Raw genomic sequence first — 455,374 nt, 5'->3', positions numbered from 1 at the left:
TGTATGCCACCGGTCGTGTACCCAATACCGATGGGCTTGGGCTTGAAGCACTGGGCGTTGCACAGGCAAAAAACGGAGCCGTAATAGTCAACGATCAGTTTCAGACCTCGGTGCCGTCGATCTATGCCATCGGTGATGTGATTGACCGGGTGCAGCTGACCCCTGTGGCGTTGGCCGAAGGCATGGCGCTGGTGCGAAGCCTCTATGCCAAGGGTTCACCCAAGGTGGATTACGACCTGATCCCCACGGCCGTATTCTGTCAGCCCAATATCGGAACGGTTGGTCTGAGTGAAGAGCAGGCGCGTGAGCAGTACAGCAATATTCAGGTGTTCCGCTCCGAGTTTCGTGCGCTCAAGCACACGTTAAGCGGCAGTGACGAACGCACCTTGATGAAAATGATTGTGGATGCTGACACCGATCGCGTGCTTGGCGTACACATGGTGGGCGCAGAAGCCGGTGAGATCATTCAGGGTATCGGTGTGGCACTCAAGGCAGGCGCAACCAAGGCGGTATTTGACAGCACCATTGGCATCCACCCGACGGCAGCGGAAGAGTTTGTCACCATGCGTGAGCCGGTCAGGTGATCCAGGCTTAAGCAGCAAAAAAGGCCGGGCATCAGTCCCGGCCTTTTTCGTTCTGCTCAGCCAGAGAGGAGTCGCGGCTGTCTATCGTGGCGGCAGCCAAAGATGCAGTGTACGAAACCAGTTCAACCCGGTCAGTTGCTCACGCAGACGCTCCTGCAACTCTCGCGCCGTTAGGCCTGTGTGCAGCATAAGCTGGTGAAACTGCTCAGAAGCCTTGATGTCCAGGTCGATATACTCAGGGTGGTAGTACAGGATCAGCTCGTAGTCGGGATTGTCACCCAGAATACGGCTGATGATAGCGTCCAGATGTTGGCTGACTTCAGGCCGTGTTGGCATGACAGGGCAAAATACCTCGTCATGGAATTCTTCATCATCGTAGGTATCGATATGGAAAATGATATGGCTGATATCATCGAAGCGACTCTGCAGCTGACACACCACGTTGTCACCGATGAAGTGCCCTTCCGCCGCACTGAGGTGAGGAGCAACCTGAAGGTGCATTTCCAACAGGCTTTGGCTACCCATGCGACGACTTTTGAAGCTGTGCACATTGATTACGCCGTCAACACTCAGCACCTGCTCGCGCAGCTTGGTGACCTTTTCTTCCGGCAGGGCTGTGTCGACCAGTTCGGTAATGCTTTTGGCGACCAGGTCCCAGCCAATCTTGCCGACCATTAGCGCAACCAGTACTGCTGCAAGGGCGTCCAGCCACCAGATGCCGGCCATGGCGCCCGCAACAGCCAGCAGTACGACGATGGATGAGAAGGCATCAGTACGACTGTGCCAGGCATTGGCGATGATCAGGTCAGAGTCCAGCTTCTTGCCTACCTTGAACGTGTACTGGAAGATCCATTCCTTGCTGACAATGGAAAGTGCTGCAACGATCAGTGCCGGCCAGCTGGGCAGAATTGTTGGTTGCTCGCTGAACAGAAGCTGCAGACTGTCATAGGCCATCACGCCACCGACACCTACCAGAATCACGCCGAGCGCAACCGTGCCGACGGTTTCAAAACGCGCATGGCCCCAGGGGTGGTTTTCGTCAGGTGCCTGGTGAGACAGACGCAACACGATGACCACCATGAAGTCGGTGACCAGGTCCGACAATGAGTGGATACCGTCCGCAACCAGCGCAGTGGAGTTGGCGATGACCCCAATCAGGATTTTAAGGATTCCGAGTACGGTGTCCAGAACAGCACCAATGATGGTGACTTTTTCGGCTGCCTTGCGGCGTATGTCCAGTTGCTCTTGCATCAATCCGAAGCTCTCTCATCCGACAGCGGGGGATGATACCTGCAACACTCGGCCAGAACCAGCGCAAAGGCCTTAAAATTAACACTTGCGTTATGTAACATATTGATAATAAATGAATAAATACAGTTGATCAAAAAATAATCAATCTGTAGAAGAGCAAGAGAACATGCCTGCTGAAGCCGTTTGGTAATCAAATTTTCACAGTGTTATCCACAGCAGATGTGGGTATACCCGGCCAGCCCAGAGGTAATGGGGGATGGCGGTAAAATTTGTGTGAGCGATTGTCCCTAGAGGCGAGAGTAACCTAAGATGTTGCTTTGAATTTTGACCTTCACGGGAGCGAAAATGCAAACCTCAGTCATGACCCAATGGTTTTTGCCGCTGGCGCTGTTTGTCATCATGCTGGGGGTTGGCATGACGCTCAGGGTTGATGACTTCCGGCGTGTGCTCAAGGCACCCCGCGCTGTGCTGGTGGGGTTGCTGGGACAGCTGCTGTTACTGCCTTGCCTGGGGCTGATGTTGGTAACGGCGCTAGAGTTGCCGCCATTGTTGGCCGTTGGCTTGATGGTACTGACCTTTGCACCGGGTGGCGCTACCTCCAACATGCTAACCTTGTTATCGCGGGGCGACACGGCTTTGTCGGTGTCGCTAACCGCCATTTCAAGCCTGATTACGCCTTTTTCGCTACCGTTGTTGACGTTGATGGCCCTGAGTCATTGGCAGGGAGACGCTGTACTGCCCGATTTTCCTGTGTTGGAGTCGGTGATGAAGTTGGTACTGGTGGCATTGTTGCCGGTGTTACTGGGCATGCTTGTCAGTGGCCACAGCCCTGGCTTCAGCCAACGGGTTAAAGGGCCTGTAAAGATACTGTCGCTGGTGTTTATGGTTGTGGTTGTTACCGGAATTGTGGCGGCCAACTGGGGACGCTTGCCGGCTCTGGTTGCCATTGTAGGGCCTGCAGCGTTGCTGCTGGCACTTTTGGCAATGGGCAGTGGTTACTTGCTGGCTCGCCTGATGCGGTTACAGGCATCGCAGCAGGTGACCCTGAGTATTGAAGTGGGAATTCAAAATGCGGGGACGGCTTTGCTTGTGACGGGCGGTTTGCTGCAGAGTGCTGAAATGTCTGCCAGTGCGCTGATCTACGGGGTGTTGATGCAATTGCCGGCCTTGCTGCTGGTGGGTTGGCGCAACCGTGATCTGGTGCTGGTGCGCCAGCGCATTCAATGATTAGTCGATACCGGTGATCTTGTGCGTCTGCAGACCCAGTTTCCACTGTGGATGCGCCATGCAGTAATCGATGCAGCGGCGGATATTGGTAGTTTGCAGAGGGCCATCCATTGGCTGCAGATAAAAATGGTCAAAGTGCATTTCAGTGAACCGTTCGGGTTGAGCCAGTGGCTGTGGGTAGACCAGCTTCAGCTCGTTACCGCTGTGTACAACCAGTTCGCTGCCGGCCTTGGGGCTGACGCAGATCCAGTCTATACCTTCGGGCAGAGGGCAGGTACCGTTGGTTTCGATGGCAATCTCAAAACCCTCGCCGTGCAGAGCGTCAATCAGATCTGAATCAAGCTGCAGGGCGGGCTCTCCACCAGTGCAGACAACGTAGGGCTTGCCGTCTGGGGCGTCCGGCCAGAACGAGCGAACCCGCTGTGCAAGCTTGGCCGCGCTGGCAAACTTACCACCATTTTGTCCATCGACGCCGACAAAGTCCGTGTCGCAGAAGTCACAGATTGCTTTAGATCGATCCTGCTCCCGGCCGGACCAAAGGTTGCAGCCGGCAAAACGGCAGAATACCGCTGCCCGTCCTGCTTGAGCACCTTCTCCCTGCAGCGTATAGAAGATCTCCTTAACGCTGTACATGCTCGCCTCCAAGCGCCGCGATCAGCTCAGGCAGCAGGCGGGCATACTCGAGCCCCATGCGAGCCAGTTCGGTATCACGGGCCGCGAGTGCCTCTTCAGGCGTGTCGGCTTCGAGCTGATCACGGTACTCATCGCACAGGCGCAGGCGGTGCAGGCTCAGGTCTTCATGCAGGACCAGCCGGATCTGCTGCTGCCATTCCAACGCCAACCGCTTGACCAGCATGCCGGTACTGATATGTGCTGCAATCTCGTCACACAGCAGTTCCTGGCCCTTGACACTGATTTTGCTGCCCTCGGTCATCGGGTCACGCAACTCACATTCATCTTCCAGTGCCCAGCCCTGTGGCATGGTTTCACCCTGTACCCAGGCTGTCATGACCTTATCGGACTGTACCTGAGTCTGCACCAGCTGTACCTTGAGTGATCCCAGCGCCTGGCGCAGCTGATTCAGCAGATCTTCTGCACGCTTGTGCGAGGAGGCATCCACCAGCAGCCAGCCCTGCTGTGGCATCAGCAGGGCGTATGTACGGCGACGACGGGTAAAGCTGCGTGGTAGCAGGTCCAGAATGACTTCATCCTTGAGTTGCAGCTTCTCTTTGCGGTAGACCTTACGACTTTGCTCGGCTTCAATCAGGGCAACACGCTCATCCAATGCCTCGCGTACAACGCTGCCGGGCAGAATGCGCTCTTCCTGCAGCAAGTTGATCAGCATGAAGCCGTTGCTGCTGAATACCAGCATCTCGTCAGCTTCGCTCACTGGTGCGCTCCAGCCGCTGCGACTCAGTTCCTGGCTGCCACAGGGAGTGAATGGGTGTTCTGACAGGGCTTCGCTCAGGTGCTCAGGGGTAAACCCCGGGGTGGGTTCAAAGCGATAGACAATGGCATTACGGAACCAGAGCATGGACTCTCCAGAGGTGCAAAAGGGGTGAAGTATAACAGTGTGCACCGGGCAGGCGTACCCGGTGCATCAGATGGGAAGCTTAGCAGCCTTCGTAGGCGAGCAGGGAGTAAACGGGGATGCCCAGTTCCTGAATGCGGGTTGAGCCCTGCAGGTCCGGCAGATCGATCAGGGCGGCGGCCTCGATAACCTCCGCGCCAAGCTTCTTGATCAGGGTGCAGGCGGCCAAAATGGTGCCGCCGGTAGCAATCAGGTCATCGAACAGAAGTACGCGGTCACCGGACTCAACCGAGTCAATCTGCATTTCAACTGCGGCGGTACCGTACTCCAGCGTATATTCCTGATGAATGGTTTCGCCCGGCAGCTTGCCTTTTTTGCGTACCAGTACCAGCGGCAGGTTGAGCTGGTGCGCCAGGATCGCGCCAAACAAGAAGCCACGAGCGTCAATACAGGCGATATGCGTAATATCGCTGTCGATATAACGCTGGATGAACGCATCCGACACCATACGCATCGCTTTGGGGTCTTTGAAAATGGGAGTTACATCGCGAAAGGTTACACCGGGTTCGGGCCAGTCCTGCAGTGAACGGATGACAGACTTCACATAAAACTCATCGTAGGACATAAATATCTCCCGGTTAGGCGCTCAATTGACATAACTCAATGCTGCGAGGGCGGATTAAGGGTGTAATGGCTTCGTTGGGTTACACATTGAGATGGCTACTTCATTGTGCAACTTGAGGCATGGCTTCGAAAGAAGCCATGCCTTTTTTATTGGCGTGATACTGGCCCCGGTTATAAACCGCCAACCGTATGGATGGGCTTGGTAATGTTGGCAGCTTCCCCGTCATGGTGTCAGCTGGTCTGGTTTTCCTGATGCTGGGAGCATTCACCTTGGCGTGCCTCGCCAGACAAACGATACATTTCGTCCAGGTTGGTCAGCTCCACTTCCTTGCCGTCCACTTGCATCAGGTCCATCTTTTGAAAGCGCGTAAAGATGCGGCTGACGGTTTCCACGGCCAGGCCCAGATAGTTGCCGATCTCGTTACGTGACATCGACAGACGGAAGTTGGATGCAGAGTACCCGCGTGCCTTGAAGCGCTGAGACAATTTGAGAAGAAAGGTTGCCACGCGTTGTTCTGCATTTTTCTTCGACAGCAACAGCATCATTTGCTGATCATCTCGCAGTTCCTTGCTCATGCTGCGCAGCATCTGACGGCGCAGTTCGGGCAGTTGGCCTGAAAGCTCATCCAGACGTTCAAAGGGGATCTCACAGACGGTCGTGGTTTCCAGTACCTTGGCTGACATGGGATAGGTTTCGGCATCAAATCCACTCAGGCCGACCAGTTCGCCCGGGAAATAAAAGCCGGTGATCTGCTCTTCACCCTCATTGGTGAGCGTGTAGCTCTTGATTGTGCCGGCCCGAAGGGCATACACGGAGCTGAAGGGTTCACCCTGATGGAACAGGTGTTCACCTTTCTTGAGCGGGCGGCTTTTCTCGATAATATCATCGAGTCGGTCGATCTCGGTCAGGTCAAGCGATACCGGAAGACAGAGTGAGCTCAGGCTGCAGGTCTTGCAATGGACCTGTTGCAGGCTGTGAAGCTTTCCTTGAGATTTCCAGTCGGCCATGGGGTCATCCTTATTGTTGGGTTCGTCACGCTGCGAGTGCTTTCCCGCATTATGTAACATTTACCCCAGAGGGTGAAGCGCCGGGCCCGGTTAACGGGCCTCGACTTTAGATGATACGCGAGAAACTCCGTGTGGCTTCATGTTTCGGTATATAGGCATCGAACGCCATACAGATGCGTCTTATCAGAAGGCGGCCTGCTGCAGTCACGCGAATGCGACTGGATGACAACTCGATCAAGCCATCAGTACTGAACTGCTGCAGTTCAGCCTGCTCGGCATTGAAATAATCGCCAAACTGAATATCAAAGCGCTGCTCGACGGCCGCAACATCCAGTTCAAATTGACAGATCAACTCAGTAATGACCGCGCGGCGAATATGATCATCACGGCTCAGTGTTACACCGCGCTTGACGGCATGTTGCTGCTGAGCAACGGCCTGACTGTAGGCGGCAATATCATGCTCGTTCTGATAATAGACATCGCCAATCTGACTGATGGCTGATACGCCCATGGCAACCAGGTCACAATCGGAATGGGTGGTGTAACCTTGAAAGTTGCGATGAAGCTTGCCTTCCGCCTGGGCGAGGGCCAGTTCATCATCGGGCTTGGCGAAATGGTCCATGCCTATATAAACGTAACCGGCCTCAAGCAGGCGATTGATACTGTTTTGCAGTATGTTGAGCTTGGTCTCGGGGCTGGGCAAGTCTTCAGCACGAATGTGTTTCTGTGAGCGGAATCGATCCGGCAGGTGCGCATAGTTGAACACTGACAGGCGGTCAGGGCTCATGGCAATGACGGTGTCGAGGGTATCGGCAAAGCTTTCTTCGCTTTGATGCGGCAGGCCGTAGATCAGGTCCATGTTGATCGATTTGAATCCCAGTTCACGCGAGCGTTGCAGTACGCGCGCGGTCATCTCGGTGGGCTGGACGCGATTGACCGCCTCCTGTACCCGTGCATCCACATCCTGTACACCAAGACTGATACGGTTGAAGCCGATCTCGCGCAAAACCTCCAGAGTCTGGTCACTGGCTTCACGCGGATCAATCTCAATTGAATAGTCGCCCTTGTCGTCATCACGCAAATTGAAATTGCTGCGCAGTGCCTGCATCAGCTCACGCATTTGATCATCGCTGATAAACGTCGGGGTACCACCACCCCAATGCAGCTGATTTACCTGCCGGTCTCCACGGTACCACTGTGACAGCTTTGCCATTTCACGATAAACAGTATCAAGATAGGGCTGAGCTTTCTTGCGGTTGCGGGTGATCACCTTGTTACAGGCGCAGTAGTAGCAAACGTGAGCACAAAAAGGGATATGCACATACAGCGACAAGGGTGCATGAGGGTCACTTGTGGAGCGCCCGGTTTCGATCAACTTCTCGGGGCTCAGGCCGGAATCGAACTGGATCGCAGTCGGGTACGAGGTGTAGCGGGGGCCGGACAGGTCATAACGCTTGATCAGGTCCATATCCCAACTGATGGTTGTCTGGTTGTTCACCTCAGTACCTCTATTTGTTGGCCGGCCGGGCATTATAGGGAAGAGTGACCGGGCGGTTGTTGATGGATATCAATGCGGGTGCAACAGGCCGGTCCATGGCAGGGTTGCCAGACCAAACAGAATTACCAAAAGCCCCGCCCCCTGTCTTACACCACTGCGTTGTAATAACTGTTTCAATTGGCGTGCCAGGAGCGCCGATGTGAGTAGAGCAGGTAGAGTACCGGCACCGAATACCAGCATCAGGCTCGCACTGGTGAGGCTGTTGTTGCTCACCGTACCGGCCCAGAGCAGAGTCGTATAGACCAGACCGCACGGCAACCAACCCCAGAGTGCGCCCAGGAGCAGCGCCTTGGGCAGGGTGTCGGCGGGCAGCAGGGTGTGGGTGAAAGGCTGTAACCGGCGCCAAACAACACCTCCGGCTCGTTCCAGATAGGCCGCGCCCTGCCACCAGCCGGCAATGTATAAACCCATCACAACCATGATGAGCGCAGCAACGCTACGCAGAATCAATGTAAGCTCAGCCGTTTGAGTAAACAGCTGGCCCAGCTGACCGATCAAGGCACCCGCAAGGGCATAACTGAACAGGCGACCAAGATTGTAGGCCAGTTGAAAGCGAAGGACTCGCGCACCGCCGCTCATGGCCAGACTGCCGGCGATTCCGCCGCACATTCCGATACAGTGAGTGCTGCCGGCGAGGCCAAACAACAGGGCGGAAGCAAGAAGGGCGGGTTCAGGCATGCTCAACGGGTATCCTGATCCTGGTTTTCCGGCTCGGGATTATCCTTTTTCTGTCGTGCATCCTCGGGAATAAGGTCTTCGTCATCATCATAGAGGATACGATGAGCCGGTGACTCAAGGTCATCAAATTGACCACTGTTCACACTCCAAAAGAATGCCCAGATCGCAAAACCTGCCAGAATGATCGCGATGGGTATTAACAGGATAACAATATCCATTAACGTTCCGCTCCCTCATTGGTTGGCTGAGCCACGACGTGGCGGCGACTCAGTCGCATCGCATTGCCGACCACTACCAGCGAGCTGGCGGACATGCCGATCGCGGCCCAGTAGGGTGGCACCAGGCCGGCGGCTGCAGCGGGCAGGGCAAGAAGGTTGTAAAGCAGCGCCCAGCTCAGGTTCTCACGGATAATGGTGCGTGTCTTGCGTGCCATGCGCACACAATCGGCCAATCGCATCAGGTCGTTGGCAATCAGGACTGCATCAGCGTTGGTCTTGGCTAGATCGGTTGCACTGGCCATCGCAACCGAAGTGCGGGCACCGGCCAGTGCGGGGATATCATTGATACCATCGCCCACCATAATGATCTCAGCTCCCTGCTGGCTCAGATGGTTCAAGTGTGCCAGTTTCTGTTCAGGGCTCATACCGCTGAATACTTGATCAATTCCAAGATGAGAGGCGACCTTTTGTGCAGCATCGGAGGCATCACCGGTGAGCATTAGTGGCGTCAGGCCAAGTGCGCGCAGTTCAGTGAGTGTTTGTGCGGCTTCGGGGCGAATCTGATCATCGAGCCGGAACCAACCTAGTGGTTGTTCAGCATCTGCAAGCAATAACCACAACCCGCTGCTTTTGGGTTGTTGAGGCGTATCGTCAGGGCAGGCAAAACCGGGTTTGCCAATTCGATAGCGCTTGCCCTCAACCATACCGCTAAGGCCTTGGCCAACATGCACCTGTACATCCGTGGCGGCCTGAACAGCGTGGGCACGAAAGGCACGGGCAATAGGATGTTCGGAACGGCTTTCGAGTGCGGCGGCAATACTCAACAGTGTTTGGCTGTCGAGTGTGCCGACAGGACATATCTCCTCAATGTTAAGGTTGCCCTCGGTCAATGTACCGGTCTTGTCGAAGATAATATGGGTTGCCGTGGCAAAGCTTTCCAGTACGTGCCCGCGACTGATCAACATGCCACGCTGGCGTAGAGTGCCTGTGGCAGCAGTCAGGGCGGTAGGCGTTGCCAGTGAAAGGGCGCAGGGGCACGTGACGACCAGCACGGACAGCGTGACCCAGAATGCGCGTGCAGGGTCATAAAAGTACCAGAATACCGCCACGGCTGCTGCCGTCAAAAGCGTGGCTGCCACAAACTGGCTGGCAACACGGTCGGCTATGCGAGCAACGCTCGGCTTCTCTGCCTGGGCCCGATCCAGCATGCGGACAATGGCGGACAGGCGGCTTTCACTGCCCGTCTCGGTTACTTCGATCTGAAGCGGGTGCTCGATATTGAGAGTGCCGCCGATGACCAGTTCGCCAGTGCTTCGTGACTGGGGCAGGTACTCACCGGTCAGAGCCGACTCGTCCACTGAACTGCGCCCCTCGATAACACGGCCATCAGCCGGAATGGTATGCCCCGACTTGACCAAGACCCTGTCTCCGGTTCGCAGTTGAGTGGCGGGCACAAGCGTTTCGGTATCGCCGTCAAGGCGAATGGCACTGGTTGGCAGCAGATCAAGCAGTGCGTTGCCTGCCCTGCCGGTTCGATGACGAGCGGCCATTTCCATGAAACGCCCGACCAGCAGGAAAAAGGCGAACATGGTGACTGACTCGAAGTAGACATCGCCGCTGCCAGAAACCGTTGACCAGACACTGGCAAAATAGGCCAGCAAAATTGCCAATGCGACTGGCACGTCCATGCTCAGGCTGCGTGTTTGCAAGTCGCGCCAGGCGGCTTTATAGAAGGGCACGGAAGAGTAAAGCGCTACGGGGGTTGCCAGAACCATGGATGCCCAGTTCATCAGGGTGATGATATGGGCGTCCATGGAATGGCTGAGTTCGCCGGCATAGAGTGCTGCGGCGAGCATCATGGTCTGAGCCATGCATACACCCGCCACCCCAAGGCGGCGCACGGCGCGTTTACGCTCTTGCTCAAGCAACTGCTCTTCGCGGTTGGGCTGATAGGGGTGGCCCTGGTAGCCCAGGCGATCAATTTCTGCCAGCAGGTGGCTCAGACGTGTGGTTCCACTGTGCCAGCGGATACGGGCACGGTGGGTGGTCATATTGACACTGGCAGCGGTAACACCGGGTTGGCTTGTCAGGTGTTTTTCCAGCAGCCAGACACAGGCGGCACAGGTGATGCCCTCAATAACCAACACAGCTTCACGCTGATCGTCCCCGGCGTTATGTACAAAGCTGCTTTGCACTTCGGGGTTGTCATACAGCTCCAACTCTTGCTTGCGCCGGCTACCGCTGTTGGTGCGGATCAGCTCACTGTCCGCACTCTGACTGTCGCGATGGCGATAGAAGTTGTCCAGCCCCCCATCTACGATGGTCTGTGCAACCGCCTGGCAGCCAGGGCAGCACATGGAGCGTTGTTTGCCCTCAATGCTGACAGTGTACTGGCTGCCACGAGGAACAGGCAGGCCACAGTGATAACAGGGCGTGCGCGCCGGGGGCTGCTGTGCGGTCATGGCTGGCTCATTGCGCAGTGAGCGTAAGGCTAATCAGTTCAGAATAAGGCGGTACCATTTCCTGGCGCAGCTGCCAACTTTCGTCGGCAGGAGACAGGGAAAGGTAGCGTTTTCCGATCAGACCTGCAGTGAGGCTGCCGGAATAGATGCCTTTGCCATCAACGCTTTTCAGAATCAGGATTTGGTCAAATTTCTGATGGGTTGGATGAATGATATTCAGACTGAGAGTCTGCGGGAAGCTTGTCAGCATACCACTCAGGCGCAGGTTGATATCACCGGTTACGGTATCAAAGTTGAGGGTGCCTTCAAGTCCCAGTCTGCTTGCTGCATCAGATTTGGATGTGTCGATATTCATTCCGCGGGCGACCTTGTAATAGTCTTCCTTAACAATGCCGTCGCTGGTGGTTACTGCAATGTACATGAAAAATGAAGCATAGATGAACACCGCAATCAGTGGCGCCAAGATGAACCAGAGCCAGGGCTGCTTGTACCAGGGGGCGGGGGGAGTTGCGTGTGTATTCATGACACTCCTTGAATGGAAACGGCCGGAATGAACCGGCCGTTATTCTAACCTAATTAAGCCGAATGAAGCACTATCGCTGTGGAGTGGGACCCAGGAAACGGCTTTCAGTTTCAATATGGATTGAAGGATCTTCAGCGGCCTCGACAGTAAAGCTGAAAGGAGTGTTGGCCTGACTCAGCTGCCCCGGTTCTATTTGAACCCTGACAGGGTATGTCAGAAGCTCTCCAGCCTTTACTGTCACAGTATCTGTCGAGATCATGTTCAGTCCTTCCGGACCATCAATTTCGATGCGGTAGCTGTGGTCTATCTGCTCCTTGTTGGCGATCTTGAGTGTGAAAACGTTCTCGATCATGCCGGACGGTGTTGTGGTGTACAGCTGGCCACGATCACGGATCACGTCAACTTCAAGCGGAACGCGGTCGCCGATGGCCCAGATGAAGGCACCAAACATCACCATCAATGCAACAAAGTAACCGATCAGACGGGGGCGCAATAGCTTGGTTGTGTTGCCGTTCAAGGCGTGTTCAGTGGTGTAGCGTACAAGCCCGGGTTCATAGCCGACACGCTCCATCATGTCATCGCAGGCATCAACGCAGGCACCACAGGCCACGCATTCGTACTGCAAGCCGTCACGTATATCAATACCGACTGGGCAGACGTGAACGCAGGCATAGCAGTCGATACAGTCGCCCAGGCCGGCCGCTTCTTTGTCGACCCCTTTTTTGCGGCTGCCACGAGGTTCTCCACGCTTCTCATCGTAGGAGATAATGAGGGTATCCTGGTCGAACATGACGCTCTGGAAGCGGGCATAGGGGCACATGTAGATACATACCTGCTCACGCAGCCAGCCAGCGTTACCATAGGTAGCTACGCTTAAGAACGCCAGCCACCAAGTTTCCCATGGCCCCAAATCCCACGCTAAAACATCGGGTACCAACTCACGGATTGGAGAAAAATAACCGACAAATGCTATAGCCGAGGCGACGGCGATGATAATCCAGATGGCATGTTTGGCGCTCTTACGCAGGAACTTTTCAGCGCACATGGGTTGTTTATCAAGCCGCATGCGCTTGTTGCGGTCGCCTTCGGTGATACGCTCGGCCCAGATAAAGAGCCAGGTCCAGACAAACTGGGGACAGGCATAACCGCACCAGAGGCGCCCTGCAAAAACTGTTACGAAAAACAGAGTAAAAGCCAGAATAATCAGCAGCCAGGAGAGCAGCATGAAATCCTGGGGCCAGAAAGTCATGCCGAAAATATGAAATTGCCGGTTGGGCAGATCAAACAGGATGGCCTGTCGGCCATCGTATTGAAGCCAAGAGGCGCCGTAAAACATCGCCAGCATGATGAAACCGGAGATGGTACGGAAGTTTTTGAAGAAGCCTTTGTAATACTTGACGTAAATGTGTTCCCGCTTGGCATAGAGGTTATAGGATTCGGCCTCTTTTTTGCCTTTTTTGCCCGGGGTTACGTCCTTTACCGGTATCTGATTCATGCCAGTACCTACTGCTGGTTGTGTCGACAGGTCCATGCGCTCCATTAGGAGCGTCGAATATTATACTAAGCCGCTAATAAAAAAGGCGACATGACTTGAATCATGTCGCCTTTTTTTGGTGCTTGTCCAGTGCTTATTTATTGGACAGGCTGTAGACGTATGCTGTGATCAGGTGGATCTTGTCTTCAGACAGAAGATCTTTCTGAGCAGGCATCACCCCAAATCGACCCACACGGATGGTGTGAGCAATCTGAGTAAAGTTGCCGCCGTAGAGCCAAGTGTCATCAGTCAGGTTGGGAGCACCCAAAGCGTGCATGCCCTTGCCCTCAGCGCCATGGCAGGCAGTACACAGAGCCTGGAACTGTTTCTGTCCGTTGGTCACATCAGTACCGGCCACGGCTTCCTTGCCGCTCAGAGTCATGACATAGCTGGCCACGTCACGCACACCGTCTTCACCCAGTACATCGGCCCATGCAGGCATACCGCCGTTACGACCCTGAGTGATGGTGTGCTTGATGGTGGCGGGCTCGCCACCGTAAAGCCAGTCGTTGTCAGTAAGGTTGGGGAAGCCAACCGCACCGGTGCCGGCAGCGCCATGACAAACGGAACAGTTGTTGGCAAACATGCGCTGTCCCATCTTGAGACCGCCTTCGTTCTCCGGCTTCTGCAACTCTTCAATGGAAAGAGCGGCATACTTGGCGAACACCGGGGCGTATACCTCTTCGGCATGCTGCATCTCTTCTTCCCACTGACCGTGAGAAGACCAGCCAAGCAGACCTTTGAAGTTACCAAGGCCCGGGTAAAGCAGAAGGTAGCCAAGGCCGAAGATCACGGTTGCGACGAACATGTAAAACCACCACTGCGGCAGGGGGTTGTCATATTCTTCGATACCGTCAAACTCGTGACCCAGGGTGTTCTCGGTCGTTTCCTTGAATTTTTCGCTTTTGCGGGTAGCCAGCAGCAGCCATGTACAGCCGAAAATAACGGCCAAGGTGATGACTGTTACCCACGCGCTCCAGAAAGCACTCATTTGTCGTCTCTCCTGTTATGGGTCTCTTCCGGTCGGCCCTGCTCCTCTTCGCTTTTCTTGTGCTGTTCTTCATCAGCAAAAGGAAGCTGGGAGGCCTCATCGAACCTTTTCTTGTTCCCCGGCAGGAGAACCCAGATGAAAAGGCCGATGAAGGTGATCAGCATTATGACCGGTATGTAAGGACCATAAACCTCGTAACTCACTGAAAATTACCGCTTGTTGGTGTAAACAGAGTGTGTTTTACCCAGTGACTGCAGGTAGGCGACCAGAGCGTCAATCTCGGGTTTACCTGCTACTTCTTCACGGGAAGCGCTGATCTGTTCATCTGTATACGGTACCCCCAGCTTGCGCAGAGTTTCCATCTTCGCTGCCGTTTCCTTGCCACTCAGACGGTTTTCAAACAGCCAGGGGTAGGCAGGCATTTTTGATTCAGGAACCACATCACGCGGGTTGTAGAGGTGCGCGCGCTGCCAGTCATCAGAGTAACGTCCACCTACGCGGGCCAGATCAGGACCGGTACGCTTGGAACCCCACAGGAATGGGTGTTCCCATACGTGTTCGTCAGCGGTGGAGTAGTGACCGTAACGCTCGGTTTCAGCACGGAACGGGCGAATCATCTGAGTGTGGCAGACGTGACAGCCTTCACGGATGTAGATGTCACGGCCTTCAAGCTCCAGAGCCGAATAGGTACGCAGACCATCAATCGGCTTGGTGGTAGAGCTCTGGAAGAACAGCGGAACGATTTCCGCCAGGCCACCGCCGCTGATCACGATAATGATCAGCAGGATCATGAGGCCGATGTTCTTTTCAATCGTTTCGTGTTTGATCATTTTCTTCTGCTCCTCGTCTCAATCAGGCCGCTTGCGCAGAGGGTTCAGCTGCCTTGACGGAGCTGCCGCTGCGAACGGTCTGCCAAACGTTGAAGGCCATCAGCAGCATACCGGTCAGGAAGAACATGCCGCCGATCCAACGCACCAGGTAACCCGGGTGGCTGGCTTCAAGCGCTTCGACGAAGCTGTAGGTCAGAGTGCCGTCTTCGTTAACTGCACGCCACATCAGACCCTGCAGGATACCGTTAACCCACATGGAGCAGATGTACAGCACGGTACCGATGGTTGCGAGCCAGAAGTGTGTGTTGATCAGGCCAACAGAGTACATCTGAGCCTTACCGAACAGTTTCGGGATCATGTGGTACACGGCACCAATGGAGATCATCGCAACCCAACCCAGAGCGCCAGCATGTACGTGGCCAACGGTCCAGTCAGTGTTGTGTGACAGGGCGTTGACGGTCTTGATGGACATCATCGGGCCTTCGAAGGTAGACATACCATAGAAGGACAGAGATACCACCAGGAAGCGCAGTACCGGGTCGGTACGCAGTTTGTGCCAGGCGCCGGACAGGGTCATCATGCCGTTGATCATACCGCCCCAAGAGGGAGCCAACAGGATCAGTGACATGACCATGCCAACAGACTGAGTCCAGTCAGGCAGGGCAGAGTAGTGCAGGTGGTGACCACCGGCCCACATGTAGGTTGCGATCAGCGCCCAGAAGTGAACAATGGACAGACGGTAAGAGTAGATCGGACGCTCGGCCTGCTTGGGTACGAAGTAGTACATCATGCCCAGGAAGCCTGCAGTCAGGAAGAAACCTACCGCGTTGTGGCCATACCACCACTGAACCATCGCATCCACGGTACCCGGGTACATGGAGTATGATTTGGTCAGGGATACCGGCATCGCCATGCTGTTGACGATATGCAGCACCGCAACGGTGATGATGAACGCCATGTAGAACCAGTTACCCACATAAATGTGAGACGTCTTGCGGTTCTTGACAGTGCCCAGGAAGACAATGGCATAGCTGACCCAAACCACGGCGATCAAAATGTCGATCGGCCACTCCAGTTCTGCGTACTCCTTGGCGGAGGTCAGACCCAGCGGAAGGGTAACAGCGGCTGCCAGAATCACGACCTGCCATCCCCAGAAAGTGAACGCAGCCAGGCCGTCCGAAAAAAGACGGGTCTGACAGGTGCGCTGCACCACATAGTAGGAAGTGGCAAAAAGTGCACAGCCACCAAACGCGAAGATTACCGCGTTGGTGTGTAACGGACGAATACGTCCGTAGGTCAACCAGGGAATATCAAAGTTCAGTGCAGGCCACACCAGCTGGGCGGCGATCAAAACGCCGACGCCCATACCGACGATGCCCCAGACCACCGTCATGATGGCGAACTGGCGCACGACTTTGTAGTTGTAAGTCGGGTGTTCAGTTGCAGTGCTCATGTCAGGCTCTCATCAACAAGCTAATAGTAGTAAGAAGAGTTCCACCCGCAATTATCTGGGAATACCCACGCCATTTCAATGCGATGGAACCTTTAACTGTGGTTTATTGTCGCAGGGGGCATTTATCTTCATTATATACCCGATCAAAAAAGACGGTTTTTTGTAACTGTTTGAATTTAATTTGGTAATTGGTTTTGTGTGCTGTCGTGGTAAAGCGGTTTATGCTTCAGAAGCACGGTTTTCAATGGTCTTTCGCTGAACTCGAGTGTTGATTTGATCTTTTGCTTGATATGGATCAAGCGCTTTTTTTGAGGTCATTTTCCATGCCACTGTGCGATGGCTTCTGTTGTTATCAGACTAAAGGATTACTATAGTGCGCCCACCGAGTCAGGAGAAAGTAATGAGTGAATTCAATACGCTGGTACTGTATTGCCGTGCCGGATTCGAGAAGGAGTGCGCAGCTGAAATTTCCACTCGTCTTTCTGACATGGGTATTTATGGCTATCCACGTTTCGAAACAGGGCAGGCCTATGTGGTATTTCACTGTCAGCAACCCGATGGTGCGACTGATGCGATTCAGCGGCTGCGTTTTCGCGACCTGATTTTCACTCGACAGTGGTTTGCGGCTTTACCACTGTTCGAGCAGCTTCCTGCGGATGATCGCATTACGCCGATTCTGGCCAGTGCCGGTAGCCTGCCTGTTGCAAGTGAGCTGGTTGCTGAAGTGGTGGATACCACTGAAGGGCGTGAGCTGCAGAGTTTTGCGCGCAAATTTGGCTCAGCCCTGTCGCAGGCGTTGCGACGTGAGTCGATTCTGCTTGAACGCAAGCGTCGTGCCGACTGGCGCTTGCATATGTTGGTGCTTGATGGCCGTACGCTCTGGCTTGGCGCCGCACCGATAGGTAACAGTTCACCCTGGTCTATGGGTATTCTCCGGCTGAAGTTTCCTCAGCAGGCTCCCAGTCGCTCAACGCTCAAGCTGGAAGAAGCCTGGCGCTACTTTATACCGGCACAGCGGCAGGATGAGCTGCTTGGTGGAGGGTTGAGAGCGGTCGATTTAGGCGCGGCCCCCGGAGGGTGGACATGGCAGCTGGTGAAGCAGAACATGTTTGTCATTGCTGTCGACAATGGCCCAATGAGCCCTGACTTGATGGAGTGTGGGCAGGTTGAACACCGGCGTGAAGATGCATTTACCTTTGTGCCACCCAAGCCGGTTGACTGGATGGTATGCGACATTGTTGACAAGCCAGCGCGCGTGACCGAGTTGGTGTTGCACTGGGCCGAAAACGGTTGGTGCCGGCATGCAATTTTCAACCTCAAGCTACCGATGAAGCAACGTTTTGCTGAAACTGAAAGCTGCCTTGGCTATCTGCGCGACTCCCTGGCCAATGCAGGTATCGGGTTCCGACTGCAGGCGCGGCAGCTCTACCACGATAGAGAAGAGATCACCTGCTGGCTGTCACTGGAACCCTGAGAGGCTTCAGTGAGCAAATACCGTAATCTTCTCTTCGCCCTCCAGCATGAGGGCGATCTGCTCCATCATTTCGCGGCGCTCTTCCGAGTGGTACCACTGCAGCCAATCGTTTTCACTGCGATAGGTGGCCAGAATCAGTCGGTGGTTGGGGCTGTCAACATTATGCAGTGCCTCGCCAGAGATGAAGCCGGGGACGTGCATGGCTTTCTGCAGGGTTTCACGTGCTACCCGGTCGTAATGAAGTTCCAGTTCATCGGCGACGTGGCGCTCAATCAGAACACGAATCATGGCATGACTCCTTGAGAGATGGTGTTTATATCAGGATAATCGCTTCCAAGGCGTGCGCAAGCCTGTATGAGCGGTTCCGCGCCCGGATTTAATTTGCGACAATAGCGCTTTGTAATTCAAGGTAGTTGTAATCCATGAGTGACCCTGTTGCTGACCGCCTGCTGGATGCCAGCGGCCTGCTGTGTCCTGAGCCGGTAATGATGCTTCACAACAAGGTGCGGGAGATGCAGGCAGGAGAGTTGCTGAGGGTGTTGGCCACAGATCCATCTACCCAACGCGACATACCAAAGTTCTGCGCTTTTCTCGGACATGAGCTCGTAAAGCAGCGGGTAGTGGATATGCATAGTTTCGAGTATTTAATTCGCAAAGGGGCTGGCTGAGTGTCAGAACTGAATCATCTGCAGCAACAGATAGAGTCTCTGCTGCAGGAGTGTGATCAAAGGCTGTCGGCTGCAGAGCAGCAGGGCAGTCGGACGGGACCCCGGACAACAGAGAGTGAAACAGTGAATCAGACGGCCAACAGCAAGAATCGCTCCAAGAATAGGGCAGCCAATCAGGCGGCTCTGGAACAACTGATCGAAGCCTACCCGCAGACTTTCAGTCGTGACAACGTTCGACCGCTCAAGATCGGTATTCAGGAGGACTTGATCGCTGATGACAAACTGGCTCGCAACAGAATCAAGCGTGCGCTGGCAACTTATGTGCGTTCGATCCATTACCTGCGTAGCGTGAAGGAAGGGGTTGACCGTGTCGACCTGGCTGGTGAAATGGCAGGCAGCGTGACGGCTGCAGAAGCTGAGCATGCGGCGGCACGCCTGAAAGAGATTCAGGCTGAGCGCAAGGAGCGGCAAAAACAGGAGCGGATGAAGGAACAGGAAGCGCGCAAACAGCAAAAGGACGACCGCCTTAGCCGGAAACTTGAGGCGTTGGTTAACCTCAAGGGTCGTTAATACTTGAAATAGCGATGTGCCGCCTCCAGATTATTAGACAATTTTAATATTTTGGAGGCCAATCCATGTCTGACTCTCTTCATATTTCCTGCCCTTCCTGTTTGGCAACAAATCGCATTCCCGCTTCCAGGCTCACACAGAAACCTGCCTGTGGTCGCTGTCACCAACCGCTGTTCATGGCTACTCCGCTTGAGCTCGATGAAACCGCTTTTGCTCGTGTTCAGGCCAATACGGACCTGCCGGTTCTGGTTGATTTCTGGGCATCATGGTGCGGTCCCTGCAAGATGATGGCACCGGTATTCGAACGTGCGGCTGCCGAGCTGGAGCCTGCATGTCGTCTGGTCAAGATCAATACCGAGCAGTGTCAAAACCTGTCGGCACGCTACCAGATCCGCAGTATTCCAACGCTATTGCTACTGCAGGGCGGACAGGAGGTGGCGCGGCAGGCAGGTGCCATGGACCAGGTCAGCCTGGTCCGCTGGGTACGCCAGCATTTCTGACCGTCAAGGGAGCGGAGTCGGAGCGCCATACAGATAGCCCTGAGTGCCATCGATTTGCATCTCTTCCAGCAACTGCTGCTGCATTGGGCGCTCTACATGCTCGGCGTAGGCCTTTATTTCCAAACTGTGCGCTACGCTTATCAGGCTACTGACAAAGAAACGATCCTCCTCGCTGTGATCCAGCTGTCGAATCAGTGAACCATCAATCTTGAGGTAGTCGGGTCTCAATGCATAGAGGTAACTGAAGCCGTTGGGGTGTGTGCCGAAGTTGTCCACGCCAAAGCTGACCCCGAGCTGCTGTACTGAACGACGCAGGGATAGAATCGATTCCTGATGTGCCAGAATTGCGGTCTCGTTAATTTCAATGTTGAGCCGTCCTCGGTGTGAGCTGGCGCTGAGTTGCTCAAGCAACCAGGGCACAAAGGGCGGGTGTTCCAGTGTCTGGTTTGCCAGGTTGAGACTGAGTGCGGGTGCGCCTGGGTTGTGGCTCAGGTAATTCAGAGCCTGTCTGACGATGGCGCGATCGATTCGTTCCATCAGGCCGAGATCCAGCGCTACGCTGATGAATTCGCCGGCGCTGCAAGGTTCATTATCGAGGTTCAGAATGCGGGCAAACACCTCTGCATGAATCGCTTCCTGCTTGGTTGACTTAAGGATCTGGTGTTGCAGGAAGATTTGCTCATTGTTAATTGCATTGGCCACGTGAGACTGCCATTGCTCGGACCAGGTATGCTGGCTCTGGCGTGCGTGATAGTGCACCACTGCATCATGACCTGCCTCGGCTTCGTTAACAGCCAGGCGCGCCTGTGACATCAGCTGCTCAGGTGAACAGTGGTCATGACCGGAGGCGATGCCAATGCACAGTATCGAGGGTGTCGCGTCCTTCTTGCTGAGCTGTTCATACAGAGTGTTGATCTGCATCAGGCCGGGTTGCAGGCGGCGTTGCCAGTCATCGAAGTTGCGCTGCCTTGCCAGTAGTACCAGGTCAGCGCCACCGAGTCGACCGGTGATACTGAGTCCCGTGGATTGTCCAAGGTCTTCGATCATGCTGGCACATGCCTTGATCAGATGGTTGGCGGCATCTTCACCGAGATCACGGTTAACCTGCTGCAGGTCTCTCAGGTGGAACAGCAGTAGTGATGCGGGGCCAAAGTCCTGGCGGTATTCCAGATGCTCCTGAATCTGGGCCAGCAGGGCGCGACGATTATTCAAGCCTGTGAGGCTGTCACGGTAGGCTGTGCTGCGAAGGGCCTCAATATTTCGGTTCTGTTCCTCGAACATGTGTTGTACCTGCTTCACCATCAGGTTCATGGCGATAACAACGCGTCGCAGTTCGCGGGTTCGTGGAAGGTCAGGTTGTTCGATATATTCGCGCCGGGCAAGTGCCATTGCCTGATGCTCCACCCCGTGTAGAGGGCGCATGATAAAGCGCAGCAGCAGTGTCAGGAGCAGTGCAGAAACCAGAGCGAGTACGCTGAACAGCAGCATCGTATCGCGCACCCCGGCCCACAGTCGCTCATAGGCATATCCAGCACGGCTGCGCACATGGATCTCACCGACCTGTTGCCATTGATAGGCGATGGCGCGAGACATGGCGGGCGGCGTGATGCGCATCATGCTGATGAACCAATCCGGAGCATTGACTGCGGCTTCCGGATTGTAGCTCTTGCTATACAGAACCGAGCCATCCTTTCCGGTCACTTCAATCTGCTGGTAGAAGCCACTATCGAAAATGGCATTGACGGCGGTTGCGATGGTCGCGCTGTCGGATTGCTGCATATAAGGTGCGAGGTACAGTCCGAGATGAGTGGCGCCATCTTCGGCATGCGATTCGAGCTGGCGTACCAGTGTGTCGCGCGAGCTGTCCGAAAGGAGGTATACGGTGCCCAGAACCAGCCCCAGCAATACGGTGAATACGGCAGCGATCAGTTGGTTGGTAAGGGACATTATTGGCGCTCCTGCGACTGTTGAATGTTGACCCGGTTGTTTTCCATGCGTGACTGCAGTTGTACCCATGGCTTGAGGCGATCGGATGTACCCACCAGCTCAGCTCGCTGGCCTTTCTTGCTGAGCCAGAGGCTTTCACCGTTAAAAGTATAGACGTGCAGCAGGTCTGGGCGCTCATTGGCTGGGCGAATCGAGTTGATCAGATTGTCCAGTACCAGCGGCATGGCGGTGGGGCTGGGGTAGTAGGTCAGCACCATATGTGCCTGGTTCAGCTCAAGGGCCTTGACGTAGCTCAGGCTCAAACGCTCTTCAGCGACACCCATCACCCTTAGTGTGTAGTACTTGGCGATTGAAAAATCCTCGCAGTCACCGCCATTGCTGATCAGGAACTCCACCGGCGTCGCCCAATAGTCCTCCTTACCCCAGTGAGCAATATCATCCAAAAAACGCACCTGATTGAAAAATCGGTTAACCCGTTCCAGTTTCTCCGGTTCGCTCAACTGGTTGCCTTCGCGTATCAGGTTTTGCCAGGCCGTCAGCCTGCGTGCTGCCTGTTCTCCATACAGCTCACGGTAGCCTTCAATGCTGGCATCTGAAAGCAGTTGGGGCTGGTCGGCAGTGGCTAGCAGTGTGAGACCGGCGAACAGGGCTGCAACGCAGCACCGATACAGACAGCGTCCGGGTCTGCGCAGGCACATGAGGATGTTGCTCAAACGGGGCTTCCCATTAATGGTCTTATCAGTTCATGATGGTTGAAAAACGCGCGCCGCTCAAGCGTCATCCTGAACAGAGTGACCAGGCATCAAGCCACATTGACTGAGCAGGCGCTGCCAGGCGTCGGTATGGCGGTCTCGTGCCCGGATGTACTGTTGCCACAGGCTGTTATGGTGATCAGACAATGTTGCCTGAAAATAGTGCTTCAGGGCCGGGCTGGTTGGCAGTTCTGTGTAGAGAGGTTCAAGGCCGTTGCGCCATTGTTCACCGCTGCGGTGCAGAGCGGACATCATCGGTTGCAGTTCGCTTGCGTACCAACCGTTCAATACGGACTGAATGATACGCGCTCGGTTGTTGGGGCGATTATTGAAACAGATCGGGCGCTCATCGAGCCGAGCATTGATGGCGCTGGCGGTCTGGTCCAGTGTTTGGGTGAGCATATTCAGACTTTTCAGCCAGGGTGCGCCGAAGGGACGGGTATGAAGTTCGAAGTAGGATTGCTCAAGTTGGTCGCTCCAGGAAGGCAGAGACCAGTCAGGCTGTTGGCTCATTCTAAGCAGTTGCTCGAAACGCTGCAGAGGGGGCTGGAGCGCTCCGGATTGCTGAGCCTGTTTCATCTCTAATGCAGGGTGAGTGCGTGAAAATTGGGAGACCATTTCGCTGGAATTGAAAATGGCGTTACTCAGTACCCGTGGCAGCTGCTGGCGTTTGACCTGTTCGATGTGCTGCAGCCGTTCAAGCAGCTCATTTTCGCTTGTGTCACGTTTCGGCTGCTGTTGAAGCTCATGTATACAGTGGCGCAACGGTGGCAAAAAACGCAGCTCATAGAGCAAGCGCTGCGATGGCAATGCCAGTTTGCCCAGTGAGCTGTTGCGCTCTCCGATCAACTCCATCAGACCGCAGCGACGCAGATCAAACACATTCACAACGCCCTCTCTCAGCTCAGGTATATCAAGCAGTCGCTCTCGTGCTTGAGGGTAAGGCGGTATGGTTGTATCAAGCTCCAGATTGATGGGGTAATCGATGGCATTGGCAACGCGACTGGCATAGTCCTCCAATCGCGTCTGGGGATTTTCAGTGCTGCAGGCGCTCAACAGAAGCAGCGCCAGAGTTGCTATCAACATCCGCATGACGTGCAATCCTGACCAGGCGTGTTGTCAGTAGTACGGCACCGACGCTGAGCCCGATCAGCAGTCCATACCAGAGTCCGGCTGCCCCCTGTGGCGCTGTCAGCCATTGAGTGAATCCCAGTACATACCCGACCGGAAGGCCGATCAGCCAATAAGCAATGAACACCATCAGCAGGGGGACGGCCGTATCCTTGTAGCCACGCAAGGCGCCGGCTGCACTGACCTGAAGTGCATCGGAAAACTGAAAAACGGCCGCAATACTGATCAGGGTGGCGGCCAGGCCAATAATCGCTTCACGGTCAGTGTAGAGTCCTACAATGGACTCGGCCAACAGTAGTGAAAGTGAGCTGCTGACCAGGGCGATGGTCAGGGTGATCATAACGCCAGTGATCACGGCATGTCGTGCGGCATCGCCTTGACCGGCCCCGACAAGCTGGCCTACACGGATGGTCAGTGCCATTGCAATGCTGAGTGGTACCATGAAGATCATGCCAGTATAGCTAATGGTGATCTGGTTGGCGGCGATCACCGTCTCGCCCAGCGGGGCCAGCAGCAGCGCCAACACGCAGAACATGCTGACCTCAATCAGCAATGCAAAGCCGATCGGCAGGCCGAGCCGAAGGAATGTCAGAATCACACTGCCTTTGGGGCGCTGCCAGTGACTGTAAAGACGCAGTGGCCTGAAGCGGGGGCTGCGCAGCAGGTAGGCAATGCCGGTCAGCAGCATGACCCACATCACAACGGCGCTGGCATAGCCGCAACCAACACCTCCCATTTCCGGCAGCCCCAGCTTGCCGAAAATCAGTACATAGTTGAGCGGGATATTACAGAGCATGCCCAGTACGGCGATGCGCATGACCGGATGGGTTTTGCCAAAGCCTTCACTGTAGCTGCGTACCACTTGATAGAGCAGAAAAGCAGGGAATCCCCAGCTTATTGCATCAAGGTAGTCGCGTGTAGTCTGCTCCAGTCGGGCTTCCAACTGCAGCAATTCGAGTATCGGGCCTGGGTTGCGCAACAGCAGGACCCCCAGCAGGCTCAACAGCAGCGCAATCCATACGGCCTGCTGCAGCACCTGGCGGCTGCGGCGCTCGCGATGGGCGCCTATCAGGTGGGCAACCAGCGGAGTGGTGGCCATCAGTATACCGCCCAGTGCCAGAAACAATGGCAACCAGAGGCTACTGCCAAGTGCAATGGCCGCAAGGTCGTTGGCTCCCGCACGAGCAGCCATCAGGGTGTCGATAAAGCCGATGGCACTCTGAGCCAGCTGAGCTACCATGATCGGCCAGCCAAGCAGTAGCAGGGTGCGAATTTCTTCGCTGCGGTTGAAACCAGACCTCAACATGTCGCAGGTGCGGCGTGCTGAGCGTGTGCGGTGTTCATTGAACGGGTCCTTTTCACGGTGTGGCTGCGCATGTTGGAATATCCTCCTGTGGCGGGGCAAGGATAAGGGTGCGCTAACAGTAGTGCAACGCTAAGATGCAATGATACTGATAGATCAATTCCGGAGGTGAGTGATGAAGCTGCAAGACAGCAGTCTGCTGCGTGGGCAGGCCTATGTTAACGGTGAGTGGATTGACGCGAAAAGTGGAGAGACCTTCGCTGTCTTCAACCCTGCTACGGGTGACGAGCTGGTCCGGGTGCCACTGATGTCAGAGGCGGATGCCAAGGTAGCCGTGACCGCCGCTCATGAGGCCTTCAAGCAGTGGCGTACGACAACCGCGAAGGAGCGAGCGACCGTGCTGCAACGTTGGTATCAACTGATGCAGGACAATATGGAAGACCTCGCACTGTTGATGACGCTTGAGCAGGGCAAGCCGTTGGCCGAAGCTCGTGGCGAAGTGCAGTATGCTGCAAGCTTTGTCGAATGGTTTGCCGAAGAAGGTAAACGTGCCTATGGCGAGCTGATTCCAACTCACAAGCAGGATGCTCGCATTCTGGTCAGTCGTGAACCGGTCGGGGTGGTTGCCGCCATCACGCCCTGGAATTTCCCCGCCGCCATGATTACCCGCAAGGCCGCTCCTGCTCTGGCAGCAGGTTGCAGTTTCATCTGCAAACCGGCAGAAGATACACCGCTTTCTGCACTTGCACTGGCCGAATTGGCTCACCGTGCCGGTATTCCGGCCGGGGTGTTCAACATTCTTACGGGAGATCCAAGGGCGCTGGGCTCGGTGCTGACCGGGCATGAGCTGGTCCGTAAACTGTCTTTTACCGGCTCCACCCCGGTTGGCAAGCTGTTGATGGCGCAGTGTGCCAATACAGTGAAACGGGTCTCTCTGGAGCTGGGCGGTAATGCCCCCTTCATCGTATTTGATGATGCGGATCTTGAGCGGGCGCTGGATGGCGCCATGGCATCCAAATATCGCAATGCCGGCCAGACCTGTGTCTGTACCAACCGCTTTCTGGTGCAGGACGGAATCTATGACCGCTTTGTCGAGGCGTTGGCTGAACGCACGCGACAGCTGAAAGTGGGAAGTGGCACTGACGCAGATGTGCAGCAGGGGCCTCTGATCAACGCCGCTGCAGTGGCCAAGATCCAGAGCCACATTGATGATGCCGTTGCCAAGGGAGCAAGTGTGGTGTGTGGCGGCAAGCCACATGCCTTGGGACGCACATGGTTCGAGCCTACTGTGCTGCGTGATGTAACGCCACAGATGCAGGTGGCAACAGAAGAGACTTTCGGGCCACTTGCTCCTGTTTTCCGCTTCAGTGATGAAGCGGAGGCCATCGCCATGGCGAATGACACCGAATATGGTTTGGCGGCCTACTTCTTCAGTCGTGATCTTGGACGGGTCTGGCGGGTGGCAGAAGGTCTGGAGTACGGCATGATCGGCATCAATGAAGGGATTATATCCACCGAGCTGGCGCCGTTTGGCGGGGTAAAGTCATCCGGGCTGGGGCGTGAAGGGGCACGTCAGGGGCTGGAAGAGTACCTGGAGTGCAAATACATGCTGATGGGTGGTATCTGACATAAAAACGCCGGGGCTGTGCATGCAGCCCCGGCGTTTTTTAAAGCGTTGACTGGATTAGTCCAGACGCTTGCGGACGTAGCTGCCGGGGGCAGGCTCAATCACTTTGTAATCACTGTTGCCGTAATCCTTCGGCGCATCAACTTTCTTGCCGGCACGACGACGCAGCCAGTCGTTCCAGTTGTTCCACCACGAGCCTTCCTGGCGCTCAGCGGTTTCCAGCCAGGCTTCGGGACCGCGTCCCATTTCGCCCTTGATCCAGAAATTGCGGCGATTCTTTTTCGCCGGATTGATAACGCCGGCAACGTGTCCACTGGCACCCAGCACAAATTCCACTGTGCCGCCAAACAGATCCAGCGCCTTGAAGGTGCCTTTCCAGGGGGCGATATGGTCTTCCATGGTCGACAGGAAGTAGCAGGGAGTTTTGACCTTGCGCAGATCAATCGGCTCGCCGCATATGGTCAGACCGTCAGGCTCAACCAGCTTGTTCTCTAGGTACATATTGTTTATGTAATAGGTGTACATCGCTGCCGGCAGGTTGGTCGGGTCGCTGTTCCAGTAGAGGATGTCGAACGGCGGTGGTGTCTGTCCCTTGAGGTAATTGTTGACCACATAGGACCAGATCAGGTCATTGGAGCGCAGCATGTTGAAGGATGTGGCCAGTTCTCGGCCGTGCAGAATGCCTTCACTGTTGACCTTGGATTCCAGCTGCTTGACCTGATATTGATCGATGTATACGCACAGGTCACCGGGGTTGCTGAAATCGATCAGCGTGGTGAGGAAGGTGCAGCTGCCGACCGAGTTGTCCTTGCGGTTGGCCAGCACAGCGAGGGCCGAGGCCATCAGGGTACCGCCAACGCACCAGGATACGGTGTTGACCTTTTCCTGACCGCTGATTGACTTGGTGACTTCAAGTGCCTTCAGAATACCGTCGCCAACGTAGTCATCCCAGCTCAAATCGCGTTGCTCTGCACCGGGGTTGGTCCAGGAGATGAGGTAAACATCCTGTCCCTGCTCCAGGCAGTAGCGGACAAACGAGTTATCCTGCTGCAGATCCAGAATGTAGAACTTGTTGATGCTTGGCGGCACGATAAGGGTTGGGCGCTCGTAAACCTGTTCGGTCAGCGGTTTGTAGTGGATCAACTGGAAGATGTCATTCTGGAAAACAACAGCACCTTCAGTCGTTGCCAGATTCTTGCCCAGTTCAAATGACGACTCGTCGGTCATTGAGATGCGGCCTTTCTCGATGTCGCCGAGAAGGTTTTTCAGACCGTTAACCAGACTTTCCCCTTTGGTTTCCAGTGCCTGTTGCAGCACTTCGGGGTTGGTGATGGCAAAGTTGGTGGGGGAGAGCGCATCCACATACTGGCGGGTGTAAAACTCCAGCTTCTGCTGCTCCTGCGGCGACAGATTGGCATTGTGGGCCATCTCGGTCAGCATGCGTGAGGTCAGTAGATAGGACTGTTTGATATAGTCGAAAACCGGGTTTTTGGACCATTCATCCGCCTTGAAGCGGCGATCGCCGGGCGGTGGTTCGGCAACCGGGCTGCTGGTATTGCCCGTCAACAGGTTGCGCCAAAGGTTGAATTGCGCCTGCTGATAGTCAGCGATGGCACGTACCCATACAGTCGGATCTTCAAGAGAGCGGGTGGCCAGTTCAGTCCATGATTGCGTGAACTGACGCAGGATATCGTCACCGCCGGTTGCCGAGAACATCTCCAGCATTTTGCTGGTCTCGTGATTGACGTAATTGATGAATTCCTGCGGGTCTGTTGCGATGTTGCCTTGTTTATCCGTCATAACTGCCTGCTTTCGGTCTCTGTTGTCCGGTATGAACGCAGGCTCCCTGGCCCTGAATACGCTTACGCCGGAATCAACCTGTGGTTTTGGCTTGTAGCGGGAAACTGCTTTGAGCATAGACCGGTGCCTATGGCACTGACAAGCCCTCATAAAGTATTAGCATCAGGCTTTGCTATTGCACCTGTGTTACTGCGATGCAATATTTCGCGTTTTGCTGTCGAGAGAGCATGGCCGAGGTGAAGGTTGTGTCAGTATAAGTAATAATGTTGCATGCGCTTAAAAACAGGATGAAAAGTGATCATGTACCAGCTTGACCTGATGACCACAGAGGGCTGTCACCTGTGTGATGATGCCGTTGCCATACTTCAGCTGGGGCTTGAACCGGATGAGGCTGAAGTGGATCTGGTTGATATTGTCTACGATGAAGCGCTGATGGAGCGCTATGCGACACGGATTCCCGTATTGGTTGATCGGGTCAGTGGTGGCGAGCTTGATTGGCCCTTTGATGGTCAGCGGCTGGCGCAGTTTCTGCAAAACTGCGCTCAGCCTTAGGGTCAGGTTAACCGCCGTTCTGCTGATACAGTGCCAGCATATTGAACTCCTGTGGACTGAACAGGGTCACCGGGCGCTGAGCCAAACGTTCGTAAATGACTCTGAATGCCAAAACGTTTTGGACGTAGTTGCGGGTTTCGTCGAAGGGGATGGTTTCGATCCAGATGTCCAGTGGCAGGTCACCCCGTGCATCCAACCATTGGCTGACGCGATAGGGGCCGGCATTATAAGCGGCTGATGCATAGGCCAGGTTGCCGTTGAAGCGCTCAGCCATCTCGCTCAGATAGGCGGTGCCCAGGCGAATATTGGTGTCTGGCTCGGACAGCAGGCTGAGCCTGGGCAACGGAATGGCATGGCGTTTGGCCGTGGCGCGTGCCGTTGCCGGCATCAACTGCATCAATCCCAGCGCGCCGGCATGGGAGCGTGCCTGCATCCAAAATGCACTCTCCTGACGGGCAATGGCAACCGCCCAGGCCGGATCGATGGCGCGATTCTGGGCGTGCTGTTCAAACAGCTCCGGCAGGGGGTTGGGGAAGCGCAGCTGCATGTCGTTCCAGCGCTGGCTGCTGATGGCGCCCCGAATGCCTTGATCGTACCAGCCCCATTCTCTGGCCAGGTGGGCGGCCGCGTGAATTTGCTCGGGCTTCATGTGGCTGATCGCAAGATTCCACTCCGAGCGGGCGTCATAATAGCGCTCAAGCGCGAGCAATTCACGAATGCGGACAAACGCAGGCAGTTGTGCCAGCTGTTGTTTGGCGTCTGTGCTCTGAACCAGTGGCGTATCATTGAGCTGGTAGGGTGTGTCCAGCATCTGGGCTGCCATAAAGCCATAGAATGAGCGCTCGGTGGCAAGATCTCGCAACAGAGCCTCTCGGCCGGGCTTACCTAGCTGTTCCAGAGCAATCGCTTTCCAGTAGCGCCAGCGGTCGGTGTGTCTCTCAGCCTCGTCCAGCTTTTCAATCAGGGACAGCGCTTCGGCCCAGTCCTGTCGTACCAGCGTCAGACGAACTCGCCACCCAGAAAGGTCTGCCAGTTTATGCTCGGGATCCAGTGAGGCCAGCAGGGGATCGGTTTCGGCCGGGAAGCGCTTTGCCATCAGCACGCCCAGACGCCTGCTGACGGAGTCGTATTGTTCGGCCGGTACCTGCAATCGCTCGCGCTCACGTACCCAGAGTCGAATGGCCTGCTCAAGGTCCTGACGTGCCAGTCGGTTGACCGCCAATACCAGCAGCTGATCGGCATGCGGTGTTTCGGGGCTGAGCAACTGGGGTTGCTGTGTCAGTTGCTCCGGGTTGTCATACAGGGAACGAGCCAGTTTTGCCTGCTGCTGCAACTCGCTTTGCGTAATGAAGCGTGCCGCATAGGTTGCCAAGCCGGGGCGTCCCCGCATCAATGCAGCCAAGTGGCGATTGAGTGCATCCTGCTGGCTGAAGTGGCTTGATTTCAGCCACTGACTGAAAACGGGGTCGCATTCGTCAGGCTGTGAATGGCCAACGGTCCAGAGCGTGCGGGCCGCTTCCCAGGCGTCCTGCTGTTGCTGCGTGTCCAGAAGGTAGCTCGCATGCAGGCACTGCAACCGAGTGTCGGGGCGCTGAATTTGTTGCCAGGCTTGGCTGAAAGCTGGCCAGTCTTTTTTTTCGCCACTGCTGCGAGCCCAGGCAAACAGCAGTCGACCCGCCAATGGGGTATCCGCATTGGCATCGATAAATGCCTGCAGTTGTTCAGCAGAAGCGCTGTCGATCCGGCTGTTGATTTGCTGGTACTCGAGATAGGGGTACAGAGGATATGCACTGAATGCGGTTTTTTGCTCATGGCTGAGCGGGGTGGCCTGCAGCAAGGCGCTTCTGAACTGTTCACGCAGTTCATCGTGATGATCGTGTGCGCTGGATACGCCAGCTTGCAGCAGTGGCGGCAACAATAACAATAACTTCAGCCTGAACATAATAATCTCCGAACAGCCGTAACCAATCTGAATACTGTCGGCCAGTGTATCCTGCTCTAAAAGTAAAAATAACCATTGTTCTGCTGTTTTCAACAGAAGCACTGAATTCAGGTACACTAGCGTGCTTGAATGTTTGTAAGGTACGGGTTTGTATGCCGCTGATAAAATTGGAAGGTGTGTCGGTCAGCTTCAGTGCTGCGCCGCTGATGGATGGTGTTGATTTTCAGATTGATCCAGGCGAGCGGATTGCACTGGTTGGCCTCAACGGGGCGGGGAAGTCGACCCTGATGAAGCTGGTGTCCGGCGAGATTCATTCTGATCAGGGCTCTGTCTGGCGGGATCCGGCCATTCGTATCGCTCAGCTGTCCCAGATGCTGCCGGCAGCCGATGAGCGGACGGTACATGATGTGGTAGCGTCCGGTCTTGCCGAAGTGGTTGAGCTGCGCCGTGCCTACGATACCCTTTCACACAACACGGATGCCGCTTCACTGAAGCAGCTGGAAGAGCTGCAGCATCAGTTGGAAGCCCGTGACGGCTGGCATCTTGAACAACAAGTACAATCTGTGCTGGATCGGCTTGGGCTGCAGCCGGATACCCGTATGGCAGAGCTGTCCGGTGGTTGGCGTCGCCGTGCCGCCCTGGGGGCGGCACTGGTGCAGAAACCAGATCTGTTGCTGCTGGATGAGCCGACCAACCATCTCGATATCGAAACCATTGAATGGCTTGAGCAGATGATGCTCGACTTCCGGGGAGCCATTCTGTTTGTCTCGCATGACCGTGCGCTGGTTGAGAAGCTGGCAACACGCATCGTAGAGCTGGATCGCGGTGTGCTGACCAGCTTTCCGGGCAGCTACAGCCGTTACCTGGAACTGAAACAACAGCTGCTGGATGAGGAGGCGCGTCACAACGCCGAATTTGACAAGAAGCTGGCCCAGGAGGAACGCTGGATTCGTCAGGGGATCAAGGCACGCCGCACCCGCAACGAAGGCAGAGTTCGTGCGCTGGAGCAACTGCGACGCGAGCGTTCACAGCGCCGTGAGCGCCAGGGCGGGGCAAGCTTTGGCCTTGAAGAGGCGCAGAAGTCAGGCAAGCTGGTGGCAGAGCTGGAGCATGTCTCGATGAGTTACGCCGGCAAACCATTGTTGTGTGACTTCTCACTCAAGATTCAGCGTGGTGACCGAATCGGTTTGATCGGTCCTAACGGCAGCGGCAAAAGCACTTTGTTGAAGATTGTACTCGGCCAGCTTGAGCCGGAGTCTGGTGTGGTCAGGCTCGGCACCAAGCTGGAGGTGGCCTACTTCGACCAGCTAAGAGGACAGCTTGACCCCGAAAAAAGCGTGATCGACAACGTATCAGGTGGGCGCGAGAGTATTGACGTCAACGGTCAGTCGCGCCACATTATCAGTTATCTGCAGGATTTTCTGTTCAGCCCCGAGCGTGCGCGGACCCCGGTCAAGGCGCTTTCCGGTGGGGAGTGCAACCGACTGCTGTTGGCGCGTCTGTTCAGTCAGCCGGCCAATGTTCTGGTACTGGACGAGCCAACTAACGACCTTGATGTGGAAACGCTGGAGCTGCTGGAAGAAATTCTACTCAACTTTGATGGCACCATTCTTCTTGTCAGTCATGACCGTCGTTTCCTCGATAATGTGGTCACCAGCTCGGTGGTGTTTGAAGGGCAGGGTGTGGTCCGTGAGTATGTGGGTGGCTATGCCGACTGGTTGCGGCAGCGGCCACAGCCTGTCGCAGCGGCCAAGGCCGAGAAGCCAAAGCCTGTTGCCGCGAAAAAGCCGACGGCCAAAAAGCTGAGTTATAAGCTGCAGCGAGAACTGGATCTGTTGCCACAGCAGATGGAGGCGACAGAGGCTGAGCTGGAGCGGTTGCACGCTGTCACCGCATCACCCGAATTTTACGCCGGTGATCAGACCGAGATTGCCAACACGCTCGAGTTGCTGCAACAGCAGGAGCAGCAGCTCGAGGCGTTGATGGAGCGCTGGGTTGAGCTGGAGTCAATGCAGGAGGGGGGTTAGTCCTCCTCTTTTACCCGAATTGCCAGCACATCACATTTGGCGCCATGCAGGACACCATTGGCGGTCGAACCAAGCAGCAGGGCAAGCCCATGGCGGCCATGGCTGCCCAGGATTACCAAGTCGGTGTTGTGCTCTTCGGCAGCACGGTGAATTTCCGTCTCGGTATGGCCTGTCACGATAATTTTGTTACTGACAGGGTAGCCAATCTTTTCTGCATACAGGTCCAGCTTGGTGCGTGCATGCTCGTCAAGCTGCTCCTGTATGGTCGTCAGGTCCATGGGAACATCGCCGCCATAGGCAAAGCTGAGAGGCTCCACTACGTGAATCAGGTTGAGTTCGGCGCCGAAAGCTTTGGCCATCTCGGCCGTTTTCATTGCCAGCTGTTCCGATTCATCTGACAGATCCAGCGCAAGCAGAATGCGGGAATAGATACTCATCGTTACATCCTTCCAGTTGAGTGTGCCTCTAGAATAGCACTGCATGTGCCCGGCGCACACTCCGGATGCTTGACGTTTTTCAGCGTCCTACGCCGTAATAGGTAAATCCAAGCTGGCGCAGGTAGTCCGGCTCGAACAGGTTGCGACCATCAACAATCAGCGGTGTTTGCATCAGCTGCAGCAGGCGCTCATAGTCCGGAGAACTGTACAGGGGCCATTCGGTTAGCAGCAGCAGCGCATCGGCCTGCTGTGTTGCTGTGTAGGGGTCTTGATGCAGTGTGAGTCCGGTGCTTTGCCCCAATTCGCTCTGAAGGGCACTCAGTGCTTCGGGATCATGCACCTGAACCTGTGCTTCCTGTGCCAGCAGGGCACGAATGACCCGCAATGACGGCGCGTTATCCACGCTGGCAACCCCAGGCTTGAAGGCGCATCCCCAGATGGCGATGCGTCGACCGCGCAGATCACACCGATAGTGCTGCCAGAGTTTGCGGAAAGGCAGTTCTTTCTGACGCTCGTTTTCATTCAGCACGGTGTTGAGCAGGGTTGAGTGGCGGGTTTCTGCCAGTATGTCAGCCAATCCCTCAATATACTGGGTGAAATGGTGGCCACCAAAACCGCAGCCGGGGGCCAGGTAATGCTGGCCAATGCGCTTGTCGCTGCTCATGCCCTGTCGTACTACTTCAATATCCACGTCAAGGCGGTCCGCCAGGTTGGCCAGTTCATTGATGTACCCAAGGCGCAGGGCCAGCATCCCGGAGATGGCAAACTTGCTGAACTCGGCCTCCCGTCGACTCATCCACTGAATCTGCTGCAGGCGAGAAGAAAACGGTCGAAGCAGGGCCTGTAGCAGCAGGCGCGCAGCATCATCCTCGCACCCCACCAGCAGAGTATCGGGAGTTGCAAACTGCTGCAGTGCCTGTCCCTGCTGTAGAGTGTCTGGCAGGCAGACCAATGACTGCTGGCGGGCAGAATCAAGCAGGGCGTGCAGTCGATCGCTGGCACCAATGCCGAAGTTGCTTTGATTGATTAGCACCAGATTGTCAGGTCCCTGCAGGCTGAGATCACGACAGACGCTTTCGGCATGGCTGATATCGGAAGGGTGGGAGGCAAGCCAGTGCCATGGGGCCTGCAGTGCTTCCTGGTGGCTGCACAGTCGGATATTGCCGGATGCCATGCCTGCTGCAAGGCTGTCCATCAGCCCGGGCTCGGCTCGATGGCTGCTTTCACCCGGAGCTGCTTGCTGCAGAAGTACGTGGTTCCCGGTGCGAGCAAGTTCGACGGCTGCCACCCAGGCACCCAGTTCGTCCCCCCATATCGCAATCAACATTCTGTACTCTCCCGGTCGCTCCATTGACCATGCAGCTGATTCAATACGCCTTCGGTCGCGATATCAAATCGGTCAGTCGTTGCCGGGGTGCCGATTATATCCAGCAGGCTGTTGGCCACCTGCTTGCCAAGCTCGACGCCCCATTGGTCGAAGGGGTTGATGTTCCAGATGACAGACTGAACAAACACCTTATGTTCGTACAGGGCAATCAGAGCCCCCAGTGACGCGGGTGTCAGCTCGTCCAGCAGGATAAGTGTGCTGGGCTGATTGCCCTGGTAGCGCTGCCAGGGCGTTGCATTGGATTGATCAACCGCAGCATCGCCCAGTGCCAGGACTCGTGCCTGTGCCAGGCAGTTCGCCAGTGTCAGACGATGCTGGGACTGCAGGGCATCGCTCTGGTCGGCGTAGCGCCGTGCCGGAACAATAAAATCACACATGACCGCTTCGCTGCCCTGATGCAGCAGCTGGTAAAACGCGTGTTGGGCATTGGGGCCGATTTCACCCCAGAGCACTGGACAGGTGTGGTGTTCAATTCGACTTCCCTGCCGGTCGACGCTTTTGCCGTTACTTTCCATCTCCAGCTGCTCAAGGTAAGCCGGCAGATGCGCCAGCCGGCCATCGTAGGGGAGAATGGCGTGGGCATGGATGCCAAGAAAGTTGATATTCCAGATTTCGGCCAGTGCCAGCAGGACAGGCAAGTTGTGACTGAAAGGGGTGTGCCGAAAATGCATGTCCATGCGGTGAGCCCCGTCCAGCAGGGCTCGAAAACCGCTCATGCCGATCCTGACAGCGATCGCCAGGCCAATGGTTGACCAAAGCGAATAGCGTCCGCCGACCCAGTCACGAAAATGAAGCTGGTTCTCAACCGGAATGCCCCAGGCTTCTGCACGTGGCGCATTGGCGGTTACAGCAATGAAATGGCGTCGAGCAAGCAGCTCAGTGGTCAGGCCGCTGGCACGGATAAGCCAGTCCAGTGCCGTCGCGGCGTTGGCGAGGGTGTCGGCGGTGGAAAATGACTTGGATGAAACAACAAACAGGGTGCGGGCCGGGTCAAGCTGGTCCAACAGGCCTGAAATCTGGCTGCCATCCATGGACGATATGAAATGGGTTGTGATCTGGCGTGCTTCCGGTGCTTGAAAGCCGTCCAGTGCGCGGCAGACCATCATTGGACCCAAGTCTGATCCGCCGACTCCTACATTGACCAATGTGTCGATCGGTTCGCCGCTAAAACCGCGCCATTGGCCCTGATGTAGTTGTTCCACCAGGTGCTGCATGCGCTGGAGATCAGCCTGCACCAGTGTGACAAGGTCTTCCCCCTGATGTTCAAGCGTTGCTTCGGCGGGCAGCCGAAGGGCTGTGTGCAGTGCGGCGCGGTTTTCTGTGTGGTTGATGCGATCGCCCTTGAACAGGGACTCGATCCACTGTGCCAAGTCGCAGCTGTCAGCGAGTTGCAGTAACTGGGTCAGGGTATTCGTGGTCAGCCGTTGTCGGGACAGATCGAGCAGCAGCTCATCCTGACGAAAACTGAACCGGGAAAACCGGTCCTTTACCTGCAGCAGGTCGCGCAGGTGCAGAGAGGATTCAGTGGCGCAGAGCTGTTCCAGCTGTTGCCAAACCCTGTGCTTGTCCAAGGCGGCTCCTTGCATCTTTACTAATGAGTTGTTGGCAGCGGCTGCCAACCTGAGGCGCATCTTAGTCAGAAACGGCTTTCAGTTAAAGCACTGGTCCATGGCTGTTGCATTCTGCCGGTGCGTCATACTGTCGTTTATGTGGTCTTAGCGTTACTATTCGCGCCTGTCCCTGACCTCTGACCTGGAGTCTGTCGAATGAAATGGTTCATCATCTCACTGGTAGTTGCCTCACTGATAGGCTCGGTCATGTGGGTGATGCCCAGCCCGCGACAGCGCTATCAGGCAAACCTCAGGCTCAAGGCACGTCAGTTGGGCATTCTGGTGCAGATGGCGCGGGTATCCCTGCCGCGAGCGCTTGGCGAGATGGAACCTGAAGTACGTACAATCCCGGCCTATCGCATTGCAAGAACCAATCTGGAGCGAGGTGAGCGCGACAACTGGAGTGGTTGGGAGGTGTTGCGCGTTGATACCCTGGATCATCTTGGCCTGATTGAAAACTGGAGCTGGAGCAAAGGACAGGGAACGCTGCAGCCGGAAGCGCTGGAGCGGTTAAACAGCCTGCTGGAGCAGCTGCCGGATGACGTGCTGGGTGTTGAGTCAACTCCGCTCAGTTTAACGTTCTACTGGGATGAGCGTGGCGACGAGACACGTTTGGATCTATTGTATCGCCTGGCTCGGCCAATGTTGGAGCAGAAAATCTGATAGCGATGACGCTGGGTAGAGGGGTTGAACGAGAAGCGGCTTCAGGGCTGTTTTTCATTCAGGTAATCGTCCAGTGACTCTGCAAGAGCGCCGGCGCCCCAGTTGCGTTTGGGCTGAATTCTGTCGATTTCAGCTTGTAGCTCATCCAGGCGCGGCTGCTTCTGTCGTTGCGGTGCGGTAGCCCGAACGAGAACCGCCTTGGCGTGTTTCAGGTGAGAAAGGGCCGCAAGCTTGTCACCGGATTCAATCAATCTGGACGCCTGATACTGGTGGGCGTCGGCCACCAACGATACGTTAAGCCAGTACAGCTCTGTTTGATATGTACGGGCAAGCTGACCGGTCATCTTGCCGGCCTGTGCCATCTGCGCGATCAGCTTTTCCGCAAAATTGATGTAAATCTGGGCCCGTTTGACGGCTCGGTCACTGTTGAACCGGCTTTTGTCAGGCTTGCTGCGGTCACTGCTTTCTTTCAGTTTGCTGATTTCGGACATCAGTTCGGAGTCCGGTGCCAGCAGGCTGATCTCCTCGATAAGCGCCATCGCATGCTGGTTGAGCTTGTCGATAATATCCTGCCGGCAGCCGCTTTCTTTCAGAATGGCCAGGGCGTGCAGGGTGTGCTCCGCCTGTGTTTGCAGCCAGCTCAGCCTTTCTCGGCGCGCTTCGGTCTGCTGTTCGCGCGTGGTGACCACATAGTTGATCGCCAGCGCCAGAATACCGACTCCGGCGATGAGGATTACAAGATACAGGTTGTCTCCAAGCATGGTGTTTGGCACTCTGAAAAGAGATGTTAATTATAGGATGGTGTGTACATGAATTGTAAGGCATCCGCGTGCGGACTGGTATCGCCGGTCTCAGACACTGCTTGACGCTGGCAGCACCACCCCTTATATATGCTCGCAGTTTCTGAGTTGCCCGTTCTAAAAAGGATCCGTATCTCATGGGAAAAACCCTAGTCATTGTCGAATCACCGGCAAAGGCCAAAACGATCAACAAGTATCTGGGCAGCCAGTATGTTGTCAAATCGAGTGTGGGTCATATTCGCGACCTGCCAACCAGCGGCAGTGCCAGCAAGAGCGATCCCAAGGAACGGGCGCGTCAGGCAGCCTTGACGCGCAAAATGTCGCCGGATGAGAAGGCGGTCTATAAAAAGCGGAAGTCTCAGGAGCAACTGGTAGCGCGTATGGGGGTCGATCCCGAGCATGACTGGGAAGCCCACTACGAAATTCTTCCCGGCAAGGAAAAGGTCGTTGAAGAGCTGCGCAAGCTGGCCAAAAACGCTGATGAAATCTACCTCGCAACGGACTTGGACCGCGAAGGGGAGGCGATTGCCTGGCATTTGCGCGAGGCGATCGGAGGTGATGACAGTCGATTCCGGCGCGTAGTTTTTAACGAAATTACCAAGAAGGCGATTCAGGAGGCGTTTTCCCAGCCGAGCGATCTGGACCTTAATCGTGTCAACGCCCAGCAGGCACGGCGTTTTCTGGACCGGGTTGTGGGCTATATGCTGTCACCTCTGCTGTGGGAGAAGATCGCCCGTGGCCTCTCGGCCGGACGGGTACAGTCCGTTGCTGTGCGCCTGATCGTCGAACGTGAACGCGAAATCCGTGCCTTCATACCTGATGAATACTGGGAAGTGCATGCCGACTCGGAAACACAGGCCCAGCAGGCGCTGCGGCTTCAGGTCAGCAAATATGCCGGCAAGACATTCCGTCCAGAGAGTCAGGCCGAAACCGAGACCCATCTGGAGCGCCTTCGCAACGGTGCACTGGCTGTGCGTGCGCGCGAGGACCGCCCCACCAGCAGCAAGCCGTCGGCGCCATTCATTACCTCTACACTGCAACAGGCTGCCAGTACGCGGCTGAGCTTTGGCGTCAAGAAAACCATGATGATGGCTCAGCGGTTGTATGAAGCGGGCTATATCACCTACATGCGTACCGACTCGACTAACCTCAGCGCCGAAGCGGTGGAGGCGTGCCGTGAGTTTATTGCTGAACAGTACGGCAAGGAGTACCTGCCGGAAGAGCCGGTCAGCTACTCAAGCAAGGAAGGGGCTCAGGAGGCGCACGAAGCGATTCGGCCTTCTGATGTAAATCTGACGGTTGATGCTCTCAAGGGCATGGAGCCGGATGCCCAGCGCCTGTATGACCTGATTCGGCGTCAGTTCCTGGCTTGTCAGATGATGCCTGCACTGTACACGAGCACCCGTATTACCGTTGAAAGTGGTGATTACGAGCTTACTACCAAAGGTCGTATTCTGCGTTTTGACGGTTATACTCGCGCGTTGCCGGCCAAGGGGCGCAGTGACGAAGATGTCATTCTGCCGGATGTAGCGCAGGGCGAAGTGCTGGCGCTCAAGTCGCTGGACCCGAAGCAGCACTTTACCAAGCCGGCACCACGCTACAGCGAAGCCAGTCTGGTCAAGGAGCTTGAAAAGCGTGGTATTGGTCGTCCTTCCACGTATGCCTCCATCATTTCAACAATTCAGGATCGCGGCTATGTACAGGTGCAGGGGCGTCGTTTCTATGCCTGCAAAATGGGTGACATTGTCACCGAGCGATTGAACGAGAATTTCTCCGATCTGATGGATTACAGTTTCACCGCGCGTATGGAGCAGCGTCTTGATGACGTGGCGCAGGGTGAGGTGAACTGGAAGGAGCTGTTGAATCAGTTCTACAGCGGCTTTACCGACAAGCTGCAGGAGGCGCAAAGTGCTGACCACGGCATGAGGCCCAACAGTCCGACGCCGACAGATATTGATTGCCCCGAATGCGGTCGCAAGATGATGATCAGAACGGCAAGTACGGGCGTGTTCCTGGGCTGCTCTGGCTATAACCTGCCGCCCAAGGAGCGCTGTAAGTGCACCATCAACCTGATACCAGGCGACGAAGTGGTCAGTGTGGATGGAGATGATGAAGAAGAGTCCCGCATCTTGCGCAACAAACATCGTTGCAAGCTGTGTGATGCGGCGATGGACTCCTACCTGATCGATGAGAAGCGCAAGCTGCACGTGTGCGGCAACAATCCCGACTGTCCTGGTTTCGAGGTTGAACAGGGTAGCTTCAGGATCAAGGGCTATGATGGGCCCAGTATCGAATGCGACAAGTGCGGCTCCGAAATGCAGCTTAAGACCGGTCGTTTCGGCAAGTTTTTCGGTTGCACCAATAGCGAGTGCAAGAATACGCGCAAACTGCTGAAAAACGGTGAGCCGGCGCCTCCCAAAATGGATCCGGTACCAATGCCGGAACTGCAGTGCGAAAAGGTTGAAGATACCTACGTACTGCGTGATGGTGCCAGCGGCCTGTTCCTGGCGGCGAGTCAGTTTCCGAAAAAACGGGAAACGCGTGCGCCGCTGGTGGCTGAGCTGGTGCCGCACCGTGATGAGATCGATCCCAAATACGCCTATCTGATGGATGCGCCGCAGAAAGACCCTGATGGTAATCCGGCAGTAATTCGTTACAGTCGGAAAACCAAAGAGCAGTATGTGATGACGGAAGTTGAGGGCAAGGCAACCGGCTGGAAAGCGTTCTACCGTGACGGGCGCTGGCAGGAAGAGCAGGGACGTAAGCGCTGAGCGTGAGACCGAGACCGTCGGCGCATTCAATGGAGTACAGGTAATGAGTGATATCTATGCGGTTCGTACCAATCAGAAGCTGAATTTTGCGCGCCTGCATATCAAGGCGCTGGAGCAGGCGGAAGAGGCCTCACAGTGGAGCAAGCATGCCAGAATCGAGTCCTATCATGAGTCGATCCTGTTCTTCATGGCAAGTGGATACTCGGCGCTGTTGCGCGAGATTGCAGAAAACTACAATCTCGATGTGGATCGGATCCATCGCTTCACTGATCTGTCTGAGCAGCTTGAAGTGACTGGTCAGGAATCCCCCGAAGTAATTGAGCTTGAACAGTTGGAGCGGGACAGAGGAAGTTGGCTGCACAAAATGCTGTCTGCTTATGAGGCCTGCTGGCAGGCGTCAGACTACCACCGGGCAAAAACCGAGGTAGACAGCAGCATTTCCGAAATTCATGTATTGCAGATCAACCCGGACCATTCGGAAGACAAGGATGTGTTGGCTGAATACAAGGCTTGGTTACAGGCGTTCCGTGAACTGATAGAACGCCTGCGCGCTGGCATGCAGGAGTGGTAATCAGGTCCGCACCAGAATGCCCAGTGCATCCCCCTGGCTTGCTGACTGATTGAGTTGATCGAGCGATGGTGCAGCACCGCTGCACCAGGCGATGACCGTGTGGCATGTGCCGGCAGCCAGTGCCCGTCCGCATAGCAGCTCGGTTTGATCGAGACTGCAGGTATTCAAGACCAGTATGTGACGTGTACAGGCGCCGGCCTGCTCCAGTGCCTTGCGGGTGATATCATGTGGCGGGTTAATCAGGACCAGCCAGCGGTCTTCACGACTCAAGCCTGCGATCATGGGCAGCAGCAAGGGCTGCAGGCAAACTGAGCTGTTATGCAGCAAAATCTCGGTGACCCGGCTTTCAACGCATTCACGTTTGCTGTGAGGGTTCGAGTTCGTTGCTGTTGCATGAATTGCAGACATGGCGAGTGACCTCTGTCAGTTGCCTTGCCGGATAACGCCAACACCCAGTCCTTCGATGATCAGTTCCTGTTCACTCAGGTCTACCTCTATCGGGCTGAAGTCTTCGTTTTCGGCAATAAGAAAGACTTTGCGGCCATCACGCTTAAAGCGCTTGACCGTTACTTCGTCGCCGATCCGTGCGACCACAACCTGCCCGTCCCGGGCCTCTCGGGTTTGATGTACGGCGAGCAGGTCGCCATCCATGATTCCGATGTTTTTCATGCTCATCCCCTTGACCCGCAGCAGGTAGTCAGCGCGGGGGCGGAAGAAGTCTGCCGAGATGGTGCAGTGGTCCTCGACATGCTCCTGTGCCAGGATGGGTTCACCTGCTGCCACTTGACCAATAACGGGCAGGCCTTCGGTATCCGGTTGCTCGGCTTCCGGCAAGCGAATGCCTCTTGATGTGCCCTTGGTTAGTTCGATGGCGCCTTTGCGGGCCAGTGCCTTCAAGTGTTCTTCAGCCGCATTGGCTGACTTGAATCCCAGTTCGCGTGCAATATCGGCTCGGGTGGGCGGGTAGCCTGTTGTTTCGATATGTTTGCGAATGCATTCCAGTACTTCAGTCTGGCGATTGGTCAATTTCATGGCATCTGTTCCCTATCCGGTTACTGTGATTCTATACAGTGAATGAGCAGGGTCAAGCATTTTTCTGTTTATATATCCAGTATCTTGCTAGAATCGCCACACAGATCGGATGAGGATTGAGCGTGCTGAGCGAGGCGCAAAAAAAAGAGATCCAGGAGGCCTACAGTCGCTTCCTGAAGAGTCGTGGCCTGACTGCACGACCGGCACAGAAGCAGATGATCGCAGCCGTGGCGCGAACCCTTGCAGCGGCTGCTGTTCCACGCAGTGAAACGGATGATCTGCACCCCGCCGTGGGTGTTGTTGAAGCCGGAACCGGTACCGGCAAGACGATCGCCTATCTGTTGGCGGCCATCCCCTTGGCTCGGGCTCAGGAGTGCAGGTTGGTGTTGTCTACGGCAACCGTGGCGCTGCAGGAACAGCTCATCAACAAGGATCTGCCCGAAGTTGAAGCGCATACAGGCCTGCCAATGCGCTACCGGCTCGCGAAAGGGCGAGGGCGTTACCTTTGCCTGAACAAGGTGGAAGGCCATCTTGAACAGCAGGGCCTGCTGGGCCAGATGGCGTTATATGAAGATGAGGCAGCTGAAAAGCTGCCCGATGATGTGCTGCAACTGTATCAGCAGTTGATGGACAGCTATGCCTCAGGTCAGTGGGACGGGGATCGTGATGCACTTGCAGATGAAGTGGATGATGGCATCTGGCGGCCATTGACCAGTGATCACATGCAGTGCAGCAACCGCCGTTGTCTGAATTTCAGTGCCTGTCCTTTCTACCGGGCTCGTGACCGGTTGGAAGAGGCAGACGTGATTGTTGCCAACCACGACCTGGTGCTGGCCGATCTTGCGCTTGGTGGCGGAGCCATCCTGCCCGAGCCAGAAAAAACCATCTATATCTTCGATGAAGGACATCACCTGGCTGACAAGGCGAGTGGTCACTTTGCTTTTGGTGCAAGGCTTGAGGGCAGTCGTCGATTACTGAAATCTGCACAAAAGCAGCTGACTCAGTTGGTGACAGAGACCGGTTCACCGGTGCAATTGGCAGATCCGGTAGAGCGACTTCATCGTCCTTTTGAAGAGATGGGGCTTGCGCTTGAGCAGCTTGAGCTGCTGCTGCGGCCACTGTTTGCCGAGAGCGTCAAAGACCGCTATCGCTTTGCACAAGGGCGGGTACCCGACCCACTGCTGGAGCCCTGCTTCAGCCTTGGTCAGGCGGCCGACCGAGCGCAGCAGCATCTTGAGCAGGTCGTCGATTTGCTCAAGGAGGCGATGGAAGGTGGTATTGCCGATATCCCCCGTGCAGTTGCCGAGCGATGGTTTCCCCAAATTGGCAGTTTGTTGGGGCGTGTGCAGCAGATAGCGTGGCTGGCACATGCCTATGCGCGGCCGGACCCTGAAGGTAGCTCGCCCACTGCACGATGGATCAATCGGATCGAGAGTCCTGCTGGTGAAGACCTTGAGCTTAGAAGTGCACCTGTTTCTGCGGCTGATACCCTCTCGGAACACCTCTGGAAAGTCTGTCATGCTGCCGTGATAACCTCTGCAACATTGACGGCATTGGGTCGCTTCGATCAGCTGTTTTCAGCGTTGGGGCTGTCGCCACAAACATCGGCACTGCGTCTGAACAGCCCGTTTGATTACGCCAATTGTGGTGTGTTGCAGGTGCCGGCGATGCGAACCGATCCGGGTCAGCCTGATGCACATACCGATGAGGTACTGGAATATCTCAATACCGAGTTGAAGTCGGTTGCCGCGGCGCTGGTGCTGTTCAGTTCATGGCGCCAAATGCGCTCGGTGCTTGATCAACTCGACGAATCCATTAAAAATAGTGTGCTGGCACAAGGGCAGTACAGCAAGCAGGAAACGCTGCGCCTGCACCGCGAACGCGTGGATGAAGACAAACGCAGTATCATCTTCGGCCTTGCCTCCTTTGCGGAGGGGGTCGATCTGCCGGGGCGGTATCTAACCGATGTTTTTATCACCAAGCTGCCGTTCAGTGTCCCGGATGATCCGGTAGATGCTACCATGGCGGAATGGATAGAGCAGCGTGGTGGTAACGCCTTCACCGACTGGACAGTGCCGGCTGCCTCGATGCGACTGACGCAGGCCGTAGGGCGACTGCTGAGAACGGAACAGGATCGAGGGCGGGTGGTACTGCTGGACCGGCGTGTAGTAACGCGCCGTTACGGTCGACAACTGCTGGATTCCTTGCCTCCTTTCCGGCGCGAAATCAACTGACAATCTGAATGGATCCGATTTTGAGTACTGAAGAGAAACAGAGTACAGCCACGGCAACCTCAGAGCCCAAAAATAACAGCAATCGCCCACGTCGGCGCCGTCGTTCGCGCAAGCCGCGCGATACAGGTCGCCAGTCCGGCTGGAGCCCGGTCAAGTTCAATGTTCCTGTGGCTGAAGGCAAGCGCCGCTTCCATGATTTCGGCTTGCCGGACGTCTTAATGCGTGCGATTGCCGACTTGGAATTTCAATACTGCACGCCGATTCAGGCAGCGACGATCCCGCATGCGCTTAACGGTCGAGACTTGATCGGCAAGGCGCAAACGGGTACAGGCAAAACAGCGGCGTTCCTGATCGGCATTATGACCGACCTGTTGGACTACCCGCTGGAAAGCAATCGGAAGCTGGGTGAGCCGCGTGTTCTGATCATTGCGCCTACTCGAGAGTTGGCACTTCAAATCGCCTCCGATGCCGAGGCTCTGGGCAAGTATACGGATCTGTCCACTGTATCGCTGGTTGGTGGCATGGATTACGAGAAGCAGCGTAAGGATCTGGCCGCCAGACCGGTCGACATTCTGGTGGCGACACCGGGGCGCTTGATCGATTTCGTGCGCTCCCGCGAAGTTGATCTGTTCAATGTGGAAGTGCTGGTACTGGATGAAGCGGACCGCATGCTCAGCATGGGTTTTATCCCGGATGTCAGAACCATTATTCGCAGTACGCCGCGTAAGGGTGAAGAGCGGCAAACGTTGCTGTACAGCGCGACCTTTACCGACGATGTAATGCGACTGGCAGAGCAGTGGACGCACAATCCGGTCACCATCGAGATCGAAAACGAGCGCAAAACCACTGATAATGTGGCACAGAAGGTATTTTTGGTATCCAGTCATGAAAAATACCAGCTGCTGCGTAACTATCTGCGCGTCAATGGCATTGATCGTGCGATTGTTTTTGGCAACCGCCGTCATGAAACCCGTGCGCTGGCAGACCGGCTTTGTAAGGACGGTATCAAGGCAGCTCTGATGTCGGGCGAAATTCCTCAGAACAAGCGTCTGCGGACATTGGAAGATTTCCGCAGTGGCAAGATAGAAGTATTGGTGGCGACCGATGTGGCTGGGCGGGGTATCCATATCGATGGCGTTACTCACGTGATCAACTACCAGCTGCCCGAAGATGCCGATGATTATGTGCACCGTATTGGTCGCACCGGTCGTGCCGGCCTGAGTGGAACATCAATCTGCTTTGCCTGTGAAGATGACTCATTTCTGATCCCCGATATCGAGCGAGAAACCGGCGTCAAGCTCGAGTGTATACATCCTGATGCCGAACTGTTGAAACCACTGGCGGAAGTAGATCGAGATATTGCTGACAAGGCTGTACCCTCGCCGGAGCCGGAAAATGCTCAGGCAGAAATACAGGAGACGCCAGCTGATGTAGTCGCTGAAACCGCTGCTGATTCGGAGCAAGAAGCGGCTCAGGCACAGAATATGGCTGCAGACGACCCCCAGTCTGATGCGAGTGCGCAGGTCGATGCTACCGATGCCGCTGAAGCAGAATCAGAATCGGTAGCGGACAGCGAAGCCGAAGAGCAGAAACACTGAAAACGGACCGGGTCATGAGTGACAGACACAACCTGAAACGAATCAGTTCGGTGCTGGGTATTGTGCTCAGCGCCTTTTTTGCCGCTATTGCGGTGGCGGGCTACCAGCGAACCGGTGATCTCCTGCAGCTGTTTCTGTTTCTGTTGCTTGCAGGGCTCGCGTATGCGGTGGTCAAGCTGTTGTTCTTCGGTATAGGCCGACTGCTCGACAAGCTGGACCCTTCTTGATTGGATCGACCGGGGAGTGTAGCCACTCCTCTTCTAGGAGATAGCATGCAGAATCAGTCACCTGTTGCCGTTCTTGGTGGCGGCAGCTTCGGCACAGTGCTGGCAAACCTGATGGCTGAAAAGGGGCTTGATGTCAGGCTCTGGATGCGTAATGAACAGGCGGTTGACGAAGTCAATGCGCATCATCGCAACAGTCGTTACCTGCCAGGAGTTGATCTGGCGCCAGGGCTCAGGGCGACCACCGACCTGCAGGAGGCATTGAGTGGAACCGAAGCGATATTTATTGCCATCCCGAGTAGTGCCTTCAGAACAGTAGTGCGCCAGGCCGTGCCATTTTTGCGGCCGGAACAGCTTCTGGTCAGTACTACCAAGGGGGTTGAGTCAGTGACCTTCTGTTTGATGAGTCAAATCATTGAACAGGAGTTTCCGGGTGCCCGAGTGGGGGTGCTCAGTGGTCCCAATCTGGCTAAGGAGGTCGCCCGCAAGCAATTGACCGCAACAGTCATTGCCAGCACAGATGGCCTGCTTCGCGAGCGGGTGCAGGCTCTGCTCCATACATCCTTTTTCCGTGTGTACGCCAGTACCGATACCTACGGTGTTGAGCTTGGTGGCACTTTGAAAAACATCTATGCCATCGCGGCAGGCCTTAGTGCGGCCTTGGGTATGGGTGAAAACACCAAAAGCATGTTGATGACGCGCAGCTTGGCCGAAATGAGCCGATTTGCTGTAAGTCTTGGAGCCAATCCGTTTACCTTTCTGGGTCTGGCGGGGGTTGGTGACCTGATTGTTACCTGTATGTCACCCCTGAGTCGCAACTATCGAGTGGGCTACGCACTGGGCGAGGGCAAAAGCCTGGAGCAGGCGGTCGAGTCTCTTGGTGAAGTTGCAGAGGGTGTCAATACCCTGCGGATTGTCAAAGAAAAAGCGGAAGAGCTGGAAATCTATATGCCACTGGTCAGTGGTCTCTATGAGGTGGTGTTCAATGCGGCACCGGTGAAAGAGGTCGCGCGGGGCATGATGCTGAATGTGCAGAGCACCGATGTGGAGTTTGTATTGCCGCGACAGGAGCAGGGATGAAGCTGCTTTTGCTGCGACATGCACAAGCGGTAGCCGGTGGAGATCTTGATCCTGACCGGGTGCTAACGTCCGTGGGTGAGCGACAGGCGGCTGCCATGGCTTCTCGGGTTGTCAATATACTGCCTGGAGCCTGTATCGTTACCAGTCCATGGCGACGTGCGCAACAAACCGCTGAAATCATGGCTCAAGGGCTGGGTGCTCGGTTGGTACTGAATGATTCGCTGACAGCCAAGGGTAATGCTCCTGTAGCTGCGACAGCCCTTGAACCGTATTTCTCGGATCAAGGGTCACTCATTGTGGTCACCCATCAGCCGCTTTGTGGTCAGTTGATCAGCTGGCTTACGGACGGAAATCTGTATGGGCAGGTGGTATCGCCCTGCAGCGGTGCGCTGCTGGAGCTTGATTGGCCGGCTCGGGGTATGGCAAGGCTGCTGAACGGGTGTGATGGTGCCGTGCAGGGAGATGATCATGCAGGCAGATGAGCTCAGATTTGAAGTGAACGGCCATCTGATAGCGGCACGGGCAACCGGCCCTGAAGACGGGCTGCCTGTTTTGGCGCTGCATGGATGGCTGGATAATGCAGCTACTTTCAAGGCGCTTGAGCCGGCGCTTGAGGGTGTGCGATTGGTAGCGCTGGACCTGATGGGGCACGGTTTTTCCGACCATCGTCCCGCCAGCATGCCTTACTACATCTGGGATAACCTGTCAGATGTGGTAGCGGTTGCCGACGAGCTCAACTGGCAGACGTTTCATCTGCTGGGGCACTCCATGGGAGCCAGTATCAGCAGCCTTCTCGCCGGTGCCATGCCTGAGCGGGTCGAGAGCCTGATTCTACTTGAGGGGCTGGGGCCTCTGGTGGATGCACCGACAGATCTTCCGGAGCAGATGGCGCAGGCAATCCGTAGGCGCAGTCGTCGCAATCGTAAACCTCGGTTCTATGCCAGTATTGAAGAAGCCGTAGCTGCTCGGATCAATGGTCGCTTTCCGGTTGGGGAACAGGCAGCGCGCTGGCTGGTCGAACGTTCCATAGTCCATACTGCAAGGGGGGTTCGCTGGCGCAGTGATCCAGCCCTTAACCTGCCTTCCGTATTACGGATGAGTGAGGAGCAGGTAAGGGCGTTCCTGCTGCGTATCAGTTGCCCTTCACTGCTAGTGCTGGGCACCGAAGGAGTGGCAACCGATTTGACCCAAACAAGAGCTGGCTGCATTAATGGACTGCAACGGCTAACCCTTGAAGGAGGGCATCATCTGCACCTGGAGCAGGGTGTAAGCGAGACAATAGCACAGGCCATCAACCGTTTTTACGCAGCGCTCTGAACCCCGCGCAGCGCAGAGGAAGGAGCCAGGCATGAAACAGTATCTGAAGACGCTAGCGCTTTTATTGCTGGTTACCCCCGCGCTGCAGGCAGCCGAGTTTGAGATTCCTCTGCAGCTGAACCCTTTTCCGCAATCTCAGCTGATTAGCTCAGAGCAGCGACAGGAGCCAGACTATCGCCTGATGCTCAGTGGCATCATGAAAATTAACGGCCGGATTCGTACGGACCGTGATCAAAGGCTTCAGGCAAGCCTGTCACGTATGACCTGGCAGCTGCCGGATGGTTATGATCCTCAATCAGGGTTCAGTTTCTTGCGTGCCCAGCTTGACGACAGAGGGGCTCAGGTGATGTTTGAATGTTCTGGTCGCCAGTGTGGTCCGAGCAGTATCTGGGCAAATGACGTCTTTGGTCAGTCACGTTTGTACGGGATCGACAATACACAGTCTTATGTGGCCATGCGGCTGGATCAGGCTCACGTGGCACTCTATGCCGTACGCAGAGGAAATGGCCGAGTTTTTCTTCACATGGATGTGCTCGAAAATGAAAGTCAGACCATCAGCGACCCTGTAGCTGTGTTGGCACAGCAGGGTTATGTTGAGCTTCAGAACTGGCCTGAGTCGTCGGATCGAACCGTCGCTTCCGTGCTGGATATGATGCGGGGCATGCCGGGGCAGGAGTTGTGGCTGGTTGTGCATTGGCAGGGTCAGGACCTGGAGCTGACTCTGCGCCAGTCTCAAGAAGCCGCCGACCGTTTGTTGCGACAGGTGGTGGAGAAGGGAGGCGATGTGCGCCAGCTCAAGGCCAGAGGTGTTGGCAGTCTCGTACCTAGTGTGCTGGGCAGTCGACGACAGGTTGCGATCGTTGTAATGCGAAGGGGGAGTGGCCGCTGATATGGGCGGCCACCCCTGGTTTTTTGGGTCAGCGAATCAACGACAGAAACTCGGTACGGGTTGCCGGGTTTTCTCGGAAAGAGCCCAGCATCATTGAGGTTTTCATCATGGCGTTTTGCTTTTCCACGCCGCGCATCATCATGCACATATGCTGTGCCTCAATCACAACCCCAACGCCCGCTGCATCCGTAACTTGCTGAATGGCTTCGGCAATTTCTTTAGTCATGTTTTCCTGGATCTGCAGTCGGCGTGCATACATGTCAACAATGCGGGCGATTTTGGACAGGCCTACTACCTTGCCCTGAGGGATATAGGCAACATGCGCCTTGCCAATAAACGGCAGCAGGTGATGTTCGCACATGGAATACAGCTCTATATCCCGTACCAACACCATTTCACTGTTATCTGAGGAAAACAGGGCGCCATTGACGACCTCATCCAGGCTCTGGTTGTAACCGCGTGTCAGAAAGCGCATCGCCTTGGCAGCACGTGCCGGCGTGTCACGCAAACCGTCGCGGCCAATATCTTCTCCGAGCTGTTCTATGATGCTGGCGTATTCTGCTTCCATCTGCTGCATTCCTCAGGAGTGGGGCTGGCTTGGGTGAAAACCGGTTAAAATACCCGAACAGAGCACTCGGGTAAAGGCCGTTGCGCTGTGAGTTGGGGATCAGCCTCCCAGAAGCTTGAGTCTCAGTGACACATTGTTGCGTGAATCGGCGTTGTGCAGTGCCTCTTCGAGCGTGATTTTGCCGTCCTGATATAGATGCAACAGGTTGGCGTCAAAGGTGTGTGCGGCGCTATTGCTGCTCTGGTCAATGGCTTCTCGGATGCGAGAATACTCTCCACGGGCAATCAGTTTGGCGATATAGGGGGTGTTGATCATCACTTCAGTGGCTGGGATGTAGCGCTCGTTTACATCCCGGATCAGCCGCTGGGCCACGATCCCCTTCAGATTGAGTGACAAGTCCGTGTTGATCTTGTGCATTTCTGCTTCATGGAAGAAATTGACGATATGCTCCACAGCTTGAACGCTGTTGTTGGCATGCAGGGTTGAGATGCACAGATGGCCGGTTTCAGAGTAGCGAATCGCCTGTTCCATGGTTTCTCGATCACGGATCTCGCCAATCAGGATTACATCCGGGGCTTCGCGCAGAGCATTCTTCAGGGCATTGCTGTAGGACAGGGTATCGACACCCACTTCGCGTTGATTGATCAGGGATTTTCGGTTGGTGTGCAAAAATTCAATCGGGTCCTCGATGGTGAGGATGTGGCCGGTAGCGCGCTGGTTACGATATTCAATCATCGAAGCCAGCGAGGTTGACTTGCCTGAGCCGGTTGAGCCGACCAGTAGTACCAGTCCGCTGCGCAACATTACCAGACTTTTCAGAATCGAGGGCAGATTCAGTTCTTCAATGGATGGAATCTTGTGGCGAATCATGCGAATCACCAGTGCAACATCACCGCGCTGTCGGTAGACGTTCACCCTGAAACGACCGATATCGGGTACTTCATAGGCAAAATTCATTTCCAGCTCACGTTTAAACTGTTCCTGCTGATGGTTGGTCATCAAGTGGTTGGACAGTTCTTCAGTGGAGCCGGGGGGCAGTGGGGTTGTATCAACCTCACGCATACTGCCTTCAACCTTGATCTGGATCGGAGTGTGGGTACTCAGGAACAGATCTGATGCACTGGTATCGGCCATCAGGTTAAGATATTTGTGAAGATCGATCATCGCAGGTCCCAGCATCAGCATTACCGGCCTGCATGCCCTGAAGGCGGGGCGGCCGGAAATAAGAGGTCAGATTCACAACATCTGCATCATAGCAGAGCTTGTCCGGAAACGGAGGAAAAGCTCAGCTCCCCTTCTTGCGGAGCAGTACATAAACCGCGCCGGTACCTCCATCCCGTGGCTGGGCAGAGCTGAAAGCCAGTACATCGTGCAACTGGCGCAGCCAGTCGTTGACGCATGACTTGAGCAGGGCTGGCTGGCCGGGCTGAGTGTAGGCTTTGCCATGGATAATCAGTACGCAGCGCAGCTGTTGGCGCGATGCGTCTCGAATGAATTCGCTGAGTTCATCCCGGGCCGACTCGACCGTATAGCCGTGCAGATCAAGCCCGGCCTCCCAGGGCAGGTGGCCAAGTCGCAGGCGTTTAAGCAGCCGCAGCTGAACGCCGGGAGCCGCAAAAAGCAGCTCATCGGCAGAATCGACGATCTGGGAAGCTTCAGACGACAGGCCATCAATCACCTGTTCAACCTCCTGTTCAGCGGCCTGCCGGCGAAAGCGAGTGGCGCTGTCCTGTTTGCGTCGCAGCTTCAGCTTGCCCGCATCGGGGTCTACATGGCGATCGTGACGTATCCGTGTAACGCCCTGCATGGCAGAGTCGAAGTCGAGATCGTCGTCCTGCTCCTGGTCAGAAGGATAAGACATGGCGTTCAACGGGGGATTTCATTAACATAACCGGCCTGAATCAACATAATTCCGCATTATCGGGCGAGAGATGAATCCGGATCAAGTGGCGATTACTTCCGAACTGCATACCCTGCGTGATTATATCCGCTGGTCGGTATCGGCTTTCCATCAGCATCAAGTCTGGTTTGGGCACGGTCATGTGACCGCCTGGGACGAAGCCAGTCAACTGGTGCTCAATGCGGTGCATCTTCCCTGGGATACCGATCCTGTCGTGCTCGATGCGCGCCTGACCCAAACCGAAAAAGAACGCGTACTGGATTATGTGCACCAGCGAGTGGAGCTGCGGCGCCCTCTGCCTTACATCACGGGTGAGGCTTGGTTTATGGGATTGCCGTTTCATGTCGACGAGCGTGTGTTGATCCCGCGCTCACCCATTGCGCAGTTGATTGAGACCGGTTTTGAACCCTGGCTGCGCCCCGGGTCGGTTAACCGGATTCTGGATCTCTGCACCGGCAGTGGCTGTATCGGTATCGCCTGTGCCTATGCCTTTGAGGAGGCTGAGGTTGACCTTGCTGACATCTCAACCGATGCGCTTGAAGTGGCTCAGCGCAATATCGAACGTCATCAATTGGGTGATAGGGTGTCGGCCCGCCAGGGTGATCTGTTCGAGAACCTGCAGGGTGAACGATACGATCTAATCGTGAGTAACCCTCCGTATGTGGATGCAGATGACCTGGCCAGTATGCCGGCCGAGTATCAACATGAGCCGGGTCTGGCGCTGGGCTCTGGTGATGATGGGCTTGATATCACCCGCCGTATTTTGCGCGAAGCGGCCGACCACATGACCGATGAAGGCCTGCTGGTGGTTGAGGTCGGCAACTCAGAGGTGCATCTGATGCAGGCCTATCCCGAGCTGCCGTTGATTTGGGTCGAATTGGATGCCGGTGGTAACGGCGTATTTACCATTACAGCGGCAGAGCTGCGGGCTCATGCGGCGCTTTTATGAACCTACAGAGATAGCGTATGTCGGGTAACAGCTTTGGCAAACTCTTTACCGTCACTACTTTCGGCGAAAGCCACGGGCCGGCACTGGGCTGCATAGTGGATGGCTGTCCTCCGGGGATTGAGCTGAGTGAAGCGGATCTGCAGGCGGACCTGGATCGCCGCAAGCCGGGTACATCACGCCACACCACTCAGCGTCGTGAGCCGGATCAGGTGCGAATCCTGTCCGGTGTGTTCGAGGGCAAGACCACGGGCACTCCGATTGGATTGTTGATCGAAAATACTGATCAGCGCTCAAAGGACTATTCCAATATTGCCGAGACCTTCCGCCCGGCACACGCAGATTATGTGTATTCGCACAAGTATGGTTTTCGTGATTACCGTGGCGGTGGCCGTTCTTCGGCACGGGAAACCGCCATGCGTGTTGCTGCAGGCGCCATCGCCAAGAAAGTACTGGCTCAGAAAGGTGTGCAGGTGCGTGGCTACCTGTCCCAGCTTGGGCCGATCGCGATCGACATGAGTCGCTTCGACTGGAATGAGGTGGATAATAACCCCTTCTTCTCGCCAGATGCAGACGCGGCTGCACAGATGGAAGTCTACATGGATGAGCTGCGCAAGGAGGGTAACTCCATCGGTGCGCGTATCTCCGTGCAGGCCTCCGGTGTGCCGGTCGGGCTCGGGGAGCCGATCTTTGATAGACTGGATGCCGATCTGGCACATGCCTTGATGAGCATTAATGCGGTCAAAGGTGTCGAGATTGGTGACGGTTTTGCCGTGGTAAATCAGAAGGGTACCGAGCACCGTGATGAGATGACGCCTGAGGGATTTCTTTCCAATCATGCTGGCGGCATTCTGGGTGGCATTTCGACGGGGCAGGCCATTGAGGCGCATATCGCGCTTAAGCCAACCTCCAGTCTGCGTTTGCCGGGTCGAAGCATCAACGCTTCTGGCGAAGCGATTGAGGTGGTGACCAAGGGGCGGCATGACCCTTGCGTCGGCATCCGCGCAACCCCCATTGCCGAGGCGATGATGGCCATAGTACTACTGGATCACCTTCTGCGTGATCGTGGTCAGAATGGAGATGTTGAGACAAACCTTCCGGTGCTGAGCTGAGTCAGGTTTGTAACCCTTTGAGTTTAATGGAGCAATATTAATTTTTTCTGACTGCAAGCCGTTTTTTGCTTGAAATTTAAGCATAACGCGGTATAAATGCGGCAGAAATTCCCTACGTCCCAACCCTTTGGGGTGTGCGAAATCTGTAACGCGCTGAGAAGGTGTCTGAATATACGCCCTTCGACTTTTACTAGCGCTGCTGCAGGGTTCAGCGCAACCTGAGAGGTTGGGTTTTTGTTTTTATCTGTGCGCAAGCACAGGCTTGTCTGGAGTCACTCCCCATGCAAGAAGCGATTGACCTGGCGTCAGAAGTCAACGACCAAGAGGTTGAAGGCAGTGTTGCTGATTGGCCAGCCTACACACAGGGCGACGATGAAGAGCGTCTGGACTTTTTCATTGAACGCGACGGACACCGCTATGCCGGTACTCATCTGATCATCGATCTGCGCGGCGCTTCCCGCCTGGATGATCTTGAAGTGATGGAAAAGGCACTGCGTGAATCCGTAAAGGCTGCCAAGGCAACACTGCTGCACATTCACCTGCATCACTTTACCCCCAATGGCGGTATCTCGGGTGTGGCGGTGTTGGCAGAATCCCATATCAGTGTACACACCTGGCCGGAGCGTAACTTTGCGGCATTCGATGTGTTCATGTGTGGCGAATCGGAGCCGGCCAAAGCCATTCCGGTACTGGAAGCAGCCTTTGCCCCGTCAAAGGTTGAAGTTGAAGAGATCCTCCGAGGCAAGGTGAGCATTGATGACGACGACTACCTACGTTGAGAAGTTGTACGCAGGTTACGGTCAGAGCTTTACGCTGGATCAGGTGTTGTTTGAACACCGAACCGAACATCAGAAGCTGATCATCTTCCGTAACCGGGAGTTCGGTACGGTGATGGCGCTTGATGGCATTATTCAGACCACGGAGCGTGATGAGTTCATCTATCACGAGATGATGACCCACGTGCCACTGCTAGCGCACGGCGATGCCAGGCGTGTCCTGATCATTGGCGGTGGAGACGGCGGTATTCTGCGCGAGGTGCTCAAGCATGCCAGTGTTGAGCATGTCACTCAGGTCGAAATTGATCAAGCCGTGATCGATATGTGTCGTCAGTACCTGCCCAATCATTCCGCAGGCGCTTTCGATGATCCACGCGCCAATATCGTGATTGCGGACGGCGTTGAGTTCGTGAGCGAATGTCAGGAAACATTCGACGTGATCATCTCTGACTGTACCGATCCGGTTGGGCCGGGTGAGGTGTTGTTCTCCAGTCGCTTCTATGAAGGCTGCAAGCGTTGCCTGAATGAAGGCGGTGTATTTGTGGCGCAAAACGGTGTGCCGTTCATGCAACCGGATGAAATTCTCACAACCTGCCGGCGTCTGGGCCCCTATTTTGCCGATCAGACCTTCTACAATGCGGCAGTGCCCACCTATGCGGGCGGTGTGATGACTTTTGCCTGGGCGACGGATAATCCGGCGTTGCGTCAGCTTGATCTGAACACTGTTCAGATGCGCTATGAGGCCAGCGAGATTTACACCCGTTACTACAATCCGGCGTTGCATGTTGCCAGTTTTGCACTGCCGCAGTATGTTGTGACCGCACTGGATTCACTCTGACGCTCGCGTCAGACTCGATCTTCCAAGCCGGCCACAGTGCCGGCTTTTTCGTGATTTTGACCTATGCCTCATGTCCGCCTGTCCGGCTTCTATTTTTTCTATTTTGCCCTGTTGGGCACGCTGGTCCCCTATTGGACCCTGTGGTTGCAGTCGCTGAGTTTTGGCGCCACTGCGATCGGCTGGCTGATGGGCATACTCCATGTGTCGCGAGTCATAGCGCCCAACCTGTGGGGCTGGCTTGCGGACAGAACCGGACAGCGGGTGCGAATTGTTCGCTTCGGAGCATTGGCAACCTGGCTGATCTTCATCCTTGTATTCTGGCAGACCAGTGCACTGGGCATAGCGCTGGTGATGGCGGGCTTCAGCTTTTTCTGGAACGCGGTGCTGCCCCAATTTGAAGTGATAACCTTGGGCTATCTGGGTAAGGAAAAAGCCCGCTACAGTCGCATTCGTGTCTGGGGTTCGGTGGGCTTCGTGCTTGCAGTGGTACTGATCGGATGGCTGTTGGATCTCGTCGGCATTGCCGTGCTGCCCTGGGTGGTAATGGGGCTGATGCTACTGATCTGGCTCAATACGCTTATCATTTCCGCGCCTCCCGAGCGGCCTGCTCGACCAGGCGATGGCGGTGATGCGATCGGTGTCATTCTACGCCAGCCACAGGTGATCGCTTTTTTTGCCATCTGCTTTCTAGTGCAGCTCAGTCACGGGCCTTACTACACCTTCTACAGTGTGATGATGCAGGACTTTGGGTATACGCGCAGCGAGATCGGTTTGCTTTGGGCGCTGGGGGTGGTGGCCGAGATTCTGTTGTTTATCCTTATGCCGCGTTTGTTGCGACAATTCAGTCTGCGTCACATCATGCTGGTCAGTTTGCTGCTGTGCGTGCTGCGCTGGAGTCTGACCGCCATGCTGCCGGACTTGCTGCCGGTCATGCTGTTTGCGCAGCTGCTGCATGCGGCGACCTTTGGCAGTCTGCATGCGGTGGGGATTGCATTGGTGCAGCATTATTTCGGGAATGCAACTCAGGGGCGTGGGCAGGCGCTGTTTTCATCTCTTGGCTTTGGCGCTGGTGGAGCGGCGGGTGCGATTCTTTCCGGGCAGCTCTGGAGCAGCTTGGGGCAGTGGAGTTTTCTGCTGGCGGCAGCAGCGGCTGCGGTGGCTATTGTGTTGACATTGATCTGGATATATCCGGAAAAAGCGCAGCAAAGTGCGAGCTGAAGTTGTTTTGCACTGCAGTTGCTATAGTATGAACCTTAATTACGGGTCAGATCGGTTGGAGTAAACATGAACTTCAGAGTTGATATTGAGATGACACCGGAGGAGCTGCGTCGAGCCCTGGGGTTACCCGATGTGGCGAGCCTGCAGCAGGAGATGATTGCCAAGGTGCGTGAGCAGATGGAAGCGGGGGCGGAAGGTTATGACCCGCTCACGCTGCTTAAGCCCTATCTTAATAACGGTATCGGCTCGATGGAGGCTTTCCAGAAGCTGCTGTTCAGCATGATGAACCAGTATGGAAGCAGCAAGCGCGATACCGACTGAACGGAAGTGACGGATGAGTCAGAGTGGAACAGGAGAAGCGGCAGTGCGGATTCTGCGTAAATACACCAATCGACGCCTGTACGATACATCGCGCAGTTGTTACGTCACCCTTGAGGACGTGAAGCAGCTGGTACTCAGTGGCGAGAAATTTCAGGTTCAGGACTCCAAGACCGGCAACGACCTGACCCGCAACATTCTGCTGCAGATCATCAGTGAGCAGGAAGCGGAAGGGCATGGCACCCTGCTGACCAATCAGGTCCTGCAGCAGCTGATCCGCTTCTATGGCGACAGCATGCAGGGGATGATGAGTCAGTATCTGGAGCAGAGTATTGCCGCCTTCCTCGAGCATCAGGATCGGATCCGTGAGCAGATGCAGACCATGATGGGCGCAGCCAACCCGCTGACCATGATGGGGCGCTTTGCCGATCAGAATATGGCGGTGTGGAACATGTTTGCTCCTCGAGGCTCTGAAGCCACTGAAGAAGAGCAAACCGCGGACGCATCAGCCAAGACTGAAGCGACGCGGGAAACAGCCAAAACCGGCGATAGCACAAAGGCTGCGTCCAGCAGCAAATCAAGCAAGGCGTAAAACCGCTTTCGGCCTGTTACCTGCTTACCGGTTGCCAGCTTACCAGTTACTGATTAAAAGTCCCGCTGCCTGAGCCATTGTGCAATGGCGGTCGGGACCTGCTCCAGTGCCTTGCGTCCGGTCAGGGTGCCGATATGGCCCGCCTTGACCGTAAGTTCAGTGTAGTCGCCACTGCCGGTGATCTGTTTCAGTGCCGAAGCGGTTTCCGGCGGCACCAAATGGTCAGACAGGCCGAAGACATTGAGCAGGGGTTGTGTCAGCGCCTGCATCCTCAGCGTTTTCCCCGCCAGTTCAAACCCCTCTGGCTTCAGCAGGGCGTTGTCCCTGAAAAACAGCTGCACAAACTCCTGCAGCGCCGCACTGGCAAGATCCGGACAGTCATTGAGCCAGCGCTCCATCAACAGATAATTCAGTGCGCGCTCGGAATCACCGCTCAGCTCCTTGCCCGCCCGAAGCCGCTTTTCCAGCCCCAGTCGCATCGGCTTGAGTGCCTGATAAATTTCGTTGAGCAGCGGGCCTGGCAGGTTGCCGTAGGCGGCGCCCGCCAGTTCCAGATCGATATGGGCGGTCAGCCGTCCAAGTCTGAAGCTCGGTTGGGCGCTGTCGACAGGAGTCACCAGCGTAATTAGGTTGCGAACCTTATCGGGGTGCAAGGCGGCATAGCAGAGGCTCAACACCCCGCCCTGACAGATGCCGGCCAGATTCACTTGTTCCGCAGCGCTGTGCTGCAGCACCCGGTCCACGCAGCGGTCCAGATAATCCTCCAGATAGTCGTCCAGCTGCAGAAAGCGGTCGCTGCGACTAGGATAACCCCAGTCGATCAGGTAGACGGGAATGCCTTCATCCAACAGGCGGCGAATAAACGAGCGCTCGGGGCTGAGGTCCAGCACCCAGGGACGATTGACCAGCGCATAACAGATCAGCAGGGGGGGCTGAGTGCGCGAGCGTGTTGTGGGGTGATAGTGGTAAAGACGCACGCCATCGGCACTGAAAATTTCATCCCGTGCGGCGCCCTGGTGGCGGCTGTCCAGCTGACTGAGGTTGCTGATGCTGTCATTCAGATGTTGTGTTTGTGCGGCCAGTTGTTGGCGGGCACGCTCGGCATCAAGACTGATCTTGGGCATGGGTGTCCTTGTGATCGGAAGCGGGGGCGTGCACTGCGCGCAACTGCTGCAGCTCGCGCTCAAGCGTGCGTACCCGACGGCGCAGCTGATGATGGCGCAGGGCCAGTTCGTCATGGCGGGTGTCGGTTACCAGCCCCAGGGCCGAACAGAAGCGGTCGCGCTGCTGCTGCCAGCCCTGGCGCAGCGCCATGGCGGCGTTGCTGATTTCACCCAGGGCCAGGCTGTACTCTTCGCTGGCAATTCGTTGTTGGTACACCGACTCATAGCATTCGATCCAGAGTTGGTGCAGATGGTCGATATCGGTAACGGCATCCCGCTCAAGCTGTTCGCTCATCCGCTCCAGCGCAAGGGTATTGATAGCGCTCAGTTGAACCATGTAGGCGGTACGTGCCTGTTGAAAGCGCTCCAGCAGGCTGATGGACTCTCGCAGCTGACTGATCAGGTCGGGCCGGGTAAGCGGTTGCAGATTGGCCAGCAGTCCTGTCAGCAGTTGGGTAAACTGGTTCAGGCTGTCCTGCCATGGTGCCTGCTGCAGATTGAACAGGCCCAGCAGCATGCCGAGCTGTTCCGGCAGCTGCCAGCTGTGCAACACCCAGTCACGCGTCAGCTCATCCAGATGTTGCTTGAAGTGCTCAAGCAACTGTTCAGAGTCGATGCTGCCCTGTTCGGCCTGTTGCAGAAGTTCGGTGGCGAAGCGATTGAAACCGGCGCTCTGGCGGGTCAGTTTCAGCAACAGTTCGGCGTGTTCCTCGGGCAGTTGCCGGTCATTGACCTTGTTCAGTAGCTGCTGCAGTTGTTCCCAGCCTGGTTGCTTGCCGGTGGTGTGTTGCTCCAGTTGATCGAGCCACTGGCGCATGATGTTCAATAGTTGCTCGCTCACCTGTCAGGACTCCGCGTGGGCTGGAGGGGTTTTGATCTTAAACCATGCGCGGTGCAGATTAAACGCCGGGTTCAAGCAGCTTGACCAGTTCCCGCGCCGCATTGCTCAGGGTGCGGTCACGGTGGTGGATATAGCCCAGCGGGCGCACGATCGGTTCGGTGCCGGTATTCAGTCGTACCAGCTGGTCATCAATCATGGTCTCTGGCAGCAGACTCCAGCCAAGGCCAATGCTTACCATCATGCGTATGGTATCCAGATAATCGGTGCTCATGCCAAGATTTGGTTCCAGTCCCTGCAGCGCCAGTTGCTGCCTCACGCGTTGGTGGGTAAAGGTATCGGCACCGGGCAGAATGGCCGGGTAGCGGTTCAGTTCGGTCAGTGAAGGGCGATCGACGTGAGCCAGGGGGTGGTTGCGTGCGACCACATATTGCAGGCGGTCATGCCAGATTGTGCGAGCACAAAGGCGATCATCCTGCTGAGGTGCCAGTGTGATCAGGGCAAGCTCCAACTCACCCTTCAAAACGCCCTCATAGGCCACCTCGGAGGCGGCAAACTGCAGATCCAGCTCCACGTCCGGGAACTGATTGACAAAAGTCTTCAGAATTGGAGGCAGGCGGTGAAGGCTGATGTGATGACTGGTGGCCAGGGCCAGGCGGCCACCGATTTGCCCTGAGAGGTTGCCCAGCGTGCGCTCGGCATCTTCTATCGAGAGCAGGATGTTGCGGGCACGGGGAAGCAGTGCATGGCCGGCCTCAGTCAATACGACCTGGCGTCCAATGCGGTCAAACAAACGGCAGTTGAGCTGGCTCTCAAGCAGCGCAATCCGTTTGCTGACAGCTGACTGGGTTAAAAACAGCTGCTGGGCAGCCTGTGAAAACGAGCCGCAGTCAGTGACGGTAACGAAAGCGTGCAGTCCGGCGGTATCCATAATGTTGCCTGCAGGGGTGGACGTGTTATGGAGAGTCTATCCATTCCTCTTTGGAATTCAAATCATAAAAAATATGAATTTGTGTGTTGGGCCGGCCTGCACTAGGATGAGCGCTTATCGCCATGAGACCGGACAACACGAGGGGAGATAACATGGCCGGAAAAACCTTATACGACAAGCTCTGGGACGCCCATCTGGTGCGCCAGAATGAAGACGGCAGTGCGCTGATTTACATCGATCGTCAGATTCTGCACGAAGTGACCTCGCCGCAGGCGTTTGAAGGCCTGCGCCTGGCGGGTCGCAAGCCCTGGCGCATCGATGCCAACCTGGCCACCCCTGACCACAACGTGCCCACCACCAAGCGTGACGGCGGTGTGGATCAGATCGTGGATCCGGTCTCTCGTATTCAGGTGAAAACCCTCGATGCTAACTGCGACGAATTCGGCATTACCGAATTCAAGATGAATGATCAGCGTCAGGGCATCGTGCATGTGGTTGGCCCCGAGCAGGGCATGACGCTGCCGGGCACTACTGTGGTGTGCGGTGACTCCCATACCTCCACCCACGGAGCCTTTGGCGCACTGGCTCACGGTATCGGCACCTCCGAAGTTGAACATGTGCTGGCAACCCAGTGCCTGATCGCCAAGAAGATGAAAAACATGCTGGTGCGTGTGGATGGCGAGTTGGGTGCCGGTGTGACCGCCAAGGATGTCGTGCTGCACATCATTGGCGTGATCGGTACTGCCGGCGGTACAGGCTATGCCATTGAGCTCGGTGGCAGTGCCATCCGTTCCATCTCCATGGAAGGTCGCATGACGATCTGTAACATGGCGATCGAAGCGGGTGCCCGTGTCGGCCTCGTGGCCGTTGATGACACCACGATTGAGTATTTCCGTGGTCGCCCGTTCTCGCCCACGGCGGAACAGTGGGATGCCGCAGTTGAAGCATGGAAAGGGCTGGTGTCCGATGAGGACGCTCACTTTGATACCGTTGTCGAGATCAAGGCCGAGGATATCCATCCGCAGGTGACCTGGGGTACCTCACCTGAAATGGTGGCGCCGGTCAGTGCGTTGGTGCCGAACCCGGAAGCGGAATCCGATCCGGTCAAGGCTGATGGCATCCGGCGTGCGCTCAAGTACATGGGACTGCAGGCGGATCAGAAGATCACCGACATTCAGCTTGATCGCGTATTTATCGGCTCCTGCACCAACTCCCGCATCGAAGACCTGCGCGCTGCCGCCGAGGTGGTGAAAGGTCGCAAGGTGGCGGCCAACATCAAGCAGGCACTGGTGGTGCCCGGTTCCGGTCTGGTGAAGGCGCAGGCCGAAGCCGAAGGGCTGGACAAGATCTTTATCGAAGCCGGTCTTGAGTGGCGCGAGCCGGGCTGCTCCATGTGTCTGGCGATGAACCCGGACAAGCTGGGGCAGGGCGAACACTGTGCGTCGACCTCCAACCGTAACTTCGAAGGGCGTCAGGGCTTTGGTGGTCGTACCCATCTGGTCAGCCCGGCGATGGCCGCTGCCGCTGCGGTCACCGGCCATTTCATCGATGTACGTGAGCTGATGCAGTAAGACGGGAGAGCGAAATGAGACAATTTACCCAACACACCGGTATTGCTGCGCCGCTGGATCGTGCCAACGTCGATACCGATATGATCATTCCCAAGCAGTTTCTGAAATCGATCAAGCGGGCCGGATTTGGCCCCAACCTGTTCGATGAGCTGCGCTACCTGGATGAAGGTCAGCCGGATCAGGATTGCGCAGGTCGTCCGCTGAATCCGGATTTCGTGCTGAACCAGTCACGCTACCAGGGCACCAGTGTGCTGCTGGCGCGGGAAAACTTCGGCTGCGGCTCCAGCCGTGAACACGCGCCCTGGGCGCTGGATGATTTCGGTATTCGTGCCATCATTGCGCCGAGCTTTGCCGATATCTTCTACAACAACTGCTTCAAAAACGGCCTGCTGCCGATCGTGTTGCCGGAGGCGCAGGTGGACCAGCTGTTCAAGGAAGTTGAAGCCACTGAAGGCTATCAGCTGACCGTGGATCTGGAGCGTCAGGTTGTGGTCACCCCGTCCGGCGAAGAGTTTGCCTTTGAGGTCGACAATTTCCGCAAACACTGTCTGCTCAACGGTCTGGATGATATCGGCCTGACCCTGCAGCACGCGGACGAGATCAAGGCGTATGAAGCGCGCCGTCGTCAGGAAGCACCCTGGCTGTTTGATGCGATCAAGTAAACTGAACTGAATTTTTGAGGAAGAACCCAGATGGGCAAGAAAATACTGGTACTGCCGGGTGACGGCATTGGTCCCGAGATCGTAACCGAAGCACGCAAGGTGCTGGATGTGGTCAACGCGCGTTTTGAACTGGGGCTGGAGATCAGCGAAGCACTGGTCGGCGGTGCCGCCATCGACGCCACCGGCGTACCGCTGCCGGATGAGACGCTGGCAGCGTGCAAACAGGCCGATGCGATTCTGCTGGGTGCCGTGGGTGGTCCCAAGTGGGACACCAACCCCGACTTCGCCATCCGTCCGGAAAAGGGCCTGCTGGGCATTCGTTCCCAGCTGCAGCTGTTTGGCAACCTGCGCCCGGCAATTCTCTATCCGCAGCTGGCGCACGCTTCTACGCTGAAGCCGGAAATCGTTTCCGGTCTGGATATCCTGATCGTGCGTGAACTGACCGGCGGCATCTACTTTGGCCAGCCGCGCGGCGTTCGCGAGAAGGAAGGCGGCATCCGTGAAGGCTTCAACACCTACGTCTACGATGAAAACGAAATCCGCCGCATCGGCCGTGTTGCTTTTGAAGCGGCCCGTGCTCGCAACAAGCGTCTGTGCTCTGTCGACAAGGCCAATGTACTGGAAGTGACCGTGCTCTGGCGCGAGATCATGGAAGAGCTGAAAAGCGAGTACCCGGACGTGGAGCTGAGCCACATGTACGTGGACAACGCCGCCATGCAGCTGGTGCGTGCTCCGAAGCAGTTCGACGTGGTCGTAACCGGCAACATGTTCGGTGACATCCTGTCCGATGCCGCGGCCATGCTGACCGGTTCCATCGGCATGCTGCCGTCCGCGTCACTGGATGAAAACGGCAAGGGCATGTACGAGCCCTGCCACGGTTCTGCACCGGATATTGCCGGTCAGGGCAAGGCGAATCCGTTGGCAACCATCCTCTCAGTCGCTATGATGTTGCGTTATTCCCTGAATGCGGGCGAAGCGGCCGATCAGATCGAAGCCGCCGTGAGCAAGGTGCTGGATCAGAATCTGCGTACGCCGGATATCATGTCCGAAGGCATGCGCGCGGTCAGCACCACCGAAATGGGTGATGCGGTTGTAGCCGCACTGAACGCCTGATTTTGTCCGTCTCCACCGGGTAACAGAGCAGCCTGGAGCTGCCGTTGCCCGGTGTTTCGTATTCGGGATTCGTTTTAAAGCTAATTATATTTGGGGGCACGAATGAAGCGTGTAGGTTTTGTAGGCTGGCGTGGTATGGTCGGCTCGGTTCTGATGCAGCGCATGCTGGAAGAGAACGACTTCAACCATATTGCGGAGCCGGTTTTCTTCACTACTTCCCAGACCGGAGCGGCAGGTCCCGACATCGGCAAGGATATCCCGGCACTGAAAGATGCGCGTGATATCAACGAGCTGAAGCAGATGGACGCCATTGTTTCCTGCCAGGGCGGTGACTACACGACTGAAGTGTTCCAGAAACTGCGTGAGTCTGGCTGGAATGGCTACTGGATCGATGCGGCCTCTACTCTGCGCATGGCCGATGACAGCCTGATCGTGCTGGACCCTGTCAATCGTGACGTGATCGACCGTGGCATCGACGCCGGTATCAAGAACTTTGTTGGCGGCAACTGCACCGTATCTCTGATGCTGATGGGTTTGGGTGGTCTGTTCAAGGCTGGTCATATCGAATGGATCTCCTCCATGACCTATCAGGCAGCGTCCGGTGCCGGTGCCAAGAACATGCGTGAACTGATCACCCAGATGGGCCAGATCCACGCCGGTTCCGAAGCGCTATTGGCCGACCCGGCTTCTGCCATCCTGGATATCGACCGTAAGGTCGTCGACACCATGCGCGGTGATGCCTTTGCCACCGATAACTTCGGTGTGCCCCTGGCTGGTTCTTTGATCCCCTGGATCGACAAGGCGGTGGAAGACGGTCAGAGTAAGGAAGAGTGGAAAGGTTTTGTTGAAACCAACAAAATCCTCGGCCTGTCCGACAGCCCGATTCCCATCGATGGTACCTGTGTGCGCATCGGCGCCATGCGTTGTCACAGCCAGGCGTTCACCGTGAAGCTGAAGCAGGATTTGCCGCTGGACGAGATCGAGCAGATGATCGCCGAAGCCAACGACTGGGTCAGCGTGGTACCGAACGAGCGTGAAATCACCATGCGTGATCTGTCGCCGACCAAGGTGACCGGTACGCTGAATGTGCCTGTTGGGCGTCTGCGCAAAATGAAGATGGGGCCGACCTTCCTCAATGCGTTCAGTGTGGGTGACCAGCTGCTCTGGGGTGCGGCCGAACCGCTGCGCCGTATCCTGCGCATTCTGATCGAGCGCTGATAGCGTTCAGCAATAGCTTTTTCAACAGCCCGGCGTACGTCCGGGCTGTTTTGCTTATACACTGAAGTAAATGTGCCGCAGATCGCTGACTGTTCTGAAGGCCTGTGAGAGAAACTGACCAATATGCCGTTGAAGATTGCACTGCTGGGGCCTGCCACGCTGGCCGGTGAGAAACTGCTCGAACTGCTGGATGAGTCGACCTTCGAAGTCGACACTCTCACCCTGTTTGAACCTGAAGAGCAGGCTGGGCGCAGCCTGATGTTCAGAGGGCATGCGCATCGAACCCGCCCTCTGGATGCTTTCGATTCGTCGTTACCGCAGCTCACGTTTGTCTGTGAGGCCGAACTTGGCTCCGAGCTGAAGCAGGCTCTGCTTGCGGCTCCGGGCCGGGTCATCGACCTGTACCCTCAGCGATACGAGGAGGGTCAGGTATTTCTGACCGTTCCCGAGCTGAATGGTGATGAGCTTGCTTCGCTTGATCCAGGTCGTGTTATCGGTATCCCGAATTCGGCTACCATTGCAGCCGCGCTGGCGCTGGCTCCTTTGCATCGTGCTTGCGAGATTCTGAAAGCGAATCTCGTGTTGTTGAGCCCGGTTTCTTCAGCAGGGCATCCCGGTGTCGAAGCCTTGGCATCCGAGACGGCACGGCTGTTGAATGGACGAGACCCTGAGTCAGGTCATTTCGGCCAGCAGATTGCGTTTAACCTGATACCGCAGGTTGGTACTCTGCTTGACAGCGGTTACACCGACATCGAAGCGGCTGTGCGTACCCAGTTGCCGCTTGTACTGGATGATGAGGGGCTGGAGCTGGAAGTCAGTGCCGTTCAAGTGCCGGTATTTTATGGCGACATGGTGGTAATTCAGGCTGAAACGCACCAGCCGCTGAATATGGATGAGGTTCAGCAGTTGATGGATAAGGCTCCAGGTGTGTGTTTTGATCAACATGCCAAACAGGTTCCGAGTCTCATCAAAGATGCAATCGGTCAGCAACAAGTGGTTGTGGCGCGGCTACGTCCGGGGGCTGAAGGCGAAGCCGGATTTGCTCTGCATGCCATGATTGATGACCTTGGGCGGGGCAGTGCCTTGACAGCTCTTGGGGCCGCCATGCGTCTGGTGACGGAAGGGTAGCAAACGGTCGAAGGTGGTTGTCTTGACCGCCAGCGCCATAATACATAATACTTGCAACGACTATGGAGCCGTAACTCTCTGATTCTTCGGAAAGGGACGAGAGACGGGCACACGATATCAAAGGGAGTAACCGATGCTGCGTAAACTAGCTTTAAGCCTTGCGGTCTCTGCAGCTCTGGGGGTGTCACAGGCACACGCCCTCGGCCTGGGAGAGATTCAAGTCAATTCAGCTCTGAATGAGCCGCTCGATGCAGAAATCAAACTGACGCAGGTTCGTGACCTCTCTCCGTTGCAGATTCAGCCACGAATGGCAGCGATGGATGAATACTCCCTGTCAGGTGGCGTCAGCCAGGGGCGCTACCTGCGCGATATCCAGTTTCAGGTGCTGCTGACTCCCGATGGGGCTGGCAGTATCCGACTGCGCTCCAACGAACCGATTCAGGAGCCGTTCCTGAACTTCATGGTTGAGGTGAATTGGCCCAGCGGTCGCATGGTGCGAGAGTACACCCTGCTGCTTGACCCTCCCGTGTTCGATCCAACGCCCGTGCAACGCACCGTGCAGCCGGCACAGGTACAGAAACCTGTTGTAGCAGAACCTGCTGAAAGCCTGCAGCGCCAGGTGGCAGGTACGACTTCAAATATTCTCACTCGCATGGATAGCGAGAATCAAGTTTATGTTGGGGTTAATGACACCCTGTGGGAAATTGCAGCGCGAAACAAGCCCGCCAATATCAGCGAACACCAAATGATGCTGGCACTGTTGCGCAAAAACCCCGCAGCTTTCCCCTCAGGTAATATCAATGCCATGCGAGCCGGTGTGGTCTTGAATCTGCCAATGCAGGATGAAGTATCTCGCTTGACGCATCGTGAAGCGGTTGCTGAAGTCGCACGGCAAACGCAGATGTGGCGAGAAGGGCGCACTTCGCGTCAACAGGCAGAAGAGCCCAAGGCTCCAGTGGATGTGAGCCGACAGCAGGACGATCAGGCGTCAACCGATGAAGGTGCGGCCACTGCGCCGGCTGACAAGCCTACCGAGTCGGCGCAGGATGCAATCGCCCCCGTTGACGAAGGGCAGCTGAAGATCGTGGCGCCTCAGGAAGAGTCTGAAGCAGACGCACAGGACGATGCCGAAGCGGGCAGTGAAACGGTTACTACCGAAGAGGCGGGCGCGCCGCAGCAGGATCCATCTGTAGTCTCGGCTGCTCAGGAAAATCTCGAAAATGACGTTCTGATTGCGCAAGAGAAGATCGATCGCCTGGAGCGTGAAAATACCGACCTTAACGACAAGCTCAATTCTGTTCTGGAACAGCTGGAAGCTCAAAGTCGCCTGCTGGAGCTTCAATCTCAGCAGATGGCCACCCTCCAGACCGAGTTGAGCCGTAATGCAGCGCCTTCCGCTGTTGAGTCCGGCGCGCAAGATGACAAGAGTCTGTTGCAAAGCCCCGCCGTGCTTGGTGGCATAGGTGCCGGCGCTGTGGCGATTTTGGCAGGGCTTTGGCTGATGCTGCGTCGTCGTGGTTCATCTGCACCGGACAAAAAACGCGAGCTGGTCAATGTGCCGAGCGATCTGCGTGACGGCGATGATGATGCCGATTCCCCTGCCGACGGGCGAGATGCGGCTACATCAGCGGCTGTTGCCGGCGGTGCAGCAGCGGTAGCGGCGGCTGTAGCAGTAGCAGCCGATGATGATGAAACTGAACGACCAGCGCCACTAGCACCCTTGTCAGGCGAAGGAGATGAGTTTTCGCGTCCGCCGATGCAAAACCTGGCGCCGGATGAGCCTGATGCCGGCAGCGACGACCTGGAGCAGGATTTACAAAGCCTTGATCTGGATATGGATCTGGATCTTAACGACCTCGATATTGATGACGAATCTGATCTTGACCAGGTCGATGATGATGTCGAGCAGCTTGCAGGCAGTGATGAGCGTATTGATGCCACTGAGTTTGATCTTGGAGCTGAAGACGAGCCGCTCGCCGAGTTGGCGCCGCTGGCTGGGGCAGAAGAGCCTGCCGAAGAGGATAAGTCAGGGCCAGAGTCATTGTCTGCTGATGATGAGCTCGAGTTCAGTGTCAAGCCTCAGGAACCGGAAGAAGAGCCATCCGAGTTGGATGGTATGCTCGGAGATGACGAGAGCTCTGATGACCTAGATTTCCTGCTTAGTGGCGCAGACGACAATGACGATGACACCGCGAAGGCGGTAAGCGATGACGAAGCGCTGCTTGAAGATGCTCTGAAGGAAGAAAACGGTTTCAGTCTTGCGGATGATGCAGTTGCAACCACTGATGATATTAGCCTTGATGATGACTTGTTCGGCGAGCTGGAAGCCGACGAGCCGGCAAGCGACAATAGCCTGCATGAAACTGTCTCTGCATTGGATACTGACGATTATGAAATCGACCATGATCTGGAAGCGATGTTGCAGGGAAGTGCTGACGAGCCTGATGATCAGAAAGCAGAGACTTCAGCTGGTGATAGCGCAGATGAGGATCTGGACAGTTTATTGGCGTCTTTTGACCCTGAGAATGATGTTTCCAGCGCAGTCGCGCCGGCTCGTACCGGTGAGCAGGTTGAAGAAGAGCTGACTGCAAACATTTCGCATGATCTGGAGATGGATCTTGACTCCGAAGTTGATGAGCTGTTGAACAGTACCGATGACGAAATCGCTCTGGAAGAGCAGCGCAACGATGAAGCAGTTGATGTCCTTGATAAGATGAATCTGCTCAGTGGTACCGATGAGACTGAAACCAAACTGGATCTGGCGCGCGCCTACATGGAAATGGATGATAAGGATGGTGCACGCGATATCCTCAATGAGATCACCAGTGAAGGTTCGGATGAGCAGCGCCAGGAAGCGCAGAAGCTGCTGGACTCACTCTGATAAAGACATTCAATGAGTAAACAGAACTCTTCCGGGGCGATTTCGATCGCCCCTTTTCGTTATGCTCTCGCTGTTGAGTATGTAGGAGCCGCCTATCGTGGCTGGCAGTTGCAGGCACATGACAAGGTTCCCACCATTCAGGCTGAGGTAGAGCGGGCCCTGTCGGTAGTGGCCAATCATCCTGTTCAGGTTGTCTGTGCCGGTCGTACTGATGCTGGCGTCAATGCCAGTCATCAGGTGATTCACTTTGACAGTTGGGCCGAGCGTGATGAGCGTGCCTGGGTGCTGGGTACCAACTGCCATCTGCCGGACGATATCTCGATTAAATGGGCCACTGTCGTACCTGGATGCTTTCATGCCCGCTTTTCAGCGCGGGAACGACGCTACCGTTACCTGATCTACACGTCGCCTTCACGCCCGGCAGTGTTGGCAGGGGGGGTAACCTGGACGCATCGCACGCTGAATACCGAACGTATGCAAGAGGCTGCCGAGCACCTGTTGGGCGAACATGACTTTACCTCTTATCGAGCTGTCGGGTGTCAGGCACGCAGCCCGGTACGGGAAATACGCAAGTTGAGCGTGTACCAGAGTGGACGTTTGGTCGTGATTGATGTCAGTGCCAACGCATTCCTGCATCATATGGTACGCAATATTGCCGGCGTGCTGATGGCAGTGGGTGCCGGAGATCGATCACCTGATTGGGCACTTGAAGTATTACAGGCCCGAGATCGGCGCCAGGGGGGCGTTACCGCGCCGCCGGATGGTCTTTATTTCGTGGATGTGCGCTATCCGGACATATTCAGATTGCCGCCGTCAGATCCGGGCCCTTATTTTCTGTCATGAGGAAACTGACGCCTCGCCGTGGCTTTGCTAATATTATGCGCTTGCCTCCGAGATGAGAATGCAATGACCACTCGAATCAAGATATGCGGTATTACCTGCCGTAATGATGCGGCCGCTGCAGTAGCGGCAGGGGCGGATGCGCTTGGATTTGTGTTCTATGAACCCAGTTCACGTTATGTTGATCCTGTCGTAGCGGCTGATATCATCAGCACACTGCCGCCGTTTGTTACCAGTGTGGGGCTGTTTGTCGATGCCTCTCAGGAACAGGTTCAGCATGTCATTGATTTGGCAGGGTTGGATCTGCTGCAGTTTCATGGAAATGAAACCGAGCAGCAGTGCAGTCGCTTCAGTCGCCCCTATATTAAGGCGCTGCGTGTGCGCCCGGGGCTCGATGTCGAATCTGCGGCTGCAGCCTACCACACTGCTCGGGGGTTGCTGCTTGATGCCTATCGTCCAGGAGTGCCGGGCGGAACGGGTGAAGTGTTTGACTGGGGGCTGATTCCGCAGGCGCTTGCGGGGGATATTACCCTGGCGGGTGGTTTGAATCCCGCTAACGTGGCAGCGGCGATCACTCAGGTAAAACCTTATGCCGTTGATGTCTCGGGCGGGGTTGAAGCGGCACCGGGGCGGAAGGATACGGCAAAAATGTGCGCCTTTGCCGCTGCAGTCAGGGCCCAGAGTTGAGTTTCGGTCGCGCTGTGGGTGCAGGCTTAACGAATTCATATCGCCAGTGGGTGCCGAAAGGACCGGCTGGCCGCCGATAGGATAGTAAGAGATGAGTAACTGGCTGGAAAAGATTGTACCTTCGCTGGTCCGCAACGAAAAAAAGCGTACCAATATTCCTGAAGGCCTTTGGAAAAAGTGTCCCAAGTGTGACTCCATACTCTATCGCCCAGAGCTTGAGAAAAACCTCAATGTTTGCCCCAAGTGCGATCATCATATGCGGGTGCATGCACGTCGCCGCCTTGAGTTGTTTCTGGATGATGGTTCACGTGAGGAGATCGGGGCTGATGTAACGCCGGTTGACCGTCTCAAGTTCCGTGACTCCAAAAAGTACAAGGATCGCCTGTCCGCGGCACAGAAGGAAACCGGTGAAAAGGATGCCCTCATTGCCATGCGCGGTACGCTCGAAGGGTTGCCGGTTGTTGCGGTTGCGTTCGAGTTCAGCTTTATGGGTGGCTCTATGGGGGCGGTCGTCGGTGAGCGCTTCGTGCGTGCTGCCAATGTTGCGCTGGAAGAGGGTATCCCGCTGATCTGTTTCTCGGCTTCAGGTGGTGCTCGCATGCAGGAGGCTCTGATCTCCCTGATGCAGATGGCCAAGACAAGCGCTGCGCTTGAAAAGCTCAAGCAGGCGGGGATTCCGTATATTTCCGTACTGACCGATCCCGTCTATGGTGGTGTTTCTGCATCATTGGCGATGCTGGGTGACCTGAATGTGGCTGAACCTAATGCACTGATCGGCTTTGCCGGTCCCCGTGTCATTGAGCAGACCGTACGCGAGAAGTTGCCGGAAGGCTTCCAGCGCAGCGAATTCCTGCTGGAACATGGTCAGGTCGACATGATCATCAGCCGTAATGAAATGCGTACACGCCTCGCGTCCATTCTCTGCAAACTGACGCTGCGCCCCATGTGTGGTGTTGCCGACGATGATGAGAGTGTTGATGAAGACAGTGAAGTGGTCCGCGATGACAGCTGAGCGGCCGCTGGATCTTTCGGGCTGGCTGGCGCGCATCGAAGCCTGTCACCCGGCTGAAATTGAGCTTGGACTTGATCGGCTGCAGCAGGTTGCACAGCGCCTGCCAATCGACCTGGAGTCTGTCTGCAAGATCGTAATTGCAGGCACCAACGGCAAGGGCTCAACGCTTGCCATGCTGGATGCCATTCTCAGTCGTGCCGGTTATACAACCGGCAGCTACACGTCGCCGCATTTTCTGCGCTATAACGAGCGTGTCTGTGTCTCGGGCAAGCCTGTAGATGATGCCGCCCTCTGCGAAGCCTTCACGTTGATTGAGCAGGCACGAGGTGAGACCCCGCTAACCTATTTTGAATACGGTACGCTGGCTGCGTTGCTGATTTTCAGTCAACGTCAGGTTGATGTGGCGCTGCTGGAAGTAGGGCTTGGGGGGCGGCTGGATGCGGTCAATATCGTGGATGCCGATATTGCACTGGTCACCACCGTTGCACTGGACCATACCGATTGGCTGGGCCCGGACCGAGAATCCATCGGGCGTGAGAAGGCGGGTATATTCCGTGCCGGCAAGCCCGCTCTTTGCGGGGACCCGAAGCCACCGGCAACTTTGGTTGACTATGCTCGCACACTGGGAGCGCCGCTTCAGCTTCAGGGTGTTGATTTCAGTTATGAGCTCAAGGCCGATCAGTGGTCCTGGCAGAGCGATGGCAGGCATCTTGATGCGCTGCCAGTACCAGCGCTGCCGCTGCCCAATGCAGCGCTGGTACTGGCTGCGCTGCAGCATTTTCCCCACCCTGTTTCTGAGCAGGCAATTCGAGAAGGTTTGGTACACGCATGCCTGAAGGGGCGTCTGCAGCCTGTGCAGCTTGGGCAAATAAGGGCTACCGTGGATGTGGCCCACAACCCCGAGGCGGCAGGATATCTGGCTCACTGGCTGTCGCAAAGACCTTGTGGTGGGCAGGTTCACCTGATATTGGGAATGCTGGCAGACAAGGATATTGAATCCGTCGTGCAGGCGTTGACCCCTGTGGTTGATGTCTGGCACCCGGTGTCACTGGATGTCCCACGAGGTGCGCCGCGGGAACGGCTGGAGGCCGCACTGCTGGGAGCTGGTGTGTCCCGAGACCGTATTCGAGGGGCTGACAGTGTTGCCGTGGCTGTTAATCAGCTGCAGTCGATGTCGGCTGCAGACCAACTGCTGCTGGCGGGCTCATTCTTTACAGTCGCACAGGCACTGGAACTGGCGGAACAGGAATAACGGCCATGACCGAGCAACAGAAAAAGCAACTGGTGGGTGCCGCTGCACTGCTTGTGTCCGCCCTGATACTGTTCCCACTGTTGCTGGATGGCTCTGGCTATCGTGAGCGCCATCTGCAAGAGCGCATCCCCGAAGCGCCCGAACTGCCTGACAGGGTGGATATTGAGCCGGTAGAATCGATTCCCGAACGTGAATCTGAGCCCGCAGCGCCGCGAGAGCCAGCGGTGGTGAGTGTGCCGGTACCTGAACTGGCGGATGCCGTTGATGCTCAGAAGCCTCAGATCAATGCTCATCAAGACACGCCTGTGTTGGATGAGCAACAGGTTCCGGTGGCCTGGACTCTGCAGTTGGCCAGTTTTAAGGACGAGGCCAATGCTCGCTCCCTGCGCAGTGAGCTGGTGGATGCCGGCTACAAGGTCTACATCCGGCATGGGCCTGATCTGGTGCGTGTTTTTGTTGGTCCTGATCTGCAGCGCTCACGTCTGGAAGCACTGCAGGCACGGCTCAAGTCGGATTATGCGCTCGATGGCATGATCGTGCGCTTCACGACACAGTGAATTGGTCATTGGGTTGGGCTGCTGCCTCTGATAGAATGCGCGCTGTTTTCAGGACTGGCGACTGACGATGAACTGGGCTGACTGGACCATTCTTGCCATCATAGCGATCTCGACTCTGATGAGCCTCAAGCGCGGCTTCGTACGAGAGGCGATCTCTCTGCTGACCTGGGTGACGGCGTTCGTAGTTGCACGTCTTTTTGCCGGCTCTCTGAGTCATCTGCTTGAGGCTTACGTTCAGACGCCCTCACTGCGCTTTGCTGCCGCCTTTGCTATTCTGTTTATCGTCACACTGATTGCCGGTGCACTGGTGGGTGCCCTGTTTACTGCATTGGTGCAGGCCACGGGGCTTACGGCATCAGACCGGGTGTTGGGCATGGGGTTTGGTGCAGTTCGTGGCGGGTTGGTCGTGGTCGTGATCGTCGCATTGCTGGGCATGACGCCTGCAGTGCAGGATCAATGGTGGCAGGGGTCCCAACTGATTCCCCATTTTGTACTGCTTGAAAGCTGGACCAAAGAGGTCGCCAGCGACGTTGGGCAGGTAATCTGGAATATTGGTCGCTGAGTCTGGAAGTCAGCACCATCCTAAAGCTACATCCTTCTGAGGTGGATTGAATGTGCGGTATCGTCGGCGTAGTTGCCAAGTCGTTTGTTAACCAGACTATTTTTGATGCACTGACGGTGCTTCAGCACCGCGGTCAGGACGCGGCCGGCATGGTTACCTGTGAAGGTGATCGTTTTTTTCTGCGCAAGGATAACGGGCTGGTGAACGAGGTGTTCCGCACCCGTCACATGAAAAAGCTCAACGGCAACATGGGGATCGGTCATGTGCGCTACCCGACAGCCGGCAGCAACAGTTCAGCTGAGGCGCAGCCGTTCTATGTCAACTCCCCCTACGGGATTGCACTGGCGCACAACGGCAATCTGACCAACGCTGACAAACTGGCGGATGAGATTTTCCGTTCCGATCTGCGTCATATTAATACCACCTCAGATTCCGAAGTGCTGCTGAACATTTTTGCCCATGAGCTGCAGCAGATTGGCAAGCTTCAGCCTACGGCCGATGATATCTTCAATGCGGTTGAAAAAGTGCATGCGCGCTGTCAGGGTGGTTATGCGGTGGTGGCAATGATCACCGGGTACGGTATCGTTGCATTTCGTGACCCCTGTGGCATTCGCCCGCTGGTGTATGGCCAGCGCGTAACTGACAAGGGCGAAGAGTACATGGTTGCATCCGAGAGTGTGGCGCTGGACACGTCCGGCTACACGCTGGTGCGTGATTTGGCACCGGGTGAAGCGATCTTCATCGATACTCAGGGACAGGTCTCCACACGTCAGTGTGCACAGGTAAGCCGTGTCGCACCATGTCTGTTCGAATTTGTCTATCTGGCACGTCCTGACTCGATTATTGACGGTGTTTCCGTGCACCATTCCCGTATGGAAATGGGCGTCAAGCTGGCGGAAAAAGTGATGCGCGAACGCCCGGATCATGACATAGATGTGGTCATTCCGATTCCTGACACCAGTCGTACAGCGGCACTGGAAATGGCCAATACGCTTGGCGTCAAGTTCCGTGAAGGCTTTATCAAGAACCGCTATATCGGCCGTACCTTTATCATGCCGGGGCAAACTCTGCGCAAGAAATCCGTGCGTCAGAAGCTGAACCCGATCATGGCTGAATTCCGAGACAAGGTCGTAATGCTGGTAGATGACTCTATCGTGCGTGGTACTACCTCAAAGCAGATCGTTCAGATGGCACGAGATGCCGGTGCCCGCAAGGTCTATTTTGCCTCGGCTGCACCTGAAGTGCGCTTCCCGAATGTGTATGGTATCGATATGCCTTCCGCCAGTGAACTGATCGCCCATGGCCGTACTGCCGATGAAGTTGGCGAGTATATCGGCTGTGACTGGATGCTGTATCAGGATCTGGATGACCTCAAGAAGTCCGTTACCTGCTTCAACCCGGAAATCACCGAGTTTGATACCTGTGTGTTTGATGGGCGCTATGTCACCGGTACGGTGGACGAGGACTATCTCGCGCGCGTGGATGCGAAGCGAAACGATGGTGCCATGTCGGCGTCTGACCCTTCGGTGGAAGACAGTAACGAGTCGGCTGATCTGCACAGCAAAATCGACTGAGGGACGGGAATGAGCCAGTCTAGATTCGAGCGTGAAGCGCGCATCCAGTTCAGCCCTGAAGGGTATGAGCTTGATACGTTGTCCGTGCGTGCCGGTCAGCACCGTACCGCCGAGGGTGAGCATGGTGATCCGATTTTCACCACCTCCAGTTTTGTTTTCTCAAGTGCCCGTGAGGCTGCCGCCCGTTTTGGTGGTGACGAGGACGGCAATATCTATTCCCGTTTCACCAACCCAACGGTACAGGCGTTCGAAGAGCGAATTGCGGCGCTGGAAGGAGGAGAGCGGGCAGTTGCAACGGCGTCAGGCATGGCAGCGATCCAAAGCCTGGTACTGGCACTGCTGAAACAGGGTGATCATGTTGTCTGCTCGCGCAGCGTATTCGGTTCGACGGTATCCCTGTTCAACAAATACATCAGCCGCGCCGGCATCAGCACAACGTTTGTTGATCCGACCGATGTATCAGCCTGGGAAGCGGCGATTACTCCGACGACACGCCTGCTGTTCATGGAGACACCGTCCAATCCGCTTGCAGAGCTGACAGACATTGCCGCTGTAGCCGAGATTGCTCATCGCAATGATGCGCTGCTGGCCGTCGACAACTGTTTCCTGACGCCGGCATTGCAGCGGCCGTTGCTGCTGGGTGCCGATATCGTCATGCACTCCGCAACCAAGTATCTGGATGGCCAGGGTCGTTGTGTCGGTGGTGTACTGGTGGGATGCGATAAAGAGATGGAAGAGGTGTTTGGCCTGATCCGTACCGGTGGCGCCTGCATGAGCCCGTTCAATGCCTGGGTATTTCTCAAGGGGCTTGAAACCCTGCCGCTGCGGATGCGTGCACATTCCGAGAGCGCGCTGGAAATGGCGAGCTGGCTGCAGCAGCAACCGGGTATTCGCAAGGTCTACTATTCGGGGTTGCCATCACATCCGCAGCATGAGCTGGCCTGTCAACAGCAATCAGCTTTCGGCGGTGTACTTTCGTTCGAGGTTGAAGGCGAGCGTGAAGAGGCCTGGCGTTTTATCGATGCCACGCGCATGGTTTCGATTACCGGCAACCTGGGCGACGTCAAAACTACCATCACCCATCCGGCAACCACAACACATGGGCGCATGAGCGTCGAAGAGCGTGAAGCGGCCGGTGTGCGTGAAGGCCTTATCCGTCTGTCGGTAGGACTGGAGTCTCTGGATGACATCAAGGCCGACATGCAGCTTGGCCTTGACGCGCTGCGTAATTAAATACCTCCGGCTGCGGGCGTTCTGTCCGCGGCCCGTTTCCTGATATCGTACTTGATGAAAATCCTGCTGGCCCCGATGGAGGGCGTTCTCGATCATACCCTGCGAGATATCCTGACGCGTGTTGGCGGCATTGACCTGTGTGTCACCGAATTCATCCGTGTGACCGACCAGTTATTGCCGCAATCCGTGTTTCACCGTCTGGCGCCTGAGCTGGGCGAGGGGGGTGTAACCCCTTCGGGCACTCCGGTGATCGTTCAGTTGCTGGGTAATGATCCGGTGGCGCTGGGTGAAAATGCCGTGCGGGCGGTTGATATGGGGGCTCCCGGCATCGACCTGAATTTCGGCTGTCCGGCGAAGACCGTTAATAAAAGTCGTGGCGGCGCCATTCTGTTGAAAGACCCTGAAGAGGTATATTCAATCACGGCTGGTGTGAGCCGGGCGCTGCACGATCGTGTGCCTCTAACCGCAAAAATGCGGCTCGGTTTTTATGACAAGCTGCTGGCACTGGAGAATGCGCAGGCGTTGGAAGCGGCGGGCGCGCGTCAGATTGTGGTCCATGCGCGGACCAAGGTAGAGGGCTATCGCCCTCCGGCACACTGGGAGTGGATTGCCCGTATTCGTGAATCCGTTTCCATTCCGGTGATTGCCAATGGTGAGGTATGGACGGTGGATGATCACCGGCGCTGCCGCGAGGTCAGCGGCTGTGAGGATGTGATGATCGGTCGTGGCCTGATAGCGAACCCTTTCCTGGCGTTGCAGATCAAGGGACTAAGGGGGCACGAAGCACATGATCGGTGCTGGCCTGAAGTCCTGTGGCTGGTACTTGAGTACCACCGACTGGTCATGCAGCGGATACAGCCCCGCCATGTCCATGGTCGCACCAAGCAGTGGCTGCAGATGATGAAGCGATACTACCCCGAAGCTGAGCTTCTGTTTACCCAACTGCGTACCGAACGTGATGCGCAGGCCATTGAATGCCTGCTTGTCCGAGAATCAGATCGCCTCGGTATCAATCCGGATCGGTAACCGGCATGAGCCCCAGTGGCCATGATCGGCCTCGAATACACCCGGAATGCGGTACTGGCATTGAGTACAGCAGCCGTCAGCCGTCAAATTCCATTCGGTAATACGATAGCCATCACGACAAATCACGGCGCTGGCGCATTGTGGGCACCAGGTCGTATTGCCTTCGGGGTCGGGCAGGTTGCCGGTATAGACAAAGTGCAGGCCCTGCTCAAGTGCGATCTGACGAGCGCGCCGCAGTGTTTCGATGGGTGTTGCCGGATAGTCCAGCATCTTCCAGTCGGGGTGAAAGGCCGTGAAGTGCAGCGGTACATCAGCCCCTAGGTGGGTGAATATCCAGTGGCTTAGCGCCTCCAGTTCCGTGTCACTGTCATTCTCACCCGGTATCAGCAGGGTCGTGATTTCAAGCCAAGTGCTGGTTTCATGGTAGATGTATTCCAGTGTGTCCAGAACCGGCTGTAATTGGCCACCACATATTTTTTCATAAAAGCGTTCGCTGAACGCCTTCAGATCCAGGTTGGCGGCATCCATCACGGTATAGAACTCCTTCCGTGGCTCTGGGCAAACATAGCCCGCAGTGACGGCGACTGAGCGAATGCTCTGTTCATGACAGGCCCTGGCGATATCAATCGCGTATTCGTGAAAGATAACCGGGTCATTGTAGGTGAAGGCAATACTGCGACAACCGTGCTGGGTGGCCGCCGCTGCAAGGTCTGAGGGTGAGGCCTGATCGCACAGCCGGTCGGTTTCCCGTGAGCGCGAAATGTCCCAGTTCTGGCAGAACTTGCAGGCGAGATTGCAACCGGCGGTTCCAAATGAGAGTACGGGGGTGCCAGGCAGGAAGTGGTTCAGTGGCTTTTTCTCGATCGGGTCGATACAGAAACCGCTGGAGCGGCAATAACTGAATAGACGGATCTCACCCTGCTCACGGCCACGAACAAAGCAGAGTCCGCGTTGGCCTTCATTGAGCTGGCAGAAGCGGGGACAAAGGTCGCACTGCACCTTGCCGTTGTCCAGACGGTGCCAATACTGTGTTGGAACACTGGTTTCAGGCTTCATGATCTGCGAATTCACTCTTTATGACTATGCTTTGAGCATAGCAAAGCATTTGTGGAGAGAGCTGATGACTGCAGCCATACGCCCGGCAGCGGTTGCTGGAATGTTTTACCCTGCCAGTGCGCCGGCGCTCAGTATGTTAGTGGATGATCTGCTGGAACGTGCAAAGGAACCCGAGCAGTTGCCGCGGCAGCCACGAGCGCTGGTGGTACCGCATGCAGGTCTGGTTTACTCCGGGCCGATAGCAGCACTGGCATATCGTCTGTTACAGCGTGAGTTGCCACGGACACAATGGCGGCGCGTGGTGCTGCTCGGGCCCAACCATCGATTACCTTTGCGTGGCATGGCGTTGCCTGAAGAGGAGGGTTGGCATACCCCGCTGGGCGATACGCCTTTGGATGTTCCGTTCATGCAGCAGTTGCAGCAGACATTCGACCTCGCAATGCGGTCTGATGTCCATCTGCCGGAGCATTCACTTGAGGTCCAGCTTCCGTTCCTGCAGAGGGTAGCGGCTGGGCTGAAGCTGGTGCCAATACTGGTTGGGCAGGCAGAGGCTGATCGGGTCGCACGACTGGTTCAATACCTGTGGCAGGATCCCCATACGCTGGTACTGATCAGCTCGGATTTGAGTCACTATCATTCCTGGCAGGAAGCACGGCGACTGGATGAAATAACCACTGATATGATTCTGGCCAGAGAGCCGCAACTGGGGTCCGAGCAGGCCTGCGGTTGCCATGCGCTGAACGGTCTGTTGCTGGCGGCACGGCAGGAAAAACTGGAACTGAGATGTCTTGGTCAATGCACCTCCGGCGATACGGCCGGTGACAAGACGCAGGTTGTTGGCTATGGAGCTTATGTCTGTTTCTGAATTTACAACCACGCAGCGTTCACAGATGCTGGCGATGGCACGCAATGCCATCACAGCTGTGCTGAATGCAGAGCGGCCAGACCTGCCGTCAGTCGATGCCTTGCCTGACTGGCTAAAACCCATACGGGCCTGCTTTGTCACGCTGGAAAGCCATGATCGCCTGCGGGGATGTATCGGTACTCTGGAGCCGCACAGACCTCTTGGACAGGACATCATACTGAATGCTGTCAGCGCGGCAACGCGAGACTATCGCTTTGACCCTTTGCAGCGGGGTGAGCTCATAAGGGTCAGTCTATCTGTGCTGTCGCCTCTGACGCCACTGTCGGTATCAAGTGAAGCCGAGCTGGTGGCGGTGCTGCAGCCAGAGGTGGATGGGGTGGTCCTGGAAGCGGGTGAGCACCGTGCGACTTTTTTGCCGGTGGTATGGCAAAGCCTCTCAACGCCCGAGGCATTCATATCGGAGTTGAAACGCAAGGCGGGGCTGCCGGGGGATTACTGGTCCGACAATGTACGTATTTGGCGCTATCATACTGACAGCTTCGGTGAGGAGGGGGAGATGCCGGTTGTGGAAACCGGCACCCGCTGATCAGGACTCGCTGCGTTTGGTCGCGAACTGATCCACATCGTTGGTAATGCTGACATCCACTTTGGGTGCGGGGATGCGGAAATCGTACACTCGCTCCCAGCCATCAGCGTCCGGCGCGCGCTCCCATACTGTACCGGCGTTGTACTCGACCAGCTCAGTCAGGGAAGGGTCAATTTCACATACTCTTTCCAGCGGGATCGGGATCAGGTTGATCTGTTCATTTTCCAGAAATTCTTCAGTTTCATACCCGGTGAACATGCGCCAGCCAGTATCGTTCAGATGTTCTGGCACGGTCTTGTACATGAACCGGATCGGCAGCTTTTCCTCCAGCAGCAGACGCGAGACCAGTGCAAGATAGCCGTTCTTGGTCTGGGCTGTTTCATCGGCCTGGCTCAGTGGCTGATCGGGATTGGGTGATTTCATCGGTATGGGCCTTACGCTGTTTCGGGTAGCTTACGCAGTGCGGAGTATAACAGTTCGCCTGCGCCTGTCGGAAATCAGCCGACGAGACAAACGAAAACCCCCGTCACTGGGACGGGGGTTCTGGGGTCGCTTCAGGGGTGACTTACATCACCCCGGTCGGCGCAATCAGGCTTCAACGGTCGGGATGACAGTAGCGGCCTTGGCTACGTAGTTTTCCATCTGATCGAAGTTCAGGTAGCGGTAGATTTCACCCGCCATGCTGTCGATCTTGTTGGCGTAGGCCATGTACTCGTCAACGGTCGGCAGTTTGCCTTCCAGGGCCGCAACGGCAGCCAGCTCGGCAGATGCCAGGTAGACGTTGGCGCCATCACCCAGACGGTTCGGGAAGTTACGCGTAGAGGTGGACACTACGGTGCTCTTGGCAGCAACACGCGCTTGGTTACCCATGCACAGTGAGCAGCCCGGCATTTCCATGCGCGCGCCGGCCTTGCCGAAGATGTTGTAGTAGCCTTCGTCGCTCAGCTGGGCCTGGTCCATTTTGGTCGGCGGGGCGATCCACATGCGAGTCGGGATCGACTTGCCGGAGGACTCCAGCAGTTTACCGGCGGCACGGAAGTGACCGATGTTGGTCATGCAGGAACCGATGAACACTTCATCGATGCTCTGGCCAGCCACTTCAGACAGCAGGCGAGCGTCATCCGGATCGTTCGGAGCACACAGGATCGGCTCCTTGATTTCGGACAGATCGATCTCGATCACTTCAGCGTACTCGGCATCAGCGTCTGCACGCATCAGACTCGGGTTCGCCAGCCACTCTTCCATGCCCTTGATACGACGCTCAATAGTACGTACATCGCCGTAGCCTTCAGCGATCATCCACTTCAGCATGACGATGTTTGAGCGCAAGTACTCGGCAACAGAATCTTCAGACAGAGTGATGGTGCAGCCTGCAGCAGAGCGCTCTGCGGACGCATCAGACAGCTCGAACGCCTGCTCAACAGTCAGTTCTTCCAAGCCTTCGATCTCCAGTACGCGACCAGAGAAAGCGTTCTTCTTGCCAGCCTTTTCTACGGTCAGCAGACCCTGCTTGATGGCGTAGTAAGGAATGGCGTGTACCAGGTCACGCAGAGTGATGCCGGCGTTACGCTTGCCCTTGAAGCGAACCAGGATTGACTCCGGCATATCCAGCGGCATGACACCGGTGGCAGCTGCGAAGGCGACCAGACCTGAACCGGCCGGGAAGGAGATGCCCAGCGGGAAACGGGTATGGGAATCACCACCGGTACCCACGGTATCCGGCAGCAGCATGCGGTTCAGCCAAGAGTGGATAACGCCGTCGCCCGGACGCAGCGATACACCGCCACGGTTCATGATGAAGTCCGGCAGGGTGTGGTGGGTATTCACGTCAACCGGCTTCGGATAGGCTGCGGTGTGGCAGAAAGACTGCATGGTCAGGTCGGCTGAGAAGCCCAGGCATGCCAGGTCTTTCAGTTCGTCACGGGTCATTGGACCGGTGGTGTCCTGAGAGCCAACGGTGGTCATTTTCGGCTCGCAGTACATGCCCGGACGTACGCCGTCCATGCCGCAGGCCTTGCCGACCATTTTCTGAGCCAGAGTAAAGCCCTTGCCTGTGTCAGCTGGCTGTTCCGGCTTGCGGAACAGGTCAAAGCCTTCCAGGCCCAGTGCGGCGCGTGCTTTTTCGGTCAGGCCGCGACCGATGATCAGCGGGATACGACCGCCGGCACGTACTTCGTCCAGCAGCACTTGAGTCTTCAGGCTGAAAGTGCAGATGACTTCATCGGTACCGTGCTTGCATACTTTGCCTTCGTATGGGTACACGTCGATCACGTCACCCATGTTCAGGTTTTCAACCGGCATTTCGATCGGCAGAGCGCCGGCATCTTCCATAGTGTTGTAGAAGATCGGGGCGATCTTGTTACCGAAGCAGTAGCCACCGGCACGCTTGTTCGGCACGAACGGGATGTCGTCGCCGAAGAACCACAGCACGGAGTTGGTAGCAGACTTACGGGAAGAACCGGTACCCACAACGTCACCCACGTAGGCAACAGGGAAGCCTTTGGCTTTTACTTCTTCGATCTGGGCCAACGGGCCTTTCACGCCGGGTTCTTCCGGGTTGATGCCGTCGCGTTCCATCTTCAGCATGGCATTGGCATGCAGCGGGATGTCAGGACGTGACCAGGCATCCGGAGCCGGAGACAGGTCGTCAGTGTTGGTTTCGCCTGGCACCTTGAATACGGTTACGGTGATTTTCTTGGCAACTTCAGGCTTGGAGGTGAACCACTCGCCGTCGGCCCAGGACTGCATTACCTGCTTGGCGTGCGCGTTACCTGCTTCAGCCTTTTCCTGAACATCGTGGAAGGCATCAAACATCAGCAGGGTGTGAGACAGCGCCTTGGCTGCGGTCGGGGCCAGTGCATCAATGTCCAGGCACTCAACCAGCGGTGCGATATTGTAACCGCCGAGCATAGTGCCCAGCAGCTCAACGGCTTTTACCTTGTCGATCAGAGGGGAGGTCGCTTCACCCTTGGCAATCGCAGCCAGGAAGCCAGCCTTGACGTATGCAGCCTGGTCAACCCCCGCCGGAACGCGGTTGGTGATCAGGTCAAGCAGGAACTCTTCTTCGCCTGCAGGCGGGTTTTTCAGCAGCTCGACCAGGGCAGCGGTCTGTTCGGGATCAAGCGGCTTCGGCGGTACGCCTTCTGCAGCGCGTTCTTCTACATGTTTACGATAAGCTTCAAGCACGATATGGCCCTCATCTGTTTTCACCGCCGGACGCCGGAGTGGTACTACTCCACCGACGGCGTATCGACTAGGTATCGAATGGTGATTGGCGAGCGAATTCTAGCGGAAGGGGGTGACAAAGTTAAGATGTGTCGACAATCGTCTTACCAAAGTATAAGAGCACATGGCCTGAAGGGTTCAGGCCGTAAAGCCATTGCAGTCCTGCTGCCAGCACTGATGTCCAGCAAACTTGTCAGGTTTGGCAGGTGAGGCGTTAGCCCAACCTTAGGATCTCGTCCTCGCCCGATACCTGAAACTCGCCTTTTTTGTTATCCAGAACGTTGACCTGGCGACCATCCTGAGTGAGGTACTCCGGAAGCTCCTGTTCCCATTCAGTTCTTTTTTTAAGGCTCCAGGGGGCTCGGTAATGTTGCCGCATCACCAGCATGACAAACCGACCATCTTCACCGTGGGTGGGAAAGCTGCTGTCGTAATACTTGCGCATCTGAAAATACCAATTCTTGTTATTGGGAGGTTGCTGAGACTGAGGCTCGGTGCATGGATAGCACGAGTGCATTTAACCGTAGACCACATAATCAATATGGGCAAATTAAAGAGGACAATATTTTATTCATCTTGGGTATTTTTGATTCAGTTTAAACCGCGAATCAAACAATAGTTTTAATAAAAATGTTACCTAAAAAAGACACCGTTTTTAAACGATTGATTGCATTCAAGCCCTGTGATGGCGGTAAAGAGGATGCAGGTGGCGATATCGGGTAGCCCTGTGTATTGAAAAGCTGATTCGATGCTGTTGATGCCGGTCAATAATAGTGAAAGCGGGTTTGAAATCATCTCGAAAGCTAAGTATAACACTCTGATACATTATCTCAGGCAGGAGGTAGCCTTGATGAACTCGGCAGTCAGTCAGGCTGAAGTCGCACAGGAAGAGCGTCCGGTAAATGCTGATTTGCAGTTAAGCAAACTGCAAATCATGTTTAATTTACAGGTCGACAAGCGACTGATCTATGCCGGTACCCAGCCAACTGTTGCACTGCGTTATCTCACGCGGCTAGTCGCCGCACGTCCTCGCACCCTGCGAAACCATATCCGACGGATCTATCTTGCCATTCAGTGTGCTGACAGCGATAGCGTTACCGGTGCATTGATCGACTTGTTGCTGGTTCTGCGTGGCAGAGGGCAATTTCTTGTCAATCGCCTGATTCAACAGGCTGGCCCATTGCTGAAGTCGGAATGCCGGATTGCAATGAACAAGGCCGTCGATACTCGTGACCTCTCTCGTTTGGCAGAGCTTCCACTGGAGCATGCTGTCCTCAGTAATGGACGCTGCATGCAATTCTCCAGGCAGAAACTTCACTGAGCAGTTTTAGAAGGAATGTGCAATGCCGGTCAGTGGTAAGCATTCAATAGGCATTATCGGTTTTGCGGCCAACGAGGCTGCAATGCTTGAGATATTTTTTAACGGCAACAAGGCCAAGGGTTTCCACCTCGTGCCAGCTGAGAGTGCGGAGTCGTTGCTGATTGGGATCAGTGATGCCAGTAGCCGGAAGCAAGTAGAGGGGTGGTTGCGTCAAAATGGCAATCGTCCTTTCATTGCCGTTGTAGACCCTGGTACGGCCGAAAAAGTTAATGGCAAAAGCATTCGCTTGACTCGTCCCTTGAGTATGGGAACCTTGCAGCAGGCGCTGGCTGATCTGCGACTGCAGCTTGACGCGATGTCTACTTCGCCTGCAGTTCAGGCAGCATCGCCTGAGCATCCGCTGGAGAGCCTGCGGGATCAGCGTACAGTCGCCTTTGCAGAGTGGCAGGCGCGCAAGGAACGAAGCAGTCAGGCACTGAGTGCCTGGAAAGGCGGCAACAGTCAGCGCCAGACTGAAGCGCTTCGCAGCCGTTTCAGTCTTGAGCGGAATGAGTTAAACAGTCTGATTCTGGATGCACAAAATCAGCTCAGGCAGCAACATTCGCAGGCAAATGACTCCAGATCCTCGGCTTTGTCTATGGAAGCGGAGTCACAGGAAACAGAATCCCTGTTGTCTGATGAACTGCAGACACCGCGCATATCGGCCGAGATGATTCAACAGTGTTGCGGTAATCTGCCGGACGTGAACCTTGACTCTGCAACTGAACGTCGGCGTGTGTATTTCAGCCTTGATGGGCTTTTATTGCCCTGGATCATGCGGTGTATTGAGGCGGGCAACGCATCAGGGAAGCCACAACAGGTAGTCGGTGTTCCGGGTGCACTGTTTTACCTGCCTGCGGATAAGGAGTTTTTGGTCACGCTGGACGCTGATCTGCTGCTGCAGTTGACCAGGACTCGATTTGGTTTTGAAGAGATTTCACTGCTCGAGCGGGAGCCGGATGCCGAACTTCCCAAGGGTCGGCGGGTTGCCTCTGACGAGCTGCTTTGGCAGTTGGCATTGTTTACCGCTCGTGGTCGTCTGCCTGACACGCTGTCCGCGGAAGAGCCGCGGTTGCTTAATTCAATTCCTGACTTTGAACGCCTGCTGGAGACGCCTCATGCCCGGAGCATTGCTGAGCTTTGGCAGAGCCAAAGATTGTCAGCCCAGAATATTGCCTCAATGTTAGGTGTGCCTCAGCGCTTTGTGCTTTCGTTCCTTGTGGCAGCGGACGCCATCGGTCTGTACTGTCCATGACCGGAAAAGTGTGTATCACACCATGGATCTTTCGGAGTTAAACCGTGAATCAAGAACAGAATGATACCCCGCGGTATTTTCAGGTGACGCCCAGTGGCGCTTACTACGCGACACTGAACACCGAGCCAGAAGCACTGCGTGCCTTGTTGTTGCAATTGTTGAGTGCAGATACCCATATTCCGTATCTCAGCTCACTGCTGCAAAAACTGACGGGGATGGGCGAGGCAGAAGCGCAGACATTGCTCGATAAGGCTGTGCAACACGGCTTTGTTGATCTACCGCAAAACCCTGAGCCTATCGCTGCTGGCACTATTGAACATCTGTTGCCTGAATATTTACCACAACTTGCCGATGGTCGTGTGCTGTTGGCAGATGATCAGGGCTTCTGTCTGGGGCAGTCGGGCTTCGGTGCGGAAGAAGCTGAAGCGGTAGCGGGGATGGCGGCAGACTTGGTCTCCATGCATGAGCGCCACCAGGCGCTGCTTGGCAGACACCTTGGTTTCGATGGTTCGTCCTGGGCGCTTGTGGATGCTGTAGGACAAAGTGAGCTGGGTTTTTGGACGCTTCACGTAGGTGAACAGAAATTCCTGCTAATTCTGGAAGGGATGCCTCATTTGAATCGGCAGCCTTTTGTGGACTTGATGTCGGTGCTGATCCGACGCTACCTGGATTACTGATAAAACGGACTGGCCGTTTTATACAGGATTAAAACCAGCGCTAATGGCCTAAAAGGAGACTACCATGCGCTCAGAAATGTTGACTTCCATTCTCAACGATCTCAACGGAACATCTGCAGAAATTGAAGCGTCTGCTGTGATTTCTACAGACGGTCTCGTTATTGATGCCCTCCTGCCTGCCGGTATGGATGAAGACCGAGTTGGTGCAATGAGTGCAGCCATGCTGTCGCTCGGCGAACGTACCTCTCAGGAACTGGCCCGTGGTGAGCTTGAGCAGGTGCTCGTCAAGGGTAAAGAAGGCTATATCCTGATGACTCATGCAAACCCTGAATCGGTGCTGACTGTTGTTGCCAAGACCAATGCGCGATTGGGTCTGATCTTCCTTGATGTCAAGCGCGCTGCAGAGGCTATCGGTAAGATTCTCTGAACCTTGTCAAAGTGCTGGGCGTGCATGGAAACATCAGTTAACTGATATGCACGCTTTTCTATCGGTCTGGAGTGTCTATGTCCGAACAAGATACCGGTGCCACCACAGAGGTGCTGCTCAAATATTTTGATGGCACTGAACGGCTGGCGAAGATCGTGGATCGCGAGGTGCCCTATCCGGATGGCAAATTGATCGTGTCCCGTACTGACCCCCAAGGCATCATTACTCACGCTAACCGTGCATTTATTGAAATGTCGGGTTACACCCGTGAAGAGCTGCTGGGAACCAATCACTATATTCTGCGCCATCCAGACATGCCCGCTGTGGCATTCAAGGACCTTTGGGATACCGTTGCCCAAGGTAAGAAGTGGCAGGGTTATGTGAAAAATCTGCGTAAAGATGGCGCGTATTACTGGGTGAAGGCGACGGTCATCCCGAATATCCGTAATGGCGAGCTGGTCGGCTATACTTCGGTCCGACGCAAGCCATCACGCAGCAAAATCAAAGAAAGCGAAGCCCTCTACGCGACGCTTAGGTAATGGGGTGCTGCGATGACTCTTAATTTATCGGTCAGTCCTGACTTTCCGCCGTCACATCTGTCGGGCTGGTTTATTTTCAACACCTGGCTGCAGCGTCAGTTGGGTACGGGTGTGCATCTTGAGCTATATGACAGCTTCGAAGCGCAGCGTGAAGACATTCGTAGTGGCAAAATTGATCTGATCTATGCCAACCCCTACGATGCGTCAATGCTGGTGCGTGAGCTGGGCTTTAAAGTGTTGGTGCGACCGCGCAATCTCTCTGATGAAACGCTGATAGCCACGCTGGCATCAGACCCTCGAGAAACGGTCGAAGACCTGGAGTCGGGTATTACCGTTGCAACCACTGCTGACCCTGATGTGCATACAATGGGTATGATCATGCTCGAGTCGGCAGATCTTGATGGCAGTAATGTTACTTTCCTTGAGCTGGACAGTTATGTTTTGGTGGCAAAAGCACTGTTGAACGGCAATGCTGATGTCGGCTTTTTTCTGCAGGCGGGGTATGACGAACTCTCTGAGCTGATTCGAAAGCAGATGAAGCCTTTGGTTAACAGTCAGATCAGTGTGGTGCATCATACACTGGTGGCCGGTCCCCGAATGGAGCAGCATATCCCGTTGTTGCTTGAGCGTTTGACCAACATGGAACATGATCCAAAGGGTCAGGATGTGCTCAAAAGCATGGGGCTGGATGGATGGGATCAGATGCATGAAGAACAGACAGAGTTCATGATTGATCTCATTGATACGCTGATTGACTGATCCATCGGCTGTCGAGAGAGCGGGGTGCTGTTATAATGCGCCCCGTTTTTATTTGCAGAAACAGGTAATGCTGGATGGACGCCCTGAGCGAAATCAAAGACTTTCTTGGCTGTGAAACTCCGCAGGAGTGGCTTGAGCTGGCTGCGAAGCCCGAATCCCAGCTGATTCTGCTCACCGATCACGCTCATTGCGAGAAAAAAGCCGCTTCTACTGCAATGACATTGATGTTCCGTTACGTGGATCGCTCTGATCTGCTGAACAAGATGTCACGGCTGGCACGGGAAGAGCTGATCCATTTTGAGCAGGTATTGGCGTTGATGGAGGCTCGGGGTCATCGTTATGACCATATGAGTCCTGCGCGCTATGCAGGCGGTTTGCGTACCGGTGTTAGAACGTCAGAACCGGGGCGGTTGATTGATGTATTGATTATTGGGGCGTTTATCGAGGCTCGCTCCTGCGAGCGTTTTGCTGCTTTGGCGCCTTCGCTGGATGATGAGTTGGCAAAATTCTACCGTTCTCTGCTGAAGTCCGAAGGGCGTCACTATCAGGATTATCTGCAGCTTGCACGAGACTATGCAGGTGAGCCGATCGATGATCGTATCGAGTATTTTCGTCAGATAGAGTGCGAGTTGATTCTGGCCGAGGACGACGAGTTTCGCTTCCACAGCGGTCGTCCTTCGGCGGCTCTTACAGCTGCTGCCTGAGTTCGGACTGCAGCTTTTCACCTACGGGTAAGGTAAAGGCATACAGGCGGATGCCCTGTGTGTCCATCTCCAAGTACCAGCCCTCTCGGTCCCAGTCTCCCAGCACAATGCGCTCGCCGCGATCACCGTTTTGCCGGTGATGCAGGGCGGGGCGGTGGGTGTGGCCGTGAATGATCAGGTCGACCTGCTCATGCTGCATCAACGCGCTAACGGCAATGGAAGACACATCGGTAATGGTTTCGGTCTTGTTGGCTGTTTCGCTGCGACTGGTTTCACGCAGCTGCTGGGCTATCGCCTCACGCTCGGCAAGAGGTTTGGCGAGAAATGCCTGTTGCCACCTGGGGTCACGCACCATGGTGCGAAACTGCTGATAGTCACGGTCGTCAGTACACAGCTGGTCGCCATGCAGTACCAGAAAAGGACCCTGTTCCGATTCAAGGCGTACCACTTCAGGCAGTAATGTAACCTCAAGGCGTGTAGCGGCTGCCTGGCCGAACAGAAAGTCTCGGTTGCCGTGCTGAAACAGAATACGTGTGCCCAGGGCAGCCAGTTTGCGCAGTGCATGGTAAACCGGCTCAAGATATTCCGGCGCACCATCATCACCCACCCAGGCTTCAAATATATCGCCCAGCAGGTAGAGTTCATCGAACTGCGGTGCCTTTTGCTCAAGCAGGACCACAAACGCCCGGATAATGTCCGGGCGTTTGTGGTGCAGGTGCAGGTCGGCGATAAACAGCCGTCGCATTACTCTTCCGCTTGTTTGATGCTGGCTGACTCAATGACCACGTCTTCAACCGGAACGTCCTGGTGTCCGGCGCGCATGGTAGTGTTGACTGCCTTGATCTTGTTGACCACATCCATGCCATCGACAACCTTGCCGAATACGGCGTAACCCCAGCCCTCGGTGGTTTTGGCTGTGTGGTCGAGAAAGGTGTTGTCGGAGATGTTAATGAAGAACTGAGCTGATGCAGAGTGCGGGTCCATGGTGCGGGCCATGGCGATAGTGCCAGTCTGGTTGGACAGGCCGTTATCGGCTTCGTTCTTGATCGGCTCGCGGGTCTCTTTGGAGATCATACCGGGCTCGAAGCCACCACCCTGGATCATGAAACCGTCAATTACGCGGTGAAAAATCACGCCGTCATAGAAGCCATCGCGTACATACTGCTCGAAATTAGCTGCTGTTTCCGGCGCTTTTTCGTGGTCCAGTTCCAGTGTGATGTCGCCGAAATTGGTTTGCAGGATGATCATATCGGTTTCCCTGTTTCTCTTATGTGTAGAGCTATTATACTCAAGTCTTACATCGCTGCATCCACATGATGTCGCTGGCTGCGATTTGAGCCGGTGTCCGCGTGCGTGCAGGGCTGATCTGCGGTTATAATGATCGGCTTCAGTTCCGGCAATCGGCCGGCCTTTTCAGCTTCGACAAGACATGGATATGACCAGAAACGACAGTCCCAAGCCGAATAACTTTATCCACCAAATTATTGAAGATGATCTCAGCAAAGGCCTGAACGATGGGCAAGTGGTGACTCGATTCCCGCCTGAGCCCAATGGCTATCTTCACATTGGTCATGCCAAGTCGATCTGCCTGAACTTTGGCACGGCACTGCGCTTCAATGGTCAGTGCCAGCTGCGTTTCGACGACACCAATCCCGAGAAGGAAAGTCAGGAGTACATCGATTCCATTATCGAAGATGTGCGCTGGCTCGGGTTTGAATGGAGCGGTGAGGTGCGTTACACCTCTGACTATTTCGAGCAGCTGTATGCTTGGGCGATCCATTTGATCAATGAAGGCAAGGCCTATGTGGACAGCCTTAGCGCCCATGAAATGCGTGAGTTCCGTGGCACCTTGACTGAGCCTGGCAAAAACAGTCCCTACCGTGAGCGCAGCATAGAAGAGAACCTGGCCCTGTTCGAAAAGATGCGCAACGGTGATTTCTCGGAGGGTGAGTGTGCCCTGCGTGCCAAAATCGATATGGCTGCACCCAATATGAACATGCGCGACCCGGTGATCTACCGCGTTCGCCACGCTCATCATCATCAGTCCGGTGACAAGTGGTGTATCTACCCCTCCTATGACTTCGCTCACGGTCAGTCCGATGCGATTGAAGGCGTTACGCATTCCATCTGCACACTGGAATTTGAAGATCATCGCCCACTGTATGACTGGTTCATTGAGAATCTGCCGGTCCCGGTCAAGCCGCGTCAGTATGAATTTGCCCGTCTCAACCTGAACTACACCATCACCAGCAAGCGCAAGCTTAAGCTGCTGGTTGACGAAGGGCACGTTAATGGCTGGAACGACCCGCGTATGCCGACCATCTCCGGTATGCGTCGCCGTGGCTTTACACCAGCTTCAATCCGCAATTTCTGCGACATGATCGGTGTAACGCGTTCCAACGGCACGGTTGATATGGGAATGCTGGAAGCGGCTATCCGTGACGATCTGGATGCCAATGCACCCCGGGCCATGTGCGTTATCGATCCGATAAAGGTTACCATCAGCAATCTTGCCGAGGGTGAGCAGGAGTGGTTTGAATTGCCGGCGCATCCCAAGGATGAGTCCATGGGGCTGCGCAAGGTGCCGTTTACCCGCAATCTGCTGATTGAGCGTGAAGACTTTGCTGAGGAAAAACCGAAAAAGTGGAAGCGTCTTGCGCCGGGTGATGCCGTGCGCCTGCGTGGGGCCTATGTGATTACCTGTAACGAGGTGATCAAGAACGAGCAGGGTGAAGTGGTAGAGCTGATCTGCAGCTATGATGCGGCTACCAAGGGTGAAAACCCTACTGGTTACAAGCCTAATGGCGTGATTCACTGGGTGTCGGCTGATAACTCTGTAGCGTGTGAGGTGCGTCTGTATGACCGCCTGTTCACCGAGGCCAACCCCGATGCGGACAAGAATCGTGACTTCCATGAGTTCCTCAATCCCGAGTCGCTCAAGGTTATGGTCAATGCTCGTGCTGAGATCGGACTCAAACATGCAGTGGCTGAAAGTCGCTACCAGTTCGAACGTAATGGCTATTTCTGCGTTGATCCTGACTCCAGTGAACAGCATCTGATCTTCAACCGCACGGTCACCTTGCGAGACTCCTGGGCCAAAATTCAGGCGAAGTGATGTGATTATGCAGGCAAGGATGCGTGTCGGCTCGTTGGCAGCACTGCTCAGTGTAGTGTTGCTGACCAGCTGTGCCAGTCACCCTGTTGCGGGGCCGATCGATTCACTGACGGTAGAGCGGCGAGCCGTGTTGCCGTTGGAGGTGATAGAGTCATCGGGTCTTTCTCAACATCAGGGTCAGCTATGGACCCATAATGACAGCGGTGATAAGCCTCAACTGTACCGCCTTGACCTGATGTCTGGTGAAGTGCTTTCAACCCTGCGTGTACGGGATGCGCTGAACTTTGACTGGGAAGAGATGGCGTATGATGCCGATTGGCTACATGTGCTGGATTGCGGTAACAATCTGGGGCGGCGGGAGTGGATGCAGATCTACTCGATACGTTGGCAGTCACTGCTGCAGGCCTCGGCTGGTAACGAAGTTCTCTCGCGGCTGCTGGAATTCCGCTTTGCCGATGCCGGCAAGTCAGCGGGTGCCTATGCTCATAACAACGACTGTGAAGCCGCCGCCGTGGTCAACGGCAAGGTATGGGTGTTCAGCAAGAACTGGCAGGATCAGCATACCCGAGTATATCAGGTCGATCCGGCAGGGGCGTCACGCCAGGTCGTTGAACCCGTGGGGCGTTACCCGGTCGGTGGTTTGATTACGGCTGCGGACTACGATCCCCGGCGGCAGCGCCTGGTGTTGCTGGGCTATACCAAGGGGCGAATCAGTTCGCGAGCCTTTGTCTGGACGGTGCCTGTCAAAGATAACCTTCCGGACTGGGAGGGGGCTCAATATCACAGTCTTACACCTGCAGGGCAATGGGAGGCTGTTGTCTGGACCCAAGATGGCCTTCTCCTGACCCGTGAGAGCAGCCTGCTGGGTCAGGCCTGGTTGGGTACCGTATCATTGCCATGATCACAGGCCGCTTTCACGCTATAATCCCGTTTTTGCGCTTTCAACTCATTTCAGGTCTGGCGGATAGTAATGCTTCAAATCTATAACACTCTGACCAACAGCAAGACAGCCTTTACTCCTATTGAGCCCGGCAAGATCCGCATGTATGTGTGCGGTGTGACCGTGTACGACTACTGTCATATCGGTCATGCTCGGGTAATGGTTGCCTTCGACCTGATTACGCGTTATCTGCGTGCCCGTGGCTGGGACGTGACCTATGTGCGCAATATCACCGACGTGGATGACAAAATCATCCGCCGTGCAGCTGAGAACAGTGAGTCTGTTGATGCGTTGACCGAACGCATGATTGTGGCGATGCATGAGGACGAGGCGCGGCTGTTTGTGTTGCGTCCCGATCAGGAGCCCCGTGCCACGGCGCATATCGGCGATATTATCGATATGGTGTCGACCCTGATCGAGAAGGGCTATGCCTATGCGGCAGCTAATGGCGATGTCTACTATCGGGTCGAACGGTTTGAAACCTACGGCCGTCTGACCAATAAAGTATTGGAAGACCTGCGCTCGGGTGCCCGTGTGGAGGTGGAAGAAGCCAAGGAAAGCCCACTTGATTTCGTTCTGTGGAAGGCAGCCAAGCCTGGTGAAGTTAGCTGGTCTTCCCCCTGGGGTCAGGGCCGCCCCGGCTGGCACATTGAGTGTTCGGCCATGTCCAAATGCTGCTTGGGCAAGACCTTTGATATTCACGGTGGCGGCCCAGATCTGCCGTTTCCGCATCACGAAAATGAAATCGCTCAGTCTGAGGCGGCCAATGGCTGCACCTACGTCAATTACTGGATGCACGCAGGGCCTGTTCGCATGGGACAGGAGAAGATGTCCAAGTCGCTGGGCAACTTCTTCACCATTCGTGAGGTGCTCAAGCACTACAATCCTGAAGTGGTTCGCTACTTCCTCTCAAGTGTGCACTACCGCAGCTATATCGATTACTCGGAAGATGGGTTGCGGGAGGCGCACAGTGCGCTTGAACGTTTCTATCAGGCACTGAAGGCGGTGCCTGAGCTGGCGCAGGAGACGACGCTGCAGAATGATTATGAGCAGCGCTTTGTTGAAGCCATGGATGATGATTTCAATACCCCGCGCGCATTGGCGGTGCTGTTTGAAATTGCCAGCGAACTGAACAAGGCTGCGCGTGATAATGATCCTGTAGCGCCCCAGCTGGCTGCTCAGTTGAAGCAATTGGCCGGTATGATCGGTCTGTTGCAACAGGAGCCGGATCAGTTTCTGCAGGGGGAGGCCGGTGAGGGTGATCTGTCGGCGGAAGAGATTGAAGCCTTTATCGAGCAGCGAGCTCAAGCGCGCAAGGACAAGGATTTTGCCGAAAGCGATCGTATCCGGGATCTGCTGGCTGAGAAGGGTGTTGTCCTGAAAGACAGTCGTGACGGCACAAGCTGGTATCGCGAAGGCTGATTGTTGGCAGGTAGTTGAGGTTCCTGGGGGGGGTGCCTGCCATCCCTTCCTTACTGGCTTAGGCCGTGTGTCTGAGCCAGTTGTTCCTTTAGTGCCTGCAGCTGGGTGTAATCAAGGCCACGTCTTTGTTCAGTTACATCTCGCATCAAGCAAACATAATGCTGGGTTTGCTGTTGTTCGTCCTTTACAGCGGTAATGTTGGTCTCCTGGATATAGAGTCGTCCTTCGCGGGTGCGATTGACAATATCACCGCTCCATTCGCCAGTATTGATCAAGGCCATCCACATGCGATGGAAAAACGAGCTGTCGTGGTGGCCGGAATTGAGTACTGAAACGTTGCGACCTGTCATGGCGGCCGGAGCGTACCCCGTCAGCTTCTGGAAGGCCGCATTTACCAGCTCGATTCTGCCGCGCCCGTCCGTGACCATGATGGCGTCATGACTGTGACGAAATACCGCTTGGGCAATTCGTGACTCCTGACGCTGCGCCTTATCCGAAGTTATGTCACGAAACATCACCTGAATGGCCTGTTTGCCGCGATACTGGATCATTGTACTCGAGACCTCGGCTTCAAAAGTGGAGCCGTCCAGCCGCATCAGTTTTTGTTCAGCGGGTTTCAGGGCTTCGCCACGTTCCAGTGCGGCACCACGATCACGAACAAAACTCAGGCTGTCGGGGTGTACCAAGGTATCGATACTGAGTTGTACTAATTTATCCGGTGAGTTGCAGCCGAACAGAGCAGCGGCATGCTCGTTGGCCAGCTCAACAACTCCGTTGATATGTACCACGATTGCTTCGGGCGATTGTGTGAATAGTGTTCTGTAGCGCTTATACATCTCGTCTGCGCGGGCGGCCATGTGGTTGCTCAGGCGCAGAGCCTGATGTCGTGCCTGAATAAAAAACAGCAGCAATGAGGCGACTAAAAGGGTCAATGACAAGCCTGATATCAGCGTTGGGTCGTGGTACTGGCTGGATGCCTCTCGGTGCAGGTCGGGGTCGAGGGGGCTGATCTGAAGGTGGATCTCTTGTCCCGCCAGTGTCAGGCTTGCGGCGTGTTGCAAACTTGGTTCGGGCTGACCCAGTTCAGGGTGGGAGTCATAGCTGATTGACTGACTGCCTTGTCGAGGATCTATCAGCTGAATGCGCAGTGGGTTGGTCAGGTCGTTCAGGCTTTCCTGCACTAGCTGACTCATGCTGAAACCGAGTGTTACCCAGCCCAGAAAAGCTGCATTGGTCTGCACGGGCAGTAGTAGAAGGTAATCCAGAGAGTTGATATCGGTTGGCAGCAATGACAGGGGCTGGGTGGCGCTCATTGTACCGCTGGTCATAGCCTGTAAAGCGGCTTTGCGCCGTGAATCACCATTATAGATATCATATCCAAGCATGCGGCTTTCCACGGCAGCCGGCGTCAAGTGCATGACCAGAAAGCTGGGCTGGTTGGGGGCTGGCGGTGGAAAAATTGTCAATTTACGCGGGCTGTCTTGATTAAAACGATCAACAAAAGCCTGGCGCTCATCCGGTGCAATGTAGCGGGTGTAGGAGAGTCCAATGATTCCGAAATCGGAGTAGCGCATCTCGTAGGAGTCAAACATCTGGTGCCAGCGTCGATTCAACTGCAGGGTGGGGGTATCAGGATGGTTCAGCACCAGTCCGCGGCCCGCTTTCATCAACAGCGTAAAACGATCAACCTTCTCCTGTAGCACGCGGGTGGTTTGCTGCACGGTTGCCTTGAAACGGTCTTCCAGCTCCAGTCGCTGTCGGTTTGCCTCGTGTTTGGCCAGGCTAACGCTCAGCACTGTGCCGACGATGAAAATCGCAACCGGGAGGCCGAGCTGGCGCAGCCGGTACTGAAAGGGAGTACTGTTTTGCTTGGGGAGGGTGTCCTTGTCCATTTGCATCCTGCAATATTCCTGCAACGCCTGTCGATAAAACTAGCAGATTTTTGCTGTTAAAACAGGTGTTTTTGGGTGTCGATATTATCCGTGATCGACACCCATCTCCACTAGCCTTCGAGCATGGCAGATGCTTCGAGCGTATTTTCCATAAGACTGGCAACGGTCATTGGTCCTACACCACCTGGCACAGGAGTGATCCAGCCTGCACGTTCGGCAGCGGGTGCGAATTCAACGTCTCCAACCAGGCGGCCGTCATCCAGCCGGTTAATGCCGACATCGATCACAACCGCGCCGGGCTTGATCCATTCGCCCTTCACGAGTCCGGGGATGCCAACGCCAACCACAACAATATCGGCGCGGCGGACATGGGCTTCAAGGTCGCGGGTAAAGCGGTGCGTGGTTGTAGTGGTACAGCCTGCAAGCAGCAACTCAAGCGTCATTGGACGGCCAACAATATTGGAGGCGCCGACGATGACGGCTTCCTGGCCATGCAAGTCGATGCCGGTGGACTCCAGTAGTGTCATAACGCCTTTGGGAGTACAGGGGCGAAGAACCGGTATGCGCTGGGCCAGGCGGCCAAGGTTGAAGGCATGGAAGCCGTCCACGTCCTTGTCCGGGCGAATCTGCTCCAAAACTTCGGTGGCATCAAGATGACGCGGCAGAGGCAACTGGACCAGAATGCCATCCACATTTTTGTCATCGTTGAGTGTGCTAATAAGCTCCAGCAGCTCTTCACGACCGGTTTCAGCCGGCAGATCATAGGCGCGTGAGGTAATGCCGACCTCTTCGCAGGCATTTTTCTTATTGCGAACGTAAACCTGGGAAGCGGGGTCGCTGCCGACCAGAATCACGGCGAGGCAGGGTGCGCGTTTACCCTGTTCCAGGCGGGCCTGAATACCTGCGCGTACTTTCTGTCTGACCTCGGCAGCGATTTGCTTGCCATCAATAATGCGGGCGCTCATGGCTGGAGAATGTTCCTTTAAGCTGCATATATAAGTGGGAAATGAACAATACTGCTGATTTTCTCATCTTTGGGCCTGCAGGGCCAATGCACTTTTCTTTTGGTGGTACTGATACAGAGTGTTGTTTCTGCTGAAAAATATTGAATCCGGGTGTTGACCTTGCCGAGGCACTGCCTTAGGATACGCACCTCCTCGAGACGGGGTAGATACTCAAGACGAGGCGGCGTATTATGCGCTCGTAGCTCAATCGGATAGAGCAACGGCCTTCTAAGCCGTAGGTTGCAGGTTCGAGCCCTGCCGGGCGCGCCAGCATGCTGGTTAAGGTCGTCTAAAAGGTTGAGTATACAAGGTTATGGTGGGCGTAGCTCAGTTGGTAGAGCCCCGGATTGTGATTCCGGTGGTCGTGGGTTCGAGCCCCATCGTCCACCCCATTACCTTGGAAGCTTCAGCCGCTGGCTGAAAAGTTGGCGGACGTGGTGGAATTGGTAGACACGCTGGATTTAGGTTCCAGTGCCGCAAGGTGTGAGAGTTCGAGTCTCTCCGTCCGCACCACACAGGCAACACACTATATGGTGGGCGTAGCTCAGTTGGTAGAGCCCCGGATTGTGATTCCGGTGGTCGTGGGTTCGAGCCCCATCGTCCACCCCAGTGTGCCCTGATATTCTGTTATGCCTCCCCTCTATCTTTATGATTCTCAAGGCTTTGCCTTCATTAATACATTCTTTTTCATTTTACTGCTGTTGGGCTTTTGCTTGACTAATGGCGGCAGTTGGAAGAAAATTTCGCGCTTTAGAATTTTGGCTCTGCTGGTCGGTCGTCATCAGCCGCATATTGATCCCTGAATCAACGGGATGAATATTACGGAGGGCGAGCCTGCAGGTCGCAACATCATGCTGCAAACTATTTGTGAGGATCTCCATGCAAGTTTCTGTTGAAACGACTTCCGGCCTCGAGCGTCAGATGACCGTAACTGTCCCGGCTGCACGCATTGACCAGGACGTAGACAAGCTGGTTGCTCAGCAGGCGCGCACTCGCCGTCTGGATGGTTTCCGTCCGGGCAAGGTTCCGCCCAAGGTGATCAAGCGCATGTTCGGCAGCGCGATCCGTCAGGACGTATTGGGTCAGGTCGTTCAGGAAAGCTTCTATACCGCTGTTGAGCAGGAAAAACTGCAGCCGGCGGGTGGTCCCAACATCGAGTTCAAGAACGACAAAGAAGGTGAAGACCTTCAGTACGTGGCTACCTTTGAAGTGTACCCGGAGATTGAACTGAAAGATCTGTCCGGCGTTGAGCTGGAACAGCAGACTGCCGAAATCACTGATGCCGACATGGATCAGATGATCGATACCCTGCGCAAGCAGCAGGCAAACTGGACCGAAGTGGATCGCGCTGCGGCTGAAGGCGACCAGGTCAAGATCGACTTTGAAGGCTTCATCGATGGCGAAGCATTCGAAGGCGGCAAGGCAGAGGGTCACAGCCTTGTGCTGGGTTCCGGCTCCATGATTCCTGGCTTTGAAGCCGGTCTGGAAGGCAAGAAGGCGGGTGAAGAGTTCGATCTGGAAATCACCTTCCCGGAAGACTACCACGCTGAAAACCTGAAAGGTAAAGCGGCTGTTTTCAAGACCAAGGTACAGAGCGTTTCCGCTCAGGAACTGCCTGAACTGAACGAAGAGTTCTTCTCTCGCTTTGGCATCGAAGAGAAAGAACTGGATGGCTTCAAGGTTGAAGTGCGCAAGAACATGGAGCGTGAACTCAAGCACGCTCTGAAAATGAAGCTGAAAGATCAGGTCTTCACTGAGCTGCTCAAGGCCAATGAGATTGAGGTGCCTGCAGCCCTGATCGACAGCGAAATTGACAACCTGCGTCGTCAGGCAATTCAGCAGTTCGGTGGTCAGGATGCCAACATCGACCCGAACATGTTGCCGAAAGAAATGTTCGAAGCTCAGGCTCAGCGCCGTGTAAGCGTAGGCCTGTTGGTTCAGGAAGTGGTCAAGGCCAACGACATGAAAGCGGATGAGCAGCGTGTGCGCGAAACCGTTGAAGAGATGGCTGAAACCTACCAGGAACCGCAGCAGGTTATCGACTGGTACTACAGCAACGACCAGATCCTGAACCAGATCAAGAGCCTGGTACTGGAAGATCAGGTAGTTGATCATCTGCTGGCTTCTGCTACAGTCACTGAAAAAGCGGTTGCATACGAGGAGGCTATCAAGCCTGCTCAGCAGCAAGCTGAAGAGACCGAAGCCTGATCCGGAACAGCCGGTCAGGGCGTAAGCCGTAAAGGAAACGACAGTTGGCCTGGCTGACTGTCGTTTTTTCGCTTATCAGGGTAAGGAGAATTCTTGCATGGCAGATATCTATTCCGGGCGTTCCACCGAAATCACCAATTCCGGACTTGTTCCGATGGTGGTGGAGCAGAGCTCACGAGGCGAGCGCGCCTACGATATCTACTCCCGTCTGCTCAAAGAACGGGTCATTTTTCTGGTGGGTCAGGTCGAAGACCATATGGCCAACCTGATTGTCGCCCAGTTGCTGTTCCTTGAAGCCGAAAATCCGGACAAGGACATCCACCTGTATATCAACTCACCGGGTGGCTCGGTTACGGCGGGCATGGCAATCTACGATACCATGCAGTTCATCAAGCCCAACGTCAGCACCATGTGTATTGGCCAGGCGGCCAGCATGGGCGCTTTCCTGCTGGCGGCAGGTGAGCCGGGCAAGCGCTTTGCGCTGCCGAATGCGCGTGTAATGATTCATCAGCCGCTGGGTGGCTATCAGGGCCAGGCGACCGATATTGAGATCCATACCCGTGAAATTCTGTCAATTCGCGAAAAATTGAATCGCCTGCTGGCTCACCATACAGGGCAGGATTTCGAGACGATTGCGCGTGACACGGATCGTGACAATTTCATGGATCCGAAAACGGCTGCTGAATACGGGCTGATCGACTCCGTACTTGAGCGCCGTATCGAAAGCGAATAACCCTTTGTAGTCGCGGCCGGGTTGAAATTCGGCCGCCTCGGGCGCATAACAAGTGTAAATGGTTTTTTTGAGGTAAGAAGATGGCAGACGAGACGACCGGCAAGGGGGGAGAGGGCAGTAAGCTGTTCTGTTCCTTCTGCGGCAAAAGCCAGGATGAAGTGCGCAAATTGATCGCAGGTCCCTCTGTCTTTATCTGTGACGAGTGTGTTGATCTCTGCAACGATATCATCCGCGAAGAGATTCAGGATTCGGAAGAGCAGGAGCCCAGTGATACCCTGCCGACTCCGGCCGAGATCAAGGCAACCCTGGACGATTACGTAATCGGGCAGGAGCGCGCCAAGAAAGTGCTGGCGGTTGCGGTATACAACCACTACAAGCGTCTGCGGTTCCAGAAAAAGGGTGAAGTGGAGCTTGGCAAGAGCAACATTCTGCTGATCGGTCCCACCGGCAGCGGCAAGACCCTGCTGGCTGAAACCATGGCGCGCCTGCTTAATGTACCCTTTACCATTGCGGATGCCACCACGCTGACTGAAGCGGGCTATGTGGGTGAAGATGTCGAGAACATCATCCAGAAGCTGCTGCAGAAGTGTGACTATGATGTCGAAAAGGCCCAGTTGGGTATTGTGTACATCGATGAGATCGACAAAATCTCACGCAAATCTGATAACCCCTCCATCACGCGTGATGTGTCCGGTGAAGGGGTACAGCAGGCGCTGCTGAAACTGATTGAGGGTACGGTCGCTTCCGTTCCTCCTCAGGGTGGACGCAAGCATCCTCAGCAGGAGTTCCTGCAGGTGGACACGTCCAATATCCTGTTCATCTGTGGTGGTGCTTTCGCCGGTCTGGAAAAAATTATCCGTGACCGCAGTGAGCGCAGCTCCATCGGCTTCAGTGCCGTGGTGAAGAGCAAGGACGACAGCCGTCTGAGCGAAGCACTGCACGATGTCGAAGCGGAAGATTTGGTCAAGTTTGGTCTGATTCCCGAGTTTGTGGGGCGTCTGCCGATGATTGCCACGTTGTCCGAGCTGGATGAAGAGGCACTGATTCAGATTCTCACCGAGCCCAAGAACAGTCTGGTCAAGCAGTACCAGGCCCTGTTCGAGATGGAAGGGGTCGATGTGGACTTCCGTGAAGACGCATTGAAAGCGGTCGCCGAAAAGGCGCTGGAGCGTCGGACCGGGGCCCGTGGTCTGCGTTCCATTCTGGAGGCGACTCTGCTGGATATCATGTATCAGCTGCCGTCGATGGATAATGTTGCCAAGGTAGTGATCGACGAAGGTGTGATCACCGGCACCTCCGAACCGATCCTGATCTACGAAAATCAGGAACCAGCCAAAGCCTCGGCTGACAGCTGATCCTGTGTTTCGTTATCGCTAAATCCCCGCCCTGTGCGGGGATTTTCGTTTGTGGGCAGGGTAGTGGGTGTAATTGTTTTGCGTCGCTGTCGACAAGCCTCTTATAATTGGTTGGAGCAAGCGGTCAGGATAATGCCGCTGCCATACAACAACAGATAAAAAAGGAAGACATGATGCTGAAACGTCGCACATTCATGGCCGCTGCAGCCGCTACACTGCTGTTCAGCTCTGTTGCCAGTGCCGAATACAAGGCTGAGTATACCGTCTCTACCGTTCTGCCTTCCGCCTTTCCCTGGGGACAGGCTGCCGACAAATGGGTCGAGCTGGTAAAAGAACGGTCTGAAGGCCGCATCAATATGAAAATCTACAGCAACTCCCAGCTGGTCTCAGGTGACCAGACCAAGGAGTTCTCAGCCATGCGGTCCGGCCTGATTGATATGGCGGTTGGTTCGACCATCAACTGGTCACCGCAGGTGCCTGAACTGAACCTGTTCTCGCTGCCGTTCCTGATGCCGGACTACGCTGCCATCGACGCAATCACTCAGGGTGAAGCGGGCAAAGCGGTGTTTGCAGCGATCGAAAAGCGCGGTGTTACTCCGCTGGCATGGGGTGAAAACGGCTTCCGTGAACTGTCCAACTCCAAGCATGAAGTCAAGCAGCCGTCTGACCTGGAAGGGCTGAAGGTCCGTGTTGTGGGGTCGCCGCTGTTCCAGGATACCTTCACGGCGCTGGGTGCCAACCCGACTCAGATGAGCTGGGCCGATGCCAAACCTGCACTGACCACCGGTGCGGTTGACGGTCAGGAAAACCCGCTGTCTGTATTTGATGTGGCGCGTATTGATCAGGTGGGCCAGACCTACCTGACTCAGTGGCATTACATGGCTGACCCGCTGGTATTTGCCGTCAGCAACCGTGTGTGGAGCCAGTTCAGCCCGGAAGATCAGGCCCTGCTGAAGCAGGCTGCCATTGATGCCGGCAAATGGGAGATCGAAAAATCCCGTGCTGAACTGGATGAGACGCTGGCTAAAATCAAGGAGCGTGGCGTTCAGGTGACCGACCTGACCCCTGAACAGCACGCAGCCTTTGTCGAAGCCACTCAGTCCGTATACGAAAAGTGGACGCCGCGTATCGGCGAAGAGTTGGTCAAGCAGGCGCAGGAAGCCATTGCCAACCGTCCGCAGTAATAGGGCACCTGCATGAAGACGCCCGCCACCCCGGCGGGCGTTGTTGTCTGAAGTGGAGTGATAATGTCTACCCGACCCCCCAAGTTCAGGCCGGAGGCCTGGCTGGCGTCCCTGTCATTGATCGCGATCTGTCTGATCAGTCTGGGCAATGTAATCGTGCGTTATGCGACCGATGCCTCTTTTGCCTTCACCGAAGAGTTTTCGGTCTTTTTGCTGGTACTGCTGACCTTTTCCGGTGCAGCGGTGGCGGCACGCCATAATCAGCACATTCGCATTGAACTGGTTGAACATCACCTGCCCAAACCGGCGCTCAAGGTTGTGTATGTGCTGCAGTGGCTGGCGGGCGTGATCGTACTGGGCGTTACCTGCTGGTACGGTGCCAAGCTGGCGCTGGAAGAGTACCAATGGGAATCACTGTCCCCGGGGCTTGGGCTGCCCAACTGGATTTATGTGGCTTGGCTGCCGTTGCTGGCAGCAGCCATCGTTGTGCGCACGACGCAGAATCTCATCGATCGCCTGCGTGGCAATGAACCACAGGAGGTGATCCATGAGCCCTGATCTACTGCTGATCGGCAGTTTCCTGCTGGCGCTGCTTCTGGGTGTGCCAGTTGCCATTGCGTTGGGCTTGGGAGGCATCGTCGGTATTCTGGCCGGGCTGTCGCCAGACATGCTGGCGACTCTGGGAACCAATACCTACAACAGCGTGGCCAAATATCCCCTGATTGCCATTCCACTGTTTATCCTCACGGGCCTTATTTTTGAGCGGGCAGGGGTCGCAGCCAGCCTGGTTCGTTTTGCCCAGTCGGTGATCGGGCCTCGCCATGGCGGGCTTGCCGTTGTCGCCGTACTGGTCTGTCTGATTATGGGCGGGATGAGTGGCTCAGGCCCCGCCGATGCCGCTGCCGTGGCGATGGTGATGCTGCCCAGCATGCGCAAGGCCGGTTATCCTCAGGCCTTTTCGGCGTCGCTGATAGCGGCATCTTCATCCACCGCGATTCTGATCCCGCCCTCCATCGCCTTGATTTTGTACTCCATCGTGGTGCCTGGCGTCGATCTGCGTGCACTGTTTGCTGCTGGTTTGTTTCCCGGCATTCTGGCTGGGCTCTCCCTTCTCGTGCCAGCACTGCTGTTGGCCCGCAAGTATGGCTGGGAAGACCCGGAAAAGTCCGAGCGCCCGCCATTCTGGCCCAGCCTCAAGGCGGCCTTGCCGGCACTGTTTGCACCGGTAATCATTCTCGGTGGTTTGCGTTCAGGCCTGTTCACACCGACCGAGGCGGCTGTGGTTGCGGTCACCTATGGTGTCATAGTCGGCTGTTTGGTTTACCGCAATCTGGGGATTCGCCAGTTGTTTGATCTGATGACGGAAGCGGCGGTGACCTCGGGTGTGGTGATGCTGATCATAGCGTTGGCGGGTATCTTTGCCTGGGCCGGCACCACGCTTGGCACATTCCAGCACTTGGCCAATGGTCTGCTGGCGCTGTCGGAAAGCGGCTGGGTCCTGCTGGGGTTGGTCATGCTGCTGGTGTTGATTGCGGGTATGCTGTTGGATGCGGTGTCGATCTACCTTATCCTGATCCCGATCGTACTGCCGCTGATGAACCATTTTGGCTGGAACCCGGTCTGGTTCGGCATCCTGTTGGCGATGAATATTGCCATTGGCCAGTTTACCCCTCCGGTCGCGGTGAACCTGATGGTCACCACTCGGATCGCCAATATTCGGCTGGAGCATACCATTGGCTGGACGTTGATCTTTATTGCAGCCATGGCCTGCAGTCTGTTGCTGGTGATGCTGGTGCCCGGTATCGCCCTGTGGCTGCCGGACAAGCTGGGTTACGTCGTCGGCCCCTGGTAGCCATCCGATCCGATCTGACCGTTCATGACATGGCCGGTCAGATCAGGTGTATCCCGAAGCCACTCTGATTCATTATAATGTGGGCCTTGAGTCACCTGTCTTTCCAGTTTTTTACATCCGGATACCCTTTGCATCATGTTTCGATACTGTATAGCTCTGTTGCTTTTGCTGCCTGCTACCTTCGCCCAGGCCGATATATTTGCGCCGTTCCGAGATGAGGATGGCAATACCAAATGGCAATATGTTGCCAACTTTTCCAGCGGTGTGCTGATCATCCTGCTGACGCTGGCGGCACTCGTACTGTTTATCGTCTGGCGGCGGGCGCGTGGTTACAACCACGAGCTGGAAGAGATCAAGGCCAACCTCGAAAAACGAGTGAAAGAGCGTACCGCACGGTTGGAGCAGGAAGTGTCAGAGCATGTAGTGACGACTGGGCGCCTTCAGGCGTCAGAGGCCTATATTCAGAATATTCTCAGCTCCATGCCGCTGGTGCTGGTCGGTCTTGACCGGGAAGGCACGATTACACAGTGGAACCCGCGTGCCGAGAAGCTTTCCGGTATCAAGGCGATCAACGCGATCGGGCGCAACCTCTGGGCTATCTATCCGGACATCACCTTGAAACCGAGCCACATTGAAGAGGCGCTGCAGAAGAACGAAACCCTGACGCTGCGCTACAGCCAGCCGGGCAGTTACTACATGGATATCACCGTCTATCCGCTTGAAAACTACAGCGAGCCGGGTGTGGTGATTATGGTGGATGATGTTACCCGCCGTGTGATTGCCGAAAACATGCTGATTCAGCACGATCGACTGGCGTCGATGGGCGAGCTTGCCACCACTATGGCCAGCGATATAAACAAGCCATTGCAGGCGATACTGTTTGATCTGCGCAGCTTCCACAGTCTGCTGGAATCCGCCAGCTTCCTGCAGGAAGGCGGCAAACAGAAAGAGGAGGTCGCACGCCTTCACCGCTTGCTGCAGAACGCAGCCGAAAACGGGCGAGAAGTCGAGTCAGTGATTCAGAATCTGCTCGAATTTGCGCGTGGGCGCACAACTGCACCAGCCAGTGCCAATGTTATCGACATCATTGAACACTCGGTTGATCTGGCGGGTGAAGTACTGGCGCTCCCCAATGCGATTCCGTTCAGTGATGTCAAAATCGAGCGTCACTTCGAAACCGATCTGCCGAAAGTCCCCTGTTACATAACAGAGCTTCAGCAGGCCTTGCTGAGCATTCTTCGTTACTCGTTGGCGGCCCTGAGTGATAAAGTTGCACAGAACAGGGAAGGATTTGTACCGAAGCTGAAACTCTATGCTTCACGCAGCTATGATTCGCTGTCGCTGCGCATTCAACACAATGGTGTGGGCCTCAGCAGTGAAGAGCAGATGTGCCTGTTCGAGCCCTATCCGCACCATGCCGAGAATGAAATGGCATCTGCATCCGGGCCTGAAAAGCGCTTGTCCTTTGCCTTCTATGTCATCACTCAGCAGCACCGGGGGCACATGGCTGTCACCTCTGATCCAGAAGTGGGCACCACGTTCCATATCCAGCTGGAGCTGAACTAATCTGACAATTAATCGGCCTGTCTAGTACCAAAGGCTCATATTCTCACTGCCAAGGCACTATACTCGAAGATCAGTAGCGTTCGCTAATATTGAAAGCGTCAATCGTTACTGCTCTTCGAGCGTGATGCGAATAACAACAAGAGGCTAAGAATATGATCTACGCACAGCCAGGACAGGCAGATTCCATCGTCACTCTGCAGCCGCGCTACGGCAACTTCATCGGCGGTGAATGGAAAGCCCCGGTGAAAGGTGAATACTTCAAAAACGTTTCACCGGTAACCGGCGAAGCCTTCTGTGAAATCCCCCGTTCAACCGCTGAAGATATCGAACTGGCACTGGACGCTGCTCACGCAGCCAAGGATGCCTGGGCTCGTACCTCCGTGCAGGAACGTTCCAACACCCTGCTCAAGATTGCTGACCGTCTGGAAGCAAATCTGGAACAGATCGCCGTGGCCGAAACCTGGGACAATGGTAAGGCTGTGCGTGAAACCCTGGCCGCTGACGTACCGCTGGCCATCGACCACTTCCGTTACTTTGCCGGCTGTATCCGTGCGCAGGAAGGCTCCATCGGCGAGATCGACGAAAACACCGTGGCCTACCACTTCCATGAGCCGCTGGGTGTTGTCGGCCAGATCATTCCCTGGAACTTCCCGCTGCTGATGGCGGCGTGGAAAATTGCTCCGGCACTGGCGGCAGGCAACTGCATCATACTGAAGCCTGCTGAGCAAACTCCCTGGTCCATTCTGAAGCTGATGGAAACCATTCAGGACCTGTTGCCGCCGGGCGTGCTGAATATCGTTAACGGTTTTGGTGCCGAAGCGGGTCAGGCTCTGGCGACCAGCAAGCGCATTGCCAAAATCGCCTTCACCGGCTCAACCCCGGTGGGTTCCCACATTCTGAAATGTGCTGCCGAAAACATCATTCCGTCGACTGTAGAGCTGGGCGGCAAGTCACCCAACATCTACTTTGAAGACGTCATGAACCATGAAGACGAATTCATCGATAAGTGTGTGGAAGGTACCGTACTGGCGTTCTTCAACCAGGGCGAAGTCTGCACCTGTCCGTCGCGTCTGCTGGTGCAGGAAAGCATTTACGATGATTTCATCGCGCGCGTGATTGATCGCATCAAGAAGATCAAGCGTGGCAACCCGCTCGATACCGAAACCATGGTCGGTGCTCAGGCTTCTCAGGAGCAGTTCGACAAGATCATGAGCTACTTCGACATCGGCCGTGCCGAAGGTGCTGAAGTGCTGATCGGTGGTGACAAGGAGCAGCTGGGCGATGACCTGGGCCGCGGCTACTACATCCAGCCGACTCTGCTCAAGGGCAACAACAGCATGCGCGTGTTCCAGGAAGAGATCTTTGGACCGGTCGTATCCGTTACCACCTTCAAGGACGAGGCTGAAGCCCTCGCCATCGCCAACGACACCGAGTTTGGTCTGGGTGCCGGTGTCTGGAGTCGCGACATGAACCGCGCCTACCGCATGGGCCGTGGCATTCAGGCCGGTCGTGTCTGGACCAACTGCTACCACCAATACCCGGCACATGCTGCCTTTGGTGGTTACAAGAAGTCCGGCGTGGGTCGTGAAACGCACAAGATGATGCTCGATCACTACCAGCAGACCAAGAACATGCTGGTCAGCTACGACATCAACCCGCTGGGATTCTTCTAAGGCACGGGCCTTTACAGGCCCTGTTATCTCCGAAGCACTGCACATGGATGTGCAAATCATGGCTGCTTCACCCTGGCAGTCTATTGCTCTGCAGCAATCCGTTTAACGGCCTCCGGGCCGTTTTTTTCGTATAAGGTGTAGGTACGCCGCGGCGTGCCATACCGCTGGTTGCTATACCAAGTCAGCCCTGAATTCGTTCCAAAGTACCATATTGGAGTGGTGGCACGGTTGCCTACTATCAGGGTGTCACAAAGACATATCGATAACAAAAACGAGGAACGCATTATGTGGACCAAACCTGCCTACACTGATCTGCGCATCGGCTTCGAAGTCACCATGTACTTCGCCAACCGCTGAGCACACGGCGGCCCTTCGGGGCCGCTTTTGCTTGCCGATCCTTTTTTACCCCAGCGGATACACACAATAATGAAAATACAGATACTGGGCTCCGCCGCCGGGGGCGGCTTTCCGCAATGGAACTGCAACTGCGACAACTGCAAAGGCCTGCGCAACGGCACCCTCAATGCCAAGGCCCGTACCCAATCCTCCATCGCGGCCAGCCTCAACGGACGTGACTGGATCCTGTTCAACGCCTCACCGGATATCCGCGCTCAGCTGGAAAGCTTCGAGCCCCTGCAGCCCAAGCAGGGCAAACGTGATACCGGCATTGCGGCGGTCGTGCTGATGGATAGCCAGATCGACCACACCACCGGCCTGCTGATGCTGCGTGAAGGCTGCCCGCATCAGGTCTACTGCACCGACATGGTGAAGCAGGACCTGAGCACCGGCTTCCCGGTCTTCAACATGCTGGAGCACTGGAACGGTGGCCTGGCGTGGAACCAGATCCCCAGCACCGAGACCTACAACGAATTTACCATTGCCGAAGTACCGGGCATCACTTTGACCGCCGTACCGCTGCGCTCCAGCGCACCGCCGTACTCGCCGCACCGCAACGACCCGCACCCCGGTGACAACATCGGTATGCTGCTGAAGGATGACGCCACCGGGCGTTCCCTGTTCTATGCACCGGGTCTTGGCCGGATCGAAGACCATCTGCGCCCGATTATGGAAGACGCCGACTGTCTGCTGGTGGATGGCACCCTCTGGCGCGAGGACGAGATGATCCACGCCGGCGTCGGTGACAAGCTGGGCGTGCACATGGGGCACCTGCCCCAATCCGGGGAAGAAGGCATGATCGCCTACCTGGATACGCTGGATAAACCGCGCAAGGTGCTCATCCACATTAACAACACCAACCCGATCCTGATCGAAGACTCACCCGAGCGCGGCGTGCTGAACGAACACGGCATCGAGGTCGCCTTTGACGGCATGAGCATTGAACTCTGAGGAGATCCGACATGAGCAACTGTGAACCGATGAGCCGCAGCGAATTCGAACAGGCCCTGCGCGCCAAAGGCGATCTCTACCACATTCACCACCCCTACCATGTGGCCATGTATGCCGGTCACTCCACCCCGGAACAGATCCGCGGCTGGGTCGCCAACCGCTTCTACTATCAGGTCAACATCCCGCTCAAGGATGCCGCCATTCTGGCCAACTGCCCGCACCGCGACGTACGCCGCCAGTGGCTGCAGCGGATCATGGACCATGACGGGTACGACGGTGCCGTCGGCGGCATCGAAGCCTGGCTGCAGCTGGGTGAAGCCGTGGGCCTCACACGCGAAGAGATCCTGTCCCACGAGCATGTCCTGCCGGGCGTACGCTTTGCGGTGGATGCCTACGTCAACTTCGCCCGCCGCGCCACTTGGCAGGAAGCGGCCAGCTCCTCGCTGACCGAGCTGTTTGCCCCGCATATCCACCAGTCCCGTCTGGATACCTGGCCCACGCACTACCCGTGGATCAAGGCCGAGGGCTACCAGTACTTCCGCAACCGCCTCACCGAAGCACGCCGCGATGTGGAACACGGCCTGCAGATCACCCTGGATCACTACACCACCCGCGCGCAGCAGGAGCGGATGCTGGAGGTCCTGCAGTTCAAGCTGGATGTGCTTTGGAGTATGCTCGATGCCATGACCATGGCGTACGAACTGGAGCGTCCGCCGTTCCATACCGTGACGCCGGAAAAGGTATACCACCGAGGACTGTTCAATGACTAAACCGGCGCTGGACCAAATCCCGAAGCTGAACGCCATGTTCCGCTTCCAGTGGGAAGAGGCGCAGAACTGCCATGTACTGCTGTATCCCGAAGGGATGATCAAACTGAATGACAGCGCCGGCGCCATCCTCAGTGAAGTGAATGGCGAGCAGGACTGTGCGGCCATCATTCAGGCCCTGGAAACCCGCTTCCCCGACGCCGGTGAACTGGGGCCGGATGTACTGGAGTTCCTGGCGATTGCCCATGAGCAGAACTGGATCGGCTATGTCTGAGCTCAAGTCTGAACACGGGTCCACACAACAGCAGACACCCCAGCACCAGAGCCAACCGCTCTGGCTGCTGGCGGAACTGACTTACAAATGCCCGCTGCAGTGTCCCTACTGCAGCAACCCGCTGGACTTCGCCGAGCACGGCGAAGAACTGAGCACCGATCAGTGGATCGAGGTGTTCCGTCAGGCCCGCAAGATGGGCGCGGCGCAGTTGGGCTTCTCCGGTGGCGAGCCGCTGGTACGTCGGGATCTGGAACAGCTGATCGCCGAGGCACGTTCGCTGGGCTACTACACCAACTTGATCACCTCCGGCATCGGCCTCAACGCGGACCGTATCGCGGCTTTCCGTGAAGCGGGGCTGGACCATATCCAGATCAGCTTCCAGGCCTCGGACGAAACGGTCAACAACATGCTGGCCGGCTCCAGCAAGGCGTTTGAGCAGAAACTGAAGATGGCGCGCGAAGTCAAAGCCCAGGGCTATCCCATGGTGCTCAACTTCGTCACCCATAAGCACAACATCGACCGGATCGACCGCATCATCGAGCTGTGTGTGGAACTGGAAGCGGACTTTGTCGAACTGGCCACCTGCCAGTACTACGGCTGGGCCTACGAAAACAAGGGGGCGCTGCTGCCTACAAAAGCGCAGCTGGAGCGGGCCGAGCGCATCACCAACGAATACCGTGAAAAACTCGCGGCCGAAGGTAACCCGATCAAACTGATCTTCGTCACGCCTGATTACTACGAAGAGCGGCCGAAGAAGTGCATGAACGGCTGGGGCGAAATCTTCCTCACCGTGACGCCGGATGGCACCGCCTTGCCATGCCACAGTGCCCGCATGCTGCCGATCGAATTCCCCAATGTGAAGGACAATACCCTGCAGCATATCTGGCACGAGTCGTTCGGCTTCAACCACTTCCGGGGCGACGACTGGATGCAGGAGCCCTGTCGCTCCTGTGACGAAAAGGAACACGATCTGGGCGGCTGTCGCTGTCAGGCCTATATGCTGGCCGGTGACATGAACGCGGCGGACCCGGTGTGCAGCAAGTCACCGCATCATCAGAAAATTTTGGATGCCCGTGCCGCTGCCGAACAGAGCGGCGAGTACACGCCGATCACCTTCCGCAACGAACGCAACTCACGGGTGTTTGCGCGTGGGTGAAGAGGTGATCAGTGCACAGGAGGCGGTGCAGTCGATCCATGACTACGCCGCCTTGAGGTTTCATCAGGGGCAGCTGTACGGGGTGAGCTTTGATGCCGCCACAGGGCGCAATCGGCTGTGCCGGTTTGAGGAGGGCGAGGCGGTCAGCCTGCTGCCCGATCATCTGAGCGCGCGCAGCCGCGTACATGAGTACGGCGGCGGCGCCTGGTGTCTGGCGGATGGGCGGTTCTGCTTCGTCAACGACAGCGACCAGCAGATCTGGTGCCAGCCGCTGGACGCGGCTTCCCCGGCCTATCCTCTGACGACGATGCCCGATACACGTTTTGCCGATCTGCAGTACGACGCCCGCCATCAGCGTCTGCTGGCGATCAGCGAACAGCACACTGAAACGGCGCCGGAGCCAATCAACCGACTGGTCACGGTCGAGTTGGAGGCCGGCGGCGTGGAAACACTGGCAGCAGGCGACGACTTTTACAGCTCACCGGCCTTGAGCCCAACAGGCGATCGGCTGGCGTGGGTTGAGTGGGATCACCCGCAACAGCCTTGGCGCTGTACCCGCCTGATGCTGGCGGATCTGAACGGGGCCGGGCAGATTGCTCAGGCCTGTCAGGTATCCGACACGCAAGACGCCGCCTGGCTGCAGCCGCGCTTTTCACCCGAAGGGCAACTGCATGCCGTGGTTGATCGTGACAACTGGTGGCGCATTGAAGCGCTGACCTCGTCCGGGTTTCAGCCGCTGCACACCGCCGGCAGCACAGTGCCGGAGCGCACTGAATTTACCACCGCGCCCTGGCAGTTTGGTCTGAGTACCTACGGCTGGACCGCATCGGGTGAGCTTGTCGCGCTGGGTCAATGCGATGGCTATACCCGCCTGTGGCGTTTTATGCAGGGCTCGAAGGTCGCGCAGGGCTGGCAGCCGCTGGAGCTGAGCCTGATGCCCACACGCCTGCACGCACTCTGTGTTGCGGAGACATGGATCGGGTGTGTTGCCGAGTTTGTCGATCGCGAGCCGGCTATTGTGAAGATCGATACCGAGCTGGATGCCGACGATCCTGACCAATGTACAGTCCTGGCCGGAGGGCATACTCCGACCTATGCACCCAGTCTGCCGGTGTGTGAATGGGTCGATTCCGTACCGTACTTTCTGTATCGACCAGCCAATGTGCCGCACGACCAGTCGCTGCCGCTGGTGATTTGGACCCACGGTGGGCCAACGGCCAGCACGGCCCCGGTGCTCAAGCCTGCCATCCAGTACTGGACACAGCGCGGCTTCATGATCGCGGATGTGAACTACCGCGGCAGCACCGGGTATGGACGAGACTACCGCCTGCAACTGGCAGGGCAGTGGGGCATCACCGATGTGGAAGACGTGGACGCCATTGCCTGCCGCCTGATCGAACAGGGACGGGCACAGCCCGATGCCATCTTCATTCGTGGCAACAGTGCCGGTGGCTATACCACCCTGAGTACACTGTGCCGTTCCACCCGCTTCAGCGGCGGGGCCAGCCTCTACGGCGTCAGTGACCCGGCGCGACTGAACCGGCTCACGCACAAGTTTGAATCCCGTTATCTGCACTGGCTGATCGGAGACCCCGCAACCGAGCCTGAACGCTACACGTCACGCTCGCCGCTGATGCAGGCCCACCGCGTCAGCGCCCCGGTGATCTTCTTTCAGGGCGAACAGGACAAGGTCGTGCTGCCGGAGCAAACGCGCCGGATGGCACAGAGCCTGAGCGAAAACGGCATTCGCGTTGAAACCCATTACTTCCCCGACGAAGCACACGGCTTTCGCCAGCCCGAAAACCAGGCACAGGTGCTGGAGCGGGAGCTGGCGTTTTACTGGAGTATTATCGACGCCGCCTCAAATCCCCCGCGTTAAAAACGTGGTCTGCTTGCGGGCTGATCCGGTCTGGCCGGTGAAGTGGAAGTCCAGATTGGCGCGGGGCAGATCGAAGTCTTCGGCACACACCCGATACGAGAGCCAGCTGGCGTTGTTGTCGGTCAGATCGATCAATTCGGGCCCGAACAACTCAAATGCGCCCGGCCCCTGCACCGCAACCCTGACCTGTTCCGGCTGACGGGTAAAGCCTTCCACCTTGACCCGGTAGTGGTTGCAGACGGTGTTCTCGTCCTGCTGGGTAAACAGTGCGCCACGGTCACGACGGATCTCCACCAGCAGACTGGTGGTGCCGGTGAAGCCGTACAGCACGGCACCAAAGGCGACCAGCATGACCGCGCCATAGCCTGCCAGACGCGCGCGTATCAGAGGCGAGCGTTCGCCCTCCAGCTGCGCCTCGGAGGCGAAACGGATCAGCCCTGTGGGCCGGTTCAGTTTGGTCATCACCGTATCACAGGCATCAATGCAGGCAGCGCAGTCGATACACGCGGCCTGCAGGCCATCACGAATATCAATCCCGGTCGGGCACACCTGTACGCACAGGCCGCAGTCTACGCAATCGCCGCTGTTCAGATCGGCGTTGCGCAGGCTGGCGCGGGGTTCGCCACGGCGCGTGTCATAGCTGACGGTACGCGTGGCGCGGTCGAACATCACCCCCTGAAAACGAGAGTAGGGGCAGGCATGCAGGCAGATTTTTTCACGCACCAACCCCGCATTGGCGTAGGTCAGGCCGGCCATGATGATCAGCCAGCCGGTGATACCCGCCGTCAGTTGCAGCTGCACCGCATCGCTGACCAGCTCACGCATCGGGATGAAATAACCGGTAAAGGTGAGCGCCGTCAGCAGCGACAGCCCGATCCAGAGCAGGTGTTTGGCGATACGGCGCAGCAGGCGTGTGCCGCCGAGCGGTTTGCCTTCGGCGCGGGCACGCTCACTGGCCCGGCCCTCGGTGAAATCCTCGATACGAATGAACAGCCAGGTCCAGATGCTTTGCGGACAGGCAAACCCGCACCACACCCGTCCCCAGGCTACCGCCATGAAAAACAGCAGGCAGGCTCCGGCAATCATCAGTCCGGCCAATAGTGGCAGGTCATGCCAGGACAGGGCATGGCCGAACAGTATGATCTGTCGCTGCGCAAACGAAAACAGCAGCCAGGGCTGTCCATCCACCTGCACCCACACCAGCCCGAAAAACAGCGCGATCATCGGCCAGCTGCTCAGTCGGCGCAGGGTCTGAAAGCGGCCCTCGGTCAGCCGCACATGAAATTTGCCATCGCGGGCGTAGGGCGGGGTGTAGTCTTGAACGACAGGTATCTTTTCCATGCTGGGCGGTCCCCTGAATTGTTGACCGGGCAAGATTACGCTTGTACTCGCAACAGGTTCAGGTATAAAAAAATAAAAATAAATCGGTACAGATGGGTACAAACGGCATGACATCGGATTATCGCTATCGGCAGCTGGAACACTGGCTGCTGCAGGGCATTCAGGAGCAGCGCTGGCGGCTGGGTGAACGCCTGCCGTCGATCCGTACCCTGTGCCGTGAGCACCGCCTGTCGAAGGCCACGGTGCAGCATGCGCTGCAGCGACTGGAGGCCCAGGGCTGGCTGGAAGCGCGTCCCAAGGCCGGCTACTTTGTCACCCTGAGGCCAGCGCCGCCCGGCGAGCAACAGGGCGCGCCCGGTCATGCCCGAGTCATTCAGCCGCCACGGCCCGTGAGCGTGAGTGATCTGCTGCTGGATATCATGCAGCGCAGTGCCGCCTTTGACCTGCTGCCTGACCTGAATGCGGGCGAGCTGCCGGCCGGCATCGTGGCGCTGAACCGCAGCATCGGACGGGCATTGCGGCGTCAGCGCGGTGACGATTACCAGTATTATGATGAGCCCGCCGGGTCGATCAGCCTGCGCGAGCAGTTGGCGCTGCACTATGCCCGTCGCGGCTGGGCCGCCGCAGCGGATCAGCTTTGCATTACCTCGGGCTGTCAGCATGCCCTGTTTCTGGCGTTGATGGCCTGCTGTAAGCCTGGTGATGTGGTGGCCGTCGAGTCCCCCGGGTTTTACGGTGTGCTGCAACTGCTGGAACAGCTGCAACTGCAGGTGGTGGAAGTCCCTGCGGGTGCAGACACCGGCATGGATATGGACGCAATGGACGCGGTACTGCAGCGTTGGCCGGTCAAGGCCTGCATCGTCTCGCCCGCGTTTGCCACCCCGAGTGGCGCACTGATGCCCACTGCAGCCCGGCAGCACCTGCTGGCGCTGGCCGAACGCCATGATCTGGCTATCATCGAAGATGACATCTATGCCGACACCGCGCTGGGCAGCCCGCCCGACCCGCTAAAGGCGCTGGACGGTGATGACCGCGTGATTCTGTGCAGCTCGTTCTCAAAGTCCCTGTCGCGTGACCTGCGTCTGGGGTGGATCGCCGGTGGCCGCTGGCACGCCCGTATCCTGCACCTGAAACTGGTCACCCAACTGGCCAGCAGCCGCACCCTGCAACAGGGCGTAGCCGACTACATGGCCGATGGCGGCCTTGCCACCCACCTGCGCCGCCAGCGGAACGCCCTGCACCAGCGCCGCGACCAACTGATCGCCGCCCTCAACGCCTGGCCAATCGACCTGCGCGTCAGCAGGCCCACTGGTGGCCTGGCCGTCTGGGTAGAACTGCCCAATACATTCGATACGCTGGCCTGCTACCCCCGCGCGCTGAAGCAGGGCATCGTCATCACCCCGGGCCCGCTGTTCTCGGTATCCGGCCTGTTCAAACACTGCCTGCGCATCAGCTACGCTCACCCCTGGGATCGCAAGCGTTTGGCCGCGCTGAACCAGTTGCCCGAGCTGTTGGCAACAGGCAACAAATGAGGCATATTTGAACTCTGCCAGCGGGAAGTCGGCAGCCACAACGACAGGGAAAAGAGGATGGGTCGATGACCGGGATGGTTTGCAGCTTCAATATTTTATCGGTTCATTGTTTCCTTTCTCGTGTTATGTCTCGTGTTGTGGGTGACTGTCACCGGTTGCGGTGTGGCCTTGTAATTTTTATTTTCATACAGTTAGCGGAGACAACTAGAGAGCCACCCATAAGTCATAAGCAATAATTCTCACCATTAACTGAAGTGATACGGAGAAGAAAGCAATGAGCGATTATATTGATTTCCTTGGTGATAGCTACAACGAGGAAAATAATGAATATTATCACGACAAGGCTAAAGCTAAAGCATTAAAAGAAAAAGATAAATGCAATATCATTATTTGTGGGGCCAGTGGTGTAGGAAAAAGCACCTTAATCAACGCTATTTTTGGGGAGGAAGTCGTTAAAGCTGGGGCAGGAAAGCCTGTTACTCAGCACCTTGAAAAAGTTACTATCCCCGAAAAAGGAATTTGTCTTTGGGATACTAAGGGGATTGAAGCTAAAGACTACCAACGCACTATGAATTCTCTAGAAAATGAATTCAAGCAAGCCATTGATAAGGCTGAGGATTTCAGTGAAATTCCTCACATTGGTTGGGTTTGTCCTGATTCCGTGACTTACAACCCCACTCACACCTCTACAACACTGTAACCACGCGGCCTGCGGCGGTAATATGGACGCCATTCTCGATTCACCCAGGCAGTGATATCTGACTATGCGTACCTTCAAGCTTGAACAGTCAAAAACCGAGATTATCACACCCCACGGTGGTCTGGCGCTGGTTGGGCACAGCGTGAACAGGATGACCTCTCTGGCTAAGACCTCGCGCTCCATCGTCAAGCGCCATGGCATCGCCAACATCGACCTCATCCGTACCTACCTGGGGTTGATTTGCCTTGGCAAGAGCGACTTCGAAGCGGTCGAGCACGCACGCCATGATCCCTTCTTCAAAGCGGCCATGGGCATCAAGCAATCACCTTCATCGGCCCGGCTGCGTCAGCGCTTTGATGAAGATGCCCGCGCACTGATCCCGTTATTGGATGAGGCCAGCGTCGAGTTTCTGTGTAACGCTTCGGTGCCTATCGGCACACTCACCACCGGGCACGTGCCACTGGATATGGACGTGTTTCCCATGGACAACAGCAACAGTAAAAAAGAGGGCGTGGCCTATACCTACAAGGGGCATGACGGTTATGCCCCCATCGCGGCCTACCTGGGCACGGAGGGCTGGTGTCTGGGCTGTGAGCTGCGACCGGGTAACCAACATGCCAATAAAGAGTTTATTCACACCCTCGACCGGGTGCTGCCTCGAGTCCGAGAGCTGACCGATGCACCGCTACTGGTACGTCTTGACAGCGCCCATGATGCCGCCGAGAACCGGGGGTACTTCCGTGCGCACGGGGCAGACTACCTGATTAAGTGGAACCCCCGCTCACAAGATGGACTGGCCTGGGTCGACAAGGCTCATGCGGCCGGCGCACTTTGGTGCCATACCCGACCGGGCAAAATGGAAACGCTGGTAAGCGAACCGCTGGATGGCACGGACGACCGCCTGATCGTCAAGGTGACGGTGCGCCAGAGTGACAGTTCAGGACAGCTGTTTTTGGAGCCGGAGGTCAGCCTGGAGGGCTGGACGACTTCACTCACATCGGACGCAGCAGATAACGCCAAGGTCATTGCGCTCTACCAGGATCACGCCACCAGCGAACAGTTCCACAGTGAGTTCAAGACTGATCTGGATCTCGAACGTTTGCCGTCAGGGAAGTTCGATACCAACGACCTGGTCATAGCCTTTGCCGTACTGGGCTACAACATACTGCGTTGGATGGGACAGAACGCGCTATTGGGGCCGGATGCACCGGTGCGTCATCCGGCCAAGCGTCGGCGGCTGAAAACCGTGATTCAGGAACTGATGTATATGGCCTGTCGCTTAGTCAGCAGCGGTCGTCGTCTCCACCTGCGCTTCGGACGACATTGTCCCGGTTTCGGGGCATTCAGTCGCGTCTACGGGCTGGCCTGATCCGGACTGTCGGATTTACAGCCATTCAAAATAGCCACACGCCCGAGCGCCATGCATGGCAGGGTATGCCTTGGCCTGCAGACAGAATCGAGACGAAATACTGCGGTGAGAAGCATGATCGATGCTGCAGTGGCGTAGATTAACCCGGTACACGTTAGATAAGATCGAGCTGTGTTAAAGAGCGAGGTCGTCTTCAGTGCTGGGTGCTGCAACAGCGGGTGAAGTCACTGATTCAGGTTTGTATTAAAGCGAGCAGTGATCGTGTTGAAGATCGTGACATCACGTTGATCCGCTTGTTGGCAGATCAAAAAATTCCGGCAGTCGTTGTTTTTACCCGAGTTACAGGTAACGCTGAAAAAGAATTTGTTAAAGAAGCGCAGCGCATAATTGATAAAGAATATAAAGACTTTATAGGTGGTGCTTATGTTTCCGTTAACTCGGTGCCATATGAAATTGATGAAAACTATGTTGTAGAGGTCAAAGGATTGGATACTTTGACTGAGGTTACTGAGGAACGATTTCCAGAAGGAAAAAAGTCAGCAAAAAATGCTTTCATCAAAGCTCAGCGTATAAAAATGCGAAAACGTCTTGAGGCAATGAAATCAGATGCCGCAACTGTTGTTCATTTTGCTTCTGCTGCAGCGGGCACCGCAGGTGCTTCGCCTATCCCTGGATCAGATGCACCAATCATCGCTGCAATACAGAGCACTATGATTTATAAGATTAATACAGAATTTGAGCTGGACGCGGATAAATCAAGAATGACATCTGTTTTGACTGGCATCATGGGTGTTACCGCACTTGCACAAGTGGGAAAAACAGTGGTTTCCAATGCCCTGAAGTTCATTCCAGGAGCTGGTACATTGGTCGGCGGTGCCATTTCTGCCGCCACTGCGGTTGGCATTACAGAAGCAGTTGGCCACGCATATATTGCTGTTCTTGAAAAGTTCTTCGATATGGATGAAGGGAAAGTAATTTTCCCAGAGAATTCAGATCGAATTATATCTGCCTTTAAGGACGTGTTCAGCTATAAGAAATAACACTCTTGGATCAAAAAATGTCGACTAATTTTAGAACGCCCTGCTATTGGTTTTGCGAGGATTTGATTCGTTATTTTCAATCCAAACTTGAGATTATCGAGGCGCAGTGCTGGATTTATGCGGCAGTGGATGAAGCATGATAAGGGGCCGCGAACCGGCTGGTTGTGTGCCGGTTCGCAATCTCATCGTATTACTGATGCTATGCTAGCAGCCAGTAACTGTTCATAGAGTAAGGGGGGCAACCCGGCGGAATTGATTAACCTAAGGAGACGGTCATGACCGAACATCTTGGTTCCTGTTTGTGTGGCACTGTGCGCTTCAAGGTAGAAGGGGCGTTTGACAGTTTTTACCTCTGTCATTGTCAGCACTGCAAGAAAGATACGGGGTCGGCTCATGCGGCCAATCTGTTTTCACAATCGGCTAAGCTGAGTTGGCTATCGGGTGCCGATGCCGTGACCTTATTTACGCTGCCGGGTACTCGTCACAGCAGGTGTTTTTGCAAATTCTGTGGCTCGGCCTTGCCCAATACTCAGATGGCCGGTGTGCTTATCGTACCGGCAGGGTCTTTGGACACTGAGGTGTCCATAGTGCCAACGGCCCACATCTTTTCGTCCAGCAAGGCCCACTGGGAAGAGGCGTCAGAAGAGGTGCCAACGTTCGAGAAGCTGCCGGGTTGAGCGGCCATCTGTACTAGATTGTTACGTGCGGTTGAACTTGAGGTGAAAGGGGGGAGCCCCTTTTGCTTGCTTCTATTAGCCCTGTGCTCAAATCCCTGTAACGGCCAGATCCAATGCCGCGATAATCTGGTCTCTGAAATGCGCGAGGGTGCCGACCGGGTTTTTCAGTTGTTTCTCGGGCATAGAAGAGATTTGCGGGATTAACAGTAAAACTCCCTGAATTCGTCACCGAAGCATCCATGTTGCTCGACAAAGTCATTGTAGCGTTGAATCGCGGTGCGATTTTCCTCGACCCATTGCGTGGCTTTGCGTTTTGATAGCTCTTCCCTGAGTGCCTGTTCCAGGGTGGCCGACAGGTTTATATTCAGCTCGCGTGTTTTGCGCAGCAAGTCGCTGTTGATCGACAGGTTGGTTGCCTTCTTGGGCGCGGCAGTATTATAAAGTTCGGTCATTGGGCCTCCCAATTGGCTATCCGGTACACTGATTCAGTCTATGCGCAGGGTGATGCGCATTCAAGCATTCAAACAACTCAATAGCACTATCGGAGTCACAACATGCCATCACTGTTCTCCTACGGCACCCTGCAACAGCCATCGGTTCAGGTCGCCAACTTTGGCCGCGAGCTGAGCGGTCAGCCCGATACCTTGCAGGGCTATGTCATTGGTGAGGTCGAAATCACGGATGAGCGGGTGCTGCGTGAGAGTGGCAAGGCGTTTCATCCCATTCTGCGCCACACGGGGAATGTTGCGGATGAAGTGCAGGGCACGGTATTCGAGCTGACGGATGCGGAGCTGGCACAGGCGGATGATTACGAGGTTGACGATTACGTGCGGGTGGCGGCACGACTCAAGTCTGGAACACAGTGCTGGATTTACGCGGCAGCGGATGAGGCGTGATGCGGGGCTGCGATTCGGCCGATTGTGTGCCGGTTCACAGCCCCATCGGTGTTACAGGTGCTTGGCCAGCAGTCGGTAGCTGTCCATGCGGTCATGGTGGCTGTAGGTGACGCATACAGTGCCGATCTCGTCGCAGCCGAACTGGCTGGCAAGCTGTTCCATCTCCTGCCAGCACTGGTCGGGGGTGCCGACGGTGTAGCCGTTCAAGATGTGGTCGTATTCGGCCTGATATGAAGCGGGCAGTTCGCGGTAGCGGTCCTGTACCTGTGACGGGGTCAGGAAGTCTTCGCGCTGCCCCATCTGTGCCGCCAGTTTGCGGTACACGGCGGTACCGGCGCGCAGTTTGGCTTCTTCTTCGGTGTCGGCACAGATGCAGGCGATGGCGAGCATTTTGTTGGGTGTGCCTTCATGACCCGCCTTGTTCCACTCTTCGCTGTAGCTATCGAAGATAGAGGGGTGGCAGTTGTCCGGATCGATGAAGCGGGCCAAGGCGATGTTGTAGCCCAAGTGGCCGGCCAGACCTGCACTGCCGCCGCTGGAGCCCAGCATCCAGAGTTCGGGCTTGATGCTGTCGGGCAGTACGTTGATGCGGCTGAAGCGGTGTTCGGCGGGCAGGTTGGCGTTGACGAAGCCTGCCAGCATCTGGGCCTGTTGTGCATACAGGTCGCCGTGGTGAGGCTGGTGCGGGTAGGCCAGCGCCTGCGAGGTTAGGCCGGTGCCGCCGGGGGCGCGGCCAATGCCCAGGTCGATGCGACCGTTGTTGAGAGTCGCCATCATGCTGAAGCTCTCAGCCACTTTCAGCGGGCTGTAGTGCGACAGCATGACGCCACCGCTGCCCACGCGGATATTCTGGGTCAGGCTGGCAATGGTGGCCACCAGAATCTCGGGGCAGGGGTTGGCAAAGTGAATGCTGTCGTGGTGTTCGGCCACCCAGTAGCGGTGGTATCCCAGCGAGTCGCACAGCTGGGCCAGCTCGATGGTGAGGCGCGGGGCGTCAATTTTCGGGTGTGAACCGTGTACCGGTGACTGGTCGACAACAGACAGTTTGATGCTCATGGGGATCTCCTTGATTAACTTAATATGTTAATTAAATTAGCCGCAGGATTCAATTCGGATCTCGGTGTTACCGCAGAGCCACGCGAGCAGTAGGCAGGCTGGTGGGTTAGGCGTAATATGCACTTTTCTGCATGTGGAGCCCCTGACATGTTCGGTATTACAGACCTTGCGACCTTTATCATCGGTACAATCGTGATCGTGCTGCTGCCGGGGCCCAACTCCATGTATGTGATGACCACCGCTGCCCGCAACGGAGTAGGGGCCGGTTTCAAGGGTGCAGCAGGTGTGTTCTGCGGCGATCTGGTGCTGATGACGCTGTCGGTGGCCGGGGTGGCCTCGCTGGTGCAGACAACCCCCTGGCTGTTCAATCTGCTCAAGTATGCCGGTGCCCTGTATCTGGTCTGGCTGGGGCTGGGTTTGCTGCGCTCGGCGCTCAAGCGTGACCGGGATCAGCAGGTGCTGGCCGATATTCCATCCGGCAGTGGCCGCAGCCCTTTTAAAGTGGCGTTGACCATCAGTCTGCTGAACCCCAAGGCGATCCTGTTCTTTATGTCGTTTTTCATCCAGTTCGTTGACCCGAACTACCACACCCCCTTGCTGACCTTCACCCTGCTGGGTGTGATGGTGCAGATCATCAGCCAGACCTATCTGGCGAGCCTGATTCTGGGCATGGTGTTCCTGAAAGGGCGTTTTCAGGCGCGCCGGGGCATTGGCGCAATTGCCAAGACCGGTGTTGGGGCCGGATTCATCGGCTATGGCCTGAAGCTGGCACTCAGCAGCAACTAACGCGCCTGCGCACCTATTAAATGCCTGCATCCTCTGTGGCTTTGCTATGCTTGCAGAACATTCCGCAAGGATTTTGATCACGTATGGATACAGTCTGGCTGTTTATCCTGCTCGCCAGCGCCATGGTGGTGCTGTTCGACTTCACCAACGGGTTTCATGACGCCTCCAACATGGTGGCGTCGGTCATCGCATCGCGTGCCATGTCGCCGGTGCAATCGGTGCTGATGGTGGGCACCTTTACCTTTCTTGGGCCGGTGCTGGGCGGTACGGCGGTAGCCAATACCATCGGCAATTTCGTGACGCTGGACGACCTGCCAACCACGCTGTCACTGACGGTAGTGCTGTGTGGTCTGTTTGCGGCCACGGCTTGGAACTTGATCACCTGGTGGCGCGGCCTGCCGTCGTCCTCGTCCCATGCCCTGGTCGGTGGCCTCTGTGGTGTGGTGATGGTGTCGGCCGGGCCGGATCAGGTGGTCTGGGGTGTGCAAGAGCTGGCGCAAGGTCGCATGACGGGTGTGACCAAGGTGCTGCTGGCGCTGGTGCTGTCGCCGCTGATCGGGTTCTGGTTCGGTTTTGTGCTGCAGCGGCTGATGCTGGTGCTGCTGCGTTCGGCCAGCCCGCTGGTTAACCGCGAGCTGCGCGGTGCCCAGTGGCTGACCACGGCCGGTCTGGCGTTTTCACACGGTGCCAACGATGCGCAGAAAAGCATGGGGATTCTCACCCTCTGTCTGCTGCTGGGTGGTCAGCTGGATGAGTTTGAGGTGCCGTTCTGGGTGATCCTGTTGTGCGCCAGCGCCATTACGCTGGGAACGGTGCTGGGCGGCTGGAAGATCGTGCGCACGCTGGCGTTCTCGATCTACAAGATTCGCCCCCTGCACGCACTCAATTCTCAGCTGACATCGGCGGGGGTGGTGTTCATGGCCTCGCTGGTGGGGGCACCGGTATCGACCACCCATGTTGTGTCGTCATCCATTATGGGGATCGGCGAAGCGGAGCGTCCTCGGGCCGTACGCTGGGCCAAGGCACGGGAGATCGGTGTCACCTGGTTGGTGACCATTCCCGGCGCAGGCGTTTTGGCGGTGTTGTGCTATCTGTTGCTGCGCCTGATTGGGTTGGCGCCCTGAATCGCTATTGAAATGGAGCCACCTATGGCTGAAACGGAAAAAGAGGGCGTACTGCAACGCCTGCTGGATCGTATGATTCCTCGCCCAGCGGACTTCTTCGCTCTGCTGGCCGAGCAGAGCGAGATGGTGACAGAAACCATCAGTAATCTGCATCGTTACATGCATGGGCCTTCGGCAGAGTTGGAAGAGCTGTTGTGTCAGGATGAACATGCTGCCGATACGCTGAAAGTACGCAACATTCGCTATCTCAATCGTGCGTTCTCCACCCCGATCGACCGCGAGGATATCTACCGGGCCATCGAATCACTGGACTGGATCATCACTCACTGCAAGAGCACCATCAATGAGTTGCTGGATTTCGGTATCGCACCGGACTCCCACATGCAGGCTATAGTGGAGGAGTTGATGCAGGGTTGTGAGGCCTTGGAACAGGGCTTTCGCACCCTCAGTATTGACCCGGCCGGAGCGGTACAGGGCGCCCATGATGCGCGCCGGGCACACCGTCATATCGAGCGGCTATACCGGCGCAGCCTGGCGGAGCTGTTTCAGGGAGAGGTGACGACCGAAATGCTGAAAAAGCGCGAGATCTACCACCACCTGATGGACGGTTCGCGCCGCCTGCACGCGGCCGCCAATGTGCTGCACGACATTATCGTGAAGCTGGTGTGAGCGACTGCAGAAAAGCCTTCACCTCTGAGCGGTTGCCCTTGAACAGAACCGGTTGCGCGTTGCGCTCGCTTTGGTAGGCGTACATCGGGTCGTAGTACTCGTTCAACAGAGCGTTGATCCAGTCACGGTGAAGACCGGTTTCGCCGCCGTGTCGCTGTGCCTCAAGGGCCTGATCCATTAACGCTGCCAAGCGCTGATGACGCTCGCTGCCCAGTCGCTTGACGATGTTGCCAAGGCTGTTGCGCAGGCGTTGTGCAAAGGTTTCGAATCCATCCGTTTCGCCCTGTTGCTGGATAAACTCGGCTGACAGGTCGATCACATAGTCCTTCAGAATGCGCTCGATACGCTGCTCGATGGGCTCCTCCAGCCAGACCAGCGGGGCGGCCTTGAAACGCAAATGCAGCGGCAGTGGTGTGGCGCAGCTGCCGATGGCACGGTTTTCATCTTCCACCACCAGCGTATCAAAACCGGCATCGCGCTTGCGCAGAATCTCCAGCGCCAGTGCGTTTTCAAAGTTGATTTGGGTGGGCTGCGGGCTGGCATGACGGCCAAAGCTGGAGCCGCGATGGTTGGCGTGACCTTCAAGATCCACTGCGTGATCGAGCTGATGTAACAGCTCGGTCTTGCCGCAGCCTGTCAAGCCGCCCAGACGGACAAAGTGGCACTGCTGTGCGGCCTGTTCCAGCGTATCGATCAGAAAGCCGCGCAATGCCTTGTAGCCACCCTTAATGAGCGGGTAGTCAATACCGGCCTCTTTCAGCCATTGCTGAGTGGTACGCGAACGCAGACCACCGCGAAAGCAGTACAGGTATCCCTCGGGGTTCGCTGTGGCAAAATCAACCCAGGCTTGCACCCGCTCAGCCTTGATCTCACCGCTGACCAGGCGGTGCCCGAGCGTAATGGCCGCCTCCTGACCGTGGCGCTTGTAGCAGGTACCGACCTTGTGACGTTCTTCGTCACTCATCAGCGGTAGGTTAACGCTGGTGGGGAAGGCGCCCTTGGTAAACTCCACCGGAGCGCGGGTATCCATCAGCGCCACGCCGCTGAGCAGAATCGCGCGATAATCCAGGCTGTCGGGGCGCATCAGTTTAGCTCAACCGCGTATTCACGAGCATCAGTCAGCTGACCGATCGGCTCAAGCGACAGCCCCAGTTCGTCCGCTGCGGCCAGGAACTCATGGCTGGAATCGGGTGAAACAGCCACCAGCAGGCCGCCACTGGTTTGCGGGTCACACAGCAACTGCTTCTGATCATCTGAAAGGGCGCTGACGCGGTGGCCATAGCTGTCAAAGTTGCGCCCGGTTCCGCCTGGCACACAACCCTGTGACAGGTAGTGCTCAACCGATGCGATACGGGGCACCGCGCTGTAGTCCAGCTCGGCGGTCAACTTGCTGCCGTCGGCCATTTCCACCAGGTGACCAAGCAGGCCAAAGCCGGTGACATCGGTCATGGCGGAGACGCCTGCAAGCGTTGCAAAACGCTGTCCGGCACGGTTGAGGGTACACATCAGCTCGGTGGCGACCCCCTGATCCTCGGTGCGCAGCTTGCCCTGTTTTTCGGCGGTGGTGAGAATACCGATCCCCAATGGCTTGGTGAGGTAAAGCTGATCACCGGCTCTGGCCGTGTCGTTGCGCTTGAGCTGTGACTTGTCGACGCGACCGGTAACGGCCAGACCGAAGATCGGCTCCGGTGCATCAATCGAGTGCCCACCTGCCAGCGGAATACCCGCCAGATCACAGACTGCGCGGGCGCCGCGTATCACGTCACCCGCGATTTCGGCGGGGATCAGATTGATCGGCCAGCCCAGAATCGCAATCGCCATCAGCGGTGATCCGCCCATGGCATAGATATCGCTGATCGCGTTGGTGGCGGCGATGCGGCCAAAATCGAACGGGTCATCCACGATCGGCATGAAAAAATCGGTAGTGGAGACGATGCCGGTGTGATCATCAATGGCGTACACGGCAGCATCATCGCGCGATGCGTTGCCGACCCAAAGGTTGGGGTCCAGTGTCTGGCTGCCGCTGCCTGAGAGAATGGTGTCGAGCACGGCAGGGGAGATCTTGCAGCCACAACCGGCGCCGTGACTGTACTGGGTAAGACGTATGGGTGTGGACATGGGCAACCTGTATTAACAAGGGCAATGACAACGGGCCAGGACAGATCCGTGGCACAGGCAGCAAACGTAGCTGCCACGGGCGCTGGAGTCAATCCACTGGAGCTTGCGAAACGGGCGGGATAGAATGCGCCTTTTTGGTTTGAGGCAGATCATGCAGGGGCTGAAACGCAGGCTGACGTACGTTGTACTGTATGAAGGACTTGCGCTGGTATTGCTGAGTATTACCTTCAATGTGCTGTCGGATGAAGGGCTGGCGCACGCGGGTGTATTGGGTGCACTGACCGTGTTGATCGCGGTCAGCTGGAATTTCATCTACAACCTGCTGTTCGAATGCTGGGAAGCCCGTCAGACCACGCGGGGTCGCAGCCTCGTGCGCCGTGTCGGTCATGCGGCTGGTTTTGAAGTCAGTTTATTGCTGTTAACGCTGCCTCTGTTTGCCTGGTGGCTGCAGCTGAGTCTGTTTGACGCGTTCCTCCTTGATGCCGGCCTGACGCTGTTTTTCGTGTTTTTTACCTTTATCTACAACTGGGGGTTTGATCGCGTATTCGGTCTTCCTCTGGCAGCCCAGTAGCTGTTACTGGACTGCTCATGTCCTGCGCCATCGCATGGGTGATTGCCCGGTCCAACGCTTGAATGCGCGGCAAAAGGCGGCTGGCTCGGCAAAGCCGGTTTGCTCGGCCACTTCCTGAATACTCAAGTGCTCGTTGTTGAGCAGCTTCATGGCAAAGTCCTGTCGCAAGGACTCCTTGATCATCCTGATCGATGTACCTTCATCTTGAAGACGGCGACGCAAGGTTCGGGGGGTTATCAGCAGATGTCGGCTGCTATCCTCAAGATCGGGCATGCTGTCCAGATCGTGCCGCTGCAGCAGGACCTTTACGCGGGTTTGCAAACTGCTGTCACGCACCGGTCGACGCAGTATCACCGCGGGGCAGTCCTGCAGGAAAGAGTCCAGCTCACTTGCATTTCGGACGATCGGCAGTTGTAGAAAACGCGGGTGCATGCAAAACCCGCAGCGCTCCTGCTCGTATAGCAACTCACCCAGAAACATGGCGCGGTATGACGCGGCATGACCAGGGGTAGGGTAGGCGAAACTGGTACTTGCCACGGGAATCTGCTGACCGACCAGCCAACTCGCGAAACGCTGCCACATCAACAGCATGAACTCCTGCAGCAGGTGATCCGGGTCTTCTCCGTCATGCTTCAGGTGCAGGCTGTAGAACACCAGCGAGGCATCGTCTTCAGGATCAAGCCCAATATCGAGATCATCCGTAACCGCCCGATAAAAGCGGGCACTCTGGCGCAACATGCCGCCCAGTGTTTTGGCCCCGCAGGCCAATTCTGCCATCAGTGCAAATACACCTCTTCTGCAAATACTTGGCGATAGCCCCATGAACTCGCAATGGGTAAAGCGCCAAACGGCACGGATGAGATCACTCAATTGTTGCTCGGTGAGCAGCATTTCAGGGCGATTGACCCAGTCCACTGGAATACTGGCCTCGTGAAGCAAGGTATCACGACACGCGCCACGCCGCAGTGCACCGCTGAGGCAAGCATTGATGAAATGGTTGGCGATGTGCGCCTTGTGGGAAGGGCGTGGAAGCTCATGTGCTGACATCTCGCCATTGTGCAGAACGGCTCAGGTCATGCCAAGCATTCTGCAAAGCTGCATCAGAAATTGGCCATTTCGATCAATTAAAACGACCGGTTCTGTCATTCAAAGCCATTATTTAAAGGCTTTAAATGGCCTTAATGGTCAACCGGCCGGTGGCCCCGAAGGTAAAAACAACAATAAAGGGCTTAGTATGAATACACAGATGCACAACCTGAATCATGAAACGGCAGAGGACGAGGATCGCGCTCTGTTTCAGGAAATGGTCAGACGCATTCTGCATCAGGAAGTGGCGCCTGACTACGAGGAATGGGAAGCGGCACACCAGCTTCCACGTGACCTTTGGTGTCGGTTGGGCGAGGCCGGCCTGCTGGGTGTTGATCTGCCCGAGGCACTGGGCGGCTCGGGAGCCGGTGTTGAAATCTGCCTGATGATCTGTGAAGAGATCTCACGGCAGGGGTTTGGTGGTCTGGCCAGCGGTTACAACATCCACACCAACATTGTGATCCCCTATCTGTTGCATCTTGGCTCTGACGCACAGCAACAGCATTGGCTGCCGCGCATGGCCAGCGGTGAGGTACTGGGAGCCATCGCGATGACGGAGCCGGGGGCCGGCAGTGATCTGGCTGCGATGCGCACCACGGCCGAAAAGGTTGAGTCGGGCTGGAAGTTGAATGGCACCAAGGTGTTCATCACCAATGGGCAACTGGCGGATATGGTGATTGTATGTGCCAAGACCGATCCCGCCGCCGGTGCCCGGGGTGTATCGCTGTTTCTGGTTGATACGCGCCTGCCGGGATTCTCACGCGGCAAGTCAATCCGCAAGATCGGGCAGCACGCCAGCGATACTGCGGAACTCTTTTTTGATGATCTCATCGTGCCCAACGAGGCCCTGCTTGGAGAAGCCGGGAAGGGGTTTGCCTACCTGATGCAGGAACTGCCACGTGAGCGTTTGGGTGTTGCAGCCCAGGCGCTGGGTGCCATCGAAGGGGCCATGCAGCTGACGCTGGAATACGTGCAGGAACGCCATGCCTTTGGTCAGCGCATCGCTGATTTCCAGAACTCACGCTTCACGCTGGCACAGGTGCGTGCCGAGCTGGAAATGGGGCGTGCCTATTTCAACCAGTGCCTGCAGCGATACAGAGCAGGGCAGATGAGCCCTGTCGATGCCGCAACGCTGAAGCTGATGCTCAGCGAGATGCAGTGCAGCAGCATCGATCGCTGCCTGCAACTGTTCGGCGGTTATGGCTACACACTGGAATACCCCATTTCGCGCTTCTACGTGGATGCGCGCATCCAGACCATTTATGCCGGTACTTCCGAAATCATGAAGGAAGTGATTGCGCGCGACATGCTTGGCCGTGTGGCCTGACAGAACAATAAGAGGATTTAATGATGAGCGAGACTCTCATGTTGCAGGATGTAGTGATCGTTGCCGGAGCCCGAACGGCAATAGGCGGCTTTGGTGGCAGCCTTGCAGCCTATACACCGGCCGAACTGGGTACTTTTGCAGGCCGCGCAGCCATTGAACGTGCCGGAGTTGATGCCGGCGAGATCGATCACGCCGTGTTTGGACATATCATCACAACGAGCCCGCAGGATGCCTACCTGTCACGTCATATTGCGCGCAACTGTGGTTTGCCGGACAGCTCGGCTGCATTGAACGTCAACCGCCTGTGTGGCTCGTCCGTTCAGTCCCTGATTTCGGCGGCGCAAATGATCCAGTCCGGTGCCAGTCGTATTGCCCTGGCCGGTGGGGCTGAAAGCATGAGCCAGGGTGCCTATCTGTTGCCGAAAATGCGCTTTGGGCAGCGTATGGGGGATGCTCCTGCACTGGATATGACAGTCGGCATTCTGAGTGATCCCTTCGACAGTGGCCATATGGGGATCACGGCAGAAAATATCGCGCAGCAGTATGGGTTTACCCGAGAGCAGCTGGATCAATATGCCTGTGACAGCCACCACAAGGCTGCGGCGGCCATTGACGCTGGTTACCTCACCGATCAAATCGTCCCGGTACCCGTGCGAAAGGGCCGCGAAACCCTGCCGTTTTTCATTGATGAGCATGTTCGCCCTGATGTGGACTTTGCTGGTCTGCAGCAGCTGCGTCCGGCCTTTAAAAAGGATGGTATTGTCACGGCGGGTAACGCATCGGGCATTAACGATGGCGCGGCTGCACTGGTTATGACATCAGCTCAGGAAGCGGAGCAGCGTGGGCTTAAGGCCAGGGCGCGTTTTGTCAGTTATGCCTTTGCGGGAGTGGAGCCTCACTTGATGGGACTGGGGCCGATTCCGGCAGTCAAAAAGGCTCTGCAACAGGCCGGGCTCTCCATCACTGACATTGACCTGATCGAATCCAACGAGGCATTTGCAGCGCAGGCAATGGCGGTTGCGCAAAGTCTTGAGTTCGATCCGTCACGTGTGAACGTCAATGGTGGTGCGATTGCACATGGTCACCCGGTGGGAGCCACTGGCTCCATCATTACGCTCAAGGCGCTGTATGAACTTGAGCGTCAGGGTAAGCGCCGAGCGCTGATTACCATGTGCATCGGCGGTGGTCAGGGTATTGCGTTGATAATCGAGCGACTGGAGGGGTGAAAATGGGTAACCAGAACACATCAAAACCTGTCCGCAGGGTGGCCGTAATCGGTGCCGGTGTCATGGGCGCCGGCATTGCCGCTCAGGCCGCTAATGCCGGTGCTGACGTACTGTTGCTTGATATACCGCCAAAAGATGTCGCATCAAATGCCTCTGCCGCCGAGCGCAATGCAATTGCGGCAGGTGCCGTTGAAAGAATGCTCAAAGCCGGTGCGGCCGGCGGCTTTATGGACACTACGGTCGCAGAACGCGTGCAGGTCGGCAATACGGAGGATGATCTCTACAGGCTGAAAGACGCTGACTGGATTGTTGAGGTGGTGGTAGAGCGCCTTGATGTCAAACAGGACCTGTATCGACGGATCGAAGCGGTGCGTGCACCCGATGCGATTGTTTCGTCCAACACCTCCACGATCCCCTTGGCAACCCTGATGGAGGGGATGCCTCAAAGCCTGCGTGAGCACTTTGTGGTAACCCATTTTTTCAACCCGCCACGCTACATGCGTCTGCTGGAGCTTGTCAGCTCTGAGGATACGCGCCCGGAGGTAGCGGAACGGGTGAGATCATTCATCGATCATGGCATGGGTAAAACGGTGATTCACTGTAATGACCGTCCGGGTTTTATCGCCAACCGATTGGGTGTCTACTGGATGCAAGTTGCGTTGCAGGAAGCTATCGCGATGGGATTGAGTGTTGAGGACGCCGATGCAGTGATGCAGGTGTGCGGATTCCCGAAAACCGGCATTTTCGGGCTTTGGGATCTGGTCGGAATCGATCTCATGCCTGAAGTGACAGCGAGTCTGGCACGCCTGCTGGAAGAGGATGATCCGTTCCAGACATACGCCGGTGCTGCGCCTGTGATTGAACATATGCTGGCCAGGGGTTGGTACGGTCGCAAGGGCAGGGTTCTGCAGGGGTTCTATCGGCAGTTCACTGATTCTGATGGCCGCAAACAGCGTGAAGTGCTTGACCTGGTCGCACTGGAACACCGGCCTCCTCAGGCGGTCACGCTTGAGTCTGCACAGTTGAAGCCAGGACAGATCGGTGAATTGTTGGCCAGCGATGATCAGGGGGGGCTTTATGCCTGGCGAGTGCTGTCACGGGTGCTGGACTACGCCACGCGGCTGGTGCCGGACGTAGCCGATGCAATTGATGCGATCGACGCCGCCATGCGACTGGGCTACAACTGGCGATTCGGCCCGTTTGAGTTGTTGGATCGAATCGGTGTCAGTGCGTTTGCTGCACGTGTGCAGGATGAAGGTCGCTCCCTTTCGACGTTTGTCCGTAATACGTCTGGGCAACCTTGCTACAAAAATGCCGAACAGCTGGACTGGCAGGGTCAATACCGTCCGATCTCCCGAGATGCAGGGATCATTGACTGGCAGAGCATTGTGGCCCGCCCAGCCATTCATACGTTCGAACGCAGTGTGTTGCGGGAGTTGGACCAGGATACCTGGTGTCTTGAGTTCAGCCATAAGGTGAATGCTCTCAGCAGCGTGCTGCTGGATGAGATTGAAACAGCCCTGGCCGAAGCCATTGCCGCTGATAAAGGGCTGGTGCTGTACAGTGCCAGTGGCATTTTTGCTGCGGGTGCTGACCTTAAGGAGTTTGTCGCCATGACAACTCAGGAAGGTGCCATTGATCGCTATATCCGTCGCGGGCAGCAGCTGTTCATGGCCATTCGCCAGGCACCTGTTCCGGTTGTTGCCGCCGTGGCGGGCAAAGCGCTCGGCGGGGGGCTTGAATTGATGTTTCACTGTCATGCCGTGCAGGCGCATGCCGAGTCACAGCTGGGGCTGGTGGAAAACAGCGTCGGCATTGTTCCGGGATGGGGCGGATGTCGTGAATTGTTGGCCCGCAGTGCAGAGCGGTTCGGTGGTTCAGAGGCAATCCAGCATACATTTACATTGATCCGTGAGGCCTCTGTCACCGCTTCGGCGCTGCAGGCGCGTCAATGGGGCTTTCTGCGCGACAGTGATGGCATCAGCATGAACCGTGATCGCTTGTTGTCGGATGCGCTGGCGCTGTGCAGGCAGTTGCGCGATGCGCCCGAACACAGGCAGCCAACGCTGTCGGCGCTGCAGCACTGCGTACCAGCCAAACCACTTGCTGTTGGGGGCTATCAAGCGGTACTTGAACAGCATCTGCTTGACCTGTTGAACCTGGCAAGTGAGCCCGGCTGGTTTGATCGCTTTGCTGACCATGAGCGGCGCTGCAATCTGGCGTTGCTGCAGTACCCCGAGTCCGTTCAGCGTATGCAGGCCTTGCTGGAAACAGGTCGCCCGTTGCGTAACTGAGCGGGTTTAAATGCCTGGGTAAAAAAATAATAACGAGAGGTGAATATGAATTCGGAAGCTCAAACCCAAAAGCAGATTGATCGTGCCAATCGCAATACCATCGGGGATGCTCTGCACAGGGCTGCCGTGCAGCATCCTCAGCAGATAGCCCTGGAGTATGCGGACCGTTGCTGGTCCTATCGTGAGCTGAACGCGGCCGTCAATAAAGTCGCAAACCACATGCTGGCGCAGGGGCTTAACAAGGGGGACCGTGTTGCCGCGTATGGAAAAAACTCTGATGCCTACCTGATTCTCTGGCTTGCCTGCACCCGTGCGGGTCTGATCCATGTGCCCGTGAATTTTTCACTGACCGAACGTGAGCTGGTGTATGTCCTGACGCAATCGGGTGCACGCGCCCTGTTTGCAGACGACAGCCTCAAGGGGCACATCGATGCTGTATGCGACCAGCTGAACCTGAGCATACAAGGCAGCTTGCACAGTAACGCCAGGGTGGAAGGTAAAACCGATGTGCTGATGGTGGCACAGGGCGCCGGAAGTGAGCACCCGCCGGAGCTTGTACTGGATGAGAATGACGTGGTCCAGATTTTGTACACCTCCGGTACAACGTCAGATCCAAAGGGCGCGATGCACACGCACCGCTCCCTGATGGCTGAATATGTAAGCTGCCTGTTGCATCTGGATATCAAGAAGACCGACCGCTGTCTGGCGGCACTGCCGCTGTATCATTCCGCTCAGATGCATGTGTTTACCATGCCGGCCCTGTTATCGGGTGCCTACACTTGCCTGCTGGATACACCGACCCCCGAGCTGATACTGCAGCAGCTTAAACAGAAGCGGTTGAACAGCTTCTTTGCACCTCCTACCGTTTGGATCGCGTTGCTGCGCCATCCGCAGTTTGTCGAATCAGAGCTGCAGCATTTGCAAAAGCTGTATTACGGCGCATCCATCATGCCGGAGCCCATCGTGAAAGAGTTGGGTGAGCGTCTGCCCGACTCCGGGCTTTATAACTGCTATGGGCAAAGCGAAATTGCACCCCTGGCCACGGTGTTGACACCGGAAGAGCATGCTGAGCGGCCCGCATCCTGCGGTCGTCCCATTTTCAATGTTGAAACACGGATTGTTGACCCTGCGACCGGCGAAGAGTGTGCGCCAGGGCAACAGGGTGAGCTGGTGCACCGGTCACCACAGTTGATGGTCGGGTACTGGGACAAGCCCGAGCAAACCGAAGAGGCCTTTGCCGGTGGCTGGTTTCACTCGGGTGATCTCGGTTATCGCGATGAGGAGGGCTACATCTGGATTGTGGATCGCATCAAGGACATCGTGAATACCGGTGGGGTGCTGGTTGCCAGTCGCGACGTTGAGGAAGCGCTTTACACGCACCCTGACGTCGATGAAGTGGCGGTGATTGGCGTGCCGGATGAAAAATGGATTGAAGCCATTGCAGCGGTTGTCGTACTGCGACCTGAAGCCGATCCGAATGCGGAGAGCTTGATCCGGCATGCCAGAGAAAACCTGGCGCCTTTCAAGGTACCCAAGCACGTGCATTTCGTGCAGCAGTTGCCCAAAAACACGTCCGGAAAGCTTCTGAAACGAGCACTTCGTCAACAGTTCCCGGATTTCTAGCCTGACGTAATCGCATCTGGAGCCGGTCCGGTTCCAGATGCTGAACACAAAGGAACCTGATATGCGACCCGAACCTTGTGTCCGCAGGGATGTTCACGGCTCTGTGATGGTGATCAGAATCGTCAATCCTGCCAGAAAGAATGCACTGGATATTAATGCATATACATTACTCTCGGAGTTTTTAACCCAAGCAGAAAAAAATGCCGAAATAAAATCCATTGTGATCACCGGACATGAAGAATATTTTTGCAGCGGTCATGATGTTGAGGATTTTATTAATAATCCAATACAGAATGAATCGCATCCGGTATTTAAGTTCATGCTCAGGATGAGTCAATGCAAAAAGCCAATAATCGCGGCTGTTGAAGGTTTTGCAGTCGGTATTGGTGTGACGCTGCTTTTGCATTGCGATCTGGTTTATGCAGGACGAAGCAGCTTCTTCAAAATGCCGTTTACGAGCCTTGGGCTGTGTCCTGAGTTTGCCGCAACATTCATTATTCCAAACTTTTCAACTCACTGTATTGCAACGGAGTTGCTTGTCCTTGGCCGAACCTGGAAAGCGGATCGGTTCTCCCGAGTTCGACAGTTATCCACTGAAAATCGTCTCTTTTACACGCCTCAGCCCAGTATTCATGCGGGTTTCCGCTTTTTAGACGCCTAAAACCTTGTAGTGGCATGCCTGTGGATATCTTTTCTGTTTTAAAGGTCATAAAGAGATGATAAAGTCATGGCATGTACGTCAAAGTCACCAAGTCCGGCCCTCGCAAGTATGTGCAGCTCGTTGAAGCCTATCGAGACGAGAACGGCCGCCCAAAACAACGCACGATTGCGACCCTCGGCCGTCTCGACAAGCTCGGTGATGAGCTGGAGTCCGTGGTCGAAGGTCTGTGCCGGATTACCGGGCGATCGCTACCGGATAAGCCCGCCGTCAGCTTTGAGTCATCTCGTACCTTGGGTGATGTCTGGGCACTGACTCAGCTCTGGAATGCGCTCGGCTTTGAACAGCTGCGCAAAGCCTTCCGCGGTACGCGTCACAGCATCCAGATCGAAGCCTTGATCCGCATTATGGTCATGAATCGCCTGACCTCGCCGGACTCCAAACTGGGCGTGCTGCGCTGGCTGGAGACTGTCTGTGTTCCCGGTGTTGGCAGTATCAAAAAAGTCGACCATCAGCACCTGCTGCGGGCAATGGATGCGCTTAATACTCAACGTGATGCCGTCAATGACAAAGTCACTGAACTGCTGCGCCCGCTGATCGATCAGGAACTGTCAGTCGTCTTCTACGACATGACCACCATCCGTGCCGAAGGCTTGACCGAGCAGGACGAAGAACTCAGGCAGTACGGGCGTTCCAAGGACGGCGGCATCCGTCGTCAGGTCATGTTGGGCATGGTTCAGACGGCCGAAGGACTGCCGCTGTATCACGAGGTGTTTGAAGGCAACACCGCAGAAGTTAAAACGCTTCAGCCCACCCTGAAAACGATCATTGAGCGCTTCCCGGTTAAGCGCATTGTCGTGGTTGCGGACCGTGGGTTACTGTCGGTCGATAACCTGGATGAGCTGAAGCAGATGACGCTGCCGAACGGTCAACCGGTTGAGTTTATTCTGGCGGTTCCCGGGCGTCGTTATAGTGACTTCGAACCGATCCTGGAGCCGTTGCAGCGCACGGTTTTTGACTCCTCCGAAGCGGAAGTGATCACAGAGACTCAGTGGCAGGAGCAGCGCCTGATCGTAGCCCACGATCCCGTACGTGCCGCCGATGAAACCGCGGCCCGTGATGCCAGAATCAACGCGATCGAAGAGGAAGCACAGTGCCTGACCGAGAAGCTTATCCGGCAGGATGAAGGCAAGACCACACGCGGACGCAAACTGTCTGATGGCGGCGCAACAGCCCGTTTATACAAAGAGGTCAGCGAATCCTCGTTGGCCAAAATCGTGCGTATTGACCTGAAAAGTGAGTTGTTCAGCTACGATATTGACGAAAAAGCCCTGAAACGTGCGCGCCTGATGGATGGCAAACTGCTGCTGGTCACCAACGTCAAGGATCTATCACCAACAGAGGTGGTCAAACACTACAAATCACTGGCAGACATCGAGCGAGGCTTCAAGGCGCTGAAATCGGATATCGAAATCGGCCCGGTGTACCACCGGCTGCCAGAGCGGATCAGAGCCCATGCCATGATCTGCTTTATCGCTTTGGTTCTGCACCGCGTGATGCGGATGCGCTTAAAGGCAGCAGGCTCTGAACACTCACCCATGCGGGCACTGGAGCAGCTGCGGCGTATCCAGTATCACCAGGCCACACTCGGTGGCAGCACCGTGACAGGCGTGTCCAGCATGAGCCGTGAGCAGCTGGATATCTTCAAGGCCCTTAGTATCGAAAAACCCAGCGTTGGCCCCGATAACCTGATCGTGTAGTGGAGCATTTTGCAGTGCCGCCTATACAAATCAATAGCTTATAACGCTAACTGTTGAACTCGGGGGTTCTGTGAAAAGGGTTTTGTAAACGAGGTGTGTGAGGATGGCGAAGCCTTCAATACTGCAATGAAAAGTGCAGAGGGGCTTGCTTTGTTACCAACCGAAGCCGTTATTAGAACCAAGCAGCTGATAAAGAATAATTTCTCGCAAAATTCAGAGAAGAGTATGCGGGAAGAGTTGGCTCAACTCATTGAGCTTTTTGAAAGTGGTTCTTTCACCAAGAAACCAAAATAAAAAGGATACACAATGCTTAAGACAATAAAAAATATGGTGTGGGGCTTTCCTTGATTGCAGGCCTTGGGTGTTCTGGCGTGGTGAGTGCGGAAACGACCATGGTCGTCGGTACCTGGTTGCCCCCGACGTCTGTGCAGAATTCGGTTGTTTGGCCGACCTGGGCGAAGTGGGTTGAAGAGGCGACCGAGGGGCGTGTGAAGGTCAAGGTTGAATACGATGTGGGGCATCCGAAGTCCTATTTCCAGCTGGTTGAAGACGGCGTCATTGATGCCGGTTTCAGCTATCACGGTTATGTGCCAGGACGCTTCAGGCTGCCCATGGTGGCAGAGCAGCCGGGTATGGGGGTGGGTGCCGAGGCGGCCTCCGTTGGGCTTTGGCGTGTACAGCAAAAATACTTTCAGTCTGCAGATGAGTTCTCGGGGCTTGAAGTGGTGGGGATGTTCACCCACGGGCCGGGCCAGCTGATGACGACCATTCCCATTGAACGTATTGACGATATCAAGGGCAAGAAGATCCGTATCGGTGGTGGTGTACAGGCCGATATTGCCGAGCGGCTTCAGGCTGCGCCGGTATCGGCGCCCGCCACAAAGCTGTACGAAATGATGCAGCAGGGCGTGGTGGATGGCACTCTGCTGCCTGTGGGACAGCAGAAAGCACAGCGTCTGGCGGAAGTGACAAAGTATCTGACCACAATCCCCGGCGGGATGTACATGGGTACATTTTCAATCTTCATCAACCCGGACTTCCTGGCTGATCTGGACCCGAAAGACCGTGAAGCGATCATGAGCGTGTCCGGTGAAAAGCTGTCTGCGCTGGCTGGCAAGGCCTGGGAAGAAACCGACTATGAAGGTCTGGAATTCGCGCGAGAGCAGGGTGTAACCATTATTGAACATGACCAAAATGCCCCGTTTACTCAGGATTTCCTGAAGTTGTCCGAGGGCATGGATCAGGCGTGGATCGACAGTGTTGCGGACCTCGACATAGATGCCGCTGCGGCCCTGGCAGAACTGCGTAAAATCGCTCGTGAGTATGAAGCTCAGAAGCAGGAATGATTCATGTCTGTTAGTGCTTGGTTAAAAAGCACTACGACGATAAGGGGCCGGCCTTGTGACTGGCCTTTTTATTATATGTTGTGCATGCGATTGATAAAGTTGAAGCCGGAGACTTTTTAAGTCAAATATCTTTAAGCGCGTGGTAGGCGACTTCGCAGAGCCAGCGTAAAGCTGAAGGATCATCAGTTGATTCAGTCCAGTATAGAGATACTTCAAATTCTGGGGTAGGGAAAGGTAAAGGAAAAGATACCAGGTTTCCGGGTGAGGTAAATTCTTTTGCAACCCGGCTGGGTAGGCAAGCTATCAGATCGCTATCAGGGATGATACCAGGCAGCGCAGAAAAATGAGGTATATGTAGAGCGATGTTTATCTGTTTGCCTCGTTCACCCAAATAGTCATTGATGTAAAAGTGCCCGCTTGCTTTTGAAATGAAGATATGATTTTCGTTAAGAAATTCGTCTAGGGTCGGCTCTCCCCGAATCCGAGTGTGTTTTGTGGAGAGGATACATTGATAATGTTCATCGAATAGTTTCTTATGAAGTGTTCGTCCTTTCAGAAAACTAAGATTCCCTACAGCCAAATCAATTCGTTCTTGTGAGAGCCAATCTTCGACTTTTTCTATCTCAGTAGTTACAACTTCTACCTTGCAGTTGGGCGCCTTGATATGAATATCTCTTAGTAGTTTTGGCAATAAATAAAATTCGCCAAGATCAGATAGAGCTATACGGAAGGTTCGTGTCGAGGTCTTGGGCTCAAACTGACGAGCATCTGCAATGGCTTGTTCGATTGTAACTATTCAGCTCAAGTTCCTGCAAAAAGTTCTTGACAGGTTTTTTGTCAAAATATCTCCCAGTCCAGTGACAGTCGGTATTTCGCTTTAAAGCCTGCCTCAAGGTGCCGTACCGCCACTCTGTGGCGTCTGGCGGAGCTCTATGTCTCGGAGCGTGGGAGCAATGTAAAAGTTGCTCAGATCCGCACACAAAGCGAAAAATTTGACCTGAAAAAGTCGTGCGATAATAGGCCATCAATCGACGATACTCAGGCTCATGAAGATCAGCAATATGGATGTCGACGCCATCTTGGCGAACGTCAGACAACAGCTCCAGGACGACAAGACACTCTCGCCATCTCTGCGCGCAGCCATTGAGATGATGATGGTGCTGATCCAGATGATGACCGGCCGGCTCAACACGAACAGTACCAACAGCAGTACGCCGCCCTCCCAGGATCCGAACCGGCCCAAGAAGAGCCGCAGTAAAGGTGAGCGTAAACCGGGCGGACAGCCTGGCCGTATTGGCAAGACGCTGCAACGGGTCGAGGAGCCGGATGCGATCAAGACCGTGAAGGTCGACCGGCGCACCCTGCCTAAGGGCAGCGCATTCCGCGTGGTCGGCTATGAAAAGCGTCAGGTCTTCGATCTGGATATCAGCCGCTTCGTGACCGAGTACCAGGCCGAGATCCTGGAGAACGAACAGGGGCAACGCGTCACAGCGCCATTCCCGGCCGGTGTTGATCGTCCGGTGCAGTATGGTCCCCGCTTGAAAGCGCATGCGGTGTATCTGTCGCAGTACCAGCTGCTGCCCTACGAACGTGTCCGCGAATACTTTGAGGATCAGGTTGGTATCCCGCTCAGCGCAGGGTCGCTGTTCAACTTCAACCAAGACGCTTTCGACAAAGCTGAGGGCTTCGAGCACTGGGTTAAGGACCGTCTGGCCGAGTCGGTGCTGATTCACGCCGATGAAACCAGCATCAACATCGGTGGCCAACGCCGCTGGCTGCATTGCGCCTCGAATGATGACCTGACCTGGCTGGCGCCCCATGCTCACCGGGGTCACGAGGCGATGGAGGCCATCGGTATCCTGCCGCGCTTCCACGGCGTGCTTTGTCATGACCACTGGAAACCGTACTACCGCTATCAGTGCCGGCATGCGCTCTGTAATGCCCACCATCTGCGCGAGCTTCAGCGCGCCTGGGAGCAGGACAAACAGACCTGGGCGCAGCGCATGCAAACCCTGTTGTGCACCATGGAGGATGCCGTTAAGAGTGCGGGCGGCAGCCTGCCGCCTGAAAAGGCAGAAGGGTGGCGAAAGGCCTACCGGCAATGCCTCAAAAAAGCGGAAGACGAGTGTCCGCCACCGGATGAAAACCAACGGCAGGGCAAGCGTGGTCGGCTCAAACGCTCTCGGGCGCGCAACCTGCTGGAGCGGTTGCGCGACTATGAGGCAGATGTTTTGCGCTTTCTGGACGATCCGGCGGTCCCCTTTACGAACAACCAAGGCGAGCGTGATATCCGTATGCTCAAGGTGCAGCAGAAGATCTCTGGCTGCTTCCGCTCGATGGATGGGGCACAGATCTTCTGTCGTGTGCGCAGCTATCTGTCGACGGCGCGCAAGCAAAACCTGAGTGGTTCCGAGGCGTTGACACTGTTGTTCGAAGGACGTTTGCCGACCTTCATGGCAGCGCCAAGCGATAATCCGAAAACTTTTTAAATCAAGCCAACTGAATAGTTACGTTCGATTTTGCAGATGGACTCATGAAACACCTGATAGAACTGGTCAGCTGCGAAGGTCGGGATCATACCATCACGTGTGCGTGTGAACAGAGGGTCGTTGAGCAGCTCTCTCAAACGCGACAGGGAGTAACTGACGGAAGGCTGGGTGATATTAAGCTCTTCGGCGGCTCGGCTGAGGCTCCCGTTTTCATAAATCGCGAGGAAAACCTTCACTAGGCTGAGGTCTGATTTGCGCAACATAGTTACCCTATAGATATAAATTCAATCTATATCTTATAGCAAAAAATATTGATTGGATCGATATGTTTGGCGTTGATAGTGTATGAAAAAAAGAAACATGAAGGCTCAAACATGACCAAGCAAGTGCCGACAGTCAAAGATGCTGTGTATCAGATATTACGTAACCACAAAATTGATACTGTCTTTGGGAACCCTGGCTCGAATGAGCTTCACTTCCTTAAAGATTTTCCTGCCGACTTTCAGTACGTACTCTGCCTCGATGAAGGCGTGGTTGTTGGAATGGCTGATGGTTATGCTCAGGCAAGTGGTCAGCCATCCTTTGTAAATCTGCACTCGGCGGCTGGAACCGGCAATGCGATGGGGGCTCTGACCAATTCACGTAACTCGCATTCACCCATCGTGGTCACCTCGGGTCAGCAGGCACGAAGCATGGTATTCAGCGATCCCTTGCTGAAAAATACGGATGCGACCACGTTGCCCAAGCCATTGGTCAAGGACAGTTACGAGCCGCTTAGTCCTCAGGAAGTACCTTACAGTATCAACCGTGCAATCAACCTGGCGGTCTCTGATGCTCCCGGGCCCGTATATGTCTCTATCCCGTATGATGACTGGGAAGAACCTGCGCGTGAAAATCTTGATCTTCTACTGGACCGGAAGGTCGTTCAGGTCGCTTGCGTTGATCCGTCCACGATCCAGGATTTGCGGGAAAGGATAGCACAGGCCCAGTCCCCGGTTCTGGTCTTGGGGCCTGAAGTCGACAGCGCGGGTTGTAATGATCTGGTCGCAAGACTGGCGGAACGCATGAACGCCCCGGCCTGGGTTGCGCCTTCTGCTCCACGCTGCCCTTTCCCGACAAATCATCGTTGCTTCGCGGGCATCTTGCCGGCAGGAGAGGCTTCTCTGTGTGACAAGATCAAGTCGCATGATTTCATTCTGGTTATTGGCGGCCCAGTGTTCCGTTATCACCAGAAGGATCCGGGGGCACTACTGCCTCAAGGAGCTCAGCTCGTACATGTCACCAGTGATGCTGACGAGGCCGCACGTGCCCCCATGGGTGATGCGCTGATCACCGGTATCCAGCCTTTCGTAGAACAGTTGTATGCGGCACTGCCTGAGAAAGAAGCTGATTGCCCGGTTTTCAAACAGGACGTTGTCAGAAATACAGATGATGGTGCTGCGCTGACGGTCGAAAACCTGTTTGACTGCGTTGAAGAAATTGCACCTGCAAACAGTATCTATCTGAATGAAGCCACATCGACACTTGCAACCCTCTGGTCACGTCTGACGATGGCAACATCAGGCAGCTACTATTTTGCTGCCGCCGGTGGTTTGGGATTTGCACTGCCTGCCGCTCTTGGCGTCCAGATGGCTTGTCCGTGCAGGCAAGTCATTGCCTTTATTGGTGATGGCTCCATGCACTACAGCATTTCCGCACTCTGGACAGCTGTGCGATATCAAATACCCGCCATATTCATTGTTTTAAATAATAATGGCTATATGGCATTGAGATGGTTTGCTGAACTCTTCGATGTCGATAGTGCGCCTGGGTTGGAAATTGAAGGTGTCGATTTCGTGAAAATTGCTGAGGGATATGGCGTCAAGTCTGAACATGTTGATTCATTGAAATCCTTTAAGCTTTCACTTGCAGCGGCATTGGAAAGTAATGGGCCTTCGTTGATTGAAGTTAAATTATAAAAACAAGATGGGGTTGATCATGAATTTTAATATTTCAGATTACAGTAATAAATTTTTTGATGGCCGCTGGTGTGATAGCACTGGCGAGGTGGCGGATATCCTGGAGCCTGCAACAGGAAATGCCTTGGGAAAAATTGTTCTCACCACAGCTATTGACGTTGATAAGGCCGTTTCCAGCTCTAAAGCTGCCCAGGGTAAATGGGCGGCAACACCCTTTAATCAGCGCGCGGACTGTCTCCGCAAAGTTGCTGAGGTTATGAGAGAAAATGCTGAATTATTTATCGAATGGAATATCCGTGAATGTGGATCCATTCGTCCCAAGGCTGAGTGGGAATTGCAGGCGGCCATTGAGCAGTTGAACGCGTCGGCGGCACTGACCATGTATCCGGATGGCGCTACTTATCCATCATCGGTCCCCGGGCGTCGTAATATCGTGCGCCATGTAGCTTTGGGGGTCATTGGTGTCATAGCGCCCTGGAACTTCCCTCTGTTGTTGGCAATGCGCTCGGTGGCACCTGCCATTGCATTGGGTAATGCGGTTGTTTTGAAACCAGATCATCAAAGTGCAGTCACTGGTGGCTTGCTCATGGCGCGTGCATTTGAAGAGGCTGGTCTGCCCGCCGGTGTTTTTTCGGTAGTTCCCGGCGATGTGATCGCCGGTGAGGCACTGGTCGAGAATGAATCGGTTGCAATGATTTCGTTTACAGGTTCCACACCTGTTGGCAAGAAAATCGGCAGTAAATGTGGCGGACGGCTGAAAAAAGCAGCCCTTGAGCTAGGGGGCAATAATGCCTTTATCGTGCTAGCCGATGCCGATCTGGATGCTGCTGCTTCCAATGGCGCCTGGGGCAGTTTCCTGCATCAGGGGCAGATCTGTATGCAGGCAGGTCGTCATTTCGTCCATGAAAGTGTTGCTGATGAATATATACAGAAACTCGCTGAACGTGCCAGAAAACTGCGCATTGGTGACCCCTATCGTCAGGAAGTCGAGATAGGCCCGCTGATTAATGAGGCCCAGTACCGTCGAGTTGACGGCATCGTGCAGGAGAGCCTCCAACAGGGTGCGCGCCTGATTACGGGCGGAAAAGGAGAAAGGCTCTTCTATGAACCTACAATCTTGGCAAATGTTGACGTCAGTAACAGAGCTTGTGCAGAAGAGCTGTTTGGCCCAGTCGTCCCGGTTGTAACGTTCAAGGATGAAGACCACTTGGTAGAGCAGGTATTACGTTCTGATTATGGTCTGGCAGCCGCTATTCATACACAAAATTACGGAGTTGCATTCTCACTGGCCGACCGGCTGAAGGCGGGTATGGTTCATATTAATGACCAAACCGTAAATAACGAATTTCACGTGCCTTTCGGAGGGATGGGGGACTCAGGAAATGGCGGTCGCTTTGGTGGCTTGGCGAATATTGAAGAGTTTACCGAGGTTCAGTGGGTAAGCTTTACTGAAAAACCGATTATTTATCCATTCTAATAATAAGATAAGATGGTTTATATGATGAATAAAAATAAAATCAATAAATATCTTCCTCTTTCACTAGCTATTATGTTTTCAGGCTACACATCGGTTTCAATTGCAGGTGATCAAGTTGAGATATCAGCTATTTCAGCCTTCAATAAGGGAACTGCGATATCAAAAGGTTTTGATCAATTTGTTGCTAGTATCAACGAGGACAAGAACGCACCGGTTAGAATTCGCTATGTCGGTGGTCCTGAAGCGATGCCTCCTTTTCAGATAGGTAATGCAATCAAGAATGGCGTTGTAGACATGATTCTATCCACCGGTGCTTTTTACAGTAATGTCATGCCTGCGGCCGACTCATTGAAATTGACCCGATATTCGCCACAGGAGCTTCGTGCAGCAGGCAAGTGGTCTCAGCTCCAAAAGATCTGGAAAGAGGAGATGAATGTTCATCTTCTGGCTTATACCAATTATGGCAACGAATTCCATCTTTATACCAATAAGCCTTTGACTTCAGCCAATTTGGAAGGACAGCGGTTACGGATTACGCCGATATACCGTGCTTTTTTCGAAGAGCTTGGAGCTTCTGTAATGCAAACAACCCCCGGTGAAGTCTATACAGCACTTGAGCGAGGCGTCGTCGATGGCTATGGATGGACAATGCAGGGAGTCTTTGATCTCGGTTGGCAAGAGCAAACTAAGTATCGGGTTGATCCCGGTTTCTACCAGGCCGATGTAACCGTCATGGTCAATGAGAGAACATGGAGTAGCAAGCTGACAAAAGAGCAGCGTGACTATTTGACCCAAAAAGCACTGTGGCTTGAATCACTGAATGATAATAATGCAGCAATCAGTCAGAACGAGCGGAAGCTACAGCAAGACGCCGGTATTCAAACGCTCACTTTGGAAGGAAACGAAAAAGAACGATATTTGAAAGTAGCTTACGACGCGGCATGGAGAGAGCTTCTGGATAACGATGAGGAAACGACTAAGAGAATAAAAGAAATAATTGATTAATGATTATCTATAATAAAAATAAAGGTTTATTATCATGCGTATTCTTTATGAACGCACCTTGATAACTATGGTTGTAGCCTCCGGCTTGACGATTCTATTGATGTCAGTGATGGTGTTTTTAAATGTCATCCTTCGTAATTTGGATATCGCCTCTTTCTCATGGGTTGTAGAGCTGTCAGAGTATGGTCTGACAGTCTCTACTTTTTTGGCTGCACCTTGGGTGCTTAAAGAAGGTTGCCATGTTTCCGTTGATGTATTAGTGAAAAACATGACCGGACTAAAGAAAGCAATACTTGGTAGGTTGATAAGCCTGGTTGGCCTTGGAATATCTTTTATATTGCTTGGGCTATTCTCATATATCCTTTATCATTCTATTCATGAAGAGAGCTTACTAATAAAAACAATAGTGATACCAGAATATTTAATACTGGTGTTTCCAGTTGTGAGCTTGTTTTTCATCTGTGTTGAGTTTTCGATTCGATCATTTGGGGCGGAGGCATAGATCATGGAATGGTATATCGCAATAGGATTTCTTTTTTCGACTCTTTTTATATTAATGCTTTCAGGCCTTCCCGTTGTTTTCGCATTTTTCTGTGTGAATTTACTGGGTGCATTTGTTTTTTTGGGAGGGGAATTTGGCCTCATTCAGATGGCGAGAAACTCAGCTGAAGCCATTAATTTATTTTCTCTTGTACCAGTGCCGCTGTTTATTCTAATGGGGGAGCTGCTTTTTCATACAGGGCTGGCACAGCGTACAATTTCTGCAATTGAACGGCTTATTTCGGCGGTACCTGGACGCCTGAGTATTGTCTCGGTGCTGGGAGGCACCGCCTTTGCGACCTTGTCAGGTTCCAGTATTGCCAATACTGCCATGATGGGGAGTTCGCTCTTGCCTGAAATGACGCGCAAGGGATACCACCCAACGATGGCGATGGGGCCGATCTTGGCGGTAGGAGGCATTGCTATATTAATTCCGCCTTCCGCATTGGCAGTAACTTTGGCCAGTTTAGGCGGTATTTCGATCAGTAAGCTTTTAATAGCGGGTGTTGTTCCAGGCATCATGATTGGTGTAGTCACTCTCTTGTACGTCATTGTACGTTGTGCAATGAATCCGTCATTGGCACCCTGTGACCATGACTTGAAGAACCCAAAAGGGAGTAAATGGACGCCTTTCCTGAAGGATGTTGTACCTCTTTTTATCATCTTCTTCGCGGTAGTCGGCTCTCTTGTATTTGGTTTGGCATCTCCAACTGAGTCGGCTGCATTTGGTGTGGTTGCTGCGCTTGTGGCTGCATTTTTATATAAGTCCATTAATATTAATAAAATATTTGTTGCGCTCACTGAAACCGCCAAGTTATCAGCTTCTATTCTTTTTATCCTGGTAGCATCGACGACTTTTTCACAAATACTATCGTTCTCAGGTGCTACAACTGGCCTTCTTGAAGCAGTTTCCAATCTTCAGCTGACAAGCATCCACCTGGTAATTCTTATGCTGTTGACCTTGCTGGTGCTGGGATGTTTTGTTGATCAAATAAGTATGATCATGTTGACACTTCCTTTCTTCATTCCCTTGGTTCATACGACAGGAATTGACCTTGTCTGGTTTGGCGTTTTGGTCTTGATTGCGATGGAAATTAGCCTTCTAACTCCTCCTTTTGGGTTACTGCTACTGGTTATGCAAGGAGTAGCGCCCGGATCAACGAAACTGACACAGGTATATGCTGCAGCACTTCCCTTTGTTGGACTTCAAATTACTGTCCTGATTGTCGTGTTGACCTTTCCGAATATTGTTTCGATTCTACAAGTACCGAATTAAAGATGAATTCAGGTTTTGAAAATGAAAATGATTAGCCACAATGACTATCGTCGGGCAGCAAAGTCTAAATTACCAAAGATGGTTTTTGATTATCTCGAAGGTGGTGCTGATAATGAAGTAGGTCTACAGCATAACCTGAGTGAAATAGAAAAAATAAAATTTGCTCCTAAAAGGCTGCTGGATGTTGGTAGTAGAAACATTAGCCGAACCATTCTGGGTAAAAGCCAGCAAGCGCCTTTTGCTGTGGCCCCAACAGGGTTGAATGGAATGTTCAGTTCAAATGGCGATGTAAAAATTGCCCGAGCAGCTGCCAAGGCTGGTATTCCATTTTCACTGTCTACGGCTTCAAACGCTTCCATCGAAGAGGTGGCAAAAGCCTGTGATGGAGAGCTTTGGTTTCAGCTGTACGTCATTCATCGTGAGCTGGCGAAGCAGTTTGTGGAAAGGGCAAAAAATAGCGGCTACCAGGTTCTGATTCTGACGGTTGATGTCGGTGTCAATGGCTACCGTGAACGAGATCTCCGTAACGGATTTTCACTACCGGCTAAATACACACCCAGAACGATATTGGATGGTGCTTTGCATCCGGCCTGGTCGTTGAACCTGCTCAAGAATGGAATGCCAAAACTGGCTAATTTCGAAACGGCCGAACTGAATGACATTGAGGTTCAGGCAGCCTTAATGAGCAGAAAGATGGATGCAAGTTTTAACTGGGAAGACTTGAGATGGCTTAGGGATCAGTGGCCACATCGGCTTGTCGTTAAAGGGATTAATTCAGTGGAAGATGTTAAACGATGTGCAGAAATGGGCATCGATGGTGTTGTCCTGTCAAACCATGGTGGGAGACAGCTGGATAGTTGTATTGCTCCCATTCAGATCCTGGAGCGTGCTGCATCTTCGGTCGATATTTCAGTGATGATCGATAGTGGCATTAGACGTGGATCAGACATTGTAAAGGCGGTCGCTCTGGGGGCTGAGGCGACGCTGATTGGGCGACCATTGCTTTGGGCCTTGGCGGCCCGTGGAGAAGAGGGCGTTGGCGAGATGATTCAAATGCTCAAGGATGATGTGGATCGCACGCTGGCACATATTGGCTGCGCGGATATTAACCAGTTAGATAAAAGCTTTATTTATAGCTGAGGTATAAAATTATGTCAGATATTTTTATAAAAAAAGTGGACGTGAGGGCTGTTAATGTTCCACTTGAGTATCCGGTATATACTGCTATAGGTGTTGTTGATACATCACCGTTGGTTCTGATTGATATTCATACAGATGCAAATGTTGTTGGAAGGTCATATATATTTGCATACTCGCCTGTAGTGCTCAGTGCGTTAAAGACGCTTACTGAGTCACTGAGTGGACTCATCCTTGAGAGTCGTCTGGAGCCTGTGGCCATCAACCAGATGCTTGAAAACAAATTCAAGCTGCTTGGCTACACGGGTTTAATGCGAATGGCTGGCTCTGGCATTGATATGGCTCTTTGGGATGCCTTTTCAAAGTCTGCCAACTTGCCTCTTTATAAGCTACTTGGTGGCAGTAAAAAAGAAATAAAGAGCTATGACAGCCACAGTATGGATGGAATAGAACTTGCCGCAATGCGTGCTGAGAATGCTGCCTCACAAGGTTTCAAAGGCGTAAAAACCAAGATCGGCTATTCGCATGTAAACGAGGATATCGCCGTTATTCGGCGGATTCGAGAAGCTGCCGGTGAAAATATAAAAATTATGGTTGACTATAATCAGGGGCTTTCTGTTCCCGAAGCGATTAATCGTATAAACGCTTTGGAGTCGGAAGGAGTCTACTGGGTTGAGGAGCCTGTTTCTTATTTTGATGATGAGGCCTGTCGACAGGTTAAGGAAAGGGTCAATATACCTGTTCAGGTTGGTGAGAACTGGCTTGGCACCGAAGATATGATTAAGACTCTGCGTCTAGGGGCGAATGATTTTGCCATGCCAGATATTATGAAAATAGGTGGTGTTACGGGTTGGATCAAGGCCGCTGCTTTGGCTGAGGCTTATGCAAAACCTATGTCCAGTCATTTATTTCAGGAGTTTAGTGCACATCTGCTAACGGTAACAGAAACCGCACACTGGTTGGAAAGGCTGGATATTGCAAAATCGGTTGTGGACTCGTCACTCAAATTCTGTGATGGCAGGGCTGTATTGTCTGATGAGCCAGGTGCAGGTTTTGAATGGAAAGAGTCAGAAATAGAAAAGTTCATTATTTGAATTAAATCAATAATAGAGGTAAAACAATGAAAAAAATAAATAAGATTTACTCTGTGATTGCCACCACTTTTGCTTTGAGTGGTATGGCCTATGGTGAGACAACATTACATGTGGCTAGTTGGCTGCCGCCTTCACATCCGCAAAATGCAGTAGTTATCCCCACTTGGGGTAAATGGATCGAAGAGGCTACGAAAGGTGAAGTCAAAATTAAAATTGAATATAACCTCGGCCACCCTAAAGATTTGTTTACACAGGTTGAAGATGGCGTTGTGGATGCGGCTTGGTCTTCAACAGGGTATGTACCAGGCCGGTTTGAACTGACACAACTGGCAGAGCTGCCATTGTACAGCGCTAACGCCGAGGCGGCTTCGACAGCCTATTGGCGTGTACATGAAAAGTATCTGAGTAAGGCAAGAGAGTTTGATGGCGTAGAAGTTGTAGGCCTCTTTACTCATGCACCGGGGCAGATTCATACAATTGAACCAATTACCTCATTGGCAGACCTGGAAGGGAAAAAGATGCGCCTTGGTGGTGGTGTCATGAATGCACTGGGTGAGCGAATGAAGGTTGTTGGGGTTGGCGCACCCGCACCCAAAGTATATGAGATGATGCAACAGGGTGTTATTGATGGCACGTTTCTGCCTGTATGTGAGCAGCGAACTATACGTTTGAATGAAGTCGCACGTAACCTGACACTCCTCCCTGGAGGTATGTACCAGACCAGCTTTGCATTCTTCATCAACCCTGATTTCCTGGATTCGCTGTCTGAGGAAAATCGTACAGCGCTTCTTTCCGTTTCGGGTGAACGGCTGTCACGCCTGGCAGGGGCTGAATGGGAACGCTGTGGTGATGAAGCGCTGCAGGAGAGTATAGCTAAGGGAGTACAGGTCAATGTGGTCAAAAAGGGTGACCCAATGGCCGAAGAGTTTGTGCGTGTCGCTGAAGGGCTTGATGAGGCTTGGTTAGCATCGGTTAAGGACTCCGGAGTTGATGCTGAGTCAGCGCTATCGGAGTTTCGTGACATCGCGATGAAGCTTGAGTCTGAATACAAGGATTGATGGATGTCATTCAGTGCATGGTTAAAAAAGCACTACGACGAGAAGGGGCCGGCCTTGTGGCTGGCTTTTTTTCTTGAGGTCGTAGCGTCTGTTGTGCTGTTTATTCTGATGGCGTTGACCTGTGTCGACGTGGTTGGTCGTTATGTATTCAACAGCCCGCTGCACGGCGGTACCGAGCTGACCGAGATCGGTTTGGCGGTGATGGTGTTCGCTGCAATGCCGGTAGTGACCTGGCGCGGGGGCCACATTGTGGTCGATCTGCTGGATCGCTTTCTGGGATCGGTGATTGTAAAGGTGCTGGCGCTGTTTGCCGCGTTGGTGATGTCCTCTTCACTGTATTTTCTGGCCTGGCGCATTTTCGAACTGGGTGAGCGTTCGATTGGGCGTGGAGTCGTGACCGAGTTTCTGGGGATGCCCAGCGGTTACGTGGTGATGTACATCGCCGTGATGAGCTGGGCCACCGCGTTCGGCATGATCACCTATGGCGTGTATCGCATCCTGTTCCAGGATAAACACTAACCAGAACCGGTACGGGTAGAATTATGTCAGTTATCTTGATCGGCTTTGCCGTTCTGCTTTTTCTGATCATTGTGGTGCGGATGCCAATCGCATTTGCCATGGGTCTGGTCGGTTTTTTTGGTTTTTCGGCCTTGATGGGGCTGGAGTTTGGCAATCTGGACAGCTTCCGCTGGACTGGCCCGCTGTCGATGGCCTCCAACCGCGTGATCGACACCGTACAGGAATACAGCCTGTCGGTGATTCCGCTGTTCATTCTGATGGGCAACCTGGTAACACGTTCTGGCTTGTCGCATGAGTTGTATCGGGTTTCCCATGCGTTTCTGGGGCATCGCAAGGGTGGTTTGTCGATGGCGACCATCGTGGCCTGCGGTGGTTTCTCCGCCATCTGTGGTTCCAGTCTGGCAACCTCGGCCACCATGTCCAAGGTGGCGATGCCGCCGATGCGCAAGTATGGCTATGCAGACTCGCTGGCGGCAGCCTCCATTGCGGCAGGTGGCACACTGGGTATTTTGATTCCGCCCAGCGTAATTCTGGTGATCTACGGCCTGCTGACGGAGTCCTCCATCCGTGAACTGTTTGCGGCCGGCTTTATTCCCGGCTTCCTGGGTATTCTGCTGTACTTGGCAGCGGTACGCTATGTCGTATGGCGCAACCCCAAAGCCGGCCCTGCCGGTGAAAAGACCCCGTGGTCTGAACGACTGGTCGCGCTGAGAGGCGTCTGGGGTGTTCTGATTCTGTTCACTGTGGTGATGGGCGGCATTTATCTGGGTGTGTTCACCCCGACCGAAGCGGCTGGCATTGGTGCCGGTGGTGCCTTCCTGATCACCCTGTTCCGAGGCCGCCTGACACTGTCGACCCTGTTCGACACTCTGGCGGATACAGCCCGCACCTCGGCGATGCTGTTCGCGGTGGTGATCGGTGCATTGATCTTCTCCGACTTCATCAACCGTGCGGGTCTGCCGGACATGTTGCTGAACTTCGTGACCTCCATGGACGTTGCGCCAATCGTGGTGATCTTTGCCATCATGGGGATCTACATCGTGCTGGGCATGGTGTTCGAGAGCCTGTCGATGATGCTGCTGACGGTGCCGGTGTTCTATCCGGTTGTTGCTTCGCTTGGCTACGACCTGGTGTGGTTCGGCATCGTCGTGGTTGTTGTGACCGAGATCAGTCTTATCACGCCTCCGGTGGGCATGAACGTATTTGTGCTCAGTGCAGTGCTGCGGGATATCAAAACAGGGACTATATTCAAGGGCGTGACACCCTTCTGGATGGCGGATATCGTGCGCCTGATGCTGATTATCTTCATCCCGTCCATTGCGCTTATCCTGCCAGAGGTGCTGTACCGCTAAGGCGGTGCAGTACCTCTTCTGTTGAAGGTTGAGGTCCTGAATGAACGTCAGAACCGTTTCAGCCCCTGGGTCCAAGCAAGAACCACAGAATCAGGCCAAGCACAGGCAGCAGCAGAATCACGACAATCCAGACCACCTTTGCCATGGTGGTGGCAGGGCTCTGGATGGTTTTCACGATGGCCATGACGTTGAGTACCAGAACGATAAGGCCGAACAGGCCGCTCACTTCAACACTCATCATTGTATCCCTCCTTGTCAGAACAGGTTCAGTATAACAGCTGATATCGACTCTGCATTTACAGCAGCGGGGGCATCAGCGGAGGTTCGTCATGAAGCAGTTGTGCAAGCCGTTCCAGTCCTTCCTGCAGCCGCTCACGGCTGGCAGGGGGCGTTACGCAGATGCGCACAGCCTGAGGAGCGGGCTGAGTGCCGACACAAAAAGGTTCTGCGGCAATCAGCGTAACACCTCTGCTATCGGCAAGTTTGACAAAATCGGCCGCACGCCAGGGTTCCGGCAGCTGGAGCCAACCATGAAAACCACAGGGGTGGGAGCTCAGGTTGTACTGCCCCAATACCTCATGCAGCAGTTTCTGGCGTGTCCGTACTTCATCCCAGTGCCAGTGCAGCAGCGGGTCGGCATGTCCCTTTGCCAGCCACTGACAGGTGACGGCTCCCATCAGCCCCGGTGATGACCAGCATTGTGCACGCAATGCTACCCGTAGCTGGGGCATCAAATTGGAAGGAGCACGCAATGCACCGAATCGCAGACCTCCTGACAGCAACTTGGATGCACTGAAGATGTAAAGTGCTCGCTCAGGTGCCAGTTCAAACAACGGCGTTCCTCTCAAGTCAGGGGTAACAAATTGCACACCGTCTTCCAGTAGCAGCATGTCATGGCGTCGTGCGACCTCGACGATGGCCTCACGTCGCTGCTGGCTCATGCTCAGGCCAGTGGGATTGTTGTACTCGGGCATCAGGTAGAGCAGGCGGATGCGCTGCTGCTGGCACAGCCGCTCCAGGGCCTCGGGCCGTATGCCCTCCCGATCCATGGGTACAGGGATGTGTTTCAGCCCAAGCTGACGTGCCGCCGCGATCATGCCTGGGTAGGTGAGGGCAGCAGAGGCCACCGCTTCACCCGGTTTTATCAATGCCTGTAAAGCCAGAAAGTCAGCATGTTGCCCGCCCTCGGTGAGGATGACCTCTTCAGGCAGCAGCATAAGCCCCTGAGCGTTGAGCCATTGGCAGAGTTGCTCACGCTGCAACGGACTGCCTTGTTCAGGCTGATAGGTAAGGGCGGATTCGATAGCTGTGGGCAAGCTGGCAATCTGTTGCAAAATGGTGGCCAGCTGTTGCTGCCGCAGCGGATTGGGAATCGGGATGCTCAGTGACAGATCAATGCTGTCATGGCCGGCGCGCGAAAGATGGTGAAAGTCAGGCGGTTGTTCGGTCGTTCCCTTCACTCGCGTGCCACTGCCCACGCGTGCTTCAACCAAGCCACGGCGCTCGGCTTCACGATAGGCACGCGTGATGGTACCGATGGTGACCTCAAGTGCATCAGCCAGCAGGCGTTGCGGTGGAAGGCGATCACCCGGCTTGAGTTGGCCGCTGGCGATATCGGCCGCCAGCTGATCGACCAGTACCTGGTAACGTGCGCCGGTCCGGCCTGTCAGGTCGGGCAGCCAGTGGCATCGGGCGCGGGCGCGCTCATGCAGGTCCATACGGGCTCCATTTGTCAGGGGTACAATTGATTGTATAGGTGACAAAGTAAACATTGCTCGCATAAATGCAAGGGTCTAACGTGCATTGTATGGATTCAATGAGAATAATTGAATCAAAATCATGTAATTGTACCCATACAATCGAGGCGTTAGTGATGACACAGGAAGCCGTGGAACTGACCGGGCTGCTGGGGCCTGCCATGCTGTTTGCGTTCAGCATGTCAGTGACACCAGGACCCAACAACATGATGCTGACGGCATCGGGTGCGAACTTTGGGTTTCGCCGCACGGTGCCGCACATAATGGGTATCACACTGGGGTGTATGGGGCTGATGGCAGCAGTGGCCATGGGGCTGGGAGCAATGTTTGAGCGTTGGCCGTCGATGCAGCTGGCGCTAAAGGTAGTAGGCAGCGTTTATCTGCTCTGGCTGGCCTGGCGTATCGCGACGGCTCCCGCACCTGAGGTGGATTGCGCTGCGGAGCGCAGGCCGCTGCGACTGTGGCAGGCAGCAGCCTTTCAGTTCGCCAATCCGAAAGCATGGATTATGTCGATCTCGGGGGTGGCTTCATTCACGCTGGCAGGGGATGCCTTCGTGGCGTCAGCTCTGGTACTGATTGCGGTTATGGCGCTGGTGAATATCCCGGCCATTTCCCTCTGGGCCGGGTTTGGTGTTGCACTTGGGCGGCTGTTGAGCACGCCTCGCCATTGGCAGCGGTTCAACGCAGTGATGGGGCTGTTGACCGCTGCCTGTGTGGTGATGATTCTGGTTTAGCGTTTGAAACCGCTGACCAGCTCATGCATGTCAGCGGATACCGACTGCAGTTCACGGGTGGTGCCCGCGGCCTCTTCGGCCTTGAACAGACTTTCGCTTGAAAGTGCCGAAATGCTGGCAACCTGAGCGTTGACCCCTTCAGAGACCTGGGCCTGCTCTTCAACGGCAGCGGCCATCTGCATCGACATGTTGGCGATGGTGCTCATCATTCCGGAGATCTCGTTCAGCATCTGCTCGGCTTCCTGCACCTGCGCAAGGCCGGCATCGGCTTCGTCCTGCCCTTCATGCGCAGCCTTTATGGCATGATCGGCACGAGAGCCGAGCTCATCAACAATCTGATGAATATCGCGAGTAGACGCCTGCGTTCGCATGGCCAACTGGCGGACCTCATCGGCGACCACGGCAAAGCCACGACCGTGCTCGCCGGCGCGAGCCGCTTCGATGGCGGCATTGAGTGCCAGCAGGTTGGTCTGGTCTGCGATCTCTTCAATGATGCGGGCGGCATCGGCAATCTTGCCGGTCTGTTCAACCAGATCCTGGACCGAGGAAGCGATATGGTTAACCGTCTGGCTCAGGTGGGCGATCGACTGACTCGTGGTGCTGGCCAGTTCACGCCCTTTCACTGCTGTGGTATTGGAACGCTCAGCCTGTGATGCGGTTTCCTGCACATGGCCGGAGACCTCGGCGATGGTGGAGGCCATCTGGTGCATGGCGGCGGCCACCTTTTCGGTCTCTTCCTGCTGGCGGCGCATGGCAGCACAGGATTCCTGCGACATCTCCAGCCCGCTGCGGGCCTTGTCGGCTACGCTGAGGGCTGCGTCATCAATGCGGGTGAGTACGGTGTCCAGGTGCGACTGTTCGCTCTTGATAGCCACTTCAAGATCACCGAAGCTGCCAATGCTGTCGGTGTAGGTTGCTGTCGCGACCGGGTGCTTGAAGGCAGATGGCATCATGTTGAGCAATCGATTCAGGCGACGCTGGCGCTGTATCTGTTGATTGGCCAATAGAGCTGCGGCGACCACAGCAAAAAGCGCTCCACCCAGCAGAGGGGAAACCTGATTGCCCAGTACGCCGGCTAAAACCAGCGCCACAACAAAAATGACCCAGTCCCAGGGAATGCTGAATTTGCTGATCGACTTGCCGCGATTGATCAGGCCGTAGATCTTTTCAGCACGAGCAACATCCGCTCTCTCCGGGCAGACGCGTACCGACTCGAAGCCGATAACCTTTCCATGCTCGGTAATGGGCGTGACGTAGGCGTTCACCCAGTAATGATCGCCGTTCTTGCAGCGGTTCTTGACCAATCCCATCCAGGGCTTGCCTGCTCTGATGGTGTCCCAGAGGACCTTGAAGGCGGCTTCGGGCATATCGGGGTGGCGCACCATATTGTGTGGCTGGCCGATCAACTCTTCACGTGAGTAGCCGCTGATATTCACGAACACATCGTTGCAGTGGGTAATGTTGCCATCGAGGTCGGTCGTGGAAATCAATTTTTCATCGCTGCCGAAACGCCGTTCTTTTTGCGTGACAGGAAGATTGTTTCTCATGGCGGTGCAGCTCCCGGTGTTTTACAGGGTCGACCAATCACTCCGGATGGTATCTGTACCTGCCTGCCCTAGTTGCCAGTTGCAACTTTGGCGAGTAGCTGGTCTGCCTCAGATCAATAGGTCGCTTACTTAAAAGTAGTCAACCTGTGACAAAAATCATGGGAATGGTTTGGTGCGGATAAAACAAAGGCGTGGATCATAAACACCTGGGGGTAGGGTTTCAACTGATCAACTGTAATACTGTTGTAATTTGTTGACATTATTCTGAAATTTTCGAATTTTCAGAATAATCAGATGGCCGTCTCTGGCCAGCAGCGGGGTAACCAGTGTTGCGGCAGTTCAGGTGATTCTGCCTGTGCTGTCATGATGGCGGCTGTAATCATCGCGCGGGCACTGGAGTCACCACCGGCCAGGGCATTTTGCTGCAACATCTCAGGCACAGAACGGTAACGGCACAGCAGGTGAGCAACACCGGGCAACCCGTGCTGCAAATCACAGGCGATGCCAAACCGGCGCAGCGCCTGACGTGTGTCGTCGGCCGCTGAATCACGTCCCATTGCCACCAGCTGTTGCAGCGCAGGGGGCAGGCTGTGAAGCTCTCGCTCCAGTGCTTCCTCAGCGGGAATGCCGCCCAGGCAGTCCAGCAGAACACGTGCCAGATACTCGGTTGTCGCCAGTGTTGAGGGTGAGTTGTGTGTTATGGCAGCCAGGGCCTGGGCCTGCTCCAGAAAGGCGTGCTTGTTACTGACAAAGGGCAGTAGGCACACGACCCGGCCAGTGACCGACAGCTCTGTGGATTCAGAGCCGGCGGGCTCAATTCCCTGACTGATATTCTGCAGCGTCATGGCACTGGCCTTGTCGATATAGCCGGTGTAATGCCGCATGAAGCGAGCCCAGCTATTGCGGTAGGCCACAGCGTTGAACTGGTTGTGTTGCTGCAGAAACTGATAAAGGTGCCAGGCCTGATCACCATAATGGGTCAGATCTCCTGCCTGCTTGTTGCCGTGCCAGTGGCTCAAGGGTGCGTGTAGCTGATCCGGATCGACCGGCTCACGGTCCAGCAGGTCGTGGTCGTATATCCAATACAGTGCCAACGAGTAGGCATCTGCAATGAAAACAGCCATCACCAACGGGCGGGTCAAGGAAGGTGTCAGCATGAGCGTTGTGATCCGAATCCGTTAACAACCGTTGTTAAGCGTAGCAGAAATTTCGGTTTGCCCGAGATAAAAAAAGCCGACCAATGGTCGGCAAGGCTCAGTGCTGATGGCTCCCTCTCGCTCAGTGCAGCTTGAGTCTGGGACGGATCACCCGGTTGATGCGATCAACCAGCGTGATCAGAAACGTTTTGATGTAACCGTGTATTGCCAGCTGGTGCAGCCGGTAGAGCGAGACATAGACCAGCCGCGCAAGGCGTCCTTCAACCATAAGGCTGCCCTTGGACAGGTTGCCCATCAGGCTGCCGACGGTGCTGAATCGGCTGAGCGATACCAGCGAGCCATAGTCCTTGTACTCATAGGCCGGCAGGGCCTCTTCACGCAGAATTTTGCGGAAGTGGCGATACAGAAAGCTGGCCATCTGGTGCGCTGCCTGAGCACGGGGCGGCACATTGCCGTTGCCGTCCGTACGTGCACAGGCAGCGCAGTCACCGAGGGCAAAAATGCGCTTGTCCTCGGTGGTACGAAGATCCGGCTGCACCACCAGCTGATTGAGGCGATTGCACTCCAGCCCGTCCAGCGACTGCATGAAGTCCGGTGCGCGGATACCGGCGGCCCAGACTTTCAGCTCCGCCTCGATCACTTCACCGGTATCGGTGACCAGCCCCTTCTCGTTTACAGAAGCAACCTTGGTGTTTTCGCGGACACTGACTCCCAGTTTTTCCAGTTCATGACGGGCTGCCGAAGAGATTCGGGGCGGCAAGGCCGGGAGTATGCTCGGGCCTGCTTCAACCAGAATCACTTCCAGCCGCTGCCTGTCCAGTTTTGACAGACCATAGGCGCTGAGTTCGCGTGCGGTATTGAACAGTTCGGCCGACAGCTCAACACCGGTGGCACCGGCGCCGACAATCGCGATGCGCAGGCGTGCATTCGGCGTGTTGCTGGTCTTGAGCCATGACTCAAGCAGTGTATGGCGAAACTGCTCGGCCTGTTCACGGCTGTCGAGAAAGGTACAGTGGTCGGCCACGCCCTCGACGCCAAAATCGTTGGTTACGCTGCCTACGGCCATCACCAGGTAGTCGTAATACAGCTCGCGGCCGGGCAGAATCATCTGGCCATCCTGCCCGCACACAGGGGCAAGGTGAATGCAACGCTGCTCTCGATCCAGTGACTGCATCTGGCCAATCTGAAATTTGAAACCGGCGCTGCGGCCCTGAGCGTTGTAGCTCAACTCATCGAGGCCGGCATCCAGCGACCCAGTTGCCACTTCATGCAGCAGAGGCTTCCAGATATGCGTTGGCTCACGGTCCACGAGCGTGACCTTGAGGCCCTTGCGGCTGTACTTGCGGGCCAAGCGGGTTGCAAGCTCAAGCCCGCCGGCGCCGCCGCCGACAATCACGACATGTTGATAAAGGGGAGATGACTGTTCCATGGCAACAATTATCCTGCAATTGTGGCAGCATTGATCTGCTGCCTTGGCGAGAATTATTGGCCACTATGGTACTTAATGCGAAAGTTGTAGGGACATGACAGTTTGTGCAATTTTGTGGTTTTTTTGTAGCCGTTTGTACACTACCTGTACCCGCTCAGGTGGGTATAATGGCGCGATTACATAATAATTATCAGACACCGGTTTGACCGGTGCGGCAACAGGTCACGCCCATGAGTGAAATTTCCCGCCTTCGCAAGTTTGTTTCACCCGAGATTATTTTTGGCAGTGGTGCTCGCAAGACCGTTGCCAACTACGCGGTTACCTTTGGCGCACGCAAGGTACTGCTGGTGTCTGACCCCGGCGTTGAACAGGCGGGCTGGGTGGCTGAAATCGAGTCTCTGTTGCTTGAACAGGGTATCGGCTGTGTTCGTTTCACCGAGGTATCCCCCAACCCACGGGTTGAGCAGGTGATGCGCGGTGCCGAAATCTATGCCGAGCAGGGCTGTAACGTGATTGTCGCCGTTGGCGGCGGCAGCCCGATGGACTGCGCCAAAGGGATCGGCATTGTCAGTGCCCATGGCCGCAGCATTCTTGAGTTTGAGGGGATCGACCGCATTCAGAGCCCGATTCCGCCGCTGATCTTCATCCCCACCACCGCCGGTACTTCAGCGGATGTGTCACAGTTCGCGATCATTTCCAATCAACAGGAGCGCTTCAAGTTCTCCATCGTCAGCAAATCCGTGGTGCCGGATGTGGCGCTGATTGACCCTGATACCACCCGCACCATGGATGCCTTCCTGACCGCCTGCACCGGCGTGGATGCACTGGTACATGCCATTGAAGCGTTTGTATCCACCGGCAGTGGTGCGCTGACTGATATGCATGCACTGGATGCCATCCGGCTGATCAACGGTCATCTGGCGCTATTGGTAGAACAGCCTGATGACAGCCACCTGCGTGAACAGGTAATGCTGGGATCAATGAAGGCAGGTCTGGCGTTTTCCAATGCGATACTGGGCGCTGTGCACGCGATGTCACACAGCCTGGGCGGCTATCTGGACCTGCCTCATGGCCTCTGCAACGCCATGTTGCTGGAGCACGTAATCGACTTTAACTATGATGCCGCCACGGACCGCTTCCGTATTGTCGCAGAAACCATGGGGATCGATACGCGTGGTTTGAGCCAGTCTCAGGTCAAGCGTCGCTTGATGCAGCACGTGATCTCACTCAAGCGTGAAGTTGGCCTGTATCAAAAGCTGGCCGAGCAGGGAGTGCATCTGACCGATATTCCCTGGTTAAGCGAGAACGCACTGAAAGACCCCTGTATTCTGACCAACCCGCGCAAGTCCAACCGGCGTGATGTTGAGGCCGTGTATGAAGAAGCCCTCTGACGAGAGTGGTCTTACGTTTGAAGACCTGATTGGTCTTGGTGGCCATTCAGCGCGCAAGAGTTATTACCCCGAACTACTGAATAAGGTTGAAGAGCTGGAAGCGGAGCGCAACCGCTACAAGTGGCTGTTCGAGAATGCCCTGCATGGCATCTTTCAGGCCGAGCTTGATGGCAGTCTGACCCGTTCCAACCGTGCGCTGGCGCGTATCTGTGGCTACTCGGACCCGGTGCAGATGGAACATAAGGTCAATCTGGCAGATGATCTGCTGTTCGACCCGCAAGAGCTTGACCGCATCTGCCAACAGCTGACGCAGACCGGCCAGTTGTTTCTGTATGAAACCCGCCTGCGTCGAACTGATGGCAGCCCAGTAGAGGTTTCGATGAATATCCTGCTGCGACAGGAGTCGGATGGCGCCATTATTGAAGCTTTTGTGGCCGACATTACCGAACGCAAGCGCGTGCAGCAGCGGATGAGAACACTCAACGAAGAGCTGGAACAACGCGTCGGTGAGCGCACCCGTGAGCTGGTCAGTCTCAATGATCGGCTCTGGCATGAGGTCAGTATTCGCCAGCAGGCCGAGCACGAAATGCAGCTGGCCAAAGAGGCTGCAGAGGCGGCCAACCTCAGCAAGGATAAGTACCTGGCCGCTGCCAGCCACGACCTGCTGCAGCCGCTGAATGCCGCCCGTTTACTGGTAGCGGCCTTGCAGGAACGCAGCCTGCCGACGAGCGAATCGGAACTGGTCGACCGGGTGCATCTGGCGCTTGATGGTGCCGAACATCTGCTGACCGATCTGCTGGACATCTCACGACTGGATCAGAATGCGGTACAGCCAGAGTTGCAGAGCTTTCCCGTCGAGCGACTGTTGCAGGGGCTGCAGGCCGAGTTTGAGCCCGTTGCGCAACAAGCCGGGTTAAGCTTCCGCGCACGCCCTTCACGCCACTGGATCAGCAGCGACCTGAGACTGCTGACCCGTATACTGCGCAACCTGCTCAGCAATGCCTTTCGTTACACTGATGAAGGTGGCGTGCTGCTGGGGTTCAGGCGACGGGGGGATCGACTGCTGATTCAGGTATGGGATACCGGTGGCGGGATACCGCAGGACCAGCAACAGGCGATCTTCGATGAATTCTGCCGTTTGAGTCAGCATCGCAGCCGCAAGGCCGGCGTCGGCCTGGGGCTGGCGATTGTGGATCGTATCGCGCGGATGCTGGCGCACCCTGTCAATCTCAACTCAAGACTGGGGGCAGGCTCGTGTTTCGAGCTGTCGGTGCCGCTGGTTTGTGGCAGTAGCGGAATGCTGGGCGTGACTGCCAGTGGGCCTGCAGCGATCCCCTCGGATGTGCTCAATGGTCGCCAGATTCTGGTACTGGATAATGACCATTCCATTCTCGCCAGCATGGAGGCGCTGTTGGGTGGATGGGGCTGTGATGTTGTACTGGCGCCCGACCTTGAAGCTGCAATGGAACGGTTGCAGACCTGCCATGTGGAGCTGATTCTGGCGGATTATCATCTTGAAGAAGGGACTACCGGGCTCGAGCTGCTGTCACTGATGCAGGCGCAGGGGATGCCCTGTGTGCCGGTTGTCATGTTGACGGCCGACCGCAGTGACCCGACCCGCAAGGCGTTTCGTGATGCCGGTGTGCGGGTGCTGAACAAACCGATCAAACCGGGCAAACTGCGGGCACTGATGAGTCACCTGCTGGACACCGACAGTTAAGGATCAGCCCTTACCCTTGGTGTTCGAGGCCATGCGTTCAGGATTGAAGCCCAGCAGTGCCAGAAGCGTGAATACGGCAGTCGTTGCCAGTGTTATCAGCAGGGCTGTCTGGTTCAGTTCCAGATAGAGTGCAAACCGAACCAGCTCGACGGCGTGGGTAAAGGGATTGAAGCTGCAGACCCAGTACAGCCACTCACTGGACTCCCTCATCTTCCACAGCGGATACAGTGCCGATGACATGAAGAACATTGGGAAAATCACGAAATTCATCACCCCGGCAAAGTTTTCCAGCTGACGAATTCGCGAGGACAGAAACAGGCCGATGGCCCCCAGCAGAAAGGCGGTCAGCAGCAGCGCCGGCAGTACGGCGACCAGCCCCCAAAGCGGTGGTTCCACCCCCACCAGCCAGCCAAGTGCGATGAAGGCATAAACCTGTGCCAGCGACAGCAGGGCAATGGACACCAGTTTACAAAACAGGAGCCAGGCGCGTGGCAATGGGCTCATCAGCAGCACCTTCATGCTGCCCATCTCACGGTCATAGACCATCGACAGTGACCCCTGCATGCCGTTGAACAGCAGAATCATGCAACACAGCCCTGGCAGGATGTAGGTTTCGTAGGTGATATAGGTCTGGTAGGGGGGGATGATCGATACCCCGAGCGCTGCCCTGAAACCGGCAGCAAAGACCACCAGCCACAGCAGAGGGCGGATCAAGGCACTGAGAAAACGGGTACGTTGATGAACAAAGCGCAAAAACTCCCGCTTCAGCACGCCCTTAAAACAGATCAGGTAGGCTTTCAATGGCATGCCGTTGGCTCCTCAAGCCCGGTAATCCGCTCGAACGCCTTTGCCAGTGAGGGGCAATGATGTTCGGAGCAGATCGCAGAGGCAATGTTGTCGGCGAGTATCTGTCCCTTATGCAGAATCAGTACCGGATCGTCCTGCTCGATCTCTTCAATCAGATGAGTGGCCCAGAGTACGGTCAGGTTCTTGCCTGCGCACAGCTCGCGCACGTGGCGGTTGATCGCCTGCCGAGAAGCGGTGTCGAGACCGACTGACGCTTCATCCAGCAGCAGTACCGAGGGCTCATGCAACAGGGCACGGGCGATTTCAACCCGGCGCCGATGACCGCCATTGAGGCTGCGAATACTGTCATGCAGGCGATCACTCAGCTGCAGTCGCTCCAGCAGTGGGGCTGCAGCGGTACGCACCTGGCGTGTCGACAGTCCGTGCAGGGCACCATGGTACTCCAGGTTCTGCAATACACTCAGGTCCTGATCCAGCGTACTGTGCTGAAACACAACCCCGATTCGCTGCATGAGAGCCCGAGGCTGTTGCCTCAGCGCCAGCCCATCGATGCGAATTTCACCCTGCTGCAGGGCAAACAATCGAGTCAGCAGGGCATAGAGCGTACTCTTGCCTGCGCCGTTGGGGCCAAGCAGGGCGTTGAAGCGCCCCGGTTCAAGCCTGAAGCTGATATTGTCCAGTGCCAGGCGGTGGCCGTAGCGAAAGCTGATATCCTGTGCCTCGATACTCATCGGCTCATCACTCCAGTGTGACCACACCCCAGGGGTAGCGTCCCACTTTGATTGACTTGATCACTTTCATCTTATCGATATCAATCACCGAGACATCACCACTGACACCATTGGTGGTCAGCAGGTATTTCTGATCAGGTGTGAACTCCATGTGCCAGACCCGGCGCCCGACCAGCACATAGTCCAGCACCTCGTAGCTGGACGTATCCACGACCGCAACATGGTTGGCAGGGCCCAGAGCGACAAAGGCAAAACGGCCATCCGCTGACAGCTTGACGCCGACAGGCTGAATCTTGTCGGGATGGATACCCCGAATCTGGAAGTTCAGCTTCTTGATGATTTCACGGCTTGCCACATCAATGATCGAAACGGTTCCACCGATCTCGGCGGACGCCCACAGCATGCTGCCATCGCGGGTAAATTCAACATGGCGAGGGCGCTGATCCACCAGCGTATTGTCGACCAGTTCATGGGTTTCGGTATCAATCCAGTGCAACATGCTGGTGGTTTCACTGGTATTGACCGCCCAACGCCCATCAGGACTGACGGCCATGCCTTCGGGCTCGACCCCAACCTCAATCTGTGCCAGCACCTCATGCGACTCGGTGTTAACCACGGTTACCAGCGCATCGTCTTCATTGGCGATATACAGGCGACGATCATCCGGGTGCAAGGAGAACTGCTCCGGGTCTTCGCCCGATGGCAAGTTGGCGATAATTTTGCGACTGGCCAGATCCATCACCTGCACGGTATCGGAGTCGCTGGCGCAGATGTAAAGACGGGACTTGTCCTTTGACAGAATAATACCTCGTGGACGTTGCCCCACCGATACCGTGTCGGTCACTTCCAGGGTTTTCAGGTCAATGAATGACAATGTGTCATCCTTTTCATTGGAAACAATCGCTGTTGCCGCGTGTGCCAACGGGGTGGCCAGCATGGCTGAAACCAGTGCTGCCTTGATGAACGGAATACGCATGGCCGTTAAACTCCTTCGTTATTATTGAACCTGACACTTACTTTCGCTGGCGTCATAGCCAAGGGTGTCCAGGTCTGTGACCGGGTGCAGAAACCCTTCCTGCGGTGATTGTGAAACCAGCGCGCGTGGGTGGACCAGCGGAATGGGCTGCCGCAGCTGGCCGCTCCAGGGGCGGTAGGACAACTTGCGCCCCTTGAATGCACCGAGCTGAAATTCGGGTGACAGAATAAAGGCCTTTAGTGTGGCGGGATCGGTACTGCTGGTCTGGGTAACCGCTTCGGCAAAGGTGCGTACGCCGGCCCAGCTGGCATAGTCATGGCTGTTCATCCAGCGACCGGCCTGTTTTTCAAAGCGGCTGTGCAACTGGGCGGCACCCCAGGCCTCAACCACCTTGTGCCAGGCGACCGGGCTCATGCCCTGAGTGCCTGCGACCGGCCTTGGGTACCAGGTGTTGTAGGGGACATATTCACCGAAATCACCGCGTTCATCGGCCACCAGAACAACGTCATATTCACGGGTCTGAGTGAAAGGCGGAAGTTCCTTCTGGGCGGTCCGGCGCAGATCAGTGTCGTAGTCCCAGCTCTTGCGCTCAATGACTTTTGCACCGAAGCGATCGGCGCTGCGCTGCAATGAGTCGGCATAGGCCTTGTCTTCAGGCTGGTTGCCTTCCAGTAGCAGCCATCGACTCCAGCGCCTTGATGCCAGCCACTGTCCCAGTGCGTCGGTCAGCATGGCGCGTGATGGAAGAGTGTGCAGCATGCCGGGTATGCAGGCGTTGCTGCGCAGCTCATTGTCTGAGCTGCCAGCATTGATCAGGACGGCATCATCGGGCAACTGTGTTGCAATCTGGCGCAGCTGATCCGCATTAAGGTTGAGTATAAACAGCCTCAGACCCTGATCGTACAGCGTCTGGGCATGGGCTATCAGGCTGGCTGAGTCCGGACTGCTGAGACTATGCAGACTGTACTGATGTTTCAGGAAACGGCCTGTTGAATTGCTGTCACTGATGCCCAGCTCGGCACCGCGCAGGCCGGCATCAGCTGGCTCTGGCAGAATATTGGACAGCACCGGGCCATGGTCGGCCTCAAAGCCTAGGTAGGCGATCTGAATCTCCAATGCGCTCGCACCGGCTGTCTGGCTGAAGGGCAGCAGGGCCATGCAGGCGGTTAACGTCAGACGGTTCAGTGATTTCATGATGTACGCTCAGGTCTTTATCATTGTTATGGACCCAGCTTAGGGGGCAGGCGAGACAGGTGAAATATTCAGAAAGTACGAAACATTCAGTACCGAAGTAGTATGTTGCGCCTGAGTGTGGGGCCTAACATGGTGTGAACCATTACGCCAAACACAGGAAACACCCATGTCCAGACTGAAAACCTGCCTCGTTGGCTCGCTGCTGTCGTTGTCCGCTATGACAACCCATGCCGCCGGTGATCTCACAACTCGCCCTGAAGCCTTGCCCGATCTGGTACTGGGGAGTGAGGTGACCGACTATGCCATGTCCCAGACACGCTATGAGCTGGAAACGGGTCAGGCCTATCGCCTGAAAGTGGTGTCCAGCGGACTCAAGGAATACGCCATGCAGGCACCTGAATTTTTCACTTCGATCTTTTTGCGTAAGGTGGAAGCGGGTGATATCGAGATCAAAGCCACAACACTAACTGAGCTTGAGTTTGAACAGGCAGGCGAAGCCGAGATCTACTTCGTACCGATCAAGCCTGGTGATTACCGCTTCTTCATGAAAGGGCTTGAAGGCAAGGGCATGGAAGGAGTCTTCAGCGTTCGCTGAAGTTGAATGCCATGCGAGCCGTCGTCAGACTGAACCTGCTGGTGGCAGCGGCCTTTTTACTGGCCCTGCTGCTGAGTCTCTATGCCCTGATGCATCAGGCACGCTCTGATATTCGCCGCGAGCTTTCGTCCGGCATGCGGATGGCAGAGCAACTGTTGATGCAGGCAGTTCGCTATCCGGAGCAGCTGGACTCTTTGCTGCAGGTGGAACTGAGGCACCTGAATTTGCAGGTACTGCCTGCCGGTGTGTCACCGACCCCCGAAAGCTGGGGGGGAGGTGACACACCGGACTGGTTTGCAGCACTGGTCTGGCCTGCGCATCAACCACTGTTTGAGCGGCGCATTCCACTCAATGAGCAGGAGGTGCTGGTTCTGATCGCAGACCCCGCCGATGAGTTGGAAGAGGTCTGGGAATCGGCGTTGCAGATTTTCTGGCTGTTTTTCGGTGCAGCGCTGCTGTCGTCTGCCGCAATCAGCTGGGGCGTGAGCCGTGGCATGCGCCCGGTTGCTCAGATACTGCAGGCTCTGGATCGTATTCAGCATGGGCAATTCAATGCCCGCCTTGGCAACTACTCTGTGCCGGAGGTACGACGTCTTGCCGATCACTTCAACCGTATGGCCGAGGTGCTGGAGCGTGAGCAATCGGATAACCGACGTCTGACCCGTGAGCTGATGGCGCTGCAGGAAAAGGAACGCAGCTACCTCGCTCGTGAGCTGCATGACGATCTGGGCCAATACCTGACTGGCATCCATGCCCAGGCCTATCTGCTGAGTAAAGCGTCGGACCGGGCAGATATCGTAGCCAAAACGGCACCCTTGATCGTGCGCGATTGCGAGCAGATTCAGCAGGGTTTTCGGCGCCTGATTCGCAGCCTGCATCCGGTGATACTCGAGCCGTTGGGGCTGGAAGAGTCTCTGCGCAGCCTGGCGGAGCAGTGGCAGCGCAGCAGTGGAATTGAGTGCCAGTTGCTGCTCAGAACCCTGCCGGAGTTGCCGGATGAGGAGTCAGCGACTCATCTTTACCGGTTACTGCAGGAAGCGTTGAATAACGTGGCAAGGCATGCTCAGGCAACACGAGTCTGTATCAGTTTGATCCGTTGTGGTGATCATCTGAGCTTACGTGTGCAGGACAATGGCCAGGGGCTGCCTGCCGAGCTGCGCCCTGGTGTGGGTCTGCGTTCAATGCAAGAGCGAGCTCGTTACATGAATGCCAGTCTGGAATTAACCTCGGCGGTGGGGCAGGGCCTGCTGCTCAAACTTGATCTTCCGTTGCCTGGGGGCGCACAGTGATGAAAATTCTGCTGACTGATGATCATGCGGTTGTACGTCAGGGCTATGCCAGTTTGCTGGAAGCCATGCTGGAACGGTGCGAGATCATCGAGGCTGGCTGTGGCCACGATGGTTTTGCGCTTTGGCTGCAACAGCGGCCCGACCTGGTGATATTGGATATCAACCTGCCCGATATCAGTGGGATCGAAACGGCCAAACGTATTCTGGAGCGGGATGCATCGGCAAAAGTACTGTTCTTCAGCATGTATGATGAGCTACCGATGGTTAAGCAGGCCCTGGATGCTGGCGCGCTGGGGTATATCACCAAGAGCAGTTCGCCCGAAATTCTGCTGGACGCTGTTAAGCGTGTGGTGCAAGGGCAGCCCTATGTGGAGCATGAGCTGGCAACGCGACTGGCGATGCAGGGCAAGGGCGGCGGCGATCCTCGGCTGGCCAACATGACACAGCGTGAGTTTGAGATCTTTGTCATGCTGGCGCGAGGCCTTACACCGAAACACATTGCGGACCAGCTCTGTATCAGTGCCAAAACGGTGTCCAATCACAGTGCGCTTTTGAAGAGCAAACTGGAGGTCGGATCGACTGCGGAGCTGGTGCATCTGGCTATCCGCTGTGGCTTGATCAAGCCGGGCTGCTCTGAGCTGCCTTGAGCTTTACACTTGCCCTGGCAGGCTGCTCTCTGAAGTGATAATGGCCGCTGCACCTGATGAAGGTTGCAGCGGCCTTTCAGTTATGTGGCTGGTTACTCAATGGGGTGTTTAGGCGTCATCCAGTCGTGGGGGCAGCCGGTGCAGCCTTCCATCCAGGTGTTCTGAAAGGTTGCAAAGCGGAGTTTTGCTCCACGCAGGTCAGCGTTTTCAAGGTTGGCGTTATTGAGCTTGGCTTCCTGCAGGTCAGCATCACGCAGATTGCTGCCTGTAAAACGGGTTTTGGTCATCCATGCCATTTCAAGATTGGCGGCATAGAGGGTAGCCTGTTCGAATCGGGCATTGCTAAGACGGGCAAATGACAGATCCGCCCCATCCAGCCGTGCCTGTTTGAATTGAGCCCCCTGTGCAAACAGGGCCCAGCCACTAATGGCCACCATATTGGCTTCATTCAGTTTGGCACCGCGCAGGTTGGCCTTCTCCAGATTGGCCCGTGTGAGCAGCGCGTGGCTAAGATCGGCGCCTTCAAGATTCGCACCACGCAGATCTGCATGGCGCAAATCGGCATAACGCAGATTGGCTTTGCTCAGGTTGATACCATCGAGCTGCATGCCGGCCAGGTTGTGTCCCTGTAGATTGGCGCCCGGGCATTCGGCTTTTTGCGCGGGTTCACACGCGAGGGCTGTCAGTGGCAATGACAGGGCCAACGTGGGAATAATCAATTTAAGCATGGAAGATCTCCTGCCATGAAAAATGGGGCCGCTTGGGCCCCATGGGTTTACTTGTTAGCCCACTTCGGCAGCTTGAAGGCCCAGAAGGACCCGCCCTGTGGTACGGGCTTGGTCAGGTCGGCCATATCGCCGCCCCAGAGTGGCACGGCTCCACCGTAGCCGGAGGCGACACCAATGTACTGCTCACCATCCATCTCCCAGGTGATGGGGCTGGAGATGATTCCGGAACCGGTCTGGAACTTCCACAGCTCCTTGCCGTTTTTGGCATCAAAGGCTTTCAGGTAGCCATCGCCGGTACCGGTAAAGACCAGTCCGCCCTTGGTGGTGAGAACGCCTGCCCACAATGGCAGCTTCTCCTTGTGCTCCCAGGCGGTTTCACCGGTGACCGGGTCCATGGCGCGCAGGATGCCGACATGGTCGTCATACATTTTGCGAATGCGGAAGCCCTGGCCAAGATAGGCCGCGCCTTTCTGGTAGGTCACCTCTTCAGTCCAGTAATCCTCTTTCCAGTGGTTGGCCGGAATATAGAACAGGCCGGTATCCTGGCTGTAGGCCATAGGGTTCCAGTTTTTGCCACCGAGGAATGGAGGAGATACCTCGATGGATTCGCCTTTTTTCTCACCGGGTTTGGGCGGTGGCGGACGCTGTCCTTCAACTTCTGCCGGACGCCCGGTGTCAGGATCGATATGGGTGGCCCAAGTGATGTTGTCAACGAACGGGAAGGCGTGCATGAACTTGCCGTTCTCACGGTTGACTACATAGAAGAAGCCGTTACGGTCGGCGTGAGCCGTGGCCTTGACGGTCTTGCCATCGTCATCATATTCAAACAGCACTAGTTCGTTGTTGCCGGAGAAGTCCCAGGCATCATTGGGGGTATGCTGATAGAACCATTTCACCTCTCCGGTGCTGGGATCGACGCCAACCTGTCCCGATGTGTAGAGGTTGTCATAGTCCAGCGGATTGCCGCCAGGTGAAGTGCGTTCCCAGGTGTTCCAGGGGGCAGGGTTGCCGGCACCGATGATGATGGTGTTGGTTTCGACATCAAAGCTGGCGCTCTGCCAGGGGGCGCCGCCGCCATGGCTCCAGGCTTCGACCTTACCGGTCTCGGTGTTGGGATCATCTGGCCATGTGGGGGCACGAGGGTCACCGGTCGGCGTACTTTCCTTGCCATTCAGACGACCCATATGACCTTCAACGAATGGACGCATCCAGATCTCTTCACCGGTGTCCGGGTCACGCGCGAACAGTTTGCCGACCACACCAAACTCGTCACCCGATGAGCCATGAATCAGCAGTACCTTGCCGGTTTTCTGATCCTTTACCAGTGTGGGAGCACCGGTCATGGTATATCCGGCACTGTGATCACCAAATTTCTGCTTCCAGACAACCTTACCGGTGTTCTTGTCCAGCGCCACGATGGCAGCATCCAGCGTGCCGAAGAATACCTTGTCACCAAAGATGGCGGCACCGCGGTTTACCACATCGCAGCAGGGGCGAATATCGTCCGGCAGACGTGCACTGTAGGACCAGATCTGTTTACCGGTGCGGGCGTCGATGGCGAAGATGCGTGAGTAGGAACCGGTCACATAGATAACACCGTCATGCACCAGCGCCTGTGACTCTTGCCCACGCTGCTTCTCATCACCGAAGGAAAATGACCAGGCCGGGGTCAGCATCTCGATGTTGTCAACATTAATGGCGCTCATCGGGCTGTAACGCTGAGCCTTGGGCCCTATGCCATAGCCAAGTACATCCTGCGGGGTGGTCTGGTCGTTGAGTATGTCATCCCAGCTAACATTGGAAGAGGCAGCCTGTACCCCGACACTGCCAAGGCTGATGGCGATGCCCAGTACAGCGGTCTGGACAGATCCCGCCAGCAGGGCGCGGCGTGGCGCTTTTATATTTGTTTTCATCAGTTCAATACCCTGTTGAGTGGTGTTCAGCCAGCCTCGTTCGAGAGTGGCCATTGCCAGAGCATTGTGTTCAGCAAGAGGGGGTTCAGGCGACGGAAGCCGACCCTGAAAAGCTGGGAATGGAGGTGGATGTGAGCGGGAGATTCCACATGGTTACCGGGAAAAAATCCCTTACAATCAAATGGTTATGCTTTAGTTTTACTACCTTGGTGTGACTGAATCAACCCCTGGTACTGGTTATCTGTGAAATTTACTACCAAAGGCCAATGTTTTGGGTGCCAAGGTTGAATTCTGGCGCTGTGACGGCTGGTTCATCATGAGCTCATCAAGGTCGGGGCCTGTTCCCCGGCTGCGTTCTGTCAGATAAAACAAGAAACGGGTGAACAACCATGTCCAAGCATAACAAACTCACCGGCCTGTTGGCTGCCACTTTGATGGCTTCTGCGCTTTCCGGCCAGGTTCTGGCGCACGGCGATGTCACGCCTCAGGCGGTGGATACCGAAGGGCTGTCCAGTCTGGGTGAAGACTGGGCAGATACCAACCCCTATCGTGCGCCTTCTGATGACCACGATCTGGCGGTGAAGATTGGTGCCTCAGCCTATAACCAAAATTGTGCTCGCTGTCATGGACTGGACGGTATTTCAGGCGGTATCGCACCGGATCTGCGTTACCTGAGCCCGGATTTTGAAGGTGATGACTGGTTCAAGTACCGCGTGATAAACGGGGCGGTGCGTGATGGCGCCGTCTACATGCCCAAAATGGCGGATACGTTGAGTCAGGAGGCGCTCTGGGCGATCAGAACCTGGCTGGAGACCAAATATGTTGAGGAATAAGCTGCTGACACTGCTTATATCCCTGATGGCAGGCCTGCTCGGAAACGAGCAGGCTTTTGCGCGTTTGTATGATGACGTGATCGACTCGGGATATATTCGTATCGGTGTCTACAAGGACTTTCCACCGTATTCATGGGAGGAACAGGGCAAGCCTGCCGGGCTGGATGTGGATATCGCTCGCCACATTGCGGATAAGCTGGAGCTTGATCTGCAGCTGCACTGGATCACGCCCGACGAAGGTCTCGAAGATGACCTGCGCAACAATGTCTGGCGGGGTCACTACCTGGACAAGGATGAAGACAATCCTCTTGCGCTGAAAAACGTGGCAGATGTGATGCTGCGAGTGCCCTATGACAAGGCCTATGCCTACAAACAGGATTCACTGGGGTATTTGATCAACGAATTCGTGGTCATGATGGCGCCCTATCATGAAGAACGCTGGCAGGTCGCCTATGACTCGCAGCGGTTGGACTCAGTCAAAACCGTTGCGGTGTTTCAGTATGAGCCTGTAGGGGTCGAGGTTGATACTGTGCCGGCTTTCTATTTCACATCCGCTCTGAATGGCCGGCTGCGTGACAAGACTCGCCATTACGTCAACCCGCGTGCTGCGTTCGAGGCCATGGAGCAGGGTGAGGTTGCAGCCGTGATGGCAATGCGATCAGAGATCGACTGGTTGCTGGAGCAGGGCGGCAATCCACGCTTCAGGCTGGCGGAAAACAGCTTCCCGACCATGGGCAGGCAGATGTGGGATGTAGGTATTGCGGTGCGTGAGACTGATCGTCAACTGGGGTATGCCGTTGAGGCAGTACTCGACGACATGATCAGGGGCGGTCAGATGAAGCAGATCTTCGAGCGTTATGGGGTGCGTTTCAGTGCGCCGTCTTTCTATCAGGTGGAGCAGGCAGCCCAGACTCAAGCGCAATAACCCGGTCAGGATTCACACAATAAAAACAAGAGGAATGACACATGCAGATGTTTCGCTCAGGCCTTGTTGGTCTGCTGGCTCTGTTGTTTACGGGGGTGTTGCAGGCGGGTACTCCCGATGATCCCCTCAATTCAGTGATGTGGGACTACACGCGGAAAATTTTTCTGGGGGATGCAGACTACCGCTTTGAGCCTCGTATCAAAGTTGAAGTCCCGGCATTTGCCGAAGACCCTGCCCAGGTGCCGATTAGTATCGATGCCAGTGCCTTTGCCGGTGAGATCGAGCGCATTGTGGTCTGGGCTGACCTGAACCCGATCCAGCATATCTTCGACTACTACCCGATTAAGAACGCCAACGGTCGCGTTTCACTGCGCATTAAGGTGCAGCAGAGTACCGCGGTGCGAGCGGCCGTGCTGACCAAAAGCGGCAGCTGGCATATTGGCTATGCCCAGCTCGAAGCGGCCGGTGGTGGTTGCACCACGCCCAGTATGGGTAATGCGGACCCTTACTGGCAGAGTCACCTCGGCGAAGTTCAGGCGCGCCGCTTCAGCAACGCAGAAGGCGAGGGATCTCGGCTTAAATTGCGTGTGATCCACCCGATGGACACTGGGTTGGTGGATGCGATTCCGGAGTTTTATCTGCAACAGCTTGAATTGCGTAATGGGGCCGGCGAGGTTCAGATCCGTATGGAGTTGTCTCAGCCGGTATCTGAGAACCCGGTGATCAGCTTTGATCTTGATGAAGATACGACCGGTTATACCCTTTGGCTGAGGGATAACGGTGGTAATGAATTCACACGGCCACTTTAGGAGGTTCAGATGAAACGGATAACCGCTTTATTGTGCCTGCTGGTCTCTCTGTCGGCCAACGCAGCGTCGTTCGATTATGGGCTTAAGCCGGTGGAAGTGGCCGAGAACACCTGGTTCATTGAGGGGCGTACCGAAGACTTCAGCGTTGAAAATGGTGGTAACATCGTCAATACCGCCTTCATAGCAACTGGCGATGGGGTGCTGGTACTGGATACAGGTGTATCACGTCGTTATGGCGAAGCGCTGCTTGGAGCGATTCAGTCGGTCACGGATGAGCCCATTCGCATGGTGATCAATACCCATCAGCATCCCGATCACTTTCTGGGTAATCAGGCATTCCAAGATGTTCCCATTGTGGCTTTAGCGGAGACCCAGCAGCAGATTCGAAATCACGGCGACAGTTTTGCGGAAAACATGTACCGGCTGGTAGGGGACTGGATGCGGGGCACGGAAGTGGTGGTGCCGACTGAGACACTTGCGCCTGGTGTGCAGCAAATCGGCAACCATCGACTTGAGTGGATCCGCATGAGTGGGCACAGTGGTGCTGATCTGGTGCTGTTTGACCACAGCACCGGAGTGCTGTTTCCCTTTGACATGGTGTTCTATCAGCGCGCCCTGACAACTCCACATACCCCAGGACTGCAGCAGTGGCGAGACGAAATTGCACAACTGCGGCAGTATCCATTCAAGCTGATGCTGCCAGGGCATGGGCCAATGGTGAGCGATCAACGTGCGCTTGATCAGATGGACGCCTATCTGGTCTGGCTGGACAAAACGTTACGTGATGCCGCAGAGCAGGGCTTGAGCATGACTGAAGTGATGCAGCTGCCGATCCCTTCCGAGTTTGACAGCATCGCCCTGCGTGAAGTCGAGTTCCAGCGCAGCGTTGTTCATCTCTTTCCTGCCTATGAAGAGGCGGCTTTTGGCCGTTGACGGCTGCGGCAAAGGCCAGTCAATGCAGGCTCTCCAGCCGGGTATTACTACCAAGTGAGGAGAAAACTGCTTCGCCCGTTCAATTGTTCCAAACGGGGTCAAATTCAAGAATGCCTGTACGGGTCGGGAAATTTTCCCGGCTCTCTCCCGAACAACAAAAATCCTCAAAGGGGACAGCGATGAAGAAATTTGGCTGCCGTAATGGCTTCGCTCTATCCACGCTGGTTGCAGCCATGTCGGTTGCAACACTGGCGCAGGCAAGTGTGACCGACAAGGATATTCTCGCCGATCATATGACAACGGACGCGATTGTGACCAACGGCCTTGGGCTGCAGGGTCAGCGCTACAGTCCGCTCGATGCACTCAACACAGAAAACGTTCAGGAACTGCGTCCGGTCTGGTCGCTGTCTTTCGGTGGTGAGAAGCAGCGTGGGCAGGAATCCCAGCCGATGGTCAAAGATGGCGTGATGTACGTCACGGCCTCCTATTCACGCGTGTTTGCTGTTGATGCCCGTACCGGTGACGAGCTGTGGGAATACAATGCCCGACTGCCTGATGGCATCATGCCTTGCTGTGACGTGATCAACCGTGGTGTAGGTCTGTATGATGACCTGGTAATTTTCGGCACCCTGGATGCCAAGCTGGTAGCCCTGAACAAGGATACCGGCAAGGTGGTCTGGATCAAGAAAGTGGCCGACTACAAGGAAGGCTACTCGATTACGGCTGCACCGCTGATCGTGAACGGTAAGATCATTACCGGTGTATCCGGTGGCGAATTCGGCGTAGTGGGCAAGGTTGAAGCCTATGATGCCAAAACCGGTGATATCCTCTGGACCCGTCCGACCGTGGAAGGCCACATGGGATATGTTTGGAAGGATGGCAAGAAGGTTGAGAATGGCATCTCCGGTGGCAAGCCGGGCCAGACTTGGCCGGGTGATCTCTGGAAAACGGGCGGTGCTGCTACCTGGCTGGGCGGTACCTACGATCCGGATACCAACCTGCTGTTCTTCGGTACCGGTAACCCCGCTCCATGGAACTCGCATCTGCGTCCGGGTGATAACCTGTTCTCCTCATCGCGTCTGGCAATTAATCCGGATGACGGCAAAATTGTATGGCACTTCCAGACCACGCCTCACGACGGTTGGGACTTCGATGGCGTGAACGAGGTTATTTCGTTCGATTACACCCAGGGTGGAAAAACGGTGAAGGCGGCGGCCACTGCCGACCGTAACGGCTTCTTCTATGTCCTGAACCGTGAAAACGGTGACTTCATCCGTGGTTTCCCGTTTGTTGACAAGATCACCTGGGCCGAAGGTCTGGATGAGAAAGGCCGTCCGGTCTACAAGGACGGTGGCCGTCCGGGTAATCCGCTCGATGCCAAAGAGGGCAAGCAGGGTGAGTCCGTTGTGTCTGCGCCTTCTTTCCTGGGCGGCAAGAACTGGATGCCGATGGCGTACAGCCAGGATACCGGGCTGTTCTACGTACCCTCCAACGAGTGGGAGATGGATATCTGGAACGAACCGATCTCCTACAAGAAAGGGGCTGCCTATCTGGGTGCCGGTTTCACCATCAGGCCGATGAATGAAGAGTATATCGGTGTGCTGCGTGCGATCGATCCGGTTAACGGCAAGGAAGTATGGCGCTACAAGAACTACGCGCCGCTTTGGGGTGGGGTGCTGACCACCAAGGGCAACCTGGTGTTCACTGGTAACCCTGAAGGCTACCTGATGGCATTCGATGCCAAAACCGGCGAGATGCTGTACAAGTTCAACACCGGTTCAGGCATTGTCGGTTCGCCGATTACCTGGGAGATGGATGGTGAGCAGTACGTCTCCGTTGTGTCCGGCTGGGGTGGTGCAGTACCTCTCTGGGGTGGTGAAGTAGCCAAGCGTGTCAAACACCTGAACCAGGGTGGCTCTGTCTGGACCTTCAAACTGCCGAAAAAAAGCTGATCCACTGATACCCGCTGTTTGAAAAAGCCCTGCCGGCTCTGTCGGCAGGGCTTTTTTGTTGAACTTTCAGCTGAGCTTTTAATCTATTAATATCAATTGGATATAAAGCATATCTTATGTTGCACCTGCTTCTGCTACCTTCAGGCAGAGTCGTAATACTCCGGCATTGATACGGTTCAGTCTGCCTCGGTAGTGCGCCTGAAAGCGTGCACAAAACCTTCTGTTGTTGCATATATCAAGGTCTCCCCTTGGGCGAACATCACCCCATCGTAATCACGATGTCATGACCGATGTTTCTATTTGGGGGAAACCATGAACAATAAAAAATTCACCACCAGACTTCTGCCTGCAATGATTGCACTGGGTATGGCGGCCCAGGCTCAGGCCGAGATCAAGCTGTATGATCAGGAAGGTACAACGTTCTCGACCGATGGCCTGATCAACGCTTTCTACGTACACAGTGACAATGATGGCCGCGAGCAGTCTCGTGTCAAAATGGGCTTCCTGCCCAACTGGATCGGTTTCAATTTCGGCAAGGAAACAGGTGACCTGAAACTAGGTGCGCGTTCATCGTTCTGGGTCAGCATCAATGATTCCGATGTAGTGCGCGCCAACAATCAGGGACGAGGCGAGTCTCTGGGTACCGATACCGGCATCGATGTACGTCAGTTCTACGGCACAGTCGATGGTGACTGGGGCCAGGTATTGATCGGTAAGGACTTTGGTCTGTTCAACCGTACCAACATCATGTCAGACGAGTTGCTGCTCGGTTATGGCCAGACTTCTGATGCATTGGGTCTGATTGATGGTGGCAACGTTTCCTTCGGCAACATCGGCAGTGGCTATACCTATCCGTTCCCGAAAGCACAGATCACGTACCGTTCGCCCACCCGCAATGGCCTCCAGCTGGCGGTTGGTATCTTTGATCCAAGCAAATCGTCGGCTGACTCGTCAGAAGATGCACCGCGTTTTGAAGGTGAACTGACCTACACAGTAAACACCGACTCCTTGGACTTCAAAGCGTGGCTGGGTGGCTTGTATCAGAGCTCTGATGACCCAGTGGCCGATACAAGTGTGGATTCGACAGGTGTTTCCTACGGCGCCAACGTCAAATTTGGTGATCTGTCACTGACGGCATCCGGCTTCCAGAGCGAAGGTATCCACCCGGCAGCAATCGACAACTTTGTAGCGGATGAAAGTGTTGAGCTTGATGGGTATCTGGTGCAGGGTTCCTACAGCTTTGGCCCGAACCGTGTAGCCCTTTCATATGGTGAAAACGAAGGTGACAATGGCGCCGACTTCACCTACGAAAATACAGCAGTTGCCTGGTTCTATACTGTGAACAGCAACCTGAAACTGATTGCCGAGTACGACCAGACCGAAATCAGTGGTTCCACTCTGGGTACCGAAAAGAACGATACCATGGCCTTTGGTGCCGTCCTGACCTGGTAAACCTGCAGTACCACTCCTGGCGCGCAGCCGGCTCCCCTTCGCCGTCTGCGCGTTTTTTTGTCTGCCATTTGAAGCAGTACTTTGGGAGTAGATGATCAGTTGGTATCAGACTCCCGCAGCATGGGCCTGTTCAGCCCAAAACCGCTACTTTCATGCTGCTTTTACTGATGTTTGAAGTACTCAAGTAGCATTACCCGCCCCTGTAGTGCTGGCTACAATGTGGGTATACCTATATCTGCGCGAGTGTACCCCTATGAACGCGCCTGTACTGCACAGTCCCGTCCGTTCTGCCATGTCATCGGCACGCGATCCTGAAACGGCATCTCGGGAGTTGGCCACGGCACTTGATCATCCTGAACTTGGTTTCGTTCTTTTTTTCTGCTCGGCAGAGTATGACCTGAATGCACTTGCGCACAGTCTCAATGATGCCTTTGGCGAGGTTCAGCTGGCAGGCTGTACCACTGCAGGTGAGCTGACACCGCGTGGCTACGATCAGGGAACCATCACCGCCATCGGCTTTGATCGTCATCTTTTTGCCGTTGAAGTCGGGCTGATAGAAGAGCTGGAAAAGTTCAGTCTGACCGATGCCCAGTCTGAGGTGGAACGGCTGATCGGGCGCTGTCGTGAGCGTCAGGTTGCACCGATCAAGGGACATACCTTTGCCCTGACGCTGCTGGATGGGCTATCCAGTCAGGAGGAACTGGTGTTGCTGACATTGGATTCAGCACTGGGCAGCATCCCCAATTTTGGTGGCTCGGCGGGTGATGATATTCATCTGACCGGTACCCATGTATTTGCCGGTGGCGAGTTCCGGACCCGTGCAGCGGTGGTTGTGATGATCAATACGCCGTTGGACTTTGAGGTCTTCAGTACGCACCACATGCATAGTCTGGAACAGAAGCTGATCGTAACCCGTGCAGATGCCGCCAGTCGTACCGTATACGAGCTGAATGCCGAGCCGGCTGCGCTGGAATATGCCCGCCTGCTGGGACTGAACCCCGAACAACTCGATTTCAAGACTTTTGCACTCAATCCTCTGGCTGTGCGCATCGGGCAGGAGTATTACGTGCGCTCCATTCAAAAGGTCAATCCTGACCTGAGTTTGACCTTCTATTGCGCCGTCGAGAACGGCATCGTTTTGACCGCCATGCAGCCTGGCGAAATGCTGCAGGACCTTTCTCACCGCCTTGAACAGATTGAAAGCACTTTGGGTGAACCGCTGATTACTATCGGCTGTGACTGCTTTCTGCGCCGGCTGGAAGCGGAGTATACCGGGCAGGCACAGAAGACATCCGAACTGCTGACCCGGCATCAGGTAATCGGCTTTAACACCTATGGTGAGCAGTTTGATGGCATGCATATCAATCAGACCTTTACCGGGGTCGTGATCGGCAGGGCGCAGCATGGCTACTGATATCGAAAAGGCACAGCTGGAAGCGCGTATCGCAGAGCTTGAGCAAGACAATACCAAGCTGCGTCGCATGAAACAGGCGTTGATCGAACGGGTCGAGTCCAGCAGTACAGTACGTACGGCGCCGTATGCCGCGTTTGAGCATTCGGTAGTGCTGGCCGAGCAGGTGCGTGAGCGCACCGAAGCATTGAATGCGGCATTGGCAGAACTCAAACACAGTAACATGGCGCTGAAGCAGGCCAATCAGGAGGCAGCCACGGCGCACCAGCGACTGATTGACGCCATCGAAAGCATCTCGGACGCCTTTGTACTGTTTGATGCCGAACGGCGTATCGTGCTGTTCAACAGCCGCTTTCGTGACTATTGGCAGGGCACGCAAACTCGTATTGAGCGGGGCATCACCATCCATGATGTGCGCCGTCTTGCGCTGGAGCGTGGTGTAATCGCCGAAGAGCATGTGGGTCAGGGGGATGAGGCGACCGTATATCATCTTTCTGATGGCCGCTGGGTGCAGATGAACGAGCGTCATACCAATGATGGCGGTCTTGTGATCCTGTACACCGATATTACCGACCTGAAGGCGAGTGAGACCGCTCGGCGTGAGCAGGCGCTGGCACAAAAAAGCCGGCTACTGCAGCGTACCGTTGATAATCTGTCCCAGGGGGTGGCGCTGATTAATCCGGAGGGCGAGCTGGAAGTCTGGAATGACCGCTTTGCCGAGCTGACCGGACTCAGCCCGGTCAGCAGCGTCCCGTTTGAATCTTTGATGGGTGCCAGTGAAGTGCAGCTGCTGACACCCGACACGCTCAGTGCACACGGCCGACCGCTGCTGGAAACCGAACAGCACCTGGCGGATGGTCGAGTACTGGAGATTCGTACCCACCCGATGCCGTCCGGTGGCTTTGTGAATACCTATACGGATATCACCGAACGCCATCGTTATGCTGAAACCCTGCGCGAAAACGAAAACTGGCTGCGCCTGATTACCGACCATGTGCCGGCGCTGATCGCCTATGTGGGCGGTGAAGGACATTTCCAGTTCACCAACCAGGTTTATGATGACTGGTATGGCTGGCCTCGAGGAAGTCTGATCGGACAGAGCATTCGTCAGGTACACGGTGAGCAGCAGTATGCTCGGCTGGAGCCGTATATCCGCCAGACCATGAGCGGGCAGAATGCCACCTTCGAAATTGATGAGCAGAATGCGGCAGGTGAAAACCGGCACATGCTCAAATCCTATGTAGCCAATATTGATGCTGCGGGCAACACGGTTGGTTTCTTTGTGCTGATCCGTGATATCACTGAACGCAAACGAACCGCGCTTGCGCTGCAGCAAGCCTATCAGAACCTTGAGCAGCGCGTACGCGAACGTACCTCGGAGCTGACTGGGGTTAACCTGCAGCTGCGACAGGAGATCGAGGAGCGTATGTCGATCGAGGCGCGGTTGCTGGAGGCCAAGCAGGACGCCGAACAGGCTAACCTGTCCAAAACCAAGTTTCTTGCGGCGGTCAGTCACGATCTGCTGCAGCCGCTCAATGCAGCACGCCTGTTTACCGGTGCCTTGCTGGAACAACCCATGCCGGAGCGCATTCGCAGCCTGATCAGCTCTGTCAGCAATTCCCTGCAGGATGTGGAAACCTTGCTGGGTACGCTGGTTGATATTTCCCGCCTGGACGCGGGTGTCATCAAGCCTGATGTATCCGCTTTCAGGCTCAATGAATTGCTGGATACATTGGCAGCGGAGTATCACCAGATGGCTGCGGCCGAAGGGCTGTCATTCCGCTTTGCAGGCAGTGACCGGGTCGTACTCAGTGACGCAACGCTGCTGGCCCGTATTCTGCGCAACTTTCTGACCAACGCACTGCGCTATACCGACAAGGGCGGGAAAATCCTGTTGGGTTGCCGTCGCAGAGGAGAGCGGGTGTTGATTGAGGTCTGGGATACCGGTTCTGGCATTCCCGAGGACAAGCTGACGGAAATATTCCAGGAATTTCGTCGTATCCGTAACGGCAATCAGCATCAGGACAAAGGGCTGGGGCTGGGCCTTGCCATTGTCGACAAGATCGGCCGTATGCTGGATCACCCGATCAGGGTGAGATCAGTCGAGGGCAGGGGCTCGGTGTTTTCGGTAGAAGTGCCGGCAGGTCGGTTGTTGCCACAATCCTTCCAGGCGCCGTTTTCGGACCCGAGCATTCATGCCCGGCTGGAGGGAGCGCGCATCTGGATGATCGACAACGATCCCGCCATCTGTGCCGGCATGGCCACGCTGCTGACAGGTTGGGGCTGTGAAGTGGTGACGGCGCTGGGGCTGGACGATCTGCAGCAGCAGGTATCCATTGGCAGCGCCGGGCTGGACATTCTGATTGCTGATTACCATCTGGATGACGGCGCGACCGGTGATGAGCTGGTACGTGAGGTGCTGAGTCTGCGGGCGGACCAGCCGCCGGTATTGATGATCACGGCCAACTACAGCAACGAGCTGAAACAGGAAGTGAAGGCTCAGGGGTATCTGCTGATGAACAAGCCGGTCAAGCCGCTGAAGCTGAAGGCTACACTGGCCCACTTGCTGCAACGCCGGCAACAGCCGGCGTAAGCAGAGAGTAGATGCTTCAGCGCCGCAGATACTGGGCGAAGTCGATATCGCTGGCCGAGAGGATCGCCTGAACTCGGTTATGTACACCGAGTTTGCGCAGAATGGCCGAAACGTGGGCCTTGACGGTCGTTTCGGCAATATGGAGGTTGTAGGCGATCTGCTTATTGGACTCCCCCTTGGCCATCCGTTCCAGCACAAGCAGCTGACGACGAGTCAAAGAAGAGAGGAGTTCCGGTGCAATCTGGGGGTTGTCGTTGCCGCGTCGGTTGCGGCGTCCTTCCTGTCCGCTCTGGCGGATAATGTCAGATGGCAGGTAGACGTTTCCGTCCAGGATCTGCTGCAGGGCTTCGGTCATCTGGTTGCGCGGTGATGATTTTGAGATGAAGCCAACGGCACCGCAGGTGATGGCCTGCAGTACGATCTGTTTGTCATCCTCGGCTGAAACAATCACAACGGGTACGGTGGGTGCCTCGTTGCGCAGTGAAATGAGCCCGTTGAGACCATTCATCCCGGGCATGTTGAGATCCAGCAACACCAGGTCCAGATCATCGTGTTCCTGGGCCAGGGCAAGGGCGGTCTCAAGGTTTTCGGTTTCCAGTGTTTCGGTATCAGGGAAGCCTGATTCGATCACATTGGTGATCGCTTCCCGGAACAGTGGGTGGTCATCAGCGATAAGAATCTTGTACACGGGTATGTTCCCCTTTTATCTTTATTATTAAGAACTTCAGAGACCTTCCGTGTCAAACTTTTCAGTAGTCGGCCGGTAATGGCACGGGGGTTCCGGTGACCAGATCGAGTTCGGCTTCGCGCCAGCCGTCAGTCCCTTCTGCATACCAGTACAGATTTTGGTAGCCCCAGCTGTGGGCGCGTTTGACAGCATTCCATGACATCCAGCAGTCAGCCGTGCAGTACAGTATGACCGGTCTCAATGGATCGCCACCGGTTGCCTGTTCCAGCTGAGTGCTGAAGTACCGCTCCAGTCGTTCACCGGGTTCGCCCAGTCCTACGTTGGGCAACCAAATACTGCCGGGCAGGTGCAGTCGGGGTTTGGTAATCAGAAAAATACCGTCCTGCCATCCTACCGGCTGTACATCGACCAGTACCGGCTTTTTCGGTTGCTCCAGCAAACTGCGAACACCCGCGGTATCGACTCGAGTGCCACCCTCTACCGGTATCGCAGGCGGGCTGCGATAGTGGGCGATGCGATAGCCGTCCCATGAAAAATAGAGCCGGTCGTCAGGGTCTATCTCGGCCGCGGCGGTCGCAGTAAGCCCGGCAAGCAGGGCTGTTATGACTGATAGTCTTGCAAGCAGATGCATGGTGTAACTCCGTTACGACTATTAGACTCCTGCTGCCGGGTACTATGAATTCGACCTTGGGGGCGCCAAACCGGTACTTAAGTAGTAAAAAACCGTTTGTATCACAAGGTTGATCTGACCCTGAACATTGTTACGGCCACATGGCGGCACTATCATACCTGCATCCAACTGACAGAGAAGCAAGATGTTTCAGGAAAGACGCATATCTCCCCGCGTGCACTGTAGCCTGCCGGCAGAAATTGAAACCTCGGCAGGGGTGATGATCGATGTGAATCTGGTAAACATCAGCCGCAGTGGTTTCCATGTTGAGGGTGGTGAGGTGCTGGCCGGGTTACAACCGCCACAGGGATTGGGGGCCACCGAGGTCTGGCTGCATTTCGGGCTTGGGCAGGGTCCGTTGCATTGCCACTGCCGTATTGTGTACAAGCGGCGCAATTCTCATGACAGCATCGGTTTGGGTCTGCACATTGTGTCGACAGACCCTGACTCACTCACGCTGATCGACCGTTTTGTGCTCGACCGTCTCAGTTGAATACTGTTCAGCATCCTGCACCCGTGCTGCCTGCTGCTGCAGGCGGTACAGTCTTGCATAACGCCCTTGCTCGGCCCGCATTAGTGTTCGGTGTGAACCGGACTCAACAATCTCGCCATTGACCAGCAGCAGGATGTTGTCTGCCTCACGAATAGTGGAAAGGCGATGGGCAATCACAACAAGACTTACCTTACCATGCAGTTCGTGCAATGCTCGCTGCACCACCTGTTCTGTTTCGCTGTCGACGCTCGCCGTGGCCTCATCCAACAGCAGAACGCGCGGAGAACCTGCCAGTGCACGGGCGATGACCAGCTGCTGGCGCTGACCAGTCGAGAGCCGAGTCCCACGTTCCCCCAGCAATGTATGCATTCCCTGTGGCAGCTGTTGGATCATCGGCAACAGATGGGCCTGAGCGGCTGCCTGTTCGATGGCAACATCGCCAAGACCGCGCCCCATGTCGATATTGTCACGAATGCTGCCTGCAACGATGAATGGTTCCTGTGGAATCAGACCGATGCCATCACGCAGGGCAGCATTGCTCAGCGACTGCAGGGGCTGGTCGTCGATTCGAATCGTACCTCTGTCGGGAGCGTAGTAGCGCAGCAGCAGACTCAGCAGCGTGCTCTTGCCGCTGCCGGTGGGGCCTGCAATGCCCAGAAACTGGCCAGGCGGAAGGTCAAAACTGATTCCACGCAGAACCGGCTTCTCCGGTTGATAACCAAAGCCCAGCTGCTGCACTTGAATGTGCCCCTTGCTGACAGAACCCGTGCCGGGTTGACTGAGAGCGTTGTCTTCCGGTTCGTCCAGCAACTCCTGCACACGGCGTCCGGCAATCATCGCCTGCTGGTAAAGGTTGAAACGCTGAGTAATCTCTGCCAGTGGTTCGGTGAAACGTCCCAGCAGGTTGATGAAAGCGTACAGCACACCGATCTCGAGGGTTTGCTCGGCAGGTTGTAAACCAAACCCCCAGATCACGGCGACAAGCACCAGTACGCTCATCAGGTCGATGGCCGGCCGCAACAGGGCCGCGCTGATGCTAATGGTGCGCAGGCGTGACTGATAGTAAGGCTGGTTAAGCGTTTCAAACCGGTTGATAAACCGGCTCTGCTGCCCGGATGCCTGAATCACGCCCATGCCACTGATCGACTCGCTGACCAGTCCGTTGATCTCCGAGCGCAGCTGTCGCTGGCGTGATACGGCGGCACCGCTGGCGCGCTGGTAAAGCCAGATCAGTCCGACCACAGCGGGTATCATCAGCAGTGCAATCAGCATCAGGAACGTATCCAATACGGCCATTGCGATCAGGATGCCTACCAGAAGCACGGTGTTGGTCAGTACTACTGACAGGAACTGCACGTACAGATCCTTTATCGATTCGGTGTCATTGGTGATGCGGCTGACCACCTGACCTGTAATGGCATGGTCAAACCATCCAAGCGGCAGGCACAAGGCACGTCTGAAAGCCCGTTCGCGGATATCCTGCACCGCCACCAGTGCCATGTCGGTAAATTTCATGGTCTGATGGAAGCGCAGCCAGGCGGCCAGTATCTGTACCAGCAGGTATCCACCCAGCAGCAGTCCAACCGGCTGCCACTGCAGGTTGCCGGGCATCAGGTAATCATCTATGTAAACCTTGGCCAGCAGCGGGCCGGCCACATCAGCAGCAGTGGCCAGCACCAGTAAAATCAAAGCCTTGACCAGCAGCGGACGGTCACGGCGGATATAATCGAACAGCAGGCTGAAAGCGCGTCTAGCCTGGCTGCGCTCAGTGGCTGACATCGGTTTCTTCCTCCATCTGCTGGTAGGTCCACATGCGACTGTACCAGCCGTCAGTGGCAAGAAGCTGCTCATGAGTCCCGGTCTCGTCGGGGTGGCCGTGTTGCAATACCAGAATGCTGTCACAGTCTCGCAGCGCACTCAGGCGATGGCTGATCACAATCAGGCTGCGCCGCACACTGGCCTGTTGCAGGCGCTGCAGAATGCGTTTCTCGGTATCAAGGTCAACCGCCGAAAGGGAGTCATCCAGCACCAGCACAGGGGCCGGGGCCAGCAGCGCGCGCGCCAGCGCGACACGCTGGCGCTGGCCTCCGGACAGGGTAACGCCACGTTCGCCGACCGGTGTGTCATAGCCCTTTGGCAAACGTTCGATATCTTCATCGACGGATGCCAGCCATGCTGCGTGGCGTATCGCTTGAGGGCTTGCATTCGGCTGGCTCAAGGCAATGTTTTCCGCCACCGTCAGGCTGAACAGGAAAGGGTCCTGCGGCACCCATGCGAAGCAGCTGCGCAGGGCCTGCAACGGGTAATCCGCAACGGCATGGTCGCCCAGCAGCAGCTGCTGTGGACTATCGGCCTCACGGTAGCGCATCAGTAACTGGATTAAGGTGCTTTTGCCAGCACCGGTAGGGCCGGCGATGCCAAGGCGGCTGCCCGGCGGCAGATCAAAACTTACGTCCTGCAATGCGGGCGTATCACTGCCGGGGTAGGTGAAGCTGAGAGCCTCGGCTGTCAGGGATGTTTCACTGACCGGCTGCTGCCCCTGGTCCTTGATGGAGTCGGGCGTTTGCAAGGTCGCGTCGACCCGTTTCCAGGCGGCACTGCCGCGTTCGATGATATTGAGCAGCCAGCCGAACGCCCACATGGGCCAAATCAGCTGACCCAAGTAGAGGGTGAAACCGGTCAGTTCACCGATGCTGAGCTCCTCGGTGCTGATCAACCAGCTGCCACCGGCCAGAGTGAGAAGCAGAGAGGCGCTCATGCACAGAAAGATCAGTGGGTCGAACAGGGCCTCGCTGCGGGCTACATCATAGTTGGCCTTCGCGGCGCGATGGGTGATGGCGGCGTAATCATCGAACTCCTGCTGCTCGCGTCCAAGTGCTCGAATCATGCGAATGCCAGAGAGTGCTTCCTGGGTTCGGTCATTCAGTGCGGAGAACTGTTCCAGTGCTTCATTGAACTGGTGGTGGATACGGTTGGACAGGCGATGGAAACCAAATGCCATAACGGGGAAGGGCAATAATGCGATCAGGGTCAGGCGCCAGTCGATCACGGCTGCCATCATGATCATCACCAGCACAAAGGTCAGCAGGCCATCAAATCCTGACAGTATCCCTTCGCCTGCTGCCATCTCAATCGCATCTATATCGTTTGTGGCCCGTGCCATCAGGTCGCCGGTATTGTGTTCGGCATAAAAGGCGTCCCCCTGTCGGGTCAACCGTTGATAAAAACGGCTGCGCAGCAGGTTACCCAGCCGATAGGCGGTTCCGAACAGTATTTGACGCCAGGTGAAGCGCAGTACGTAAATCGCCAGAGCGCAGCCAAGCAGCAGCCAGAGGATGCGGCTGTGGCTCTGGTTGTCACCGGCAGCGAGATGGTCAACGCTTTGCCCTACCAGCCAGGGAATGCTGAGATTGAGCATGGCAACCAGTGACAGCAGTAACAGAGCTACCGAATAGGTGCGCCAGTGTTCGCGAAAGAACCAGCTCAATTGTTGAAACGGTTGCATGGCATCCTGTCGAATTTCAAAGTGATATGATGGACGGCAGTTTCATTCAGGAGAATACCGCATGAGTCTGATTCGGCGATGGCATCTGGTGTTACTTGCCCTGATCGTTGTTCTGTTGTGGATGGGACGTTCCCATTCACCGGTACCAGAGTCGTCTGAGCTGCCGCAGGTGTCATTGGCACCTGTGTCTGCCGAGCCGCTGCAACAGAATTTAACCCCGCCAGCCGAGCTTGAATTCGGGCAGTATTCGCTGCGTCTGTTGGCCGAGTTCGCGCTGGAAGCCCGGGTGCTGGCTCGAGAGCGCTATCGAATGGGGCGTGAGGCAGATCTTTCCCCCTGGGACTTCGCGCTGGGCTGGGGGCGTATGGCCGAGCCGGAAATTGCGCGTCAGTTTACCATACGTCAGTCGGGTCGATGGTATTACTGGCGCACCGAACAGTTGCCGATTCCCCAGCGTGAAGTTGAGATCAGCAGTGCCAATATGCACCTGATTCCGGCCAACGATCAAGTCAGAGAGGCACTGGATCATGTCAATTCCGGCAGCACGGTAAGCCTGCGCGGGTTTCTGGTTGAGGCCCGCGGCGAAGACGGCTGGCGCTGGCGCAGCTCCATGTCGCGGGAAGATACCGGCGATGGCGCCTGCGAACTCATTCTGGTGACTGATGTGCTCTGATCTCCTGCCGTAGCGGCGCCTTGCGCTGCTCTGCGCGGATATTGATCAGGTTGCCGCTGAACATCAGCGCAGTGCCCGCCAGTACATACCAGTCGATCAGTTCCTGATAAAACAGATAACCTACCAGTGCGATCAGGGGCAGACGCATGAAGTCCATCGGTACAACAACAGTCGCGTCAGCCAGTTTGAATGCGCGTGCCATACAGTAATGTGCACTCATGGCGGTGACGCCGACGACCAGTATCCAGGGCAAAGCTTCAAGGGTAGGGCTTTTCCAGTCAAGCAGTGATGGGACCATGCCGAAGGGAAGCTGCATCAGGGTCATGTAGAACAGGATGCACAGTGGGGTGTCGGTGCGAGTCAGTGACTTGGTCTGAATGTAAGAGAGAGCATAGCCGAAAGCGCCTGCCAATACGGCCAGTGAGGCCGGGTGCAGCACGCCCATGCCGGGGCGCAGTATCAGCAGCAGGCCGGCAATACCCAGCGCCACCGCCAGCACTCTGGGCAGTGTAAGTCGCTCACCCAGCAGCAGCCAGGCCAGCAGGGCCGTCCAGACAGGAGTGGTGAACTCGATGGCGATCACCTCCGCCAGCGATATCCAGGCCAGGCCATAAAACCAGCCATACTGACCACCGAAATGAGCGATGTTGCGCACCAGGTGCGCGCCGGGACGGGTGGTGCGCAGCTGTTCAATGCCGGTTTTGGCCACCAGTGCACCGATCAGGACAACGCCAATTACGCTGCGGAAAAACAGAATTTGGTAAGTGGTATATTCAGCTGTCAACTCACGTCCGGAAACAGCCATGGCCATGAACGAGAACAGTGCGCCGGTCATCCAGAGCGCAGCCAGAAATGCCGGGTGACGATCCTTCAACATTACAGCTCCTGAAATGCAAAACGGCATTCTCTCAGCTGCAGCGGGTATCGTCTATCCGGAATCTGCAACTGTTGGCGTGGGTGTGTACCGCGATGAGGCTAGCTGTTGGTGTGGGTAATCAGGTTGGCCTGCATCGAGTCACTGCGCAGCAGGTCAGCAAGCGTGTACTCCTTGAGGGTATCGAAAAAAGCCTGCTGAGCACGGGCAAGGGCACCTTGGAGAGTGCATTGACCGGCAAGACGGCAGGGCTGGCTGTTGCAGTCCACCAGCGGGGATGTACCTTCGGAATGGGCTACCACTTCACCGATGTTAATCTGCTCGGGGGGGCGGGCAAGGCAAATGCCCCCTTTCTTGCCGCGGAAGGTACTCAAATAGCCCCGTTTGCCAAGAGCGTGAACAACCTTGCGCAGGTGCTCGATCGAGATGTCATAGAATGTCGCGATTTCACTCAGGGTCGAGAGACGATCGGTATGGGTTGCGACATAGAACAGGACTCGGAGCGTATAATCGCTGAAACGGCTCAGTTGCATCGTGATACCCGACTTAATATAAGGATATGATGATACAAGATAACGCTCGGGACCGAAACTTTTCGTTATATGAATCATCAACGCCTGAGGGGGCTTGCGTTCAGGTCGGTAAAACGTTAACAATAGCTGTCAACATACCTAATATTCAGAAGGCGCCTCACGGGGGCGCCTTCTCAGTTTTGAACGTTGTCATGCATCACCCGATCAGTACTCAGAAACCTGCGGCCTGTCTTGTTCAGGCCCCGCCAACCTGCCGCTGACGCTGATAGACCTGTATCAGCACGGTACAGGTCGTCGGGTGCACTTCGCTTTTTCCACTGATCCCTTTTATTTATCGTTGTACCTCAAGCCAGGTACAACCTGTTGTCACAATGATGGAGTTGAAAATGGCTGAAATGCCCGGAATCAAGGTGTCCGAGAAGGACGTTGACCAACTGGAAGCCATGCTGGAGCGGAAAGAGCACCGGGACAATCCCGCACTGGATGGCTTGCGGACGGAGCTGGAGCGTGCCGACATTGTGCCGCTTGAACAGCTGCCGGATGATGTGGTGCGGATGAACTCCACCGTGACCTTCAAGGTGGAGGAAAGTGACAAAACATTCCAGCGTACGCTGTGCTACCCGCATCAGATGGCTGGCCGTGAAGACGGGATCTCAATTGTGGCGCCGATAGGGTCAGCGCTGCTGGGGCTGGAAGTGGGGCAGACCATCGACTGGCGCCTGCCGGATGGCAAACACAGCCACGTGCGTATTATCGAAGTCAGCCATGCATGAGTGCTGATGTGCGCCCTCCTGCAGCAGGCAGGCGTACGACGCAACAAAAAGGCCGGTCATCATGACCGGCCTTTTGCGTAATGGGACAAGCCCGATTCAGCCCTTGTTGCGCAGGTCAGACACACGCTGTGCCTTGCCTTCGGAGCGGGCAATGGTACCCGGCTCACCGATGGTGATGCGGGTGCTGATGCCGATGTAGGACTTGATGTGGTGCGACAGCTCCTTGGTGACGGCATCCTTGTTGGCTGCAGTCGCTGCCGGAGTCAGTTCCACCTTCACTTCAACCATGTCCAGGTTGCCGTTCTTGGTGACAACGATCTCATAGTGGGGCGCCAGTGCTTCGACCTTGAGAATCTGCTCTTCGATCTGGGTCGGGAACACGTTCACCCCACGGATGATCAGCATGTCATCGGAACGACCGGTAATCTTGTCGATGCGACGCATGGAGCGAGCGGTGCCCGGCAGCAGGCGAGTCAGGTCGCGAGTGCGGTAACGCACAACCGGCATCGCTTCCTTGGTCAGAGACGTGAACACCAGTTCACCGTACTCGCCATCCGGCAGTACTTCGCCGGTGTTCGGATCGATGATCTCCGGATAGAAGTGGTCTTCCCAAATGGTGGGGCCGTCTTTGGTTTCGATACACTCCATCGCCACACCCGGTCCCATGACTTCGGACAGGCCGTAGATGTCGACCGCATCGATACCGGCACGCTCTTCGATGCTCTTGCGCATCTCACCGGTCCAGGGCTCGGCGCCGAAGATACCGGTACGCAGACGGATCTTGCGAGGGTCTACGCCCTGGCGTTCCATCTCATCCAGAATGTTCAGGAAGTAGGACGGAGTCACCATGATCAGATCCGGCTCGAAATCCTGAATCAGCTGAACCTGCTTCTCGGTCTGGCCGCCTGACATCGGGATGACGGTGCAGCCCAGGCGCTCGGCACCGTAATGTGCGCCCAGACCACCGGTAAACAGGCCGTAACCATAGGCAACGTGAACCTTGTCACCGCGGTGGCCGCCAGCAGCGCGGATGGAGCGTGCAACTACGTTGGCCCAGGTGTCGATATCGTTCTGGGAATAACCCACTACGGTCGGCTTGCCGGTCGTACCGGAAGAGGCGTGGATACGCACTACATCTTCCATCGGAATGGCGAACATGCCGTATGGATAGTTGTCGCGCAGATCCTGCTTGGTGGTGAACGGGAAGTGCTTCAGGTCTTCCAGAGACTTAAGCTCGTGCGGGTGCACACCCTTTTCATCACACTTCTGTTTGAAGTGGGGTACGTTGTTATAGGCGTGCGCCAGGCTCCAGCGCATACGGCGCAGCTGCAGAGAACGCAGTTCGTCGATGCTGGCTGTTTCGATTTCTTCAAGGGAACCGCGCATCATTGGCTGTTGATAGTTCATGCTTATTATTATCCCGTTGCTTGTAGGTTAATAATTATTAGATTCCTGAAGCCGCAGCATCAGACTCGTTCAATAATTGTTGCAATACCCTGGCCGACACCGATGCACATCATGCACAGTGCATAACGGCCACCGGTACGGTGCAGTTCGTACATGGCAGTTGTGATCAAGCGCGCACCACTCATGCCCAGCGGATGCCCCAGAGAGATGGCGCCGCCGTTGGGATTAACGTGTGCCGCATCGTCCGGCAGACCCAGATCGCGGGTGACGGCCAGTGCCTGAGCAGCAAACGCTTCGTTCAGCTCGATGACGTCCATATCTTCAATTTTGAGCCCGGCCTTGGCCAGAACCTTGCGTGCGGCCGGTGCCGGACCGAAGCCCATGATGCGTGGTTCAACACCAGCTGTCGCCATGGCGACAATGCGCGCTTTCGGTGTCAGGCCGTGGGCCTTGGCGGCTTCAGCGGAGGCGATCAGCAGGGCACAGGCACCATCATTGACGCCGGACGCGTTACCCGCCGTTACGGAACCGCCAGCTCTGAACGGTGCTTTTAGCCCCGCCAGGATTTCCATGGTGGTATCGGCACGGGGGTGCTCGTCAGTGTCAACGACCTTGGGGTCACCCTTACGCTGGGGAATGGTGACCGGCACGATCTCCTGGGACAGTTTGCCATTCTGTTGAGCAGTAGCGGTGCGCTGCTGGCTGCGGAAGGCAAAGGCGTCCTGATCCTCACGGCTTACATTGAAGTCGGCCGCAACGTTCTCGGCGGTTTCCGGCATGGAGTCCACGCCGTACTGAGATTTCATCAGCGGGTTGATGAAACGCCAGCCGATAGTGGTGTCATACAGACCATTCGGATTGCGGGTAAAAGCGGATTCGGCCTTACCCATCACAAAAGGTGCGCGGGACATGGACTCGACGCCGCCGGCGATCATCAGTTCACAGTCACCGGACTTGATGGAACGGGCCGCAAGGCCAACTGCATCCATGCCGGAACCGCACAGACGGTTAACGGTCGTGCCTGGAACGCTCACCGGCAGGCCAGCCAGCAGAGAGGACATGCGTGCTACGTTGCGGTTGTCTTCACCGGCCTGGTTGGCACAACCGTAGATCACGTCATCCACCTGGCTCCAGTCAACATCCGGGTTACGCTGCATCAGCGCCTGCATCGGAATGGCGCCCAGGTCATCGGCGCGCACGCCGGCAAGAGCACCGGCATAACGACCGATCGGCGTGCGGATCGCATCACAGATAAAAGCGTCTTTCATTGGGTTTCTCCTCAGGCCGTGGTCTCGTCTTCCGGGATGACACTACCCTTGATCTGGTAGGACTTGCCGCGGAAGAAAGCCAGCTCTTCATTGTTCTGGTTATAGACAGTGATGTCATACACGCCGGTGCGTCCCTTGCGTTGACGCTCCTGTGCAACCGCGGTGAGACGATCACCGAGGAAGCCGGGAGCGACGTATTCAATGCTGCAACCGCTGGCAACCGTTACTTTATTGTAGCTGTTGCAGGAGTGGGCAAAGGCCGTGTCTGACAAGGCGAAAATAAAGCCGCCGTGACACATGCCGTGACCGTTCAGCATATCCTTGCGTACGGTCATGCTCAGACGGGCATAGCCGGGGCGAGTCTCGTCAATGCTGATCTCAAGTCCCTGTGCGGCATAGTCAGTGGTATGCATTGCTTCGCTGCAGGCAACGGCAAGTTGCTCCGGAGTCATATTGTCAACGCTCATGCCTTACGCCCTCCTGCAACCTTTCGCAGCAGCAGGGGAGACGGACGATAGCGGTCTTCACCATAGCTGGCGCCAATGTTGCGCAGCACATTCAGAATGCGGCCTAGGCCTACTTCCGTTGCCCAGCTGATCGGCCCGCGCGGATAGTTGACACCACCCTGCATGGCGATATCGACCGCTTCCTCGTTGCATACCTGCTGATTGACGGCGTCGAAGCCTTCGTTGGCCAGCATGGCCAGGGTGCGCATCACGATCATACCCGGGATATCATCGATCACGCTGACCGCCTTGCCGGCCGCCTGGAACAGGCCGGTGGCCTGGCGTACGGCGTCGGCATCGGCCTGATCAGCCGGAGCCAGCGCAATGCGGGTTGAGGCCGCGTAATCCAGTGCCAGATCAAACTGAATCAGGTTGCGGTAGCCGGTCTCGGCGGCACGGACGGTGCTGAACTGGCCATTGGTCAGGACCAGTGTGGCATCACCGACGCGGATGCGGCCATCGCCTTCGGTGCGAATCACTTCAATACCGGCGGCTTCAAACTGAGCGACCAGCGGCTCGGCAACACCCAGCTCACCCTCGATGGTAACGCTGGCCGGCTTTTCAGCAGCTTCGGCCGTCTGAGGCTGAGGCTTGACCGCGCCTTCCCTGTAGTCGTAGAAGCCCTTGCCGCTCTTGCGGCCGAAGTGACCGGCATTGACCAGTTCAAGCTGAATCAGGGAGGGCAGGAAACGCTGGTCGTTGTAGTAGGCCGCGAACACGGAGGAGGTCACCGCATAGTTCACGTCATGGCCGATCAGGTCGGTCAGCTCGAACGGCCCCATACGGAAACCTCCGGCTTCACGAATGACCGCGTCGATGGTGGCGTTATCAGCACCGCCTTCCTGCGAGATACGGAAACCTTCTGCATAGAAGGGGCGCGCTACACGGTTAACGATAAAGCCCGGTGTAGACTTGGCATGAACCGGCTTCTTGCCCCAGCTGGCGGACAGGCTATAAATGGCATCGGCCACGTCCTGGCGTGTATCCAGACCGCTGATCACTTCCACCAGCTTCATGATCGGAGCCGGGTTGAAGAAATGCATGCCCACCAGGTTCTGCGGACGCTTCAGCGTGCTGCCTATGGCGGTTACGGAAATGGAGGAGGTGTTGGTGGCCAGTACCGTGCTTTCGGAACAGATCTCTTCCAGCTTTCCGAATACGCTCTGCTTCACGTCCAGCCGCTCGACAATGGCTTCAATCACCAATGCGGCGGGAGCCATCTCTTCAAGCGAGGCGATGGGAGTGATGCGTGCAACCAGCGCTTCAACCGCTTCTGCCGTCATCTTGCCGCGCTCGACCAACTTCTGCAGCCCCTTGGCAACGCCGTCACGACCGCGAGCGGCTGCGCCTTCAGCGGCATCAAACAGCAATACCGGGTGACCGGCCTGAGCCGCTACCTGAGCGATACCGGCACCCATGGTACCTGCACCAATTACACCAATAACGGAATTAGTATCAAACATGGATCACTTGCCTTTGAAGTCGGGCTGACGTTTTTCCATGAACGCTTTGACGCCTTCACGGTAGTCTTCGGTGCGACCAGCCAAAGTCTGCAGGTCACGTTCAAGATCCAGCTGCTCATCGAAGCTGTTGTCCCAGCTGGACTGAATGGCACGCTTGATCAGAGCCAGACCCTTGGTTGGCTGAGTCGCCAGACGCTTGGCCATGGAGAGTGCTTCATCCTTCAGCTGCTCGTCATCGATCACCTGCCAGATCATGCCCCAGCTCTGAGCCTGTTCGGCACTGATTTTGTCACCCAACATGGACAGGGCCATGGCGCGGGCGTGGCCGACCAGACGCGGCAGCGTCCAGGTGCCGCCGGAGTCCGGCACGAGACCAATCTTGCAAAATGCCTGAATGAAGGAGGCGGAGCGCGCTGCCAGTACGATGTCGCAGGCAAAGGCGATGTTGGCACCCGCGCCAGCGGCAACGCCGTTTACGGCACAGATAACCGGCATTTCGAGGCCCTGCAGGGTCCGGATCAGTGGGTTGTAGTTTTTCTCGATGGACTCGCCCAGATTCGGCATCTCGGCATTGGGATCCACGTTACGATCGCTCAGGTCCTGGCCGGCGCAGAAACCGCGACCATTACCGGTGATCAGCAGGCAGCGGACACTGCCATCTTTCTTCACCTGCTTCAGCGCATCGCGAACTTCGCCATGCATCTGAGTGTTGAAACTGTTCATCCGATCAGGACGGTTCAGGGTCAGTACTGCAACCCCTTCGGTAATTTCAAATTCGATGGTTTCGTATGCCATGGCGGTTATTTTCCTGTGAAGTTCGGTTTACGTTTTTCCATGAACGCAGCGATGCCTTCATTGCGGTCTTCAGTGGCGGCGAGCAGGGTGAACGCCTTGCGCTCAAGGCTCAGGCCGCTGTCCAAAGTGGTATCGTATGCCTTGAGCAAAACTTCCTTGGCCTGGCGTACGGCAATGGGCGGCTTGGTTGCGATCTTGCGCGCCAGTTCAGTTGCACGCTCCAGTGAACGCTCCGGAATGGTAACTTCGCTGATCAATCCGAAGTCCCGAGCCTGCTGGGCAGAAATGAATTCGCCGGACAGCACCAGCTGCATCGCCATCGATTTGCCGACGGTGCGAATCAGGCGCTGTGTACCCCCGGCGCCGGGAATAATACCAAGATTGATTTCCGGCTGGCCAAACTGGGCATTGTCACCGGCAATCACGATGTCGGCATGCATCACCAGTTCGCAGCCGCCACCCAGTGCAAAACCGTTTACGGCGGCGATCAGGGGCTTGGGGAATTGGGCAATACGACGCCAGTGCTGAACGCGCGGATCGTTAAGTACGCCCACAGCGTCAAGTGCCGCCATTTCCTTGATGTCAGCCCCGGCGGCAAAGACCTTTTCGTTGCCAGTGATGACAACAGCGCGGACACTGTCATTGTCACTGCACTGCTGGAGTACGTCCGCCAGCTCGCTGAGCAGCTGGGTACGCAGCGCGTTGTAGGCTTCCGGACGGTTGAGGGTGATGGTCAGAACACCATCAACGACCTCAGAAACAAGGATGTCCTGATACTCGTGTTGCATAGAATTACCGTCATCTGTGTTTTGTTATTTTACGCATCCGGTAAAGCGGCTAAGCTTGTGGATGCGTCCGCCGTATTGGCAACAATCATGGGGCCTGCAGCTTGCACATATATAAGTTGTAGTAATCCGGCAAAGCGGCCCGACAGTTGGCGCAAGGTTAACCTAAAATTGAAAAGAGATACAATATTTAGCACTTATATTGTTCTTTTCGTATCACAATCTTTGTTGTATCGTGTTGGATCATAACGACTACTATAGTCACGATCGCGCGCAGATGCTGCTATCACCTGCAGTAATGCTTCTGATCTTTGCGTGCAGCAATGCTGTCAACGTATGCAGAATACATAACCAGAATAAGCTTGCGCCGTAACAGATCCGGCGTTCAGCACAATGGGAGACCCTGATGAGCGACAATCTTTTTGCCAAGCATAAAGCGACTTTGGATGGCGCACTGAAAGCGATTCATAGCCGCGATTACTTCAGCCCCTGGTCTGAAAATCCGAGCCCTCGCGCCTACGGTGAAACCGCTGCTGAAGACGGAGAGGCGGCGTTCAAGGCCCATCTGAACCAGCCGTTCGAGCTGGATATGCCGGGTATCAGCGGTCGCACCGGTGCCGAAGTGTCCCCTTACGGCATCGAGATGAACATTCAGTACCCGACCGTGGATATGGACAAGCTGCTGCCGGCGATGGAAGAAGCGCGGAAAGCTTGGCGTGACGCAGGTGTTGAAGGGCGTACCGGTATCTGTCTTGAGATTCTGGATCGTCTGAACAAGCGCAGCTTCGAGATCGCCCATGCGGTGATGCATACATCAGGTCAAGGTTTCATGATGGCGTTCCAGGCCGGTGGCCCGCACGCCCAGGACCGCGGCCTTGAGGCCGTTGCCTATGGTTATGAAACCATGGCCAGCGTGCCGACTCAGGCGACCTGGACCAAGCCGCAGGGCAAACATGACCCGCTGGTAATGGAGAAGAAGTTCACTGTCTGTGGCCGTGGTGTTGCGCTGGTGATCGGTTGCTCCACTTTCCCGACCTGGAATACATACCCGGGCCTGTTTGCGTCTCTCGTGACCGGTAACCCGGTAGTGGTCAAGGCACATCCGGCTGCTGTACTACCGGCGGCGATCAGCGTTAAGGTTGCGCAGGAAGTGCTGAAAGAGCAGGGACTGCCACCGCATATCGTGTCTCTGTTTGTTGATGCCGATGCTGCCAAGCCGGAAACCATGACCCTGGCTCAGCGTCCGGAAGTGAAGCTGATCGACTTTACCGGCAACACCGCGTTTGGTGACTGGTTGGAACAGAACTGCCCGCAGGCACAGGTATATACCGAGAAGGCCGGTGCCAACACTATCGTCATCGACTCTACCGATGACTTCAAAGGCATGGTGCGTAACCTGGCGTTCACTCTGAGCCTGTATTCCGGTCAGATGTGTACTACCACTCAGGACATTTTTGTGCCGAAAGACGGTATCGATACCGATCTTGGTCACAAAAGCTTTGATGAAGTGGCTGAAGCGCTTGCAACCGGCGTAACCAAGTTCCTGTCTGATCCTGACCGTGCCGCCATGGTGCTGGGCGCCATTCAGTCCGAAGCCACTGACAAACGTATTGATGACAGCAAGTCATTGGGTACAGTGGTGCGCGACTCCGAGCGTCTGACACATCCGCAATTCGAGAATGCGCGTGTACGCAGCCCGCTGATCATGACTATCGATGCCGCCAAGGAAGATGTCTGGGGGCAGGAGCTGTTTGGTCCGATCAGCTTTATCGTGCGCAGTGACAGCCGTGACCACAGCATTGAGTTGGCACGTGACATCGTGAAGAAGCATGGCGCCATCACCATGGGCTGCTACAGTAGTGATGATGCTCAGCTTGAGAAGATTGAAGAAGCGGCGCTGGATGCCTGTGTGGCACTGAGTGTCAACCTGACCGGCGGCGTATTCGTCAACCAGAGTGCGGCATTCAGTGACTTCCATGCGACTGGTGGCAACCCGGCTGCCAATGCTAGCCTGACAGACTACGCGTTTGTGTCCAACCGCTTCCGCTTCGTGCAGAGCCGTCGTCATCCGAAGTAAAAGGTATGATCATGGAATTTGAAACAGTTCTGGTGGAGGTGCGTGATGGTGTCGGTATCGTCACGCTGAACCGCCCAAAGGCGTTGAACGCGCTGAACCTGCAATTGACCTCTGAGCTGGGGCAAGCGATTGATGCTCTGGAAGCGGATGACAATGTCCGCTGCATCATGCTGACCGGTGGTGAGCAGGTGTTTGCGGCTGGTGCCGATATCAAGGAGATGAAAGAGCACAACTTCGCCTCCCTGTATGCGCTGAACTTTCCCTACGTGAAGCGTGACGGCTGGCGCGCCATTGATGAAGCGCGCAAGCCGGTGATCGCGGCCGTGGCAGGTTTTGCACTCGGCGGTGGCTGCGAAATGGCCATGGCCTGTGACTTCATCATTGCCGCTGAAACCGCCAAGTTTGGCCAGCCCGAGATCGGCATCGGCACCATGCCTGGTGCCGGTGGTACTCAGCGACTGACCAAGGCGGTGGGCAAAGCCAAGGCGATGGAGATGTGTCTCACCGGTCGCATGATGGATGCTGAAGAAGCCGAACGCAGTGGTTTGGTGTCGCGTATCGTACCGGCGGAGGAGTTGCTTGAGGCCGCCTTCAAGACGGCGCGCAAGATCGCATCCAACTCGGCTCCGGCCGTGGCTATGATCAAGCAGGCCGTCAATATGGCTGTGGATGCTCATTTGGCGGATGGACTCCGTCATGAGCGCCATGCCTTCCAGTCCACCTTTGCTTTTGAAGACTGCTCAGAAGGCATGAATGCCTTTGCTGAAAAGCGCAAGCCTGAATTCAAGCATCGTTGATCGGCTGATTTGATCCACCAAAAAACCGCTGTCGCTTGCGTCAGCGGTTTTTTCGTTGAGAAGAGGCTGTGGACGTGTCCTGAGGCATGGGTCAAAATAGGTTTTGTTACTGATATTGAAATACGTTTAATTTAAATGGGTAAGCGAATGACTTTCAAAGGAAAGCGTGCCTGGGTAACCGGTGCGAGCTCGGGTATTGGTCAAGCGGTAGCGCGTGCTTTGGCGGTCGAGGGTGCTGAGGTGGTGCTCTCGGCCCGCCGCGCTGATCGCCTGCAGTCGCTGGCGCAGGAGTTGAGCCAACAGGGCGCCCAGGTACGTGTAGAACCGGTCGACGTATCCGACCGCGCTGCCATGGAGTCGCTTGGCCTGCGTCTGGCTGAGGGCGGCGGTATCGATATCCTGATCAACAACGCCGGCACCATGCCGATCAGTCCGATCATTAACGGTCGTGTTGATGAGTGGGAACGCATGATCGATGTGAACATCAAGGGCGTACTTTATGCGATCAATGCCGTGTATTCAGGGATGGCGGAACGCAAGCGGGGTCATATTGTCAATGTCAGTTCGATTGCTGCGCGTACGACCTACCCCAGTGCAGGTGTTTATGCCGGCACCAAGCATGCGGTCAGAGCTATTTCCGAGACCCTGCGAAAGGAGTCGATCCGCTTTGGTGTGCGTGTAACCGATATACAGCCGGGCTCGGTTGACACCGAACTGCCAGACAGCATTGGTCATGACAAGATTCGTGGCATCGTCAAAAGCAACATGTACGGTAACGACTCGGCCATGCTTAAGCCCGAGGATATCGCCAACGGTATTATGTATGCCCTGTCGCAGCCCGAACATGTGGATGTGGGTGAATTGCTGATCTGGCCAACACGGCAGGAAAACTGAGGCATGGAAGGGCACACTGTAGTGTGATTTTTAAGGAGTTTGGCTTGTATAAGCTGCTGATTTTTGACTGGGACGGTACCATAATCGACTCGACCGGACGCATCGTCTCCAGCATTCGTGCTGCGGCACGAGATCTTGAGCTGCCACTGCCGACGGAAGAGGCATCGCGCGATATCATCGGACTGGGTTTGCCTGAGGCGCTCAGAATACTGTTTCCGGCCTCGGGTGATGAGGTTATTGAGCCTATGACCCGGCAATATGCCCACTATTATCTGGGTGTGGATGAAACACCGACTGCGCTGTTTCCCGGAGTGCAGCATACGCTTGAAAGCCTTCACCGCAAGGGATATCGGCTAGCGGTTGCAACCGGCAAAAGCCGTCGCGGGCTTGAACACGTGCTTGCCGAAACAGGCTTGGGCTGGTTGTTTGAGTTGTCGCGCTGCGCGGATGAAACCACGTCCAAGCCAGATCCGCACATGCTGCACGAGATTCTTGAGCAGACGGGTGTGGAGCGGCACGAAGCATTGATGATCGGTGATACGGAATACGATCTTGAGATGGGCAGCCGTGCCGGAATCGATACGGTTGCGGTCAGCTATGGTGCTCATCATATTGACCGCCTCAAAGTGCTCAAGCCAGTCAGGGAAGTGCACCACTTCCCTGAATTGGAGCAGTGGCTTGATGGTGAGCGCAACAAACTTATCAGTTGAGGGATTAATGTGAGCGATAATCATTGGGGTGAATCGGAAGAAGTGGGCCGGTCACAGGATACGGAATCATCAAAAACACCAACGGATGCAAGGGAAGTGGATCGCCCGAGTACACAGCGTGAGTGGCGCCTGATTGAAAAAGTCGTTAACAGTCTGAATGTAGAACATAGGCGTGCGCGCCGCTGGGGTATTTTCTTCAAGCTGCTTACATTTTCATATCTGTTTGCGCTGTTGTGGCTGTTCTGGTCAGGCAGTAACTTCAATGCGGAGGATGTGGTGCCTCAGGCACATACCGCCGTGGTTGAGGTGTCGGGGCCAATCATGGATGGAGAAGAAGCCAGTGCTGATGCCATCATTACCGCGCTGCGTAATGCTTTCAAAGCGGACCGCAGTCATGCTGTGGTGATGCGGATCAACAGCCCCGGTGGCAGTCCGGTGCAGTCCGGATATGTCTATGACGAGATCAAGCGCCTGCGTGAGCTGTATCCACAGAAAAAACTTTACGCGGTAATCACGGATATTGGTGCATCAGGCGCCTATTACATGGCCGCTGCGGCCGATGAGATATATGCTGACAAGGCAAGCCTGGTCGGTTCAATTGGTGTGATCTCATCCAGCTTCGGCTTTGTAGACCTGATTGAGAAGATCGGTGTTGAGCGTCGCACATTGACCGCCGGTGAGAACAAGGCGTTCCTCGATCCTTTCAGTCCTCTCAAGGATGAGGATCGTGAGTTTTGGCAAACGGTACTGGAAACCACACATCAGCAGTTTATCCGCGAGGTGAAGAATGGGCGTGGTGATCGGTTGAAGGGTGGCGATGAATTGTTTTCGGGGTTGATTTGGACGGGAGAGCAAGCGCTTGATCTGGGCTTGATTGACGGACTTGGCAGTACTTCCATGGTGGCACGTGAAGTCGTCGGGGTCGAGAAGTTGGTTGATTATACCGCTCGGCCTCAGCCGCTGGATCGTATTATCGAGCGGCTGGGTATTGGGGTCGCCAAGCAGTTGTCGCTGGAGCTCGGACTGAGTTCTGAGCAAGTGCTACGCTGAAATCTGGAAGAGGTTGATCCCTTCCTGCTCAAGCATTCGGACCAGCTCAATCAATGGCAGTCCAATCAGAGCATTGGGGTCATCCCCTTCGAGGCGCTCAAAGAGTACAATGCCGGCAGCTTCCGACTTGAAGCTGCCGGCACAGTTATAAGGCTGCTCATGCTGCAGATATCCCTCGATCAGTTGATCGCTGAGCGGGCGAAAATGCACATGATAGGGTATGACCGCCAGTTGATGCTGCCCGGTGGCGGTATTCAGCAGGCAAAGGCCGGTTAAAAAGGTCAATGTGCGACCTGATGCATCTTTTAGTTGCTGTCGGGCACGCTCGTGAGTGCCGGGCTTGCCGATGATCTGATCATCCAGTACTGCAACCTGATCGGAGCCGATGATCAGTGCGTCCTTGAAGGTGGGAGCTACCGCCTTGGCTTTTTCCAGTGCCAGGCGAGCGACCAGATCTGCAGGCGCTTCTGTTGGTATTGGGGTTTCATCAATATCGGGGTGCTTGGTGCGGTAGGGCAGGCCAAGCTTGTCGAGTACCTGGCGACGCCAGGGGGAGCTGGAAGCTAGAACAAGGTTGGGCAACATGGGATATCCTTACACGGCTGCGAAATAAAACCTGTCGTGTCCATGTTAACCCTAAAATTAATCTCTGAAACCCCTATTTTCTTTGACAGGACGGGGTTCTGACCATAGAATTGCGCGCTTATGTCGTACGGTCCATTACCGAAGAAAGTTGACCCTCGCAAACTGGCAGAGCGGGAGGCCGAATTCAGAGGCACAGCCAATATAGCTGATATGCCCCGATTGGCTTCCTGTCTTGTGGATAGTGAAGGTACCGTTGAGGTCCAGATCCGGTTTGCCAAGGATGAACAGCGCTTGCGGGTTATCAGTGGCGAAGCGCATGGCAAGGTCCGTATGACTTGTCAGCGTTGCCTTGAGCCCGTCAGTGTCGAGATTGATGCATCGCTCAATCTTGCCGTGACACTGACAGACGAGCAGGCACAGAATCTGCCCCGTTGCTATGATCCTTTGATCATGGAGACGGACGAGATTGAACTGCTGCCCATCATCGAGGATGAGTTGATGCTGAGCCTGCCGCTCGTGCCTTTTCACGATGATTGCAGTATTCAGACCTCGTTCGGTGACGCAGAGACGGCCCGGACGCAGGAAGAAAAACCAAACCCTTTCAGTGTATTGGCCCAGCTTAAAGAAAAGGCCGATAAGAGTTAAACCAGGAGCTATATACCATGGCAGTACAGCAGAACAAAAAGTCTCGTTCAAAGCGCGATATGCGTCGCTCACACGATGCACTGAGCGGCCCGACTCTGGCTGTAGACGCAACTACCGGTGAAGTACACCGTCGTCACCACGTCAGCGCTGACGGCTTTTACCGTGGTCGTCAGGTCATCGCCCAGGGCGACGAGTAAGCTTGACGGCTGGATATTGCATCGCGGTTGATGCAATGGGCGGGGACTTCGGTCCCCGCGTTACCGTTCCTGCTGCCATTGATGCCTTGCGGCGTCATCCCTCCCTCCGGATTCTTCTGGTTGGCAGGCAGGAGCAGATAGCCCCTCTTTTGTCACACTGCACTTCCATTGAATTAGATCGTCTTGCTGTCGTTCATGCCGATTCTGTTGTTGCCATGGATGAAAAGCCCGCACTTGCGCTGCGTCGTCGCAAGGATTCTTCCATGTACCTTGCTCTGCAGGCCGTTGCTGATGGTCGTGCCCATGCCTGTGTCAGTGCCGGAAATACAGGGGCGCTGATGGTGCTGGGGCGCGGCATTTTGCAGACCTTGCCGGGGATTGATCGACCGGCCATCACTTCGGCTGTTCCGACCGTGAATGGTCACTGCTATATGTTAGATCTTGGTGCCAATGTTGATTGTACCGCCAGCCACCTGCTGCAGTTTGCCATCATGGGATCTGTTATGGTCAGGGCGGTGGAAAATATCGACCGTCCACGTGTTGGGCTGCTCAATATTGGTGCTGAAGAGATCAAGGGTAATGAGCAGGTGAGGCTGGCCTCGCGCCTGCTGGCAGAGCAAAAGCAACTCAACTATGTTGGCTTTGTTGAAGGTGATGGGGTTTTTTCAGGTCGAGCGGATTTGGTGGTGTGTGACGGTTTTGTTGGCAATATTGCGCTCAAGAGCAGCGAGGGGCTGGCAAGATTGATCAGTCGCAAGCTGAGGCGCAGTTTTGGTCTTAATCTCTATCGTCGTCTGTTGGCATTGTTGGCTCGGCCTGTGTTGCAGGAGTTGCAGGCTCAGCTGGATCCCGGTCGCCGTAATGGTGCAAGCTTGCTTGGGCTGCAGGGGATTGTGGTCAAGAGTCACGGTGGTGCCAATCGCAGCTGTTTTGGCTACGCGCTTGATCAGGCGGTCTCAGAGGCACAAATGAATGTGCCGGAGCGTATCAGTGAGCAGCTTGAGCTCGATCTGCAAAGCCGTGACGGTAGTGCCAAAACGTTCTAATTACGCCCGAATGTTGTACACTTACCCCCTTTGAGCGTCCTTCAGCAGCAGCGTTGAAGGGCGAAGTCACTCGTGTGCAGAAATGGGGAAGCCATGTCTCAATCGCTTGCTTTCGTTTTTCCCGGTCAGGGGTCTCAGCAGCTGGGTATGTTGTCTGAGCTGGCTGCGGATCATCCGGTTATTCAGGAAACCTTCGCAGAGGCCTCGCAGGCGCTGGGTTTTGATCTGTGGGATATAACCCAGAATGGCCCGGAGGAAGCGCTTAACAGTACCGAGAACACGCAACCTGCACTGTTAACCGCAGGTGTTGCTCTATGGCGCCTGTGGCAGCAGCGTGGTGGTGCTAATCCGACTGTCATGGCAGGTCATAGTCTGGGTGAGTACACAGCGCTGGTATGTGCCGGAGCCATGAGTCTTGCGGATGGTGTTCGCCTGGTCAAGCTGCGCGGGGAGTATATGCAGCAGGCGGTGCCGGCTGGTACCGGTGCCATGGCTGCTATTCTGGGGCTGGATGACGACGCCATAGCAGCAGCCTGTGAATCGGCTGCAGAGGGTGCCGTGGTATCTCCCGTGAACTACAATTGCCCGGGGCAGGTTGTCATTGCCGGCGAAAAAGCGGCTGTTGAGCGAGCTATTGAAGCATGCAAGGCTGCCGGGGCCAAACGGGCCATTCCGTTGCCTGTCAGCGTACCTTCTCACTGTGCGCTCATGCGCCCTGCGGCAGATCAGATGGCACAAGCGATGAGTGCGATTGAGTTGCAGATGCCACATATTCCTGTGGTGCAGAATGTCAGTGCTGACGTGCCTGGTGATCTTGATAGCCTTAAAAATAACCTGTTGCAGCAGCTCTACAGTCCGGTGCTGTGGACAGCCTCGGTGCAGAAAATGGCCGCCGATGGCGTTGAAACACTCATAGAGTGCGGCCCCGGCAAGGTTTTGACGGGCTTGAACAAGAAGATTGATCGTGCTCTTGTGGGGATGTCGATCAGTGATCCGGCAGGCCTGGAAAAGGCGCTGGGCTGAGTATTCAGATGATTGGGAAGGCAGAATGAGTATTGAAGGAAAAGTGGCGCTGGTGACGGGCGCAACCCGGGGTATTGGCAAGGCGATAGCAATCAACTTGGCGTCACAGGGCGCGGTGGTGATTGGTACCGCAACCAGTGAGAAGGGGGCGGATGCAATCAGTGCCTATCTGACTGAGGTGGGCAACAAGGGTTGTGGCATGGTGCTGGATGTGGCGGACGCCGCATCAGTTGATTCTGTGCTGAAGCAGATTCAGGCCGACTTTGGCACCATCGAGATTCTGGTGAACAATGCTGGCATTACGCGCGACAATATTCTCATGCGAATGAAAGACGATGAGTGGGATTCGGTTCTGAATACCAATTTGACGTCTGTCTATCGTCTGGTTAAAGGTTGCCTGCGTGGCATGACCAAGGCGCGCTGGGGACGCATTGTCAGCGTCAGCTCAGTGGTTGCGTCCATGGGTAATGCCGGGCAGGCCAACTATGCGGCCGCCAAGTCGGGCATGGAGGGCTTTACGCGTGCGCTGGCCCGTGAGGTTGGTTCTCGCAATATTGCGGTCAATTGCGTCGCTCCGGGGTTCATTGACACCGATATGACGGCAGGCCTGGCTGATGAGCACAAACAGAACCTGCAGTCACAGATTCCGATGAGCCGCCTTGGGCAGCCTGAAGAAGTGGCCGCTGTTGTGGGCTTCCTTGCGGGTGATGGCGGAGCCTATGTCACCGGTGATACCATTCACGTGAATGGCGGAATGTACATGTCCTGATCAGGGACAAAGGCGGACATCACAAAAATTTGTTTTTTCCGCCGATTTGTTGATAATTGGCCGTCAGCTGACGGTAAATAAAATTCAGACCGTCACGCTTGTTGCCAGAGCGTAATGGGTTTTCTAAAATTCCATGTCGCATCCTGCGATGTGATGGTGTTGAGAAGAAAATAGGAAGAGATATGAGTAACATTGAAGAGCGCGTAAAGAAGATCATCGCTGAACAGCTGGGCGTTAAAGAAGAAGAAGTTGTTAACTCTGCTTCCTTCGTTGAAGATCTGGGTGCCGACTCCCTGGATACTGTTGAGCTGGTAATGGCGCTGGAAGAGGAATTCGAGACTGAAATTCCTGATGAAGAAGCTGAAAAGATCACGACTGTTCAGCTGGCGATCGATTACATCAACGCTCATCAGTAATCAATCCCGACCGAATTAGCCGAAAAGCCGCATCTATATGCGAATATAGTGCGGCTTTTCTTTTGTACAGGCCTTCTTTGGCTGGAGGAGTAGGATGTCTCGCAGAAAAGTTGTTGTGACCGGTATCGGTCTGCTGACACCCGTAGGCAGTGCCGTTAAGGACACCTGGAGCAATATCCTGGCCGGTAAAAGCGGTGTGGCACCCATCGATTTTTTTGACGCTTCCCAATTCGCAACTCGCTTTTCTGCATCGGTCAAGAATTTTGATCTTGAGCCTTACATGAGCCCCAAAGAGGGGCGCAAGATGGATCTGTTTATTCAGTACGGAATGGTCGCTGCAGCCCAGGCCATCGACGATTCCGGTATTGAAGCCAGTGACGCCAATTCTCACCGTATTGGTTGTGCCATTGGCTCCGGCATCGGTGGCTTACCGATGATCGAGAAAACCCATGATATTCTTAACGGCAGCGGTCCCCGCCGGGTATCGCCGTTTTTTGTGCCGGGCAGTATCATCAATATGATTTCAGGCAATGTGGCGATCAAACATGGCTTCCGTGGGCCTAATATTGCGATCACTACTGCCTGTACCACAGGTACCCATAACATTGGTCATGCCATGCGCATGATCCAGTATGGTGATGCTGATGTGATGGTGGCCGGTGGTGCCGAAATGGCCACAACCCCGTTGGGGCTGGCCGGCTTCTCGGCTGCTCGTGCTCTGTCGACCCGTAATGATGCTCCTCAGGCAGCCAGTCGTCCGTGGGATCGTGATCGTGACGGCTTTGTGCTTGGTGATGGTGCCGGTGTTCTGGTATTGGAAGAGTATGAACATGCCAAGGCGCGTGGCGCAAATATCTACTGTGAGCTGTCAGGCTTTGGCATGAGTGATGATGCATTCCATATGACGGCTCCGCCGGAGGATGGGGCAGGTGCGGCTCTGGCGATGCAGAATGCGATCAATGATGCAGCCATCAGTCCGGATATGATTCACTATATCAACGCTCATGGCACCTCCACTCCGGCTGGTGATATCGCTGAGTCCAATGCCGCAAAACGTGTACTGGGCAGTGCGGCAGAACAGGTACGCATGAGCTCCACCAAATCGATGATCGGTCATCTGTTGGGCGCGGCGGGTGCTGTCGAGGCGGCGTTTTGTGTTCTGGCTCTGCGTGATCAGGTTGCACCGCCCACGATCAATCTGGACAATCCATCCGAAGGATGCGATCTGAACTACGTTCCGCATGAAGCTCAGAGCTGTCGTATTGATGCAGCCATGTCGAACTCGTTCGGCTTTGGTGGCACCAACGGCACCTTGATCTTCAATCGGCTTTAAGAGGACGGGAGGCGTCTTGGTCTCCCAATATTCCATGCAGGCGCAGACGCTGGTCAATGGCCTTCCGGCCACACAGATTGATGTCACCGATCGTGCTCTCGCTTACGGTCACGGCCTTTTTGAAACGTTGCTGGTACTCAATGGCAAGCCGGTATTTTATCCGGCTCATCTGCAGCGACTGATGAATGGCTGTATGCGGCTTGGTATACCTGCTGCCGGCCTTGAGCGGCAGCTTGAAGCTGATCTTGAATACTTGGCGCTTCCCGAGACTCCCTCCGTACTCAAACTGATCTTCTCCTGTGGTAGTGGCGGCAGAGGTTATTTGACGCCTGATCCCGCTTCTCCGCTTCGTATCCTGATGTTAACGCCAATGCCCACGTATCCGGACCAGCCTGAGCGGGGTGTTCAGGTACGCTGGTGCAGCACGCGCCTGGCCCGTCAGCCACTGCTGTCAGGTATCAAGCACCTGAACCGGCTTGAGCAGGTGTTGGCGCGTAATGAATGGAGCGATCCGGCGGTACGGGAAGGGCTTATGTGTGATACCGAGGGCTGGGTCGTCGAAGGTACCATGAGCAACCTGTGCTTTATCAGGCAGCACCGTTTCTGTACACCGTTGCTGGACCAGGCCGGAATCGAGGGTGTTGTGCGCAATCAACTGTTGCAGCTGGCGGCTGATCTGGGGCTTGAAACTGAACAGGGGTACTATACCCCTGCAGAGGTTGAGTCTGCCGAAGAGCTGTTCATATGTAACAGCCTGATCGGTATCTGGCCAATAACCCGGTTGGGAGAGCGCAGATATACGCCAGGCCCATTTACGGCAAAACTGCAGGCAGCCCTGCAACAACGGATGATCTCATGCTGAAGAAAATTGTACTGCTGCTGGTGTTGATTGTGACCGTTGGGGCCTTGGCTCTTGGTTACGGATACAAGCTGCAGCAGCAGAAGCTGAATCAGCCGCTTGCAGTGGAATCTGAACGCTCTCTGATGGTTGAAAGAGGCACCTGGTTTGGTGCTTTTGCCCGACAATTGGCTGAGGAGGGCTTGATTGATGACCCTCTGTGGCTGCGCATAGAGGCAAAGCTCAATCCATCGATTACTCAGATCAGGGCCGGTGAATATCGACTCGAGCCAGGTATGAGCTTGCGGCAGCTTCTGGAGCGGGTGTTGGCCGGTGATACGGTCGACTACAGTTTTACCTTTATTGAAGGAATGAATTTCCGTCAGCTGATGATGGCGCTGGCGAGCAGTGAAGTGCTTGAGCAGCGTGCAGCAGAGATGACTGAAGCGGAGCTGCTGGCTCATCTGGGCAGTGATGAAGAGGCGATTGAAGGTTTGTTTCTGGCCGAAACCTACCACTTTGAAAGGGGTATGACTGACCTTCAGTTGCTTGAGCGTGCCCATGCGGATCTGAATGCCTTTCTGCAGCAGGCTTGGGAGGGACGCACAAAAGGTCTGCCTTATGCGTCACCCTATGAGGCTCTGATCATGGCCTCTATCATCGAAAAGGAAACCGGTGTGCCGGACGAGCGTGGCAAAATTGCAGGTGTGTTTGTGCGCCGCCTTGAGCGAGGCATGCGGCTGCAAACTGACCCAACCGTGATCTATGGCATGGGGGAGCGCTATGAAGGTCGCATTACACGAGCTGATCTGCGACGTCCTACGCCTTGGAATACCTATGTGATCGATGGGCTGCCACCCACCCCCATTGCCTTGGCCGGTCGTGAAGCGATACGTGCGGCACTTAATCCTGAAGAGGGCTCGGCACTGTATTTTGTTGCCAAGGGTGACGGAACCCATCAGTTTTCGAACACTCTGCAGGAACACAATCGTGCCGTGCGAGAGTATCAATTGCAGCGGCGAGCGGATTACCGTTCATCACCCGGGAACTAAGCGCAGATGAGCACAGGCCGTTTTATCACTGTTGAAGGCATAGAAGGGGTGGGCAAAACCACCAACCTGGAATTCATCCATCAGCAGCTTTTGAGCCGAGGGCTGGATGTCGTGCGTACCCGAGAGCCGGGCGGAACACCGTTGGCGGAATCGATCCGTGAACTGCTGTTGGCTCCGCGCAATGAGCCGGTCGCTGAACTGGCTGAGCTGCTGTTGATGTTTGCAGCTCGTGCGCAACATATCGAACAATGTATCAGGCCTGCTCTGCAACGGGGTGCATGGGTGCTCTGTGATCGTTTTACCGATGCCACTTACGCTTATCAGGGGGGCGGGCGAGGTCTGGATCAGTCACGCATAGCCCAGCTCGAAACCCTTGTGCAGGGTGGGCTGAGACCTGATCTCACGATTCTGCTGGATCTACCCGCCCGTCAGGGTATGGCACGAGCACGTGCACGCAGCATGCCGGACCGTTTCGAGGCCGAAGCGGAAGTGTTCTTTGAGCGAGTACGTGACTCTTATCTGCAGAGAGCGGCTGCCGAGCCGCAACGCTTTGCCGTGATTGATGCAGCCCCGCCGCTGGAGCAGGTGCAACAGGCTGTCGGTCAGGCGCTTGCAAGGCTGGAGAGTATCGATGCCTGCTGAGCAACTCTATCCCTGGTGTGAGCTACAATGGCAGCGTCTGCTGCAGCAGCGAGCCTCAGACCGTCTACCGCATGCCTTGCTGCTGTCAGGTCCTGCAGGTGTTGGCAAGGAAGGCTTTGCAGAAACATTGGCAAGCCTGTTGCTTTGCCATCAGCCGAATAATGATGCTCCCTGCGGTCACTGTCACAGTTGTGAGTTGCATGCAGCCGGCCATCACCCCGATCTTGTGCGCGTTTCTCCGGAAGCGGAGGGTAAGCCGATCAAGGTGGATCAGGTGCGTGAGTTGATCGAACATCTGCACAGTACTGCACAGCAGGGTGGTTACCGGGTGGTGATAATGAGTCCGGCGGAGTCGCTTAATACCTCTTCGGCCAACGCCCTGCTGAAAATTCTTGAGGAACCGGGGCGCAATACACTGCTGTTACTGGTATGCCATCAACCCGGGCAGTTGATGCCAACCATTCGCAGTCGCTGTCAACGAATCGATTTCGCCACACCTTCGGCTGAGCAGAGCGAGCTCTGGTTGCAGCAGAAGCTTAAGCTGGAACAGGATCGGGCAGCCCAGCTGCTGCGGCTGTGTCATGGCGCTCCCCTTAAGGCTCAGGCGCTGTATGAAGGCGATCTGCTGGAGCAACGCAAGAAACTGATGTCAGGATTGGCTGATCTGTTGCGAGGACGTATGGCAGCCAGTGAGCTGGCGCAACAACTGCTTAAGGCGGACCTGCTACAATGCCTGGACTGGATCAATAGCCTGTTGAGCGATATTGTACGTATTCAGCTGGCTGATCTGCAGGAGCCTGCCGTTAATGCTGACATGAAGCGGATGTTACAGGCCATTGCCAAGCGAGCGTCCAGTGCGCAGGTATTTGCACTGGCAGACAGAATTCAGGAAGAGCGCGTCAGTCTTTTGCTGCGTCAGAACCCGAACCGGCAGCTATTGCTGGAAAGGCTGTTGCTGCAGTGGGCTGAGCTGTCACGTTAAACAGAGGAGCGTTGTATCCATGGCGGTAATACCAAGAATCAGTCACGGTATCCTGTCGCTGTCCATCGATAATAAGGACAGCCTTTATAAAGCGTATATGCCATTCGTCACCAATGGTGGCCTGTTCATTCCGACAACCCGAACCTATCAGTTGGGGGAAGAAGTGTTCATGTTGCTGATGTTGATGGATGAACCCGATAAGGTACCGGTTACCGGTAAGGTTATATGGGTCACGCCCAAGGCGGCCCAAGGTGGTCGAATACCGGGCATCGGCATTCAGCTGTCTGGTGATGATGCTGCTCTGGTACGCAAAATCGAGACTTATCTGGCCGGTGCAATGGAGTCGGGACGACGTACCAACACCCTTTGATCAAGAGTTAACATGTTTATAGATTCACATTGCCACCTCGATATGCTGGACCTGTCACGGCATGATAATTCCCTCGATAACATAATGGCGGCGGCCCGCGAGCGTCAGGTTGGGCAAATGCTCTGCGTGTGTGTCGACCTGAACAGGTTCGACAGCATGGTTTCTGTGGCGCAAAGTCAGCCCAATGTCTGGTTTTCTGCCGGCATTCATCCGTTGCATGTTGAAGAGAGTCCGTTTGATCGGGAGCTACTGGCAGAGTTGGCTCAGAATCCACGTATTGTGGCACTGGGCGAGACTGGTCTTGACTATCACTACACCAAAGAAACACTGGAACAGCAGCAGTCCAGCTTTGCCGGGCACCTGCAGCTGGCGGCCGAGATGGATCTGCCCGTGATTGTTCACACCCGCGACGCGCGTGAAGATACCATCCGCCTGATTCATGAGCATGGCAGTTCGGAATCGGCCGGCGTGTTGCATTGCTTTACCGAGTCGCTGGAAATGGCGAAGTCGGCACTTGATCTCGGTTACATGATCTCGTTTTCTGGCATCATCAGCTTCCGTAATGCAGCCGAGCTGCGCGACGTAGTGAAAGCGGTGCCCCTGGAGCGGATGCTGATCGAAACTGATTCCCCATACCTGGCGCCGGTACCTCACCGGGGCAAGCAGAATCAGCCGGCCTATGTGGCAGATGTTGCCGCATGTGTCGCCGAGCTTAAGGGTATTTCAGTCGAGCAGGTTGCCGAGCAGACTACGGCCAACTTCCATCAGTTGTTCAAGCGTACTCAGCCCTGAAATGCATTATTTCCAGCCTCCGGTCGATTATATCGAGCCTGTATTTCGTCCTCCGAGCGAAGCTGATTCGCTGATTCTCCAGGTCAGCAATGGTTGCAGCTGGAATCGCTGTACCTTCTGTGACATGTATATTGACGACCATAAGCGCTTCAGGCCCAAGCCTGAATCAGACGTTCTGGCCGAGATCGAACGTTGTGGTCAGGTAATGCCCTGGGTGCAACGTGTATTTCTGGCAGATGGTGATGCCATGGCACTGTCGGTAAGGCGCCTGAGCAGCATTCTGGAAGCGATCCGTACGCATCTGCCACAGGTACGAAGAGTGTCGGCGTATTGTTTGCCAGTCAACCTGAAGCGCAAGAGCGTGGAAGAGCTGCAACGGTTGCGTGAGCTCGGGCTGACACTCATCTATATGGGGGCTGAAAGTGGCTCTGACAACGTCCTGGCGGCCTTCGACAAAGGGGAAACCTTTGAGAGTACTGCTGAAGCTCTGCTCAAGGCGCAAAAGGCAGGCATAAAGCGCTCCGTAATGCTGATTAACGGGGCAGGAGGTCGGCGGTATTCCGATGAGCATGCTGAAGCTTCAGCTCGGCTGGTCAACTTGACGCAGCCAGAATATCTGGCAACTCTGGTGCTGTTTTTTCGGCGAGGTGCCGAACAGCGTGTGCGTGCTGGCTACGATGGTGATTTTGAACCTTTGGATGCGGAAGGTCTATTTCGTGAGATGCAGCTATTGATCAGTGCGACCGAGCTGAAGCAGACGGTCTTTCGCAGTGATCATGTATCCAATGCACTGGTGTTGAAGGGCACGTTGGGGCGGGACAAAGCACGTTTGCTGTCAGAAATTGAAGCAGCTGTTGAGTGGGTGCAGCAACATCATATTCCAATGCGCCAACAGGAGCGTTTCTAAGGGGACCTAAGCCCCCTTAGAGCTGGCTTAGTAGCCGCGTTGGGCCTTGAGCTCTTCTTCGCTCAGCGGGGTGATGCTCAACAGCATTTTGGTCAAGTCGAGCAGAATGATCAGGATGTTGTTGTAGTAGCAAACGCCTTGTACAAAGCGCTTGGTGGAGTCATCGCTGGAAACATTCGGGGCGCGATCCACATCGTTGTGTGGTAGGTTGATGACCTCATCCACACTGTCGACCACTAGTCCGATCACTTCCTGTTCATTGAACTCAACCACGATGACGCGTGTGTCGTCATCATAAGGTACCAGCGGAAGTCCAAACATGCGGCGGGTATCGATGACGGTCACTACATTACCGCGCAGGTTGATGATTCCCAGTATCGCCTTGTCGGCTCCGGGTACCGGAGTAATCTCACTGAAGCGCAGGACTTCTTTAACCTGCATTACGTCGATGCCATAGAGTTCATCATCTACCCGAAAGGTTGCCCACTGATGGTAGACAATCTCTTCCTGCTGGGCACGGCGTGAGCGTTCGGAATCGGCCTGTTGTCCGGCCTGCAGTGTTTTCAGGTGTTCAGCCGCGGCGTTTAGACTCATGCTGTTCTGTCCTGTGTAATCCAAGGTTGCAACCATTCAAGGCTGGATTCTGTTTGGCCTGAAGGGTTGTATTCAAGACTTATATAGCCGGAGTATCCCATAGCCTCAATAGCCTTGAAAAGGTTAGAGAAGTTAATTTCACCGCTGCCGGGCTCATGACGGCCTGGAACGTCCGCGATCTGTATATGTCCGATGTGTGTACTCAGGCGATTCAGAGTGTTGATCAGGTTCCCTTCCATAATCTGCATGTGATACACATCATACTGCAAACGGGTACTCGGCAGATCAAGGCGTTTGATCAGGTCTACAACCTGAGTACTGTAGTGCAAGCGGAAACCCGGCAGATCTTCGGTGTTGATTGCTTCGATCAGCAGCTCAACATTGGCCTTATGGCACTGCTGAGCGGCCAGTCGCAGGTTTGATTCCAGTGCCTGCTGAATCTGTTCTTCGTTTTGCCCGCAAGGTGTAATGCCAGCCAGGAAGTTGAGCTTGGGCACACTCAGCCGCTTTGCCCACTGCAGCGCAAGCGCCAGGCCATCCGCAAATTCACTTTGGCGCCTTGGGTCACAGCACAGGCTGCGATCGCCATTGTCCCAGCCACCGGCCGGAATATTGATCAGTATCAGCTCTAGCTGCTGTTGACTCAAGGCATCGGCAACAGCTTCCAGTCCAAGAGCGTAAGGAAACTGGATTTCGACAGATGAAAAGCCGGCGGCACGGGCAGCCGCGAAGCGCTCCAGAAACGGAAGTTCGGTAAACAGCAGGCTGAGGTTGGCGGCAAAACGCAGCATGGTCAGAGACAGTTTTCCGGTTTGGGCAAACCTGCCAGCAATGCTGCGATTTTGGCTGGGCTGCCTGGAAACAGTTGCATCAGGTAGATACTGCGCCCCTTGTCCTTGCCGAGTTTTTGGCTGACAGCTTTGACCAAAGGACGCATGGCGGGGGATAGCTGGTACTGCCGATAAAAGTCACGCAACAGATACAAAATTTCCCAGTGGGCATCCGTCAGCTCAATTGTCAGTTCTTGAGCCAGATGTGATGCAACTTCAGGAGTCCATTGTGAGACATCATAAAGATAGCCTTCTTCGTCAAGCTCCACGGTGCTTCCGTTAATACTGAGTATTGTCATATCAAAACCAGTTTATGACACTATCATGAGTTACCGCCAGTTCAACAAATCCGGCATCGTCCACACAGCTGACTCCATCTGGGGTGATACCCCGTGCAAGCAGATCAGGCTCAAGTGCCAGAATGCGCGCGGGAAGTCGTGTCAGTTCGTTCCTGTAGTGTGGCAGCAGCCAGTAAACAGCTTCTTCAATCAGTAACAGTGAGTCGTTTTCGCTCAGGCTGGCAGCACAGGTCTGGAAGGCAGTGCGATCAGAAGGAGAGGTGTTCAGCGTGTGCAGAATCATAGCGTTATAACCCGAGAGTGTCGTGCCATCAAAGCCCGTATTTCGTCCTGATCCAGTACGGCAGGGGCAGGATCAAGCCGTGAGGCTTCCAGGCCATGTAGAGCAAGACTTTGGGTGCTTGTATAGACTTGATCTATATCGTACATCGGCAGTGCTCCCAGCATGGCGTTGGGGCTTTTCTGGCCAATGCGACCGCTTTGTTGATCTGGCAAAAGCTGCAGTACCGCATCGTCAAGCAACAGAAGTGTCACGGGTAGTTCAAACAGTGCGCAGCTGAGTGCAACATCAATGGCATCACGTGCGGCGGATGATGAATAGGGTGCGCGCCGGCAGATGATCAATACATCGGGCTTGCTCATCCTCGACCTCCGAACGTGATAACACGGTCTGACTGGATCAGAGCCTCACTTAATTGTCCCAGGCCTGACAACTCAAAGCCGGGTGCCAAATTGGCAGCGGGCTTTTCATATCGTTTGGCCTCGTTTTCATCGAGAACACCGCGGCGAACAGCGGCTGCGATGCATACGACCAAATCCAACTGATGTTCCTGCGCCAGTAACTGCCATGCCAGCGGCACGGACTGCTCATCTCTGGGCGGAGATGCCAGTGCGCTGGCGTTATGTACCCCATCGCGGTAGAAAAATACCCGGTAAAGTTCATGCCCGCTTGCCAGCAATGCGCGTGCAAAACGCAGCGCGGTATCGGCCGATGCGGACTGGTAGGGGGCTGAGTGGATAACAAGGGTGAATTTCATTGTGGAGACCAAGCATAAAAAAGCCCCGCAATCTTAACAGATATGCGGGGCCTGGTGGCAGTCGATGATCAGTCGTCGCTGAAAGCGCTGACCAGGCTGAGCAGATGTACGAACAGGTTGTAAATGCTCAGGTACAGGCCAACTGTAGCCATGATGTAGTTTGTATAACGGCCGTTAACGATGTTGCTGGTGTCATACAGGATGAACCCGGCCATCAGCAGCACGACAGCAGCCGAGAATGCCAAGCTGATACCGGAAATATCGACACCAAACAGTGGCAATACGAATAGAGCCAGCATCGCTACAATAAGGATGATTGAGCCTGCTGCCAGGAACCCTCCCATGAAGCTGAAGTCCTTGCGAGAGCTTAGTACATAGGCGGACAGCCCCAGGAAGGTGATGGCAGTCATGCCCATGGCGGTCATTACGACCTGTCCACCGTTTGGCAATGCCAGATAGTGGTTAAGCAATGGCCCCAGGCCAAAGCCCAGCAGGCCGGTGAAAGCGAAAGTCAGGGGCAGTGCAGCCGCCGAGTTCTGCTTGCGGTTAATGACAAACAGCAGTACGAAGCTCAGGATCACACTGCCGAGATACACCATGAACGGAGGGTTGATTGCCATGGAGATACCCGCTGTCACGGCACTGAATACCAGTGTCATGGCCAGCAGCATATAGGTGTTACGGATGACCTTGTTGGTCTCCAGTACCGCCTGCTGAGTGCGGCCTTCGAATGTGCGAACGTTATCCATCATTAACCTCTTGTTGGTGTCCATCGGTACTGATAACGGATTCTAATTGGGTTTCACGCAGGTTTCGACCGTTTAACTGCAAAAAGATTCCCGGTAGAATTTTGCGCTTTGTTTTTATCTGCCGTTGATGCCAAGGGTAGCCTGTGACCGACTCAACTGAGCTTGTTGTTCTTTATGAAGATGAATACCTTGTGGCTGTTCACAAGCCGGCCGGATTGCTGGTGCATCCCAGCTGGATAGCGCCGGCGAGAACACCGAACCTTGTTTCCATGTTGAAGCAGCGCTACCCCGGTGAAACCGTGCATACGGTGCATCGTCTTGATCGTGCAACCTCGGGGGTTATTCTGTTCGCACGTCGAAAGGACGTAGGGCAGCATCTGCAGCAGCAGTTCATCGAACGTAGCATTCACAAGACCTATCTGTGTGTCGTCAGGGGCTGGACGGAAGAGGCCGGAGTGATCGACTATGCGCTCAAGCCCATTCATGACAAATATGCGGATCCGCTGGCCAACCCGGACAAGGAGCCGAAAGAGGCAGTGTCGGAATACCGGCGGCTGGCGACAGTATCCCTGCCGATTGCGGTGGGGCGCTACCCCGAGGCGCGCTATTCACTGGTTGAGGTTAAACCGAAAACCGGACGCAAGCACCAGATCCGGCGTCACATGAAACATATTCTGCACCCCGTCGTCGGTGATACCAAGCACGGGGAAGGGCGCCACAATCGATTGTTTCGTGAGCACCTGGATTCTCATCGTTTGCTGCTGATGGCTGTCGCGATAGAATTTGAGCATCCGGTGACAGGGCAAAAGGTTAAAATTGAATCAGGTGTTGGCGACGATGTTGAGGGGCTGTTCAAGCGTCTTGGCTGGGTGGAGGGGTACCCGGTCAGCAGCAGTGTGACTCTGAGCTGACCGGCCAGAGGGTCAGGACAGCCAGTTGTCCGGATCGTTTTCGTCAGCAAACACCTGCGGCCACTCATTGCGGTGGTTGAGCATTTCACGGGCAATGGACTTCGCCCCTTCCAGATCATGGCTTGCGGCCCAACCACACTGCAGTTCATTACAGGCAGGTACTTCCGTTGCATCCAGCACGTCCTGCAGGGTGCGCGCCAGCACTGCAAGAATTTCACTGTAATCATCGTGGTTCATGACCGAAAGATAAAAACCGGTCTGGCAACCCATGGGGCTGAAATCCAGCACGCAATCCAAGTGGTTGCGTATCAGCTCAGCAATCATGTGTTCCAGCGAATGCAGTGATGGCATCGGCATGTGTGCCTGGTTGGGCTGGCAGAATCGAATGTCATATTTATGCACTCGATCCTGTTTGCCTTCGGTAACGCCGACCAGACGAACATAAGGAGCAATGACTTTTGTGTGGTTGAAGTTGAAGCTCTCGACGTTCATAGTGTTCTCCATAGTTCTGTGATTCCGCTATAAAGCGTTTTAAAACAATATGTTATTGGCTTTTGTTGCCGTGCCAAGGCGTTATAGACGTTTTCTTTCCGTGCCTGCCTCGCGTTCATAACTGCCACTGTTACTGCTACTCTTACTGTGACTAATATGGAGTTCAACTTTCATGGCACAGTTCAGCGACCGTTATATCAAGTCTCTCAAAGCCCAGGATAAGCCTTACATCATAACCGAAGAATCCGCCGAGCGAGGTGGCGGACGGTTTCAGGTTAAGGTTTACACCAGTGGCCGCAAGCAGTTCCTGATTCAGTATTTTCACAACAAGCGCCGTAAGCAAATGAGCATCGGTAATTACGGGTCGATGACCTTAGCAGATGCACGTCAGGAGTTCATCCGATTATCAGCTCAAGTCCAGCAAGGCATATGCCCCAAGGCGGAGCGGGAGCGGCTTGAGATGGAAGAAGCGATTCAGCAAGAGGAAGAGCGCAGGCAGCGAGAAGGGCTGCGCACTTTTTTTGAGCTATGGGATGACTTCTACGCCAGCATCAAGCCGCAAACTAAAGTGCAGTCATTGAATCAGCTGCGCTGGATGTTCGAAAGCGATATCAAGCCCTTCATTGACCCAGGCCTGTTGGCCCGTGACTTCACCCAGGACCATGCCCGTGCGCTGCTGAAGCGTGTTATTGACCGCGATGCGCGCTATAAAGCGAACAATTTACATGGCCGTTTGAAAAGCTGCATGCGCTATGCGATTGATCAGGACAACGCGCCAGAGCGGTTTGGCGAACCTGTGCGTTACGGGGTCACTACCAATGTCATGCGGGATATTCCCTTGCCAGTGCCCAAGGGCTCACAGCCAAGGCACCGGACTCTGACTGAGGAGGAGGTGGTAACATTATGGAACCTGCCGCGCACCAAAATGCGCAACCGCATGCACCACTTGTATTTCAAGTTGCAGATCGCCCTGGCCGGCCAGCGGGTCATTGAGCTGTACCACTCCGAGCATTCCGAATGGGATCTGAAGAACAAGTTGTTTGAAATTCCTGCAGAGCGAATCAAAATTGAGCGGCGAGGTACCCATGTTGTACCACTCTCAGACTTGGCGATTGAGTTGTACAAGGAGGTTCGCTTGCTGGGTGGGGATGGCCGTTTCCTATGGCCGCACAGAGATCACGATGATAAGCCGGCCTCGATCAATGGCTTGATCCAGTGCTGTCATACTTACACCCAAGAGTATGACGATATTCAGCCGTTCACACCCAGAGATTTGCGCCGCACTTGTAAAACGCTGATGAGCAAATGTGGCGTTGACCGTCTGTATCGGGACATGCTCCAGCAGCATGATGAGATTGATTCTGCTGCTCAGAAGAACTACGACAAATACGATTATCTTAAAGAAAAGCGCCGTGCCATGGAGCAGTGGACGGCGTATCTGCAAGAGCTGGTGAGGCGGGGAGACTAACCCGCCAATTGCTCATCGCTTTCCTGCTTCTTCTTCCAAGCGTCTTGTCCGAGCTGCATCCACTCTTGAACTTCGGACAGGCGCCAGCGCACGCACCGTGTACTGATTCGGACCTGCTCCGGGAAAAGCCCTTGCTTGACCAGTTTGTAAACAGTGCTCTCACTGATGCTGACCAGCTTCTCAACTTGGTTAATTTTCAACATCTTATCAGTCATTCTTCATGCTCCTTATCGATTCCGGTCAGCAGGTGTGTTACCGGAAAGCTTAACCGCGTACCTCAAGTGTGAGTCCAGCACGCCCAAGCGAGCAGACCAGTGCCCGAGCGCCTCGAGCCAGCAAGCGTTGTGCTTGGCCACGAGTTTGCGGAACGTCGCCTCGTGCATTCCTTTTGGGCGGTTACCGCAGGGCGTCAGGATGCCCGCAGGCCAACCCAGCTTTCTGCGCAGACGCTGGGTTCGATCTATTGCTCGCTGGTACTCGGCCTGGCGTTGGCTCCGATAGGCCAGCTTGTGACAGTGCCGGCAGGCAAACACACCGCTCAGATACAACAGGCCGGCACGTCGACCACAGCCCGGCACTGGACAGGTAAACCAGGGCCGGGCCCCGCCGAAATGGCAAGCCGTCCAGCTCAGGTTAATCTCCAGTGACTCTCCGGCCCATAGGTCTGTACTGCCAAAGCAACAATCAGACAGCACCAACCGGTTGGGTTTAATCTCAATCTCCACAGTACCCACCACTGCATCTCGATACAGCCAATCCAGTCGATAATGATTGCCGACGGCTTCCAGTTGCTCCTTGCGCCAGCTTCTGATGTCCAGTGCCGGATAACGATAGGTCAAACCTTTGGCATCCTCTGTTGGATGGCGCCCGCTACTCAAACTGCCCATGAATCGCTCCAGATTTTTCCGAAATCATTAGTAAAATCAGATGGTTCAGTGACTGTTGCCGGCGTCTTCGCTGCGGCCTGACTATAAAGCCAGCGGTTTGCGTGCTTCCGTCCAACATTATCTATCTCGTGAGACTTGAGTTGTTTTGCCTCGATTGCCTGCAGCCATACCTCCCGATAGCCGCTTAATAGCTGGTGACGTTCCCGGCCGCTCCTTCCGGCCAGGATGTTATCGATAAATCCCACATCATCTCGGGCACCTACGATCAAAGCCAACTCTGGCATCAGATCTGTGGCCCGATACAGAATGCGTGCTTGATGGGTGCTATCAGGCTCGATCGTACTTACATCTGCGCCCGATTTTTTTGCTGAAACGCTCTGCAGGGTACTGACAGAACTGACAAAAGCCTCTTTTTCAGCCCGTTCATGCTGCAGTGCCTGTGATCTTTTAAGCCATCTACCCATTGGCGCACTCCCGCCAGAAATACTGGGTTTTTGAGCGCCCACCCGTGGGTATCTCCACAGCATGCAAATAACGGTGATCGACCAATAGCTCCAATGCTTCAGCAACCACGGCTTTGTCCATACCTCGCCAGCCTTTGCGGTACACCTCGCGCGCCGTGAAGGGTTTGTCGAACGTCTTGCGTTTGCGCAGGATCAGGTGCGCGGCATCGATTTCAGCACTGGTTGCCGCGCTGTAAAGCCGAGCAGCATGCGTGCGAAGATACTCAGCCCAATCGAGTGCCATGGCAGTTGCATCAATACCGACCTGACCGCTCTCACCATTGATCAGGCCAAATACCAGTGCAAGGCCGCTCACCGTCTTGGGCATCTTCAGCAGATGGCTTTCCAAAACTGGTGGCAACTGGCCACTTCTGGCCTCTGTTTGGATGGATGCCATCCACTCAATAAACAGTTGCTGTGCAGCAAGAGAAAAATGCCAAACGGTTGGCGTATCACTGCTGGGTAGTGCATGCAGACGAGTAAAGACATCGGCATAGCGTTCCTTGGCGCAGCTGTTTACAGGGGTGTCCTGCCAAGTCCACTCTTTGACTGCATCAGGCCAGACAGCAAGCTGAAAGCGCTGAATCAAGCCATCGTCGGTAGCACCACTGGACGCACCTCGGACCACGGGCGCTATTTTTGAAGGCTGGATGCCACCAATAATGCTCAGCATGCAGTTCTCAATCCGGATCGTGCCGCGACCTATACGGTCGTAGGTGTAATCATCCTTGCCATTGAAGGCTTCGAGATAAAACGCCCGGTCTGATGCAAACTCCTCCTGGCCCATTTTGCTCAACCAGCCTGATAACTCGTCACGGATCAGCAGCAGGCCGTTGGGGTTTTCATTCAAGCGCTCACCCAATGCCTCCACAGTGGCATCATTTACCACCAGGCGTGGCGGCGGTGGCTCCTGGAAATCCATCTCCTCCTTGGCCTTGAGTAGCGCCAGCGCTGCATCTCGATCGCCATTACCGAGTTCCTTTTTGGCTGCTTTCTCGATCTCGGCGCATTCCAGCTTTTGCAGCCGTGCCTGGTGTTTGATCTCGTTCAGATTTAAGCCATGCGTCTTGCGCAACTGAGCTTCGATTTCATTTAGCGGGAATCGCATCTCGCGCAAAGAGGGCGACTTCATTGCGCTTGGCCCACCGATAAGTGCTCCCCAGCAATTGGCAAATTCAGTCCACTGTTCATCTTCCTGCTTCGGTGCCAGGCAGGCCTTGCGGCCTACCAATGCACTCAGGCATATCATTGCTGACACTGCACAGAAATCAGGCGGGCATTGCTGGCGCTTGGCTACGTCCATAACGTAATCACGCACATCCCTGGGCAGCATCTCAGGCTCAAACGGTGCCACGCGAGGCAGCGGTGAGGGCAGAGGGATTGGGGCTTCTGCCTTCACCTTGGGCGCCTCGACGCTATTAATTAAAGCGGCCGTATTCATTCAACCTCCTGTCTGCGTGGACAAACGAAGATGTCGTTGAAATCACTGCATTCGCACTCATCGCCGCAGCTGGACGGCCAGGTCAAATCCGCACCAGAGGCCTCGGCTGCCTTGCGTGCCTTAGTGATGCCGGGGTTACCGGACGTCCGGTGGTCATTATCCGCGCAGATCACAACATGGCTGCCCGGTATCAGTGCTGCCGCAGAGCTTGCGATCAGGGCAACTGACTGCAGGTTGCCGGCATTCATGGCACACATCACGCTTTGCCCGGTCGCTTTGAACAGGGTGGCACCGGTGGCAAAGCCCTCACACACCAGCACTTTTCTCAAGTCCGGCGCATCGATCAAGCAGTAACAGCCTTTGACTTGCCCGCCAGTCAGGAATCGCTTCTCCCCATTCGGGAATATCTGCTGCAGGTTGCGAAGTTCTTGGTTGGCATCGATCAACGGCACCAGCAGACGATCACCCAGCTGACGCAGATTCAGTGGCTGGATGCCTTTGCGAAGAAGGTATGGATGCTGAGGGTCAGCCGGCTGTGCCTGATCCCACATGCGTTTGGCGCGCACTGCCGTTTCTTCCTGCTTTTGCGCGTAGAGCTCGCGTTGTTGTTCACGCACCTGGGCCATCTGCATCTGCAACTCCCAGCGTTCGGAAGCAGTAAGCTCATCGGGGAACTCTTCACGCCAGCTTGCCCAGCAACCGGTGCGCCAGCTGCCAAAAGCGCCAAAACTGATGCGCTGGGTATGCATCACATACCAGCCATTTTTTGTCCCTGGCTTGTCGCCAGCAACGTGAAAGCGGTGGATCTGGCCATCGTTGATAACACCACCTTTAACAGCCAAGCCCTCTGACTCGAGGTGTGACTCAAATGCGGCTTTTGAATCATGGAAAGTCATGCGCATTATCTCCCTGGTGGCGATGTATCAGTTGGATTCGTCACGGCTGGCCTTGACTTGTTCAGCCAGCCATTCCTGAACTTCAGACTCAATCCAGCCGATAGCACGGCCAGAGCCAAGAGAGATGGGTTTTGGGAATTCGCCTGCGGCTACACGGCGCAGCAAGGTGCCGCGTGAGAATCCGGTGTCTCGCAGTACAGAGGGTAGGCGTTGAATCTTGATAGCCATGTTGATGCCTCCTGAGGCGTTATTGAACATGGCGGAGATTTTTACTGGGGCGATAGATGATTACAGCGGGGAAATCAGTGGGCTATTTCCCCGTTGACTTTACTCTCGACTTGATTGCACGTTCATAGGTGCGTCGGACTGTATCGGGAGACTTGTGCAATTGCTTGGCAACTATGTCGTATGCTTGCTGTTTGGGTATGCCCTGCCTGATCAGCTTGCTTGTAGAAAACAGCAAGCGCCCTTTGTTTGCACGATCTTCTTTTCTTCCCGGCTTAGGGGGCTGAATTTTTAGTGACTCAACGGCTAACCGCTTCTCGCGGCACTCGGATAGTGCCTTAAGCACGGTGTTTGCAAGTGCTTTTACTGCTTTGTCTGGTAACAGACCGTCTTCAAGTAATAAACATGCAATAGCGATCTCATCAGAATCTTTGAACTCAACTGTACTTTCAGTTTCTTGCCATGAATTGAGCCGATCTTCTGCGAAGATTAAGAGATCGTCCATGTCAGATTGAGAGAGTGCGATTTTCCTGATTTGCGTTCCTTCTTTGAAAAGTGCCATATCGTTCCGTCCTTGTTCAAATCAGGCAGAAATTGCTTCAATAGGAAGAGTCGCGCTTAAATGACTACCCAGCGGCACCGCCACCACCGTGAGTGTAACGGGCCGCTCAAGATTCAATGTCATTCGATGCTCGCCCTGTAAACCCGCCTGCTCGGGGTACAGCAGCATCACCTGGCTGCAGTGATACGCGCTGGCATAGGTGCTCAGCTGATACAGATCAGCAGATGACAATGACGCCATGGGGTTAGCGGCGTCCAGCAGCTTCCACTTGGTATCGAGGATGGCGACAGGGCGTTTGTGTTCATCGAGCAGGCTGATATCGGGGCGCATCAGCAAGCGGCCTTTGCCGCTGCTGTCTTCACCCAGATAACGTCGTGGGCCTTGCTCCATCAGCGTCAAACCGGCTTTGCGAGCCTGAGGTCTGAGCTTGACGGCGACAAAACGCTCGAACAGGCGGTTCATATCAAATAGCAGGCTATACACGGGTTGCTGCCCGGCGCGGGTATCGAGGTACTGGCCGTTGATGAACAAACGCGCCAGCTCGACCACCCCGGCATAGCGGCGCTGCATCCGATTAAGATCCTCGGCACGGGGTACTGGCTCGCCCTTGCGAATCACACCCACATGACCAAAACGCATCAGTATGCTGTGAACCTGCTGGCGCAGGGCAGGGGAGGTGGTCAGATCCAACATACAGTTCAAAGCCGTGTGCAGCAGCCGGTTGACGGGGATATCGACCACCAGTTCATTGAAGCGGCATGCCATGCGCTGTGGCTTGAACAGGTTTTCGCGTTGCTGGCGGATCAGGTCGATACGGCCACGCACCTGGTCCAGGGTGTCCTCCACATCGCGGTAGTCACGAAGCAGACCCTGGCGCATTTGCGCGTCCAGCAGTATGAGAAAGTGGCGAATAAACACATCCAGCAGGCGGTGGCTGTTCGTTGCAAGGCCGGCCTGTTGCAGGCTGAGTCCTTCAATGTCACCGGCAATATCCAGCATCTCAATCAGAGTGGTGCGCTGTTGCTCTGGTGTCTGGTGCGGGAATACCTTGGGCAGTATCTCAATCTGTAGTTGTTGCTTAATCTGCACCACACCGCAAAACTGCTTGAACTTGACCCGATTGCGGCCCCACTCCAGACAGCCGGCAGGCAGACTGGATTCGGCCTGGCCCAACGCATCAGCATCCTGAAGTGACAGCGGCCCTGTATTGCCGATCTGCAGCCAGCCGTGTTCAAACGCTGTCAGCACTTTCATCCCGCGGCGTCCAGCGACTCATAGATTTTGCGTATCGCATCAGCACTGATCTCGGCAGGTGCCTTAACGTGATAATCCGACTTTTCCGGCAGATCGATATCCAGTCCGGCAAAGAGCAGACTTGGGTCCAACGTGCTTTGGGTAATGATCTGATGCTCGGCCGGCGCGTCTTCATCGGCCAGTACCCGACGGATCTGCTGCCAATCGTCGTAGAAATACTCGGTCAGCATGGGAATGATGTCGTACACCAGCACCTGCCTTAGGCTATCCAGGTCTTTTACCTCCATGAAGAAGGCATGGCCAAAGGTCTGATCACGATGCAGCAGGTAACGCAGGCGCAGGTTGATGGCATTGAGTAGATCGCGCAGGCTCAGCAACCCACCTTCACCATCCGGAATGTAGCCATCCCCTTGGCTACCGGTGATCTGTTTTGGCTCCGGCATCAGCTCGACGAAATGGAAGCGGCGTCGCAGGGCGGCATCCATCAAGGCGATGGAGCGGTCGGCGGTGTTCATCGTGGCGTAGATATCCAGATTCTTCGGCACACCAAAACGCTCGCCAGAGTAGGGCAGCACCACGTCAATGCCTTCGACCAGTTGACCCTCACCGTTCCACCAGGCGCGTTTGTCCGGTTCGATCAGCGTGATTAGCTCACCGAAAATGCGCGAGATATTGCCGCGGTTGATCTCATCGATGAACAGCGCGTAACGCTGGTGCGGGTCCTGGCGAGCACGGTTACAGAAGGCCTTGAACAGACCATCGCGCACCTCGTAACTGATGCCGTCTTCGGTGGTTTGCGGCCGGATACCCTCAACGAAATCTTCATAACTGAATGACTGGTGGAAGGTAACGGTCAGGTGACGCTTAACGCGAGCATTCTGGCTCTGCGGCCCCTGCTGTAGTTTCTTGAGTTGATCGCGCAGGCCTTCGCCGGCTTCCTCCCAATCGCCTGTCAGAACCCAGTGCCCACCTGGTTTTTTGTCAAAGATAAGAGGCGAAAGCCGCTTTTCCATCGCCAGCTTGACGGTCTCTGACTCCTGCACGGTATGGGTTTGCAGCGAGTTCCAGCAGGTCGCACGCAGGTTAGGGCTGTCGGCTCTACCCTGAACCCTGGCTTTCGCCTTGAAAAATGGATGAATCAACAGGTCGTTAACGGTTGTCCCGCTATTTTGTGCTGACAGGTCGGCCGCAATCAGCGCAACGGTTTCCCACCACGAAGTATTGGCCAGTTGCTCTTCCAGCCACTCGCCGGTCGCTACCTTCGTTGCCTGAGTTTCGTACTTCGGCTGCAGGTGATTGCGCCAGCGATGGGTCTTACCGGTGCCCGGCGGGCCATAGAAAATCTGGTTGATCGGCCTGGCAATATTGATCGCCTGCTGTGCCGAGGTGGGTGTCCCCGCCTGCACAACCTTAACCGGTGGCAGCTTATTCCAGAGCCCCGCCACAATCTTGGCTGATTTGGGTTTGATCTCGATGCCTGATGCCTGCGGTGTCCAGTTTTGCTCATCGACTGTGAGCGCTTTCAAGTCGGCCATACTGATATAGGAATCGGCCTTGGGGTCACGCAGATCGGTCAGCGTGATATCGACATACAGCGCCTTCTGCCCCTGTTTAGCCAGTTCCGGGTTGTAATGATCATCTTCATAGGGCTCGCTGGCGACATTGCCACGCGCAACCAGCCCTTTCGGGTCTTGGCCCAGCCGAACCAGGAAGAAGCTGTCACCCTCTCGCGGATGAGTCGAGGCCGTGCGCCAACGCATAGTGACATTATCCCCGCGCGCGATGCGCAGGCGGTCATCCTGAAACGAGCCCCAAGTCCAGTTATTGGGGTTCCAAGCCATCAACCAGGTGCCGGGCGCAGGGCGCCATTGATCCACCCAGGGTGACGCATGAAAATCGACCGTCTCACCGGCCTCCGCTTCAAGTTGCTTGCGCAGCACCAGCAGGGTTTCGTCCACTTCACGGTAGGTCATGGCTTTAAGTTTTGCCTTGGGCAAGCCGGCCATGGCCTGCAAAATCGCCTTTTTGTCGCGCCCGACTGAAGTATGTTCAAAGCTATCCGGGTAGAGCAGAAAACAGAGAATGTGGCGGAACTGGCGCGTTTGGGCACCTGGAATACTGTCCAGCCAGTCGGCAAACGCCCAGGGCGACTGCAGCAATGGTTGCTGCTGATCCTGGTTCCGGCCTTTAAACGCCTTGAGCACTTCAATCAGGAACACCAATTCGCGCCAACGTAGGGTATTGAAGCCCGTGCCGGTGCTGCCGGCCCCACTGAGCGTGTCATCATCCAATAACCAGGAGCTGGGCAGGGTGTCGCCGTTAATCTCCCAGATGGTGCGTACCAGATCCCGCTTGGTCGCGGGCTTGATATTGGTCGAGAACAGCAACAGCAGCCAGTTCAATTCAGCCATCAGCTTGATCGCTGCAGGACTGGCATCGGCAAGTTGCTGTTGCAGCTTGTCGATAAAGCTTTCCTCGCCTTCCAGCGGGTTTTGGATGAATCGCTGATCCAGTTCTGCGAGGCAGGCACTGCTCCAGTAGTCGCCATCGGTCAGCAATCCGCCGTCTGCATTCAAACAACGCTGCTTCCAATGCTCAGCGGCTTTTAACAAGGGTTTTATGGCATGACGGTGGTTGTAGCGGCTCATGGCAATTCCTTTGGTTTAAGCAGTCAACAACATCAGTTGTTAAGCAGATCAGGCGTAATACCGCTGGTCTGAGCAAAGGCGGCATCGGACTCATTGAGCAGTTTCTTTTTCAGTACTGGGAAGGCATCGCACACCCGACTGATAAACTCCTTGTCGTTCCTCAGCATCTCGTAGGTAACGTCCTTGAAGGTACAGTGGAGGTGAATTTTTTCCACCAACTTTTCAGCGCTAGGAGCAGCATTGGTAACCTCCTCTTGCAAATACTCAAGCGCGTCTTCTCGGGTAGCAGGACTGGAATAGCAATGAAAGAAATCATGCGGCGGGTTTTCCAAAAAGCGATCTACAGCTGCTTCAATTAATGCATCAACAGATTTTTTCAGCTCACTTTCAAGCTGCTTGGCCGCCCCTTTTTTCCAGTTCTCAATCTGTTGGGTGATGGCGTCATGCTGTGCCATAAACTCTTTTCTACGACTACGCAGCATGACAGAACCAAGGCGCTTGTTAAGTGACTTTGTAAACTCACGTAAAGTCTTCACCTCGCGCTTGATGGCATCCAAGCCCTCAAGCGTTGCGCTGTCCAACAGGCGGTAGGATGCACTGAGTCGTGTTTCAATTTCCTTGTTTTCGCCAAAAACGGCATCACGAATAGGAGCGGGCAGTTTGATGGTGCTCTGCTCTATACGTCCACCTTCGAACTCGACTTCGACAAACTGAACAAGGCTGGTGTAGACCTTTACCTGGCGCTGCAGATCAAAAGCCTGTGGCGGGTTGTCATCAAGACGTTTTTTGACCGCATTAACATCTACAACAGGCAGTAACTCCCGGCCGATCTCGATAGTTGCATCGATGTCTGATGCTGAGCATTCATCGCTAACCTCTTCGTCTTCGGGTGAAGAGTTCTCATCTTCGCTTAAGGGATCGGGAATGCTGGCACCCACACCAACGGCCTTGGCCAACTCGGTGACTTGTTCCGGCTGCAGGGTAATGGCGTTGCACACATCAGCATTGGGGTCTTCAACGGCCATGGGTGATTGATGCAGCACCCAGCCATGGTCATCTACCAGCAGGGCGCTGATACGCATTCCAGACTGTTTGCGAATGGGTACATGCTTTTCACGCAGCATTTCGATAGCGGCATGTTCGCCATAGCCCAAACGGAAAATCTCCTCGTTGTAATCGAGAATGATGGTCACGTCCTGATCGCCAAATTCGATGTGCTTGTTGACCAATGCGGCAGCCAACTCCTGCGTTAAAGCAGGGCCGATAAAAGCCACACGCCATTGGGCGCTTCTGACCAGTTGGCAGAGTTTATCGGTGTTGAGTTGATGAAAGAGTTTCATTGCTTGCCCTCCCTGGCGGTGGTTGGTTATTGGCCCTGAAGGGCGTCAAAGGCTTCGAGCACTCGGCGCTGGGTGAGGTATTCGCCGTATTCGGCGATCTCCTTGCGCTTGAGGCCGGGGAAGGTGACAGATGGATAATCCGGGCCCATCACCTCGGCCGGGTCAAGAATGTAGCGCAGTTCTTCCCGAGTTAGCCCATACAGCCGGGCATAGTAGGCGTCCAATTCGCAGCGCAGTTGGTGCCGGCGGTCTGGGTCCCAGCCGAACGGCTCACCATCGTAGCCCAGGTCGCGGGCGAAGGGCGCGAGCTCATGGCTGGTGTAGGTGAGTTCGAGAACGCGCGGGGTGATATAGGCCAGATCCGTTTCTTTATAGGTTTCCGGTGGCAAAACGGGTAGCTGTTTCGCAATGAAGAAGTTCATTGTGGTGCCACCGATTTTCTGTCGTGCAATATAGTCAAAGGGCAGTGTGGCCAAGTTAGCTTGAAGTGCAGCAGCTTGATCTGAGGGCGTAGCAACGGGTAAAAGCATCAAGGGGTACTTATTACCTACAGCCGTAAAGGGGATCGTTGAGCCTATAAAGGTTCTCTCGTCAGTTGCTCGGCAGATGTCTCGAAATCCGAGAAGGTATTTAGGGCTTCGACCCTCCAGTCGACCTTCCACAAGCATTGCGTAATCTTGCCGTGCGGAAAACGCCGTCAGCCAATCGTCCAACTCAGCATCGGTCATCGGGTGATCTTCGGCCATTTTTCGCGCTGCCAGGCCGTCTTTGGTGAATTCGGCGGTTTGGAACAGGTTGCCGGTGGTGCCGCGTTTGGTCACCCGGCTACCCAGCAGTTGCGAGGCTTCTTCAAACTGCTCTCTGATCAGCAGCTGGCCCGCCAACCACTGGCGCAGGCCTTCCTCCAACTTGGCGGTGTCCTGTTTTTTCAGGCCGTCCAGCACGACACGAGGCATATCGGCGGTGCGCAGCAGTACCTCTCGCTCTTCCACCCAGTACCGGGGAAGCGGGGCGTAATCTGTCTGCTGCTTTTCGGCCACCGTCGTGTCGCGGGTAGTTTCGCCGTCGGTTTCGTAAGTGGCGAAGCGGTGGTCGTAGTGGTGCACCATTTTGGCTTCGTACAGGGGCAGATAACGAGTTCCATCGAGTTGGAATTGGTTGCCCACGAGTTGTGCGCCTTTCTCATCCAGTTGCTCATAGGTGCGGAATAGGTGGCTCGCCGAAGTCATGTTGAACAAGCCCTGTTTGAAACTGACGTTCCAAGGGTTGCGCTCAGGCTCCCGTTCACGAAGAAATACCGGAACGCGCCTGTATATCTTCCTCGTGATCTCCGCATCCTTATCAGCACGGAATGTCGGTGCTGTAAGAGTGTTAGGGTTGATTCTCAAGAAATCATCTGGCTCTAAGTGGATCCGACGAGAGGGATTCTCCAAATCATTTTTGTTTTTTGCATAGAAAAGCAACTCTGCGCTTTCAACATTATGAGCGAGAGTTAGCAAGCAGAAGTTAAAACTTCTGTGAACACTCTGGAACATTCCCTCGCTATTTTCTATGTCCAGGAATGAGGAAAGCATCTTCTTCTCAGTAATGTATTGGAAAAAGAATTTGTTCGAGTCGTCGGTTGCTATTCCTCGTTGTACAACAATACCTGAGCGGCCGGATTGGTTGAGCAGTGTCAACGCCAGCTCTGAAAATAATGGATAGAGGTTTAACTTGCCGTGAGCTGTCAATGGGAAGCGGTCGCTTACACGAATGAAATTCTTCGTTGCATCAAGAGCACGCTTTTCCAATATATATTCATTGTATAAGTTGAGGTTCGATACTTTTAATTCGTCAATAGCTTTTTTCCGCGTATCACCTAGCATGTTAGCGATTTGCTGATCCCTTGCTGCGAAAAATTCTGTGTCTGATGACTGCAATTCTTCCCACGGCGGGTTGCCTAGCACCACGTCAAAACCTGCGTTGTCCCGGTTAAAGACTTCCGGAAACTGCAGTGGCCAATGGAAGAAACGGTTCTGCTCTGCGCGCAGCCGCACTTCGGCCGCTACTTCGGGACTGAGTTCACCCCGATGGGCCGCCTTCAGTGCGCCGTTGTCCGGAATGCGGTTGGCGTAGCCCTGGTTCTTCGGGACAAAGAACGCGGCCGTCCAGAGGTCTTCCAGTAGCCGGGCACGGCGGGCTTCCTGGCTTTGCTGGGCGGCCTGCCATTGCTGGCGCTTGTTGAGTACCTCATCCAGGGATTCTTCCGGTAGCTCCTCCACCGCAGCGAGTTGCTGGGCGTTGATACGCAAATCAATCGCCAGGGTTTGGGCCTGTTGTTTGTTGGTCTTCTTCAGGTCTTTCAGTAGCGCCTTGTCGTCGCCCTCCAGGGCTTTGAAAGCATCATCGGGAATGCCTTTTTCCAGCACAGCAGGGTCGTACACGCCCACCAGTGCATTACCACATTGGATATGGCTATCCAAAAAGGTGAGTGGCTTGCCGGGCTCCAGTGCCTCCATCCACAGTGCCGCGCGGCACAACTCTATGGCCATGGGGTTCAGGTCCACGCCGTAGATGCAGTGCTGCACCACATCGCGCAGGGCATGCTGGAACTGGGCGGGTGTGGGCTCACTGCCTTCGGCATCCAGCTGCGCGACTTCACGGGCCAGGGTGCGGGTGGCTGCCAGCAAAAAGTGGCCGGAGCCACAGGCCGGATCAACAACGCGCATGTCCAGCAGCGCCTGCCGGGGTGAAGCGGGATTTTCAGCCAGGCGTTCACGCACGACGGGCTTGAGCGCCGTGTCGATCAATGACTGCACCAGCACATCCGGCGTGTAGTATGAACCGGTCAGTTTGCGCAGGTTGCCGGCCGTGTTTTCGCCCGCTTCTAAGCCAATAAAACTGAAACGCCATGGATTTTGGTCGATGGCAGGCACCAGTTCCAGCAGCGCTTCATACACAGAGCCCAGCTCTTCGGCATCCATATTGGCGTAGTCAGTGGCAACCAGTGTGTTGCTGCTGTCACTGGGGTGCCAGGTAAGCGCCTTGATGGCTTTCAGCAGCGCCTGGTTATCGATTAACGACTGGTCCAAATGCGGGCATTGGCTGTTATCAAACAAGCCACCCAGCGCAGGCAGCGCCAAAAGAGGCTGGCCTTTAGCAAGACCTTGCAGGCTGTGCTGCAGCGTCAGCCAGAGATCATGGTGCCGAGCTTCAAAGCGGTGTGGCTTACGCGCCGCACGGCGGAGCGTGTCAAGGCTGTAACCCTCGCGGTAACGCTCTTTTGCAAGCGGATCACTGCCCTCGGGGTGGAGCAGGTCACGGGCTTCAGCCCGCAACAGAAACAGCAGGCGATACACCAGGCGCAGCAGTTCCTGATAGTAGGCCTGTGCATCCAGCTCACGGTCGGTAAACTGCTGGCGCAAGGTATCGTTTTGCGGATGGCGTAAAAAGCCGCTGCCCAGTGCGCCCAGTGCTACCGTTACCCCAACACGCAGCTTATCCAGCAGGCGTTCACCCTGTTCTTCCGCCTGCGCGCGCCAGAGTTCAAGCCAACAAAGGTGCACATCGGCGGCACCCTCATGATCGCGTGGCTGGAATCGGCTGGCGTGAAGCATCAGCCATAGAATACGGAAGGCCGGCAGCTGTTCTTCGGCAAAGCAGGTGGCCAGGTCCACTTCTACATAGGCCGGGCGGGTCATGGAGGGGTTGTCACGCAGTATGCGCAGGCGCTGGCCATCGCTGACCAGGCCCCACAGTGCCTGGTCGTTGGCGTTCAGGTATTCCTGCAACAAACCGGTGGGACTGCGTTTACGTCCTTCGTGACCAAAGCGCGGGTCGGCCGTATCCAGTGCCTTTTCGGCGGGTGCGCAGAACACCATCGGCACTCGGCCGTTGCAGGCATGGTGGGTGATCGGGAAGCCACGCTCGTCAATGACCTGTGGCGTTGAATAGGCTTGCAGATCCGTAAAACCAAATACCTCAGTAAGCAGGCTGTGCAGCCAGTGTTGGGCGGCGCCTGTCGGGTCACTCAGGTCGGTGCGCTGGCGTTGTTGATCAAAGTTCTGCCAGTTGGCCTGGGCGATACGCCAATAACGGCCAATCTCGTCACGCAGGGTCAAGCCTTGAGGAATACGGTATTCGGCTGCAGATTGTCCCGGTAGCTGCAAGGCGGCGAGCTGGTTGAACAAATCGGCCGGCAGCAGCCCACCTTCCAGGCGGAAAATATTCTGGTCGGCATCCCTGTGGTTCATCGGTAAAGCTCCTGGATCAGTGGGGTCATGCCCTGACGGTAAATCGGTGTAAAGCGGTCGCTGTGTTGCAGCATTCTGGCGATCTCGGGGTTCAACCAGGCGAGCAGTTCGCCGGCATCGCTATGCCGCTGTGCAAGGTCACACCAGTGCCAGATGGGTTCATGGTGGAACACACGGTTACGCAACTGACGTAGCCGGTTGACGGCACGGCTGATCTCTTTACGCTGGCGCTGCCGTTTGGGCAGGTATTTCAACGGTGCGTGTTTGAGCAACTTTGGCCAAAGAATCTGCTTATGCTCGTAACGTCTATCGCAGAGGCTGCACCAGAAACCAAAGGTGAGTTCGGCAATCACACGGTCAGCCGTGGGAGGCTGCTTGCGCTTGTGCAGTTCAGTCAGGACCTTGTTGATGGCCTGCTGTTCACGGCTGTGCAGCCACAGGCCCTGAAACCAGTTTTCGGTCTCAAATTCAGCGGTCAGCGCATTATGCAGGGCGTTACGGAATACCACTTCGTTAAGGTGCAGCAGAGGGTAGAGCGCCTCGCTTAACTGAAGGTTCCAGTGATACTGCGCCAGCGCCTGCAGTGGGTCGCCGTTGCTGTGCTGCAGATAAGGCCCCAGCCGCTGGGGTGACAGCCCGGCAATAACGGCATCGAGTGCTTGGGTCATTGAGTCTTGCCTCGGTGCTGGCTATACTGTGCGCACAGTCCCCGGGCTATTCCTCTCCCAGTCTTGCTACTGGTGATGAACCCGGGGTTATTTTTTTCTGTACCCAGCCGTTTTACCCGCCTGTTCAAAACGCCACCTCTGGCATCAGCACATACACCCCAAGAATATCAGCCGGCAACTGCGGATTGACCTGAAAGTTACCCCGGCCGTCACGCTCTGAATCACGTACTCGGCGATGATCCTGTAACAGCTGTTGGCCATGATCGCGGGCGATCTGATCCAGGACCGATTGCTGCTCCTGAAGCCGCTCCAGCGCCTGACGCACAGCGCGTTCGCGCACTTCCGGCAGGGTGTTCTGGCTTGGCGCCAGGTTAAACAGTTGCACCGCTTCCTGAGTGGTTAACTGGCGTGGCGGCTGATTGCCTTCAATCAGCACAGTCACGGCTTCTTCTGCAAGCATTTCGCGGCGATTGCCCTCACGCTCAACCACCAGATTGGTGCGCAGACGCAGTAGTGCCAGAATAGCGCGTTGCTCTACTTCCCGCGTGGTGATGGCGCCAGCGCGGCGAGCAGGGCGTTCAACCGAATCATCGGACTCCAGCGCACGCTCTGCCAGTTCATCAGCCAACACCGTAACCAGTGGGTGGCTGCGGTGGATGTAGGTCACATCACGCGGTAACGGTAGTTCGAACCCCAAGTGGTCGATACGTCGAATGCCGTGACTTTCCAGCCGTTCACGTATCGCCAGCGGCAGTTCGTTCCAGCTCATGCGGAAATGCTGCTGATGGGGTTGTAGCGGGGCGCGCAGGGCTGACAGTGCCTGTGTGATGAAACGCTGCACATCATTCTGGTCGCCCAACACTTCCTGCATTCGCTGCCATTCAGGCAGCACTTCATCGGGATGGATCGCTTGCTGGGCGAAGATGGTGCGGTTGCGCCTGGCTTTTTCACGGGCACTGTCCCAGGATACATCGACCTGCTGTTCCAGATCGTCCAGGCCGTCAAACTCAAGCCCCAAACCCATCTGGCTCATGCCGCTGTCCATGCCTCGGGTCAGTAGTACCGTTTGCATAATGGCTTGGGTTACGCGGTTTTCATCTTCAGGCATGGGGACGCTGACCCCCAGTGCCTTGCGAATCGCTTCAGCTTTGCGAATGATGACTTTCAGCACGGCGCCATCAACCGGGTTGTTATCACCGTAGAGCATGAGTGCCTTCACCACGGGTGTGCGCTGGCCAAAGCGGTCTACACGGCCTTCTCGCTGCTCGTGGCGGGTGGGGTTCCATGCCAGATCGTAATGAACAATGGCATCAAAATGCTCTTGCAGGTTGATCCCTTCTGAAAGGCAGTCGGTCGCTACCAGAATAGGTGAGCCGTCGCGCTCAGCCAGCGCTTCTACTCGGTCTTCACGCTCTGATGGGTGTAGTTCACCGGTCACACATTCCACGTTGTAGGCTTTGAACGCTTTGCCCAGATGCTCTGCCAGGTAATGCGCCGTAGGAATGTAACGGCAGAAAATGACCGGCCGGTAGCCGTCATTGAGCATGGGTTTGAGCGAGGCGATGAGTTGCTTCAGCTTGGGATCGGCTTTTGGGCCTTGCAGGCTTTCAGCCCTGCTTATCAAGTGCTGGAGCAGGGGCACATCTTCGAGTTGGGCACTTGGCTCCAGATCATCCTGGCTTTCGTCACTGGTATCCAGAATGGTGCGGCTACCCAGCTCATCGAGCATTTCAATGGCTTGCGCTGCGTTCGATTCCGGCTGTATGGAGCGATCAATACGGTTTTGCAGGGTGCGGACAGCGGCTGCCGGGGAGGAGGAGATACAGCGCAGCAGCGCCAGTGCTGCCCACCAATGCAGACGTTGCTGGAACTGATCCAGCTGCTCCGCACGTTCAACCAGCTCGCGGGCATAATCTATGACATCCTGAAACAGTGCCATCCAGTCACCCTGCATGCGGTAGGCGGTTTCGCCGGTTTCACGATCAGGGAACTGGGTGTTATCACGCCATTCGGCAATATCCTGGCGGCGACGTTGAACCATGTGCAGTGCAAGGCGTTTGCGGATGGGGTTGCGGGCATCGTCGAGCCGTACCAGGGTGGCAAACTCGGGGTCAAGCAGCCCCAGCAGGTTACGGAACGCCTGTTCATCACCGCTGTGTGGGGTAGCGGTGAGCAGGAGCATATTGCGGCTTGCCTTGGCAGACAGGCCTTTTAGCAAGGCATACCGTTGGTGGCGGCCCTGAGCATTGCCCTGAGCGCAGGTGTGCGCCTCATCGACAATGACGAAGTCCGGGCAGCTGGTCAGAAACTCATCACGGCGGCGGTTGGACTTGATGTAATCCAGGCTGACGACGGTATAGGGGTAATACTGAAACAGCGACTCGCTTTGCAGTAAGCCGCGTTCAAGGCGTGCGGCAGTATGGCGGCTGACAATAACCGGCTGCAGGTGGAATTTTTCACTCAGTTCTTCCTGCCACTGCTCACAGAGGTGTGGCGGGCAGAGTACCGTGAAGCCTTTTACTTCACCACGATCAATCAGCTCGCGCAGAATCAGACCGGCTTCGATGGTTTTGCCTATCCCCACATCATCGGCGATCAGCAGACGTACCACTTCCTGACGCAGTGCCATCAGCAGGGGCACGAGTTGGTATGCTCGGGGCTCGAAAGCCAGGTTGCCAATGGCGCGGAAAGGGCCGGCGCCAGCGCGCAATTTGAGTAGCATGGAGTCACGCAGCAGCTGGCCCGACTGCTGACTGCCCTCACGCGCATCAGCCGGGTTGGGTGCCGGAAACAGCGCCTGTTCGATCTGTTCCAGTTCAGCCAACAGGCGGACGCGATCATCATCACCACTGCCCAGGGCACGCAGGTACAGATCCGAGCCCTTGGATTCCGGCAGTACAACCCATTCACGGTCACGTGCTCTGACGATACTGCCGGGGTTGAAGGCTGGTGTTGAAGTAGGGGCGTTCATGAATCAGATTTCTCCACGGCATCAGTAACGGGCATTGCACCGAAAATATCGGGGTGCTGGGCAAAGAGGGCGGGCCAGCGTGCAGTTTCTTTGGGGAAGCGCAACACAACGAAACCGGCGTCTTCCAGATCACGGGTTTGTTGCTGATCGATCATGCGGCGGTCAGGATGTTCGTGATGTGGACCATCCACAAATATGACGGCACGGCTGTCACGATAGGCAAAGTCGGGACGCATGTTGAACGCTTCCAGATAGGGTTGGGCCGCATCCGGCTGGCGCAGTCCATACTGCTCAAGGGCATCGAGCCAGGCTTGTTCAAGGCTGCTGCCACTAGCACGTTTAAGTTGCGCAGCCTGGTCAGCATGGCTGTGCCCACCGGAACCGGCCGTAAGTTTAAGGTCGGTCAGTTGCGCGAGCCATTCAAGCGCCTCGCGGTCGCGCCGGTCGATGCTTTCGTGATCAGGCTGGTTGAAATAGCTGAGAATGCAGCGATAACAGCCTGCTTCACAGTTACTGTCTTTATCCAGCCATTGGTGTTGTGGCAGTTGATGCCAGGGTACGGCTGGGTCTGGTCGTTCCCAATGCATGAGCTCGAGAGCTGTCTGCGCCACTTTGCGCCAGGCGTCCGGTTCAGTCGCAAGTCGAGTCAGTACACCCGCACCGCCTTCGGCGGCTTCATAAAATAGCAGGGCGTTACGTTCATACAGGTCCGGTAGGGGCTCTGCCATCAGTTCGCTTTCTTCCAGCTGGAAGTTCAGCTCAATGCCGCGCTTGAGCGCATATTGCAGAGTTGCAGCGGTTGTCGGTGACATGGCAAGGGCAGGGCGAATAACCAACACATTACGTCGATCGGTCACGAACGGTGAGATGCGCTGACGCTGGTTGACCGGATCATCGGCTTCTGTTTCTTCATTGCTGCCCTGTTCTTCGTCCTTCAGCCAAGTGCCGTTGAGCGGGTCGATCATGAACCCGTCAATTTCCTTGTTTTTGCGTCGCTTCCAACCCAGGTTGATGCGCCAAATGTAGGCTTGCTGGGCATACTCCATTTCAGCCAGCAGGGTATCGGCCTGGTGCATATCACTGCGCACGACTTTCAGCACACCGTTCTCTTCCGGGTACTGCAGGGTAGTACGCAGGTCATAACCCTGGCGCATACGCTCTTCTTCGTCGCAGGTAATACGTGTTACCGGACGGGTCGCCACGTTTTCAATGCGGAAGAGGTTGTGCACCATTTTGCTGCCTTCCAGTGGTGTACTGCAGGCCACACAGAGATCCAGGTTCAATTGCTCGGCGAAATGCCCATAACCACAATGACCACAGATGCGTACTTGCTGCTCGGGCAGGCGGGCCTCTGTAATCTGTTGCTGATCGACAGCTCCGAGAATAACGCGCTTGACGCGGTACTGCTGGCCTTCGTGGTAAATCAAGCTCAGTGGACCAAACTCGGAAATAGCCAGAAAGCGAGGGCGAGACAGTACCCGGTTATGGTTTTCACGCCGCCCACTGCGACTGCCTGGGATGAATGCTGCGAGCGGCAAACGCGGGAAGTTGTAGCCAGGCAAAAAACCCTGACCGGCCAGGTAACGGTAGGTCTCAAAGTCAGACTGGCGCTTGTTGTTGTCCTGCAGCAGGCTGAACTGGATAGAGCCTTCTTCCCAGCGCCTGCGCGCAATATCACGTTCGCGCTTGCTGCTGGCCGGGTTGGTCATCAAACGGTTGGCTTCTTCGATCTGTTTAAGTGTTGAGGTATAGAGATCTCGCCAACGGGTAAAGCAGTCATCCAGCCGTCCCATCGCTTGCTGCAGGCGCTTGTCAGCCCAGGCACTTGCCGCCACTTCCAGCGGTTCCTGACTGTTGAGCCAAACCCCCCCTGCAGGCGCCAGCGCATCACCGAGCAGACGCATCAGGCGTTTGCCACGCTGTTGGGCGCCGCTGAGTGCTTTGTCATTGGCCAGTGATTCAGCATAGCTCTCGTTGATCGGCATGCTGGACTGAGTAACGTCAATCAATTCATTAATTGCGGCAGGCAGGCGCGTGCCGGTTTCGGATAGCCAGGTGGCGAACAGATGACTGGAGACCAGCTCTTCATTGGCCAAATCAAGCATTGGGGGTGTTACCTGACCGTGCACCATACGTCGGGGTTCACGGAAAAAGTACTGGTCATGCGGACTTTGGGCAGCGCAGTAGGTAATCACCAGTGCAGGCTGTCCTGAGCGCCCGGCACGTCCACTACGCTGTGCGTAGTTGGCTGGCGTCGGCGGTACGTTACGCAGATACACCGTATTAAGTGAACTGATATCGACGCCCAGCTCCATGGTGGGTGAGCAGAACATGACTCTCAGCGCACCCGTGCGGAAGTCACGCTCACGCTCTTCCCGGTCTTCCGGATCGACCTGAGCGGTATGTTCATGGGCCATAAACTGGAACCAGTCGTGTTGCTGGCTTTTGAGGCTATCCGCTACGGCCTGATAGAGCGCAGTGAAGTAGGGGTTGTTGGTTACCGCTGGCGCCAGCGGATCACGTTCGGGCGTGCCGCTGCCGCGCTTCCAGGCCAGTACCTCACCGATGAGCTGATAGCCTTCGAGTTCTTTATCGACAGGCTCAGCGTCAATGAGACCATAGTTTTTCAGAGCCTTAAGCAATGCTTCAATCAGTGCAGGCCAGTTTTTATCATTCAGCGCTTCAAAGGGGGCGTTGCCCCAGATTGCGGGCTTCTTCAACTCCTGCGCCAAGCGAGAACGGCTACCGAGGGAGATCAAATCAAACTCCCGCCCTTTTGGCCGCTTACCAATAATGGCATGGCAACCTTTGGCCATATCACGGGCATTACCCAGCTGCCATTTCTCAGTCAGATGTGTGGTTGCCAGGTTCACCCATTGTTCGTGCTGGAGGTGGTCCAGATAACGGGTACGGATGCACAGGTTTTTACGCATCACATCCAATACGAGTTTACAGACCTGATAACGCACGTCCGGCGTGGCTTTAGCCAACATATCCGGCGACTGGGCCCACACGCTGTCATCTTCTGTCAGTTCTGTCAGTCCGTCATAGGCGATTTCGAGCAAACCCAGCTGTTCAAGGTTCGGGACGGTAAAGCGCCAGCCCCGCCGCAGATCGTGGTAGGCGCGATACCCCAGCACATTACGCATGGCCTCTTCAGCATCACGTTTCATGCGTGGTATGCGCTGATCGGGATTCTGCAGGTAGTCGGCGCGCACGCTGGGGTCATCACTGTCCAACCCCAGTGCAGTAAATATATGCTGTGCCAGATCACGGTCTGTCAGCAGACTGCCGTTTTGCTGATCCAAGGAGGCAAGTATACCTGCGCGTACCAGCAGAATTTGGATGAAGTCATTGAAATGGCCGGACTGCAGCGCCGCATCCTGACGGTTGTCACTGAACCCGAGCAGTTTGCGCGCTTCGTCTGCCAGCTCATTCTCGGCACCCAGCAGGTAACGAAGGGATGAAAGCGTGAGTGTGGTTGTTGCGGAACTACGACCTTCTGCAGACAGCGATCCAAGCCGTGTCCAGTCACGACCTGAGCTATGCGCATGGCCACAACCGAGGCAGAATCGGAAACCACCGGGCAGGTAGAACCCGCGTGTGCCGCTTAGGTTCTGCGCGCCGTTTGGCAATACATGAACTTCCTGCGGCTTAAGCTTGGAGTAGTAGGGCTTCAGCTTGGGCGGTTCTTTCTTGAAGTCGAGCCAGCTTTCCGGGTAATCGTCTTCATTCCAATGCCCCAGCATCAGGAAGCCGTAGGAGGTGTCCTCTTCTTCGGCTGCGGTCTCCTTGATATCGCGTGGCGTGAAACCAAGTTCACCGGTTTCAGAGTCCTTAGCATGCCAGACAGGATAATACTCCTGGCCACAGCTACGGCAGAAGTGAACGGTATAGAAGCGGCGGTTACGGTCACCTGGCACGAATTGTTGCCCGTGCAGGTCAAGGTGGCGCTTTCCGGGTGCTTCAAGCGTTGCATAGAGGTCACCGGCTCCCGAGATGAACTGGTGCAACCTGAAAGCAAACAAGGGCTTGTCGTTTATGTCACGAGTTCGATAGGCAAGTAACAGGAACTGAGCCAAGTAACGCTGGCAATGTGCCGAATCCTGCGCTGTTGCTTCGCTCAGCAATGCAGCTGCCTCTTCCAGGGTTTTCGGCTTGGCGCGCACCCACATACCTTCTTCAAATGAGATGCCCAGGGTTAATTCGACCCAGGCAGCAACCGGATGCTGGCGCAGTTGATCAAACGTTTCTTCGGTTGGCAGTGGCGTCTGTAGCGCCTTCGCCAACACATCGCCAGCCGGCATTTCACCGGGAATCTGGCGCTGTAGCGTTTCACCAATGATATTGGCCGCCGGTACTTGCTGACCAAATAGCTTGGTTGCCACTTCAGCAACCTTAGCTTGACGTTCCTGGCGTGTGCCTTCGGTTGCCATGGTAGCGGAGGTGCCGATACAGATCAGGTCGAGATTCATCCGCTCGCGTACACGTCTTACCAGCATGGCAACATCAGCACCCTGACGGCCGCGATAGGTATGCAGCTCATCAAGTACCAGGAACTGCAGCCCCTGAGAATGTCGAATAACCGCCTTGTCCCGCTCGTTTTGGCGGGTCATCAGCAGTTCCAACATCATATAGTTGGTCAGGATGATGTCGGGCGGGTTCTGCATGATCCGCTCACGCTCTTCCTGATTCTCCTGTCCGGTATAGCGGGCATAGCTGACGGGGCGTTTGTCATCAGGGAAGTCAGACAGGAACTTTTCCAGCTCTTCGCGCTGACTGTTGGCCAAGGCGTTCATCGGGTAGATGACAATGGCACGAATGCGCGGGGTCGGATCGACTTCTTTATCCTTGATGATGGTGTCTACCATTGGGATAAAGTAAGACAGCGACTTGCCCGAGCCTGTACCGGTGGTCAAAACATAGGGCTCACGTCGTTGGCAGCACTCGATGGCCTGGCGCTGGTGCTTGTAAAGCGTTGCAGGCACACCGGTAGACGTTGCCGATTTTCCAAAGCGGAAGATGTCTGCGGTAACGCTGCTGAGAACACCCTGAGAGGCAAGTAGTTCGACGTTGCCTTCAGTGACATAGGACGGGTTGATCTGAATCAGTGGTGATGGCCAGTAGCGGCCGCCATCGTATTCACCGTCCAGGAAGGTGCAGATATCGTCAGCCTTGGGCTGAATGAAAGAACGGGTGAAGTCACGATAATCTCCAACCAGCTTGTCCCTGAACTCGAAAACATCCATCAGGCTCGGCGCCTCCCTTGCCATATTGTCATGCCACACAGTTGGAAAACTGTTGGCATCCTGCTACTTATCAACGTGTTGCAGGAAGTCTATCAAAGTTTCATTCGGAAGAGGGCGGGAAAACTGCGTTGTACAGTTCCCCTCCTGCAATCAGCCTTAACACAAGTGATCTCCTGCCTCGATGCAGGACAGAATGATGCCGAGATGTAGCTGGTTGCCTTTGTTGCTAAAGAACGGATGCGGTGGCTTGCCCTGTGCAATCCATTGTTCTTTATTGGTATTTTCGAAGGCTTTAATCCAGCGCGTCCAATACAGCTTATCCAGCGCTTTCAGCGTGTATTTTTGGCTATCCCTGAGCATCACGCTTACGAGGAAGGCCAGCAGCGTGTCTAATTGCCCGTCGCTGTTCCATATGCGCAAAAAGATCTGCCAGCGCTCGGAATCTCTTGGCGGCATGCGCAGTGCGGTGAGAAATTCATCGATCCGAGTAAAACCGAGAACGGCTTGGATGTAGTAGAGGGCGCCTTCCCAGTAGGCGCCAATCTCGAAGATGTCACCGGTCGCAATCGGATAGTAGGGCGCTGGGTAGTAAGGCCCTGAATTGCGGTCACCTGCCAGTAGGGTGATGTATGCGTTGTGCCAGTCGTCGTCGGGTTTCAGATGAGGTGGGCTGGTAAAGAAAAACCAGCGATCACCTACTTGCCATAAGGTTCTGTGCGGAGGTCTCTTAATGAGTATATCCGGCGAGCTGGTGGCGATATCCTTGCCGTGAACAGTCTCATGATCAGCCGTCATGACGGGTACGTGTCCCTGCTCTGCGATACCCAGCATGTAAGTGAACCAGCCGGCATATTCAAAGTTTTGCCGGTGCGCCCGTGCCATCAGGCGTGGAAAGCGGTTTTTGATTTTGGCGGCCAGTTCACGCGCTGTATCCTGCCTGGCATCATTCCAGCCGAAATAATCATAGCCTTCGGATCCGGATGAATGCTCGATACATTCGATATCGGCACCAGGTATGTCCACCCAGGCATCACCGTCCCACTGCAGATAGTCGAATACAGTTAGCCTGCAGCGCCAGTATGCACCTGAGGGCGCCATTGCAGTGTGTACGGCAAGATCCTGATAGCCTTGTTTGTGCAGCTCATGCACGGCGGCGAGCAATCGGGCAGAGCGCCGGATGATGGGGTTTGTGATCATTGCATCGTTCCTTCGAGCAGATTGTATCCATGGCATGCAGGACAACGAGCGCCCGGGTCATCGCGTTCTAGTGTGACATTAAAATAGTATCACAGCGCCCGCATCGGATCTTGAATCGCCTGAAACGGACAAATCCTTCTGTACTGCCTGATAAGCATTTTACGAATAGGGCTACTAACGGCTCTAAAGGTTCAAATACGGGGACTGTCTCGACTTGCAGCTCCACTTCCTCAGGCACGTTGCCGGATGACAATTGCTCAGACAAGCCGAACAAGGGGAGATCAGTACTGTTGTTAGCCAATCCAGCCCGCTTGCATAACCAATCGGCCGCTATCTGGGCCTGCCCCATCGCTCGGTATAAATAGGCTATGTCGTCCTCAAGTGCCGATAACCAGGAACTAATATATTCTGCGTGGTCCTGACGGGGCTCAGGAAGTTTATGAAAGCGCGTGTTCAGAATGGCAGCTCCGAGCTCTGCCACCAGTTCTTCAAATGCGTAGCTTGCAACTGGATCATCGGAGAATTTTTGACGATCGCAGCGATGAGGCTTTTGAGTCCAGTGAATCAACTCATGAAGCAGCGTAGCATAAAAGTTTTCACCTGCTGTGGCGTGTGCACTGGGCGTAAAGCTTTGTCGAGGTGGCATGTGAATGGTATCGCTGGCAGGGCTGTAAAAGGGCTTGTTGCCTTCGAACCTGATGGTCGCGCCCGATGCAGTAACCACTTGCTCGGCTTGCTCGTTCTGATTGACGATTTGTGATCGGGACTCCGGCTGATCAAACAGGTCGGGATAGCCAAAATCGACACCATTCACATCATCATAATTAAAAACCGTGTAGTGACGAAAAGAGTGCTGAATGGAATGGGTGCCACCACGAAGAGGTTGTTTGAACGTCACGGGCAGTGTGACTTTGACGCCTTTGCAACCCTTGCGTAGGCGGCCGCCAATCTTTGACCATTGGTGAAGTGTGGCCCAGTAGGGGGAAGAACACCCCCTCAGCTGGCCCTCAATCCACAGGGTTATCGCGTTACGGCCTTGGAACGTGCGCTGTGTAACGGGATTAATTGGCTCTGCAAGGCCTTCATGCCAAGGCATGTGCCAATCATCAACACCTTGCCGGATCTGACCAATGATCAGATCGGCAATCGATCTCGGCGTGCAAACATCAGCTGAATTCATATCCAACAACGTCCTGTCGTGGCTGCGAGTTAAAATTCCCCTTCACTCACCCGATCGCTGGCGCGGATCTTGATGGTCGTCGGCACCTTGATGCTTTTGTTCGACTCGGAGCCTGGCTTCTGGAACTGGGCGAAGGTTTTGAGCTTGTCGAGGACAGTGCTTCCCGCAAGGCCTTGGGCATTGTCATCGTAATAGCTGAACCAGGGGATACCTTCCTGCTTGTACTGCTTGCGCGTAACCGGTGGGTGCGGGACAGGCTCATCGGTTACCTCCTGCCACTGCTTGCTATTGATAATATGAATAAAGCAGCGTGAAGTTGTTTGGTCCCAGGCATCAATACCGCGTGAGTCTTCGTATATGGTCTGCTTGATTTTGCCGCCAAGGCCCAGCCCCATCGGTTCTGCCGACCGCCTGAAAAACATCGGCAACTCGATGCCATCCTGTTCAAGCTGGGCTATTCGCTTGCGCTCTTCTTCCTGTTCACGCTCGTAAATATCAGCCTTGAGCGGGTAGGCGATGATCTGCAGTCCGCCAAACTCGGCCTCGCCGGTAAGCTGTTCTTCAACGGACTGGCCATCGCCTAATGGGCTGGCGACAAACTGGCGCACCTGATCATGCCCGGTGGAAAAGCCGTCCAGCCATGGCTGCTTAGGTATGGTGACATAGTCTTGTGGATCAGCCTGAAGGTCGTTTTGCCAGCCGCCACCAGTCACAGCATTGATCTTCCCGGCCGCTATTTTGACCGCCATCGGGTATTGTCCGCTGAAGTTGATCCACATTGCCTCCGACTGATACATCGGCATCATGACACCGCCACGCTGTAACCAGTGTTCAGGCACCTTGGCATGGTGATCTTCGATATGGACCAGTGGAAATTGACCCAAGCCTGCCGGCAGAGGGTATTCCTTGCCATCATCCGGTATGCGCAGGGTGCGCTGAAAGCTGATGCGCAGGACGGCATCGGCATGAACTTCCGGGAACCGGAAGACAAGGGTGTCATTTTCCAAAGTGACCATGATGAGTCTCCTTCCTTGATTAGAGTGGTTGTTACCAGTCTCCGTCCGAAACCTCACGCACAAGGCGCAGTACTGCATGGTCGGGTGTGTCTTTAAGCTGTCGCAGCAGCTGAGAAAACAGTTGTGGACGTTGGCAGATGATCTCACGCAGATCAGCGGATACCTTACCGGCCATGGCCAGCAGCACATCTGCATCCAGATTTAGCTCCTGAGCCAGTCGCTTGAGTGTGTCCTCGCTGGGCGGTGGCAGCTCTTCACGCTCGATCTTGCTCAGATAGGTCGGCTTTATGCCCACACGTTCGGCGACTTGCCGCAGTGAGTAGCCTTTGTCGTGCTGGCGCCGCAGTTCGCGTTGCTGGCGGATGTAAGGTCCAAGTCCATTCATAACGTGTAGCATATACTACACGTTTAAGGTGGTAAAAGAGGTTTTGGCGGTTTTGGCAGTAGGGTGGGGAGGGGTAAGGCCTGTGCGAGAAAAAATCATGTAGCAGAATCATAACTGCTACCATTACTGTGACTAATCCCGATGATTAGATTTAATATTTAGTTAACCTATTGTTTCTGAACGATCATTTTTAATTATAAAAATTGAAGCTCTCGACGTTCATTAAAAAACCTTTTTGAACAATTAATTAGGGATATCATCTCCAGTAATGCATAAGGTATGGATGCGATGCCGGGTATGATGTTGTTAGTGCTATGATAGCAGAGCTGTTGGTTGCTGGCAGGGGTGGTTGAGATTCAGATGGCTGTTGAGCGGCATCTAGGGTAAGCTAGTGCGCAGTGATTTTTCAATTATACCTGTTACACCTCATATCGCCGTCACGCTATTCCGGCTTGTCGGCTATCCCTGTTGTACTTCAAGAGACTAATGTTGCATGAGTTTTGCTTCTCTGGGGCTGTCAGCTCCGTTGCTGAAAGCGGTAGCTGATCAGGGCTACGACACCCCTTCCCCCATCCAGTTGCAGGCGATTCCTGCTGTGCTGGCAGGTCGTGATGTAATGGCGGCCGCCCAAACCGGTACGGGTAAAACAGCCGGATTTACGCTGCCGATGCTGGAGCGTCTGGTAGGCGGAAAGCCTGCGGGTGCCAATCAGGCACGGGCTCTGGTATTGACACCAACCCGTGAACTGGCTGCTCAGGTGGGCGAAAGCGTTGCTACCTATGGGCGTAATCTGAAGCTGCGCTCTGCTGTGGTGTTTGGTGGTGTGAAGATCAACCCGCAGATGCAAAAGCTGCGCGGCGGAGTGGATGTATTGGTCGCGACGCCAGGGCGTCTGCTGGATCTGTATCAGCAAAATGCCATCCGCTTCAATCATCTGGAAATTCTGGTGTTGGATGAAGCCGACCGTATGCTGGATATGGGTTTTATCAATGATATTCGCAAGATCATGGCGCTGCTGCCGGCTCGACGTCAGAACCTGATGTTTTCGGCCACGTTTTCTGACCCGATTCGCAAGCTGGCCAAGGGTATTGTGAATGATCCGGTTGAGGTGTCGGTTAGTCCCGGTAACAGTACGGCGGATACAGTCAGGCAGTGGTTGAGTCCGGTTGATAAGAAGCGAAAACCGGATCTGTTGCTTGAATTGATTCGCCAGCATGGCTGGAAGCAGGTGCTGGTGTTTACAAAAACCAAGCATGGTGCCAACAAGCTGGCCAAGTTTCTGGATGATGCTGGTGTCAAGTCGGCCGCCATTCATGGCAACAAAAGCCAGGGTGCACGCACCAAGGCGCTGGCTGACTTCAAATCCGGCGCGGTAGAGGTGCTGGTCGCAACTGATATCGCGGCTCGCGGGCTGGATATCGACCAGCTGCCGCAGGTAGTTAACTTCGAGCTGCCAAATGTGGCCGAAGATTATGTGCATCGCATAGGTCGTACTGGTCGTGCCGGTGCAACAGGGCAGGCTGTTTCGCTGGTGTGTGCCGATGAGGCTGATCTTTTGTTCGGTATTGAGCGTTTGACGCGGCAGACGATCGAGCGTCAGGAGGTTGAAGGCTTTGAGCCTGTGCATCCATTGCCGCCTGCGGGTACTCGAGTGCCTGCGTCAAAGCGTGGCGGTGAGCAGAAGCGGGGCGCCCGCAAGCCCAAGGTAGAGCACAAGGATGGTCAGAAGCCGGCTGGCAGCGCGCATGCTCGTCGTCGTGCTCGCCGCCCCCGAGCGGTTGCCGCTGCGGGTTAACAATTGAGGGAGGGGGTGCCTCGGTTTGTCGGGGCGTCCTGTCTGCGCAAGCTGCTGAATATTTTGATACAAAAATCAGGCACAAAAAAAGCGACTCGTGGTCGCTTTTTTTAGATTCGGCAGTAAGAGCAAGCTTACAGCGGAACGATGTTCTCAGCCTGAGGACCTTTCTGGCCCTGAGTGACCTTGAACTCAACCTTCTGGCCTTCGTGCAGGGTTTTGAAGCCTGAACCCTGGATAGCGCTGAAGTGAGCAAAGACGTCCGGACCGGATTCCTGCTCGATGAAGCCAAAGCCTTTAGTTTCGTTGAACCACTTAACGGTGCCGGTAGTAGTAGACATGATGATCTATCCTAAATTTCAAAATATTTTTTTGCCAAGACTGTGTCGAGGCGGTTTGCTCTAAAAGTTGCTATCTACTTATGAATCTCAGGACGAGTACTAACTACAAGGCAGGACTTCGAAATGGTCGTACGTAAATATATGCGTTACTTTCAAGCTGAAAATCATTCTATACGGTTGCCTCGCCTTGTCAATCAAATATTACGGGTGTTGTTAAAATAAATCATAGCTTGTGTATGTGAATTAAGTACACAATACGTATTGTGTACTTAATTTTATTCTTTATGGCGAGTGTGTGATTCAGGGTTGAATAGGGCTGGAGTCATGCGTTTTGTGCGGTTCTAAATTGCGAATTGAACCTGTCGTGGTAGCATGAGTTTTTTCCGCCATATCGAACCCTGAAGCGCTATCTCAATGACAATGAAGCCCTCCTTTGCTGAAGCACTTGAAAACCTGACTCGTCCCCCGCGCATTGCTCTTATTGGTGCAATGGATCAAGAGATCGAATTACTCAAAAACTCCCTGCAGGGTGTCGGCACCCACATGGTGGCTGGTTATCCCTTTTATACTGGAGCGCTTGATGGCGTTGAGGTGGTGTTACTCAAGTCCGGTATCGGTAAGGTCAATGCCGCGATAGGTACAACCTTGCTGTTGCAGCAGTTTGAGCCAGATTGTGTCATTAACACCGGATCGGCCGGCGGGTTTGATGCTGCGCTCAATGTAGGCGATGTCGTGATTTCGGATGAGGTTCGTCATCATGATGTGGATGTAACGGTATTTGGTTATGAGCCTGGTCAGGTGCCCGGGCTGCCCGCAGCGTTCACGGCCGACCCCTTGCTGGCGAGAATGGCAGAGGAGTGCATTGCACAGATGCCTCATGTCAATACGGTTCGAGGGCTTATTGCAACCGGTGATAGTTTTATGAACTGTCCGTCGCGTGTGGCGAGCACTAGGGTTCTGTTTCCGTCCATGAAGGCGGTCGAGATGGAAGCTGCTGCCATCGCCCAAACCTGTCATCAATTCGGTACGCCTTTTATCGTTATCCGTGCGCTTTCGGATATTGCAGGCAAGGAGTCGAATCTTTCATTTGAGCAGTTTCTTGATAAGGCGGCACAACATTCAGCCGAGATGGTAATTGCCATTGTGAAACGGATCGCCGCAAGGGCTACAAACAACGCAAAGTAATAATCATAAATAATTGTTATTTAAGGAAATTGACATGATCAATTCTTTCCATCCCCCGCTGCGAACTCTTATGGGACCAGGGCCTTCTGATGTTAGCCCGCGTGTGCTTGCGGCCATGGCTCGCCCAACTATTGGGCATCTTGATCCTGCCTTTATTGGCATGATGGATGAAATCAAGCAGCTGTTGCAGTTTGCCCTGCGCACCAACAACGAATTGACCATGCCTGTTTCAGCACCGGGCTCGGCGGGGATGGAAGCGTGCTTTGTTAACCTGGTTGAGCCGGGTGACAAGGTGATCGTCTGCCAAAACGGTGTGTTCGGCGGGCGCATGAAAGAAAACGTTGAACGCTTCGGTGGCATCGCTCTGATGGTTGAAGATGAATGGGGCACAGCGGTCAGCCTGGATAAGGTCAGGGCGCTGATGGAGCAGCATGACGACATCAAACTGCTGGCCTTCGTTCATGCAGAAACCTCAACCGGTGTTCGTTCCGATGCAGAGGCTTTGTGTCGCTTGGCGCGTGACTATGGCTGTTTGACCATTGTTGATGCAGTCACCTCTCTGGGTGGGATAGAGCTTGAGGTTGACCTCTGGGGGATAGATGCCATCTATTCAGGCACTCAAAAGTGCCTGTCGGCCCCGCCCGGAATTTCTCCCGTCAGTTTCAGTGAGCGCGCGCTCGAAAAGGTGCGGCAGCGAGAGAGTCGTGTCCCCAGCTGGTTCCTTGATAAGAAGTTGGTGATGGGATACTGGGGTGGAGGGCAGAAACGCGCCTACCATCACACGGCGCCAGTTAATGCGCTGTACGGTTTGCATGAGTCGTTGGTCATGCTGCAGGAAGAGGGTATCAAGCAGGCTTGGGAGCGTCATCAGTACCATCATCAGGCCTTGCGGGCTGGGCTTGAGACGATGGGGCTTCATTTTACTGTTGATGCGTCAGTGCGTTTGCCTCAGCTGAATTCGGTTGCAGTGCCGACTGGAGTTGATGAAGCCCGTGTACGTTCACTTTTGCTGGAGCGTTATGGGCTTGAAATCGGTGCGGGCCTCGGGGTTCTGGCGGGTAAGGTATGGCGTATCGGTCTTATGGGCAGCTCATGCACGCGGCGTCACGTTATGGTATGCATAGATGCGCTCGAAAATACGCTGCTTGAACTGGGTGCTGATATTCATGCGGGTGTGGCTGCACAGGCTGTATCGGCTGCTTACGCCGAGTAAGGAGAATATATCATGGCTAAAATCGCTTTTATCGGCTTGGGTGTCATGGGTTTTCCGATGGCAGGTCATTTGGCGCGCGCCGGGCATGATGTGTGTGTCTATAACCGTACCCGCAGCAAGGCCGAGCACTGGTGTGCTACCTATTCCGGCCGTTCTGCCGCGACACCGGCTGCTGCTGCAGAGGGTGCCGAATTCGTCTTTACCTGCGTGGGTAACGATGACGACTTGCGTCAGGTGACTACCGGAGCGGAAGGTGTTTTGAAAACGCTTTCACCAGGTTCTGTGCTGATAGATCACACCACGGCTTCTGCTGAAGTGGCGCGGGAGTTGGATTTACAGGCTAAAGAGCAGGGTTGTGGCTTTCTTGACGCTCCTGTTTCGGGTGGTCAAGCCGGAGCCGAAAACGGTGTACTGAGTATCATGATTGGCGGGGTGGAGGCTGATTACGGCCGGGTTTCGCCTCTGCTTGATGCGTATGCCAAGTCTCATCGTTTGCTGGGTGAGGCCGGCAGCGGTCAACTTGCCAAAATGGTCAATCAGATCTGTATTGCCGGGCTGGTTCAGGGTTTGGCTGAAGCTGTGCACTTCGTCAAGCGTGCGGGGCTTGAGGGGGAGGCTGTTTTTGATGTAATTCAGCACGGAGCCGCAGGGTCATGGCAGATGGCAAACCGTCATCAAAGCATGCTGGATGATCGTTATGACTTCGGGTTCGCTGTGGATTGGATGCGCAAGGATCTTCGAATTGCGCTTGAAGAAGCCCGGCGTAATGGTGCGCGTCTCCCGGTTACGGCGCTTGTTGACCAGTTTTATGCTGATTTGCAGGCCGAGGGTAATGGTCGACTGGATACATCAAGTCTGCTCAAAAGGCTTGAGAAAGGGGGCTGAACTGCAGATAATGCCGTTCTTTCGCCCAGCGGTGCGAACAGAATTATTACAATGATTGAGGAGCAGTTTCTATGTTGAATATCGATAAATACAGCATGATTTCATTCGCACCGAGTATTGCGATTGTGGCGGCGATGCTGGTAATGACGTTTCTTGGTGTGCGCTTTCTGAAGCGAGAAATTGCCAAGGATGCTGCCCGAGCACAGCAAAAGAAGTAATAAATTTGGCGGCCTTGGTCGCCTGATTTTCCGGAGGTGAATCAGGCCTCTACCCGACAAGGAGGGATCAGATGACAACCATCAATAGTCGGCGTCATGCAGCCTCGGTTGCGCAGCCGAGTGAGCGTGAGCGCCATCCTCTACTGTCTGACAACGACATCAACACCATTCTGGTGAATGGTGCGCAGATCTCTCTCAGTAAGTTGAAGCGGGCACGTAGTTTTGATGCGCGTCTGTATTACTATGCTGAAATCGGTGTCTATCTTGAGGTGTCGCTCTCCCGGGGCGCGGGTATTCTGGATGCAACCCGTGAGCAGCTTGAAGCCATTCATCGCGAGGCCACCCACCTGCATATGGATGCCAACAAAAACCTGAATGAAGTTAGCTGAAGAGCAACAAGACCCGGCTACCGATAGCGCTGTCGGGTTTGACAGCAAGGCATTCCTGCGCCGATTAACCCAGCGGCCCGGTGTGTATCAGATGTATGATGCCGGCGGAAAAATTCTTTACGTTGGTAAAGCTAAAAATCTCAAGAGCCGGGTCAGCAGCTATTTTCGCTCCAGTGGGCTGAGTACAAAGACTCAGGCACTGGTTGCTCGTATCTGCCGTATTGAGGTCACTGTCACCGGCAGTGAGACGGAAGCTCTGTTGCTGGAGCAAAACCTGATCAAGCAGCAGCGTCCTCCCTACAATATTTTGCTGCGCGACGATAAATCCTATCCCTATATCTTTGTCAGTGACCGCGATACTTTCCCGGCCATCACTTTTCAGCGGGGGGCAAGGCGTAAAAATGGGCGCTATTTTGGCCCCTATCCCAGTTCCGGTGCAGTGAAAGAGAGTCTCAATCTGCTGCAGAAGGTGTTTCGGATTCGCCAGTGTGAAGACAGTTTCTTTCGAAATCGCTCTCGCCCCTGTCTGCAGTATCAGATCAGGCGCTGTACGGCACCCTGTGTCGGCCTGATCAGTGAGGATGCCTATCGTCAGGACCTCAATCACGCCATGCAGTTCCTGCAGGGGCGTAGCCAGGAATTGATGCAGACACTGGCGCAGGAAATGGAGGATGCCGCCGCCCGTCTTGAATTTGAGCGTGCCGCCAGTCTGCGTGACCAGATCAGTGCATTGCAGCAGGTACAGGAGCAGCAGTTTGTCAGTGGGCAAAGTGGTGATGCCGATGTGCTGGGGTGTGCAGTTCAGCCTGGTGGTGTCTGTGTTCATGCACTGTTTGTGCGTGGTGGGCGCGTCATCGGCAGCAAGGTTTATCATCCTCGGGTGTCGATTGAGGATACGCCAGCGGAAGTATTGTCTGCTTTTATCGCTCAGTTTTATTTAAGCGGTCCACGTGAGATTCCTGCAGCCGTGATTGTTTCCGTTGAGCTACCTGATCAGGAGTGTATTCAGCAGGCCCTGGAGCAGCGGCGCGGACGCAAGATGGCCATCATGTCGCGCGTGAGGGGGGATCGCGCTGGTTGGCAGCGTCTGGCCCAAACCAACGCGGAGCAGCAGCTGGGCAGTCATCTGGCCAGTAAGCAGAATATCTATAATCGCTATTTGGCACTGCAGGATGCACTGGGGCTGGACTCAATCCCGCAACGCCTTGAATGCTTTGATATCAGTCACAGTTCAGGCGAGGCAACAGTAGCCTCCTGTGTTGTCTTTGACCGAGAGGGGCCGAAGAAGTCGGACTATCGGCGTTTTAATATTGAAGATATAACAGGCGGGGATGACTATGCCGCCATGCATCAGGCCCTCAGTCGTCGGTATACACGAGTGCGCAAGGGGGAGGGGGTGTTGCCGGATCTGTTGATCATTGATGGTGGAAAAGGGCAGGTTGCACAGGCAGTGATGGTTATGGAAGAGCTGCAAATCAACGACGTACTGGTCGTAGGAGTGGCGAAGGGGCCGACTCGGAAAGCGGGCTTTGAAGTGTTGATTCGTGGTGATAGCGGGGAAGAGACTGTGCTTGCATCGGATTCGCCCGCTTTGCATCTATTGCAACATATTCGTGATGAATCGCACCGGTTTGCCATTACAGGGCATCGGGCGAGGCGCGGCAAAGCGCGCCGCAAATCAACCTTGGAAGGAATATCTGGAGTAGGCCCCAAGCGCAGACGCGAACTGCTGAAGCATTTTGGTGGTGTCAAAGAGGTCGAGCGGGCCAGTGTTGAAGAAATCGCAAAAGTCTCTACTATAAGCCGGACGTTGGCACAGGAAATTTATGCCGCACTCCACCCCGAAAGTTGAAGCAGGAAGTAACGGGACACTCATTTGTATACGATAAAACTACCCAACCTACTGACGCTGCTTCGCATCGTCCTGATTCCAGTTTTCATACTGGTTTATTACCTGCCATATGCGTGGTCACCTTGGGCTGCATCCGCCATTTTTGGCCTGGCCGCGATTACTGACTGGTTTGATGGCTATTTGGCTCGGAAGCTTGATCAGGCTTCCCCCTTTGGGGCTTTTCTTGATCCTGTGGCAGATAAATTGATGGTGGCTGCCGCACTTGTAGTGCTGGTTGAGGTATTCGCTTCTCCTTTGGTCACTATTCCTGCAATTGTCATTATAGGGCGAGAAATTGTTATTTCGGCTCTGCGCGAATGGATGGCTGAACTCGGCGAGCGTGCCAGTGTGGCAGTATCAAATATTGGAAAAATCAAGACAACACTGCAGATGGTCTCGATTCTCATCTTGATAGCAATGCCGCTGTATAGTCCGCTTTCCTGGTTGGGAATTGTTGCGCTGTATGGTGCTGCGGCGCTGACACTATGGTCAATGGTGCTCTACCTGCACGCGGCATGGCCTCATCTGAGTGATGATATCTGAAGTAAGTGGTTAATATTTAAGCAATTTTTTTTCAGTATTATGGTTGACACCCCGCGGGATCTCTCTATAATACGCACCACTGTTGAGGCGCGGGAATAGCTCAGTTGGTAGAGCACGACCTTGCCAAGGTCGGGGTCGCGAGTTCGAGTCTCGTTTCCCGCTCCAATCTCAACGGTATGGCTGGATGGCAGAGTGGTCATGCAGCGGACTGCAACTCCGTGTACGCCGGTTCGATTCCGACTCCAGCCTCCATTCCTCTCAGGTGATTTTTTGACACCTGAGAGGAATGGAACCATACAAAAAACTTCCCCTCTTCGTTGTTAATGCTGTCAATATTCTGCACAGCTCTATATCTAATCAATTACTCTCTTTTTCGGCTTATCGATTCTGTCTGCTCCGCCTTGGTTTAAACGGGCAGGCGTACGCCTGCCCTCAGGCATTTATTTCCAGCGTCCAGGGGCGTAGCTGAATACAGGCAACGACCAGTGCCAGTATATGGCGGCTACACGCATCATGATGCCGGTGGCAAACGACAGTATTAGATTGAGATCATGATTTAATCCCATCTGCTCCAGCTGGAGATAAAGCAATGCAACCAGCAAAGAGATGCTTGCATAGAGTTCGTGTCGAAAAACTACAGGTACTCGCTGACACAGAACATCGCGCAGAATGCCCCCAAAAATGCCCGTTATCATGCCTGCCATAACAACTATGGGTGTACTGTAGCCGAGCTCAAGGGCTACATTGCAGCCAATGATGGTGAATGCAATAAGGCCCATGGCGTCCAGCAGCAGGAAGATCTTGTGCAAATGATGCATGAAGCGGGCAATCAGCATGGTGATCAGTCCGGCTGAGACAGTCAGGTAGATGTACTCGGGGTGCTGTGTCCAGGAAACAGGAAAGTGTCCCAGTAGCATATCGCGAATGGTGCCACCGCCCAGGGCGGTGATGAAGGCGATAACACTTACGCCAAACATATCCATATTGCGACGGCCGGCAGCAAGTGCGCCAGACATGGCTTCTGCGGTAATGGCGAGAATGTAGATGTAGGTGAGCACGTGTAAACCTCCCGTTAGGGTGTTTATCCGCCTCTCCCTCTGTCCGGGTTACCTGAGAGTTTGCACGCTTTCGGCGTGTTGCCCCTTCGGTGGGTCAGTTCTGGCTGACCGCTCTCCAGTCGACGTAATATGTGTGTGGTCGCAGTACCTGAGCCTGAGCGATTATGGGAGTTTGCGCCTTCGGCGGGGCGTGAGCCCTCTCTCCTGCGAAGCGGCGATTATAGCTTGTGCAGGAAATAAGGCAACCGTCCAAATCAGCTGCGGCGTTTGATGTCGCGCATCAAGCTGGACAAGTCCAGTCCGGTATTGGCTGCAAGGGCATCGAGATCATGAAAGGCGGGGGGGAGGGAGCGTTGTTTGAGTTTCTGTTGCTGCTGATCTTCAATACGCTGTACGAGCATTTTGCGAACCTGTTCCAGTTGTTCAGGCTCCAGGTTCATTAAATAGGCAGGCAGTTCGGTTTCACTCATACCAATATAGTTCCTGACAAGTCAGTATCACGTTAGGTGTACATCCAGTACAGATAATAAAGAAGGTGTTGTATCCAGGTGGTGTGCAGCAAATAAAACTACGAATATCGATTGTATATAGGCCATAGGTCACCTGCAAGCCTTATTCGGGAGTACAGATTAGGATCTTGCATGGATATCTTGGTGGCAATATAACGGGCGTGATTATGTGCAAAAACTATCAAAAGGGAGTTTGTTTTTAGAATCCAAGTGTTGTTTAAAGGGTTTCTTTACAGACTGACTGGTGCCCCGAACCGGCGGCGCTACGCTATTTGATGCGCCAGCATGAGACAAAAAATCCCTTCTGAATCAGTACAGTTACAGATTCCCGTTGTATCATTTCTGAGCATGGCCTATCATCTAATTACTTTGTTTTTGATGGGTAAGAGGATGGGAAAGGGATCATGCCTAGAAAAGTCGAAGAGCTATCAGACGTTCAAGTCCGCCGCTTAAAACATGGCTTTGTGAAGGGCTCAGTCGATACGGGCGACGGCTCAGGCCGCAGTCGTAAACGCAATATAGGTGAACCTCGTGTAGCCTATCACGCCGTCGGTGGAGTGAGTGGGCTTTATTTACAATGCCGCCCACCGCAACCGGGTAACACCGTCGGGGCACGGTCGTGGATTCTGAGAACCACTGTCGGGAGTAAGCGTCGCGACATAGGACTCGGGGGTTATCCTGATGTTACTCTGAGCATGGCTCGAGAGAAGGCTCGAGCGTTGAAAGAGCAGATCCTCAAGGGCGGCGATCCGGTGGCTGCTCGGCAGGCTAACCGGGCCAAGTTGGTAGAAGAGCAAGCCAAGGCCGTTACGTTCGCTGAGCTGGCGCGTGTCTATATACTCAAGAAGGTCGAAGGGTATAAAGAGAGCTCCCGAGCTGGTCAAAAGCGCCGCCTCGAGTACCAGCTCAGTACCTACGCTTTCCCGTTCATTGGCAAAAAGCCCGTCGGTTCAATCACGACCGGCGAAGTCGTGGCGATGCTCGAGCCGATCTGGTTGTCGAAGCATGAAACCGCAAGCCGCGTCCGCATTCACGTCAAACGAATTTTCGACCTCGCTATTGCTGAAGAGCTGATGACCGGCGATAACCCTGCAGACCCGGCACGGCTGGACAATTCCCGACTGACCGAGAAGAAGGCCGTCCGCAAGGTGCAAAAGGTACAGCACCTCAAGGCACTGCCGGTGGCCGATATGCCGACGTTTTGGGGCAAGCTGCAGGATGCCGAAGGGTTAGGCGCTAAGGCGCTGCAATTGCTCATTCTGACGGCTGCTCGGTCTGGAGAGGTGCGTGGGGCACGTTGGGACGAGATCGACCTCGAGGGCGCTGTCTGGCGCATTCCTGAAGGGCGTATGAAAACCGGCCTCGCTCATTCGATACCATTGCCCGACCAGGCGGTCGAGCTGCTGCGCTCAATCCCTCGCACTGATGAGCACGTTTTCCCGAGTACCGGGAAGCACGGCATCCTGTCCGACGTGATGGTAAGCAAGGTTCCGAAAAAGCTCGGGTACGACGTCACCGCGCATGGTTTCCGCTCGACGTTCAAAGACTGGAGCCGAAGCCCGGGCACGTATAACCACCGACCGTATGATGACGACCATACCGAAATCGCCCTCGCACACGTCAACAGTACCGGCACACGCGCCGCCTATGCTCGAGGTGAGGTTCTGGAAGAGCGCCGTCCGATCATGCAGGACTGGGCAGACTACGTTGCCAAGGAGGTGCAGGGATGAAAGAGCTCAATGACAACCCCGACTATGTGCTTCACGCCGAAAGGCTGGCGCATTGTGAGCGAGTAGCCGAAGAGCTGGGGATGGCTGACCCTGACACCCAACTGTATGACCGGCTCAGTCTCGAGTTAACGTTTCTGGCTCCCTTTGAAGTGGCACAGATAGTGGTCGACTATGCTTGCAAGTGGCGCAAGACCCGCAACCCGCATTATGTCGACTATGCCGTCGCTGTTTGTTTTGAGTCGGGGATTCAGATCAGTCCGACACTGCAGCAAGTCATTTCCGAGGTGGCGCTCGCTCGAGTGAATGGGGCGCTATCAGGCACACCCGAAAAGATTATGCGCGAATCAGCCAAGCTGTATGCCTTCCGTGTGATGGCGAATCTTATTTTCGCTGGCTGCACATTGAAGGCGGCATCCAAGAAGGCCGCTTTTCAAGTCGCTGGCATATACAAAATGCTCAAGCCGTTTAAGGCATCGACGCTCGAGAAGGAATATGTCGACGATATGCGGAAGCCGGGGCTCGAGAGTGAGTATTTCAGCCGGTGGGAAAAGCACACAGAAGAGAGGGAGGCAGAAGGTTCCGCTCAATTCTGGCGCGATGCCGCTGCAAAGTGGCCGGAAGTCGGGAGCGATCTAACCGGAGAAAGGCGCTAGAAGAAAAAAAGCCTTTCAATAATTCCCCTCCAAAAACAATGGGTTAAAAACATCATTGGTGCTGTCTTAATCAAGCTCAAGAGGCGGCACCCATGCCCAAGCAATACTATTCCGACAAAACCCTCGCAACCCGCTACGACGTAAGCCGCGCAACGATCTGGCGCTGGGTACGTGAGGGCCACCTACCGAAGCCGTTCAAGATTAACGGCTCAACTCGCTGGAGCTCCGACGATCTCGAGAAATGGGAAGAGAAGGAGGTCGTAGGCGCATGAAAACAAACAAAAAAGCCCCGGCTGCAACCGAGGCCCAAGAGAATAAAGCGGATACCGGAATTGTAGCACGCGCTCCCATGTTCAAACCACAGTCAGGCATGACAGCCGTGCAAAGTACAAAGCGCCGCATGCTTTGGCTGATGCTGAATAAGAGCTTCCATGATGGCTGTTATCTCTACATGGATGAGGTTATCCGGCGTTTCCAAAAGGCCGGTTACACCGCGCATGACGCCCGTGAAGCGATTGAATTCATGGTTTCCAAGGATCATGTATTGATCGAAACCACCGGCCACCGTGTTGGCTTGTTTCTGGCCAAGTGCGTGGAGGGCGAAGTATGACGGCACTCAATCAACCGCTGACCGTGGCCGGTAACACCGTTGTTCCCGATCTGCAGCCCGATCTCGACCAGGCTCAGGCGTTCATCGAGCTGCTGGATCCGTTCGATCAGTTCACGTTCCAAACATTTGACGATGACAAGGAACGCCTAAAGGCATTCAGGGCGCAATGCAGGGATCAGGGCCGCAAGGCATATGACCCCTATGCAAAACTGTTTCATGGCTTCCTGCAGGATCATGCCAAGGATCTGACCCGGTTGAACGGAGGAGGTGCCGGTGTGTTCGTTACCGTGAACAGCACCGACCTGAAAGGCCGCACGGCTGACAACATCATACGTATCCGTGGCGTCTATACCGATCTCGACCAGACTAACGACATTGCCGAAGTGATGGCGGCATCATGCATAGGCGACAAGATGCCCACCGTGGTTGAATCTTCACCCGGTCAGTTTCACGTCTATTGGCTGACAGATGGCGATGACCTGACCAAAGAAGAGTTCAGCGAGCTGCAGGAAGCGTTCATCCGCAAGATGGCAGCGTATGGAGCAGATCCGAAAGTTACCGACCTACCGCGCGTGCTCAGACTGCCCGGGTTTTACCATCGAAAGACCGAGCCGTTTATGACGCGCATTGTGCATCATGGCGACCGCTTCACAGCCGAAGAGATCCGCACGGCGCTACAGCCGTTTATGGTTGAAGCCGACCCCAAGCCCAAGCCGTCTACAACGCCCACAGCGCCCGCTGGAGCGGCTGCAGGCAACTACGCTGAGGAAGGCTTTCATGCTGCAGTAAAGCGCAAGGCTATGGCGAATTTCAGCGCGTGGGTTCCGGTCATGTTCCCTACAGCAACGCCCTATCAAGGCGGCTACCGTGTGGAGTCTGCCGATCTGGGCCGCAACCTTGAAGAGGATCTGACGTTCCACCCGCAAGGCATCCGCGACTTTGGTGAAGAGCGAGGACTGACGCCGATCAACGCCGTGCTCAAGTTCTGCACTGACCCAAAAGTGAAGGACGCGAACACCGCCGCGTTCTGGTTATGCGACCAGATGGCGCTTGACCCTGAGCTGATGGGATGGACGGCGCAAGATGGCGATGCACTGCACCGGTGGAAGGCGGAACAAATCGCAGATGAGTTTGATGCGCACGCCGATCAGGACAGGCCGCGTCTGCTGCAGTCCGTGGGCGATCTGGTCACCGCGCCCAAGCCGCTGGAATGGACGATAAGGGGCGTTATCGAGCACGGCACACTGACGCTGCTGTTTGGTGAGTCTGGTGGCGGTAAGTCCTATGTGACACTGAGCATGGCGCTATCAGTGGCCACCGGGCTGGACTGGTACGGCAACGCCGTCAAGCAGGGGCCGGTTGTCTACATTGCAGGCGAAGGTCATAGCGGGATCAGCCGCCGCGCAAAAGCATGGAGCATCGAGAACAACGCCGATCTGACCGGGGTGCCGATGGTGGTATCAAGTCGCGCCGTGCTGTTTGAGGATGCCGGTTCGCTGAATGGCCTGATAACTGAAATTGACGCGATGCCAGAGCCGCCAAAGCTGGTCATTATCGACACGCTGGCGCGTGCTGCTGCCGGTCTGGAAGAGAACAGCGCCAAAGATATGGGCATGTTCATTGCCAAGTGCGATGACATAAAGCACCGCTATGGCTGCACCGTGCTGGTGGTTCATCATACCGGCCTGAGCGATGGCAACCGCGCCCGAGGTTCATCAGCAATCAAGGCCGCACTTGACGTTGAAATCGGTCTGAAAAAACAGGGCGATGCCATTGTGCTGACCAGCGAGAAGATGAAGGAGGGCGAACAGTTCGAGCCGCTGGGCTTCCGCTTTAAGTCCGTGGTACTGCCTGCTGCCGAAGGCTGGACTGATGAGCATGATTTTCCCATCAAGACAGCCGTTCTCGAACAGGCCAGCGAAGGTGTGAACCTGGCCACCAAAGACAGGCCGCTGACAGGCGCTGCCCGAGTCGCGCATGAGGCGTTCAACTATTGCATGGAGCATTGCCCTACGCAGTTTGAACAGGAAGAAGGATGGCCGATGGACGGCGTGACCGAGGAGGACTGGCGGCAACGCTGCTATCAGACCGGCATCAGCGATGGCGATACCGAGGCCAAAAAGAAGGCGTTTCAACGTGCCCGTAAGACGCTGATGGACAAAGATCTGCTGCAATGCTGGGAGGGGCACTACTACTAAAGTCTAACGGGACACCGGGACAGGACGGGACAAAGCGGGACATTTGTCCCCCTGCCGGTACTCTTTAGCGGGACGGGACGGGACACACCCCTATAGGGTGTCCCGATGTCCCGCCTAAACCGGTGATGTTTGTTGTGAGAATAGATTGAACTGGCATGGTCTATTCAATACCGGCAGAATGGTCTGATAAGACAGAAAAGACACGCCGCGCCGTCCGTGTGTAGCCTGCTGCGCTCCGGTTCGATACCTGATCGAGGCGCAACCCTTCCTTAATTTTCAATGACCTGCAATTGATATAACCCGCAGCCCATCTTTTTACCCATCAACTCGAGCAATTTTTCGGCTGTTGTGATATATTTAACCTATCGTTTAACCCCTATTTGATAGGTTTAACCAATGGCTAGACCCTTTGAAAAGCTCCCGCCCGGAGCGAAAAAGCACCTCGAGGCGATGGCGTCCAATGGTCTGCTGTCTGAGTCCCGCGCCGCTGATGCGCTCGGGATGCCGCTCGACCAGTTCCGCAGGGTTCTGAGAGAGCATAAACCGAGCCGGGAGGTATGGGACAATGCGCTCAGTATTGAACGCGACAACCTGCTCGACGCGCTATACAGCAAGGCTGTCGAGGGCGATGTAAAGGCCGCTCAGACCCTGCTGGCCGCACGGCATGGCGTATCGGAAAAGATACCTCAGGAAAAGGGCGAACGGCTCAATATCACGTTTCAGCTCCCTGCAGCGATGGACGCCGCCGACTACATGAAGGCGATCAGCGTCAAGCAGGAGGCATTGCCGAATGAGTGAGCTCAAGCCCGACCAGCTCGCACCGTGGCAGGCTCAGGCGATGACCATACCCGAGGACTACGACCTCGCTGCAATGGGGGGCAGGGCAGGCGGTAAAAGCCGCTTCCTCGCTGCGCTGTTCCTCCGGCATTGTGAGCAGTACAAGGAACAGGCTCGCTGTCTGGTGGTGCGTCGTAGCTTCCCCGGCCTGCAGGATCTCGAGAGCGAGTTCCGCGCATTCTTTCATGCAATCTACGGCAACGGCTCCCGATACGACGCTCAGAAACACCGCTTCACCCTACCCAATGGCGCTACGATTCAGCTCGACCAGCTCGAGCGGGAAGCCGACTTCCTCAAGTTTCAGGGCAAGAGCTTTACCCATATCGCCGTGGATGAGGCAGGGCAATGGTCGACTCCGGCGCTTGTTGATCGACTGAGATCATCCCTCCGAGCCCCTGAGGGCGTCCCGACACGGTTCATCCTACTGGCTAACCCCGGTGGCGCTGGTCATGCGTGGCTGGCGCAACGATACGCGCTCAGGGAGTCCTGGCTCCCGTACCAGTGCAGTGCAACCGGCGCTGACTTCGTAACGATCAGCACGACGTATCGGGACAACCCGTTTATCGACCAAGAAAAGTACCGACGCAACCTGATGGCATCCTGCAGCACCGACCCCGAGCTCGCTAAGGCATGGCTCGACGGTGATTGGAGCGTGATCCGTGGGGCGTTTTTCGCGTCGGTACTGGATGAAAGCCGGAACAAGGTCGAGCCGTGGTCTGAGATCCCGAGTATTAAGGCATGGCGTCCGTACCTCGCTCACGACTTCGGCGTCGCTGCGCCGTCGGTCACGTACCTATGCCTTGAATCACCCGGCGCTGAAGGCCCGGACGGGAGATACTACCCCAAGGGCTCAGTTATCCTGCTGGATGAGTTCGCGTCGGTACTCGAGGACGACCTCAACCGGGGCTTAGGGCTGACCGTGCCGGATCTGTCCGACCATATACGCGCTATGTGCGACCGCTGGGGCGTACCACCTCAGGGCGTGGCTGATGACGCCATATTCAACCGAACAGGCTCGCAGGCAGGCAGTATTGCCGATGAGTTCGCACGGTCTGGTGTTCGCTTCCTACGTGCCCGGAAAGGCTCCCGAGCGGCTGGCTGGGAGGTTATGCGCCGTATGCTGGCCGACGCTGGCGCTATCGACAAGCCGGGGCTGTATATCTCTCGGCTCTGCCGGTACTGGTGGCTGACCGTGCCGTCATTGCCCCGAGATCAACGTCGAATTGATGACCTCGACACAACTGCGCCAGACCATGCCGCCGATGCTTGTCGTTACGCGCTCAACCGCTCCGAACCTGTAACCCATATCCCTATTACCTTTGCCAACTGAGGGCACCGAAATGAAACGCAACCAGACCAAACCCGTTTTCCTGAATGCCGATAAAACCCGCTCCAAGCTGATGAACAGCACCTTAGGTGGTGAGCTGCTGGGCGTGATGAACGCCGTCGATACTATGTCCGGTCTGTATGATGGCCTGACCAAACTACACGCCACCCCTGACCCCAACCTGACCCGTGAAGCCCGCGCATTGAAGTACAAGCGCCGTTTTGAGCAGGCCAGCGAGGCAGTACGCAAGAAGGCGACCAGCGCCGCCGAACAACTCGACATTCTGGAGCGCCGTATCAAGTCCGATGCCGAAGTAAAGGCCGGACTCCATTCACCCCAGACCGAAGCCGCCGCTCAAGAGATCCGCAGTGTGTTGCGCGGCCTCGACCAGAAAGCACGGGACAAGATGCTACGCGATGCCGCATTAAGTGGTGATGTGGCGATCCTGCAGGCTGTCCGCAATGCGACCACCCCCGCGCTGTATGGCGGCACTACTGAGCCGGTGGAGTCTCTTATTGATATGCACCTGCAGAAAGTAGCCCCTGAGCTGGCAGAGCAACGCGCCGCACTGGATGCCGCCACCCATGCCTTAAACCTGGCTGTCGATTCCTACATGAGCACCACCAACGAGCTGCGCGACCCAATGGGCGAACATATCGCCGAAAAGCAGGAAGCCGACACCCGAAGCGCCGAAGAGCAGTTACTCGCTGCGCTTGGCACCGAAGCCGTAGAAGGTGGCCAGCATGGCTAAACGATCATCCCCGGCTCAAGGTGGCCGGTACAAGGATCAGATTTACAACCAGTGGATTGAAGGCTACCAGCGCGACAAGCAGGGCGACCGGACGGGATTACCGCCGATGCCCAAGCCTAAGCCGGAACCTGAGAACCAATAACCCCAACAATGGCCCGAATCCCTTCCGAAGTCTGTCTATAGTCACGGGGAGGAGGGCCACCCATTGAGGCCATGTCATGAAGCTGATGCTGATTTTTGACGATCTGGGCCGGTTGATGATGGCCGAGCAAGTCGGTACGGGTCTGTTGGTGTTCCGGCACGACAACGAGAGCTTAGAGGCGTTTATGTGCCGTGTGCGTGAACAGATGGGGCTTGATGCTGACCCTGAGCCGTTTTGACTTTGCAGGCCTGATAGTTAAAATCTATTGGCACGGCAATTGCTAGGCATTGGATTGTTGCACGGCAATCTATTTTAGATTCAGTCAGATGGATGGAACGCAAAAATCATGCCTGATTCATTGTTGCCTGATTCATCATTGTCTGAGTCTATCAACCCTGCAGGCCCGGAACGTCTATGGCGGTCTGTTCTCGCTGCGCTGCTGCAGGACGGCTGCCGACACTGGCAAGGCATGGCACCGTACAAGCCGAACATCCCACCGCATGAACAAGAACAAGCCTTTGATGACCTATGCAGAGTGGGGCCGATGCTCCGGCACGTCTGCACCTTCACTGGGCATGATCCTGATGCTGTATCGGAAGCGTTTATCCGGTGGTGTGAGTCGGGGTAATAGTACGGGGTACATATCGGACGATACGTATTAAAACAGCATGAGCCATATTAAGGCGCTGTTGATGACCGATAACCGTTATATTGATTACCCATAAAAAAGCCCTTTTTAAGGGTTTTTCGTTTGATGGGTATTATCGTGGGTAATGCCTTTAATGCCCCGTAAGTCATTGATTTTATTGGTTTACTGGTGCCCCGAACCGGACTCGAACCGGTACAGCCAAAGGCCGAGGGATTTTAAATCCCTTGTGTCTACCAATTTCACCATCGGGGCTTTGCGCGCTGATTAAGGGCTTGGTCTTTTCAATCAAAGCGTTGAGCGCGCATTTTCCCGTTGCTTGAATAAAAAGTCAAACGAAATACGCGCTCTGCTTCCTGGCTTAGGAGGTCTTGTGCATGCAGCTGGCTGTATCCAGCATGCGATTAGAAAAACCCCACTCGTTGTCATACCAGGCGAACACCTTAACCATGCTGCCAAGCACCTGAGTTTGAAGGCTGTCATAGATGGTAGAGGCGCTGTGATGGTTGAAATCTATCGATACTAAAGGAGTGCTGTTGTACTCAATAATCCCTTTGCTGGCCTCGGCTGCACGTTTCATGATGGCGTTCACCTCTTCAACGGTAGTGTTGCGGTTGGCGGTAAAGGTCAGGTCAACCAGTGAAACGTTTGCAGTTGGAACGCGTACAGCAAGACCTGAAAGTCGGCCATCGAGTTCCGGCAGCACCAGTCCAACTGCCTTGGCGGCACCGGTCTTGGTTGGAATCATGGATAGAGCTGCCGCCCGTGCTCGATACAGGTCTGTGTGATACACATCAGTCAAGTGTTGATCGTTTGTGTACGAGTGGATGGTTGTCATGAGGCCTTGCTGGATGCCGATCGAATCGTTCAGTGCTTTTGCCATCGGGGCCAGGCAATTCGTTGTGCAGGATGCGTTTGAGACAACTTGATGTTCTGAGGTAAGTATCGATTCGTTAACGCCGAAAACAATAGTTGCATCGGCTCCCTTGGCTGGGGCAGAAACCAGTACCTTGCCGGCGCCTTGCTGCAAATGGATACTGGCCTGTTCGCGGTCTGTAAATCGACCTGTGCACTCGAACACAATATCAACGCCCAGTTCGCGCCAGGGGAGGGCGTGAGGATCTGGCTCGCGCAGCATCCGAATAGAGTGCTCTCCTAGAATCAAGCGATCCTTTTCAGCGCGAACTGGCCACATAAAGCGGCCGTGCACTGAGTCGTACTCGGTCAAGTGAGCACTGATCGCACTGTCTCCAAGATCATTGATCGCCACTACCTCAAACTCCTGCTCGCGGCCACTCTCGTACAGGGCGCGCAGGATGTTGCGACCGATCCTGCCGTAGCCGTTGATTGCAATGCGTATAGCCATGGTTGCTGCTCCTTTTTTATAGGCTTTACAGCATCTTAGATGAGTTTGGCTGATCGGGGTATGTGTGGCTTGCGTTTCCTGTCAGTGAGGCGTTAAATTGGTCTAGCTCGATACATATCATTCAATACATATTGCGTACTATATGTCCAAAAAAAGCGATACACATGCCCGGGTCATTGAGGTGGCTGATCAGCTTCTGGAAGAAGGAATCCGGCCCACGCAGCAAAATGTGCGTGAGAGGTTGGGTAGCGGTAGTCTGACGACGATCAATCGCGCCCTGAACGACTGGTGGCATACTCTTGCGCAGCGTATTTCTCGTCGAAATGAGCACCCTGAGCTTCCTGAACCGGTCCTGACTTTGGCCAATCAGGCCTGGGATCGCGCTCTGGCTTATGCCGAGCATCAGTTCGCTGAGCAAAAACAGGCGCTTGAGCAAAGGCAGCAGGAGTTGCTGCAGTCTGCACAGCAAAAAAACAGTGGTGGTGAGCGGGCTCTTTCTGATGCGCATAGTCAGAACGCAAGGCTGCTCGATCGCTGCGAGCAGCTGGCGCAGGAGAAGCGTGAGCTTGAAAGGCGCGTCTTTGAACTGGAAGAGCAGCAGTTGAAACTTACTGTGGAGCGCGATACTGCTCAGCGTGAGGTGCGCCAACTGCAACATATGGGCGCCGAAAATGGCGGGCATGCTGAGGCCATGATTGAGCTGCGGGTACGCTCGCGAATGCAGGAAGAAGAGCTTCAGCGTTTGCGTCAGCTTGGCGATCGGCTAAGCCAGGAGAATGCCCGACTGAGGAATCGGCTGGGTGAATGATCATAAAGCTTTTTAACTTGCTTCCCTAATGAATTGAAAATATGGAATTTTATTTATCCAGTGATATTGGCGTACAGGAAGTGACAGAGCGTCTGCGTGCCTGCTCGCCGGGCGACCAGGTGAGTTGCTCTGATGAGGCTCTGTTCGAAGTTGCCAAGGCTGTACTGGTGCGTGAGAAGCTTGCAGGGCTCACGATTCAGCTGCTGGATGCCGGTGATTATGTGTTGCGTACGGTCACCAGTCGTCGCAGGCACCAGGTTGAAAAGCTGGATCGATTCAATGATCGACAGGAGTCGGTGCTTAAAGCATTGGAACGTGTGCTGGCTCATTGTGATAAAGAAGGGATTCGACTGATCGGATTCAGTGATGAGTTGGTTGCAGTGCCGGCTCATCTTGATAATAGTGCTTGTCTCTCGGCTGAGGCCGTAGATGTTGACACCTCTGGTGTTTATCGGGGTGCTGACAGTATAGGGGAATATACTAAAGGGTAATTCCTGAGTGGTGAGTTGGCAGGGTGGTTCTGGTATTCTTTCTGCGCGTTTCGATCAACACACGGGGGGCTGATATGAGCGATACTATCCGCATATTGCTGGTTGATGATCACTCGATCGTCCGTGCTGGATTCCAGCATATGTTGTTGAAAGAAGAAGATATGGAGATTTTGGCTGAGGCTGAGAACGGTAGACAGGCTGTTGAGCTGTATCGAGAGTTATCGCCTGATGTCGTTGTAATGGATCTCGCCATGCCTGCTGACAGTACGACTGTAGAGGCGACCTCAACGACAGGTGGTCTTGATGCCATCAAGCATATTCTGGCTATTGATCCTTATGCGCGTATTTTGGTGTTAACAATCTGGGAGGCCAGTCCTTACCCTGCGCGGGTGGCTGATGCGGGGGTGAAAGGCTATGTGACCAAGCGCTGTGCCCAGGATGAGCTTGTGCATGCTGTGCGTGAAATCTATTGTGGGCGCAGCTATTTCTCCAGGTCGGTCAGTGATCAGATTGGGCAAGACTCACATGTTCCGCCAGAGCATTCGCCCATTGCGCAGCTGACCCGGCGTGAGCTGGAAATTTTTACACTTTTGGCTGAGGGGCGCAGCGTAAATGCCATCGCCGAAACTATATTTCTCAGCCCTAAAACAGTTCATGCGCACCGTGCCAATATTCTTCGCAAGCTGAGTCTCACCAATGGTTCCGAAATCATTCATCTCGCATTGAGGGCCGGAATCATACAGGCCTGATCGGGTCTATACTGACTGTAAGCTTTTTGCTGCAAGAGGTGGTGGTTATGAGTCCGCATACTGGTGTCTCAACAGACTTTGTTGCCGACATGATGCTGGAATCGCTTCAGCTCTGGAATGAGATTGATGTGGGCTCGCTGGTACAGCTTGAGGCTGATCTGATCGACCACAATACGCTTGTCTTGACGAGAGGGCATCTCTATGAGGTGCTGGCCAAGACTGATCTTTCTCCATGTCATCCCATGTTTGTCGTGCAGTCTGAGCTTACTGAAGAGCTAATTCAGTTGCATCCCGGTTTGATCTGCAATTATCTGCAAAATCCTCACGAGATATATCATGCGTAAATAAGTGCTTACTGATGCGCAATGGCTGTTTTTGGGATTATTTAGGTTCGCATAATGTATAGTATGACGGTTAGGAAACCGCTCTAACCTCTTGAATTTCCTCTGTTATTTTTTCTAAGTAGTGTCTCGTTTCGAGATCGTCTATTGTTTCTTCAAACCTTCTCAATAACGCAATTCCGGGATCAATACCGGCCAGCTTGGCGGCTCTAACTGTTTGTTCTGGCGTCAGATTTCGGCGTCCTGAACGTATGTTAGATAGGTTTCCTCTAGTTATCCCTATTTTTTCTGCCGCCTGGTTATCCGACGGTATCCCTTGCCGCTCTTTCATTGCGTCAATGAGGCGTGCGCTGTACGTCATAACGCCTCCAATTCTTGAATTTTCTTAATGCTAGTCGATGTTTTCGCTTTGTAACATGTCTACACCTGTAGACATTGGGTTCCTTCCGTCCTAGCCTATGTCTACACGTTGATAACACAACAGGGGATTCACGGAATGAACATCACACTCGATTCCACGGCTATCAAAGCTGCTGAAGACTATCGTTCATTGATGGCTGAATATCTGAATGCCGATTTCAACAGCATGCCTGCTGAGCAGATCACCGACCTGATTCGTCGCAAGGAACATGCTGAGTACCGTTTCACTGTTCTTTTCATTGGTCTGTATGAAGATCAGGTGAACGCATAATGGCCACTAAATCAGATATCAAGCTTCCCGGCGGCTGCCTCGACTGTGGCGGTGATCTGTATTCCGTCGGTTTATATCCAAAGGTCAACCCTGAGCTGATCCTTTTCATGTGCCAGACCTGCGGCTGTCAGCATGAAATGCCGTTGCTGGATACGGAACAAGTTTCTGAACCTTCCGACAACCTCAATTTTCCGGTTGAGGGCTTCTGAATGTCTGCGCCCATCTTCTACTTTGAGGAAATACATGGAACCTTCTATCTGATGGATAGGGGCGTTATCCGTGAATTCTCCTCTGAGTCTGAAATGGGCCTGTTCATTGCTGACGCTGTCCCGGACGGCTCCGCACTCCTGATCGAAGTGACACCGGATAACTGGTCTGAACTGTACGATTCGGGGGCGTTCTTCTGATGGTATTGCCACCTACGCCAGTACAGCAGCCACTGTGCATCATTGATTACCTGTCGTTTACATGGTGTCCGTCAGAGCTTGCACCAATGCGCACCCTTGCCAGCTCCGGCCAATTCGTTGATCCAGATAGTGAAGAGGCCAAGCCGGTCAAAACCATGTCTCAATTCATCAAGTACCGTGAATCAGTCGGTGATCCGCTTGATGTGCATTGGCTTGAGTTCGCGGCACTGGATGAACTGAAAACTTTCTTTTGGACCGTTGGTAAGGACATCTTTGCCAACTGTCAGTATTCCACCCGTGACCTCTGGGAAGAGCATTTTCAGTTGATCGAACGGGCAGGGGGTGTGTTTGGTTATCGTCGCTCTTTCGATCTTGTTCTTGATGGGCATGTTATCGGTATGGCTGCTTCTGGTGGCTCTCAAGCGTCTTGCTATGTATCTATTACCGGCAGGGGGTGTCGCCTACTTGATATGTCGACTGTTGCTCGGGTTTTGCGTTCACTTCCTTTTGTTAACCTTACTCGCGTCGATGTGGCCCTTGATGATTACGAGGGTGTAACTGGTGGCTTCCATGCATCGCGTGAAGCCTTTCTTGATGGGAAATTCATCACTCGTGGTAAACCGCCTGAATGTGATATTTCCGGCTCTGGTGGCAAGCCTGCAAAGGGCAAGCGAGAAATTGAGTACACCAAAGGGTGCACGTTCTATGTTGGCTCTCGTGGTGGTGGCAAGTTGTATCGCGGGTATGAAAAAGGCCTGCAATTACAGTCAACGGAGCATCCTAATTGGTTTCGTCATGAGGTAGAGCTTCGGTCTTCCAACCGTGAAATATCGCTCCATGTCCTCACTGATCCCGATAGCTATTTTGCCGGTTTCTATCCGTACATGGCCGCAGTGCTTGAAATGGTCAAGTCTTCACCTGTCACGGCTGTACCGTCACCCTGTAAACGAAACATTGTCGCAACCAAACGCACTGCAAAGGCTGCATACCTCGCGAGTGTCGAAAACCTGAAGCGAGTAGGGGGCGGCGTTATCAATGTCATGCGTCAGTCGGCGGGTCTGACTGATTCCGAAATCATCAATCTGTTAATCCGGGATGCTGTGCCACGTTCGCTGTCGCGTGTAGCCGTGCCCGGTCTTGTTCAATAGGAGATTCACCCATGTCTATACGTGTGTTTGTTGAAAGTGCTGAAACTGACGAATTCAAAGGTACATCGGCCCGTACTGGTAAAGACTTCTGCTTCTTCAAGCAAAAGGCCCATGTCTTCCTTCACGGCTCCCGATTCCCTGAGCGAATCGAACTCGCTCACAACTCACCGTCTGATGCCTTGCGTCCAGGTGATTACACGCTTGATGTTGAACAAGCGCTTGCAGTGGATCGCTTCGGGGGTCTGGGTATCGACTCGCGAAAGCTGGTCTTCGTACCTGCCGCGCCAAAGGCCCAAACAAGTGCGACGGGATCTGCCGCAACTACTGCGCAGGCTAAATAATGCTCGGCCCCAATGACGTTGTTCAGGTTTGTACGCCTGACCTGTCCCAGTGTCAGTGGGTGCCGGTTTCTGAATTCTCGGTTATTCCTGCTCTGTCCGTTCAGGATGCCGGATTACTCAGCAGTGCGGTTCTGGGGCTTTTCGCACTGGCTTGGGTTGCTCGAAAGGTAAGACAAGCTCCATAAACCAAAAAACAGGAGATCCATGATGGATACTACAGAAGCGGTAGCTGCGATCGTCGCGGGTGGTGTCGCAATTGCGGCAATTGCAAATGCAAGTCTGATCGTTGAGGTTGGGCTCAAAATCTGGAAAAAGCTGCGTCGCGCAGCCTGATCCTGAGGGGGCTTCGGCTCCCTTTTTTATTCGGGGGGAGGATTATGTGTGGTCGATTTAACAGGCTGGTTTGTGCTTTTTGTATTATGTTCTGCGGGATATATTCTGTTCAAATAAGTGCCGCTACGGCTGGTAGCGCTGTGTTTCAGGCATACAGCGTCCTTGGAAAAAAGCGCGTTGGTTCTAATATTCGCGTTGATTACGCTGTTAAAACCAGTTTCGAAGGTTCCCATATTCCGAGATATAAAAAAGTTTCTGTTGATTATACTCCAGACGATCTCGCGGCTATGTTCTATAGTTTAAAAAATAAAAACCCGAGTTCTGCTGTTGCAGTTGCGGGATTGGGTGCGATTGTTGGCGGCGCTGGTTGGGCAATAGATGAGTTAACTAATCAGGTCACTAAAGTTGTTGATTTACCTGATCCTGATCAGATTGATGGATGTGCTTTTGTTGACGGTGAATACACAACCTCATATGAATCAGCTTGTTCAACTGCGCCGTGTACAGATTACCGTTGTACAGGCGCTCTATCAGGTTCGGAAGCTATGTCAAATGGGCAAATTAAATGCTTTTGGGAGCGTACTAGACACGGCCCTACATACACTTATACTCAATCCATTGTTACTCAAAATTGCCCCGTTGATTTGCCAGTATCTACTATTCCGACAATAGTTGATGTTTCTGACGCGGATTTTTTGGAAGAGGCAAAAAAATGGGTTGAACGTGCTCCCCTTGGTTCTTTAGATGGATTATTTAGGCAGCCGTCTGGCAACCCTTCGCCGAATGATAGGCTCAGAAATGCAATACGCGACTGGCTCCGGGATCTTGCTGATACCAGTCCTGATTTAACATTTAATCCGCCTGATACTATCGTTGTTACTAACCCTGATGGTTCCACTTCTACGGTTGAAAATACTGACCCTGCTGAGGATACGGCTGCAACGCCATCACAACGGCCCCTTTCTGCATCATCCCAGTGGCCCGGGTTCTGCGAGTGGGCTTCTGTGATTTGCGACTGGATCGACTGGACGCAAGAAACGCCGGAGGACATGCAACCGGAAGAGTTCCCTGTCGAGACTTTGACTGTTGATGACCTGCGAAAAGATTACAACTCAGGTCTTGGTTCTGGTTCCTGTCCATCACCTGTAACGACTCAGTTTATGGGTAGTCAGATTGTTTTCAGTTATGAAACTGCGTGTTATGGCGCTACGACATATTTCAAGCCGATTCTGCTCATGATTGCCGGTATTATCGCGGCGTTTATTATCGTGGGTGCCAGTAGGAGAACGTAATGCTTAAGGGTCTGTTTAAAATACTGGAAAACTTTGCCAAGGGCGGTGTTAATAGCTGGATGATTCATGCCGGTATTACTGCCGTCGTATTTTCGGGTCTTGATATACTCATAACTGAGGCGCTGGATTATGCTATTGATGGGCTTGATGGTCTGCCTGCGGATGCTCTACAGCTTGCATTGCTCTGCGGTATCTCTGAGTTTTTTTCTATAATCGGTAGTGCGCTTTTAACTCGCGTTGCATTAGTAATGGCAACTCAGTCCATGGGACTATCATATAAAGGGAAGGGGGCGTCATGATTACGTTAATAACGGGTGTTCCGGGTTCGGGTAAATCGCTCTATGCTATCAAGCTAATAAAAGAGTTTATCGAGCAGGGGCGTACTGTTTATGCAGACATTGATGGCCTTAATATTGATGGTGTCGAGGTTTCGCCTGAGGATTGGCGAGAAACACCCGACGGGTCTGTCGTCGTTTATGATGAGTGCCAACAGCGTTTTGGCCCTGACGGGCAAGGTCGCGCAAAAAATCCTGCAATTCAGGCGCTAGAAGTTCATCGTCATACTGGTCATGATCTTGTTTTTATAACTCAGCGTGAAAGGCTCCTGCACGCTCACATAAGGGATTTGGTTGGGCGTCACTATCACATTCAACGCCAGTACGGTACGCACAATGTAAAAGTGTTTCGTCGTGATGAAACGATAGACACTAAATCGAGATCGCTGCTTGAGTCATGTGATAATTTTCTCTGGCGGTATGATAAGTCCCTCTTTGACTGCTATAAATCGGCAACTGTGCATACACATAAAGCCACGCTTCCGAGTTGGCTAAAAATGTCGGCCTTTGGTCTTGTCGTTGCTCTATTTGCAATGTTGTTTCTTGGTTACAAGGCTTTTGCGTTTTTCACGGGTGAGACTGTTACTGACGGTGCTCAGGCTGCTTCCGGTGTCCAGGTTGCTGAGGTTCGTCATGATCCGCTAGTTGTTGAGGTCACGCGTGGCCGTCGCCCATTGAATGGCTGTGTTGTCTGGGCTCAGGAAACCGAGTGCCGATGCCATGATATAGACGGGCGTACAGTTGATTCACTCTCATTTGAGCAATGTATGATTCATGCTCGTGGTTCAACGCTCAATTTCCATAGTCCAGCGGGTTATGAGAAGCGGGGCAGGGAAGCGCCAGAAGCGAAGGCACGTAGCTCTGGCGATCCCGGACCCGCCTCTTCGGCTCCTGTTGTTATGTAGATGTTACGTATATCAGTGCCAGTCCCAGCATCACGTTCACGGCCAGCGACAGCCATAACGTGATTGTCTTCGTGTCCAGGTCACCGGGTGCCGCGTTCCATTGGGATGCGGTTTTTTTTGGTTTGAACGTCATGCCGTCCCGGCGCTTGCGGTCTTCCTTATACCAATCTCGGTTTTCCAGTCCCATTGTCACTCCCTCGCTTATTCAAAAATATTCTAGGCACGACAATTGCATAAAAACTATTGTTGCACCAAAAACAAACAAATAACTCAATAAAAACAACATGTTATGATAAATAAAAAACCATGCCAGATTCATTGTGCCATTTTTCGATATAATCCAAAGTTATAATACTGCGCCCATGCCGTAGGCATATTAGGCGGCATGATACCGCTTGGTCAGTGTGCTGGTCTATCACCGCCGATACCTTGGCCTTTCCTTGTCTATCGCATTGCGCCCAGCGTCCACGACACCATACCCGGCACGGCTCCCGGTCCGCGTCCGCCGTGCCTGCCGTTCTGCCTCCGGCGGCCCCGCGCACTGATCAACCGCTTTTGGGTGTTTGGGTATGCTGCCGCGGTAAGGGAAAACCCTTATTACCCCCATATACTAATAGGGGGGTAAAGTCTCCAAACCTTCAGGCTCTGCCGGTCTGGCTGATCTCGACTAACCGAGTTTGATTGATTTCAAAAGTGGTAGGCTCATGATGTCGCCAATGCTGTATCGGTAGCCGGTAGGGTCATAGAGTTCATTCGGGCCAATTCGCCAACCGTCCCAGCCAGGTATGAGCCCAAATAGTTTCAGTTCAAGAATTTCACGCTGAACGGCGCTCATTCGCTGGTTCTGCATGATCCTGTAGGCTGTGGGTCGTGACACGCTCAACAGTCGCATCAGGTCTACATGGGTCAGGAATGCGCAATAGCGACCGCATCGGCTATGGAAGTGCAGCTTTCGGAGATAGACCACATTATTGGGGTTCATTTTTTCGATCCTTTATCTTGAAAGTTTTTCATGCTCTTCATTGAGCATTGGGGATCGTATGGATGGGTTCTGAGGGGGTCTAGCGGTGCTGTGAGTGAGTGCTGATTGATCTGGAAGCGCTGAAACTGTCTGATTATGGTACTTCGTATAATGGTCAATGCGTTATGTTTAGGGGGCGGCGGGCACAATCTCACGGCCCGCCGCAGCTGGGCGACCCGTCACATAACGCGCATTATGCGAGGCCTTATTCCTTATTTTTTTATCGTGACAATCACAAATTAATGCTTGCATTGGTGCCGGTGCGGGTATATTATTTAGTGACAGTCACGAAATTGAGGAAAAGGCAATGGACGCAAAAACCTACGCAAAAATGGCCGTGGACGTAATGCGCGAAACGGCGGCGGCAAGCTCTGTTGTGCGTGCGGTGTATACAGGTCAAAAATCGGATGCTGAGCTTGGCAAAGCGTTGGATGCACTGGCTAATGTGCTGCGGCTTATTACACCGCACGACGACGGGTCGCAGTGGTTTAACAACATGCTGGATGACGTGATGCATAACATACGCTTTGCGCGTGTGCTGACCGGTTACGTGTACACAGGCGACAAGACGGATGCAGAGCTTGGCAAAGTGCTTGACTACATAACCGCGGCAAACATGGAGTTAGATCACCACGGCCACATACTAGGCCGCGAGGTATACCGGTAATGGCACGCGATAACCTGGACAAACAGACCCGCCCCTTGCCGCTTGAGCGGCGGGGCCGCAAGCCGAATCTTAAAAGCGGTGCCATGTCAGCGGCTGAACGCAAGCAAGCCGAGCGCGAGCGGCGCAGGGCGCGGGGCGAGGTGCAGATGTGGCTGACGCCGGAAGAGGTCGCGGTGGTTGAAGCGATGCGCGCCTTGTGATGCTGATCTGACGCCGGAGGCGTTCGGGTTCCAGTGACACCCGAACTTTACCCCGGTTTCCCGGGGTAAACCTTACTCTAGCCGTTTACTCTGGCTTGTTATCACGCATGTTTTTATCAGTCTCTTTATGAATTCCTTTTCTTCGGTTTCCATTTCGTCAACTGCTTTCATTAAGTAGTTGATTTCGTTAGGGCTTTTCTCCCCAAATACCAGTTCTTCCAGTGATACCCCTAGGTTGGTTGCCAGCGATACAACCGTTTCTAGTTGTGGGTTCTTCTGGTCTCCTTTTTCTATTCTCGATATCTGTGCAGAGCTTATCCCTGACGCCTCTGCCAGTTCCTTCTGAGACATTTTCATTTTTTTACGAATGTTCTTGAGGTTTTCACCTATATGCATGATTCCGTGATCTCCTGTTGCATATAGGCATGATTCTACGTCTTTATTTGACATGTATGTTTGTTGGTTGTATATATGACGCATTGAAATTGCACATGTGTACATAAAGGGACTTTTTTGTGTTCTTTGACTGGCTAGAAATCTACCAAGATTTTGACTTTGAGCTCCCGCTCGTCGCTGATCGTGCGTATCAGAACATTGATACCGCGACAGGCGAGGGCGGGGCGATTTGTCAGCCAGCGTGGCAGCATGAAGGTTCTTTTTGCACTTCGATCAAGATTCGCATTTCCGGCAACCGCCTGACTGTCTCCGGTAATCCCTCCCGGTATGGTCGTCTCGATAATCTGTTTGGTCTTAAGTCCCTGGACGAATGTGTGGCGGTTTATAACCGTGTTCTTCGTTCGCTGGGCCTGCCTGAGTTCACCAAGTGTACGAAGGTATGGCACATGACAGATAAGGTTTCCGGTTCTGCAAAACTCCGTCAGATGACGGACGGCGCGGTTCTGAAGGAGGTCCACACCACCACGAACCGCGCCGCAGGTGAGGGGTGTTCAGATGACTACCTGAAAGGCTTGTCAACGCTGAACTACCGTAACTCTGTCCCTCGTTTACACACCAACGGTAAGACCGTTGACTGGCTGTCCAAGAAGGGTGCAGCCAACTTGATTTACCCCAGTGTCTACGACAAGGCCCACGAGCTGGGCCTCCATTTGCTCCCCAAAGTCCTCAGAAAATACGGCCCTGAAAGTACTGAAGTTGAGTATGTCCGTGATGTGATCCGTTTCTGTTCTGAAAACGGCATTGTCCGCTTTGAACAGAAGATCAAAGGCCGCCAGTTAACACGCATGAATGCCCGTTACTGGGGGTTGTTTGATCAGTCGATATTCCAGCCGTTGCAGTCTGAGTTTGTGTCCATTGATAGCCGTTTGCAGGTAGAAGCCATGACCCTCGAAAGCATTTCTGAACGCCTGATCAGTTCAGGCACTGTCGAGACCACCCGAGCCGCCAATACCACGGCCATGTATGCCATCCAGTGGATGCATGGTCAGCGTTTTGATCTTCAGAAGTCACAGGTTCAAACCCACCGTGCACGGTTGCGAAACATTGGTATCGACATTGCTCACGCTTGCGATATCAGCCGGTTCAGTCCGGTTTATATCGTCAAGGCCAAGAAAGTTGAAGTTCAGGAGGTATCTGCCCCGAGCTGGTACCGCCACGCGGACGCCCGTCCTAATCTCCAATTGGTTGCTTAACGATATCGTTTTGTTCTCCTGGCTAACGCTCCTCGAGAACGAATTGATATCAAAACGAGAGGTAAAAAACATGCGCGTTATTATGAAGGTTCTCGATGTTGATATTGCTTCAATCAAAGGCGGCAAGGAAAAACTCGGCAAGATCACGTTAAAGTCGTCTGGATCGGAAGCGATCACCGTCATGATGTTTAACCGGGATATTGAAGAGGGCAAGCATGTCCAGTTCATGGATCTCGAAGGCAAGGAGGTTGTGACTGATATCGAGGTCGATATTCGTGAAGGCAACTTGTCTTACCGCCTCGGCTTTGGTGCCCAGATCGCGCCCTACGCTGCATTTGTCAAGAATGCTGCCGACCGGATTAATAAGGCTGTAACAGCTTCTGCACCGGTCAGTAAGGTTTCGTAATGTCTTCGTTCCCATTGTGCCAAGGCGTTCTTACATCCAATCCGGATGGTTCTCTGACGTGCTCTGAACAATGGGCAATTATTCCGTCCGATCAGGTGCTCATGGCATTTGATTTGGCGCAACTGAACCCCGAGCATCTAGCGGCTATGTTCGGGGCCGGATTTACCAGCGTTGCCATCTGCATGCTGGCCGGTTTTTGTGCTGCTCAACTTGTTAAATCAATCAATATAGGTAGGTGAATCATGGAAGCAATTACAGGTGCTGTAGACTTTGCTGCTGTTGTGACTGGTATCGGTGTTATCGGTGCTGCCATTGCGGGCTTTGTCGTTGTTCGTCGTGGTGCCGGTGAACTCATCGGCATGATTCGCGGTCGTTAAGACTGCGTTTCTCCAGCGCTGGGGGCTTCGGCCCCCTTTTTTTCTTAGGGGGTTGGTGTGGAGCATCTTTGGTCATGGACATTCTTTGTAATGGGCTGCGCGTGTGCGTACGGCGCTTTTCGCAGTTTCTGAAACCCAATTTTTCAAATTACTGGGGTAATTGGTTTCTTGCGCCTTTGATGGCTTTTTTTGTTGGATTTCTTCCTGTTTTTGCTTTTGCTGCTGTCGAGGGTGATCCTTGTGTTTATGTAGATTCATCACCTAAATCTTATGGTAATACATATGCTGAGGCGTGTTCGGGTGCAAGTGCTTATTATCCGGATAGGACTTACTCTATAGATTCTGCTGGCGTCTGCCGCGCTTTTTATGGTGCTAGAACGTTTTCTCTCTATCCTAAATATTCTTCTTGGGGTTCATCAATATGCCCTCTGCCTACTGAGCCTGAATGTCCAGAATCCGGCGAGCAGTTCAGTATACAGCTAGACGCCTTTACTGGCGGTTATCCGTCCGAGTATTATGCTTTCGAAGGTTGTCGTCTTGTTACTAAGGTTGCCGGCTGTGCCGACGATTTGAATACTGGCGAACGAAAATGCACGGCTGTTCTAGAGTTTACTGGTGACCCTGCAACTGGTCAGGATGAGGGCCAATGTGATATCGATAATGGATGTCAGCCTGCTGGTGATCCTCCTAAAAAATGTTTTAGCTCGTCAGGGGTGTATATTGGAACTGTATCTGCCAATGCCTCATGCCCATTTGGTTATACTGATGATCCCCAGGGCGAGAAAAACTGTCTCAATCCTGATGGAACAGTTGGCTATATCGTCAACGGCTCCGCATCTTGTCCCGAAGGTACTGTTTCACAAGATTCACCTAGGCCAGATCGACCAACTGACTATCAGAACTCAGATGGTACTGTCGACACTGACGGAACAGGTGACTCTGGCGCCACAACGGGTGATTCTGGTACTGGCGGCGGTGGTGATCCAGGTACCGGTTCTGGTTCTGGTGATACCGGCGATAATACCGGCGAAGATGAATCCGGTACTGATTGTGATCCAACGAAATTTGGTGCAAAGGGTTGCTTAAATCCCTCTCAGGATCGTCTTGACGAGATAAAAGATGCTGGTATGGGTCGATACATGGAGCGGCTGAAGAATGTTCCACTGCTTCAGTCTGTGGAAGATATGGTCGGTAGTGTGCCCTCTGGCCATTGCTCACCCCTTAATATCTCAGTCGCTGGTTTTTGGTCTGTAACGACTGATATTCATTGTGTTATATATCGCGACTTTTCCGGCATATTGTCTGCTGTTTTTCTGGCTGGCTGGGCGCTGCTCGGCGTTAGGATTGTACTCTCGGCGTAAGGGGGTTTTATGTTATTGCTTGTACCTTTTTTCGATACTTTGAAGCATTGGTTCCGTGAAATGCTTTTTTGGTTGTTCGATCTTCTTATGTCGGTTCTTGAGCAAATACCTGCCCCCGAGTGGTTTGACGATGTCGGTGGTTCTCTTGCTGGAATAACTCCTGAGGTCGCCTATTTTGTCGGGCCTATGCAAATTGAATACGGTATTTCAATCATTCTCAGTGCTTATCTGATTCGTTTTATAATCCGCCGTATACCAATTATAGGATGAGGTGATTTATGTCTGTTGTTGCATATACCGGGCTACCGGGTTCTGGCAAAAGCTATGGAGTAGTAGAGAATGTAATTTTGCCCTGTCTTTTGCAGGGTCGACCGATCGTCACCAACTTGCCACTGAAAATGGGCGAGATTCAGGAATGGTGCCGTCTTAATTCTGCTCCTCATCCTCGAATCGAGTTAATGGATTTACAGGCCGTTGCCGATTCTGAAAACGAAACGTTCTTGCACCTTCGATATGGTGCTGTTCATGTATGGGACGAGGTCTGGAGGGTGTGGCCATCAGGCCAAAAAGTTAACCAGGCAAAAAAACAGCATCAGGAATACTTCGCTGAGCATCGTCACCAAGTCGATGCGGCGGGTCGCTCAACTGAGATAGTTCTCGTTACTCAGGATCTTGCCCAGCTTGCCAGTTGGGTGCGCAATTTCGTTGACGAAACCTACCGTGCTCAAAAGCTTAACCATGTTGGTCAGGATCGGCGTTATCGTATTGACGTATTCACTGGTCCGGTTACGGGCCCAAAACCGTCAGTTAACCGGCGTCTTCGTGAGTTCTACGGTTCATATCAACCTAAAGTATATAATCTGTATCAGTCCGCTACTAAGTCGCAGGCAGGGGGGCTTCATGGGGCAGGGAAAGAGCAAAAGGCTGATAAGCGTGCAAATAAGCTCCGATCTCCAGCTTTGCTCATGTCCCTCATCGGTGGTCCTCTCGCCCTTATCATTGGCGGCTGGTCTGCATATGATCTTTTGTCGAGTGGTTTCGGTGCTACAGATCGCGTTGATACTGCTTCTCAGCATGTTGATGTTCCCGAGGGTGTTAGTTTGCCTACGGTTTATGATCCAAAACCTGCTTTACTGCCGCCTGTCCCTGCCTCTCCTTCGCCTGATCCCTATTTAGACCCTGATTCTAATCTCCCCAGTGCCTCTAACGATTGGCAACTTGTTGGTGAGGTTGGTTTGCCATCTGGTGATTTTGTTGTTGTCCAGAATCGCGTTGGTTATCGTTATGTCGACAAGGCTGCATGCCATAGCTATACCGGCGGTTTTATGGATTGGTGTATCGTTGACGGAAAGCGCGTCGACCGTACAACCGGATTTAGAAACGGCGGCTTGGGTACTGCGGCACAACCCGTGTCCATGTAGTCAGACTGTGCGTGAGCGTATGCGACTCGCACAGCCTGACTACTGGCACTGTTTATGCCCGCTAGCGGCGGGCATGTTCAACCGCTCTTGGCGTCCTGTCTATCCTGATTTACTCGTTGTGCTGATCGCTGTCTGATAGGAACACCGGCAGCATTTCACCCCCTGATTAACCGCTTTTTTCCCTTCTATCGGGTTTCGCATAATGGTCAATGCGTTATGTTTAGGGGGCGGCGGGCACAATCTCACGGCCCGCCGCAGCTGGGCGACCCGTCACATAACGCGCATTATGCGAGGCCTTATTCCTTATTTTTTTATCGTGACAATCACAAATTAATGCTTGCATTGGTGCCGGTGCGGGTATATTATTTAGTGACAGTCACGAAATTGAGGAAAAGGCAATGGACGCAAAAACCTACGCAAAAATGGCCGTGGACGTAATGCGCGAAACGGCGGCGGCAAGCTCTGTTGTGCGTGCGGTGTATACAGGTCAAAAATCGGATGCTGAGCTTGGCAAAGCGTTGGATGCACTGGCTAATGTGCTGCGGCTTATTACACCGCACGACGACGGGTCGCAGTGGTTTAACAACATGCTGGATGACGTGATGCATAACATACGCTTTGCGCGTGTGCTGACCGGTTACGTGTACACAGGCGACAAGACGGATGCAGAGCTTGGCAAAGTGCTTGACTACATAACCGCGGCAAACATGGAGTTAGATCACCACGGCCACATACTAGGCCGCGAGGTATACCGGTAATGGCACGCGATAACCTGGACAAACAGACCCGCCCCTTGCCGCTTGAGCGGCGGGGCCGCAAGCCGAATCTTAAAAGCGGTGCCATGTCAGCGGCTGAACGCAAGCAAGCCGAGCGCGAGCGGCGCAGGGCGCGGGGCGAGGTGCAGATGTGGCTGACGCCGGAAGAGGTCGCGGTGGTTGAAGCGATGCGCGCCTTGTGATGCTGATCTGACGCCGGAGGCGTTCGGGTTCCAGTGACACCCGAACTTTACCCCGGTTTCCCGGGGTAAACCTTACTCTAGCCGTTTACTCTGGCTTGTTATCACGCATGTTTTTATCAGTCTCTTTATGAATTCCTTTTCTTCGGTTTCCATTTCGTCAACTGCTTTCATTAAGTAGTTGATTTCGTTAGGGCTTTTCTCCCCAAATACCAGTTCTTCCAGTGATACCCCTAGGTTGGTTGCCAGCGATACAACCGTTTCTAGTTGTGGGTTCTTCTGGTCTCCTTTTTCTATTCTCGATATCTGTGCAGAGCTTATCCCTGACGCCTCTGCCAGTTCCTTCTGAGACATTTTCATTTTTTTACGAATGTTCTTGAGGTTTTCACCTATATGCATGATTCCGTGATCTCCTGTTGCATATAGGCATGATTCTACGTCTTTATTTGACATGTATGTTTGTTGGTTGTATATATGACGCATTGAAATTGCACATGTGTACATAAAGGGACTTTTTTGTGTTCTTTGACTGGCTAGAAATCTACCAAGATTTTGACTTTGAGCTCCCGCTCGTCGCTGATCGTGCGTATCAGAACATTGATACCGCGACAGGCGAGGGCGGGGCGATTTGTCAGCCAGCGTGGCAGCATGAAGGTTCTTTTTGCACTTCGATCAAGATTCGCATTTCCGGCAACCGCCTGACTGTCTCCGGTAATCCCTCCCGGTATGGTCGTCTCGATAATCTGTTTGGTCTTAAGTCCCTGGACGAATGTGTGGCGGTTTATAACCGTGTTCTTCGTTCGCTGGGCCTGCCTGAGTTCACCAAGTGTACGAAGGTATGGCACATGACAGATAAGGTTTCCGGTTCTGCAAAACTCCGTCAGATGACGGACGGCGCGGTTCTGAAGGAGGTCCACACCACCACGAACCGCGCCGCAGGTGAGGGGTGTTCAGATGACTACCTGAAAGGCTTGTCAACGCTGAACTACCGTAACTCTGTCCCTCGTTTACACACCAACGGTAAGACCGTTGACTGGCTGTCCAAGAAGGGTGCAGCCAACTTGATTTACCCCAGTGTCTACGACAAGGCCCACGAGCTGGGCCTCCATTTGCTCCCCAAAGTCCTCAGAAAATACGGCCCTGAAAGTACTGAAGTTGAGTATGTCCGTGATGTGATCCGTTTCTGTTCTGAAAACGGCATTGTCCGCTTTGAACAGAAGATCAAAGGCCGCCAGTTAACACGCATGAATGCCCGTTACTGGGGGTTGTTTGATCAGTCGATATTCCAGCCGTTGCAGTCTGAGTTTGTGTCCATTGATAGCCGTTTGCAGGTAGAAGCCATGACCCTCGAAAGCATTTCTGAACGCCTGATCAGTTCAGGCACTGTCGAGACCACCCGAGCCGCCAATACCACGGCCATGTATGCCATCCAGTGGATGCATGGTCAGCGTTTTGATCTTCAGAAGTCACAGGTTCAAACCCACCGTGCACGGTTGCGAAACATTGGTATCGACATTGCTCACGCTTGCGATATCAGCCGGTTCAGTCCGGTTTATATCGTCAAGGCCAAGAAAGTTGAAGTTCAGGAGGTATCTGCCCCGAGCTGGTACCGCCACGCGGACGCCCGTCCTAATCTCCAATTGGTTGCTTAACGATATCGTTTTGTTCTCCTGGCTAACGCTCCTCGAGAACGAATTGATATCAAAACGAGAGGTAAAAAACATGCGCGTTATTATGAAGGTTCTCGATGTTGATATTGCTTCAATCAAAGGCGGCAAGGAAAAACTCGGCAAGATCACGTTAAAGTCGTCTGGATCGGAAGCGATCACCGTCATGATGTTTAACCGGGATATTGAAGAGGGCAAGCATGTCCAGTTCATGGATCTCGAAGGCAAGGAGGTTGTGACTGATATCGAGGTCGATATTCGTGAAGGCAACTTGTCTTACCGCCTCGGCTTTGGTGCCCAGATCGCGCCCTACGCTGCATTTGTCAAGAATGCTGCCGACCGGATTAATAAGGCTGTAACAGCTTCTGCACCGGTCAGTAAGGTTTCGTAATGTCTTCGTTCCCATTGTGCCAAGGCGTTCTTACATCCAATCCGGATGGTTCTCTGACGTGCTCTGAACAATGGGCAATTATTCCGTCCGATCAGGTGCTCATGGCATTTGATTTGGCGCAACTGAACCCCGAGCATCTAGCGGCTATGTTCGGGGCCGGATTTACCAGCGTTGCCATCTGCATGCTGGCCGGTTTTTGTGCTGCTCAACTTGTTAAATCAATCAATATAGGTAGGTGAATCATGGAAGCAATTACAGGTGCTGTAGACTTTGCTGCTGTTGTGACTGGTATCGGTGTTATCGGTGCTGCCATTGCGGGCTTTGTCGTTGTTCGTCGTGGTGCCGGTGAACTCATCGGCATGATTCGCGGTCGTTAAGACTGCGTTTCTCCAGCGCTGGGGGCTTCGGCCCCCTTTTTTTCTTAGGGGGTTGGTGTGGAGCATCTTTGGTCATGGACATTCTTTGTAATGGGCTGCGCGTGTGCGTACGGCGCTTTTCGCAGTTTCTGAAACCCAATTTTTCAAATTACTGGGGTAATTGGTTTCTTGCGCCTTTGATGGCTTTTTTTGTTGGATTTCTTCCTGTTTTTGCTTTTGCTGCTGTCGAGGGTGATCCTTGTGTTTATGTAGATTCATCACCTAAATCTTATGGTAATACATATGCTGAGGCGTGTTCGGGTGCAAGTGCTTATTATCCGGATAGGACTTACTCTATAGATTCTGCTGGCGTCTGCCGCGCTTTTTATGGTGCTAGAACGTTTTCTCTCTATCCTAAATATTCTTCTTGGGGTTCATCAATATGCCCTCTGCCTACTGAGCCTGAATGTCCAGAATCCGGCGAGCAGTTCAGTATACAGCTAGACGCCTTTACTGGCGGTTATCCGTCCGAGTATTATGCTTTCGAAGGTTGTCGTCTTGTTACTAAGGTTGCCGGCTGTGCCGACGATTTGAATACTGGCGAACGAAAATGCACGGCTGTTCTAGAGTTTACTGGTGACCCTGCAACTGGTCAGGATGAGGGCCAATGTGATATCGATAATGGATGTCAGCCTGCTGGTGATCCTCCTAAAAAATGTTTTAGCTCGTCAGGGGTGTATATTGGAACTGTATCTGCCAATGCCTCATGCCCATTTGGTTATACTGATGATCCCCAGGGCGAGAAAAACTGTCTCAATCCTGATGGAACAGTTGGCTATATCGTCAACGGCTCCGCATCTTGTCCCGAAGGTACTGTTTCACAAGATTCACCTAGGCCAGATCGACCAACTGACTATCAGAACTCAGATGGTACTGTCGACACTGACGGAACAGGTGACTCTGGCGCCACAACGGGTGATTCTGGTACTGGCGGCGGTGGTGATCCAGGTACCGGTTCTGGTTCTGGTGATACCGGCGATAATACCGGCGAAGATGAATCCGGTACTGATTGTGATCCAACGAAATTTGGTGCAAAGGGTTGCTTAAATCCCTCTCAGGATCGTCTTGACGAGATAAAAGATGCTGGTATGGGTCGATACATGGAGCGGCTGAAGAATGTTCCACTGCTTCAGTCTGTGGAAGATATGGTCGGTAGTGTGCCCTCTGGCCATTGCTCACCCCTTAATATCTCAGTCGCTGGTTTTTGGTCTGTAACGACTGATATTCATTGTGTTATATATCGCGACTTTTCCGGCATATTGTCTGCTGTTTTTCTGGCTGGCTGGGCGCTGCTCGGCGTTAGGATTGTACTCTCGGCGTAAGGGGGTTTTATGTTATTGCTTGTACCTTTTTTCGATACTTTGAAGCATTGGTTCCGTGAAATGCTTTTTTGGTTGTTCGATCTTCTTATGTCGGTTCTTGAGCAAATACCTGCCCCCGAGTGGTTTGACGATGTCGGTGGTTCTCTTGCTGGAATAACTCCTGAGGTCGCCTATTTTGTCGGGCCTATGCAAATTGAATACGGTATTTCAATCATTCTCAGTGCTTATCTGATTCGTTTTATAATCCGCCGTATACCAATTATAGGATGAGGTGATTTATGTCTGTTGTTGCATATACCGGGCTACCGGGTTCTGGCAAAAGCTATGGAGTAGTAGAGAATGTAATTTTGCCCTGTCTTTTGCAGGGTCGACCGATCGTCACCAACTTGCCACTGAAAATGGGCGAGATTCAGGAATGGTGCCGTCTTAATTCTGCTCCTCATCCTCGAATCGAGTTAATGGATTTACAGGCCGTTGCCGATTCTGAAAACGAAACGTTCTTGCACCTTCGATATGGTGCTGTTCATGTATGGGACGAGGTCTGGAGGGTGTGGCCATCAGGCCAAAAAGTTAACCAGGCAAAAAAACAGCATCAGGAATACTTCGCTGAGCATCGTCACCAAGTCGATGCGGCGGGTCGCTCAACTGAGATAGTTCTCGTTACTCAGGATCTTGCCCAGCTTGCCAGTTGGGTGCGCAATTTCGTTGACGAAACCTACCGTGCTCAAAAGCTTAACCATGTTGGTCAGGATCGGCGTTATCGTATTGACGTATTCACTGGTCCGGTTACGGGCCCAAAACCGTCAGTTAACCGGCGTCTTCGTGAGTTCTACGGTTCATATCAACCTAAAGTATATAATCTGTATCAGTCCGCTACTAAGTCGCAGGCAGGGGGGCTTCATGGGGCAGGGAAAGAGCAAAAGGCTGATAAGCGTGCAAATAAGCTCCGATCTCCAGCTTTGCTCATGTCCCTCATCGGTGGTCCTCTCGCCCTTATCATTGGCGGCTGGTCTGCATATGATCTTTTGTCGAGTGGTTTCGGTGCTACAGATCGCGTTGATACTGCTTCTCAGCATGTTGATGTTCCCGAGGGTGTTAGTTTGCCTACGGTTTATGATCCAAAACCTGCTTTACTGCCGCCTGTCCCTGCCTCTCCTTCGCCTGATCCCTATTTAGACCCTGATTCTAATCTCCCCAGTGCCTCTAACGATTGGCAACTTGTTGGTGAGGTTGGTTTGCCATCTGGTGATTTTGTTGTTGTCCAGAATCGCGTTGGTTATCGTTATGTCGACAAGGCTGCATGCCATAGCTATACCGGCGGTTTTATGGATTGGTGTATCGTTGACGGAAAGCGCGTCGACCGTACAACCGGATTTAGAAACGGCGGCTTGGGTACTGCGGCACAACCCGTGTCCATGTAGTCAGACTGTGCGTGAGCGTATGCGACTCGCACAGCCTGACTACTGGCACTGTTTATGCCCGCTAGCGGCGGGCATGTTCAACCGCTCTTGGCGTCCTGTCTATCCTGATTTACTCGTTGTGCTGATCGCTGTCTGATAGGAACACCGGCAGCATTTCACCCCCTGATTAACCGCTTTTTTCCCTTCTATCGGGTTTCGCATAATGTATATTATGTTAAATATAGTGTCTGGTTAGCCTCCATTGCTGTGAGTTTGTGTTATTTGTATTTTACTGTGAGATCAGTCTCATCTTACGTACTAAAGCTCAATGCCAGGCAGCGCTTGGCCTACAGGCTGATTCGCCCTGTCCCGCCGAAACCGTTAACTGCCGATAAGATGAGATCCTGCTTTTTCAGGCGTATAACCCACTATGGGATTATTGGTGTGATTAAGGATTAATCAACCCGTGCGGAGAGTGCCGAAGATTTCAGTTTTGTGGGTTGAGTGTCGTTCCGTGCAAGCTGGTGGCGATTTGTGATTGGTGTGATTCTGCACTGATCCGATCAGTGAAGTGTCTCATGTGGGCCTGGTAACTGCTCCAGTAGCTTCAGCATCTCTTTGGCTGGCCACAAGCAGTCCAACTCTCTCATGCCCTTGATGCTGCATGGACGTTCACAGAGGCTTGCGGAAATCGAGTATGGTGCCAAGTCAGTGATCTGTGTGCCGTCCCATGTAAACGATTCCAGGTCCCAGATCATGTTGCGCAATGTTCCTTGAACTGAGCGGCTGCACTGTGTATCGAAGCTGAGTTCACTAAATGAGCTCACGGCACGTTCCATCAATTCTACAGGATAGCCCTGCTTTAACATGGTGTTAGCCAACATATCGCTGAACCAGAACGTCAGCTCCTTAATCTCTTTTTGCGTCATGCCGATCAATGCCAATGAGAACCGCGTCTGGTCGTGAGTAAACACCAGACACTGACGACGCTGAATCGTTGTGATATTGGCATGCCAGTCGCCTAGGGCCGATGGCTGCTCCTCAGCTGAATCAGCGATTTCAAAGCCAGCCTTCTTGAGCTTTTCTGCCAATTTTTTTGTAATGTGAATTCTCAATATAATCTTCCAACCATTTGATTCAATTTATTTATAATATTTTTTAGCATATCAAAAACGACACGAGGAAAGCCTTGGGATGCACCGATGGATCAGCAACTTACATTCGCGGACATTCACTGCATGCAGCAGTGGTATAACCTCAGTGATCCAGCCATGGAAGACGCGTTCTATGAGATTGCGTCCATGCGTCTGTTTGCTCGGCTGTCACTGATAAGGCCATTCCCGATCACACCACTATCCTGAACTTCCGCCATCTTTTGAACGCCATGAGTACTGAATTTTTGCCTCTGAGGTAGCGATCGCGACGTTTCAGAGCCTTGGGCCGGACTTATTCGTAGGCAGCTGAGGGTCAAGCCTCTTCAAGAGCGTCTATCCGTGCTGCCAGAATGAAGTCATTTTCATGCAAACCGCCAACTTTGTGTGTCCATATCTCTACTTTGGCATAGCCCCAGCCGAAGCATATTTCAGGGTGGTGGCCCGCCTCCTCTGCCAGCTCTCCAACATGATTAGCAAAAGTCAGGGCGGTTTTGAAGTCAGGGAAAATGAACTCTCGGTGGATGCGACTCGCGTTGTCTGAAAGTGACCAGCCTTGTACTTGCTTAAGGTAATTTTCGGCATCCTTGCGCGTAAGCGCTGATACTTCACCATGGCAAGGTATGCAGCGTTTTTCTGCCAGCAGCATGTCTGTCTCCCCATTAATTGTGTGTGTCACTGGGCTAAGTGTAGACGCCAATCTGAGGTCATGCCGCAGTGGTCTGGGCCTGCTCTACTCCGCTTGCACTTTTTGCTAGTTCAGGGATAATCTTTTTATATAAGACGAGTCTAATTTAAATATCAATTTTCAAGGCATCTTCTATCCATGACAATCATAAACTTTACCCCGGTCCCTGCACTGATCGGAGGGGCCTTGATCGGCCTCTCGGCTGCGTTCCTACTGCTTGCAAAAGGTCGGGTGGCCGGCATTTCCGGAATTGCCGGCGGTATTATCTATCCCGAGTCCCGTGATGATATTGGCTGGCGTGTCGTGTTCATTCTTGGGTTGATTCTGGGAGGCTTCCTCTATCAGTGGTCAGGGTTGGGTGCTGGTGTGCAGCATATAGCAGCGGTTGCTGACAAGCCTGTGCTGATCATTGCGGGCCTGCTTGTGGGAATTGGTACACAGATCGGTACGGGCTGCACCAGCGGCCATGGTATTTGTGGTCTTGCGCGCCGCAGTCCGCGTTCTCTTGTGGCTACTTTTTGTTTTATGGGTAGTGCGATTGTAACCGTGTATGTTGTGCGTCACCTTATGGGAGATGCAGCATGAGTCAGTCCATGAAACAACTGCTGGCCGCACTTGCTGCCGGTTCACTATTCGGCTTTGGTCTTGGCTTGTCACAAATGATTGATCCTGCCAAGGTGACAAATTTTCTTGATCTGTTGGGCAGCTGGGACCCGTCTCTGGCATTCGTGATGGCTGGCGGTTTGCTGGTTAATGCGCTGCTGACGCCACTTATTTTGAAACAAAAACGCCCGCTTCTGGCTGAATTTTTCAGGCTTCCAACCAAGGCTGAGGTTGATAAGCGTCTTGTTATTGGCGGTGTTGTGTTTGGTGTGGGTTGGGGGCTTGCAGGGTACTGTCCCGGGCCGATGATTACATCATTGAGCTTTGCTGACAGCGACATTCTGATAGTCGTGATGGCGTTTGTGGTAGGTACATTCGCCGCTCGTTGGGTTCTTCACCGAATCTCTTAATATCCATTATGCCGTGCCGGTCTGGTTCTCGCGGAGCATCTCCATCAGTTCCAGTGCCGGCATGGGTTTGCCATATAAATAGCCCTGTGCGTGCGGGCATCCAGCCTGCAGAAGCAGTTTCTTCTGCTCTTCGGTTTCAACTCCTTCTGCGATAAGCTCCAGGTCCAGTTTATTTGCCAGTGCTATGATGGCTTCGATAATGGCAAGATCGTTGGGATCCATTACTGAGTTTCTGACAAACGATTGGTCGATTTTCAGCCGGCATACCGGCAGTCGTTTGAGGTAGGTCAGTGATGAGTATCCGGTGCCAAAATCATCGATCGACAATAGTATTCCCATTTCCTTAAGCTGCTTCAGGGTTGGCACGGTTCTGGCGGTGTCTTGCATAATAAAGCCCTCGGTTACCTCCAGTTCAAGCCATTGTGGTTTACAACCAGTCTGATGTAACACGCTTTGAACGGATTCAACCAAGTCAGCTTCGTGAATCTGTGCCCCCGCCAGGTTTACGGAGACCCTTCCCGGGTTGAAGCCAGCACGATACCACTCGACCTGTTGCTGACAGGCTTGTCGCATGACCTCGTTGCCCAGATCAATAATCAGCCGGGTTTCCTCGGCAATCGGAATGAATGCGCCTGGCATCAGGAGTCCCTTATCCGGGTGCTGCCAACGTACCAGTGCTTCGGTGCCCGTCATGTGGCCATTGCGCATATCGACCTGGGGTTGGAAATATACCCGCAGCTCCCCTTTTTGCAGTGCTTGTTTCAGCCCTGCTTCAACTTCCATGCGTTGCAGTGCCTGATCACTGAGGCTGGTATGAAAGTGCTGATACTGTCCGCCGCCCATCTTCTTGGCCAGGTACATGGCGAGATCGCTGTTGCGTGTCAGTGCTTGAGCGGTATTGCCATCCTGTGGGCATCGCGTGACTCCGATGCTGGCCCGAACGTCCAGATGATGTCCATGTTTGATGACGGGATCTGACAGGGCGGCCACAACGCGTGGCAGAAGTTCGTCTTCATGTCGGGTATCGGCACTGGCAGCCAGCAGCAGGAAAAATTCGTCACCGCCGTGCCGGAAAAGACGATCCCCCTTTCCAAGCAAAGCTTTAAGGCGGTCAGCCACGGTGATCAGTACCTTATCCCCGACAGGGTGTCCAAGGCTGTCATTGATCAGCTTGAAGCGGTCCAGATCAATATACGCCAGAGTGAAGTTTAGACAGTCGTGTACCGCTTGGCTGATGGCAAGTTCTAGCTGCTGATTGAAATTAAAACGGTTAGGCAATCCAGTCAGTGAATCGTGGTTGGCCTCATACTCAAACCGGTCGCGTTGTTCCTGCAACCCAAGTTGTGCCAATTCCAGTGCGTGCGTGCGTTCATCAAAGGCTTCCGCAAGTGCTTCAAGTTCATCATGGGTCCCAAGAGGCGCGCAGGTTGCGCGGCGGGTATCCTTTACTCTGCGATACAGTTCGATTATGGGTGAGGCTATCCCCTGTCCAATCCATGCTGCCAGTATGGCGGCTATCAAGGTCAGAATAATGCCAATGCCGACGAAGCGAGTGACAGTCGTTGTGATGACTGACTCGAATTGGGATTCAGGAATGCCGGCTTCAAGGCTTAAATCAAGTTGCTGTAGTAGTGGTGTGTCCACTGTCGGTCGCTGTCGACTGCTGATGTAATTGATGGTTTCATCATGGCCCAGGGTCAACACTGAAGTGTCTTCTGTATAGAGCCTCAGGAATCCTTCGTTTTCCCTAAAGGCATGACGTGCGACCAGTTCACGCAGGTCGAAGGCTGCCAACAGTGCGCCCTGAGTTGTGTCGTAGAACTTGATTGGCGCAATGACTGTCATTTGTCGGTTGGCAGGGTCGTTATAGAGCGCAATTTCCCCCATCGAGAGAGCGGCTCTCAATTCTGTTGACTGGTTAAACTCAGGCAGCCAGTGTTCGTCCTGATATACCGGCTGTCCATCAAAATCCAGCAGGGCTGCCGAGCGCATGGACGTCCCTGAAGAGAAGTTTGCCAACAATGGTGGTAAATCGGTGGTGCGAGCCTGACTGTCAATTAGCCCATTCACCATGAAAGGGTTTTCCGCCAGTCTTGCGGTACCCTCAACCAGATAGGCGATACGGTTTTCCAGCTGGATCAACGACGAGTGAGCGCTTTCCCCTAGCCCTTTGTATGCCTGCTGATATAGCTCATTGCGTAAAATGTAGGCAACCGTGAAAGTGACGATGAGCATAACCAGCGCCACAAAGCCGCATATTGTCAGTGTCAGTTTGCGCTGAAGGCTGCGGTAATGCTTGGGTGGCTGGTCAGAGGTCAATAACTTCATGGTGTCCCCCTTTTGCTACCGGTTTGCCGATAGGCTGGCGCCAGGTGCAGCCTGAATTGCCCCGGCTGGTCAGGAGCTGTCATTGAAAAATCCGATGCCACTCGTTCGCATGGTACTGCAGCGTTAAGGGCCTGCTTGATATTGTCGCTCAGTCCGGCCTCACACCGTGTTGCCGCGAACAGCAATATCCAGGCTGCGTCGTGTGACTGCAAAAGCGTTGAAACTGACGCTGGTTCGTTGCCGTAACGGTCAGTATATGCCGCTATGATATCGTCTATTGTATTTCCATGATGCCAGCTCTGCAGGCTGAGTAGATTGGGCGCGTTTGCCGAAACTGTCCAGTCTACTGCTGAGATCAGCAGGGGTATATCAGGCTGATCTTCGTACCATTCCAGGCTCTGTTCAAGCAACTGGCTGTGTAGTACCAGAATAATAGCGTCTGTTGCCGTATTTTGTTGGGTTTTAAGCTGTTGGGCCAATGGCTTTGTAGGGTCAAGCTTGATCTTTGAGTGGACCTCAAGGCCTGCCTTGATTGCCTCGGTTTCTATTGCGACAGCAAGATCTTCACTCAGAGCTGTTGCTTCTGTCAGCAGCTGTACTGTGCTGATATTTCGCTGACTTAGCTCTTGTCCCAGCTGTTTGGCTATCTGGAATGATGATGGCGCAAGGTTGATCAAGCGACTGTCGGCTGAAAATAGCTCGGTGTGGCTCATCCATGGATTGAGTATGGGCGGCGATGCTTCTGTGATCATATGCTGGGCCTGGAAAGAGAGTGGCCCTACTCCCGCAATAATCCCGATCATGGATGGTTGGCGAGCAAAGTCATCCAGTGTTCGGTTTGAGCGTCCGATAAGGTTGCGATTGTCGCGGGTTATTACTCGAATATCCGGGATCAGAGTTGGATCTGCCCTGCGAAACCGCTCGACGGCCAACTCTGCACCGCGCTTGATTTCCAGGCCAAGCTTGGGAGACACGGTGCTCAGATCAGTGTCTACGCCGATAAGCCAGCGATTCTCCTGGGGGTGCTGCAATGTCGTGTATTCGTGAGTGTACGCAAGGATGTCGGCGCCGATGGTGGTTTCAAAGCGATCAGCAAGTGGTTGTACAGCGCGCTGAAACTGTATTCGTTCAGACCTGCTCAGTCGATGAATGTGGATGCCTGTGGCTGCAATTTCGGCCAGAAATTCGCTTTCCTGTCGTTCAGTCTCGGCGCGTTGCCAGGGTGTGATCGCGCGTGCCGTTTCAATCAGAAGGGTTTGCAGGCGTCCCGGTAATTGGTTAAAGCGTTTTCCGCTGATGGCAAATATATAGGCCAGATACGCGTGCTCGCTCAGGGTTAGATCGGTTTGTGCTTCGTGTATGCCCATACTGTGAATCGCCACCAGAGGGTTTTCCTGACCATCCACTACGCCGTCAAGAAGTGCCTGGCGCGTTTCGTGAAAGTCGATCGGTACCGCTTCCGCGCCCATGAGGTTGAATTGATCACGCAGCAGGCGGCTTTTCATGATTCTGATGTTGAGGCCCGCAAAATCTGAAGGTTTTTTCAACGGCCGGTTAGCGGTGAAGTGTTTGAATCCATTACCCCAAAAAGTAACGCCAACCATATTGATTTTATTCATTTTTTCCAAAAGAAGTCGCCCCGGTTCGCCGTCCAGCATTGCATACATGTCTTCTCGCGCAGGCAGGAGGAAGGGCATGTCGGCATATTGCATCTCAGGCAGTGCCACGCTGAGTTTGGCGGAGGGAATCAGTAGGAGGTCAAGCTCGCCGCGTCGGGCCATTTCCAGCATCTGGTGGTCATTTCCGAGGGCCTGATTGGGGAAGAGCTGGATTTCAATACGCCCTTCTGTCTGGCGTTCGATCTCTTCCTTGAAGCGCATGGCTGCCAGATGGAGTGCGCTGCGTTCGGGAATGTTGTAGCCAAAGCGCAATACTTGGCTGCCAAGGCTGTTTTCTGCTTGCCTCAGTTGAACGGTGGTGTCTTGGTCGAACGGCCATACGACCAGCAATATCAGGATGAGCAGCAGTATAGCTACGGCAAGCAGGCTCAGGAGGTGCTTCATGTTATGGGCCTTAGTGTTTGAACCTGTTCAATATACCGCAATATTAATAAGGATATATGTCACAGATCAGGCATAGCTGTTCCATGGCGTTTTAGTACCGGTTATGTATTAAGTATTAAAAATACATATCATTCGGCAATCTCTATTCGGTCGCGACCATTATGCTTTGCTGTATATACGGCCTTGTCAGCCCGGCCCAGTGGCGCATCCACTTCATGATCCGCTTTAGTGATGACGGTTACACCGATACTGGTAGTAACGTGCAATGAGTGAATGTCTGCAAAACTGATTGCGGCTATGGCCAGCCTCAGCCTCTCAGCTAAAATCTTGGCACCCTCCATGTCTGTGCCTGGAAGTAGGACGGCAAACTCCTCACCTCCGATGCGGCCAATAATATCGATCTGGCGCAGTTGGGTGGCGGCCGTATCTGCGAAGGCTTTGAGTACTCGGTCACCAGTCGCGTGGCCAAACTGATCATTGACCTGCTTGAAGTGGTCCAGATCTATCATCATCAGGCCGCAGCGCGTATTAAATCTGACCGCCCTCGCCCTTTCCTGCTCCAGACGCTCCATGAAATAGCGCCGATTGGCGAGCCCGGTCAGTGCATCACTTGTGGCCAGTCGATGTAGTTCTTGTTCACGCAGTTTCTGGCTTGTAATGTCCTGCACCATTCCGGTGGCCCGTAACACTCCAGTTTCATCGTGCTCGAAATCAGCCATTTCACGTACCCAGCGGACCTCTCCGCCAGCAACAACGCGGTGCTCAAGGTCGTAACGACCGCCTTGTATGGCATTGTGCCAAGTGCTGTCGACGAGTTCACGGTCGTCCGGGTGGACTCGGCTGATAAACAGAGCATAGTCTGGTGTTTGCTCCGGTGTAACCGAAAAAATGCGGTAGGTTTCTTCTGACCAGGTAAGTGACTGATCAGCAAAGTGATATTCCCAGCTGCCTACAGCGCCTATTCGTTGTGCCCTTCTCAAGCTGCGTTCACTTTCTTTAAGAGCTTCTTCAGCGCGGTGCTGCGCTGTAATATCAAGTAATACCCCATTCAGCATCTGCACTCCATCTACAGAGCGCGATGCGCGGCACCTGTCTTCGATCCAGCGCCACTGGCCGTTGTTGTGCTGCAGTCGATAACGTCTGCGAATGCCCTTTGTCGGCCATTGAGTCCAATCCAGCGTCTGGCGAACATACTCGCGATCGTGTGGATGAATATGCTCAACCCACCAGTGGTCGTCCCCAATAATATGTTCTGGATGATAGCCAAGCAGATGTGTGCAGTTGGGTGATATGTAGTCAAGTGAAGTGCCGGGAATGCGAAGGCTGTAGGTAACAACAGGAGAGTCGCTCAGCAGACTGGTGAGTTGCAGCTGTGCCTGCTCCGCCTCCGCGGCGGCTGCATTCACGCGCTGTTGCATCATTTCTCTCAGCCGGCGCAGCAAAAGCAAAAGCAGCAGCTGGGTCAGCATATAGGCCCCTGCTGTAATCAGAATCAGAAGTTGTTGAGCGCGCCGCTCTTCATGCCAGAGTTCGGTTATATCCTGCCAGCTGATGATAATACCAGGAGGTGGCAGGGCTGAGTTCTCTGTCTGACTGCTGTAATCCTGTAGTGGGAAGCGTGCCAGACTGTATACGCGCTCTTCCCAGTTCAATATCTGAACACTGCCCTGCTGACTTAGCTCATCAAATGAAAGTTTTGAGCGCTGCATCCATTGGGTAACGCGGTCTGAGGTTGTGGCTTCTATGTAACAATCACAGGCTGATACAGGTTCTGGCTTGAACTCGTCCCAGACAGTTCGCTCAACATCCTTTCGATTTAGCAGCAGGGTCAGTTCGGCATCCAGCATGGGTGCCAGCCGGCTCAATACACTGTCAACCGAAGCGCCTGCCTCGAGTGCTCCGACATGCGCCAGCGTTCCATCCTGGCGGGTGTACCACACAGGCGTGACACCACGAATACCAGAATAAACGCGTCCAATTTCAAAGCCGGTCTGAGACTTGCCTGTGTGATTGGTGTTTACAATGATGGGGCGGATGGATGAAAGATCGTCGCCAAAATGGTCGGGGGCATGGACGCGCAGATAGGATTTTGCCGGTGGCAGGTGGAAGTGCAGCTGGCGCAGTGCATATTGTTCCTGCATCTGCCGCCATGCAGGTGCCACTCGATCAAACAGGGACTTTCGGAGCCGGGCTGCTTCTTCACCGCCCTTGCCTCCCCCTTCTATCACGACCATGCGAGATCCATGGTAGAAAAGCTCCTGCACCACCGGGTCGGCTGCCACCATGGAGGCCAGCAATATCATTTTGTTTTCCTGCTCGTGCAATGTCAGTTCAAAACTTTGTTGCAATGAGTCAGCCTTGCGATCCAGCTGTTGCTGAAGCAGATTCTGGCGTTCATTCAAACTGTAGACTGTCATGCCAAAGAAGATCAGCAACAATAAAAGGCTGGAGGTGATCAGAAGTGCGCGAAAAGAGATGGTTCGCATAACGGACGCAGGGGCCTTGAAGGGTATCTTTAAACAGGCAGTTTACCAGATGGAGCGTCAGTTACGACCGTATCAGGACTTATTGAGTAATCAAAACAGAAAAGGCAGCCCTGTGGCTGCCCTTGTTAGCTAATTCAAGTTGCTCAGTTGTGCTGAACCAGGCCATGATTGTCCATGATGTCTTCAATTTCAGACAGGCTGGCCGGGTCGTCGATAGTGGACGGTACAGTGTATTCCTGACCATCCGCGATCTGGCGCAGCAGCTTGCGCAGGATCTTGCCGGAACGAGTTTTGGGCAGGCGTTGTACCACGATGGCGCGGTTGAAGCAGGCGATCGGGCCGATCTCCTTGCGTACCATTGCGACCAGTTCCTTTTCAAGAACAGCCTCGTCCACATCGATGCCATCCTTGAGCAAGACCAGACCAATGGGGGCCTGCCCTTTAAGTGCGTCATTGATACCGATGACGGCGCATTCGGCAACAGCGGGATGATCGGCAACGATCTCTTCCATTTCGCCGGTAGACAAGCGATGGCCTGCTACGTTAATGACGTCATCAGTGCGGCCCATGATGAACACGTAGCCGTCTTCATCCTTGTAGCCGCCATCACCAGATGTGTAATAGCCCGGGAAGTCAGACAGGTAGCCGGCTCGGAAGCGCTCATGGTTGCCCCAAATGGTCGGCAGGCAGCTCGGTGGCAGTGGCAACTTGATGGCAATAGAGCCCTGCTCGCCTGCCGGCATCTGATTACCCTCCGAGTCCAGAATCTGCACATTGAAGCCTGGCACCGGCAAGGTGGCAGAGCCCGGCTTGGGCTCTTTTTGCTCGATGCCCATCAAGTTGCCACAAATGGCCCAGCCGGTTTCGGTCTGCCACCAGTGATCGATGACTGGTTTGCCGGTTTTTTCAATGGTCCAGTGGTAGGTTGGTGGATCAAGGCGCTCACCTGCCATGAAGATGATCTCAAGGCTGGACAGGTCGTACTTGCTGATCTCTTTGGCGTCAGGATCTTCTTTCTTGATGGCGCGGAACGCTGTCGGTGCGGCAAACAGAGCCTTGATCTTGTACTCTTCACAAAGGCGCCAGAATGCACCAGCATCCGGTGTGCGTACGGGCTTGCCTTCGTAAACAATAGTGGTTGCACCTGCCAGTAGTGGTGCGTAGACAATGTAGGAGTGCCCTACAACCCAGCCAACATCGGATGCGGCCAAAAATGTATCGCCGGCGTCGATGTTGTAAATCGCCTTCATGGAGTATTTCAGCGCGGTAGCGTGGCCACCGTTATCACGCACTACGCCCTTGGGCTTGCCTGTCGTGCCTGAGGTGTAAAGGATGTAGAGTGGGTCGGTGCCTTTTACCGGCACGCAATCGGCCGGCTCTGCAGATGCTACGGCCTCTTCCCAGTCCAGGTCGCGGCCGGCAATCAGGCTGGCTTTTGCCTGCGGACGCTGCAGTATGATGCACTTTTCAGGCTTGTGAGCAGATTGCTCGATTGCCTCGTCCAACATTGGCTTGTATTCGATGATTTTCGAGACTTCAAGACCACAGGAAGCTGTTACTACCACCTTAGGCTCAGCATCATCTATGCGAACTGCAAGCTCGTGAGGTGCAAAGCCACCGAATACCACGGAATGAATCGCCCCCAGCCGTGCAACCGCATACATTGCGATCAGGGCTTCCGGCACCATTGGCATATAAATTACAACGCGATCGCCTTTCTCCACGCCCTGCGCCTTGAGTACCCCGGCGAACAGTGCCACCTGATCACGCATTTCGCGATAGGTCAGCTGGCGCTTGGTATTGCTGACCGGTGAATCATAGATGACAGCCAATTGGTCACCACGGCCATTTTCGACATGATGATCCAGTGCCATATAGGCAGTGTTCATTTCGCCATCCGCAAACCAGCGGTCAATGCCGTTTTCATCCTTGGAGAGGATGGTTTGGGGCTGTTTGAACCAGGGCAGGTCTGCCGCCTTTTCGGCCCAGAAGGCTTCCGGGTTTTCAACAGACTTGGTGTACTCTGCATGGTAAGACATCGCAGCGGCCTCTAACTCTCGGGTTGGTGAATAGCTCAGGAGGTTTATAGTTGTATTGTTGACAGTCCCTGAGGCAGGTGGCGACACTTTAGCGAAAGTTCTTCCCGAGTAAACTAAGACAAAAGGCGTAAACAGCTACTTCGGTAAAGGCTGCAGGGCCGGAAAGCGAGCCATGCTGCAGGCTTCGGTAAAATTGATGCTGATCACATATGAAACGAATAGTCTCAAAGTGTCGACATGGTGTCACCAATTAGGGGTAAATACCTATCAGCAACAAAAGACACTAAAAAAACCCGCGCGGCGAGTGCCGGGCGGGTTCTTCAATCCAGTTTTGCGTTACATGTCGCTTGTCTGGACCGGGATGGCTGACTTCATACCAGTCAGCTGGTTGCGAGCGCGCAGCTCATCATCGGTAATGCCGACGCCGTTATCCGACTTGGCATTCTCGAAGTAGCACAGAGTTGGCTGGTAGCCTTCTGCCTCCTGCTCGTCCAGTTGGACGTAGGAACAGATAATCAGCAGATCGCCTTTCTGAGCCTTGTGCGCGGCCGCTCCGTTGACAGAAATGACGCCACTGCCATTTTCAGCCCTGATGGCATATGTGGTGAAGCGTTCGCCGTTGTTGATGTTGTAAATATGGATCATCTCATATTCACGAATGCCGGATTTCTCCAGCAACTCACCATCAATGGCACATGAACCTTCATAATGAAGCTCTGCATGGGTAACAGTTACCCGGTGCAGTTTCGCTTTCAAGAATGTCTGCAGCATACTGAAAACCTGCGTCTTCTCTCTGTATGACCGGCTTGCCGGTACTCATTAACACCGCTCTCTGGTATCTGTGATACCGGACGTCCGTCCGCGGCTACCCCTTCACTCAATAGGCAAAGTGATCCCACAGGTTCCGGCTGGAAGTCTGAGGGTGCCATGGAGGGGATGGACGTCGAATTGGTCCTGAGAAACAGCGATCTGAAAAAGCGGGTGCATTCTAGCACGTTTGTTTCAAATTATAAGTGCGCGTTCAGGAAAATTTATGCAACGCAGCAATCTCAAAATATTTTCAATACTGTATGACTAGCCCTCAGGCAAAGCGCCCTCTGTTTGGACTACAATGGCGCTCTCTCAAAGGTTATTGCAATGGATGTACACGTGAACAACAAAAATCTGCACACACAGCTCAGCCAGTCACTGAACCAGCGTATCCTGATGCTTGATGGCGGCATGGGCACCATGATCCAGGAGCGCAAGCTGTCTGAGGCGGATTACCGTGGCGAACGCTTTGCCGACTGGCACCTTGACGTTAAGGGTAACAACGACCTTCTGGTGCTGACTCAGCCGGATTTCATTCGCGACATCCATATCGCCTACCTTGAGGCAGGCGCGGACATTATCGAAACCAACACCTTCAACGCCACTCGCATCGCCATGGCGGACTACGAGATGGAGGTGTTGACCCGCGAAATCAACGTGGCTGCTGCCCGCCTGGCACGAGAGGCGGCTGACAGGATAACAGCCCAAACTCCTGACCGCCCTCGCTATGTAGCCGGGGTGCTGGGTCCGACTAACCGTACAGCGACCATTTCACCGGATGTAAACGATCCAGGTTATCGCAATGTGACCTTTGATGAGCTGGTAGAGGCCTACACCGAGTCCATCGACGGTTTGCTTGAAGGTGGCATCGACATCATTCTGATCGAAACCATTTTTGACACCCTAAACGCCAAAGCGGCGATCTATGCCATTGAACACTACTTTGAGCAGCATGATATTCGCCTGCCGGTGATGATTTCCGGCACCATCACCGATGCCTCCGGGCGTACGCTTTCCGGCCAGACCACCGAAGCCTTCTGGAACTCGGTACGTCACGCCCGCCCGATCAGTATTGGGCTCAACTGCGCTTTGGGGCCGAAAGAGCTGCGCCAGTATGTGGAAGAGCTGTCTCGGGTAGCCGACACCTTCGTATCCGTGCATCCCAATGCAGGCCTGCCCAATGCCTTCGGCGAGTATGACGAAACGCCCGAACAGATGGCAGACGAAATCCGCGAGTGGGCACAATCCGGTTTTGTGAATATCGTTGGTGGCTGCTGCGGTACTACGCCGGAACATATCCGCGTCATTCGCGAAGCACTGCTGGATCAGGCGCCACGGAAAATTCCTGAACTGGCTGTCGAGTGTCGCCTGTCCGGTCTGGAGCCGATGAATATTGGTGCCGATACCCTGTTCATCAATGTGGGTGAGCGCACCAATGTCACCGGCTCGGCCAAGTTCCGTCGCCTGATTAAGGAGGGTGACTACGAAACAGCACTTGAAGTGGCCCGCCAGCAGGTGGAAAACGGTGCCCAGATCATCGACATCAACATGGATGAAGGGATGCTGGATGCCGAAGCCGCGATGAACCGCTTCCTGAACCTGACCACCTCTGAGCCTGACATCTCACGGGTGCCTATCATGCTTGACTCCTCCAAGTGGCATGTGATGGAGGAAGGGCTCAAGCGCATTCAGGGCAAGGGTGTGGTCAACTCGATCAGCCTCAAGGAAGGCGAAGAGAACTTCATCGCACAGGCGCGCAAGATTCGTCAGTACGGTGCCGCTGTAGTGGTCATGGCGTTTGATGAATCCGGTCAGGCTGATACCTACAAGCGCAAAATCGAAATCTGTGAGCGTTCCTACCGTGTGCTGGTGGACAAGGTGGGGTTCCCGCCGGAAGATATCATCTTTGACCCCAATATCTTCGCCATTGCCACCGGGATCGAAGAACACGACAACTACGCCAACGATTTCATCAATGCGACTGGCTGGATCAAGCAGCACCTGCCCTACGCCAAGGTGTCCGGTGGTGTGTCCAACGTTTCCTTCTCGTTTCGCGGCAACGACAAGGTGCGTGAAGCGATTCACTGTGTCTTCCTGTACCACGCCATTAAAAACGGCATGGATATGGGTATCGTTAATGCCGGCCAGCTGGCGATCTATGATGACCTGCCGGAAGATCTGCGCGAGCATGTTGAAGACATCGTTCTGAACCGACGCGCAGACGGCACCGAGCGGATGCTTGAGCTGGCGGAGAAATACCGGGGCGGCGCCTCCGAATCATCGGTCAAACAGGATCTTGAGTGGCGCAGCTGGGAGGTCAACAAACGGCTTGCCCACGCACTGGTCAAAGGTATTGCTGACTATGTCGAAGAGGATGTGGAAGAGTGTCGCCACCTCTATGAACGCCCGCTGCAGGTAATTGAAGGTCCGCTGATGGATGGCATGGGCATCGTGGGCGACCTTTTCGGTGCCGGCAAAATGTTCCTGCCCCAGGTGGTCAAGTCCGCTCGCGTGATGAAAAAGGCTGTTGCCTACCTTATGCCTTTCATAGAAGAGGAAAAGGCTGACAATGCCAGCAGCTCCGCCGGCAAGGTGATCATGGCCACCGTGAAAGGTGACGTTCATGACATAGGCAAGAATATCGTTGGTGTCGTTCTGCAGTGCAATAACTTCGAAATCGTTGACTTGGGTGTAATGGTACCTTCGGAAAAAATTCTGCAGGCCGCCCGTGAACACAACGCCGATATTATTGGCCTCTCCGGTTTGATCACCCCGTCTCTGGACGAAATGGTACATGTGGCAAAAGAGATGCAGCGCCAGGGCTTTACCATTCCGTTGATGATTGGCGGTGCCACTACCTCCAAGGCGCATACGGCGGTGAAGATTGAACCCAACTACAAGAACAATCAGGTCGTGCATGTTACCAACGCTTCGCGCTCTGTTGGTGTTGCTTCATCGCTGCTGTCTGAGACAAAAAGAATCAATTTCATCAAAGAGATACAGGATGAATATCAGGCAGTACGCGAACGTCACGCAGCGCGCCAGAATGATCAGCGCCGAGTAACACTGGAAGCCGCCCGTGCCAACCGCCAACCGATCGACTGGAGCAGTTACGCTCCGGTTGCACCGGCCAAGCCCGGCATTCATGTGTTTGAAGACTATGACCTGGAAGAGCTGAGCCAGTACATCGACTGGACGCCTTTCTTCCAGTCATGGGAACTGGCTGGGCGCTTCCCGCGCATTCTTGATGACGAGATTGTAGGTGAAGAGGCACGCAAGCTGTATGAAGATGCCAAACGGATGCTGCGCGATATCATCGACAACAAAAAGCTGCGCGCCCGTGGCGTTATCGGCCTGTTCCCCGCCAACAGCCGCAACGCGGATGACATCGAAATCTATACCGATGATACGCGGGACCAGGTTCGCATGCGCGTGCACCACCTTCGTCAGCAGACGCAAAAAGTCGAGGGACGCTACAACCATTGTTTGGGTGACTATGTTGCTCCCCATGACTCGGGTGTTGACGACTACATCGGCGCATTTGCGGTCACGGCCGGCATCGGTATCGATAAAATGATCGCCGAGTTTGAAGCTGATCACGATGACTATAACAGCATCATGGTCAAGGCCCTTGCTGACCGCTTGGCTGAAGCTTTTGCCGAGTGCATGCACAAGCGTGTTCGCACCGAGTTTTGGGGCTATGCCGCGGATGAAAACCTCGACAATGATGCACTGATTCGTGAGCAGTATCAGGGTATCCGCCCCGCTCCGGGCTACCCGGCCTGCCCTGACCATACTGAAAAGGCTCTGCTATGGGAGCTGCTGGATGTGGAGCATAACGCAGGCATGACGTTGACCGACAGTTTTGCCATGCTGCCGACCGCAGCGGTCAGCGGCTGGTATTTCAGCCATCCTGATGCGCGATACTTCGGCGTTGCCAAAGTTGGTGAAGACCAGGTCGAAAGCTATGCCAAGCGCAAGGGGATGAGCATGGATGAGGCCGAACGTTGGCTGGCACCCAATCTGGGCTATGAGCCGGAACAGAGCTGACCCCTCGTTTCGCACTAACCTGACAGGCTTTCCGGCCGGGCCTGTCAGGTTGTTGGTTTGCTACATTCAATCACGCCTTTTTATCATCTCAGGCCCATTCTTTAGCCCTAAGTCGATAGTGCCCGGGTATCAAAAAGCCCCTTCAGCCTTTATAATTTGTAGCCGATTTACAAGCGCCAGGCTCATTCATACAGCGCAGGGTGATTATCCATCGCCCGAACGAGCCCTTGGCAATCCAGCCATAAATCATTTCGGGGAAAAACATGCCTACAAAATCAAAAATCATCTATACCCTAACTGATGAAGCTCCGGCACTGGCGACCGCTTCGCTGCTGCCGATTATTCGCACCTTCGCTTCTTCTGCCGATATTGAAGTTGATCTGAGCGATATCTCCCTGGCTGCCCGTATTCTTGCTGCCTTCCCCGAGCGCCTCACCGAAGAGCAGCGCGTCGAAGATGGTCTCGCTTTCCTCGGCGATCTGGCCAAAGACCCTGATGCCAACATCATCAAACTGCCGAATATCAGTGCTTCCGTTCCCCAGCTGCGTGCCGCCATCAAAGAGCTGCAGGAGCAGGGCTACGACGTGCCTGAGTACATTGAGAACGCGCAGACCGACGAAGAACAAGAAGCCAAATCCCGTTACGCCGGCATTCTCGGCAGCGCTGTAAACCCAGTTCTGCGTCAGGGCAACTCTGACCGTCGTGCGCCGGCTGCGGTCAAGGCTTTCGCTCGCAAGCACCCGCATTCAATGGGCAAATGGAGCAAGTCTTCACGCTCCCACGCGGATTACATGCGTGGCGGTGACTTCTTCTCCAGCGAACAGTCGGTCACCATGCCTGAGGCAACCGATGTACGCATCGAGTTTGTTCCCAATGGCGGTCAGCCGGTCCTGAAAAAAGAACTCAGCCTGGAAAAAGGCGAAGTTCTGGACAGCATGTTCATGAGTGCCAAGGCGCTGGACGCTTTCTTCGAAGACACACTTCAGGACTGTAAAGAAGCAGGTGTCATGTGGTCCCTGCACGTCAAGGCGACCATGATGAAGGTATCTCACCCGATCGTGTTCGGCCATGCGGTACGTGTGTTCTACCGTGAAGTATTCGACAAGTATGGTGAGCTGTTCGAGCAACTGGGTGTTAACCCGAACAACGGCATGAGCAGCGTCTACGAGAAGATCAAGTCTCTGCCCCAGTCCACTCAGGACGAAATCGAAGAAGCGATCCATGCCTGCTACGAACACCGCCCGGAAATGGCGATGGTTGATTCCGTTAAAGGTATCACCAACCTGCACATCCCGAGCGACGTAATCGTTGATGCGTCCATGCCGGCCATGATCCGCAACTCCGGCCAAATGTGGGGCCGCGATGGCAAGCAGAAAGACACCAAGGCTGTTATGCCTGAGTCTACTTATGCGCGCATCTACCAGGAAATGATCAACTTCTGTAAAACCAACGGCGCGTTCGATCCCACTACCATGGGCAGCGTACCGAACGTGGGATTGATGGCGATGAAAGCCGAAGAGTACGGCTCTCACGACAAGACTTTTGAGATCCAGGCTGATGGTACCATGCGCGTCGTGAAGGCTGACGGCACTGTCCTGATGCAGCACGAAGTGGAAAAAGGCGACATCTGGCGCGCCTGCCAGACCAAGGACGCGGCGATCCGTGACTGGGTCAAGCTGGCGGTCAACCGTTCACGTCAGTCCGATACTCCGGCCATCTTCTGGCTGGACCAGGAACGTGCGCACGATCTGGAGCTGACCAAAAAAGTCAAAGAGTACCTGAAAGAGCACGACACAGAAGGTCTCGACATCTCCATCATGTCCTACAACGAAGCGATCCGTGTTTCCATGGAACGTCTGATTCGCGGTCTGGACACTATCTCTGTGACCGGTAACGTTCTGCGCGACTACCTGACCGACCTGTTCCCGATCATGGAACTGGGTACATCTGCGAAGATGCTGTCCATCGTGCCGATGCTGGCTGGCGGCGGCATGTACGAAACCGGTGCCGGCGGTTCTGCACCGAAACATGTTCAGCAGGTCATGCAGGAAAACCACCTGCGTTGGGATTCACTGGGTGAGTTCCTGGCACTGGGCGTTTCTCTGGAAGAGCTGGGCATCAAGAAAGGCAATGTCCGTGCGAAGGTACTGGCAACCGCACTCGATAAAGCAACCGAGCGTCTGCTGGAAAACGGTAAGTCACCTTCACGCAAAGCTGGCGAGCTGGATAACCGTGGCAGCCATTTCTACCTGGCCCTGTACTGGGCACAGGAAGTGGCTGCTCAGGCTGAGGATGCTGATCTTGCAGCCGAATTCAAGCCGCTGGCTGATGCGCTGACTCAGAACGAGCAGACCATCGTGGACGAGCTGAATGCGGTACAGGGCAAGCCTGCCGAACTGGATGGTTACTACCACGCAAATCTCGATACCGTGTTCAAGGTGATGTGCCCAAGCGCTACCTTCAACAAGATCCTGGATGACTTCAAGAAGTAATCATTGATGATCTAAAAAGAAAAAACCCGGGCTTGCCCGGGTTTTTTATGCCTGTCTGGAAGGATCTCGGCAGCCATACCTGAGCTGCCGAGACCTGCCGATCAGATCTCAATCCGCTCCCAGTCGCCTGCCAGAGAATCTGCAGCCTTGTGACTGGTCACAACAGCCATGCTCGCCTTTTCGGGCGAGAGCCAGGTCGATGCCACGCGCTTGAGGTCATCAAGCGTGATCGACAGAATCCGCTGGCGGAAGGCCTGACGCACCTCTGGCGTGCGGCCGAACAGGCTGCTGTGGTAGGTCGATTTGGCTTCTCCGGCTGGGGAGCCGGGCTTATCCATGGAGCTGACTACACCCAGAATCGCCTCCTGTAGTCGCTGCGGATCCCCCTCAGAGGTGGCCAACCACTGCAGCGCCTGATCGAAGTCGTCCAGCGTTCCCTCTATGCGCGGATCGCGATAGGAAAAGAAGCGGAAGATAGCATCGCCATTGTCCTGCCCGGCGCCTGCCCCATAGGCCCCACCCTTCTCTCGGATGGCACGGTGAAGGTAACCGTTACGCAAATAGTCACCCAGTACGGTCAGTGCTGCTGCGTCCGGGTGGCCTGTTGGTACTGTCGGGTAGGCCTTGGCACAGAAACTGACCTGGGTACTGGTTAGCCATAGCTGCTGAACCGCCGAGCGGGTTTCGGGCAGTGACAGAGCAACAAAATCACCTCGACTGTCAGCCTGACCTATCCAGAACTGCTCAAGCTGCTGACGCAGACTGTCACGATGCTCCTCTTCACCGACCAGCAGGAAGCGACGAGGCGCCGACCGAATACGCTCATGCAGCGCCGTCAGTTCAGCTGACAGAGCCGTCAGCATATTCTCCTCTGCCAGACTTTTGTCCAGCTGTTTGACAAAGCGTACGCCGGCAAGGCCACGGGTCTGGTGTGACAGTCGGGCTACCGGGCTGAAACCGGCCCCTGCGGCCATCATCGCCAGGCTGTGGCCTGATCCGGTAATGCTCTGCTCACGGCGTGCACGCTGTTGCGCCACAATTTCACGGATGCGGGCAGTTTCATCAAAACGCGCATCAGCAAGCGTTTCGGCCATCAGCGCGGTCAGTTTTTCACTGTTAACGCTAAGGGCCTTGCCGGACATCACCAGGTAGGCGCTGACCTGTTGTTCGTCATCGACGCTGCCTCGCAGGCTTGTGTAAGCATGCAGTCCACCGGTCACTTGGCTCTGGTAGGCCTGATTGGCGCGATAGTCGCGATCACCACAGCCGAGCTCTGTCAGGCAGTAGGTGTACAGAGGCATAAGGGATTGTTCACGCTCACTCAGTTCAGGCAGGTCAAGAATCACCTGCTGGTAAACCAGACCGTTGGTACCGGCACCAAACCAGGTCGTTTTAAGCGGATCGGTGGCCAGTTCAGTGGCAGTCGGCAGGTTAAGCTCAGCCGGGACGTCCTCAAGGGTGACACAGGGCAGAATGCTGTCATCATCAACCTGCTGTTGGCGTGCTTCAAGCGCCTGAGAACGATCAATAATATCTTGTTTATCGCTTTCGCTCAGGCCCGCCTTGATCTGTTCCAACCGTGCCGCTTCAGCTGCATCACGACGGGCAGCCAGTTCGGCATCCGGTCGCAGTGTCAGGCGCACACGGTGCGGATTGTCCAGCAGCCAGCGGCGTACCAGCCCAGGAATGAACGCTGGATCCTTGATCTGCTCGCGCAGCTTTTCCAGGGCGGGATCAATGTCCAGCACCCCAATCGGGTTGCCCCGGTGAATGGCCGCCGGCATGGCCGACAGAATTAGTTGCAGACCAAATGGGTAGCCGTCACCGGTAATTTCACGCTGACTCAGCTCCAGCTGATGAAGCTGGGCCTCAACCGTTTCCTGCGGTACGCCCTCTTCTGCAACCTTTTCAAGCGTATCGATCACCAGTTGCTCGAAGGCCGCCGCCTTTTCAGGCTCGCTGCCTTCAAGGCCACACATAAAGCTCATCTCGCGGTTGGAGTCTTCAAGTCCACACAGCGGTGAAGGGGCGCTGCCCAGATCGGTCGACTCAAGTGCTGCCCGTAATGGTGAGCTGGAGTTGTCCAGCAACACCCGACTGAGCAGGTGGGCCTGCATCAGCTGATCAAGCTCAATCGAACGCGGCAGCAGCCAGCCTATGACATGATGGGTAGATGCTGTCAGGTCGTCCTGTTCGAGCGCATACGCCTCTTCAACTCTCAAAGGGGCGAAATAACGCTTCTCGTTGTCTACGCTCAATGTCTCATCACGGCGTTCAAAGCGGGACAGAGCCTGCTCTTCAAAGCGCTGCTGCAGCTCTTCAACCGGCAGGTTGCCAAAGGTCATGAAGACTGCGTTGCTGGGATGGTAATGACTGCGGTAGAACTCCAGCAGTTCTTCGTAACTGAGATCCGGAATACAGTCCGGCTCACCACCGCTGTTGTAATGATAGGTGGTGGTGGGAAACAGGTAGCGTGTCAGCGTTTGCCACAGCGTGGAAACCGGTGAGCTCATTGCCCCCTTCATCTCGTTGTATACCACCCCCTTGTACACCAGTGAGGAGTCAGGGTTGGCTGCTTCGCTGAACTCGACACGATGTCCTTCCTGAGCAAAATCCAGTGGATCAAGTCGTGAAAAGAAGGTGGCATCCAGATACACATCCAGCAGATTGAAGAAATCCTTCCGGTTCTGGCTGGCAAAGGGATAAGCCGTCCAGTCACTGCTGGTGAAAGCATTCATGAACGTATTAAGCGAGCGCCGGGTCATCATGAAGAAGGGGTCGCGAACCGGATAGCGTTCACTGCCACAGAGTGCGGTGTGCTCCAGAATGTGTGCCACACCGGTAGAGTCTTCCGGCATGGTTCTGAACGCAACCAGAAATACATTCTCATCATGCTCTGACGCAATGTGATAATGCAGCGCCCCAGTTGTAATGTGCTCATACTCCGCCACTTCAATATTGAGTGACTCAATCGCCTTGTGTTGTAGAAAGCGGAACCCGGGATGACAGATTTCAGTATGCATAGAGTGCCTTGTGTCGGAATTCATGTCGTATTTACCTCATTGTAACCATTCCGGATCATCATTGCAGTTCAACCTGACTGGCCTGTTTGTTGCGCTGCCGCATGACGCTTGTCGGAACGGCAGTAGTGCTGGAAAAGAACAGACGATTCGTTCCCAATCCCAGTCTATACAGGCGATTTTGGCTGATCGAAAATATTATTGTGCAATGCACAAAACGGGCTTGACACTCTGCTTCAGGATCACTAAAGTGAACTCATTGTTGCAATGCACAAAAACGCAGCGAATGCTGCAAACGTCATTGAAGAGGTGACTTACTATGTACGAGAACATGAAAGACAAAATGAAGCCGGTCATGGATATGGCTGAAATCAACAAAAAGACCACCGAGAAGCTGATTGCTCTGCAGTCTGCCTACGTGTCTGAATTTGTTAACGCCAGCCTGAACCAGATGAAGACCCTGTCTGAGTCGCGCGATCCCAAGGCTGCACTGGAGCTTCAGGTCAAGTATCTGAAAGAGATCGAAGCAAAACTGACAGACGTGGCCGAGAAAGAGATGGCTGCTCTGGTTGAAGCCAAGGAAGAACTTACCGGTCTGGTTGAGAAAAGCGTTGCCGAAATCGGTGACCTGAAGGACGTTCCCTTCATGGCTGAACTGCAGAAGTTCATGAAACCGATGGACATGGCTGCCAAAAGCAGCAAGTAAATCGGTGGTTGGGGTTGTGCGTTTGCACAATCCCCGACCTGCTGGCTGCGCTTGATTGACTCATCCGTGGCATGTATTCAGCACTGCTGCTGTCTGCTAAAAGATACTGAATTTCGTCGATCTGGCAGCAGATTAACGCAAATCAAAAAGAATTCACTTTGTTGGCTGCAGGTTTGACAGAGTGAGAATTGAATGTCTATCATGCATTTTTTGCACCGCAGCAAAAACGCTGAAGTCGGTTCTTTGCACTGTTATTAAAGGTAAGTGACTATGTACGACAACATGTTGAAAGAGATGCAGGACAAAATGAAGCCCGTTACCGAGCTGGCTGAAATCAACAAAAAAGCTGTTGAGAAAATTTTTGCTCTGCAGTCCGGCTACTTTGCCGATTGCGTTAATGCCAGCCTGGCTCAGGTTAAGGCACTGGCTGAAGTGAAAGAGCCGAAGCAGGCACTGGAGCTTCAGATGGACTTCATCAAGCAGCAGGAAGCGAAGTGGACCGAAGTTGCCGAACAGGAGCTGGCCACGCTGAATGAAGTGCGTGAAGAAGTATCCAGCCTGTTCGAGCAGAGCCTGAGCTCACTGAGCGAAATGCCCTACTTCGACCTGACCAAACTCGATCTACCCAAGTTCGACATGAACCAGTTTGATATGACCAAGTTCGATATCAGCAACTTCATGCCGAAAACTGAAGCCGAAAAGCCGGCAGCCAAGCCTGCTGCTCGCAAGGCCGCTTCAGCAGCCAGCGCCTCTGCTGCATCCTGATACCGCCTCTTCGCTGTATATGAAATGACCGCCCAAGGGCGGTCATTTTTGTTTCTGTACCGAGCGCCTATCTGGCCAGATCGGGCAGCTCTCCTCTGAGCCCCATCGCAAACTCCATTACCCGGTTACGTGCCGGCGGCAAGTGCCCTGCCAGCCCCAAGCCCGCATTCCGAAGCAGTTTGAGCGGCCCAATATCATTGCTGAATATGCGATAGAATCCGTCCATGACTTGCATCATCAGCAGGTTGTGGCGGCGGCGCTGTTTCTCGAAACGCTCAAGCACACTGAGATCACTGATGGATTCGCCACATTGATGCGCTGCAAGCAGCGTTTGTGCCAGTGCAGCTGCATCCAGCAGACCAATATTGACGCCCTGCCCGGCCAGCGGATGAATCATATGGGCAGCGTCCCCGACCAGCACAACCCCTTCATGGCAATATTGCTGAGCATGCTGACGTCGCAGCGGGAAACTGCTGCGCCCCTGTATCTCGGTGATATGGCCCAACTCGCTCGGAAATACAGCATGCAATTGCTGCAGGAACTGTTCTTCAGGCAAGGCCAGAAGGCGTTTGACCTCGTTTGGCGTGTTGTACCACACGAGTGAAGCGTTGTGTCCACTCAACGGCAAGAAGGCCAGCGGCCCGGTCGGGGTAAACTGCTGCCAGGTGATATCCTCCTGGCCATAGGCGGTCGTAACACCGGCGACCAAGGCATGCTGTTCGTAATCCCACTTGGTCACACCGATACCGGCTGCCTGGCGTACCTTTGAGTCTCCGCCATCCGCTGCCACAACCAAACGACCTACCAACTCGTGGCCATCCTCCAGTTGCACCAGTGTTGCACCGGGAACATAGTCAATCCGCGTTGTAGGAGCTGGCGAAATCAGATCGATATTGTCAAATGCTTTCAGGCGCTCCAGCAGCGCAATCTGGATCAGGCGGTTCTCAACGATATGACCAAGGTGGTCGTAGCCTATAGCAGTGGCATCAAACTCGGTGGCTGCGGCAGTTGAGCTTTTCTCCCACACTTTCATGCGTCGGTAGGGGCAGCTGCGTCGGTCCTTTATTCCACCCCAGACGCCGATATTCTGAAGGAAGCGTTCGGAGGCAATACTCAAGGCGGACACGCGCAGATCGTGGGGCTGGGAAGGCTCGAAGCCGGCAGGTAGTTGACGCTCCAGCACGGCTACCGACAGACCGGAGCCGCCCAGCGCGCAGGCCAGTGCGGACCCCACCATACCACCACCGACAATCAGAACATCGTATCGGGTTTTCATCAGCATGCTCCTTCAAATCGCAATGCAGGCCAGTATACCCCAAGCCCCGAATGGTCGCTTGCGTCAGATCAAACCGTGTCTATTGTGCGCAAGGAAACAAAAAGCCCCGCAGTTGCGGGGCTTTAGGGTGGCGCGTAGCAGAGTCACAGTTCGGTAATACCGCCCATGTAAGGCTGCAGCACTTCGGGTACGCGAACAGAGCCACTTTCGGTCTGGTAGTTTTCCAGTACAGCGACCAGTGTTCGGCCAACAGCAAGGCCGGAACCGTTCAGCGTATGTACCAGCTCCGGTTTGCCGGTTTCCGGGTTACGCCAACGTGCCATCATGCGACGCGCCTGGAAGTCACCCATGTTGGAACAGGAAGAGATCTCGCGGAACTTGCCCTGCCCCGGTAGCCAAACCTCGATATCGTAGGTCTTGGCGGCACTGAAACCGAGGTCGCCGCCACAGAGGGCGACAACCCGGTAGGGCAGATTCAGTTTCTGCAGAATGGCCTCAGCGTGCCCGGTGAGAGCCTCAAGGGCATCCCAGGATTTTGCCGGCTCGACCACATGTACCAGCTCAACCTTGTCAAACTGATGCTGGCGGATCATGCCACGAGTGTCACGACCAGAAGCGCCTGCCTCGGAACGGAAACAGGGTGTGTGGCAGGTGTACTGCAGTGGCAGCTGGGCCGCGTCGATGATCTCGTCACGCACCGTATTGGTAACCGGGACCTCAGCGGTGGGAATCAGGTAGTAGTTTCGATCACCCAGCGGTGTGCGGAACAGGTCTTCTTCAAACTTGGGTAGCTGGCCGGTTCCGAGCAGTGAGTCGGCATTGACCAGATACGGCACATAGATTTCGGTGTAGCCGTGCTCGGCAATATGGGTGTCGAGCATGAATTGGGTCAGGGCGCGGTGCAGGCGGGCAATCTTGCCTTTCATTACAGCAAAACGAGAGCCTGTTATTTTGGCGGCAGTTTCAAAGTCCAGCTCGTTGTTTTTTTCTCCCAGCGCAACATGGTCCTGAGGCTCAAAACTGAACTCTGCCGGAGTGCCCCAGCGGCGGACTTCGACGTTGTCCTCTTCATCGGCTCCGGCAGGCACTGATTCATGCGGAACGTTGGGAACACCCAGCAACAATGCATCAAGTGTAGCCTGCACCTGATTCAGGCGCTGTTTGGCATCGTCGAGTTGCTGGCCCAGGCTCTGCACTTCATCCAGCAGGGGCTGGATGTCTTCGCCGGAGGCTTTCGCCTTGCCGATGCTCTTGGAGCGAGTGTTGCGCTCATTCTGCAGCGCTTCGGTTTCGGTTTGGATAGCTTTGCGCTGATTGTCCAGCTCGATAAAGCGCTCAACCGGGAATTCAAACCCTTTCTTTTTCAGCAGCTCAGCGACTGCTTCAGGGTTGGCGCGTACAAATTTAGGATCCAGCATGAGAGCAAACTTACCTTGTGTTGTCAGTACAGAGTTGTCAGAACAGACGGGTCAACCACAATCCGGCACCCAGTGCGGCAATGCACAATAGAACGCTTAATGATATATAAATCAGGGCCGACATTATATGCCCCTCGCTGATCATCGCCACCGTTTCCAGAGAAAAGGTCGAGAAAGTGGTAAAGGCACCCAAAAATCCAACCATCACCAGAGGCCGAAGTTCTGGCGACAGGCGAGCCTTTTCAAGGATCAGTACAAAGCATACCCCCATCAAGAAAGAGCCCAGTACGTTTACGCTCAGCGTACCGATCGGTATGGGATGCTCAGCGTTATTGAGCCAGCCACTGACCCAGTAACGCGCCACGGCACCCAGTGCTCCTCCCAGCGCCACAGCGAACAGATGTATCATCCTGGGCTCCTTGGATAACGTCGCCGTGGGCTGCGCTGGTCCTGTTCACGAAGGCGTTGCAGTTTTTCACGGATTTTGATTTCCAGCCCACGTGGTTCGGGCTCATACCAACGTTGATGAGCCAAGGCCTCCGGCAGATAGTTCTCCCCTGCCGCATATGCATCCGGCTCATCATGGGCATAGCGGTATTCATCACCGTACCCAAGCGACTTCATCAGACTGGTGGGCGCATTGCGCAGATGATCCGGCACCGGATGAGAGCCTTCGCCTCTCACCTGCATCAGACACTGGTTGAATGCCTTGTAGACTGCGTTGCTTTTGGGTGCGCAGGCACAGTAGATCGCAGCCTGTGCTATCGCTCGTTCACCTTCGGCAGGACCCACGCGCTCAAACGCGTCCCAGGCTGATAACGCCACCTGCATGGCACGGGGATCGGCATTGCCAATATCTTCCGATGCAATTGCCACCAACCGGCGCGCGACATAGAGCGGATCAGCGCCGCCATCCAGCATACGGCAATACCAGTAAAGCGCCCCGTCCGGTGAAGAGCCACGCACCGACTTGTGAAAGGCAGAAATCATGTCGTAGAAGTGATCTCCGCCCTTGTCAAAGCGGCGCCCTCCCGCCTGTAGTACTTCGTGCAGTACTGCTTCCGTTACGAGGTGGGTGCCGTCAGCTTGCGGCTGTGCCAGATCAGCAGCAATCTCAAGCAGATTGAGTGCGCTGCGGGCATCACCGTCAGCCGCTGTAATCAGTCGCTGCAGCAGGTCAGGTTCAACTTTCAACTGAAGCGACCCCAGCCCTTGCTGGACATCGCTCAAGGCATGATGGACAACCTGCATCAGCTCATCGGGCTGCAATGCCCGCAGCAGGTAAACGCGCGCCCGGGACAAAAGAGCATTATTCAGCTCGAAGGACGGGTTTTCGGTGGTTGCACCGATAAAGATCAAAGTGCCATCTTCCACATAGGGCAGAAAGGCATCCTGTTGTGATTTGTTGAAACGGTGTACCTCATCCACGAACAGGATGGTCTTGCGCCCGCTCTGCGCCTTTACCTGACGTGCTTCTTCTACCGCCTGGCGAATCTCTTTCACGCCTGACAGTACGGCCGACAGGGTGATGAAATGGGCATCGACCTTGTGTGCGACCAGTTGTGCCAAGGTGGTTTTACCGACCCCCGGCGGCCCCCACAGAATCATGGAGTGGATCAGCCCCTGATCCAGCGCCTGACGTAATGGTTTACCCGCTGCGAGCAGGTGACTCTGACCAGCATAGTGCTCCAGTGTGTGCGGTCGCATGCGGGCGGCCAGAGGCTGATAGCCGGTGGCCTGGTTGCTGAACAGGTCCTGCATCAGAAGCCCGGATCTTCAATCAGGTCAGCGCCTGGCGGCAGGCTGAACTCAAAAATGTCCTGCGGCAGTTCCGGGTTGTATTCCAGGTCATGCAAAACCAGCATGCTGCGTTGGCCCAGGCTGTCCTCCATGGACAGTTCTGTCAGGCGCTCCTGTTCAAACAATAACCGTATACGGGCGAATGTGTTGCCTTCAGGGTTCAACGGCCGTAATTCAAACAGGGAGATGCCCTGTTCGTTTTCATCGATGCGACTGATACTGAACTGTTTTTGCAGTTCGCTGATCTGGCCATTCAGAATCAGCGCAGGAGCGCTGTTGCCATGTGAACCGGAGGGTCTGCGAGTCACCTGGTCCAGGTCTGGATCATGTATCCAGATCGACTCCCCATCACTGACGATCTCCTGCACGAATGGCTGTTCTGTTACCCAGCGGAAACGGTCCGGACGGGCCACGTAAAAATAGCCAACCGATTCCTCGGCTCGGTCACCGTCACTGCTGAGCGCAAACTGGCTGAACTCGGCTCGTGCCGATTCATACCCGGACAGGCGCTGTTGCAGATCGTCGGCCGGGCCTGCAAAGGCGGTGCCTATACCCAGCGCCAGTGTAGCCATCAGTTTTTTCAGCATCTCAGTTCCTCGGTGGTGGCGGTGCCAGCACTTCGCGCTGACCATTACTGCCCGCCTCGGAAACAACCCCTGCTGCTTCCATGGTTTCGATCATGCGTGCAGCACGGTTGTAACCGATTTTGAGCTTGCGCTGTACGCTGGAGATGGACGCCTTGCGGGACTCGGTCACGAACGCTACCGCCTCGTCGTAAAGTGGGTCCTGTTCGTCATCAAACAGATCACCACCGCTGCCGCCATCTCCTGCTGACCCATCTGACAGATTCACGTCAATGTAGTTCGGCTCTCCCAACAGCTTCCACTGCTCAACCACTCGATGGACCTCGTCATCGCTGACGAAGGCGCCATGTACACGGTTCGGAATGCTGGTGCCGGCCGGCACGTAGAGCATGTCCCCATAACCCAGCAGACTCTCGGCACCGCCCTGATCAAGGATGGTGCGCGAGTCGATCTTCGATGACACCTGGAAGGCGATACGGGTCGGAATATTGGCCTTGATCAGACCAGTGATCACATCCACGGAGGGGCGTTGCGTGGCAAGAATCAAATGTATGCCGGCCGCCCTCGCCTTTTGTGCAATACGGGCAATCAACTCTTCGACTTTTTTGCCCACCATCATCATCATGTCGGCAAATTCATCAATCACCACCACAATATAGGGCAGCGTTTCCAGCGTTGGGGCTGGCTCATCATCGGGCAGGCCGTATTCCTGCGGATTCCATAGCGGGTCCGGGATCGGCTTCCCTGCTTCCTGCGCTTGAATGACCTTGTCGTTGAAACCGGCAATATTGCGCACACCCATTTTGGCCATCAGGCGGTAACGTCGCTCCATCTCGGCGACACACCAGCGCAAACCACCGGCGGCCTCTTTCATATCGGTAATGACGGGAGTCAGCAAATGTGGGACGCCCTCGTAGACCGACAACTCCAGCATTTTGGGGTCAACCAGAATCAGCCGCACTTCCTCCGGCGTTGCCTTCAGCAACAGACTCAGCAGCATGGCGTTGACGCCCACTGATTTGCCCGAACCTGTCGTACCGGCCACCAGCAGGTGTGGCATCTTGGCAAGGTTGGCTACCACCGGATTGCCTGCAATATCGTTGCCCAGTGCCAGCGTCAGGCGTGAGGAGGCTTCCAGATAAGGCCTGGCGTTCAAAACCTCGCTCAGGTGCACGGTTTGACGAACCTCGTTTGGAATTTCCACCCCAACAACGGATTTGCCCGGAATGACCTCAACCACTCGCACACTCATGACGGCCATGGATCGGGCAAGGTCACGCGACAGGTTACTGATTTTGCTGGCCTTCACTCCGGGGGCTGGCTGAAGCTCAAAGCGTGTGATGACCGGGCCCGGATTGACTTCAACCACTTCAACGACTACGCCAAAGTCTTTCAGCTTACTTTCCAGCAGGCGTGACATCTGCTCCAGCTCATCTTCGCTGTAGCCCTGCTGCTGCTGCAGCTCTGGCGGGTCAAGCAGATCAAGAGATGGCAGTCTGGGTAACTGTTTGCGTTTGACCGGGGTCGGCTCGCTGTCAGGCTCATCCGCCATCGGCTGGTGAGTTTCAGACAGCGGCACAATTTTGAGGCTGCGTTTTGCCGCTTCTGCAACCGCTCCAGCGGCTGCACTTGTTTTGGCCATGGCCGCTTTCGCAGTAGTCGTAGACTCTTCTGAAGACGGAATGACAGTATTTTCCGCAATGGATGGTTCCATGCGTGGTTCAATGCGTTCATGCATGGCTGGGGCTGGGCTGACCGGTCGTGAAACACGAGGTGCCACGTCAGGTGAATCAGCTGCTCTCGCAAACGCGTTATTTGCAATGGCGGGTTCGTCTGCAGTCGTAAGGGGCAGCCGTCCGCGCAACTGGTCAACCATCCGCAGAAGAGCGCCACCAAGCAGTTCGAGCAGCTCCTGCCACGAGAACTCCAGAAACAAGGTCAGGCCCAGCAGCATCAGAGTCCAGAACAGAATTGAGCTTCCGGTAACGCTGAACCAGCTGACAGCCCAGTCAGAAGTGGCCTCGCCCAGCAAGCCGCCCACCGTAAACGGGTAATGCAGGCTGTCGTTGGAAAGATGGATAGATGACAGTGTGCACAGGGCTAGCAGGAAGATAGCGGCCCCCAGGCTGCGCAGCATCAGGAATGGCAAGGTTTCCATAATACCCACGCGGACCTGGCGCAGATAGCGCCAGGCTGGCCACAACACCAGCAGCGGTAACAGATAGGCGCCTACGCCAAAAGCGGAAATCATGCCATCAGCCATCCAGGCGCCTGCAGTTCCGGTAAAATTCTTCACCTCTGGCTGGTAAGCCAGATGCGACCATCCCGGGTCGCGCGGGTCATATCCAATCAGTGCCAGCAATAAAAACAGACAGGCTCCAGCCAGCAGGATCAGCCCACCCTCGCGGGCAATACTGGCCAGCTGGGTTGTCAGAGAAGGCACTGTGGGGGGGCGCTTTTCACTCAATCCGGTTTTCCTTACACTCAACAGATCTCGATGCAGCGGCAAAAATACCATATATCGGCCACGGACACCGAATATTGCCATGCTCACCCGTGCTGTCATAGACAATCCGCCATCGCGGGTTTAGAGTCGGCTGCAATCAGTAACAGGAACCATTCAATCCGGATACCCAACACCCATGAGTGAAGTACAACACCATCGTCTGATTATCCTGGGCTCTGGCCCTGCCGGTTACACCGCTGCCGTCTATGCTGCACGCGCCAACCTGAACCCGGTCGTAATTACCGGCATGCAGGCTGGCGGGCAGCTGACCACCACCACCGAAGTCGACAATTGGCCCGGAGATGTGGATGGTGTGCAGGGCCCTGAGTTAATGCAGCGGATGCAGGCCCATGCCGAACGCTTCAATACTCAGGTGATTTTCGACCACATTAATGAAACACAGCTACAGAGCCGTCCTTTCCGCCTCAAGGGTGATATGGGCGAGTACAGCTGTGATGCCCTCATCATCGCAACAGGGGCATCGGCACAGTACCTGGGCCTGCCGTCCGAAGAGGCCTTTATGGGCAAAGGTGTCAGCGCTTGTGCCACCTGTGACGGCTTTTTCTATCGTGGCCAGAAAGTGGCCGTGATCGGTGGTGGCAACACCGCTGTTGAAGAAGCACTCTACCTGTCCAATATTGCAGCAGAAGTCACCCTGATTCACCGTCGTGACAGCCTGCGCTCCGAGAAAATCCTGCAGGACAAAATTCTGGAACGGGCTGAAAACGGCAACATCAATATCCTTTGGAACCACCAACTGGACGAAGTGCTGGGTGATCAGAGCGGGGTCACCGGTATTCGCGTCCGCAGTACAGCCGATGCCTCCACGCATGAGCTTGATCTGCAGGGCGTGTTTGTCGCCATTGGACACAAGCCCAATACAGAGCTGTTTACAGGACAGCTGGAGATGAATGACGGCTATCTGAAGATTCGCTCAGGCCTTGAAGGCAAGGCAACCCAAACCAGCATTGAAGGTGTGTTTGCGGCAGGTGATGTGTGTGACCACATCTACCGTCAGGCGATTACATCAGCCGGTTTTGGTTGCATGGCAGCACTGGATGCCGAAAAATATCTGGATGATCTCGACGCCTGATGATTCCGTGGCTGGCTGATGACAGCCTGCTCTTTCCTCCGCTCGATAAGGCCCTGGCAGAGCCCAACGGCCTGTTGGCGGCTGGCGGAGATCTGAGCAAGGCAAGGCTTTTGAGTGCCTATCGCAGCGGGATCTTTCCCTGGTATAACCCCGGGGAGCCTATCCTGTGGTGGAGCCCTGACCCGCGTTGCATTGTGTTGCCGGACAAACTGCACGTATCGCGCAGCCTGCGCAAACGCCTGCGCCGCACTGACTACCGGGTGACTTTTGATCAGGCCTTTGAGCACGTGGTCAGAGCGTGTGCAGGGCCGCGTCGAGGACAGCAGGGCACTTGGATCAGCCATGAGATTTTCTCGGCTTACGTGAATCTCCACCACCAGGGCATCGCACATTCGGTTGAAGTCTGGATGGGTGATGAACTGGTCGGTGGGCTTTATGGCCTGGCCATTGGGTCGGTTTTTTTCGGCGAATCAATGTTCTCGTACCAGCGTGACGCCTCAAAAATAGGCTTCACCTGGTGCGTGACACAGCTCAAACAATGGGGATATCAGCTCATTGATTGCCAGGTATATAACGACCATTTGGCGAGCTTAGGTGCGATAGAAATCACACGACATGACTTTGCTGCAAGTCTGGATCAGCTGTGTGAACAGTCGCTTGATCATATCTGGCAATTTTCCATTACCCGCGAGGCAGTTTGTGAAAATTCGTGTAGCTGATCTGTGTGCGCTGCGGTTCTATGCCACGCCAGAACATGATTGCAGCTACCTGCCTGACCGACAGGCGCGCACCCTTTTTGTAGACCCGCGTGCCGATATTGATCGTAACCTGTACAGCCAGCTGTCAGAACTGGGCTTCCGGCGCAGTGGTGGACATATCTATCGACCGCATTGCGAGCAGTGTCAGGCCTGTATTTCCGTTCGCGTACCTGTTGCTGAATTCAACCCCTCTAAAACACAGCGGCGTATCGAGAATCGTAACGCCGACCTGATTGTTCGTGCTGTTCCCTGCCAGCTTACACACGAGTACTACGCGCTTTATGAGCGTTATATCAATCAGCGCCATGCTGATGGCGACATGTACCCCCCCTCCCCGGATCAGTTTTTCAATTTTCTTGTTGAAGGTACGGTGGATTCCTGTTTTTACGAATTCCGCAACCCAGAAGGTACGCTCCTGGCAGTGGCGGTATCCGATATGCTGGAACAGGGGATGTCGGCTCTCTACACTTTCTATGATCCTGATATGGAGTGGCGCAGTCTCGGTGTGTACGCCGTTATCTGGCAGATTCGACAAACCGCAAGGAGCGGCAAGGAGTGGCTTTATCTTGGCTATTGGGTGGAAGACTGCCGCAAAATGAACTACAAGATTCGCTACCGGCCGCTGGAGATGCTTATCAACAGCGAGTGGCGTCGATTGAGCCCTGAGGCAAGCACCGATTAGCTTTTGAAATCGGGCGTCTTTTAGGGCACAATACTGCGCTTTCCACACTCAGGCTAACCAGCCTCAAAGGTAGGTAGTGAATGGCTAAAGAAGATTCATTTGAAATGGAAGGTACCGTTATCGATACCCTTCCCAATACCATGTTCCGCGTTGAGCTCGAAAATGGCCACGTTGTGACTGCTCATATCTCCGGCAAAATGCGCAAGAACTACATCCGTATTCTGACTGGTGACAAGGTCAAGGTCGAACTGACTCCCTACGACCTGAGCAAAGGCCGTATCGTTTACCGCGCCCGCTGATATCACGAGCGCGGCTGCGGTGGATGGCAGCCCTCAGGCTGCCACCGCTGCGACCTCCAGACAGATCTCTCCATCCTCGCCGATACCAATATCCACTTCTCCGCCGGATTCTGCCAGTTCTCCAAACAGAATCATCTCGGCCAGCGGCTTCTTCAGCTTTTCCTGAATCAGACGCTGCATCGGGCGGGCACCCATCTTCTCGTCATAACCGTTCTCAGCCAGCCACTGGCGTGCAGCCTCATCCACATGCAACACTACATGTTTGTCGTCCAATTGAGCCTGAAGCTCAGTCAGGAACTTGTCGACCACACCCTTGACGATTTCCAGAGTCAGAGGTTTGAACTGAATCACGGTATCCAGGCGATTGCGGAACTCCGGTGTAAACAGTCGTTTCAGAGCCTCCATTGCATCCGTGCTGTGGTCCTGCTGAGTGAAGCCGATTGACGGCCGGCTGTGTGCTTCGGCACCTGCGTTGGTCGTCATCACCAGAATGACGTTGCGGAAGTCTGCCTTACGACCGTTATTGTCGGTCAAAGTGCCGTTATCCATCACTTGAAGCAGCAGGTTGAACACCTCAGGGTGCGCCTTCTCGATCTCATCCAGCAGCAGTACGCAATGCGGTGACTTGGTGATCGCTTCTGTCAGCAGCCCTCCCTGATCGAAGCCCACGTAGCCCGGAGGCGCACCGATCAGGCGTGAGACGGTGTGCCGTTCCATATACTCTGACATGTCAAAGCGCACCAGCTCGATACCCAGAATGCGCGCCAACTGCTGGGTAACCTCAGTCTTGCCGACACCGGTTGGGCCGGCAAACAGGAAACTGCCCACTGGCTTGTTCGGCTCCTTGAGGCCTGCACGAGACAGTTTAATGGCCGAAGCCAAAGAGCTGATCGCTTCATCCTGCCCCAGTACCACCATCTTGAGATTGCCTTCCAGCTTACGCAACTGATCCTTATCGGATGTGGACACGCTTTTCGGCGGGATACGTGCGATCTTGGCGACCACCGACTCGACTTCAGCCACGTCGATGACCTTTTTGCGCTGTTCAACGGGCATGAGCCGCTGATAGGCCCCCGCTTCATCGATTACATCAATGGCCTTGTCCGGCATATGCTTGTCGTTGATGTAGCGATCCGCCAGCTCAGAGGCTGCGCGCAGGGCCGCATCGGTGTACTCCAGGTCGTGATGCTCCTCGAAGCGAGACCGCAGGCCGCGCAGAATGTGGTAGGTATCATCCACGTTCGGCTCAAGCACATCAATTTTCTGGAACCGGCGCGCGAGCGCACGGTCTTTCTCAAAGATGCCACGGAATTCCTGAAAAGTGGTCGACCCGATGCATCGGATCTCACCGGAACTGAGCAGCGGCTTGAGCAGGTTGGAAGCGTCCATGGAGCCGCCGGAAGCGGCACCTGCCCCGATAATGGTATGGATTTCATCAATAAACAGGATAGAACGCGGCTGTTGTTTGATCTCGTTCAGCAAAGACTTCAGCCTTTTTTCGAAATCACCGCGGTACTTGGTGCCCGCCAGCAAAGCACCCAGATCAAGGGCATAGACAATGCTGTCGGAGATAATATCCGGCACCTTGTCTTCAATGATCAGTTTTGCCAGTCCCTCGGCAATCGCTGTTTTGCCGACACCAGCCTCCCCCACCAGCAGAGGGTTGTTCTTGCGACGACGTGACAAAATCTGTACCACCCGCTCGACTTCGGAGTCACGCCCTACCAGCGGATCGATCCGACCCAGTGCAGCCTGCTGATTCAGATTGACGGCATACTGAGACAGGGCGCTTTTGCTGCTTTCACCACTCTCTTCACCATCAGCACCCAGCCCGGGTTCGTCAGACTCCTGTTCGTTGATGCGGGATATACCGTGCGAGATGTAGTTGACCACATCCATGCGTTCAATGCCCTGCTGCTGCAGAACAAACACAGCGTGACTTTCCTGCTCGCTGTAGATGGCCACCAACACATTGGCGCCATTGACCTCAGACTTGCCGGAGGACTGCACATGGAAAACTGCACGCTGCAATACGCGCTGAAAGCCAAGTGTCGGCTGGGTTTCCATGTTGGGAATGTTATCTGGCAGCAGTGGTGTGGTTTCATCGATAAACACCGACAACTGCTGGCGCAAACGGCTCAAATCGGCGCCGCAGGCATTGAGCACCGCAACCGCCTGACGGTTGTCGAGCAACGCCAACAGCAAGTGTTCAACCGTCATGAATTCATGTCGCTTATCCCGGGCTGACCGGAATGCAACGCTCAGGGTGTCTTCAAGCTCTCGATTCAGCATGGCATTCGCCTCCCGTCAGACCGATTCCACTTCACACAGCAGAGGGTGCTTGTTCTCTCTGGCATATTGATTCACTTGTGTGGCTTTAGTTTCAGCCACATCGCGGGTATACACTCCGCATACGCCTTTACCCTGAGTATGGACCGCCAACATCACTTGTGTAGCCTTCTCTTGGTCCATATTGAAAAAAATCATTAATACCTCGATGACAAAATCCATCGGTGTGTAGTCATCGTTCATCAGCACCACCCTGTACATGGGAGGGCGCTTGAGTTGCGGTTTGGTTTCCGCTGTTGCCAGACCACCATCATCATCGTGGTGTTCTTCATCAGCATTATGGTTTGAACTCATGAGCCTGAACTCGCGTTCGTTCACAAACAACGTCGATACCTTCGATATTAGTCTAAAACAACCGGGAAAAAACCCGGCAATGTCTAGTGTCATTAACTGCAAATGCTATACTCGCGCTTACAAGGAGAGGTTAAAGGCAGCCGACGGATAAGTCCATGGTGCTGCCCTTGCCTGTAGTCCCTGGCGTAGAAATGCATACACATAAGGAGTTCCTGCAACGCCGCATCCCTGTTTTGATCGGTATTGCAGGTAATGACCAAGGAGCTGTGCTCCGAATGTCACGGGGGAGTATTTTATGCAAACAGGGACAGTCAAGTGGTTCAACAACGCCAAAGGCTACGGTTTTATTCTGTCCGAGGCCTGCGAAGAAGAGTTGTTCGCGCACTTTTCTGCCATCGCGATGGATGGCTACAAAAGTCTCAAGGCGGGCCAGGCGGTCCAGTTCGAAATACAGCAGGGCCCAAAGGGGCTGCACGCTGTGAATATTCAACCTGCGGAGTAGCCAACCGGTCGCTGCATGTCGAGAATCCTTCTGTTCAACAAGCCTTTTCGTGTACTGACCCAGTTCACGGACTCTGAAGGACGCTCGACACTGGCGGATTTCATCAAGGTTCCTGGTGTCTACGCAGCCGGTCGCCTTGATTTTGACTCCGAAGGACTGCTGATTCTAATGGATGATGGTCGGTTGCAGCAGCAACTGGCCAACCCTGCATTCAAGCTGCCCAAAACCTATTGTGTTCAGGTTGACGGCGAAATAAGTGAAGCGGCACTTAATCGGCTGCGCCAGGGCGTTCAACTCAAGGATGGCCCGACTCGCCCGGCACGGGCTCGTCGAATCAACCCGCCCCGCTGGCTTTGGCCACGCAACCCACCTGTCAGGTTTCGCAAGGAACAGCCTACCAGCTGGATCGAACTGATCATTACCGAAGGTCGCAACCGACAGGTCCGCCGCATGACTGCAGAGGTCGGCTTCCCGACCCTGCGTCTGATCCGTTGGTCGATCGGTAATTGGACACTGGAGTCGCTGGCGCCAGGGCAGTGGCGCGAGGAGCAGGTGAACCTGCCCGCGCCACCTGCACGACCCGCTGCCGCACGGCGCAACAGTCGCCGTCCATCTGCAAAACGCCCGCGCAGCCGAGCCTGAATCCTCACCGGACAAATACGCTGCCAAACTGCTATTATTGCGCCCGAATCCAAACCTTGTCGGGAGTTTCAATGCGCTGGACACCCCACGCAGCCGTTGCCTGCATCGTTGAACAGGAAGGCCGTTTTTTGCTTGTCGAAGAGATGGCAGGTGGTAAAGTCGTTATCAATCAACCTGCGGGCCATCTGGAGCGCGGCGAGTCCTTTGTTGGAGCTGCTCGGCGCGAAACCCTTGAAGAAACCGGTTGGCAGGTCGAGCCCGAGGCTTTGCTGGGCATGTATACTTACTTCGCCCCGTCCAATGGCGTGACCTATCACCGTTTCTGTTTTATCGCGCGCGCCGTTGCCGAGCTGCCTGACGCCAGTCTTGATGAAGGCATTATCCGCCCGCTCTGGCTGACACGAGACGAAATGGAGCAACACCGCGCCCAATTGCGCAGTGAATTGGTGACCCGCTGCGTTGATGATTATCTTGCAGGCACCCGTTACCCTCTGGACTTTATTCAGGAAACTGTCTGAACCATGAATTCTGCCAACGCCCAGACCAAAGTGATCGTCGGCATGTCCGGCGGTGTTGACTCTTCCGTATCGGCTCTGCTGTTGCTGCAACAGGGCTATCAGGTCGAAGGCCTGTTCATGAAAAACTGGGAAGAGGATGACGGAACCGAATACTGCACGGCCAAGGAAGATATGGCCGATGCCCAGGCCGTGTGTGACAAGCTGGGCATCCCGCTGCACAGCGCCAACTTTGCGGCCGAGTACTGGGACAATGTATTCGAGCACTTTCTGGAAGAATACAAGGCTGGGCGCACCCCCAACCCGGATATCCTTTGCAACCGCGAGATCAAGTTCAAGGCGTTTCTTGAGTATGCTCAGCTGCTGGGTGCTGATCTGATCGCCACAGGTCACTATGTTCGACGTGGTGAGCGTGACGGCCATACGGTACTGCTCAAGGGACTGGACCCGAACAAGGACCAGAGTTATTTCCTGCATCAGGTCGGCGAAGATGAGCTTAAGCTTACACTTTTCCCGGTTGGCGAGCTGGAAAAGCCCGAAGTGCGTCGACTGGCGGAAGAGCACGAGCTGATCACCCATGACAAGAAAGACAGTACCGGTATCTGCTTTATCGGTGAGCGTCGCTTCAGCGACTTCCTGAAACAGTATCTACCGGCACAGGCTGGCAAAATCGAAACACCTGACGGTGACGTGATCGGCGAGCATCAGGGGCTGATGTATTACACCATCGGTCAGCGTCAGGGGCTCGGCATCGGGGGGCTAAAAGATTATCCTGAAGAGCCTTGGTTTGCGGCTGCGAAAGATCTGGATCGAAACGTGTTGATCGCGGTTCAGGGACAACATCCCCTGCTCTATTCCGACTGGCTGCATGCAGGTGATATTTTCTGGATCAGCGGCGAAGTACCCGAGCTGCCGCTGCGTTGCAAGGCCAAGGTGCGTTACCGTCAGGCTGATCAGGACTGTACCGTGGAAGCCGCTGCCGAAGGCGGTTTCAGAGTGGTGTTTGACCAGCCGCAGCGTGCCGTAACCCCGGGCCAGTCTGTTGTACTCTATATTGATGACCTTTGTCTTGGTGGTGGTGTCATCGAAACCACCTCGCGCCATTCGATCGCCGGTTCGGCCAAGGAGCACTGATGTCGCGTCAACATGATGAACAAACCATCGCACTTGCCGGGATGTTTCAAGCCGCCAGCCTGGTGGACCAGATCGCCCGTCGCGGCATGGTGCCGCAGAACAACCTTGAAACCAGCATCGCCAGCCTGTTCGTGACCGATCCGCGCCAGACGGAAGATGTCTATGGCGGTGTCAGCAACATCCCCTACTCGCTCAACCTTGGCCTGCGTCACCTGCAGGACATGGTGGACAAGAACGAGAGCGCCCAGAACAAGCAGATTGTGCAATATGTACTGGGCATGATCATGTTGGAGCGTCAGCTCGACAAACACCCAGACGTGATGCAGAAGGTCGGTGAAGGTATCGATGAGGTGGCACGCAAGGCGCGCTATTTCAGTGAGCAGGATGACAACGCCGAGCTGGACCCCTCTGCCTATACCCACAGCAACGTAATCGCGGCGCTGGATGGCCTGTATCAGACCACCGTGAGCACCTTTAGCTTCCGCATTCAGGTGGGAGGTGACCCCCGTCATCTTCAGAACAGCGAAAACGCCGCCCGTATTCGCGCTCTGTTGCTGGCCGGTATCCGTTCTGCCCTGCTCTGGCGGCAGGTTGGTGGCAAACGCTGGCATATGCTGTTCTTCCGCTCGCGCCTGAAACCTTCGCTAAGACGCATCCTCAAGTCATCCTGATCCAGGCCGCACTGGCGTACCCAGCTGCGGTCATTTCCCGTATAATTCGCGCTTTATCGACGCAAGCCAAAAGTGAGACTGTGTAACATGGAGCTTTCTGCCCTTACCGCCGTATCCCCGGTTGATGGCCGCTACGGCAGCAAAACTGCCGACCTGCGTGCTGTATTCAGTGAATTCGGTCTGATCCGTTTCCGCGTCCAGGTCGAGATCCGCTGGCTGCAGCAGTTGGCCGCCCACCCGCAGATTGTGGAGGTTCCGGCGCTGAGTGAAGCCGCCAACGCGCAGCTGAACCGCATCGTGGACGAATTCGGTATCGAGCATGCCGAGCGCATCAAGGAAATTGAACGCACCACCAACCACGATGTTAAAGCGGTCGAGTACTTCATCAAGGAGCAGATCGCCGACAACGCCGAGCTGGCCGCGATCAGCGAGTTTGTTCACTTCGCTTGCACCTCGGAAGACATCAACAACCTGTCGCACGCACTGATGCTGCGCCATGGCGTTGAAGTCACCCGCAATCAGATGCAGCAGGTAACCGATGCCATCGCGGCGCTGGGGCGCGAACACGCTGACCAGCCGATGCTCTGCCGCACCCACGGCCAGACCGCCTCCCCCAGCACCATGGGCAAGGAGATGGCTAACGTTGCCTACCGCCTGCAGCGTCAGCTGAAGCAGATCGACAATATCGAATACCTGGGCAAGATCAACGGTGCCGTAGGCAACTACAACGCCCACCTGTCTGCCTATGCCGATATCGATTGGGAAGCCAATGCCAAGTCCTTTGTCGAAAGCCTGGGGCTGAGCTGGAACCCGTACACCACTCAGATCGAGCCGCATGACTACATCGCCGAGCTGTTTGATGCCGTGTGCCGTTTCAACACCATCCTGATCGATTTTGACCGTGATGTGTGGGGCTACATCTCGCTTGGTTTCTTCAAGCAGAAGACAGTCGCCGGTGAAGTAGGCTCTTCCACCATGCCGCACAAGGTTAACCCGATCGACTTCGAAAACTCCGAAGGCAACTTGGGTATCGCCAATGCGATCATGCAGCACCTGGCCAGCAAACTGCCGATCTCCCGCTGGCAGCGTGACCTGACTGACTCCACCGTACTGCGCAACCTGGGTGTGGGTTTTGGCCACAGTCTGATCGCCTACCAGGCCAGCCTTAAGGGGATCAGCAAGTTGGAAATCAACGCTGCTCGCCTGGCTGAAGACCTGAACAACGCCTGGGAAGTGCTGGCCGAGCCGATTCAGACCGTGATGCGCCGCTACGGCATCGAGAAGCCCTATGAGAAACTGAAGGACCTGACCCGTGGCAAGACCATGAACCAGGCCACCATTCAGGACTTCATCGACACGCTGGATATGCCCCAGAGTGCGAAGGATGAACTCAAGGCGCTGACGCCATCACTCTACACTGGCAACGCCGCGGCTCAGGCCAAGCGCATCTAAGTTGTTTCACGGGGCCTTCTGGCCCCGTTTTTGATTCCATCACAGTCCAGTCTTTTACAGGTGCAGGTATGGAAACACTGCTCGCTACCGATAATCACCCCATCCGATATGTCAGCCTGGGCAAGGGCCAGCCAATTGTGTTTCTGCATGGCTGGACCTCCGGCGCTCGCGAATGGCTCCCTTTCGCCTCCGAGCTGGCCGAATCCCATCAAGTGTTTTGCTGGGATGCCCGTGGACACGGCACCCATGAACCTCCACCGTGCGATCAGATGGCGATCAGCCAGATGGCGGCCGATCTTGACCGTCTGCTAACCGAACATGATCTGCGCGATGTGGTACTGGTGGGCCACTCCATGGGTGCTCTTATCAGCTGGGAGTACATTCGCAGCTATGGACTTGGACGCCTCGGTGGCCTGTGCATAGTAGACCAGTCCCCCAAACTGGTTACCGATATCGACTGGCCTCTGGGTATCTACGGCGACTTTGATTACGACCGCAACCAGCGCTTCCTGCAACGACTGGAGCAGGACTTCGCGGAAGGAGTGCTGGAATTGGCAGCACACGGCCTTAACCGACGCAGCCGCGAGAACTATGAAGCCAACTCGCGAGGGTTTCAGCAGATGCGCGACTATCTGCGCGGACTGAACGCACCGGCACTGACTCGGTGCTGGGATTCACTGACACAGCAGGATTACCGCGACCTGCTGCCACAGATCGACCTGCCGACTCTTCTGATCTACGGTGACAGCAGTCAGTTCTACAGCTCAGAAGTGTCGCAATGGGTTGAGGCTCAGCTGCCGTTCCCCGAACTGCATATCTACCCCAAGGCGGATCACTCACCACATCTGTGGCATAAAGAGCGCTTTGTGCATGACCTTAAACACTGGTGTCGACGACTGTGAGTCTGATACGCCCTCTGTTACTTTGTCTCACCCGCCTTGCCCCCTATAATGCGGCTCAATTCTGTTTGTGAGGCACCGCATGCTCGACAATATCCGTATCATCATGGTTAACACCTTTCACCCCGGCAACATCGGTGCTGCGGCCCGTGCTTTGAAAAACATGGGCCTGAGCCAACTCTGGCTGGTTGACCCCATCGAGTTTCCGCATGCAGAGGCTGAATCTCGTGCAGCCGGTGCCAAGGATCTGCTCGATAATGCCGTGGTCGTCAAGACCGTCGAAGAGGCCATTGCCGATTGTCAGCTGGTGATCGGCACGAGTGCCCGCCAGCGCAGCTTCGATCAGCCTTTGATGGACGCCGAAGCAGCCGCAGCCATGATGGTGGATGAGGCCCGCAGCGGCCAGATCGCCATTCTCTTTGGCCGCGAAACCATGGGGCTGACCAATGAGGAGATGCTGCTGTGTAACCGCCATCTTTACATTGATGCCAATGAAGACTATCCGGTACTCAACATCGCCCAGGCGATACAGCTGGTCACCTACGAGCTGCGCCGAGCCTCTCGTGGTGCAAAAGCCGTAGCCGAGCCTGCACCCTATCCACGCCAGGGTGAGATCACCCTGTTTTATGAACATCTTGAAAAGGTGCTGCGTCGCACCGGCTTCATCATCCCCCAGCATGAGGGGCGAGTGATGGACAAACTGCGCCGTTACTTCAATCGCACCCGCCCCGAAAAGGCCGAGTTGGGCATGTTGCGCGGCATTCTGACTTCGGTTGAAGAGGTGCTGGAGCGCGAGAAGCACTGAACCAAAGTCGACTTCGGTGCCAATGCACCACTCTGTCAGACTGAGGTCTGCAATCAACAAGGAGAGATCAATGAGCCATTCACACAGCCTGCTTGAGCTGGCTGCTCAGGCCGAAGCCCTGCGCAACGGCCTGCAACAGACCGCTCGCGACTACGAACAGTTCGAGTTTAACGTTGACGGTGTGCACAGCTGCATGGCGCGTATTCAGAAGTGTATTCGTATGGTCGGTAACGACCGTCAGGCCGCACTGGCCAATCGCGACAAGCGCAAGGTGATGGCTGAGCTTGAAGATGCGGTCACTGAAATGGCGGAGCTGCTTAATCTTGATCACTGAACTGAATTGGGGCGAGCTAAGCCCTGAAATCTTTCTGCGTGACTACTGGCAGAAAAAGCCCCTTTTGATTCGTAACGCCTTCCCCGGCTTCCAACCGGCAATCGATGCAGATGAGTTGGCCGGCCTGGCATGTGAAGATGATATCGAGTCACGCCTGATCATCAATGATCCAGCCAGCGGGCACTGGGCACTTGAGCACGGCCCTTTTGCACCCGAACGCTTTGCTGAGCTGGGTGACGCCCCCTGGACTCTGCTGGTACAGGCCGTGGATCACTGGGTGCCGGATGTTGCCCCGCTGCTGGAGGCTTTCAACTTCATTCCTCAGTGGCGCCGCGATGATCTGATGATCAGTTACGCCAGTGATGGCGGTGGTGTGGGACCGCATTATGACAACTATGATGTGTTCCTGCTGCAGGCAGAGGGCGTGCGCCGCTGGGAAGTGGGTGGCCTGTTTGGTGAAGACTCCCCTCGACGTGAAGATACTCCGGTCATGATCTTGCCTGAATGGCATGCCGAGCAGAGCTGGGAACTGAATCCGGGGGATATGCTCTACTTGCCGCCCCGTGTGGGTCACAACGGGGTGGGTGTGGGTGATGGCTGCATGACCTGGTCGATCGGGTTTCGCGCCCCTTCCCATGCAGAGATCTTGCGTGGCCTGACCAACACGCTATGCGATTCACTCAGTACCGACTTGCGCTACACCGATGCTGACCTGGCATTGACTGCCAAACCGGGTGAAATTGATGCAGCCGCAATTGCGCGCCTAAGCTCAATCCTGCAGCAATACCTTGGCGACCCTGACCGACTTGCACACTGGTTTGGTACCTTCATGACTGAGCCAAAGTACCCGGAGCTGACCGGAAGTGATGAAACCCTGACAGCAGCCGAGTTGGCTGAAGCACTTGAGGAGGGTGCGGAACTGGTGCGTGCAGAAGGGGCACGACTGGCTTGGCATCAGAACAGCGATTCCAGCCTGACCTTGTTTGCGGATGGGCAGCCTTTTCCTGTTTTCGCAGTTGCAGCAAAAAACCTAGCGCAGCAATTGTGTCTTCATCACAGGTTTAGACCTTTGTTTGATGACGAGACAGCACCGCTGCTGCTGGCATTACTCAACCAAGGTAGCCTGTATCTCGAATAAGCGGCATCAAACTCTCATTTCAACTCTAAAGGCCATTCTTTCACGAGTGGCCTTTTTATTTCAGATCGACTTTGGTCGTAAGGAAATCCACCATAAGTCACTGATATAGCAAATTTTTACTGAGAATGTAGTGAGAATTTTTTAGATTTTTTAGATATAAGACAGATAACCAAAATAACTTAAAACCCGTGTAAAACACGTTTTTATTGACTAATACCAAAGTGGCTAATCCTTAAGTTTTAGGCACTCAAACCACGGTAATTACTGGGGTTTTAGAGTTTCAGACTCGTTTTCCTATTGTAGTTTAATTACAGCCGAAAAAAGGTTTCGAATGTAGTGAGACTACATTTTTGTTGCTGTGCACAAAATCATTTTGACACCCTCACAGCATGCGCCCATTATTCGCTTCAACAAGGCACTGCCACTCCAGCGGAATGACAGCGCCGCAAGATCTGGAACGGGGTCACCCGATCCAACATTACCTAAACACAAACACTGTGAAGGAATGACCATGTCAGCTTACAAAAACGAGATCGATGCCATCGCTACCGTCCGCGCTGCCGCCGGCAACACCTGGGAAGCGATCAACCCTGAATACGCGGCTCGCATGCGCATTCAGAACCGTTTCAAGACCGGTCTGGATATCGCACGCTACACTGCCAAGATCATGCGTCAGGATATGGCCGAGTACGATGCCGACAGCTCTCAGTACACTCAGTCTCTGGGTTGCTGGCATGGTTTCATCGGTCAGCAGAAGCTGATCGCAATCAAGAAGCACTTCGGTAACACCAACAAGCGCTACCTGTACCTGTCCGGCTGGATGATTGCCGCGCTGCGTTCCGAGTTTGGCCCGCTGCCCGACCAGTCCATGCACGAGAAAACCTCTGTACCGGCGCTGATCGAAGAGCTCTACACCTTCCTGCGCCAGGCTGATGCCCGTGAAATGGGCGGACTGTTCCGCCAGCTGGACGACGCTCGCGAAGCCGGTGATGCAGCGAAAGAAGCTGACATCCAGGCTCAAATCGACAACTTCCAGACCCACGTTGTGCCGATCATCGCCGACATTGACGCCGGTTTCGGTAACGAAGAAGCCACTTACCTGCTGGCCAAGAAAATGATCGAAGCCGGTGCCTGTGCGATCCAGATCGAAAACCAGGTATCTGACGAGAAGCAGTGTGGTCACCAGGATGGCAAGGTAACCGTTCCGCACGCCGACTTCCTGGCCAAGATCCGCGCCGTACGCTACGCATTCCTGGAGCTGGGTGTTGAAGACGGTGTCATCGTTGCCCGCACCGACTCTCTGGGTGCCGGCCTGACCAAGCAGATCGCTGTAACCAACGAACCGGGCGACCTGGGCGACAAGTACAACAGCTTCCTGGATGGTGATTACATCGACAGCGCAGCTGACATCGACAACGGTGACGTGGTTGTGAAAGCCAACGGCAAGCTGCTGAAGCCGAAGCGCCTGGCCTCTGGCCTGTTCCAGTTCAAGAAAGGCTCCGGTGAAGACCGCGTGGTTCTGGACTGCATCACCTCGCTGCAGAACGGTGCCGACCTGCTGTGGATCGAGACCGAGAAGCCGCACGTAGGCCAGATCGCTGCGATGGTTAACCGCATCCGTGAAGAAGTACCCAATGCCAAGCTGGTGTACAACAACAGCCCGTCCTTCAACTGGACGCTGAACTTCCGCCAGCAGGTGTTCGATGCGATGGCTGAAGCCGGTCAGGATGTATCCCAGTACGACCGTGCCAACCTGATGAGCGTTGAATACGACGAAACCGAACTGGCCGCCGTTGCTGACGAGAAGATCCGCACCTTCCAGGCTGATGCAGCCCGCGAAGCAGGCATCTTCCACCACCTGATCACTCTGCCGACTTACCACACCGCGGCCCTGTCTACCGACAACCTGGCCAAAGAGTACTTCGGTGACGCTGGCATGCTGGGCTACGTGGCTGGCGTACAGCGCAAGGAGATCCGTCAGGGTATCGCCTGCGTTAAGCACCAGAACATGGCAGGCTCCGACATGGGCGACGATCACAAAGAGTACTTCTCTGGTGACGCTGCACTGAAAGCCTCTGGTAAAGACAACACCATGAACCAGTTCTGATCTGGTCTCATAGCCCCTTGCAGATCAAGGGGCTATGAATAAATAATATTTCGTGTCCCTATTGTGTCCCGAAATATTACAGAACCGCGCCATTCTTCCCCGAGATGGCGCGGTTTTTTTGCCTCTCCTCTCTTGGAGATGAGCAACCGCTTTGGACACAAACTCCCGACCAACCTGAATCACAACCGAAAAGTGTTCATCGGTCATGCCATTCAGAATCCACTCAGAAGCATATCCGTTTGCTGCGAGCCCACCTGTGAGGTTGAACTGGCTATAGTTTCCCGGACACACAGACGCAGGTAATATCACCTGCCTATCAAGGTGTGTGTCATGAGTCAGAAAAAGAGCAATTCCTATACAGCTGAATTTAAAGAAGCCGCGGTCAAACTGGCGGTGGAGTCTGATCAACCGGTCGCTCAAACCGCTCGGGAGCTGGGTGTAAACGTCAACACGCTGCATACCTGAATCAGCAAATTCCACGGCAAGCAGGCGAGTGATTCAAACGGTGTGGTCGACGACAAGCACCTTTATGAAGAGCTGAAGCAGCTTCGGCGTGAGAACGCCCGACTGAAAGAGGAGCGCGCGTTGCTAAAAAAGGCGGCTGCCTTCTTCGCCAAAGAATCGAGCTGAGGTACGGCTTTATCGAGGCGCATCGGGACAGGTTTAGTACTGCCCTGATGTGCCGGGTATTTGAAGTCTCCCGTAGTGGCTATTACGAGTGGCGCACGAGACCGCCCAGCCAGCGTGCCCAGGAAGATCAGGCGTTGAAGGCCAGTATTCGCAAGCATCATGAAAAAAGTCGCGCAACCTACGGAGCACGGCGTATTCAGAAGAAGCTGGCTGAGGACGGCGATACCATCAGTCGACGTCGAGTGGGTCGATTAATGGATGAAGAGGGCCTCGAATGCAAAATGCGGCGCAAGTTCAAGGCGACCACCAACTCGAAGCACGATAAACCGGTAGCCCCGAACCTGTTAGACCGGAATTTCATGGCATCAGAGCCTGATCAGGCCTATGTTGGTGACATTACCTATATCCCGACACGGGAGGGTTGGCTGTACTTGGCTGTTTTCATTGATCTTTGTTCACGCGCAGTCGTCGGGTGGTTGATGGATAGCCGGATGCCGGCAGCGCTGGTGAACAATGCACTGACGATGGCAATCTTTAAGCGCCGACCTGAAGCTGGCCTGCTGGTTCACAGCGACCGCGGCAGCCAGTATGCCTCGGATAGTTTCCAGGGCTTGCTCAAGCAGCATAAGTTCAGGTGCAGCATGAGTCGCAAGGGGAATTGTTGGGACAATGCCCCGTCAGAAAGCTTCTTTCATACGCTGAAGACCGAGCTGGTGTATCACGAGGACTTCAAGACGCGAGAGGAAGCGAAGCAGGCCATCTTCGAGTACATCGAGGTGTTTTATAACCGGGAGCGACTGCACTCCAGCAACGACTATATGAGTCCGGCGGACTATGAGTCGATGCTACGAGCAGCTGCTTTAAAAAGTGTCCGGGAAAGTGTTGCCAGATCATAAACGCTTCAAGGAGCAGATGGAGTCGCTGATGCGCAGCGGTCTCATTGAATACACTGAAGTACCAATTGAGTACACGGTGAAACCGCGCAGTCATAAATACATTGCGCGAGACCAGCTCACCAAGCTTCACAATGCCGTCTTGCTGCATGCTTTCTTTCCGATGCCTAAAGTCATCAAAGGTATTTTCACCGCCCCTAGTGCACGTCTGGAGCATGCAAAGATCGCGTCACTATTACTTACTGATCGGAACTCGGTCGCTGGCATCGGGCTGTTGAGGCAGGAGGTACTGCGTTTCCTGGACGTCTTGGCATCAGATGCCGACTTATCAATCGATACACTGCCGAACCCTTTTCAAGAGCTTCCCCAGCTTTCATTCAATGGTGTGAGTAATGTTATGCAAGCGTTGCTGCTTCAGAGTGCAAGCCTGTCAAACGCCGACAGCATGATTGCCCACTACCTGAGCGATGACCTTGAAAAAGCCTATGCTTTCGCGGTTGATGTCGAATCAAACAACGAAATCGTCAACATCTATAAGCAGCGGATCCTCCAGGCATACACCGCCGCTTCAGAGTTCGACCAATTATTGGATCAGATAATCGATCATTAATGCTTTTTAGTGCATTGCACTTAGCCAGACTGGCTCTATACACACAAGGAGCCTGTTATGGATACCGTTCAGACACTTTTATTCTCTACCCGCTACCCTATTCCTGCCTGCCATCAACAACGTGCGTGCGCCATAGAACGAGCCATCGCACACGGCACCTCCTTCACCCAGCTTGGGGGCCAACGTATTGCAGCCTGCCCAGAGCTCATTCGATTTCGTTTGGGCCGACAGTGGCGCCTTATCTTCCGTGATACCCAGGGCCAACTCATTCCCCATCGTTTGATCTCGCGACAGGCCTTCGAGGTCGAACTTAAGCGAAGGCGCTAATCCAGCGCACCTATTAACTGTCTGGAGACAAACGTTATGAGCATTGTTGCTTACCAACCCAAAACGATAGATGCACTACACCCTCTGGTCGCGGCGACTGATTTTGAGCGCCTGAAATATAAAAACACTGCTAGTCATGAGGCTGAGATGACCCCGGAGGAATGGGATCTTGCGCAACGGGAGTATCAGCGTTTCCTCACATTGAAACTGCTGTATCCCCAGGAGGTCTTAGTCCCAACGAAGCAAGTGGACACTATTTGGCATGCCCATATCCTGGATACACGCGCCTACCGTATGGACTGCGAACGTCTTTTTGGACGCTTCATTGACCACTATCCGTACTTCGGGATTTACGGTGACGATGATTACCAAGCGCTGCAATCTGCATTTGCCAAAACCTGTGAACTCTACACTCGCCATTTTGGTGAATTACCTGACGAAATGGAGCATCAGGCGACCCGTTGTGCAGAACATTCGTGCCACGTACCCAGTACATGTGCATGCCGTGTTCCCGGCGCCTGCAAATAATCCAGGAGAGAAGATCATGTCCAAGAAGATTCGACCCCAGGATAACTCAGCGAATATCAACAACGCCAACAAAGGCAGCTCTGGCACGAATCGCCAATATGACCAGGGCCAAGGTAATCGCGGCAAGCAACTGAACCCGAATAAAAAGCCTTAAAGTCCTCAGCAACGCCGGCCCTTCGGGGTCGGTTTTGCACTCATGAATTCCTGTTTATCTTATAGCTATTTCTTCCAAGCCATTTACTTACTTTTTGGGACACCATATCAATCATGTTGGACTTACCCAAGTGTGTGGTAGACACTCATAGCCTAGGATTTGAGCATAGGCTTTCTACAGCCCCGATCAATCTTAAATACAGATCTTCCCAATCTGATACTGGGCAGACCTTAGTCTGCCCTTTTTTGTTTCATAAACATGACTCCCAACCCGGATATGTTCTGTTATTCTTGTGTCCTACCGTCACAATTTACAGCCAATAAAGATAATGACAGGGAGTGCTTCATGACTGACGCCATACCCACGCTACAGGATGCCCGGCTGGAGCTGGAGGATCGGGTTGCCGTACTCACGCTTGCACGCGATGACCTGCGCAACGCCCTGACCGGTACGGCCCTGATCGATGACATTGTCACCACCGTTGAATGGGCCAATCGCGCCCCTACAGTTTCTGTACTGGTGATTACCGGTGATGGCAGCGCGTTCTGTGCCGGTGGCAATATCAAGGAGATGCAGTACCGTGATGGTGACCACCGCCAGGGTCCCTTCGGAGGTGATGCACTCGAACTGGAACGCAAGTACCGTCAGGGTATCCAGCGCATTCCCCTGGCGCTGCATCGCGCCGAGATTCCCGTCATCGCGGCTGTTAATGGCCCAGCGATTGGTGCCGGCTGTGACCTTGCCTGCATGTGCGATATTCGGATCGGTTCCGAACGCGCCACTTTCGGTGAGACGTTCGTTAATCTTGGCATTATCCCTGGTGATGGTGGTGCCTGGTTTTTGCAGCGCTTGATCGGTTATCAGCGAGCGGCAGAAATCACTCTGACCGGACGCCTGGTTCACGCAGAGGAAGCGGTCGAGATCGGACTTATGCTGGAACAGGTGCCTCAGGATCAGCTGATGACGAGGGTCATGACGCTGGCTCGCCAGATGGCTGCCAAGCCGCCACAGGCATTGCGCATGAGCAAGCGCTTGATGAAACAGGCACAGCGGCACGAACTGCCGGACTTTCTGGAACTTTGTGCTGCCTGGCAGGGGATGCTGCACAACACCGATGATCATCAGGAAGCGGTGATGGCATTTGTTGAAAAACGTGAAGGCCTCTACAGAGGTCGATAAGATCTAGCGCTGCAGCAGGCGGTGAATGGTTGGCAGCATCTCTTCCACCGCCCGCTCCCCTTCCCTGATCGCTTCTTCTGCTCGGTAAAACTCCAGCAACCCAATATCGGCCAGCGGTGGCGACAGCAGGATATCGGGTGGATCCCCCGCCATGCGGCTACGTGTAATACGGTCCTGTATGATATTGATCGAGCCGGCAATGGCATCAAACATGCTCGGTGAATGATCCTCAGGCTCATCAGCTCCGGTCAGCCGGGTTGTATATTCGTCGACCAGCTCAGTTAATCGACCCATCACGCCATTGCGCGGCTTTTGTGTTTCGACCGGTTTAGGTTTATGCAGGTGGCGCCCGATGATATCGCCATTCAGATTGACCGCAATCACCACCTCAGCACCCATCGCTCGGCACAGAGATACCGGCACCGGATTCACCAGGCCGCCGTCTACCAGCCAGTGGTGATCATGACGAATGGCTGGAAACAGGCCCGGTAACGAGATTGAAGCCCAAACGGCCTGTAACAGTGAGCCCTCGGTAAACCATACCTCACGCCCTGTCTCCAGCTCGGTGGCTACCGCGCCATAGGCGCACTGAAGTGATTCAATATGGGTATCGTCATCAGAAATGTAGGTGTTCAGAAAGTGGTGGAAGCGTTCAGTATTGACGAAACCTTGACGAGAAAGATTCAGTTCGAAAAATCGAGCGGTCTCGAATCGGCTCAGTGAACGCACCCACTGTTCGAGGCGGTCGAGACTGCCACTTGCACAGGAAGCGCCAACCAGTGCACCAATTGAGGTGCCGCAAATGATTTCGGGCTTAATCCCTTCCCGGGCCAGTGCATTGATCACACCGATATGAGACCAGCCGCGTGCGGAACCACTCCCCAGTGCCAGGCCAATTTTCATGCGTGGATCTCCCTGTCATTTCGACATCAGTTAGACATGCTGACCCGCACAGTAACCTGAAGCCCAGGCCCATTGGAAGTTGTGTCCCCCCAGATGCCCGGTCACATCCAGACACTCACCGATGAAATACAGCCCCGGGGCCTTGTTGGCCGCGAATGTCTTTTGAGACACCTCAGCCGTATCAATGCCTCCAAGAGTGACCTCCGCGGTACGATAGCCCTCGGTACCTGAGGGTTTGACCTGCCATCGGTTGAAACGCTCGGCAATCTCGGCAATGCGTGCATTGCGGCACTGGCCAATCTCGTCGTGTATTTGCCAGAGATCGCACAACGTCTGTGCCAGGCGCTTGGTCATATGCTGTGCCATGAGGGTACGTACCTCGGCCTTTGGGCGCTCGTCACGTTGCTGCCTGAGCCAGTGTTCAAGGCCAGCCCCCGGCACAAGATCGATTTCAACTGCATCGCCGCCACGCCAATAGGATGATATCTGCAGAATGGCTGGACCGCTCAGGCCGCGGTGGGTAAACAGCAGGTTGTCATTGAATGAAACGCCGTTGCAACTGACTCTGACCGGCTGAGATACCCCTGCCAGTGGCTTCAGGTGCTCCAGCAGATCAGGCTGGAGTGTAAAGGGTACCAGTGCCGCCTGACGCGGTGTGACGTTGAGTCCGAATTGCTCGGCGATCTGGTAGGCAAATCCGGTGGCACCACCGTTGGGAATCGACAGACCACCGGTGGCAACCACCACCGATTCGGCAACAAATTGTCCACGGGATGTGCGCAACGCATAGCCACTGGTGGTGGGCTTGACTTCAAAGGCCTGGGTTTCGGTCATAATCTCAACCCCTGCCCATTCACACTCGGTCAGCAGCAGCTGAAGAATTTCCTTGCTGGATTCGTTACAGAACAGCTGACCGGGTGTTTTTTCGTGGTATTCGATGCCATGGCGGTCAACCAGCTCAACAAAATCAGCAGCCCCAAAACGACTCAGCGCCGATTTACAGAAATGCGGATTGTCACTCAGGAAGTTGGCTGCCGTGTTGTGTAAATGGGTAAAGTTGCAGCGCCCACCACCTGACATGAGAATCTTACGACCGATCTTTTTGGTGTGTTCGAGCAGCAGTACCCGACGGCCGCGGTAGGCCGCAATAGCCGCACACATGAGGCCCGAAGCACCGCCGCCGATTATGATGACATCCCGCTCAGACACGCCTTAATCGTCCTGTTCAGCATCGGGCTGGACGGCTTTGTCCTGGGGCTTTTCTTTGGCAGCATTGAGCTTGCGAATCTTGGCCGCCAGCGGCCCTCCATGACGGGTTCCCTTGCGCCCGGCGGCCTTGTCACGTTCCAGCGCGTTCTGACTGCCCTGCGCCTTCTCATACACGGACTTCTGTTTCTTGCGCTGTTCAAGTGCGCGCTTGCGCCGCGCTTCCTTGCTGGTCGGATCCGCAAGGCGCTCCTGTTTCTTGGGCTTACGCTCCAGTACGGTCATGAAGGCGCCGATCTTGCGTTGTTTTTTACCGCGACTCATCAGTTACTCTCCCCGGCTTCAGCGGCTGCCAGTGCAGCGGCTTCGGCGGCAGCCTGTTCGGCCTCAATTCGTTTACGTTCCCACTCTTCGACGGTTTCGAAGGTTATGGGGCCCAGCTTGCCTGCACGCAGCTCAGTGAGCAGGATTTCAGACGCCTTGTGGCGGTCGACAACACCACCTGGACGAAGGCAGCCTCGCTTGCGACCGATCTCATCCAATAGTGCTTCGCGCCCTTCGGGCAGGGTTTTGAGTTTATAGCGTTCCACCAATCGCTGCGGATAATCCTGCAGCATGAAGCCTGCGGCATAGGCCGCCACCAGTTCATGTTCTATGGCGGTATCCTTGATCGCACCGCTGGCGGCAAGGCGGTAACCGGAGTCTTCATCCTCGATTTTCGGCCACAGAATGCCCGGTGTATCCGACAACGCCATGCCGTTGTGCACACTGTAACGCTTCTGAGCCTTCGTGACGGCCGGCTCGTTGCCGACTTTGGCAATCTTGCGCCCAAGCAGTGCATTAATCAGAGTCGACTTGCCCACATTCGGGATGCCCATGATCATGGCACGTACGGGACGATCCTGACGGGTGCGTGCCGGCACCATCTGCTTGCACAGTTCCGGAATTCGCTTGATCAAAGCCTTCTGCTGCATATCCAGTGCAACTGCCGTGATCGCTTCGCGCGCATTGAAGTGATCGAGCCACTCCTGAGTCCGCACGGGATCGGCAAGGTCCTGCTTGTTCAGCAGCTTCAAGACCGGCTTGTTGCGCCGCAGCTGATCAACCAGCGGGTTTTCACTCGACATGGGCAGGCGGGCGTCCAGGACCTCGATCACCACATCGATCTCATCCATTACCTGCGCAATTTCCTTGCGCGCCTTGTGCATGTGTCCGGGAAACCAGTTGATACGTGACATTAACAATCCAGTGCTTGCAAATCAGGGGGCAGCATTATACCTGCAGGCCGTACTCAACCATACCTGCAGGTGCTTGCAACATGATAAAATTATACACTTCCAGCCTGAAAACGCCGATTCGGGGACATGAATGGACAGTAATACTGAACGGGGACAGCCTCTGCTGGCCCGACAGCCGATCTTCGATCACCAGCAGCGTGTTATCGCCTATGATCTGTTGTACAAGGAAGACGAACACCTGAACGCGATGTTGCAGACGGACCCTGAAGCTGAATCCAGCTCAGAGGTGATTCTGCATGCCTATACCAGTATTTCGGATCAGGGCGAAGTAAAGCGCGTGCCCGCATTTATCCAGATTGCACCACGCATGATTCTGGAAGGCACCATGCCGACACTGCCGGCCAAGCAGGTCGTGATCTGTATTCGCCTGACTGAGCCGGGCAACATGGATCTGCTGCGCGCTCTGCATAAAATGTCGAAAGATGGCTACCGTATTGCGCTCACCGACTTCCGCTTCAGTCCCGAATACGATACTGCCCTTAAAATTGCCAAAATCATCAAAATTGATGTTGGCCAGTTGGATAGCGAGGAGATTCGCCGTCAGGCAGAATTGCTTGCGCCTTACAAGTCTACTCTGCTGGCAACCAACATCACCAGCTTCGACACGCTTGAACACTGCATCGAGAGCGGGTACAAGCTGTTCCAGGGCAGCTTTCTGAGCAAGCCCAAGGTTGTGAAGGGCCGCAAGGTCAATGCCAATCAGATAGCCTTGATGCAGCTGATGCAGGAGCTGCAGAAGCCCAATGCTACACCGGAAAAGCTTGAAGACTTGATCATCCGTGACCCTATACTCACCTATAAGCTGCTGCGCATCGTCAACTCTGCCGCCTACTCACTTGTGCGCCAGGTTGAGTCGATCGCGGAGGCTGTTGTGTTGCTTGGAATGGAGCAGATCAGAAAGTGGGCCACCCTGATTGCGATGACGGCGAACCGAGATAAGCCGGAGGAGCTTACCCGCATCTTGCTTACCCGTGGCCACATGTGTGAAATGATCGCGCAGAGTGAACATCAACCCAACCCGTCCGGTTTCTTTATGGTTGGCATGATGTCGGGCCTTCATGCGATGCTGGATATTGATCAGGAAACACTGCTTGAGCAGCTGCCCCTGGGCGAGGATATCAAAGCGGCATTGGCTAGAGGTGAAGGCAAGATGGGACAGCTACTAAGGCAAGTGATCGCATATGAATCCGGTGACTGGGATCAGTTGCCCAGCGATTTTGATATCTCGCTGTATGAAGCAACCTATCGTCACAGCTTGAAGTGGACCAAAGAGTCGATGCAGGCGATGTACGAATAAACCCATAAAAGAAAGCGCGTATCCGGAGAAGGGGTAGCCGGATACGCGCAGTGTGTACTTCCTTTTCAGCCTGCTCTGACAGGCCAGCGCACATCCGGTACGCTGTTGAATCCAGTATAGCCTTGGCTTTGAGCTTGTCACTGCAAAGTTAAAATATTTTTTAACTTTTCTGTTTTTGTTTTTAAATAACAAAAGGTTGGAAAGGAATTCAAGAAAGCATATGAGGATTGGTCGATAGAGGTATGGGCGGCGGGCAGTTTTGCCCGCCGCAACAGTAATCAGGCGGATGGCAGTTCCAGCTTTTGTTCGGAAACGAGTATGCCGTTGTTATCCGCATAGATAAATTCGCCCGGGTTAAAGGTCACCCCACCGAAGGTAACTGGTACGTTCAGCTGACCGACACCCAGCTTTTCTGTCTTCATGGGATGGGTTCCCAGTGCCTGGACCCCCAGCTCATCCAGCTCGGAAATCGCATTCACATCACGGATACAGCCGTAGATGATGATCCCTTCCCAGCCATTCTGCTGAGCCTTTTCAGCCAACATGTCCCCCAGCATGGCACGGCGCATTGAACCACCGCCATCCACTACCAACACCTTGCCTTTGCCGGGCTGCGCAACCTGCTCGCGTACCAGCGAATTGTCTTCAAACGCCTTGATGGTGACGATCTCACCACCGAAGGTTTCGCGACCGCCATAGTTGCCGAACATCGGCTCAACAACGCGTACCAGTTCCTCAAAGTGATCACACAGATCAGGCAGCAGATCTTGCATCGGGGTGCTCCTTGTTTCAGTTGGCATAAGTGTGCGCCATCATCGCCGATCGATTATATGTTTGCACTACAACTTAGGCATGGGGCCACAGCCCCATGCCTTGAGAACTTAAACCGCCGATACTACATCGAGCAGCACCTGTACCGGGTGCGGCAGCTGCTGATCGTCAAAACGTTTCACCTGAGAGCGGCAGGAGTAGCCAGTGGCCATCAGCTTGCCCCGGTTTTCCGGGTGGTTGACGATATCGCGCCAGCTTAGGTCATAAATATCCTTCGAGCGCTGCAGGTTGGCAGTTTCATGACCGAAGGTGCCCGACATGCCACAGCATCCTGTCGCCACCACATCCAGCTGCTGGCCCAATGCAGAAAAAATGTTCTGCCACTGACGAATGCTCGGTGCAGCAGAGGTTTTCTCTGTGCAGTGAGCCATCAGACGGTATTCGCCCTGAGGCAGAATTTCAGGCAGCTCAACACGCTCCAGCTGCTGACTCAGCCATTCCTGAATCAGCTGCACCGGCGGCAGCTCACCTTCGACAGCGTCCTTGTACTCCTGGCGGTAGGTCAGTGTCATGGAGGGATCGATACCCACCAGCGGCAGGTCTAACTCAGCCAGTTGGTTGAGCATGCGCGTATTGCGCTGAGCCGCCTTGTCAAACGCAGCCATAAAGCCATGGACATGCAGAGGTTTGCCGTTGGGCATGAACGGGGCCACCATGACGTAAAATCCGAGTTTGCCCAGCAGATCAACCAGGTCCAGCACCAGCCGGGTTTCAAAGTAGCTGGTAAAGGCATCCTGCACGATCACCACGGCGCGTTCACGCTGGGCTGCACTGAGCCTGCTGGCGACCTCTGGCGTGGCCCAGTCGATGCCGCGCTGATCCAGACCTTGCCTGAGGCTGTTGGTGCAGATCACGGGGCTGTCGACCATGCCACCGATACGGCGCATGACACTGCGTACCAATGTATTGCGCATGGCCCAGTTGTACGGAGCCGGATACTTCGACAACGCTGGGATCATGAACTCAAGGCTACCGACCAGATAATCCTTGACCGGGCGCAGATAGCGGCCGTAATAAACCTCAAGAAAACGCGCACGGAAGTCCGGCACGTTAACCTTGATCGGACACTGGCTGACGCAGGACTTGCAGGCGAGACATCCCATCATCGCCTCATGTACTTCGTTTGAGAAGTCATAGCGCCCCTTGCGCCTGGCCAGTGTGTTGCTGATTTTCTTCGGCAGTGCCAGCAGGCCACTGCGGCTGCGTGCCTTTTCAGCTTCCGCTTTCACATCCACGCCACGGCTGACCATCAGGCGCAGCCATTCACGGATCAATGAAGCACGCCCTTTTGGCGAGTGAATACGCTCACGGGTGCCTTTCCAGCTTGGGCACATGGCATCGTTCGGGTCGTAGTTGTAGCAGGCACCGTTCCCGTTACAGTTCATGGCGGAATCGTATTGCTCACGCACCGCCGCACTGATCTGCCGGTCATGCTGACCCCTCGTCGGGACCGCATCGATCCTGAGCAGTTCGGCTCCATCAATCGCAGGCGTTGCAATTTTGCCCGGGTTCAGCTGGTTGCGCGGATCGAAACAGCCCTTGATCTGCTGCAGTACAGGATAGAGCGGGCCGAAAAACTCGGGGGCATATTCAGAACGCACGCCCTTGCCATGCTCGCCCCAGAGCAGCCCCTTGTACTCCTGTGTCAGGCGCACCACCTCATCGGTAATTTCACGGATCAGCTTTTCCTGCTCGGGGTCTTTCATGTCGATGGCGGGACGCACGTGCAGTACACCGGCATCCACATGACCAAACATGCCATAGGCCAGACCGCGATCATCCAGCACCTTGCGGAACGCCATGATGAAGTCAGCCAGGTTTTCCGGCGGCACGGCGGTATCTTCCACAAACGGGATCGGACGCTTCTGCCCCTGCGCATTGCCCAACAGGCCTACGGCCTTCTTGCGCATGCCCCAGACCTTGTTGATCTCGCTGGCGCCATACACCACGCTGAAGCCGAAGCTTTTACCCGGTTCGCCGCTGATCTGCTCAAGATGTCGGCAAAGCTTCTCGACCTTTTCGCGCAGCTCCGCCTCATCATCACCGGTGTACTCCACCAGATTGATCCCCTGAATGACCGGGTCGCCCTCTTTCTCGGGGAAGTAGTTACGCACGCTGTCCCAGACGATATCGCCCATTGCCAGATTCAGCACTTTGGAGTCCACGGTCTCGATTGAGGTGGGCTGCCACTGCATCAATGCCTGAGCATCACGCAAAGAGGCTTCAAAGCTGTCATATTTAATGTTGACCAGTGCTGCATGTTTGGGGATCGGCAAGACATTGAGCTTTGCTTCAGCGACAAACGCCAGTGAGCCTTCGGCGCCGCAGAGGATGGAGTTCAGATTGAAACGGCCGGATTCATCACGGATATGGGCCAAATCATAGCCGGTCAGGCAGCGGTTCAGCTTGGGGAAGCAGGTATCAATCTCATCCTGTCGCTCACGCTGAATGCCATCCAGCAGACGGTGTACTTCACCCACACGATCGGTACGTTGCTTAATTGTTTCCAGCTCGGCTTCATCAACCGGGCCGGATTGCCACAGCGTACCGTCAAGCCAGACACTGGTGAGTTCAAGAACATGGTCACGGGTTTTACCATACAGCACCGATCCCTGGCCGCTGGCATCGGTGTTGATCATGCCGCCAATGGTGGCGCGGTTGCTGGTGGACAGCTCCGGCGCAAAAAAGAGCCCGTAAGGCTTGAGCGCGGCATTGAGCTGGTCCTTGACGACCCCACCCTGCACTCGCACCCAGCGCTCATCCGGATTGATCTCCAGAATCCGGTTCATGTGCTTTGACACATCAACGATCAGACCATCGGTCAACGACTGCCCGTTGGTGCCGGTGCCGCCGCCGCGTGCACTCAGTACGATGGAACGGAAACGGGGTTGATCCGCCAGACGTGCTATCAGCACCAGATCTTCACTGTTTTTCGGATACAGCACACCTTGAGGCAGGATCTGATAGATGCTGTTGTCGGTTGCCAGCACTACGCGGTTGGCATAGTCCGGGTTCAGATCCCCCTTGAACCCTTGCTGTTTCAGGGTTTCGATAAAGTCCAGATACAGGCTTTGAGTATCGTCGATGCTGTCAATGCGAGGGATCATGGTGCTCTCCGGGGCTTGTTTGAGGCGCAAGCGGGCTGTCATCAGAACAGAATAGACAGTCTGACAGCCATTGTTCAGTGGCGGGTAATGATGCAGAATCTTTATTTATCATTCAAATGATTAAATTCTATAAATTAATCAATATGGCTAATCAATAATGAGCAGCCCGATCGGTATTCGTCATCTGCAGGCTTTTATCGAGGTCGCACGCTGCGGCAGCTTTACACGTGCCGCCGAGCATCTGTTTCTGACCCAGTCCGCCCTGACCGCTACCATCAAACAGCTGGAGCAGGATGCAGGGCTGATTCTGTTTGACCGCACCACCCGGCGCGTTGTGCTCAGTGCCGAAGGAGAGCGTTTTCTGCCGGTAGCCGAGCGCCTGCTGTCGGACTTTACCGCAGCCCTGACCGACCTGCGCGCCCGTGCCCAGTTACAACAGGGCCATGTCAGCGTGGCGGGCTCCCCTTCGGTCGTGACCCGTCTGTTGCCCGCAGCCTTGCTTCAGTTCCGCACTCGCTTCCCTTCAATCCAGGTCAACATCCGCGATGAGAGTGCCGGCAGCCTGGAGCAGCGCGTGCTCAACAATGAGGTGGATTTTGCGGTCGCCGGCAACCACTCACAGCAACCCGAGCTTGAATACGCCCCGCTGCTGCGCGACCGCTACGGGCTGGTAGTGCCCAGCGATCACCCGCTGGCGTGGCATACACAGCTATCATGGCAGGCAATACCCGATGATCATCTGTTGTTGCTGTCGCAGGATACCGGCATTCGCGCCCAACTCACCCGCTTCAGTCAGCGAGGCGATATTCCGATTCGATTGGACCGGGTTCAGATTGAGGTATCCAACCCTGCCGCCATGGCGGCGCTGATCAGTCAGGGACTCGGTATCAGTCTGCTGCCGGCCCTGGCCGCCGACGTGCACTCATTTGAAGGGCTGGTTTTCATTCCGCTGCATGAGCCACAGATCGAGCGTGAAATCTGCATCATTACCCGCAAGGGGCGAGCACTGAGCCCGGCTGCAGCAGCACTGCTCGATACCCTGCGAGAACATCTGCACCAGACCCAGCTGCCCGCCTGGTGCAGCGCAATCAATTGAGCGGGATCTGTTTATGCCTGTGCGACGTAAGGATCTTAAACACAGCCTAGCGTGCATGAGATTACCCGATGCCGACTCGACCGATCCTTTTCTATGATGGCCAATGCCCACTTTGTCGCAAGGAAATTGCTCACTACCAGCGGCTAGACCGCCAACAGCGGGTTGATTGGCAGGATCTTTTCACTCCCGAATCCAATCCAGAGCACTATGGTCTTGATCGTATTCAGGCAATGCGCGTGATTCATGCGGTTGATCGGCAGGGGCAGCTCCAAACCGGGGTACATGCCTTTATGGTGATCTGGCGAGAGCTGCCCTACTACAGACACCTGGCCAGCGTGATCAATCGACTGCATCTGACTCGGCCGCTGGACTGGGCCTACCACCGTTTTGCCATCTGGCGTTTTCGATCTCGCTGCAAGCAGGGTTGTAAGCTGCCACCTGTCAAAAGGCTCACCGACTCATGAGCCTGCCGGGGGGTGTCCAAGATCAGGATACTGTTGCTTTAGGCGATGCAGCCGCCAGATTGTGATGGCGTTGGTAACCAGCACCAGCCCCTCAGCGAGAGTGGCTCCCACTGAGCCGATCAGGATGTTGCTGGTCATCCAGCAAAGCGCTGCAGCCCCCAGCATCAGCCGCATCGGGATACCACGAAGCAAAAACATGCCCAGTGTACCCAACGTACCAGCCAGCAGAGCGAATAGATCATGCCAGCTCTGCCAGGTCACCCAGGCTCCAGCCATATTGAGCACCAATATCACCCCAAGGAGCCACAGGTTCCCAGGGTAACGGCGGGCCAGAATTATGCGCAGGATCACAATCAGTGTCAGCACTGAGGCTGTCCAGCTCTGAAACAGGGCAAATTGCAGCGCAAAGGCTACATTCGCCGCCAGCAGCCAGACCATCAACCGTTGGTCCTGTTTGCTGGCAAAGGCGATCAGGCATAAGACAAGCGCTGTCAGACTGACCAGCTGGCCTGCGAGTTCCATTGGACTTAAGGATGCCAGCATTAGCGTGCTGCCCATTTCGAAAGACTATCAGCGGGTATCCGCATCACCTGCCTCGAAGTCGTCAGCATTATGCCGTTCAGGCAACTGTTCAGCCTCATCACCCCAGGTCCGGTTTACCCGACGCCCACGTTTAACAGCTGGACGAGCGTCAACTGTTTCGGCCCAGCGTTTCACATGCGTATAGCTGTCAACGTCCAAAAACTCGGCGGCACCATAAAGGCGCCCCAGCACCAGTGCGCCATACCAGGGCCAGATCGCCATATCAGCGATGGTGTATTCATCTCCAGCAACATACTCATGCTCAGCCAGCTGACGGTTCAGTAGATCGAGTTGGCGCTTCACTTCCATGGTGTAGCGATTGATGGGATATTCGTATTTCTCGGGTGCATAGGCATAAAAATGACCAAAACCACCGCCCAGGAAAGGTGCGCTTCCCATCTGCCAGAACAGCCAGTTGAGGGTTTCAGTTCGCGCAGGCATTGTTTTGGGCAGGAAAGCATCAAATTTTTCGGCCAGATAAACCAAAATAGAGCCTGACTCAAACACCCGCTGAGCCGGCATAACACTCTGGTCCAGCATGGCAGGAATCTTGGAGTTCGGGTTTATCTCCACAAATCCGCTGCCAAACTGATCACCCTCACCAATACGAATCAACCATGCATCGTACTCAGCGCCGCTGTGCCCCTGTGCCAGCAGCTCCTCCAGCATGATCGTCACCTTGACACCATTGGGGGTTGCCAGCGAGTACAACTGCAAGGGATGCTTGCCTACCGGCAGCTCTTTTTCGTGGCTTGCACCGGCAACCGGGCGGTTAATACTGGCAAACTGACCGCCACTGGGTGCTTCCCAGGTCCAGACTTTTGGCGGGATGTAACTGGAATCACTCATAACAACGCTCCTGTTGATCCGCATGGATCATTCATCCTGTGGGCTGGCAGGAACAAAATCAAGCGCTGGAACTGAGGTCTAAAAGCCAGACGTGTGATGAATGGGTATAGTAGATGCATTTTCATGAACAGCCATCTATGGAGGAGTGCCATGTCAGCGCTGCAATCCCTGTTTAATATCCAGTTTCCATTGATTCAGGCACCGATGGCGGGTGTACAGGGATGGGAACTTGCTGCAGCTGTTTCAGGCGCAGGTGCGCTGGGCTCTATCCCCTGTGCCATGTTGACGCCTGATGCCGTGCGAGATGCCGTCACCCACTTTCGCGCCCGGACTGACTGCCCGGTTAATCTGAACTTTTTCTGTCATCAACCACCGGAACCTGCTCCTGAGGGGCAACAGTGTTGGCTGGAGCAGTTTCTGCCCTGGTATGCAGAGTTGGGGCTGGAGGCACCGAGCGCCCCAGCTGGACCTGGTCGCTTGCCCTTCAATCAGGTGATGGCCGACCTGGTAACAGAACTGGCACCAGAGGTTGTGAGCTTTCATTTTGGCTTGCCTGAACCATCGCTGCTGGAGCAGGTACGCAGCAGCGGTGCCAGTATCATTTCATCGGCAACCACAGTTGAGGAGGCGTGCTGGCTTGCGCAAAACGGAGTCGACGCGATCATTGCCCAGGGACTGGAAGCCGGCGGACATCGCGGCATGTTCCTGAGTGAAGAGATCAGTACCCAGGTGGGCACTTTTGCGCTGCTGCCGCAGATCAAGGCCGCGGTCAAAGTACCGGTGATTGCCGCTGGTGGTATTGCGGATGCAGCAGGAGTTCAGGCGGCGTTGGCATTGGGGGCTGATGGCGTTCAGGTAGGAACTGCCTACCTTCTTTGCCCTGAAGCCAACACGTCGGCGGTACATCGAGCCGCGTTGCAGTCGCCGGGGGCAAGCCAGACAGTACTGACCAACCTGTTCAGTGGCCGCCCCGCTCGCGGCATTGTAAACCGCATGATACGAGAACTGGGACCGTTCAATCCGTCAGCCCCGTCCTTTCCGCTTGCGACAGCCGCATCGGCGCCTCTGCGTGCCCAAGCCGAACACTTGGGCAGCAGCGATTTTTCGCCACTGTGGGCCGGGCAGAATGTCACAGGCTGCCGCTCCATCCCTGCCGCTGAACTGACGCTGGCACTGGTCAGCGATCTGAAGCCCTCCGTCAGCTCCAGCTGACGGCCAGCTCAGGTCAGGTGGATACCGGTTTCATCCTGACGGATGCGTCCGGCCTTCATCAGCTGGCCAAGCGCCATCTTGTAGGCTTTTTTACTTACACCGAAAAGGTCACGGATGGCTTCGGGGTCACTCTTGTCCCCCAGCGGGCAAAAACCATCACGGCTCTCCAGGTATTTCAGCACTTGCTGGGCCAGCGGATCGATACGGGCATAACCGGGCTTTTCCAGCATCACATCAATTTTGCCGTCTTCGTCTCGCACCTGCTTGATGAAGCCGGGCATACGCTGACCGGGGCGTACCGGTCGGTGGATATCCTGATGCTGCAGCAGTCCCATGGCACGGTTATCGATAATCACCTGATAGCCAATATCGGTTGGCCGCACCACCAGCAGCTCAACCAACTGGCCCTGAGTGTAGTCATCGCCCGGTTCCAGATGCTTTTCCAGTTTGGCGCTGGCCGCGATGCGGTTGGTGTTATCGAGGTAGAGGTAAACGGTGACATAATCGCCAATCGTTAACGGTTTTACCTGCTCATTGAACGGCAGGAACAGGTCCTTGGGCAGCCCCCAATCCAGAAAGGCGCCGACCTTGTTGACATCAACCACTTTCAGGCTGGCAAACTGCCCTACCTGAGCCCTTGGGCGTCGCAGGGTCGCCACCGGCATGTCGTCAGAGTCCAGATAAACGAACACCTGCAGCCGATCGCCCAAGCGCGTTCCTTCAGGCACCTCTGGCTTTGGCAGAAGAATGCCGCCTTCGGCTCCGCCCTCTAGATACACACCAAAATCCACTTCTCGGATCACTTTCAGCTTGTTAAAGCAGCCGGTTTCGACCATTGATACACTCCACCCGCTCGGGGCCACTGTCTGTCTACGCGATTCAACTGTATAGGGTACCTGTTTATGACGGTTTTGCATGTAAAATGATGCTGTAAATCCTCAGAGCACTCACAGAAGGACAGCGCAATGCTGTGGCGATATGAGATTACCGGAGTCGATACCATCACCCTGCATTTCGGTGACCGGATCGAGCTGGCGCTGACACAGAAGGTTCACACGGCAACCCGACGGTTGAGCGCAGAGCTTGGCAATCGCCTGATCGACTGCGCGCCCTCCTACACCAGCATCATGTTGCGCTATGACCTGTTGCAGGATGACCTGGCCAGCCTGATGGCAACGGTCGCTCCGATACTCTCATCCCTGCATGACACGGACGAGAATGAAGAGCCACCGCTGGTGAACATCCCCGTGTTCTATCATCCATCTGTGGGGCCAGACCTGGAGCGAATTGCCGGGCGTGCTGGCATCAGCACCGAGCAGGTCATCGAACTGCACACGGCGCAGACCTACCATGTTTTTGCCATCGGCTTTGCTCCCGGTTTTGCCTATCTGGGTGAAGTGCCGAAAAGCATTGCAACACCACGCCTGGCTACTCCGCGCCAAAATGTGCCTGCCGGTTCTCTGGGTATTGCGGATACACAGACTGCAATATATCCACGCAACTCACCCGGTGGCTGGAATATCATTGGCCGTACTCCGCTAGCCATGTTTGACACCCGACGTGAACCCAACAGCCTGCTTCAGGCAGGTCAACGTGTGCGTTTTCGCCCCATTGACCGCGATGAGTATCTCGCGCTGGGTGGTGAACTGGACGGAGGCTTTGCCCGATGACAGCCGATTTACCTGGCCTGAGCATTATCAAGCCCGGCTTTATGACCTTACTGCAGGACTCCGGCCGCCGCGGTGTTATGCATCAGGGGCTGGCCTGTGGCGGTCCAATGGATCGCCACGCCTGGGCATGGGCCAATCGCTTGGTGGGTAATCCCTGGCATACAGCGGCACTGGAAATCAGCTTTGGCGGTTTTGAATGCATGGCTGAGACTCACCTTCAAATTGCCATTACCGGAGCAGATACGAGCCTTCACATCAACGGAAGTCCACAGCCTCGTTGGACGGCACTGAATATGAAGCCGGGTGATCGGCTTGTATTGGGACATCCGGCCTCCGGCGTCCGCCTCTACCTGGCGGTGCAGGGAGGATTTGGACTCACCCCAGGGCTCGGTGGCAGCAACTCGACATTGGTGCGTGAAGGCACAGGGGGCTTGCGGGGTGACGGCTCTGCACTGCAGGCCGGTGATCATCTGCCCTGCAACCCTGTGAAATCGTACGGCATACAGCGTCAGATGCCAGAGCAATGGCTACCGGACTACACTGCCCCACTTGTGCTGGATGTGATTATGGGTGCACAGCTGGACCGTTTCCCGTCCTCAACACTGCACCGGTTTTTCAGCAGTTGTTATACGCTGACACCCCGCAGTGACCGAATGGGGGCACGACTGAGCGGGCCTGTACTTGAGCATCACGGGGTGACATTGATATCGGAAGGCATCAGTTTGGGAGCCATTCAGGTGCCTGCTGACGGTCAACCAATCATCCTGCTGCAGGATCGTCAAACTGTCGGCGGGTACCCCAAACTCGGTGCTGTCACGCCCCGCAGCCTGGATGCGCTGGCGCAACGAATGCCTGGCAGTGAAATTCGTTTCCGGCCGATTGCGTTGCACGAAGCTCAGGAACAGGAAAAGCGGTTTCTGGCATTTTTTCAGGGTCAGTAGATATTCACGGTATTGCGTCCCAACTGCTTCGCTTGATACATCGCTTCATCCGCCTTGCGGATCAGCTCTGTTTGGCTCAAATCGCCACCCGTAAACAAAGTTGCTCCGATACTTGCCGTACACTGGTACACGACTGACTGCAGGCTGCCATCTTCCTGTACAAACTTGAGTTCGCAGGGGGTTTCTATGGCGACTCGGATTTTTTCGGCTATCTGTTTTGCCTGCCTGACTGCCGTATTGAAATCCGGGCTCAATCTCTCCAGCACTACCACGAACTCATCTCCTCCCAGTCGAGCTACCGTATCCCCACTTCGTACATGACGGCTGAGTCGCTTGCCAATTTCAATCAGCAACTGGTCACCCACGGCATGGCCATATTGGTCATTCAATGGCTTGAAGTTGTCAAGATCGAGCAGCATCAACGCTGTATAACTTGAAGCTGACGTCTCGTCTGAAAGTACGAGGGCAAGCTTGTCGTCCAGCAACCTCCTGTTCGCAAGGCTTGTCAAATGATCATAGTAGGCAAGTTCACGAATGGTGTTTTCAGCGCGTCTTTTTTCAATCGCGATGCTGGACAACCTAGCACAGTGCTCGATGATTTCTATCTGCTTATCAGTGGGTACAGCTGTAGTGCGGTGATAAATGGCAAACGTACCCAGAACAGCCCCGTGGCCTGTCTTGATTGGCTGAGACCAACATGCCTTCAAGTTGGCCTGCTCCGCCAGTTTCCTTACTGTTTTCCAGTAGGGGTGTGTTGAAATATCCTCAACGATGACGCGCTCACCGGTAAAGGCCGCGGTGCCACATGACCCCATACCGTGCACGATCTCAACCTTCTTCAACGCTGCATTGTAAAAATCAGGCAGGCTTGGGGCGATACCGTTGCACAGATGGCTGCCCAGAATATCAGTCTGCATAATGCTGCACAGCATGTCCGGGTACAGTGACTCAATGCCCATCACCAGTTCAAGCAGAATATCTTCAAGTACGGCGCTGCTTGCCAGCATTTCCAGAATACGGTTGCGAAAGCGTTCAAACTCTTCCGCTCTTTTTCGTTCCGAGATATCAATGATCAGCCCCAGCAACCCACCCTGATTATCACCCATATCAAAGGTTTTCCGTTGATAGAGGACCGTACGGGGCTTACCGTCACTGAAGGCCAGCTCGATCTCTTCACGCGTCTCTCCGCGCTCCTGCAAAAGCTTCAGGTCTGCCTGCTGGAAAGCCAGGCGTGCAGATTCAGGCAGGTATTCAAGATCAAGAACGGTTTTGCCAACAAAATTCTTGCGCTGAATCCCAAACGCTTCTTCATATGCAGCATTACACGCAATAAAGACGCCCTCATTGTCTTTGACAAAAATGGGATTTGGCAGCGCATCGAGGAAGGCGGAAAAAAGCGTGAGCTGTTTTTTTAGCTCCTGCTCACTTTTAACCAGGCTATTGACCAGCTGATCGACGGAAAGAGTGCTTTCAAGCGGGGTACTTTGATATCTGTTTGGTCCTTTATCATCCATAGTGATACCCAGACTTGGCTCGCACTTCACCCCGGAAAGGGATAATCAGGCTCATGCCTGTTATTAATCAAAGCATACATCACGTACGCTGAACAGCACGCTTCATGCTTTAACCAACCAGATCAGCGTTTTTTGCCAGCGCGCTTTTTCTTGAAGTAGTCCTTAACGGGAGTCGGCTTGTCCGGCAAAGCGGCAGCAAACCGTTTGCGCATCGATTCCACACGCGATTCTTTCTGCTGGTGCCGCTTTTCCTGGCGACATCTGTCACCAGCCTCATTGAAATCCACTACCCTGTTATCGGTCATGATCCCCTCTTGTGACCTTTGCCATGGGGCAAGAGCTGCCGGGCTGTTGACTGAAGGTACCGCCACAGCCCGGCGCTTCAGGTTCAGGCGCCAGGCTTTTCCTCATTGGCAAGGAAGAACCAGGTGTCCAGTACCGAGTCTGGGTTCAGTGAGACACTGTTGATTCCCTGCTCCATCAACCAGCGCGCCAGGTCCGGGTGATCCGATGGCCCCTGGCCACAGATGCCGACGTACTTGCCGGCCTTGCGGCAGGCATTGATCGCCATCGCCAGCAGGCACTTGACCGCTTCATTACGCTCGTCAAACAGGTGCGCAATGATACCGGAGTCACGGTCCAGCCCCAGCGTCAACTGAGTCAGATCGTTGGAACCGATGGAGAAACCGTCGAAGTATTCAAGGAACTGGTCCGCCAGCAAGGCGTTTGATGGTATTTCACACATCATGATCAGGCGCAGTCCATTGTCACCGCGCTTCAGGCCATTCTCGGCCAGCTGCTCGACAACCTGTTTGGCTTCGCCGGGAGTGCGCACGAACGGCAGCATGATCTCGACGTTGGTCAGCTTCATCTCATCACGCACCCGCTTGAGTGCACGACACTCCAGCTCAAAGCAGTCACGGAAGTTATCAGAGATGTAACGTGCCGCGCCACGGAAACCCAGCATCGGGTTTTCTTCACTGGGTTCATAGCGATCGCCGCCGATCAAGTGACCATATTCGTTCGACTTGAAGTCGGACATGCGCACAATCACCTTCTTCGGGTAGAAGGCAGCCGCCAGAGTAGAGATACCCTCGACCAGCTTGTCGACGTAGAAATCGACAGGTGAGGCATAGCCACCGATTCGGCGCTCAATCACCTGCTTGACGTCGCGTGGTTGATCATTGAAATTCAGCAGTGCCTTGGGGTGTACGCCGATCATTCGGTTGATGATGAACTCGAGTCGTGCCAGACCAACACCTGCATTGGGCAGTGACTGGAAATCAAATGCACGGTCAGGGTTACCCACGTTCATCATGATGTCGAAGGAAAGGGTTGGCATCGACTCGACACTGTTACTCTGATGCTCGAACGCCAACTTGCCTTCATAGGCACGACCGGTATCGCCCTCGGCACAGGACACGGTCACCAGCTGTCCATCGTTGAGTTTTTCAGTTGCATCACCACAGCCGACAATGGCCGGGATACCCAGCTCACGGGCAATAATCGCCGCATGGCAGGTGCGGCCGCCACGGTTGGTCACGATAGCCGCCGCGCGTTTCATCACCGGCTCCCAGTCCGGGTCGGTCATGTCCGTCACCAGTACATCGCCCGGCTGCACTTCATGCATTTCGTCCAGACCATTTACCACGCGCACGGTACCTGAACCGATACGATGGCCAATGGAACGGCCCTCAACCAGCACCTTGCCCTTTTCCTTCAGCAGGTAACGCTCAATGACAGTGCTTTTGCTCTGGCTGCGTACGGTTTCCGGCCGCGCCTGCACAATGTAAAGCTTGCCGTCATCACCATCCTTCGCCCACTCGATGTCCATCGGACGACCGTAGTGTTTCTCGATGATTACAGCAATACGCGCCAGTTCTTCCACATCGGCATCATTGATGGAGAAGGTGTTGCGCTCAGCTTTCGGCACATCGACCGTCTCAACAGCCTTACCGGTACTGCCATCACCGGTATAAATCATTTTGATCGCCTTTGATCCCAGAGTACGTCGCAGTATTGCAGGCGCCCCCTGAGCCAGAGTCGGCTTGTACACGTAAAACTCATCAGGGTTCACGGCGCCCTGAACGACGGTTTCACCCAGGCCATAGGCTGAAGTGATGAACACCACATGGTTGAAGCCGGATTCGGTGTCCATGGTGAACATCACACCGGACGCACCGGTTTCAGAGCGCACCATGCGCTGAATGCCGGCAGAGAGTGCGACCTCGGCGTGAGTGAAGCCCTTGTGCACACGATAGGAGATCGCGCGGTCGTTATAGAGTGAGGCAAACACTTCCTTGATCGCCTGCTTGACGTTATCAAGCCCGCGAATATTGAGAAAGGTCTCCTGTTGACCGGCAAAAGAGGCATCGGGCAGATCTTCAGCGGTGGCAGAGGAACGAACGGCAACCGCGATCGCCTCTCCCTGACTCATCTCCGCCCAAGCGGCTTCAATGGCCTGATTCAGCTCAGGCTGAAAATCGGCTTCCATGATCCACTGGCGGATATTGCGGCCTGTTTCAATCAAGGCGCGCGTATCGTCTGCATCCAGGGCATCCAGTGCCTTGTTGATGCGATCAGCCAAGCCGCTTTGTGCCAGAAAATCACGATAGGCCTGCGCCGTGGTAGCAAAGCCACCCGGAACACGCACTCCAGCATCACTGAGCTGATGGATCATCTCGCCCAAGGATGCATTCTTACCGCCGACTTTGTCGACATCACCCATGCCTGCCTGTTCAAGGCGCAGTACATAATCCTGCAAAGCCAATTCTCCTGAATCTGAGCTGTTTGACGTAAGGATCATTGTTATTATTATTGACCGGAAAAACCGGATGATACTGCAGATAAGCGCAAAAATCTTGGCTGTCGCGAAATGTAATTTTGCTACAAAAACAACCGCCACTTTATCTGTTAAAATCGCGCTTCTGATCACAGACCCATGCTTTCAATTGTCGACACTTGAGGCCCACTGATGAAACGAACCGCATTTTTTATCTCTGATGGCACTGGCATCACGGCTGAGACATTGGGAAACAGCCTGCTGTCACAGTTCGAGGCCATTCGGTTCGAAAAGATCACCCTGCCTTATGTAGACACGATTGATAAAGCCAAGGCTGTTGTTGAGCGCATCAACCGCCAGGGAGAGGAAGACGGCAAACCTCCCATCGTGCTTGATACCATTGTCGATGACGAGATTCGTGAATTGCTGGCCACCTGTAACGGCTTCAAGATCGACGTTTTCTCCACCTTCCTGAAGCCGCTTGAGTCAGAGCTGGAAACTCACTCTTCCTATTCGGTTGGCAAGTCTCATGCGATCAATGAGATGGATCGCTACAAGGACCGCATCGACTCAGTCAATTTTGCACTGGATAACGATGATGGTGCCCGAACCCGCCAGTATGACAAGGCCGACATTATACTGGTGGGCGTATCCCGCTGTGGCAAAACCCCTACCTGCCTTTACATGGCGTTGCAGTTTGGAATCCGTGCGGCCAACTACCCACTGACAGAAGAAGATATGGAAGCCAGCCGCCTGCCTGAATGCCTTCAGCAGCACCGGCATAAACTCTATGGCCTGACCATCGATCCCTTTCAGCTGGCAGCCATTCGTCACGAACGCCGCGCCAACAGCCGCTATGCCTCGCTGGATCAGTGCGACTTTGAAATCCGTACCGTTGAGCGACTGTTCCAGAAGGAAAACATACCCTGCATCAACACCACCAATTTTTCCATTGAAGAGATTGCGACCCGCATCATTAACGAGTCCGGGCTCAAGCGTCGCATAAGCTGATGGACTACTGTGCCGCCGCCGTTTTTTCTCATAAAATGGCGACCTGTTTCTCACTTCTGTGTGGAGTATCACCATGCCCAAAGCGGCAGATGTCAAACGCGGTAACCTGATCGAACTCAATGGCCAGTACATGCTGGTACAGCAGATCGATGTAAAGAGTCCGACAGCACGCGGTGCCCAGACCCTGTATCGGATGCGCTTCAGTAAGCTGCCCGGTGGCGGCAAGTATGAAGAAACCTTCACCGGCGACGACATGCTCAAGGAAGCGCAGCTCGAACGGCGTAAGTGCTCCTACCTGTACAAGGAAGGTGATTTGTACACCTTCATGGATTCAGAAGACTACAGCCAGTACATGATTGATGCCGACACGATCGAAGCACAGCTGCCCTACCTGATGGATGGCATGGAAAACATCATGGCACTGCTGGTTGAAGGCAAGGTGATGACCATCGAAGTGCCCGGCACCGTGGTGATGGAAATCATCGAAACCGTACCGGGCATGAAAGCAGCCAGCGCGACTGGTCGCACCAAGCCGGCCAAGTTTGCAACCGGCCTTGAACTGCAGGTACCCGAGTTCCTCGAAGCGGGTGAAAAGGTCAAGATCAACACAGAAACCGGCAAGTACCTTTCGCGCGCCTGAGGTTTGCAGGGGTTTTCCTTGATGCCCGCCCCGGGTTCAACATAGAATCCCCTGCTTCTTAACGAAAATGATACATTTTTGATGACCAGACTGCGCTGTATTGAAGAACTTGTTCAGGAGTTCCAGGAACAGAGGCCCATCCGAGGCGGATCGCTGATCATCACCATTTTTGGTGATGCCATCGCGCCCCGTGGCGGTACCGTGTGGCTGGGCAGCCTGATCAATCTGCTGGAGCCACTGGGCCTGAATCAGCGACTGGTGCGCACTTCCATCTTTCGTCTGACCAAAGACGGCTGGCTGACCTCCAATCAGATTGGCCGTCGCAGCTACTACACCCTGACCGATTCCGGTCGGCGCCGCTTTGAGAGTGCCTTTCGTCGCATCTACGCCGAACTCTACCCCGAGTGGGACGGCAAGTGGGACATGGTGCTCGCCACCCAGCTGGATAACGAGCTGCGCAAGGTACTGAAGAAAGAGCTTGAGTGGCAGGGTTTCGGTAACATTGCGCCGAGCATCATGGCACACCCGATGGCAGATCAGCAGGAGCTCTATAACACCCTGCAGGAGCTGTGCGTTCAGGCTGAAGTGATCCATATGCGTGCTGAGATGGTGGGTACAACCCAAACGTCGGCTGCGCTGAAACAGTTGGTGCATGAATGCTGGAATCTGCAGCAACTGGCAGAGGACTATAAGCAGTTTCTTGACCGATTTCGTCCGATCCTGCGTGCATTGGAGTCTGCCGAAAATCTTGACCCGGAACAGTGCTTTCAGCTGCGCACATTGTTGATCCACCATTATCGACGATTGCTGCTACGTGACCCGCTGCTCCCCGAAAAGCTGCTGCCTGCCGACTGGGCCGGTACATCAGCGCGGGTGCTGTGTCGGAATATCTACCGCCGGATTTACTCCGGAGCCGATCAATGGCTGGCGGCTACCCAGGAAACCGCGGATGGCCCACTGCCTGAACCCGCGCCCCGTTTTTACAAACGCTTTGGCGGCCTTTAAGCCGCCTGGCCAGCAAACCGAGTGACGAACGATGCCCCTGCCCCCTGCTGAAGACCGTGAACTGCTGCACACCCGTTATATTACCTGCAAAGGCTACAAGCGCAGAGATGGACTATGGGACGTGGAGGGCGAGCTGGTAGACCTGAAGAGCTTTGACCTGCAGGTTATTGAGCGCAACGATGGCATCATTCCCACCGGAGAGCCACTTCACAAGATGGCACTGCGGCTGACCGTTGATTACGACCTGCTGATTCATGACGTTCAGGCCAGCATGGACTACACGCCATTCAAGCATTGCCCGAGTATCGCCGACAATTTTCGCCGCCTGATCGGTCACCGGATTGCACCTGGCTTTACTCGTCTGACCCGTGACCTGTTGGGTGGAACTCAGGGCTGCACCCATCTGCTGGAGATGCTAGGCACCATGGCAACCACCGCCTACCAGACCACCCATCAGGAGCGCGAAAAACGGGAGGATTTTGGCATTGGTGGCGAAACACCTCCGCCAACACTGAACACCTGCCACAGCTTTGATACCCACGGGCCAGTGGTTCAACGCTACTGGCCGCAGTTCTATACCGGTGACAAGGATTCAGACAAGGATGATACGCCGCAGTCCTGACTTGCGGCGTATCCTGTCACTCAATCCCGGGCTGAGCGCTGTTTGAGTTCAGACAACGGAATGACACTGTCATCAAAGCTGAGTCGCTTGCGATCAGGCTCAACCTCTGTAAGCGGTTCCACCTCCTGCATGGTATTCAGGCTGCGGATGGTCAGGTCCTGGTATTGGCGCGTGCCCATTCCCTTCCACTCAATTTCTTCATCGCTCAGCTCACGAATAATGCGCGCAGGTGATCCTGCCACCAGTGTACGTGCCGGAACTTCGAACTTGGCCTTTACGAATGACATGGCAGCCACAATCGCGGACTCGCCAACCACTGCATCATCCATGATCACGGCATTCATCCCAACCAGTGCGTTACGCTTGATGACGCAACCGTGCAGCACAGCCCCGTGACCAATATGCCCATCCTCTTCGATCACGGTATCGGTACCGGGGAAGCCGTGCATGACACAGGTATCCTGAATGTTGGCACCCTCTTTCAGCACCAGGCGACCAAAGTCACCGCGCAAACAAGCCGCCGGCCCCACGTAACAGCGCGGACCAATGATTACATCCCCAATCAGTACAGCAGTCGGGTGTACATAGGCCGTTGGATCAATCACCGGGGTAATGCCGTCAATGGAATAGACTTTCATAACAGACTCCATGGCTACTGTTTTGTTGTGATTATCAGCATTAATGGCTCGGCAGGCTACCACATCCCTGCCAAGATGCCATATCGACAACGCTGAATTGATCCATCCGGTTTCCCTAAAATCATTGCAGCCGCTATGCTGCAACAAAAACGCAGCGAGGAGACATCATGCTGATTCATCCTGACAAATCCTGCCTGCTGGTGATCGACATCCAGCAGCGCATGGCGCCGGTTATCCATGAAGCTGAACAGATTGTCAGCAACTGCGAATGGCTGATCAATATTGCCAACCGGCTTGAAGTGCCTGTCTTGACCACCGAGCAGTACCCGCAGGGGTTGGGTGCCACACTGCCACAACTTCAGGCGATTCTGCCGCCTGAAAACGTGATGGAGAAAATTCACTTTTCGGCCATGTCCGACCCCGAACCCAACCGCCGCATCAATGCCGGCAAACACAACCAGGTGATCCTGATCGGCATGGAAACCCACGTGTGCGTGCTGCAAACCGCCATTGAACTGAAGCAGCAGGCACGTGAGGTCTATGTGGTTGAGGACTGTGTCTCATCTCGTTCACCGGCCGACAAGGCGGCTGCTCTGGCGCGATTCCGTCAGTGCGGCATTTATGTAGTCACCCGTGAAATGGTCGCCTTTGAGTGGTTGCGCCGTGCCGGAACCGACACCTTCCGCGAAATAAGCCGCGAATACCTGCGCTAAACCATTCAGTAATAACCCCTACCCCCTTGACTAAAACCGGCAGATCCATGAAAGTTTACGTTAACGTAAACTTTCGGCTGCCTGCTTCTGTTTCGTGCATACAGCCGACTCACCATAACAACAAGAGAACAATCAGGAGAGGTCGATGACTGAGCCACTCTGGGCACCCGATGAGGCACGCTGCCGGGCTACCCGCCTTTATGATTTCATGCAGACTCTGAACCAGCGCCATCAGCTCGATCTGAACAATTATCAAGCCCTGCATCAGTGGAGTACTGAGCACAGCGAGACTTTCTGGAGTGACCTGTGGGATTACGCCGGGATTATCGGTGACAAGGGGAACCGTGTGCTGGAGCATCCCGAACGCATGCCCGGTGCTCGCTGGTTTCCTGATGCGCGACTGAATTTTGCCCAAAACCTGCTGCGCTACCGGGATCAACGACCAGCTGTTATTTTCCGCGGCGAGGACGACACCCGGATAGAATTGAGTCATGCCGAGCTTTACCTTCAGGTGGCACAACTGGCGAGTGCTTTGCGGCGCGAGGGGGTTACTCGAGGTGACCGCGTCTCAGGCTTCATGCCCAACATTCCGGCAACCCTGATCGGCATGTTGGCAACCGCCTCCATTGGCGCAATATGGAGCTCCTGCTCACCGGATTTCGGCATCAATGGCGTACTGGACCGTTTTGGTCAAGTTGAGCCGAAAATCCTGCTGACAACGGATGGCTATCGCTACAACGGCAAGCGGCTCAACAGTCTGGAGCGGGTACAGGGGATCGCTGATCAACTGCATTCGGTTGAAAAAATAGTTGTAGTCCCCTTCCTTGAAGCCACGCCCGATATCAGCGGCCTTGATCGTGCGGTACTACTGCCTGACTTTATCGACGCGCAAGCGAGTGAAATCGAGTTTGAGCCATTGCCGTTCGACCACCCCCTGTATGTGATGTACTCATCAGGCACAACCGGTGTACCCAAGTGCATCGTACACAGCGCCGGTGGCACCCTGATTCAGCACTTGAAAGAGCATATCCTGCATACGGATGTGGGCCGTGACGACTGCCTGTTCTACTACACCACCTGTGGCTGGATGATGTGGAACTGGCTGATATCCGGGCTTGCAACCGGTTGTACCCTGATGCTGTTCGACGGCTCGCCCTTTGCTCCCCAACCTTCCATTCTCTGGGATATCGCCGAACAGGAAGGGATCACGGTATTTGGCACCAGTGCAAAATATATTGCAGCGCTTGAGAAAGCCGGCGTTAAACCTCGTGAGAGCCATAACCTGGAAAAACTGCGTTCAGTGCTGTCGACCGGCTCGCCACTGGCACATGAAAGTTTTGAATATGTCTATCGTGACATCAAGCATGAACTCCAGCTGTCATCCATTTCAGGCGGCACCGACATCGTCTCCTGCTTTGCGCTGGGCTGCCCTATCCGTCCGGTCTACGCGGGTGAACTGCAGTGTCGAGGCCTTGGCATGGCGGTCGAGATCTTTGATGACAACGGCAAACCTGTGCGCGGTGAAAAGGGCGAGCTGGTCTGCACCCGCCCCTTCCCATCCATGCCAATCGGGTTCTGGAATGACGAGGATGGTCAGAAATACCATGATGCCTATTTTGGCCAGTTCGACAACATCTGGGCGCACGGTGACTACGGCGAGATTACCGAACATGATGGTCTGATCATTCATGGGCGCTCCGATGCCGTGCTTAACCCCGGTGGTGTTCGCATCGGCACGGCCGAAATCTATCGTCAGGTTGAAAAGGTGGACGAAGTACTGGAAAGCCTTTGTATCGGCCAGCCTTGGGACAATGATGTTCGGGTCGTCCTGTTTGTGCGACTCAAGGAAGGTTTCAACCTCACCGATGAGCTGATCAAGCGGATCAGGGATACCATTCGGGCCAACACCACCCCCCGTCACGTTCCCGCCAAGGTGATACAAGTAACGGACATTCCGCGCACCATCAGCGGCAAAATTGTTGAGTTGGCTGTGCGCAAGGTGGTATTGGGAGAAGAGGTCAAAAACAAGGATGCGCTGGCCAACCCCGAGGCGCTGGAGCTGTTCTGCGACTTGCCTGAGCTGCAGAGCTGACACACCATCAGTAAAGCGCCGAAAAAGCTTCGGCGCTTTACTGTTTACGTCTCAGAATGTGACCCGGCCGGTCTGAGCGATGAAATCTTCAGGATCGATCACACCGATTAAAGTCAGATCGGGGCGTACCTCACCATTTGCATCGTAAAAAACCAGTGCCGGTGGACCGATGATTCCGAATCGTTTGTACAGGGCACGTGCCTCGTCATTGTGTGCGGTCAGATCCAGCTTGACCAACCGGAACGGAGTCAAGGCCCTCTGTACACCTGCATCGCTGAAGGTGACATGCTCCAGTTCGATACAGGCGATACACCAGTCCGCATAGAAGTCCAGCATCACAGGCTGGCCGTTGGCCTGAGCCTGCTGCAGAATCGCATCCAGCTCAGACTCGGTTTTGATCGTGGTGAAGGGCAGCTCAGCCCTCTGCTGCGCCTGGGCCCCACCGCCGACAATTCCCTGCAGTGGATACAGCAGGCTGCGATTACCCGCCATGACTCCGATCAGCAGCGCAGCGCCGTATACCAGCAGGATCAGCCCCACCCCTTTCCAGAAGCGATGCCAGCCATTGCCGTGTTCCGGCAGTTTGTCCAATGCGCGCAGATAAACGGCACTGATTACCAGAATCAGACCGGCCAACAACATAGTTACTTCGGTGGCAACCACCCGATCCAGCATCCAGACCGCCATCAACAACAGAATGACACCAAACCCAGCCTTGACACTTTCCATCCAGACACCGGCTCTTGGAAGCAACTTGCCGGCAGACGCGCCCACCAGCAGCAAAGGTACGCCCATACCCAGCGACAGCGCGAACAATGCAGCACCACCCAATACAGGATCACCGCTCTGGCCAATATAGATCAACGCACCGGCCAGCGGGGCCGCCATGCACGGGCCGACGATCAACGCTGACAGCAGGCCCATTACGGCCACCCCTGTAAGGGTACCGCCCTTCTGGCGATGACTGACTGTACTGACACGGCTCTGAAGTGCCGAGGGCAGCTGCAATTCATAAAAGCCGAACATCGACAGGGCCAGCAACACAAAAACAGCGCTGAAGCTGCCGATAATCCACGGATTCTGAAAGCTTGCCTGCAGATTGGCCCCAAACAGGCCCGCGAGAACGCCGGCCAGGGTATAGGTCAGCGCCATTGCCAGCACATAAACCAGCGACAGCATAAAGGCGCGCAGAGTACTGACATGATGCCCCTGCCCCGCGATAATTCCAGACAGTATCGGAATCATCGGCAAGACACAGGGCGTAAACGACAGTGCCAGGCCGGCAAGGAAAAAGGCTCCAAGCATCAAGAGCCAGTTGCCACTGGCCAAAAGGCCCGCGAACTGATCCTGCTCACTGACAAAGGGCTGGTCAGCCTGGGCCGTGGCAGGTACCGATGCCACAGCTGACGACTCAGCCCAGGCAAGACCCGCTGCTGCCGGCAAGTTGTTCACATCCAGCTGCTCGGTTACGGGCGGATAACAGACGCCGCCTTCCCAGCACCCTTGATAGGTGACATTGAGAGTGCCCGCATCAGCCTTACCCATCTGATGGCCCAGCAACAAATCAACCTGTGCAGTGTTGTGATAGACCTCCACCCGCCCAAACAACGGGTCCTCTTTCATTTCACCACTCACATCACGCCGGTCGACCAGTTGCAGATGATCTGGCAGACCGATCTCGATCTTGTCACGGTAGAGGTAGTAGTCCGGTTGTACTTCCCACACCAGCTTAATTTCACCTGCATTGCCCAGCTCACTGCGCAGCTGAAATGCCTGTTCGACCGGCAGTGGCTCATTACTGGATGAGCCAAAGCTGAATGCGTTGGCAGCTGACGGCAGCGCCAGCAGCAAGGTCAAAAGCAGATACAGGGGTTTTGACAGAGCGGGATACAAGGCTGAATTCCTTTATCGGTCAATGAGATGTGAATTGTGACCCTGACAGGGTCTGAACGTTCATCGCAAAAAAGCAAGTTTATCACTGACACCTGAACAAGTGAGTACAACTACAACCTAAAGGCACTTATAACCACTGCAGCGATATGGTAAAACTAGCTGAGATCGGCGCCGGGCGCCGTATTTTCAGCATTCCAGCCGCTGTCAGGACTTAACGATGACCGATACACGTGTAGAAGACCTTAATATTGAATCCAACACCCCTCTGGTAACGCCGGAAGAGCTCAAGGCTCGTCTGCCCCTGACGGAAACCGCTGCCGCCAGCGTGATGCAGGGCCGCCAGGTAATCAAGGACATACTCGATCGCAAGGACAATCGCCTGTTTATGGTCGTTGGCCCCTGCTCGATCCATGACCCTGAAGCAGCTCTGGAGTATGGCCGCCGTCTCAAGGTGCTGGCCGAAGAGGTCAAGGACACTCTGTATCTGGTTATGCGTGTCTACTTTGAAAAACCTCGCACCACCGTGGGCTGGAAAGGCCTGATCAACGACCCACACATGAACGACTCCTTTGATATCGAGGAAGGACTCCATATTGGTCGAAAGTTGCTGCTGGATCTGGCTGAAATGGGCCTGCCGCTGGCAACAGAAGCTCTGGACCCCAACAGCCCTCAGTATATGCAGGACTTGATCAGCTGGTCTGCCATTGGCGCCCGTACCACTGAATCTCAGACCCACCGCGAAATGTCATCCGGTCTCTCCTGTGCCGTGGGGTTCAAGAACGGTACCGATGGCGGTCTGGATGTGGCGGTAAATGCCATGAAGTCGGTCAGCCATCCTCACAGCTTTCTGGGCATGAACGGCGACGGCCAGGTATCGATCGTGCGTACCCGTGGCAACCGTTATGGACATGTCGTACTGCGCGGCGGCGACGGCAAGCCCAACTATGATTCTGTCAGTGTAAAACTATGTGAGCAGGCGCTGGAAAAAGCCGGACAGAAAGCCAACATCATGATCGACTGCAGTCATGCCAATTCCAGCAAGGACCCGGCACTGCAGCCGCTGGTGGCAGACAACGTGGCCAACCAGATTCTGGAAGGCAACCAGTCAATTGTTGGCCTGATGATCGAAAGCAACCTGGAGTGGGGCAACCAGTCCATTCCTCAGGATCTGTCTGAGCTGAAGTATGGCGTATCCGTTACTGATGCCTGCATCGACTGGAAAACCACCGAAGACAGCCTGCGCACCATGAACGAGAAACTCAAGCCGGTCCTGAGCCAGCGCTGAGTATATCCCTCCCGCCAGAGTTCAGCTCTGGCGGGCCCGTTTTTCCTGTTTACGCTCGTACATCCGGCTGTCAGCCAAATTGATCACGGCCTCCACATTATTCACATCCTGCGGGAACACCGCGCAGCCCACACTGGCCGAAATCTGCAACGAATGCCCCTCAATCATAAATGGCCGGTCCATCATCGCCTCAAGCTTCGATGCTATAGTCGATGCATCGCCGGCATTGACCCCCGGCTGAAGCAAAATGAATTCATCGCCCCCGTTGCGAGCCAGCGTATCGGACTGTCGGACACTTTGACTCAACCGGTTGGCCGCTTCGATCAATAGCTGATCACCCACATGGTGACCGAACCGGTCATTCACCTGCTTGAACCGGTTCAGATCGACAAAGAAAAGTGCAAACCCCTGCCCTGTGCGTGAGTACAATTGGGCAAGGTACTCTGCACGCCCCAGCAGCAGCCGTCGATTGGCCAGACCGGTGAGCGGGTCGGATACAGACTGCTCGTGGGCAAAGCGATAAAGGCGGAACAATCGAGTAGGAGGAGGTCTTGCGACCTCCGTCCTCTCACACCACCGTACGTGCGGTTCCGCATACGGCGGTTCATGATACACATTTAAGCTGGTGATATTGATCCATTAGCGATACCAGTCCGATTCGATCAAACACTTTCTTCGGCAGCGCCTGATTCAAGTGCGAGGCGCATGAGTTCCACCAAGGACCACGCCCATTGGTGGCACTGCGCCAAGCCCTGCCTTCAGATAGCCCCAGTCGCATCAGCATCTTGGCCCGGGTGAACGGCCGTTTCCATTGACGCCAGAGGATTTTGCGCAGATGCCGGCGAATCCAGCCATCCAGCGCCTCGAAGCTCCCTTTCACATCGCTATAACGGAAGTAGTTGATCCAGCCCCGCAGTTTCGGGGTCAGTATCTCGACCGTCCGATAGATCCTCTGTCCTCGACCTCTGCGAAGCACCCCCTTGATCGTGGCTCTGAGCCGTTTCAGAGACTTGTCTGCCACTTTGAGCCGGATATTCCGCTTGCGGTTATCCACGCTATAGCCCAGAAAACTCCTGTTCCAGGGTCGATCGACCGCGCTCTTGCCCCGGTTGACGCGAAGTTTGAGTCGTTGCTCAAGATAGTCGGTCAATGATGCAAGCACACGCTCTCCCGCCTTCCGGCTTTTCACGTAGATGTTGCAGTCGTCCGCGTACCGGCAGAACCGGTGGCCCCGCCGTTCCAGCTCTCGATCCAGATCCGTCAACAGGATATTGGACAGCAGCGGCGAGAGAGGGCCGCCTTGTGGCGTGCCTTCCTGCCGTACCGTCACCACACCTCCCTCCATGATCCCGGCCTGTAAATAGGCACGGATCAGTTTCAGGACACGTGTATCCGTGATCCCGCGCGCCAACCGCGACATCAAGATGTCGTGGTTGACCCGGTCAAAGAACGCTTCCAGATCGATATCGACCACCCAGCGACGCCCCTCTTCCATGTAGGACCGAGCCTGCAATACCGCCTGAGCAGCACTGCGTCCCGGTCGGAAGCCGTAGCTGTGATCAGAGAACGTGGATTCAAAGCGTGGACTAAGCACTTGATGCAATGCCTGTTGGATCAGGCGATCCAGAACACTGGGAATACCCAGCATACGGATGCCTCCCCCGGGCTTGGGGATTTCAACCTTGCGCACCGGCTGGGGTGTGTACCACCCCTCCAACAGTTGCTGTTTGATCTCAGGCCAATGGGTTTTCAGGTAAGGCTTGAGCGCCTCGACTGTCATCCCATCCACCCCGGGCGCGCCTTTATTGCGACGAACCCGATCGTAGGCCAGCAGCATGTTGCTGCGAGCCAGTACCGCTGACATCAGATCCCTGTCAGCTTCGCTCGGCAGTGATCCTGCACCCGCTGTAACCGGCAACACCTCGCACGGGACCGCAGCCGGGTTCTGCCCGGACACCTCCTCGGCAAGCAATGACGTCTCAGCCATCCGTTCAGTGTTGTTCAGGGTCATCAAGGGGCAGGGCTCCCGATTCGTCTATCATGTTCAGCCCTTCAGTGACCGGTAAGTCACCTACTATGGCGTCTGCTGAATTCTGCAGTCCCATCCAGCCGCCTCACGACAGCCGTAGCCAGAGGCAGGACAGCAGACCTCCCAGGGTAAGACACGTGACCTTCACACTTATACCTGCCGCATATACGACCGCTGCTCCGTGCAAGTACCGGGCTTTGGAGATATGCGACTCCTCACCCACAGCTGCCGCCTCGTATGCGATTTCTGTTCGTCAGGTCAGTGCTTTGCCTTCGGCTTCCTTCAGATTCCACCTCGCGATGGACACCCTTGCCGTTCGGCTAGTGGTTCCCCTTGCCGGGCCCACAGAGGACTTGCACCTCCAAGTCATCCGACCGCCACCACGCGCATCGGAACAGCGCCCGTCACGGCGCTACGCGCCATGCCTGGCGCACGCAACAGAAACAGGCCTGCCAGAATCATGATCAGCAACCATGCGGCAAGTCGGATAACAATAACAGGCGTTGAAACACCCGGGCTTGAGCGCGCAGCCATTATCCAGCTGCCGTTGGGGAAATGAACCGTCATTTCAACTACAGGGTCTTCAAACACCTTGGCAAGCCCAAAAAACACCGCGCCTTTGGCACCCAAACCATCTCGCCCCCTGATCGCTATATCAAAGCCCTCAACATGAGCACTCACCCTGGCCTGCTCAAGCAGACGTGGGAAATCTATAACGATGGATGCCAGCCCCCAGTAGCGCTTCTTTCCGTCATCCATGAAATAAATAGGGCTGCGAGCAACAATGCCGACCCCGCCCTGTTTCAGCTCGAAAGGTCCTGCCAGGTTCAACTTTCCGCTTGAAATGGCACGTTCAACAGCCGGCCATTGCTCAGGTGTGTTGCGGTAATCAAGCCCCAGGGCCTGCTCATTACCTTCAAGCGGATAAACAAAACGCATCACGTTATCAGGCGCCAAACCGATATTGCGCACAAGCGTCGAATCGTGAGCCACTTCAGCTGCCAGCTCACGCCAGCGATCAGGGTCATAGGCAGGCTGAACAGCCACGTAGCTTATCAGTCCTCGGGAGAGATAAAGGACAGAATTGATTTCGCTTTCTAGCTGCGCTCGCATCTGTGCCAGAATCGCTGTTGCTTCGATGGTCCTGACCTGAGCCACCCGCTGTTCCGCCATTCGGACAACATATTCCGTCACCGCCAGCCCGGCAATGACCAGGAGGAGTGCAGCCAAAAAAACAACTCGACTGGAAATGGGTTTGTGGGGACGATGCAGGGGTGGCATGACCAATCCATGTACTGCTGGTTTAGAAGTCTGATTGTACGCCAGTCAAGCAAATACTGTCTCGCTTAAGCTTATATTCATCCAATAATAAAACGCCCGCGCTGTAAAGGCGGGCGTTGTTGTATCAGATCACAGTGAAATGGCTGCTAGAAGGTATCGCCCGGAATTCTAACCCAGCCTTCCATCAACACTCGGGCACTGCGGCTCATGACCGCTTTGGTGGCCGTCCATTCACCGTTAACCTGTTCAGCTGCGGCACCCACTCGCAGGGTACCGGACGGATGGCCGAAGGTCACAGCGTCTCGGTCAACACCGCCGGCAGCCAGGTTAACCAGCGTGCCGGGTACGGCTGCAGCGGTGGCAATTGCAACAGATGCGGTGCCCATCATGGCATGATGCAGCTTGCCCATGGAGAGCGCACGCACACATACATCAATATCGCTGGCCTTGATCTGCTTGCCGCTGGAAGCTTCATAATCGGTCGCCGGTGCCACAAAAGCGATCTTCGGAGTATGCTGGCGGGCAACGGCCTCTTCGATATCCTTGATCAGGCCCATCTTGACTGCACCATAGGCACGCATGGTCTCAAACCGGGCCAGTGCCTCGGCATCGCCATTGATGTCTTTCTGCAGTTCGGTACCGGTGTAACCGATATCAGCCGCGTTGACGAAGATGGTGGGGATGCCGGCATTGATCATACTGGCCTTGAAGGTACCCACTCCCGGTACTTCCAGCTCATCGACCACGTTACCGGTCGGGAACATGGAGCCTTCGCCATCGGCGGGGTCCATGAACTCGATCACTACCTCGGCTGCCGGGAAAGTCACACCATCCAGCTCAAAATCACCGGTTTCCTGTACCTCACCGTTGGTGATCGGCACATGGGCGATAATGGTTTTCTGGATGTTCTTCTGCCAAATGCGCACGGTGCAGATGCCGTTTTCCGGCACGCGCTCAGGGTCGACCAGCCCCTTGCTGATGGCAAAGGCACCCACAGCAGCCGTCAGGTTGCCACAGTTGCCGGACCAGTCGACGAACGCCTTGTTGATCGCCACCTGACCGAACAGGTAATCCACGTCGTGATCAGGCTGTTCACTTTTGGCCAAAATAACGGTTTTGGAGGTACTGGAGGTCGCACCACCCATGCCGTCGATCTGCTGACCATAGGGGTCGGGGCTGCCAATTACGCGCTGCAGGATCCTGTCACGGGCTTCACCCGGGACCTGCGCGGCTTCGGGCAGATCAGTAAGATTGAAGAATACACCCTTGGAGGTGCCGCCACGGATATAGGTGGCCGGTATTTTAATCTGGGGAACACTGGACATTGAGATGCTCCAAAATAAGTCGGTTGCCGGACGGGAGCATTCAGACGGTGAAAGGTGTGCTGCAGCATTGCCGGTTCGGACACGCCGTAAACCCATCCCTGGGGGCTCGATGGCGCCATCCATGGCGCCACACGGTCCGCTCCAGCAACACTGCAGCACTTGAGTCTGCGCCCCATCCGGGACACGTCCGGACCATCAATGACAGTCCGGACCTGGTGAGATCTGGAATCAGGCAGCGCCTTCCGCTTCCAGGAACTCCTTGGCAAAGCGCTGCAGCACACCACCGGCCTTGTAGGTTTCCACTTCGGCAGCGGTATCCAGACGACAGATCACCGGCACTTCAACGCTTTCGCCGTTGCGACGGTTGATCACCAGCGTCAGGGTGGCACCCGGTGCGATCTCGCCTTTCACATCGTAGGTTTCGGTACCATCGATGCCGTAGGTGTGACGGGTTTCGCCTTCACGGAACTGCAGCGGCAACACACCCATGCCCACGAGGTTGGTACGGTGAATACGCTCGAAGCCTTCGGCCACAATCGCTTCAACACCCGCCAGACGCACGCCCTTGGCCGCCCAGTCACGGGACGAGCCCTGACCGTAGTCAGCACCGGCAACGATGATCAGGTTCTGCTTGCGCTGCATGTAGGCTTCAATCACTTCCCACATCCGCATGACCTTACCTTCAGGCTCAACACGCGCCAGCGATCCTTGCTTGACCTCACCGTCGACGATGGCCATCTCGTTGATCAGTTTCGGGTTGGCAAAGGTTGCACGCTGCGCCGTCAGGTGGTCGCCACGGTGCGTTGCGTATGAGTTGAAGTCCTCCTCCGGCACTCCCATCTTGTGCAGGTATTCACCAGCCGCACTGTCCATCATGATGGCGTTGGAGGGTGACAAGTGGTCGGTGGTGATGTTGTCAGGCAACACCGCCAACGGACGCATACCAGTCAGGGTACGCTCACCTGCCAGAGCACCTTCCCAGTACGGCGGGCGGCGAATATATGTGGACATCTCACGCCAGTCGTAGAGCGGGCTTTCTGCTTCTTCAACTTTGCCCAGATCGAACATCGGAATGTAGACCTGCTTGAACTGCTCAGGCTTCACCGCTTTGGCTACAATCGCATCGATCTCTTCGTCCGACGGCCACAGATCCTTCAGGGTGATCGGGTTGCCATCCTTGTCGGTGCCCAGCGCATCTTTCTCGATATCGAAGCGAACGGTACCGGCAATGGCGTAGGCCACAACCAGCGGCGGAGACGCCAGGAACGCCTGCTTGGCGTATGGGTGAATGCGACCATCGAAGTTACGGTTACCGGACAGAACAGCAGTCGCGTACAGATCGCGATCGATGATCTCCTGCTGAATCTTCGGATCCAGTGCACCGGACATGCCGTTACAGGTGGTGCAGGCATAGGCCACGATACCGAAGCCCAGCTTTTCCAGTTCCGACAGCAATCCAGCCTCTTCCAGGTACAGACGAGCCACTTTGGAGCCCGGTGCAAAAGAAGACTTCACCCAAGGCTTGCGGATCAAACCCAGCTCGTTGGCTTTCTTGGCCAGCAGACCGGCTGCCACCACGTTACGCGGGTTGGACGTGTTGGTACATGACGTAATTGCCGCAATGATCACAGCGCCGTCCGGCAGCTTGCCTTCAGCCTCTTCAGCACGGGCCGCCGCCAGCTTGTCTTCATCGGCAATGCCACGCTCGTGCAGAGCAGCGGTCGGGAGGCGACGGTGCGGGTTGGACGGACCGGCCAGGTTGCGTTCAACTGTAGACAGATCAAAGCTCAGCACACGCTCGTACTGGGCGGTTTTCAGGTCATCAGCCCAAAGACCGGTTTCCTTGGCATACTGTTCCACCAGGGCTACCTGTTCAGGCTCACGTCCAGTCAGCTTCAGATAATCGATAGTCTGCCCATCGATGTAGAACATCGCCGCAGTGGCACCGTATTCCGGTGTCATGTTGGAGATGGTGGCACGGTCACCGATAGTCAGGCTGTCAGCACCTTCACCGAAGAACTCCAGGTAGGCCCCAACCACACGTTCCTTACGCAGGAATTCGGTGATAGCCAGTACGATATCGGTTGCGGTGATGCCCGGCTTGCGTTTGCCGGTCAGTTCGACGCCGACGATATCCGGCAAACGCATCATTGACGGATGGCCCAGCATCACGGTTTCGGCTTCCAGGCCACCCACACCGATGGCGATGACGCCCAACGCGTCCACGTGCGGGGTGTGGGAGTCGGTACCGACACAGGTATCCGGGAAGGCAACACCATCGCGGGCCTGAATCACCGGGGACATCTTCTCCAGGTTGATCTGGTGCATGATGCCGTTACCGGCCGGGATCACATCCACGTTCTTGAATGCGGTTTTGGTCCATTCGATGAAGTGGAAGCGGTCCTCATTGCGACGGTCTTCGATGGCGCGGTTCTTCTCGAACGCGTCCGGATCGAAGCCGGCTGCCTCAACGGCCAGCGAGTGGTCAACGATCAACTGAGTCGGTACAACCGGGTTGACCTTGGCAGGATCACCGCCCTTCTCGGCAATGGCATCACGCAGACCGGCCAGATCAACCAATGCTGTCTGACCCAGAATGTCGTGGCAAACCACGCGCGCCGGATACCAGGGGAAATCCAGGTCGCGCTTGCGCTCAATCAGCTGTTTCAGTGAATCGGTCAGTGCTTCGGGCTCACAGCGGCGTACCAGCTGTTCGGCCAGTACACGCGATGTATATGGCAGAGTGGCGTAAGCACCCGGTGCAATGGCATCGACCGCCGCGCGGGTGTCGAAATAGTCCAGACCGGTGCCCGCAAGTGATTTACGGTATTGAGTGTTCATATGACTGGTGTCCATCGATGTATTCAGGGGCATATGGCAGCGGCTGCGGACGCAGACCGCTGCAACCAGGGGCGATTAGACAGTCCGATCAGGGACGGTCTTCGATCGCAACCCATTCGGCCGACTCGGGACCTGTGTAGTCAGCGGACGGACGGATAATGCGGTTATTGGCACGCTGCTCCATCACATGCGCTGTCCAGCCGGCTACACGCGAACACACGAAGATCGGCGTGAACAGCTCGGTCGGGATACCCATGAAGTGATAGGCAGACGCGTGGAAGAAGTCGGCGTTACAGAACAGTTTCTTCTCGCGCCACATAACCGCTTCAACACGCTCGGAAACCGGGTACAGCACGGTATCACCCACCTGCTCGGCCAGCTTCTGTGACCACTCCTTGATGATGGCGTTACGCGGATCGGAGTCACGGTAGATCGCATGACCGAAGCCCATGATCTTGTCCTTGCGGGCCAACATGCCCATGATCGCCTCTTCCGCTTCGTCAGCCGATTTCCAGTTCTCGATCATCGCCATGGCAGCTTCGTTGGCACCACCGTGCAGCGGGCCACGCAGAGAGCCGATGGCGGCGGTTACACAGCTGTGGATGTCAGACAGGGTGGAGGCACATACACGAGCGGTAAAGGTGGACGCGTTAAACTCATGCTCAGCGTAGAGAATCAGGGATGCATGCATCACCTTGACGTGCAGCGGCTCGGGCTTCTTGTCGTGCAGAGTCCAGAGGAAGTGTTCGCCAATGGAGTCGGCGTCGGTCTCGGTGTTGATACGCTTGCCGTGGTGGGCAAAGTTGTACCAGTAGTTGATGATCGACGGGAAGGCAGCCAGCATGCGGTCGATATGATCGTGCTGCTCGGAGAAATCCTGCTCGGTTTCCAGATTCCCCAACATTGAACAACCGGTGCGCATCACATCCATCGGGTGCGCATCCTTGGGGATCTGCTCCAGCACGGTTTTCAGTGCATCCGGCAAACCACGCATACCCTTCAGTTTCGCCTTGTAGCCGTCGAGCTCTGCCTGGTTCGGCAGTTTTCCGTACAGCAGCAGATAAGCCACTTCTTCAAACTGGGCCTTGTCAGCCAGCTCTTTGATGTCATAGCCGCGGTAGGTCAGGCCGGCACCGCTTTTACCAACGGTACACAGAGCGGTTTCACCAGCGGACTGTCCACGCAGACCGGCACCGCCGAGTTTCTTTGCTTCTGCCATCTGTCTCTCCTTCAATCTGTTGTCGGGAGATCAGACCTCCCGATACCGTGATTCTTATTTGTTTTTGCCTTCTTTGAACAGCGCATCCAGCTTCTGCTCAAAGTCGTGGTAGTTGAGGAAATCGTACAGTTCCATGCGGGTCTGCATGGTGTCGACAACCGCTTTCTGGTCGCCATCTTTCAGCAGGTGTTCGTATACATTCAGTGCAGCCTTGTTGGCGGCACGGAAGGCTGACAGCGGGTACAGCACCATAGTGGCACCAGCCTCACCCAGCTCTTTCTTGTTGAACAGCGGCGTGGCACCAAACTCGGTGATGTTCGCCAGCAAGTGAGAACCGTTGATGCCGTTGGAGAAGGCACGGTAGTCATCCAGCGTGTGTACGGCTTCGGCAAAAATCGCATCGGCACCGGCTTCCAGGCAGGCCTGGGCACGCTCAACAGCGGCATTCAGCCCTTCCATCTGGAACGCATCAGTGCGTGCCATGATGAAGAAATCATCATCGGTACGGGCATCAACGGCTGCCTTGACACGATCAACCATCTCTTCAAGGGATACGATCTCCTTGTTGGGACGGTGGCCACAGCGCTTCTGCGCAACCTGGTCTTCGATATGAACGGCCGCAGCGCCACCCTTGATCATCTCTTTTACGGTACGGGCGATGTTGAATGCGCCACCCCAGCCGGTATCGATATCAACCATCAGTGGTGTATCGACGGCACTGGTGATGCGACATACATCTTCCAGCACATCGTTCATTGAGGTCATGCCCAGATCAGGCAGGCCGTAAGAAGCGTTGGCAACACCACCACCGGACAGGTAGATCGCCTGGTGTCCCACTCGTGTAGCCATCATTGCATTGTAAGCGTTGACGGTACCAACGATCTGCAGCGGCTGGTTCTCAGCCAGCGCTTTACGGAAGCGCGCACCCGCAGTCATTTTCTCAGCCATGTTTATCCCCTTCAGGTTTGGTCACTGTATCCAGTTTGTCTTCGATGTTGCGGCGTGCGGCACTGATATGACGACGCATCAGCATCTCGGCCAGCTCCTCATCTCGTGCCTCGATTGCATCGATAATCTGACGATGCTCCTTGAGGGCACGCTTGGGGCGCGAGCTGGACACACTGAATTGATAACGGTACATACGTACCAGGTGGTACAGGTCGTCACCCAGAAGCTCCAGCAGTTTGGAGTTCTTGCTACCCTGTACAATTCGGTAATGGAAATCGAGATCACCCTCCTTCTGGAAGTAGGAGCGGCCTTCGCGTTGCTCAATGGAGGCTTCATGCTCATCCAGCAGGCGCTTCAGACTCTCGATCTCGGCATCGGTCATGTTCTTGGCGGCCTGTCGGCAAGCCATGCCTTCCAGCGCTTCGCGAACGCGGTAAATCTCGATCAACTCGTGCGCACTCAGCTTAACCACCCGAGCCCCTACATGCGCCTTGCGCTCAACCAGGCGCCAGCCTTCAAGGCGGCGAATGGCTTCGCGCAACGGGCCGCGGCTGATACCATAGGTTCTGGCCAGCTCGGGCTCGCTGATCTTGTGACCGGGCGGAATTTCACCCTTCACAATGGCCGTCACGATCTGGCGGCACACTCGGTCAGCCAGCGTACGGGCTTCCGGTTCAAGCGGCACCACTTTCGGATACCCGATTTCTTCACTCACGTCAGCTACAACCCCTGATCAAGATTGTCGACAATATTTTCAGAAGCAACGATACCCATGCCAAAAAGGGGCGTCAACCTGATCTGGCTGAAAAATTGTCAACATCAGACAAAAGTCTAGGGGCTTTCCCTCAGCATTCGCGCAGGTAGCGTTCGAGTTCCGCATTCATGATGCGGGCGATCTGTCGTGGCTTCTGGAACGGTAATGAATGATCGGTTCCTGGCACCATAAAGTAGTGCCAATTGGGCATCTGCTCAGCCAGAGTCAAATGCAGCTGATGCATCAACTCCACACTCAACCCTCCGATAAAGCTGCTCACATCCCCTTGAGATGCCAGTAGCGCATCACGGTCGATACTGTTGATGGCAGCCGTTACGGCGTCCAATGCATGAGCAAAGCCCAGCGGCCGACGCGCCAATCGACTGACTGCAACCGATTCTGTTTGCGCACTTGCCTTGCGGTTCGGTGAAATAGTGTCGAGGAATTGACGTATCCCCTGCTCCCGGTCATCAGAGCGCAAATGCACGGCCGCGCTCGAATAGCGCTGTCGCAACTCAATGGTGCTGATCCAGTCGGGCCGATCCAGCACAGCCGACTCCAGTAAAAACTGTTTGCCGACACGATCTGGGTAACGCTGCTTGAGCAGCATGCCCACGAGCCCACCCAGGGAATAGCCTCCCAGGTCGAACTGCCACCACCCAAGCTGGTCGAGTAGCGCAGACATGTCACTGACCAAAGTCTGCACGCTAAAGGGGTACTCGCCCCCATCCGGGAATTCACTTTGCCCTGCGCCGCGCAGATCCGGCACGAGGATCTCCTGCCAGTGCTCAAGAAAGGCGGTCAGCATGTGCCAGGTGTCTTCACCTGCCACACCCGCACCATGGATCAAAAGCAGTTTGCGGCCATTGTGCAGGACTGGGTTGCGGTACAGACGGTAATGAAGGTGCTGATCCGGCAGTACCAGTTGATGCTCACTGATGACGAAGGGGTGTTTCATGCTGAACTCCTGACTACACAATGAAGCAATTATACCCATGTGCGGCAACGGACTCGCCCCCCGCCGGGGACAGGAGTAAAATGAGCTTTTTGCGTGAGGATCAAGGGTGATTCAATATCAGTCGCTACCCTATCCGCTGGATGCACACCGGATCTTCGAGATCATGCGTGATCTTGGCGAACCTGTCCTGCTTGACAGTTCACACCCCGTCGCTCACTGCGGACGCTACGATATCATTTCGGCCGCTCCCGACCTCGTAGTCCGCTTTGGCCCCGAGGGTCTGGAGATCAATCGAAACGATATCGCCCTCGACACCAAGGAAGACGACCCCTTTGCTTGCCTTGAGAATCTGCTTGCAGAGATTGAAATACCCACGACAGATCCGGATATACCGTTCAATGGCGGCTTTATCGGCACCTTCAGCTATGATCTGGGACGTGCGCTTGAGCAGCTGCCCAGCAAGGCTCAGGCTGATATCAATTTCCCATGGCTGCGGGTCGGTCGTTATCTCTGGGCTGTTGTCATTGACCATCAGTTGCAGCGCAGCTGCCTGATGCACCACCCCAAAGTGAATGAGACCAGCCTGCAACAGGTCCAGCAGCGGCTCGCGCAGAATCTCACGGCGGACAGCGTGCGGCAGGCACACCCGTTTGTACTCACAACTGCGTTTGTCAGCAATATGGACCGTGCAACCTATGGCCAGGCACTGAATCGGATTGATGACTACATCCATGCGGGTGACTGCTATCAGATCAATTTTACCCAGCGCTTCTCCGCCACCTGCAGCGGTGACCCTTGGTTGGCATATCGCGCCCTGCGTAAAACTGCCCCCACCCCCTTCGCCGCCTTCCTTGAGTCGAACGACGGTACGATTCTGTCACTTTCGCCCGAGCGTTTCCTTGAGGCTTCTCGTGAAGGCAAGGTTGAAACACGCCCCATCAAGGGTACACGACCGCGTGCAACCAACACAGACGAAGACCAGTATCTGGCACAGCAACTGCTGCAGTCGCCCAAGGACCGTGCTGAAAACCTGATGATCGTAGACTTGCTACGCAACGATTTGAGCAAAAGCTGCCTGCCTGGCAGTGTAAACGTGCCCGAGCTGTTCAGCATCGAGCACTATCCGAATGTGCATCACATGGTCAGCAGCGTTTGCGGTATATTGAGACCAGGTGTGACTGCAGTTCAGCTGCTGAGAGACTGCTTTCCGGGCGGCTCAATCACCGGCGCCCCCAAGATTCGCGCCATGGAGATCATCGATGAGCTGGAACCTCAGCGCCGTTCCATTTACTGCGGCTCGATTGGCTACATCAGCGCCTGCGGCACAATGGATACCAGCATTACCATTCGGACGCTACTGGTACAGAAAGACAGGATTTATTGCTGGGCGGGGGGAGGAATTGTCGCCGATTCGGATATCGACGACGAATATCAGGAATCCTATAACAAGGTCAACAACCTGCTGCAGACCCTGGAACAACTGTAGAACCGTTTGAGTAATGGAAACGGGAGAGAGCGGTTAGCTCTCCCCCATCTGTGCCAAAATGCGATTGCGCAGCTCGTTAAACGCTACACGATCCTTGTCACCCACAGCCTCGGCAACAGGGATCGGCGCACGCATGGCATCAACCGGACGGCCGCTGATATGCAGCTCATAATGTAAGTGCGCTCCGGTAGAGCGACCCGAGTTGCCTGACAGGGCGATTTTCTGCCCCCGACTCACAGTCTGCCCTTTGCTGACCAGCGACTTACTCAGATGCAGGTATCGGGTACGATACTTTTGACCGTGCTCAATCACGATATACAACCCCGCGTAGGGGTGGTTCTGCACCCGTGTTACCACACCATCCCCGGTTGCCAGAATGGGGGTGCCGATCGGAGTCGCGAAGTCGGTACCGTTGTGAGGTCTAACACGCCCCGTGACAGGATGCTTGCGATTGGGGTTGAAGGGCGAACTGAGACGAAACTTGCGTTCAGTGGGATAGCGCATGAATGCCCGCGCCAGACTCTCGCCATTCAGATCATAGTAGTGGCCATCAAACATGAAAGCGGTCAATTCACGCGCACGGTTGATAATCCGCAGCCCTTCCAGTCGTGAGTTACCTGTCGGCTCGCCATTCACGAACTGCTCGGCACGCACGACTTGAAACAGGTCGCCTGCACGGAGGTCGCGCCGGAAATTGATCTTGTCTTGCAGCAGGTTTGAGATGCGCTGAACCTCAAGCGCATTGAGCCCTGCATTTTTGGCAGCCACATAGAAGCTGCCGTTTATTTCGCCCGCGATGAGCTCTTCTTTCCACTCGCCTTCAAGCAAATTCTCGTGATATTCAAACGTTTCATCACCAACACGGCTGAACACCACCTGGTGGGCCGGGCTGAAGATCAGTTCCAGCTTGCTCAGCGCTCCCTCATTGAGCCAGAACGCCAACTGATCACCAGGCTTCAGTGTATCCAGAGCAAGAATCGAAACATCACTTTCGAGTACCTGATACATATGTTTCTGGGGTATACCCAGCATCTCAAAGATGGTACTGAGAGTATCACCAGGCTCAATGGTATAGACAAAGTCAGCCGGCTCAAGATCCTTCACCTCTTCAGCATCTGCAGAAGAAAGGTCGGATACTTCAGGCACCGACAACCGCAGTTCAAGTGGAGCTGACAGTGGTTGATAGGACAGCAGACCGGCTGCTACCAGGGATACAGGCACCGCAACACCGAGGGCCAGAAGCAGGCGTTTGGGTCTTATCATCTTCATGCTCTTATCCTCTGTTGTAGCATCCGCTGCTGTCGCCGAGTCATTAGACAGTCAGGTTGCGTACGCTGGCATCAACAAAAGCCTGCTTCAGGTCTTCGTAGGTATGTACAGCCGGGAATTGTGGGAACTCAGCGATGACATTATCCGGTGCGTGGAACAGGATACCGGACTCAGCCTGCGTCAGCATGGTCGTATCATTGTAGGAATCACCGGTTGCGATCACACGATAGTTCAGCAGCTGAAATGCACGTACAGACTGGCGCTTCGGGTCGCGCTGGCGCAACGTGTAGTCGGTGATGCGCCCTTCATCATTCACTTCCAGCTTGTGGCAAAGCAGAGCCGGGTAGCCAAGCTGCTTCATCAACGGAGCAGCAAACTCATAGAAAGTATCTGACAGGATCACCACCTGGAAGCGCTCCCGCAGCCAATCGATAAACTCACGGGCTCCTTCAAGTGGAGTCAGACGGCTGATGGTGTCCTGTATCTGAGGCAGGGTCAGGCCATGCTCATCCAGAATACGAAGACGCTGCTTCATCAGTACGTCGTAATCCGGGATATCCCGGGTGGTGGCTTTAAGTTCCTCGATACCGGTTTCTTCAGCAAATGCAATCCAGATTTCGGGAATCAATACACCTTCAAGGTCAAGACAAGCCAGTTCCACGCGGGACGCCTCCAGTCAGTTAATAAATTGCTCCACAATTTACCCTGTCATTCAGAGGCTTTCAATGCTCAAGGCCTGTTACAGCGGGCTTTTACGCTTAATGCTCAGGCAGACTGAGGCCTTCAAACAGCGCATCAACCTCATGCCGGTTGCTGCACGCCTGTACCTGACGTACCAGATCAGGTGTCAAATGAGGTGCAAAGGTTTGAATGAAGTCGTACATGTAGCCACGCAGGAAAGTCCCTTTGCGGAAGCCGATGCGGGTGATGCTGTGCTCAAACAGATGGCTCGCATCGAGCGCGACTAGGCCTTCATCTTTGCCTTCCTCAAATGCCATGGTGGCGATGATGCCAACCCCAAGGCCCAGACGCACATAGGTTTTAATTACATCCGAATCAACGGCGGTCAGCACCACCTTGGGCTCCAGGCCACGATTGCTGAAAGCCTCGTCCAGTTTTGAGCGACCGGTAAAACCGAATACATAGGTAATCAACGACCATTCGGAGAGTGCTTCAAGCGTCAGCTCCGGCAGCTCTGTCAGAGGATGTCCTTTTGGTACGACAACAGATCGATTCCAGCGGTAACAAGGCATCATAATCAGATCACTGAAGTGGGACATGGCTTCAGTTGCAATGGCAAAATCAGCCGTGCCGTCAGCGGCCATCTCAGAGATCTGCATAGGCGTGCCCTGGTGAATATGCAGGGACACATCAGGGTAGATTTTGATGAAATCGTGGATGGTATCCGGCAGCGCGTATCGAGCCTGCGTATGAGTGGTTGCTATTTCCAGCTTGCCCTTTTTCTCGTCACTGAACTCCTGAGCAACCTGGCGAATTGCATCACACTTCTGCAGCACTTCTCCCGCAATGGCAAGAATCGCTTCGCCAGCGGGGGTTACACGGGTCAGATGCTTGCCACTGCGCGCAAACACTTCGACCCCGAGCTCGTCCTCAAGCAGTCGAATTTGCTTGCTTATGCCCGGCTGTGATGTGTACAGGCTTTGTGCCGTTGCCGAGACGTTGAGATCGTGATGAGCAACCTCCCAGATGTAACGCAGCTGCTGCAGCTTCATCGAAAAACCCTTGGAGTTATTAGATATTTATTTAATATAACACTATAGAATAATGAAGAAAATCCCCTTGAACACAAGGGTTATCTTTCAGGCGCGATTTTTCAAGCGTTTGTTTTCCTCTTCCAGCCCCGCCACTCGTTTCTCCAGTGTTCCTGCACGCCCTTGAGCCTGGAGCAGCTGCTCTTCTTTCTCTTTAAGCAGGCTGCGAAGCTGATTCTCGCGACGGCCGCTCTCGCTGTTAAGGCCAACCTGCTTCTGGTTCAGTCGCTGTAATTCTTCTTCAAGCTGCCGTACACGTTCTTCGAGACGCTTGCTGCGGTTGGTCTCGGTAAGAAGCTGCGCATTGAGCTGCGCGAATTCTCGCTGCTGCTGAACATCCTGCGCCTTCAGTTTGCGCAGTTCCTCATCCTGACTTTTGATTTGAGTTGTCTGGGTTTCCACTTTGACATCGCGTCGTGCCAGCAGCCCCTGGAGCTCATGTATATCTCGGGTCAGCTCACCTTCTCTGCGCCCGGATTCATCACGCAGTTTTTCAAGCGCGTTGCGATAGTAGCGGGTATCAACTTCAGCCTTGGCAACCGTTTCCAGTCCGTGTCGCTGCTCATCACGAATACGCTGATCAAATACACGCTTGGCATCTTCGTGTGCCTTGCGAAGGTGCGCCAACTCCTGGTCGACATTGGAGCGCAGCTGCTCTTCCTTTTTTCGCAATGTCGTTTCGTTACCCAGGTTCTGACGCAGTACCTGAATTTCCGCTTCCAATGCCTGAGTCTGCTCACGCGCCTGGTCGAGCTTGACTCCCTGTTCTCGGTAACGGGCTTCCAGCTCCCCTACTTCACCTTGAGTACGGCGCAAGGCGTCGTCACAGGCACGCTGTGCCTGATCCAGTGAAGGATCCGGGCGCTGCATCTGCAAGCTTAGTTCGGTGTGGGCTTCCTGTACCGCCTGGTGCCAAATTCTACTGAACGTCTGTTTCATCGCATCCGGCATATCGGGGATGTGAGGACTGGTATCACTAAGACGTACACGCGCTGGAAGTAACTGCCACCACTCAATCAGCCCCGTGTTAATTGTCTGTACCGCGTTGCACTGTTCCCCCAGGTCAATTTTCAGACGCTCCGGGGTGGGCGCTTCACCCGCCAGAAGACAACGATCGGCAGCAGCAAAAAGTGCCGCTTTCAGTTCTTTATCCATACTCGCTTCATCCTTATCACTGCGGGTGCACAACTGAGAGTTGCTGTAGCGAAGTCGCTGTCGCTTCGTCCAGAGGCGCATCGACCTGCAGTTTGTCACCATCAGGCAGAGTTAGTTCAAGGCGGGCTGCATGCAGCATGAGGCGCCTCAATCCAAGCTGACGAAAGCCGCTGTTATCCTCGTCGGGAGTATACTTGCTGTCACCAACTATCGGATGCCCTGCAAATTGCGTGTGAACCCTGATTTGATGAGTGCGTCCTGTCAGAGGTCTTGCCTCCACCAGAGTCGCAAGATCCCCAAAGCGCTGCAACACCTTAAACGACGTAATGGATGCTTTGCCGTCAGGGTGTACTTTGACCATGCGCTCCCCCGATTTGAGTTCAAATCTCTGTAGCGGGGCATCCACCTGGTTACAGCGAGCCGTCCAGCGGCCGACCACCAGCGCGTGGTAAATCTTGCGAACCTTGCGCTCTCTCAATGCTTCATGAAGGTATCGCAGCATACTGCGTTTCTTGGCAACCATGATGCAGCCTGATGTATCGCGGTCGAGCCGATGCACCAGCTCGAGGAAGCGGCAATCTGGCCGCACCTGCCGCAAGGCTTCAATCAGGCCAAGGCTAACGCCGCTGCCGCCATGAACAGCAAGCCCGGCGGGCTTGTTGATGATCAACAGGCTGTCACTTTCGTACAGAATGGCCTCTTCCAGATGATCTGCCAGCCCTTGCCCGACAGGTGCGGCCTCGCCACGCTGCGCTGTTCTGATCGGCGGGATGCGTACTACATCACCCGATGCCAGCCGAGTGTCCGGCTTTACTCGTTTCTTGTTAACACGGATCTCGCCCTTGCGAAGAATCCTGTAAATCATACTCTTGGGCACACCTTTTAATGCAGTGCGCAAAAAGTTATCGACTCGCTGGCCGGCTTGATCCACATCCACTTCCAGATAACGGACCTGATGCTGCTCATTTTCTGCTGTATGCGTCATAAAGACGAACTGACTCTCAATTGATGCCTATGGGGTTAGCTGTTATATTCTACCGATGCCGCAGGCGGTTGGCTTTAGTAAATTTGGAATCCATGCAGCCGGCCCCGCCATTTAATTCAGGATGAGTGGCCGCTCAAGACCCCGACCCACGGCAGAATACTGAGATCCCAACATGGGGTCACAAACTTTTTACGTAACGCTTTCACGGCCTTCGCCTGACAGGAAGGTCCAGTTGGAGGTGAAGACGCACACTGACCAGGAACCTGCCCGCACCATCAGGGCAGCCACAGCCAGAACCTATAACGACATGGGTCAGCGTTTCCTTCACCGCCGATATGCAGTACGCCGTTTGCGTGACTGCAGGCAAGACTGCCACCCGCGGCTGCCAATCCAAAGACTGGACATCAGACTCTTTACCCTCTGCTTGCGCAGGGCGTAAAGCGTTGCGTTTATGAGAACGCACACAACATGAAAAGAATGCTTATCAACGCAACTCAGCCCGAAGAGTTGCGCGTTGCGCTGGTTGACGGCCAGCGTCTGTTCGATCTGGATATAGAATCCGACAGTCGCGAACAGAAAAAAGCCAACATCTACAAAGGCCGCATCACCCGGGTTGAACCCAGCCTGGAGGCGGCTTTTGTTGATTTTGGTGCAGAACGCCATGGCTTTTTGCCGCTTAAAGAGATCGCCCGCGAATACTTCTGCAAGCAGCCCGAACGTGGCCAGCGTCCCAACATCAAGGAAATGGTCAAGGAAGGCACTGAGGTCATCGTTCAGGTCGATAAGGAAGAGCGTGGCAACAAAGGGGCAGCGCTGACTACTTTCATCAGCCTTGCTGGTCGCTATCTTGTTCTGATGCCTAACAACCCACGTGCCGGCGGCATTTCTCGCCGCATCGAGGGTGACGACCGCGCTCAGCTCAAGGAGGCGCTGTCAGGTGTCAATATCCCTGACGGCATGGGCGCCATTGTGCGCACCGCTGGCATTGGTCGCAGTTCTGAAGAACTGCAGTGGGATCTGGATTACCTGATTACCCTTTGGGATGCCGTCAAGGAGGTTAATCAGCGCCCTGCTCCCTTCCTGGTCTATCAGGAAAGCAACGTGGTCATTCGCGCCATCCGTGATTACCTGCGCGCTGACATCGGCGAAGTGCTGATTGACAACCCAACCGTGTACGAACAGGCCGTTCTGTTTGCACAGCAGGTGATGCCGAGTTACGAGAACCGCATCAAGCTGTACAAGGAGCAGACTCCGCTGTTCAACCGTTTCCAGATTGAAAGCCAGATCGAGACCGCGTTTGAACGAGAAGTCAAACTTCCTTCCGGTGGCTCCATTGTTATCGATCCCACTGAAGCGCTGGTATCTATCGACATCAACTCTGCCCGCGCAACCCGCGGTGGTGACATCGAAGAAACCGCATTACAGACCAACCTGGAGGCGGCCGAGGAGATCGCACGCCAGCTTCGCCTGCGTGATATCGGCGGACTTATCGTAATCGATTTCATCGATATGACGCCGATCAAAAACCAGCGTGAAGTGGAGAACCGCCTGCGCGATTCACTCAAACTTGACCGCGCCCGCGTTCAGATGGGACGAATTTCACGCTTCGGTCTGCTTGAAATGTCACGTCAGCGTCTTCGTCCTTCACTGAGTGAGTCTCGTGGCATGGTCTGTCCGCGCTGCCACGGTCAGGGGACTATTCGCGATACGGAATCACTGGCACTGTCGATTCTGCGCCTGATTGAAGAAGAATCCTCCAAGGATCGCACATCACAGATTCGTGCCATCCTGCCAGTCACCGTTGCCACCTATCTGCTCAATGAAAAACGTCATGAGGTGCACAACGCCGAACTGCGTCATCAGGTGCGTGTCGTTATCGTACCCAACCCGAACATGGAAACACCGCACTACGAAGTGGTTCGCCTGCGTGACGATCATACAATTGCCACCACCCATGATGCGAGCTACACCCTGCAGCCAGAGATCGAGGTAGAAACACCTGATCCTGGTCGTGTCGTGCCGGTGAAGCGCGAGCAGGCTGCCGTGAAAGCGGTTGTACCACCCACTCGCGCACCACAGGGAAAAACCGAAGCAAACACTGCCGTGGCAGCTCCTGAAAAGCCCACTGCCCAGACCCCGTCTGTCACAGCAGCACCTGCCGCCGCTTCGGCCTCTTTTGGTGAACGCGTACTGACTACATTGCGCACTCTGTTCGGAGGCAAGGCCGAGTCTGCTCCAGCCAAGGATAATAAGCAGGAAGCACAGCCCGGTATCTCAAGCAATAATGATGCAAACGACAACCGCACCAGCCGAGGCAATCGTGACAGCGGTCGTGACAATAAGCGCCGCGCACGTGAGCGCCGCGAGAATGATCGTCGCCGCAACAGCCGTGAGCGTCGTGACAGCGATGAGGTCATTACGGTTGAGCGTGATGCCAATCTGCCACCGATTGGCGAAACCAGCAACGGAGACAAAGACAAGAAAGAAAACAATGGCCGCAGCCGCCGCCGTCGCAGTCGCAACCGTCGCGATGAGCAGTCACCCCGTCAGGAGAATACCTCAGCTGAGGACAACCAGAGCAGTAATACACCTGAAAGCAAGTCTGAGGCACTGCAATCTCAAGCATCCCAGGCCGAGGTAACAGAAGAAGGCAGCCGCAGCCGTCGTCGTGGACGCCGTCGTCGTAACACCGAACAACGCAGCGCCACTCGTACACCTCTACCTCAGGAAATGCGTGACGAAAAGGCTGAAGACGAAATTCAGACTCTGCTTGCTGAAGACAAGATCACCAATGCTACCTTGGCAGTGCCTGATGCTGCTGAGCAAACTGAAGTGGTGACGGCCGAGGTCAGCCCTGCAGCGATGCACGATTCTGCAGATCAGGTACACGCTGCCGCCAAGCCGCAAGTCGCTGAGACAGCCACTGAAGCGGTAGAGACCTTGGCTATCGAAAACGAGCCTTCGACAGCACAACAAGAGTCATCTACCAAAGAGGAAGCCGTTTCGGCAGCCACTTCTGCTGAAGCAGTGCCGGATGTACCAGCACCGGAAGAGACTGCGACATCATCTGCCACGGAAGCCGAGCCAGCTGATGAACAGCCCTCTGCTGTAGAAAAAGCTGCAGCAGCCGAGCAGTCTGCTTCAGTCGACACTGCCACTGAAGCGGAAAGCAACGAGCAGGCCGATAACAGCAGCGAGCGAAAGCGCTCCAGTCGTTCACGTGGACGTGACCGTCGTGGTCGTGGCAAGTCTCGTCAGGATAAGACTGCCGATGCAGAACAGACCCAGCCTGCGACTGATGCCGAAAACAGTTCAGCTGCAGAAATGGTTGAAGAATCAGTGCAGTCAGTACCTGACACCGCTGTCGAGCTGTTTGCCCAGAGCGAGGACGACACACCCAAGGTGGCTGTTGAGTCCCCCGCTACCGATCAGCACAGTGATCAGGAAGCCAACCGGAATGAGGCTGCAGAAATAGACCCGGCTACAGTGGAAACTCATGCGGTAAAAGCGGAGCTGCAGCCAGCTGAGTCTGAGTCTGAGTCTGAGTCTGAGTCTGAGTCTGAGTCTGAGTCTGAGTCTGAGTCTGAGTCTGAGTCTGAGTCTGATAATCAGCAGCCTGCTGCAACCGAAGAAAAAGCTGAAGCTGAAACTGAAGCCAATGAGACAAAGGCCGAGGCAGACGATACAGCGTCTACCAAGCCCGTGTCTCGCCGCCGTGCTCGTCGTGCGCCCAATGACCCACGCGAAGTGCGCCGTCGTCAGCAGGCAGACAATAAGGACGGTGACCTGTAAGGCTCACAGATAAAAAAACCGCAGCGGCGAACGCCCCTGCGGTTTTTTTTATCCGTTAGTTACTGCACATTGCGATCAGGGATAAAAACGTGGCTCCGGTTCCAGAATGACGCCGAAACGCTCCTGCACCACCTTTTGCACATGCATGGATAGATGTTCAATATCCTCACGGTGAGCAGCGCCAAGATTTACCAGCACCAGCGCTTGCTGGGCAAACACGCCAGCGCGATCGAGGGCAAACCCTTTCAGACCACATTGATCGATCAGCCAGCCTGCAGCCAGTTTATAACCACCGGTGTCAGCATAGGCAACGAGATTCTGGAACCGATGCTTCAGTTGCTCATACTTCTCAACCGATACCACCGGGTTCTTGAAAAAGCTGCCGGCATTACCGATGTCTAAGGGGTCAGGCAGTTTCGTACGACGGATTCTACACACTGTATCGAATACACGCTCCGGTGTGACAGGACCGTCGCCAAGCCCATCTCTCAGGCCTGCATAGCTCACTTCCGCTGTAAACTGCCGCGCAAGGCAAAACTCCACAGCCGTGATAACGTACCGCTCAGGCTCACTGCTTTTAAACAGGCTGTCTCGGTAACCAAATCGACACGCCTCTGGGGTCAGGTCACGCTGGCGGTGCTCGTGTCGATCAAACACTTCGACTGCACTGATTCGATCCTTCAGCTCAACCCCGTAGGCACCGATATTTTGTACCGGTGCCGCTCCAACGGTTCCAGGTATCAGGGCAAGATTCTCAAGTCCGTAGAGTCCCTGCCTGATTGACCTTTCAACTGTCGCATGCCAATTTTCCCCGGCCCCTACACGCAAACGGACATGATCTCCCGGCAGGTCAGACAATTGCCACCCACGAATCATTATCCGCGCAACAAGCCCCGGCACACGATCAGCCAGCACCAGATTGCTGCCGCCACCAAGCAGCAACAGCGGCATAGGGTGATGTTTCAACCACTGCTCCAGTTGCTTCAACTGATCAGCGGCATGAATTTCAGTGTAGTACTCAGCCACTGCTGGCAGCCCGAACGTATTCAGGGCCTGCAAGGGATATTCAGTCCTGAATTGTAGCGATTCAGTCACGGCACCCACCAGAGCGCAGGTGTCGCAACAGGCCTGCAGAAGCCGCCTCTACCAAATCGAGTACCTCATCGAAGCCTTGTTCACCGGAGGTGTAATAGGGGTCTGGCACTTCGCGAACACGGCTGTTGGCTGCAAATTCCAGAAACAGGCCAAGATGGCCACGAAAGTCTGTAGGGCAGCGCCTGCGAAGCTCGCGCAGGTTGGCGTCATCCATCGCCAGAATATAGTCAAACCGACCAAAATCCTCATCCTCAACAGTCCGAGCACGCAAGTGCTCAAGTGAGTACCCCCGCCGTGCCGCTGCGGCTCGAGTACGTGGGTCCGGCGCCTTGCCAACATGCCAGTCACCGGTACCCGCCGAGTCAACATCAACCCTCATGCCGCCATTGTCTTGACTCAACAAATGCTCAAACACGCCATGTGCCGTTGGTGATCTGCAGATATTGCCTAAGCAAACAAAAAGAATGCGCGTTGGTTTAGTCATCCCTACCCCTGCTATTTAAGTACCAACAGCTGGCGGATGCGTTCCAGATCTTCAGGCGTATCGACCCCTGCAGGCGGTGTTTCATCAGCCGCATCCACATGGATGCCAACACCATTCCAGAGTGCACGCAGCTGTTCCAGGCATTCGGTCTGTTCCAAGGGTGCTGGTGGCCAACGAACAAAGTCATTCAGCAACTTGACCCGATAGGCATACAGGCCAATATGCCTTTGCCAGGAAAAACCTTCCGGCATTGTGGACCGACCTACCTCGCTCATGAAGCTGTCACGCGGCCAAGGTATTGGTGCGCGACTGAAATACAGTGCCATGCCCTGGTGGTCGGTCACCACCTTGACTACGTTGGGGTTGACTAGCGTATCAACCGTTTCGATCGGCTCGGACAGGGTTGCAATTCCAGCCATCGGCAGTGCCATAAGGTTGTGTGCAACCTGGTTGATGATTCTGGGTGGAATCAAGGGTTCATCGCCCTGAACGTTCACCACAATATCGTCGGCGTAAAACCCCAGCTTGTGAACGACCTCCTGCAGCCGGTCAGTACCGGAAGGATGGTCGTCTGAAGTCATGCATACTTCAGCGCCAAAGTTCCGGGCAACATGTGCAATACGCTCATCATCCGTTGCAATGATGACGCGAACTGCTTCACTTTCACAGGCACGCTCATAGACATGTTGCAACATCGGTTTGCCGGCAAGATCCGCCAGCGGCTTGCCCGGAAAGCGGCTGGAAGCATATCGAGCAGGAATGACAACTGAAAAACTCATGGCTTACTTGCTCTCTTTGAGTCGTTCATCGGTCGTCAGGGTACGGGCCTCGGACTCCAGCATGACCGGAATATCGTCTCTGATCGGGTAGGCCAGGCCGCTGGCACGGCAGATCAGCTCATTGCTTTCCCTGTTCCACTCAAGCGGTGCCTTGGAGACTGGGCAAACGAGAATATCAAGCAGTTTCGGATCCATCTTTGTGTCCTGTGGGTTGTGCCGACCTGGAGGTCAGGCGTGTCAGCAAGGTCTGCTCTACATGAGCATCCAGCTGGGCATCCACTCTAAGAGCCCAGCTATTGGCAAGATCGAACTGGCTGCATTTTACCGCATCTTTCTCGGTCATGATCAACGGTAACCCGGATCCAAAGCTGAGTGCATCTTCATTCAGGTTTGCATGGTCAGCCATAGGGTGCTCAATCGGATCAAAGCCCAGTTCACGCAGAGTTTGAAAAAAACGGGCCGGGTTACCAATACCAGCTACCGCATCGACACGTCGCTCAAGTGGCCAGGTATCGGCCGTTATCGCGTCACCGCCAGCAAGCGGATACAGTTTTCCAGCTTCAAGATTCATTGGGCACCATGGCAGGCGAAGATCAGTCAGCTGCTTTCGTGCGGTTGGTGAAAGCGGGCCATTGACGACCACGAGATCCACCAGCTGCAGCCGTTCTGGAGGCTCACGCAGAGGTCCCTCCGGCAGACAGCGCCCATTGCCAAGCCCTCGAGCACCGTCTATCACTGCGATTTCAACCGTGCGCGGCAATGCATAGTGCTGCAGGCCATCGTCACTGATCAGAACATCGCAGGCATGATGCTGCAGAAGCTCACGTGCAGCCGCAACGCGATTCGGATCAATATACAGTGGCACTCCTGTTCGCCGCACTATCAGACAGGGCTCATCTCCCCCTTCCCGGGCTGAAGTAGAAGATGTAACTGGCCATGGGTAGCACGCCGGCTTGGCGCCATAGCCTCGACTGATAACGCCCGGTGTCCAGCCGTGCCTTCGCAGCAGTTCAATCAACGCGATGGTAAGCGGAGTCTTGCCCGTTCCCCCTACACTGATATTGCCCACGATGATCACAGGGACCGGCAGCTGATTTTCCGCGGACGCTTCGAAGCGGCTCGAAAACCTCTTGCGGGAAACCCGCTCCACCAGCGCTGACAGTGGTCTCAGCAACTTCAACCAACGGGCATTGCGATACCAGGCAGAGGCTAGTGACATCAGTCAGAGCTGGTTTTTTGAGTGGTGATGCTGAGCTTGCTGAAACCCAGCTTTCCGGCTACATCCATGACGGTAACCACCGACTGGTGTGCCGCCTGGGCATCTGCCGTGATAATGAATGGCACGTCACGCGCCTCACCTGCGAGCTTGAGCAACGCACGGCGAAGGGTCAGGGCATCGCTGCTCACCAAAGATTCGCCATTGATTGTGTACTGCCCTTCAGCTCCTACAACCACATCAATGCTGTCTGTCTGTTGCTGGGCTTCTCCTTCTGCAGAGGCCTCCGGCAAACTGATGGTCAAGTGAGCTTCGCGCGTGAAGGTGGTGGATATCATAAAGAAAATCAGCAGCAGAAAGACCACATCAATCAATGGTGTCAGGTTGATATTGATCTCTTCCCTGCGTTGACGTTGAAATTTCACCCTGGACTCCGTTAGCGAATATCAACTTCACGATCACCATGGATCGCTTCGACCAGCTTGATCGATTCCTGCTCCATGGTCAGTACCAGAGAGTCGACGCGTCGCTGGAAATAACGGTGCATGACCAGGGCGGGGATGGCAACAGACAAACCTGCCGCCGTGGTTATCAATGCCTCGGAGATGCCACCAGCCAGCACCCCGGCGTTACCGGTACCCTGAATCATGATCTCCGTGAACACCTTGATCATGCCAATAACAGTACCCAACAGACCCAACAGTGGTGTTATGGCAGCAATGGTCCCCAGAGGGTTCAGGAACCGCTCCATATCGTGCACCACATGTGAGGCTTCTTCCTGGATACTCTCTTTCATGATGTCACGACCATGACGGGAGTTGTTCATGCCGGCCACAATGATGCGCCCGAGTGGGCTTTCCTGTCGGATAACACTCATGTACTCGGCAGTGAGAGTACCACTGCGCGTCATCTCCCAGACTTGGGCCAACAGTCCCGGGGGGGTGATTTTCCGTGGGCGCAACACCATCAGCCGCTCCAGGCAGATAGCCAGCGCAACCACTGAACAGGCAATAATTGGCAGCATCAGCCAGCCACCAGCGACAATAAGTTCAAACACCTTCAGATCACCTCCTGTTGATTGAAATAACTCTAACACAGCCCCATAGGCAGGAGTAGGCGTTAACCAGCTGTCCAGTAACGCTTTTTAAGTTCTCTGTGTGAGATCACGCTACAGCTGTCACTGTCAGCTTTCAGCAGCAGCGCACCCTGCCTGGCAGTACTGCTCCAGGGGATTTCGCGGTTCTCGATGCGTTCAATGACATCCGCATGCGGATGACCGAAGCGATTGCCATATCCGGCACTGATCACAACATGTTCTGGCATGGCGTAATCCAATAACGCCCCTGCAGTGGAATCACGACTGCCATGATGCCCCGCTACCAGCCAGGTAACCGGTTCAACCTGCCCTGACGACAGCAGGCGATATTCACCACTCTGACTCAGATCACCGGTCAGCAGCAGTGAACAGCGCCCATTGCTGACCCTCAATACACAGGAGCGATCATTGCTGCTGAGGTCTGCATGGTCGCCGAAGGGATCCAGCAAGGTGAACGAGATGTCCCCTATTTGCCAGCTGCCGCTGCGACACTCCTGCACCTGTATATTGGGAAGCTCTTCACCTCCCAGCAACGTACCGATTGCATATCCCTGCCGCAACGCTGCAAAACCTCCGCTGTGATCCGCATCTGCGTGACTGACTACCACCCACTCAAGTTCAGGGCGAGCCTGGCTGCGAAGATAGAGCTCCACTGTATATGCAAAGGCTGAACGTCCATTACCGAATCCGGGACCGGTGTCGTAGAGAAGGCGGCCCTCTGCCGTTTCAATCAGGATTGCCTGCCCTTGGCCAACATCAAAAACCCAGGCATTGAAATGTCCTCTTGATGGCTGAGACACCGGCAGAGCAAGCAACGGCAAACAGGGCAACAGTGCGATGGCCCGTATTCGAAACGGCAGCGGCAGTAATATGATTGCTGAACCCAAAATGGCCAGCACCAGCAACGTCAGACTCGGGCGACCGACCTGCAGCAACAGACCTGGAATCTGTGCAGCCCATTGCAGCAGCCCCCAGATCATCTCAAGGTTCCAGTTCAACAGCGTCGCGGCATCAGGCCACTGAAGCACTAACAGAAGCAGAACCGACAGCGCCCAGATCGTGGCCGAGATCCAAGGCACGGCAATGAGATTCATCACAATCCCCGCCGGACTGAGCTGATTGAAGTTCATGACCATAACCAGAGACATGCCAGCAAACAGTGTCAGCTGTAATCGCCACCACTCTCCGGGCAAGCGTAACCAGACACAGGAGAGCGGCTGCTGCCGGCGTTGCCGCAGCTGCCAGAGAATCAGTGCCACCGCGCCAAAGGAAAGCCACAGCCCCGGCTCCAATATCGCCAGCGGCTGTACGGATACTATCACCAGCAACGAAAGCTTTAGGCGCTGCCAGCCTGACAGGCTCAACAATTGCCAGTTACCCAGCAGAAACACCACAAGCATTAGCCACGCGCGCTGTACTGGTAATCCCCAGCCTGCCAGTGCCGCATACAGAGTCGCCAGCAGCAAGGCAGCAGCGGTTGGCAGCCAGCGACTGCACCCCATCCAACCGCACAACTGCAGGGGCACCGCGATCAGCCGTCCAAACAGCCAGCCCAGCGTTGCCATTACGGCAATATGCAAACCACTGACGACCAGCAAATGTGCAGTTCCGGTACGGCGCAGCCATTCCCAGTGCTGATCATCCAGCCCTGTGCGATCACCAATGATCAATGCACTTAAGGTGTTTGCTGCCTGTGGTTCAAATTGCTCGTGCAGCCAGTTTTTGACTCTCATACGCACCACACCCACACCGAAAGATTCTGCAGGTTTATGCTTCACAAGCGTGCGAATATACCCGCGCGCATCAAGACCCGAAGCAAGGTAGTAGCGTTCAGTATCTCTTGCTTCGGGGTTGTGTAGTCCCCTTGGAGCGCGAAGACGTATGACGGCCTTGATCTCATCACCAAAGCCGAAACGGATATCAGTATGGTAAACACTGAGCCGAATGCGTCGCAGCCGTTCATGAGTGGGTAAATCCGACTCTACAGTCAGGACGGCAAGCTCAAATACCTGCCGCTGGTCATCGTGCTGAACCAGACTGTCCACTAGACCGGAAATCTGCAGATCCTGCGCTTGAGGGCTAGATGGCAAACGATGATGCAACTGCCAGGCCCCCCAAATAGCAGCAACAGCCACACCAAGGAGATAAAACAGAAGCGATTGGCGAAGCCGCTTGAAGCGCAATAGTAGCAGCAACAGAGCCAACAATGCGGCATAGGTCAGTGACGGCAACAGTGCCACTGTAAGAATTCCGCCGATATACGCGATCATCCTTGATCTCCGAGTTGGCTTGGCAGAGCACAGGCGTCATAATGTGGCCACTTTCAGACTCTGGCCGCGACTGTTTCTCATGCCTCGAAAGCTGATCCGAAAATTCATGCCCGACGAACACAAGCTGCGCAACCACCGTCACTTGGGTTGGCTCGGCCGTCATCTGCATGACCCTAACCTCTGGCACCTCACACGCAAGTCCGTTGCGCGTGCCTTTTTGGTGGGGCTTTTCTGTGCATTCCTGCCCATACCAGGGCAGATGTTGGTCGCGGCACTGATCGCCGTGCTGGTCTCCAGCAATCTGCCGATATCAGTCGGGCTGGTGTTTATTACCAATCCTCTGACAATGCCGCCCATCTTTTATCTTTCCTACCGTCTCGGCGTTTGGGTGCTGGGCATTGAACGCGGCATTGCCAGTGAGCACAGCTGGAACCTGCAGACCCTTCAGACCGAGCTTACATCCATCTGGTGGCCCCTTTTAGTGGGCTCCATCATATGCGGGGTTCTCAGCGGCCTGATCGGTTACTTTCTGATAAACCGTTTCTGGATCTGGCATGTCAACAAGAGCTGGCGCCGCCGCATACTGTCACGCAGCCGCCGACCAAAGGACAATACCTGAGCAAGGATTCAGGCGTCAAAACGCCCATCCACCAGCTCATACACGCGCCCCATTCTTTCAGCCAGCTGCATGTCATGTGTCACAATAACAAATGCCGTATCAAGCGTCTGATTAAGCTCATCCAAGTAGTGTTGAACATCAGCCGCCGTATGTCGGTCCAGGTTGCCGGTAGGCTCATCCATCAAGACACAGGCCGGCTCCATCACCAATGCTCTGGCAATTGCCACACGTTGACGCTCCCCGCCACTGAGCTGGGCTGGCTTGTGCGCAAGCCTGTGCCCAAGACCAACCCGCACCAGTGACTGCTCGGCACGTTCGATCGCCTGTTTGGAGTTCATATCTCCGATTAGAAGTGGCATTGCCACATTTTCCAGTGCCGTAAACTCATGCAGCAAGTGATGAAACTGATACACAAACCCAAGCGACTGGTTACGCAAACGACATCGTTGCGTTTCGGAAATCGAGTACAACGCCTGACCTGCCACTTCAACTTCACCACTATCCGGCGTATCTAATCCGCCGAGGATATTCAATAGGGTACTTTTGCCGCTGCCCGAACTACCCACTATGGCTACGCGTTCTCCCACAGCGACGGTCAGACTAATGTCGTGCAACACTTCGACTGTATTACCCGCTTCTTCATAACGCTTGTTGATATTACGACAGCTGAGCACTGGCTCACTCATAACGCAGGGCCTCCGCGGGCTGGGTTCGTGATGCTCTCCAGGCTGGATAAAGCGTGGCGACAAAGCTAATCAGGAGAGCGGCAGAGGTAATAAGCCCAACATCCGACCACACCAGCTCAGAGGGCAGGTAACTGATAAAATAGACCTCGGATGACAGAAACTGGATTCCCAGCATGCGCTCAACCCAAGCCACCAGGTCAGTCACGGTCAGTGCCAATGTGACCCCAAGCCCAACGCCGAGTGCCGTTCCAATGAAGCCGATCAAAACGCCCTGCACCATAAAAATCCGCAGGATACTGGCAGGCGTCGCACCCATGGTGCGCAAAATCGCAATATCCGAACGCTTGTCTGTGACTACCATCACCAGTGTGGACACAATATTGAACGCAGCCACAAACACAATCAAAAGCAACAGCAGCGCAATCATGCGCTTTTCCATCTGAATGGCCTGAAACAGGTTGCCGTGGGTACGGGTCCAGTCGCTGACATAAAACGGCCGTTCCTGCGCCATTGCTACCCTTCTGGCAAGCTCTGGTGCCTTGAACAGATCGTCCAGTTTAAGCCGGAGTCCATCCACCCGCCCCGGCTGCATTCGCTTGAGTCTGGCGGCATCGTCGATATGTATATACGCCAGATTGGCATCCAGTTCGGCACCCACCGAGAACAGGCCCGCCACCGTAAAACGTTTCATGCGGGGAACCACACCTGCCACACTGACCGAAGCTTCGGGCAACACCAGTGTCACCTTGTCACCCACACTGACACCAAGAAACCTGGCAAGCAACTCGCCCAACACGATGTTGTACTCCCCCGCCTGCAGTAACCCGGTCTCACCCTGCTGCATATGATCGCTGATTATCGACACTTCATTCTCAACCCGTGGGTCGATGCCATTGACCTGCACGCCCTGTACTCGACCATAACTGGTCAACATGCCCTGGGCCTGGACAAACGGCGCTACACCAGCGACTCCCGGCTCGAGACGAATTTCCGTGGCCAGCTCTTGCCAGCCATCAAGACCTTCATCTCCATAGGCCCCAAGCGTGGCATGCGGCACCATGCCGAGAATGCGCTGACGAAGCTCGCGGTCAAATCCATTCATGACAGAGAGCACCAGAATGAGCGCCGCCACGCCCAGCATCAGCCCGAGCATCGATACAAGTGAAATGAAGGAGATGAAATGATTCCCGCGTCTGGCTGCGGTATAGCGCAGTCCGACAAAAAGCGACAAAGGTCTGTACATGTGGCCGGTTTCAATCACTGTTGTGGCCGCAGCTCTAACAGCAGCGACACTATGTTGGTTATACTGAATGTTACGCGATTCTATCACTAACCGCAGGAGTATTAACGTGTCTGAAAGGCGTCAATACTATCGGATCGATCATCCGGTCATCATTGAACACAAATGTGTCAGTGACGAGGATGTGGCTCATTCAAATCAGCCGTTCCAATTTGAGGTATCTGCCTATTTTTCATTGCAGGCACAATTGCACGCAATCGATGCCGAATGTAGCCATTATCTGCACCGGATCAGTGAGAGCTTTGCTCCCCTGAGCGCCTACCTCCAGTCCCTTAACAGAAAGATAGAACTGATTGCACAAGCACTGACTGCCGACAGCCTGAAGCTGGACCAGGGGGAACCTCAGTTCATCAACCTAAGTGAAGGCGGCATCAATTTTTTGTCTCAGCAGTCACTGGAGCCGAGACAGGCACTGGCCCTTAAACTGGTATTCACCGAGTCAAGGCTTGGCATGATGCTCTATGCTCGTGTGATTCGTTCCGAGGCCCAGGCCGAAGGCTTCGAAGTTGCTGCAGAGTTCCTGCATATGCCTGAAAACTGTCGCACCCAGCTTGCCCGCCTGATTCTTGAAGCACAGGCTCGACAACGCCAGAACGAGCTCTATCAGGAATGAGCATGAATAATGCCCCCACACCTACGCCTCATCCAAAACTCTACCTGCTGGCCATGGGAGCCGGTTTTGCCGGTCTGATTGCATGGTTCGTGATTGGGCGTTCACTGGGCATATTGGACTGGATAAGCGGCCTGTTTCCTGCGTCACATGCAGGCGCCGGACTTATGGTCGCCATCATGGCACTGATGACACCCGGTTTTCTGCTGTGGAAGTACTATAACCGTTGGATTGAAAAGCGTCTCAAGGTGAAGGGGCGTTATTACGAAGATGGTGTCTATCTGCCTCCAAAGCAGAAATGAAACAGCCGGGCTGGGCCCGGCTGAAAAATTCAACACACCAAAGTCGGTTACTTAAAGGTTCGCAACCCTGTTGAGCCCGGAAATAGCAGCAACACGGTAGGCTTCAGCCATGGTCGGATAGTTGAAGGTTGTGTTGATGAAATACTTCAGTGTATTCGCCTCACCCGACTGGCTCATGATCGCCTGGCCAATGTGAATGATCTCCGAAGCCTGATCGCCAAAACAGTGGATACCAAGAATCTGAAACGTTTCACGATGGAAGAGCACCTTCAGCATGCCTACAGGTTCACCGGAAATCTGGGCACGTGCCGTGTCCTTGAAGAACGCCTGCCCAACTTCATAGGGCACACATTCCGCTGTCAGCTCCTCTTCTGTTTTGCCGATGGAGCTGATCTCCGGGATGGTATAGATGCCGGTCGGGACATCATTGATATAGCGGAAATCATCCGCTGACAACATGTCAGCCGATGCTGACCGCCCCTGATCCAGGGCAGCCGATGCCAGGCTCGGCCAACCGATCACATCACCGACCGCATACACCCCATCGGCCTCGGTGCGATAGTGTTCATCGACTGCCAACTGACCCCGGCTGTTGGCTTCAAGTCCAATCTTGTCGAGCCCCAGACCCGCCGTATTGCCACTGCGGCCATTGCACCAGAGAAACGCATCGGCACGTATCTTCTTACCGGATTGCAATTCGATGGTGACACCATGCGCATCGCCGGTAACCGATTTATAGTCTTCGTTATGGCGAATTTTTACAGCGTTGTTGCGCAGGTGATAGCTCAACGCATCGGAGATTTCATCATCAAGGAATGAAAGCAGTCGATCGCGCATATCAATCAGGTCAACCTTAACCCCAAGACCACTGAAAATGGACGCGTATTCACAGCCTATGACGCCGGCACCAAAAATCACCAGCGTACGCGGTGTGTGACTCAGCTTGAGAATGGTATCGGAGTTATAAATACGCGGATGCGCGAAATCGATATCCGGTGGGCACCAGGGACTGGAGCCGGTTGCGATCACAAAGTTACGGCTGCGCAAGGTTTCCTTCGAATTATGCTCTCCCGCTACCTCAATCTCACCAGGCTTCTGGAAGTGAGCGCGGCCGAAAAACACATCAACCCGGTTGCGGGCGTAGAAATTGGTCCGCAGCATAACCTGATTGGAGATTACCTTCTCAGCACGCTTTAGCACCTTGGGAAAAGAAAACCAGCGTGGCTCGCCGATATCACGGAACATGGGGTTAGTGTTGAACTCAATGATCTGCTTGACCGAGTGTCGCAATGCCTTGGAGGGAATCGTGCCCTTGTGAGTACAGTTCCCGCCCACGGTATTCTGTTCTTCGACTATGGCAACACGGCGGCCCTGCTTGGCAGCATTGATCGCAGCGCCTTCGCCAGCCGGACCGGAGCCAATCACAACGACATCATAGTCATACACAGCCATTACTTTCCCCTTAGTAGAAAACGAGATCGGAGCCAACTACTCCGCCCTTGGTTGTTGACCAGCATAGAGATACTGCCGGCAACAACCAATTAGCTTTTAGATTTAACCTCATAGGCAAGATCACCACCAACATTGCCCTGTTGGCGCTCCTGCTCTTCATCACACTTGTTCGGATCACCGCCACAGATGTCACATACGGTATCCATGCCAACGGCACTCATGCCGCCACAGGAACCGGTAATTGGCTTACGCCCCATCAACACCCCCACAGACATGGCTGTGATGATCAACAGCAGCGCAGCGAAGGTCAGAATCATGGTTTCCATTACATACCTCCGAGCATTATCAGTTCAGATAGGCCTCAAAATCAGGCGTGGCGCGGGTTATAAACCCCTCAGCACCCTTGCTTATGAAAAAGGCCTTCACATTATGTTCGATAGCAAAATTGTACCCCTGTTCCTCTCCCATCACCATGAGTGCAGTGGCAAGTGCGTCTGCTTCTGCACAGGTGGGCCTGATCACCGTTACCGAAGCCAGGCGGTGAGTGATGGGACGCGCGGTGCGGGGATCAATGGTATGGGAGTAACGTACACCATCTTCTTCAAAATAATTACGATAATCGCCTGACGTCGCGACCGCATCACTTTCAAGGCTTATAATCGTCTGAGCCACACGCTCAGCGCCGGCCACAGGCGCCTCGATCGCAAGCTTCCAGGCTGAACCGTCCGGTTTAAGCCCCTCTGCTCGCAATTCACCTCCAATTTCAACCAGGTAGCGATCAACTCCCTCTTGCTCCAGCAGATTGGCCAGTGCGTCTACACCATAGCCCTTGGCGATTGCTGAAAGGTCAATGTACTGCTCACCGAGACGCCGAACCTGTCGGGTTGCAGGTATCAGCTCAACAAACCGGTACCCAATCCGCTCCCGCAAATATTCAATCTGCTCGTCCGTCGGTGCATGTATTATCCGGCCATCCGGCCCAAACCCCCAGAGGTTCACAAGCGGGCCTACGGTTACATCAAACGCACCGTCGGTCCACTCACTAATCCGTTGCGACTCCTGCAGTACAAACATCAGCTCGGCAGGAATGGTCTGAGCATAACCAGGCTCAACACTATTGAGTTTCGACAGCTCCGAGTCGTCAATGTAGGTCGACATTTGACGATTGACTTCAGCCAGCAAAGCACCGGCCTTGGCACGAATCGAGGCAACACGGGTGTCATCCTCGGCAACCCACTTCACACTAAAGCTGGTTCCCATCGTTAAACCGTCAAAGGAAACAATGCGCTCTCGGGGGCGACTGTCACACCCCAGCAGCCCCAAAACAAAAACGGCCAGCAGCGAAGCTGCCAGCCATTTTGTCAGACGTATCTGATTAGCCATCAATATCAGCCACCAAAGTCGTCCAGCAGGATATTTTCAGGCTCGACACCCATATCTTCAAGCATCTTGATAACGGATGCATTCATCATTGGCGGTCCGCACATGTAGTATTCGCAATCCTCAGGGGCCTCATGCTCCTTCAGATAGTGTTCATACAGCACGTTATGGATGAAGCCCGTATAGCCGGTCCAGTTATCCTCCGGCAGAGGATCGGACAGGGCCAGATGCCAGGTAAAGTTCTCATTCTCTTCAGCCAGCTTGTCGAACTCTTCCACATAGAAAGCCTCACGTACGGATCGAGCACCGTACCAAAAGGAGATCTTGCGCGTAGAGTTAAGACGCTTGAGCTGATCAAAGATGTGTGAGCGCATTGGTGCCATGCCAGCACCACCACCGATGAAGACCATCTCATTATCGGTTTCCTTGGCGAAGAACTCACCGAAGGGTCCGTAAACAGTAATGGTGTCCCCCGGCTTCAGGCTGAAGACGTAAGAAGACATCTGCCCCGGCGGAATGCCCTGGCTGCCCGGAGGCGGCGAGGCAATACGAATATTGAACTTAACCAGTCCACGCTCTTCCGGGTAGTTTGCCATTGAATAGGCACGGATAACCGGCTCATCCACCTTGGAGACAAACTGCCACATATCGAACTTGTCCCAGTCGCCGCGGAACTCTTCCTGGATATCGAAATCCTTGTAGTGCACTTCATGCGGCGGTGCTTCCAACTGTACGTAACCACCGGCGCGGAAATCCACGTTCTCACCTTCAGGCAGACGCAGAGTCAGCTCTTTGATGAAGGTTGCCACGTTCGGGTTGGATTCAACAGTGCACTCCCACTTCTTCACGCCGAAGACATCATCTTCCACGTGGACCTTCATATCCTGCTTAACGGCGACCTGGCAGGACAAACGCCAGCCTTCCTTGCCCTCACGCAGGGTGAAGTGGGATTCTTCGGTCGGCAGCATGGAGCCACCACCATCCAGCACCTGACATTTGCACTGCGCGCAGGTACCGCCACCACCACAGGCGGACGCAAGGAAAATCCCCTTGTCAGCCAGAGTTTGCAGCAGCTTGCCACCTGCAGGAACAGTGATCGATTTTTCCGGATCGTCGTTGATCTCGATGGTCACATTGCCGGAGCTGACCATCTTGGCTCGGGCAGCGAGGATTACGGCTACGAGTGCAAGCACCACCGCCGTGAACATCACTACACCGAGAATGATGACTTCTGTATTCATCGGTTCATCCCATCCTTTTCGCTATTCATGCCAACCGGTTACAGCTGTACGCCGGAGAAGGACATGAAGCCGAGAGACATCAGACCCACGGTAATGAAGGTTATACCCAGACCACGCAGACCGTGCGGCACATCGCTGTACTTCAGCTTTTCACGGATACCTGCCAGCGCAGCGATGGCCAGCGCCCAGCCGATACCGGCGCCAGCGCCGTAGACGACACTCTCACCGAAGGTGTAGTCACGTTCTACCATGAACAAAGCAGCACCCATGATGGCGCAGTTCACGGTAATCAGCGGCAGGAATACACCCAGCGCGTTGTAGAGGGCCGGTACAAACTTGTCCAGAAACATCTCCAGAATCTGCACAATCGCGGCAATTACGCCAATGTAGGAGATGAAGCCCAAGAAGCTCAGGTCCACTTCAGGATAACCGGCCCACGCCAGTGCACCCTCACGCAGCAGGTGGTTATAGATCAGGTTGTTTACCGGCACTGTGATGACCAGCACCACAATAACGGCAATACCCAGACCAATGGCGGTCTGTACCTTCTTCGAAATCGCCAGGAAGGTACACATCCCGAGGAAGAAGGCCAAGGCCATGTTTTCAACGAAAATCGCCTTAACAGCAAGGCTGATCAGCTGTTCCATGATTTACGCAGCCTCCTTCTTGGTGTTCGGAGCCATTTCGTACTCCGGCTTTTCAACCTGCTCCGGCTTCCAGGTACGGATGATCCAGATGAACATGCCGATCAGGAAGAATGCGCTCGGCGGCAGCAATAGCAGACCGTTGCCCTGATACCAGCCCCCGTTGTTGACCAACGGCAGGATTTCAATACCGAACAACGAGCCTGAGCCGAACAGCTCACGGAAGAAACCGACGAACAGCAGCACCACACCGTAGCCCATACCGTTGCCGAGACCGTCCAGAAAGCTCGGGATCGGCGGATTTTTCATCGCATAGGCTTCAGCGCGACCCATCACGATACAGTTGGTGATAATCAGACCAACGAATACCGACAGCTGCTTGGAGATCTCGTAAGCAAAGGCCTTCAGGAACTGGTCTACTACGATTACCAGCGAGGCAATAATGGTCATCTGCACGATGATGCGGATACTGCCCGGAATGTGGTTACGGATCAGCGATACGAAAAAGTTCGAGAACGCCGTTACCACCATAACCGCCAGGGTCATGACCAGCGCCGTCGCCATGTTGGAGGTAACCGCCAGCGCAGAACATACACCCAGAATCTGCAGAGCGATCGGGTTGTTCTTGAAGATTGGCGTTACCAGAACGTCTTTAGTCTTGGACATGGATTAAGCCTCCCCTGCACGCAGGTTGTTCAGGAACGGCGCGTAGCCATTCTCGCCCATCCAGAACTGAACCAGGTTGGTGACACCGTTGCCGGTCAGCGTAGCCCCAGACAGACCGTCGATCTTGTGCTCGGCATCGGCTGTAGAGGCGTCAACACTGCCCTTGATCAGCTGGATTTTCGGATCCATCTTGTCTTCACCGTAGACTTCCTTACCTGGCCATAGCGCTTTCCAGGCAGGATTGTCGACTTCGCCACCCAGCCCCGGGGTCTCGGCGTGCGAGTAGAAGCCAAGCCCTACAACGGTGTTCAGATCGCCTTCCAGCGCAAGGAATCCGTAAAGGGTGGACCAAAGACCCTTGCCATGAACCGGCAGGACTACCTTCTCGACAGCGCCGTTGGCACTTTCAACCAGGTAGACCGGTTGCACACGCGCAATGGTCTTGATACCGGCCTGATCTTCATCACGGCTCAGACGAATGTTCTGCGCAGGATCCTTTGCAGCCTTGGTTTCGTCATAACTGGACGCAACATCAACGAACTTGCCGGTTTCCAGATCAACATATTTGGTCGTGATTTGCTGGAACAGCTCGTCAACGCTCTTGGCAGGATCACTGATACCGGCCGCAGCAAGAATGTTGCTCTTGCGGTCCAGTTCTTTGTTGGCAACCTGCTTGGGCTTGAGGATTACCGCCGCCGCCGACACCACTACCGAGCAGATAACACACAGCAGGATGGTGACCAGCAGGGTTTTACCCATAGTATCGTTATTAGCCGACATTACGCTTCATCCTCCGCTTAATGTTCGCCTGGACAACGAAGTTGTCGATCAGCGGTGCAAACAGGTTGGCAAACAGAATGGCCAGCATCATACCTTCCGGGAACGCCGGGTTGACCACACGGATCAGCACTACCATCACACCGATCAGCGCGCCGAAGAACCACTTGCCGGTGTTGGTCATGGATGCAGACACGGGGTCGGTCGCCATGAAAATCATACCGAAAGCGAAGCCACCCAGAACCAAGTGCCAATAGAACGGCATGTTGAACATCGGGTTGGTATCGGAGCCGATCAGGTTGAACAGCGTGGACGTGGCCACCATGCCAAGGAATACGCCCGCAACGATTCGCCAAGCCGCAATCCGGGCAAACAGGATAACCGCACCACCGATTAGAATCGCCAGAGTGGAAGTTTCACCCACCGAGCCTTGAATGGTACCGATGAAAGCATCGAACCAGGTTACGTTCGCAGCCAGAATCGCTTCAACGCCGCCCATGGCAGCCAGACCCAGCGGGGTTGCTCCAGAGAAGCCGTCAACAGCGGTCCAGATCGCATCACCTGACATCTGTGCCGGGTAGGCAAAGAAGAGGAATGCACGACCGGTCAACGCCGGGTTGAGGAAGTTTTTGCCGGTACCGCCGAATACTTCCTTACCGATCACCACACCGAAGCTGATACCCAGTGCAACCTGCCACAGCGGGATGGTCGGCGGCAGAATCAGCGAGAACAGGATGGAGGTCACGAAGAAGCCTTCGTTCACTTCATGCCCGCGCTTCATGGCAAACAGCACTTCCCAGAAGCCACCAACAATAAATGTCACTGCATAAATCGGTAGCCAGTAGACAGCACCGTGAATGATGTTGTCCCACACGCTGTCCGGGCTGAACCCGGTCAGTGATGCAGCCAGCGCACCACGCCAGCCGGTAGACTCGGTCAGGCCCAAATCCGCCATGGCGGTATTGGCCTGCAGGCCTATGTTGTACATCCCGAAGAAGATCGCCGGGAAAGTACACAGCCACACCAGAATCATGATGCGCTTCAGGTCAACACCATCACGTACATGAGCGGCGTTTTTGGTGACCTGGCCGGGTGTGTAAAAAATGGTATCCACTGCTTCATACAGGGCGTACCAGTTCTCGTATTTGCCGCCTTTATGGAAATGCGGCTCCATTTTATCCAGAACGGTTCTTAAACTCATGACCAGCCTCTCTTACGCCTCTTTCTCGATGCGCGTCAGGTTGTCGCGAAGAATCGGACCGTACTCGTACTTACCAGGGCACGCAAACGTGCACAGTGCGAGGTCCTCTTCATCCAGCTCAAGACAACCGAGCTGCATCGCGGTCACGATATCGCCGGTCACCAGTGCACGCAGCAACTGAGTCGGCAGGATATCCAGCGGCATCAACGTTTCAAACTGACCTACGGGGATCATCGCCCGCTCGGATCCGTTTGTCGTTGTGGTGAAGTTGAATTTCTTGCCCGGTGAAAGCACGGACGCAAACATGTTCAAGACAGAGAACTTATTGCTGCCAGGGGCGATCCAGCCCATAAACTCGCGCTTGTCACCTTCCAGCAGCACGCTCACCTGATTGGCATAACGGCTCAAAAAGGCATGAGGTCCCAGTGCTGCACGGCCGTTCCAGACAGAGCCGCTGATAACACGGTTTTTGCCCGGCAGTAACCGACCGGCAATCAACTCCTCGGTAGAAGCCCCAATACGAGTGCGCACAAGCTGCGGCTTCTCAACCTGAGGACCTGCCAACGCAACAACACGCTCGACCGGCAGACGACCTTCAGTAAACAGGCGTCCAAGTGCGATCACGTCCTGATAACCGATGGTCCAGACTGTTTTCTGCTGCGACACCGGGTCCAGGAAGTGTATATGTGTACCGGCATTTCCAGCAGGATGCTTGCCGGCGAACTCTGCCGCATCAACACCATCCGCTGTCGGCACGTTGGCGCCGGCAGCCTTGCAGAGATACACCTTGCCACCGCTGAGACAGGTCAGCAGCTTGAGGCCGTTGGTAAATGCGTCAGCCTGTTCATTGATGATCAGCTCAGGACTGGCTGCCAACGGATTGGTATCGATCGCAGTAACGAAAATGGAGTGAGGCGTGGTACCAACCTGAGGCACCCGACTGAAAGGACGGGTACGCAGCGCAGTCCAGAGACCGGATGATTGCAAGCTTTCTTCGATCTGCTCGCGTGTCAGACTGCCCAGCTCATCGGCAGAATATCGAGGGAATTCGACCGCTTCTTCCTGTTCGTCCAGCTCAATGACCACGGATTGCAGTACACGTCGTTCGCCACGGTTGATCGCACGGACCACACCGGCGCCCGGAGCCGTATACTGGACCCCTTCTGTTTTTTTATCGGTAAAGATCACCTGACCGAGTTTCACCCGGTCACCCTCTTTGACCTTCATTGACGGCTTCATGCCGACATAATCCTGGCCAAGGAGAGCCACAGTGCGTACAGCGGGACCATCACTGATGGTCTGCTCGGGCGCACCTGCAATCGGTAGATCCAGACCCTTATTGATCTTGATCATTCGTCTCACCCAACTATCAAAAATATTCAGGAGATCACGCCCCCGCCCAAACGCGGTCAGCCAAAATGAAACCAGCCTTCCGTGCCGGGAAACAGACGCAGGATTCCCACCTAAAAATCCGCACAAGTATAACCGACACCCTTGTCGTTTTTCTACAAGCCACTGATTTCCTGAGCTGGAACAGAGTGATAAAAAGGTATATACGAATAGACCGTATAGGAATATAGATATTATATTTAAGAATATAATATCTCAGAAACAAAAAAGGCCACCCAACACGGGCAGCCCTTTTCAACAGTACAGGCAAACAGACGCTTACTTGCTGTTTTTCGGGAACGCCTGCAAAGTGCACTTGGCCAGATGCTGTGCCATACGAACGACCTGACAGCTGTAACCAAATTCGTTGTCATACCATACGTACAGCACGCAACGATTACCATCCACGATGGTGGCAAGGGCATCGACCACACCAGCCGCACGCGATCCTACAAAGTCACTGGAAACCGCTTCCGGCGAGTTGCTGTAGTCGATCTGCTTTTGCAGATCAGAGTGCAGTGCTGCATCGCGCAGGAAGGCATTCAGCTCGTCTTTGTCGGTGGACTTTTCCAGGTTCAGGTTCAGGATCGCCATTGACACGTTCGGCGTCGGCACGCGGATCGCATTACCGGTCAGCTTGCCTTCCAGCTCCGGCAACGCCTTGGCAACGGCTTTGGCAGCACCGGTCTCGGTCAGAACCATGTTCAGCGCAGCCGCACGACCGCGGCGATCACCCTTGTGGTAGTTGTCGATCAGGTTCTGGTCGTTGGTGTAGGAATGCACAGTTTCAACATGTCCATTCACGACACCAAACTGATCATTAACCGCTTTCAGTACCGGCACGATAGCGTTGGTGGTACAGGAGGCAGCGGACAGCACACGGTCATCATCATTGATGTCGTTATGGTTAACACCCATAACAATGTTTTTGACGCCCTTACCCGGCGCCGTCAACAGCGCACGCGCGACACCCTTGGACTGCAGGTGCAGTGACAAGCCTGCTTCATCGCGCCATTTGCCGGTGTTGTCGATGACCAGCGCGTTCTTGATGCCGTACTGGGTATAGTCAACCTGGTCCGGACCATCGGCAAAAATCACCTTAATGTAATTGCCGTTAGCGATGATCGCATTGCTTTCTTCATCGATCTGGATGGTGCCCTTGAAGGAGCCGTGAACCGAGTCACGACGCAGAAGACTGGCACGTTTCTCAAGATCGTTATCGGCGTTACCCTTGCGTACAACAATGGCACGCAGGCGCAGGGAATGGCCACCGCCAGCACGATCCAGCATCAGACGCGCCAACAGGCGACCGATACGGCCAAAGCCGTACAATACAACATCGGTCGATTCGTGCGCTTCAGCCGGCTCGGTAGAAGCGTCGGCCAGTTCATCAGCAAGGAAGGCCTGCAGGGTGCGGCCATTACCTTCGTTGCGGAATTTTACCGCCAGTTTGCCAATATCGATGTGAGCATTGGTCACATCCATTTCGGCCACGGCTTCCAGTACCGGGAAGGTATCCACTACGGACAGCTCTTCAGCTTCCAGCTGGCGCACAAAACGATGTGCCTTGAGAATATTGATCACAGACCGCTTGACGATCAGACGACCATAGACAGAGATCTCTACGTTTCGGTCACGATACAGACGACCCACCAGCGGCACCATCGCTTCCGCGATCGCTTCACGGGCTTTCCAGTCTGCAAAAATCAGTTCTTGGCTCACGGGGTAACTCCGAAATTGTCAACGCTCAATTTGGGTGCGCGCATTATCCTCTTTTCACACGGTCGGGGCAAACCTGACAAGGCTAGACTTTGGTCCCCTTGCTGTCGTGAGGCTGCGTTTTGCAGTTTCAACGGTTAAACTGCTCGCCTTTACAACCTGAAGGGAGAGACAGCATTGGCGGTCGAATTCAACTTTCCATTACCCAAGGGCCCCGGTGACATCCGCCGTCTGGGTCAGGTACAGGGCAGTGCCACCGGCCTGTTGACACAGCAGATCGCTTGCCGTCATAACGGCTTGATGCTGCTGATCTGTCAAGATATGGAAAGCGCGGAGCGGCTGCAGAATGAGGTCAGGTTCTACAGTTGTGACCAACTGCCAGTGCGCTTGCTGCCCGACTGGGAGATTCTGCCCTATGACAGTTTTTCACCGCATCAGGACATTATTTCCACACGCATCCAGACATTGCATCAACTCCCCGAACAGAAACACGGTGTACTGATTCTGCCGATCAGCACACTGATGCACCGCCTTCCCCCACTGAGCTTCATTACCGCCAGCGCTCTGTTTCTTGAGCCTGGACAGAAACTCGACAGCATCGCCTTGCGCCAACGCTTCACGGACGCCGGCTACACTGCCGTAGATACTGTCTATGAGCATGGTGAATTTGCCATCCGCGGCGCAATTATCGACCTGTATCCCATGGGATCTGAGTTGCCGCTGCGCATCGACCTGTTCGATGATGAAATTGACACCATCCGAACATTTGACCCGGAAAGCCAACGCTCCATCGACAAGGTGGATCGGGTAAGACTGTTGCCTGCAAAAGAGTTCCCGTTTCATCAAGATGCCATCACCCGCTTCAAGCAGCGCTGGCGTGAACGCTTTGATGTGGATCACACCCGCTGCCCCATATACCAGGATGTATCCAGCGGACTGACGCCGCCGGGTATCGAATACTACGCCCCACTCTTTTTCGAACAGTCAGCAACCCTGTTTGACTATCTGCCCGAAAACACCCTGATTCTTCATGACCGACAACTCAACTCGGCAGCCGAACACTTCTACCATGATGTACGCCAACGCCACGATGAACGCCGAGGTGACCTGCAGCGCCCGATACTTTCCCCTGAAGAGCTGTTTCTTTCAGCTGAAGAGCTTTTCAGCACTCTGCGACAACGCCCCGTCATCCGTCTCAATGAAGAGGCGGAAGAGCTCAAGCCTGGCCGTGACAACCTGCCCTGTGTCGACCTGCCCGACTTCAGCACGGATGACCGCCAAACACCGCTGGCCGCCCTTCAGGCATATCGACAGCATGACACTACGCCGATCCTGATCTGTGCGGAGTCAGCCGGTCGCCGTGAGGCCTTGCTGGAACATGCACGCAAGGCCGGACTTGATCTTGCTGAGTGTGATAACTGGTCGGATTTCATCTCACAAAGGCCCAACCTGGCCATCACCACCTTCGCACTGGAGCGTGGACTGTTCATACCAGGCCAGCTGCAGCTGATCACAGAGACACAGCTATTCGGACGCCAGGTATTTCAACGTCGTCGGCGTGAAAAACAGCAGATCGACTCGGATCAGGCCATTCGCCACCTGTCCGAACTGACCATCGGTGCACCGGTAGTGCACCTTGATCATGGTGTTGGCCGCTATCAGGGCATGCAAACCATTAGTGTCGATCAACAGCCTGCCGAATTTCTGGTGCTTGAATATGCCGATGAGGCCAAACTGTATGTGCCGGTATCCTCACTACATCTGATCGGTCGGTACTCCGGTGCCAGTGACGAATCAGCCCCATTGCACCGATTGGGGACAGAGCAGTGGAGCAAGGCACGGCGCAAGGCAGCCGAAAAGGTTCGTGACTCTGCTGCCGAGCTGCTCGACATCTATGCACGCCGTGCTGCACGCAAGGGGTTCAGTTTTGATTGCAGCGAGGCTGAATATGCGCGCTTTGCAGCCAGTTTCCCATTTGAGGAAACCCCGGACCAGGCCAATACCATTAATGCAGTGGTAGGTGACATGCGCGCTGCGGCGCCCATGGATCGGCTGGTGTGTGGCGACGTCGGCTTCGGCAAGACTGAGGTTGCCATGCGCGCGGCCTTTATCGCGGTACAGAGTGGCAAGCAGGTCGCCGTACTGGTACCCACCACGCTGCTGGCACAACAGCATTTTGAAAACTTCCGTGACCGTTTTGCCGATTGGCCCGTTGAAGTGGAGCTGATTTCGCGCTTCAAAAGCGCCAAACAACAACAGGCCACTCTTCTCGCACTCAGCGAGGGCAAGGTCGACATCCTGATCGGCACGCATAAACTACTGCAGGGGGATATCCGTTTCAGTGATCTGGGACTGTTGATTATTGATGAAGAACACCGCTTTGGCGTCCAACAAAAAGAGCGCCTCAAATCGCTGCGTTCAGAAGTCGATATTCTGACCCTGACGGCAACCCCAATTCCACGGACGCTTAACATGGCCATGTCCGGTATCCGTGATCTGTCGATTATTGCCACTCCGCCAGCCCGCCGCCTGTCGGTCAAAACCTTTGTGCGCCAGAATGATGCACCCATGGTGAAGGAAGCGATCCTGCGTGAGCTGCTGCGTGGCGGCCAGGTGTACTACCTCCACAACGAGGTCAAGACGATCGAGAAAGTTGCCGAGGAGATAGCGGCTCTGGTACCGGAAGCAAGGGTGGCCATTGGCCATGGTCAGATGCGCGAGCGTGAGCTGGAGCAGGTCATGAGCGACTTTTATCACAAGCGCTTTAACGTACTGGTCTGCACCACCATCATTGAAACCGGCATTGATGTACCCAGTGCCAACACCATTATCATTGATCGCGCCGACAAATTCGGCCTGGCCCAGCTGCATCAGCTGCGGGGTCGTGTAGGCCGCTCTCACCATCAGGCTTATGCCTACCTGTTAACACCGCCAGTTCGGGCCATTACACAGGATGCGATCAAACGACTGGAAGCGATCAGCGAGGCCAACACCCTTGGAGCCGGTTTTACCCTTGCCACCCATGATCTGGAGATCCGTGGTGCGGGTGAGCTGCTGGGCGAAGAGCAAAGCGGTCAGATGCAAAGTGTTGGCTTCGGTCTGTATATGGAAATGCTGGATCAGGCGATCAAGGCGATCCGCGAGGGCAAGACTCCTGATCTGGACAAGCCTCTGCATCATGGCTGCGAGATCAACCTGCACCTGCCCGCACTGATTCCGGATGACTATCTGCCGGACGTACATAATCGACTGATCATCTACAAACGCATAGCCAATGCTGCTGATGCCAACGCACTTGATGAATTGCAGGTTGAAATGATTGATCGCTTTGGCCTGCTGCCCGAACCGACCCGCAACCTGATGAGACTGACGCATCTCAAACTGAAAGCGGAAGCCCTGGGCATCGTCAAGCTTGATGCCGGCGACAAGGCCGGTCGCATCGAGTTTGAAGCCGAGCCGAACATCGATCCACTGACACTGATCACCATGATTCAGCGCCAACCTCAGCGCTTCCGTCTGGACGGTGCCAGCGTATTGCGGTTTACTCAACCCATGGAAAAGGTCGCGTCCCGCTTTGAAGCGGTCGAGTCACTGCTCACCCAACTGTCACCCAAAGAGAAAGAGTAATCCTATGCCCGGTTTACTGCAACGCACCCTGACACTGGTAACCCTTTCAAGCCTGACGGCAATGGCCAGCGCCGCCAACCTGTACAAGGTCGAAATGCTGGTGTTTGCCAATCAAAACGGAATCGGTGTGAACGAGGAATATTGGCCGGATATCGCACCTGCCGACGTCAGTGGTGCCGTATTCCCACGCAGCTGGGACGGCTACCCTCTACAGGCCTTTGAGGAGCTGCCACGCAACGATCTGCGTTTGAGTGCAGATGCCAGCCGTCTGGCCCGCAGCAGCGAGTACAAAGTGCTGTATCACAGCGGATGGCTACAATCCATTGGCAGCAAAAGCCAGGCACGACCCGTGCGCATCAAAGCCAGTACTGAAGGCTACGAGCTGGACGGTTCAATCAGCATCTACCGCAATCGCTTTCTGCACGCTCAGCCAAGCTTGCAACTAAGCAGCCACGGATCGATGCAGCAGACACTGTCTGAAACCGACAGCAGCGACCGCTATAGCCCTGCTGCATGGCTACTGCAGGATGCCCGCCGCATGCGCTCCAACGAGATACATTACATTGATCACCCGCATATGGGCGTGCTTTTGATCATTCGTCCTGTCGGTAACTGAATCGGCTTAACGGGCTTTCAAACTGCATTTAGCTGACTGAAGCGGCTGTCGGGGATAGCCGCCAAAGCCTGTGGCGATCCTTCCTCAATCACCCGCCCCTTGTCCAGTATCACAACACGATCAAACAACGCTGCCGTTTGCAGATGGTGACTGATCATCACCAGTGTTCGTTCGGGGTAAAGCCGCAACACATTCTCCACAACGGCGGCTTCCGTTGCGGCATCAAGCCCCTCGGTTGGCTCATCAAGCAGTAGGATGGGGGCGTCACGCAATAGCGCCCTTGCCAGTGCCAGCCGCTTGCGCTGCCCCCCTGAAAGGCGGCTACCAGACTCGCCTATTGAGTATGCAAGAGGCTCTTCGCCCAACTCCATATCCAGTCGCACAGCTGCCAGTACCGATGCCATATCGGCCTCATCGGCACTCACATTGGCCAAGGCAAGGTTATCGGCGACAGTACCGGCAAAGAGCTGAACCGGTTGTGATAGCACACTCATCTGAGCTCTCAGGGTTGATTCACTGTAGCAGGCAACCGGCTGACCACCCAACAACACATGCCCCTGTTGCGGATCATGGAATCGCGCCAGCAAGCTGATAAGCGTGCTCTTGCCGCTGCCGGTATGCCCCAGCAGCAGTATTTTTTCTCCGGCCGATACCTGTAGTGAGAATTTCTCAAGTACCGCTGATGAAGAACGATCATAATGAAAATATACCTGATCAAAACTGAAGCTGCCGGGCAGCGGCACTGGACCTTCATCGGCTGGCGGATAGTGGATCAGCGGGGCGGTTGCTGCAACTTCCTGCAGGCGTGCAGCCGCACGGCGAGTTTTGCCAAGATACTGATATGCCAGAGATAGTGGAGCCACAACTTCAAACACAGCCAACACACAGAACAGCACCATGGCCAGCTGAGCAGGTTCAAGCCTGCCATCGTATACGCGCTCAACACCCATAGCCAAAGCCAGCAGGCCAGTTGTACCACCAATAAATACGATCAGCGCCGTCATCAGCCCCGTCAGCAGCGCCATGCGCAGCTGGGTTTTCTGCAGCCGCGCCTCCTCAGCAGCGGTAGCATCAATCGCTCGCTGAACACCGCCATAGATGTACAGGTCGGCCAGCCCCTGTACCAATCCTATCAGCCGTTGACGCAGGCGAGCGGTCGCCACTACCTGCTGCTCGCCCACATGACGTGCTGACAAGTGTGCCAGCAGCGGCGTGATCACACCTACCAGCAACAACCCCACAGCTGTCAGCAACGCTATCCCAGGGCTGTACAGTGCCAGAAAACCCAATACCAGTGCCGACACCAGTAGCGCAAGTACGCTGGGAGCCAGTACACGCAGATACAGGTTATCCAGCGCATTTACATCAGCGATAAGGCGGTTCAAAAGGTCAGCGGAACGAAACTGCTGCAACCGAGCAGGGCCAAGTGGCTCAAGACAACGATAGAACCAGCTGCGCAGATCGGCCAGCAGGCGGAAGGTTGCTTCGTGCGTTGTTACCCGCTCAAAATAGCGCCCAACTGTTCTGGCGATGGCAAAACCTCTCACGCCAGCCCCCGGCGTAAAGTAGTTGAACTGCTGAGCTGTGACCGCACTAATGCCAGCCAGAGCCGCTGCCGAAATGAACCAGCCTGACAAGGTCATCAGGCCAATACTGGCCAGCAGCGTGACCAGGCCCAGCAAAGTGCCAAGCAGGACCCAGTTCAGGTGTGGTCGCATCAGCCCAACGAATGGACGCAATTCTTTCATGTCGCGCCTCCGGCTTCGGGTGCGTCTGTATTCAAGAGACTCAGCTGCCCGTTCTCAAGCTGCCATACCTCATCCGCCCGCAGCATGGAGGAGCGCCGATGTGTCAGCATCAGCACCAACCTGCCTGCACACAGCGTCTGCAGAGACTCCAGCACCAGTTGCTCACTGTCTCGGTCAAGGTTTGCAGTAGGTTCATCCAGCAACAATACCGGCGCATCCTTAAGAAAGGCTCGTGCCAGCGCCAGGCGCTGAATTTGTCCGCCGGAAAAACCACTTCCCAGCTCTCCCACAATCGTATCGAGGCCGTCAGGAAGGCGCTGTACAAATTCCAGTGCATTGGCTTGCTCCAGTGCCAAATACAGAGCATGCTCGCTGGCATCGGGTGCTGCCAACAGCAGGTTATCGCGCAGACTGCCCGGAAACAGCGTTGTATGCTGACTGACCCAGGCAACCTGTTCCAGCCAGGCATAACTGCCTACCACATCCAGCGGTGTCTGATTAACCTTAACCTGACCTTCGCTGAGTTGGCGAAATCCCAGAAGTACTTGCAGCAGGGATGACTTGCCCGCACCACTTGGGCCCACCAGGGCAACAATTCGGCCTCGCTGAAGCGTCAGATTCACGCCCGTAAATACCGGTGTCTGGCGCCCGGGGTAAGTCAGTCCCGCACCCTCAAGGCTAATCTGATGGACAGTAGCATCCAAACCCGCTCCCTCTCCGGCTATCGCTTTGGGGGTAGCCTCCAGCAGTTCACGCAGCTTGTCGGCGGCAGCCACCGCCTCCTGCCGCGCGTGGTAATGCGTACCCAGTTCTCGTAAAGGAAGGTAAAACTCCGGCGCCAGCAGCAGTATAAACAATCCCTGGTAAAGGTTGACCGGCGCGTCCCAGTAACCAAAGTCCAGGTGGCCAAGAAAGCTGAAACCCAAATAAACCGCGACTACGGCAATGGATATGGAGGCGAAGAACTCAAGCACCGCCGACGACAAGAATGCCAATCGAAGCACCTGCATCGTGCGTTGACGAAACTCATCAGCCCCGGCCTCAATCACCTCCACCTGATCTCGACTGCGATCAAACAGTTTCAGCGTAACGATACCCTGCACGACATCAAGAAAGTGGGACCCCAGTTGCGACAGCGCGGCGAAGTTACGTCGGTTGGCTTCAGCTGCACGGGTACCGACCAGCGCCATGAAGAGCGGCACCAGGGGTGCCGTAATCAGGAAAATCAGCCCTGCCGCCCAGTTTACCGGGAATATGAAGGCGAGTATGACCAGCGGCAACATTGCCGCCAACGCCATTTGTGGCAAATAGCGGGCAAAAAAACCATCCAGCGCTTCAACCTGCTCAAGAAGAATGCTGCTCAGTTCACCGCTGCGCTGATCACCCGTATAGGCGGGTCCCAGCCGATTGATATGATTAAGCAGCAATCCTCTCAGGCTTCGCCTGATCCGAATCGATGCCTGCTGTCCAGCCCACTCCTTTACAACACCCAGCAGAGCTCTGAGCAACAGTGCCGCCAGCAACATCAACAGCAATGGCGTATGTTGTGCCAGAGACTGCCCGCTGAACAGGGTGCCATCGACAACTCTGGCCAGCAGGTGGGCCTGAACAACCAGCATCAGACCGATACCAATCCCTGCTGCCACACTCAGCCAGACCCAGCGTTTTTCCTGTTTGCCAAGCTGCTGTAGCCAGCGCTTTTGCTCCCGCTCCTGCAAGCGGCTCATGCCTGCTGCCCCGCTTCGGTCGGCCGTTGAGATACAGGTTCCGGCAACTCCGGCTCGCCTGCCGCGAGATGGATGGTCTGAGTCGGGAAGGCAAACTCAGCTCCGTGACTGAAAATAATATCCGCTATTTTCAACATCACATCCTGTTTGATTTCGTGATACTTAACCCACTGTGTGGTTTTGGTGAAGGTATACACCATAAAGTCGAGAGAGGATGGCCCAAAGCGGTTCAACTGAACAATGATCGTCTGACGCGTATCGATTTCCGGATGATTGCGAATCATCTCGCGTACGTCATCAATGATTGCCCTGACCTTGTCTGCATCATCATAGCGGACCCCCACATGCTCAAAAATACGCCTGTTGCGCATCCGTGAGGGGTTTTCTACCGAGATGCTGGTAAAGGTTGCATTTGGGACGTACAGGGGCCTTTGATCAAAGGTCCGGATGCGAGTCAGGCGCCAGCCGATGTACTCGACGGTCCCCTCTATCTCCTTATCGGGCGAGCGCACCCAGTCACCTACTCGAAACGGGCGATCCATATAAATCATCAGGCCACCGAAAAAGTTGGCCAGTAGATCCTTGGCAGCGAAGCCTACCGCGATACCGCCAATACCACCAAATGCCAGGATGCCGGAAATACTGACACCTGAAGATTGCAGTACCGTTAGCCCAGCAAGAATGAACACAACCAGTCGCAGCAGCTTGGCAACAGCATCGGCGGTTGTGCGATCCACCTGTTTACGGCCGGCAACGGGCGTTGTCAGGTACTTTTCCCCTGCCTTGATAAAACGAATCACTCCCCAGGCCAGGAGAATGATGACCCCTAGTCGACGAAGGTCACCGCCTACTTCGGTGCTGACCGGCAGGCCGTTTCGGCTAAAAATTTCCAGCAACAGGGATACACCAGTGACCCAAATCAGAATACGCAGCGGTGTTCTGATCGACTTCAAGAGCAAATCGTCCCAGGCAGGGGCTTTCTGACTCAAGTGGTGAATCAAGCGCCCCATCACCCAGTTGAATACGATGGTTAACAGCCATACCAGAACCACAACTGTTGCAGCAGCCACCTGCCAGCCGTAGTCCTCCAGTACGGGCCACTGTTTAAACAGAGGAGCCAGCAGCGGTTTCAGCAGCTGTTCAAGCATCAGATCTCCTTGAGTAACTCTGCCGCCAGCTGGCGGCTTTCATTCAGCCGATCAGAATCCGGAATCCGCGCAGGACGTGCGCGCATCCTGGCCAGGCGATGTGAGGCAGCAACCGAACCAGCCTGCAGATGTTCCAGAACCTGTCCTGCGCCGTCAGGATGATTACAGACCAGTACCATGTCACAACCGGCTGCAAGCGCACGATCACAGCGTTCTGCATAGCTGCCGGCCTGGCTGGCGCCCTCCATGCTGAGATCGTCACTGAAAATCACACCATCAAAATGCAACCGCTGGCGCAGAACCTGCTGCAGCCAATAACTGGAAAAGCCCGCCGGAGCCGAGCAAACCTGACTGTACACAACGTGTGCCGGCATTACGCCATCAAGCCCGCGTCGGATCAATGCGTCAAATGGCCGCAGATCCTGCTCTTCGATTTCAGCCATGCTGCGTTCATCAATCGGCAGCTCAAGGTGCGAGTCGGCCTGTACCCAGCCATGGCCCGGAAAATGCTTGCCGGTCGCGGCCATCCCGGCTTCATGCATACCGGCCATAACACCACCGGCCAGCTGGATAACCACCTCAGGATCAGCACCGAAGGCGCGGTCTCCAATAACACTGCTCTGACCCCAGTCCAGATCCAGCACCGGGGCAAAGCTGATATCGATATCAAACCGGCGAAGTTCTGTCGCCATCAACCAGCCAAGTTCATGGGCACAGGCGATCGCATGATGCGGGTTCTGTAGCCAGCGACGGCCCAAGGCAGCCATGGGCGGCAAACGAGTAAAGCCTTCACGGAAACGCTGGACACGCCCCCCCTCCTGATCAACCGCCACCAGCAGGTCTGCCCGCAAGGCACGAATGGATGTCATCAGTGATTTGAGCTGGTCGGGATTGTCATAGTTGCGGCTGAACAGAATCAGTCCGCCTACCTGGGGACTCTTGATCTGTTCGGTTTCAACTGCATTCAGTGCAGTCCCCTCAATATCAAGCATCAGAACGCCAGTGGTCATGATCTACTCTTCTATCAGAATATCAGTGCCGGGAGAGACCTGTTCAAACAGCTCCAGCAGGTCCGTGTTTCGCATCCGTATACAACCATGAGACAAGGGCGTGCCCATGGGTTCCGTATCCGGGGTGCCATGAATATAGATATACCGCCGCTGGGTATCGACCTCTCCCCCTCTGTTAAAGCCGGGTTCACGGCCACAAAGCCAAAGAATTCGGGTCAATATCCAATCGCGTTCGGGATGAGAAGCTGCCAGATTGTCAGAATAGATCTCGCCCGTTGGTCGGCGACCGACAAATACAGCCCCCAGGGGTTGGTCAGAGCCGATGCAGGCACGAATGAAGTGCCTGCCACGCGGCGTACAGCCACTGCCGTTGCGCTCACCGGCTCCGGCTTTCGCCGTTGACACCGGGTAGCTGTACTCACCCTTTTCGGTAAGCACAAACAGCTGCTGCCGCTTCAGTGAAACCCGCAGCCTAACCTGCATCAGTGGGTTCCGTTGCGGACAGGCGCCTTCATTCCGGCTGAAATTACCGGAATCATTCGAGCCAGAATCTGCTCCAGCTTCACTTCAGTGGCTTCCCCCTGCTGCTCAAGCGCACTCAGTGTGTGCATGTTGGACAGGGTAAAAATCACCGAACCAAGCAGAAAATGGAGACGCCAGAAAAATTCACGTTCGTCCAGCGGCGCTGCGTCCGCCCTGAAATACTGCAGATAACGATCAAAACGCGCCCCGTAGCGTTCACGCAGGAAAGCCTGAAGATCATGCTGACTGGGCAGATAGGCCTGATCCAGCAATCGCATCAGTACCGAAAGGGCATTCTGGTTTTGACCATGCACATGCACCAGAGCCTGAGCCATCAACTGAAGCAACTGATCAAGACCCGGGGTGGCATCTGCCACATTAAGCTGCACCAACCCTTTATCGACCTGTTCGCACAATGGTGACAGCGAGCGTTCGGCAACAGAGCGAATCAGTCCGAACTTGGAGCCAAAGTGATAATTGACCGCTGCAAGATTGACTTCAGCAAGCCCCGTAATCTGACGCATGGTGGTTTCCTTGAAGCCCTGTTCGGAGAACAGTTTTTCTGCGGCCTGAATGATCCGCCCAGCCGTATCAGAGGTGTCATACATTTGCAGATCCTCCGGCCGATCCATTAACGATCTCCATCTCATCTCAACTCACGATCCCATACAACATCAAGTATTCAAAAATCGATTCTGTCAGCGTGACAGCAGACGGCTGTTATTCAGGCGTTGCCACCAGCGCAGCAATAGGCTGTCAGATGTCGATACCGCCAGTTGCCCTAGCCGTTCCTGTAAACCACGCCTGACCTCATAGTGCAACTCATACACGTCGCAATCCTGACACAGTTTAAACAGATAGTCGTCGCTTGTGCTGATTGCGTCAACGAGCTTTTCATCCAGTGCCCTGCGACCAAACCACACTTCACCCGTCGCAACCTTGTCCAGATCCAGCTGCGGACGGTATTCACGAACAAATGACTTGAACAGAGAGTGGGTATCTTCCAGCTCCTCGATGAATTTCTCACGACCTTTTTCGGTGTTTTCGCCGAAAACAGTGAGCGTCCGCTTGTACTCACCCGCGGTCAGTACTTCATAGTCCACTTCATGTTTTTTCAGCAGGCGATGGAAGTTGGGCAGCTGCGCAACCACCCCTATTGAGCCAATAACCGCAAAAGGCGCAGCCACAAGATGATCGGCAATACAGGCCATCATATAGCCACCACTGGCCGCCACACGGTCAACGCATACCGTCAGACGAATATTGCCAGCCCGGAACCGCTCCAACTGTGAGCTGGCCAGACCATAAGCATGTACAAGCCCGCCCGGGCTCTCAAGCCGGACGACCACTTCGTCATCAGCATCGGCGATTGTCAGGACAGCCGTCACCTCTTCCCTCAAACGATCGACATCAGAGGCATGCATGTCACCATCGAAATCAAGCACAAACACACGGTTACGCGGTTTTTCGGGTTCTTCACCCTTTTTCAGGGCTTTCTTCAGCGCCTTGGCTTCAGCCTTTTCCTGCTTGCGGCGCGCTTTCTCATGCTGGCGCGCCAGGGCTTCGTCTACCACTGCCGCTTCGATATCGGTTTTCATGTCTTCGAGATGATCATTCAGGCTTTTGATCTCGATATGACCTTCACGCTGTTCCTTTCTTCGCTCAACCAATGCGGCAAGGCCGCCCAGAAACAACAGAAGCCCGATAATCAGGGTCAGGGTTTTGGCCAGAAACAGGCCATACTCGGCTAAAAACGCTGTCAATCTATCTCTCCGGTCAGGGCTAACGGGTTCACTTCAAAGCCGGGGCTACTGTACCATAAACAAAGCTTTTATCATGCCCGTATCACCGCCAAGGACAACCCTAAACATGACCCAGTCACTCACGCTTGAACGTATTGTCAACAAGTTGCCTCAGAAATTTAATCCCGATCAGGCAACAGGCCTCAATGCCATATTTCAGTTCCGTCTTACCGATGCCAAGCCTTTCTATATTGATATCCGTGACGGTGAGTGCACCAGCGAATATGGCCTGCATGAAGACCCCAACCTGGTACTGCATCTCGATGAGGCAACCTTGATCCGCATCATCAGCGGCGAACAGGATGGCATGGGGGCATTCATGAAAGGGCAATTGAGGGCTGAAGGCAACGTAATGCTCGCCACTCGACTGGGCAAATTATTCAGTCGATGAGTCATGTTTGACAGCGAAGAAATGGTCGATCAACTGGCGCGCGATACTGAATAGCGGTGGCAGGTCCGGCAGGTTGTCTACTCCAAACCAGCCAGCTTCCAGAATCTCTTCACCATCCGGCACCAGCTCACCACTTAGATGGTCCGCAAAAAAACCAAGCATCAACTGATGGGGGAAAGGCCATGACTGGCTGGCAAAGAAGCGGATGTTATGTACCTTGATCCCCACCTCTTCATACACTTCTCGCTTTAGCGCCGCTTCTGCGGTTTCGCCGGCCTCAATAAAACCGGCAAGAGTGCTGTAGCGGCCGGGAGGGAAACGTGCAGAATGAGCCAGCAGACAGCGATCACCCCGGGTGACCAGAACAATGATACAGGGCGAGATGCGCGGATACTGAACAAGACTACAGACTGGACACTGCCGGGCCATATCTTGCGGGTGTGCTTGAAGAGTGCCGCCACAGCGGCCACAGAAACGGTGCTGATCGTGCCATGTAGCCAGCTGGGATGCGCGCGCCAGACGTGCGTACTCTACCTCATCAACCGACCGCGCCAGCAATCCACGTAACCCGTCAACCGCCGTCAGGCCCACTGGACGCTGAGCCAGAACAGCAAGCCCGAAACCATCATCAACACCATAACGAACGTCCGTATCACCCACGTCTGCCGCCGTGAAAAAAATCTGATCATCGCGTCGCAACAGCCGCCCCTCATGAGCAAGAAACCAGTGCTCGGCGGTTATGGAATCTGCCATTACGCCCCCCCTCAGCTCAGATTGCGCCAGACAGCCCCATCACTTTTCTTGTCCAACAGATCAAGAAACGCTTCATGGAGTGCAATTTCATCGGTGTTGGCCCGGACAATGGGTAACACCAAGGCACTGGCATCAATACGCCGAATTGGCTCTTCACCCTCACCGTCCTCGCTGTCACCCTGCCCCAGTTGCAGGCTGGTTTGCCCACCCGTCAGGACCAGATAGACATCGGCCAAAATCTCGGAGTCAAGCAACGCCCCGTGCAGTTCACGGTGGGAGTTATCGATGCCATAGCGACGACAGAGTGCATCCAGACTGTTGCGCTGCCCAGGATGTTTCTTGCGCGCCAGCATAAGGGTATCGATAACGGTGCAGATCTCATCCACTCGCTCATTGATACCGTTTCTGGCCAATTCAGTATTCAAGAAGCCGATATCAAAGGCTGCATTATGGATGATCAATTCAGCCCCGCGCACAAACTCAAGGAACTCGTGCGCAAGCTCGGCAAACCGTGGCTTGTCAGCCAGAAATTCATTGGTTATGCCATGCACCTCAATCGCTTCGGCTTCCACCTCACGATCAGGTTTGATGTATTGGTGCCAGGTATTTCCGGTCAGCTTTCGTCGCACCATCTCGACACAGCCGATTTCGATAACGTTGTGCCCTGCCTCCGGGTCGATACCGGTTGTTTCGGTATCCAGAATGATCTGCCGTACGCTCACGCCCTGCCAACCTCCTCTACACCACGATTTGCCAGCTGGTCGGCTCTTTCATTTTCAGGATGACCACTGTGCCCTTTGACCCAGCGCCATTCAATATCATGACGCGCCACTTGCTCATCAAGTGCTTGCCAAAGGTCAATGTTTTTCACTGGCTGTTTCGACGCCGTTTTCCAGCCATTGCGCTTCCAACCGGCCATCCAGCTGGTAATGCCCTGGCGCACATACTGTGAGTCAGTAGTCAGCACCACCTTGCAGGGGCGTTTAAGGCTTGCCAGCGCTTCGATGGCAGCCTGCAGCTCCATTCTGTTGTTGGTGGTATCCCTGGCACCGCCAAACAACTCCTTTTCCTGCTCACCATAACGCAGCAGAGCGCCCCAGCCACCAGGACCAGGGTTGCCCTTGCAGGCACCATCTGTAAATACTTCTACTTCTTTCAAAAACTTTTTCCTCTGGCAGTCGGCTTGGGTTCAGCTACGGGCAGACTGAGCAAACGTCTGCGTTTCCAGCCCGGACGGATCGGAGTCATACCTGCCACATCCTTGCGCGCCAGCACCATCAATACAGCACCACTGCACCCAGGTACACGCCGACTCAAGCGCTCGAACAGGCTGAGGCGACATCGCCACAGCCGATTTTCCAACGGCAGGTGGTGGCAGGCGGTTTGCGCCCTGACTTCAGTCATTTCAAGCAGACTAAGCCAATCATGCAGACGACCATGACTGATTAGATGGCCACCCCATGGGGGCAGATTACGTCGTTTCAGCCTCGACCAAAGCCCCCAGTAGCTGGCCGGATTAAAACTGAAGCTGAGCATAAAACCACCGGGACGCAGTACACGAGCGGCTTCTCGCAGCACCTGGTGCGGGTTGGCGGCATAATCCAGTGCATGGTGCAAAATCACGACATCCAGCTCATTGCTGCACACCGGCAGCTCATCATGGTCGGCAATGATGGTGAGCGGTTGAGCCCCCAGTTGCATCTGTGGCATCAGCATCACCTTGCGCGATACCGGACTGGCATCAAATAACACTTGCCGATGATCCAACCCCACCTGCAGCAGGTGATAACCGAACAGGGTCGGCAACACCGATTCTGCCAAGGCCTGCTCTGCCTGAACCACCTCTTGCCCCAGCGGGGTGTCAAACCACTGGCACAGCGGGGGAATTAACTGCTCGACGGGTAGCTGCTCATTGAACTTCATACCGCTGGAGCCCCATGCCGGACTAAGATTTCATCGCATTCAAGTATACAGTACCCTAGTTGTCATCTATACCCTAAGTGCCCTGCACCCATTGGGCATTGTGTATCTTCACAACTAAAAGCAGGAATCCCTAACATGTTTGACGTTCATCCAATCCCTGCCTTCAATGACAACTATATTTGGGCGCTTCGCAGCCCTCAGCAGCCGGCCGAGGTTGCCGTGGTCGATCCCGGTGATGCCGCTCCGATTCTTGCATGGCTTGAAGCGAACAATTACAGCCTTGCAGCAATCCTGATCACCCATCATCATGCCGATCACACCGGCGGGGTTGAGACACTGCTCAACCATGCTTCTGTACCGGTTTACGGCCCCCAAAATTCGCCTTTTGAAGGTATCACCCATCCACTACAGGATGGTGAGACGCTGAAGCTGATGCAACACTCTCTTCAGGTCAAGGGCGTACCCGCTCACACCAAGGACCACATCAGTTATTTTGTGGGCGGCGACCAGCCGCAGCTGTTCTGCGGTGACACCCTGTTTCTTGCCGGCTGCGGTCGGCTGTTTGAGGGCACTGCACGTCAGATGCTGGCCGCCATGCACTACTTTGCTTCACTGCCCGACAATACTGAGGTCTACTGCACCCATGAGTATTCACTGTCCAATCTTGCCTTTGCAGCCAGCGTAGAACCCGCCAACGCCGAGATTACCCGAGTGCATGAACGCTGCCACCATCTGCGCCACGAAGGACTGCCAACCCTGCCCTCCAGTATTGAACAGGAAAAACAGATAAACCCTTTCATGCGTACAGCTGAGCCCGATGTAATCAGTTCTGCTGAACATTACAGCGGCAACCCACTTAAAACCGAGGTAGAGGTTCTGGCAGCACTGCGAGAATGGAAGAACCGTTTCTGATTGACCGCAAACCTATTCCCCTCATAAAATCAGGCCTTTGCGATTTTTCGGGAACAGGGACTGATGCGACAACTGCCTGCTTTGCTTCTGGCAACCACCTTGGGTCTGGCGCTTACTGGCTGCCAGACCCAAACCGTACAAAAACAGCCACTCAAGGCATCCAGCCTGGTCAAACCCGTACAAACAGCAGCGCCCAGAGTGATCCAACCCGAGGAGAGCGACCTTTGGCAACTTACCCGCCAGCATCTGCAGCTGCCGTTGGACTATCAGCACCCTCGGCTTGAAAGCCAGCTCAACTGGTATTTGCGCCACCCCAGCCATATGCCCCGCGTAACCGAACGCGCGAAACCCTACTACCATCACATCCTGCATGAAGTGCTCAAGCGCGACATGCCGGCCGAAATAGCTCTGCTACCCATCATCGAAAGTGCCTACGACCCCTTTGCCTACTCACACGGCAGTGCGGCTGGTCCCTGGCAATTTATTCCCGGCACGGCACGGCACTTTGGCCTTCGCTCCAGCTGGTGGTACGACGGCCGCCGCGACATTCTTGCATCCACTGATGCCGCTCTCACATACCTGGAACAGTTACATCGCCGTTTTGATGGTGACTGGTTGTTGGCACTGGCGGCCTACAATGCCGGAGGTGGAACCGTCAGTCGCGCCATGCGTCGCAACCGCGAGCAAAACAAACCGACCGATTTCTGGTCTCTGGACTTGCCTGCCGAAACCAAGGCCTATGTTCCCAAACTGCTGGCTGTGGCCCGGACAGTACGTGATGCCGACACCCTTGGAATCACATTAACTCACATCGACAACACTCCCTACTTTGAGGCTGTAGAAACCGGCGGCCAGATCGATCTGGCTCAGGCGGCTTCTATGGCCGGTCTTGATCTGGACACTCTGTACCAACTCAACCCCGGCTTTAATCGCTGGGCCACCGATCCTGATGGCCCTCACTTGTTGCTGGTACCAACTGAGAACGCCGCCCCCCTGCGCCAAGCTCTTCAAACACTGCCACCCGAAAAGCGGGTTAATTGGCACCGCTATACCGTACGTCCCGGTGACACCCTCAGCACCATCGCCCAGCGGTTTAGCAGCTCGGTCAGTGTGATAAGACAGGGCAACAAACTGAACAGCCACCTGATTCGTGCAGGCCAGGCATTACTGGTGCCAAAACCGAGTGCCTCGTCTGAAAGTTACAACCTTAGCCTGGAACAGCGTATCCAGGCCGAACGCCAACAGCTTGAGCAACGTGCAAAGCGCAAGCACTACCACCGCGTCGATTCGGGCGAGAGCTTCTGGAGTATTGCACGCCGCTATGGTGTCGGCGTACGTGATCTGGCACGCTGGAATCAGATGGCGCCCAGCGATACGCTCAAGATTGGCCAGACGCTCCTGCTGCTCAACGTGGATATTGCCGATGCAAGCTGATCATGGATAACCTGAGTCTATTCATCATAGCGGTTTCAGTGTTGCTGGCCGTTCTATTCAAGTGGGTACTGTTTCGCAAGATTCGAGGCTGGATGGAGCGGGACCAGGAGCGAGAGCGTTCCAACGACTCCGAACCGGATTGACCCGGCGTTGTCACAGGACTACAGCACGGGTTAAATTCGCACAAAAACAATACTTCCAAGGAGAAAACAGTGCCTGTACAGCTGCGTTCAGTATGCCTTTATCTTTCTGCCGTTTTCTCGCTTCTGCTTTTCGGCCTTCCGTTGCATGCGGCCCCGGACAGCCAGCACGGCATTGCCATGCATGGCGACCTCAAATATCCGCCCGATTTCAGCCATTTCGACTATGTTAACCCGGACGCTCCCAAAGGCGGACATTTCAAGGAATCCTCCATTGGTACCTTCGACAGCCTCAACCCGTTCATAGTCAAGGGTACCGCCGCCGAAGGAACCGGGTTACTGTACGACTCTTTGATGGCTCGCGCACTGGATGAGCCCTTTTCCCAATACGGCCTCTTGGCCCAACAGCTGCGGGTTGCCGTGGATCGCAGCTGGATTGAGTTCGACCTTCATCCTGACGCTCGATTCAGTGATGGGCACAGCGTATCGGCAGACGATGTCGTGTTCACGTTCGACATACTGCGCGAGAAAGGTAGCCCCTTCTTCAAAAGCTACTATGCAGGGATTCAAAGCGTAACGGCACTGAGCCCTCAGACAGTACGTTTCGAGTTTGGTGACAGCACCAACCGAGAACTCCCACTGATAGTAGGCGAGGTTCCGATCCTGCCACAGCACTTCTGGGCCGAGCGTGATTTCGAAACACCATCACTGGAACCACCGCTTGGTTCGGGCCCCTACCTGATTGAAAAGATCGATCCAGGCAGAACCATCGTTTACACACGCAACCCCAACTACTGGGGGCGCGACTTGCCAGTAAACCGCGGCCGTCACAACTTTGATCAACGCCAGTATGACTATTATCGCGACAGTACGGTAGCACTGGAGGCCTTCAAGGCCGGTGAGTACGATTTCCGCAGTGAACATGCCTCCAAGGCTTGGGCAACCGGTTATACCGGCGCCCCCTTCGCTGATGGTCGCATCATCAAGGAAGAGATTGCACACGAAAACCCGCGTGGCATGCAAGGTTTCATCATGAACACCCGCCGGAGCATGTTCAGCCAGCCTGAAGTGCGCAAGGCACTTGCGCTTGCATTCGACTTTGAATGGACCAACAGCAACCTGTTTTATGGCGCTTACACCCGCAGCCACAGTTATTTTTCCAACTCTGAGATGGCTGCAGAAGAGCTGCCAACCCCAGCTGAACTGGAGATTCTCGAAGCCGTGCGTGACCAGGTACCACCTGAAGTATTTACTCAGGTTTACCGAGCCCCAACCACGGATGGCAGTGGTCGCAACCGTGCGCAGTTGCGTGAAGCTCTGGGGCTTCTCAAACAGGCTGGCTGGCAACTTGAGTCAGGCAAGCTGGTTGACGGCAACGGCTCTCCATTTACATTTGAAATATTGCTGGTGCAGAAGGAATTCGAGCGAGTGGTTTCTCCGTTCATTCGCAATCTGGAAAGGCTGGGTATCAGCGCCAGTATCCGCATCGTCGACGTATCCCAATATATAAACCGGTTGCGTCAGTTCGACTTTGACATGGTGGTGTATGGCTTTGGCCAGTCCAGCTCCCCTGGCAATGAGCAGCGTGACTATTGGCATTCCAGCTCAGCTGACATGCCCGGAAGTCGCAACCTGATTGGCATTAAGAATCCAGCCGTCGACTACCTGGTTGAACAGCTGATCGCCGCACCAGACCGGGAGCAACTGGTTTTGCGTGCCCGTGCGCTGGATCGAGTGCTGCAGTGGAATCATTATGTGATTCCCCACTACCATATCAGTGCCTATCGCATCGCGTACTGGAACAGGTTCGCCCACCCTGAGGTAAGCCCTGCCTATGACCTCGGCCTTGATACCTGGTGGACCAAGCCCTGATGGCCGCGTACATTGTCCGTCGCATGTTGCTGATCATACCCACACTGCTGGGGATACTGCTGCTCAACTTCATACTGGTTCAATTTGCTCCCGGCGGCCCGGTTGAACAGACTATTGCGAACCTTGAGGGGCTCGGGATTGATGCTGGCAACCGCATCGGCAGCGGCGCACAGTCCGACATCGCTGCTGGCAGTGAAAACAGCGGCTACCGCGGAGCCCAAGGGCTGGATCCTGCTTTGATAGCTGAAATAGAGCGCATGTATGGCTTTGACAAGCCAGCACACGAACGCTTCTTCCAGATGTTGCAGAACTATCTAATGTTCGATTTTGGCAAGAGCTTCTACAGCGACAAAAGCGTTATCGACCTGATCATCGAAAAACTCCCGGTTTCAATATCTCTGGGCCTTTGGACCACACTCATCACTTATTTAATCTCGGTCCCGCTTGGCATCCGCAAGGCCGTACGTGATGGCTCATCGTTCGATGTCTGGACCAGCAGCGCCATCATTGTGGGGTACGCAATTCCCAACTTCCTGTTTGCCATTTTATTGATCGTTCTGTTTGCAGGCGGCACCTGGCTGGAATGGTTTCCGCTACGCGGACTGACTTCGCCCGACTTTGAACAGATGACCTGGTGGCAACAAGTGGCAGACTACTTCTGGCACATCACTCTGCCGGTACTGGCTTCGGTGGTCTCCAGTTTTGCCACACTGACCATGCTGACCAAAAACTCATTTCTGGATGAAATACACAAGCAGTATGTATTGACTGCCCGCGCTAAGGGACTGGATGAAAACGCGGTGCTGTACCGTCATGTATTCCGCAATGCCATGCTGTTGATCATTGCCGGCATGCCCGCCGCCCTCATCGGCATTTTCTTCACCGGATCGATGTTGATCGAAGTGATTTTCTCTCTCGATGGGCTCGGACTGCTGGGCTACGAAGCTGTCATCAATCGAGACTACCCAGTGATCTTCGGTACACTCTACATTTTCACGCTGGTGGGTTTGCTGCTGAAACTGGTCAGTGATATCACCTACACGCTGGTAGACCCCCGTATCGACTTTGCCAGCAGGGAGGTATAGGCCGGTGCAGCTCTCCCCTTTGCAACGTCGTCGTATTGACAGTTTCAAGCGCAACCGCCGAGGCTATTGGTCACTCTGGATCTTTCTAATCCTGTTTGGACTGAGCCTGGTCGCCGAACTGATTGCCAATGACAAACCGTTGCTGATCAGTCACGGGCAGCAGCTCTACTTGCCACTGGTCCAGGAATACACCGAGGCTGACTTTGGTGGCGACTTTGCCCTGCCCGTGGACTACCGAGACCCCTTCATTCAAGATTTGATTACAGAGTCCGGGGGTTGGACCGTTTGGCCACTGATCCGCTTCGGCTACAGCACCATCAATTACGACCTAGAACAACCTGCACCTTCGCCACCAACGGCAACAAATTGGCTGGGGACGGATGATCAGGGCCGGGATGTACTGGCACGTGTCATTTACGGTTTCCGTATTTCGGTTCTGTTTGCACTGGCGCTGACACTGGCTAGCTCGGTCATCGGCGTCTGCGCCGGTGCTGTTCAGGGTTACTACGGCGGCCGCATCGATCTGTTTTTTCAGCGTTTTATCGAAATCTGGTCCGGATTGCCCGTACTCTTCCTGCTGATCATACTGGCTTCACTGGTACAGCCCGGATTCTGGTGGCTGCTCGGCATCATGCTGCTGTTTTCATGGATGAGCCTGGTCGATGTCGTCCGGGCCGAGTTCCTTCGCGGACGCAACCTTGAATATGTGCGTGCCGCACGCGCGCTAGGCCTTAGTGATACCCGCATCATGTACCGCCATGTACTGCCCAACGCCATGATCGCGACCCTGACGTTCATGCCCTTTGTGTTTAACAGCGCCATCGTTACACTGACCGCCCTCGATTTTCTGGGCTTTGGTCTACCCCCGGGTTCGCCATCCCTGGGCGAGCTGGTCGCACAGGGCAAGGAAAACCTTCACGCCCCCTGGCTGGGCCTGACCGCATTCATCTCGTTGTCGGTCATGCTGACGCTGCTGATCTTCATCGGTGAAGCAGTCCGTGACGCCTTCGATCCGAGGAAAGTCTGAGTGAGTACACCGCTGATCTCTGTCCAGAATCTCAGTGTCCGTTTTGGCTCTTCACGCGAGGCGGTTGTGCGCAATATCAGTTTTGATATCGAGCCGGGCAAAACGCTTGCCATCGTTGGGGAATCGGGCTCTGGCAAATCGGTTACGGCTCTTTCACTGCTGCGACTTTTGCCCCAGGCACAGACGGAAGGCGCCGTGTTGTATCAGCGTGAGAACCTGCTTCAGGCACCTGAGAAGCGATTGCTGCAACTGCGTGGCAACAGGATGGGCATGATTTTTCAGGAACCGATGACATCGCTCAACCCACTGCACACGCTGGAGAAGCAGATCGGTGAAACTCTGCATCTGCATCGCGGCCTGAGCCTGCCCTCATGTCGCACTCGTGCGCTTGAACTGCTCGACCTGGTAGGGATTGATCACCCTCAGGAGCGGCTGGGTCAATACCCGCACCAGCTTTCAGGCGGGCAACGTCAGCGCGTCATGATCGCAATGGCCCTGGCCAATGAACCTGAACTGCTGATTGCCGACGAGCCGACAACCGCTCTCGATGTCACCATACAACACCAGATCCTCGAACTGCTCAGACGTGTTCAGAAACAGCTTGGCATGGCGATCGTACTGATCTCTCATGACTTGAATATTGTACGCAGGGTAGCGGACTCGGTGTGTGTCATGCATAAGGGAGAATTGCTTGAGCAACAGCCCTGTGCCGAGCTGTTTCGCGCTCCCCGCCATGCGTACACACGTAATCTCCTGGCTGCCGAACCGGAAGGCCAGCCAGCTGCAATTGCCGATCCTGATGATATTATCCTTCAGACCCGTGCGTTGAAAGTCTGGTTTGCCGAGCGCAAGGGAATACTGCAACGAGTCAGCCGCCATCACAAAGCGGTGGACGAAATAGATCTGCAACTCGCTCGCGGTGAAACACTGGGCGTTGTCGGCGAGTCCGGCTCAGGCAAAACTACGCTGGCACTGGCCATATTGCGACTGATCAGCAGCAAGGGCGAAGTGGTATTCAATGGTGCAGAGCTTTCAAACCTGAAACAGAAACAGCTCAGACCCTTGCGCAAGCAGTTGCAAGTGGTGTTTCAGGACCCCTTCGGCAGCCTGAGCCCACGCATGAGTATTGCCGAAATCATCGCTGAAGGCCTGGAGGTTCAAGGTATCACCAAGCGTAGTCAGCAGGATGAGCAAGTATGCCTCGCCCTTCGCGATGTTGGGTTGGACCCCGAAGTACGACACCGATATCCGCATGAGTTCTCGGGCGGACAGAGGCAGCGCATCGCCATCGCACGGGCACTGGTGCTGCGCCCCAGGCTGATCATTCTCGACGAACCCACGTCCGCACTGGATCGCACCGTACAGAAGCAGATCATTCAGCTGCTGCGTGATCTGCAACGGCAGTATCAGCTCAGCTATCTCTTCATCAGTCACGATCTGGCCGTGGTCAGGGCCATGAGCCATCGGGTCATGGTGATGCAGGCAGGCAAAGTCGTTGAGCAGGCCTCGACAGAACGGCTCTTCAGCCGCCCGGAGCACCCCTACACTCAACGCCTGCTTGAAGCCGCTGCCGTGCCATCTGGCTGAGTTTAAAACCCGGCAAAACTGAAAAGGGCCGCATGTGCGGCCCTTTTCAGTTTCCATCAGCAGATCTGCAACCTAGTTGCGCTCAATTTCGGCAGCCTCGGTTAATGCCTCTACATGCAGCTGATAGTCCAGCTGGCCATTACGGCTGGCCAGGAAGGCAGCCATCTGGCGCTTCAGGTCAGCGTCAACATCAGCAAGGTCTGGGTCCTGAACTGCATTGACTCGAACCAGTGCGCGGTCTCCGTTCGGCAAACGTACAGTTCCAAATGATGCCGCATCTTCCGCCGGACGAGGCAGCTCAAATGCCTTACGATTGACAGCAGACGGCATGTCTGCCTGCTCACGCTCTGCAGAAGCCACTTCACTCCAGCTCAGCTCAGAAGCAACAGTGTTCAGGGAATTGCCAGACTCGAAGTCCGCCAGCAACTGTTGCAGGCGAGCCTCCAGTGCCGCTTCCGCCTGTTCACGTCGCAACTCGCCTTCAAGCTCATCACGCACTTCATCCAGCGACAGCTGGCGTTCTGGAATCTGCTCTTTAACCCGTACAACTACTGTTGTTTCACGATCCAGCTCGATGGGGTCACTGTTAAGACCTTCACGTGTCAACTCTTCACTGAACGCAGCCTTGACCACGCGAGGGTTGGAGGCCAACCCGCTCTCACTGCCAGCCTGCCCAAAAGGCTCGGTCTGATGAATTTCCAGCCCCAGTTCCTCTGCCGGGACATCAAGATCACCCGCCGAAAAGCTCAAGTCAGCCAAGCGTTCAAGCGCAGCCACATATTCAGCCTCAGCACGGGACTGGGCCAATTCACGCTGCAATTCAGCAGCCATCTCGTCAAACGCCGGCGGCTCAGTGTTGCGCACATCGTTCAGCTGTATCAGATGATAGCCAAACTCGGTGCGAACAGGCTCTGATATTTCACCCGGCTGCATGGCGAACAGCGTATCCTCAAACGGGCCCGTTAGTACACCACGGCTATTGTAACCCAGATCACCGCCCTGCTCGGCAGATCCGGCGTCTGCCGAAAACTCCTGTGCCGCTTCGGCAAAGCTCAGCTCACCATCCAGAATGCGCTGACGAACAGCCTCAGCCTGTTCCTGTGCATCCTCTTCAAACAGAATGTGAGCTGCCGCACGCTCTTCAGATGCCTGGAACCTTGCCAATTCCTGCTGATACGCACTTTCCAGCTCTGCATCGGTGATTGCGTCGAGCTTAACAAAATCAGCCTGATTCAGTTCCACATAGTCAAGCACGACCTGCGGCTGGGTCATGAAGCGTTCCAGCTGCTCCTGATAACGCGACTCAAGTTCTGCATCAGTTACTTCAGCAGTCTGCATGAACTGGTCAAGTGACAGCTCTGCCCAGGCAATATCACGGGTTTGTCGATCCAGCCTCAGCAAGCGCTCAACCTGCTGCTCAGTCGCGAAGGCGGACAGCTGGAAAGCGTTGCGTTCCTGCGCAATCAACTGCTCCTTGCGCAATAAGTCACGATACATAAGCGGGGTAAAACCGGCACCACGCAGTACCGCTTCAAACTGGTTACGGTCAAAGCGACCATCAACCTGGAAATCCGGTGTGCCTACGATCATCTGATCAATCATCGCTTCGGACAGATACAGACCCTGCGACTCGGCGGATTGCAGACGCACCTCCTGATCAATCAGGGCCTGCAACACCATACGACGCAGCTGATTTTCATCGATATCCGCAGGATTGCCGTTTGCACCCATCTGGGCCAGCAACTGGCGCCGCTGCAGCTCGATACCACGCTGCAAATCCTGGTTACTGATCTCTTCACCATTCACTTCAGCCGGCGCCTTTTCACTGTTGGCAAGCCCGACAAGCGACTCAACGCCGAACAGAGCAAAGGTGACGATGATCAGGCCAACGATGACCTTGGCGATGATCCCTTTGGAATTTTCCCTAATGGATTGCAGCATGGTTTGGGTTCACTCTGACTCTTTTATAAAAAAAGCGCATTCAGCCCTGAATGCGCTTTCTTGGACTACGAAGACAGTTCTCTGCTTCCAGTGAACGTGCCCGAATCTGGCGGAACGGACGGGACTCGAACCCGCGACCCCCTGCGTGACAGGCAGGTATTCTAACCAACTGAACTACCGCTCCAGTATCAGGACTTCAGATCCCGTTTACTTGTTGACCGCGTCTTTCAGCGCTTTGCCCGGCTTGAAAGTCGGCAGGGTTGCAGCAGCAATTTCAATCGGGTTGCCAGTCTGCGGGTTGCGGCCGGTACGTGCGGCACGCTCTTTGGTGGAGAAAGTACCAAAACCTACCAGAGCAACGGATTCACCGCGCTGCAGAGCTTCAGTGACCGCATCCAGGGTGGCATCCAGTGCACGGCCTGCAGCTGCTTTCGGAATATCAGCAGATGCAGCAATAGCGTCAATCAGTTCAGACTTGTTCACATTGTTCCCCTTATCGAATCGTTATCGTGTTCTATCCGTTGTTGTCGTTGCCCAGCGCATAGTCTGCAACTTTATACCAACTGCCTGAAACCGGTGTCAACTGGCCGCAGCCCTTTTCTGCCGCGGCCTCCAGTTAATGTGTACTCAGTTGACCCGGCTCAGCATGTCCTTTTTTGGCCTCGGCAGCAGCAGGTTCTTCAACCTCTTCCGGCAAAGGTGTCGGGTGGTATGCCAAGGCAACATCCAGCACTTCATCAATCCACTTCACTGGCCGAATATCGAGATCTGCCTTGATATTGTCAGGTATTTCCTTCAAATCGCGGGTATTTTCCTCCGGAATGATCACCGTACGAATCCCGCCACGGTGCGCTGCAAGCAGCTTTTCCTTCAGCCCACCAATGGCCAGAACCTGTCCACGCAGGGTAATTTCGCCCGTCATGGCGACCTCTGAGCGCACCGGAATTCCGGTCAAGGCAGACACCATCGCCGTACACATACCAATGCCGGCACTGGGGCCATCTTTCGGGGTTGCACCTTCAGGAACATGGATATGAATATCGTTTTTCTCGTGGAAGTCAGCCTTAATTCCCAGTGATCGAGCCCGGTTGCGCACCACGGTCATGGCTGCCTGGATCGATTCTTTCATTACATCACCCAACGATCCGGTGTGGATCTGACGCCCCTTGCCGGGCACGACAGCTGACTCAATGGTGAGAATATCGCCCCCAACTGAAGTCCAGGCCAGACCCGTTACCTGCCCGACCTGATCCTGCTCTTCAGCCATGCCAAACTTGTATTTCTTGACGCCGTTATACTGCTCCAGCTCTTCAGCCGTAACCTTGACCACATCACCCTTGCGCTCAAGGGCAAGCTCACGCACAACCTTGCGTGCAATCTTGGCGATCTCGCGTTCAAGGCCACGTACGCCTGCCTCACGGGTGTAATATCGAATCAGACCCAGTACGGCATCGTCGGTGATCTCCAGCTCTTTGGCCTTGATTCCGTTGTTTTTAAGCTGTTTCGGCAACAAGTACTTGCGCGCAATATTAAGTTTTTCGTCCTCGGTATACCCCGGAATCCGAATGATCTCCATACGGTCCAGCAAAGGCCCCGGGATGTTCATCGAGTTCGATGTGCACACGAACATCACGTCAGACAGATCGTAATCCACTTCGAGGTAATGATCGTTGAAACTGCTGTTCTGTTCGGGATCTAGCACCTCCAGCAATGCCGATGAAGGATCACCACGATGGTCCATGCCCATCTTGTCGATCTCATCCAGCAGGAACAGCGGGTTCTTGACACCGATGCGTGACATCTTCTGAATCAGTTTACCCGGCATGGAGCCGATGTAGGTACGACGATGACCACGGATCTCGGCTTCATCACGCACACCACCCAGCGCCATACGTACATACTTGCGGTTTGTCGCACGTGCTATGGAGCGGCCCAAAGAGGTCTTGCCGACACCCGGAGGCCCAACCAGACACAGAATCGGCCCCTTAAGCTTCTTCACTCGCTTCTGTACGGCGAGATACTCGAGAATGCGATCCTTGACTTCTTCAAGACCGTGATGATCCTCATTGAGGATCTTCTCGGCATGTTTCATGTCCAGGCGCACACGAGAGCGCTTGACCCATGGGATTTGCAGGATCCAGTCAATGTAGCCACGCACCACCGTTGCTTCAGCACTCATGGGCGACATCATCTTCAGCTTGTTGTATTCGTTGAGCGTTTTGTCCAGTGCTTCCTGAGGCATGCCGGCGCTTTCGATACGGTTCTTAAGCTCTTCCATATCGGTAGAGCCGGTCTCATCCATATCACCCAGTTCCTTCTGGATCGCCTTCATCTGCTCATTGAGGTAATACTCGCGCTGACTCTTCTCCATCTGTTTTTTTACACGGCCCCGGATGCGCTTTTCGACCTCAACCAGGTCGATTTCCGCTTCCATCAGTGACATCAGATGTTCAAGACGTTGACGTGTACCCAGAATTTCCAGAATGGCCTGCTTCTCATCCAGCTTGAGGGCCATATGTGCAGCGATGGTGTCGGCCAGACGGCCAATGTCGTCAATATTCTGAAGCGAGCTGAGCACCTCGGACGGGATTTTCTTGTTGACCTGTACAAAGCGCTCAAACTGATCAAGAGCCGTTTTTTTGTAGACCTCAGCCTCCGCCGCACTTACATCTTCTACCGGCAACACCGTCACCTGTGCGTGGAAGCATTTTTCAGACTCAGACAGGGCTCTGATCTGCGCACGGTAATCACCTTCAACCAACACCTTCACGGTGCCATCAGGCAATTTCAGCATCTGAAGTACGTTCGCAACGCAGCCGACAGAGAACAGAGCTTCAGAATCCGGTTCGTCCTCAGACGCACTCTTCTGGGCCACCAACAGAATCTGCTTATCACTGGCCATTGCCAGTTCAAGGGCATGGATGGATTTTTCACGCCCGACAAACAGCGGGATCACCATGTTGGGATAAACCACCACATCACGCAGTGGCAGTACCGGAAGCTCGACGGTCACAGCGTCATCTTTTGCTTCAAATTGATCCATGATGGAGTGCCTCTTTACAGGGCGCCTGTGCATTAGGGCCGGCGCATCTTCGGATAAGTGTCAGGTTAGTCTTTCAATGGGGCTCGTTCCAGCAATTACAACCGGAGCGGTGGTTTTTTTCGCAACTGCACAGAAGACAGCGATTCAACCAAGGGCGAGGCGGTCGGATATGACCGCCTGCAGAGGAGATATTACTTGAAATAGGCGTTTTCACGCACAGTATGGTCAGTGGCATCACGCACACCGATAAGCCCCGGAACCCGCTCTATCAGTGTCTTCTCAACCCCATCCTTGAGGGTCATGTCAACGGCACTGCAGCCTTGGCAGCCACCGCCAAAACGCAGTACGGCAATGGTACCGCCCTCCTCTTCGATCAAGTCTTCCAGTTTGACTTCGCCACCGTGAGACGCGAGTCCGGGGTTGATCTCCGAATACAGAATATAATTGATCTGCTCATTCATTGGACTGTCGGGCGACACCTTGGGCACCTTGGCGTTAGGCGCCTTAATAGTCAGCTGACCACCCATGCGATCGGTGGCGAAGTCAATGTAGGCTTCTTCCAGATACGGCAGACTGTTACGCTCCAGGTAAAAGCGCAGCAGTTCATAGTCGATGATTTCATCTTCCGGATTGACCTCATCCGGACGGCAGTAGGCCAGGCAGGTTTCTGCATAGGCAGTACCCGGCTGGGTCACGAAAAGACGTACCGCAATACCTTCAACATTCTGCTTTTCGAGCAGCTCTGCCAGATAACGCTCGGCAGATTCAGTTACCGTAATAGTCATGGCTAAACCTTGTGGATCTGATGTTTCGAATACATTGAGGATACACTCAAATTAAACCCGAGTAAATTGATCGGATATTAATCAATAAGCCGAACGGTCACGCTGCTGCCAAGCTGAACGTGCCATTTCAAGCCAGTGCGCCTGCGATTGCATCACGCCCTGTGACAGCAACCGCAGGATCACAGCCAAGGTGCTGATAACGGCCCCTTCACCATAGGCATGACTGATTTCACCACGCCAAAGCCGCAACAGATCTTCAGGATCGAGCTGCTCGTCACGAACCAGCCGCTGCTGCTCGATACGGGGCCATGTTTCCTGGTGCAACTCGCCGGCCGTAACCCAGTGAAGCTCGGTATCCGAATCAGGCTTCACCTCGGCCTCACCACCATCACCACGGATAGTCAGGCTGTGAAGGGTGCCCAGCAGCTGTGCCGTTTGCTGGTGCATTGGCGCATAGGGCGGATGAAAAACCCCATCAACACTGCAGGAGGTATCCAGCGGGTTAAGCAGCCTACACAACGTGTGGACCGGGGAACGAAGCCCCAGTATCGGTCGCAGCTGAATCAACTCACCCAGTACAGGCACCATTTGATCGATAGAGTAAAAGGCCAGCCTGCTCCGCTCCAGTGATGCATGTACCTCAGGCCAGCTTTCGGCAGCTTTCATACCGAACATGCTCAGCAGATCTTCAGTGTAAATACGCCCGGGCGTATGCCCCCTTGCGCCGTGCATGAATACACTCACCCCCTGCCCGGCCAACACCAAGGCCGCCAAAAAAAACCATGGCAGCCTGCGTTTCTTGCCGGCATATGTGGGCCAATCAAGATCAGCTACCAGCGACTGAGGCCGGTTCAGGCGCAGTCGTACAGCTTGGGCGAACCCCTGCAACTCTTCAGGGGTTTCTTCTTTCATCCGGATCAGCATGAGAAAGGCACCCAACTGCTCCGGCCTGACATGCCCATCCAGGATCATGCCCATTGCATCCCGGGCTTCCTCCATGGTTAACGAACGGCTTCCTTTTTTACCCTTGCCGAGTATGCGCACATAGACTGCAAATGGATGTTCCTGTTGCATGAGCCCTCTACTCCAATGAGCCTGTGCATTCCAGCTACTGCCTGCAGTTGCTAGAATGTCTGCCTTACAAAGCGGAAATTATGACATGAGTCGGAAACGAATTCAGTTTGGCGCTCCCCGGCTCAGTAAAAAAGCCGTCGTGAGTGATACGCCACTTGAGCTGACGGTGGATCGATTGAGCCATGAAGGTCGTGGCATTGCCAACCACAACGGCAAAACCACTTTCATAGCAGGCGCACTGCCTGGAGAGCAGGTCCAGGTTCGTCTGACACAAATACACAAACGCTACGACGAGGCAGAACTGCTCCAGGTTACACACTCGAGCCTTGATCGCCGTGAGCCCGCCTGCGCCCATTTCGATCAGTGTGGTGGTTGTGATCTGCAGCATCTTGATATTGTTGCGCAACGACTTCACAAACAGCAGCAGGTACTGGACCAGCTCAAACGTTATGCCGGTGTAGATATACAGCCAGAGCAGCTGTTCCCGGCCCTTACAGCTGCTCCGCTTGGCTATCGCCGTGCGGCTCGCATCGGCCTGAACCAGCGCCAGCGTGATGGTGAACTTTTGGTTGGGTTTCGCCGCCGCGGCAGCAACAAGCTGCTGAATATCGACCAGTGCCCGATACTTGAGCCTCGCCTGCAACCCGTGTTTGATGTGGTGCGACAACATCTATCAGACGCCACGGATGTTCGTCAGCTGACTCATATTGATCTCAGCCATGGTGATCGAAGCGGATTTATTCGCTTTCGTGCCACTCGCTCACCTTCGACAGAATTGATGCAGCGCCTGCAGGCTATTGCTGATGCATTGCAACTGCAGCTTATCGTCGCGCTCAATGATGCCACGATTCCAGCTGACCCAGCCCCCTGCCATTACAGTTTGCCGGAGTTCGAGCTTGAGCTTGCGTTTGGCAGCAGCGACTTCATTCAGGTTAATGCCGACCTGAACCGGCTGATGGTCCGGCAGGCTGTTGACTGGATGGATCCCGGCCCCGAAGAGCGGGTATTGGACCTGTTCTGCGGGCTCGGCAACTTCACCCTGCCTCTGGCACAGAAAGCCGCCCAGGTGGTTGGTATTGAAGGATCTTCCGACATGGTTGCTCAGGCTCAGCGTAATGCCGCCAGCGCCGGACTCGATAACGCTCAATTCTATCGCGCCAACCTGAGTGAAAGTTTTGTCCACGCCCCTTGGTACCGCAGCGGCTTTGACCTGATCCTGCTCGATCCACCTCGCACAGGAGCGCGTGAGGCGGTGCAGCAGCTGGCTGGCTATGGTGCCCGCAAAGTGCTCTATATCTCCTGCAACCCATCGGCACTGGTCGCGGACCTGCCCCTGCTGTTGCAGGCAGGATACCGTGTCACCCGGTTTGGAATTATGGATATATTCCCCCAAACCTCTCATGTCGAATCCATGCTGCTGCTTGAGCGTACACCGTGATCGAATACCTCTATCAGGATCAACAGATGGTGGTTGTGAGCAAGCCGACAGGGCTTCTTTCCGTGCCGGGCCGTGGTCCCGACAAGCAAGACTGCGTTTGGCATCGTGTACAACAGAAACATCCGACTGCGCGCATCGTACACCGCCTGGACCAGGCCACATCAGGCCTGATGGTACTGGCCCTGACGGCAGACAGCCACAGAGCGCTGAGCATCCAGTTTCAGGAACGCATACCGAAGAAGCGTTATCAGGCGATAATCGCAGGCGAGCCCGTGCAAAATGAAGGCACGGTTGAACTGCCTCTGCGCTGTGACTGGGAGCGACGCCCGAAGCAGATGGTCGACATGATTGAAGGCAAGGCCGCCCTCACTCTCTGGCGGTGTATTGAACGCTGCGGTGATCGTAGCCGGGTACTGCTGTTCCCACATACCGGTCGTTCGCACCAACTGCGGGTACATATGCTGGCTTTGGGTCACCCTATCCTAGGTGATGAATTTTATGCGCCTGATGAGATTGTTATGCTCTCACCTCGCCTGCTACTGCATGCCGAGCATCTGGCCTTGAACCATCCCGCAAGCGGGAACTGGCTCGAATTCGACTCTGACTGCCCATTCTGATTAAAAAAAATGGAGGCACAAGCCTCCATTTTTGTTTCCGCAGTCATACCTGACTCAGTTCTGTGGCAGCTGATCCTTCACTGTCCAGAGAATCTCTTCAGCCACAACCGGAGCAGCTTCCAGACCCTGGTCGTTCAGTACCGACAAGAATACACCGGTCCGGGTACGGTTGAGTCGCAACTGGTAACGTCCGGTATGCTCGTAGTTGCCGGTTTCAGCATTATAGTTTCCACTGTCACCGTTACCGAACACATAGACAACCTTACCGGCAAACCAGATTTTATAACCTTGCTGGTTAGCGGGGTTGTTCGGATCGGAGAGGTCATTGTCCATAGGTGCTTCGTCTTCAGTATCACTGCTGGGGCTCGCACCCGTCGAACTGTAACTGATACCGTCCTCACCTTCCTCACTGCCACCCAGGGCCGCACTGATCATGCTGGTATCCAGCTTGATATCGCCTCGATCGGAGTGCAGCCATTCGAAAAAGCCCATCTTCTCGGTGTCATCAAAAGGCGTAGTTGTAGTGTAGGTAAGATAGAACAGGCCAGCAGACTGATCACGAGTACCCACATCCACTTCTGCCTCATCCAGGGCATCACTGACTTGCTGCCATGCTTGGTCAATGTCTGAGTTGATCCGCAAGACAGGGTTGCCACGGGAGTCACGCCCAAGCAGAGGTCGCTGCGCACGTTGCTGTTGCATTGCCGTGTAGGTGTTGGCTGTCTGCTGTCCGGTAGACTTGCTCAGGTAACGCAGCAGCTCGAACATCATGTCCGACTTGTACTCTACATCACGTGCCTGTTGTTCCCAGTTGATATTGGCTACATCGGCTCCATCCGGATATTGTACATGCTTCAGCCGTACAGCCGTACGGCCGTAATCATCCGGATCGGGACGCAGACTCATGCGCAGCTTGTTTTGGGTTGGGCCTTCAACAGTCTGCAACGTTAGCCGCTTGACCCAACGGTCAACAAAACTGTACTCACGACCATCCAAACGAATCCAGTCGGTTTCCATTACCCCCTGGCGAGGATCGGCACGACTGATGTCAATGTTGTTGAACGCCCAGAAGTCCTGCGCCTTTAGCCAGACATCCGCAATCGGCTCATCCACAACAATCAACTTCTCACCGTCTTCACGTCGAAAGTTGACCGTGTCGCTGCCGGATTCCGCGTAAAAGAATTCCGGGCGAGGCACCCTGAAGTCGCTGTCACTGCGAGTTGCGGTTACACCCACGTCAGGCACTACCAGCTGTTCCTGCATCTGTTTGGCACGCAGGTGAGGCGGCAACTGCAAACGCTCATTGCCGCTGGCAAGTTCGTAATCCTGGCTGCGGTCACGGATCACACCGTTTTCACCATAAACAGGGTTGTTCTTGACCATGCCACAGCCTGAGAGCGCTAACAGCGCAATCAGGCCTGCCGGAAAACAAATGGTTCGGAAATTATGCATGACGATTCCTGTCAAATGATGCCGGATTCACGCAGGGAATTGCGGACCAGCTCGTGGTACTGCTCAGACAGAATTGTCAAAGGCAGACGGATACCGGAGTCGATCAGTTTCATTTCAGTCATGGCCCATTTGACGGGAATCGGGTTGGCCTCAACGAACAGATTCTTGTGCAGCGGCATCAATTTCGCCTGCAGCTCACGAGCCGCTTCCGTATCACCCTGCAGACCGAAACGACACAACTCTGCCATTTCGGTAGGCGCCACGTTGGCTGTAACGGAGATATTGCCCTGACCACCCATCAGGATCAGCTCGATTGCAGTCGCATCGTCACCGGAGTAGACAGCAAAGTCGGTCGGCACCTTATTGATCAATTCACGTGCGCGATCCAGATCACCGGTTGCTTCCTTTATACCCACGATATTAGCGATCTGGCTCAACCGCAGCACGGTATCCGGCAGCATGTCGCAGGCTGTGCGGCCCGGAACATTATAAAGGATCTGGGGAATATCAACGGCCTCGGCTATCGCCTTGAAGTGCTGGTACAGGCCTTCCTGGGTTGGCTTGTTATAGTAAGGGGTTACCAGCAGGCAGGCGTCAGCACCCGCTTTAGCAGCTCGCTCGGTCAACTCAATCGCCTCCTGGGTGGAGTTGGCACCAGTGCCAGCGATGACCGGAATACGGCCTCCGACCCGATTGATGATCGCACGGATCACATCCAGGTGCTCATCGTAGTCCAGCGTAGGAGACTCGCCTGTGGTACCGACTGCCACGATGGCATCGGTACCCTTGTCGAGATGAAAATCCACGATTTTGTCCAGCGCTGGCCAGTCGATATCACCATTGGCTGTCATAGGGGTCACGAGCGCTACAATACTGCCGCGAATCATCTCTGTCTCCATCTTGAATTTGAGAACTCTCAGGTTGCCGCTTCATGCTACCGGTCCAGACAAACAGCCTCAACCAGCCAGCACTTTTTTGCTATCGTAATAGACCGATCATTCTAAACGAATTATGCCCGGCTAGCGTAGTAGTGAGGGTGACTTTTTCATTTTCGAGGACAGAACAACATGACAGCACCGGTTATCGACCAAGCCGTACCCGATTTTACCGCCAACGCAACCAGTGACACCGAAGTCAAACTGAGCACACTGCGCGGTAAAAACGTCGTACTCTATTTCTATCCAAAAGACAGTACACCGGGTTGCACCACTGAAGGTCAGGATTTTCGTGACCTGTATGAAGCGTTTCAGGCGCTGGATACAGAAATCTTTGGCGTATCCCGTGATGGCATTAAAAGCCACGAGAATTTCAAGGCTAAGCAGTCCTTCCCCTTCGAGCTGATCAGCGACAAGGACGAAACCCTGTGTCAGCTGTTTGATGTCATAAAGTTGAAGAAAATGTATGGCCGTGAATCACTGGGGGTTGAACGCAGCACCTTTCTGATCGACAAGGAAGGGATACTGCGCCAGGAATGGCGCAAGGTTAAGGTCAAAGGGCATGCAGCAGAAGTACTGCAGGCTGTGCAGGCACTCTGAACCGACTCAGCCTCTGCCTTCTTCGGCAGGGGCATCCAACTCTTCTGCCACTCTTGGCCAGGCGTTTACAATCGCCTTGACCAGCGTGGCCAACGGGATGGCAAAGAAAATGCCCCAAAAACCCCACAGGCTGCCAAAAATCAGCACCGCCACAATAATCGAGACGGGATGCAGGTTAACCGCTTCCGAGAAAAGCAACGGCACCAACACATTGCCATCCAACGCCTGAATGACGGCATAGGCAATCATCAGATACATCAAATCATTGCCCCAGCCCCACTGGAAAAGGCCAATCAGAAATACCGGCAGCGTTGCCAGCGTGGCCCCTATATAGGGAATCACAACCGAAAAGCCGACCAGCAGGGCCAGAAGAGCCGCGTAGTTGAGGCCGAACAGCGCAAAGGTAATGTAGCTCACCCCACCCACAATCAATATCTCGATCGATTTGCCCCGCACATAATTGGCAATCTGCACATCCATCTCATGCCATACACTGGTCATCATTTGACGCTTTTCAGGCAGAAAAGCGGTCCAGCCAGAAATCAACTTTCGACCATCCTTCAAAAAGAAAAATACCAGTATCGGCACCAGAATCAGATAGATCAAAAGGGTTATGATGCTGGTGATCGAATTAAGCGAAAAGGTCAGTACCCATTGGCCCAGCCGGCTCAACTCAGTGGCGGCAGCCGAAATAATTTCCCTGACCTGGGTTTCGGAAATCAGTTCTGGATAGCGTTCTGGCAAGACCAGAAGCAGGTTCTGCACCTCGCTGACCATACGAGGGGCTTCATTGAACAGATTAACCATCTGCTGCCAGATGATCGGCAGCACGAAAACCAGAAAGGCACTGAGAAACCCGATAAACAGCACAAATACCGCGCTGACGGCGAGCAGGTGAGCAACTCCACGCCGTTGCAGCCAGTCAACCACCCCTTGCATCAGAAACGCCAGAATAACACTCGCAATCACCGGGGCCAGTGGCTGCCCCAGAAACAAAATAACAAGAAGCCCACCTGCGAGAAGCAGGAACAAGAACAAGGCCTCTTCATCGGAAAAGTATCGATCTATCCATTTACTGAAAATCTTGCGCATTGATACTCCTCAGGTGCCGGCTCCACGCCGGATCCAATAGATATAACACTGCTCACCGCTGAACGTCTGCAGTAACTCATGGTCAGAAACCCGAGCATAGGCAGGAAAATCCCGCAGCGAACCAGCATCAGTGGCAATCACTTTCAAAACCTGCCCCGGCTCAAGCTGATGCAAGGCAAGCTTGGCCTTGAGCAGCGGCATGGGGCAACTGAGGCCACTGGTATCCAGTTCGTGATCAAATGGCGGCGATGACATGCAGAAAACTCCCGTAAATCACTGGCCTTGGGTGGCAAGCACTATATACCATAATACCCGGCAAGATAATTCTGACAGCGGTAGAATGATGCGAAGACTGATGCAAACACTATTGGTGGCAGCAACCTGCTTTTCCACCGCCCTCCTGCCCGCTACCGGCACTGCCAGTACCGATTTGCCGGTATTGAATGATGCCAGCTCCGCAACCGTCAGCCTGGACGCCGAATACCGCTTGGGCCGCAACTGGGCGCGCATTCTTCGTGCCCAGGCCCCACTGCTGGACGACCCGATCAGCTATCAGTACCTTGAAGACCTGTTGTGGCGCTTGCTACCGAAAAGTCAGGTGCAGGATCGCCGGCTTGAACTGTTTTTGCTTGATAACCCAACCTTTAACGCCTTTGCCGTTCCCGGCGGCATCATTGGCATCCACAGCGGACTGCTGCTGGCTGCTGAAACCGAAGGCGAACTGGCTTCGGTGATTGCACACGAGTTGGCCCACCTGAGTCAGCGCCATTATGCTCAGAGGCTTGAGGAGGAGCGACGCAACCGCCCGCTGATGCTGGCAGGCCTGCTTGCCAGTATTCTGGTAGCGGCAGCCGATACCCAAGGCGGCATGGCCGTCCTGTCTTCAACCATGGGCGCCAATGCACAGGGGCAGTTGGCATTCAGTCGTCGCAATGAGCAGGAAGCGGACCGTGTTGGCATGCAGACGCTGGTCGAGGCCGGCATCGACCCACACACCATGCCACAGATGTTTTCGCGCCTGCAGCGCAACTATCGCTTCTATGGGCAGCGTCCGCCCGAATTTTTGCTGACACACCCCGTGACTGAGTCACGCATAGCCGACTCGCTCAACCGTGCAAGCCAGTTACCGGAAGTACAGTCACATGCCGACAACAGCGACTTCAATTTAATTCGTGCCCGCATGCAGGTTCATCACAGCGAATCCCCGCAGAAGGCACTTGCCACTTTCCGCGCTGCAACTCAAGATTCTGACCAGCTGCATAATCGTTATGGTCTGATGTTGGCCGCCATTGCGGCTGCCGACTTTGCTCTTGCCGATAAAACCTGGAACACACTGGACGCCTCTGCACGTCGACACCCATGGCTGCTGTTGAGCCGAGTTGAGCGTTTTCTGGCAGCGGCCGATTCAGCCAGTGCGTTGGAGATTTCCAGGGAGTTGATTGCACTTTACCCCGACAGCCGCCCGGTACGTACCCTGCATGCACGAGCACTTCGTGAGACAGGCCAATTACAGCAGGCCATACGCATCTACAAGCAACTGACTCGTGACTACCCAACCGACACGCTGATCTGGTTTGAACTGGCTGAAGCGGAAGGGCTTGCCGGTAATATTCTTGCCGTACATGAAGCACGAATAGAGTATTTCCTGCTGACGGCACAGTTTGATCTGGCACTGAAACAGCTTGAGTACGCCGCACGGGAAAAGGATCTGACCGACTCAGACAGGGCCAGATTGGAGCAACGCGAGCAGGAAGCAAAAGCGCTGCGGCAGGAAATGAAGGAACAGTTTTAAAAGCAGACTTGAGATCAGGAGGCGCTGCTCATTTGATAAGCAGCGCCTCCTGAAACGTGATATCAGCTGGCTGAAAAATCCAGCATCCGCTGCAGCGGCTTTAGCGCTCGGCGCGCGAGCTCCGCATCAACGTGGATTTCATCGACACCATGCTCCAGAGCGGCAACGATATTATCCAGTCCGTTCATCGCCATCCAGGGGCAGTGCGCACAGCTGCGGCAGGTTGCGCCTGAGCCACCTGTAGGAGCTTCAAGGAAGCGCTTGCCGGGAGCAGCCTGTTGCATCTTGTAGAAAATGCCTCGATCAGTTGCAACGATGAAAGTTTCATTTGGCAGGTCGTGCGCCGCCTTGATCAACTGACTGGTAGAGCCAACGGCATCAGCAATCTGGACCACAGCGTCCGGTGACTCGGGATGAACCAGCACCGCCGCATCCGGGTAGACCCGCTTCAGATCCAGAATCCCCTTTGCCTTGAACTCTTCATGGACAATGCAGCTGCCATCCCAAAGAATCATCTCGGCACCGGTTTCCTTACGGACGTATTCACCCAGATGCTTATCCGGCGCCCAAATGATTTTCTTGCCCTGATCGGCCAGATATTCCACTACCTTAAGCGCAATACTCGAGGTCACCACCCAGTCAGCGCGCGCCTTAACGGCTGCAGAGGTGTTGGCATAAACGACCACTTCATGATCGGGATACTGATCACAGAACGCCGAAAACTCATCGGCAGGACAGCCTATATCCAGAGAGCAGGTTGCTTCAAGCGTCGGCATCAAAATGCGTTTTTCCGGGTTCAGGATTTTGGCCGTTTCACCCATGAAACGCACACCAGCCACAATCAGAGTTGAGGCCGGGTGGCGTGAGCCAAAGCGCGCCATCTCCAGAGAGTCGGAAACACAGCCACCGGTTTCATCTGCAAGCTGCTGAATCAGGTCATCGGTATAATAATGTGCTACCAGACAGGCATCCTTTTCTTTCAGGAGCTGACGGATCCTGCTCTTGTACTGCTCAATCTCGGCAGATCCCATCTGCTGCGGCAGGTGCTCCTGAGCAAAATGCTCCTGCACCAGAATGCGATCGTCGATGTCCTGCTTGCTCAACATAGTCAGATTCTTATCATCACGCTGGTTGGATGCCTTGGACGGCAAAATCTTGGGGCGCCGATTATACCATAGTTGCACTGCAGTAAGTGAAGCACTGACACAACGACCAGGCACAAAAGCATCAGACTTGAGTATCAGCTGTATCAAATGAAAAAGGCCGGATAAAATGGTGGGTCGTATAGGACTCGAACCTATGACCAATTGGTTAAAAGCCAACTGCTCTACCAACTGAGCTAACGACCCAAAGACTGATGCCCAAAAGCATACAGTGAAGAAGGGATGGTGGGTCGTATAGGACTCGAACCTATGACCAATTGGTTAAAAGCCAACTGCTCTACCAACTGAGCTAACGACCCTCCCGATGGGCTGCGCATTTTACCTGCCGAGGCGTGAAAGGCAACCCTTGAGCGGAATTTTATTCAAACATAACGGGTCGGATCCACAACACCTGCATCCTCAAACCCCTTGGCACGCAGACGGCAGCTATCACACCGACCACAGGCACGCCCTTCCATATCGGCCTGATAGCATGAAACTGTGAGCGCATAATCAATACCCAACGCAGTGCCGTGGCGGATAATGTCCGCCTTGGTGAGATGCATCAGTGGTGTTTCGATATGTACGGGGTCGCCATTGATGCCACGTCGCGTCGCCAGGTTGGCCATGCGCTCAAACGCTTCTATAAACTCCGGGCGACAATCAGGGTAGCCGGAATAGTCGACTGCATTTACACCGATAAAGATGGCATCGGCATCCAGCACCTCTGCCCACCCAAGCGCCAGAGACAAAAAAACCGTGTTGCGTGCAGGCACATAAGTAACCGGAACGCCTTCAGCCTGATCTTCGGGTACATCGATACTGGTATCGGTCAGTGCCGAGCCGCCAAAATCCTCCAGATGCAATCGCAACACTCTGTGTTCACTGACACCAGCCTGGGCTGCAATCGCGCGTGCCGCATTCAACTCGGTCACCGAACGCTGACCATAGTCGAAGCTGAGCACATGACAGCTATAGCCCTGTTCCATGGCCATCGCCAATGCAGTTGCCGAATCAAGACCACCCGAAAGCAGTACAACTGCACGTTTTTCACTTTGTTTCATTTCGATTGAGCCAGTCACTGTTGATTGGAGAGGAAACTTCGAGCCAGACCAGCCGCAGACGTTTGCGGATACTCATCCTGCACCCGCTTCATCAACGCTCTGGCCGCAGCACCATCACCACCACGCTCAGCCAACACACCCAGCTTATAGAGCGCATCGGCAGCCTTGGCGTGACCCGGATAGCCCGTAACCACCTGATTGAAGGCGCTCGTTGCAGCTTCAACCTTACCCTGAGCCAGCTTTACTTCGCCGAGCCAGTACCAGGCATTGGGCACAAGCGAACTGTTCGGATAGTCGTTCAAAAACAGCTCAAACGACTTTTCCGCCTGATCAAACTCACGCTGACGCACATGACTGTAGGCCTTGTCGTAGGCTGCCGCATCACCAGCAGCAACACCTTCTACAGAGGCATTCAATTCAGCATTATCAGTCACATTGGGCAGACCCGCTGTCTGTTTAGGCTGTTCTGGATTACCTTGGGCTGCCAACAGCGCGTCATCCGGCACCGCTGACATCAGCAAGCTGATACGACGATCCATATCTCTGTAACGCTCACGCTGCTGCTGCTCAAGCCGTTCGACCTTATGCTGCTGCTCTTCCAGCGCTCCGCGCAGCATCCTGACTTCATCCTGAAGTTGCTGCAGACTGAACAGCAGTTCATTCTGGACCGAATAGCCAGCCGCACTCTGCACCTGTAATGGCTGCGTTCCTCCTGTACGTGGAACCACCGGTGTCTCGGTGATTTCTATCACCGGCACCGGGGCCGCATACGACCAGGATGACGCCAGCACCAGCAGGACGGTAGCCTTGGCTGTTGCGGCACTTTTCATCACTTGCTCTGGTAAATCAGTTCAACACGACGGTTTTTGCCCCAAGCGTCAGCGGAGTGACCGACAACAGCCGGTTTTTCTTCACCAAAGCTGATGCTTTCTACCTGTGAATTGCCTGCACCATTCACAACCAGCAGACGCTCAACGGCCTTCGCACGACGCTCACCCAATGCCATGTTGTATTCACGGGTACCGCGCTCATCAGCATGACCTTCCAGGCGTACGGATGCCGAAGGGTTCTGGGACAGATAGCGGGCATGAGCTTCAAGATCAGAGAATCCTTCCTGACGCACTACGGCCTGGTCGAAGTCGAAATAGAACACGGTGCGCAGCTGCTGCAGATCTTCGGCTGTCACAATGGCACCGCTGACACGACTACCTGAGGTGCCATAAGTATTGGCACCAGAAGCAGAAGTACCATCACCTGCCGCACCACCCGCGTCAGTAGAAGTACTGGTGGTGCTACAGCCTGCAGCCCACACCATGGCTGCCGTCAGGGCAACCGCTTTGCTCAGATTGACTACCCGCATGATAAATCCTCGATTTGACTGTTTAAATGAGTGTATTGCCATTGTGTTGCAGTTTGCTGCCGCGCCGACCTACTGCAAGTAGGGTGACCAGGCAGGTTCTCGTACATCACCCCTGTCAACCGGCATTCTGAATTGAACCCGACCATCCAGTGATGCGGCCGCCAGCACTCCGCGCGTTCCTTCCTGTGTGGCATAAATGACCACACTGCCGTTAGGCGCGATACTGGGTGATTCGGCCATGCCGGAGCGAGTGAGTATATCCAGTCGCCCCGTTTTCAAATCCTGTACCGCTATATTAAAGCCATTGCCACCGCCACTACTGCGATGAACCATGGTCAGGAATCGCCCATCCTGAGTCAGGCGTCCCCTGGCATTGTAGTTACCATCAAATGTGAGTCTTTCCAGCTTGCGATCCTCAAGCCCCAGGCGGTAGATCTGTGGCTGACCGCCCCGATCAGAGGTGAAAATCAACGAGCGCCCATCTGGAGACCATGCCGGTTCGGTATCAATACCGTAATGCTGAGTCAGACGCTGCAGCTGGCGACTGCGCAGATCCAGAAGATAGATTTCCGGGTTGCCATCACGCGACAACACCAGCGCCAAACGGTTGCCATCAGGCGACCAGGCGGGTGCACCATTCAGACCCGGGAAGGACTGAATGCGCTCGCGTTTGCCGGTTGCAAGGTATTGTACGTAAATGGCAGGACGCCCTGTTTCAAAGGACACATATGCCAGCTTGCTGCCATCCATTGACCATGCCGGTGACATGATTGGCTGGGCAGACTCCAGTATGGTTTGCGCTCGAGCGCCATCCCAGTCCGCCAGCTGCAGGCGATAACGCTGCTTCTGATCACCCAACTGCTCCGCCGTGACGTACACCACCTTAGTCGCAAAGGCGCCTTTAAGGCCTGTAAGCTGCTCAAAAATCCTGTCTGCCATATAGTGGGCGGCATCCCGCAAGCTTGAGGCGGTTGCACTGACCTGTTCAGCCAGCACCTGCTGCTCACGCAGCACATCGTACAACTCAAAACGCAAGCTGAGCTGATCACCCACTGAGTCAATACGCCCGATCACCACATAATCCATTTTGGACACGCGCCAATCTCTGAAGTACACATCATCACGGCGAGTCGGAAAGCTCAGCATATTGTCACGCGGCATGGCACTGAAGAAGCCACTGCGCTCCAGATTTTGACCGACCACTTGTGCCACATCTTCCGCCAGCGCTGAGCCAGTATTATTCCCAAACGGCACAACAGCAATGGAGGTCGGCGCCTCAACCCCCTGAGTTACCTCTACCATGAGCTCAGCCTGCACCAGCTGCGCGACGAGCAGCAATGTAAACGCTGCAAACAGTTGCTTGATCCTTACCACCTCAGCCCCTCCGGCCTGAATTTGACTAAAAGTTTACGTAATCGACGCTCAAACAGCAGTGGATCGACATCCGCAACCCTTGGAAAGCTGTGTGCTCTCAGCACGGCCTGCACCGCAGAGCTGTCGAACTGTGCATTGCCACTGCTGGTATGAATATAGGCCTGATCCACCTCACCGCTTGGCAGAAAGTGTATCGCCACTACTGCTTCCATTCCGTTGCGAGCGGTTGACGGAATACGCCAGCTGTCCTGCAATACAGCCTGAATGTAGGACTGTATATCTCCAATTACTGCCTGAGAAGCCTGCTCAGCGCGAGCCTGTGCTTCCGCGCGCTCGGCAGCCAGCTTACGCTGCAGATCTGCCTCAGCCTGTTGCTGCTGCTTGCGGCGCTCTGCTTCAGCTCTGGCAGTTGCTTCGGCCTTGCGCTTGGCCTCTTCGGCTTCACG

438 protein-coding genes, 10 tRNA genes, 4 pseudogenes and 2 riboswitches (2 of these 454 cut by a window edge) are annotated in these 455,374 nt (G+C 54.9%); of the genes and pseudogenes, 247 read left to right on the top strand and 205 right to left on the bottom strand.

The window, feature by feature from the left end; translation table 11 throughout:
- Positions 1-584, top strand: partial view of a glutathione-disulfide reductase gene (gor, locus tag CFI10_RS10760; protein ID WP_206834429.1) — the 3' portion only. 772 nt of this gene lie to the left of the window's left edge; only the last 584 of its 1,356 coding nucleotides appear in the window; its start codon lies beyond the left edge, outside the window; its stop codon occupies positions 582-584.
- A gap of 81 nt (positions 585-665) precedes the next feature.
- Here the strand turns inward: gor and CFI10_RS10755 are convergent, their stop codons facing one another.
- Entirely contained in the window at positions 666-1,835 is a 1,170-nt protein-coding gene (locus tag CFI10_RS10755; protein WP_091823270.1) for a cation diffusion facilitator family transporter, read from the bottom strand.
- A 345-nt stretch (positions 1,836-2,180) separates the two neighbouring features.
- Here CFI10_RS10755 and CFI10_RS10750 point away from each other — a divergent pair, with 345 nt between their 5' ends.
- A complete protein-coding gene (locus tag CFI10_RS10750; protein WP_206834427.1) occupies positions 2,181-3,062 on the top strand; it encodes a bile acid:sodium symporter family protein in 882 nt (293 codons plus the stop codon).
- On the opposite strand, the gene queE is transcribed toward CFI10_RS10750, so the two are convergent.
- From queE to ccoN, 14 genes are all read right to left on the bottom strand, one after another.
- Entirely contained in the window at positions 3,063-3,695 is a 633-nt protein-coding gene (queE, locus tag CFI10_RS10745; RefSeq protein WP_091823264.1) for a 7-carboxy-7-deazaguanine synthase, read from the bottom strand.
- The gene (locus CFI10_RS10740) at positions 3,682-4,596 is read right to left on the bottom strand and encodes a recombination-associated protein RdgC (protein ID WP_206834425.1); all 915 of its coding nucleotides are present in this window, start codon (positions 4,594-4,596) and stop codon (positions 3,682-3,684) included. The genes queE and CFI10_RS10740 overlap by 14 nt, the downstream gene beginning before the upstream one ends.
- 79 nt (positions 4,597-4,675) lie before the next feature.
- Positions 4,676-5,218: an adenine phosphoribosyltransferase gene (locus tag CFI10_RS10735; protein WP_091823258.1), complete on the bottom strand. Its 543-nt coding sequence runs from the start codon at positions 5,216-5,218 to the stop codon at positions 4,676-4,678.
- 230 nt (positions 5,219-5,448) lie between these two features.
- Positions 5,449-6,225, bottom strand: coding sequence for a fumarate/nitrate reduction transcriptional regulator Fnr (gene fnr / locus CFI10_RS10730; RefSeq protein WP_091823256.1), 777 nt, complete (start codon positions 6,223-6,225; stop codon positions 5,449-5,451).
- Between the two features lie 106 nt (positions 6,226-6,331).
- Positions 6,332-7,723 carry an oxygen-independent coproporphyrinogen III oxidase gene (gene hemN, locus CFI10_RS10725; RefSeq protein WP_242529964.1) on the bottom strand — a complete coding sequence of 464 codons (1,392 nt, stop codon included), beginning with the start codon at positions 7,721-7,723 and terminating at the stop codon, positions 6,332-6,334.
- A gap of 69 nt (positions 7,724-7,792) precedes the next feature.
- Positions 7,793-8,461 carry a sulfite exporter TauE/SafE family protein gene (locus tag CFI10_RS10720; protein WP_206834421.1) on the bottom strand — a complete coding sequence of 223 codons (669 nt, stop codon included), beginning with the start codon at positions 8,459-8,461 and terminating at the stop codon, positions 7,793-7,795.
- A 2-nt stretch (positions 8,462-8,463) separates the two neighbouring features.
- Positions 8,464-8,679: a cbb3-type cytochrome oxidase assembly protein CcoS gene (gene ccoS / locus CFI10_RS10715; protein WP_206834419.1), complete on the bottom strand. Its 216-nt coding sequence runs from the start codon at positions 8,677-8,679 to the stop codon at positions 8,464-8,466.
- Positions 8,679-11,141, bottom strand: a complete 2,463-nt coding sequence (locus CFI10_RS10710; protein WP_206834417.1) for a heavy metal translocating P-type ATPase — start codon at positions 11,139-11,141, stop codon at positions 8,679-8,681. The genes ccoS and CFI10_RS10710 overlap by 1 nt, the downstream gene beginning before the upstream one ends.
- A gap of 7 nt (positions 11,142-11,148) precedes the next feature.
- Positions 11,149-11,664: a FixH family protein gene (locus tag CFI10_RS10705; RefSeq protein ID WP_091823241.1), complete on the bottom strand. Its 516-nt coding sequence runs from the start codon at positions 11,662-11,664 to the stop codon at positions 11,149-11,151.
- A 70-nt stretch (positions 11,665-11,734) separates the two neighbouring features.
- Positions 11,735-13,159 (bottom strand): cytochrome c oxidase accessory protein CcoG, encoded by a 1,425-nt coding sequence (gene ccoG / locus CFI10_RS10700; protein ID WP_091823238.1) that lies wholly within the window; start codon positions 13,157-13,159, stop codon positions 11,735-11,737.
- Between the two features lie 133 nt (positions 13,160-13,292).
- A complete protein-coding gene (gene ccoP, locus CFI10_RS10695) occupies positions 13,293-14,189 on the bottom strand; it encodes a cytochrome-c oxidase, cbb3-type subunit III (RefSeq protein WP_206834415.1) in 897 nt (298 codons plus the stop codon).
- Positions 14,186-14,392 (bottom strand): cbb3-type cytochrome oxidase subunit 3, encoded by a 207-nt coding sequence (locus CFI10_RS10690; RefSeq protein ID WP_206834414.1) that lies wholly within the window; start codon positions 14,390-14,392, stop codon positions 14,186-14,188. The genes ccoP and CFI10_RS10690 overlap by 4 nt, the downstream gene beginning before the upstream one ends.
- A 6-nt stretch (positions 14,393-14,398) precedes the next feature.
- Positions 14,399-15,019 (bottom strand): cytochrome-c oxidase, cbb3-type subunit II, encoded by a 621-nt coding sequence (gene ccoO, locus CFI10_RS10685; RefSeq protein ID WP_091823231.1) that lies wholly within the window; start codon positions 15,017-15,019, stop codon positions 14,399-14,401.
- Positions 15,020-15,041: 22 nt separating this feature from the next.
- Positions 15,042-16,472: a cytochrome-c oxidase, cbb3-type subunit I gene (gene ccoN / locus CFI10_RS10680; RefSeq protein WP_091823228.1), complete on the bottom strand. Its 1,431-nt coding sequence runs from the start codon at positions 16,470-16,472 to the stop codon at positions 15,042-15,044.
- A gap of 400 nt (positions 16,473-16,872) precedes the next feature.
- On the opposite strand from ccoN, the gene rlmM reads away from it, so the two are divergent.
- Positions 16,873-17,946 (top strand): 23S rRNA (cytidine(2498)-2'-O)-methyltransferase RlmM, encoded by a 1,074-nt coding sequence (rlmM, locus tag CFI10_RS10675; protein WP_206834412.1) that lies wholly within the window; start codon positions 16,873-16,875, stop codon positions 17,944-17,946.
- A gap of 6 nt (positions 17,947-17,952) precedes the next feature.
- Here rlmM and CFI10_RS10670 read toward each other — a convergent pair whose 3' ends face one another.
- Positions 17,953-18,234 (bottom strand): antibiotic biosynthesis monooxygenase family protein, encoded by a 282-nt coding sequence (locus CFI10_RS10670; RefSeq protein WP_091823223.1) that lies wholly within the window; start codon positions 18,232-18,234, stop codon positions 17,953-17,955.
- A gap of 134 nt (positions 18,235-18,368) precedes the next feature.
- Here CFI10_RS10670 and tusA point away from each other — a divergent pair, with 134 nt between their 5' ends.
- From tusA to trxC, 3 genes are all read left to right on the top strand, one after another.
- Complete coding sequence (gene tusA / locus CFI10_RS10665) at positions 18,369-18,614, top strand: sulfurtransferase TusA (protein WP_206834410.1); 246 nt, start codon at positions 18,369-18,371, stop codon at positions 18,612-18,614.
- On the top strand, positions 18,615-19,184 hold the full coding sequence (locus tag CFI10_RS10660; protein WP_091823218.1) for a ProQ/FINO family protein: 570 nt from the start codon (positions 18,615-18,617) through the stop codon (positions 19,182-19,184). It abuts the gene before it with no gap.
- A gap of 65 nt (positions 19,185-19,249) precedes the next feature.
- Positions 19,250-19,684 (top strand): thioredoxin TrxC, encoded by a 435-nt coding sequence (gene trxC / locus CFI10_RS10655; RefSeq protein ID WP_206834408.1) that lies wholly within the window; start codon positions 19,250-19,252, stop codon positions 19,682-19,684.
- 3 nt (positions 19,685-19,687) lie between these two features.
- Here trxC and CFI10_RS10650 read toward each other — a convergent pair whose 3' ends face one another.
- Genes CFI10_RS10650 through CFI10_RS10635 form a run of 4 tightly spaced genes read right to left on the bottom strand, consistent with a single transcriptional unit; the run spans position 19,688 to position 24,820 of the window.
- Entirely contained in the window at positions 19,688-21,631 is a 1,944-nt protein-coding gene (locus CFI10_RS10650) for a bifunctional diguanylate cyclase/phosphodiesterase (protein ID WP_206834407.1), read from the bottom strand.
- Positions 21,631-22,344: a transglutaminase-like cysteine peptidase gene (locus tag CFI10_RS10645; RefSeq protein WP_242529963.1), complete on the bottom strand. Its 714-nt coding sequence runs from the start codon at positions 22,342-22,344 to the stop codon at positions 21,631-21,633. Before CFI10_RS10645 ends, CFI10_RS10650 begins: the two co-directional genes overlap by 1 nt.
- A gap of 57 nt (positions 22,345-22,401) precedes the next feature.
- The gene (locus CFI10_RS10640; RefSeq protein WP_206834405.1) at positions 22,402-23,475 is read right to left on the bottom strand and encodes a DUF3080 family protein; all 1,074 of its coding nucleotides are present in this window, start codon (positions 23,473-23,475) and stop codon (positions 22,402-22,404) included.
- Positions 23,420-24,820: an MATE family efflux transporter gene (locus tag CFI10_RS10635; protein ID WP_091823206.1), complete on the bottom strand. Its 1,401-nt coding sequence runs from the start codon at positions 24,818-24,820 to the stop codon at positions 23,420-23,422. The genes CFI10_RS10640 and CFI10_RS10635 overlap by 56 nt, the downstream gene beginning before the upstream one ends.
- 172 nt (positions 24,821-24,992) lie before the next feature.
- Here CFI10_RS10635 and CFI10_RS10630 point away from each other — a divergent pair, with 172 nt between their 5' ends.
- A complete protein-coding gene (locus tag CFI10_RS10630) occupies positions 24,993-26,444 on the top strand; it encodes an NAD-dependent succinate-semialdehyde dehydrogenase (protein ID WP_206834403.1) in 1,452 nt (483 codons plus the stop codon).
- Between the two features lie 57 nt (positions 26,445-26,501).
- Here the strand turns inward: CFI10_RS10630 and CFI10_RS10625 are convergent, their stop codons facing one another.
- The gene (locus CFI10_RS10625) at positions 26,502-28,244 is read right to left on the bottom strand and encodes a PHA/PHB synthase family protein (protein ID WP_091823200.1); all 1,743 of its coding nucleotides are present in this window, start codon (positions 28,242-28,244) and stop codon (positions 26,502-26,504) included.
- A 300-nt stretch (positions 28,245-28,544) separates the two neighbouring features.
- Between CFI10_RS10625 and CFI10_RS10620 the strand changes: the two genes are divergently transcribed.
- Entirely contained in the window at positions 28,545-28,796 is a 252-nt protein-coding gene (locus CFI10_RS10620; protein WP_242529962.1) for a glutaredoxin family protein, read from the top strand.
- Positions 28,797-28,803: 7 nt separating this feature from the next.
- Here the strand turns inward: CFI10_RS10620 and CFI10_RS10615 are convergent, their stop codons facing one another.
- On the bottom strand, positions 28,804-30,738 hold the full coding sequence (locus tag CFI10_RS10615; RefSeq protein ID WP_206834401.1) for a transglycosylase SLT domain-containing protein: 1,935 nt from the start codon (positions 30,736-30,738) through the stop codon (positions 28,804-28,806).
- Positions 30,739-30,890: 152 nt separating this feature from the next.
- Here CFI10_RS10615 and CFI10_RS10610 point away from each other — a divergent pair, with 152 nt between their 5' ends.
- Positions 30,891-32,765 carry an ATP-binding cassette domain-containing protein gene (locus CFI10_RS10610; protein ID WP_206834399.1) on the top strand — a complete coding sequence of 625 codons (1,875 nt, stop codon included), beginning with the start codon at positions 30,891-30,893 and terminating at the stop codon, positions 32,763-32,765.
- Here the strand turns inward: CFI10_RS10610 and CFI10_RS10605 are convergent.
- The 3 genes from CFI10_RS10605 to pgi all read right to left on the bottom strand — a co-directional run bounded on the left by CFI10_RS10605 (position 32,762) and on the right by pgi (position 36,175).
- Positions 32,762-33,202: a universal stress protein gene (locus CFI10_RS10605; RefSeq protein WP_091823188.1), complete on the bottom strand. Its 441-nt coding sequence runs from the start codon at positions 33,200-33,202 to the stop codon at positions 32,762-32,764. The two genes, CFI10_RS10610 and CFI10_RS10605, sit on opposite strands and share 4 nt — an antisense overlap.
- Positions 33,203-33,281: 79 nt before the next feature.
- Entirely contained in the window at positions 33,282-34,529 is a 1,248-nt protein-coding gene (locus CFI10_RS10600; RefSeq protein ID WP_206834397.1) for a UDP-glucose/GDP-mannose dehydrogenase family protein, read from the bottom strand.
- The gene (pgi, locus tag CFI10_RS10595) at positions 34,523-36,175 is read right to left on the bottom strand and encodes a glucose-6-phosphate isomerase (RefSeq protein WP_206834394.1); all 1,653 of its coding nucleotides are present in this window, start codon (positions 36,173-36,175) and stop codon (positions 34,523-34,525) included. Before pgi ends, CFI10_RS10600 begins: the two co-directional genes overlap by 7 nt.
- 180 nt (positions 36,176-36,355) lie before the next feature.
- Between pgi and CFI10_RS10590 the strand changes: the two genes are divergently transcribed.
- On the top strand, positions 36,356-36,862 hold the full coding sequence (locus tag CFI10_RS10590; RefSeq protein WP_206834393.1) for a hypothetical protein: 507 nt from the start codon (positions 36,356-36,358) through the stop codon (positions 36,860-36,862).
- Between the two features lie 41 nt (positions 36,863-36,903).
- Here the strand turns inward: CFI10_RS10590 and CFI10_RS10585 are convergent, their stop codons facing one another.
- Positions 36,904-37,623: a DNA topoisomerase I gene (locus CFI10_RS10585; protein ID WP_206834390.1), complete on the bottom strand. Its 720-nt coding sequence runs from the start codon at positions 37,621-37,623 to the stop codon at positions 36,904-36,906.
- A 176-nt stretch (positions 37,624-37,799) separates the two neighbouring features.
- On the opposite strand from CFI10_RS10585, the gene topA reads away from it, so the two are divergent.
- Both topA and CFI10_RS10575 read left to right on the top strand, forming a co-directional pair.
- Positions 37,800-40,433, top strand: a complete 2,634-nt coding sequence (topA, locus tag CFI10_RS10580; protein ID WP_206834388.1) for a type I DNA topoisomerase — start codon at positions 37,800-37,802, stop codon at positions 40,431-40,433.
- A gap of 43 nt (positions 40,434-40,476) precedes the next feature.
- Entirely contained in the window at positions 40,477-41,004 is a 528-nt protein-coding gene (locus CFI10_RS10575) for a DUF6586 family protein (protein WP_206834387.1), read from the top strand.
- Here the strand turns inward: CFI10_RS10575 and CFI10_RS10570 are convergent, their stop codons facing one another.
- Entirely contained in the window at positions 41,005-41,412 is a 408-nt protein-coding gene (locus tag CFI10_RS10570) for a SulA-like leucine-rich domain-containing protein (RefSeq protein ID WP_091823165.1), read from the bottom strand. It lies immediately after the preceding gene.
- A 15-nt stretch (positions 41,413-41,427) separates the two neighbouring features.
- Positions 41,428-42,036, bottom strand: a complete 609-nt coding sequence (lexA, locus tag CFI10_RS10565; RefSeq protein WP_206834385.1) for a transcriptional repressor LexA — start codon at positions 42,034-42,036, stop codon at positions 41,428-41,430.
- Positions 42,037-42,158: 122 nt separating this feature from the next.
- Between lexA and dinG the strand changes: the two genes are divergently transcribed.
- From dinG to CFI10_RS10530, 7 genes and pseudogenes are all read left to right on the top strand, one after another.
- Positions 42,159-44,270: an ATP-dependent DNA helicase DinG gene (dinG, locus tag CFI10_RS10560; protein WP_206834384.1), complete on the top strand. Its 2,112-nt coding sequence runs from the start codon at positions 42,159-42,161 to the stop codon at positions 44,268-44,270.
- 8 nt (positions 44,271-44,278) lie between these two features.
- Positions 44,279-45,601: pseudogene (gene rhlB, locus CFI10_RS10555) on the top strand (ATP-dependent RNA helicase RhlB); the annotation flags it as partial.
- Positions 45,602-45,882: 281 nt separating this feature from the next.
- Positions 45,883-46,095: a hypothetical protein gene (locus CFI10_RS10550; RefSeq protein ID WP_091823153.1), complete on the top strand. Its 213-nt coding sequence runs from the start codon at positions 45,883-45,885 to the stop codon at positions 46,093-46,095.
- Positions 46,096-46,140: 45 nt separating this feature from the next.
- The gene (locus CFI10_RS10545) at positions 46,141-47,172 is read left to right on the top strand and encodes an NAD(P)H-dependent glycerol-3-phosphate dehydrogenase (protein WP_091823150.1); all 1,032 of its coding nucleotides are present in this window, start codon (positions 46,141-46,143) and stop codon (positions 47,170-47,172) included.
- Complete coding sequence (locus tag CFI10_RS10540) at positions 47,169-47,654, top strand: SixA phosphatase family protein (RefSeq protein WP_206834382.1); 486 nt, start codon at positions 47,169-47,171, stop codon at positions 47,652-47,654. Before CFI10_RS10545 ends, CFI10_RS10540 begins: the two co-directional genes overlap by 4 nt.
- Complete coding sequence (locus CFI10_RS10535; protein WP_242529960.1) at positions 47,641-48,489, top strand: alpha/beta fold hydrolase; 849 nt, start codon at positions 47,641-47,643, stop codon at positions 48,487-48,489. The genes CFI10_RS10540 and CFI10_RS10535 overlap by 14 nt, the downstream gene beginning before the upstream one ends.
- Positions 48,490-48,520: 31 nt before the next feature.
- Positions 48,521-49,378, top strand: coding sequence for a DUF4892 domain-containing protein (locus CFI10_RS10530; RefSeq protein WP_091823143.1), 858 nt, complete (start codon positions 48,521-48,523; stop codon positions 49,376-49,378).
- Between the two features lie 28 nt (positions 49,379-49,406).
- Here CFI10_RS10530 and folE read toward each other — a convergent pair whose 3' ends face one another.
- The 3 genes from folE to CFI10_RS10515 all read right to left on the bottom strand — a co-directional run bounded on the left by folE (position 49,407) and on the right by CFI10_RS10515 (position 51,807).
- The gene (gene folE / locus CFI10_RS10525) at positions 49,407-49,946 is read right to left on the bottom strand and encodes a GTP cyclohydrolase I FolE (protein WP_091823808.1); all 540 of its coding nucleotides are present in this window, start codon (positions 49,944-49,946) and stop codon (positions 49,407-49,409) included.
- Between the two features lie 99 nt (positions 49,947-50,045).
- Positions 50,046-51,110, bottom strand: coding sequence for a PilT/PilU family type 4a pilus ATPase (locus CFI10_RS10520; RefSeq protein WP_206834381.1), 1,065 nt, complete (start codon positions 51,108-51,110; stop codon positions 50,046-50,048).
- Between the two features lie 121 nt (positions 51,111-51,231).
- Complete coding sequence (locus tag CFI10_RS10515) at positions 51,232-51,807, bottom strand: Smr/MutS family protein (RefSeq protein WP_206834380.1); 576 nt, start codon at positions 51,805-51,807, stop codon at positions 51,232-51,234.
- 70 nt (positions 51,808-51,877) lie between these two features.
- On the opposite strand from CFI10_RS10515, the gene prmB reads away from it, so the two are divergent.
- The 7 genes from prmB (at position 51,878) to phaR (ending at position 57,646) form a co-directional block, all read left to right on the top strand.
- Positions 51,878-52,795, top strand: coding sequence for a 50S ribosomal protein L3 N(5)-glutamine methyltransferase (prmB, locus tag CFI10_RS10510; RefSeq protein WP_091823136.1), 918 nt, complete (start codon positions 51,878-51,880; stop codon positions 52,793-52,795).
- Between the two features lie 17 nt (positions 52,796-52,812).
- Positions 52,813-53,904: a chorismate synthase gene (aroC, locus tag CFI10_RS10505; RefSeq protein ID WP_206834379.1), complete on the top strand. Its 1,092-nt coding sequence runs from the start codon at positions 52,813-52,815 to the stop codon at positions 53,902-53,904.
- 281 nt (positions 53,905-54,185) lie between these two features.
- Complete coding sequence (speD, locus tag CFI10_RS10500; RefSeq protein ID WP_175527570.1) at positions 54,186-54,683, top strand: adenosylmethionine decarboxylase; 498 nt, start codon at positions 54,186-54,188, stop codon at positions 54,681-54,683.
- Positions 54,661-55,518 (top strand): polyamine aminopropyltransferase, encoded by an 858-nt coding sequence (gene speE, locus CFI10_RS10495; RefSeq protein ID WP_206834377.1) that lies wholly within the window; start codon positions 54,661-54,663, stop codon positions 55,516-55,518. The genes speD and speE overlap by 23 nt, the downstream gene beginning before the upstream one ends.
- Before the next feature lie 63 nt (positions 55,519-55,581).
- A complete protein-coding gene (locus CFI10_RS10490; RefSeq protein WP_206834376.1) occupies positions 55,582-56,736 on the top strand; it encodes an MFS transporter in 1,155 nt (384 codons plus the stop codon).
- A 66-nt stretch (positions 56,737-56,802) separates the two neighbouring features.
- Positions 56,803-57,057, top strand: coding sequence for a DUF6489 family protein (locus CFI10_RS10485; protein WP_091823124.1), 255 nt, complete (start codon positions 56,803-56,805; stop codon positions 57,055-57,057).
- A gap of 13 nt (positions 57,058-57,070) precedes the next feature.
- Entirely contained in the window at positions 57,071-57,646 is a 576-nt protein-coding gene (gene phaR, locus CFI10_RS10480) for a polyhydroxyalkanoate synthesis repressor PhaR (protein WP_242529959.1), read from the top strand.
- 53 nt (positions 57,647-57,699) lie between these two features.
- Here phaR and CFI10_RS10475 read toward each other — a convergent pair whose 3' ends face one another.
- Genes CFI10_RS10475 through CFI10_RS10465 form a run of 3 tightly spaced genes read right to left on the bottom strand, consistent with a single transcriptional unit; the run spans position 57,700 to position 60,578 of the window.
- Positions 57,700-58,770 (bottom strand): alpha/beta fold hydrolase, encoded by a 1,071-nt coding sequence (locus CFI10_RS10475; RefSeq protein WP_206834374.1) that lies wholly within the window; start codon positions 58,768-58,770, stop codon positions 57,700-57,702.
- Positions 58,751-59,650, bottom strand: coding sequence for a poly(R)-hydroxyalkanoic acid synthase subunit PhaE (locus tag CFI10_RS10470; protein ID WP_206834372.1), 900 nt, complete (start codon positions 59,648-59,650; stop codon positions 58,751-58,753). Before CFI10_RS10470 ends, CFI10_RS10475 begins: the two co-directional genes overlap by 20 nt.
- Before the next feature lie 58 nt (positions 59,651-59,708).
- On the bottom strand, positions 59,709-60,578 hold the full coding sequence (locus CFI10_RS10465) for a LysR family transcriptional regulator (protein WP_206834370.1): 870 nt from the start codon (positions 60,576-60,578) through the stop codon (positions 59,709-59,711).
- 152 nt (positions 60,579-60,730) lie between these two features.
- Here CFI10_RS10465 and leuC point away from each other — a divergent pair, with 152 nt between their 5' ends.
- The 15 genes from leuC (at position 60,731) to CFI10_RS10390 (ending at position 77,894) form a co-directional block, all read left to right on the top strand.
- The gene (leuC, locus tag CFI10_RS10460; RefSeq protein ID WP_206834368.1) at positions 60,731-62,149 is read left to right on the top strand and encodes a 3-isopropylmalate dehydratase large subunit; all 1,419 of its coding nucleotides are present in this window, start codon (positions 60,731-60,733) and stop codon (positions 62,147-62,149) included.
- Positions 62,150-62,163: 14 nt separating this feature from the next.
- Positions 62,164-62,811 carry a 3-isopropylmalate dehydratase small subunit gene (gene leuD, locus CFI10_RS10455; protein ID WP_206834366.1) on the top strand — a complete coding sequence of 216 codons (648 nt, stop codon included), beginning with the start codon at positions 62,164-62,166 and terminating at the stop codon, positions 62,809-62,811.
- A gap of 30 nt (positions 62,812-62,841) precedes the next feature.
- On the top strand, positions 62,842-63,924 hold the full coding sequence (leuB, locus tag CFI10_RS10450) for a 3-isopropylmalate dehydrogenase (protein WP_091823105.1): 1,083 nt from the start codon (positions 62,842-62,844) through the stop codon (positions 63,922-63,924).
- Between the two features lie 102 nt (positions 63,925-64,026).
- A complete protein-coding gene (gene asd, locus CFI10_RS10445; protein WP_206834365.1) occupies positions 64,027-65,142 on the top strand; it encodes an aspartate-semialdehyde dehydrogenase in 1,116 nt (371 codons plus the stop codon).
- Positions 65,143-65,265: 123 nt separating this feature from the next.
- On the top strand, positions 65,266-66,270 hold the full coding sequence (locus CFI10_RS10440) for an Asd/ArgC dimerization domain-containing protein (RefSeq protein WP_206834364.1): 1,005 nt from the start codon (positions 65,266-65,268) through the stop codon (positions 66,268-66,270).
- Between the two features lie 133 nt (positions 66,271-66,403).
- Positions 66,404-69,151: a FimV/HubP family polar landmark protein gene (locus CFI10_RS10435; protein ID WP_206834363.1), complete on the top strand. Its 2,748-nt coding sequence runs from the start codon at positions 66,404-66,406 to the stop codon at positions 69,149-69,151.
- 12 nt (positions 69,152-69,163) lie between these two features.
- Positions 69,164-69,994 (top strand): tRNA pseudouridine(38-40) synthase TruA, encoded by an 831-nt coding sequence (gene truA, locus CFI10_RS10430; RefSeq protein WP_091823093.1) that lies wholly within the window; start codon positions 69,164-69,166, stop codon positions 69,992-69,994.
- Positions 69,995-70,057: 63 nt separating this feature from the next.
- Positions 70,058-70,678 (top strand): phosphoribosylanthranilate isomerase, encoded by a 621-nt coding sequence (locus tag CFI10_RS10425; RefSeq protein WP_206834362.1) that lies wholly within the window; start codon positions 70,058-70,060, stop codon positions 70,676-70,678.
- A 91-nt stretch (positions 70,679-70,769) separates the two neighbouring features.
- Positions 70,770-71,690 carry an acetyl-CoA carboxylase, carboxyltransferase subunit beta gene (gene accD, locus CFI10_RS10420; RefSeq protein ID WP_242529958.1) on the top strand — a complete coding sequence of 307 codons (921 nt, stop codon included), beginning with the start codon at positions 70,770-70,772 and terminating at the stop codon, positions 71,688-71,690.
- Positions 71,656-72,942, top strand: a complete 1,287-nt coding sequence (gene folC, locus CFI10_RS10415) for a bifunctional tetrahydrofolate synthase/dihydrofolate synthase (protein WP_242529957.1) — start codon at positions 71,656-71,658, stop codon at positions 72,940-72,942. The genes accD and folC overlap by 35 nt, the downstream gene beginning before the upstream one ends.
- Before the next feature lie 5 nt (positions 72,943-72,947).
- Positions 72,948-73,499 carry an SPOR domain-containing protein gene (locus CFI10_RS10410; RefSeq protein ID WP_091823084.1) on the top strand — a complete coding sequence of 184 codons (552 nt, stop codon included), beginning with the start codon at positions 72,948-72,950 and terminating at the stop codon, positions 73,497-73,499.
- Between the two features lie 67 nt (positions 73,500-73,566).
- Complete coding sequence (locus CFI10_RS10405) at positions 73,567-74,061, top strand: CvpA family protein (protein WP_091823082.1); 495 nt, start codon at positions 73,567-73,569, stop codon at positions 74,059-74,061.
- Positions 74,062-74,111: 50 nt separating this feature from the next.
- The gene (purF, locus tag CFI10_RS10400) at positions 74,112-75,635 is read left to right on the top strand and encodes an amidophosphoribosyltransferase (RefSeq protein WP_091823079.1); all 1,524 of its coding nucleotides are present in this window, start codon (positions 74,112-74,114) and stop codon (positions 75,633-75,635) included.
- A 9-nt stretch (positions 75,636-75,644) separates the two neighbouring features.
- Positions 75,645-76,868 carry an O-succinylhomoserine sulfhydrylase gene (locus tag CFI10_RS10395; RefSeq protein WP_206834361.1) on the top strand — a complete coding sequence of 408 codons (1,224 nt, stop codon included), beginning with the start codon at positions 75,645-75,647 and terminating at the stop codon, positions 76,866-76,868.
- A gap of 54 nt (positions 76,869-76,922) precedes the next feature.
- The gene (locus CFI10_RS10390) at positions 76,923-77,894 is read left to right on the top strand and encodes a tRNA dihydrouridine synthase (RefSeq protein WP_242529956.1); all 972 of its coding nucleotides are present in this window, start codon (positions 76,923-76,925) and stop codon (positions 77,892-77,894) included.
- Here CFI10_RS10390 and amrS read toward each other — a convergent pair.
- The gene (gene amrS / locus CFI10_RS10385; RefSeq protein ID WP_206834359.1) at positions 77,862-78,950 is read right to left on the bottom strand and encodes an AmmeMemoRadiSam system radical SAM enzyme; all 1,089 of its coding nucleotides are present in this window, start codon (positions 78,948-78,950) and stop codon (positions 77,862-77,864) included. The two genes, CFI10_RS10390 and amrS, sit on opposite strands and share 33 nt — an antisense overlap.
- A gap of 64 nt (positions 78,951-79,014) precedes the next feature.
- Here amrS and amrB point away from each other — a divergent pair, with 64 nt between their 5' ends.
- Complete coding sequence (gene amrB, locus CFI10_RS10380; RefSeq protein ID WP_206834357.1) at positions 79,015-79,815, top strand: AmmeMemoRadiSam system protein B; 801 nt, start codon at positions 79,015-79,017, stop codon at positions 79,813-79,815.
- Entirely contained in the window at positions 79,802-80,401 is a 600-nt protein-coding gene (amrA, locus tag CFI10_RS10375) for an AmmeMemoRadiSam system protein A (RefSeq protein ID WP_206834355.1), read from the top strand. The genes amrB and amrA overlap by 14 nt, the downstream gene beginning before the upstream one ends.
- Here amrA and CFI10_RS10370 read toward each other — a convergent pair whose 3' ends face one another.
- The 3 genes from CFI10_RS10370 to CFI10_RS10360 form a co-directional block, all read right to left on the bottom strand.
- The gene (locus CFI10_RS10370) at positions 80,402-80,824 is read right to left on the bottom strand and encodes a DUF2185 domain-containing protein (protein ID WP_091823064.1); all 423 of its coding nucleotides are present in this window, start codon (positions 80,822-80,824) and stop codon (positions 80,402-80,404) included.
- A gap of 165 nt (positions 80,825-80,989) precedes the next feature.
- A complete protein-coding gene (gene acnB / locus CFI10_RS10365) occupies positions 80,990-83,587 on the bottom strand; it encodes a bifunctional aconitate hydratase 2/2-methylisocitrate dehydratase (protein WP_091823800.1) in 2,598 nt (865 codons plus the stop codon).
- 253 nt (positions 83,588-83,840) lie between these two features.
- On the bottom strand, positions 83,841-84,071 hold the full coding sequence (locus CFI10_RS10360; RefSeq protein ID WP_091823061.1) for a hypothetical protein: 231 nt from the start codon (positions 84,069-84,071) through the stop codon (positions 83,841-83,843).
- 405 nt (positions 84,072-84,476) lie between these two features.
- On the opposite strand from CFI10_RS10360, the gene CFI10_RS10355 reads away from it, so the two are divergent.
- The 7 genes from CFI10_RS10355 to CFI10_RS10325 all read left to right on the top strand — a co-directional run bounded on the left by CFI10_RS10355 (position 84,477) and on the right by CFI10_RS10325 (position 89,347).
- On the top strand, positions 84,477-84,947 hold the full coding sequence (locus CFI10_RS10355; protein ID WP_139253876.1) for a hypothetical protein: 471 nt from the start codon (positions 84,477-84,479) through the stop codon (positions 84,945-84,947).
- Positions 84,948-84,969: 22 nt separating this feature from the next.
- A complete protein-coding gene (locus tag CFI10_RS10350) occupies positions 84,970-86,241 on the top strand; it encodes a BAR domain-containing protein (protein WP_206834353.1) in 1,272 nt (423 codons plus the stop codon).
- A 44-nt stretch (positions 86,242-86,285) separates the two neighbouring features.
- Positions 86,286-86,918, top strand: a complete 633-nt coding sequence (locus CFI10_RS10345) for a hypothetical protein (protein WP_242529955.1) — start codon at positions 86,286-86,288, stop codon at positions 86,916-86,918.
- Between the two features lie 64 nt (positions 86,919-86,982).
- Complete coding sequence (locus tag CFI10_RS10340; protein WP_091823051.1) at positions 86,983-87,345, top strand: roadblock/LC7 domain-containing protein; 363 nt, start codon at positions 86,983-86,985, stop codon at positions 87,343-87,345.
- A gap of 77 nt (positions 87,346-87,422) precedes the next feature.
- Complete coding sequence (locus CFI10_RS10335; RefSeq protein WP_091823048.1) at positions 87,423-87,884, top strand: PAS domain-containing protein; 462 nt, start codon at positions 87,423-87,425, stop codon at positions 87,882-87,884.
- Positions 87,885-87,896: 12 nt separating this feature from the next.
- A complete protein-coding gene (locus tag CFI10_RS10330; RefSeq protein ID WP_206834352.1) occupies positions 87,897-88,643 on the top strand; it encodes a phosphate/phosphite/phosphonate ABC transporter substrate-binding protein in 747 nt (248 codons plus the stop codon).
- A 74-nt stretch (positions 88,644-88,717) separates the two neighbouring features.
- Positions 88,718-89,347 (top strand): MiaE family protein, encoded by a 630-nt coding sequence (locus tag CFI10_RS10325; RefSeq protein WP_091823043.1) that lies wholly within the window; start codon positions 88,718-88,720, stop codon positions 89,345-89,347.
- On the opposite strand, the gene CFI10_RS10320 is transcribed toward CFI10_RS10325, so the two are convergent.
- On the bottom strand, positions 89,331-90,092 hold the full coding sequence (locus tag CFI10_RS10320) for a UDP-2,3-diacylglucosamine diphosphatase (RefSeq protein WP_206834350.1): 762 nt from the start codon (positions 90,090-90,092) through the stop codon (positions 89,331-89,333). The two genes, CFI10_RS10325 and CFI10_RS10320, sit on opposite strands and share 17 nt — an antisense overlap.
- On the bottom strand, positions 90,092-90,595 hold the full coding sequence (locus tag CFI10_RS10315) for a peptidylprolyl isomerase (RefSeq protein ID WP_091823037.1): 504 nt from the start codon (positions 90,593-90,595) through the stop codon (positions 90,092-90,094). The genes CFI10_RS10320 and CFI10_RS10315 overlap by 1 nt, the downstream gene beginning before the upstream one ends.
- Before the next feature lie 187 nt (positions 90,596-90,782).
- Between CFI10_RS10315 and CFI10_RS10310 the strand changes: the two genes are divergently transcribed.
- The 3 genes from CFI10_RS10310 (at position 90,783) to cysS (ending at position 94,824) form a co-directional block, all read left to right on the top strand.
- On the top strand, positions 90,783-92,462 hold the full coding sequence (locus CFI10_RS10310) for a glutamine--tRNA ligase/YqeY domain fusion protein (protein ID WP_206834349.1): 1,680 nt from the start codon (positions 90,783-90,785) through the stop codon (positions 92,460-92,462).
- 7 nt (positions 92,463-92,469) lie between these two features.
- Positions 92,470-93,363 (top strand): hypothetical protein, encoded by an 894-nt coding sequence (locus CFI10_RS10305; protein WP_206834347.1) that lies wholly within the window; start codon positions 92,470-92,472, stop codon positions 93,361-93,363.
- Between the two features lie 69 nt (positions 93,364-93,432).
- Entirely contained in the window at positions 93,433-94,824 is a 1,392-nt protein-coding gene (cysS, locus tag CFI10_RS10300; RefSeq protein ID WP_206834345.1) for a cysteine--tRNA ligase, read from the top strand.
- A 50-nt stretch (positions 94,825-94,874) separates the two neighbouring features.
- Here cysS and CFI10_RS10295 read toward each other — a convergent pair whose 3' ends face one another.
- Positions 94,875-96,722 (bottom strand): CHASE domain-containing protein, encoded by a 1,848-nt coding sequence (locus CFI10_RS10295; protein WP_206834343.1) that lies wholly within the window; start codon positions 96,720-96,722, stop codon positions 94,875-94,877.
- Positions 96,723-96,826: 104 nt separating this feature from the next.
- On the bottom strand, positions 96,827-97,681 hold the full coding sequence (gene folD, locus CFI10_RS10290; protein ID WP_091823026.1) for a bifunctional methylenetetrahydrofolate dehydrogenase/methenyltetrahydrofolate cyclohydrolase FolD: 855 nt from the start codon (positions 97,679-97,681) through the stop codon (positions 96,827-96,829).
- A 232-nt stretch (positions 97,682-97,913) separates the two neighbouring features.
- On the opposite strand from folD, the gene CFI10_RS10285 reads away from it, so the two are divergent.
- From CFI10_RS10285 to CFI10_RS10270, 4 genes are all read left to right on the top strand, one after another.
- Positions 97,914-97,990: transfer RNA gene (locus CFI10_RS10285), tRNA-Arg, on the top strand.
- A gap of 46 nt (positions 97,991-98,036) precedes the next feature.
- Positions 98,037-98,112, top strand: a tRNA-His gene (locus CFI10_RS10280).
- A gap of 36 nt (positions 98,113-98,148) precedes the next feature.
- Positions 98,149-98,233, top strand: a tRNA-Leu gene (locus CFI10_RS10275).
- A gap of 20 nt (positions 98,234-98,253) precedes the next feature.
- Positions 98,254-98,329 (top strand) — tRNA-His (locus tag CFI10_RS10270).
- Between the two features lie 83 nt (positions 98,330-98,412).
- Here CFI10_RS10270 and CFI10_RS10265 read toward each other — a convergent pair.
- Entirely contained in the window at positions 98,413-98,601 is a 189-nt protein-coding gene (locus tag CFI10_RS10265) for a hypothetical protein (RefSeq protein WP_091822967.1), read from the bottom strand.
- Here CFI10_RS10265 and tig point away from each other — a divergent pair.
- The 14 genes from tig (at position 98,600) to CFI10_RS10195 (ending at position 113,714) form a co-directional block, all read left to right on the top strand.
- Positions 98,600-99,928, top strand: coding sequence for a trigger factor (gene tig / locus CFI10_RS10260; protein ID WP_091822964.1), 1,329 nt, complete (start codon positions 98,600-98,602; stop codon positions 99,926-99,928). The genes CFI10_RS10265 and tig overlap by 2 nt on opposite strands.
- 97 nt (positions 99,929-100,025) lie before the next feature.
- The gene (gene clpP, locus CFI10_RS10255; RefSeq protein ID WP_091822961.1) at positions 100,026-100,661 is read left to right on the top strand and encodes an ATP-dependent Clp endopeptidase proteolytic subunit ClpP; all 636 of its coding nucleotides are present in this window, start codon (positions 100,026-100,028) and stop codon (positions 100,659-100,661) included.
- 80 nt (positions 100,662-100,741) lie between these two features.
- The gene (gene clpX, locus CFI10_RS10250) at positions 100,742-102,016 is read left to right on the top strand and encodes an ATP-dependent protease ATP-binding subunit ClpX (RefSeq protein ID WP_206834341.1); all 1,275 of its coding nucleotides are present in this window, start codon (positions 100,742-100,744) and stop codon (positions 102,014-102,016) included.
- A 173-nt stretch (positions 102,017-102,189) separates the two neighbouring features.
- Positions 102,190-103,200 (top strand): DctP family TRAP transporter solute-binding subunit, encoded by a 1,011-nt coding sequence (locus CFI10_RS10245; RefSeq protein ID WP_425270448.1) that lies wholly within the window; start codon positions 102,190-102,192, stop codon positions 103,198-103,200.
- A gap of 63 nt (positions 103,201-103,263) precedes the next feature.
- Positions 103,264-103,758: a TRAP transporter small permease gene (locus CFI10_RS10240; protein WP_206834339.1), complete on the top strand. Its 495-nt coding sequence runs from the start codon at positions 103,264-103,266 to the stop codon at positions 103,756-103,758.
- Positions 103,748-105,052 carry a TRAP transporter large permease gene (locus CFI10_RS10235; RefSeq protein WP_091822950.1) on the top strand — a complete coding sequence of 435 codons (1,305 nt, stop codon included), beginning with the start codon at positions 103,748-103,750 and terminating at the stop codon, positions 105,050-105,052. Before CFI10_RS10240 ends, CFI10_RS10235 begins: the two co-directional genes overlap by 11 nt.
- 135 nt (positions 105,053-105,187) lie before the next feature.
- Complete coding sequence (locus tag CFI10_RS10230; RefSeq protein ID WP_206834338.1) at positions 105,188-106,618, top strand: two-component system sensor histidine kinase NtrB; 1,431 nt, start codon at positions 105,188-105,190, stop codon at positions 106,616-106,618.
- Between the two features lie 152 nt (positions 106,619-106,770).
- The gene (exaC, locus tag CFI10_RS10225; RefSeq protein ID WP_091822944.1) at positions 106,771-108,291 is read left to right on the top strand and encodes an acetaldehyde dehydrogenase ExaC; all 1,521 of its coding nucleotides are present in this window, start codon (positions 106,771-106,773) and stop codon (positions 108,289-108,291) included.
- 285 nt (positions 108,292-108,576) lie between these two features.
- Complete coding sequence (pqqA, locus tag CFI10_RS10220; protein ID WP_003243383.1) at positions 108,577-108,648, top strand: pyrroloquinoline quinone precursor peptide PqqA; 72 nt, start codon at positions 108,577-108,579, stop codon at positions 108,646-108,648.
- A 69-nt stretch (positions 108,649-108,717) separates the two neighbouring features.
- Positions 108,718-109,638, top strand: a complete 921-nt coding sequence (gene pqqB, locus CFI10_RS10215; RefSeq protein ID WP_206834337.1) for a pyrroloquinoline quinone biosynthesis protein PqqB — start codon at positions 108,718-108,720, stop codon at positions 109,636-109,638.
- Between the two features lie 11 nt (positions 109,639-109,649).
- Positions 109,650-110,408 carry a pyrroloquinoline-quinone synthase PqqC gene (pqqC, locus tag CFI10_RS10210; protein ID WP_206834336.1) on the top strand — a complete coding sequence of 253 codons (759 nt, stop codon included), beginning with the start codon at positions 109,650-109,652 and terminating at the stop codon, positions 110,406-110,408.
- Entirely contained in the window at positions 110,401-110,679 is a 279-nt protein-coding gene (gene pqqD, locus CFI10_RS10205) for a pyrroloquinoline quinone biosynthesis peptide chaperone PqqD (RefSeq protein ID WP_091827333.1), read from the top strand. Before pqqC ends, pqqD begins: the two co-directional genes overlap by 8 nt.
- On the top strand, positions 110,672-111,835 hold the full coding sequence (gene pqqE, locus CFI10_RS10200; RefSeq protein ID WP_206834335.1) for a pyrroloquinoline quinone biosynthesis protein PqqE: 1,164 nt from the start codon (positions 110,672-110,674) through the stop codon (positions 111,833-111,835). The genes pqqD and pqqE overlap by 8 nt, the downstream gene beginning before the upstream one ends.
- Positions 111,828-113,714 carry a S9 family peptidase gene (locus tag CFI10_RS10195; RefSeq protein WP_206834333.1) on the top strand — a complete coding sequence of 629 codons (1,887 nt, stop codon included), beginning with the start codon at positions 111,828-111,830 and terminating at the stop codon, positions 113,712-113,714. The genes pqqE and CFI10_RS10195 overlap by 8 nt, the downstream gene beginning before the upstream one ends.
- Here CFI10_RS10195 and ccoG (CFI10_RS10190) read toward each other — a convergent pair.
- Entirely contained in the window at positions 113,697-115,055 is a 1,359-nt protein-coding gene (gene ccoG / locus CFI10_RS10190; RefSeq protein ID WP_206834332.1) for a cytochrome c oxidase accessory protein CcoG, read from the bottom strand. The genes CFI10_RS10195 and ccoG (CFI10_RS10190) overlap by 18 nt on opposite strands.
- Positions 115,056-115,162: 107 nt before the next feature.
- On the opposite strand from ccoG (CFI10_RS10190), the gene CFI10_RS10185 reads away from it, so the two are divergent.
- The 5 genes from CFI10_RS10185 (at position 115,163) to CFI10_RS10165 (ending at position 120,373) form a co-directional block, all read left to right on the top strand.
- On the top strand, positions 115,163-116,587 hold the full coding sequence (locus CFI10_RS10185; protein WP_206834331.1) for an aminotransferase-like domain-containing protein: 1,425 nt from the start codon (positions 115,163-115,165) through the stop codon (positions 116,585-116,587).
- A 274-nt stretch (positions 116,588-116,861) separates the two neighbouring features.
- Complete coding sequence (locus CFI10_RS10180) at positions 116,862-117,287, top strand: GTPase (protein ID WP_206834330.1); 426 nt, start codon at positions 116,862-116,864, stop codon at positions 117,285-117,287.
- Positions 117,288-117,351: 64 nt separating this feature from the next.
- Positions 117,352-118,656 (top strand): IS1380 family transposase, encoded by a 1,305-nt coding sequence (locus CFI10_RS10175; RefSeq protein ID WP_206834329.1) that lies wholly within the window; start codon positions 117,352-117,354, stop codon positions 118,654-118,656.
- A 218-nt stretch (positions 118,657-118,874) separates the two neighbouring features.
- Positions 118,875-119,696, top strand: a complete 822-nt coding sequence (locus CFI10_RS10170; RefSeq protein ID WP_206834328.1) for a YcjF family protein — start codon at positions 118,875-118,877, stop codon at positions 119,694-119,696.
- A 275-nt stretch (positions 119,697-119,971) separates the two neighbouring features.
- Complete coding sequence (locus CFI10_RS10165) at positions 119,972-120,373, top strand: GFA family protein (protein WP_206834327.1); 402 nt, start codon at positions 119,972-119,974, stop codon at positions 120,371-120,373.
- 87 nt (positions 120,374-120,460) lie between these two features.
- Here CFI10_RS10165 and CFI10_RS10160 read toward each other — a convergent pair whose 3' ends face one another.
- Both CFI10_RS10160 and CFI10_RS10155 read right to left on the bottom strand, forming a co-directional pair.
- Complete coding sequence (locus CFI10_RS10160; RefSeq protein ID WP_206834325.1) at positions 120,461-120,556, bottom strand: hypothetical protein; 96 nt, start codon at positions 120,554-120,556, stop codon at positions 120,461-120,463.
- Positions 120,557-120,573: 17 nt separating this feature from the next.
- Positions 120,574-120,825, bottom strand: coding sequence for a type II toxin-antitoxin system CcdA family antitoxin (locus tag CFI10_RS10155; protein WP_206834324.1), 252 nt, complete (start codon positions 120,823-120,825; stop codon positions 120,574-120,576).
- A gap of 102 nt (positions 120,826-120,927) precedes the next feature.
- On the opposite strand from CFI10_RS10155, the gene CFI10_RS10150 reads away from it, so the two are divergent.
- On the top strand, positions 120,928-121,269 hold the full coding sequence (locus CFI10_RS10150; protein ID WP_206834323.1) for a gamma-glutamylcyclotransferase family protein: 342 nt from the start codon (positions 120,928-120,930) through the stop codon (positions 121,267-121,269).
- A gap of 51 nt (positions 121,270-121,320) precedes the next feature.
- Here the strand turns inward: CFI10_RS10150 and CFI10_RS10145 are convergent, their stop codons facing one another.
- The gene (locus CFI10_RS10145) at positions 121,321-122,325 is read right to left on the bottom strand and encodes an MsnO8 family LLM class oxidoreductase (protein WP_206834322.1); all 1,005 of its coding nucleotides are present in this window, start codon (positions 122,323-122,325) and stop codon (positions 121,321-121,323) included.
- A 147-nt stretch (positions 122,326-122,472) separates the two neighbouring features.
- Between CFI10_RS10145 and leuE the strand changes: the two genes are divergently transcribed.
- The 3 genes from leuE (at position 122,473) to CFI10_RS10130 (ending at position 124,904) form a co-directional block, all read left to right on the top strand.
- Positions 122,473-123,111 (top strand): leucine efflux protein LeuE, encoded by a 639-nt coding sequence (leuE, locus tag CFI10_RS10140; protein ID WP_091828094.1) that lies wholly within the window; start codon positions 122,473-122,475, stop codon positions 123,109-123,111.
- Between the two features lie 83 nt (positions 123,112-123,194).
- Positions 123,195-124,235 carry an inorganic phosphate transporter gene (locus tag CFI10_RS10135; RefSeq protein WP_206834321.1) on the top strand — a complete coding sequence of 347 codons (1,041 nt, stop codon included), beginning with the start codon at positions 123,195-123,197 and terminating at the stop codon, positions 124,233-124,235.
- A 24-nt stretch (positions 124,236-124,259) separates the two neighbouring features.
- Positions 124,260-124,904 (top strand): DUF47 domain-containing protein, encoded by a 645-nt coding sequence (locus CFI10_RS10130; RefSeq protein ID WP_206834320.1) that lies wholly within the window; start codon positions 124,260-124,262, stop codon positions 124,902-124,904.
- Here the strand turns inward: CFI10_RS10130 and mnmH are convergent.
- Both mnmH and selD read right to left on the bottom strand, forming a co-directional pair.
- The gene (gene mnmH / locus CFI10_RS10125; protein ID WP_206834319.1) at positions 124,885-125,988 is read right to left on the bottom strand and encodes a tRNA 2-selenouridine(34) synthase MnmH; all 1,104 of its coding nucleotides are present in this window, start codon (positions 125,986-125,988) and stop codon (positions 124,885-124,887) included. The genes CFI10_RS10130 and mnmH overlap by 20 nt on opposite strands.
- Positions 125,988-127,022: a selenide, water dikinase SelD gene (gene selD / locus CFI10_RS10120; protein WP_206834318.1), complete on the bottom strand. Its 1,035-nt coding sequence runs from the start codon at positions 127,020-127,022 to the stop codon at positions 125,988-125,990. The genes mnmH and selD overlap by 1 nt, the downstream gene beginning before the upstream one ends.
- A 124-nt stretch (positions 127,023-127,146) precedes the next feature.
- Between selD and CFI10_RS10115 the strand changes: the two genes are divergently transcribed.
- A complete protein-coding gene (locus tag CFI10_RS10115) occupies positions 127,147-127,593 on the top strand; it encodes a PACE efflux transporter (protein WP_242529954.1) in 447 nt (148 codons plus the stop codon).
- 15 nt (positions 127,594-127,608) lie between these two features.
- On the opposite strand, the gene CFI10_RS10110 is transcribed toward CFI10_RS10115, so the two are convergent.
- Complete coding sequence (locus CFI10_RS10110) at positions 127,609-128,640, bottom strand: AraC family transcriptional regulator (RefSeq protein WP_206834317.1); 1,032 nt, start codon at positions 128,638-128,640, stop codon at positions 127,609-127,611.
- A gap of 187 nt (positions 128,641-128,827) precedes the next feature.
- Here CFI10_RS10110 and CFI10_RS10105 point away from each other — a divergent pair, with 187 nt between their 5' ends.
- The 8 genes from CFI10_RS10105 to CFI10_RS10070 all read left to right on the top strand — a co-directional run bounded on the left by CFI10_RS10105 (position 128,828) and on the right by CFI10_RS10070 (position 138,913).
- The gene (locus CFI10_RS10105; protein WP_242529953.1) at positions 128,828-130,006 is read left to right on the top strand and encodes an acyl-CoA dehydrogenase family protein; all 1,179 of its coding nucleotides are present in this window, start codon (positions 128,828-128,830) and stop codon (positions 130,004-130,006) included.
- 23 nt (positions 130,007-130,029) lie between these two features.
- The gene (bktB, locus tag CFI10_RS10100) at positions 130,030-131,232 is read left to right on the top strand and encodes a beta-ketothiolase BktB (RefSeq protein WP_277987717.1); all 1,203 of its coding nucleotides are present in this window, start codon (positions 130,030-130,032) and stop codon (positions 131,230-131,232) included.
- Between the two features lie 2 nt (positions 131,233-131,234).
- Positions 131,235-133,526 carry a 3-hydroxyacyl-CoA dehydrogenase/enoyl-CoA hydratase family protein gene (locus CFI10_RS10095; protein WP_206834315.1) on the top strand — a complete coding sequence of 764 codons (2,292 nt, stop codon included), beginning with the start codon at positions 131,235-131,237 and terminating at the stop codon, positions 133,524-133,526.
- 45 nt (positions 133,527-133,571) lie between these two features.
- On the top strand, positions 133,572-135,149 hold the full coding sequence (locus tag CFI10_RS10090; protein ID WP_206834314.1) for a fatty acyl-CoA synthetase: 1,578 nt from the start codon (positions 133,572-133,574) through the stop codon (positions 135,147-135,149).
- Positions 135,150-135,210: 61 nt separating this feature from the next.
- Positions 135,211-135,810 carry an enoyl-CoA hydratase-related protein gene (locus CFI10_RS10085; protein ID WP_206834313.1) on the top strand — a complete coding sequence of 200 codons (600 nt, stop codon included), beginning with the start codon at positions 135,211-135,213 and terminating at the stop codon, positions 135,808-135,810.
- A gap of 71 nt (positions 135,811-135,881) precedes the next feature.
- On the top strand, positions 135,882-137,567 hold the full coding sequence (locus tag CFI10_RS10080) for an IS1634 family transposase (RefSeq protein WP_206834312.1): 1,686 nt from the start codon (positions 135,882-135,884) through the stop codon (positions 137,565-137,567).
- 93 nt (positions 137,568-137,660) lie between these two features.
- The gene (locus tag CFI10_RS10075; protein WP_206834311.1) at positions 137,661-137,861 is read left to right on the top strand and encodes a hypothetical protein; all 201 of its coding nucleotides are present in this window, start codon (positions 137,661-137,663) and stop codon (positions 137,859-137,861) included.
- Positions 137,862-137,941: 80 nt separating this feature from the next.
- Positions 137,942-138,913, top strand: coding sequence for a TRAP transporter substrate-binding protein (locus tag CFI10_RS10070; protein WP_242529952.1), 972 nt, complete (start codon positions 137,942-137,944; stop codon positions 138,911-138,913).
- Between the two features lie 121 nt (positions 138,914-139,034).
- Here CFI10_RS10070 and CFI10_RS10065 read toward each other — a convergent pair whose 3' ends face one another.
- Complete coding sequence (locus tag CFI10_RS10065) at positions 139,035-139,688, bottom strand: LysR substrate-binding domain-containing protein (RefSeq protein WP_277987758.1); 654 nt, start codon at positions 139,686-139,688, stop codon at positions 139,035-139,037.
- A 271-nt stretch (positions 139,689-139,959) separates the two neighbouring features.
- Here CFI10_RS10065 and tnpC point away from each other — a divergent pair, with 271 nt between their 5' ends.
- Entirely contained in the window at positions 139,960-141,402 is a 1,443-nt protein-coding gene (tnpC, locus tag CFI10_RS10060) for an IS66 family transposase (protein WP_206834310.1), read from the top strand.
- Here the strand turns inward: tnpC and CFI10_RS10055 are convergent.
- The gene (locus tag CFI10_RS10055; RefSeq protein ID WP_242529950.1) at positions 141,399-141,638 is read right to left on the bottom strand and encodes a helix-turn-helix domain-containing protein; all 240 of its coding nucleotides are present in this window, start codon (positions 141,636-141,638) and stop codon (positions 141,399-141,401) included. The two genes, tnpC and CFI10_RS10055, sit on opposite strands and share 4 nt — an antisense overlap.
- Before the next feature lie 138 nt (positions 141,639-141,776).
- Between CFI10_RS10055 and mdlC the strand changes: the two genes are divergently transcribed.
- From mdlC to CFI10_RS10005, 10 genes are read left to right on the top strand one after another with little or no spacing between them, the layout of a single operon-like run.
- Positions 141,777-143,360: a benzoylformate decarboxylase gene (mdlC, locus tag CFI10_RS10050; protein ID WP_242529949.1), complete on the top strand. Its 1,584-nt coding sequence runs from the start codon at positions 141,777-141,779 to the stop codon at positions 143,358-143,360.
- A 19-nt stretch (positions 143,361-143,379) separates the two neighbouring features.
- Positions 143,380-144,837: an aldehyde dehydrogenase family protein gene (locus CFI10_RS10045; protein WP_206834309.1), complete on the top strand. Its 1,458-nt coding sequence runs from the start codon at positions 143,380-143,382 to the stop codon at positions 144,835-144,837.
- Between the two features lie 21 nt (positions 144,838-144,858).
- Positions 144,859-145,842, top strand: a complete 984-nt coding sequence (gene dctP, locus CFI10_RS10040) for a TRAP transporter substrate-binding protein DctP (protein ID WP_206834308.1) — start codon at positions 144,859-144,861, stop codon at positions 145,840-145,842.
- A gap of 34 nt (positions 145,843-145,876) precedes the next feature.
- The gene (locus tag CFI10_RS10035; RefSeq protein ID WP_091828105.1) at positions 145,877-146,344 is read left to right on the top strand and encodes a TRAP transporter small permease; all 468 of its coding nucleotides are present in this window, start codon (positions 145,877-145,879) and stop codon (positions 146,342-146,344) included.
- 3 nt (positions 146,345-146,347) lie between these two features.
- Positions 146,348-147,658, top strand: coding sequence for a TRAP transporter large permease (locus CFI10_RS10030; RefSeq protein WP_206834306.1), 1,311 nt, complete (start codon positions 146,348-146,350; stop codon positions 147,656-147,658).
- A gap of 21 nt (positions 147,659-147,679) precedes the next feature.
- Complete coding sequence (locus CFI10_RS10025; RefSeq protein ID WP_206834304.1) at positions 147,680-148,798, top strand: alpha-hydroxy-acid oxidizing protein; 1,119 nt, start codon at positions 147,680-147,682, stop codon at positions 148,796-148,798.
- Positions 148,799-148,809: 11 nt separating this feature from the next.
- The gene (locus tag CFI10_RS10020; protein WP_206834302.1) at positions 148,810-149,889 is read left to right on the top strand and encodes an enolase C-terminal domain-like protein; all 1,080 of its coding nucleotides are present in this window, start codon (positions 148,810-148,812) and stop codon (positions 149,887-149,889) included.
- 26 nt (positions 149,890-149,915) lie between these two features.
- Positions 149,916-150,947, top strand: a complete 1,032-nt coding sequence (locus tag CFI10_RS10015) for a TRAP transporter substrate-binding protein (RefSeq protein ID WP_091828109.1) — start codon at positions 149,916-149,918, stop codon at positions 150,945-150,947.
- A gap of 3 nt (positions 150,948-150,950) precedes the next feature.
- On the top strand, positions 150,951-151,466 hold the full coding sequence (locus tag CFI10_RS10010) for a TRAP transporter small permease (RefSeq protein WP_206834300.1): 516 nt from the start codon (positions 150,951-150,953) through the stop codon (positions 151,464-151,466).
- Positions 151,467-151,489: 23 nt separating this feature from the next.
- Positions 151,490-152,818: a TRAP transporter large permease gene (locus tag CFI10_RS10005; protein ID WP_206834298.1), complete on the top strand. Its 1,329-nt coding sequence runs from the start codon at positions 151,490-151,492 to the stop codon at positions 152,816-152,818.
- A gap of 58 nt (positions 152,819-152,876) precedes the next feature.
- On the opposite strand, the gene CFI10_RS10000 is transcribed toward CFI10_RS10005, so the two are convergent.
- Together CFI10_RS10000 and CFI10_RS09995 are read right to left on the bottom strand one after the other, a co-directional pair.
- Positions 152,877-153,059 (bottom strand): PLDc N-terminal domain-containing protein, encoded by a 183-nt coding sequence (locus CFI10_RS10000; RefSeq protein WP_422730689.1) that lies wholly within the window; start codon positions 153,057-153,059, stop codon positions 152,877-152,879.
- Positions 153,060-153,114: 55 nt separating this feature from the next.
- Positions 153,115-154,536, bottom strand: coding sequence for an aminotransferase-like domain-containing protein (locus CFI10_RS09995; RefSeq protein WP_206834295.1), 1,422 nt, complete (start codon positions 154,534-154,536; stop codon positions 153,115-153,117).
- 155 nt (positions 154,537-154,691) lie between these two features.
- Here CFI10_RS09995 and CFI10_RS09990 point away from each other — a divergent pair, with 155 nt between their 5' ends.
- Positions 154,692-155,309 (top strand): LysE family translocator, encoded by a 618-nt coding sequence (locus tag CFI10_RS09990; protein ID WP_206834293.1) that lies wholly within the window; start codon positions 154,692-154,694, stop codon positions 155,307-155,309.
- On the opposite strand, the gene CFI10_RS09985 is transcribed toward CFI10_RS09990, so the two are convergent.
- From CFI10_RS09985 to CFI10_RS09975, 3 genes are all read right to left on the bottom strand, one after another.
- Positions 155,306-156,856 carry a methyl-accepting chemotaxis protein gene (locus tag CFI10_RS09985; protein WP_206834291.1) on the bottom strand — a complete coding sequence of 517 codons (1,551 nt, stop codon included), beginning with the start codon at positions 156,854-156,856 and terminating at the stop codon, positions 155,306-155,308. The genes CFI10_RS09990 and CFI10_RS09985 overlap by 4 nt on opposite strands.
- 290 nt (positions 156,857-157,146) lie before the next feature.
- The gene (locus CFI10_RS09980; protein ID WP_206834289.1) at positions 157,147-158,013 is read right to left on the bottom strand and encodes an ADP-ribosylglycohydrolase family protein; all 867 of its coding nucleotides are present in this window, start codon (positions 158,011-158,013) and stop codon (positions 157,147-157,149) included.
- Between the two features lie 121 nt (positions 158,014-158,134).
- The gene (locus CFI10_RS09975; RefSeq protein ID WP_206834287.1) at positions 158,135-159,442 is read right to left on the bottom strand and encodes an NAD(P)/FAD-dependent oxidoreductase; all 1,308 of its coding nucleotides are present in this window, start codon (positions 159,440-159,442) and stop codon (positions 158,135-158,137) included.
- A gap of 230 nt (positions 159,443-159,672) precedes the next feature.
- Between CFI10_RS09975 and ercA the strand changes: the two genes are divergently transcribed.
- Together ercA and CFI10_RS09965 are read left to right on the top strand one after the other, a co-directional pair.
- Positions 159,673-160,833: an alcohol dehydrogenase-like regulatory protein ErcA gene (gene ercA / locus CFI10_RS09970; protein WP_206834285.1), complete on the top strand. Its 1,161-nt coding sequence runs from the start codon at positions 159,673-159,675 to the stop codon at positions 160,831-160,833.
- Complete coding sequence (locus CFI10_RS09965) at positions 160,817-162,553, top strand: PAS domain-containing hybrid sensor histidine kinase/response regulator (protein ID WP_206834283.1); 1,737 nt, start codon at positions 160,817-160,819, stop codon at positions 162,551-162,553. The genes ercA and CFI10_RS09965 overlap by 17 nt, the downstream gene beginning before the upstream one ends.
- A gap of 3 nt (positions 162,554-162,556) precedes the next feature.
- Here CFI10_RS09965 and CFI10_RS09960 read toward each other — a convergent pair whose 3' ends face one another.
- Genes CFI10_RS09960 through CFI10_RS09945 form a run of 4 tightly spaced genes read right to left on the bottom strand, consistent with a single transcriptional unit; the run spans position 162,557 to position 166,261 of the window.
- Positions 162,557-163,360, bottom strand: a complete 804-nt coding sequence (locus tag CFI10_RS09960) for an ABC transporter permease (RefSeq protein WP_242529948.1) — start codon at positions 163,358-163,360, stop codon at positions 162,557-162,559.
- Positions 163,351-164,091, bottom strand: coding sequence for an ABC transporter ATP-binding protein (locus CFI10_RS09955; RefSeq protein WP_206834281.1), 741 nt, complete (start codon positions 164,089-164,091; stop codon positions 163,351-163,353). The genes CFI10_RS09960 and CFI10_RS09955 overlap by 10 nt, the downstream gene beginning before the upstream one ends.
- A 7-nt stretch (positions 164,092-164,098) precedes the next feature.
- Positions 164,099-165,067 (bottom strand): YVTN family beta-propeller repeat protein, encoded by a 969-nt coding sequence (locus tag CFI10_RS09950; protein WP_206834279.1) that lies wholly within the window; start codon positions 165,065-165,067, stop codon positions 164,099-164,101.
- Between the two features lie 21 nt (positions 165,068-165,088).
- Entirely contained in the window at positions 165,089-166,261 is a 1,173-nt protein-coding gene (locus tag CFI10_RS09945) for an ABC transporter substrate-binding protein (RefSeq protein ID WP_206834277.1), read from the bottom strand.
- A gap of 166 nt (positions 166,262-166,427) precedes the next feature.
- Here CFI10_RS09945 and CFI10_RS09940 point away from each other — a divergent pair, with 166 nt between their 5' ends.
- The 3 genes from CFI10_RS09940 to CFI10_RS09930 are packed head-to-tail and all read left to right on the top strand — an operon-like array spanning position 166,428 to position 168,792.
- The gene (locus CFI10_RS09940; RefSeq protein ID WP_091823884.1) at positions 166,428-166,856 is read left to right on the top strand and encodes a cupredoxin domain-containing protein; all 429 of its coding nucleotides are present in this window, start codon (positions 166,428-166,430) and stop codon (positions 166,854-166,856) included.
- 11 nt (positions 166,857-166,867) lie between these two features.
- Positions 166,868-168,145 carry a sensor histidine kinase gene (locus CFI10_RS09935; protein ID WP_206834275.1) on the top strand — a complete coding sequence of 426 codons (1,278 nt, stop codon included), beginning with the start codon at positions 166,868-166,870 and terminating at the stop codon, positions 168,143-168,145.
- Positions 168,145-168,792 (top strand): response regulator, encoded by a 648-nt coding sequence (locus CFI10_RS09930; protein ID WP_091823890.1) that lies wholly within the window; start codon positions 168,145-168,147, stop codon positions 168,790-168,792. The genes CFI10_RS09935 and CFI10_RS09930 overlap by 1 nt, the downstream gene beginning before the upstream one ends.
- A 92-nt stretch (positions 168,793-168,884) precedes the next feature.
- On the opposite strand, the gene CFI10_RS09925 is transcribed toward CFI10_RS09930, so the two are convergent.
- Both CFI10_RS09925 and CFI10_RS09920 read right to left on the bottom strand, forming a co-directional pair.
- Positions 168,885-169,520, bottom strand: coding sequence for a pentapeptide repeat-containing protein (locus tag CFI10_RS09925; RefSeq protein ID WP_091823892.1), 636 nt, complete (start codon positions 169,518-169,520; stop codon positions 168,885-168,887).
- Positions 169,521-169,567: 47 nt separating this feature from the next.
- Complete coding sequence (locus CFI10_RS09920; protein WP_206834273.1) at positions 169,568-171,433, bottom strand: methanol/ethanol family PQQ-dependent dehydrogenase; 1,866 nt, start codon at positions 171,431-171,433, stop codon at positions 169,568-169,570.
- 389 nt (positions 171,434-171,822) lie between these two features.
- Between CFI10_RS09920 and pedF the strand changes: the two genes are divergently transcribed.
- From pedF to CFI10_RS09880, 8 genes are all read left to right on the top strand, one after another.
- Positions 171,823-172,266, top strand: coding sequence for a cytochrome c-550 PedF (gene pedF, locus CFI10_RS09915; protein ID WP_091823895.1), 444 nt, complete (start codon positions 171,823-171,825; stop codon positions 172,264-172,266).
- Positions 172,253-173,191 carry a substrate-binding periplasmic protein gene (locus tag CFI10_RS09910; RefSeq protein ID WP_206834271.1) on the top strand — a complete coding sequence of 313 codons (939 nt, stop codon included), beginning with the start codon at positions 172,253-172,255 and terminating at the stop codon, positions 173,189-173,191. Before pedF ends, CFI10_RS09910 begins: the two co-directional genes overlap by 14 nt.
- 41 nt (positions 173,192-173,232) lie before the next feature.
- Positions 173,233-174,000, top strand: a complete 768-nt coding sequence (locus CFI10_RS09905) for a quinoprotein dehydrogenase-associated SoxYZ-like carrier (protein ID WP_091823902.1) — start codon at positions 173,233-173,235, stop codon at positions 173,998-174,000.
- Positions 174,001-174,009: 9 nt separating this feature from the next.
- The gene (locus CFI10_RS09900; protein ID WP_206834269.1) at positions 174,010-174,933 is read left to right on the top strand and encodes a quinoprotein relay system zinc metallohydrolase 1; all 924 of its coding nucleotides are present in this window, start codon (positions 174,010-174,012) and stop codon (positions 174,931-174,933) included.
- Positions 174,934-175,112: 179 nt separating this feature from the next.
- The gene (locus tag CFI10_RS09895) at positions 175,113-176,885 is read left to right on the top strand and encodes a PQQ-dependent methanol/ethanol family dehydrogenase (protein ID WP_206834268.1); all 1,773 of its coding nucleotides are present in this window, start codon (positions 175,113-175,115) and stop codon (positions 176,883-176,885) included.
- A gap of 351 nt (positions 176,886-177,236) precedes the next feature.
- Positions 177,237-178,337 (top strand): porin, encoded by a 1,101-nt coding sequence (locus CFI10_RS09890; RefSeq protein ID WP_242529947.1) that lies wholly within the window; start codon positions 177,237-177,239, stop codon positions 178,335-178,337.
- Positions 178,338-178,590: 253 nt separating this feature from the next.
- Positions 178,591-179,751 (top strand): nitric oxide-sensing protein NosP, encoded by a 1,161-nt coding sequence (gene nosP, locus CFI10_RS09885; protein ID WP_206834266.1) that lies wholly within the window; start codon positions 178,591-178,593, stop codon positions 179,749-179,751.
- On the top strand, positions 179,741-182,341 hold the full coding sequence (locus CFI10_RS09880; protein WP_206834264.1) for a NahK/ErcS family hybrid sensor histidine kinase/response regulator: 2,601 nt from the start codon (positions 179,741-179,743) through the stop codon (positions 182,339-182,341). Before nosP ends, CFI10_RS09880 begins: the two co-directional genes overlap by 11 nt.
- Before the next feature lie 16 nt (positions 182,342-182,357).
- On the opposite strand, the gene CFI10_RS09875 is transcribed toward CFI10_RS09880, so the two are convergent.
- Positions 182,358-183,029, bottom strand: coding sequence for a response regulator (locus tag CFI10_RS09875; RefSeq protein ID WP_091823919.1), 672 nt, complete (start codon positions 183,027-183,029; stop codon positions 182,358-182,360).
- 61 nt (positions 183,030-183,090) lie between these two features.
- Positions 183,091-183,660: a rhodanese-like domain-containing protein gene (locus tag CFI10_RS09870; protein WP_206834262.1), complete on the bottom strand. Its 570-nt coding sequence runs from the start codon at positions 183,658-183,660 to the stop codon at positions 183,091-183,093.
- A 184-nt stretch (positions 183,661-183,844) separates the two neighbouring features.
- Between CFI10_RS09870 and CFI10_RS09865 the strand changes: the two genes are divergently transcribed.
- Positions 183,845-184,192 (top strand): PilZ domain-containing protein, encoded by a 348-nt coding sequence (locus tag CFI10_RS09865; RefSeq protein ID WP_206834260.1) that lies wholly within the window; start codon positions 183,845-183,847, stop codon positions 184,190-184,192.
- Here CFI10_RS09865 and CFI10_RS09860 read toward each other — a convergent pair.
- Positions 184,148-185,971: an ABC transporter ATP-binding protein gene (locus tag CFI10_RS09860; protein ID WP_206834258.1), complete on the bottom strand. Its 1,824-nt coding sequence runs from the start codon at positions 185,969-185,971 to the stop codon at positions 184,148-184,150. The genes CFI10_RS09865 and CFI10_RS09860 overlap by 45 nt on opposite strands.
- The gene (locus CFI10_RS09855; protein ID WP_206834256.1) at positions 185,958-187,697 is read right to left on the bottom strand and encodes an ABC transporter transmembrane domain-containing protein; all 1,740 of its coding nucleotides are present in this window, start codon (positions 187,695-187,697) and stop codon (positions 185,958-185,960) included. The genes CFI10_RS09860 and CFI10_RS09855 overlap by 14 nt, the downstream gene beginning before the upstream one ends.
- A 61-nt stretch (positions 187,698-187,758) precedes the next feature.
- On the opposite strand from CFI10_RS09855, the gene CFI10_RS09850 reads away from it, so the two are divergent.
- The gene (locus tag CFI10_RS09850) at positions 187,759-188,370 is read left to right on the top strand and encodes a hypothetical protein (RefSeq protein WP_206834254.1); all 612 of its coding nucleotides are present in this window, start codon (positions 187,759-187,761) and stop codon (positions 188,368-188,370) included.
- On the opposite strand, the gene CFI10_RS09845 is transcribed toward CFI10_RS09850, so the two are convergent.
- The gene (locus CFI10_RS09845) at positions 188,345-189,247 is read right to left on the bottom strand and encodes a DMT family transporter (protein ID WP_242529946.1); all 903 of its coding nucleotides are present in this window, start codon (positions 189,245-189,247) and stop codon (positions 188,345-188,347) included. The two genes, CFI10_RS09850 and CFI10_RS09845, sit on opposite strands and share 26 nt — an antisense overlap.
- A gap of 98 nt (positions 189,248-189,345) precedes the next feature.
- Positions 189,346-189,777: an RrF2 family transcriptional regulator gene (locus CFI10_RS09840; protein WP_206834251.1), complete on the bottom strand. Its 432-nt coding sequence runs from the start codon at positions 189,775-189,777 to the stop codon at positions 189,346-189,348.
- Positions 189,778-190,163: 386 nt separating this feature from the next.
- Here CFI10_RS09840 and rnk point away from each other — a divergent pair, with 386 nt between their 5' ends.
- Positions 190,164-190,550, top strand: coding sequence for a nucleoside diphosphate kinase regulator (rnk, locus tag CFI10_RS09835; protein ID WP_206834249.1), 387 nt, complete (start codon positions 190,164-190,166; stop codon positions 190,548-190,550).
- A gap of 96 nt (positions 190,551-190,646) precedes the next feature.
- On the opposite strand, the gene paaK is transcribed toward rnk, so the two are convergent.
- From paaK to paaF, 6 genes are read right to left on the bottom strand one after another with little or no spacing between them, the layout of a single operon-like run.
- Complete coding sequence (gene paaK / locus CFI10_RS09830) at positions 190,647-191,957, bottom strand: phenylacetate--CoA ligase PaaK (RefSeq protein ID WP_091823946.1); 1,311 nt, start codon at positions 191,955-191,957, stop codon at positions 190,647-190,649.
- A 59-nt stretch (positions 191,958-192,016) separates the two neighbouring features.
- The gene (gene pcaF, locus CFI10_RS09825) at positions 192,017-193,225 is read right to left on the bottom strand and encodes a 3-oxoadipyl-CoA thiolase (protein WP_206834248.1); all 1,209 of its coding nucleotides are present in this window, start codon (positions 193,223-193,225) and stop codon (positions 192,017-192,019) included.
- Between the two features lie 11 nt (positions 193,226-193,236).
- On the bottom strand, positions 193,237-193,692 hold the full coding sequence (paaI, locus tag CFI10_RS09820) for a hydroxyphenylacetyl-CoA thioesterase PaaI (protein ID WP_091823952.1): 456 nt from the start codon (positions 193,690-193,692) through the stop codon (positions 193,237-193,239).
- On the bottom strand, positions 193,689-195,194 hold the full coding sequence (paaH, locus tag CFI10_RS09815; RefSeq protein ID WP_206834247.1) for a 3-hydroxyacyl-CoA dehydrogenase PaaH: 1,506 nt from the start codon (positions 195,192-195,194) through the stop codon (positions 193,689-193,691). Before paaH ends, paaI begins: the two co-directional genes overlap by 4 nt.
- 3 nt (positions 195,195-195,197) lie before the next feature.
- Positions 195,198-195,989 carry a 2-(1,2-epoxy-1,2-dihydrophenyl)acetyl-CoA isomerase PaaG gene (gene paaG, locus CFI10_RS09810; protein ID WP_206834246.1) on the bottom strand — a complete coding sequence of 264 codons (792 nt, stop codon included), beginning with the start codon at positions 195,987-195,989 and terminating at the stop codon, positions 195,198-195,200.
- 5 nt (positions 195,990-195,994) lie between these two features.
- Positions 195,995-196,777, bottom strand: a complete 783-nt coding sequence (gene paaF, locus CFI10_RS09805) for a 2,3-dehydroadipyl-CoA hydratase PaaF (protein WP_206834245.1) — start codon at positions 196,775-196,777, stop codon at positions 195,995-195,997.
- Positions 196,778-197,180: 403 nt separating this feature from the next.
- Between paaF and paaN the strand changes: the two genes are divergently transcribed.
- The 5 genes from paaN to CFI10_RS09780 all read left to right on the top strand — a co-directional run bounded on the left by paaN (position 197,181) and on the right by CFI10_RS09780 (position 202,302).
- Positions 197,181-198,851, top strand: a complete 1,671-nt coding sequence (gene paaN / locus CFI10_RS09800; RefSeq protein WP_206834244.1) for a phenylacetic acid degradation protein PaaN — start codon at positions 197,181-197,183, stop codon at positions 198,849-198,851.
- Positions 198,852-198,862: 11 nt separating this feature from the next.
- Positions 198,863-199,648, top strand: coding sequence for an enoyl-CoA hydratase-related protein (locus tag CFI10_RS09795; RefSeq protein ID WP_206834243.1), 786 nt, complete (start codon positions 198,863-198,865; stop codon positions 199,646-199,648).
- Between the two features lie 147 nt (positions 199,649-199,795).
- The gene (locus tag CFI10_RS09790; RefSeq protein ID WP_206834240.1) at positions 199,796-200,542 is read left to right on the top strand and encodes an SDR family oxidoreductase; all 747 of its coding nucleotides are present in this window, start codon (positions 199,796-199,798) and stop codon (positions 200,540-200,542) included.
- A 44-nt stretch (positions 200,543-200,586) separates the two neighbouring features.
- Complete coding sequence (locus CFI10_RS09785) at positions 200,587-201,252, top strand: HAD-IA family hydrolase (RefSeq protein WP_091823979.1); 666 nt, start codon at positions 200,587-200,589, stop codon at positions 201,250-201,252.
- Between the two features lie 9 nt (positions 201,253-201,261).
- The gene (locus CFI10_RS09780) at positions 201,262-202,302 is read left to right on the top strand and encodes a S49 family peptidase (protein WP_425270394.1); all 1,041 of its coding nucleotides are present in this window, start codon (positions 201,262-201,264) and stop codon (positions 202,300-202,302) included.
- Here CFI10_RS09780 and CFI10_RS09775 read toward each other — a convergent pair.
- Positions 202,294-202,887 carry a Maf family protein gene (locus CFI10_RS09775; protein WP_091823981.1) on the bottom strand — a complete coding sequence of 198 codons (594 nt, stop codon included), beginning with the start codon at positions 202,885-202,887 and terminating at the stop codon, positions 202,294-202,296. The two genes, CFI10_RS09780 and CFI10_RS09775, sit on opposite strands and share 9 nt — an antisense overlap.
- Positions 202,888-203,097: 210 nt before the next feature.
- Between CFI10_RS09775 and CFI10_RS09770 the strand changes: the two genes are divergently transcribed.
- From CFI10_RS09770 to CFI10_RS09705, 14 genes are all read left to right on the top strand, one after another.
- A complete protein-coding gene (locus CFI10_RS09770; protein ID WP_242529945.1) occupies positions 203,098-203,532 on the top strand; it encodes a YceD family protein in 435 nt (144 codons plus the stop codon).
- A 17-nt stretch (positions 203,533-203,549) separates the two neighbouring features.
- Positions 203,550-203,729 carry a 50S ribosomal protein L32 gene (rpmF, locus tag CFI10_RS09765; RefSeq protein ID WP_091823987.1) on the top strand — a complete coding sequence of 60 codons (180 nt, stop codon included), beginning with the start codon at positions 203,550-203,552 and terminating at the stop codon, positions 203,727-203,729.
- Between the two features lie 2 nt (positions 203,730-203,731).
- Positions 203,732-204,775, top strand: a complete 1,044-nt coding sequence (gene plsX, locus CFI10_RS09760) for a phosphate acyltransferase PlsX (protein ID WP_206834238.1) — start codon at positions 203,732-203,734, stop codon at positions 204,773-204,775.
- Between the two features lie 93 nt (positions 204,776-204,868).
- A complete protein-coding gene (gene fabD, locus CFI10_RS09755) occupies positions 204,869-205,798 on the top strand; it encodes an ACP S-malonyltransferase (protein WP_206834237.1) in 930 nt (309 codons plus the stop codon).
- 25 nt (positions 205,799-205,823) lie between these two features.
- On the top strand, positions 205,824-206,567 hold the full coding sequence (fabG, locus tag CFI10_RS09750) for a 3-oxoacyl-ACP reductase FabG (RefSeq protein ID WP_206834236.1): 744 nt from the start codon (positions 205,824-205,826) through the stop codon (positions 206,565-206,567).
- 182 nt (positions 206,568-206,749) lie between these two features.
- The gene (gene acpP / locus CFI10_RS09745; RefSeq protein ID WP_010323864.1) at positions 206,750-206,983 is read left to right on the top strand and encodes an acyl carrier protein; all 234 of its coding nucleotides are present in this window, start codon (positions 206,750-206,752) and stop codon (positions 206,981-206,983) included.
- Between the two features lie 94 nt (positions 206,984-207,077).
- Positions 207,078-208,316, top strand: a complete 1,239-nt coding sequence (gene fabF, locus CFI10_RS09740) for a beta-ketoacyl-ACP synthase II (RefSeq protein WP_206834235.1) — start codon at positions 207,078-207,080, stop codon at positions 208,314-208,316.
- Positions 208,317-208,332: 16 nt separating this feature from the next.
- Positions 208,333-209,178: an aminodeoxychorismate lyase gene (pabC, locus tag CFI10_RS09735; protein ID WP_206834234.1), complete on the top strand. Its 846-nt coding sequence runs from the start codon at positions 208,333-208,335 to the stop codon at positions 209,176-209,178.
- Positions 209,172-210,206, top strand: coding sequence for an endolytic transglycosylase MltG (gene mltG / locus CFI10_RS09730; protein WP_206834233.1), 1,035 nt, complete (start codon positions 209,172-209,174; stop codon positions 210,204-210,206). Before pabC ends, mltG begins: the two co-directional genes overlap by 7 nt.
- 6 nt (positions 210,207-210,212) lie before the next feature.
- Positions 210,213-210,848 (top strand): dTMP kinase, encoded by a 636-nt coding sequence (gene tmk, locus CFI10_RS09725; RefSeq protein ID WP_206834231.1) that lies wholly within the window; start codon positions 210,213-210,215, stop codon positions 210,846-210,848.
- On the top strand, positions 210,838-211,830 hold the full coding sequence (locus CFI10_RS09720; RefSeq protein ID WP_206841785.1) for a DNA polymerase III subunit delta': 993 nt from the start codon (positions 210,838-210,840) through the stop codon (positions 211,828-211,830). Before tmk ends, CFI10_RS09720 begins: the two co-directional genes overlap by 11 nt.
- 19 nt (positions 211,831-211,849) lie before the next feature.
- Positions 211,850-212,200 (top strand): PilZ domain-containing protein, encoded by a 351-nt coding sequence (locus CFI10_RS09715; protein ID WP_091824011.1) that lies wholly within the window; start codon positions 211,850-211,852, stop codon positions 212,198-212,200.
- Positions 212,201-212,212: 12 nt separating this feature from the next.
- A complete protein-coding gene (locus CFI10_RS09710; RefSeq protein WP_206841783.1) occupies positions 212,213-212,992 on the top strand; it encodes a TatD family hydrolase in 780 nt (259 codons plus the stop codon).
- Between the two features lies 1 nt (position 212,993).
- Entirely contained in the window at positions 212,994-213,899 is a 906-nt protein-coding gene (locus CFI10_RS09705; RefSeq protein ID WP_206841781.1) for a radical SAM protein, read from the top strand.
- Positions 213,900-213,926: 27 nt separating this feature from the next.
- Here CFI10_RS09705 and CFI10_RS09700 read toward each other — a convergent pair whose 3' ends face one another.
- The 7 genes from CFI10_RS09700 to CFI10_RS09670 all read right to left on the bottom strand — a co-directional run bounded on the left by CFI10_RS09700 (position 213,927) and on the right by CFI10_RS09670 (position 217,408).
- The gene (locus CFI10_RS09700) at positions 213,927-214,493 is read right to left on the bottom strand and encodes a chemotaxis protein CheW (protein ID WP_206841778.1); all 567 of its coding nucleotides are present in this window, start codon (positions 214,491-214,493) and stop codon (positions 213,927-213,929) included.
- The gene (locus tag CFI10_RS09695) at positions 214,490-215,284 is read right to left on the bottom strand and encodes a hydroxypyruvate isomerase family protein (RefSeq protein ID WP_206841775.1); all 795 of its coding nucleotides are present in this window, start codon (positions 215,282-215,284) and stop codon (positions 214,490-214,492) included. The genes CFI10_RS09700 and CFI10_RS09695 overlap by 4 nt, the downstream gene beginning before the upstream one ends.
- Positions 215,285-215,286: 2 nt before the next feature.
- Complete coding sequence (locus CFI10_RS09690; RefSeq protein WP_206841773.1) at positions 215,287-215,622, bottom strand: TusE/DsrC/DsvC family sulfur relay protein; 336 nt, start codon at positions 215,620-215,622, stop codon at positions 215,287-215,289.
- A gap of 1 nt (position 215,623) precedes the next feature.
- Positions 215,624-215,905 carry a sulfurtransferase complex subunit TusB gene (gene tusB, locus CFI10_RS09685; protein ID WP_091824030.1) on the bottom strand — a complete coding sequence of 94 codons (282 nt, stop codon included), beginning with the start codon at positions 215,903-215,905 and terminating at the stop codon, positions 215,624-215,626.
- Positions 215,902-216,264 carry a sulfurtransferase complex subunit TusC gene (tusC, locus tag CFI10_RS09680; RefSeq protein ID WP_091824032.1) on the bottom strand — a complete coding sequence of 121 codons (363 nt, stop codon included), beginning with the start codon at positions 216,262-216,264 and terminating at the stop codon, positions 215,902-215,904. Before tusC ends, tusB begins: the two co-directional genes overlap by 4 nt.
- The gene (gene tusD / locus CFI10_RS09675) at positions 216,261-216,659 is read right to left on the bottom strand and encodes a sulfurtransferase complex subunit TusD (protein ID WP_206841771.1); all 399 of its coding nucleotides are present in this window, start codon (positions 216,657-216,659) and stop codon (positions 216,261-216,263) included. The genes tusC and tusD overlap by 4 nt, the downstream gene beginning before the upstream one ends.
- A gap of 68 nt (positions 216,660-216,727) precedes the next feature.
- Positions 216,728-217,408, bottom strand: a complete 681-nt coding sequence (locus tag CFI10_RS09670; protein ID WP_206842065.1) for a Bax inhibitor-1/YccA family protein — start codon at positions 217,406-217,408, stop codon at positions 216,728-216,730.
- Positions 217,409-217,551: 143 nt separating this feature from the next.
- Here CFI10_RS09670 and CFI10_RS09665 point away from each other — a divergent pair, with 143 nt between their 5' ends.
- Positions 217,552-218,319 (top strand): pseudouridine synthase, encoded by a 768-nt coding sequence (locus CFI10_RS09665; RefSeq protein ID WP_206841768.1) that lies wholly within the window; start codon positions 217,552-217,554, stop codon positions 218,317-218,319.
- A 12-nt stretch (positions 218,320-218,331) separates the two neighbouring features.
- Here CFI10_RS09665 and CFI10_RS09660 read toward each other — a convergent pair whose 3' ends face one another.
- The gene (locus CFI10_RS09660) at positions 218,332-218,811 is read right to left on the bottom strand and encodes an S-ribosylhomocysteine lyase (RefSeq protein WP_091824044.1); all 480 of its coding nucleotides are present in this window, start codon (positions 218,809-218,811) and stop codon (positions 218,332-218,334) included.
- Between the two features lie 172 nt (positions 218,812-218,983).
- On the opposite strand from CFI10_RS09660, the gene CFI10_RS09655 reads away from it, so the two are divergent.
- Positions 218,984-220,279, top strand: a complete 1,296-nt coding sequence (locus CFI10_RS09655) for a tyrosine-type recombinase/integrase (RefSeq protein WP_206841764.1) — start codon at positions 218,984-218,986, stop codon at positions 220,277-220,279.
- Here the strand turns inward: CFI10_RS09655 and CFI10_RS09650 are convergent.
- The 18 genes from CFI10_RS09650 to CFI10_RS09565 form a co-directional block, all read right to left on the bottom strand.
- Entirely contained in the window at positions 220,276-220,494 is a 219-nt protein-coding gene (locus CFI10_RS09650) for a helix-turn-helix transcriptional regulator (RefSeq protein WP_206841762.1), read from the bottom strand. The two genes, CFI10_RS09655 and CFI10_RS09650, sit on opposite strands and share 4 nt — an antisense overlap.
- A 12-nt stretch (positions 220,495-220,506) precedes the next feature.
- Positions 220,507-221,166 (bottom strand): hypothetical protein, encoded by a 660-nt coding sequence (locus CFI10_RS09645; protein ID WP_206841760.1) that lies wholly within the window; start codon positions 221,164-221,166, stop codon positions 220,507-220,509.
- Entirely contained in the window at positions 221,154-221,630 is a 477-nt protein-coding gene (locus CFI10_RS09640) for a hypothetical protein (protein WP_206841756.1), read from the bottom strand. The genes CFI10_RS09645 and CFI10_RS09640 overlap by 13 nt, the downstream gene beginning before the upstream one ends.
- Entirely contained in the window at positions 221,623-223,110 is a 1,488-nt protein-coding gene (locus CFI10_RS09635; protein ID WP_206841753.1) for a YfjI family protein, read from the bottom strand. Before CFI10_RS09635 ends, CFI10_RS09640 begins: the two co-directional genes overlap by 8 nt.
- Positions 223,107-224,006: a toprim domain-containing protein gene (locus CFI10_RS09630; RefSeq protein WP_206841751.1), complete on the bottom strand. Its 900-nt coding sequence runs from the start codon at positions 224,004-224,006 to the stop codon at positions 223,107-223,109. The genes CFI10_RS09635 and CFI10_RS09630 overlap by 4 nt, the downstream gene beginning before the upstream one ends.
- Before the next feature lie 27 nt (positions 224,007-224,033).
- The gene (locus CFI10_RS09625; protein WP_206841748.1) at positions 224,034-224,234 is read right to left on the bottom strand and encodes a helix-turn-helix transcriptional regulator; all 201 of its coding nucleotides are present in this window, start codon (positions 224,232-224,234) and stop codon (positions 224,034-224,036) included.
- Between the two features lie 82 nt (positions 224,235-224,316).
- A complete protein-coding gene (locus CFI10_RS09620; protein WP_206841745.1) occupies positions 224,317-224,793 on the bottom strand; it encodes a hypothetical protein in 477 nt (158 codons plus the stop codon).
- A 21-nt stretch (positions 224,794-224,814) separates the two neighbouring features.
- A complete protein-coding gene (locus tag CFI10_RS09615) occupies positions 224,815-226,047 on the bottom strand; it encodes an McrC family protein (protein ID WP_206841742.1) in 1,233 nt (410 codons plus the stop codon).
- Positions 226,044-228,695 carry an McrB family protein gene (locus CFI10_RS09610; protein WP_206841739.1) on the bottom strand — a complete coding sequence of 884 codons (2,652 nt, stop codon included), beginning with the start codon at positions 228,693-228,695 and terminating at the stop codon, positions 226,044-226,046. Before CFI10_RS09610 ends, CFI10_RS09615 begins: the two co-directional genes overlap by 4 nt.
- Before the next feature lie 32 nt (positions 228,696-228,727).
- The gene (locus tag CFI10_RS09605) at positions 228,728-230,035 is read right to left on the bottom strand and encodes a hypothetical protein (protein ID WP_206841737.1); all 1,308 of its coding nucleotides are present in this window, start codon (positions 230,033-230,035) and stop codon (positions 228,728-228,730) included.
- A 26-nt stretch (positions 230,036-230,061) separates the two neighbouring features.
- Positions 230,062-234,267: an Eco57I restriction-modification methylase domain-containing protein gene (locus tag CFI10_RS09600; RefSeq protein ID WP_206841732.1), complete on the bottom strand. Its 4,206-nt coding sequence runs from the start codon at positions 234,265-234,267 to the stop codon at positions 230,062-230,064.
- A complete protein-coding gene (locus CFI10_RS09595) occupies positions 234,264-234,935 on the bottom strand; it encodes a hypothetical protein (protein ID WP_206841729.1) in 672 nt (223 codons plus the stop codon). The genes CFI10_RS09600 and CFI10_RS09595 overlap by 4 nt, the downstream gene beginning before the upstream one ends.
- A gap of 124 nt (positions 234,936-235,059) precedes the next feature.
- Positions 235,060-237,906: a helicase-related protein gene (locus tag CFI10_RS09590; RefSeq protein WP_206841725.1), complete on the bottom strand. Its 2,847-nt coding sequence runs from the start codon at positions 237,904-237,906 to the stop codon at positions 235,060-235,062.
- Entirely contained in the window at positions 237,903-243,155 is a 5,253-nt protein-coding gene (locus tag CFI10_RS09585) for a DEAD/DEAH box helicase (protein WP_206841723.1), read from the bottom strand. Before CFI10_RS09585 ends, CFI10_RS09590 begins: the two co-directional genes overlap by 4 nt.
- Positions 243,156-243,311: 156 nt before the next feature.
- Positions 243,312-244,352 carry a hypothetical protein gene (locus tag CFI10_RS09580; RefSeq protein ID WP_206841711.1) on the bottom strand — a complete coding sequence of 347 codons (1,041 nt, stop codon included), beginning with the start codon at positions 244,350-244,352 and terminating at the stop codon, positions 243,312-243,314.
- Between the two features lie 67 nt (positions 244,353-244,419).
- On the bottom strand, positions 244,420-245,532 hold the full coding sequence (locus CFI10_RS09575; protein ID WP_206841708.1) for an ArdC family protein: 1,113 nt from the start codon (positions 245,530-245,532) through the stop codon (positions 244,420-244,422).
- A gap of 29 nt (positions 245,533-245,561) precedes the next feature.
- On the bottom strand, positions 245,562-246,548 hold the full coding sequence (locus CFI10_RS09570) for a hypothetical protein (protein ID WP_206841706.1): 987 nt from the start codon (positions 246,546-246,548) through the stop codon (positions 245,562-245,564).
- Positions 246,549-246,579: 31 nt separating this feature from the next.
- Entirely contained in the window at positions 246,580-246,933 is a 354-nt protein-coding gene (locus tag CFI10_RS09565) for a helix-turn-helix domain-containing protein (RefSeq protein WP_206841702.1), read from the bottom strand.
- Between the two features lie 493 nt (positions 246,934-247,426).
- Between CFI10_RS09565 and CFI10_RS09560 the strand changes: the two genes are divergently transcribed.
- Positions 247,427-248,728 (top strand): DEAD/DEAH box helicase, encoded by a 1,302-nt coding sequence (locus CFI10_RS09560; RefSeq protein ID WP_206841699.1) that lies wholly within the window; start codon positions 247,427-247,429, stop codon positions 248,726-248,728.
- Positions 248,729-248,862: 134 nt separating this feature from the next.
- On the opposite strand, the gene CFI10_RS09555 is transcribed toward CFI10_RS09560, so the two are convergent.
- Entirely contained in the window at positions 248,863-249,069 is a 207-nt protein-coding gene (locus CFI10_RS09555) for a cold-shock protein (protein WP_091824050.1), read from the bottom strand.
- A gap of 414 nt (positions 249,070-249,483) precedes the next feature.
- Here CFI10_RS09555 and mtnN point away from each other — a divergent pair, with 414 nt between their 5' ends.
- The 9 genes from mtnN (at position 249,484) to CFI10_RS09510 (ending at position 255,645) form a co-directional block, all read left to right on the top strand.
- Complete coding sequence (gene mtnN, locus CFI10_RS09550) at positions 249,484-250,254, top strand: 5'-methylthioadenosine/S-adenosylhomocysteine nucleosidase (RefSeq protein WP_206841696.1); 771 nt, start codon at positions 249,484-249,486, stop codon at positions 250,252-250,254.
- A gap of 34 nt (positions 250,255-250,288) precedes the next feature.
- Positions 250,289-251,467, top strand: coding sequence for a pyridoxal-phosphate-dependent aminotransferase family protein (locus CFI10_RS09545; protein WP_206841693.1), 1,179 nt, complete (start codon positions 250,289-250,291; stop codon positions 251,465-251,467).
- A 12-nt stretch (positions 251,468-251,479) separates the two neighbouring features.
- Complete coding sequence (locus CFI10_RS09540; protein WP_091824058.1) at positions 251,480-252,352, top strand: NAD(P)-dependent oxidoreductase; 873 nt, start codon at positions 251,480-251,482, stop codon at positions 252,350-252,352.
- A 71-nt stretch (positions 252,353-252,423) separates the two neighbouring features.
- The gene (locus tag CFI10_RS09535) at positions 252,424-252,570 is read left to right on the top strand and encodes a hypothetical protein (RefSeq protein ID WP_175527586.1); all 147 of its coding nucleotides are present in this window, start codon (positions 252,424-252,426) and stop codon (positions 252,568-252,570) included.
- A 71-nt stretch (positions 252,571-252,641) separates the two neighbouring features.
- Complete coding sequence (locus CFI10_RS09530; RefSeq protein WP_091824061.1) at positions 252,642-252,959, top strand: excinuclease ABC subunit C; 318 nt, start codon at positions 252,642-252,644, stop codon at positions 252,957-252,959.
- On the top strand, positions 252,946-254,811 hold the full coding sequence (uvrC, locus tag CFI10_RS09525; RefSeq protein WP_206841689.1) for an excinuclease ABC subunit UvrC: 1,866 nt from the start codon (positions 252,946-252,948) through the stop codon (positions 254,809-254,811). The genes CFI10_RS09530 and uvrC overlap by 14 nt, the downstream gene beginning before the upstream one ends.
- A 33-nt stretch (positions 254,812-254,844) precedes the next feature.
- Positions 254,845-255,393, top strand: coding sequence for a CDP-diacylglycerol--glycerol-3-phosphate 3-phosphatidyltransferase (gene pgsA / locus CFI10_RS09520; protein WP_091824538.1), 549 nt, complete (start codon positions 254,845-254,847; stop codon positions 255,391-255,393).
- Between the two features lie 89 nt (positions 255,394-255,482).
- Positions 255,483-255,558: transfer RNA gene (locus CFI10_RS09515), tRNA-Gly, on the top strand.
- Between the two features lie 13 nt (positions 255,559-255,571).
- A tRNA-Cys gene (locus CFI10_RS09510) sits at positions 255,572-255,645 on the top strand.
- A 188-nt stretch (positions 255,646-255,833) separates the two neighbouring features.
- On the opposite strand, the gene CFI10_RS09505 is transcribed toward CFI10_RS09510, so the two are convergent.
- Positions 255,834-256,451, bottom strand: coding sequence for a trimeric intracellular cation channel family protein (locus tag CFI10_RS09505; protein ID WP_206841687.1), 618 nt, complete (start codon positions 256,449-256,451; stop codon positions 255,834-255,836).
- 29 nt (positions 256,452-256,480) lie between these two features.
- Positions 256,481-256,580: riboswitch (glycine riboswitch) on the bottom strand.
- Positions 256,581-256,583: 3 nt separating this feature from the next.
- Positions 256,584-256,668: riboswitch (glycine riboswitch) on the bottom strand.
- A 37-nt stretch (positions 256,669-256,705) separates the two neighbouring features.
- Positions 256,706-256,921 (bottom strand): hypothetical protein, encoded by a 216-nt coding sequence (locus tag CFI10_RS09500; protein ID WP_206841686.1) that lies wholly within the window; start codon positions 256,919-256,921, stop codon positions 256,706-256,708.
- Positions 256,922-257,364: 443 nt separating this feature from the next.
- Between CFI10_RS09500 and CFI10_RS09495 the strand changes: the two genes are divergently transcribed.
- The 10 genes from CFI10_RS09495 to CFI10_RS09450 all read left to right on the top strand — a co-directional run bounded on the left by CFI10_RS09495 (position 257,365) and on the right by CFI10_RS09450 (position 265,446).
- Positions 257,365-258,690 carry a tyrosine-type recombinase/integrase gene (locus CFI10_RS09495; protein WP_206841683.1) on the top strand — a complete coding sequence of 442 codons (1,326 nt, stop codon included), beginning with the start codon at positions 257,365-257,367 and terminating at the stop codon, positions 258,688-258,690.
- Entirely contained in the window at positions 258,687-259,343 is a 657-nt protein-coding gene (locus tag CFI10_RS09490; protein ID WP_206841681.1) for a hypothetical protein, read from the top strand. The genes CFI10_RS09495 and CFI10_RS09490 overlap by 4 nt, the downstream gene beginning before the upstream one ends.
- A 92-nt stretch (positions 259,344-259,435) precedes the next feature.
- The gene (locus CFI10_RS09485) at positions 259,436-259,615 is read left to right on the top strand and encodes a helix-turn-helix transcriptional regulator (protein WP_206841679.1); all 180 of its coding nucleotides are present in this window, start codon (positions 259,436-259,438) and stop codon (positions 259,613-259,615) included.
- Positions 259,612-259,953 carry a hypothetical protein gene (locus CFI10_RS09480; protein WP_206841677.1) on the top strand — a complete coding sequence of 114 codons (342 nt, stop codon included), beginning with the start codon at positions 259,612-259,614 and terminating at the stop codon, positions 259,951-259,953. Before CFI10_RS09485 ends, CFI10_RS09480 begins: the two co-directional genes overlap by 4 nt.
- On the top strand, positions 259,950-262,151 hold the full coding sequence (locus CFI10_RS09475) for an AAA family ATPase (RefSeq protein WP_206841675.1): 2,202 nt from the start codon (positions 259,950-259,952) through the stop codon (positions 262,149-262,151). Before CFI10_RS09480 ends, CFI10_RS09475 begins: the two co-directional genes overlap by 4 nt.
- A 396-nt stretch (positions 262,152-262,547) precedes the next feature.
- Positions 262,548-262,949 carry a hypothetical protein gene (locus CFI10_RS09470; RefSeq protein ID WP_206841673.1) on the top strand — a complete coding sequence of 134 codons (402 nt, stop codon included), beginning with the start codon at positions 262,548-262,550 and terminating at the stop codon, positions 262,947-262,949.
- A complete protein-coding gene (locus CFI10_RS09465) occupies positions 262,942-264,318 on the top strand; it encodes a phage terminase large subunit (protein WP_206841671.1) in 1,377 nt (458 codons plus the stop codon). Before CFI10_RS09470 ends, CFI10_RS09465 begins: the two co-directional genes overlap by 8 nt.
- 10 nt (positions 264,319-264,328) lie before the next feature.
- The gene (locus CFI10_RS09460; RefSeq protein WP_206841663.1) at positions 264,329-265,066 is read left to right on the top strand and encodes a hypothetical protein; all 738 of its coding nucleotides are present in this window, start codon (positions 264,329-264,331) and stop codon (positions 265,064-265,066) included.
- Positions 265,059-265,208 (top strand): hypothetical protein, encoded by a 150-nt coding sequence (locus tag CFI10_RS09455; RefSeq protein ID WP_206841661.1) that lies wholly within the window; start codon positions 265,059-265,061, stop codon positions 265,206-265,208. Before CFI10_RS09460 ends, CFI10_RS09455 begins: the two co-directional genes overlap by 8 nt.
- A gap of 76 nt (positions 265,209-265,284) precedes the next feature.
- Entirely contained in the window at positions 265,285-265,446 is a 162-nt protein-coding gene (locus tag CFI10_RS09450) for a hypothetical protein (protein ID WP_206841656.1), read from the top strand.
- A gap of 577 nt (positions 265,447-266,023) precedes the next feature.
- Here CFI10_RS09450 and CFI10_RS09445 read toward each other — a convergent pair.
- Together CFI10_RS09445 and gap are read right to left on the bottom strand one after the other, a co-directional pair.
- Positions 266,024-266,109, bottom strand: a tRNA-Leu gene (locus CFI10_RS09445).
- Positions 266,110-266,215: 106 nt separating this feature from the next.
- On the bottom strand, positions 266,216-267,220 hold the full coding sequence (gene gap, locus CFI10_RS09440; RefSeq protein ID WP_091824072.1) for a type I glyceraldehyde-3-phosphate dehydrogenase: 1,005 nt from the start codon (positions 267,218-267,220) through the stop codon (positions 266,216-266,218).
- Positions 267,221-267,362: 142 nt separating this feature from the next.
- On the opposite strand from gap, the gene CFI10_RS09435 reads away from it, so the two are divergent.
- The 4 genes from CFI10_RS09435 (at position 267,363) to CFI10_RS09420 (ending at position 269,612) form a co-directional block, all read left to right on the top strand.
- Positions 267,363-268,028 carry a DNA-binding protein gene (locus tag CFI10_RS09435; protein WP_206841653.1) on the top strand — a complete coding sequence of 222 codons (666 nt, stop codon included), beginning with the start codon at positions 267,363-267,365 and terminating at the stop codon, positions 268,026-268,028.
- Between the two features lie 41 nt (positions 268,029-268,069).
- Positions 268,070-268,519, top strand: coding sequence for a response regulator (locus CFI10_RS09430; protein ID WP_242530171.1), 450 nt, complete (start codon positions 268,070-268,072; stop codon positions 268,517-268,519).
- A gap of 95 nt (positions 268,520-268,614) precedes the next feature.
- Complete coding sequence (locus CFI10_RS09425; RefSeq protein ID WP_341868551.1) at positions 268,615-269,268, top strand: response regulator; 654 nt, start codon at positions 268,615-268,617, stop codon at positions 269,266-269,268.
- A 47-nt stretch (positions 269,269-269,315) separates the two neighbouring features.
- Positions 269,316-269,612 (top strand): hypothetical protein, encoded by a 297-nt coding sequence (locus CFI10_RS09420; protein ID WP_091824080.1) that lies wholly within the window; start codon positions 269,316-269,318, stop codon positions 269,610-269,612.
- Between the two features lie 70 nt (positions 269,613-269,682).
- On the opposite strand, the gene CFI10_RS09415 is transcribed toward CFI10_RS09420, so the two are convergent.
- Entirely contained in the window at positions 269,683-269,970 is a 288-nt protein-coding gene (locus CFI10_RS09415) for a helix-turn-helix domain-containing protein (protein ID WP_206841650.1), read from the bottom strand.
- A gap of 135 nt (positions 269,971-270,105) precedes the next feature.
- Here CFI10_RS09415 and CFI10_RS09410 point away from each other — a divergent pair, with 135 nt between their 5' ends.
- The 9 genes from CFI10_RS09410 to CFI10_RS09370 all read left to right on the top strand — a co-directional run bounded on the left by CFI10_RS09410 (position 270,106) and on the right by CFI10_RS09370 (position 275,061).
- Positions 270,106-270,300 (top strand): hypothetical protein, encoded by a 195-nt coding sequence (locus CFI10_RS09410; protein ID WP_206841647.1) that lies wholly within the window; start codon positions 270,106-270,108, stop codon positions 270,298-270,300.
- Positions 270,300-270,509, top strand: a complete 210-nt coding sequence (locus tag CFI10_RS09405; RefSeq protein ID WP_206841645.1) for a hypothetical protein — start codon at positions 270,300-270,302, stop codon at positions 270,507-270,509. Before CFI10_RS09410 ends, CFI10_RS09405 begins: the two co-directional genes overlap by 1 nt.
- Entirely contained in the window at positions 270,510-270,707 is a 198-nt protein-coding gene (locus CFI10_RS09400) for a hypothetical protein (protein ID WP_206841643.1), read from the top strand. It abuts the gene before it with no gap.
- 86 nt (positions 270,708-270,793) lie between these two features.
- Positions 270,794-271,855, top strand: coding sequence for a replication initiation factor domain-containing protein (locus CFI10_RS09395; RefSeq protein ID WP_206841641.1), 1,062 nt, complete (start codon positions 270,794-270,796; stop codon positions 271,853-271,855).
- Between the two features lie 11 nt (positions 271,856-271,866).
- Positions 271,867-272,196 (top strand): single-stranded DNA-binding protein, encoded by a 330-nt coding sequence (locus tag CFI10_RS09390; protein ID WP_206841640.1) that lies wholly within the window; start codon positions 271,867-271,869, stop codon positions 272,194-272,196.
- A 204-nt stretch (positions 272,197-272,400) separates the two neighbouring features.
- On the top strand, positions 272,401-272,529 hold the full coding sequence (locus tag CFI10_RS09385) for a major capsid protein (protein ID WP_206841637.1): 129 nt from the start codon (positions 272,401-272,403) through the stop codon (positions 272,527-272,529).
- Positions 272,530-272,669: 140 nt separating this feature from the next.
- Complete coding sequence (locus tag CFI10_RS09380) at positions 272,670-273,821, top strand: virulence factor TspB C-terminal domain-related protein (RefSeq protein ID WP_206841635.1); 1,152 nt, start codon at positions 272,670-272,672, stop codon at positions 273,819-273,821.
- Complete coding sequence (locus tag CFI10_RS09375) at positions 273,821-274,120, top strand: DUF2523 family protein (protein ID WP_206841633.1); 300 nt, start codon at positions 273,821-273,823, stop codon at positions 274,118-274,120. The genes CFI10_RS09380 and CFI10_RS09375 overlap by 1 nt, the downstream gene beginning before the upstream one ends.
- On the top strand, positions 274,117-275,061 hold the full coding sequence (locus CFI10_RS09370) for a zonular occludens toxin domain-containing protein (RefSeq protein ID WP_206841631.1): 945 nt from the start codon (positions 274,117-274,119) through the stop codon (positions 275,059-275,061). The genes CFI10_RS09375 and CFI10_RS09370 overlap by 4 nt, the downstream gene beginning before the upstream one ends.
- Here CFI10_RS09370 and CFI10_RS09365 read toward each other — a convergent pair.
- Both CFI10_RS09365 and CFI10_RS09360 read right to left on the bottom strand, forming a co-directional pair.
- Positions 275,054-275,248: a hypothetical protein gene (locus tag CFI10_RS09365; protein ID WP_206841629.1), complete on the bottom strand. Its 195-nt coding sequence runs from the start codon at positions 275,246-275,248 to the stop codon at positions 275,054-275,056. The genes CFI10_RS09370 and CFI10_RS09365 overlap by 8 nt on opposite strands.
- 480 nt (positions 275,249-275,728) lie before the next feature.
- On the bottom strand, positions 275,729-276,043 hold the full coding sequence (locus CFI10_RS09360; RefSeq protein WP_206841627.1) for a hypothetical protein: 315 nt from the start codon (positions 276,041-276,043) through the stop codon (positions 275,729-275,731).
- A gap of 346 nt (positions 276,044-276,389) precedes the next feature.
- Between CFI10_RS09360 and CFI10_RS09355 the strand changes: the two genes are divergently transcribed.
- Both CFI10_RS09355 and CFI10_RS09350 read left to right on the top strand, forming a co-directional pair.
- The gene (locus CFI10_RS09355; protein WP_206841624.1) at positions 276,390-276,749 is read left to right on the top strand and encodes a hypothetical protein; all 360 of its coding nucleotides are present in this window, start codon (positions 276,390-276,392) and stop codon (positions 276,747-276,749) included.
- On the top strand, positions 276,749-276,949 hold the full coding sequence (locus CFI10_RS09350) for a hypothetical protein (protein WP_206841621.1): 201 nt from the start codon (positions 276,749-276,751) through the stop codon (positions 276,947-276,949). The genes CFI10_RS09355 and CFI10_RS09350 overlap by 1 nt, the downstream gene beginning before the upstream one ends.
- A gap of 72 nt (positions 276,950-277,021) precedes the next feature.
- Here the strand turns inward: CFI10_RS09350 and CFI10_RS09345 are convergent, their stop codons facing one another.
- Entirely contained in the window at positions 277,022-277,399 is a 378-nt protein-coding gene (locus tag CFI10_RS09345) for a helix-turn-helix domain-containing protein (RefSeq protein ID WP_206841616.1), read from the bottom strand.
- A gap of 65 nt (positions 277,400-277,464) precedes the next feature.
- On the opposite strand from CFI10_RS09345, the gene CFI10_RS09340 reads away from it, so the two are divergent.
- The 8 genes from CFI10_RS09340 (at position 277,465) to CFI10_RS09310 (ending at position 283,121) form a co-directional block, all read left to right on the top strand.
- Positions 277,465-278,598, top strand: coding sequence for a phage/plasmid replication domain-containing protein (locus tag CFI10_RS09340; RefSeq protein ID WP_206841614.1), 1,134 nt, complete (start codon positions 277,465-277,467; stop codon positions 278,596-278,598).
- 70 nt (positions 278,599-278,668) lie between these two features.
- Positions 278,669-279,004: a hypothetical protein gene (locus CFI10_RS09335; RefSeq protein ID WP_206841610.1), complete on the top strand. Its 336-nt coding sequence runs from the start codon at positions 278,669-278,671 to the stop codon at positions 279,002-279,004.
- Positions 279,005-279,246: 242 nt separating this feature from the next.
- Positions 279,247-279,381, top strand: coding sequence for a hypothetical protein (locus CFI10_RS19365; protein WP_277987750.1), 135 nt, complete (start codon positions 279,247-279,249; stop codon positions 279,379-279,381).
- 74 nt (positions 279,382-279,455) lie between these two features.
- The gene (locus CFI10_RS09330; RefSeq protein WP_206841607.1) at positions 279,456-280,742 is read left to right on the top strand and encodes a hypothetical protein; all 1,287 of its coding nucleotides are present in this window, start codon (positions 279,456-279,458) and stop codon (positions 280,740-280,742) included.
- Positions 280,743-280,751: 9 nt separating this feature from the next.
- Positions 280,752-281,012, top strand: coding sequence for a hypothetical protein (locus CFI10_RS09325; RefSeq protein WP_206841604.1), 261 nt, complete (start codon positions 280,752-280,754; stop codon positions 281,010-281,012).
- A gap of 8 nt (positions 281,013-281,020) precedes the next feature.
- Entirely contained in the window at positions 281,021-282,163 is a 1,143-nt protein-coding gene (locus CFI10_RS09320; RefSeq protein ID WP_206841601.1) for a zonular occludens toxin domain-containing protein, read from the top strand.
- A 398-nt stretch (positions 282,164-282,561) separates the two neighbouring features.
- Positions 282,562-282,921 (top strand): hypothetical protein, encoded by a 360-nt coding sequence (locus tag CFI10_RS09315; protein ID WP_206841624.1) that lies wholly within the window; start codon positions 282,562-282,564, stop codon positions 282,919-282,921.
- Positions 282,921-283,121 (top strand): hypothetical protein, encoded by a 201-nt coding sequence (locus CFI10_RS09310; protein WP_206841621.1) that lies wholly within the window; start codon positions 282,921-282,923, stop codon positions 283,119-283,121. The genes CFI10_RS09315 and CFI10_RS09310 overlap by 1 nt, the downstream gene beginning before the upstream one ends.
- A gap of 72 nt (positions 283,122-283,193) precedes the next feature.
- Here the strand turns inward: CFI10_RS09310 and CFI10_RS09305 are convergent, their stop codons facing one another.
- On the bottom strand, positions 283,194-283,571 hold the full coding sequence (locus tag CFI10_RS09305) for a helix-turn-helix domain-containing protein (RefSeq protein WP_206841616.1): 378 nt from the start codon (positions 283,569-283,571) through the stop codon (positions 283,194-283,196).
- A 65-nt stretch (positions 283,572-283,636) separates the two neighbouring features.
- On the opposite strand from CFI10_RS09305, the gene CFI10_RS09300 reads away from it, so the two are divergent.
- The 6 genes from CFI10_RS09300 (at position 283,637) to CFI10_RS09280 (ending at position 288,335) form a co-directional block, all read left to right on the top strand.
- Positions 283,637-284,770: a phage/plasmid replication domain-containing protein gene (locus CFI10_RS09300; protein WP_206841614.1), complete on the top strand. Its 1,134-nt coding sequence runs from the start codon at positions 283,637-283,639 to the stop codon at positions 284,768-284,770.
- A gap of 70 nt (positions 284,771-284,840) precedes the next feature.
- On the top strand, positions 284,841-285,176 hold the full coding sequence (locus tag CFI10_RS09295) for a hypothetical protein (protein WP_206841610.1): 336 nt from the start codon (positions 284,841-284,843) through the stop codon (positions 285,174-285,176).
- Positions 285,177-285,418: 242 nt separating this feature from the next.
- The gene (locus CFI10_RS19360; protein ID WP_277987750.1) at positions 285,419-285,553 is read left to right on the top strand and encodes a hypothetical protein; all 135 of its coding nucleotides are present in this window, start codon (positions 285,419-285,421) and stop codon (positions 285,551-285,553) included.
- Between the two features lie 74 nt (positions 285,554-285,627).
- Entirely contained in the window at positions 285,628-286,914 is a 1,287-nt protein-coding gene (locus CFI10_RS09290) for a hypothetical protein (RefSeq protein ID WP_206841607.1), read from the top strand.
- A gap of 9 nt (positions 286,915-286,923) precedes the next feature.
- Positions 286,924-287,184 (top strand): hypothetical protein, encoded by a 261-nt coding sequence (locus tag CFI10_RS09285; protein WP_206841604.1) that lies wholly within the window; start codon positions 286,924-286,926, stop codon positions 287,182-287,184.
- An 8-nt stretch (positions 287,185-287,192) separates the two neighbouring features.
- Positions 287,193-288,335: a zonular occludens toxin domain-containing protein gene (locus CFI10_RS09280; protein WP_206841601.1), complete on the top strand. Its 1,143-nt coding sequence runs from the start codon at positions 287,193-287,195 to the stop codon at positions 288,333-288,335.
- Between the two features lie 542 nt (positions 288,336-288,877).
- Here the strand turns inward: CFI10_RS09280 and CFI10_RS09275 are convergent.
- Positions 288,878-289,429: a DUF6933 domain-containing protein gene (locus tag CFI10_RS09275; protein WP_206841597.1), complete on the bottom strand. Its 552-nt coding sequence runs from the start codon at positions 289,427-289,429 to the stop codon at positions 288,878-288,880.
- A gap of 102 nt (positions 289,430-289,531) precedes the next feature.
- Between CFI10_RS09275 and CFI10_RS09270 the strand changes: the two are divergent.
- Positions 289,532-289,692 (top strand): annotated as a pseudogene (locus tag CFI10_RS09270) (transposase); the annotation flags it as partial.
- 89 nt (positions 289,693-289,781) lie between these two features.
- Here the strand turns inward: CFI10_RS09270 and CFI10_RS09265 are convergent.
- On the bottom strand, positions 289,782-290,114 hold the full coding sequence (locus CFI10_RS09265) for a 4a-hydroxytetrahydrobiopterin dehydratase (protein ID WP_206841594.1): 333 nt from the start codon (positions 290,112-290,114) through the stop codon (positions 289,782-289,784).
- Positions 290,115-290,291: 177 nt separating this feature from the next.
- Between CFI10_RS09265 and CFI10_RS09260 the strand changes: the two genes are divergently transcribed.
- Entirely contained in the window at positions 290,292-290,738 is a 447-nt protein-coding gene (locus CFI10_RS09260) for a YeeE/YedE family protein (protein WP_206841592.1), read from the top strand.
- Between the two features lie 8 nt (positions 290,739-290,746).
- Positions 290,747-291,166 (top strand): DUF6691 family protein, encoded by a 420-nt coding sequence (locus tag CFI10_RS09255; protein WP_242530170.1) that lies wholly within the window; start codon positions 290,747-290,749, stop codon positions 291,164-291,166.
- A 6-nt stretch (positions 291,167-291,172) separates the two neighbouring features.
- On the opposite strand, the gene CFI10_RS09250 is transcribed toward CFI10_RS09255, so the two are convergent.
- The 5 genes from CFI10_RS09250 to panD all read right to left on the bottom strand — a co-directional run bounded on the left by CFI10_RS09250 (position 291,173) and on the right by panD (position 300,853).
- Entirely contained in the window at positions 291,173-293,494 is a 2,322-nt protein-coding gene (locus CFI10_RS09250; protein ID WP_206841586.1) for a putative bifunctional diguanylate cyclase/phosphodiesterase, read from the bottom strand.
- A complete protein-coding gene (locus CFI10_RS09245; protein ID WP_206841584.1) occupies positions 293,491-295,557 on the bottom strand; it encodes a DctP family TRAP transporter solute-binding subunit in 2,067 nt (688 codons plus the stop codon). The genes CFI10_RS09250 and CFI10_RS09245 overlap by 4 nt, the downstream gene beginning before the upstream one ends.
- Positions 295,558-295,685: 128 nt before the next feature.
- Positions 295,686-298,043 (bottom strand): sensor domain-containing diguanylate cyclase, encoded by a 2,358-nt coding sequence (locus CFI10_RS09240; RefSeq protein ID WP_206841581.1) that lies wholly within the window; start codon positions 298,041-298,043, stop codon positions 295,686-295,688.
- Between the two features lie 143 nt (positions 298,044-298,186).
- Positions 298,187-300,121 (bottom strand): propionyl-CoA synthetase, encoded by a 1,935-nt coding sequence (locus CFI10_RS09235; protein WP_277987757.1) that lies wholly within the window; start codon positions 300,119-300,121, stop codon positions 298,187-298,189.
- A gap of 297 nt (positions 300,122-300,418) precedes the next feature.
- Positions 300,419-300,853, bottom strand: coding sequence for an aspartate 1-decarboxylase (panD, locus tag CFI10_RS09230; RefSeq protein ID WP_206841578.1), 435 nt, complete (start codon positions 300,851-300,853; stop codon positions 300,419-300,421).
- Between the two features lie 366 nt (positions 300,854-301,219).
- On the opposite strand from panD, the gene metH reads away from it, so the two are divergent.
- Positions 301,220-304,942: a methionine synthase gene (gene metH, locus CFI10_RS09225; RefSeq protein WP_206841576.1), complete on the top strand. Its 3,723-nt coding sequence runs from the start codon at positions 301,220-301,222 to the stop codon at positions 304,940-304,942.
- A 263-nt stretch (positions 304,943-305,205) separates the two neighbouring features.
- The gene (locus CFI10_RS09220) at positions 305,206-307,434 is read left to right on the top strand and encodes an NADP-dependent isocitrate dehydrogenase (protein ID WP_206841574.1); all 2,229 of its coding nucleotides are present in this window, start codon (positions 305,206-305,208) and stop codon (positions 307,432-307,434) included.
- Between the two features lie 101 nt (positions 307,435-307,535).
- On the opposite strand, the gene CFI10_RS09215 is transcribed toward CFI10_RS09220, so the two are convergent.
- Positions 307,536-310,457, bottom strand: a complete 2,922-nt coding sequence (locus tag CFI10_RS09215; RefSeq protein ID WP_206841571.1) for an insulinase family protein — start codon at positions 310,455-310,457, stop codon at positions 307,536-307,538.
- A gap of 316 nt (positions 310,458-310,773) precedes the next feature.
- On the opposite strand from CFI10_RS09215, the gene CFI10_RS09210 reads away from it, so the two are divergent.
- Positions 310,774-311,160, top strand: a complete 387-nt coding sequence (locus CFI10_RS09210) for a phasin family protein (RefSeq protein ID WP_091824119.1) — start codon at positions 310,774-310,776, stop codon at positions 311,158-311,160.
- Between the two features lie 270 nt (positions 311,161-311,430).
- Positions 311,431-311,925, top strand: coding sequence for a phasin family protein (locus CFI10_RS09205; protein WP_206841568.1), 495 nt, complete (start codon positions 311,431-311,433; stop codon positions 311,923-311,925).
- A gap of 67 nt (positions 311,926-311,992) precedes the next feature.
- Here CFI10_RS09205 and CFI10_RS09200 read toward each other — a convergent pair whose 3' ends face one another.
- The 6 genes from CFI10_RS09200 to CFI10_RS09175 form a co-directional block, all read right to left on the bottom strand.
- A complete protein-coding gene (locus CFI10_RS09200) occupies positions 311,993-313,201 on the bottom strand; it encodes a UbiH/UbiF/VisC/COQ6 family ubiquinone biosynthesis hydroxylase (protein WP_206841566.1) in 1,209 nt (402 codons plus the stop codon).
- Between the two features lie 143 nt (positions 313,202-313,344).
- Positions 313,345-314,619, bottom strand: a complete 1,275-nt coding sequence (gene serS, locus CFI10_RS09195; protein ID WP_206841563.1) for a serine--tRNA ligase — start codon at positions 314,617-314,619, stop codon at positions 313,345-313,347.
- Between the two features lie 37 nt (positions 314,620-314,656).
- Positions 314,657-315,028, bottom strand: coding sequence for a fluoride efflux transporter CrcB (gene crcB / locus CFI10_RS09190; RefSeq protein WP_206841561.1), 372 nt, complete (start codon positions 315,026-315,028; stop codon positions 314,657-314,659).
- The gene (locus CFI10_RS09185) at positions 315,025-316,380 is read right to left on the bottom strand and encodes a replication-associated recombination protein A (protein ID WP_206841557.1); all 1,356 of its coding nucleotides are present in this window, start codon (positions 316,378-316,380) and stop codon (positions 315,025-315,027) included. The genes crcB and CFI10_RS09185 overlap by 4 nt, the downstream gene beginning before the upstream one ends.
- Entirely contained in the window at positions 316,380-317,006 is a 627-nt protein-coding gene (gene lolA, locus CFI10_RS09180) for an outer membrane lipoprotein periplasmic chaperone LolA (RefSeq protein WP_242530169.1), read from the bottom strand. Before lolA ends, CFI10_RS09185 begins: the two co-directional genes overlap by 1 nt.
- A 1-nt stretch (position 317,007) precedes the next feature.
- Positions 317,008-319,470 carry a DNA translocase FtsK gene (locus tag CFI10_RS09175; RefSeq protein ID WP_242530168.1) on the bottom strand — a complete coding sequence of 821 codons (2,463 nt, stop codon included), beginning with the start codon at positions 319,468-319,470 and terminating at the stop codon, positions 317,008-317,010.
- A gap of 175 nt (positions 319,471-319,645) precedes the next feature.
- Here CFI10_RS09175 and trxB point away from each other — a divergent pair, with 175 nt between their 5' ends.
- The 4 genes from trxB (at position 319,646) to infA (ending at position 322,341) form a co-directional block, all read left to right on the top strand.
- Positions 319,646-320,602 carry a thioredoxin-disulfide reductase gene (gene trxB / locus CFI10_RS09170; RefSeq protein ID WP_206841553.1) on the top strand — a complete coding sequence of 319 codons (957 nt, stop codon included), beginning with the start codon at positions 319,646-319,648 and terminating at the stop codon, positions 320,600-320,602.
- A complete protein-coding gene (gene aat, locus CFI10_RS09165) occupies positions 320,602-321,321 on the top strand; it encodes a leucyl/phenylalanyl-tRNA--protein transferase (RefSeq protein ID WP_206841551.1) in 720 nt (239 codons plus the stop codon). The genes trxB and aat overlap by 1 nt, the downstream gene beginning before the upstream one ends.
- The gene (locus CFI10_RS09160) at positions 321,302-322,042 is read left to right on the top strand and encodes an arginyltransferase (protein WP_242530167.1); all 741 of its coding nucleotides are present in this window, start codon (positions 321,302-321,304) and stop codon (positions 322,040-322,042) included. The genes aat and CFI10_RS09160 overlap by 20 nt, the downstream gene beginning before the upstream one ends.
- 80 nt (positions 322,043-322,122) lie before the next feature.
- Positions 322,123-322,341 (top strand): translation initiation factor IF-1, encoded by a 219-nt coding sequence (infA, locus tag CFI10_RS09155; RefSeq protein WP_091824146.1) that lies wholly within the window; start codon positions 322,123-322,125, stop codon positions 322,339-322,341.
- 33 nt (positions 322,342-322,374) lie between these two features.
- Here infA and clpA read toward each other — a convergent pair whose 3' ends face one another.
- Both clpA and clpS read right to left on the bottom strand, forming a co-directional pair.
- Positions 322,375-324,633, bottom strand: a complete 2,259-nt coding sequence (gene clpA / locus CFI10_RS09150; RefSeq protein WP_206841544.1) for an ATP-dependent Clp protease ATP-binding subunit ClpA — start codon at positions 324,631-324,633, stop codon at positions 322,375-322,377.
- Between the two features lie 15 nt (positions 324,634-324,648).
- Positions 324,649-324,984: an ATP-dependent Clp protease adapter ClpS gene (clpS, locus tag CFI10_RS09145; RefSeq protein WP_139253891.1), complete on the bottom strand. Its 336-nt coding sequence runs from the start codon at positions 324,982-324,984 to the stop codon at positions 324,649-324,651.
- A 295-nt stretch (positions 324,985-325,279) separates the two neighbouring features.
- Between clpS and cspD the strand changes: the two genes are divergently transcribed.
- The 17 genes and pseudogenes from cspD to CFI10_RS09065 all read left to right on the top strand — a co-directional run bounded on the left by cspD (position 325,280) and on the right by CFI10_RS09065 (position 339,504).
- Positions 325,280-325,486: a cold shock domain-containing protein CspD gene (cspD, locus tag CFI10_RS09140; RefSeq protein WP_091824154.1), complete on the top strand. Its 207-nt coding sequence runs from the start codon at positions 325,280-325,282 to the stop codon at positions 325,484-325,486.
- A gap of 15 nt (positions 325,487-325,501) precedes the next feature.
- Positions 325,502-326,128 carry a pseudouridine synthase gene (locus CFI10_RS09135; protein WP_206841542.1) on the top strand — a complete coding sequence of 209 codons (627 nt, stop codon included), beginning with the start codon at positions 325,502-325,504 and terminating at the stop codon, positions 326,126-326,128.
- Positions 326,129-326,199: 71 nt separating this feature from the next.
- Entirely contained in the window at positions 326,200-326,646 is a 447-nt protein-coding gene (locus tag CFI10_RS09130) for an NUDIX hydrolase (RefSeq protein ID WP_206841540.1), read from the top strand.
- 3 nt (positions 326,647-326,649) lie between these two features.
- Positions 326,650-327,777 carry a tRNA 2-thiouridine(34) synthase MnmA gene (gene mnmA / locus CFI10_RS09125; protein ID WP_206841537.1) on the top strand — a complete coding sequence of 376 codons (1,128 nt, stop codon included), beginning with the start codon at positions 326,650-326,652 and terminating at the stop codon, positions 327,775-327,777.
- Positions 327,777-328,448, top strand: a complete 672-nt coding sequence (gene hflD, locus CFI10_RS09120; protein ID WP_206841535.1) for a high frequency lysogenization protein HflD — start codon at positions 327,777-327,779, stop codon at positions 328,446-328,448. Before mnmA ends, hflD begins: the two co-directional genes overlap by 1 nt.
- A gap of 87 nt (positions 328,449-328,535) precedes the next feature.
- Positions 328,536-329,900, top strand: coding sequence for an adenylosuccinate lyase (gene purB / locus CFI10_RS09115; RefSeq protein WP_206841533.1), 1,365 nt, complete (start codon positions 328,536-328,538; stop codon positions 329,898-329,900).
- A gap of 68 nt (positions 329,901-329,968) precedes the next feature.
- Complete coding sequence (locus CFI10_RS09110) at positions 329,969-330,802, top strand: alpha/beta fold hydrolase (RefSeq protein ID WP_206841530.1); 834 nt, start codon at positions 329,969-329,971, stop codon at positions 330,800-330,802.
- A 79-nt stretch (positions 330,803-330,881) separates the two neighbouring features.
- Complete coding sequence (locus CFI10_RS09105) at positions 330,882-331,604, top strand: RNA methyltransferase (protein ID WP_206841527.1); 723 nt, start codon at positions 330,882-330,884, stop codon at positions 331,602-331,604.
- 70 nt (positions 331,605-331,674) lie between these two features.
- Positions 331,675-331,938 (top strand): hypothetical protein, encoded by a 264-nt coding sequence (locus tag CFI10_RS09100; RefSeq protein WP_091824175.1) that lies wholly within the window; start codon positions 331,675-331,677, stop codon positions 331,936-331,938.
- A complete protein-coding gene (locus tag CFI10_RS09095; RefSeq protein WP_242530166.1) occupies positions 331,928-333,076 on the top strand; it encodes a cupin domain-containing protein in 1,149 nt (382 codons plus the stop codon). Before CFI10_RS09100 ends, CFI10_RS09095 begins: the two co-directional genes overlap by 11 nt.
- Positions 333,077-333,587: 511 nt before the next feature.
- On the top strand, positions 333,588-335,183 hold the full coding sequence (locus CFI10_RS09090) for an isocitrate lyase (RefSeq protein ID WP_206841523.1): 1,596 nt from the start codon (positions 333,588-333,590) through the stop codon (positions 335,181-335,183).
- 330 nt (positions 335,184-335,513) lie between these two features.
- Positions 335,514-336,709, top strand: a pseudogene (locus tag CFI10_RS09085) (IS3 family transposase).
- A gap of 16 nt (positions 336,710-336,725) precedes the next feature.
- Positions 336,726-337,316, top strand: a complete 591-nt coding sequence (locus CFI10_RS09080) for a hypothetical protein (protein WP_206841521.1) — start codon at positions 336,726-336,728, stop codon at positions 337,314-337,316.
- 57 nt (positions 337,317-337,373) lie between these two features.
- A complete protein-coding gene (locus CFI10_RS19450; protein WP_425270438.1) occupies positions 337,374-337,643 on the top strand; it encodes a ParE family toxin-like protein in 270 nt (89 codons plus the stop codon).
- Positions 337,644-337,679: 36 nt separating this feature from the next.
- Complete coding sequence (locus tag CFI10_RS09075) at positions 337,680-338,171, top strand: glycine-rich domain-containing protein (RefSeq protein ID WP_206841517.1); 492 nt, start codon at positions 337,680-337,682, stop codon at positions 338,169-338,171.
- Positions 338,172-338,187: 16 nt separating this feature from the next.
- Positions 338,188-338,325: an alpha-amylase gene (locus CFI10_RS09070; RefSeq protein WP_206841515.1), complete on the top strand. Its 138-nt coding sequence runs from the start codon at positions 338,188-338,190 to the stop codon at positions 338,323-338,325.
- 345 nt (positions 338,326-338,670) lie between these two features.
- The gene (locus CFI10_RS09065) at positions 338,671-339,504 is read left to right on the top strand and encodes an enoyl-CoA hydratase-related protein (protein ID WP_206841512.1); all 834 of its coding nucleotides are present in this window, start codon (positions 338,671-338,673) and stop codon (positions 339,502-339,504) included.
- A 3-nt stretch (positions 339,505-339,507) separates the two neighbouring features.
- On the opposite strand, the gene rssA is transcribed toward CFI10_RS09065, so the two are convergent.
- Genes rssA through ylqF form a run of 4 tightly spaced genes read right to left on the bottom strand, consistent with a single transcriptional unit; the run spans position 339,508 to position 342,851 of the window.
- Positions 339,508-340,407 (bottom strand): patatin-like phospholipase RssA, encoded by a 900-nt coding sequence (gene rssA, locus CFI10_RS09060; protein ID WP_091824214.1) that lies wholly within the window; start codon positions 340,405-340,407, stop codon positions 339,508-339,510.
- 30 nt (positions 340,408-340,437) lie between these two features.
- A complete protein-coding gene (locus CFI10_RS09055; RefSeq protein WP_206841510.1) occupies positions 340,438-341,616 on the bottom strand; it encodes a BaiN/RdsA family NAD(P)/FAD-dependent oxidoreductase in 1,179 nt (392 codons plus the stop codon).
- A 3-nt stretch (positions 341,617-341,619) separates the two neighbouring features.
- Entirely contained in the window at positions 341,620-341,937 is a 318-nt protein-coding gene (locus CFI10_RS09050; RefSeq protein ID WP_206841507.1) for a hypothetical protein, read from the bottom strand.
- Complete coding sequence (ylqF, locus tag CFI10_RS09045; protein ID WP_206841505.1) at positions 341,937-342,851, bottom strand: ribosome biogenesis GTPase YlqF; 915 nt, start codon at positions 342,849-342,851, stop codon at positions 341,937-341,939. Before ylqF ends, CFI10_RS09050 begins: the two co-directional genes overlap by 1 nt.
- A gap of 130 nt (positions 342,852-342,981) precedes the next feature.
- Between ylqF and CFI10_RS09040 the strand changes: the two genes are divergently transcribed.
- Complete coding sequence (locus CFI10_RS09040) at positions 342,982-344,208, top strand: EAL and HDOD domain-containing protein (protein ID WP_206841502.1); 1,227 nt, start codon at positions 342,982-342,984, stop codon at positions 344,206-344,208.
- A gap of 278 nt (positions 344,209-344,486) precedes the next feature.
- On the opposite strand, the gene CFI10_RS09035 is transcribed toward CFI10_RS09040, so the two are convergent.
- Both CFI10_RS09035 and ydiJ read right to left on the bottom strand, forming a co-directional pair.
- A complete protein-coding gene (locus CFI10_RS09035; RefSeq protein ID WP_091824228.1) occupies positions 344,487-344,981 on the bottom strand; it encodes a putative 4-hydroxy-4-methyl-2-oxoglutarate aldolase in 495 nt (164 codons plus the stop codon).
- Positions 344,982-345,089: 108 nt separating this feature from the next.
- Positions 345,090-348,146, bottom strand: coding sequence for a D-2-hydroxyglutarate dehydrogenase YdiJ (gene ydiJ / locus CFI10_RS09030; RefSeq protein WP_206841500.1), 3,057 nt, complete (start codon positions 348,144-348,146; stop codon positions 345,090-345,092).
- A gap of 157 nt (positions 348,147-348,303) precedes the next feature.
- On the opposite strand from ydiJ, the gene CFI10_RS09025 reads away from it, so the two are divergent.
- Positions 348,304-349,242 (top strand): LysR family transcriptional regulator, encoded by a 939-nt coding sequence (locus CFI10_RS09025; protein ID WP_206841498.1) that lies wholly within the window; start codon positions 348,304-348,306, stop codon positions 349,240-349,242.
- A 68-nt stretch (positions 349,243-349,310) separates the two neighbouring features.
- Positions 349,311-349,706, top strand: coding sequence for a thiol-disulfide oxidoreductase DCC family protein (locus tag CFI10_RS09020; protein ID WP_206841496.1), 396 nt, complete (start codon positions 349,311-349,313; stop codon positions 349,704-349,706).
- Here the strand turns inward: CFI10_RS09020 and CFI10_RS09015 are convergent.
- A complete protein-coding gene (locus CFI10_RS09015) occupies positions 349,701-350,228 on the bottom strand; it encodes a YgjV family protein (RefSeq protein WP_242530165.1) in 528 nt (175 codons plus the stop codon). The genes CFI10_RS09020 and CFI10_RS09015 overlap by 6 nt on opposite strands.
- 48 nt (positions 350,229-350,276) lie before the next feature.
- The gene (gene yghU / locus CFI10_RS09010) at positions 350,277-351,137 is read right to left on the bottom strand and encodes a glutathione-dependent disulfide-bond oxidoreductase (protein ID WP_206841492.1); all 861 of its coding nucleotides are present in this window, start codon (positions 351,135-351,137) and stop codon (positions 350,277-350,279) included.
- A 150-nt stretch (positions 351,138-351,287) separates the two neighbouring features.
- Between yghU and CFI10_RS09005 the strand changes: the two genes are divergently transcribed.
- Positions 351,288-352,349 (top strand): NAD(P)H-dependent flavin oxidoreductase, encoded by a 1,062-nt coding sequence (locus CFI10_RS09005; protein ID WP_206841490.1) that lies wholly within the window; start codon positions 351,288-351,290, stop codon positions 352,347-352,349.
- An 8-nt stretch (positions 352,350-352,357) separates the two neighbouring features.
- Here the strand turns inward: CFI10_RS09005 and CFI10_RS09000 are convergent, their stop codons facing one another.
- Complete coding sequence (locus CFI10_RS09000) at positions 352,358-353,185, bottom strand: CvfB family protein (RefSeq protein ID WP_091824242.1); 828 nt, start codon at positions 353,183-353,185, stop codon at positions 352,358-352,360.
- 129 nt (positions 353,186-353,314) lie between these two features.
- On the opposite strand from CFI10_RS09000, the gene pxpB reads away from it, so the two are divergent.
- Both pxpB and CFI10_RS08990 read left to right on the top strand, forming a co-directional pair.
- Positions 353,315-354,019, top strand: coding sequence for a 5-oxoprolinase subunit PxpB (gene pxpB / locus CFI10_RS08995; RefSeq protein WP_206841488.1), 705 nt, complete (start codon positions 353,315-353,317; stop codon positions 354,017-354,019).
- Positions 354,016-354,960: a 5-oxoprolinase subunit C family protein gene (locus tag CFI10_RS08990; protein WP_206841485.1), complete on the top strand. Its 945-nt coding sequence runs from the start codon at positions 354,016-354,018 to the stop codon at positions 354,958-354,960. The genes pxpB and CFI10_RS08990 overlap by 4 nt, the downstream gene beginning before the upstream one ends.
- Here the strand turns inward: CFI10_RS08990 and CFI10_RS08985 are convergent.
- The 3 genes from CFI10_RS08985 to ppsA form a co-directional block, all read right to left on the bottom strand.
- Positions 354,954-356,474 carry a diguanylate cyclase domain-containing protein gene (locus CFI10_RS08985; protein ID WP_206841482.1) on the bottom strand — a complete coding sequence of 507 codons (1,521 nt, stop codon included), beginning with the start codon at positions 356,472-356,474 and terminating at the stop codon, positions 354,954-354,956. The two genes, CFI10_RS08990 and CFI10_RS08985, sit on opposite strands and share 7 nt — an antisense overlap.
- A gap of 122 nt (positions 356,475-356,596) precedes the next feature.
- The gene (locus CFI10_RS08980; RefSeq protein ID WP_091824254.1) at positions 356,597-356,779 is read right to left on the bottom strand and encodes a tRNA (uracil-5-)-methyltransferase; all 183 of its coding nucleotides are present in this window, start codon (positions 356,777-356,779) and stop codon (positions 356,597-356,599) included.
- A gap of 83 nt (positions 356,780-356,862) precedes the next feature.
- On the bottom strand, positions 356,863-359,202 hold the full coding sequence (ppsA, locus tag CFI10_RS08975; protein ID WP_425270447.1) for a phosphoenolpyruvate synthase: 2,340 nt from the start codon (positions 359,200-359,202) through the stop codon (positions 356,863-356,865).
- A 246-nt stretch (positions 359,203-359,448) separates the two neighbouring features.
- Here ppsA and ppsR point away from each other — a divergent pair, with 246 nt between their 5' ends.
- The 4 genes from ppsR to CFI10_RS08955 all read left to right on the top strand — a co-directional run bounded on the left by ppsR (position 359,449) and on the right by CFI10_RS08955 (position 362,534).
- Positions 359,449-360,267, top strand: coding sequence for a posphoenolpyruvate synthetase regulatory kinase/phosphorylase PpsR (gene ppsR / locus CFI10_RS08970; RefSeq protein WP_206841475.1), 819 nt, complete (start codon positions 359,449-359,451; stop codon positions 360,265-360,267).
- Positions 360,268-360,340: 73 nt separating this feature from the next.
- The gene (efpL, locus tag CFI10_RS08965) at positions 360,341-360,907 is read left to right on the top strand and encodes an elongation factor P-like protein EfpL (protein WP_206841472.1); all 567 of its coding nucleotides are present in this window, start codon (positions 360,341-360,343) and stop codon (positions 360,905-360,907) included.
- An 81-nt stretch (positions 360,908-360,988) separates the two neighbouring features.
- The gene (paaX, locus tag CFI10_RS08960) at positions 360,989-361,912 is read left to right on the top strand and encodes a phenylacetic acid degradation operon negative regulatory protein PaaX (protein WP_206841469.1); all 924 of its coding nucleotides are present in this window, start codon (positions 360,989-360,991) and stop codon (positions 361,910-361,912) included.
- Between the two features lie 31 nt (positions 361,913-361,943).
- Positions 361,944-362,534: a DUF2889 domain-containing protein gene (locus CFI10_RS08955; protein WP_206841467.1), complete on the top strand. Its 591-nt coding sequence runs from the start codon at positions 361,944-361,946 to the stop codon at positions 362,532-362,534.
- Positions 362,535-362,554: 20 nt separating this feature from the next.
- Here CFI10_RS08955 and paaY read toward each other — a convergent pair whose 3' ends face one another.
- A complete protein-coding gene (gene paaY, locus CFI10_RS08950; protein WP_091824272.1) occupies positions 362,555-363,172 on the bottom strand; it encodes a phenylacetic acid degradation protein PaaY in 618 nt (205 codons plus the stop codon).
- A 167-nt stretch (positions 363,173-363,339) separates the two neighbouring features.
- Between paaY and CFI10_RS08945 the strand changes: the two genes are divergently transcribed.
- Positions 363,340-363,885, top strand: a complete 546-nt coding sequence (locus tag CFI10_RS08945; RefSeq protein WP_206841465.1) for a hydrolase — start codon at positions 363,340-363,342, stop codon at positions 363,883-363,885.
- Positions 363,886-364,030: 145 nt separating this feature from the next.
- Positions 364,031-365,977, top strand: a complete 1,947-nt coding sequence (locus tag CFI10_RS08940) for an acetoacetate--CoA ligase (RefSeq protein ID WP_206841463.1) — start codon at positions 364,031-364,033, stop codon at positions 365,975-365,977.
- 51 nt (positions 365,978-366,028) lie between these two features.
- On the opposite strand, the gene dsbD is transcribed toward CFI10_RS08940, so the two are convergent.
- The gene (gene dsbD / locus CFI10_RS08935) at positions 366,029-367,870 is read right to left on the bottom strand and encodes a protein-disulfide reductase DsbD (RefSeq protein ID WP_206841461.1); all 1,842 of its coding nucleotides are present in this window, start codon (positions 367,868-367,870) and stop codon (positions 366,029-366,031) included.
- 217 nt (positions 367,871-368,087) lie between these two features.
- Here dsbD and CFI10_RS08930 point away from each other — a divergent pair, with 217 nt between their 5' ends.
- A complete protein-coding gene (locus CFI10_RS08930) occupies positions 368,088-369,155 on the top strand; it encodes a 3-deoxy-7-phosphoheptulonate synthase (RefSeq protein ID WP_206841460.1) in 1,068 nt (355 codons plus the stop codon).
- Positions 369,156-369,176: 21 nt separating this feature from the next.
- Here CFI10_RS08930 and CFI10_RS08925 read toward each other — a convergent pair whose 3' ends face one another.
- The 9 genes from CFI10_RS08925 to CFI10_RS08885 all read right to left on the bottom strand — a co-directional run bounded on the left by CFI10_RS08925 (position 369,177) and on the right by CFI10_RS08885 (position 380,510).
- Positions 369,177-369,689: a GGDEF domain-containing protein gene (locus tag CFI10_RS08925; RefSeq protein ID WP_206841458.1), complete on the bottom strand. Its 513-nt coding sequence runs from the start codon at positions 369,687-369,689 to the stop codon at positions 369,177-369,179.
- 70 nt (positions 369,690-369,759) lie between these two features.
- Positions 369,760-371,166 (bottom strand): group II intron reverse transcriptase/maturase, encoded by a 1,407-nt coding sequence (gene ltrA, locus CFI10_RS08920; protein ID WP_242530041.1) that lies wholly within the window; start codon positions 371,164-371,166, stop codon positions 369,760-369,762.
- 384 nt (positions 371,167-371,550) lie between these two features.
- Positions 371,551-372,414, bottom strand: a complete 864-nt coding sequence (locus CFI10_RS08915; RefSeq protein ID WP_206841456.1) for a CHASE domain-containing protein — start codon at positions 372,412-372,414, stop codon at positions 371,551-371,553.
- Between the two features lie 197 nt (positions 372,415-372,611).
- Complete coding sequence (gene prpF / locus CFI10_RS08910) at positions 372,612-373,790, bottom strand: 2-methylaconitate cis-trans isomerase PrpF (RefSeq protein WP_206841454.1); 1,179 nt, start codon at positions 373,788-373,790, stop codon at positions 372,612-372,614.
- A gap of 228 nt (positions 373,791-374,018) precedes the next feature.
- Positions 374,019-376,631 carry a Fe/S-dependent 2-methylisocitrate dehydratase AcnD gene (gene acnD / locus CFI10_RS08905; protein ID WP_091824553.1) on the bottom strand — a complete coding sequence of 871 codons (2,613 nt, stop codon included), beginning with the start codon at positions 376,629-376,631 and terminating at the stop codon, positions 374,019-374,021.
- A gap of 88 nt (positions 376,632-376,719) precedes the next feature.
- The gene (gene prpC / locus CFI10_RS08900) at positions 376,720-377,850 is read right to left on the bottom strand and encodes a bifunctional 2-methylcitrate synthase/citrate synthase (protein WP_206841451.1); all 1,131 of its coding nucleotides are present in this window, start codon (positions 377,848-377,850) and stop codon (positions 376,720-376,722) included.
- Between the two features lie 54 nt (positions 377,851-377,904).
- Positions 377,905-378,798, bottom strand: a complete 894-nt coding sequence (prpB, locus tag CFI10_RS08895; protein WP_206841449.1) for a methylisocitrate lyase — start codon at positions 378,796-378,798, stop codon at positions 377,905-377,907.
- Positions 378,791-379,513, bottom strand: coding sequence for a GntR family transcriptional regulator (locus tag CFI10_RS08890; RefSeq protein ID WP_206841446.1), 723 nt, complete (start codon positions 379,511-379,513; stop codon positions 378,791-378,793). Before CFI10_RS08890 ends, prpB begins: the two co-directional genes overlap by 8 nt.
- A gap of 130 nt (positions 379,514-379,643) precedes the next feature.
- Entirely contained in the window at positions 379,644-380,510 is an 867-nt protein-coding gene (locus CFI10_RS08885) for an alpha/beta fold hydrolase (RefSeq protein WP_206841444.1), read from the bottom strand.
- 106 nt (positions 380,511-380,616) lie between these two features.
- Here CFI10_RS08885 and pabB point away from each other — a divergent pair, with 106 nt between their 5' ends.
- A complete protein-coding gene (gene pabB / locus CFI10_RS08880; protein WP_206841442.1) occupies positions 380,617-381,996 on the top strand; it encodes an aminodeoxychorismate synthase component I in 1,380 nt (459 codons plus the stop codon).
- Between the two features lie 33 nt (positions 381,997-382,029).
- On the opposite strand, the gene CFI10_RS08875 is transcribed toward pabB, so the two are convergent.
- The 5 genes from CFI10_RS08875 to rluC form a co-directional block, all read right to left on the bottom strand.
- Positions 382,030-383,265: a peptidoglycan DD-metalloendopeptidase family protein gene (locus tag CFI10_RS08875; protein ID WP_242530164.1), complete on the bottom strand. Its 1,236-nt coding sequence runs from the start codon at positions 383,263-383,265 to the stop codon at positions 382,030-382,032.
- Between the two features lie 43 nt (positions 383,266-383,308).
- A complete protein-coding gene (gene thrH / locus CFI10_RS08870; RefSeq protein WP_091824308.1) occupies positions 383,309-383,926 on the bottom strand; it encodes a bifunctional phosphoserine phosphatase/homoserine phosphotransferase ThrH in 618 nt (205 codons plus the stop codon).
- Positions 383,927-384,023: 97 nt separating this feature from the next.
- The gene (gene cysB, locus CFI10_RS08865; RefSeq protein WP_206841441.1) at positions 384,024-384,998 is read right to left on the bottom strand and encodes an HTH-type transcriptional regulator CysB; all 975 of its coding nucleotides are present in this window, start codon (positions 384,996-384,998) and stop codon (positions 384,024-384,026) included.
- Between the two features lie 87 nt (positions 384,999-385,085).
- Complete coding sequence (locus tag CFI10_RS08860; RefSeq protein WP_206841439.1) at positions 385,086-386,192, bottom strand: DNA-binding protein; 1,107 nt, start codon at positions 386,190-386,192, stop codon at positions 385,086-385,088.
- Between the two features lie 16 nt (positions 386,193-386,208).
- Positions 386,209-387,177: a 23S rRNA pseudouridine(955/2504/2580) synthase RluC gene (rluC, locus tag CFI10_RS08855; RefSeq protein ID WP_206841436.1), complete on the bottom strand. Its 969-nt coding sequence runs from the start codon at positions 387,175-387,177 to the stop codon at positions 386,209-386,211.
- 468 nt (positions 387,178-387,645) lie between these two features.
- Here rluC and rne point away from each other — a divergent pair, with 468 nt between their 5' ends.
- On the top strand, positions 387,646-390,969 hold the full coding sequence (gene rne, locus CFI10_RS08850) for a ribonuclease E (protein ID WP_206841433.1): 3,324 nt from the start codon (positions 387,646-387,648) through the stop codon (positions 390,967-390,969).
- Positions 390,970-391,044: 75 nt separating this feature from the next.
- On the opposite strand, the gene murB is transcribed toward rne, so the two are convergent.
- The 8 genes from murB to CFI10_RS08810 form a co-directional block, all read right to left on the bottom strand.
- Positions 391,045-392,064: a UDP-N-acetylmuramate dehydrogenase gene (gene murB, locus CFI10_RS08845; RefSeq protein WP_206841431.1), complete on the bottom strand. Its 1,020-nt coding sequence runs from the start codon at positions 392,062-392,064 to the stop codon at positions 391,045-391,047.
- Complete coding sequence (locus CFI10_RS08840) at positions 392,057-392,548, bottom strand: low molecular weight protein-tyrosine-phosphatase (protein WP_091824326.1); 492 nt, start codon at positions 392,546-392,548, stop codon at positions 392,057-392,059. The genes murB and CFI10_RS08840 overlap by 8 nt, the downstream gene beginning before the upstream one ends.
- 11 nt (positions 392,549-392,559) lie before the next feature.
- Positions 392,560-393,327, bottom strand: coding sequence for a 3-deoxy-manno-octulosonate cytidylyltransferase (gene kdsB / locus CFI10_RS08835; RefSeq protein WP_206841428.1), 768 nt, complete (start codon positions 393,325-393,327; stop codon positions 392,560-392,562).
- Between the two features lie 3 nt (positions 393,328-393,330).
- The gene (locus tag CFI10_RS08830; RefSeq protein ID WP_091824332.1) at positions 393,331-393,522 is read right to left on the bottom strand and encodes a Trm112 family protein; all 192 of its coding nucleotides are present in this window, start codon (positions 393,520-393,522) and stop codon (positions 393,331-393,333) included.
- A complete protein-coding gene (gene lpxK, locus CFI10_RS08825) occupies positions 393,503-394,546 on the bottom strand; it encodes a tetraacyldisaccharide 4'-kinase (RefSeq protein ID WP_242530163.1) in 1,044 nt (347 codons plus the stop codon). The genes CFI10_RS08830 and lpxK overlap by 20 nt, the downstream gene beginning before the upstream one ends.
- Positions 394,546-394,968: an ExbD/TolR family protein gene (locus CFI10_RS08820; RefSeq protein WP_206841425.1), complete on the bottom strand. Its 423-nt coding sequence runs from the start codon at positions 394,966-394,968 to the stop codon at positions 394,546-394,548. The genes lpxK and CFI10_RS08820 overlap by 1 nt, the downstream gene beginning before the upstream one ends.
- An 11-nt stretch (positions 394,969-394,979) precedes the next feature.
- A complete protein-coding gene (locus CFI10_RS08815) occupies positions 394,980-395,600 on the bottom strand; it encodes a MotA/TolQ/ExbB proton channel family protein (RefSeq protein WP_206841423.1) in 621 nt (206 codons plus the stop codon).
- Positions 395,601-395,662: 62 nt separating this feature from the next.
- Complete coding sequence (locus CFI10_RS08810; RefSeq protein WP_206841422.1) at positions 395,663-397,909, bottom strand: DNA internalization-related competence protein ComEC/Rec2; 2,247 nt, start codon at positions 397,907-397,909, stop codon at positions 395,663-395,665.
- 106 nt (positions 397,910-398,015) lie between these two features.
- Between CFI10_RS08810 and CFI10_RS08805 the strand changes: the two genes are divergently transcribed.
- Complete coding sequence (locus tag CFI10_RS08805; protein WP_242530162.1) at positions 398,016-398,528, top strand: DUF2062 domain-containing protein; 513 nt, start codon at positions 398,016-398,018, stop codon at positions 398,526-398,528.
- 8 nt (positions 398,529-398,536) lie between these two features.
- On the opposite strand, the gene lolD is transcribed toward CFI10_RS08805, so the two are convergent.
- Entirely contained in the window at positions 398,537-399,214 is a 678-nt protein-coding gene (gene lolD / locus CFI10_RS08800) for a lipoprotein-releasing ABC transporter ATP-binding protein LolD (protein ID WP_091824349.1), read from the bottom strand.
- A complete protein-coding gene (locus tag CFI10_RS08795) occupies positions 399,207-400,457 on the bottom strand; it encodes a lipoprotein-releasing ABC transporter permease subunit (protein ID WP_091824352.1) in 1,251 nt (416 codons plus the stop codon). The genes lolD and CFI10_RS08795 overlap by 8 nt, the downstream gene beginning before the upstream one ends.
- Positions 400,458-400,563: 106 nt before the next feature.
- On the opposite strand from CFI10_RS08795, the gene CFI10_RS08790 reads away from it, so the two are divergent.
- On the top strand, positions 400,564-401,127 hold the full coding sequence (locus CFI10_RS08790) for a PilZ domain-containing protein (RefSeq protein WP_206841420.1): 564 nt from the start codon (positions 400,564-400,566) through the stop codon (positions 401,125-401,127).
- A gap of 2 nt (positions 401,128-401,129) precedes the next feature.
- The gene (locus CFI10_RS08785; RefSeq protein WP_206841418.1) at positions 401,130-401,426 is read left to right on the top strand and encodes a hypothetical protein; all 297 of its coding nucleotides are present in this window, start codon (positions 401,130-401,132) and stop codon (positions 401,424-401,426) included.
- Between the two features lie 51 nt (positions 401,427-401,477).
- Here CFI10_RS08785 and sthA read toward each other — a convergent pair whose 3' ends face one another.
- The 10 genes from sthA to CFI10_RS08735 all read right to left on the bottom strand — a co-directional run bounded on the left by sthA (position 401,478) and on the right by CFI10_RS08735 (position 411,898).
- Positions 401,478-402,878, bottom strand: a complete 1,401-nt coding sequence (sthA, locus tag CFI10_RS08780; RefSeq protein ID WP_091824360.1) for a Si-specific NAD(P)(+) transhydrogenase — start codon at positions 402,876-402,878, stop codon at positions 401,478-401,480.
- A gap of 89 nt (positions 402,879-402,967) precedes the next feature.
- Positions 402,968-403,204, bottom strand: coding sequence for a (Na+)-NQR maturation NqrM (gene nqrM / locus CFI10_RS08775; protein WP_091824362.1), 237 nt, complete (start codon positions 403,202-403,204; stop codon positions 402,968-402,970).
- A gap of 19 nt (positions 403,205-403,223) precedes the next feature.
- The gene (locus tag CFI10_RS08770; protein ID WP_206841416.1) at positions 403,224-404,261 is read right to left on the bottom strand and encodes an FAD:protein FMN transferase; all 1,038 of its coding nucleotides are present in this window, start codon (positions 404,259-404,261) and stop codon (positions 403,224-403,226) included.
- A 5-nt stretch (positions 404,262-404,266) separates the two neighbouring features.
- Entirely contained in the window at positions 404,267-405,499 is a 1,233-nt protein-coding gene (nqrF, locus tag CFI10_RS08765) for an NADH:ubiquinone reductase (Na(+)-transporting) subunit F (protein WP_091824365.1), read from the bottom strand.
- A gap of 38 nt (positions 405,500-405,537) precedes the next feature.
- On the bottom strand, positions 405,538-406,146 hold the full coding sequence (gene nqrE / locus CFI10_RS08760) for an NADH:ubiquinone reductase (Na(+)-transporting) subunit E (RefSeq protein ID WP_091824368.1): 609 nt from the start codon (positions 406,144-406,146) through the stop codon (positions 405,538-405,540).
- Between the two features lie 3 nt (positions 406,147-406,149).
- Positions 406,150-406,809: an NADH:ubiquinone reductase (Na(+)-transporting) subunit D gene (locus tag CFI10_RS08755; RefSeq protein ID WP_091824370.1), complete on the bottom strand. Its 660-nt coding sequence runs from the start codon at positions 406,807-406,809 to the stop codon at positions 406,150-406,152.
- A 3-nt stretch (positions 406,810-406,812) separates the two neighbouring features.
- Positions 406,813-407,589 carry a Na(+)-translocating NADH-quinone reductase subunit C gene (locus tag CFI10_RS08750; protein WP_091824373.1) on the bottom strand — a complete coding sequence of 259 codons (777 nt, stop codon included), beginning with the start codon at positions 407,587-407,589 and terminating at the stop codon, positions 406,813-406,815.
- The gene (locus tag CFI10_RS08745; protein WP_206841414.1) at positions 407,579-408,787 is read right to left on the bottom strand and encodes an NADH:ubiquinone reductase (Na(+)-transporting) subunit B; all 1,209 of its coding nucleotides are present in this window, start codon (positions 408,785-408,787) and stop codon (positions 407,579-407,581) included. The genes CFI10_RS08750 and CFI10_RS08745 overlap by 11 nt, the downstream gene beginning before the upstream one ends.
- A gap of 12 nt (positions 408,788-408,799) precedes the next feature.
- Positions 408,800-410,140, bottom strand: coding sequence for a Na(+)-translocating NADH-quinone reductase subunit A (locus CFI10_RS08740; protein ID WP_206841412.1), 1,341 nt, complete (start codon positions 410,138-410,140; stop codon positions 408,800-408,802).
- 315 nt (positions 410,141-410,455) lie between these two features.
- Positions 410,456-411,898: a glyceraldehyde-3-phosphate dehydrogenase gene (locus CFI10_RS08735; RefSeq protein WP_091824384.1), complete on the bottom strand. Its 1,443-nt coding sequence runs from the start codon at positions 411,896-411,898 to the stop codon at positions 410,456-410,458.
- A gap of 174 nt (positions 411,899-412,072) precedes the next feature.
- Between CFI10_RS08735 and mfd the strand changes: the two genes are divergently transcribed.
- Positions 412,073-415,522 (top strand): transcription-repair coupling factor, encoded by a 3,450-nt coding sequence (mfd, locus tag CFI10_RS08730; protein WP_206841410.1) that lies wholly within the window; start codon positions 412,073-412,075, stop codon positions 415,520-415,522.
- Positions 415,523-415,526: 4 nt separating this feature from the next.
- A complete protein-coding gene (locus CFI10_RS08725) occupies positions 415,527-416,138 on the top strand; it encodes a peptidoglycan binding protein CsiV (RefSeq protein WP_091824390.1) in 612 nt (203 codons plus the stop codon).
- 17 nt (positions 416,139-416,155) lie between these two features.
- On the opposite strand, the gene cydC is transcribed toward CFI10_RS08725, so the two are convergent.
- From cydC to sohB, 7 genes are all read right to left on the bottom strand, one after another.
- The gene (gene cydC / locus CFI10_RS08720) at positions 416,156-417,886 is read right to left on the bottom strand and encodes a thiol reductant ABC exporter subunit CydC (RefSeq protein ID WP_206841408.1); all 1,731 of its coding nucleotides are present in this window, start codon (positions 417,884-417,886) and stop codon (positions 416,156-416,158) included.
- Positions 417,883-419,613, bottom strand: a complete 1,731-nt coding sequence (gene cydD / locus CFI10_RS08715; RefSeq protein WP_206841406.1) for a thiol reductant ABC exporter subunit CydD — start codon at positions 419,611-419,613, stop codon at positions 417,883-417,885. The genes cydC and cydD overlap by 4 nt, the downstream gene beginning before the upstream one ends.
- On the bottom strand, positions 419,610-420,761 hold the full coding sequence (locus CFI10_RS08710) for a mechanosensitive ion channel family protein (RefSeq protein WP_206841404.1): 1,152 nt from the start codon (positions 420,759-420,761) through the stop codon (positions 419,610-419,612). Before CFI10_RS08710 ends, cydD begins: the two co-directional genes overlap by 4 nt.
- Positions 420,761-421,771 (bottom strand): beta-N-acetylhexosaminidase, encoded by a 1,011-nt coding sequence (nagZ, locus tag CFI10_RS08705; RefSeq protein WP_206841402.1) that lies wholly within the window; start codon positions 421,769-421,771, stop codon positions 420,761-420,763. Before nagZ ends, CFI10_RS08710 begins: the two co-directional genes overlap by 1 nt.
- A 3-nt stretch (positions 421,772-421,774) precedes the next feature.
- Positions 421,775-422,254 carry a L,D-transpeptidase gene (locus CFI10_RS08700; RefSeq protein WP_091824401.1) on the bottom strand — a complete coding sequence of 160 codons (480 nt, stop codon included), beginning with the start codon at positions 422,252-422,254 and terminating at the stop codon, positions 421,775-421,777.
- Complete coding sequence (locus tag CFI10_RS08695; protein WP_242530161.1) at positions 422,254-422,925, bottom strand: TetR/AcrR family transcriptional regulator; 672 nt, start codon at positions 422,923-422,925, stop codon at positions 422,254-422,256. The genes CFI10_RS08700 and CFI10_RS08695 overlap by 1 nt, the downstream gene beginning before the upstream one ends.
- Positions 422,926-422,991: 66 nt before the next feature.
- Positions 422,992-424,056: a protease SohB gene (sohB, locus tag CFI10_RS08690; RefSeq protein ID WP_206841399.1), complete on the bottom strand. Its 1,065-nt coding sequence runs from the start codon at positions 424,054-424,056 to the stop codon at positions 422,992-422,994.
- Positions 424,057-424,162: 106 nt separating this feature from the next.
- Between sohB and CFI10_RS08685 the strand changes: the two genes are divergently transcribed.
- Positions 424,163-424,486 carry an SCP2 sterol-binding domain-containing protein gene (locus CFI10_RS08685; protein WP_206841397.1) on the top strand — a complete coding sequence of 108 codons (324 nt, stop codon included), beginning with the start codon at positions 424,163-424,165 and terminating at the stop codon, positions 424,484-424,486.
- Here the strand turns inward: CFI10_RS08685 and nudC are convergent.
- From nudC to CFI10_RS08665, 4 genes are read right to left on the bottom strand one after another with little or no spacing between them, the layout of a single operon-like run.
- Positions 424,472-425,239 carry an NAD(+) diphosphatase gene (gene nudC / locus CFI10_RS08680; protein WP_206841393.1) on the bottom strand — a complete coding sequence of 256 codons (768 nt, stop codon included), beginning with the start codon at positions 425,237-425,239 and terminating at the stop codon, positions 424,472-424,474. The two genes, CFI10_RS08685 and nudC, sit on opposite strands and share 15 nt — an antisense overlap.
- An 11-nt stretch (positions 425,240-425,250) precedes the next feature.
- A complete protein-coding gene (dnaQ, locus tag CFI10_RS08675; protein ID WP_091824413.1) occupies positions 425,251-425,961 on the bottom strand; it encodes a DNA polymerase III subunit epsilon in 711 nt (236 codons plus the stop codon).
- The gene (gene rnhA, locus CFI10_RS08670; RefSeq protein ID WP_091824416.1) at positions 425,958-426,398 is read right to left on the bottom strand and encodes a ribonuclease HI; all 441 of its coding nucleotides are present in this window, start codon (positions 426,396-426,398) and stop codon (positions 425,958-425,960) included. Before rnhA ends, dnaQ begins: the two co-directional genes overlap by 4 nt.
- On the bottom strand, positions 426,395-427,162 hold the full coding sequence (locus CFI10_RS08665) for a class I SAM-dependent methyltransferase (RefSeq protein ID WP_091824419.1): 768 nt from the start codon (positions 427,160-427,162) through the stop codon (positions 426,395-426,397). Before CFI10_RS08665 ends, rnhA begins: the two co-directional genes overlap by 4 nt.
- A gap of 135 nt (positions 427,163-427,297) precedes the next feature.
- Here CFI10_RS08665 and gloB point away from each other — a divergent pair, with 135 nt between their 5' ends.
- The 7 genes from gloB to CFI10_RS08630 all read left to right on the top strand — a co-directional run bounded on the left by gloB (position 427,298) and on the right by CFI10_RS08630 (position 435,219).
- Positions 427,298-428,074, top strand: a complete 777-nt coding sequence (gene gloB / locus CFI10_RS08660) for a hydroxyacylglutathione hydrolase (protein WP_206841388.1) — start codon at positions 427,298-427,300, stop codon at positions 428,072-428,074.
- Positions 428,075-428,137: 63 nt separating this feature from the next.
- On the top strand, positions 428,138-429,508 hold the full coding sequence (locus CFI10_RS08655; protein ID WP_206841386.1) for a LysM peptidoglycan-binding domain-containing protein: 1,371 nt from the start codon (positions 428,138-428,140) through the stop codon (positions 429,506-429,508).
- A gap of 2 nt (positions 429,509-429,510) precedes the next feature.
- A complete protein-coding gene (locus CFI10_RS08650) occupies positions 429,511-429,651 on the top strand; it encodes a hypothetical protein (RefSeq protein WP_175527595.1) in 141 nt (46 codons plus the stop codon).
- Positions 429,652-429,720: 69 nt separating this feature from the next.
- Positions 429,721-431,520, top strand: coding sequence for an extracellular solute-binding protein (locus CFI10_RS08645; RefSeq protein ID WP_242530160.1), 1,800 nt, complete (start codon positions 429,721-429,723; stop codon positions 431,518-431,520).
- Entirely contained in the window at positions 431,520-432,605 is a 1,086-nt protein-coding gene (locus tag CFI10_RS08640) for a microcin C ABC transporter permease YejB (protein WP_206841384.1), read from the top strand. The genes CFI10_RS08645 and CFI10_RS08640 overlap by 1 nt, the downstream gene beginning before the upstream one ends.
- 4 nt (positions 432,606-432,609) lie before the next feature.
- Positions 432,610-433,632 (top strand): ABC transporter permease, encoded by a 1,023-nt coding sequence (locus tag CFI10_RS08635; RefSeq protein WP_206841382.1) that lies wholly within the window; start codon positions 432,610-432,612, stop codon positions 433,630-433,632.
- Positions 433,633-435,219, top strand: coding sequence for an ABC transporter ATP-binding protein (locus CFI10_RS08630; RefSeq protein ID WP_206841381.1), 1,587 nt, complete (start codon positions 433,633-433,635; stop codon positions 435,217-435,219).
- A 72-nt stretch (positions 435,220-435,291) separates the two neighbouring features.
- Here CFI10_RS08630 and CFI10_RS08625 read toward each other — a convergent pair whose 3' ends face one another.
- From CFI10_RS08625 to CFI10_RS08600, 6 genes and pseudogenes are all read right to left on the bottom strand, one after another.
- Positions 435,292-437,160 (bottom strand): SurA N-terminal domain-containing protein, encoded by a 1,869-nt coding sequence (locus tag CFI10_RS08625; RefSeq protein WP_091824434.1) that lies wholly within the window; start codon positions 437,158-437,160, stop codon positions 435,292-435,294.
- A 107-nt stretch (positions 437,161-437,267) separates the two neighbouring features.
- Positions 437,268-437,344, bottom strand: a tRNA-Asp gene (locus CFI10_RS08620).
- Positions 437,345-437,367: 23 nt separating this feature from the next.
- Positions 437,368-437,646, bottom strand: a pseudogene (locus CFI10_RS08615) (HU family DNA-binding protein); the annotation flags it as partial.
- 130 nt (positions 437,647-437,776) lie between these two features.
- Positions 437,777-440,203 carry an endopeptidase La gene (gene lon / locus CFI10_RS08610; protein ID WP_206841378.1) on the bottom strand — a complete coding sequence of 809 codons (2,427 nt, stop codon included), beginning with the start codon at positions 440,201-440,203 and terminating at the stop codon, positions 437,777-437,779.
- A gap of 191 nt (positions 440,204-440,394) precedes the next feature.
- Positions 440,395-440,988, bottom strand: a complete 594-nt coding sequence (nfuA, locus tag CFI10_RS08605) for a Fe-S biogenesis protein NfuA (protein ID WP_206841376.1) — start codon at positions 440,986-440,988, stop codon at positions 440,395-440,397.
- A gap of 81 nt (positions 440,989-441,069) precedes the next feature.
- A complete protein-coding gene (locus CFI10_RS08600) occupies positions 441,070-442,062 on the bottom strand; it encodes a glycosyl transferase family protein (RefSeq protein WP_206841373.1) in 993 nt (330 codons plus the stop codon).
- Positions 442,063-442,147: 85 nt separating this feature from the next.
- On the opposite strand from CFI10_RS08600, the gene rlmD reads away from it, so the two are divergent.
- Both rlmD and CFI10_RS08590 read left to right on the top strand, forming a co-directional pair.
- Entirely contained in the window at positions 442,148-443,500 is a 1,353-nt protein-coding gene (rlmD, locus tag CFI10_RS08595) for a 23S rRNA (uracil(1939)-C(5))-methyltransferase RlmD (protein WP_206841371.1), read from the top strand.
- A gap of 26 nt (positions 443,501-443,526) precedes the next feature.
- A complete protein-coding gene (locus tag CFI10_RS08590) occupies positions 443,527-444,117 on the top strand; it encodes a pseudouridine synthase (protein ID WP_206842057.1) in 591 nt (196 codons plus the stop codon).
- Between the two features lie 54 nt (positions 444,118-444,171).
- Here the strand turns inward: CFI10_RS08590 and bamC are convergent, their stop codons facing one another.
- Both bamC and dapA read right to left on the bottom strand, forming a co-directional pair.
- Positions 444,172-445,569 (bottom strand): outer membrane protein assembly factor BamC, encoded by a 1,398-nt coding sequence (bamC, locus tag CFI10_RS08585; protein WP_206841369.1) that lies wholly within the window; start codon positions 445,567-445,569, stop codon positions 444,172-444,174.
- An 11-nt stretch (positions 445,570-445,580) separates the two neighbouring features.
- Positions 445,581-446,456 (bottom strand): 4-hydroxy-tetrahydrodipicolinate synthase, encoded by an 876-nt coding sequence (gene dapA, locus CFI10_RS08580; protein WP_206841366.1) that lies wholly within the window; start codon positions 446,454-446,456, stop codon positions 445,581-445,583.
- A 180-nt stretch (positions 446,457-446,636) separates the two neighbouring features.
- Here dapA and CFI10_RS08575 point away from each other — a divergent pair, with 180 nt between their 5' ends.
- Positions 446,637-447,104, top strand: a complete 468-nt coding sequence (locus CFI10_RS08575; RefSeq protein WP_206841364.1) for a peroxiredoxin — start codon at positions 446,637-446,639, stop codon at positions 447,102-447,104.
- Between the two features lie 6 nt (positions 447,105-447,110).
- On the opposite strand, the gene CFI10_RS08570 is transcribed toward CFI10_RS08575, so the two are convergent.
- Positions 447,111-448,196: an AI-2E family transporter gene (locus tag CFI10_RS08570; protein WP_206841360.1), complete on the bottom strand. Its 1,086-nt coding sequence runs from the start codon at positions 448,194-448,196 to the stop codon at positions 447,111-447,113.
- Between the two features lie 9 nt (positions 448,197-448,205).
- Positions 448,206-448,451, bottom strand: coding sequence for a sulfurtransferase TusA family protein (locus CFI10_RS08565; protein WP_206841358.1), 246 nt, complete (start codon positions 448,449-448,451; stop codon positions 448,206-448,208).
- An 85-nt stretch (positions 448,452-448,536) separates the two neighbouring features.
- Here CFI10_RS08565 and CFI10_RS08560 point away from each other — a divergent pair, with 85 nt between their 5' ends.
- On the top strand, positions 448,537-449,988 hold the full coding sequence (locus tag CFI10_RS08560) for a M48 family metalloprotease (RefSeq protein ID WP_242530159.1): 1,452 nt from the start codon (positions 448,537-448,539) through the stop codon (positions 449,986-449,988).
- Positions 449,989-450,050: 62 nt separating this feature from the next.
- Here the strand turns inward: CFI10_RS08560 and nadA are convergent, their stop codons facing one another.
- The 8 genes from nadA to tolA all read right to left on the bottom strand — a co-directional run.
- The gene (gene nadA / locus CFI10_RS08555) at positions 450,051-451,094 is read right to left on the bottom strand and encodes a quinolinate synthase NadA (protein WP_139253888.1); all 1,044 of its coding nucleotides are present in this window, start codon (positions 451,092-451,094) and stop codon (positions 450,051-450,053) included.
- Between the two features lie 167 nt (positions 451,095-451,261).
- A tRNA-Lys gene (locus CFI10_RS08550) sits at positions 451,262-451,337 on the bottom strand.
- Positions 451,338-451,374: 37 nt separating this feature from the next.
- Positions 451,375-451,450: transfer RNA gene (locus CFI10_RS08545), tRNA-Lys, on the bottom strand.
- A 63-nt stretch (positions 451,451-451,513) separates the two neighbouring features.
- Positions 451,514-452,194: a 7-cyano-7-deazaguanine synthase QueC gene (gene queC, locus CFI10_RS08540; protein ID WP_206841356.1), complete on the bottom strand. Its 681-nt coding sequence runs from the start codon at positions 452,192-452,194 to the stop codon at positions 451,514-451,516.
- 14 nt (positions 452,195-452,208) lie between these two features.
- The gene (gene ybgF, locus CFI10_RS08535) at positions 452,209-453,024 is read right to left on the bottom strand and encodes a tol-pal system protein YbgF (protein WP_206841354.1); all 816 of its coding nucleotides are present in this window, start codon (positions 453,022-453,024) and stop codon (positions 452,209-452,211) included.
- Positions 453,024-453,554 carry a peptidoglycan-associated lipoprotein Pal gene (gene pal, locus CFI10_RS08530; RefSeq protein ID WP_091824473.1) on the bottom strand — a complete coding sequence of 177 codons (531 nt, stop codon included), beginning with the start codon at positions 453,552-453,554 and terminating at the stop codon, positions 453,024-453,026. Before pal ends, ybgF begins: the two co-directional genes overlap by 1 nt.
- 69 nt (positions 453,555-453,623) lie before the next feature.
- A complete protein-coding gene (tolB, locus tag CFI10_RS08525; protein ID WP_206841352.1) occupies positions 453,624-454,928 on the bottom strand; it encodes a Tol-Pal system beta propeller repeat protein TolB in 1,305 nt (434 codons plus the stop codon).
- Positions 454,922-455,374, bottom strand: the 3' portion of a protein-coding gene (tolA, locus tag CFI10_RS08520; protein WP_206841350.1) for a cell envelope integrity protein TolA. 447 nt of this gene lie beyond the right edge of the window; the window shows 453 of its 900 coding nt (coding positions 448-900); its start codon lies beyond the right edge, outside the window; it ends in the stop codon at positions 454,922-454,924. Before tolA ends, tolB begins: the two co-directional genes overlap by 7 nt.

It is taken from the genome of Marinobacterium iners (genome assembly GCF_017310015.1).
GTDB lineage: Bacteria > Pseudomonadota > Gammaproteobacteria > Pseudomonadales > Balneatricaceae > Marinobacterium > Marinobacterium iners.
This window is presented reverse-complemented; position numbering and strand designations above follow the sequence as displayed.

Excerpts from the sequence above, each read along its gene's own strand:
- CFI10_RS10755 (WP_091823270.1), bottom strand. The coding sequence starts at position 1,835 with ATGCAAGAGCAACTGGACATACGCCGCAAGGCAGCCGAAAAAGTCACC.
- CFI10_RS10750 (WP_206834427.1), top strand. The coding sequence starts at position 2,181 with ATGCAAACCTCAGTCATGACCCAATGGTTTTTGCCGCTGGCGCTGTTT.
- queE (WP_091823264.1), bottom strand. The coding sequence starts at position 3,695 with ATGTACAGCGTTAAGGAGATCTTCTATACGCTGCAGGGAGAAGGTGCT.
- CFI10_RS10740 (WP_206834425.1), bottom strand. The coding sequence starts at position 4,596 with ATGCTCTGGTTCCGTAATGCCATTGTCTATCGCTTTGAACCCACCCCG.
- CFI10_RS10735 (WP_091823258.1), bottom strand. The coding sequence starts at position 5,218 with ATGTCCTACGATGAGTTTTATGTGAAGTCTGTCATCCGTTCACTGCAG.
- fnr (WP_091823256.1), bottom strand. The coding sequence starts at position 6,225 with ATGGCCGACTGGAAATCTCAAGGAAAGCTTCACAGCCTGCAACAGGTC.
- CFI10_RS10720 (WP_206834421.1), bottom strand. The coding sequence starts at position 8,461 with ATGCCTGAACCCGCCCTTCTTGCTTCCGCCCTGTTGTTTGGCCTCGCC.
- ccoS (WP_206834419.1), bottom strand. The coding sequence starts at position 8,679 with ATGGATATTGTTATCCTGTTAATACCCATCGCGATCATTCTGGCAGGT.
- CFI10_RS10710 (WP_206834417.1), bottom strand. The coding sequence starts at position 11,141 with ATGACCGCACAGCAGCCCCCGGCGCGCACGCCCTGTTATCACTGTGGC.
- CFI10_RS10705 (WP_091823241.1), bottom strand. The coding sequence starts at position 11,664 with ATGAATACACACGCAACTCCCCCCGCCCCCTGGTACAAGCAGCCCTGG.
- ccoG (WP_091823238.1), bottom strand. The coding sequence starts at position 13,159 with ATGAATCAGATACCGGTAAAGGACGTAACCCCGGGCAAAAAAGGCAAA.
- ccoP (WP_206834415.1), bottom strand. The coding sequence starts at position 14,189 with ATGAGTGCTTTCTGGAGCGCGTGGGTAACAGTCATCACCTTGGCCGTT.
- ccoO (WP_091823231.1), bottom strand. The coding sequence starts at position 15,019 with ATGATCAAACACGAAACGATTGAAAAGAACATCGGCCTCATGATCCTG.
- ccoN (WP_091823228.1), bottom strand. The coding sequence starts at position 16,472 with ATGAGCACTGCAACTGAACACCCGACTTACAACTACAAAGTCGTGCGC.
- rlmM (WP_206834412.1), top strand. The coding sequence starts at position 16,873 with ATGAGTGAATTCAATACGCTGGTACTGTATTGCCGTGCCGGATTCGAG.
- CFI10_RS10670 (WP_091823223.1), bottom strand. The coding sequence starts at position 18,234 with ATGATTCGTGTTCTGATTGAGCGCCACGTCGCCGATGAACTGGAACTT.
- tusA (WP_206834410.1), top strand. The coding sequence starts at position 18,369 with ATGAGTGACCCTGTTGCTGACCGCCTGCTGGATGCCAGCGGCCTGCTG.
- trxC (WP_206834408.1), top strand. The coding sequence starts at position 19,250 with ATGTCTGACTCTCTTCATATTTCCTGCCCTTCCTGTTTGGCAACAAAT.
- CFI10_RS10650 (WP_206834407.1), bottom strand. The coding sequence starts at position 21,631 with ATGTCCCTTACCAACCAACTGATCGCTGCCGTATTCACCGTATTGCTG.
- CFI10_RS10640 (WP_206834405.1), bottom strand. The coding sequence starts at position 23,475 with ATGCGGATGTTGATAGCAACTCTGGCGCTGCTTCTGTTGAGCGCCTGC.
- CFI10_RS10635 (WP_091823206.1), bottom strand. The coding sequence starts at position 24,820 with ATGTTGAGGTCTGGTTTCAACCGCAGCGAAGAAATTCGCACCCTGCTA.
- CFI10_RS10630 (WP_206834403.1), top strand. The coding sequence starts at position 24,993 with ATGAAGCTGCAAGACAGCAGTCTGCTGCGTGGGCAGGCCTATGTTAAC.
- CFI10_RS10625 (WP_091823200.1), bottom strand. The coding sequence starts at position 28,244 with ATGACGGATAAACAAGGCAACATCGCAACAGACCCGCAGGAATTCATC.
- CFI10_RS10620 (WP_242529962.1), top strand. The coding sequence starts at position 28,545 with ATGTACCAGCTTGACCTGATGACCACAGAGGGCTGTCACCTGTGTGAT.
- CFI10_RS10615 (WP_206834401.1), bottom strand. The coding sequence starts at position 30,738 with ATGTTCAGGCTGAAGTTATTGTTATTGTTGCCGCCACTGCTGCAAGCT.
- CFI10_RS10610 (WP_206834399.1), top strand. The coding sequence starts at position 30,891 with ATGCCGCTGATAAAATTGGAAGGTGTGTCGGTCAGCTTCAGTGCTGCG.
- CFI10_RS10605 (WP_091823188.1), bottom strand. The coding sequence starts at position 33,202 with ATGAGTATCTATTCCCGCATTCTGCTTGCGCTGGATCTGTCAGATGAA.
- CFI10_RS10600 (WP_206834397.1), bottom strand. The coding sequence starts at position 34,529 with ATGTTGATTGCGATATGGGGGGACGAACTGGGTGCCTGGGTGGCAGCC.
- pgi (WP_206834394.1), bottom strand. The coding sequence starts at position 36,175 with ATGCAAGGAGCCGCCTTGGACAAGCACAGGGTTTGGCAACAGCTGGAA.
- CFI10_RS10590 (WP_206834393.1), top strand. The coding sequence starts at position 36,356 with ATGAAATGGTTCATCATCTCACTGGTAGTTGCCTCACTGATAGGCTCG.
- CFI10_RS10585 (WP_206834390.1), bottom strand. The coding sequence starts at position 37,623 with ATGCTTGGAGACAACCTGTATCTTGTAATCCTCATCGCCGGAGTCGGT.
- topA (WP_206834388.1), top strand. The coding sequence starts at position 37,800 with ATGGGAAAAACCCTAGTCATTGTCGAATCACCGGCAAAGGCCAAAACG.
- CFI10_RS10575 (WP_206834387.1), top strand. The coding sequence starts at position 40,477 with ATGAGTGATATCTATGCGGTTCGTACCAATCAGAAGCTGAATTTTGCG.
- CFI10_RS10570 (WP_091823165.1), bottom strand. The coding sequence starts at position 41,412 with ATGTCTGCAATTCATGCAACAGCAACGAACTCGAACCCTCACAGCAAA.
- lexA (WP_206834385.1), bottom strand. The coding sequence starts at position 42,036 with ATGAAATTGACCAATCGCCAGACTGAAGTACTGGAATGCATTCGCAAA.
- CFI10_RS10550 (WP_091823153.1), top strand. The coding sequence starts at position 45,883 with ATGAGTGACAGACACAACCTGAAACGAATCAGTTCGGTGCTGGGTATT.
- CFI10_RS10545 (WP_091823150.1), top strand. The coding sequence starts at position 46,141 with ATGCAGAATCAGTCACCTGTTGCCGTTCTTGGTGGCGGCAGCTTCGGC.
- CFI10_RS10540 (WP_206834382.1), top strand. The coding sequence starts at position 47,169 with ATGAAGCTGCTTTTGCTGCGACATGCACAAGCGGTAGCCGGTGGAGAT.
- CFI10_RS10535 (WP_242529960.1), top strand. The coding sequence starts at position 47,641 with ATGCAGGCAGATGAGCTCAGATTTGAAGTGAACGGCCATCTGATAGCG.
- CFI10_RS10530 (WP_091823143.1), top strand. The coding sequence starts at position 48,521 with ATGAAACAGTATCTGAAGACGCTAGCGCTTTTATTGCTGGTTACCCCC.
- folE (WP_091823808.1), bottom strand. The coding sequence starts at position 49,946 with ATGGAAGCAGAATACGCCAGCATCATAGAACAGCTCGGAGAAGATATT.
- CFI10_RS10520 (WP_206834381.1), bottom strand. The coding sequence starts at position 51,110 with ATGATCGATCTTCACAAATATCTTAACCTGATGGCCGATACCAGTGCA.
- CFI10_RS10515 (WP_206834380.1), bottom strand. The coding sequence starts at position 51,807 with ATGTCTTATCCTTCTGACCAGGAGCAGGACGACGATCTCGACTTCGAC.
- prmB (WP_091823136.1), top strand. The coding sequence starts at position 51,878 with ATGAATCCGGATCAAGTGGCGATTACTTCCGAACTGCATACCCTGCGT.
- aroC (WP_206834379.1), top strand. The coding sequence starts at position 52,813 with ATGTCGGGTAACAGCTTTGGCAAACTCTTTACCGTCACTACTTTCGGC.
- speD (WP_175527570.1), top strand. The coding sequence starts at position 54,186 with ATGCAAGAAGCGATTGACCTGGCGTCAGAAGTCAACGACCAAGAGGTT.
- speE (WP_206834377.1), top strand. The coding sequence starts at position 54,661 with ATGACGACGACTACCTACGTTGAGAAGTTGTACGCAGGTTACGGTCAG.
- CFI10_RS10490 (WP_206834376.1), top strand. The coding sequence starts at position 55,582 with ATGCCTCATGTCCGCCTGTCCGGCTTCTATTTTTTCTATTTTGCCCTG.
- CFI10_RS10485 (WP_091823124.1), top strand. The coding sequence starts at position 56,803 with ATGAACTTCAGAGTTGATATTGAGATGACACCGGAGGAGCTGCGTCGA.
- phaR (WP_242529959.1), top strand. The coding sequence starts at position 57,071 with ATGAGTCAGAGTGGAACAGGAGAAGCGGCAGTGCGGATTCTGCGTAAA.
- CFI10_RS10475 (WP_206834374.1), bottom strand. The coding sequence starts at position 58,770 with ATGCCCAAGATCAGTCTTGATGCCGAGCGTGCCCGCCAACAACTGGCC.
- CFI10_RS10465 (WP_206834370.1), bottom strand. The coding sequence starts at position 60,578 with ATGGATACCGCCGGACTGCACGCTTTCGTTACCGTCACTGACTGCGGC.
- leuC (WP_206834368.1), top strand. The coding sequence starts at position 60,731 with ATGGCCGGAAAAACCTTATACGACAAGCTCTGGGACGCCCATCTGGTG.
- leuD (WP_206834366.1), top strand. The coding sequence starts at position 62,164 with ATGAGACAATTTACCCAACACACCGGTATTGCTGCGCCGCTGGATCGT.
- leuB (WP_091823105.1), top strand. The coding sequence starts at position 62,842 with ATGGGCAAGAAAATACTGGTACTGCCGGGTGACGGCATTGGTCCCGAG.
- asd (WP_206834365.1), top strand. The coding sequence starts at position 64,027 with ATGAAGCGTGTAGGTTTTGTAGGCTGGCGTGGTATGGTCGGCTCGGTT.
- CFI10_RS10440 (WP_206834364.1), top strand. The coding sequence starts at position 65,266 with ATGCCGTTGAAGATTGCACTGCTGGGGCCTGCCACGCTGGCCGGTGAG.
- CFI10_RS10435 (WP_206834363.1), top strand. The coding sequence starts at position 66,404 with ATGCTGCGTAAACTAGCTTTAAGCCTTGCGGTCTCTGCAGCTCTGGGG.
- truA (WP_091823093.1), top strand. The coding sequence starts at position 69,164 with ATGAGTAAACAGAACTCTTCCGGGGCGATTTCGATCGCCCCTTTTCGT.
- CFI10_RS10425 (WP_206834362.1), top strand. The coding sequence starts at position 70,058 with ATGACCACTCGAATCAAGATATGCGGTATTACCTGCCGTAATGATGCG.
- accD (WP_242529958.1), top strand. The coding sequence starts at position 70,770 with ATGAGTAACTGGCTGGAAAAGATTGTACCTTCGCTGGTCCGCAACGAA.
- folC (WP_242529957.1), top strand. The coding sequence starts at position 71,656 with ATGAAGACAGTGAAGTGGTCCGCGATGACAGCTGAGCGGCCGCTGGAT.
- CFI10_RS10410 (WP_091823084.1), top strand. The coding sequence starts at position 72,948 with ATGACCGAGCAACAGAAAAAGCAACTGGTGGGTGCCGCTGCACTGCTT.
- CFI10_RS10405 (WP_091823082.1), top strand. The coding sequence starts at position 73,567 with ATGAACTGGGCTGACTGGACCATTCTTGCCATCATAGCGATCTCGACT.
- purF (WP_091823079.1), top strand. The coding sequence starts at position 74,112 with ATGTGCGGTATCGTCGGCGTAGTTGCCAAGTCGTTTGTTAACCAGACT.
- CFI10_RS10395 (WP_206834361.1), top strand. The coding sequence starts at position 75,645 with ATGAGCCAGTCTAGATTCGAGCGTGAAGCGCGCATCCAGTTCAGCCCT.
- CFI10_RS10390 (WP_242529956.1), top strand. The coding sequence starts at position 76,923 with ATGAAAATCCTGCTGGCCCCGATGGAGGGCGTTCTCGATCATACCCTG.
- amrS (WP_206834359.1), bottom strand. The coding sequence starts at position 78,950 with ATGAAGCCTGAAACCAGTGTTCCAACACAGTATTGGCACCGTCTGGAC.
- amrB (WP_206834357.1), top strand. The coding sequence starts at position 79,015 with ATGACTGCAGCCATACGCCCGGCAGCGGTTGCTGGAATGTTTTACCCT.
- amrA (WP_206834355.1), top strand. The coding sequence starts at position 79,802 with ATGTCTGTTTCTGAATTTACAACCACGCAGCGTTCACAGATGCTGGCG.
- CFI10_RS10370 (WP_091823064.1), bottom strand. The coding sequence starts at position 80,824 with ATGAAATCACCCAATCCCGATCAGCCACTGAGCCAGGCCGATGAAACA.
- CFI10_RS10360 (WP_091823061.1), bottom strand. The coding sequence starts at position 84,071 with ATGCGCAAGTATTACGACAGCAGCTTTCCCACCCACGGTGAAGATGGT.
- CFI10_RS10355 (WP_139253876.1), top strand. The coding sequence starts at position 84,477 with ATGAACTCGGCAGTCAGTCAGGCTGAAGTCGCACAGGAAGAGCGTCCG.
- CFI10_RS10350 (WP_206834353.1), top strand. The coding sequence starts at position 84,970 with ATGCCGGTCAGTGGTAAGCATTCAATAGGCATTATCGGTTTTGCGGCC.
- CFI10_RS10340 (WP_091823051.1), top strand. The coding sequence starts at position 86,983 with ATGCGCTCAGAAATGTTGACTTCCATTCTCAACGATCTCAACGGAACA.
- CFI10_RS10335 (WP_091823048.1), top strand. The coding sequence starts at position 87,423 with ATGTCCGAACAAGATACCGGTGCCACCACAGAGGTGCTGCTCAAATAT.
- CFI10_RS10330 (WP_206834352.1), top strand. The coding sequence starts at position 87,897 with ATGACTCTTAATTTATCGGTCAGTCCTGACTTTCCGCCGTCACATCTG.
- CFI10_RS10325 (WP_091823043.1), top strand. The coding sequence starts at position 88,718 with ATGGACGCCCTGAGCGAAATCAAAGACTTTCTTGGCTGTGAAACTCCG.
- CFI10_RS10320 (WP_206834350.1), bottom strand. The coding sequence starts at position 90,092 with ATGCGACGGCTGTTTATCGCCGACCTGCACCTGCACCACAAACGCCCG.
- CFI10_RS10315 (WP_091823037.1), bottom strand. The coding sequence starts at position 90,595 with ATGATCATCCTGCAAACCAATTTCGGCGACATCACACTGGAACTGGAC.
- CFI10_RS10310 (WP_206834349.1), top strand. The coding sequence starts at position 90,783 with ATGACCAGAAACGACAGTCCCAAGCCGAATAACTTTATCCACCAAATT.
- CFI10_RS10305 (WP_206834347.1), top strand. The coding sequence starts at position 92,470 with ATGCAGGCAAGGATGCGTGTCGGCTCGTTGGCAGCACTGCTCAGTGTA.
- cysS (WP_206834345.1), top strand. The coding sequence starts at position 93,433 with ATGCTTCAAATCTATAACACTCTGACCAACAGCAAGACAGCCTTTACT.
- CFI10_RS10295 (WP_206834343.1), bottom strand. The coding sequence starts at position 96,722 with ATGCAAATGGACAAGGACACCCTCCCCAAGCAAAACAGTACTCCCTTT.
- folD (WP_091823026.1), bottom strand. The coding sequence starts at position 97,681 with ATGAGCGCCCGCATTATTGATGGCAAGCAAATCGCTGCCGAGGTCAGA.
- tig (WP_091822964.1), top strand. The coding sequence starts at position 98,600 with ATGCAAGTTTCTGTTGAAACGACTTCCGGCCTCGAGCGTCAGATGACC.
- CFI10_RS10265 (WP_091822967.1), bottom strand. The coding sequence starts at position 98,601 with ATGGAGATCCTCACAAATAGTTTGCAGCATGATGTTGCGACCTGCAGG.
- clpP (WP_091822961.1), top strand. The coding sequence starts at position 100,026 with ATGGCAGATATCTATTCCGGGCGTTCCACCGAAATCACCAATTCCGGA.
- clpX (WP_206834341.1), top strand. The coding sequence starts at position 100,742 with ATGGCAGACGAGACGACCGGCAAGGGGGGAGAGGGCAGTAAGCTGTTC.
- CFI10_RS10245 (WP_425270448.1), top strand. The coding sequence starts at position 102,190 with ATGCTGAAACGTCGCACATTCATGGCCGCTGCAGCCGCTACACTGCTG.
- CFI10_RS10240 (WP_206834339.1), top strand. The coding sequence starts at position 103,264 with ATGTCTACCCGACCCCCCAAGTTCAGGCCGGAGGCCTGGCTGGCGTCC.
- CFI10_RS10235 (WP_091822950.1), top strand. The coding sequence starts at position 103,748 with ATGAGCCCTGATCTACTGCTGATCGGCAGTTTCCTGCTGGCGCTGCTT.
- CFI10_RS10230 (WP_206834338.1), top strand. The coding sequence starts at position 105,188 with ATGTTTCGATACTGTATAGCTCTGTTGCTTTTGCTGCCTGCTACCTTC.
- exaC (WP_091822944.1), top strand. The coding sequence starts at position 106,771 with ATGATCTACGCACAGCCAGGACAGGCAGATTCCATCGTCACTCTGCAG.
- pqqB (WP_206834337.1), top strand. The coding sequence starts at position 108,718 with ATGAAAATACAGATACTGGGCTCCGCCGCCGGGGGCGGCTTTCCGCAA.
- pqqC (WP_206834336.1), top strand. The coding sequence starts at position 109,650 with ATGAGCAACTGTGAACCGATGAGCCGCAGCGAATTCGAACAGGCCCTG.
- pqqD (WP_091827333.1), top strand. The coding sequence starts at position 110,401 with ATGACTAAACCGGCGCTGGACCAAATCCCGAAGCTGAACGCCATGTTC.
- pqqE (WP_206834335.1), top strand. The coding sequence starts at position 110,672 with ATGTCTGAGCTCAAGTCTGAACACGGGTCCACACAACAGCAGACACCC.
- ccoG (WP_206834332.1), bottom strand. The coding sequence starts at position 115,055 with ATGGAAAAGATACCTGTCGTTCAAGACTACACCCCGCCCTACGCCCGC.
- CFI10_RS10185 (WP_206834331.1), top strand. The coding sequence starts at position 115,163 with ATGACATCGGATTATCGCTATCGGCAGCTGGAACACTGGCTGCTGCAG.
- CFI10_RS10180 (WP_206834330.1), top strand. The coding sequence starts at position 116,862 with ATGAGCGATTATATTGATTTCCTTGGTGATAGCTACAACGAGGAAAAT.
- CFI10_RS10175 (WP_206834329.1), top strand. The coding sequence starts at position 117,352 with ATGCGTACCTTCAAGCTTGAACAGTCAAAAACCGAGATTATCACACCC.
- CFI10_RS10165 (WP_206834327.1), top strand. The coding sequence starts at position 119,972 with ATGACCGAACATCTTGGTTCCTGTTTGTGTGGCACTGTGCGCTTCAAG.
- CFI10_RS10160 (WP_206834325.1), bottom strand. The coding sequence starts at position 120,556 with ATGCCCGAGAAACAACTGAAAAACCCGGTCGGCACCCTCGCGCATTTC.
- CFI10_RS10155 (WP_206834324.1), bottom strand. The coding sequence starts at position 120,825 with ATGACCGAACTTTATAATACTGCCGCGCCCAAGAAGGCAACCAACCTG.
- CFI10_RS10150 (WP_206834323.1), top strand. The coding sequence starts at position 120,928 with ATGCCATCACTGTTCTCCTACGGCACCCTGCAACAGCCATCGGTTCAG.
- CFI10_RS10145 (WP_206834322.1), bottom strand. The coding sequence starts at position 122,325 with ATGAGCATCAAACTGTCTGTTGTCGACCAGTCACCGGTACACGGTTCA.
- leuE (WP_091828094.1), top strand. The coding sequence starts at position 122,473 with ATGTTCGGTATTACAGACCTTGCGACCTTTATCATCGGTACAATCGTG.
- CFI10_RS10135 (WP_206834321.1), top strand. The coding sequence starts at position 123,195 with ATGGATACAGTCTGGCTGTTTATCCTGCTCGCCAGCGCCATGGTGGTG.
- CFI10_RS10130 (WP_206834320.1), top strand. The coding sequence starts at position 124,260 with ATGGCTGAAACGGAAAAAGAGGGCGTACTGCAACGCCTGCTGGATCGT.
- mnmH (WP_206834319.1), bottom strand. The coding sequence starts at position 125,988 with ATGCGCCCCGACAGCCTGGATTATCGCGCGATTCTGCTCAGCGGCGTG.
- selD (WP_206834318.1), bottom strand. The coding sequence starts at position 127,022 with ATGTCCACACCCATACGTCTTACCCAGTACAGTCACGGCGCCGGTTGT.
- CFI10_RS10115 (WP_242529954.1), top strand. The coding sequence starts at position 127,147 with ATGCGCCTTTTTGGTTTGAGGCAGATCATGCAGGGGCTGAAACGCAGG.
- CFI10_RS10110 (WP_206834317.1), bottom strand. The coding sequence starts at position 128,640 with ATGTCAGCACATGAGCTTCCACGCCCTTCCCACAAGGCGCACATCGCC.
- CFI10_RS10105 (WP_242529953.1), top strand. The coding sequence starts at position 128,828 with ATGAATACACAGATGCACAACCTGAATCATGAAACGGCAGAGGACGAG.
- bktB (WP_277987717.1), top strand. The coding sequence starts at position 130,030 with ATGAGCGAGACTCTCATGTTGCAGGATGTAGTGATCGTTGCCGGAGCC.
- CFI10_RS10095 (WP_206834315.1), top strand. The coding sequence starts at position 131,235 with ATGGGTAACCAGAACACATCAAAACCTGTCCGCAGGGTGGCCGTAATC.
- CFI10_RS10090 (WP_206834314.1), top strand. The coding sequence starts at position 133,572 with ATGAATTCGGAAGCTCAAACCCAAAAGCAGATTGATCGTGCCAATCGC.
- CFI10_RS10085 (WP_206834313.1), top strand. The coding sequence starts at position 135,211 with ATGCGACCCGAACCTTGTGTCCGCAGGGATGTTCACGGCTCTGTGATG.
- CFI10_RS10080 (WP_206834312.1), top strand. The coding sequence starts at position 135,882 with ATGTACGTCAAAGTCACCAAGTCCGGCCCTCGCAAGTATGTGCAGCTC.
- tnpC (WP_206834310.1), top strand. The coding sequence starts at position 139,960 with ATGAAGATCAGCAATATGGATGTCGACGCCATCTTGGCGAACGTCAGA.
- mdlC (WP_242529949.1), top strand. The coding sequence starts at position 141,777 with ATGACCAAGCAAGTGCCGACAGTCAAAGATGCTGTGTATCAGATATTA.
- CFI10_RS10045 (WP_206834309.1), top strand. The coding sequence starts at position 143,380 with ATGAATTTTAATATTTCAGATTACAGTAATAAATTTTTTGATGGCCGC.
- dctP (WP_206834308.1), top strand. The coding sequence starts at position 144,859 with ATGATGAATAAAAATAAAATCAATAAATATCTTCCTCTTTCACTAGCT.
- CFI10_RS10035 (WP_091828105.1), top strand. The coding sequence starts at position 145,877 with ATGCGTATTCTTTATGAACGCACCTTGATAACTATGGTTGTAGCCTCC.
- CFI10_RS10030 (WP_206834306.1), top strand. The coding sequence starts at position 146,348 with ATGGAATGGTATATCGCAATAGGATTTCTTTTTTCGACTCTTTTTATA.
- CFI10_RS10025 (WP_206834304.1), top strand. The coding sequence starts at position 147,680 with ATGAAAATGATTAGCCACAATGACTATCGTCGGGCAGCAAAGTCTAAA.
- CFI10_RS10020 (WP_206834302.1), top strand. The coding sequence starts at position 148,810 with ATGTCAGATATTTTTATAAAAAAAGTGGACGTGAGGGCTGTTAATGTT.
- CFI10_RS10015 (WP_091828109.1), top strand. The coding sequence starts at position 149,916 with ATGAAAAAAATAAATAAGATTTACTCTGTGATTGCCACCACTTTTGCT.
- CFI10_RS10010 (WP_206834300.1), top strand. The coding sequence starts at position 150,951 with ATGTCATTCAGTGCATGGTTAAAAAAGCACTACGACGAGAAGGGGCCG.
- CFI10_RS10005 (WP_206834298.1), top strand. The coding sequence starts at position 151,490 with ATGTCAGTTATCTTGATCGGCTTTGCCGTTCTGCTTTTTCTGATCATT.
- CFI10_RS10000 (WP_422730689.1), bottom strand. The coding sequence starts at position 153,059 with ATGATGAGTGTTGAAGTGAGCGGCCTGTTCGGCCTTATCGTTCTGGTA.
- CFI10_RS09995 (WP_206834295.1), bottom strand. The coding sequence starts at position 154,536 with ATGGACCTGCATGAGCGCGCCCGCGCCCGATGCCACTGGCTGCCCGAC.
- CFI10_RS09990 (WP_206834293.1), top strand. The coding sequence starts at position 154,692 with ATGACACAGGAAGCCGTGGAACTGACCGGGCTGCTGGGGCCTGCCATG.
- CFI10_RS09985 (WP_206834291.1), bottom strand. The coding sequence starts at position 156,856 with ATGAGAAACAATCTTCCTGTCACGCAAAAAGAACGGCGTTTCGGCAGC.
- CFI10_RS09980 (WP_206834289.1), bottom strand. The coding sequence starts at position 158,013 with ATGCTGACACCTTCCTTGACCCGCCCGTTGGTGATGGCTGTTTTCATT.
- CFI10_RS09975 (WP_206834287.1), bottom strand. The coding sequence starts at position 159,442 with ATGGAACAGTCATCTCCCCTTTATCAACATGTCGTGATTGTCGGCGGC.
- ercA (WP_206834285.1), top strand. The coding sequence starts at position 159,673 with ATGAGTGAAATTTCCCGCCTTCGCAAGTTTGTTTCACCCGAGATTATT.
- CFI10_RS09965 (WP_206834283.1), top strand. The coding sequence starts at position 160,817 with ATGAAGAAGCCCTCTGACGAGAGTGGTCTTACGTTTGAAGACCTGATT.
- CFI10_RS09960 (WP_242529948.1), bottom strand. The coding sequence starts at position 163,360 with ATGCCATTGAAAGCCTACCTGATCTGTTTTAAGGGCGTGCTGAAGCGG.
- CFI10_RS09955 (WP_206834281.1), bottom strand. The coding sequence starts at position 164,091 with ATGAGTATCGAGGCACAGGATATCAGCTTTCGCTACGGCCACCGCCTG.
- CFI10_RS09950 (WP_206834279.1), bottom strand. The coding sequence starts at position 165,067 with ATGCGTATTCCGTTCATCAAGGCAGCACTGGTTTCAGCCATGCTGGCC.
- CFI10_RS09945 (WP_206834277.1), bottom strand. The coding sequence starts at position 166,261 with ATGAAATCACTGAACCGTCTGACGTTAACCGCCTGCATGGCCCTGCTG.
- CFI10_RS09940 (WP_091823884.1), top strand. The coding sequence starts at position 166,428 with ATGTCCAGACTGAAAACCTGCCTCGTTGGCTCGCTGCTGTCGTTGTCC.
- CFI10_RS09935 (WP_206834275.1), top strand. The coding sequence starts at position 166,868 with ATGCGAGCCGTCGTCAGACTGAACCTGCTGGTGGCAGCGGCCTTTTTA.
- CFI10_RS09930 (WP_091823890.1), top strand. The coding sequence starts at position 168,145 with ATGAAAATTCTGCTGACTGATGATCATGCGGTTGTACGTCAGGGCTAT.
- CFI10_RS09925 (WP_091823892.1), bottom strand. The coding sequence starts at position 169,520 with ATGCTTAAATTGATTATTCCCACGTTGGCCCTGTCATTGCCACTGACA.
- CFI10_RS09920 (WP_206834273.1), bottom strand. The coding sequence starts at position 171,433 with ATGAAAACAAATATAAAAGCGCCACGCCGCGCCCTGCTGGCGGGATCT.
- pedF (WP_091823895.1), top strand. The coding sequence starts at position 171,823 with ATGTCCAAGCATAACAAACTCACCGGCCTGTTGGCTGCCACTTTGATG.
- CFI10_RS09910 (WP_206834271.1), top strand. The coding sequence starts at position 172,253 with ATGTTGAGGAATAAGCTGCTGACACTGCTTATATCCCTGATGGCAGGC.
- CFI10_RS09905 (WP_091823902.1), top strand. The coding sequence starts at position 173,233 with ATGCAGATGTTTCGCTCAGGCCTTGTTGGTCTGCTGGCTCTGTTGTTT.
- CFI10_RS09900 (WP_206834269.1), top strand. The coding sequence starts at position 174,010 with ATGAAACGGATAACCGCTTTATTGTGCCTGCTGGTCTCTCTGTCGGCC.
- CFI10_RS09895 (WP_206834268.1), top strand. The coding sequence starts at position 175,113 with ATGAAGAAATTTGGCTGCCGTAATGGCTTCGCTCTATCCACGCTGGTT.
- CFI10_RS09890 (WP_242529947.1), top strand. The coding sequence starts at position 177,237 with ATGATTGCACTGGGTATGGCGGCCCAGGCTCAGGCCGAGATCAAGCTG.
- nosP (WP_206834266.1), top strand. The coding sequence starts at position 178,591 with ATGAACGCGCCTGTACTGCACAGTCCCGTCCGTTCTGCCATGTCATCG.
- CFI10_RS09880 (WP_206834264.1), top strand. The coding sequence starts at position 179,741 with ATGGCTACTGATATCGAAAAGGCACAGCTGGAAGCGCGTATCGCAGAG.
- CFI10_RS09870 (WP_206834262.1), bottom strand. The coding sequence starts at position 183,660 with ATGCATCTGCTTGCAAGACTATCAGTCATAACAGCCCTGCTTGCCGGG.
- CFI10_RS09865 (WP_206834260.1), top strand. The coding sequence starts at position 183,845 with ATGTTTCAGGAAAGACGCATATCTCCCCGCGTGCACTGTAGCCTGCCG.
- CFI10_RS09860 (WP_206834258.1), bottom strand. The coding sequence starts at position 185,971 with ATGTCAGCCACTGAGCGCAGCCAGGCTAGACGCGCTTTCAGCCTGCTG.
- CFI10_RS09855 (WP_206834256.1), bottom strand. The coding sequence starts at position 187,697 with ATGCAACCGTTTCAACAATTGAGCTGGTTCTTTCGCGAACACTGGCGC.
- CFI10_RS09850 (WP_206834254.1), top strand. The coding sequence starts at position 187,759 with ATGAGTCTGATTCGGCGATGGCATCTGGTGTTACTTGCCCTGATCGTT.
- CFI10_RS09845 (WP_242529946.1), bottom strand. The coding sequence starts at position 189,247 with ATGTTGAAGGATCGTCACCCGGCATTTCTGGCTGCGCTCTGGATGACC.
- CFI10_RS09840 (WP_206834251.1), bottom strand. The coding sequence starts at position 189,777 with ATGCAACTGAGCCGTTTCAGCGATTATACGCTCCGAGTCCTGTTCTAT.
- rnk (WP_206834249.1), top strand. The coding sequence starts at position 190,164 with ATGGCTGAAATGCCCGGAATCAAGGTGTCCGAGAAGGACGTTGACCAA.
- paaK (WP_091823946.1), bottom strand. The coding sequence starts at position 191,957 with ATGAACTATCAACAGCCAATGATGCGCGGTTCCCTTGAAGAAATCGAA.
- pcaF (WP_206834248.1), bottom strand. The coding sequence starts at position 193,225 with ATGAAAGACGCTTTTATCTGTGATGCGATCCGCACGCCGATCGGTCGT.
- paaI (WP_091823952.1), bottom strand. The coding sequence starts at position 193,692 with ATGAGCGTTGACAATATGACTCCGGAGCAACTTGCCGTTGCCTGCAGC.
- paaH (WP_206834247.1), bottom strand. The coding sequence starts at position 195,194 with ATGTTTGATACTAATTCCGTTATTGGTGTAATTGGTGCAGGTACCATG.
- paaG (WP_206834246.1), bottom strand. The coding sequence starts at position 195,989 with ATGGCATACGAAACCATCGAATTTGAAATTACCGAAGGGGTTGCAGTA.
- paaF (WP_206834245.1), bottom strand. The coding sequence starts at position 196,777 with ATGCAACACGAGTATCAGGACATCCTTGTTTCTGAGGTCGTTGATGGT.
- paaN (WP_206834244.1), top strand. The coding sequence starts at position 197,181 with ATGAGCGACAATCTTTTTGCCAAGCATAAAGCGACTTTGGATGGCGCA.
- CFI10_RS09795 (WP_206834243.1), top strand. The coding sequence starts at position 198,863 with ATGGAATTTGAAACAGTTCTGGTGGAGGTGCGTGATGGTGTCGGTATC.
- CFI10_RS09790 (WP_206834240.1), top strand. The coding sequence starts at position 199,796 with ATGACTTTCAAAGGAAAGCGTGCCTGGGTAACCGGTGCGAGCTCGGGT.
- CFI10_RS09775 (WP_091823981.1), bottom strand. The coding sequence starts at position 202,887 with ATGTTGCCCAACCTTGTTCTAGCTTCCAGCTCCCCCTGGCGTCGCCAG.
- CFI10_RS09770 (WP_242529945.1), top strand. The coding sequence starts at position 203,098 with ATGCCCCGATTGGCTTCCTGTCTTGTGGATAGTGAAGGTACCGTTGAG.
- rpmF (WP_091823987.1), top strand. The coding sequence starts at position 203,550 with ATGGCAGTACAGCAGAACAAAAAGTCTCGTTCAAAGCGCGATATGCGT.
- fabD (WP_206834237.1), top strand. The coding sequence starts at position 204,869 with ATGTCTCAATCGCTTGCTTTCGTTTTTCCCGGTCAGGGGTCTCAGCAG.
- fabG (WP_206834236.1), top strand. The coding sequence starts at position 205,824 with ATGAGTATTGAAGGAAAAGTGGCGCTGGTGACGGGCGCAACCCGGGGT.
- acpP (WP_010323864.1), top strand. The coding sequence starts at position 206,750 with ATGAGTAACATTGAAGAGCGCGTAAAGAAGATCATCGCTGAACAGCTG.
- fabF (WP_206834235.1), top strand. The coding sequence starts at position 207,078 with ATGTCTCGCAGAAAAGTTGTTGTGACCGGTATCGGTCTGCTGACACCC.
- mltG (WP_206834233.1), top strand. The coding sequence starts at position 209,172 with ATGCTGAAGAAAATTGTACTGCTGCTGGTGTTGATTGTGACCGTTGGG.
- tmk (WP_206834231.1), top strand. The coding sequence starts at position 210,213 with ATGAGCACAGGCCGTTTTATCACTGTTGAAGGCATAGAAGGGGTGGGC.
- CFI10_RS09720 (WP_206841785.1), top strand. The coding sequence starts at position 210,838 with ATGCCTGCTGAGCAACTCTATCCCTGGTGTGAGCTACAATGGCAGCGT.
- CFI10_RS09715 (WP_091824011.1), top strand. The coding sequence starts at position 211,850 with ATGGCGGTAATACCAAGAATCAGTCACGGTATCCTGTCGCTGTCCATC.
- CFI10_RS09710 (WP_206841783.1), top strand. The coding sequence starts at position 212,213 with ATGTTTATAGATTCACATTGCCACCTCGATATGCTGGACCTGTCACGG.
- CFI10_RS09705 (WP_206841781.1), top strand. The coding sequence starts at position 212,994 with ATGCATTATTTCCAGCCTCCGGTCGATTATATCGAGCCTGTATTTCGT.
- CFI10_RS09700 (WP_206841778.1), bottom strand. The coding sequence starts at position 214,493 with ATGAGTCTAAACGCCGCGGCTGAACACCTGAAAACACTGCAGGCCGGA.
- CFI10_RS09695 (WP_206841775.1), bottom strand. The coding sequence starts at position 215,284 with ATGCTGCGTTTTGCCGCCAACCTCAGCCTGCTGTTTACCGAACTTCCG.
- CFI10_RS09690 (WP_206841773.1), bottom strand. The coding sequence starts at position 215,622 with ATGACAATACTCAGTATTAACGGAAGCACCGTGGAGCTTGACGAAGAA.
- tusB (WP_091824030.1), bottom strand. The coding sequence starts at position 215,905 with ATGATTCTGCACACGCTGAACACCTCTCCTTCTGATCGCACTGCCTTC.
- tusC (WP_091824032.1), bottom strand. The coding sequence starts at position 216,264 with ATGAGCAAGCCCGATGTATTGATCATCTGCCGGCGCGCACCCTATTCA.
- tusD (WP_206841771.1), bottom strand. The coding sequence starts at position 216,659 with ATGAAATTCACCCTTGTTATCCACTCAGCCCCCTACCAGTCCGCATCG.
- CFI10_RS09670 (WP_206842065.1), bottom strand. The coding sequence starts at position 217,408 with ATGGATAACGTTCGCACATTCGAAGGCCGCACTCAGCAGGCGGTACTG.
- CFI10_RS09660 (WP_091824044.1), bottom strand. The coding sequence starts at position 218,811 with ATGAACGTCGAGAGCTTCAACTTCAACCACACAAAAGTCATTGCTCCT.
- CFI10_RS09655 (WP_206841764.1), top strand. The coding sequence starts at position 218,984 with ATGGCACAGTTCAGCGACCGTTATATCAAGTCTCTCAAAGCCCAGGAT.
- CFI10_RS09650 (WP_206841762.1), bottom strand. The coding sequence starts at position 220,494 with ATGACTGATAAGATGTTGAAAATTAACCAAGTTGAGAAGCTGGTCAGC.
- CFI10_RS09645 (WP_206841760.1), bottom strand. The coding sequence starts at position 221,166 with ATGGGCAGTTTGAGTAGCGGGCGCCATCCAACAGAGGATGCCAAAGGT.
- CFI10_RS09640 (WP_206841756.1), bottom strand. The coding sequence starts at position 221,630 with ATGGGTAGATGGCTTAAAAGATCACAGGCACTGCAGCATGAACGGGCT.
- CFI10_RS09635 (WP_206841753.1), bottom strand. The coding sequence starts at position 223,110 with ATGAATACGGCCGCTTTAATTAATAGCGTCGAGGCGCCCAAGGTGAAG.
- CFI10_RS09630 (WP_206841751.1), bottom strand. The coding sequence starts at position 224,006 with ATGACTTTCCATGATTCAAAAGCCGCATTTGAGTCACACCTCGAGTCA.
- CFI10_RS09625 (WP_206841748.1), bottom strand. The coding sequence starts at position 224,234 with ATGGCTATCAAGATTCAACGCCTACCCTCTGTACTGCGAGACACCGGA.
- CFI10_RS09620 (WP_206841745.1), bottom strand. The coding sequence starts at position 224,793 with ATGGCACTTTTCAAAGAAGGAACGCAAATCAGGAAAATCGCACTCTCT.
- CFI10_RS09615 (WP_206841742.1), bottom strand. The coding sequence starts at position 226,047 with ATGAAAGTGCTGACAGCGTTTGAACACGGCTGGCTGCAGATCGGCAAT.
- CFI10_RS09610 (WP_206841739.1), bottom strand. The coding sequence starts at position 228,695 with ATGAGCCGCTACAACCACCGTCATGCCATAAAACCCTTGTTAAAAGCC.
- CFI10_RS09605 (WP_206841737.1), bottom strand. The coding sequence starts at position 230,035 with ATGAAACTCTTTCATCAACTCAACACCGATAAACTCTGCCAACTGGTC.
- CFI10_RS09600 (WP_206841732.1), bottom strand. The coding sequence starts at position 234,267 with ATGAACCACAGGGATGCCGACCAGAATATTTTCCGCCTGGAAGGTGGG.
- CFI10_RS09595 (WP_206841729.1), bottom strand. The coding sequence starts at position 234,935 with ATGACCCAAGCACTCGATGCCGTTATTGCCGGGCTGTCACCCCAGCGG.
- CFI10_RS09590 (WP_206841725.1), bottom strand. The coding sequence starts at position 237,906 with ATGAACGCCCCTACTTCAACACCAGCCTTCAACCCCGGCAGTATCGTC.
- CFI10_RS09585 (WP_206841723.1), bottom strand. The coding sequence starts at position 243,155 with ATGGATGTTTTCGAGTTCAGGGACAAGCTGGTTGGAGATTATCGTGAC.
- CFI10_RS09580 (WP_206841711.1), bottom strand. The coding sequence starts at position 244,352 with ATGATCACAAACCCCATCATCCGGCGCTCTGCCCGATTGCTCGCCGCC.
- CFI10_RS09575 (WP_206841708.1), bottom strand. The coding sequence starts at position 245,532 with ATGAATTCAGCTGATGTTTGCACGCCGAGATCGATTGCCGATCTGATC.
- CFI10_RS09570 (WP_206841706.1), bottom strand. The coding sequence starts at position 246,548 with ATGGTCACTTTGGAAAATGACACCCTTGTCTTCCGGTTCCCGGAAGTT.
- CFI10_RS09565 (WP_206841702.1), bottom strand. The coding sequence starts at position 246,933 with ATGAATGGACTTGGACCTTACATCCGCCAGCAACGCGAACTGCGGCGC.
- CFI10_RS09560 (WP_206841699.1), top strand. The coding sequence starts at position 247,427 with ATGAGTTTTGCTTCTCTGGGGCTGTCAGCTCCGTTGCTGAAAGCGGTA.
- CFI10_RS09555 (WP_091824050.1), bottom strand. The coding sequence starts at position 249,069 with ATGTCTACTACTACCGGCACCGTTAAGTGGTTCAACGAAACTAAAGGC.
- mtnN (WP_206841696.1), top strand. The coding sequence starts at position 249,484 with ATGACAATGAAGCCCTCCTTTGCTGAAGCACTTGAAAACCTGACTCGT.
- CFI10_RS09545 (WP_206841693.1), top strand. The coding sequence starts at position 250,289 with ATGATCAATTCTTTCCATCCCCCGCTGCGAACTCTTATGGGACCAGGG.
- CFI10_RS09540 (WP_091824058.1), top strand. The coding sequence starts at position 251,480 with ATGGCTAAAATCGCTTTTATCGGCTTGGGTGTCATGGGTTTTCCGATG.
- CFI10_RS09535 (WP_175527586.1), top strand. The coding sequence starts at position 252,424 with ATGTTGAATATCGATAAATACAGCATGATTTCATTCGCACCGAGTATT.
- CFI10_RS09530 (WP_091824061.1), top strand. The coding sequence starts at position 252,642 with ATGACAACCATCAATAGTCGGCGTCATGCAGCCTCGGTTGCGCAGCCG.
- uvrC (WP_206841689.1), top strand. The coding sequence starts at position 252,946 with ATGAAGTTAGCTGAAGAGCAACAAGACCCGGCTACCGATAGCGCTGTC.
- CFI10_RS09500 (WP_206841686.1), bottom strand. The coding sequence starts at position 256,921 with ATGAGTGAAACCGAACTGCCTGCCTATTTAATGAACCTGGAGCCTGAA.
- CFI10_RS09495 (WP_206841683.1), top strand. The coding sequence starts at position 257,365 with ATGCCTAGAAAAGTCGAAGAGCTATCAGACGTTCAAGTCCGCCGCTTA.
- CFI10_RS09490 (WP_206841681.1), top strand. The coding sequence starts at position 258,687 with ATGAAAGAGCTCAATGACAACCCCGACTATGTGCTTCACGCCGAAAGG.
- CFI10_RS09485 (WP_206841679.1), top strand. The coding sequence starts at position 259,436 with ATGCCCAAGCAATACTATTCCGACAAAACCCTCGCAACCCGCTACGAC.
- CFI10_RS09480 (WP_206841677.1), top strand. The coding sequence starts at position 259,612 with ATGAAAACAAACAAAAAAGCCCCGGCTGCAACCGAGGCCCAAGAGAAT.
- CFI10_RS09475 (WP_206841675.1), top strand. The coding sequence starts at position 259,950 with ATGACGGCACTCAATCAACCGCTGACCGTGGCCGGTAACACCGTTGTT.
- CFI10_RS09470 (WP_206841673.1), top strand. The coding sequence starts at position 262,548 with ATGGCTAGACCCTTTGAAAAGCTCCCGCCCGGAGCGAAAAAGCACCTC.
- CFI10_RS09465 (WP_206841671.1), top strand. The coding sequence starts at position 262,942 with ATGAGTGAGCTCAAGCCCGACCAGCTCGCACCGTGGCAGGCTCAGGCG.
- CFI10_RS09460 (WP_206841663.1), top strand. The coding sequence starts at position 264,329 with ATGAAACGCAACCAGACCAAACCCGTTTTCCTGAATGCCGATAAAACC.
- CFI10_RS09455 (WP_206841661.1), top strand. The coding sequence starts at position 265,059 with ATGGCTAAACGATCATCCCCGGCTCAAGGTGGCCGGTACAAGGATCAG.
- CFI10_RS09450 (WP_206841656.1), top strand. The coding sequence starts at position 265,285 with ATGAAGCTGATGCTGATTTTTGACGATCTGGGCCGGTTGATGATGGCC.
- gap (WP_091824072.1), bottom strand. The coding sequence starts at position 267,220 with ATGGCTATACGCATTGCAATCAACGGCTACGGCAGGATCGGTCGCAAC.
- CFI10_RS09435 (WP_206841653.1), top strand. The coding sequence starts at position 267,363 with ATGTCCAAAAAAAGCGATACACATGCCCGGGTCATTGAGGTGGCTGAT.
- CFI10_RS09430 (WP_242530171.1), top strand. The coding sequence starts at position 268,070 with ATGGAATTTTATTTATCCAGTGATATTGGCGTACAGGAAGTGACAGAG.
- CFI10_RS09420 (WP_091824080.1), top strand. The coding sequence starts at position 269,316 with ATGAGTCCGCATACTGGTGTCTCAACAGACTTTGTTGCCGACATGATG.
- CFI10_RS09415 (WP_206841650.1), bottom strand. The coding sequence starts at position 269,970 with ATGACGTACAGCGCACGCCTCATTGACGCAATGAAAGAGCGGCAAGGG.
- CFI10_RS09410 (WP_206841647.1), top strand. The coding sequence starts at position 270,106 with ATGAACATCACACTCGATTCCACGGCTATCAAAGCTGCTGAAGACTAT.
- CFI10_RS09405 (WP_206841645.1), top strand. The coding sequence starts at position 270,300 with ATGGCCACTAAATCAGATATCAAGCTTCCCGGCGGCTGCCTCGACTGT.
- CFI10_RS09400 (WP_206841643.1), top strand. The coding sequence starts at position 270,510 with ATGTCTGCGCCCATCTTCTACTTTGAGGAAATACATGGAACCTTCTAT.
- CFI10_RS09395 (WP_206841641.1), top strand. The coding sequence starts at position 270,794 with ATGCGCACCCTTGCCAGCTCCGGCCAATTCGTTGATCCAGATAGTGAA.
- CFI10_RS09390 (WP_206841640.1), top strand. The coding sequence starts at position 271,867 with ATGTCTATACGTGTGTTTGTTGAAAGTGCTGAAACTGACGAATTCAAA.
- CFI10_RS09385 (WP_206841637.1), top strand. The coding sequence starts at position 272,401 with ATGATGGATACTACAGAAGCGGTAGCTGCGATCGTCGCGGGTGGTGTC.
- CFI10_RS09375 (WP_206841633.1), top strand. The coding sequence starts at position 273,821 with ATGCTTAAGGGTCTGTTTAAAATACTGGAAAACTTTGCCAAGGGCGGT.
- CFI10_RS09370 (WP_206841631.1), top strand. The coding sequence starts at position 274,117 with ATGATTACGTTAATAACGGGTGTTCCGGGTTCGGGTAAATCGCTCTAT.
- CFI10_RS09365 (WP_206841629.1), bottom strand. The coding sequence starts at position 275,248 with ATGGGACTGGAAAACCGAGATTGGTATAAGGAAGACCGCAAGCGCCGG.
- CFI10_RS09360 (WP_206841627.1), bottom strand. The coding sequence starts at position 276,043 with ATGAACCCCAATAATGTGGTCTATCTCCGAAAGCTGCACTTCCATAGC.
- CFI10_RS09355 (WP_206841624.1), top strand. The coding sequence starts at position 276,390 with ATGGACGCAAAAACCTACGCAAAAATGGCCGTGGACGTAATGCGCGAA.
- CFI10_RS09350 (WP_206841621.1), top strand. The coding sequence starts at position 276,749 with ATGGCACGCGATAACCTGGACAAACAGACCCGCCCCTTGCCGCTTGAG.
- CFI10_RS09345 (WP_206841616.1), bottom strand. The coding sequence starts at position 277,399 with ATGTCAAATAAAGACGTAGAATCATGCCTATATGCAACAGGAGATCAC.
- CFI10_RS09335 (WP_206841610.1), top strand. The coding sequence starts at position 278,669 with ATGCGCGTTATTATGAAGGTTCTCGATGTTGATATTGCTTCAATCAAA.
- CFI10_RS19365 (WP_277987750.1), top strand. The coding sequence starts at position 279,247 with ATGGAAGCAATTACAGGTGCTGTAGACTTTGCTGCTGTTGTGACTGGT.
- CFI10_RS09330 (WP_206841607.1), top strand. The coding sequence starts at position 279,456 with ATGGACATTCTTTGTAATGGGCTGCGCGTGTGCGTACGGCGCTTTTCG.
- CFI10_RS09325 (WP_206841604.1), top strand. The coding sequence starts at position 280,752 with ATGTTATTGCTTGTACCTTTTTTCGATACTTTGAAGCATTGGTTCCGT.
- CFI10_RS09320 (WP_206841601.1), top strand. The coding sequence starts at position 281,021 with ATGTCTGTTGTTGCATATACCGGGCTACCGGGTTCTGGCAAAAGCTAT.
- CFI10_RS09315 (WP_206841624.1), top strand. The coding sequence starts at position 282,562 with ATGGACGCAAAAACCTACGCAAAAATGGCCGTGGACGTAATGCGCGAA.
- CFI10_RS09310 (WP_206841621.1), top strand. The coding sequence starts at position 282,921 with ATGGCACGCGATAACCTGGACAAACAGACCCGCCCCTTGCCGCTTGAG.
- CFI10_RS09305 (WP_206841616.1), bottom strand. The coding sequence starts at position 283,571 with ATGTCAAATAAAGACGTAGAATCATGCCTATATGCAACAGGAGATCAC.
- CFI10_RS09295 (WP_206841610.1), top strand. The coding sequence starts at position 284,841 with ATGCGCGTTATTATGAAGGTTCTCGATGTTGATATTGCTTCAATCAAA.
- CFI10_RS19360 (WP_277987750.1), top strand. The coding sequence starts at position 285,419 with ATGGAAGCAATTACAGGTGCTGTAGACTTTGCTGCTGTTGTGACTGGT.
- CFI10_RS09290 (WP_206841607.1), top strand. The coding sequence starts at position 285,628 with ATGGACATTCTTTGTAATGGGCTGCGCGTGTGCGTACGGCGCTTTTCG.
- CFI10_RS09285 (WP_206841604.1), top strand. The coding sequence starts at position 286,924 with ATGTTATTGCTTGTACCTTTTTTCGATACTTTGAAGCATTGGTTCCGT.
- CFI10_RS09280 (WP_206841601.1), top strand. The coding sequence starts at position 287,193 with ATGTCTGTTGTTGCATATACCGGGCTACCGGGTTCTGGCAAAAGCTAT.
- CFI10_RS09265 (WP_206841594.1), bottom strand. The coding sequence starts at position 290,114 with ATGCTGCTGGCAGAAAAACGCTGCATACCTTGCCATGGTGAAGTATCA.
- CFI10_RS09260 (WP_206841592.1), top strand. The coding sequence starts at position 290,292 with ATGACAATCATAAACTTTACCCCGGTCCCTGCACTGATCGGAGGGGCC.
- CFI10_RS09255 (WP_242530170.1), top strand. The coding sequence starts at position 290,747 with ATGAAACAACTGCTGGCCGCACTTGCTGCCGGTTCACTATTCGGCTTT.
- CFI10_RS09250 (WP_206841586.1), bottom strand. The coding sequence starts at position 293,494 with ATGAAGTTATTGACCTCTGACCAGCCACCCAAGCATTACCGCAGCCTT.
- CFI10_RS09245 (WP_206841584.1), bottom strand. The coding sequence starts at position 295,557 with ATGAAGCACCTCCTGAGCCTGCTTGCCGTAGCTATACTGCTGCTCATC.
- CFI10_RS09240 (WP_206841581.1), bottom strand. The coding sequence starts at position 298,043 with ATGCGAACCATCTCTTTTCGCGCACTTCTGATCACCTCCAGCCTTTTA.
- panD (WP_206841578.1), bottom strand. The coding sequence starts at position 300,853 with ATGCTGCAGACATTCTTGAAAGCGAAACTGCACCGGGTAACTGTTACC.
- metH (WP_206841576.1), top strand. The coding sequence starts at position 301,220 with ATGGATGTACACGTGAACAACAAAAATCTGCACACACAGCTCAGCCAG.
- CFI10_RS09220 (WP_206841574.1), top strand. The coding sequence starts at position 305,206 with ATGCCTACAAAATCAAAAATCATCTATACCCTAACTGATGAAGCTCCG.
- CFI10_RS09215 (WP_206841571.1), bottom strand. The coding sequence starts at position 310,457 with ATGCATACTGAAATCTGTCATCCCGGGTTCCGCTTTCTACAACACAAG.
- CFI10_RS09210 (WP_091824119.1), top strand. The coding sequence starts at position 310,774 with ATGTACGAGAACATGAAAGACAAAATGAAGCCGGTCATGGATATGGCT.
- CFI10_RS09205 (WP_206841568.1), top strand. The coding sequence starts at position 311,431 with ATGTACGACAACATGTTGAAAGAGATGCAGGACAAAATGAAGCCCGTT.
- CFI10_RS09200 (WP_206841566.1), bottom strand. The coding sequence starts at position 313,201 with ATGAAAACCCGATACGATGTTCTGATTGTCGGTGGTGGTATGGTGGGG.
- serS (WP_206841563.1), bottom strand. The coding sequence starts at position 314,619 with ATGCTGGATCCTAAATTTGTACGCGCCAACCCTGAAGCAGTCGCTGAG.
- crcB (WP_206841561.1), bottom strand. The coding sequence starts at position 315,028 with ATGATACATCTGTTCGCTGTGGCGCTGGGAGGAGCACTGGGTGCCGTG.
- CFI10_RS09185 (WP_206841557.1), bottom strand. The coding sequence starts at position 316,380 with ATGCAGGACCTGTTCAGCAACCAGGCCACCGGCTATCAGCCTCTGGCC.
- lolA (WP_242530169.1), bottom strand. The coding sequence starts at position 317,006 with ATGCTGAAAAAACTGATGGCTACACTGGCGCTGGGTATAGGCACCGCC.
- trxB (WP_206841553.1), top strand. The coding sequence starts at position 319,646 with ATGAGTGAAGTACAACACCATCGTCTGATTATCCTGGGCTCTGGCCCT.
- aat (WP_206841551.1), top strand. The coding sequence starts at position 320,602 with ATGATTCCGTGGCTGGCTGATGACAGCCTGCTCTTTCCTCCGCTCGAT.
- infA (WP_091824146.1), top strand. The coding sequence starts at position 322,123 with ATGGCTAAAGAAGATTCATTTGAAATGGAAGGTACCGTTATCGATACC.
- clpA (WP_206841544.1), bottom strand. The coding sequence starts at position 324,633 with ATGCTGAATCGAGAGCTTGAAGACACCCTGAGCGTTGCATTCCGGTCA.
- clpS (WP_139253891.1), bottom strand. The coding sequence starts at position 324,984 with ATGAGTTCAAACCATAATGCTGATGAAGAACACCACGATGATGATGGT.
- cspD (WP_091824154.1), top strand. The coding sequence starts at position 325,280 with ATGCAAACAGGGACAGTCAAGTGGTTCAACAACGCCAAAGGCTACGGT.
- CFI10_RS09135 (WP_206841542.1), top strand. The coding sequence starts at position 325,502 with ATGTCGAGAATCCTTCTGTTCAACAAGCCTTTTCGTGTACTGACCCAG.
- CFI10_RS09130 (WP_206841540.1), top strand. The coding sequence starts at position 326,200 with ATGCGCTGGACACCCCACGCAGCCGTTGCCTGCATCGTTGAACAGGAA.
- mnmA (WP_206841537.1), top strand. The coding sequence starts at position 326,650 with ATGAATTCTGCCAACGCCCAGACCAAAGTGATCGTCGGCATGTCCGGC.
- hflD (WP_206841535.1), top strand. The coding sequence starts at position 327,777 with ATGTCGCGTCAACATGATGAACAAACCATCGCACTTGCCGGGATGTTT.
- purB (WP_206841533.1), top strand. The coding sequence starts at position 328,536 with ATGGAGCTTTCTGCCCTTACCGCCGTATCCCCGGTTGATGGCCGCTAC.
- CFI10_RS09110 (WP_206841530.1), top strand. The coding sequence starts at position 329,969 with ATGGAAACACTGCTCGCTACCGATAATCACCCCATCCGATATGTCAGC.
- CFI10_RS09105 (WP_206841527.1), top strand. The coding sequence starts at position 330,882 with ATGCTCGACAATATCCGTATCATCATGGTTAACACCTTTCACCCCGGC.
- CFI10_RS09100 (WP_091824175.1), top strand. The coding sequence starts at position 331,675 with ATGAGCCATTCACACAGCCTGCTTGAGCTGGCTGCTCAGGCCGAAGCC.
- CFI10_RS09090 (WP_206841523.1), top strand. The coding sequence starts at position 333,588 with ATGTCAGCTTACAAAAACGAGATCGATGCCATCGCTACCGTCCGCGCT.
- CFI10_RS09080 (WP_206841521.1), top strand. The coding sequence starts at position 336,726 with ATGGAGTCGCTGATGCGCAGCGGTCTCATTGAATACACTGAAGTACCA.
- CFI10_RS19450 (WP_425270438.1), top strand. The coding sequence starts at position 337,374 with ATGGATACCGTTCAGACACTTTTATTCTCTACCCGCTACCCTATTCCT.
- CFI10_RS09075 (WP_206841517.1), top strand. The coding sequence starts at position 337,680 with ATGAGCATTGTTGCTTACCAACCCAAAACGATAGATGCACTACACCCT.
- CFI10_RS09070 (WP_206841515.1), top strand. The coding sequence starts at position 338,188 with ATGTCCAAGAAGATTCGACCCCAGGATAACTCAGCGAATATCAACAAC.
- CFI10_RS09065 (WP_206841512.1), top strand. The coding sequence starts at position 338,671 with ATGACTGACGCCATACCCACGCTACAGGATGCCCGGCTGGAGCTGGAG.
- rssA (WP_091824214.1), bottom strand. The coding sequence starts at position 340,407 with ATGAAAATTGGCCTGGCACTGGGGAGTGGTTCCGCACGCGGCTGGTCT.
- CFI10_RS09050 (WP_206841507.1), bottom strand. The coding sequence starts at position 341,937 with ATGAGTCGCGGTAAAAAACAACGCAAGATCGGCGCCTTCATGACCGTA.
- ylqF (WP_206841505.1), bottom strand. The coding sequence starts at position 342,851 with ATGTCACGTATCAACTGGTTTCCCGGACACATGCACAAGGCGCGCAAG.
- CFI10_RS09040 (WP_206841502.1), top strand. The coding sequence starts at position 342,982 with ATGGACAGTAATACTGAACGGGGACAGCCTCTGCTGGCCCGACAGCCG.
- CFI10_RS09035 (WP_091824228.1), bottom strand. The coding sequence starts at position 344,981 with ATGCAAGATCTGCTGCCTGATCTGTGTGATCACTTTGAGGAACTGGTA.
- ydiJ (WP_206841500.1), bottom strand. The coding sequence starts at position 348,146 with ATGATCCCTCGCATTGACAGCATCGACGATACTCAAAGCCTGTATCTG.
- CFI10_RS09025 (WP_206841498.1), top strand. The coding sequence starts at position 348,304 with ATGAGCAGCCCGATCGGTATTCGTCATCTGCAGGCTTTTATCGAGGTC.
- CFI10_RS09020 (WP_206841496.1), top strand. The coding sequence starts at position 349,311 with ATGCCGACTCGACCGATCCTTTTCTATGATGGCCAATGCCCACTTTGT.
- CFI10_RS09015 (WP_242530165.1), bottom strand. The coding sequence starts at position 350,228 with ATGGAACTCGCAGGCCAGCTGGTCAGTCTGACAGCGCTTGTCTTATGC.
- yghU (WP_206841492.1), bottom strand. The coding sequence starts at position 351,137 with ATGAGTGATTCCAGTTACATCCCGCCAAAAGTCTGGACCTGGGAAGCA.
- CFI10_RS09005 (WP_206841490.1), top strand. The coding sequence starts at position 351,288 with ATGTCAGCGCTGCAATCCCTGTTTAATATCCAGTTTCCATTGATTCAG.
- CFI10_RS09000 (WP_091824242.1), bottom strand. The coding sequence starts at position 353,185 with ATGGTCGAAACCGGCTGCTTTAACAAGCTGAAAGTGATCCGAGAAGTG.
- pxpB (WP_206841488.1), top strand. The coding sequence starts at position 353,315 with ATGCTGTGGCGATATGAGATTACCGGAGTCGATACCATCACCCTGCAT.
- CFI10_RS08990 (WP_206841485.1), top strand. The coding sequence starts at position 354,016 with ATGACAGCCGATTTACCTGGCCTGAGCATTATCAAGCCCGGCTTTATG.
- CFI10_RS08985 (WP_206841482.1), bottom strand. The coding sequence starts at position 356,474 with ATGGATGATAAAGGACCAAACAGATATCAAAGTACCCCGCTTGAAAGC.
- CFI10_RS08980 (WP_091824254.1), bottom strand. The coding sequence starts at position 356,779 with ATGACCGATAACAGGGTAGTGGATTTCAATGAGGCTGGTGACAGATGT.
- ppsA (WP_425270447.1), bottom strand. The coding sequence starts at position 359,202 with ATGGGTGATGTCGACAAAGTCGGCGGTAAGAATGCATCCTTGGGCGAG.
- ppsR (WP_206841475.1), top strand. The coding sequence starts at position 359,449 with ATGAAACGAACCGCATTTTTTATCTCTGATGGCACTGGCATCACGGCT.
- efpL (WP_206841472.1), top strand. The coding sequence starts at position 360,341 with ATGCCCAAAGCGGCAGATGTCAAACGCGGTAACCTGATCGAACTCAAT.
- paaX (WP_206841469.1), top strand. The coding sequence starts at position 360,989 with ATGACCAGACTGCGCTGTATTGAAGAACTTGTTCAGGAGTTCCAGGAA.
- CFI10_RS08955 (WP_206841467.1), top strand. The coding sequence starts at position 361,944 with ATGCCCCTGCCCCCTGCTGAAGACCGTGAACTGCTGCACACCCGTTAT.
- paaY (WP_091824272.1), bottom strand. The coding sequence starts at position 363,172 with ATGAAAGTCTATTCCATTGACGGCATTACCCCGGTGATTGATCCAACG.
- CFI10_RS08945 (WP_206841465.1), top strand. The coding sequence starts at position 363,340 with ATGCTGATTCATCCTGACAAATCCTGCCTGCTGGTGATCGACATCCAG.
- CFI10_RS08940 (WP_206841463.1), top strand. The coding sequence starts at position 364,031 with ATGACTGAGCCACTCTGGGCACCCGATGAGGCACGCTGCCGGGCTACC.
- CFI10_RS08930 (WP_206841460.1), top strand. The coding sequence starts at position 368,088 with ATGACCGATACACGTGTAGAAGACCTTAATATTGAATCCAACACCCCT.
- ltrA (WP_242530041.1), bottom strand. The coding sequence starts at position 371,166 with ATGACCCTGAACAACACTGAACGGATGGCTGAGACGTCATTGCTTGCC.
- prpF (WP_206841454.1), bottom strand. The coding sequence starts at position 373,790 with ATGTCCAGTGTTCCCCAGATTAAAATACCGGCCACCTATATCCGTGGC.
- acnD (WP_091824553.1), bottom strand. The coding sequence starts at position 376,631 with ATGAACACTCAATACCGTAAATCACTTGCGGGCACCGGTCTGGACTAT.
- prpC (WP_206841451.1), bottom strand. The coding sequence starts at position 377,850 with ATGGCAGAAGCAAAGAAACTCGGCGGTGCCGGTCTGCGTGGACAGTCC.
- prpB (WP_206841449.1), bottom strand. The coding sequence starts at position 378,798 with ATGGCTGAGAAAATGACTGCGGGTGCGCGCTTCCGTAAAGCGCTGGCT.
- CFI10_RS08885 (WP_206841444.1), bottom strand. The coding sequence starts at position 380,510 with ATGAAACACCCCTTCGTCATCAGTGAGCATCAACTGGTACTGCCGGAT.
- CFI10_RS08875 (WP_242530164.1), bottom strand. The coding sequence starts at position 383,265 with ATGAAGATGATAAGACCCAAACGCCTGCTTCTGGCCCTCGGTGTTGCG.
- cysB (WP_206841441.1), bottom strand. The coding sequence starts at position 384,998 with ATGAAGCTGCAGCAGCTGCGTTACATCTGGGAGGTTGCTCATCACGAT.
- CFI10_RS08860 (WP_206841439.1), bottom strand. The coding sequence starts at position 386,192 with ATGGATAAAGAACTGAAAGCGGCACTTTTTGCTGCTGCCGATCGTTGT.
- rluC (WP_206841436.1), bottom strand. The coding sequence starts at position 387,177 with ATGACGCATACAGCAGAAAATGAGCAGCATCAGGTCCGTTATCTGGAA.
- rne (WP_206841433.1), top strand. The coding sequence starts at position 387,646 with ATGAAAAGAATGCTTATCAACGCAACTCAGCCCGAAGAGTTGCGCGTT.
- CFI10_RS08840 (WP_091824326.1), bottom strand. The coding sequence starts at position 392,548 with ATGACTAAACCAACGCGCATTCTTTTTGTTTGCTTAGGCAATATCTGC.
- kdsB (WP_206841428.1), bottom strand. The coding sequence starts at position 393,327 with ATGAGTTTTTCAGTTGTCATTCCTGCTCGATATGCTTCCAGCCGCTTT.
- CFI10_RS08830 (WP_091824332.1), bottom strand. The coding sequence starts at position 393,522 with ATGGATCCGAAACTGCTTGATATTCTCGTTTGCCCAGTCTCCAAGGCA.
- lpxK (WP_242530163.1), bottom strand. The coding sequence starts at position 394,546 with ATGTCACTAGCCTCTGCCTGGTATCGCAATGCCCGTTGGTTGAAGTTG.
- CFI10_RS08810 (WP_206841422.1), bottom strand. The coding sequence starts at position 397,909 with ATGATCGCGTATATCGGCGGAATTCTTACAGTGGCACTGTTGCCGTCA.
- CFI10_RS08805 (WP_242530162.1), top strand. The coding sequence starts at position 398,016 with ATGCCCGACGAACACAAGCTGCGCAACCACCGTCACTTGGGTTGGCTC.
- lolD (WP_091824349.1), bottom strand. The coding sequence starts at position 399,214 with ATGAGTGAGCCAGTGCTCAGCTGTCGTAATATCAACAAGCGTTATGAA.
- CFI10_RS08795 (WP_091824352.1), bottom strand. The coding sequence starts at position 400,457 with ATGTACAGACCTTTGTCGCTTTTTGTCGGACTGCGCTATACCGCAGCC.
- CFI10_RS08785 (WP_206841418.1), top strand. The coding sequence starts at position 401,130 with ATGAATAATGCCCCCACACCTACGCCTCATCCAAAACTCTACCTGCTG.
- sthA (WP_091824360.1), bottom strand. The coding sequence starts at position 402,878 with ATGGCTGTGTATGACTATGATGTCGTTGTGATTGGCTCCGGTCCGGCT.
- nqrM (WP_091824362.1), bottom strand. The coding sequence starts at position 403,204 with ATGGAAACCATGATTCTGACCTTCGCTGCGCTGCTGTTGATCATCACA.
- CFI10_RS08770 (WP_206841416.1), bottom strand. The coding sequence starts at position 404,261 with ATGGCTAATCAGATACGTCTGACAAAATGGCTGGCAGCTTCGCTGCTG.
- nqrF (WP_091824365.1), bottom strand. The coding sequence starts at position 405,499 with ATGAATACAGAAGTCATCATTCTCGGTGTAGTGATGTTCACGGCGGTG.
- nqrE (WP_091824368.1), bottom strand. The coding sequence starts at position 406,146 with ATGGAACAGCTGATCAGCCTTGCTGTTAAGGCGATTTTCGTTGAAAAC.
- CFI10_RS08755 (WP_091824370.1), bottom strand. The coding sequence starts at position 406,809 with ATGTCCAAGACTAAAGACGTTCTGGTAACGCCAATCTTCAAGAACAAC.
- CFI10_RS08750 (WP_091824373.1), bottom strand. The coding sequence starts at position 407,589 with ATGTCGGCTAATAACGATACTATGGGTAAAACCCTGCTGGTCACCATC.
- CFI10_RS08745 (WP_206841414.1), bottom strand. The coding sequence starts at position 408,787 with ATGAGTTTAAGAACCGTTCTGGATAAAATGGAGCCGCATTTCCATAAA.
- CFI10_RS08740 (WP_206841412.1), bottom strand. The coding sequence starts at position 410,140 with ATGATCAAGATCAATAAGGGTCTGGATCTACCGATTGCAGGTGCGCCC.
- CFI10_RS08725 (WP_091824390.1), top strand. The coding sequence starts at position 415,527 with ATGCCCGGTTTACTGCAACGCACCCTGACACTGGTAACCCTTTCAAGC.
- cydC (WP_206841408.1), bottom strand. The coding sequence starts at position 417,886 with ATGAAAGAATTGCGTCCATTCGTTGGGCTGATGCGACCACACCTGAAC.
- cydD (WP_206841406.1), bottom strand. The coding sequence starts at position 419,613 with ATGAGCCGCTTGCAGGAGCGGGAGCAAAAGCGCTGGCTACAGCAGCTT.
- CFI10_RS08710 (WP_206841404.1), bottom strand. The coding sequence starts at position 420,761 with ATGCTTGAACAGCTGCTGAAACCGCTGCTGGCTCCTCTGTTTAAACAG.
- nagZ (WP_206841402.1), bottom strand. The coding sequence starts at position 421,771 with ATGACCACTGGCGTTCTGATGCTTGATATTGAGGGGACTGCACTGAAT.
- CFI10_RS08700 (WP_091824401.1), bottom strand. The coding sequence starts at position 422,254 with ATGCAGGTTAGGCTGCGGGTTTCACTGAAGCGGCAGCAGCTGTTTGTG.
- CFI10_RS08695 (WP_242530161.1), bottom strand. The coding sequence starts at position 422,925 with ATGGATCGGCCGGAGGATCTGCAAATGTATGACACCTCTGATACGGCT.
- CFI10_RS08685 (WP_206841397.1), top strand. The coding sequence starts at position 424,163 with ATGACCCAGTCACTCACGCTTGAACGTATTGTCAACAAGTTGCCTCAG.
- nudC (WP_206841393.1), bottom strand. The coding sequence starts at position 425,239 with ATGGCAGATTCCATAACCGCCGAGCACTGGTTTCTTGCTCATGAGGGG.
- CFI10_RS08665 (WP_091824419.1), bottom strand. The coding sequence starts at position 427,162 with ATGAAGTTCAATGAGCAGCTACCCGTCGAGCAGTTAATTCCCCCGCTG.
- gloB (WP_206841388.1), top strand. The coding sequence starts at position 427,298 with ATGTTTGACGTTCATCCAATCCCTGCCTTCAATGACAACTATATTTGG.
- CFI10_RS08655 (WP_206841386.1), top strand. The coding sequence starts at position 428,138 with ATGCGACAACTGCCTGCTTTGCTTCTGGCAACCACCTTGGGTCTGGCG.
- CFI10_RS08650 (WP_175527595.1), top strand. The coding sequence starts at position 429,511 with ATGGATAACCTGAGTCTATTCATCATAGCGGTTTCAGTGTTGCTGGCC.
- CFI10_RS08640 (WP_206841384.1), top strand. The coding sequence starts at position 431,520 with ATGGCCGCGTACATTGTCCGTCGCATGTTGCTGATCATACCCACACTG.
- CFI10_RS08625 (WP_091824434.1), bottom strand. The coding sequence starts at position 437,160 with ATGCTGCAATCCATTAGGGAAAATTCCAAAGGGATCATCGCCAAGGTC.
- lon (WP_206841378.1), bottom strand. The coding sequence starts at position 440,203 with ATGGATCAATTTGAAGCAAAAGATGACGCTGTGACCGTCGAGCTTCCG.
- nfuA (WP_206841376.1), bottom strand. The coding sequence starts at position 440,988 with ATGACTATTACGGTAACTGAATCTGCCGAGCGTTATCTGGCAGAGCTG.
- CFI10_RS08600 (WP_206841373.1), bottom strand. The coding sequence starts at position 442,062 with ATGCAACAGGAACATCCATTTGCAGTCTATGTGCGCATACTCGGCAAG.
- rlmD (WP_206841371.1), top strand. The coding sequence starts at position 442,148 with ATGAGTCGGAAACGAATTCAGTTTGGCGCTCCCCGGCTCAGTAAAAAA.
- CFI10_RS08590 (WP_206842057.1), top strand. The coding sequence starts at position 443,527 with ATGGTGGTTGTGAGCAAGCCGACAGGGCTTCTTTCCGTGCCGGGCCGT.
- bamC (WP_206841369.1), bottom strand. The coding sequence starts at position 445,569 with ATGCATAATTTCCGAACCATTTGTTTTCCGGCAGGCCTGATTGCGCTG.
- dapA (WP_206841366.1), bottom strand. The coding sequence starts at position 446,456 with ATGATTCGCGGCAGTATTGTAGCGCTCGTGACCCCTATGACAGCCAAT.
- CFI10_RS08575 (WP_206841364.1), top strand. The coding sequence starts at position 446,637 with ATGACAGCACCGGTTATCGACCAAGCCGTACCCGATTTTACCGCCAAC.
- CFI10_RS08570 (WP_206841360.1), bottom strand. The coding sequence starts at position 448,196 with ATGCGCAAGATTTTCAGTAAATGGATAGATCGATACTTTTCCGATGAA.
- CFI10_RS08565 (WP_206841358.1), bottom strand. The coding sequence starts at position 448,451 with ATGTCATCGCCGCCATTTGATCACGAACTGGATACCAGTGGCCTCAGT.
- CFI10_RS08560 (WP_242530159.1), top strand. The coding sequence starts at position 448,537 with ATGATGCGAAGACTGATGCAAACACTATTGGTGGCAGCAACCTGCTTT.
- nadA (WP_139253888.1), bottom strand. The coding sequence starts at position 451,094 with ATGTTGAGCAAGCAGGACATCGACGATCGCATTCTGGTGCAGGAGCAT.
- queC (WP_206841356.1), bottom strand. The coding sequence starts at position 452,194 with ATGAAACAAAGTGAAAAACGTGCAGTTGTACTGCTTTCGGGTGGTCTT.
- ybgF (WP_206841354.1), bottom strand. The coding sequence starts at position 453,024 with ATGAAAAGTGCCGCAACAGCCAAGGCTACCGTCCTGCTGGTGCTGGCG.
- pal (WP_091824473.1), bottom strand. The coding sequence starts at position 453,554 with ATGCGGGTAGTCAATCTGAGCAAAGCGGTTGCCCTGACGGCAGCCATG.